This window comes from Enterobacter sp. 50588862 (assembly GCF_001462935.1).
Classification (GTDB): Bacteria; Pseudomonadota; Gammaproteobacteria; order Enterobacterales; family Enterobacteriaceae; genus Enterobacter; species Enterobacter bugandensis.
Genome location: NZ_LNHM01000007.1, coordinates 461,374 through 922,746, shown reverse-complemented (window position 1 = coordinate 922,746; position 461,373 = coordinate 461,374). Strand labels below are relative to the sequence as shown.

At 56.0% G+C, this 461,373-nt stretch carries 420 protein-coding genes, 2 tRNA genes, 2 other RNA genes, 11 pseudogenes, 1 riboswitch and 1 other annotated feature (2 of these 437 cut by a window edge); of the genes and pseudogenes, 201 read left to right on the top strand and 234 right to left on the bottom strand.

Annotated features, from left to right (window positions below; translation table 11 throughout):
• Positions 1-113, top strand: the final stretch of a protein-coding gene (eamA, locus tag APT89_RS04765; protein ID WP_028013137.1) for an O-acetylserine/cysteine exporter. Its footprint begins 787 nt before the window's first position; 113 of the gene's 900 nt are visible here — the last part of the coding sequence; its start codon lies off the left edge, out of view; its stop codon occupies positions 111-113.
• A 38-nt stretch (positions 114-151) separates the two neighbouring features.
• Here the strand turns inward: eamA and marB are convergent, their stop codons facing one another.
• The 3 genes from marB to marR are packed head-to-tail and all read right to left on the bottom strand — an operon-like array spanning position 152 to position 1,239.
• Positions 152-370 carry a multiple antibiotic resistance protein MarB gene (marB, locus tag APT89_RS04760; protein ID WP_028013138.1) on the bottom strand — a complete coding sequence of 73 codons (219 nt, stop codon included), beginning with the start codon at positions 368-370 and terminating at the stop codon, positions 152-154.
• Between the two features lie 33 nt (positions 371-403).
• Positions 404-784 (bottom strand): MDR efflux pump AcrAB transcriptional activator MarA, encoded by a 381-nt coding sequence (gene marA, locus APT89_RS04755; RefSeq protein WP_008502237.1) that lies wholly within the window; start codon positions 782-784, stop codon positions 404-406.
• 20 nt (positions 785-804) lie between these two features.
• Positions 805-1,239 (bottom strand): multiple antibiotic resistance transcriptional regulator MarR, encoded by a 435-nt coding sequence (marR, locus tag APT89_RS04750; RefSeq protein WP_028013139.1) that lies wholly within the window; start codon positions 1,237-1,239, stop codon positions 805-807.
• Positions 1,240-1,495: 256 nt separating this feature from the next.
• Here marR and APT89_RS04745 point away from each other — a divergent pair, with 256 nt between their 5' ends.
• Positions 1,496-2,161, top strand: a complete 666-nt coding sequence (locus tag APT89_RS04745; protein ID WP_041909999.1) for a MarC family NAAT transporter — start codon at positions 1,496-1,498, stop codon at positions 2,159-2,161.
• 46 nt (positions 2,162-2,207) lie between these two features.
• Here APT89_RS04745 and APT89_RS04740 read toward each other — a convergent pair whose 3' ends face one another.
• Positions 2,208-3,404, bottom strand: a complete 1,197-nt coding sequence (locus tag APT89_RS04740; RefSeq protein ID WP_041909997.1) for a sugar transporter — start codon at positions 3,402-3,404, stop codon at positions 2,208-2,210.
• Between the two features lie 177 nt (positions 3,405-3,581).
• Here APT89_RS04740 and APT89_RS04735 point away from each other — a divergent pair, with 177 nt between their 5' ends.
• The 3 genes from APT89_RS04735 to APT89_RS04725 all read left to right on the top strand — a co-directional run bounded on the left by APT89_RS04735 (position 3,582) and on the right by APT89_RS04725 (position 5,764).
• The gene (locus tag APT89_RS04735) at positions 3,582-4,370 is read left to right on the top strand and encodes a PhzF family phenazine biosynthesis protein (RefSeq protein WP_060571844.1); all 789 of its coding nucleotides are present in this window, start codon (positions 3,582-3,584) and stop codon (positions 4,368-4,370) included.
• A 26-nt stretch (positions 4,371-4,396) separates the two neighbouring features.
• Positions 4,397-5,191 (top strand): PhzF family phenazine biosynthesis protein, encoded by a 795-nt coding sequence (locus tag APT89_RS04730; RefSeq protein ID WP_047365166.1) that lies wholly within the window; start codon positions 4,397-4,399, stop codon positions 5,189-5,191.
• Positions 5,192-5,281: 90 nt separating this feature from the next.
• Positions 5,282-5,764 carry a GNAT family N-acetyltransferase gene (locus APT89_RS04725; protein WP_060571843.1) on the top strand — a complete coding sequence of 161 codons (483 nt, stop codon included), beginning with the start codon at positions 5,282-5,284 and terminating at the stop codon, positions 5,762-5,764.
• Here APT89_RS04725 and ptrR read toward each other — a convergent pair.
• Complete coding sequence (gene ptrR / locus APT89_RS04720) at positions 5,718-6,596, bottom strand: putrescine utilization regulator PtrR (RefSeq protein ID WP_060571842.1); 879 nt, start codon at positions 6,594-6,596, stop codon at positions 5,718-5,720. The genes APT89_RS04725 and ptrR overlap by 47 nt on opposite strands.
• A gap of 98 nt (positions 6,597-6,694) precedes the next feature.
• On the opposite strand from ptrR, the gene sad reads away from it, so the two are divergent.
• From sad to APT89_RS04680, 8 genes are all read left to right on the top strand, one after another.
• Positions 6,695-8,083 carry a succinate-semialdehyde dehydrogenase gene (gene sad / locus APT89_RS04715; RefSeq protein ID WP_060571841.1) on the top strand — a complete coding sequence of 463 codons (1,389 nt, stop codon included), beginning with the start codon at positions 6,695-6,697 and terminating at the stop codon, positions 8,081-8,083.
• Between the two features lie 107 nt (positions 8,084-8,190).
• Positions 8,191-9,780: a methyl-accepting chemotaxis protein gene (locus APT89_RS04710; protein WP_041909985.1), complete on the top strand. Its 1,590-nt coding sequence runs from the start codon at positions 8,191-8,193 to the stop codon at positions 9,778-9,780.
• A gap of 62 nt (positions 9,781-9,842) precedes the next feature.
• On the top strand, positions 9,843-10,769 hold the full coding sequence (glsB, locus tag APT89_RS04705; RefSeq protein WP_060571840.1) for a glutaminase B: 927 nt from the start codon (positions 9,843-9,845) through the stop codon (positions 10,767-10,769).
• Entirely contained in the window at positions 10,769-11,131 is a 363-nt protein-coding gene (locus tag APT89_RS04700; RefSeq protein ID WP_060571839.1) for a DUF4186 domain-containing protein, read from the top strand. The genes glsB and APT89_RS04700 overlap by 1 nt, the downstream gene beginning before the upstream one ends.
• A 170-nt stretch (positions 11,132-11,301) precedes the next feature.
• Entirely contained in the window at positions 11,302-12,267 is a 966-nt protein-coding gene (locus APT89_RS04695; protein ID WP_060571838.1) for a sensor domain-containing diguanylate cyclase, read from the top strand.
• Positions 12,268-12,350: 83 nt separating this feature from the next.
• Positions 12,351-12,878: a GNAT family N-acetyltransferase gene (locus APT89_RS04690; protein ID WP_045630591.1), complete on the top strand. Its 528-nt coding sequence runs from the start codon at positions 12,351-12,353 to the stop codon at positions 12,876-12,878.
• Between the two features lie 116 nt (positions 12,879-12,994).
• Positions 12,995-14,446 carry a tagaturonate reductase gene (locus tag APT89_RS04685; protein WP_060571837.1) on the top strand — a complete coding sequence of 484 codons (1,452 nt, stop codon included), beginning with the start codon at positions 12,995-12,997 and terminating at the stop codon, positions 14,444-14,446.
• 200 nt (positions 14,447-14,646) lie between these two features.
• A complete protein-coding gene (locus APT89_RS04680) occupies positions 14,647-15,561 on the top strand; it encodes a bestrophin family protein (protein ID WP_041909978.1) in 915 nt (304 codons plus the stop codon).
• Here the strand turns inward: APT89_RS04680 and APT89_RS04675 are convergent.
• Entirely contained in the window at positions 15,549-16,097 is a 549-nt protein-coding gene (locus APT89_RS04675; protein ID WP_048958212.1) for a GNAT family N-acetyltransferase, read from the bottom strand. The genes APT89_RS04680 and APT89_RS04675 overlap by 13 nt on opposite strands.
• A 144-nt stretch (positions 16,098-16,241) precedes the next feature.
• On the opposite strand from APT89_RS04675, the gene APT89_RS04670 reads away from it, so the two are divergent.
• From APT89_RS04670 to APT89_RS04645, 6 genes are all read left to right on the top strand, one after another.
• Positions 16,242-16,712 (top strand): GNAT family N-acetyltransferase, encoded by a 471-nt coding sequence (locus APT89_RS04670; RefSeq protein ID WP_060571836.1) that lies wholly within the window; start codon positions 16,242-16,244, stop codon positions 16,710-16,712.
• A gap of 12 nt (positions 16,713-16,724) precedes the next feature.
• Positions 16,725-17,165 (top strand): GNAT family N-acetyltransferase, encoded by a 441-nt coding sequence (locus APT89_RS04665; RefSeq protein ID WP_041909975.1) that lies wholly within the window; start codon positions 16,725-16,727, stop codon positions 17,163-17,165.
• A gap of 145 nt (positions 17,166-17,310) precedes the next feature.
• Entirely contained in the window at positions 17,311-18,306 is a 996-nt protein-coding gene (locus APT89_RS04660) for an alpha/beta fold hydrolase (RefSeq protein WP_045630422.1), read from the top strand.
• 44 nt (positions 18,307-18,350) lie between these two features.
• On the top strand, positions 18,351-19,091 hold the full coding sequence (locus APT89_RS04655) for a response regulator (protein WP_060571835.1): 741 nt from the start codon (positions 18,351-18,353) through the stop codon (positions 19,089-19,091).
• Entirely contained in the window at positions 19,088-20,386 is a 1,299-nt protein-coding gene (locus APT89_RS04650) for an ATP-binding protein (RefSeq protein WP_060571834.1), read from the top strand. Before APT89_RS04655 ends, APT89_RS04650 begins: the two co-directional genes overlap by 4 nt.
• A 136-nt stretch (positions 20,387-20,522) precedes the next feature.
• A complete protein-coding gene (locus APT89_RS04645; RefSeq protein WP_060571833.1) occupies positions 20,523-21,713 on the top strand; it encodes a cytochrome c biogenesis protein/redoxin in 1,191 nt (396 codons plus the stop codon).
• A 6-nt stretch (positions 21,714-21,719) separates the two neighbouring features.
• Here the strand turns inward: APT89_RS04645 and APT89_RS04640 are convergent.
• Positions 21,720-22,244, bottom strand: a pseudogene (locus APT89_RS04640) (trans-aconitate 2-methyltransferase); the annotation flags it as partial.
• Between APT89_RS04640 and APT89_RS23185 the strand changes: the two are divergent.
• Positions 22,243-22,821 (top strand): annotated as a pseudogene (locus APT89_RS23185) (DeoR/GlpR family DNA-binding transcription regulator); the annotation flags it as partial. The pseudogenes APT89_RS04640 and APT89_RS23185 sit on opposite strands and share 2 nt — an antisense overlap.
• 57 nt (positions 22,822-22,878) lie before the next feature.
• On the opposite strand, the gene APT89_RS04630 reads toward APT89_RS23185, so the two are convergent.
• Positions 22,879-23,250, bottom strand: coding sequence for a VOC family protein (locus tag APT89_RS04630; protein WP_028013164.1), 372 nt, complete (start codon positions 23,248-23,250; stop codon positions 22,879-22,881).
• A gap of 99 nt (positions 23,251-23,349) precedes the next feature.
• Entirely contained in the window at positions 23,350-23,793 is a 444-nt protein-coding gene (locus tag APT89_RS04625) for a PACE efflux transporter (protein WP_041909963.1), read from the bottom strand.
• A gap of 381 nt (positions 23,794-24,174) precedes the next feature.
• On the opposite strand from APT89_RS04625, the gene APT89_RS04620 reads away from it, so the two are divergent.
• Both APT89_RS04620 and APT89_RS04615 read left to right on the top strand, forming a co-directional pair.
• Entirely contained in the window at positions 24,175-25,212 is a 1,038-nt protein-coding gene (locus tag APT89_RS04620; protein ID WP_060571831.1) for an aldo/keto reductase, read from the top strand.
• Positions 25,213-25,358: 146 nt separating this feature from the next.
• Complete coding sequence (locus APT89_RS04615) at positions 25,359-26,267, top strand: LysR family transcriptional regulator (RefSeq protein ID WP_060571830.1); 909 nt, start codon at positions 25,359-25,361, stop codon at positions 26,265-26,267.
• 81 nt (positions 26,268-26,348) lie between these two features.
• On the opposite strand, the gene APT89_RS04610 is transcribed toward APT89_RS04615, so the two are convergent.
• On the bottom strand, positions 26,349-27,254 hold the full coding sequence (locus APT89_RS04610; protein WP_060571829.1) for a LysR family transcriptional regulator: 906 nt from the start codon (positions 27,252-27,254) through the stop codon (positions 26,349-26,351).
• 117 nt (positions 27,255-27,371) lie between these two features.
• Here APT89_RS04610 and APT89_RS04605 point away from each other — a divergent pair, with 117 nt between their 5' ends.
• The gene (locus tag APT89_RS04605; protein WP_072201692.1) at positions 27,372-28,772 is read left to right on the top strand and encodes an MFS transporter; all 1,401 of its coding nucleotides are present in this window, start codon (positions 27,372-27,374) and stop codon (positions 28,770-28,772) included.
• Between the two features lie 83 nt (positions 28,773-28,855).
• On the opposite strand, the gene APT89_RS04600 is transcribed toward APT89_RS04605, so the two are convergent.
• Genes APT89_RS04600 through APT89_RS04590 form a run of 3 tightly spaced genes read right to left on the bottom strand, consistent with a single transcriptional unit; the run spans position 28,856 to position 31,566 of the window.
• Entirely contained in the window at positions 28,856-29,851 is a 996-nt protein-coding gene (locus tag APT89_RS04600) for a DUF2891 domain-containing protein (RefSeq protein WP_041909957.1), read from the bottom strand.
• Positions 29,852-29,860: 9 nt separating this feature from the next.
• Complete coding sequence (locus APT89_RS04595) at positions 29,861-30,847, bottom strand: DUF979 domain-containing protein (protein ID WP_041909955.1); 987 nt, start codon at positions 30,845-30,847, stop codon at positions 29,861-29,863.
• Complete coding sequence (locus APT89_RS04590) at positions 30,844-31,566, bottom strand: DUF969 domain-containing protein (RefSeq protein ID WP_028013182.1); 723 nt, start codon at positions 31,564-31,566, stop codon at positions 30,844-30,846. Before APT89_RS04590 ends, APT89_RS04595 begins: the two co-directional genes overlap by 4 nt.
• Before the next feature lie 199 nt (positions 31,567-31,765).
• Here APT89_RS04590 and APT89_RS04585 point away from each other — a divergent pair, with 199 nt between their 5' ends.
• Entirely contained in the window at positions 31,766-32,311 is a 546-nt protein-coding gene (locus APT89_RS04585; protein ID WP_041909953.1) for a winged helix DNA-binding protein, read from the top strand.
• 1 nt (position 32,312) lies between these two features.
• On the opposite strand, the gene glgX is transcribed toward APT89_RS04585, so the two are convergent.
• Genes glgX through treZ form a run of 3 tightly spaced genes read right to left on the bottom strand, consistent with a single transcriptional unit; the run spans position 32,313 to position 38,656 of the window.
• Positions 32,313-34,388 (bottom strand): glycogen debranching protein GlgX, encoded by a 2,076-nt coding sequence (gene glgX, locus APT89_RS04580; RefSeq protein WP_041909951.1) that lies wholly within the window; start codon positions 34,386-34,388, stop codon positions 32,313-32,315.
• 15 nt (positions 34,389-34,403) lie between these two features.
• Positions 34,404-36,872, bottom strand: a complete 2,469-nt coding sequence (gene treY, locus APT89_RS04575) for a malto-oligosyltrehalose synthase (protein WP_060571827.1) — start codon at positions 36,870-36,872, stop codon at positions 34,404-34,406.
• On the bottom strand, positions 36,869-38,656 hold the full coding sequence (treZ, locus tag APT89_RS04570; protein WP_060571826.1) for a malto-oligosyltrehalose trehalohydrolase: 1,788 nt from the start codon (positions 38,654-38,656) through the stop codon (positions 36,869-36,871). Before treZ ends, treY begins: the two co-directional genes overlap by 4 nt.
• A 132-nt stretch (positions 38,657-38,788) precedes the next feature.
• On the opposite strand from treZ, the gene APT89_RS04565 reads away from it, so the two are divergent.
• From APT89_RS04565 to APT89_RS04550, 4 genes are all read left to right on the top strand, one after another.
• On the top strand, positions 38,789-39,316 hold the full coding sequence (locus APT89_RS04565) for a GNAT family N-acetyltransferase (RefSeq protein WP_041909946.1): 528 nt from the start codon (positions 38,789-38,791) through the stop codon (positions 39,314-39,316).
• A gap of 77 nt (positions 39,317-39,393) precedes the next feature.
• Complete coding sequence (locus APT89_RS04560) at positions 39,394-40,146, top strand: 5'-nucleotidase, lipoprotein e(P4) family (protein ID WP_060571825.1); 753 nt, start codon at positions 39,394-39,396, stop codon at positions 40,144-40,146.
• Positions 40,147-40,287: 141 nt separating this feature from the next.
• Positions 40,288-41,274, top strand: a complete 987-nt coding sequence (locus APT89_RS04555; protein ID WP_060571824.1) for an MBL fold metallo-hydrolase — start codon at positions 40,288-40,290, stop codon at positions 41,272-41,274.
• Positions 41,275-41,278: 4 nt separating this feature from the next.
• Positions 41,279-42,190, top strand: a complete 912-nt coding sequence (locus tag APT89_RS04550) for a LysR family transcriptional regulator (RefSeq protein ID WP_060571823.1) — start codon at positions 41,279-41,281, stop codon at positions 42,188-42,190.
• On the opposite strand, the gene APT89_RS04545 is transcribed toward APT89_RS04550, so the two are convergent.
• Positions 42,181-43,065 (bottom strand): LysR substrate-binding domain-containing protein, encoded by an 885-nt coding sequence (locus APT89_RS04545; RefSeq protein ID WP_041909939.1) that lies wholly within the window; start codon positions 43,063-43,065, stop codon positions 42,181-42,183. The genes APT89_RS04550 and APT89_RS04545 overlap by 10 nt on opposite strands.
• A 113-nt stretch (positions 43,066-43,178) precedes the next feature.
• Between APT89_RS04545 and APT89_RS04540 the strand changes: the two genes are divergently transcribed.
• Complete coding sequence (locus APT89_RS04540) at positions 43,179-44,666, top strand: UbiD family decarboxylase (protein WP_060571822.1); 1,488 nt, start codon at positions 43,179-43,181, stop codon at positions 44,664-44,666.
• A gap of 24 nt (positions 44,667-44,690) precedes the next feature.
• On the opposite strand, the gene APT89_RS04535 is transcribed toward APT89_RS04540, so the two are convergent.
• The 5 genes from APT89_RS04535 to opgC are packed head-to-tail and all read right to left on the bottom strand — an operon-like array spanning position 44,691 to position 48,797.
• A complete protein-coding gene (locus tag APT89_RS04535; protein WP_060571821.1) occupies positions 44,691-45,116 on the bottom strand; it encodes an ATP-binding protein in 426 nt (141 codons plus the stop codon).
• Positions 45,117-45,455 (bottom strand): STAS domain-containing protein, encoded by a 339-nt coding sequence (locus APT89_RS04530; RefSeq protein WP_028013194.1) that lies wholly within the window; start codon positions 45,453-45,455, stop codon positions 45,117-45,119.
• Positions 45,445-46,659 carry a PP2C family protein-serine/threonine phosphatase gene (locus APT89_RS04525; RefSeq protein WP_060571820.1) on the bottom strand — a complete coding sequence of 405 codons (1,215 nt, stop codon included), beginning with the start codon at positions 46,657-46,659 and terminating at the stop codon, positions 45,445-45,447. Before APT89_RS04525 ends, APT89_RS04530 begins: the two co-directional genes overlap by 11 nt.
• A gap of 9 nt (positions 46,660-46,668) precedes the next feature.
• Positions 46,669-47,568 (bottom strand): hypothetical protein, encoded by a 900-nt coding sequence (locus APT89_RS04520; RefSeq protein ID WP_028013196.1) that lies wholly within the window; start codon positions 47,566-47,568, stop codon positions 46,669-46,671.
• A gap of 11 nt (positions 47,569-47,579) precedes the next feature.
• Positions 47,580-48,797, bottom strand: a complete 1,218-nt coding sequence (gene opgC / locus APT89_RS04515) for an OpgC domain-containing protein (RefSeq protein WP_045630440.1) — start codon at positions 48,795-48,797, stop codon at positions 47,580-47,582.
• Positions 48,798-49,077: 280 nt separating this feature from the next.
• On the opposite strand from opgC, the gene APT89_RS04510 reads away from it, so the two are divergent.
• From APT89_RS04510 to APT89_RS04470, 9 genes are all read left to right on the top strand, one after another.
• Positions 49,078-50,895, top strand: coding sequence for a glycosyltransferase family 2 protein (locus APT89_RS04510; protein WP_028013198.1), 1,818 nt, complete (start codon positions 49,078-49,080; stop codon positions 50,893-50,895).
• Positions 50,892-52,211: a DUF3131 domain-containing protein gene (locus APT89_RS04505; RefSeq protein WP_060571819.1), complete on the top strand. Its 1,320-nt coding sequence runs from the start codon at positions 50,892-50,894 to the stop codon at positions 52,209-52,211. The genes APT89_RS04510 and APT89_RS04505 overlap by 4 nt, the downstream gene beginning before the upstream one ends.
• Positions 52,208-53,755, top strand: a complete 1,548-nt coding sequence (locus APT89_RS04500; RefSeq protein ID WP_045630442.1) for a DUF3131 domain-containing protein — start codon at positions 52,208-52,210, stop codon at positions 53,753-53,755. The genes APT89_RS04505 and APT89_RS04500 overlap by 4 nt, the downstream gene beginning before the upstream one ends.
• Positions 53,740-55,134, top strand: a complete 1,395-nt coding sequence (locus APT89_RS04495) for a DUF3131 domain-containing protein (RefSeq protein ID WP_060571818.1) — start codon at positions 53,740-53,742, stop codon at positions 55,132-55,134. Before APT89_RS04500 ends, APT89_RS04495 begins: the two co-directional genes overlap by 16 nt.
• The gene (locus APT89_RS04490; RefSeq protein WP_028013202.1) at positions 55,131-55,556 is read left to right on the top strand and encodes a hypothetical protein; all 426 of its coding nucleotides are present in this window, start codon (positions 55,131-55,133) and stop codon (positions 55,554-55,556) included. The genes APT89_RS04495 and APT89_RS04490 overlap by 4 nt, the downstream gene beginning before the upstream one ends.
• Before the next feature lie 11 nt (positions 55,557-55,567).
• The gene (locus APT89_RS04485) at positions 55,568-58,234 is read left to right on the top strand and encodes a hybrid sensor histidine kinase/response regulator (RefSeq protein WP_060571817.1); all 2,667 of its coding nucleotides are present in this window, start codon (positions 55,568-55,570) and stop codon (positions 58,232-58,234) included.
• Positions 58,231-60,405 carry a glycoside hydrolase family 2 protein gene (locus APT89_RS04480; RefSeq protein ID WP_060571816.1) on the top strand — a complete coding sequence of 725 codons (2,175 nt, stop codon included), beginning with the start codon at positions 58,231-58,233 and terminating at the stop codon, positions 60,403-60,405. The genes APT89_RS04485 and APT89_RS04480 overlap by 4 nt, the downstream gene beginning before the upstream one ends.
• 94 nt (positions 60,406-60,499) lie before the next feature.
• Positions 60,500-60,787, top strand: a complete 288-nt coding sequence (locus tag APT89_RS04475) for a VF530 family protein (protein ID WP_041909918.1) — start codon at positions 60,500-60,502, stop codon at positions 60,785-60,787.
• A gap of 7 nt (positions 60,788-60,794) precedes the next feature.
• Positions 60,795-62,087, top strand: coding sequence for a glycoside hydrolase family 10 protein (locus APT89_RS04470; protein WP_028013206.1), 1,293 nt, complete (start codon positions 60,795-60,797; stop codon positions 62,085-62,087).
• A 40-nt stretch (positions 62,088-62,127) separates the two neighbouring features.
• Here APT89_RS04470 and dsbG read toward each other — a convergent pair whose 3' ends face one another.
• The 18 genes from dsbG to APT89_RS04380 all read right to left on the bottom strand — a co-directional run bounded on the left by dsbG (position 62,128) and on the right by APT89_RS04380 (position 84,237).
• Positions 62,128-62,886 (bottom strand): thiol:disulfide interchange protein DsbG, encoded by a 759-nt coding sequence (gene dsbG / locus APT89_RS04465; protein ID WP_060571815.1) that lies wholly within the window; start codon positions 62,884-62,886, stop codon positions 62,128-62,130.
• A 41-nt stretch (positions 62,887-62,927) separates the two neighbouring features.
• Complete coding sequence (locus APT89_RS04460; RefSeq protein WP_060571814.1) at positions 62,928-63,539, bottom strand: DsbA family protein; 612 nt, start codon at positions 63,537-63,539, stop codon at positions 62,928-62,930.
• Between the two features lie 6 nt (positions 63,540-63,545).
• The gene (locus tag APT89_RS04455; RefSeq protein WP_060571813.1) at positions 63,546-65,570 is read right to left on the bottom strand and encodes a protein-disulfide reductase DsbD family protein; all 2,025 of its coding nucleotides are present in this window, start codon (positions 65,568-65,570) and stop codon (positions 63,546-63,548) included.
• Between the two features lie 48 nt (positions 65,571-65,618).
• Complete coding sequence (locus APT89_RS04450) at positions 65,619-65,987, bottom strand: hypothetical protein (RefSeq protein WP_028013210.1); 369 nt, start codon at positions 65,985-65,987, stop codon at positions 65,619-65,621.
• 87 nt (positions 65,988-66,074) lie between these two features.
• Positions 66,075-66,635: an RNA polymerase sigma factor gene (locus APT89_RS04445; protein ID WP_060571876.1), complete on the bottom strand. Its 561-nt coding sequence runs from the start codon at positions 66,633-66,635 to the stop codon at positions 66,075-66,077.
• Between the two features lie 5 nt (positions 66,636-66,640).
• Entirely contained in the window at positions 66,641-67,060 is a 420-nt protein-coding gene (locus APT89_RS04440) for a hypothetical protein (RefSeq protein ID WP_060571812.1), read from the bottom strand.
• 529 nt (positions 67,061-67,589) lie between these two features.
• On the bottom strand, positions 67,590-68,117 hold the full coding sequence (locus APT89_RS23790) for a hypothetical protein (RefSeq protein ID WP_239689079.1): 528 nt from the start codon (positions 68,115-68,117) through the stop codon (positions 67,590-67,592).
• A gap of 238 nt (positions 68,118-68,355) precedes the next feature.
• Positions 68,356-70,350 carry a lipase family protein gene (locus APT89_RS04430; RefSeq protein ID WP_060571875.1) on the bottom strand — a complete coding sequence of 665 codons (1,995 nt, stop codon included), beginning with the start codon at positions 70,348-70,350 and terminating at the stop codon, positions 68,356-68,358.
• 293 nt (positions 70,351-70,643) lie between these two features.
• Positions 70,644-71,063 carry a hypothetical protein gene (locus tag APT89_RS04425; protein ID WP_060571810.1) on the bottom strand — a complete coding sequence of 140 codons (420 nt, stop codon included), beginning with the start codon at positions 71,061-71,063 and terminating at the stop codon, positions 70,644-70,646.
• A 151-nt stretch (positions 71,064-71,214) separates the two neighbouring features.
• Positions 71,215-72,915 (bottom strand): AIPR family protein, encoded by a 1,701-nt coding sequence (locus tag APT89_RS04420; RefSeq protein ID WP_060571809.1) that lies wholly within the window; start codon positions 72,913-72,915, stop codon positions 71,215-71,217.
• 336 nt (positions 72,916-73,251) lie between these two features.
• Positions 73,252-74,802 (bottom strand): methyl-accepting chemotaxis protein, encoded by a 1,551-nt coding sequence (locus APT89_RS04415; RefSeq protein WP_060571808.1) that lies wholly within the window; start codon positions 74,800-74,802, stop codon positions 73,252-73,254.
• Positions 74,803-74,891: 89 nt separating this feature from the next.
• Complete coding sequence (locus APT89_RS04410; RefSeq protein ID WP_047365115.1) at positions 74,892-75,908, bottom strand: LacI family DNA-binding transcriptional regulator; 1,017 nt, start codon at positions 75,906-75,908, stop codon at positions 74,892-74,894.
• 28 nt (positions 75,909-75,936) lie between these two features.
• Complete coding sequence (locus tag APT89_RS04405; RefSeq protein ID WP_060571807.1) at positions 75,937-77,343, bottom strand: sucrose-6-phosphate hydrolase; 1,407 nt, start codon at positions 77,341-77,343, stop codon at positions 75,937-75,939.
• Positions 77,343-78,713 (bottom strand): sucrose-specific PTS transporter subunit IIBC, encoded by a 1,371-nt coding sequence (locus tag APT89_RS04400; RefSeq protein ID WP_028013216.1) that lies wholly within the window; start codon positions 78,711-78,713, stop codon positions 77,343-77,345. The genes APT89_RS04405 and APT89_RS04400 overlap by 1 nt, the downstream gene beginning before the upstream one ends.
• A 66-nt stretch (positions 78,714-78,779) precedes the next feature.
• Complete coding sequence (locus tag APT89_RS04395) at positions 78,780-80,297, bottom strand: carbohydrate porin (protein ID WP_028013217.1); 1,518 nt, start codon at positions 80,295-80,297, stop codon at positions 78,780-78,782.
• A gap of 172 nt (positions 80,298-80,469) precedes the next feature.
• The gene (locus tag APT89_RS04390) at positions 80,470-81,360 is read right to left on the bottom strand and encodes an aminoimidazole riboside kinase (protein ID WP_060571806.1); all 891 of its coding nucleotides are present in this window, start codon (positions 81,358-81,360) and stop codon (positions 80,470-80,472) included.
• 88 nt (positions 81,361-81,448) lie between these two features.
• A complete protein-coding gene (locus APT89_RS04385; protein WP_041909895.1) occupies positions 81,449-82,660 on the bottom strand; it encodes a diguanylate phosphodiesterase in 1,212 nt (403 codons plus the stop codon).
• Positions 82,661-82,755: 95 nt separating this feature from the next.
• The gene (locus APT89_RS04380; RefSeq protein WP_060571805.1) at positions 82,756-84,237 is read right to left on the bottom strand and encodes an alpha/beta hydrolase; all 1,482 of its coding nucleotides are present in this window, start codon (positions 84,235-84,237) and stop codon (positions 82,756-82,758) included.
• Positions 84,238-84,504: 267 nt separating this feature from the next.
• On the opposite strand from APT89_RS04380, the gene APT89_RS04375 reads away from it, so the two are divergent.
• From APT89_RS04375 to APT89_RS04345, 7 genes are all read left to right on the top strand, one after another.
• Positions 84,505-85,359: a MurR/RpiR family transcriptional regulator gene (locus tag APT89_RS04375; RefSeq protein WP_060571804.1), complete on the top strand. Its 855-nt coding sequence runs from the start codon at positions 84,505-84,507 to the stop codon at positions 85,357-85,359.
• A gap of 12 nt (positions 85,360-85,371) precedes the next feature.
• The gene (gene ddpX / locus APT89_RS04370) at positions 85,372-85,893 is read left to right on the top strand and encodes a D-alanyl-D-alanine dipeptidase (RefSeq protein ID WP_060571803.1); all 522 of its coding nucleotides are present in this window, start codon (positions 85,372-85,374) and stop codon (positions 85,891-85,893) included.
• A gap of 68 nt (positions 85,894-85,961) precedes the next feature.
• Complete coding sequence (locus APT89_RS04365) at positions 85,962-87,494, top strand: ABC transporter substrate-binding protein (RefSeq protein ID WP_060571802.1); 1,533 nt, start codon at positions 85,962-85,964, stop codon at positions 87,492-87,494.
• Positions 87,495-87,517: 23 nt separating this feature from the next.
• Entirely contained in the window at positions 87,518-88,540 is a 1,023-nt protein-coding gene (locus tag APT89_RS04360; protein ID WP_041909885.1) for an ABC transporter permease, read from the top strand.
• A complete protein-coding gene (gene ddpC, locus APT89_RS04355) occupies positions 88,537-89,430 on the top strand; it encodes a D,D-dipeptide ABC transporter permease (RefSeq protein WP_041909883.1) in 894 nt (297 codons plus the stop codon). The genes APT89_RS04360 and ddpC overlap by 4 nt, the downstream gene beginning before the upstream one ends.
• Positions 89,430-90,416 (top strand): ABC transporter ATP-binding protein, encoded by a 987-nt coding sequence (locus APT89_RS04350; protein ID WP_041909881.1) that lies wholly within the window; start codon positions 89,430-89,432, stop codon positions 90,414-90,416. Before ddpC ends, APT89_RS04350 begins: the two co-directional genes overlap by 1 nt.
• Positions 90,409-91,338 (top strand): oligopeptide/dipeptide ABC transporter ATP-binding protein, encoded by a 930-nt coding sequence (locus APT89_RS04345; RefSeq protein WP_060571801.1) that lies wholly within the window; start codon positions 90,409-90,411, stop codon positions 91,336-91,338. Before APT89_RS04350 ends, APT89_RS04345 begins: the two co-directional genes overlap by 8 nt.
• Here APT89_RS04345 and APT89_RS04340 read toward each other — a convergent pair.
• A complete protein-coding gene (locus APT89_RS04340) occupies positions 91,335-92,084 on the bottom strand; it encodes an SDR family NAD(P)-dependent oxidoreductase (RefSeq protein ID WP_060571800.1) in 750 nt (249 codons plus the stop codon). The genes APT89_RS04345 and APT89_RS04340 overlap by 4 nt on opposite strands.
• A gap of 115 nt (positions 92,085-92,199) precedes the next feature.
• On the opposite strand from APT89_RS04340, the gene APT89_RS04335 reads away from it, so the two are divergent.
• Complete coding sequence (locus APT89_RS04335; RefSeq protein ID WP_060571799.1) at positions 92,200-93,105, top strand: LysR substrate-binding domain-containing protein; 906 nt, start codon at positions 92,200-92,202, stop codon at positions 93,103-93,105.
• A 23-nt stretch (positions 93,106-93,128) separates the two neighbouring features.
• Here the strand turns inward: APT89_RS04335 and APT89_RS04330 are convergent, their stop codons facing one another.
• Positions 93,129-93,557, bottom strand: a complete 429-nt coding sequence (locus APT89_RS04330) for an OsmC family protein (protein WP_028013230.1) — start codon at positions 93,555-93,557, stop codon at positions 93,129-93,131.
• Positions 93,558-93,672: 115 nt separating this feature from the next.
• Here APT89_RS04330 and APT89_RS04325 point away from each other — a divergent pair, with 115 nt between their 5' ends.
• Entirely contained in the window at positions 93,673-94,632 is a 960-nt protein-coding gene (locus tag APT89_RS04325) for a hypothetical protein (protein WP_041909874.1), read from the top strand.
• 7 nt (positions 94,633-94,639) lie between these two features.
• Here the strand turns inward: APT89_RS04325 and APT89_RS04320 are convergent, their stop codons facing one another.
• Positions 94,640-95,515, bottom strand: a complete 876-nt coding sequence (locus tag APT89_RS04320; RefSeq protein ID WP_060571798.1) for a LysR family transcriptional regulator — start codon at positions 95,513-95,515, stop codon at positions 94,640-94,642.
• A 110-nt stretch (positions 95,516-95,625) separates the two neighbouring features.
• Between APT89_RS04320 and APT89_RS04315 the strand changes: the two genes are divergently transcribed.
• The 8 genes from APT89_RS04315 (at position 95,626) to adhP (ending at position 103,688) form a co-directional block, all read left to right on the top strand.
• Positions 95,626-96,477: a Vmh family MBL fold metallo-hydrolase gene (locus tag APT89_RS04315; protein WP_047365092.1), complete on the top strand. Its 852-nt coding sequence runs from the start codon at positions 95,626-95,628 to the stop codon at positions 96,475-96,477.
• Between the two features lie 232 nt (positions 96,478-96,709).
• A complete protein-coding gene (bdm, locus tag APT89_RS04310; protein WP_023335793.1) occupies positions 96,710-96,925 on the top strand; it encodes a biofilm-dependent modulation protein in 216 nt (71 codons plus the stop codon).
• Positions 96,926-97,020: 95 nt separating this feature from the next.
• Complete coding sequence (sra, locus tag APT89_RS04305) at positions 97,021-97,158, top strand: stationary-phase-induced ribosome-associated protein (RefSeq protein ID WP_008501714.1); 138 nt, start codon at positions 97,021-97,023, stop codon at positions 97,156-97,158.
• A gap of 176 nt (positions 97,159-97,334) precedes the next feature.
• Positions 97,335-99,032, top strand: coding sequence for an NAD-dependent malic enzyme (locus APT89_RS04300; RefSeq protein WP_028013235.1), 1,698 nt, complete (start codon positions 97,335-97,337; stop codon positions 99,030-99,032).
• 248 nt (positions 99,033-99,280) lie between these two features.
• Entirely contained in the window at positions 99,281-99,766 is a 486-nt protein-coding gene (locus APT89_RS04295; protein WP_041909869.1) for an Hcp family type VI secretion system effector, read from the top strand.
• Complete coding sequence (locus APT89_RS23180) at positions 99,763-100,245, top strand: DUF2778 domain-containing protein (RefSeq protein WP_071993720.1); 483 nt, start codon at positions 99,763-99,765, stop codon at positions 100,243-100,245. Before APT89_RS04295 ends, APT89_RS23180 begins: the two co-directional genes overlap by 4 nt.
• 523 nt (positions 100,246-100,768) lie before the next feature.
• The gene (locus APT89_RS04285; RefSeq protein ID WP_060571797.1) at positions 100,769-102,481 is read left to right on the top strand and encodes an ABC-F family ATP-binding cassette domain-containing protein; all 1,713 of its coding nucleotides are present in this window, start codon (positions 100,769-100,771) and stop codon (positions 102,479-102,481) included.
• Positions 102,482-102,677: 196 nt separating this feature from the next.
• Positions 102,678-103,688: an alcohol dehydrogenase AdhP gene (adhP, locus tag APT89_RS04280; protein WP_041909867.1), complete on the top strand. Its 1,011-nt coding sequence runs from the start codon at positions 102,678-102,680 to the stop codon at positions 103,686-103,688.
• A 43-nt stretch (positions 103,689-103,731) separates the two neighbouring features.
• On the opposite strand, the gene APT89_RS04275 is transcribed toward adhP, so the two are convergent.
• Positions 103,732-104,238 (bottom strand): RrF2 family transcriptional regulator, encoded by a 507-nt coding sequence (locus APT89_RS04275; protein ID WP_028013240.1) that lies wholly within the window; start codon positions 104,236-104,238, stop codon positions 103,732-103,734.
• A gap of 130 nt (positions 104,239-104,368) precedes the next feature.
• Here APT89_RS04275 and APT89_RS04270 point away from each other — a divergent pair, with 130 nt between their 5' ends.
• The 7 genes from APT89_RS04270 to APT89_RS04240 all read left to right on the top strand — a co-directional run bounded on the left by APT89_RS04270 (position 104,369) and on the right by APT89_RS04240 (position 112,837).
• On the top strand, positions 104,369-105,571 hold the full coding sequence (locus APT89_RS04270) for an NAD(P)/FAD-dependent oxidoreductase (protein ID WP_060571796.1): 1,203 nt from the start codon (positions 104,369-104,371) through the stop codon (positions 105,569-105,571).
• Positions 105,572-105,722: 151 nt separating this feature from the next.
• On the top strand, positions 105,723-107,342 hold the full coding sequence (locus tag APT89_RS04265) for a TIGR04028 family ABC transporter substrate-binding protein (protein ID WP_060571795.1): 1,620 nt from the start codon (positions 105,723-105,725) through the stop codon (positions 107,340-107,342).
• Between the two features lie 10 nt (positions 107,343-107,352).
• Positions 107,353-108,297 carry an ABC transporter permease gene (locus APT89_RS04260; protein ID WP_045630460.1) on the top strand — a complete coding sequence of 315 codons (945 nt, stop codon included), beginning with the start codon at positions 107,353-107,355 and terminating at the stop codon, positions 108,295-108,297.
• Positions 108,294-109,145 (top strand): ABC transporter permease, encoded by an 852-nt coding sequence (locus tag APT89_RS04255; protein WP_060571794.1) that lies wholly within the window; start codon positions 108,294-108,296, stop codon positions 109,143-109,145. The genes APT89_RS04260 and APT89_RS04255 overlap by 4 nt, the downstream gene beginning before the upstream one ends.
• Entirely contained in the window at positions 109,142-110,749 is a 1,608-nt protein-coding gene (locus APT89_RS04250) for a dipeptide ABC transporter ATP-binding protein (protein ID WP_060571793.1), read from the top strand. Before APT89_RS04255 ends, APT89_RS04250 begins: the two co-directional genes overlap by 4 nt.
• Entirely contained in the window at positions 110,746-111,735 is a 990-nt protein-coding gene (locus APT89_RS04245) for a putative FMN-dependent luciferase-like monooxygenase (protein ID WP_041909854.1), read from the top strand. The genes APT89_RS04250 and APT89_RS04245 overlap by 4 nt, the downstream gene beginning before the upstream one ends.
• Before the next feature lie 10 nt (positions 111,736-111,745).
• Positions 111,746-112,837 carry an alkylhydroperoxidase domain protein gene (locus APT89_RS04240; protein WP_041909852.1) on the top strand — a complete coding sequence of 364 codons (1,092 nt, stop codon included), beginning with the start codon at positions 111,746-111,748 and terminating at the stop codon, positions 112,835-112,837.
• Between the two features lie 6 nt (positions 112,838-112,843).
• On the opposite strand, the gene araJ is transcribed toward APT89_RS04240, so the two are convergent.
• Positions 112,844-114,019, bottom strand: coding sequence for an MFS transporter AraJ (araJ, locus tag APT89_RS04235; protein WP_060571792.1), 1,176 nt, complete (start codon positions 114,017-114,019; stop codon positions 112,844-112,846).
• Between the two features lie 164 nt (positions 114,020-114,183).
• Between araJ and ppk2 the strand changes: the two genes are divergently transcribed.
• The gene (gene ppk2 / locus APT89_RS04230) at positions 114,184-115,002 is read left to right on the top strand and encodes a polyphosphate kinase 2 (RefSeq protein ID WP_045630464.1); all 819 of its coding nucleotides are present in this window, start codon (positions 114,184-114,186) and stop codon (positions 115,000-115,002) included.
• A 58-nt stretch (positions 115,003-115,060) separates the two neighbouring features.
• Here the strand turns inward: ppk2 and fdnI are convergent, their stop codons facing one another.
• Genes fdnI through fdnG form a run of 3 tightly spaced genes read right to left on the bottom strand, consistent with a single transcriptional unit; the run spans position 115,061 to position 119,653 of the window.
• Complete coding sequence (fdnI, locus tag APT89_RS04225) at positions 115,061-115,717, bottom strand: formate dehydrogenase-N subunit gamma (protein WP_028013252.1); 657 nt, start codon at positions 115,715-115,717, stop codon at positions 115,061-115,063.
• Positions 115,710-116,594, bottom strand: coding sequence for a formate dehydrogenase subunit beta (fdxH, locus tag APT89_RS04220; protein ID WP_060571791.1), 885 nt, complete (start codon positions 116,592-116,594; stop codon positions 115,710-115,712). Before fdxH ends, fdnI begins: the two co-directional genes overlap by 8 nt.
• Positions 116,595-116,605: 11 nt before the next feature.
• The gene (gene fdnG / locus APT89_RS04215) at positions 116,606-119,653 is read right to left on the bottom strand and encodes a formate dehydrogenase-N subunit alpha (RefSeq protein WP_157846185.1); all 3,048 of its coding nucleotides are present in this window, start codon (positions 119,651-119,653) and stop codon (positions 116,606-116,608) included.
• A 221-nt stretch (positions 119,654-119,874) separates the two neighbouring features.
• Here fdnG and yddG point away from each other — a divergent pair, with 221 nt between their 5' ends.
• Both yddG and APT89_RS04200 read left to right on the top strand, forming a co-directional pair.
• Positions 119,875-120,753, top strand: coding sequence for an aromatic amino acid DMT transporter YddG (gene yddG / locus APT89_RS04205; protein WP_028013255.1), 879 nt, complete (start codon positions 119,875-119,877; stop codon positions 120,751-120,753).
• Positions 120,754-121,228: 475 nt separating this feature from the next.
• Entirely contained in the window at positions 121,229-122,338 is a 1,110-nt protein-coding gene (locus APT89_RS04200) for a porin OmpC (protein ID WP_028013256.1), read from the top strand.
• Positions 122,339-122,392: 54 nt separating this feature from the next.
• Here APT89_RS04200 and APT89_RS04195 read toward each other — a convergent pair whose 3' ends face one another.
• Entirely contained in the window at positions 122,393-123,337 is a 945-nt protein-coding gene (locus tag APT89_RS04195; RefSeq protein WP_028013257.1) for a LysR substrate-binding domain-containing protein, read from the bottom strand.
• Positions 123,338-123,507: 170 nt separating this feature from the next.
• On the opposite strand from APT89_RS04195, the gene APT89_RS04190 reads away from it, so the two are divergent.
• The 7 genes from APT89_RS04190 to APT89_RS04160 are packed head-to-tail and all read left to right on the top strand — an operon-like array spanning position 123,508 to position 129,958.
• On the top strand, positions 123,508-124,458 hold the full coding sequence (locus APT89_RS04190) for a branched-chain amino acid ABC transporter permease (protein WP_045630467.1): 951 nt from the start codon (positions 123,508-123,510) through the stop codon (positions 124,456-124,458).
• An 8-nt stretch (positions 124,459-124,466) separates the two neighbouring features.
• A complete protein-coding gene (locus APT89_RS04185; RefSeq protein WP_060571789.1) occupies positions 124,467-125,573 on the top strand; it encodes a branched-chain amino acid ABC transporter permease in 1,107 nt (368 codons plus the stop codon).
• Positions 125,570-126,337: an ABC transporter ATP-binding protein gene (locus tag APT89_RS04180; protein WP_060571788.1), complete on the top strand. Its 768-nt coding sequence runs from the start codon at positions 125,570-125,572 to the stop codon at positions 126,335-126,337. The genes APT89_RS04185 and APT89_RS04180 overlap by 4 nt, the downstream gene beginning before the upstream one ends.
• Positions 126,330-127,049: an ABC transporter ATP-binding protein gene (locus APT89_RS04175; RefSeq protein WP_060571787.1), complete on the top strand. Its 720-nt coding sequence runs from the start codon at positions 126,330-126,332 to the stop codon at positions 127,047-127,049. Before APT89_RS04180 ends, APT89_RS04175 begins: the two co-directional genes overlap by 8 nt.
• Positions 127,050-127,077: 28 nt before the next feature.
• Positions 127,078-128,235, top strand: coding sequence for a branched-chain amino acid ABC transporter substrate-binding protein (locus APT89_RS04170; protein ID WP_060571786.1), 1,158 nt, complete (start codon positions 127,078-127,080; stop codon positions 128,233-128,235).
• A 17-nt stretch (positions 128,236-128,252) separates the two neighbouring features.
• Complete coding sequence (locus APT89_RS04165) at positions 128,253-128,735, top strand: L-2-amino-thiazoline-4-carboxylic acid hydrolase (protein ID WP_028013263.1); 483 nt, start codon at positions 128,253-128,255, stop codon at positions 128,733-128,735.
• Positions 128,732-129,958, top strand: a complete 1,227-nt coding sequence (locus tag APT89_RS04160; RefSeq protein ID WP_060571785.1) for a Zn-dependent hydrolase — start codon at positions 128,732-128,734, stop codon at positions 129,956-129,958. The genes APT89_RS04165 and APT89_RS04160 overlap by 4 nt, the downstream gene beginning before the upstream one ends.
• A 66-nt stretch (positions 129,959-130,024) precedes the next feature.
• Here the strand turns inward: APT89_RS04160 and APT89_RS04155 are convergent, their stop codons facing one another.
• A complete protein-coding gene (locus APT89_RS04155) occupies positions 130,025-131,512 on the bottom strand; it encodes an MFS transporter (RefSeq protein ID WP_041912007.1) in 1,488 nt (495 codons plus the stop codon).
• 116 nt (positions 131,513-131,628) lie between these two features.
• On the opposite strand from APT89_RS04155, the gene APT89_RS04150 reads away from it, so the two are divergent.
• The 6 genes from APT89_RS04150 to narI (APT89_RS04125) all read left to right on the top strand — a co-directional run bounded on the left by APT89_RS04150 (position 131,629) and on the right by narI (APT89_RS04125) (position 140,519).
• On the top strand, positions 131,629-132,204 hold the full coding sequence (locus tag APT89_RS04150) for a TetR family transcriptional regulator (protein WP_041909823.1): 576 nt from the start codon (positions 131,629-131,631) through the stop codon (positions 132,202-132,204).
• A gap of 208 nt (positions 132,205-132,412) precedes the next feature.
• Complete coding sequence (locus tag APT89_RS04145) at positions 132,413-133,798, top strand: NarK family nitrate/nitrite MFS transporter (RefSeq protein ID WP_060571784.1); 1,386 nt, start codon at positions 132,413-132,415, stop codon at positions 133,796-133,798.
• A gap of 67 nt (positions 133,799-133,865) precedes the next feature.
• Positions 133,866-137,606, top strand: coding sequence for a nitrate reductase subunit alpha (locus APT89_RS04140; protein WP_060571783.1), 3,741 nt, complete (start codon positions 133,866-133,868; stop codon positions 137,604-137,606).
• Positions 137,603-139,147 carry a nitrate reductase subunit beta gene (gene narH / locus APT89_RS04135; protein WP_041909817.1) on the top strand — a complete coding sequence of 515 codons (1,545 nt, stop codon included), beginning with the start codon at positions 137,603-137,605 and terminating at the stop codon, positions 139,145-139,147. Before APT89_RS04140 ends, narH (APT89_RS04135) begins: the two co-directional genes overlap by 4 nt.
• Positions 139,147-139,842 carry a nitrate reductase molybdenum cofactor assembly chaperone gene (gene narW / locus APT89_RS04130; RefSeq protein ID WP_060571782.1) on the top strand — a complete coding sequence of 232 codons (696 nt, stop codon included), beginning with the start codon at positions 139,147-139,149 and terminating at the stop codon, positions 139,840-139,842. The genes narH (APT89_RS04135) and narW overlap by 1 nt, the downstream gene beginning before the upstream one ends.
• Positions 139,839-140,519, top strand: a complete 681-nt coding sequence (narI, locus tag APT89_RS04125; protein ID WP_022648214.1) for a respiratory nitrate reductase subunit gamma — start codon at positions 139,839-139,841, stop codon at positions 140,517-140,519. The genes narW and narI (APT89_RS04125) overlap by 4 nt, the downstream gene beginning before the upstream one ends.
• Positions 140,520-140,597: 78 nt before the next feature.
• Here the strand turns inward: narI (APT89_RS04125) and nhoA are convergent, their stop codons facing one another.
• Positions 140,598-141,443, bottom strand: a complete 846-nt coding sequence (gene nhoA, locus APT89_RS04120) for an N-hydroxyarylamine O-acetyltransferase (protein ID WP_060571781.1) — start codon at positions 141,441-141,443, stop codon at positions 140,598-140,600.
• Between the two features lie 108 nt (positions 141,444-141,551).
• On the opposite strand from nhoA, the gene APT89_RS04115 reads away from it, so the two are divergent.
• The 3 genes from APT89_RS04115 (at position 141,552) to APT89_RS04105 (ending at position 143,038) form a co-directional block, all read left to right on the top strand.
• A complete protein-coding gene (locus APT89_RS04115; protein WP_060571780.1) occupies positions 141,552-142,124 on the top strand; it encodes a flavin reductase family protein in 573 nt (190 codons plus the stop codon).
• A 126-nt stretch (positions 142,125-142,250) separates the two neighbouring features.
• Positions 142,251-142,613: a hypothetical protein gene (locus APT89_RS04110; protein ID WP_060571779.1), complete on the top strand. Its 363-nt coding sequence runs from the start codon at positions 142,251-142,253 to the stop codon at positions 142,611-142,613.
• Entirely contained in the window at positions 142,613-143,038 is a 426-nt protein-coding gene (locus tag APT89_RS04105; protein WP_041909809.1) for a DUF3828 domain-containing protein, read from the top strand. The genes APT89_RS04110 and APT89_RS04105 overlap by 1 nt, the downstream gene beginning before the upstream one ends.
• A 68-nt stretch (positions 143,039-143,106) precedes the next feature.
• Here the strand turns inward: APT89_RS04105 and fusA are convergent, their stop codons facing one another.
• On the bottom strand, positions 143,107-145,206 hold the full coding sequence (fusA, locus tag APT89_RS04100; RefSeq protein ID WP_041909807.1) for an elongation factor G: 2,100 nt from the start codon (positions 145,204-145,206) through the stop codon (positions 143,107-143,109).
• Between the two features lie 160 nt (positions 145,207-145,366).
• On the opposite strand from fusA, the gene APT89_RS04095 reads away from it, so the two are divergent.
• Positions 145,367-145,681: an ArsR/SmtB family transcription factor gene (locus APT89_RS04095; protein WP_041909805.1), complete on the top strand. Its 315-nt coding sequence runs from the start codon at positions 145,367-145,369 to the stop codon at positions 145,679-145,681.
• Between the two features lie 25 nt (positions 145,682-145,706).
• Here the strand turns inward: APT89_RS04095 and APT89_RS04090 are convergent, their stop codons facing one another.
• From APT89_RS04090 to APT89_RS04035, 11 genes and pseudogenes are all read right to left on the bottom strand, one after another.
• On the bottom strand, positions 145,707-146,708 hold the full coding sequence (locus APT89_RS04090) for a Kdo(2)-lipid IV(A) acyltransferase (protein ID WP_045630477.1): 1,002 nt from the start codon (positions 146,706-146,708) through the stop codon (positions 145,707-145,709).
• 192 nt (positions 146,709-146,900) lie between these two features.
• Positions 146,901-147,131: a tautomerase PptA gene (gene pptA, locus APT89_RS04085; protein WP_028013275.1), complete on the bottom strand. Its 231-nt coding sequence runs from the start codon at positions 147,129-147,131 to the stop codon at positions 146,901-146,903.
• A 37-nt stretch (positions 147,132-147,168) separates the two neighbouring features.
• Positions 147,169-147,786: a glutathione S-transferase family protein gene (locus APT89_RS04080; protein ID WP_060571778.1), complete on the bottom strand. Its 618-nt coding sequence runs from the start codon at positions 147,784-147,786 to the stop codon at positions 147,169-147,171.
• Positions 147,787-147,827: 41 nt separating this feature from the next.
• On the bottom strand, positions 147,828-148,715 hold the full coding sequence (locus APT89_RS04075; protein WP_060571777.1) for an ABC transporter substrate-binding protein: 888 nt from the start codon (positions 148,713-148,715) through the stop codon (positions 147,828-147,830).
• A gap of 9 nt (positions 148,716-148,724) precedes the next feature.
• Positions 148,725-149,498 (bottom strand): amino acid ABC transporter ATP-binding protein, encoded by a 774-nt coding sequence (locus APT89_RS04070; protein WP_060571776.1) that lies wholly within the window; start codon positions 149,496-149,498, stop codon positions 148,725-148,727.
• Complete coding sequence (locus tag APT89_RS04065; RefSeq protein ID WP_045630481.1) at positions 149,482-150,408, bottom strand: amino acid ABC transporter permease; 927 nt, start codon at positions 150,406-150,408, stop codon at positions 149,482-149,484. The genes APT89_RS04070 and APT89_RS04065 overlap by 17 nt, the downstream gene beginning before the upstream one ends.
• Positions 150,409-150,417: 9 nt before the next feature.
• Positions 150,418-150,927, bottom strand: coding sequence for a GNAT family N-acetyltransferase (locus APT89_RS04060; protein ID WP_028013279.1), 510 nt, complete (start codon positions 150,925-150,927; stop codon positions 150,418-150,420).
• 9 nt (positions 150,928-150,936) lie between these two features.
• Positions 150,937-153,200, bottom strand: a pseudogene (locus APT89_RS24545) (NtaA/DmoA family FMN-dependent monooxygenase).
• A 16-nt stretch (positions 153,201-153,216) separates the two neighbouring features.
• On the bottom strand, positions 153,217-154,338 hold the full coding sequence (locus tag APT89_RS04045) for an amidohydrolase (RefSeq protein ID WP_060571775.1): 1,122 nt from the start codon (positions 154,336-154,338) through the stop codon (positions 153,217-153,219).
• Positions 154,335-155,336, bottom strand: a complete 1,002-nt coding sequence (locus APT89_RS04040; protein WP_060571774.1) for an MsnO8 family LLM class oxidoreductase — start codon at positions 155,334-155,336, stop codon at positions 154,335-154,337. Before APT89_RS04040 ends, APT89_RS04045 begins: the two co-directional genes overlap by 4 nt.
• Positions 155,337-155,446: 110 nt before the next feature.
• A complete protein-coding gene (locus tag APT89_RS04035; RefSeq protein ID WP_060571773.1) occupies positions 155,447-155,986 on the bottom strand; it encodes a (d)CMP kinase in 540 nt (179 codons plus the stop codon).
• Between the two features lie 417 nt (positions 155,987-156,403).
• Between APT89_RS04035 and ansP the strand changes: the two genes are divergently transcribed.
• Entirely contained in the window at positions 156,404-157,900 is a 1,497-nt protein-coding gene (gene ansP / locus APT89_RS04030) for an L-asparagine permease (RefSeq protein WP_028013287.1), read from the top strand.
• A 51-nt stretch (positions 157,901-157,951) separates the two neighbouring features.
• Here ansP and yncE read toward each other — a convergent pair whose 3' ends face one another.
• The gene (gene yncE, locus APT89_RS04025; RefSeq protein WP_060571772.1) at positions 157,952-159,013 is read right to left on the bottom strand and encodes a 7-bladed beta-propeller protein YncE; all 1,062 of its coding nucleotides are present in this window, start codon (positions 159,011-159,013) and stop codon (positions 157,952-157,954) included.
• A 243-nt stretch (positions 159,014-159,256) separates the two neighbouring features.
• On the opposite strand from yncE, the gene pqqU reads away from it, so the two are divergent.
• Complete coding sequence (gene pqqU / locus APT89_RS04020) at positions 159,257-161,371, top strand: TonB-dependent receptor PqqU (protein ID WP_041909791.1); 2,115 nt, start codon at positions 159,257-159,259, stop codon at positions 161,369-161,371.
• 119 nt (positions 161,372-161,490) lie between these two features.
• Here pqqU and APT89_RS04015 read toward each other — a convergent pair whose 3' ends face one another.
• From APT89_RS04015 to APT89_RS04005, 3 genes are all read right to left on the bottom strand, one after another.
• The gene (locus APT89_RS04015; RefSeq protein WP_060571771.1) at positions 161,491-162,159 is read right to left on the bottom strand and encodes a GntR family transcriptional regulator; all 669 of its coding nucleotides are present in this window, start codon (positions 162,157-162,159) and stop codon (positions 161,491-161,493) included.
• Between the two features lie 253 nt (positions 162,160-162,412).
• Positions 162,413-163,453, bottom strand: a complete 1,041-nt coding sequence (locus APT89_RS04010) for an NADP-dependent oxidoreductase (RefSeq protein WP_045630490.1) — start codon at positions 163,451-163,453, stop codon at positions 162,413-162,415.
• A 65-nt stretch (positions 163,454-163,518) separates the two neighbouring features.
• Positions 163,519-164,094: a helix-turn-helix domain-containing protein gene (locus tag APT89_RS04005; protein WP_028013292.1), complete on the bottom strand. Its 576-nt coding sequence runs from the start codon at positions 164,092-164,094 to the stop codon at positions 163,519-163,521.
• Positions 164,095-164,229: 135 nt separating this feature from the next.
• Here APT89_RS04005 and APT89_RS04000 point away from each other — a divergent pair, with 135 nt between their 5' ends.
• A complete protein-coding gene (locus APT89_RS04000) occupies positions 164,230-164,748 on the top strand; it encodes a GNAT family N-acetyltransferase (protein WP_045260624.1) in 519 nt (172 codons plus the stop codon).
• The gene (locus APT89_RS03995; protein ID WP_060571770.1) at positions 164,745-165,194 is read left to right on the top strand and encodes a DMT family transporter; all 450 of its coding nucleotides are present in this window, start codon (positions 164,745-164,747) and stop codon (positions 165,192-165,194) included. The genes APT89_RS04000 and APT89_RS03995 overlap by 4 nt, the downstream gene beginning before the upstream one ends.
• Here the strand turns inward: APT89_RS03995 and APT89_RS03990 are convergent, their stop codons facing one another.
• Together APT89_RS03990 and APT89_RS03985 are read right to left on the bottom strand one after the other, a co-directional pair.
• Complete coding sequence (locus tag APT89_RS03990; RefSeq protein WP_060571769.1) at positions 165,195-165,428, bottom strand: YdcY family protein; 234 nt, start codon at positions 165,426-165,428, stop codon at positions 165,195-165,197.
• A 55-nt stretch (positions 165,429-165,483) separates the two neighbouring features.
• Positions 165,484-167,082 carry an ABC transporter substrate-binding protein gene (locus APT89_RS03985; RefSeq protein ID WP_060571768.1) on the bottom strand — a complete coding sequence of 533 codons (1,599 nt, stop codon included), beginning with the start codon at positions 167,080-167,082 and terminating at the stop codon, positions 165,484-165,486.
• Positions 167,083-167,365: 283 nt separating this feature from the next.
• On the opposite strand from APT89_RS03985, the gene APT89_RS03980 reads away from it, so the two are divergent.
• The 3 genes from APT89_RS03980 to APT89_RS03970 are packed head-to-tail and all read left to right on the top strand — an operon-like array spanning position 167,366 to position 173,863.
• Positions 167,366-168,706, top strand: coding sequence for an SrfA family protein (locus APT89_RS03980; RefSeq protein WP_045630494.1), 1,341 nt, complete (start codon positions 167,366-167,368; stop codon positions 168,704-168,706).
• A gap of 4 nt (positions 168,707-168,710) precedes the next feature.
• Positions 168,711-171,692, top strand: coding sequence for a virulence factor SrfB (locus APT89_RS03975; RefSeq protein ID WP_060571767.1), 2,982 nt, complete (start codon positions 168,711-168,713; stop codon positions 171,690-171,692).
• Entirely contained in the window at positions 171,689-173,863 is a 2,175-nt protein-coding gene (locus APT89_RS03970; protein WP_060571766.1) for a virulence factor SrfC family protein, read from the top strand. The genes APT89_RS03975 and APT89_RS03970 overlap by 4 nt, the downstream gene beginning before the upstream one ends.
• Positions 173,864-173,919: 56 nt before the next feature.
• Here the strand turns inward: APT89_RS03970 and APT89_RS03965 are convergent, their stop codons facing one another.
• Both APT89_RS03965 and APT89_RS03960 read right to left on the bottom strand, forming a co-directional pair.
• On the bottom strand, positions 173,920-174,675 hold the full coding sequence (locus APT89_RS03965; protein ID WP_048956120.1) for an alpha/beta fold hydrolase: 756 nt from the start codon (positions 174,673-174,675) through the stop codon (positions 173,920-173,922).
• Between the two features lie 86 nt (positions 174,676-174,761).
• Complete coding sequence (locus APT89_RS03960) at positions 174,762-174,935, bottom strand: GhoT/OrtT family toxin (protein ID WP_014883956.1); 174 nt, start codon at positions 174,933-174,935, stop codon at positions 174,762-174,764.
• 244 nt (positions 174,936-175,179) lie between these two features.
• Here APT89_RS03960 and APT89_RS03955 point away from each other — a divergent pair, with 244 nt between their 5' ends.
• Genes APT89_RS03955 through APT89_RS03945 form a run of 3 tightly spaced genes read left to right on the top strand, consistent with a single transcriptional unit; the run spans position 175,180 to position 176,074 of the window.
• Positions 175,180-175,506 carry a DUF1971 domain-containing protein gene (locus tag APT89_RS03955; RefSeq protein ID WP_041912006.1) on the top strand — a complete coding sequence of 109 codons (327 nt, stop codon included), beginning with the start codon at positions 175,180-175,182 and terminating at the stop codon, positions 175,504-175,506.
• Between the two features lie 27 nt (positions 175,507-175,533).
• Positions 175,534-175,887 carry a DUF1971 domain-containing protein gene (locus APT89_RS03950; RefSeq protein WP_028013302.1) on the top strand — a complete coding sequence of 118 codons (354 nt, stop codon included), beginning with the start codon at positions 175,534-175,536 and terminating at the stop codon, positions 175,885-175,887.
• A 4-nt stretch (positions 175,888-175,891) separates the two neighbouring features.
• Positions 175,892-176,074 carry a DUF1869 domain-containing protein gene (locus tag APT89_RS03945; protein WP_003856955.1) on the top strand — a complete coding sequence of 61 codons (183 nt, stop codon included), beginning with the start codon at positions 175,892-175,894 and terminating at the stop codon, positions 176,072-176,074.
• 39 nt (positions 176,075-176,113) lie between these two features.
• Here APT89_RS03945 and patD read toward each other — a convergent pair whose 3' ends face one another.
• The 7 genes from patD to ymcF all read right to left on the bottom strand — a co-directional run bounded on the left by patD (position 176,114) and on the right by ymcF (position 183,431).
• A complete protein-coding gene (gene patD / locus APT89_RS03940; protein WP_060571765.1) occupies positions 176,114-177,538 on the bottom strand; it encodes an aminobutyraldehyde dehydrogenase in 1,425 nt (474 codons plus the stop codon).
• A gap of 24 nt (positions 177,539-177,562) precedes the next feature.
• The gene (locus APT89_RS03935) at positions 177,563-178,369 is read right to left on the bottom strand and encodes an ABC transporter permease (protein WP_041909768.1); all 807 of its coding nucleotides are present in this window, start codon (positions 178,367-178,369) and stop codon (positions 177,563-177,565) included.
• Positions 178,359-179,303 carry an ABC transporter permease gene (locus tag APT89_RS03930; protein ID WP_060571764.1) on the bottom strand — a complete coding sequence of 315 codons (945 nt, stop codon included), beginning with the start codon at positions 179,301-179,303 and terminating at the stop codon, positions 178,359-178,361. The genes APT89_RS03935 and APT89_RS03930 overlap by 11 nt, the downstream gene beginning before the upstream one ends.
• A 1-nt stretch (position 179,304) precedes the next feature.
• Positions 179,305-180,318 (bottom strand): ABC transporter ATP-binding protein, encoded by a 1,014-nt coding sequence (locus APT89_RS03925; RefSeq protein ID WP_028013306.1) that lies wholly within the window; start codon positions 180,316-180,318, stop codon positions 179,305-179,307.
• Between the two features lie 17 nt (positions 180,319-180,335).
• Complete coding sequence (gene ydcS, locus APT89_RS03920) at positions 180,336-181,481, bottom strand: putative ABC transporter substrate-binding protein YdcS (RefSeq protein ID WP_047365016.1); 1,146 nt, start codon at positions 181,479-181,481, stop codon at positions 180,336-180,338.
• 270 nt (positions 181,482-181,751) lie between these two features.
• Positions 181,752-183,161, bottom strand: a complete 1,410-nt coding sequence (locus APT89_RS03915) for an aminotransferase-like domain-containing protein (protein ID WP_047365015.1) — start codon at positions 183,159-183,161, stop codon at positions 181,752-181,754.
• A gap of 81 nt (positions 183,162-183,242) precedes the next feature.
• Positions 183,243-183,431, bottom strand: a complete 189-nt coding sequence (gene ymcF / locus APT89_RS03910; protein WP_041909758.1) for a cold shock small protein YmcF — start codon at positions 183,429-183,431, stop codon at positions 183,243-183,245.
• Between the two features lie 426 nt (positions 183,432-183,857).
• Between ymcF and APT89_RS03905 the strand changes: the two are divergent.
• The 5 genes and pseudogenes from APT89_RS03905 to hslJ all read left to right on the top strand — a co-directional run.
• Positions 183,858-184,025 (top strand): annotated as a pseudogene (locus tag APT89_RS03905) (type VI secretion system tube protein Hcp); the annotation flags it as partial.
• Positions 184,026-184,495: 470 nt separating this feature from the next.
• On the top strand, positions 184,496-185,896 hold the full coding sequence (locus tag APT89_RS03900) for a cytochrome ubiquinol oxidase subunit I (RefSeq protein WP_060571763.1): 1,401 nt from the start codon (positions 184,496-184,498) through the stop codon (positions 185,894-185,896).
• The gene (cydB, locus tag APT89_RS03895; protein WP_060571762.1) at positions 185,896-186,906 is read left to right on the top strand and encodes a cytochrome d ubiquinol oxidase subunit II; all 1,011 of its coding nucleotides are present in this window, start codon (positions 185,896-185,898) and stop codon (positions 186,904-186,906) included. The genes APT89_RS03900 and cydB overlap by 1 nt, the downstream gene beginning before the upstream one ends.
• On the top strand, positions 186,906-187,034 hold the full coding sequence (locus tag APT89_RS03890) for a DUF2474 domain-containing protein (protein WP_008501283.1): 129 nt from the start codon (positions 186,906-186,908) through the stop codon (positions 187,032-187,034). Before cydB ends, APT89_RS03890 begins: the two co-directional genes overlap by 1 nt.
• Before the next feature lie 126 nt (positions 187,035-187,160).
• A complete protein-coding gene (gene hslJ, locus APT89_RS03885; RefSeq protein ID WP_041909737.1) occupies positions 187,161-187,598 on the top strand; it encodes a heat shock protein HslJ in 438 nt (145 codons plus the stop codon).
• Here the strand turns inward: hslJ and APT89_RS03880 are convergent, their stop codons facing one another.
• On the bottom strand, positions 187,599-187,865 hold the full coding sequence (locus tag APT89_RS03880; RefSeq protein ID WP_028013313.1) for a putative hemolysin: 267 nt from the start codon (positions 187,863-187,865) through the stop codon (positions 187,599-187,601).
• Positions 187,866-188,136: 271 nt separating this feature from the next.
• Between APT89_RS03880 and nifJ the strand changes: the two genes are divergently transcribed.
• Positions 188,137-191,661 (top strand): pyruvate:ferredoxin (flavodoxin) oxidoreductase, encoded by a 3,525-nt coding sequence (gene nifJ / locus APT89_RS03875; protein WP_060571761.1) that lies wholly within the window; start codon positions 188,137-188,139, stop codon positions 191,659-191,661.
• Positions 191,662-192,050: 389 nt separating this feature from the next.
• Positions 192,051-193,211 carry a porin OmpC gene (gene ompC, locus APT89_RS03870; protein ID WP_060571760.1) on the top strand — a complete coding sequence of 387 codons (1,161 nt, stop codon included), beginning with the start codon at positions 192,051-192,053 and terminating at the stop codon, positions 193,209-193,211.
• 332 nt (positions 193,212-193,543) lie between these two features.
• On the opposite strand, the gene APT89_RS24540 is transcribed toward ompC, so the two are convergent.
• From APT89_RS24540 to APT89_RS24535, 6 genes and pseudogenes are all read right to left on the bottom strand, one after another.
• Positions 193,544-193,621 (bottom strand): hypothetical protein, encoded by a 78-nt coding sequence (locus tag APT89_RS24540; protein ID WP_223239581.1) that lies wholly within the window; start codon positions 193,619-193,621, stop codon positions 193,544-193,546.
• Between the two features lie 68 nt (positions 193,622-193,689).
• Entirely contained in the window at positions 193,690-194,112 is a 423-nt protein-coding gene (locus APT89_RS03865) for a GFA family protein (RefSeq protein ID WP_041909734.1), read from the bottom strand.
• A 3-nt stretch (positions 194,113-194,115) separates the two neighbouring features.
• Entirely contained in the window at positions 194,116-194,313 is a 198-nt protein-coding gene (locus tag APT89_RS03860) for a hypothetical protein (RefSeq protein ID WP_028013317.1), read from the bottom strand.
• 64 nt (positions 194,314-194,377) lie between these two features.
• Positions 194,378-194,806 (bottom strand): VOC family protein, encoded by a 429-nt coding sequence (locus tag APT89_RS03855; RefSeq protein WP_041909731.1) that lies wholly within the window; start codon positions 194,804-194,806, stop codon positions 194,378-194,380.
• Between the two features lie 95 nt (positions 194,807-194,901).
• Entirely contained in the window at positions 194,902-195,246 is a 345-nt protein-coding gene (locus tag APT89_RS03850; RefSeq protein WP_047365475.1) for a DUF1294 domain-containing protein, read from the bottom strand.
• Positions 195,247-195,374: 128 nt separating this feature from the next.
• A pseudogene (locus tag APT89_RS24535) lies at positions 195,375-195,464 on the bottom strand (ABC transporter); the annotation flags it as partial.
• Positions 195,465-195,529: 65 nt separating this feature from the next.
• Between APT89_RS24535 and APT89_RS24780 the strand changes: the two are divergent.
• Both APT89_RS24780 and APT89_RS03845 read left to right on the top strand, forming a co-directional pair.
• Positions 195,530-195,634, top strand: a pseudogene (locus tag APT89_RS24780) (site-specific integrase); the annotation flags it as partial.
• Between the two features lie 297 nt (positions 195,635-195,931).
• Positions 195,932-196,606: an SOS response-associated peptidase gene (locus tag APT89_RS03845; protein ID WP_060571759.1), complete on the top strand. Its 675-nt coding sequence runs from the start codon at positions 195,932-195,934 to the stop codon at positions 196,604-196,606.
• Between the two features lie 51 nt (positions 196,607-196,657).
• Here the strand turns inward: APT89_RS03845 and APT89_RS23175 are convergent, their stop codons facing one another.
• Positions 196,658-196,858: a cold shock domain-containing protein gene (locus APT89_RS23175; protein ID WP_072201662.1), complete on the bottom strand. Its 201-nt coding sequence runs from the start codon at positions 196,856-196,858 to the stop codon at positions 196,658-196,660.
• A gap of 299 nt (positions 196,859-197,157) precedes the next feature.
• Between APT89_RS23175 and APT89_RS23170 the strand changes: the two genes are divergently transcribed.
• Positions 197,158-197,376 carry a cold shock domain-containing protein gene (locus APT89_RS23170; RefSeq protein ID WP_028013321.1) on the top strand — a complete coding sequence of 73 codons (219 nt, stop codon included), beginning with the start codon at positions 197,158-197,160 and terminating at the stop codon, positions 197,374-197,376.
• A 241-nt stretch (positions 197,377-197,617) separates the two neighbouring features.
• On the opposite strand, the gene APT89_RS24525 is transcribed toward APT89_RS23170, so the two are convergent.
• Positions 197,618-197,782, bottom strand: a complete 165-nt coding sequence (locus APT89_RS24525) for a YnfU family zinc-binding protein (protein WP_219810710.1) — start codon at positions 197,780-197,782, stop codon at positions 197,618-197,620.
• Positions 197,783-197,931: 149 nt separating this feature from the next.
• Here APT89_RS24525 and APT89_RS23165 point away from each other — a divergent pair, with 149 nt between their 5' ends.
• Complete coding sequence (locus APT89_RS23165) at positions 197,932-198,159, top strand: hypothetical protein (protein ID WP_071993718.1); 228 nt, start codon at positions 197,932-197,934, stop codon at positions 198,157-198,159.
• A 675-nt stretch (positions 198,160-198,834) separates the two neighbouring features.
• Here APT89_RS23165 and APT89_RS03835 read toward each other — a convergent pair.
• From APT89_RS03835 to APT89_RS24340, 3 genes are all read right to left on the bottom strand, one after another.
• The gene (locus APT89_RS03835; RefSeq protein ID WP_041909725.1) at positions 198,835-200,103 is read right to left on the bottom strand and encodes a Y-family DNA polymerase; all 1,269 of its coding nucleotides are present in this window, start codon (positions 200,101-200,103) and stop codon (positions 198,835-198,837) included.
• 2 nt (positions 200,104-200,105) lie between these two features.
• Entirely contained in the window at positions 200,106-200,525 is a 420-nt protein-coding gene (locus APT89_RS03830) for a translesion error-prone DNA polymerase V autoproteolytic subunit (protein WP_041909723.1), read from the bottom strand.
• Between the two features lie 241 nt (positions 200,526-200,766).
• Positions 200,767-201,528 carry a tail fiber domain-containing protein gene (locus APT89_RS24340; protein WP_131701751.1) on the bottom strand — a complete coding sequence of 254 codons (762 nt, stop codon included), beginning with the start codon at positions 201,526-201,528 and terminating at the stop codon, positions 200,767-200,769.
• A 110-nt stretch (positions 201,529-201,638) separates the two neighbouring features.
• Between APT89_RS24340 and APT89_RS03815 the strand changes: the two are divergent.
• A pseudogene (locus APT89_RS03815) lies at positions 201,639-202,184 on the top strand (site-specific integrase); the annotation flags it as partial.
• A 49-nt stretch (positions 202,185-202,233) separates the two neighbouring features.
• Positions 202,234-203,169: a tRNA 2-thiocytidine(32) synthetase TtcA gene (ttcA, locus tag APT89_RS03810; RefSeq protein ID WP_028013348.1), complete on the top strand. Its 936-nt coding sequence runs from the start codon at positions 202,234-202,236 to the stop codon at positions 203,167-203,169.
• 42 nt (positions 203,170-203,211) lie between these two features.
• Here ttcA and dbpA read toward each other — a convergent pair whose 3' ends face one another.
• The 4 genes from dbpA to APT89_RS03795 form a co-directional block, all read right to left on the bottom strand.
• Entirely contained in the window at positions 203,212-204,585 is a 1,374-nt protein-coding gene (dbpA, locus tag APT89_RS03805) for an ATP-dependent RNA helicase DbpA (RefSeq protein ID WP_045630511.1), read from the bottom strand.
• A 27-nt stretch (positions 204,586-204,612) separates the two neighbouring features.
• Entirely contained in the window at positions 204,613-204,795 is a 183-nt protein-coding gene (ynaL, locus tag APT89_RS24520) for a proline-rich small protein YnaL (RefSeq protein WP_071993717.1), read from the bottom strand.
• 273 nt (positions 204,796-205,068) lie between these two features.
• The gene (zntB, locus tag APT89_RS03800) at positions 205,069-206,052 is read right to left on the bottom strand and encodes a zinc transporter ZntB (RefSeq protein ID WP_028013350.1); all 984 of its coding nucleotides are present in this window, start codon (positions 206,050-206,052) and stop codon (positions 205,069-205,071) included.
• Positions 206,053-206,206: 154 nt separating this feature from the next.
• Positions 206,207-207,349, bottom strand: coding sequence for a methyl-accepting chemotaxis protein (locus APT89_RS03795; RefSeq protein ID WP_060571758.1), 1,143 nt, complete (start codon positions 207,347-207,349; stop codon positions 206,207-206,209).
• Positions 207,350-207,793: 444 nt separating this feature from the next.
• On the opposite strand from APT89_RS03795, the gene APT89_RS03790 reads away from it, so the two are divergent.
• From APT89_RS03790 to APT89_RS24400, 3 genes are all read left to right on the top strand, one after another.
• Positions 207,794-209,923, top strand: coding sequence for a putative bifunctional diguanylate cyclase/phosphodiesterase (locus APT89_RS03790; RefSeq protein ID WP_060571757.1), 2,130 nt, complete (start codon positions 207,794-207,796; stop codon positions 209,921-209,923).
• A gap of 92 nt (positions 209,924-210,015) precedes the next feature.
• Positions 210,016-211,248 (top strand): sensor domain-containing diguanylate cyclase, encoded by a 1,233-nt coding sequence (locus tag APT89_RS03785; protein ID WP_060571756.1) that lies wholly within the window; start codon positions 210,016-210,018, stop codon positions 211,246-211,248.
• A gap of 74 nt (positions 211,249-211,322) precedes the next feature.
• A complete protein-coding gene (locus APT89_RS24400; protein ID WP_032644880.1) occupies positions 211,323-211,463 on the top strand; it encodes an Ecr family regulatory small membrane protein in 141 nt (46 codons plus the stop codon).
• Between the two features lie 190 nt (positions 211,464-211,653).
• Here APT89_RS24400 and APT89_RS03775 read toward each other — a convergent pair whose 3' ends face one another.
• Positions 211,654-212,553 carry a LysR family transcriptional regulator gene (locus APT89_RS03775; RefSeq protein WP_041909711.1) on the bottom strand — a complete coding sequence of 300 codons (900 nt, stop codon included), beginning with the start codon at positions 212,551-212,553 and terminating at the stop codon, positions 211,654-211,656.
• Between the two features lie 142 nt (positions 212,554-212,695).
• On the opposite strand from APT89_RS03775, the gene APT89_RS03770 reads away from it, so the two are divergent.
• The gene (locus APT89_RS03770) at positions 212,696-213,625 is read left to right on the top strand and encodes an aromatic alcohol reductase (protein ID WP_060571755.1); all 930 of its coding nucleotides are present in this window, start codon (positions 212,696-212,698) and stop codon (positions 213,623-213,625) included.
• Between the two features lie 101 nt (positions 213,626-213,726).
• Here the strand turns inward: APT89_RS03770 and APT89_RS03765 are convergent, their stop codons facing one another.
• Entirely contained in the window at positions 213,727-215,343 is a 1,617-nt protein-coding gene (locus APT89_RS03765; RefSeq protein ID WP_041909706.1) for a peptide ABC transporter substrate-binding protein, read from the bottom strand.
• 185 nt (positions 215,344-215,528) lie between these two features.
• Here APT89_RS03765 and mpaA point away from each other — a divergent pair, with 185 nt between their 5' ends.
• On the top strand, positions 215,529-216,242 hold the full coding sequence (gene mpaA, locus APT89_RS03760; RefSeq protein ID WP_047364989.1) for a murein tripeptide amidase MpaA: 714 nt from the start codon (positions 215,529-215,531) through the stop codon (positions 216,240-216,242).
• On the opposite strand, the gene ycjG is transcribed toward mpaA, so the two are convergent.
• A complete protein-coding gene (ycjG, locus tag APT89_RS03755; protein ID WP_060571754.1) occupies positions 216,233-217,198 on the bottom strand; it encodes an L-Ala-D/L-Glu epimerase in 966 nt (321 codons plus the stop codon). The two genes, mpaA and ycjG, sit on opposite strands and share 10 nt — an antisense overlap.
• A gap of 108 nt (positions 217,199-217,306) precedes the next feature.
• Between ycjG and tpx the strand changes: the two genes are divergently transcribed.
• The gene (gene tpx, locus APT89_RS03750) at positions 217,307-217,813 is read left to right on the top strand and encodes a thiol peroxidase (protein ID WP_028013359.1); all 507 of its coding nucleotides are present in this window, start codon (positions 217,307-217,309) and stop codon (positions 217,811-217,813) included.
• 275 nt (positions 217,814-218,088) lie between these two features.
• The gene (locus tag APT89_RS03745; protein WP_060571753.1) at positions 218,089-219,297 is read left to right on the top strand and encodes an aldose 1-epimerase family protein; all 1,209 of its coding nucleotides are present in this window, start codon (positions 218,089-218,091) and stop codon (positions 219,295-219,297) included.
• Positions 219,298-219,330: 33 nt separating this feature from the next.
• On the opposite strand, the gene tyrR is transcribed toward APT89_RS03745, so the two are convergent.
• From tyrR to APT89_RS03730, 3 genes are all read right to left on the bottom strand, one after another.
• Positions 219,331-220,872, bottom strand: a complete 1,542-nt coding sequence (gene tyrR, locus APT89_RS03740; RefSeq protein WP_060571752.1) for a transcriptional regulator TyrR — start codon at positions 220,870-220,872, stop codon at positions 219,331-219,333.
• A gap of 112 nt (positions 220,873-220,984) precedes the next feature.
• Entirely contained in the window at positions 220,985-222,037 is a 1,053-nt protein-coding gene (locus APT89_RS03735) for a YcjF family protein (RefSeq protein WP_045630520.1), read from the bottom strand.
• On the bottom strand, positions 222,034-223,431 hold the full coding sequence (locus APT89_RS03730; protein WP_045260646.1) for a YcjX family protein: 1,398 nt from the start codon (positions 223,429-223,431) through the stop codon (positions 222,034-222,036). The genes APT89_RS03735 and APT89_RS03730 overlap by 4 nt, the downstream gene beginning before the upstream one ends.
• Positions 223,432-223,586: 155 nt before the next feature.
• On the opposite strand from APT89_RS03730, the gene APT89_RS03725 reads away from it, so the two are divergent.
• On the top strand, positions 223,587-224,597 hold the full coding sequence (locus tag APT89_RS03725; protein ID WP_041909694.1) for a LacI family DNA-binding transcriptional regulator: 1,011 nt from the start codon (positions 223,587-223,589) through the stop codon (positions 224,595-224,597).
• 33 nt (positions 224,598-224,630) lie between these two features.
• On the opposite strand, the gene APT89_RS03720 is transcribed toward APT89_RS03725, so the two are convergent.
• The 15 genes from APT89_RS03720 to pspA form a co-directional block, all read right to left on the bottom strand.
• On the bottom strand, positions 224,631-225,545 hold the full coding sequence (locus APT89_RS03720) for an OmpG family monomeric porin (RefSeq protein ID WP_060571751.1): 915 nt from the start codon (positions 225,543-225,545) through the stop codon (positions 224,631-224,633).
• Between the two features lie 67 nt (positions 225,546-225,612).
• A complete protein-coding gene (locus APT89_RS03715; protein WP_041909689.1) occupies positions 225,613-226,695 on the bottom strand; it encodes an ABC transporter ATP-binding protein in 1,083 nt (360 codons plus the stop codon).
• A 13-nt stretch (positions 226,696-226,708) separates the two neighbouring features.
• On the bottom strand, positions 226,709-227,374 hold the full coding sequence (gene pgmB, locus APT89_RS03710; RefSeq protein ID WP_059354336.1) for a beta-phosphoglucomutase: 666 nt from the start codon (positions 227,372-227,374) through the stop codon (positions 226,709-226,711).
• Entirely contained in the window at positions 227,364-229,643 is a 2,280-nt protein-coding gene (locus APT89_RS03705) for a glycoside hydrolase family 65 protein (protein ID WP_060571750.1), read from the bottom strand. The genes pgmB and APT89_RS03705 overlap by 11 nt, the downstream gene beginning before the upstream one ends.
• Positions 229,637-230,695 (bottom strand): Gfo/Idh/MocA family protein, encoded by a 1,059-nt coding sequence (locus APT89_RS03700; RefSeq protein ID WP_120787283.1) that lies wholly within the window; start codon positions 230,693-230,695, stop codon positions 229,637-229,639. Before APT89_RS03700 ends, APT89_RS03705 begins: the two co-directional genes overlap by 7 nt.
• 11 nt (positions 230,696-230,706) lie before the next feature.
• Positions 230,707-231,495: a sugar phosphate isomerase/epimerase family protein gene (locus APT89_RS03695; protein ID WP_041909683.1), complete on the bottom strand. Its 789-nt coding sequence runs from the start codon at positions 231,493-231,495 to the stop codon at positions 230,707-230,709.
• 17 nt (positions 231,496-231,512) lie between these two features.
• On the bottom strand, positions 231,513-232,565 hold the full coding sequence (locus APT89_RS03690; RefSeq protein WP_041909681.1) for a zinc-dependent alcohol dehydrogenase: 1,053 nt from the start codon (positions 232,563-232,565) through the stop codon (positions 231,513-231,515).
• 29 nt (positions 232,566-232,594) lie between these two features.
• Positions 232,595-233,437, bottom strand: a complete 843-nt coding sequence (locus APT89_RS03685; RefSeq protein WP_028013372.1) for a carbohydrate ABC transporter permease — start codon at positions 233,435-233,437, stop codon at positions 232,595-232,597.
• On the bottom strand, positions 233,424-234,305 hold the full coding sequence (locus APT89_RS03680) for a carbohydrate ABC transporter permease (protein WP_028013373.1): 882 nt from the start codon (positions 234,303-234,305) through the stop codon (positions 233,424-233,426). Before APT89_RS03680 ends, APT89_RS03685 begins: the two co-directional genes overlap by 14 nt.
• Before the next feature lie 22 nt (positions 234,306-234,327).
• Entirely contained in the window at positions 234,328-235,620 is a 1,293-nt protein-coding gene (locus tag APT89_RS03675; protein ID WP_041909679.1) for an ABC transporter substrate-binding protein, read from the bottom strand.
• Between the two features lie 13 nt (positions 235,621-235,633).
• Positions 235,634-237,331: a sugar phosphorylase gene (locus tag APT89_RS03670; protein WP_060571749.1), complete on the bottom strand. Its 1,698-nt coding sequence runs from the start codon at positions 237,329-237,331 to the stop codon at positions 235,634-235,636.
• Positions 237,332-237,515: 184 nt separating this feature from the next.
• Entirely contained in the window at positions 237,516-237,740 is a 225-nt protein-coding gene (pspD, locus tag APT89_RS03665; protein WP_028013376.1) for a phage shock protein PspD, read from the bottom strand.
• A gap of 12 nt (positions 237,741-237,752) precedes the next feature.
• On the bottom strand, positions 237,753-238,112 hold the full coding sequence (pspC, locus tag APT89_RS03660; protein WP_028013377.1) for an envelope stress response membrane protein PspC: 360 nt from the start codon (positions 238,110-238,112) through the stop codon (positions 237,753-237,755).
• Positions 238,112-238,336: an envelope stress response membrane protein PspB gene (gene pspB / locus APT89_RS03655; RefSeq protein ID WP_028013378.1), complete on the bottom strand. Its 225-nt coding sequence runs from the start codon at positions 238,334-238,336 to the stop codon at positions 238,112-238,114. Before pspB ends, pspC begins: the two co-directional genes overlap by 1 nt.
• 53 nt (positions 238,337-238,389) lie before the next feature.
• The gene (gene pspA / locus APT89_RS03650) at positions 238,390-239,058 is read right to left on the bottom strand and encodes a phage shock protein PspA (protein ID WP_028013379.1); all 669 of its coding nucleotides are present in this window, start codon (positions 239,056-239,058) and stop codon (positions 238,390-238,392) included.
• A gap of 151 nt (positions 239,059-239,209) precedes the next feature.
• On the opposite strand from pspA, the gene pspF reads away from it, so the two are divergent.
• From pspF to APT89_RS03615, 7 genes are all read left to right on the top strand, one after another.
• The gene (gene pspF, locus APT89_RS03645; protein ID WP_192841520.1) at positions 239,210-240,202 is read left to right on the top strand and encodes a phage shock protein operon transcriptional activator; all 993 of its coding nucleotides are present in this window, start codon (positions 239,210-239,212) and stop codon (positions 240,200-240,202) included.
• 88 nt (positions 240,203-240,290) lie between these two features.
• A complete protein-coding gene (gene sapA, locus APT89_RS03640) occupies positions 240,291-241,931 on the top strand; it encodes an ABC transporter substrate-binding protein SapA (RefSeq protein WP_028013381.1) in 1,641 nt (546 codons plus the stop codon).
• Entirely contained in the window at positions 241,928-242,893 is a 966-nt protein-coding gene (gene sapB / locus APT89_RS03635; protein WP_041909670.1) for a putrescine export ABC transporter permease SapB, read from the top strand. The genes sapA and sapB overlap by 4 nt, the downstream gene beginning before the upstream one ends.
• Positions 242,880-243,770, top strand: coding sequence for a putrescine export ABC transporter permease SapC (gene sapC, locus APT89_RS03630; RefSeq protein WP_028013383.1), 891 nt, complete (start codon positions 242,880-242,882; stop codon positions 243,768-243,770). Before sapB ends, sapC begins: the two co-directional genes overlap by 14 nt.
• Entirely contained in the window at positions 243,770-244,762 is a 993-nt protein-coding gene (sapD, locus tag APT89_RS03625; protein ID WP_028013384.1) for a putrescine export ABC transporter ATP-binding protein SapD, read from the top strand. Before sapC ends, sapD begins: the two co-directional genes overlap by 1 nt.
• A gap of 1 nt (position 244,763) precedes the next feature.
• On the top strand, positions 244,764-245,570 hold the full coding sequence (gene sapF, locus APT89_RS03620) for a putrescine export ABC transporter ATP-binding protein SapF (protein ID WP_041909668.1): 807 nt from the start codon (positions 244,764-244,766) through the stop codon (positions 245,568-245,570).
• 161 nt (positions 245,571-245,731) lie between these two features.
• A complete protein-coding gene (locus APT89_RS03615) occupies positions 245,732-246,646 on the top strand; it encodes an ATP-grasp fold amidoligase family protein (protein ID WP_060571747.1) in 915 nt (304 codons plus the stop codon).
• Between the two features lie 14 nt (positions 246,647-246,660).
• On the opposite strand, the gene APT89_RS03610 is transcribed toward APT89_RS03615, so the two are convergent.
• Together APT89_RS03610 and APT89_RS03605 are read right to left on the bottom strand one after the other, a co-directional pair.
• The gene (locus APT89_RS03610; RefSeq protein ID WP_041909664.1) at positions 246,661-247,725 is read right to left on the bottom strand and encodes an ATP-binding protein; all 1,065 of its coding nucleotides are present in this window, start codon (positions 247,723-247,725) and stop codon (positions 246,661-246,663) included.
• Positions 247,722-248,426: a response regulator gene (locus APT89_RS03605; RefSeq protein WP_041909662.1), complete on the bottom strand. Its 705-nt coding sequence runs from the start codon at positions 248,424-248,426 to the stop codon at positions 247,722-247,724. The genes APT89_RS03610 and APT89_RS03605 overlap by 4 nt, the downstream gene beginning before the upstream one ends.
• A 271-nt stretch (positions 248,427-248,697) precedes the next feature.
• Between APT89_RS03605 and crrC the strand changes: the two genes are divergently transcribed.
• From crrC to osmB, 9 genes are all read left to right on the top strand, one after another.
• Positions 248,698-249,084, top strand: a complete 387-nt coding sequence (gene crrC / locus APT89_RS03600) for a colistin resistant protein CrrC (protein WP_041909660.1) — start codon at positions 248,698-248,700, stop codon at positions 249,082-249,084.
• 136 nt (positions 249,085-249,220) lie between these two features.
• Positions 249,221-252,316 carry a multidrug efflux RND transporter permease subunit gene (locus APT89_RS03595; protein WP_047364967.1) on the top strand — a complete coding sequence of 1,032 codons (3,096 nt, stop codon included), beginning with the start codon at positions 249,221-249,223 and terminating at the stop codon, positions 252,314-252,316.
• A gap of 270 nt (positions 252,317-252,586) precedes the next feature.
• On the top strand, positions 252,587-253,375 hold the full coding sequence (gene fabI, locus APT89_RS03590) for an enoyl-ACP reductase FabI (RefSeq protein WP_003856831.1): 789 nt from the start codon (positions 252,587-252,589) through the stop codon (positions 253,373-253,375).
• 154 nt (positions 253,376-253,529) lie between these two features.
• The gene (locus APT89_RS03585; RefSeq protein ID WP_060571746.1) at positions 253,530-254,516 is read left to right on the top strand and encodes a CMD domain-containing protein; all 987 of its coding nucleotides are present in this window, start codon (positions 253,530-253,532) and stop codon (positions 254,514-254,516) included.
• Positions 254,517-254,604: 88 nt separating this feature from the next.
• Positions 254,605-256,539: an exoribonuclease II gene (locus tag APT89_RS03580; protein WP_045630532.1), complete on the top strand. Its 1,935-nt coding sequence runs from the start codon at positions 254,605-254,607 to the stop codon at positions 256,537-256,539.
• A 320-nt stretch (positions 256,540-256,859) separates the two neighbouring features.
• A complete protein-coding gene (pdeR, locus tag APT89_RS03575; protein WP_028013393.1) occupies positions 256,860-258,851 on the top strand; it encodes a cyclic di-GMP phosphodiesterase in 1,992 nt (663 codons plus the stop codon).
• 118 nt (positions 258,852-258,969) lie between these two features.
• A complete protein-coding gene (locus tag APT89_RS03570; protein WP_041909652.1) occupies positions 258,970-259,152 on the top strand; it encodes a YciZ family protein in 183 nt (60 codons plus the stop codon).
• 43 nt (positions 259,153-259,195) lie between these two features.
• Positions 259,196-259,948, top strand: coding sequence for a DNA-binding transcriptional regulator YciT (gene yciT, locus APT89_RS03565; protein WP_041909650.1), 753 nt, complete (start codon positions 259,196-259,198; stop codon positions 259,946-259,948).
• Between the two features lie 261 nt (positions 259,949-260,209).
• Positions 260,210-260,428 (top strand): osmotically-inducible lipoprotein OsmB, encoded by a 219-nt coding sequence (osmB, locus tag APT89_RS03560; protein ID WP_008501216.1) that lies wholly within the window; start codon positions 260,210-260,212, stop codon positions 260,426-260,428.
• 104 nt (positions 260,429-260,532) lie between these two features.
• On the opposite strand, the gene yciH is transcribed toward osmB, so the two are convergent.
• The 5 genes from yciH to pgpB form a co-directional block, all read right to left on the bottom strand.
• Positions 260,533-260,859, bottom strand: a complete 327-nt coding sequence (yciH, locus tag APT89_RS03555) for a stress response translation initiation inhibitor YciH (RefSeq protein ID WP_045630534.1) — start codon at positions 260,857-260,859, stop codon at positions 260,533-260,535.
• The gene (gene pyrF / locus APT89_RS03550) at positions 260,856-261,596 is read right to left on the bottom strand and encodes an orotidine-5'-phosphate decarboxylase (protein WP_041909647.1); all 741 of its coding nucleotides are present in this window, start codon (positions 261,594-261,596) and stop codon (positions 260,856-260,858) included. The genes yciH and pyrF overlap by 4 nt, the downstream gene beginning before the upstream one ends.
• Positions 261,597-261,781: 185 nt before the next feature.
• Positions 261,782-262,951, bottom strand: coding sequence for a lipopolysaccharide assembly protein LapB (gene lapB / locus APT89_RS03545; protein WP_041909646.1), 1,170 nt, complete (start codon positions 262,949-262,951; stop codon positions 261,782-261,784).
• Between the two features lie 6 nt (positions 262,952-262,957).
• The gene (locus tag APT89_RS03540) at positions 262,958-263,266 is read right to left on the bottom strand and encodes a LapA family protein (protein WP_028013399.1); all 309 of its coding nucleotides are present in this window, start codon (positions 263,264-263,266) and stop codon (positions 262,958-262,960) included.
• 148 nt (positions 263,267-263,414) lie between these two features.
• Positions 263,415-264,182, bottom strand: a complete 768-nt coding sequence (gene pgpB / locus APT89_RS03535) for a phosphatidylglycerophosphatase B (protein ID WP_048956169.1) — start codon at positions 264,180-264,182, stop codon at positions 263,415-263,417.
• A 197-nt stretch (positions 264,183-264,379) separates the two neighbouring features.
• Between pgpB and ribA the strand changes: the two genes are divergently transcribed.
• On the top strand, positions 264,380-264,970 hold the full coding sequence (gene ribA, locus APT89_RS03530) for a GTP cyclohydrolase II (RefSeq protein WP_028013401.1): 591 nt from the start codon (positions 264,380-264,382) through the stop codon (positions 264,968-264,970).
• A 37-nt stretch (positions 264,971-265,007) separates the two neighbouring features.
• Here the strand turns inward: ribA and acnA are convergent, their stop codons facing one another.
• The 6 genes from acnA to topA all read right to left on the bottom strand — a co-directional run bounded on the left by acnA (position 265,008) and on the right by topA (position 272,494).
• Complete coding sequence (gene acnA, locus APT89_RS03525; RefSeq protein WP_028013402.1) at positions 265,008-267,683, bottom strand: aconitate hydratase AcnA; 2,676 nt, start codon at positions 267,681-267,683, stop codon at positions 265,008-265,010.
• A gap of 163 nt (positions 267,684-267,846) precedes the next feature.
• Positions 267,847-267,945 carry a small membrane protein YmiC gene (ymiC, locus tag APT89_RS24515; RefSeq protein WP_032644994.1) on the bottom strand — a complete coding sequence of 33 codons (99 nt, stop codon included), beginning with the start codon at positions 267,943-267,945 and terminating at the stop codon, positions 267,847-267,849.
• Positions 267,946-268,082: 137 nt separating this feature from the next.
• Complete coding sequence (locus APT89_RS24445; RefSeq protein ID WP_032644881.1) at positions 268,083-268,253, bottom strand: hypothetical protein; 171 nt, start codon at positions 268,251-268,253, stop codon at positions 268,083-268,085.
• Positions 268,254-268,255: 2 nt separating this feature from the next.
• Positions 268,256-268,396: a YmiA family putative membrane protein gene (locus tag APT89_RS03510; RefSeq protein ID WP_213743510.1), complete on the bottom strand. Its 141-nt coding sequence runs from the start codon at positions 268,394-268,396 to the stop codon at positions 268,256-268,258.
• Positions 268,397-268,734: 338 nt separating this feature from the next.
• A complete protein-coding gene (gene cysB, locus APT89_RS03505; protein ID WP_028013403.1) occupies positions 268,735-269,709 on the bottom strand; it encodes an HTH-type transcriptional regulator CysB in 975 nt (324 codons plus the stop codon).
• 187 nt (positions 269,710-269,896) lie between these two features.
• Complete coding sequence (topA, locus tag APT89_RS03500) at positions 269,897-272,494, bottom strand: type I DNA topoisomerase (RefSeq protein ID WP_041909639.1); 2,598 nt, start codon at positions 272,492-272,494, stop codon at positions 269,897-269,899.
• A gap of 399 nt (positions 272,495-272,893) precedes the next feature.
• Between topA and APT89_RS03495 the strand changes: the two genes are divergently transcribed.
• Positions 272,894-273,145, top strand: a complete 252-nt coding sequence (locus APT89_RS03495; protein ID WP_003856804.1) for a YciN family protein — start codon at positions 272,894-272,896, stop codon at positions 273,143-273,145.
• 34 nt (positions 273,146-273,179) lie between these two features.
• On the opposite strand, the gene sohB is transcribed toward APT89_RS03495, so the two are convergent.
• Positions 273,180-274,226, bottom strand: a complete 1,047-nt coding sequence (sohB, locus tag APT89_RS03490; RefSeq protein WP_041909637.1) for a protease SohB — start codon at positions 274,224-274,226, stop codon at positions 273,180-273,182.
• Between the two features lie 251 nt (positions 274,227-274,477).
• Between sohB and APT89_RS03485 the strand changes: the two genes are divergently transcribed.
• Together APT89_RS03485 and cobO are read left to right on the top strand one after the other, a co-directional pair.
• Entirely contained in the window at positions 274,478-275,239 is a 762-nt protein-coding gene (locus APT89_RS03485; RefSeq protein WP_028013406.1) for a YciK family oxidoreductase, read from the top strand.
• Positions 275,236-275,826 (top strand): cob(I)yrinic acid a,c-diamide adenosyltransferase, encoded by a 591-nt coding sequence (cobO, locus tag APT89_RS03480; protein ID WP_060571745.1) that lies wholly within the window; start codon positions 275,236-275,238, stop codon positions 275,824-275,826. The genes APT89_RS03485 and cobO overlap by 4 nt, the downstream gene beginning before the upstream one ends.
• A 35-nt stretch (positions 275,827-275,861) precedes the next feature.
• On the opposite strand, the gene rluB is transcribed toward cobO, so the two are convergent.
• From rluB to rnm, 3 genes are all read right to left on the bottom strand, one after another.
• Positions 275,862-276,737 (bottom strand): 23S rRNA pseudouridine(2605) synthase RluB, encoded by an 876-nt coding sequence (rluB, locus tag APT89_RS03475; protein WP_060571744.1) that lies wholly within the window; start codon positions 276,735-276,737, stop codon positions 275,862-275,864.
• 97 nt (positions 276,738-276,834) lie between these two features.
• Entirely contained in the window at positions 276,835-277,455 is a 621-nt protein-coding gene (locus APT89_RS03470; protein ID WP_003856793.1) for an L-threonylcarbamoyladenylate synthase, read from the bottom strand.
• Positions 277,452-278,333, bottom strand: coding sequence for an RNase RNM (gene rnm / locus APT89_RS03465; protein WP_028013409.1), 882 nt, complete (start codon positions 278,331-278,333; stop codon positions 277,452-277,454). Before rnm ends, APT89_RS03470 begins: the two co-directional genes overlap by 4 nt.
• Positions 278,334-278,472: 139 nt before the next feature.
• Here rnm and trpL point away from each other — a divergent pair, with 139 nt between their 5' ends.
• From trpL to APT89_RS03435, 7 genes are all read left to right on the top strand, one after another.
• Complete coding sequence (trpL, locus tag APT89_RS24775; RefSeq protein WP_106993556.1) at positions 278,473-278,517, top strand: trp operon leader peptide; 45 nt, start codon at positions 278,473-278,475, stop codon at positions 278,515-278,517.
• Positions 278,494-278,587 (top strand) — a sequence feature (Trp leader region). It overlaps the preceding gene by 24 nt.
• Positions 278,588-278,612: 25 nt before the next feature.
• The gene (locus tag APT89_RS23785; RefSeq protein ID WP_041909632.1) at positions 278,613-280,175 is read left to right on the top strand and encodes an anthranilate synthase component 1; all 1,563 of its coding nucleotides are present in this window, start codon (positions 278,613-278,615) and stop codon (positions 280,173-280,175) included.
• Positions 280,175-281,770, top strand: a complete 1,596-nt coding sequence (gene trpD, locus APT89_RS03455) for a bifunctional anthranilate synthase glutamate amidotransferase component TrpG/anthranilate phosphoribosyltransferase TrpD (protein ID WP_060571743.1) — start codon at positions 280,175-280,177, stop codon at positions 281,768-281,770. The genes APT89_RS23785 and trpD overlap by 1 nt, the downstream gene beginning before the upstream one ends.
• A 3-nt stretch (positions 281,771-281,773) precedes the next feature.
• Complete coding sequence (gene trpCF / locus APT89_RS03450; RefSeq protein ID WP_048956175.1) at positions 281,774-283,132, top strand: bifunctional indole-3-glycerol-phosphate synthase TrpC/phosphoribosylanthranilate isomerase TrpF; 1,359 nt, start codon at positions 281,774-281,776, stop codon at positions 283,130-283,132.
• A 10-nt stretch (positions 283,133-283,142) separates the two neighbouring features.
• A complete protein-coding gene (trpB, locus tag APT89_RS03445) occupies positions 283,143-284,336 on the top strand; it encodes a tryptophan synthase subunit beta (protein ID WP_028013413.1) in 1,194 nt (397 codons plus the stop codon).
• Positions 284,336-285,145 carry a tryptophan synthase subunit alpha gene (gene trpA / locus APT89_RS03440; RefSeq protein ID WP_045630542.1) on the top strand — a complete coding sequence of 270 codons (810 nt, stop codon included), beginning with the start codon at positions 284,336-284,338 and terminating at the stop codon, positions 285,143-285,145. Before trpB ends, trpA begins: the two co-directional genes overlap by 1 nt.
• Before the next feature lie 307 nt (positions 285,146-285,452).
• Positions 285,453-286,586, top strand: a complete 1,134-nt coding sequence (locus tag APT89_RS03435) for an acyltransferase family protein (RefSeq protein ID WP_060571742.1) — start codon at positions 285,453-285,455, stop codon at positions 286,584-286,586.
• A 102-nt stretch (positions 286,587-286,688) separates the two neighbouring features.
• On the opposite strand, the gene APT89_RS24335 is transcribed toward APT89_RS03435, so the two are convergent.
• Positions 286,689-286,940, bottom strand: coding sequence for a hypothetical protein (locus APT89_RS24335; protein WP_131728583.1), 252 nt, complete (start codon positions 286,938-286,940; stop codon positions 286,689-286,691).
• On the opposite strand from APT89_RS24335, the gene yedE reads away from it, so the two are divergent.
• Together yedE and yedF are read left to right on the top strand one after the other, a co-directional pair.
• A complete protein-coding gene (gene yedE / locus APT89_RS03430) occupies positions 286,939-288,150 on the top strand; it encodes a selenium metabolism membrane protein YedE/FdhT (protein WP_060571741.1) in 1,212 nt (403 codons plus the stop codon). The two genes, APT89_RS24335 and yedE, sit on opposite strands and share 2 nt — an antisense overlap.
• Positions 288,147-288,380: a sulfurtransferase-like selenium metabolism protein YedF gene (yedF, locus tag APT89_RS03425; RefSeq protein WP_045260667.1), complete on the top strand. Its 234-nt coding sequence runs from the start codon at positions 288,147-288,149 to the stop codon at positions 288,378-288,380. Before yedE ends, yedF begins: the two co-directional genes overlap by 4 nt.
• Positions 288,381-288,423: 43 nt before the next feature.
• Here yedF and ompW read toward each other — a convergent pair whose 3' ends face one another.
• Positions 288,424-289,056 carry an outer membrane protein OmpW gene (gene ompW, locus APT89_RS03420; RefSeq protein ID WP_045260668.1) on the bottom strand — a complete coding sequence of 211 codons (633 nt, stop codon included), beginning with the start codon at positions 289,054-289,056 and terminating at the stop codon, positions 288,424-288,426.
• Positions 289,057-289,338: 282 nt separating this feature from the next.
• On the opposite strand from ompW, the gene APT89_RS03415 reads away from it, so the two are divergent.
• From APT89_RS03415 to yciA, 4 genes are all read left to right on the top strand, one after another.
• Positions 289,339-289,743, top strand: a complete 405-nt coding sequence (locus APT89_RS03415; RefSeq protein ID WP_045630545.1) for a YkgJ family cysteine cluster protein — start codon at positions 289,339-289,341, stop codon at positions 289,741-289,743.
• A gap of 25 nt (positions 289,744-289,768) precedes the next feature.
• The gene (locus APT89_RS03410) at positions 289,769-290,512 is read left to right on the top strand and encodes a YciC family protein (protein ID WP_045630546.1); all 744 of its coding nucleotides are present in this window, start codon (positions 289,769-289,771) and stop codon (positions 290,510-290,512) included.
• 56 nt (positions 290,513-290,568) lie between these two features.
• On the top strand, positions 290,569-291,108 hold the full coding sequence (locus tag APT89_RS03405) for a septation protein A (RefSeq protein WP_028013419.1): 540 nt from the start codon (positions 290,569-290,571) through the stop codon (positions 291,106-291,108).
• Between the two features lie 104 nt (positions 291,109-291,212).
• The gene (gene yciA / locus APT89_RS03400) at positions 291,213-291,608 is read left to right on the top strand and encodes an acyl-CoA thioester hydrolase YciA (protein WP_041909616.1); all 396 of its coding nucleotides are present in this window, start codon (positions 291,213-291,215) and stop codon (positions 291,606-291,608) included.
• A 38-nt stretch (positions 291,609-291,646) separates the two neighbouring features.
• Here the strand turns inward: yciA and tonB are convergent, their stop codons facing one another.
• Positions 291,647-292,369 carry a TonB system transport protein TonB gene (gene tonB / locus APT89_RS03395; protein ID WP_041912000.1) on the bottom strand — a complete coding sequence of 241 codons (723 nt, stop codon included), beginning with the start codon at positions 292,367-292,369 and terminating at the stop codon, positions 291,647-291,649.
• A gap of 222 nt (positions 292,370-292,591) precedes the next feature.
• On the opposite strand from tonB, the gene APT89_RS03390 reads away from it, so the two are divergent.
• Entirely contained in the window at positions 292,592-292,888 is a 297-nt protein-coding gene (locus APT89_RS03390) for a YciI family protein (RefSeq protein ID WP_045260670.1), read from the top strand.
• 34 nt (positions 292,889-292,922) lie between these two features.
• On the opposite strand, the gene leuE is transcribed toward APT89_RS03390, so the two are convergent.
• Both leuE and APT89_RS24330 read right to left on the bottom strand, forming a co-directional pair.
• A complete protein-coding gene (gene leuE, locus APT89_RS03385; RefSeq protein WP_048956187.1) occupies positions 292,923-293,558 on the bottom strand; it encodes a leucine efflux protein LeuE in 636 nt (211 codons plus the stop codon).
• A gap of 106 nt (positions 293,559-293,664) precedes the next feature.
• A complete protein-coding gene (locus APT89_RS24330) occupies positions 293,665-293,838 on the bottom strand; it encodes a YciY family protein (protein ID WP_086379783.1) in 174 nt (57 codons plus the stop codon).
• A gap of 144 nt (positions 293,839-293,982) precedes the next feature.
• On the opposite strand from APT89_RS24330, the gene cls reads away from it, so the two are divergent.
• Together cls and APT89_RS03375 are read left to right on the top strand one after the other, a co-directional pair.
• Entirely contained in the window at positions 293,983-295,443 is a 1,461-nt protein-coding gene (gene cls, locus APT89_RS03380; RefSeq protein WP_028013424.1) for a cardiolipin synthase, read from the top strand.
• Positions 295,444-295,476: 33 nt separating this feature from the next.
• Positions 295,477-295,806, top strand: a complete 330-nt coding sequence (locus APT89_RS03375; RefSeq protein ID WP_006810881.1) for an HI1450 family dsDNA-mimic protein — start codon at positions 295,477-295,479, stop codon at positions 295,804-295,806.
• Positions 295,807-295,837: 31 nt separating this feature from the next.
• Here APT89_RS03375 and APT89_RS03370 read toward each other — a convergent pair whose 3' ends face one another.
• From APT89_RS03370 to APT89_RS03340, 7 genes are all read right to left on the bottom strand, one after another.
• On the bottom strand, positions 295,838-296,674 hold the full coding sequence (locus APT89_RS03370; protein WP_028013425.1) for an ion transporter: 837 nt from the start codon (positions 296,672-296,674) through the stop codon (positions 295,838-295,840).
• A gap of 48 nt (positions 296,675-296,722) precedes the next feature.
• Positions 296,723-297,727 (bottom strand): murein tripeptide/oligopeptide ABC transporter ATP-binding protein OppF, encoded by a 1,005-nt coding sequence (oppF, locus tag APT89_RS03365; RefSeq protein WP_041909608.1) that lies wholly within the window; start codon positions 297,725-297,727, stop codon positions 296,723-296,725.
• A complete protein-coding gene (gene oppD / locus APT89_RS03360) occupies positions 297,724-298,737 on the bottom strand; it encodes an ABC transporter ATP-binding protein (RefSeq protein WP_028013427.1) in 1,014 nt (337 codons plus the stop codon). Before oppD ends, oppF begins: the two co-directional genes overlap by 4 nt.
• Positions 298,738-298,748: 11 nt before the next feature.
• The gene (gene oppC / locus APT89_RS03355) at positions 298,749-299,657 is read right to left on the bottom strand and encodes an oligopeptide ABC transporter permease OppC (RefSeq protein ID WP_041909606.1); all 909 of its coding nucleotides are present in this window, start codon (positions 299,655-299,657) and stop codon (positions 298,749-298,751) included.
• 14 nt (positions 299,658-299,671) lie between these two features.
• Entirely contained in the window at positions 299,672-300,592 is a 921-nt protein-coding gene (gene oppB / locus APT89_RS03350; protein ID WP_028013429.1) for an oligopeptide ABC transporter permease OppB, read from the bottom strand.
• Between the two features lie 83 nt (positions 300,593-300,675).
• The gene (gene oppA, locus APT89_RS03345) at positions 300,676-302,307 is read right to left on the bottom strand and encodes an oligopeptide ABC transporter substrate-binding protein OppA (protein WP_028013430.1); all 1,632 of its coding nucleotides are present in this window, start codon (positions 302,305-302,307) and stop codon (positions 300,676-300,678) included.
• A 770-nt stretch (positions 302,308-303,077) separates the two neighbouring features.
• A complete protein-coding gene (locus tag APT89_RS03340) occupies positions 303,078-303,725 on the bottom strand; it encodes a YchE family NAAT transporter (protein WP_041909604.1) in 648 nt (215 codons plus the stop codon).
• Between the two features lie 478 nt (positions 303,726-304,203).
• On the opposite strand from APT89_RS03340, the gene adhE reads away from it, so the two are divergent.
• Complete coding sequence (gene adhE / locus APT89_RS03335) at positions 304,204-306,882, top strand: bifunctional acetaldehyde-CoA/alcohol dehydrogenase (protein ID WP_028013432.1); 2,679 nt, start codon at positions 304,204-304,206, stop codon at positions 306,880-306,882.
• A gap of 65 nt (positions 306,883-306,947) precedes the next feature.
• On the opposite strand, the gene tdk is transcribed toward adhE, so the two are convergent.
• Positions 306,948-307,562 carry a thymidine kinase gene (gene tdk / locus APT89_RS03330; protein WP_028013433.1) on the bottom strand — a complete coding sequence of 205 codons (615 nt, stop codon included), beginning with the start codon at positions 307,560-307,562 and terminating at the stop codon, positions 306,948-306,950.
• 548 nt (positions 307,563-308,110) lie between these two features.
• Between tdk and hns the strand changes: the two genes are divergently transcribed.
• The gene (hns, locus tag APT89_RS03325; protein WP_028013434.1) at positions 308,111-308,524 is read left to right on the top strand and encodes a histone-like nucleoid-structuring protein H-NS; all 414 of its coding nucleotides are present in this window, start codon (positions 308,111-308,113) and stop codon (positions 308,522-308,524) included.
• A gap of 198 nt (positions 308,525-308,722) precedes the next feature.
• Here hns and galU read toward each other — a convergent pair whose 3' ends face one another.
• The 3 genes from galU to rssA all read right to left on the bottom strand — a co-directional run bounded on the left by galU (position 308,723) and on the right by rssA (position 311,838).
• On the bottom strand, positions 308,723-309,631 hold the full coding sequence (galU, locus tag APT89_RS03320) for a UTP--glucose-1-phosphate uridylyltransferase GalU (RefSeq protein ID WP_028013435.1): 909 nt from the start codon (positions 309,629-309,631) through the stop codon (positions 308,723-308,725).
• Between the two features lie 200 nt (positions 309,632-309,831).
• Complete coding sequence (rssB, locus tag APT89_RS03315; protein ID WP_028013436.1) at positions 309,832-310,845, bottom strand: two-component system response regulator RssB; 1,014 nt, start codon at positions 310,843-310,845, stop codon at positions 309,832-309,834.
• 90 nt (positions 310,846-310,935) lie between these two features.
• Positions 310,936-311,838, bottom strand: a complete 903-nt coding sequence (rssA, locus tag APT89_RS03310) for a patatin-like phospholipase RssA (RefSeq protein ID WP_028013437.1) — start codon at positions 311,836-311,838, stop codon at positions 310,936-310,938.
• A 114-nt stretch (positions 311,839-311,952) separates the two neighbouring features.
• On the opposite strand from rssA, the gene APT89_RS03305 reads away from it, so the two are divergent.
• From APT89_RS03305 to APT89_RS03280, 6 genes are all read left to right on the top strand, one after another.
• Entirely contained in the window at positions 311,953-312,411 is a 459-nt protein-coding gene (locus APT89_RS03305) for a YchJ family protein (RefSeq protein ID WP_060571740.1), read from the top strand.
• A gap of 46 nt (positions 312,412-312,457) precedes the next feature.
• The gene (purU, locus tag APT89_RS03300) at positions 312,458-313,300 is read left to right on the top strand and encodes a formyltetrahydrofolate deformylase (protein WP_041909600.1); all 843 of its coding nucleotides are present in this window, start codon (positions 312,458-312,460) and stop codon (positions 313,298-313,300) included.
• Positions 313,301-313,458: 158 nt separating this feature from the next.
• Positions 313,459-313,543: transfer RNA gene (locus APT89_RS03295), tRNA-Tyr, on the top strand.
• A 35-nt stretch (positions 313,544-313,578) separates the two neighbouring features.
• Positions 313,579-313,663, top strand: a tRNA-Tyr gene (locus APT89_RS03290).
• A 44-nt stretch (positions 313,664-313,707) separates the two neighbouring features.
• Positions 313,708-313,838, top strand: a non-coding RNA gene (locus APT89_RS03285) — RtT sRNA.
• A 44-nt stretch (positions 313,839-313,882) separates the two neighbouring features.
• Positions 313,883-314,013, top strand: a non-coding RNA gene (locus APT89_RS03280) — RtT sRNA.
• 84 nt (positions 314,014-314,097) lie between these two features.
• Here the strand turns inward: APT89_RS03280 and APT89_RS03275 are convergent.
• Positions 314,098-314,541, bottom strand: a complete 444-nt coding sequence (locus tag APT89_RS03275) for an Lrp/AsnC family transcriptional regulator (RefSeq protein WP_041909598.1) — start codon at positions 314,539-314,541, stop codon at positions 314,098-314,100.
• A gap of 107 nt (positions 314,542-314,648) precedes the next feature.
• Here APT89_RS03275 and APT89_RS03270 point away from each other — a divergent pair, with 107 nt between their 5' ends.
• The gene (locus APT89_RS03270; RefSeq protein WP_060571739.1) at positions 314,649-315,545 is read left to right on the top strand and encodes a DMT family transporter; all 897 of its coding nucleotides are present in this window, start codon (positions 314,649-314,651) and stop codon (positions 315,543-315,545) included.
• On the opposite strand, the gene narI (APT89_RS03265) is transcribed toward APT89_RS03270, so the two are convergent.
• The 5 genes from narI (APT89_RS03265) to APT89_RS03245 all read right to left on the bottom strand — a co-directional run bounded on the left by narI (APT89_RS03265) (position 315,542) and on the right by APT89_RS03245 (position 323,981).
• Complete coding sequence (narI, locus tag APT89_RS03265) at positions 315,542-316,219, bottom strand: respiratory nitrate reductase subunit gamma (protein ID WP_028013442.1); 678 nt, start codon at positions 316,217-316,219, stop codon at positions 315,542-315,544. The two genes, APT89_RS03270 and narI (APT89_RS03265), sit on opposite strands and share 4 nt — an antisense overlap.
• Positions 316,219-316,929, bottom strand: coding sequence for a nitrate reductase molybdenum cofactor assembly chaperone (gene narJ / locus APT89_RS03260; RefSeq protein ID WP_045630577.1), 711 nt, complete (start codon positions 316,927-316,929; stop codon positions 316,219-316,221). The genes narI (APT89_RS03265) and narJ overlap by 1 nt, the downstream gene beginning before the upstream one ends.
• On the bottom strand, positions 316,926-318,461 hold the full coding sequence (gene narH / locus APT89_RS03255; protein WP_028013444.1) for a nitrate reductase subunit beta: 1,536 nt from the start codon (positions 318,459-318,461) through the stop codon (positions 316,926-316,928). Before narH (APT89_RS03255) ends, narJ begins: the two co-directional genes overlap by 4 nt.
• The gene (locus APT89_RS03250; RefSeq protein WP_041909592.1) at positions 318,458-322,201 is read right to left on the bottom strand and encodes a nitrate reductase subunit alpha; all 3,744 of its coding nucleotides are present in this window, start codon (positions 322,199-322,201) and stop codon (positions 318,458-318,460) included. Before APT89_RS03250 ends, narH (APT89_RS03255) begins: the two co-directional genes overlap by 4 nt.
• A gap of 382 nt (positions 322,202-322,583) precedes the next feature.
• Positions 322,584-323,981 carry a NarK family nitrate/nitrite MFS transporter gene (locus APT89_RS03245; RefSeq protein ID WP_041909590.1) on the bottom strand — a complete coding sequence of 466 codons (1,398 nt, stop codon included), beginning with the start codon at positions 323,979-323,981 and terminating at the stop codon, positions 322,584-322,586.
• Positions 323,982-324,290: 309 nt separating this feature from the next.
• Between APT89_RS03245 and narX the strand changes: the two genes are divergently transcribed.
• Complete coding sequence (gene narX, locus APT89_RS03240; RefSeq protein ID WP_041909589.1) at positions 324,291-326,087, top strand: nitrate/nitrite two-component system sensor histidine kinase NarX; 1,797 nt, start codon at positions 324,291-324,293, stop codon at positions 326,085-326,087.
• Positions 326,080-326,730, top strand: a complete 651-nt coding sequence (narL, locus tag APT89_RS03235) for a two-component system response regulator NarL (protein ID WP_003856701.1) — start codon at positions 326,080-326,082, stop codon at positions 326,728-326,730. Before narX ends, narL begins: the two co-directional genes overlap by 8 nt.
• 3 nt (positions 326,731-326,733) lie before the next feature.
• Here narL and APT89_RS03230 read toward each other — a convergent pair whose 3' ends face one another.
• The 7 genes from APT89_RS03230 to nasR all read right to left on the bottom strand — a co-directional run bounded on the left by APT89_RS03230 (position 326,734) and on the right by nasR (position 339,049).
• Complete coding sequence (locus APT89_RS03230) at positions 326,734-328,140, bottom strand: YchO/YchP family invasin (RefSeq protein ID WP_041909587.1); 1,407 nt, start codon at positions 328,138-328,140, stop codon at positions 326,734-326,736.
• 75 nt (positions 328,141-328,215) lie between these two features.
• Positions 328,216-330,714, bottom strand: coding sequence for a nitrate reductase (locus tag APT89_RS03225; protein WP_060571738.1), 2,499 nt, complete (start codon positions 330,712-330,714; stop codon positions 328,216-328,218).
• Positions 330,711-334,697, bottom strand: a complete 3,987-nt coding sequence (gene nirB, locus APT89_RS03220) for a nitrite reductase large subunit NirB (RefSeq protein ID WP_072201656.1) — start codon at positions 334,695-334,697, stop codon at positions 330,711-330,713. Before nirB ends, APT89_RS03225 begins: the two co-directional genes overlap by 4 nt.
• Before the next feature lie 13 nt (positions 334,698-334,710).
• A complete protein-coding gene (locus tag APT89_RS03215; protein ID WP_045630583.1) occupies positions 334,711-335,499 on the bottom strand; it encodes an ABC transporter ATP-binding protein in 789 nt (262 codons plus the stop codon).
• A gap of 9 nt (positions 335,500-335,508) precedes the next feature.
• Positions 335,509-336,387 carry a nitrate ABC transporter permease gene (ntrB, locus tag APT89_RS03210; protein ID WP_060571737.1) on the bottom strand — a complete coding sequence of 293 codons (879 nt, stop codon included), beginning with the start codon at positions 336,385-336,387 and terminating at the stop codon, positions 335,509-335,511.
• Positions 336,388-336,389: 2 nt separating this feature from the next.
• Positions 336,390-337,637 (bottom strand): CmpA/NrtA family ABC transporter substrate-binding protein, encoded by a 1,248-nt coding sequence (locus APT89_RS03205; protein ID WP_048957915.1) that lies wholly within the window; start codon positions 337,635-337,637, stop codon positions 336,390-336,392.
• Between the two features lie 227 nt (positions 337,638-337,864).
• A complete protein-coding gene (nasR, locus tag APT89_RS03200; protein ID WP_060571736.1) occupies positions 337,865-339,049 on the bottom strand; it encodes a nitrate regulatory protein NasR in 1,185 nt (394 codons plus the stop codon).
• Positions 339,050-339,122: 73 nt separating this feature from the next.
• Here nasR and APT89_RS03195 point away from each other — a divergent pair, with 73 nt between their 5' ends.
• The 3 genes from APT89_RS03195 to APT89_RS03185 all read left to right on the top strand — a co-directional run bounded on the left by APT89_RS03195 (position 339,123) and on the right by APT89_RS03185 (position 341,801).
• Positions 339,123-339,476 (top strand): DsrE/DsrF/TusD sulfur relay family protein, encoded by a 354-nt coding sequence (locus APT89_RS03195; RefSeq protein WP_028013455.1) that lies wholly within the window; start codon positions 339,123-339,125, stop codon positions 339,474-339,476.
• Positions 339,477-339,582: 106 nt separating this feature from the next.
• Positions 339,583-341,367, top strand: coding sequence for a methyl-accepting chemotaxis protein (locus APT89_RS03190; protein ID WP_041909577.1), 1,785 nt, complete (start codon positions 339,583-339,585; stop codon positions 341,365-341,367).
• 194 nt (positions 341,368-341,561) lie between these two features.
• Entirely contained in the window at positions 341,562-341,801 is a 240-nt protein-coding gene (locus tag APT89_RS03185; protein ID WP_013096243.1) for a DUF1883 domain-containing protein, read from the top strand.
• 29 nt (positions 341,802-341,830) lie between these two features.
• On the opposite strand, the gene APT89_RS03180 is transcribed toward APT89_RS03185, so the two are convergent.
• The gene (locus APT89_RS03180; protein ID WP_028013457.1) at positions 341,831-342,526 is read right to left on the bottom strand and encodes a gamma-glutamylcyclotransferase; all 696 of its coding nucleotides are present in this window, start codon (positions 342,524-342,526) and stop codon (positions 341,831-341,833) included.
• A gap of 177 nt (positions 342,527-342,703) precedes the next feature.
• Complete coding sequence (gene chaB, locus APT89_RS03175) at positions 342,704-342,934, bottom strand: putative cation transport regulator ChaB (protein ID WP_014884191.1); 231 nt, start codon at positions 342,932-342,934, stop codon at positions 342,704-342,706.
• 269 nt (positions 342,935-343,203) lie between these two features.
• Here chaB and chaA point away from each other — a divergent pair, with 269 nt between their 5' ends.
• A complete protein-coding gene (chaA, locus tag APT89_RS03170) occupies positions 343,204-344,304 on the top strand; it encodes a sodium-potassium/proton antiporter ChaA (RefSeq protein WP_041909576.1) in 1,101 nt (366 codons plus the stop codon).
• Positions 344,305-344,377: 73 nt separating this feature from the next.
• Here chaA and kdsA read toward each other — a convergent pair whose 3' ends face one another.
• From kdsA to hemA, 6 genes and pseudogenes are all read right to left on the bottom strand, one after another.
• Positions 344,378-345,232: a 3-deoxy-8-phosphooctulonate synthase gene (kdsA, locus tag APT89_RS03165; RefSeq protein ID WP_028013459.1), complete on the bottom strand. Its 855-nt coding sequence runs from the start codon at positions 345,230-345,232 to the stop codon at positions 344,378-344,380.
• A gap of 36 nt (positions 345,233-345,268) precedes the next feature.
• Positions 345,269-346,078, bottom strand: coding sequence for an invasion regulator SirB1 (gene sirB1 / locus APT89_RS03160; protein WP_028013460.1), 810 nt, complete (start codon positions 346,076-346,078; stop codon positions 345,269-345,271).
• 41 nt (positions 346,079-346,119) lie between these two features.
• Positions 346,120-346,203: pseudogene (locus APT89_RS24510) on the bottom strand (siroheme synthase); the annotation flags it as partial.
• An 8-nt stretch (positions 346,204-346,211) separates the two neighbouring features.
• Positions 346,212-347,042, bottom strand: a complete 831-nt coding sequence (prmC, locus tag APT89_RS03155) for a peptide chain release factor N(5)-glutamine methyltransferase (RefSeq protein WP_060571735.1) — start codon at positions 347,040-347,042, stop codon at positions 346,212-346,214.
• Complete coding sequence (gene prfA / locus APT89_RS03150; RefSeq protein ID WP_021240360.1) at positions 347,042-348,124, bottom strand: peptide chain release factor 1; 1,083 nt, start codon at positions 348,122-348,124, stop codon at positions 347,042-347,044. The genes prmC and prfA overlap by 1 nt, the downstream gene beginning before the upstream one ends.
• Positions 348,125-348,165: 41 nt before the next feature.
• On the bottom strand, positions 348,166-349,422 hold the full coding sequence (gene hemA / locus APT89_RS03145; RefSeq protein ID WP_021240361.1) for a glutamyl-tRNA reductase: 1,257 nt from the start codon (positions 349,420-349,422) through the stop codon (positions 348,166-348,168).
• 201 nt (positions 349,423-349,623) lie between these two features.
• Here hemA and lolB point away from each other — a divergent pair, with 201 nt between their 5' ends.
• The 4 genes from lolB (at position 349,624) to dauA (ending at position 353,978) form a co-directional block, all read left to right on the top strand.
• Positions 349,624-350,235, top strand: coding sequence for a lipoprotein insertase outer membrane protein LolB (gene lolB / locus APT89_RS03140; RefSeq protein ID WP_028013462.1), 612 nt, complete (start codon positions 349,624-349,626; stop codon positions 350,233-350,235).
• Entirely contained in the window at positions 350,232-351,101 is an 870-nt protein-coding gene (gene ispE / locus APT89_RS03135) for a 4-(cytidine 5'-diphospho)-2-C-methyl-D-erythritol kinase (protein WP_028013463.1), read from the top strand. Before lolB ends, ispE begins: the two co-directional genes overlap by 4 nt.
• 125 nt (positions 351,102-351,226) lie before the next feature.
• Entirely contained in the window at positions 351,227-352,174 is a 948-nt protein-coding gene (gene prs / locus APT89_RS03130; protein ID WP_003856663.1) for a ribose-phosphate diphosphokinase, read from the top strand.
• Between the two features lie 124 nt (positions 352,175-352,298).
• Complete coding sequence (gene dauA, locus APT89_RS03125; protein ID WP_060571734.1) at positions 352,299-353,978, top strand: C4-dicarboxylic acid transporter DauA; 1,680 nt, start codon at positions 352,299-352,301, stop codon at positions 353,976-353,978.
• On the opposite strand, the gene APT89_RS03120 is transcribed toward dauA, so the two are convergent.
• Both APT89_RS03120 and ychH read right to left on the bottom strand, forming a co-directional pair.
• Positions 353,973-355,022, bottom strand: a complete 1,050-nt coding sequence (locus tag APT89_RS03120; protein ID WP_060571733.1) for a MerR family transcriptional regulator — start codon at positions 355,020-355,022, stop codon at positions 353,973-353,975. The two genes, dauA and APT89_RS03120, sit on opposite strands and share 6 nt — an antisense overlap.
• A 121-nt stretch (positions 355,023-355,143) precedes the next feature.
• Positions 355,144-355,419 (bottom strand): stress-induced protein YchH, encoded by a 276-nt coding sequence (ychH, locus tag APT89_RS03115; protein ID WP_028013466.1) that lies wholly within the window; start codon positions 355,417-355,419, stop codon positions 355,144-355,146.
• Between the two features lie 274 nt (positions 355,420-355,693).
• On the opposite strand from ychH, the gene pth reads away from it, so the two are divergent.
• Both pth and ychF read left to right on the top strand, forming a co-directional pair.
• Positions 355,694-356,278 carry an aminoacyl-tRNA hydrolase gene (gene pth / locus APT89_RS03110; protein ID WP_060571732.1) on the top strand — a complete coding sequence of 195 codons (585 nt, stop codon included), beginning with the start codon at positions 355,694-355,696 and terminating at the stop codon, positions 356,276-356,278.
• A 126-nt stretch (positions 356,279-356,404) separates the two neighbouring features.
• Entirely contained in the window at positions 356,405-357,499 is a 1,095-nt protein-coding gene (gene ychF / locus APT89_RS03105) for a redox-regulated ATPase YchF (RefSeq protein WP_003856650.1), read from the top strand.
• Between the two features lie 73 nt (positions 357,500-357,572).
• On the opposite strand, the gene comJ is transcribed toward ychF, so the two are convergent.
• From comJ to APT89_RS02960, 30 genes are all read right to left on the bottom strand, one after another.
• Positions 357,573-358,055 (bottom strand): competence protein ComJ, encoded by a 483-nt coding sequence (gene comJ / locus APT89_RS03100; protein ID WP_041909565.1) that lies wholly within the window; start codon positions 358,053-358,055, stop codon positions 357,573-357,575.
• A 287-nt stretch (positions 358,056-358,342) separates the two neighbouring features.
• Positions 358,343-358,708 (bottom strand): hypothetical protein, encoded by a 366-nt coding sequence (locus APT89_RS24325; RefSeq protein WP_071993716.1) that lies wholly within the window; start codon positions 358,706-358,708, stop codon positions 358,343-358,345.
• A gap of 19 nt (positions 358,709-358,727) precedes the next feature.
• Complete coding sequence (locus APT89_RS03095) at positions 358,728-363,191, bottom strand: RHS repeat-associated core domain-containing protein (protein WP_060571731.1); 4,464 nt, start codon at positions 363,189-363,191, stop codon at positions 358,728-358,730.
• A gap of 3 nt (positions 363,192-363,194) precedes the next feature.
• Positions 363,195-363,635, bottom strand: coding sequence for a DcrB-related protein (locus APT89_RS03090; protein WP_041909563.1), 441 nt, complete (start codon positions 363,633-363,635; stop codon positions 363,195-363,197).
• An 82-nt stretch (positions 363,636-363,717) separates the two neighbouring features.
• On the bottom strand, positions 363,718-364,416 hold the full coding sequence (locus APT89_RS24440) for a hypothetical protein (protein WP_041909562.1): 699 nt from the start codon (positions 364,414-364,416) through the stop codon (positions 363,718-363,720).
• Positions 364,416-366,977 carry a type VI secretion system tip protein TssI/VgrG gene (gene tssI, locus APT89_RS23770; protein WP_060571730.1) on the bottom strand — a complete coding sequence of 854 codons (2,562 nt, stop codon included), beginning with the start codon at positions 366,975-366,977 and terminating at the stop codon, positions 364,416-364,418. Before tssI ends, APT89_RS24440 begins: the two co-directional genes overlap by 1 nt.
• A gap of 71 nt (positions 366,978-367,048) precedes the next feature.
• Entirely contained in the window at positions 367,049-367,501 is a 453-nt protein-coding gene (locus tag APT89_RS03075; protein WP_041909560.1) for a hypothetical protein, read from the bottom strand.
• Complete coding sequence (locus APT89_RS03070) at positions 367,485-368,288, bottom strand: hypothetical protein (protein WP_045630818.1); 804 nt, start codon at positions 368,286-368,288, stop codon at positions 367,485-367,487. The genes APT89_RS03075 and APT89_RS03070 overlap by 17 nt, the downstream gene beginning before the upstream one ends.
• Positions 368,289-368,308: 20 nt before the next feature.
• Entirely contained in the window at positions 368,309-369,727 is a 1,419-nt protein-coding gene (locus APT89_RS03065; protein ID WP_041909558.1) for a serine/threonine protein kinase, read from the bottom strand.
• Between the two features lie 24 nt (positions 369,728-369,751).
• A complete protein-coding gene (tssH, locus tag APT89_RS03060) occupies positions 369,752-372,367 on the bottom strand; it encodes a type VI secretion system ATPase TssH (protein WP_060571729.1) in 2,616 nt (871 codons plus the stop codon).
• A gap of 35 nt (positions 372,368-372,402) precedes the next feature.
• Positions 372,403-373,446 carry a type VI secretion system baseplate subunit TssG gene (tssG, locus tag APT89_RS03055; protein ID WP_060571728.1) on the bottom strand — a complete coding sequence of 348 codons (1,044 nt, stop codon included), beginning with the start codon at positions 373,444-373,446 and terminating at the stop codon, positions 372,403-372,405.
• Positions 373,443-375,314: a type VI secretion system baseplate subunit TssF gene (gene tssF / locus APT89_RS03050; RefSeq protein WP_060571727.1), complete on the bottom strand. Its 1,872-nt coding sequence runs from the start codon at positions 375,312-375,314 to the stop codon at positions 373,443-373,445. Before tssF ends, tssG begins: the two co-directional genes overlap by 4 nt.
• Before the next feature lie 2 nt (positions 375,315-375,316).
• On the bottom strand, positions 375,317-375,880 hold the full coding sequence (gene tssE / locus APT89_RS03045) for a type VI secretion system baseplate subunit TssE (protein WP_028013485.1): 564 nt from the start codon (positions 375,878-375,880) through the stop codon (positions 375,317-375,319).
• The gene (locus tag APT89_RS03040) at positions 375,873-376,685 is read right to left on the bottom strand and encodes a type VI secretion system accessory protein TagJ (protein WP_041909547.1); all 813 of its coding nucleotides are present in this window, start codon (positions 376,683-376,685) and stop codon (positions 375,873-375,875) included. The genes tssE and APT89_RS03040 overlap by 8 nt, the downstream gene beginning before the upstream one ends.
• Before the next feature lie 9 nt (positions 376,686-376,694).
• On the bottom strand, positions 376,695-377,693 hold the full coding sequence (locus APT89_RS03035) for a hypothetical protein (RefSeq protein WP_047364890.1): 999 nt from the start codon (positions 377,691-377,693) through the stop codon (positions 376,695-376,697).
• Positions 377,694-377,709: 16 nt separating this feature from the next.
• Entirely contained in the window at positions 377,710-378,507 is a 798-nt protein-coding gene (locus APT89_RS03030; protein WP_023336024.1) for a PP2C family protein-serine/threonine phosphatase, read from the bottom strand.
• On the bottom strand, positions 378,504-380,264 hold the full coding sequence (gene tagH / locus APT89_RS03025) for a type VI secretion system-associated FHA domain protein TagH (RefSeq protein ID WP_060571726.1): 1,761 nt from the start codon (positions 380,262-380,264) through the stop codon (positions 378,504-378,506). The genes APT89_RS03030 and tagH overlap by 4 nt, the downstream gene beginning before the upstream one ends.
• 87 nt (positions 380,265-380,351) lie before the next feature.
• Complete coding sequence (locus APT89_RS03020) at positions 380,352-380,768, bottom strand: hypothetical protein (RefSeq protein WP_041909541.1); 417 nt, start codon at positions 380,766-380,768, stop codon at positions 380,352-380,354.
• Entirely contained in the window at positions 380,762-381,751 is a 990-nt protein-coding gene (locus APT89_RS03015) for a hypothetical protein (RefSeq protein ID WP_041909539.1), read from the bottom strand. The genes APT89_RS03020 and APT89_RS03015 overlap by 7 nt, the downstream gene beginning before the upstream one ends.
• Positions 381,752-382,392: 641 nt before the next feature.
• Positions 382,393-382,875 (bottom strand): Hcp family type VI secretion system effector, encoded by a 483-nt coding sequence (locus tag APT89_RS03010; RefSeq protein WP_008502640.1) that lies wholly within the window; start codon positions 382,873-382,875, stop codon positions 382,393-382,395.
• Positions 382,876-383,052: 177 nt separating this feature from the next.
• Entirely contained in the window at positions 383,053-383,475 is a 423-nt protein-coding gene (locus APT89_RS03005) for a T6SS amidase immunity protein Tai4 family protein (protein WP_041909537.1), read from the bottom strand.
• Between the two features lie 338 nt (positions 383,476-383,813).
• Entirely contained in the window at positions 383,814-385,313 is a 1,500-nt protein-coding gene (gene tssC, locus APT89_RS03000) for a type VI secretion system contractile sheath large subunit (RefSeq protein WP_006810956.1), read from the bottom strand.
• Positions 385,314-385,316: 3 nt separating this feature from the next.
• Complete coding sequence (gene tssB / locus APT89_RS02995) at positions 385,317-385,841, bottom strand: type VI secretion system contractile sheath small subunit (RefSeq protein ID WP_022648413.1); 525 nt, start codon at positions 385,839-385,841, stop codon at positions 385,317-385,319.
• 75 nt (positions 385,842-385,916) lie between these two features.
• Positions 385,917-386,933 carry a type VI secretion system protein TssA gene (gene tssA / locus APT89_RS02990; RefSeq protein ID WP_041909535.1) on the bottom strand — a complete coding sequence of 339 codons (1,017 nt, stop codon included), beginning with the start codon at positions 386,931-386,933 and terminating at the stop codon, positions 385,917-385,919.
• Between the two features lie 11 nt (positions 386,934-386,944).
• Positions 386,945-387,661, bottom strand: coding sequence for a type VI secretion system-associated protein TagF (gene tagF, locus APT89_RS02985; protein ID WP_008502646.1), 717 nt, complete (start codon positions 387,659-387,661; stop codon positions 386,945-386,947).
• 16 nt (positions 387,662-387,677) lie between these two features.
• A complete protein-coding gene (tssM, locus tag APT89_RS02980; RefSeq protein WP_060571725.1) occupies positions 387,678-391,298 on the bottom strand; it encodes a type VI secretion system membrane subunit TssM in 3,621 nt (1,206 codons plus the stop codon).
• 2 nt (positions 391,299-391,300) lie between these two features.
• Positions 391,301-392,539, bottom strand: coding sequence for a DotU family type VI secretion system protein (locus tag APT89_RS02975; protein WP_028013493.1), 1,239 nt, complete (start codon positions 392,537-392,539; stop codon positions 391,301-391,303).
• 17 nt (positions 392,540-392,556) lie between these two features.
• Positions 392,557-393,900: a type VI secretion system baseplate subunit TssK gene (tssK, locus tag APT89_RS02970; protein ID WP_041909533.1), complete on the bottom strand. Its 1,344-nt coding sequence runs from the start codon at positions 393,898-393,900 to the stop codon at positions 392,557-392,559.
• Positions 393,901-393,928: 28 nt separating this feature from the next.
• Positions 393,929-394,432, bottom strand: a complete 504-nt coding sequence (gene tssJ, locus APT89_RS02965) for a type VI secretion system lipoprotein TssJ (RefSeq protein WP_028013495.1) — start codon at positions 394,430-394,432, stop codon at positions 393,929-393,931.
• A gap of 23 nt (positions 394,433-394,455) precedes the next feature.
• Positions 394,456-394,950: a hypothetical protein gene (locus APT89_RS02960; protein ID WP_045630807.1), complete on the bottom strand. Its 495-nt coding sequence runs from the start codon at positions 394,948-394,950 to the stop codon at positions 394,456-394,458.
• Positions 394,951-395,953: 1,003 nt separating this feature from the next.
• Between APT89_RS02960 and APT89_RS02955 the strand changes: the two genes are divergently transcribed.
• Positions 395,954-398,242: an FdhF/YdeP family oxidoreductase gene (locus APT89_RS02955; protein WP_060571724.1), complete on the top strand. Its 2,289-nt coding sequence runs from the start codon at positions 395,954-395,956 to the stop codon at positions 398,240-398,242.
• Positions 398,243-398,265: 23 nt separating this feature from the next.
• Positions 398,266-399,162 (top strand): LysR family transcriptional regulator, encoded by an 897-nt coding sequence (locus APT89_RS02950; RefSeq protein ID WP_045630805.1) that lies wholly within the window; start codon positions 398,266-398,268, stop codon positions 399,160-399,162.
• Here APT89_RS02950 and APT89_RS02945 read toward each other — a convergent pair.
• The gene (locus APT89_RS02945; protein ID WP_060571723.1) at positions 399,141-399,899 is read right to left on the bottom strand and encodes a phosphate/phosphite/phosphonate ABC transporter substrate-binding protein; all 759 of its coding nucleotides are present in this window, start codon (positions 399,897-399,899) and stop codon (positions 399,141-399,143) included. The genes APT89_RS02950 and APT89_RS02945 overlap by 22 nt on opposite strands.
• Positions 399,892-400,863, bottom strand: a complete 972-nt coding sequence (locus APT89_RS02940) for a fatty acid desaturase (RefSeq protein WP_060571722.1) — start codon at positions 400,861-400,863, stop codon at positions 399,892-399,894. Before APT89_RS02940 ends, APT89_RS02945 begins: the two co-directional genes overlap by 8 nt.
• A gap of 148 nt (positions 400,864-401,011) precedes the next feature.
• Between APT89_RS02940 and APT89_RS02935 the strand changes: the two genes are divergently transcribed.
• From APT89_RS02935 to APT89_RS24395, 4 genes are all read left to right on the top strand, one after another.
• Positions 401,012-401,992, top strand: coding sequence for a GlxA family transcriptional regulator (locus tag APT89_RS02935; RefSeq protein ID WP_060571721.1), 981 nt, complete (start codon positions 401,012-401,014; stop codon positions 401,990-401,992).
• A 78-nt stretch (positions 401,993-402,070) separates the two neighbouring features.
• Complete coding sequence (gene gap, locus APT89_RS02930; RefSeq protein WP_049138809.1) at positions 402,071-403,081, top strand: type I glyceraldehyde-3-phosphate dehydrogenase; 1,011 nt, start codon at positions 402,071-402,073, stop codon at positions 403,079-403,081.
• Positions 403,082-403,561: 480 nt separating this feature from the next.
• Positions 403,562-404,707, top strand: a complete 1,146-nt coding sequence (locus tag APT89_RS02925; RefSeq protein ID WP_060571720.1) for an HNH endonuclease signature motif containing protein — start codon at positions 403,562-403,564, stop codon at positions 404,705-404,707.
• 10 nt (positions 404,708-404,717) lie between these two features.
• Positions 404,718-405,233 carry a YrhA family protein gene (locus APT89_RS24395; protein WP_157846184.1) on the top strand — a complete coding sequence of 172 codons (516 nt, stop codon included), beginning with the start codon at positions 404,718-404,720 and terminating at the stop codon, positions 405,231-405,233.
• A 93-nt stretch (positions 405,234-405,326) separates the two neighbouring features.
• On the opposite strand, the gene APT89_RS02915 is transcribed toward APT89_RS24395, so the two are convergent.
• Positions 405,327-406,514: an MFS transporter gene (locus APT89_RS02915; protein ID WP_047364873.1), complete on the bottom strand. Its 1,188-nt coding sequence runs from the start codon at positions 406,512-406,514 to the stop codon at positions 405,327-405,329.
• 115 nt (positions 406,515-406,629) lie between these two features.
• On the opposite strand from APT89_RS02915, the gene APT89_RS02910 reads away from it, so the two are divergent.
• Both APT89_RS02910 and APT89_RS02905 read left to right on the top strand, forming a co-directional pair.
• Entirely contained in the window at positions 406,630-407,586 is a 957-nt protein-coding gene (locus tag APT89_RS02910; RefSeq protein WP_047364871.1) for an AraC family transcriptional regulator, read from the top strand.
• A gap of 102 nt (positions 407,587-407,688) precedes the next feature.
• Positions 407,689-409,374, top strand: coding sequence for an alpha,alpha-trehalase (locus APT89_RS02905; RefSeq protein ID WP_045630799.1), 1,686 nt, complete (start codon positions 407,689-407,691; stop codon positions 409,372-409,374).
• Positions 409,375-409,434: 60 nt separating this feature from the next.
• Here the strand turns inward: APT89_RS02905 and APT89_RS02900 are convergent, their stop codons facing one another.
• Positions 409,435-411,537: a TonB-dependent siderophore receptor gene (locus APT89_RS02900; RefSeq protein ID WP_049138816.1), complete on the bottom strand. Its 2,103-nt coding sequence runs from the start codon at positions 411,535-411,537 to the stop codon at positions 409,435-409,437.
• 112 nt (positions 411,538-411,649) lie between these two features.
• Positions 411,650-411,904, bottom strand: a complete 255-nt coding sequence (locus APT89_RS02895) for a GlsB/YeaQ/YmgE family stress response membrane protein (protein ID WP_060571719.1) — start codon at positions 411,902-411,904, stop codon at positions 411,650-411,652.
• A gap of 208 nt (positions 411,905-412,112) precedes the next feature.
• On the opposite strand from APT89_RS02895, the gene ycgR reads away from it, so the two are divergent.
• On the top strand, positions 412,113-412,844 hold the full coding sequence (gene ycgR, locus APT89_RS02890; RefSeq protein WP_045630797.1) for a flagellar brake protein YcgR: 732 nt from the start codon (positions 412,113-412,115) through the stop codon (positions 412,842-412,844).
• Positions 412,845-412,880: 36 nt separating this feature from the next.
• On the opposite strand, the gene emtA is transcribed toward ycgR, so the two are convergent.
• The gene (emtA, locus tag APT89_RS02885) at positions 412,881-413,492 is read right to left on the bottom strand and encodes a membrane-bound lytic murein transglycosylase EmtA (protein ID WP_041909508.1); all 612 of its coding nucleotides are present in this window, start codon (positions 413,490-413,492) and stop codon (positions 412,881-412,883) included.
• A gap of 106 nt (positions 413,493-413,598) precedes the next feature.
• On the opposite strand from emtA, the gene ldcA reads away from it, so the two are divergent.
• Together ldcA and APT89_RS02875 are read left to right on the top strand one after the other, a co-directional pair.
• Positions 413,599-414,513, top strand: a complete 915-nt coding sequence (ldcA, locus tag APT89_RS02880) for a muramoyltetrapeptide carboxypeptidase (RefSeq protein WP_060571718.1) — start codon at positions 413,599-413,601, stop codon at positions 414,511-414,513.
• 88 nt (positions 414,514-414,601) lie between these two features.
• Positions 414,602-416,269, top strand: a pseudogene (locus APT89_RS02875) (potassium/proton antiporter); the annotation flags it as partial.
• Here APT89_RS02875 and APT89_RS24770 read toward each other — a convergent pair.
• The 3 genes and pseudogenes from APT89_RS24770 to APT89_RS02865 all read right to left on the bottom strand — a co-directional run.
• Positions 416,270-416,365 (bottom strand): annotated as a pseudogene (locus APT89_RS24770) (hypothetical protein); the annotation flags it as partial.
• A gap of 16 nt (positions 416,366-416,381) precedes the next feature.
• The gene (gene dadX / locus APT89_RS02870) at positions 416,382-417,452 is read right to left on the bottom strand and encodes a catabolic alanine racemase DadX (RefSeq protein ID WP_028013513.1); all 1,071 of its coding nucleotides are present in this window, start codon (positions 417,450-417,452) and stop codon (positions 416,382-416,384) included.
• A gap of 9 nt (positions 417,453-417,461) precedes the next feature.
• Positions 417,462-418,760: a D-amino acid dehydrogenase gene (locus tag APT89_RS02865; RefSeq protein ID WP_060571717.1), complete on the bottom strand. Its 1,299-nt coding sequence runs from the start codon at positions 418,758-418,760 to the stop codon at positions 417,462-417,464.
• A gap of 321 nt (positions 418,761-419,081) precedes the next feature.
• Here APT89_RS02865 and APT89_RS02855 point away from each other — a divergent pair, with 321 nt between their 5' ends.
• Positions 419,082-420,614, top strand: coding sequence for a SpoVR family protein (locus tag APT89_RS02855; protein WP_023293929.1), 1,533 nt, complete (start codon positions 419,082-419,084; stop codon positions 420,612-420,614).
• A gap of 45 nt (positions 420,615-420,659) precedes the next feature.
• Here APT89_RS02855 and fadR read toward each other — a convergent pair whose 3' ends face one another.
• Positions 420,660-421,379 carry a fatty acid metabolism transcriptional regulator FadR gene (gene fadR, locus APT89_RS02850; RefSeq protein WP_028013515.1) on the bottom strand — a complete coding sequence of 240 codons (720 nt, stop codon included), beginning with the start codon at positions 421,377-421,379 and terminating at the stop codon, positions 420,660-420,662.
• Positions 421,380-421,580: 201 nt separating this feature from the next.
• Here fadR and nhaB point away from each other — a divergent pair, with 201 nt between their 5' ends.
• Both nhaB and dsbB read left to right on the top strand, forming a co-directional pair.
• A complete protein-coding gene (nhaB, locus tag APT89_RS02845) occupies positions 421,581-423,119 on the top strand; it encodes a sodium/proton antiporter NhaB (RefSeq protein WP_060571716.1) in 1,539 nt (512 codons plus the stop codon).
• 46 nt (positions 423,120-423,165) lie between these two features.
• Positions 423,166-423,696 carry a disulfide bond formation protein DsbB gene (gene dsbB / locus APT89_RS02840; RefSeq protein WP_028013517.1) on the top strand — a complete coding sequence of 177 codons (531 nt, stop codon included), beginning with the start codon at positions 423,166-423,168 and terminating at the stop codon, positions 423,694-423,696.
• A gap of 33 nt (positions 423,697-423,729) precedes the next feature.
• On the opposite strand, the gene APT89_RS02835 is transcribed toward dsbB, so the two are convergent.
• The 3 genes from APT89_RS02835 to APT89_RS02825 form a co-directional block, all read right to left on the bottom strand.
• Positions 423,730-424,170: a YcgN family cysteine cluster protein gene (locus tag APT89_RS02835; protein ID WP_041909501.1), complete on the bottom strand. Its 441-nt coding sequence runs from the start codon at positions 424,168-424,170 to the stop codon at positions 423,730-423,732.
• 93 nt (positions 424,171-424,263) lie between these two features.
• Positions 424,264-424,923, bottom strand: coding sequence for a fumarylacetoacetate hydrolase family protein (locus tag APT89_RS02830; RefSeq protein WP_060571715.1), 660 nt, complete (start codon positions 424,921-424,923; stop codon positions 424,264-424,266).
• 47 nt (positions 424,924-424,970) lie between these two features.
• Positions 424,971-425,246 (bottom strand): YcgL domain-containing protein, encoded by a 276-nt coding sequence (locus APT89_RS02825; protein WP_041909499.1) that lies wholly within the window; start codon positions 425,244-425,246, stop codon positions 424,971-424,973.
• A gap of 123 nt (positions 425,247-425,369) precedes the next feature.
• Here APT89_RS02825 and minC point away from each other — a divergent pair, with 123 nt between their 5' ends.
• The 3 genes from minC to minE are packed head-to-tail and all read left to right on the top strand — an operon-like array spanning position 425,370 to position 427,186.
• Positions 425,370-426,077, top strand: a complete 708-nt coding sequence (gene minC, locus APT89_RS02820; RefSeq protein ID WP_028013521.1) for a septum site-determining protein MinC — start codon at positions 425,370-425,372, stop codon at positions 426,075-426,077.
• A gap of 23 nt (positions 426,078-426,100) precedes the next feature.
• Positions 426,101-426,913, top strand: a complete 813-nt coding sequence (gene minD / locus APT89_RS02815; RefSeq protein ID WP_028013522.1) for a septum site-determining protein MinD — start codon at positions 426,101-426,103, stop codon at positions 426,911-426,913.
• 3 nt (positions 426,914-426,916) lie between these two features.
• Positions 426,917-427,186 carry a cell division topological specificity factor MinE gene (gene minE, locus APT89_RS02810; protein WP_060571714.1) on the top strand — a complete coding sequence of 90 codons (270 nt, stop codon included), beginning with the start codon at positions 426,917-426,919 and terminating at the stop codon, positions 427,184-427,186.
• A 74-nt stretch (positions 427,187-427,260) separates the two neighbouring features.
• Here minE and rnd read toward each other — a convergent pair whose 3' ends face one another.
• The 5 genes from rnd to APT89_RS02785 form a co-directional block, all read right to left on the bottom strand.
• A complete protein-coding gene (rnd, locus tag APT89_RS02805; RefSeq protein ID WP_120787282.1) occupies positions 427,261-428,388 on the bottom strand; it encodes a ribonuclease D in 1,128 nt (375 codons plus the stop codon).
• 71 nt (positions 428,389-428,459) lie between these two features.
• On the bottom strand, positions 428,460-430,145 hold the full coding sequence (fadD, locus tag APT89_RS02800) for a long-chain-fatty-acid--CoA ligase FadD (protein WP_072201653.1): 1,686 nt from the start codon (positions 430,143-430,145) through the stop codon (positions 428,460-428,462).
• A gap of 203 nt (positions 430,146-430,348) precedes the next feature.
• Positions 430,349-430,930, bottom strand: a complete 582-nt coding sequence (locus APT89_RS02795; RefSeq protein ID WP_041909497.1) for a Slp family lipoprotein — start codon at positions 430,928-430,930, stop codon at positions 430,349-430,351.
• Between the two features lie 37 nt (positions 430,931-430,967).
• Positions 430,968-431,663 carry a tRNA (adenosine(37)-N6)-threonylcarbamoyltransferase complex dimerization subunit type 1 TsaB gene (gene tsaB / locus APT89_RS02790; protein ID WP_041909495.1) on the bottom strand — a complete coding sequence of 232 codons (696 nt, stop codon included), beginning with the start codon at positions 431,661-431,663 and terminating at the stop codon, positions 430,968-430,970.
• A 66-nt stretch (positions 431,664-431,729) separates the two neighbouring features.
• Entirely contained in the window at positions 431,730-433,640 is a 1,911-nt protein-coding gene (locus APT89_RS02785; protein WP_060571711.1) for an ATP-dependent DNA helicase, read from the bottom strand.
• A 133-nt stretch (positions 433,641-433,773) separates the two neighbouring features.
• Between APT89_RS02785 and APT89_RS02780 the strand changes: the two genes are divergently transcribed.
• On the top strand, positions 433,774-434,118 hold the full coding sequence (locus APT89_RS02780) for a RidA family protein (RefSeq protein WP_041909491.1): 345 nt from the start codon (positions 433,774-433,776) through the stop codon (positions 434,116-434,118).
• A gap of 6 nt (positions 434,119-434,124) precedes the next feature.
• Here APT89_RS02780 and APT89_RS02775 read toward each other — a convergent pair whose 3' ends face one another.
• Positions 434,125-434,307 (bottom strand): YoaH family protein, encoded by a 183-nt coding sequence (locus APT89_RS02775; protein WP_008500497.1) that lies wholly within the window; start codon positions 434,305-434,307, stop codon positions 434,125-434,127.
• Positions 434,308-434,368: 61 nt separating this feature from the next.
• On the opposite strand from APT89_RS02775, the gene pabB reads away from it, so the two are divergent.
• From pabB to sdaA, 3 genes are all read left to right on the top strand, one after another.
• Positions 434,369-435,697, top strand: a complete 1,329-nt coding sequence (gene pabB, locus APT89_RS02770; RefSeq protein ID WP_041909489.1) for an aminodeoxychorismate synthase component 1 — start codon at positions 434,369-434,371, stop codon at positions 435,695-435,697.
• 2 nt (positions 435,698-435,699) lie between these two features.
• Positions 435,700-436,278: a CoA pyrophosphatase gene (locus APT89_RS02765; RefSeq protein ID WP_041909487.1), complete on the top strand. Its 579-nt coding sequence runs from the start codon at positions 435,700-435,702 to the stop codon at positions 436,276-436,278.
• Positions 436,279-436,462: 184 nt separating this feature from the next.
• A complete protein-coding gene (gene sdaA / locus APT89_RS02760) occupies positions 436,463-437,827 on the top strand; it encodes an L-serine ammonia-lyase (RefSeq protein ID WP_028013531.1) in 1,365 nt (454 codons plus the stop codon).
• A gap of 240 nt (positions 437,828-438,067) precedes the next feature.
• On the opposite strand, the gene yoaE is transcribed toward sdaA, so the two are convergent.
• Both yoaE and APT89_RS24765 read right to left on the bottom strand, forming a co-directional pair.
• On the bottom strand, positions 438,068-439,627 hold the full coding sequence (gene yoaE, locus APT89_RS02755) for a CNNM family cation transport protein YoaE (protein WP_028013532.1): 1,560 nt from the start codon (positions 439,625-439,627) through the stop codon (positions 438,068-438,070).
• A complete protein-coding gene (locus tag APT89_RS24765; RefSeq protein ID WP_374208903.1) occupies positions 439,615-439,773 on the bottom strand; it encodes a protein YoaL in 159 nt (52 codons plus the stop codon). The genes yoaE and APT89_RS24765 overlap by 13 nt, the downstream gene beginning before the upstream one ends.
• A gap of 316 nt (positions 439,774-440,089) precedes the next feature.
• Here APT89_RS24765 and manX point away from each other — a divergent pair, with 316 nt between their 5' ends.
• The 5 genes from manX (at position 440,090) to mntP (ending at position 444,249) form a co-directional block, all read left to right on the top strand.
• Positions 440,090-441,058, top strand: a complete 969-nt coding sequence (gene manX / locus APT89_RS02750; RefSeq protein WP_028013533.1) for a PTS mannose transporter subunit IIAB — start codon at positions 440,090-440,092, stop codon at positions 441,056-441,058.
• Positions 441,059-441,105: 47 nt separating this feature from the next.
• Complete coding sequence (manY, locus tag APT89_RS02745; RefSeq protein WP_003859914.1) at positions 441,106-441,906, top strand: PTS mannose transporter subunit IIC; 801 nt, start codon at positions 441,106-441,108, stop codon at positions 441,904-441,906.
• 12 nt (positions 441,907-441,918) lie between these two features.
• The gene (locus APT89_RS02740) at positions 441,919-442,770 is read left to right on the top strand and encodes a PTS mannose transporter subunit IID (protein WP_006810994.1); all 852 of its coding nucleotides are present in this window, start codon (positions 441,919-441,921) and stop codon (positions 442,768-442,770) included.
• A 54-nt stretch (positions 442,771-442,824) separates the two neighbouring features.
• Complete coding sequence (locus APT89_RS02735; RefSeq protein ID WP_060571710.1) at positions 442,825-443,283, top strand: DUF986 family protein; 459 nt, start codon at positions 442,825-442,827, stop codon at positions 443,281-443,283.
• A gap of 198 nt (positions 443,284-443,481) precedes the next feature.
• A riboswitch (yybP-ykoY riboswitch) is annotated at positions 443,482-443,681 on the top strand.
• A gap of 1 nt (position 443,682) precedes the next feature.
• On the top strand, positions 443,683-444,249 hold the full coding sequence (gene mntP, locus APT89_RS02730; protein ID WP_060571871.1) for a manganese efflux pump MntP: 567 nt from the start codon (positions 443,683-443,685) through the stop codon (positions 444,247-444,249).
• On the opposite strand, the gene rlmA is transcribed toward mntP, so the two are convergent.
• From rlmA to mgrB, 7 genes and pseudogenes are all read right to left on the bottom strand, one after another.
• The gene (rlmA, locus tag APT89_RS02725) at positions 444,246-445,061 is read right to left on the bottom strand and encodes a 23S rRNA (guanine(745)-N(1))-methyltransferase (RefSeq protein WP_041909483.1); all 816 of its coding nucleotides are present in this window, start codon (positions 445,059-445,061) and stop codon (positions 444,246-444,248) included. The two genes, mntP and rlmA, sit on opposite strands and share 4 nt — an antisense overlap.
• A gap of 67 nt (positions 445,062-445,128) precedes the next feature.
• Positions 445,129-446,847, bottom strand: coding sequence for a peptidoglycan glycosyltransferase FtsI (gene ftsI, locus APT89_RS02720; protein ID WP_028013537.1), 1,719 nt, complete (start codon positions 446,845-446,847; stop codon positions 445,129-445,131).
• 217 nt (positions 446,848-447,064) lie between these two features.
• Complete coding sequence (gene cspE, locus APT89_RS02715; protein WP_001062678.1) at positions 447,065-447,274, bottom strand: transcription antiterminator/RNA stability regulator CspE; 210 nt, start codon at positions 447,272-447,274, stop codon at positions 447,065-447,067.
• Positions 447,275-447,287: 13 nt separating this feature from the next.
• Positions 447,288-447,432: pseudogene (locus tag APT89_RS02710) on the bottom strand (DUF2627 domain-containing protein).
• Between the two features lie 524 nt (positions 447,433-447,956).
• Positions 447,957-448,946 (bottom strand): MBL fold metallo-hydrolase, encoded by a 990-nt coding sequence (locus tag APT89_RS02705; RefSeq protein ID WP_072201652.1) that lies wholly within the window; start codon positions 448,944-448,946, stop codon positions 447,957-447,959.
• A gap of 23 nt (positions 448,947-448,969) precedes the next feature.
• On the bottom strand, positions 448,970-449,260 hold the full coding sequence (locus tag APT89_RS02700) for a YebO family protein (RefSeq protein WP_060571708.1): 291 nt from the start codon (positions 449,258-449,260) through the stop codon (positions 448,970-448,972).
• 74 nt (positions 449,261-449,334) lie between these two features.
• Entirely contained in the window at positions 449,335-449,478 is a 144-nt protein-coding gene (gene mgrB / locus APT89_RS02695; protein WP_006175995.1) for a PhoP/PhoQ regulator MgrB, read from the bottom strand.
• Positions 449,479-449,637: 159 nt separating this feature from the next.
• Here mgrB and APT89_RS02690 point away from each other — a divergent pair, with 159 nt between their 5' ends.
• Positions 449,638-449,877, top strand: coding sequence for a YobH family protein (locus APT89_RS02690; RefSeq protein ID WP_041909477.1), 240 nt, complete (start codon positions 449,638-449,640; stop codon positions 449,875-449,877).
• Positions 449,878-449,942: 65 nt separating this feature from the next.
• Here APT89_RS02690 and kdgR read toward each other — a convergent pair whose 3' ends face one another.
• On the bottom strand, positions 449,943-450,734 hold the full coding sequence (kdgR, locus tag APT89_RS02685) for a DNA-binding transcriptional regulator KdgR (protein ID WP_059353968.1): 792 nt from the start codon (positions 450,732-450,734) through the stop codon (positions 449,943-449,945).
• Between the two features lie 178 nt (positions 450,735-450,912).
• Between kdgR and APT89_RS02680 the strand changes: the two genes are divergently transcribed.
• A complete protein-coding gene (locus APT89_RS02680) occupies positions 450,913-452,286 on the top strand; it encodes an MFS transporter (RefSeq protein WP_060571707.1) in 1,374 nt (457 codons plus the stop codon).
• Positions 452,287-452,336: 50 nt separating this feature from the next.
• Here the strand turns inward: APT89_RS02680 and htpX are convergent, their stop codons facing one another.
• The 4 genes from htpX to APT89_RS02660 all read right to left on the bottom strand — a co-directional run bounded on the left by htpX (position 452,337) and on the right by APT89_RS02660 (position 456,760).
• Positions 452,337-453,218, bottom strand: coding sequence for a protease HtpX (htpX, locus tag APT89_RS02675; RefSeq protein WP_010432647.1), 882 nt, complete (start codon positions 453,216-453,218; stop codon positions 452,337-452,339).
• 193 nt (positions 453,219-453,411) lie between these two features.
• Positions 453,412-455,460 (bottom strand): carboxy terminal-processing peptidase, encoded by a 2,049-nt coding sequence (gene prc, locus APT89_RS02670; protein WP_028013542.1) that lies wholly within the window; start codon positions 455,458-455,460, stop codon positions 453,412-453,414.
• A 19-nt stretch (positions 455,461-455,479) separates the two neighbouring features.
• Positions 455,480-456,166: an RNA chaperone ProQ gene (gene proQ / locus APT89_RS02665; RefSeq protein ID WP_028013543.1), complete on the bottom strand. Its 687-nt coding sequence runs from the start codon at positions 456,164-456,166 to the stop codon at positions 455,480-455,482.
• Between the two features lie 96 nt (positions 456,167-456,262).
• Positions 456,263-456,760 (bottom strand): GAF domain-containing protein, encoded by a 498-nt coding sequence (locus APT89_RS02660; RefSeq protein ID WP_008500476.1) that lies wholly within the window; start codon positions 456,758-456,760, stop codon positions 456,263-456,265.
• Positions 456,761-456,892: 132 nt separating this feature from the next.
• Between APT89_RS02660 and yebS the strand changes: the two genes are divergently transcribed.
• The 3 genes from yebS to rsmF all read left to right on the top strand — a co-directional run.
• Positions 456,893-458,176 carry a membrane integrity lipid transport subunit YebS gene (gene yebS / locus APT89_RS02655; protein ID WP_041909475.1) on the top strand — a complete coding sequence of 428 codons (1,284 nt, stop codon included), beginning with the start codon at positions 456,893-456,895 and terminating at the stop codon, positions 458,174-458,176.
• Positions 458,145-460,778 carry a PqiB family protein gene (locus tag APT89_RS02650; protein WP_060571706.1) on the top strand — a complete coding sequence of 878 codons (2,634 nt, stop codon included), beginning with the start codon at positions 458,145-458,147 and terminating at the stop codon, positions 460,776-460,778. Before yebS ends, APT89_RS02650 begins: the two co-directional genes overlap by 32 nt.
• A 71-nt stretch (positions 460,779-460,849) precedes the next feature.
• Positions 460,850-461,373: the start of a 16S rRNA (cytosine(1407)-C(5))-methyltransferase RsmF gene (gene rsmF, locus APT89_RS02645; protein WP_204376005.1), read on the top strand. It continues 925 nt past the right edge of the window; 524 of the gene's 1,449 nt are visible here — the first part of the coding sequence; the start codon lies at positions 460,850-460,852; its stop codon lies beyond the right edge, outside the window.

The following is a 461,373-nucleotide window of genomic DNA, read 5'->3' as shown; positions in this document are numbered from 1 at the left end:
TGGATGAAACGCTGAGCGCGCTGCAGCTGCTCGGTGCCGTGCTGATTATGGCCGGGCTGTACATCAACGTGTTTGGCCTGCGGGTTCGCCGGGCGGCGCGGGTAAGGGGATAGGGCATAAAAAAGCCCCGCGGCTGCGGGGCAAAAACGAATCAGAGGCCGTGCTGATTATAATAAGGCACGCCTAATTCGTCGGATTTGTCGCTACCAGCACCCATGTGGTTGAAATCATAAGGCGACTGGTCATGTGCTGACGGCAAAATCATCGTGTCATGATTATTTTGCTGCGTTGCACCTGGGGTTTGCTCCGCGAAGGTCTGGCTGGAAAACAGCACCAGCAAGGCGAGGGCGGCGGAGGCGGTAACTTTCATTTTTTCCTCGGTTACGTCTTTTACAGGCGATGATTAACTACAGTGTTTTAACGGATACAGGTAACGGGATTCACCCGGCACGCTGGTGATTCGGTACTTATGAGGCGGCACGTCAAAATAGTTCTTGAACGTACGCGTGAGGGTTTGCTGTGATTCAAATCCGTAACGCTCCGCCAGATAAAGGATCGGTTCATTGCTTTCTTTCAGTTTCTGGGCAATTTCCGTCAGCTTGCGGCTGCGAATATATTGACCTAATGAATGACCGGTCTCTTTTTTGAACATCCGTTGCAGGTGCCATTTGGAGTAACCTGAACGCTCAGACACTTTTTCAAGGGAGAGCGGCGATTCCAGGTTATCTTCGATCCAGTCCAAAATGCTATGAATAGTGATAGCGTCAGTATTGCGTCTGGACATCGTCATACCTCTTTTTCTGTTTACGGCAGTATTTTCTTCAGCAAAAGCTCAAGGGTAGCCACTTCATCTGCCGTTAAGTTTTTTGTTAGTTCCTGATGCAGTGTTTGTCCTACTAATTGATGACATTGCTCGCACATAGCCGCACCATCGCTGGTGAGCCTGACCAGTACGCCGCGTTTGTCATTCGGGTTAGGGCTTCGTTCTACCCATCCTTTGCAGACGAGACGATCGAGCATGCGGGTTAACGCACCCAGATCGACAGAGAGCACCTTTTTCAGCTCAACCGGCGTGATACACACTTCGCAGCGAATGGAACACAGCACTTTGAACTGTGTTGCGGTGATATCCAGCGGTGACAGGTAGTCATTGAGCAGGCGATCTTTTTTCTGGTTAACCATATGAATAAGACGACCCAGCGGAACAACGTCGTTAAAGATATCACTGGTGCTTTTCACAATGGTTGCCCTGGCAAGTAGTTTAATCACGGCAGATATTATTGCTCAGGCAAGTATAAGTCAACTGAATGAATCAGCCGATGCCACGAATTGCTAAAACGTTTCATGAACGTTTTTTGCAACCTTTCAAATCAGGAAGATAACTAACGGGTATCGTTCCCAAAGGAAAACTATCGTTACGTTGCGCCGATGGCTGAACGTCACACTTTCACCCTATAATTGCGATGTTAAATGTGGATAAGGACAACGACGCACTATGTTGGATTTGATAAAAGCAATTGGTCTCGGGCTGGTGGTACTGCTGCCGTTAGCTAACCCGTTAACGACGGTGGCGCTGTTCCTGGGGCTGGCAGGGAATATGAACAGCGCCGAGCGCAACCATCAGTCGATGATGGCTTCGGTGTATGTGTTTGCCATTATGATGGTGGCCTACTACGCCGGGCAGTTGGTGATGAACACCTTCGGGATTTCAATTCCCGGGCTGCGTATAGCGGGCGGGCTGATTGTGGCCTTTATTGGCTTCCGCATGCTGTTCCCGGCGCAGAAAGCGCACGAGTCTCCGGAGGCAACCAGCAAATCAGAAGAGCTGGAGTCCGAACCGAGCGCGAATATTGCTTTTGTACCGCTGGCCATGCCGAGTACGGCCGGGCCGGGAACCATCGCGATGATCATCAGTTCTGCATCGACGGTGCGCGACAGCTCTACCTTCCCGGACTGGGTACTGACCGTTGCGCCACCGCTAATTTTTGCGCTTATTGGGGTTATCGTGTGGGCGTCTCTGCGCAGTTCCGGCGCGATCATGCGCTGGGTGGGCAAGGGCGGTATCGAGGCGATTTCCCGTCTGATGGGCTTCTTACTGGTCTGTATGGGCGTGCAGTTTATTATTAACGGCGTGCTGGAGATTATTAAGACCTACCACTGATGTCATTGCCGGGCGGCGGCTACGCCTTGCCCGGCACAAACGCACCTCACCCGTGCTGCCCCTGTTCCTCCAGCGCCACCGGCCACTTGCGGAAGATGAGTACCGACCAGACGAGCGCGACGAGCGCCGGAATCGCCCCCAGATAGCCAATCGCCGACATCGATACGTGCAGGCTAATCTGATTGCCCACCAGCGCCCCCGCGCCAATCCCCAGATTGAATATCCCCGAGAACAGCGACATCGCCACGTCCGTGGCATCTGGCGCCAGGGCCAGGACTTTCACCTGCATGCCGAGACCAATAATCATGATCGCCACGCCCCAGAACAGGCTCAGGATCGCCAGCTGGCTTTCGCTGCCTGACGCAGGCAGCAGCAGCACCAGGCACGCCAGCAGCAGGCCGATGGCGCTGCTCACCAGCAAGGAGGCATGCTGATTACCCAGTTTACCAAACAGCACGCTGCCAATAATGCCCGCGCCGCCGAGAATGAGCAGTAGGAGGGTGGCAAAGTTTGCGCTAAAGCCCGCGACCACCTGCACAAACGGTTCAATATAGCTGTACGCCGTGTAGTGCGCGGTGACCACGATAACGGTAAGCAGGTAAATACTCAGCAGCGCCGGGCGACGCATCAGCAGCGGCAGGCTTTTCAGCGAGCCGGAGTGTTCGCTTGGCAGCGCGGGCAGCAGCTTAATCAGACACACCAGCGTCACCAGCGCGCCCATGCCGATGGCAAAGAAGGTGGTACGCCAGCCGAAGTACTGTCCCACGATGCGGCCAATGGGCAGCCCCAGCACCATCGCCAGCGCGGTGCCGGTGGCAATCAGGCTCAAGGCCTGGGCGCGTTTACCCGCCGGCGCGAGCCGAATAGCCAGCGATGCGGTGATGGACCAGAACACCGCGTGGGCAAAGGCAATGCCGATGCGGCTAATAACCAGCACCGTAAAATTCCACGCCATAAACGACAGGACATGGCTGGCAATGAACAGGGCAAACAGGCCGATCAACAGCCTGCGCCGCTCCATCTGGCTGGTCAGCAACATAAACGGCAAAGACATCAGCGCCACCACCCAGGCGTAGATAGTTAACATAATCCCCACCTGCGCCGTTTCCATCTGGAAGCTTTCTGCTATGTCAGACAACAGCCCAACCGGAACAAATTCTGTGGTGTTAAAAATAAATGCGGCAATGGCCAGCGTGACCACGCGTAGCCACGCGACCCTGCGGGAAACTGTGTTCGTTGTCATAGGGATGTCGGAGATTCGTTGCTGGAAAGATGAGAAGGCGATCTTAAAACGCCATACGGCGAAAACTCAACCATTATGTGACGCAGATCTCAATATTTACCTTATGAAAGCGGTAGCCGGGGGCGTTGTTTTCATTGAATATAAAAGTACAACACAGCACAGACAGGCGGTAAGACAATGCAGGAGATTGATTTTTATCTGGTAGATGCATTCAGCAATACCTCGTTCGGCGGCAATCCGGCAGCGGTTTGCCCGCTGAACGAATGGCTGCGGGATGAAACGTTACTGAAAATGGCGCAGCAGCATAATCAGTCGGAAACCGCATTTTTCGTCTGCACTAAGGGCGGCATTGAGCTACGCTGGTTTACCACGCTCACTGAAGTCAATCTCTGCGGTCACGCCACCCTGGCTGCCGCGTACGTTCTGTTTAATGAACTCGATTACCCCGACTCGCGGATCCACTTTGATACCGCCTCTGGCCGACTGACGGTCAGCCGGGAGGGAGAGTGGATGACGCTGGACTTCCCGGCGTGTCCGACCCGAGAAGAGACGCCGCCGCCGGAGATGCTCGCGGCGCTCGGTATCCGCCATTACGTTGAAGCCCGTAAAGGCCGCGCCTGGGTGATTGTGCTGGAAAATCCCCGGCAGGTTGAAGCGCTTGCGCCGCGCTTTTCGGCGATGACGCCGGGCGAGCATAAAGTGAGCGTGACGGCACCGGGTGAAGGTGAATATGACTTTGTCAGCCGCTTCTTCTCACCGGGCGTTGCCGTTCCGGAAGATCCTGTGACCGGATCCGCGCACACGATGCTGATCCCCTACTGGAGCGAAAAGCTAGGGAAAACGGCAATGTTTGCCCGTCAGGTTTCGGCGCGCGGCGGGGATGTGCGCTGCGAGCTGAAAGGGGAGCGCGTATTGATGAGCGGTCAGGCGTCGTGCTACCTGAAAGGCACTGTGTATCTGCGCTAAAACTGATAACAAAAGAGGAAGAGACAATGCGGGAAATTGATTTTTATCTGGTGGATGCCTTCAGCGACAAAACCTTTGGTGGCAACGCGGCAGCGGTATGTCCTCTGGAAGAGTGGCTGCCGGACGAGACGCTTCTCAAAATGGCACAGCAGCATAATCAGTCGGAAACCGCGTTTTTTGTGCGAACCGACGACGGATTTGAACTGCGCTGGTTCACCACGCTGCATGAAATTAACCTCTGCGGCCATGCGACCCTCGCGGCATCACACGTCATTTTTGAGTATCTGGACTATCCGCATACGGAAATCCACTTTTCCACGCGCTTCGTGGGGGAGCTGACGGTCAAACGTAGCGGCGACTGGCTGACGCTGAATTTCCCCGCATGGTCCACGGAGGTCGTCGATAACCCACCGCCTGCACTGTTTAGCGCGCTGGGCATCCCGGCGGCAAAAGAGGTGCGCGTCGGGCGAGACTACGTCGTGGTGCTGGAGAGCCAGCAGCAGGTGGAGGCATTAACGCCGGATATTGGCGCGATGGTTCCGCTGGGCAAAATGGTCTGCGTAACCGCGCCGGGCGAAGGGGAATATGACTTCGTCAGCCGCTTTTTCTGCCCGGGCGAAGGGGTACCGGAGGATCCGGTTACCGGGTCCACACACAGCATGCTGATCCCCTACTGGAGTGAAAGGCTGGGTAAGACGTCGCTCAATGCCCGCCAGGTGTCGTACCGCGGCGGGGATCTGCGCTGCGAGCTGAAGGGCGACCGCGTACTCATTGCCGGTCAGGCCACCCTGTACCTGAAAGGGCGGATTTTTTTACGCTAGCGGCTGCGCGATAAGTTAATACTATGAAGCAGCCTGGCAGGCCTGCGCTATGTTGACATTGAGTTTCACAAATAAAGCAAGGAGCCTGCCATGTATTCCATTACCTCTGAATCTGCACGTCACCCGGACATTCTTATGCTGATTGCGGCCCTCGACCGTTATCAGAGCGAACTCTATCCCGCCGAAAGCAACCATCTGCTCGATCTTTCAGAGCTGCCCGCGACATCCCTTATCCTGATGATCGTCCGCGACACGCAGCTTCAGGCCGTTGGCTGTGGAGCTATCGTGCTCAACGGCGACGGAACGGGGGAGATGAAGCGGGTCTATATCGATCCGGCCCATCGCGGGCAACATCTGGCTGAGAAGCTGCTGGCCGCGCTGGAAGATGAAGCCCAGAGCCGTCACTGCCATACCGTACGGCTGGAAACGGGCATCAAACAGCATGCCGCGATTCGTCTTTATGAACGAAGCGGCTACGATCGGCGTTCGGCGTTTGCCCCGTATGTGGACGATCCGCTTAGCCTTTTTATGGAGAAGGCGCTGGTTGAAGACGTTCGTTTAGCAGCGCTATAAAGGCTTCCAGCTGGCGGGTCATCGCCCCGCGTCGCCACACCAGCCAGGTAGTGAGCCAGCGCCAGTTTTCCGCCAGCGGCCAGGCTTCAACCTGATGGTGGCCTGGCATACTTTCCAGCATTGAGCGCGGCATCAGCGCGATGCCCGCGCCCGCGATGACGCAGGCGAGCATGCCGTGATAGGACTCCATCTCATGAATGCGTCCCGGCGCGGCTCTGTCTGCATGAAACCAGCTCTCCAGGTGTCGGCGATACGAGCAGTTTGCGCGAAAAGCATAAACATCGCTGCCGCTCACCTGCGCAGCGCGCGTTACCTCCGTCTGCCCGGCAGGGGTGACCAGCATCATCTCTTCCCGGTAGACAGGCATCCCCTCCAGCTCCGGGTGCGACAGAGGCCCGTCGACAAAGGCGGCGCTCAGGGTTCCCTCCAGTGCGCCATCAATCATCGTCCCGGACGGCCCGGTAGAAAGGGCAAACTGGATGCGCGGATAGCGCTGGTTAAACTGCGCCAGCGTCTCAGGGATGCGCACGGCGGCGGTGCTCTCCAGCGCGCCGAGGGCAAACAGCCCCTGCGGCTCATCGCCCGCGACGACCATGCGCGCTTCATCCACCAGCGCCAGGATCTGCCTGCTGTAGCGCAGGAAGTTATGCCCGGCGGGAGATAAGCGCAAGCGCTGGTTCTCACGAATAAACAGCTCCACGCCAAGATCGGCCTCCAGCTGGCGGATGCGGGTCGTCAGATTGGAAGGAACGCGATGCACCTTCTGCGCCGCCTGGGTGATGCTGCCCGTCAGCGCGACGGCGTTGAACATTTCAAGCTGGGTTAAGTCCATAGCATTCTCGGTTCGTGAATAAGGTGGTCAGTATTATTCATTTTTAAGAAATAGCAGAGTGAGCCACACTTAATCAACCGAAATGCGTGGAGAACATCATGAAATATTCATCTGCTACACATGCTCTGTCCGTTAACCCTGCAACGGGTGAAACGCTCGCCTCGTATCCCTGGGCGACGCAGGAAGAGGTTGAACGTGCCATCGCGCTGGCTGATGCGGGCTTTCGTCACTGGCGGTGCGAAAGCGTAGCCCACCGGGCGCAGAAGCTGCGCGATCTCGGCACCGCGCTGCGCGGTCGCGCGGAAGAGATGGCCCGGATGATGTCCCGCGAGATGGGAAAACCCATTCAGCAGGCGCGGGCGGAAGTGGCGAAATCGGCGGGCCTTTGCGACTGGTATGCCGAACATGGCCCGGCGATGCTGAATGCTGAACCCACGCAGGTCGAGAATAACAACGCGGTCATCGAGTATCGTCCGCTGGGGCCCATTCTGGCGGTGATGCCGTGGAACTTCCCGCTCTGGCAGGTGCTGCGCGGCGCGGTGCCGATCCTGCTGGCAGGTAACAGCTATCTGCTCAAACACGCGCCCAACGTGCTTGGCTCGGCGGAACTTATCGCGCAGATTTTTGCGGACGCCGGCTTCCCTGAAGGGGTATTCGGCTGGGTGAACGCCACCAATGACGGCGTAAGCCAGGCGATTAACGATCGTCGCATTGCGGCGGTTACCGTCACCGGCAGCGTGCGCGCCGGGGCCGCCATTGGCGCGCAGGCGGGGGCGGCGCTGAAAAAATGCGTTCTTGAGCTGGGGGGTTCTGACCCGTTCATCGTTCTCAACGATGCCGACCTGGATCTTGCCGTGAAGGCGGCGGTAGCAGGGCGCTACCAGAATACCGGGCAGGTGTGCGCGGCGGCCAAACGGTTCATTGTGGAAGAGGGTATTGCAGACACCTTTACCCGACGCTTCGTTGACGCCGTCGCCGCGTTAAAGATGGGCTCGCCGGATGAAGAAGAGAACTACCTTGGCCCGATGGCGCGCTATGATCTGCGCGATGAACTGCATCAGCAGGTGCAGGCGAGCCTGGCAGAAGGGGCAACGCTGCTGCTGGGGGGAGAGAAAATCAGCGCTGAGGGGAATTATTACGCGCCAACCGTGCTGGCGAACGTTACCCCGTCGATGACGGCCTTCCGCCAGGAGCTGTTTGGTCCGGTCGCGGCCATTACTGTTGCGAAAGACGCGGCGCACGCCCTGACGCTTGCCAATGACAGCGACTTTGGCCTGTCTGCCACGGTCTTCACCGCCGACGCAGCGCTTGCGGATAAATTCTCTCGCGAGCTGGAGTGCGGTGGGGTGTTTATCAACGGATACAGCGCCAGCGACGCGCGCGTGGCTTTTGGTGGCGTGAAGAAAAGTGGCTTTGGCCGCGAGCTTTCCCATTTTGGTTTGCACGAGTTCTGTAATGTGCAGACGGTGTGGAAGGATCGCGTGTAATTTATTCGGCCCTCATCACGAGGGCCGTTGTCATTTATCTGCAATGGTTCTGTCATTTTCGTTTCGTAGACTCGCACGCGTCTAACGTCTTGTTACTGAAGAAAATTATGAACCTAACGCAAATTTTTCGCCGTATTGCGCAGCGTCTTATCCCTCGCCAGTTTGGCCTGCTGACGGGTATCTTTTGTATTATTGGCCTTTTCTCCGCGCTGCAGCTCTCCTCATCCTTTCTGCTGAACGCCTCCCTGAAGGAAGCTCAGCGCAATGAACGACAAAACCTGCTGGCGTATCAGCAGCAGAGCAAGCTGGATCTGGCGCGCGTCTCCCTGCTGGCGGCGAGCGATCTGCTCAACCGCTCCGGCGTCTGGTTTATGCAGGATAAAGAAACCGGCTCGGAAGGAAGCTGGCACAGCCTGATGGACGACGCACAAAAGTCGCTGGCGGTTTCTCAGCAGGCATGGAAGGCCTGGCTGGCGCTCAGCCCGCCAAAAGATGAGGCGCTGATTAACAGCTACCAGCTTTTTTACGATGCCATTAAGGAGCAATCGGAAGCGCTTGTCAGAACCAACTCGATTGATGCCTTTTTTGCCGTGCCGGCACAGGCGTTTCAGACCGACTTTAACGACAACTACGCGCGCTATCAGCAGGCCAGCGAGAAGCAGGCCATGCAGGGGCGTCAGGCTTTAATGGCGCAGCTCTCCGGTCTGCAAACGTTGTTCCTGCTGGCGCCGGTTCTGCTGCTCGCCATCGCCGCAGCCGTCTGGTTCGGCATGTCCAGGTGGGTGATTACGCCGTTGCGTCGGCTTATTGCACATATTAACCGGCTGGCCGCTGGAGATCTCTCCGGCACGCCGCCAAACGTGATGCGCTTTAACCGGGAGACGGGGCAGCTTAGCGACAGCGTTGCCACCATGCAGCGCGGCTTGCAGCAGCTGGTGACGCAGGTCAGCCACGCCACAGCCACGATGGTGGAGAATATTGGCTCCCTCGCGGAGGGAAACCAGAAGCTGTACCAGCAGTCGGCGCGTCAGGCAAAGGAGCTGGAGGAGGTCACAGCGCATATCGCGGCGCTGGAAACCCACGTGGAAGGGAATACCGGCTATGCCCGGCTCGCCAGCTCGCGCGCGGATGAAGCGCGTCAGGCTGCCGTAGGAGGCGACCAGATGATGTCGACCGTGAATGCCTCCATGCAGGCGATCGTCGAGCGATCGTCAGAGATGCGCGGGATCGTGGCGATGATCGACAGCGTGGCGTTTCAGACTAACATTCTGGCGCTCAACGCCGCCATTGAGGCCGCCCATGCCGGAAACCAGGGGCGCGGGTTTGCCGTCGTCGCCCGGGAAGTCGGGCTCCTGGCGCGAAAGAGCAGCCACTCGACGCAGACCATTCAGGAGTTGATCAACCGCTCCGTGCAGGGCATTGAAGACGGCTCCCGCGCCGTGAATCTGATGGAAGAGAACCTGCAGCAGGTCACCGGTCTGGTGGGCAATTTAAGCAGTTTGCTGAATGAAATCTCTACCGCCACGCTCAGTCAGGGAGAAAGTATTCACCAGATGACGCGCCAGCTTCAGGCGCTGAATCAGGTCTCGCGCCAGACGGATCTGCTGGTTTCTGACGCCTCGGAGGCCTCTGAACGCCTGCAAAAGCAGTCCGATCTTTTATTGCAGGCCGTTTCGCGTTTTCGTCTTAGCGCCTGACGCAATACATTAGCCTCTGTTATACTCGCAGCCCGTTTTAGCCTGAGGGCAAGGAGCAAAGAGTGGCTGCGGTCATCCATAATGAGATGCTGGACGAGATTCTGGCGCAGGTTCGTCCGTTATTAGGAAAGGGGAAGGTGGCCGACTACATTCCGGCCCTTGCCTCGGTGAGCGGGAATAAGCTGGGCATCGCTATCTGTACCATAGACGGACAGCGATACCAGGCAGGCGATGCCACTGAACGCTTTTCTATTCAGTCTATTTCTAAAGTGCTGAGTCTGGTCGCGGCGATGCGCCAGTATGAGGAAGAAGAGATCTGGCAGCGCGTGGGAAAAGATCCGTCCGGCCAGCCCTTTAACTCACTGCTTCAGCTCGAAATCGAGCAGGGTAAACCGCGTAACCCCTTTATCAACGCCGGGGCGCTGGTGGTCTGCGATATGCTGCAAAGCCGCCTCAGCGCACCGCGTCAGCGAATGCTTGAGATTGTTCGTCAGCTTTCTGGCGTGGACGATATTGCCTATGATTCGGTGGTGGCGCGCTCGGAGTTTGAACACTCCGCCCGCAACGCGGCTATCGCCTGGCTGATGAAATCCTTCGGCAATTTCCACAATGACGTGGCGACCGTGCTGCAAAACTACTTCCATTACTGCGCCCTGAAGATGAACTGCGTTGAGCTGGCTCAGACGTTTCTGTTCCTTGCGCACCAGGGGCACGCGCCGCACCTCGATCAGGAGGTGGTTTCCCCGCTTCAGGCGCGTCAGGTTAACGCCCTGATGGCTACCAGCGGCATGTATCAGAACGCCGGGGAGTTTGCCTGGCGGGTTGGCCTTCCGGCCAAATCGGGCGTTGGCGGCGGGGTGGTGGCGATAGTGCCGCATGAAATGGCGATTGCCGTCTGGAGCCCGGAGCTGGATGAAACGGGAAATTCACTTGCCGGCGTGGCGGTTCTGGAGAAGCTGACCCAGAGCCTGGGACGTTCTGTATACTGATGTCTGACCTGGATCGCCTCTTTTCCCGCCTGGCGCGATCGACGTTTCGCTCGCGCTTCCGCTTGGGCAATAAGGAACGACAGTACTGCTGGGACAAAGGCCCCGAAACCATTGACCAGCATGCCGCCGATTTTGTCGCTAAACGCCTTGCACCCGCGCAACCCGCAAACGACGGCAAGCAGACGCCCATGCGTGGCCATCCGGTGTTTATCGCCCAGCATGCCACCGCGACCTGCTGCCGGGGCTGTCTGGCAAAATGGCATAACATTCCCCAGGGCGTGCAGCTGAGCGCGCAGCAGCAACATTATATCGTCAGCGTGATCCACCGCTGGCTGGTGATACAGATGAACGTCCAAAAATGATATTTAATGCGTTCTGCGCTTACCGCCTGCAGCCTCATACCCGGCTGGCGGAGGAGCAAATCGTCATAACGCATTGACGTGAAATGGATAGCGGCTTAACAGGACGTCGAACGCTGACAATGTCTCGGTTTAAGCTACGCTTTGAGTAACGCTTTACGTCAGGAGACATTATGAAAGCACCTGCAACACCTGAAAATGAAATTTACAGACTTAACGCGCTGCGCGAATCGGGTCTGCTTGAGATTGACAGTTCCCCGGCGTTTGACCGCTTAACGCGTCTGGCAAAACGCTTTTTCCAGGTACCGCTGGCCATGGTCAACCTTATTGATGAGCATACGCTGATCGTTAAGTCGGCGGATGGGCAGGCACCCGATTCCGTTCCGCGCAACATCTCTTTTTGTGGCCATACCATCCTCACCGAAGCACCGCTGATCGTCGGGGATATGCTTCAGGACGATCGTTTTGCGGATAACCCGCTGGTGGCCGGCGAACCTCGCGTGCGGTTTTACGCAGGCTTTCCGCTGCGTTTACGCAACGGCGCAAGCGTTGGCTCGCTTTGCCTGATTGACTACGCACCGCGGGAGTTCTCAGCGACCGATCTCGCCGTGCTGGGGGATTTGGGCGCGCTGGCTGAAGATGAGTTTGCGGCAATCAGCGCGGCGACCACGGATGAATTGACCGGATTATTCAACCGACGGGGCTTTAACCAGCTCGTTCGGTTCACGCTCTCCATCGCCCGACGCCGGGCGGAGCCGTTAACGCTCGGCTGGCTGGATCTGGATCGTTTCAAGGAGATTAACGATCGCTACGGGCACGAAGAGGGGGATAAGGCGTTAAAGACCATGGCGCAGCTGATGCGCGCCTCTTTCCGCGAAGCGGATATGCTGGTTCGTTTTGGTGGCGATGAGTTTGCCGTGCTGTTTGCTGATACGGATGAGAAGGGCGCGTGGATTGCCATGCAGTATCTCGCCGAGCAGGTCGAAAACTACAATGCACGCAAGCTACATCCATGGTCGCTTCTGTTCTCCTGGGGGCTGAGCGAATTCGATCATAACGGCAACGACCTGCAGCAGTGGCTTAAAGATGCCGATGAAAAAATGTATGCCATGAAGCAGCAGCGGCAGCGGGCCAGATGACATAACAAAAGCGTATGACCGTTCCGTTTGCGTTAATGAAATGTTAAATGCAAAGTGAGGGTATTCAACGTAAGGACAAAAAAATGAATACCTCACTGCACATCAAAAACCTCACCCGCGACGACATTCTCACTCATCTTGATGCGCTGGCCGGGATCCTCGAAAACTGCGTAAACGGCGGCGCATCCGTCAGCTTTATGCTGCCCTTTAACCTGGAGAAGGCCCGTTCATTCTGGCTCGGCATAGCTGACAGCGTAGGGCGCAACGAGCGCGTGGTGCTGGCCAGTATTGATCCGCAGGAGGGCGTCATCGGCACGGTGCAACTGATTACCGACCAGCCGGAAAACCAGCCGCACCGTGCGGACGTGGCAAAGCTGCTGGTTCATGAAAAAGCGCGTCGAAAAGGGGCCGCAATGGCGCTGATGGAAGCGCTGGAAGCTGAGGCCCGGGCCAGAAACATTTCGGTTCTGGTGCTCGATACCTCCACCGGCAGCGGCGCCGAAACCTTCTACCAGCGTGCCGGCTGGCAAAAGGTCGGTGAGATCCCGCGCTACGCCCTGATGCCGGACGGCGCTATGACGGCCACGTCGGTGTTCTATAAATTCTTATAATTTTTTCACAACCACGCCGGGGATTGATCGAAACAGGGTTTCTGGTCGTAAAGTTTTGATAAGTTATCGTACCAATCTTATCAGGCTGTATGACCAACCCTAAAAGGAACCCTCTTGTGAACACGCTCAACCGTCGTGATTTTCCCGGTGCGCAGTATCCCGAACGCATTATTCAGTTTGGCGAAGGCAATTTCCTGCGTGCGTTTGTCGACTGGCAAATTGACCTTTTGAATGAACATACCGATCTCAACGCCGGTGTGGTTATCGTTCGTCCTATTCAGAGCGACTTCCCGCCGTCGCTGAACACGCAGGATGGGTTGTACACCACCATCATTCGTGGCCTGAATGAGCAGGGCGAAGAGGTGAGCGAAGCCCGACTTATCCGCTCTGTTAACCGTGAAATCAGCGTCTACGACGATTACGACGCCTTTCTGAAACTGGCACACAGCCCGGATATGCGCTTTGTTTTCTCGAACACCACCGAAGCCGGAATCAGCTATCACGCGGGGGATAAATTCGACGATGCGCCTGCCGTCAGCTACCCGGCGAAGCTAACGCGCCTGCTGTTTGAGCGCTTTAGCCACTTTAACGGCGCGCCTGACAAGGGCTGGGTTATCATTCCGTGTGAACTGATTGACTACAACGGTGACGCATTGCGTGAACTTGTGTTGCGCTATGCCCAGGAGTGGGCTCTGCCTGCCGCCTTTATCCAGTGGCTGAACGAGGCAAACCACTTCTGCTCGACGCTGGTTGACCGTATCGTAACCGGTTACCCGCGGGATGAAGTGGACACGCTAGAGGCCGGGCTGGGTTATCAGGATGGGTTCCTGGACACGGCTGAACACTTTTATCTGTTTGTAATTCAGGGCCCAGGCTCGCTGGCTGGTGAACTGCGCCTGGATAAGTACCCGTTAAACGTGCTGATTGTCGACGACATCAAGCCCTATAAAGAGCGTAAAGTCGCCATTCTTAACGGTGCGCACACGGCGCTGGTACCGGTGGCCTATCAGGCCGGGCTGGATACGGTTGGCGAGGCGATGAATGATGAAGACGTGTGCGCTTTCGTCGAAAAAGCAATTTATGAGGAGATTATTCCGGTTCTCGATTTGCCCCGCAGCGAACTGGAGTCGTTCGCCAGCGCGGTAACAGGGCGTTTTCGAAATCCCTACATCAGACACCAGCTGCTTTCCATCGCGCTCAACGGCATGACCAAGTATCGCACGCGTATTCTTCCGCAGCTGCTGGCAGGGCAGAAGGCCTCAGGTCAACTGCCAGCGCGTCTGACGTTTGCGTTAGCGGCACTGATCGCATTTTATCGCGCGGAGCGTAACGGAGAGAACTATCCGGTGCAGGATGATGCGTTCTGGCTGGAACGTTATCAACAGCTATGGGCGCAGCATCACGATAATCAGCTCGCTACCCGCGAACTGGTGCACGCCGTGCTGAGCGTAGAAGCGCACTGGGAGCAGGACCTGACGAAGGTGGACGGTCTGGTTGATCAGGTGACGCGGGATCTGGATGCCATTCTGCTGAAGGGCATGCGCGCAGCGGTGAAGCCGCTTTGCTAATTACGTGACCCGGCTTCGGCCGGGTTTAAACAGGCACTGTTTTAGTTACAACATACTATTTACCCTGTTTTTAAAATCAAATGCAGCACCGTGCGGTTTTCATTCTTCAGGTGAGAGAATGCAATGTTCCGTTAACATGCTTGCAACCGTGATGGGGATCACGTTTAATAGCCACGCTCTTTTCTTGCCTGAAACTCACTATGATTGTTCGTCCTAAACAGCACTGGCTACAACTGATTTTCGTCTGGCACGGTTCGGTACTCCCCAAAATCTATACCCGACTGCTGCTCAACTTCCTGCTTTCTATCGCCGTTATCCTGATGCTGCCGTGGTATACCTCGCTGGGCATCAGATTTACCGTGGCGCCATTTAGCATTCTCGGCGTGGCGATCGCAATCTTTCTTGGTTTCAGAAACAACGCCTGCTATTCACGCTACGTTGAGGCTCGCCAGCTGTGGGGGCAACTGATGATAGCGGCACGCTCGCTGTTTCGCGAGGTAAAAAACACCTTGCCGGACGATAAGTACCTGGGGGAATTTGTCCGCCTGCAGATCGCCTTTGCCAACTGCCTGCGTATGACCCTGCGCCGGGAAATGAACGCTGACCAGCTCTCTCGCTATCTTTCCCCGGACGTTCTAGCTCAGGTAATGGGCGCCAACTCGCCGGCGAACCGTATTTTGCTGGTCATGGGGGAGTGGCTGGCCGTGCGGCGGCGTAACGGGCAGCTTTCGGACATCCTTTTCCACAGCCTGAACAACCGCCTCAACGATATGTCCATCGTCCTTTCCGGTTGTGAACGGATTGCGACAACGCCAGTGCCGTTTGCCTATACGCTGATTTTGCACCGCACGGTGTATCTGTTCTGCATCATGCTGCCGTTCGCGCTGGTTGTGGATCTGCACTACATGACGCCGTTTGTCTCGGCGCTGATCTCATACACCTTTATCTCGCTGGACACCCTGGCGGAAGAGCTGGAAGACCCGTTTGGCACAGAAGATAACGACCTTCCGCTGGACGCCATCTGCAACATGATGGAACGCGATCTGCTGCAGATGAACGATGAAGAGAACATTCCGGAAAGGCTGATGCCGGATAAATACTATCAGCTGACCTGATGGGCGTTCCACTCGTCGCGGGTGATCTCCCACAGTTCGGAGTCCAATATCCCGCTGACGTAGGCTTTCTTTTCCGTTCTGATGAGCCGCATGCCGCTGCTGTCTGAAATACGACGGGAGCGGCTGTTCGCGGCGGCCTTCGGCGCCCGCAAAACGGGTTTGTTGAGCGTATTAAACCAGTAATCCGTCGCGGCAATGCTGGCCTCACGCATATATCCCTGTCCCTGAAACTCCGGCGCCAGCCAGAATCCGCGGTTATTATCGTCAACATCGTACAGACAGATAATCCCCATCAACGCATCCGGCACCTCACGACGGCGGATGCTCCAGATCCAGGCTATCCCTTTTGCCATATCCGGCAGCGCGACGTTATTCACATAGTTTTCCGCGCCATTATCCGGGTAGGGCCAGGGCACGGAAGAGACCAAATAGCGGACGATCTCCCAGCGCGGATACAGCTTTTGAATCTGAACCGCATCTTCGGCGACCAGCGGTTTCAGCAGGAGACGTTCTGTCGTGAGGGCCGGTATTGTCATCTGCGGATCTCCTTATTTAAGCGTTATGTTTTTGTTTGCGTTCTGGTATTTTCATCTCTATCACATTCTGGTGAGGCGTGCTGTGGTTATTCACTACCAAAAATGGGCAACGTCTCTTTAATGGCGAAATATTGAAGAGGTGATATGACGTTACGAACTGCTCATCCACAGGAAGCCGAAATACTCTGGAATATACGCAATCAGGCGATTCGTGACGGCTGCAAAACCAGCTACGACGCTGACGTGATTGCACGCTGGACGCCGGATCTTATGCCCGAGCATTACCGTCAAATGGTCATTGATTACCCTTTTTACGTGGTGGAAGACGAGAAGGGCGTCATTGCGGCTACCGGCTATCTGGATCTCGATACCCATTGCCTGGAGGCCATATTCACCTTGCCTTCAGCCACAGGAAAAGGCATGGCGACCAGAATTATCGAGGCGCTTACACACGCGGCGCGCAGCCGGGGGATAACCCGCCTGAGGCTGGATGCAACGCCTAACGCCCACGCCTTTTATCAGAAGCTGGGGTTTGTGACGTTGCGCGAAAACTATCATCACTCGCGTATGGCGGGGGCTGATTTACGCTGTTTTGAAATGGTAATCGACTTGTAATGTGAGGAACGCATGGCTGTCACGGTAAGACCTCTACGCGAAGACGACTATCCCCAGTGGCGACCGCTGTGGGATGGCTATACCCATTTTTATGATTGCTACCTCGAAGAGTCCGTTACCGCATCGACATGGGAAAGGGCGCTCTCAACGCATTCACCGATGTTCTGCCGCGTGGTAGAGAAAGACGCAAAGGTCATCGGTTTCGCAATGTGTGTTCTGCACGAAGGAACCTGGTCAACCGCGCCCATCTGCTACCTGGAAGATTTGTTTGTTGATGCAGCCGAGCGCGGCGCGGGAGCGGGTAAGGCGCTGATTGATGCCTTGATAGCGGAAGGCAAGCGCGAAGGGTGGTCAAAGCTCTACTGGGTTACCCGGGAGAACAATCCGGCACGTAAACTCTATGATCGATACGGTGACGCTGACGATTACGTCCGCTATCGTCTCTCCCTTTAAGGCAAAAATGCCTGTGTTTGTATCACACTGTATCCGTGTTCCAGATACATACACAGGCTTGCAATAAACGCGTTTCCGCACATATCCGCTATACATTGAACTGTTGTTATATCCCCGTGAATTGTACTCAACCGGAGATACCAACATGTTCAGCAAACTCGCTTATTCAACGCTTGCTCTCACCGTTTCCCTTGGCACCGTCATGTCATGTCAGGCCGAAGTCACCGGCACTAACTTCGCGGCGGCTTTCGATCGTCCACAGCAAATTAACGCCGGCGATCTTAACGTCGGGTATGTCGACATTGGTCCTAAAGACGGCCAACCGGTCATTCTGTTACACGGCTGGCCCTACGATATTCACAGCTACGCTGAAGTCGCGCCTGCGCTGGCGGCAAAAGGCTACCGCGTGATTGTGCCTTCTCTGCGCGGCTACGGCACTACGCGCTTCCTGTCGGCAAAAACGCCGCGCAACGGCCAGCCTTCCGCGATGGCGAAAGATATCGTAAATCTGATGGACGCCCTGAATATCAAGCAGGCGGTGTTTGCAGGCTATGACTGGGGTGCCCGTACGGCCGATATCGTTGCGGCGCTGTGGCCAGAGCGCGTTAAGTCGCTCGTTTCGGTAAGCGGTTATCTCATCAGCAGCCAGCAGATTGGTAAACAGCCGTTGCCGCCAAAAGCGGAGCAGCAGTGGTGGTATCAGTTCTATTTCGCCACCGAGCGCGGCGCTGAAGGCTATGCCAAAAACACGCATGACTTCGCTCGTTTGATCTGGTCTCAGGCCTCACCAGACTGGAAATTTAGCGACGCTGTCTTTAACGCCAGCGCCAAATCCCTTGATAACCCGGATCACGTTGCGGTAACGCTCAGCAACTATCGCTGGCGCTTAGGGCTGGAAAAAGGCGAGCGCAAATACGACGCCTACGAGCAAAAACTGTCCACGCTGCCGAATATCACCGTTCCGACGATCACCATCGAAGGCGGAAACAACGGGGCGCCGCATCCGGCACCGCAGGCCTACGCGGGTAAATTCACCGGTAAGTATGAACACCGTACCTTCGGCGCAACCGTGGGGCACAATCCGCCTCAGGAAGATCCGCAGGATTTCGTCAAGGCAGTTGTTGACGCTGACAAACTCTGAAATGTGCTATTTTCAGTACGTTACCCTTCGGTCTGGAGATTTCGGTGGAGCATATTGATCATATCCTTGTCGTCGATGACGACAGGGATATTCGTGAACTGATTATCGACTATCTCGTTAAGTCCGGTTATCGCGCCTCTGGCGCGGCAAACGGCAAAGAGATGCGCGTCGTGCTGGACAAGCAGCATATCGACCTGGTGGTGCTGGACGTTATGATGCCCGGCGACGACGGGCTTACGCTGTGCCGGCAATTACGCGTCGGGAAATATAAAGATCTGCCCATCCTGATGCTGACGGCGCGCAACGAGGAGACGGACAGGATCCTGGGTCTGGAAATGGGAGCCGACGATTACGTCGTAAAGCCTTTCGTCGCGCGAGAATTGCTGGCGCGTATCAAAGCGATTTTACGCCGTTTTCGCACGATGCCGCCCAATTTACAGGTGACGGAAGCAGGGCGGCTGGTGACGTTCGGCGAATGGCAGCTCGATACTGTTGCCCGCCACCTGATCGACCCGGAAGGGGTGATTGTGGCGCTCAGCGGGGCGGAGTATCGCCTGCTGCGCGTTTTCCTTGACCACCCGCAGCGGGTGCTGACCCGCGATCAGCTGCTCAACCTGACGCAGGGGCGTGACGCCGAGCTGTTTGAACGCTCAATCGACCTGCTGGTTAGCCGGGTTCGCCAGCGTCTGAATGAAGATGCCCGCACGCCCGCGTATATCAAAACCGTGCGCAGCGAGGGCTATGTGTTTACCATGTCGGTCACCATCAAAGAGGCTAACGAATGACGCTCTGGCCTCGCTCGCTGCTGGCCCGCTTGCTGATCGTCGTGCTGCCCGGCCTGTTGCTCGCCAATGCCCTGAGCCTGACGCTGGTCATGATAGAGCGAATGCACAGCGCCCGAACGGTGATGCTCGGTAATCTGGAATACGATGTCGCGACCAGCGTGGCTATTTTAGACCGCTTACCCGCCAGCGAGCGCGCGGCCTGGTTGCCGCGCCTTGAACGGGGTAACTATCGCTATATTCTGGGGCCGGGAGATCCTGGCAACGCGCCGACGGACAAGCGCTCCCGGGACGCCATCCGAACCTTAAAAGCGACGCTAGCGGAACAGTACCCGCTCAGCTTCACCGCCGTTCCCGGCGCCATTTCACATATCCAGGCGCATCTCACGCTACATGATGGCGCGCCGCTGACCATTGACCTGATCCCACGGATGCCGCCGGTCGCCAGCTGGCTGCCCGTTGTTCTTATTCTGCAGCTGCTCGTGCTGGCTACCTGCTCCTGGATCGCCGTACGCCAGGTGATACGGCCTTTTTCACAGTTTACCCGCGCGGTAGACTCCCTGGACCCGGCCGCCAACACGCCAATGACGGAAAAGGGGCCAGTCGAGGTGCAGCGGGCAGCACATGCCTTCAACGCGATGCAGGCGCGCATTCAGTCCTATCTCAGGGAGCGGGCGCAGATCCTGGCATCCATATCGCACGATCTCCAGACGCCCATTACCCGCATGAAGCTTCGTGTTGAAATGGCGGATCAGCCTGACCTGCGCGACAAGCTCTTAAACGACCTTGATAACATGTCGCGTCTGGTGCGGGAGGGTATTGCGTATGCCCGGTCATCAGAATCACTGGAAGAGACCTCGCTGAAGCTGGAGCTTAACGCCTGGATAAACAGCATCGCCTGCGATTATCAGGACATCGGTAAAAACGTGCAGTTTCAGGCAGGCGAAAACCGTTTGCCCATCGTCACGCGTCCACAGGCGCTGCGCCGGGTGATGACCAACCTGCTGGATAACGCCCTGAAATTTGGCGACTATGCCACCATTAGCATTGATGACTCGGTTGCCGGAGAGGTGGTGATTCACATCATAGACGGCGGGCCGGGGATACCGGATGCCGAGCTGGAGGCGGTATTACAGCCGTTTTATCGGGTAGAAACATCACGCAACCGCGACACCGGCGGGACAGGGCTCGGCCTGGCGATCGCAGCGCAGCTCACCGCTCAGCTGGACGGAAAGCTAAAGCTGGCGAACCGCGCCGAGGGCGGGCTGGACGTTTCGATTACTCTCCCGCGCCTTTAATTGTACGGTTCTGTATCTCCCCGCGTGGCCGATACAGAGCCAGACAAAAACCCACGCTTTTACACATATCCTGAACACATCCGCACGATGAAATAGCCTCACTGCAGCGTCGCAGGACTTGTATTGTGAGGTATCTATGTTTCTGATAATTGCTTTCCTGGGCGGGATGATAAGCCTGCTCAGTCCATGTACGCTCCCGGTAATTCCTCTCCTGTTCGCCGGTTTTCAGGGGCAGCGGCGACATATTCTGGCGCTGCTCGCGGGGATGATCGTCATGTTCACCCTGGTGGCGATGGTCGTCACCGTCGCCAGCGAGTGGATAGCAGAGGCAACTATCGTCGGGCGCTGGATCGCGCTTATCGTCCTGGCCACAGCCGCGCTGGCCTTAATTTTTCCGGCCTTTGCCCTGCGTATCGCCGGGCCGGCAGTCAGCGCGGGAAATGTCCTCAACACCCGAAGCGGGCAAACGCGTGGTATGGTATCGGCTTTTCTGGCCGGGCTTGCCGTCGGGCTGCTCTGGTCTCCCTGCGCGGGACCGATTCTGGGCGCCATTTTCAGCATCAATATTGCCGGACACTCGGCCATTGCCACAGGAGCCTTGCTGGCCGCCTATGGTAGCGGCTGCGCGCTGATGCTGGGCCTGCTCGTTTTCGGAGGCCGCACGCTGATGGCGCCGCTGAGAGCAAGATCGGCGCTGATGGAAAAAATACGTCAGGGGGCAGGCGTGGTGATGTTAGCGGCCGTTGTCTTTAACGCAACGGGGATGACGTCTGCTCTGCAAGGCGCAAACGGCGTCGCGGATCGTCTTGAAACCGCGCTGCTGAATCTGGCAAAGCCCGCCGCGCAACCGGCGAAGCTTCAACCGGTCGTCATGACCGAGCCCAGCAGCCAGCTGCCTTCGTTAAGCGGTGGAACAGGGTGGGTAAATGGTGACCCTGTCACGTCTGAATCACTGCGCGGGAAGGTGGTACTGATCGATTTCTGGACCTGGGACTGCATTAACTGCCAGCATACGCTTCCGCACGTGCGCGACTGGGCAACAAAATACCAGTCTCAGGGCCTGGTCGTCATAGGGGTACACACGCCTGAATACCCCTGGGAGAAACCCATCGCCTCGGTGAAAAACGCGGTAAATAAATGGCAGCTGCCGTACCGGGTTGTGACGGACAACAACTATCAGATCTGGAACGCTTTCGGCAACCAGTACTGGCCCGCGCACTACTATTTCGATGCTAAAGGTCAGCTACGCTATACCTCGTTTGGCGAAGGGAATTATGAGCAGCAGGAAAAGGTTATCCAGCAGCTGCTCAAAGAGGCCCGTTCATAGCGCCGTTCAGGGCTGACGCTGGGCAACCATAAACAGTCGAGGAAAAGCCAGCAGTATCTGCCCGTTTTCCTGGAGCGGATACTGCTCTTCCAGCAGTTCATGGTAGCGTTTCAGGAAACGTTGCTGCTCGCTCTCGTTCAGTTCCTGGAGCCACGGGCGCAAACCGGTCGCGCTGACCCAGTCAATAATGGCCTGGTGCGAACTCATTTTATGGAAATAGGTTGTCCGCCAGATATCCACATCGCAGCCGGCCTCCGATAAAATATCGTAATAGGCATGCACGCCAGGCAGCGGCTCGCGGCCACGGTCCGGGTAGCCTTGCTCCAGCGCCACTTCACGCATCGCCACATGCGTGGGTTCAAGCCAGTTGTCCGGCATCTGGATCGCCAGCACGCCATTGAGCGTGAGCAGTGACGCCAGATGCGGCAGGAGATCGTAATGGTCAGGTATCCACTGTAGGGATGCGTTCGCATAGATGAGGTTCAACGGCTGGCCTGGCCTGAACTGGCGGATATCGGCCTCAACGAACTCTTCCGCTACTGTGCCTTTCGCGGAACGACAGTCCGTTAAAATGGATGCCAAAAGAAAGGTGGCGCAGAAGGGGGCGCAGCTGATTTCTTCGGGCCAGGTGGTGATCGTTGACGGTGGAACGACCACTTCAGAATTGATCGCTTTTTTACCGCGTGACCTGCGTATTACCGTGGTGACGCACAGTCCGAGCATTGCCCTGGGGCTTGTTAATCATCCTTCCATCGAGGTGATTCTGATCGGCGGCCGTTTGTATAAACACTCGATTGTCGCCGTCGGCGCGGCGGCCATCGAAGGTATCGAAAACATTCATGCGGATCTGTTCTTTATGGGCGTGACCGGTATCCATCCGGAAGCAGGGCTGACGACCGGAGATTTCGAAGAGGCGTGCATCAAACGTGCATTTTCCGGCAGAGCCGCCGAGACGGTTGTCCTGGCGTCGCCGGAAAAAATAAATACGGCGTCATCATTTGTTATTGGCGATGTGGCGCTGGCGAATACGATTGTCGTCGAAGGCGATACCGACCGCGGCTGGGTCAATGCTTTATCGGAAAAAGGGGTATCGGTCGTATTGGCATGAGCGTGAGCCAGCCAGAAAACTGGCTGGCGCGGGTACTCGCAAGCGAGTGAAATTAAGTTATCTTTCTTCGGGGGCATGGCATACCGCTTCGATATTATGACCATCAGGCGCAATGACAAATGCGGCATAGTAATTTTTACCGTAGGAGCGCAATCCCGGTGCGCCATTGTCGCGTCCGCCTGCGCGCAGCGCGGCATGGTAAAAGTCATCAACCTGCTGGCGTGTCGTGGCCACAAAGGCCAGATGAAGCGGAGCGGGTTTATCATTCGACTGAAAAAGGCAAAGAGAAACATCGCCGGAACTCATTTCGACGCCATAGTCAGGAGAGCCTTCATCGACGAGTTCGACACCGAGCGGTTGAAGCGACATGAGGAAGAAGGTTTTACTTTTCTCATAATCGCTGACGCCGAATTTTACATGATCAAACATTATGGACTCCTCAAAAGTGATGGTGAAATGAGAAGTATAGAAAGAGAGTGGAGTCCAATACGATCAAGGGGTTGTGAATGTGACCGATATCAATACTCGCTACAAAGCAGACCGTTTACTCCCTACGAATGTCCAACGCAGATAATCATAGAGCCAGTTAAAAAGCATCGTGTATGGCAGGAAAAACAGTACAAGGCCAATCTCAACAAAAAATGCCTCCGCGATCGTCAAATTCAGCATGAACATGGCCACAGGGATTAAGGAGATGATAAGGCCCGTTTCAAACCCAACTGCATGGATGGCGCGAACGAGAAACGTTCGTTGGAACTGATGTTTTTTCTGCAGGGCGTCAAAGAGCTTATTGAAGACAAAATTCCAGACCGTTGCGGTAAGTGCAGATATCACCGACAACGAACCCGACTGGAGTACCGAAACGTTCATCAGCCACGCAAGAGACAGAGCGATGATAACGTTGGCAGTCACTTCAAAAATGACAGCGTGGAAAATCCTTTCTTTGAAGCTTTTATTAAGTTCGATTTCCATAAGTCTACAGCAGCGGTGGTCAAAGCCAGGAGTATATCAAACGTCTTTTAACATTGGATAAACGTAGAAGTTGGGATTTCACAAACTATCAATGCCCAGGGGAATCACGACCGTAGGAAGGCAGATTTTGACTGGCATTACGTTGGTGCGCATAATGTATATTATGTTAAATAAAAATGTTGCCGTGCCTCAGGAGGTATCCCTCCTCAGTCTTGAGGATTCACCGTTGGCCACGCAGTTTGTATGTAAAACCCACTGACGATTACGCCCATCTGTGAAAAAAACTCATAACACCATTCGATGGCGCATGCTGGTTCCCTTCATGTCAGTGCAATACCCTTTCACATACAGAATTGCTGGCAATAAAAGAAGGAACACAGAATGAAGTATGTGAATCTGGGTCGTAGCGGTTTGCAAGTCTCCCGTCTTTGTCTCGGTTGTATGAGCTATGGTGAACCTGAACGCTTGCCTCAACCCTGGTCCCTGGATGAAAAGGCGTCACGTCCGCTCATTCGTCAGGCGCTTGAAGCGGGCATTAATTTTTTTGATACCGCGAATATCTACTCGGGCGGAAGTTCTGAAGAGATCACTGGAAAAGCGCTGAGAGAAATGGCCAGACGCGATGAGATCGTTGTGGCGACAAAGACCTTCTTTCCGTGGCGCAACGCACCCAATACCGGGTTTCTTTCCCGCAAGGCCATTTTTCAGTCTATTGACGATAGCCTGATGCGCTTAGGCATGGATTACGTGGATCTCTTTCAGATTCACCGCCTTGACCACTCCACGCCTGTTGAAGAGACCATGGAGGCTCTGCATGACCTCGTTAAATCAGGAAAAGTACGTTACATCGGCGCATCATCTATGGAAGCCTGGCGCTTTGCAAAAATGCAGCATACGGCAGAGCGTAACGGCTGGACCCGATTTATTACGATGCAACCGCAATACAACCTGCTTTACCGGGAAGAAGAACGCGAGATGCTGCCCCTGTGTGAAGACCAGGGCGTTGGTGTGATCCCCTGGAGTCCGATGGCACGCGGCAGGCTCACGCGCGACTGGAGTGTCACGTCCCGACGAACGCAAAACGATGCCTTTGCGTTAAAAATGTATGAGAACGCAGCCCTTCTGGATAAGCCCGTTATTGATGTTGTTGCCAGCATTGCTGAAAAGCACCATGTGCCAAGAGCCCATGTTGCAATTGCCTGGTTGCTATCAAAAACGGTCATCACAGCACCGATCATCGGCGCGACGAAACCAGAACATCTTTCCACGGCTATCAGCGCGCTGGACTTTTCACTTAGCGATGCCGAAATCATGGAACTCGAGGCACGCTATCTGCCGCACCCCGTCGACGGGATCATTCCCCCGCTTCCGGATACGCCACCTTCACTCACGCCGCCTTCAGCAATACAGGACTGTTAATGCCCTACCCTGGCCCGGCGTTGGTTCGGTGAGTGGATGGACTTGTGAAAAAAATTCAGCAACGGATTAGCCCTGGTCGGTCTATGGTGTATATCATTTCCGTATCAACGCATTCGGGCCTTAACGCACAAGGAAAACGATTCTGTATGCAAATAAGCAGAGCTGATGTCGCCGATCTCATTTATTTCATGGCTATTGCCCGCCATCGCAGTTTCAGCCGTGCGGCGATTGAATTAGGTGTCAGTGCATCAGCGCTTAGTCATGCCCTGAAGGGACTGGAAACCCGGCTCGGGGTTCGCCTGCTTAATCGCACGACCAAGAGCGTTACCCCTACGGCTGCAGGTGAAGAACTGGTTCAGTCTGTCCTTCAGCCTTTCGACAAGATAGAAGGCGCGCTTGAATCGCTTAACCGGTATCGTTATACGCCTACCGGGCGTATCCGCATCAATGCAGCCGTTGAAGCGGCCAATCTTTTGCTTGCACCGGTTATGCCCGCGTTTATGGATCGCTATCCCGATATTGAAATCGATATTGTGGCCAGCAACCGTATGGTTGACGTCACTGATGCGGGCTTCGATGCCGGTATCCGCTATGGTGGCACCGTCCCGGAAGAAATGGTTGCCCGGCGTTTATCTGCCGATATTCGCTGGGTTATCGCAGCCTCCCCCGACTACCTTGAACGCTACGGAACGCCTGAACATCCTGATGATTTATTACACCATCGCTGTATAAGCAATCGTCTCGGCGATGATCGGATTTATCGCTGGGAACTTGAGCGAGACGGCGAAACGTACCAAATCACTGTGCCTGGCTCAGTGACGGTCAACCAGGCTGAAACGGGTCTTGTGGCCGTATTAGGCGGGGCCGGCCTAATGTATTTTCCGGAGCCTCTTGTTGCACCCTATGTGAAGGATGGACGGCTCCGCCTGGTGCTTACGGAATGGTCCCCGCTGGAGGAAGGTTTTTATATCTATTATTCAAGCCGCCGGCAACTGCCGACCGGGCTTCGCCTTCTGATTGAGTTCATACAGGAGGCCAAGCCGCTGGGGTTGTGAAATAGCGCTTCCATACGGGACAATAGGATGCGGTATCGACGCGCTTCATTCTCTCCGTGCCGAAAAAAGTGGCCTGAGCCGTCAGCGTACAGCGCGGCACACCTCCAGCACCTTTTCTCTGAGCCAGCGATGCGCCGGGTCCCTTTCCATGCGCGGATGCCACATCTGTGACACCGTAATGCTCCGGGTTTTAAACGGCAATTCAAAGACGTGCACGCGCTCGGTCATCGGCTGATTGAGCAGATAGAGCGCCGGCACCATGGCAACGAGATCGGAGACCAGCGCCACCGATAACGCCGTCGGAAACCCTGGCACCACGCTGGCAATTTTGCGCTTCATCCCGCGTTCCGCCAGCGCCTCATCGACAAACCCGTGTAACGAGCCGTCGGGCGAGGCCACCACGTGCCCCCAGGCGACGTAATCCTCCAGGCTGACTGACGACAGCGAGGCCAGCGGATGCCCCTGGCGCACCGCGCCAACAAACCGGTCCTTAAAAAGCCGTTGCAGACGAATTTCAGGCCCCATATTGCTCTGCACGCCGATCTCCAGGTCAACCAGCCCCTCTCGCAGATAGCGCGACGTTTTCTCAGGTTTCGGCGAAAAGCGAATGCAGACGTCGGGCGCCACCGCCGCCACTGCGGCAATGAGCAGTGGCCCAAACGCCACCACAAAGCCGTCGTTGGCTCGGATGGTGAACAGGCGCTCCATACGCTCAACATTCAGCGTTTCCGTGGAGGGTTGCAGTACCGCCCTTGCCTCATGCACGGCGCTTCTGGCCCGGTCCCGGGTGGCTTCGGCCCAGGGCGTCAGCACCATCTGCCGACCGGCCCGCACCAGGATAGGATCGCCTGTCACCTCCCGCAGCCTGCTCAGGGTGCGGCTCATGGCGGAGGTGCTCAGGTTTAAGCGCCGCGCCGCGCCAGCCACGCTGGCTTCGGCCAGCAGAACGTCGAGCGCAACCAGAAGGTTAAAGTCAGGATCGGACACGATGGCTCCTCAGATAAGGCGTCTTATGCAACGATAAAGTGCAAGTACTGCGTCTTCCGCCCTGTATACCTCATGATTATAGTTTCGTCATCACTATTCTTATGCGGAGTAACGATGATGACGCTCTTTTCAAACCAGCCCGGCGATGAAGGCTTACCCGGTCATGAACGCGCCCGGGTGATGGCCGCCGTCATGACCACCACGCTGATGGGCGTCTTTGACGGCACCATGATCAACATCGCGCTGCCCTCCATGGCAAGGGCGATGCAGGTCCCCGCGAACGTTGCGGTGTGGTTTGCCAACGGTTATCTACTATCGGCGGCAATGACGCTGGCCATCTTCGCGGCGCTGGCGGCGCGCGTGGGCTTTCGACGGGTTTTTCTTGCCGGGCTTGCCACCTTTACGCTCACCTCGCTCGGCTGCGCGCTGGCGAAAACGCCCGACATGCTGATCGGGATGCGTATTCTGCAGGGCATCGGCGGCGCGGCTACCCTGAGTATCGCCCCGGCGATCCTGCGTTCCGTTTTTCCGGGTCGACTGCTTGGCCGCATTCTGGGGCTGCACGCCCTGCTTATCGCCGCCAGCACGGCAATTGCCCCTGTGCTGGGCGGGACGATACTGGACGCGCTGAGCTGGCAGTGGCTGTTCGCCATTAACCTTGTTCCGGGCAGTATTGCCCTGTTGCTGGCATGGCGGGCGTTGCCGCGCCAGTCGGACGTTGACCGCTCCCCCTTTGATGCGCCGGGCGCCGCGCTCTCCGCCGTGCTGTTAGGTTCTGCAATCATGCTGGCCGACAGCCTTCAGCACATAACGCCAGGCATTAACCCGGCAGCCGCTGGCTGGGGGCTTCTCACGCTGGTCAGCGCTATCGCCTTCGTCTGGCGTATTCGGCGCGCGCGCAGTCCCATACTGCCGCCCGTTATGTTCAGAAACGGACGCTTCACCCTCGCCGCCCTGACCTCGCTGGCCTCGTTTGTCAGCCAGGGCATCACCTTTGTCGCGCTGCCGTTCCTCTTTCAGAGCGTGTATGGCTTCAGCCCGGTGGTTTCGGCGCTGCTGTTCACCCCGTGGCCAATGGGCATCGTGCTGATCGCGCCGCACGCGGGGCGCTGGGCAGATACCCTTTCCGCGTCGCTGATCTCGACTATCGGGCTGATGATTTTTGTCGGTGGGCTGGTCCTGCTGGCGACGTTGCCGGAAAATCCGTCCGTATGGAATATCTGCCTGCGCAGTCTGGTTTGCGGGATTGGGTTTGGCTGCTTCCAGAGCCCCAATAACCGGGAGATGCTCGCTAACGTGGCGCGGGAATATGCCAGCTATGCCTCCGGGGTGTTGTCTATCGTCAGGACGTTCGGGCAATGTCTGGGAGCCGCCGCGGTGGGGGTGCTGCTTGCGACGACCGGATCAGACCACGATCGGGCCGTGCATCTGGCACTGTGGATCGCCGTCATCGCCTCGACGGGATCGGTTTTGTTTAGCCTGAGCAGGCTGCGCCCTGCGGTTCGGGCTTCAGCCTGAATCGCCCGGCGGCGCTACGTTTGTACGGGACAACGGCCGGGTAAGGCATAGCCGCCACCCGGCCAAAAAGACGACTCGTTCGTTTATTCAAGCGCCAGCAACGCAAAGCTCGCCAGCCAGTGTCCGCCGCTGTAGTGGCTGCCCACCACGTGCCCGACGCTTGCCGCCAGGTGTTTCGCCACGGCATCACGCAAGGCCTGCTGGGCCGGGTGGTTTACCGGAAGCGCCCTGGCAATATGCTTCATACACCAGGCGCGGCTGAGGTTTAACCCATCCAGATGGGCAATTTTCGGGTCGGTACGGTCGCTCACTTCCGCCGGCTTCATCAGCGCCGCAATGGAGCCGATATCCGGCAGAAACGCGTCAAACCAGGCCGGGAAATTCTCTGCGACCTTGCTCATCAGCAGCGCTTCCGTCAGCGCACCAGAGATGTACTCATCACCACCCGGCTCGTAGTGAGCCGGGTAGCGCGTGTCGGCGAAATAAAACCGCTCCGCCGCCGTCACAATCGCCTGCTCAAGCGCGGTATCTTCCACGGCTCGGGCGTAGTCCAGCCCCAGCGCGAGGGCAAACGCCGTGTTGTAGTGCGTTCCGACGCGGATCGGATAGGTTAGCTTGCTGAGGTAATCCACCAGCCGGTTGCGAATATCCTGGGTGAGCGGCTCCAGCGTCTGGTACCAGCCTGTGGCCTGCGGCAGCGACGATTGTTTCAGCTCCTGGGCCAACGCCAGCAGCCATCCGTAGCCATACGGCCGCTCAAACGAGGCGCGGAACGGCGCGGTGAAATAGGCCAGCTCCTTCGCCACGTTCTCGTCGGTCAGATGCTCGTCGAAAAGCGCGACGATGTCATTCCGACACGGTAGATCAGGATAGAGGCGCACGCAGCGCAGCAGCAGCCAGTAGCCGTGCACCGCCGAGTGCCAGTCGAAACAGCCGTAGAAAATCGGGTGCAGCTCGCGAGGCGGCAGAACGTCACCGTCATCATTCAGCAGATGCATGATGTGGTTCGGGTATTCCTGGCGCAAATAGGTTAAAGGCATGCGGGCAAACGCGTCAGCCTGATGTTGCGTCAATTCCATAACAGCTCCTTAGCGAAACACGAGGAAATACATGAGGAACACGTTCACCACCAGCAGGGTTAACGCGGTCGGGATCTGGATCTTGATCACCTGATATTTGTCTTTCAGCTCCAGCAGCGCGGCGGGAACGATATTGAAGTTCGCGGCCATCGGCGTCATCAGCGTGCCGCAGTAGCCCGCGTACATGCCGATCGCCAGCAGCGGCGCCGGGTTGCCGTGATGCACGTTGATCAGGAACGGCAAGGCGATCCCCGCGCTCAGCACCGGGAAGGCCGCAAAGGCGTTACCCATGATCATGGTAAACAGCGCCATCCCCACGCAGTAAATGACCACCAGCATGAAGCGGCTGTCCGGGTTCACGAACAGGCTCACCACCTTCTGTACCGAATCACCGGTATTGGCCGCCACGAACACGCCGCCGAGCATGGCCAGCATCTGCGGCAGGATCACCGCCCAGCCGATGGTATCGACAAGACGACGGGACTGACGAATGGCGTGCAGCGGCGTGCCTTTGGTCAGCCACCAGCCGGTGAGGATCGCCGCGACGCAGGCCACGCACAGCGCCGCCAGAGTGAGCTGTTTCTGGTCGAGAAGGTAAACACCGCCAATCGACACCCCCTTCAGGAACAGCGTCCCGATTACCGTCACCACCGGGATCATCAACGCGGGCAGGAACAGCCAGTTTTTAAGGCGGTTTGACGAGGCAATGCGCTCCTCGTCGGAGGCCATTTTATAGTGGCCTTTCCCGACCAGGCCAAAACCCGCCAACAGCGCGATAGCGATAACGCAACCGCCAACGATCCGGTACGCCAGCGATTTGCCCAACTCCTGAACCATCAGGTCACCGAACAGGAAGATCCCGCCGAATAAAAACCAGAACAGCGCGGTGGTAAAACGCTTCGGATTAGCGCGGTCGCGCAGGGTCATGACAACCAGCAGCATCACAACAAAGCCGATCAGGTAATACACGCGGTTAATGGTGATAAGCGTCATCATTGCGCGGCCCCCTGCGTACCCTGCTCTGCACGCCAGGCCATGACGTCGCGGCGGATGCTGGCATCCAGGCGCAGCAGGCGCGTCATATGAATAATCAATGCCGCAATGGCGGTGGGAATGGCCCACAGGCCGATGTGCAGCGGCTCGATCCCTTCGATCCCGTTTTCCTTCAGAAACGCGTCAATCAGCAGCACCGCACCGAAGGCGATAAAGATATCTTCCCCAAAGAAGACCGCGATGTTGTCGCACGCCGCGGCATGGGCCTTGATTTTGTCGCGAATGTGCTGCGGCAGTTCGCCGTATTCGTTCAGCGCTGCCCCTTCGGCCATCGGGGCCAGCAGCGGGCGTACCGTCTGGGCATGGCCGCCCAGCGACATCAGCCCCAGCGCGGCGGTGCCTTCACGCGCCACGAAGTAGAGCATCAGAATACGCGCCGAGGTGGCGCTGGCGATCTTCGCCACCCAGGCCTGGGCGCGCTCTTTAAGCCCGTAATATTCCAGCAGACCAATTACCGGCAGGATCAGGATGAAGGTCGCCAGCGATCGGCTATTGACGAACTTCTCGCCAAAGGTCTCCAGCAGCATCCCGAAATCCATCCCGACCAGCAGGCCAGTTGCCAGCCCCGCCACCACAACGACCAGCAGCGGGTTGAAGCGCAGTGCAAAACCAATGACCACGATCGGTATCCCGATCAGCGGCAACAGCGTAGTACCGTCCATAACGTTTACCCTATCGAAAGTGAGCGTTGCGCGCCGACGGCTATTTTTTTAATTTGCGGCGAGCGATGTTGTGTTTTTCGTCAGGCTTCACAAAACCTGCGCTAAAAAGCTATATCTGAACCTCAAAAACATGTAAACAAATTATCAATAAAATGTTCTTATTTTATCGACGAGTTTACATTTCTGGCTAAGGAACGTTATGACCTCGAAAAAGAGTGCTTCACCCGATTGCAACGATATCAACGATGGCCGGATTGTCTCCTCCCGCCATCTGGTGTCGGAGCGCTGCGCGGAACTGTCAGAGCTGGAGTACGCGCTGATCATGACCGGCAACGCGTTTAACAAGTGGATGGTGCGCTGCATGGCCGCAGCCGGAGAGCCGGATATGGGCGCTTTTGACGTTTCGCTGCTGCATCACGTGAACCACCGCGACCGCAAGAAAAAGCTGGCCGATATCTGCTTTGTTCTCAACGTTGAAGACACGCATGTAGTGACCTATGCCCTGAAAAAGCTGGTTAAAGCGGGCTACGTGACGAGCGAGAAAGCGGGTAAAGAGCTCTTTTTCTCCACCACGGAGGAAGGGAAAGCGTTGTGCATGAAGTATCGGGACGTGCGCGAAGCGTGTCTGATCGCCATTCATGCGGAGAGCGGCATTTCCGGGAAATCCATCGGCGAAACCGCGCAGCTGCTACGCGCGATCTCCTCCCTGTATGACACCGCCGCCCGCGCGGCGGCATCACTCTGAATTACGGACGTCTGAACAGGGTAATGCTGCGTCCGGCCAGTTCGTACTCTACGGTTTCGGTGAACGCTGTCCCGGCGGCAGCGTCATCCGCCGTAGACAGCTCCAGCACCCATCCCCCTTCGCCAAACTGCGGGATCTGGAACGGCACGGTGCCTTCAAACGGATTGAACAGCATCAGCACGTCGTGCCAGATGCCGTCCTCCTGCTGAAGATCCGGCCTGCTGATGGAGACCCCGAGCGTTGAGCCTTCATCCCACTGCTCGGCCTGCTGCGGACCGCCTCCGGCATTGAACCAGCGGATCTCCAGCCCGTCGCGCCAGCTCTCACGACGCAGCAACGGCTGCTGCGCGCGCAGGGCAATGAGCCGGCGGGTGAACTCGCGCAGCGCCGTGTCGTTTTCGGACAGCCCCTTCCAGTCGATCCATGAGATCTCGCTGTCCTGGCAGTAGCCGTTGTTGTTGCCCTTCTGCGTACGGCCAAACTCGTCCCCCGCCAGCAGCATCGGTGTACCGTGGGAGAAAAGCAGCGTGGTCAGGAAATTACGCTTCTGCCGTTCGCGGGTGGCGATAATGTCCGGGTTCTCCGTCGGCCCTTCTTCGCCATAGTTGTACGACCGGTTATCGTTATGCCCGTCGTTATTGTCCTCGCCGTTGTCGGCATTGTGCTTCTCGTTGTACGACACCAGGTCATTCAGCGTAAAGCCGTCGTGGGCGGTGATAAAGTTGACGCTGGCCCACGGGCGTCGCCCGCGCAGGTCGTACAGATCCCCGGAGCCCAGCAGACGCGCGGCAAAGTCCGTCGAGACGTTGTCCCCCTTCCAGTACTCGCGCACGGTATCGCGGTATTTGTCGTTCCACTCTCCCCAGCCTGGCGGGAAGCCACCGACCTGATAGCCGCCGGGGCCAATATCCCAGGGCTCGCCAATCAGCTTGAGCTTAGAGAGCACCGGATCCTGGGTAACGGCGTCGAAAAAGCCCCCGCGCGGATCGAACCCCTCAGGCTCGCGGCCCAGAATCGTCCCCAGGTCGAAACGAAAACCGTCAATGTGCATGGATTCGGCCCAGTAGCGCAAGGAATCCATCACCATCTGCAGCACGCGCGGGTGCGAGGTATTCACAGTGTTCCCCGTCCCAGTATCGTTAATGTAATACCGGTGCTGGTCCGGCAGCGTGCGGTAGTAGCTGTAGTTATCAATGCCCTTGAATGAAAGCGTTGGCCCCAGCTCGTTACCTTCCGCCGTGTGGTTGTAGACCACGTCCAGAATCACCTCAATGCCCGCGTCATGATAGGCGCGCACCATGTCGCGAAAGCCCTGGATCCCCGCCGGGCCATAGTAGCGCGACGCCGGAGCAAAAAAGCCGAGCGTGTTATAGCCCCAGAAGTTCTTCAGGCCACGGTCGAGCAGATGCTGGTCGTCCGGGAACCAGTGAACGGGCAGCAGCTCCACTGAGGTAATACCGAGGCTTTTGATGTAGTCGACCGAGGCTTTGTGTCCCATCCCCTCGAACGTCCCGCGCAGCTCGGGCGGGATGGCCGGGTTCATCTGGGTAAAGCCCTTCACGTGGCTCTCATAGACGACGGTATGTGGCCAGGGCACGTTTGGCCGGTTGTTGTCCTGCCAGTCGAAAGCGTTCGGGTCGATAACCTTGCATTTCGGCGTGAACGGCGCGCTGTCCCGCGTATCGAAGCTAAGATCCAGTTCGTCATGCCCCAACTCATAGCCGAAATGGGCGTCGTTCCAGTCGATATCGCCCACCAGTTCACGGGCATACGGGTCAATAAGCAGCTTATGCGGGTTAAAGCGGTGACCGTTTTCCGGATCGTAGGGGCCGTAGACGCGATAGCCGTACAGCGCACCGGGTTTCAGGTCAGGCACATAGCCGTGCCAGACCTCATGGGTATACTCCGGCAGCTCCAGCCGGGCGATTTCTGTTTTCCCGGACGGGTCAAACAGACAGAGCTCCACCCGCTCCGCGTGCGCGGAGAACAGCGCGAAGTTAACGCCCTTCCCGTCATAATTCGCACCCAACTGCTGGCCATGACCGGCCCGAATTTCAAACGTAGTTTCCTTTGCCATTTTCGTTCTCCACGATTATTCGCAGGTAAGCAGAACCAGTACACATCCCTTTTCTGACGTTAAATCCAGCGTCTCTTGCAGAATGCGGCTTTCACCGCTGAACAGATCCCGATAGCGCTTCCCGGCCAGTTCGTCGGGTATCGCTACCGTGGTATTGACCCACAGCTGATGATTATCGGTGATGCCAAAAACCAGACGCGGCACGGCAACGATCAGCGCCTCCTCGTCTTTAACGCGCGCATAGACAATCAGGTTCTCCTCGCGCTCGCCGGAAACCTTGAGCGGCAGCCAGTCGCCGTAGCGGAAAAGCGCGTCGTAATGCGGTCGAAGCCGCAGCAGCGTGGCGGTGACAAACTGCTTTACCCTGCCATCCCGCCAGCACGCCGGGTGTTCAAACACTGAAGCATCCGCCGCGCTGAGGTTTTGCACCAGCGCGTAGAAGTCCGGCTCCCGCCGGTTATCCGGGTCGACGAGGCTAAAGTTGAGCGCCTCGCTGCCCTGATAGATATCCGGCACGCCGGGCGCCGTCAGCTTGATGACCGTCTGGCTGAGGCTGTTCATCAGCCCGGCGCGGATAAAGGGCTGCATCCCCTCGCTGAAATCGTGCAGGAACGGGGCGTTATCCGGGGAAAGCAGATGCCGCGCATAGCTCAGCACCACGCTCTCATAGCTCTCGTTGCTGTCGATCCAGTCGGTGCGCTGCTTTGCCTCGCGAAGCGCTTTCTCAAGGAAGCCGAGGAAACGCGTCTCCAGCGATGCAAGCCCTTCGGCATCGTCAGGCGACAACGTGGCGGGCCAGACGCCCGCCAGCGCCTGATAGATCATCCAGGTATCGGCGGCGTTCGGCGCGGTGCCGTCGTTGAGAAAACGCACCTGGGTCTGGTTCATCTGCCGCCAGCGGGCGAGATTTTCTCCCCAGCGTTCCGGCGCCTCCGTCAGGGTGTAGAGCCGCGCCCGGGCGTCTTCTCCGCGCTTGGTATCGTGCGTGGAGGTGCCCAGCAGCGCGTCGGGCTGACGGGCGAGACGAATGCGCATCTCCTGGTGAAAGCGGGATAACGAGAACGCGCGCGGCGTCGGGTCAGCGCCCACTTCATTGAGCGCAAGCTCAAGGTTCAGACGGAAAAACAGCGTATCTTCCACCGACTTCGCCATCAGCGGCCCGGTCAACTGCTGGAAGCGGGTTCTGAAAAGCGCGGCGCAGTCGCGGCAATCTTCCGGCAGATCGCCGGTAAGAATGCGCACAATCAGGCTCAGGGCCGCTTCGGACGTATTTACGCCGGCGACCACGCGGCTAAGCAGCGCCACATCAGGCGGGGTTAATCCCTCGCGAGTGCCGTAGGTGCGGTACACCGGAAAGGCGATAAGCAGCTCGCGCAGCGCGTGGCGGATCTCCTCGCGCGGCAGCGTAACGTCATTGCGGCGGGCCAGATCGTCCGCAAGGTTTAGCAGCGTGGTGAACTCGCCCTCAAAATTACGATCGGTCATCAGACCCTTGGCATCGCGCAGTTCGGCGTGGCGATCGACCGTGACGCCCAGCGTCTCGTCGTGGATTGTCTCCAGGCGCGAGAGATTATTGTCGTCGACCAGCACCTCCGCCAGCGAGGCGATAAACTCGTAGCCGGTGGTGCCGGAAACCGGCCAGTCGGTGGGGAGCTGCTCTCCCTTCGCGAGAATTTTTTCGACCGTGATGTAACAGTCAGGTCCAGCTGCCTGCCGCAGCTTCTGCAAATAACCCAGCGGATCGGCCAGGCCGTCAATATGGTCAATGCGCAGGCCGTCAACCACGCCCGCGTGAACCAGCTCAAGAATGAGACGGTGCGTATCGTCGAAGACCATCTCGTCTTCAACCCGTACGCCCACCAGACCGGTGATCTCGAAGAAGCGCCGCCACGAGAGCTGCTTCGACGCTTCCCGCCAGGACATCAGCCGCCAGCTCTGCGCCTCATGAAGTTCGGCGATGCTTTTATCCTCGCTGTACGTGCCCGGATTAAGCGGGTACGCCGTGTCGTAATAGACCAGAGAGGCTTTATTCGTGACAGGGTCACGTTTTAACGTAATGGCACCCTTCTCCAGCTCCGCCTCAAAGGTGTCGCCGAGAAACGGCAGCGTAAGCGGGCGCGACGCGTCGATATCGAAATAGCGGAAATAGCGGCTCTGCTGGCCATATTCAATCACGTCCCGCCACCAGGCGTTTTCCAGCGAGGTGGACATATGGTTCGGGACAATATCCAGAATCAGCCCCATGCCGGCCTGCCTGAGCGCCGCGGCCATGCGGTCAAACCCTTCCCGACCGCCAATCGCGGGGTCAATTTCATTCGGGTTGGTCACGTCATAGCCGTGGGTGGAACCCGTTGTGGCGGTAAACACGGGCGAGGCGTAGAGGTGGCTGATGCCGAGGTCTTTCAGATACGGCACCAGCTCGACAGCGCGGTCAAACGTCATGCCGTTGCGGAACTGAATACGGTACGTGGCGGAAGGGATCATAACGATGCGTCTCCATCAGCAAAGCGAACGACAATACTGTTCGGCGGCAAAACGTCGTTTACCTCCGGCCAGGCGAAGCGCGTCTCCCCTGCGAGCGCGGGCACATCGACAGGCTTAGAGCCGATATTGAGCGCCAGAGAGAGCGTTCCGGACGGGAAGCGCCAGCTCACCGCCACCATGCCGGGCGCGGTCTCGATCGCCTTGCCCTCAACGATGCCGCCCCGATGCAGAAGCGGAACGATATAGCGATGGCGCAACGTCAGCAGGTGGCGGGTGAAGCGCAGCCACGTTTTCCCTTCGTCGGTAGCAATCTTATGCCAGTCGAGCTTTGAGCGAACAAAGGTGTTAACGTCGTTCGGGTCCGGGACGGCTTCATCGTGCCCGGCGTGTCCGGTAAACTCTTTCGCGCGCCCTTCCCGCACCGCTTTTGCCAGATCGCCGTGAAAATCGGTGAAGAACAGGAACGGATGCGTTTCACCGAACTCCTCGCCCATAAACAGCAGCGGAATATGGGGAGAGAGCAGCAGCGCGGCAAGCAGCACCCGCGTCCTGTCGGCTCCCGCGAGGGTGATGAGCCGCTCCCCCTGGGCGCGATTCCCGGTCTGATCGTGGTTTTGAATGAAATCGACGAAGAACTGCGGCGGCTGGGTACGGCACTCCACGCCGCGAGATTCCCCGGTTTGCAGCGAAATCTCGCCCTGGTAAACAAACCCTTCCGCCAGCGCACGGGCGAACTTTTTCTCCGGCTCACACGCAAAATCCTGGTAGTAGGCGTGCGTTTCGCCGGTGGCAAACACGTGGGCAGCATTGTGGAAGTCATCATTCCACTCGGCGGTGAACAGCGGCGTGTTGCCCTGTTCATCGCGCGGATGCAGGAAAATCACGTTGCGGCTGTCTTCCGTGGTCAGATGAACGTGACGGTGCGGGATCGCCTCGCGGATCTTCGCGGCAATCTCCTCCAGAATGTGCGTCCCGGAGCTGTCTTTAATCTGGTCGATGGCATCAAAGCGCAGGCCGTCCAGACGGTACTCCGTCAGCCAGTAGAGCGGTGCGTCGGTGATGTACTGTCTCACCGGCTCGCGCTCGTAAGCGATGCCGTTGCCCCACGGCGTCATTCGATCCGCATCAAAAAACGCGGGCGACAGCAGAGGGAGATAATTCCCCTCCGGGCCGAAGTGGTTGAGCACGATATCCAGCACCACGGAAAGCCCCAGCCCGTGCGCGGCGTCGATAAACGCGTGAAAATCCTCCGGCGTGCCGTAGGCAACGTGCGGGGCATACAGCAGTACGCCGTCGTAGCCCCAGCCGCGGGTTCCACCAAACTGGGAAACGGGCATCACTTCAAGCTGGGTGATACCGAGCTCCGCCAGATAGGGCAGCTTGTCGATGGCCGCCCGGAAGGTGCCCTCCGGGGTAAAGGTGCCGACGTGTAGTTCGTAAATGACCGTCTCTTCCCACGGCCGCCCTGCCCAGTCCCGGTTAACCGGCTGATAGCATCGGGGATTGATAACAACCGATGGCCCGTTAACGTCGCCCTTTTGCACGCGCGATGCCGGATCGGGTACCGTCATGCCGTCCTGCAGGACAAACTGATACTCTGCACCGTGCGTGACGCCAGAAACGTCTGCCTGGAACCAGCCGTGCCCCACCGCCGTCATCGGCACGTCGGTGGCGGCCAGACGTAGCGTAAGTTCTTTCTGTCCTTCTGCCCAGACGCGAAAACGTACCACGCCATCGGAAATAAACTCAGCACCCCACTGCTTTTGAAATGTCCTGAATTCCATTCATTGTCCTCGAATGACCCACATTTTACGCGGAACGAAGTACAAGCTTAGTTCAGGATCTCAAGTGCGTGAGCTCAGCGGATTTAACCGCGTCGTCTATTCTTTATGAAATAACTCACTATCGGGAATACTATGCAGATTCGAAAAGGATTAAATACGGACCTCGTCCGTCTTGAATGTTGTGACTTTTCTTTCACCATTAGCCACATTGCGCGAGAGCCGTTTATCCATTGTGATTTGCATATTGAAGCCGTCGCCGAGCCCTGGATAAAAACCTACGAACTCGACATCCAAACGCTTGAAAACCATTGCGTTAATCCGGACGCCATATTTCTTGTTGCGGAAACCGATGACGGTGAATTAGCCGGATTTATTACCGCTTCAATCGGCTGGAATAAATTTATTTCAGTGGATTATATTGCCGTTGATCGCACCAGACGCCGAACCGGCGCCGCGCAAAAATTAATGGCTGCCGCGCACGTGTGGGCCCGCAGCGTAAACGCGCCGGGATTACGGCTTGAAACACAAAATGTTAACGTCTCCGCCTGTCTGTTTTACCGTAACTACGGGTTCACCCTGGGCGGGTACGATCGGTATCTCTACAACGCCTTACCGGAAAAAGACGAGGTCGCCCTGTTCTGGTATTACATGCTGGTGTAGCGCCGCAGCCTTCATATTTCTGTCATTGAACTTCATTACGCTTTCGGGATTTTAACCACGGTGTTGAGGAAAGAAGCGTGAATTTTATGGCTAAGGCATTACTGCTGGCATTACCCGTTTTGAGTGCAGCGGCGACGGCCGCTGAGCGCGAGCTGTGTGAACCCAAAGCGTACGAAATGGCGCTGCGCTATCAGCAGAAATCGGCAGAGATTCTGGCCCTTCAGCTGCAGACGTATCGGTTTGCCACCGAGCGTTTCAACGAAAAATTAAAAGATCTGAAAACACCTGAAAATTACGCCGTGGTGATGGACCTGGATGAAACGGTGCTGGATAACACCCCTCTTCTGGTGCGCGACATGGCGCAGTGTCACGACTATACGAAATGGGATACCTGGAGCGACTGGGAAAAACAGGGAAAACCCGGCTTAATTCCGGGAGCTAAGGCGTTTCTTGACCATGTGAATCAAAGCAAGGTCCGCATCTATTATGTTTCGGACCGTATGCAGGAAAACAAAGCCGACACGCTGAAGACGTTAAACGCTCTCGGCCTGCCGCAGGTGTCTGACGAAAGCGTGCTGCTGGATACGGTCAACAAGGAAGAGCGCCGTCAGAGCATCCTCAAAAAGCAGCAGATCGTGATGCTGTTCGGCGACAGCCTGCCGGACTTCGCCGTACAGTTCAAAAACAAAAAACCGAGCGAGCAGCAGCGTGAGCTGGTTGAAGCCAGCGCCGAACACTTCGGCAACGACTGGATTGTGCTGCCTAATGCCGCTTATGGTGCCTGGTCCAGGGCCACGCTGGATAGCTGGAACGCACCGCTGAAAAAATAACGCTTTACGGGCCGGGAAAGGCTTCACCACCACCCGGCTGTTGCGCTGTGCTATTTATCTCGTTTATAGGTCCTATCATTTCTGAGCAGGTTCTTATAATTTTACGGAGCAGTAAGATGAGCACTTTCAAAGGAGACTCGTATGCTTACCGTGAAAAAACTTGCTCTTTCCACGCTGATTTCCAGTTCATTGCTGTTCTACCCTGCGCTGCAGGCCTCGGCAGAAACGCCGCAGCACGTCGTTAAACAACCAGCGGGCGGTTACAGCGTGCAGGTCGGTGACGTTCTGGTAACGTCGTTTACGGACGGGACCGTTGCGCAGGATCTGCACAAGCTGCTGCGCCGGACAACGCCGCAAAACATTGATGCACTGCTCGCGAAAAACTTTCAGACCAACCCGGCGGAAGTGTCCATCAACGCGTTCCTGATTGCGATGCCCGGACACAAAATCCTGGTGGATACCGGTTCCGGCCAGCTCTTTGGCCCCGGCAACGGCGGACGTCTGATTGAGAGCATCGCCACCCAGGGGATCAAACCCGAGGACATTACTGAAGTCTTGCTGACCCACGCCCATTCCGACCACGCGGGTGGCCTGGTGAAAGACGGCAAGCTGGTGTTCAGCAACGCGCGCGTTTTCGTTGGCAAACCGGACATCGACTTTTTCTTTAACGACGACAATCAGAAGAAAACCGGCTACGGCAAGAACTACTTCGATGTCGCACAGAAGACCTTAAAACCCTATCTTGACGCGGGTAAAGTGGTGCCGTTTAGCGGCACTTCGGAGATTCTTCCGGGGCTGACCGGCACGGTTCATCCCGGACACACGCCGGGTTCAGCCTTCTACACGCTGACAAGTAAAGGCGAGAAAATCACCTTTGTCGGCGACATCATTCACGCAGCGGCGGTCCAGTTCCCGCAGCCTGCGGTGACCATCACCTACGATGAAGATGAGAACAAAGCGGCAAGCGTACGCGAGCATGCGTTCGCTGACTTTGTGAAAAATAAAGACCTTATTGCCGCGCCCCATCTGCCTTTTCCGGGCATCGGCTATGTGACGAAAGGTGAGAAAGGCGGCTATGCCTGGGTCCCTGTCACCTATACCAACCGGGACGCCAGCGGCGCGAAGTAGAGTGATGTCGCGTATATCTGACATGGACATCGACCTGCTCCTGGCGCTGGACGCCCTGCTTCAGGACAGGAACATCACTCATGCGGCCGCGCGGCTGGACATCAGCCAGCCCGCGCTGTCCGCCCGTCTCGCGCGTCTGCGCACGCTCTTTGGCGAGCCGCTGTTTATTCCCTCCCCACATGGACGTGGGGTATTACCCACACCGAGAGCGGAGGCGTTGAAGCCACAGGTTGAAAGCGTGCTACGCGGCATCCGCGCGATGTTCGCCCCCACCACGTTTGAGGCGCACACCAGCAGCCGGACCTTTGTTATCGCGCTGCATGAAAACCCAGCGCTGATGCTCGGCACCGCGCTGCTTAACCAGGTGAGTACCGATGCCCCCGGCATCCGCCTGCGCTTCGCCCTGCCGGAGATGGTAGACCTGCCGCAGCAGCTGGAAAACGGTGATGTGGATATCTACATCGGCGTGAGCGCGGGCGCCCATGACGGATGGGTGAGGCGCAAACTTCTCGACGACGCGTTTGCCACCGCCCAGCGCAAAGCTCATCCGCGTGGAACAGGTTCGTTAGATTTGGAAAGCTACTGCGCGCTTTCCCATCTGGTGGTGTCGTCGGCGGGAGATCCCTTTACCGGATTTGTCGACCAAACCCTCGCCGGGCTGGGCTATCAGCGACACGTTGCCATGTCCACCCAGAGCTACGCTATGGCGCCTGCGCTGGTTGCCGGTACCGACCTGGTATGTACCCTGCCGGAACGGATGCTGAAGCAGTTTGCCAGCACGCTGGATATTTTCCCACCGCCGCTGCCGCTCCAGCCCATTACCATCAACATGTACTGGCACCCGAAAAACAGCCAGGATCCGGCGAACGCCTGGCTGCGCGGGCAGCTGCTGCGGGCCGCCGGACGTCAGGTGTGATCGAGCGTGACCAGAAACTTTTTAAGCACTTCTGAACGAATAATCCGGTGGCAAACCAGGGTGAGTTCGCTCTCCCGCAGCCGGTCGAGGATGTCCACGTAGACGACATTTTCAACGCTCACTGCCTTTGCCGACGCGGGCAGCAGCGCCAGCCCAAATCCGGCCGCAACAAGGCTTATCACCGTGGGCACGTCGGTCGCATTTTGCACCACGTCCGGCTGAAAGCCCGCCCCGCTGCAGGCGTCATAGAAGTACTGCTCCAGCCCCATTCCCTCCGGATCGCGCAGCGAGATCCATTTTTCGTCTTTCACCGACGAAAGCGTCAGCGCGGACGATCCGGCGAGCGGATGCTGACGAGAGAGCGCCAGCACCGTTTTCTCCGACGTGAACGGCCGGCTTTGCAGATCGTCAGGCAGCGACGGCAGCGGCGCGCGGATGATGGCCACGTCCAGCTGGTTGCTCTGCACGGCGGCGTAGAGCGTCTGCACATTTCCCGTCATCAGGGACATGGTAATGGCCGGCCAGCGGCTGTGCATCTGGCGCAGCGCGGCGGGTAGCCTGCCGTCAAACATCGCACTCGACACGCACCCCAGGTTTAACTCCCCCTGCTCGCCCCGTGCCGTTTGTCTGGCATCCAGCACCGCCTGCTCGGTCAACGAGATGGCAAGCCGGGCTTTGACCAGAAACGCTTCGCCCGCGGGCGTCAGGGTTAAGCGGCGGTTCGCCCGGCTGAAAAGCGTGACGCCTAAACGTTCTTCCAGCGCCTTTATCTGCTGGCTCAGCGCCGGTTGGGCGATGTTCAGACGCTCGGCGGCCCGGTGCATGTGGAGCTCTTCGGCAACGACAATGAAGTGGCGCATCTGACGAAACTGCACGAGACGTCTCCCTGTATTGATATAAATTTACTTATCAATTTAACAGAAATGATGAAATTGATGCTATTAGTCATTGCCATAAAAATGGAGGTATTCAACCGAGGGAGGAAAATATGGAAAACCAAGTCAACGATCTCCGCAGCGCCATCGCCTTACTGCAGCGCCACGAAGGGCAGTATATTGAAACCGCTCATCCGGTCGATCCCAACGCGGAACTGGCGGGTGTCTATCGCCATATCGGCGCAGGTGGCACGGTCAAACGTCCGACCCGCACGGGTCCGGCCATGATGTTCAACAGCGTTAAGGGCTATCCGGGCTCCCGCATTCTGGTGGGCATGCAAGCCAGCCGCGAGCGCGCGGCGCTGCTGTTAGGTTGCGAACCGTCTGAACTGGCAAAACACGTTGGCCATGCGGTGAAAAAGCCGGTCGCACCGGTTGTCGTTCCGGCCTCGCAGGCCCCCTGCCAGGAACAGGTCTTCTACGCTGACGATCCTGACTTCGATCTTCGCAAATTGCTTCCGGCACCGACCAACACGCCAATTGATGCCGGTCCGTTTTTCTGCCTGGGGCTGGTGCTGGCAAGCGATCCGGAAGACAGCTCGCTGACGGATGTCACCATTCACCGCCTCTGCGTGCAGGAGCGCGACGAGCTTTCCATGTTCCTTGCCGCCGGGCGACATATCGAAGTCTTCCGTAAAAAAGCGGAGGATGCCGGAAAACCGCTGCCGGTGACGATCAACATGGGTCTCGACCCCGCCATCTATATCGGCGCATGCTTTGAGGCCCCTACCACGCCGTTTGGCTACAACGAGCTGGGCGTCGCCGGGGCGCTGCGCCAGCAGCCGGTCGAGCTGGTGCAGGGCGTGGCGGTCAAAGAGAAAGCCATCGCACGGGCGGAGATTATCATCGAGGGTGAACTGCTCCCGGGCGTGCGCGTTAGAGAAGATCAGCACACCAACACCGGCCACGCGATGCCGGAGTTCCCGGGCTACTGCGGCGAGGCGAACCCCTCCCTGCCGGTGATCAAAGTGAAAGCCGTGACCATGCGCAACCACGCGATCCTGCAAACGCTGGTGGGACCGGGAGAAGAACATACCACGCTGGCCGGACTACCGACCGAGGCCAGCATCCGTAATGCCGTTGAAGAGGCAATTCCGGGCTTCCTGCAAAACGTCTATGCCCATACCGCGGGCGGCGGTAAGTTCCTCGGCATATTGCAGGTGAAAAAACGCCAGCCGTCAGACGAAGGACGCCAGGGCCAGGCGGCGCTCATCGCCTTAGCCACCTATTCGGAGCTGAAAAACATTATTCTTGTCGACGAAGATGTGGATATTTTCGACAGCGACGACATCCTGTGGGCGATGACGACGCGCATGCAGGGCGATGTGAGCATCACCAATATTCCGGGGATCCGCGGCCACCAGCTGGATCCGTCCCAGTCGCCGGATTACAGCACCTCGATTCGCGGCAACGGCATTTCCTGCAAGACGATCTTTGACTGCACGGTTCCGTGGGCGCTTAAGGACCGCTTCGAGCGCGCGCCGTTTATGGAAGTGGATCCGCGTCCGTGGGCGCCGGAGCTGTTTGCCGATAAGAAATAAAATCACGCGCGTATGGCCCGCAGATCATACACGTATTTTCTTTTCAAGCGTGGCGATGTTTTCACCCGCCACGCGTTCAACAGTGAAACGATCGACGCTCAGCAATATGAGCATCAGCCCCCTGCCGCTCTCCAGCAGCGGCGACATTTCGCAGAAACGGTCTCGCCGGGCGATCTCAAGACGCTCCTGCGGGAACGCGTCACCTGCGTCGATAAAAACAAGGCAGACGTCATTGCCGCGGATGGCGAACTGTACGCTAAAGACGCACGAATTATCCTCATGAAGCGCGTAGCGGATGATATTCGTTGCCACTTCACAAACGGCGAGATCGAAGGCGAAACGCCACTCGTCATCGACGGGAAGCGCGCTCAGCCTGTCTCTCAGCCAGTCGGACAGCGGCGTCAGTGACGCGATCGCCGCCGGAAATTCAGCATGCTCTGGCCTCTGCATCTACTGCCCCAGCTGCGCAAGCGCGCTATGTTTATCCGGATAGATACGGAAGATGCGATCCATTCGGGTCAGGGTGAACATGTTCATGATCCCGGGGTTCAGAGAGCACAGCGCCATGTCGCCTTTCCCGTTCATCAGCTTAAACAACGACACCAGCATCCCCAGCCCGCTGCTGTCGATGAAATCCACTTTGCTAAAGTCGACGATTAAGGCTTTACGATCGCTGCCGATTTCCTCCGTCACGGACGCTTTAAACGTCGCAGCAACGGAGGCGTCCAGCCGTCGGACCGCGGGCGTGAGAATGTTGGCATGCGGTAATCGTTCAGTGTTAATTATCATTCTGTTCTCCCTGACGCTCAATCACGAGCAGTGACACGTCATCAGTTAAGGCGATCGGTTCATCACGATTTGCATTGCGCCAGCCGGTCAGGTGGTCACCGAACCGTGGCAGGAGCTGGTCAACGGGGAGCCGGGCATGCTCATGAAGCCAGCGTTCGAGACGTTGCGTGCCAAACTGCTCGCCGCTGACGTTCTCACACTCGGTAATACCGTCACTGAATAAGCATAAGCGATCCCCCGGATGGAGGGTAAACGCGACGTCTTCCCAGCTCAGATCCGGGATTAGCCCGACCGGCGGTCCGCCATCGCCCACGGACGTGACGGCGCTGTCCGCATTCACAATGAAGGGAGTAGGATGCCCGGCCTGGCACAGCCACCCTTCGCCAGTCTCTGGATCGATCACGCCGTAAATGAGCGTGAAATAACTGGTGATGTCGCTCTCTTCACTGCAAAAGCGGCTGTTCAACATCCTGACAACCTCCGCAGGTGACTGAATCCCCCCCTCTTCGGTAAACAGAAAGCGATCCACCACCCGGCCATGTAAAAACTGGCGAGCCACCGCGAGGGACATCATCGCGGCCCCCACGCCGTGACCCGAGACATCAACGCAATAGAATCCCAGATGTGAATCCAGAGGGAAAATATTGAACACATCGCCCGAAACCCAGGCTGACGGCAGGAAAAGCCAGTCGGAGAAGTAGTCATCATAGCGTAAGCGGCGTGAAGGCAGCACCGAGTGCTGAACGCGCGCAGCCAGTTCCAGATCTTTTTCAATCTGATGCAACGCTTCACTCAGGCGCTTGTTGTGCGCCGCGAGGGTCGCCTCCAGCGTCAGAATACGGACCCCGGCATGAAGCCGCGCCCGCAGTTCAGCCTGCTCAACGGGCTTACTCAAAAAATCATCCGCTCCGGCATCAAACCCCTGCGTCACGTCCCCGGCATTCTCGCGGGCCGTCAACAGGATGATATACACGTAGCGGCCAAACTGACGGTTGCGGATGGTCTGACACAGCGTCAGTCCGTCCATTTCCGGCATTTCCCAGTCGCTTATCACCATGCTGACCGGCTGGCTGGACAAGATTTCCAGCGCGTCGACACCATTTTCCGCCTCGCTCACGATATATCCCCACTGGGTGAGCATTCGGGAGAGTAACCGACGATAAATCAGCGAATCTTCAACGATTAACACGTGCAGCGCCGACATACATCCCTCCTAAAGCGGTAAGAACCAGATGAGGCTCACGGTCCCTTCCCTGAATTTTGCATTCCCGTTGCCGTGCCCCGGATAGCGCGTTCCCGCATAGTTCGCGTACTGGATGGAGAACGAACCCGGCGTATAGCCGGCATAACCGAAGCTGTAGCTGTAATCGCCGTTCCAGGGCTGCTGCTGGCTGCTGTCCGGGAACCAGAATGCCGTCGCGCGAACGAAGAAATGTTGTTTGAAGGTGTAGCCGCAGCCGCCGAGCATGACGTTTTTATTTTTGCGGATGTCATCGCTGCTGAGGTCATAGTAGCGCGGTACCCAGCTGTACCCGACCTGGCAAATGATGGAATCCCCTTTATTAATCAGGAGCGTGTTTTCAACCGGTTTCGGTAACGAAAACTTATAGGCCAGCGTGAAGGCGCCCTGTTCGAAATAGGTGTGTCGTCGGCTGCCCGATGTCCAGAAATGGTTATCGCCGTAGTTGCTGTAAACCAGACTCACGGTGTTGGCGTGCCAGTCATCGTAGCCGAAGCTGTAGCGAAAATCGGCGGTGTAGCGGCTGGTGTCTCTGACCGGCAGTCGGGACGTAATGTTGGCAAACCAGAAGCTGTAGGGGGAATACTGAAGGCTGAGATTCAGCGTCTGGTTAATCTTTTTCTTTTCCGTGGCGGTGTCTGAACTGTTAGGAATGCTCATCCACTGCTCTTTCAGTCCCGAGCTAAAGCTCAGCGCACCTGAGAATTTCTTGTCGTTACCCGAGAACAGGCGCCCCCAACGGCTGGTAAAAACGCCTGCCTGAACGGGTTCACCGTTCTTATCGCGCAGGGTTTCTTTATCACTGCTTTGCGCCGCCTCCGCGGCGGGTATCGCGGCGAGCAGCACGCCCGCCAGAAGCCATTTTTCGCGCATAACCGCCATCCTTAGTTAGGTATCCAGCCTGCGCCGACGTCGTATTTTGCCATCAGCCACAAAATACCCAGTGCCGCCGCATGCACTAACGTGTTCTCTATCCAGGCGTGACGCCATAAATCGAAGGTGATGAACTGACTCACCAGCAGCACCACGTACACATGCAAAATAAAGGTATAGAGCGAGTGCTGCCCTAGCGGGATGAGGAACCATCCCAGCAGGCGGTTGAGCGGCGTCCAGCAATACGTCAGCACCAGATAGACGGTGACCATCAGGGCGATATCGTTCAATACCCGCACCGGGCCCAGCCCATTCTTCGCCGCCCAGGTGTGATAAAACGAATTGAAGCTGTCAGGCGGGATGACGTGCATCAGCAGCGCGGGCGGCATAAACGGGTTGGTATGGTTCTGGGCAACAAATCCCAGCACCAGTGACACCATGACCAGCGCCACCACCACCCCTTTGCCCGGGGGCGTCCGGGCGAACGAGAGCAGTTCGGCTTTATACCAGCCGCTGGCCATGCCCAGCACAAAGATGAACTGCCAGGCGAGCAGCGGGAAGGCAAATTCGAATTCCGACGGCGTCAGCCGAAGCGGCCACCGCTGCCACAGGCTGTACACCAGCAGCGACAGCCCTAACAGCCACCAGACTTTTCCTTTCTGCAGCATCCCTAAAAATAGCGGGCTGAGTAGCAGCAAAAAGATATACAGTCCGAGAATTTGCGTCTGGTGGGGGCCGATCTGCAAATAGAGAATAATGTTGAACCAGGTCTCTTTAATTTGCGGCGTCACAGGATAAAGCGACCAGCTTTGACCTGAAAATCGGTCGGTAAAATGGGTGACCTCGAAAACGTTAATATGTGGGATATAGGCCAGCAGAATAAACGACACTATGATAATGATATTTACGCGATATATTTTCCATGCCCTGAGATAAAGCCCCCAGGAAACCGTAAGCAAAACCACTTTTTGCAGACGCGCGCGATTCAGCATTCCCAGCATAAACCCTGAGAGAATGACAAAGCCTTCTGCACCTGTTGTTAACCCAAAACGCTCCCAGGAGAATATATTAAATATCGACATCACCTCCGTATGCGCCACGACCATCATGACGAGGGCAATGCCGCGCATAAAGTCAATTCTCAGGTCACGGGCACCTGCAACGGAATACCTCCATGTTATTGATTTAGCGTCATCTTCTTGCGCAATCGACGGCGCAACATGGCTCATAGGGTGTCCTTTGCCTGAAAACGAAAATTAAGGTCTAAATAAAGTAGATAGTCTAAAGGAATAGTAACTGCAATTTATCACCGGCAGATGAAACATATTAAGCAGAATTAAATCCAAATTAACCACCACTTCATATTAATAAAAACGACGCTGGACACTTTTATTCGGCGTTCTACACTTATCTTAAATCTTGTTTACTCGCTATTTTCTTTCGCTTTTGGGCAACTGTCTGCGCAGCAGAATGGGTCTGCATTTTCACGGAATCAGGAACGCCGGAACTATGGATTTTTATTTTTCCCGTTTTGAACATCGTCGTCCTCCGGAACCGTTAACAACACCGCGTTGGGTCATGATGACCTGGCAGGTATTAGCGGTCGCGGCACTTATTCTGGGTGCAAATTATATTTACTGGCGCTGGACCGCCTCCCTGAATACTGACGCACTATGGTATGCCATACCGCTGGTCCTCGCCGAAACGCTGGCGTGGATAGGGACCGTGCTGTTTACCATCAACTTATGGAAAGAACAGGATCCCCCCCAGTGTCCGCCCCCCGGCGAAATCAACGAATGCCTGTTTCCGGAAGAGGCCGTAGAACCTCGTCCTGTTAAAGTGGATTTGTTCATTGCCACCTACTCGGAAGACACCGAGCTGGTCAGGCTGTCCATTCGCGACGCCCTGAAGATGGCCTACCCGTATCCGATTGACTACCGGATCCACGTGCTTGATGACGGTCGCCGCCCGGAGATGAAAGCCGTCTGCGATGAGGAAGGCGTTAACTATATCAGCCGCCAGACCAACATCGGCTTTAAGGCCGGCAACCTGCGCAACGGTCTTGAGCAAACCGATGGTGATTTCATTGTTATCTGCGACGCCGATACCCGCGTATTTCCCACCCTTCTCAGCCATACGCTGGGCTATTTTCGCGATCCGGACGTGGCCTGGGTGCAGACGCCGCAGTGGTTCTTCGACCTTCCGGAAGGAGAAAATCTGTCACGCTGGGGCCAGCGAAAAGCCGGAAAAGTGGGCTACGGTCTGGGCTGGCTGATTCAAAAGTGTGTTGGCCCGGTCACCGTAGGCCGCGACCCGTTTTTTAACGATCCGCGCATGTTCTATGACGTGATCCTGCGGCGGCGCAACTGGGCGAACGCGGCTTTCTGCTGCGGCGCGGCCTCCATCCACCGGCGCGAGGCGGTCATGCAAGCCGCGCTGAGAAGCTACGTCTGGTCCGTCGAAGAGGAGATCCATCGCCACACCCGCGACATCCGCGATGAAGAAACCCGCGAAGCGCTGCAGGAGGCGATGCGCCCGCACGTGGCGTTTGACACCGAGCTCACCCCCTACAAATTTCACGTCTCGGAAGATATTTACACCTCGGTGCTGCTGCACGGAGACGCCGCGCGACGCTGGCGCTCGGTTATGCATCCGCGGGTTGAGTCGAAGATGCTCTCTCCGCAGGATATGCTGACCTGGATGATCCAGCGCTTTAAATACGCCGCCGGCTCGCTGGATATTTTGTTCCATGACAATATCTTCAGCCGTCGCCGCTTCCGGCTTTCCCTCCCCCAGACGCTAATGTATGCCACCACCTTCTGGTCTTACATGGCCTGCGTGTGGAACACGGTATTTTTGATTTCGCCCATTATCTATCTGTTCACCGGCATTCCGCCGGTATCCGCCTGGTCGACGCCGTTCTATCTCCACTTTCTCCCCTTTTTTATCTTCTCTGAACTGGCGTTTATGTTCGGGACATGGGGGATCTCGGCTTGGGACGGCAGGGCCTCTTACCTCTCCTTCTTTTCCATGAACCTGCGCGCGCTCAATACCGTGCTGCGGGGCGAGCAGATCAAATTTCACGTCACGCCAAAAGAGCGGCAGACGGGCCGTTTTCTCTACCTGGTGAAGCCGCAGATTGCCATTGTGGTGCTGACCCTCGCAGGGCTTATCTGGGGCGGTATTCAGGTGGCGCGTGGACAGGTGGACGACCCCTCCGGCTACGTCATCAATATTTTCTGGGGAGGGGTGAACATCGCCGCCATGCTGCCGCTGATTTTCGCGGCCATGTGGACGCCCGCCGAAGAGGATGAGGTCACCCAATGAGGATACGTGATGCCCTGCTGCCCGCGCGCAGCTACCTCACCATTTTGCTCGGGTTCCTGCTCGGCTTTGCCATTGTGGTCTGGGTGGAGAAACAGATGCCCACGCGCGTGGAAAGCAGCGGCGGCATCGCGCTCAGCAAAGACTTCCCGCCGCTGCCTGCGAAACGCGCCCTGACCTATGACGAAGCCATCTGGGCGCGAGTCGCCTGGCAATACTACGTGAATAATACCCAGCCAAACGGCCTGCCGAATGCCAGCGACGGAGAACCCTGGCTGAGCCTCTGGAGCGTGGGAAGCTACCTGTTTGCGACCGCTGCCGCAGAGCAGCTCAACATTATTTCCGCCGATGAGTTCGACGAGAGGATCGGTACGGCCCTGTTCGCGCTGGGGCAGCTGCCGCTCAACGAGCGAGGCCTGCCAGCCGCGTATTACCATGCGGATACCCTGAAAATCCTCGGCAAATCCGACGCCTCGGCAATTGGGCTGAGCCGCCTGCTGACGGCGCTTCAGACCCTCCTGTGGCGCTATCCTCAGCACGCGGCGGCTATCCACGATCTCTTCAGCCTCTGGAACACCGGCGCTCTGATTGAACATAACGTCCAAAGCCAGGCGGCCGTGCCGCTCCATCACTGGACGCTGACCGATGACGAACAGCGGGACAGCTTTGGCTACCGTCTCTATGCCAGCCATACGCTGCGCCTGATTGACAGCGCGGCAGGCCTCGCGGTAACCAACCCGCCTGAAGGGCAAAAGATGATCGATCTGGACGGCGTGATGGTGCCGGATGAAGGGCTACGCACGCCCTGGGGCAAGCAAACCTCCCTGATCAGTCTCCCCTACCTGTTAACCGGCCTTGAACTGGGCTTTGACGCGCAGAGCGCTGAGATTGCGTGGCGGATTATGCAGATCCAGCAGCGGCGCCATAGCCTGCGCAGCCCAAAACCCCCTGTCAGCACGGATTACGCCGAACCGGCGCCGGATTACGTCAACGATCTGCCGAACAGGCAGCCGGTACAGGCGCGCAACCTGCGCGACGAGGTGCCGGAGAAAGTGGCAATTACCTCCACCCGCACCGCGTTTGCCTGGTATGCCCTGTTCCGCAACAGCTGGAGCGAAGCGCTGCGCCAGCAGGTTCTGCCGCTTCAGGTACCGGGTAAAGGCTGGCAGCGCGGATTAAATCTCAACAACAGCGTTAATGCCGTCGTGGACGCCGATACCAATGCCATTGTGCTGGAAAGTCTGTCTTACATCGCGCATGGTCAGATGCTCTGTCTGGCCTGCCTCTACACTTCCCCCTCAGCAGGAGCAACGCCATGAAGCCACGATCCCCGATCCTTTTCCACCTGCTCACGGGAATAACGATCTGCTGGCTGGCGTTATCGACCGTGCGTGCGGACACCGAGCTTCCTGCATCAGGTTACTCCCCGCGCAGCGGCGAGCTGACGGCCCGAGAGATGACCATCGCGAAAAACGCCTGGCAGTATTTCGTCACCAACTATCAGCCCACGACGGGCCTGGTGAATGCGGTCAACAAATTTCCCTCCACCACCATGTGGGACAGCGCCTCCTATCTGGCCGCCCTGACGGCGGCGCGCGAGCTCGGGATCATTGATAAAGCGGAATTTGACCGCCGGATGCTGAAATTTCTCGCCACGTTAAACACCCTGGTACTGTTCCGCAACGAGCTGCCCAACAAGGCCTATAACACCATCAGCGCCCAGAAGGTGGACTACACCAACAAGCCCGGCGAAATTGGCTTCTCGGCGCTGGATATCGGGCGAATGCTGGTCTGGCTGAAAATCGTCAAAGAGCGCTATCCGGAATACGGCAACAGCATTGATAACGTGGTGCTCGGCTGGGATTTCAGCCACGCGATCGACCCCTGCGGCACGCTGTACGGGGCCTATCTCGAGAACGGCCAGCCGAAGTACGTTCAGGAAGGTCGGCTGGGCTATGAAGAGTACGGCGCGGCCGGGTTCCAGCTTTGGGGGTTTAATACCTGTAAAGCCAGCCGTCCTCAGCCTTACGAGCTGGCCGAAATCTACTGCGTGCTGGTCCCGTACGATACGCGCGACCCGCGCAACACGTCGCAGCATAACTACGTGGTGACGGAATCCTACCTGCTCTACGGGCTGGAGTTCGGCTTTGATAAACCGACCGACCGGGATAACGCTCCGCGCGACTACTCCCTGACGTGGATGAAAAACTTTGCTGACCGCGTTTATCAGGCTCAGGAGAATCGCTATACCATTACCGGCGTCCTCACCGCGCGCTCCGAGCACCAGCTCGATAAGGCCCCTTACTTCGTCTATGACACCGTCTTCAGCGACGGATACAACTGGAACACCATTACCGATAAAGGTCAGTTCGTCCCCAACGCTGCCGCGATATCGCTGAAGGCGGCGCTGGGCATGTGGGTGCTGTGGAACTCCCCCTATACCGACCGCCTGCTGAATACGATTGAGAATGCCAACGAAGAGGGAAAAGGCTATTACGAAGGGCTGTATGAAAACGGTGACGGCCCGATCAAAGAGTTCACCGCGAATAATAACGGCATCATGCTGGAAGCCCTGCTGTTCAAGAAAGAGGGAAAACTGCTGGCCTTCAACACCGACAACCCAAAGAGCAAGGATTTTGCCCCGTCGCTGTGGGATCGCAAGCTGCTCGATCAGTTTGAAGAGAACAACGCTCTGCGCAGCCGTCCGTTCCTTAGCAGCACACCGGCCATAAAAAGCTGGTGCGACCGGACCGGCGTCACGCAGCGTACCAAACCCGCCTGTCAGGCCTGTCAGTGCGCGTCATGCAGCGTAGACGAGCCCGTTAAACTGCCTCCGGTGACTGCGCAATGCTTAAAACCTTAGCCAGAGGGCTCGCGGGATTACTCCTTGCAGGCGGGGTCATTTTTGCCCTGTTTGGTCATCAGGGCGCAGGCTGGCGCTGGCTAATCCACGGCGGCTGGCACTCCAGCGCGCGTATCGCCGCCCTGACGCCGGAAGAGCAGACGTGGGCGACGATCGCCTGGCGCTATTTCGTCAATAATACCCAGCCGCAAACGGGACTGGTCAACGGGAGCGACAAACAGCCCCGCGTCACGCTCTGGCAAATGGGCGATACGCTTATCGCCCTGCTGGCGGCAAAAGAGCTGGGACTGATTGAGGACGCCGAGTATGACGCTCGCTTAACCCGTCTCATGGGCACCCTTAACCGCCTGATGCTGACCGATGCCCGAACGCCGGGTCGACTCTATTCCAGCCAGACGGCGACGCCAGTCGACTTTAGCGGCAAGCCCAACAAAAACGGCTGGTCCGCGCGCGACATGGCGCGTCTGATGCTCGCCCTGCGCCTTACCGCAGAGCGGGAGCCGCAGTACAGCGAATACCTGGATAAAATTATCCTGCGCTGGAATTTCTGCCCGGTCATCGACAGCGAAGGCGAACTGTGGTCCTCTTCCCTGCAAAACGGTCAGCCGGTCGTGCGGGAGGAACTGCGGCTGGGCGAAAGTGAATATGCCGCGACGGCGTTTCAGCTGTGGGGATTTTCCCCGGATAAAGCATTTACGCCCCCGGCGCACCACGTCATCATCGCCCAGCGGCGTCTGGCCGTCGATGCCCGCGATCCGCGCACCACGTGGCAGCCCTCTCTGATTACCACCCTTCCCTATATGCTGCCGGGCCTGGAGTTTGGCTGGGAGCCAGAAGGCGTTGCGGCCGATCTGCAACAGCGTCTGCGCAAGCAGGCCGAAAACGTCTGGCTGAGCCAGAAGACCCGCTGGGAGACAGATAAAATCCTGACGGCCAGGGCAGATTTCACGCTCTCTCAGGCGCCCTGGCATATCCAGGATACCGTCTGGGGAAATGGCTATGCCTGGAACTCTGTCGGAGACGATGGCCGGGACTACACCCGTTTCGCACAGGTATCGACTAAAGCGGTTTTTGCCCTGTGGGCGCTGTGGGACACCCCGTACACCGACGTGCTGATGACGGTCACCAAACACCTTAACGATCCGCAGAAAGGCTGGTATGAAGGCCGCCAGGAAGCCACGGGCGATACCAACGCTGCCTTAACCCTCTCGACCAACGCCACGGTGCTGGAAGCCCTCTTCTTTAAACACAACGCCGGGCCGCTTTTTGACGTGCGTCGGTCGAAGAAAGAGAGCTACTTCTCACGCCGCCTGGCGGAGCAATACACGCCCATCGGACACTGTCTGCCGGGCGAAAGCACCCTAAGGAGGACGCCGTGAAGTTCTATCGCGATCTGTTTGAATCCAGCCTGAACCGCGTCTTTCCGAATAATGAAAAAACCGCGTTTTTTCAGACGTTCTATGACGCCTTCGTCCATATGTCACCCGAAACCGAGGCGCATTTTTCTCGTCTGCCGGATCGGGAGGGCCAGCAGACCCTGTTTAAAAGCTTCTTCGCCATGCTCGCGGTCGACGGCGCCCTGATCGTCCCTGATTTTCTCGAGCGCCTGGCGCGGGAGCAAAGCGACGACGGCCTCCACCTTCCCCCGCGGTTTTTTGCCCTGTGGCGCGAAGCGATGTTGAACGCGGTGAGCCTGCGCGATCCGCAGTGCGACGATGAGATCCTTACCGCCTGGGCCATGGCGATCGCGCCCGGGCTGGAATACCTTCGCCGACAGGCAGAACTGCACTACCGCGCGTAGGGGGAATCACGATGAGTTCATTCACGTACGATCTTAACGCGCTGCCGGCCGCCGTCATGATTTATGACCGTAATGAATGCCTGCAGGCCTGGAATCACAACGTGGCCCTGTTTTATCCGGTCATTACCCCGTGGCTGAAGGTGGGAACGACACTTGAGGCGCTGGCGGAACGCTTTATCGATGCCGTTTACAACGTCGACCCCGGCCTGCGTCAGACGCTGCGCGAGTCGATCGTGCGCAACTGTCGGCAGGATAAACACTGCGAGGTGCGCCAGGCGGGCCAGCGGCGGATCTTCGTCCAGCATCAGCGGCTTGCGGACGGTGGTATTGTCAGCCTGCACAGCGATGTTACGGAGCTGGATGAAGCGCAGCGCGCGCGCCACCAGCTGCATGACGACTTTCTGCTGACGGCGGAATCCATTCATATCGGGATCTGGGACTGGCAGGTTTCCGGCGACACGCTCCAGGTCAACGATACCCTGCTTGCCATGCTGGGTCAGTCGCGCACACAGTGGCGATATCCGGTGCGTTTTCTCCTCAATCAGGTCCACGAGGACGATCGCGCAGCGCTACGCAAGGCGCTGCACGCTTCGAAGCAGGATCATCGTCCGGTCTTTGAATGTGAAATTCGCGTGCATCACCCTACCGAAGGACTGCGCTGGATGCTGCTGTCCGGCCAGGTGGTTACGCTCTCCATTGAGGGAAACGCAGAGCGCGTTATTGGCACGCTGCAGGATATTACGCGGCGCAAAGAGGCTGAAATTCAGGCGTTCGCCTCGGCCATTGAGGCACAAAAAGCCAATGAGGCAAAAAGCGCGTTCCTGGCGAATATGAGCCATGAAATTCGTACCCCGATGAACGGCATTATCGGCATGACCCAGCTGTGCCTGGATACGTCTCTGAGTGCCGATCAGCGTGACTATCTGACCCTGGTGATGAGCTCTGCCCAGTCGCTTCTGCATATCATCAACGATATTCTCGACTTTTCCCGAATTGAAGCCGGCAAAGTGGAGTTGGAGACGGAACCCGTACCTGTCCGCCCCTTTATTCAGTCGCTCATTCGCCCGCACATGCCGGGTGCGAGCGAAAAAGGCATCGAGCTGCTGGTTGATATTGCGCCCGACGTTCCCGACGTGCTGCTGGTTGACGGCGCGCGGCTGCGGCAAATCCTGACCAATCTGCTGGGCAACGCGCTGAAATTTACCCATCAGGGAGAAGTGATCCTGGTGGTTGAGCCCGGCGATAGCGCGGGCAGATGGCGTTTTCGCGTGCGCGACAGCGGCATTGGCATACCGGCAGATAAGCAGAAGGCTATTTTTGAAGCCTTCAGCCAGGCGGATAACTCAACCACCCGCCGCTATGGCGGTACGGGGCTCGGGCTAACCATCTCGGCAAGACTGGTTGCGGCCATGGGGGGCGAATTAACGGTCTACAGCGAGCCGGGAAAAGGAAGCGAATTTTCGTTCTCGCTGCCCCTGGCGGCGGAGCCCCTTGCGCCCGGAGAGCGCCCACATAGCCAGCGCTTTAACGGTGAACCCGTACTGGTGGTTGATGATAACGCGACCAACCTGCGGCTGCTGGCCGCGATGCTCAGCCAGATGGGACTGAAACCCACCTGCGTTAACAACGCCAGCGAGGCCATTGACCGGGTTAGAACGGGAACCGCGTGGCCCCTGATCCTGCTGGACGCGCAGATGCCGGATATGGACGGCGTGTCTCTGGCCCTTGAGCTTTCGGTTCTGCCGCAGGTTGCTGAAAGCCATATCATCATGCTGAGCTCCATGAGCCGACATTTTGATATCAATATGCTGAAGCGGATCGGAATCAAGAACTATCTGCATAAGCCTATCGCCCAGGATGAATTACATCAGGCGATTGCCGCCGCGTTTGAACGTTCGCCAGCACCCGTGGGTGAAAGCACGCCCACGCCTGTCGCCTCGCCTGCAGCCACGGGACTGCGGATCCTGCTGGCTGAAGATAATCTGGTCAACCAGAAGGTCGCCGCGCGCCTGCTCGAGCGGCTCGGTCATAGCTGTCAGATCGTCGACAATGGCGTCGCGCTGCTGGAACGCTGGCGCGCGGATACGTGGGACGTTTTACTGATCGACCTTCAGATGCCAGAGATGGACGGTGAGACCGCCATTCGCCTGCTTCGTGAAGAAGAGCAGTCCCGGCCCGGACCGCCTCAACCCACCGTCGCCATGACCGCACACGCCATGCAGGGGGATAAAGAGCGCTGCCTGAACATGGGGTTCGACGGCTATATTGCCAAACCCATCAGCCAGGAGCGTCTCGCTGAAGAGATTGCCCGCGTGCTCCAGCACCATGAAGACGCCTCCGGTTTTCCGGATGAAGCACGCCTGCTGAAGCAGTGCGCTGACGATCCCACCCTGGTACAGGAGCTGCTGGCCCTGTTTGGCGAAGGGCTAAATGAAGCAATCAAAACCATTACCCAGGCGATCGACTGCAACGACCGCGAGGCGCTGCGACGCGCGGCCCACAAGCTGCGCGGAGAAGCCGTCACCCTGGACTTCAGCACGCTCGCACAGCAGTTGCAGGTGCTGGAAAGCGACGCGCATACGCTGGATGGGCGCCAGCTTGCGGCCCTGAAAGAAAATCTTCGCCAGGAATCGCTGCGCCTGATGGCGTGGCTCAACGCGCGCGGGGTAAACAAATGAACGCTCGCAACTGCACGCTGCTCGTTGCCCTGTTGACCACCCACGCGGTGGCGAATTCTGCGCCGGTCAGTTGGTCTCTGGCCGGAGAATGGCAGGTTCAGGATGCCAATGACAGCGCACATCCTGCCGCATCAGGCTGGCATCCGCTTCAGGTTCCTGCCAACTGGTACAGCGCCGGGTACGATCATCAGGGTGCGCTGTGGTACAAGCACGCGTTTACCCTGCCCGTGCAGCCCCCCGACGTGATGAGTACCCTGGTGTTTGACGGCGTCGATTACCTGGCAGAGGTGACCCTGAACGGCCAGCCGCTGGGCAAGCATGAGGGCTACTTTCAGCGCTTTTCGCTGGACGCCAGCCCGGCGTTACAACGTCACAATCGGCTCATCGTCAGGGTAGACAGCCCCTACGAAGATCCGCACAAGATCTGGCCTTTGCATAAAACGGTCATGAAGGGGGTTCTGAATCAGCATGACACGCGTCCCGGTGGCGCCTGGTCGCCGGAAGGACAGGACGCTAACTCGGGCGGCATTTGGGCACCGGTCCGGCTGCACCTTAGCCGAGGCGCCACTCTTGATGAGACCATCCTGCGGCCCGACTGGTCGCAGGGGCTGACTCTCCCGACGCTAAAAGCGGAGATTCGCTACCGCGCGCTCGGTCAGGGCCCGGCGACCGTGCGGCTCACCGCCACGCCCGCCAACTTCAGCGGCAGGCCCTATCAGGCTGACTTTCCGGTTACCCTCGAAAGCGGTGCCCATTCCGTGCAGGTGACGCTGCCCATGCCGAAGGCAAAGCTGTGGTGGCCGATCGGCACGGGGAAACCCCACCTGTATAACGTTCGCGTGGCGTTGCGGGATGCAAACGGCTTAATGGACACGGCGGTAACCCGCACCGGGCTGCGCAAAATCGTCGAGCAGCCCGACAATAAGGGCTGGCTCATAAACGACAGGCGCCTTTTTATTAAGGGCAGCAATTACATCGGTTCCCCCTGGCTCGGTACCATGACGCGAAAAAAATACCGACGCGACCTTCGTCTGGTGGAAGCCATGAACGCCAACGCCATACGCGTGCACGGACACGTTGCCGGGCGCGCGCTGTATGACGTGGCTGATGAGATGGGCATGATGATCTGGCAGGATGTTCCGCTGCAGTGGGGCTACAACAACAGTGCGGCTTTCACGGAAAATGCGGTTCGACAGACGCGGGAGATGATCGAACAGTTTGGCAATTCCCCCGCCATCATCGTCTGGGGCGGGCATAACGAACCGCCGTGGAACTCGCCGTGGATGGAAAAACGCTTCCCGGACTGGAATAAAGATCTGAATCGCGAGCTCACGCAAAAGGTGGCGGATACGCTTGCCGAAGATACCTCCCGCATCGTGCACCGCTTCTCCGCCGTTGAGGAGCATTACTGGGCGGGCTGGTACTTCGGCACCGTGCGCGACCTGCTTGCCCCAGCCAAAACGGGGATCATTACCGAGTTCGGCGCGCAGGCGCTTCCCCGCCTGTCAACGCTAAAAACCATCATCCCGGCGGCGTCGCTCTGGCCAAAAACGACTGCCGCCGACGATCCCGGCTGGACCGTCTGGAAATACCATAATTTTCAGCCCTTCCAGACCTTTAAGTTCGCCGGTATTTCGCGCGGGAAGAATATTCAGGCGATGATACGCAATACCCAGGCGTACCAGTCTCAGCTGGTGGCCACGGCGGCCGAAAGCTATCGCCGACAGCGATACCAGCCGGTGACGGCCCTGTTCCACTTTATGTTTGTGGAAACCTGGCCCTCCATCAACTGGGGCGTAGTGGACTACCTTCGTAAACCTAAAGCCGGGTTTTACGCGCTCCAGCGCGCGTACCAGCCTGTTTTGCCGTCCATTGAACCGGTTACCGCGCAGTGGCAATCCGGCGCGGCGGCGACCGTGCGCCTCTGGGCCATCAACGACACCTGGAAACCGTGCAGCGAATGCCGCCTGACCTGGCGTATCACGCAGCGCGACAAGGTGCTGGCTAAAGGCACGACGACGATGACGATCGCAGCAGACTCGGGAACGATGGTCAAAACGCTGACGGCTACGCCCGTGGGCCAGGACGACGTGTCGATTCGGTTTACGATTGAAAACAGCGCGGGAAAAATTGTCGGTGAAAATCAGCGCACGGAGTCCGTCATAAAGTGAGCGAGGGGAAAAGGAAAATTGCCGCTTCCCCTGCTTTCTTGTACCCTTTCAGCGTTTACCCCAATCCCCTAAAAATCGAGACATCCGGACGCCTATGACTGCACACATTTCCAAAGATCCTTTACATGGCGTAACGCTGGAGATGATGGTCAACGCCCTGGTGGCGAAGTATGGCTGGAGCGAATTGGGCGACCGCATCAAAATTAACTGTTTCAGAAAAGATCCCAGCGTTAAATCGAGCCTGAAATTCCTGCGCCGCACCCCGTGGGCGCGCGCGGAAGTTGAAGCCCTGTATCTGGACTCCCTCAACGATGAGGAAAGCGCAGAACAGGCGGCGCCCGCCTTTAATCCCTGGGCTAACAGTCGGATTATCAAGAGCTAATACGCAAATGACGCGACACGTAAAACGGATCGGTGCGCTGGCTGCCTGCGCGCTTTTACTTGTAAGCTGCTCCTCAAAACCACCTAAATCACTGGTTACCCCTCTTCCCACCGCCAGCAAACCGACGCAGCAGGCAAACGAGCCGATGCGCGGGGTCTGGCTGGCGACCGTCTCTCGTCTCGACTGGCCGCCGGTGGCCTCGGTGAACGGCCGCAGCGCCGACCAGCGCATCACCATGCAAAAGCAGGCGCTGATCGGCAAGCTCGACAACCTTAAGCGCCTCGGGATTAACACCGTATTTTTCCAGGTGAAGCCGGACAGCACCGCGCTCTGGTCATCAAAAATTCTACCGTGGTCAGATATGCTGACGGGCAACATCGGCGAATATCCGGGTTACGACCCGCTGCAGTTTATGCTGGATGAAGCGCACAAGCGCGGCATGAAGGTTCATGCCTGGTTCAACCCTTACCGCGTGTCGACCAATACTAAGCCCTCAACCATCGCCGCCCTGAACCGGACTTCATATTTGACCCCGTCCAGCGTTTATGTTCAGCACCCGGAATGGGTACGCGTCTCCGGAGATCGTTTTGTTCTCGACCCGGGCATTCCCGAAGTGCGCGACTGGATAACCAAAGTGGTGACCGAAGTGGTGGCAAACTACCCGGTAGACGGCGTGCAGTTTGATGATTACTTTTACGCCGAATCGCCGGGATCCGCGCTCAACGACGCGCAAACCTGGCGGCAGTACGGCCAGGGATTTGCCTCAAAAGCCGACTGGCGCAGACACAATACGCAGCAGCTGATCGTGCAGGTCTCCCGCGCGATCAAGCAGACCAGGCCCAACGTGGAGTTTGGCGTCAGCCCGGCGGGCGTGTGGCGGAACCGCTCCTTTGACCCGGCGGGTTCGGACACGCGCGGCGCCGCGGCCTACGATGAATCCTACGCCGATACGCGTCAGTGGGTGCAGCAGGGCCTGCTGGACTACATTGCCCCGCAGATATACTGGCCCTTCTCCCGGGACGCCGCGCGCTACGACGTGCTGACCAAATGGTGGGCCGACGTCGTCAAGCCGACCCACACCCGCCTGTATATCGGTATCGCGTTTTACAAGGTGGGCGAACCGTCGAAAAATGAGCCGGACTGGACGGTACAGGGCGGCGTGCCGGAGCTAAAAAAACAGCTCGACCTTAACGATTCGCTACCCAACGTGAACGGCACCATCCTGTTCCGGGAAGATTACCTGAACCAGCCGCAGACCCAGCAGGCGGTGAACTACCTCAAAGGACGCTGGGGTAGCTAAGTGACTATCAGGCAGAAACACCCCGTTTCTGCCTGATTTCTTACGGCTTCGGCCCGAACATTGCCTCAAGCTGCTGCGCGTCCGGCATACCGACCACCTGCTGCAGTTCGTTTTCCGCATTCAGATAGTAAATGGCCGGCGTGGCGTTTGCGCCCAGGCTGTCCATCAGCGCCTGATGCTTTTGCAGGATCGCTACCGTTTCGCGGGAAGCGTCCCCTTCAGGTTTTGGCAATTTTTTCCCACCGGAAAGCTCGTATTCGCGCCAGGCCGAAACCGGATCTTTCGCATTCAGGATCGCAGAGGCGTTACGCCCGCTGTTGGGGTTAAGAAACGCCACCAGCAGCGTGTTGATCTGAACCTTGCCCGCCTTCACCCACGGCTGCGCTTCAGCCCAGAACTGCTTGCAGTACGGGCAGAACGGATCGGCGAAGACGAAGACCTTACGCGGGGCGTTATCTGCCCCTTCCTTCAGGGGATGCGCCGCGTTGAGGTTCTTCCACATCTCGCGCCCCATCGGAGCGTAGATCTCTTTCTGGAAATAGCCTTCGCTGAGGTTTTTTCCTTTTTCATCGTACAGATAGCCCGAGATGACGTGCTTGCCGTCCGGCGTTAAAAACAGCGTCACGCCCATGTCCTGATACTGCCCCAGCCAGGCTGGCGCCCCGCCAGGGGCATCCAGTTTCTTAATGATTTTGATCTGCTGCTGCTCGCTGAACTGCTTCACCACATCCGGTATGGCATCAGCGGCCTGGGCCAGCCCTGAGGTCGCCAGCGCCGAAAGTAACAGTAATTTTTTCATTTCCCTCTCCGGTTTGTCGGGGGCATTCCGCCCCCTTCAGGTTAGCGGTTTTTCAGTGCCTCACTGACCATTTCGTCGAACTGTTCAAAAGGAACCCAGCCGGGCAGCAGCCCTTCGCCGATAAGCGTGGCGGGCGTGCCCTGAATTCCCATTTTTTCCGCGACGATCAGGCTGCGTTTGATCGACACCATGCTCTCGTCATCCGGCGCGCTGACGCTCACCCCCGCGCGCTTTTGCGCCTCCTGAATGCTGGCGTCATCGTGGTATCCCTTTTTGGCCATCAGGGTATGGTTAAATTTCATAAACTGCTCGGGATGCGCGCGCCAGACGGTTAACGCGTCGCGCGCGGCGGTCAGCGAACTTTCCGAGCGGAAAGGTAAAAACTTAAAGACCACCGCCACATCAGGATGTTTTTCGACGATCTTCTCCAGGTAAGGATCGAATTTCTTACAGTACGGGCAGTTATAGTCGGTAAACACCACCAGGGTAAGCTTTGGATTTTTCGCGCCAATACGCGGCGAATCCGGATCGTTAAACAGGAAATCAGCGATCATCTTCTGCGCACGCTGTTCCTGGTCCGGCGTCAGCGGCTGGGCTGCCATGACCTGAGCCGAGGCCAGCAGGAGCATAAGCGTAATAAGGAATTTTTTCATAATACATTAGCCTTTTGCGTTGTTCAGGGTGGTGACCAGGGTGCGCTTGTCCAGCAGCGGCGAGAGGATGTCCCCCTCAGGCGTGCCGGGGCCATAGACCTCATTAAAGGGAATGGCGTAGCGGTTTCGCTTCGCGAGAAACTCTGCGATCAGCGCGGAGGGCTGGCTCCAGTCTCCGCGCAGGGCCACCACGTCCGGCTGGCTCAGCGCGGCAATAACGTCCGGCTGACGCAGTACCCGGTGCTCGTTAACTTTGCAGGTCACGCACCAGTCCGCCGAGATATCCACAAACACCCGTTTCCCCTGCGCCAGCGCCTGCTCAATGGCCTCCTCGCTGAGCGGCTGCCACGGGATGGTCTGTGCGACGCTTTGCGTGGTGGCGTCAGACGGTGTGTTGAGCAACCCGCGCAGCTGATACCCGCCGAACACCGACAGCGCGATGACCACGACCCAGAATAACGGCGAGGAGGTTTGCCCCTTCTTCGCGAACAGCGCCAGCGCGATAACGATCAGCACCAGCATCACGATCTGGCTGACCGCCTCACCGAGATGCAGGCTCAGCAGCGTGACCAGCCAGAGGCTAGAGGCCAGCATCATCAGGCCCAGGATCGTTTTGAGCGTGTTCATCCAGCGGCCGGGTTTTGGCAGCAGCATGGCCGTTTTCGGCACCAGGGCAACGAACAGCCACGGCAGGCTCATGCCCACGCCCAGCATCAGGAAGATCAGCCACAGGGCGTGCAGCGGCGCGCCAAGGGCAAAGGCAACCGCCGTGCCGAGGAACGGCGCGGAGCACGGCGTGGCAAGCAGCGTGGCGAACATCCCTTCGCAGAAGCTGCCGCCAAGCCCTGTGCCCCCTGCCGTTGCCAGCCGCCCGGCGGCAGCTGAAGGCAGCAGCATCTCAAACGCCCCAAACAGGTTCAGCGCAAAGAGGAAGGTCACGGCAACCATCAGGCCGATAAACCACGGGTTCTGGAACTGAATGCCCCACCCCAGCGACGCCCCGGTCAGCTTAAGCGCGGTCACCATCGCGGCGAGCAGCGCAAAGGAGGTGAGGATCCCGGCGCTGGTGGCCAGGAAGCGCAGCCGGATGGCGCGCCTGTCCGATCCCGCCTGCAGGATGCTGTTAAGCTTCATGCCCATTACCGGCAGCACGCAGGGCATCAGGTTCAGGATCAATCCGCCCAGCAGGGCAAAAAGTACCATTTTACCCGTTCCTTCAGGCGCGGAAGGCTCTGCGGGAGTTGCCCCAACGGTCATGGTGGTTTGCTGCGCGTTACCGCCATTGGTCAGCACAAACGACAGCCTCTTGCCTTCCAGCGAGGCGGGTTTATCGCCCCATTCGTCGGTCATGGGTACCGTCACACGAAGCGTGTTGCCGTCATGCTTAATGGCCGGCTCGCCGGGGAGAATGTCACCCTCCAGCGGGTCAAAGTAGATCCCCGGATTGTCCCACTTCCCGTCCGTCGTACCGGTAATCACCAGCTTGTCGCCGGATAGCCATGCGGAAAGATCTGCGGATACGCCTGACGTACCGGGCACGGCGCGCATCGCTTGCTCGAACTCGCTACGGAAGCCCTCATCCACCGGCTGGGTAAAATCGAGATGCAGCGGGTAGTCCGTCAGCAGGCAGACGTTGCTGCAGGTGGAGAGCGTGAGCGTTCCATTGAGCGCGTCGCTCTTCACCCCGTCGAGAACGATCGGAATCGTGACCTTATCGTGATACCCCTGCGTCGTCATGCCGGAGATATCGAAGCGCGACGGAACCGGCCAGGACCAGCTGTCCGTTACGCCGTCCGGCCAGCTGATTTTTGGCGCGACGCCGCCCTCGCCCGGCGATCGCCAGTAGGTTTTCCAGCCGGGCTTTAGCTCAACGGTGAGCAGGCCTTTAACGTGCGTTTGTTCCCTCTCCGCCTGAAAGCGGATGCGGGCGTGATCGTTTTGTGGGGAGACCAGCCAGCCGGTGTCTGCCGCATGGGCAACGCCGATGCAGGACAGCCACAGGAGGACGAATCCCCTGAAGAGGTTAACCATGTATTACTCCGTGAACAGTGAAAAATTATCGTGTGGTGACGATGATTTTCATTCACGGAAAACGCAGTTTTTAAGGTGTATTCGGGGAGGCGGTGCCTGAACCGGCTGTTCCGCGGGAGCAAAGGCCCGCCCTTGCGTCAGCAGCTGTAACAGCGCGAAGAAGATAATGATAGCCGGTAGCGCGCCGTCGAAGAACAGCGGCTGGGCACAAAGAAGCGACTGGGCGCCCAGCTGGCAGGGCGATGGCCCGGACTGCTCGGTGCTGCTTTGGGTTGGGGCATCTGCACTCAGTGAAATCTGCGGATCCAGTCCCTGTAAAAAATGGTTGAGCATCACCGCACGCTGCACGAGGCAAATCGCCATCGCGAGACAAGTGATGATCAAAAGCCATTTTCCGAGGAGCTGACGGTTGCGCATAATATTCCAGAGTAACAAGACGCCCCGATCATAAACGATAGTGATGAATCTACAAGTGCCGGAAGTGTAAGGTTTTGTCTATCGCCGCTATTCCCCCGTCAGCGCGTCGTAGATATCCCGCAGCCGCGTGCGCAGAAACAGCACCGCCTTGTGCTTGCGGGATAGAAGCGCCTGCTCGCTGGCCCCTGTCTCCTCTGCCAGCATTTTAATGCTGTAGCCGTGGAGTTCGGTCTTTTCAAACACCTCCCGCTGCGGCGGCGACAGTTCAGACAGCGCCTGCCCCAGCTCTTCCCACAGCAGCGTTTTGAGATACTCCTCCTCCGGCGTTTGCGGTACGCCGAACAGGGTTTCGGCCAGCTCGTCCTCGGGAAAACCCTCTTCGTCTTCGCCCGTAAAATAGCCGGAGAGCGGCACCTCGCGCTTTTTACGCGCCCGGTCTGTCATCTCGTTACGCGCCGCGCGGAACAGCCAGGCCGCGACGTTTTCGACCGGCTGCTCCACTTTCATCAGCTGATACGTGACTTCCTGCAAAATGTCGTCGGCATCATCGCGAACGGACGTCCGTCCGCGAATGAAGGCTTTAAGCCGGGCGCGGCAGGCATTGAGCGCCGACATCAGCATGGATCCGCCCGCCTCCCCGGCTTTCATTTCGCTCACTCTGCTTCCGGGGTTTTGGGCGCGGCGTCATCGCGCTTATCGTCACGATGGCCGTGCCAGCCGCAGTGACCGCGACCGTGACGACCAAAGCCTTCGCGACGCTGCTGAATAAACGCCTCGCGCTGCTCGGGCGTCATGTTCATCCAGCGCTCGTGCATCCGCCGGTGCGCGCCAAACATCCCCGGGCGGAAACCTAATCCGCCAAACAGAATGCGGCTCAGCACCAGAATGCCCAGCGCCTGCCAGAATCCGATGGCCTTCACGCCCAGGATCGCCGGAAGCAAGGCGTTCCACAGGGACATCACCAGCAGGCCGAGCACGATCAAAATCACCGCGCCGATGACTAATCCCTTGCCCATACGGTGGCGACCGAATCCGCGCCCGTGACCTCTGCCGTGCATTTCAAAATCTCTCATGGTGTTTACCTCGTTTACAGTAACTGATTATGGCTTGTGGTGAGGTAGACGGATGAGGATGGGAAATATTGCTGGGGGGAATGAACAATTTTGCGGGGAGCGTATTTTCACACGCCCCGTGAAAGCCATTGATGGCGCTTGTTCATCGTTTAAGGCCGGATTACAGCGTTCTTAATTTCCAGGATTTTATCTGCACACTCTGCCGTTGATAACACGGCGGTGTCCAATATGAGATGTTCTCTCTCCCAGGGTTCGTACTCACGGTTTGTTACCTGTTCCCGGTCAGGAAGCGTGAGCCCTGGGATATCAGAGACCCTGCTCTCTACGCGATAATGATGTTCTTTTTCGTCTGAGCAGACAACTTGGGCTCCATATATAAACGGAAATATTGCACGTTAAGGCTACGTTTAACCGCCTGGCTCAATGTGAGCGAAGCTGAAAAATGCAACATTTTACAAAACGAGCGGATATGGAAATCGAAGGTGTAAAAAGGATCTCAAAGAGATCCTTCAGCGAATACAATTAACACCTACCTCATCAAAAGCAGCTTTTTATAATCTGGATATATATAAGGAGCCTTTCCAGTACTGCCATCAGGATAGGTTACATTAAGATCCCCAGGGGGAGGATTAGGGGGGGTGATAGTCACAATTTTATTCAAGTAAACAACCGGATCTATACGTATTTGCTTGTTACTGGAAACGCGGTAATATCGACTCCACTGCTCATAGCGAGTATCACCGCCAAACAATTTAACAGAGATCTTCCCATCTAAATGGTGAGTAATGACTGGGAAGAAATCTGTAGCTAAATGCAAATTACCTCTAATCTCTCTCGGCTTCCCTTTCCCAAACGCATTGCTGTACCCCTCATCATCAAAATCAAAGACATAATTTGCAGCAATATTGTCTTTTCCTTGAACCAGCGCTGAAGTTTTAGCTAACTGAATTCCGACCCTGATACCACTAAGTGTCCAGCCACACTTTGTACCGCCATCAAGCGCAACACGGACCCTGCGGAACCCGGCATTGTCTGGTGAACCTAGTGAGAGGCGCATGGGATTGAATCCCCTAATGGTACGAATATGTGATTCTGTCGTGGGATCATAATCCTCCCGCCTACAGGTCTCCGAACGGTAGAGAACGTCTAGTGGCACCACCTCCGTTTCAGGGGGAAACTTCACGGCCACCGTCACCCACTCCGTACTGGCAGGAGGTGAAAGTGTATAGTCCGGTCGGCTGGAACAACCGCTCAGGGGGAACAGAATCAGCAGTGACAGCAGCCCTGCCAGTGATTTAGCGTGTCGATTCAACTTCTTCCTCCGCAACCGATTTAAAACGGGTCAGGGCATTCTCACCGCCCGGCAGCTTCCGGGTAACCTTCAGCGAACTGCCTACCATATCCTGCAGGGCCAGGAACATCTGGTTGCGCTTCAGCTCCTCTGGTGGACTACTTGCCCCGTAATCCGCCATTTGCTGCCGGAAATCCTGCCGGAACTCTTTCCGGCTCAGTTTCAGTTCCGGCCATGCCGATTCCAGAAGCTGGTTGTTCAGGAATGGAAGATACTCACTCGCCATCGAGTGCTGGCCCGGACTGGTCATATGGTCAAAATTCGGATTGGTGTCCCGGGGAAAAACTTTCTGAATATCTGCGGCCGGGAACTCGCGCACAAATGCCTCCTGCGCCTCTTTTGCCTCCGAGTTTTCAGCCTCAGACAGCGACGGGACAAGGAACAGCTTAACTTTGTGCATATCGCTGGAGCTGAGGCGGCGGCAGGTATGGCTGTTCATCGTTTTACATTCCAGCCACGTGCGGGTCTGTGTGGCGCGGAAGAAGACCACCGGACTGCCGTGATGCCAGTAATGCTCACCGATATAGGCCCCCGCCATCTGCGCCGGTAGTTCGGCCGTCAGTGTCCAGAAAAAGCCCAGCGTGGTACCGAGAGGACCAAACTTACCGTACAGCCAGTTATCCAGATTGGCATCAAATGGCACGCTGGTGATGGTGTCGCTGTCGTTGACGTGCCGGTAGTGGGTGATCTGATACAGGTTACCCACAGCATCCGCAGTAAAGGTCCGGGGCATTCCATAGGTGTACAGTATTGGTGCAAATCCCTTCATCTCTGCCGCATACGTCAGTCCCAGTGCCCCGCCCAGACTGTGCCCGGCGATAAACAACTTTTTTCCTCTATTCAAAAGGTCTCTTATTCCATCAAAATCATCACCAAACCGCTCTTTCGCCAGCTGGTATGCCTCCAGAAAACCGCCGTGAATATGACCGGCTTTAGCCAGCTCAGCCGGGCACGGTTGCGGTGAGTACCAGCCATCGGAAATCCAGTCTGGCACCTCCTGCGTTCCTCGCCATGCCACGATCACATGGGCCGCATTTTCAACGTAAAAAAGCTGGGTACTGTCGAGCAGTAAGCGGGCGGGGGCTTTGTCACTCTGGCTTCGGGAATCCAGAAACTCTGCGGTGGTATAGCGTTCACGGAACGGCACATCCACAACCAGTGCATGAGGGTAAAACGGTTTTTCTTCATGTCGTGGCGTGGTGGATAAATCAAGGCATTTTCTTTTGAAAAAATCCTCAACCAGCACCTTATCCGCATAGGCCATGTCAGCCATCACACCGAGGTTATAGCCATTTGCCAGAGAATAGTCTTTCGTGTCATGCAGCACCAGTGACCATGCCCGGAACGGGCATATTTCTATCACATGCCGTTTCTCCAGCGTTTCCCGGGGGATTTCCGTGCCTTTCAGCAATGTTCCATGCGGAAAGTGAAACCGGGGCGGCTCTTTATCCGTCCATTCAGGGATATCGGGCATCCTGTCACACAACTCACCGATGACCACATAATGGTGGTCATAGCCGTGCTGCTCCGCGCTAATCTGCACGTTTGAACGCCATTTCGGATCGCGCGTTTCTGGCCGGAAAATATTATTACTCACCGGCTGGCTGTTTGGGTTGCGGCTAATGCCCAGTGGGCGCAGTTCCATCTCGTCGGCCAGCTGCTGACCGTCTGTTTTCACATCGACTGCTACCCAGTGCAGGTCATCAAACCTCACCAGTCCCTGACTGTCGGTGACACCGGCAGGTGGATTCGGCGGCGGTGTGGGATCAAACCGGGTGTGGCCTCCACGCGCCCACAGCGCCAGTTCCGCCGCCGTTGCCAGAGGATGGTATTCCAGCTGTACCTTCAGACCGGAAACCGGGTGGTTGTTCTCATCCACAAACTGCAGTTCCAGCCAGTGCATCCGCTGCTTACCGCAGGCAACCTTTTTGTACTTCATTTTGTGACTCAGGCAGGTCACTGTTGTATTGTCTTTCGCATCCGTCACGCCCAAAATCCCTTTTAGTTTCCATGGTTAATTATCAATCCATCATACATCACTCAGAGCTTAACTAAAATTTGCCATTTCTGATTGTCGGCATAATACCTGAATTCAGACATCTGTCGGGTTGTAGCCTATTGCATTCGCCGTTTCCCTAATACTCAGTTTTTTGACCTGACGATAGAACTTAAATAGTACTGAACTTTCTGATGTCAATCCTGATCGGCCCGCCTCCCCGGCTTTCATCTCGCTCACTCTGCGTCCGGCGCTTTTGGCGCGGCGTCATCGCGCTTATCGTCACGATGGCCGTGCCAGCCACAGTGCCCGCGACCGTGGCGACCAAACCCTTCGCGGCGCTGCTGAATAAACGCCTCACGCTGTTCGGGCGTCACGTTCATCCAGAGCTCGTGCATCCGGCGGTGCGCGCCAAACTTCCCCGGGCGAAACCCCAGCCCACCGAACAGAATGCGGCTCAGCACCAGAATGCCCAGCGCCTGCCAGAAACCAATGGCCTTCACGCCGAGGATCGCCGGGAGCAAGGCGTTCCACAGGGACATCACCAGCAGACCGAGCACGATGAAAATCACCGCGCCGATGACTAAGCCCTTACCCATGCGGTGGCGACCGAATCCGCGCCCGTGGCCTCTGCCGTGCATTTCAAAAACTCTAATGGCGTTTACAGTAACTGATTATGGCGTGTGATGAGGTAGACGGATGAGGATGGGAAATATTGCTGGGGTGAATAATTTTTTTGTGGTTTGGGCTAATATAATTACTTGAAGCAGTAATGCCCGCTTGGGGGGTTATCCAAGCGGGCATTTATTAAATTTCTTTTATCAAATCGTCAAGTGATGATTGCCTTTTCATCTTTTCATCAGAAAGATCGTTGGTAGCAGTAACTATTCCAACAGCTCTACCGAATAAAGCCACAACATCCGCGTCATGTTTTGAGAATTTATCAATAATCTTTTTGCAATACAATTCCATTTTTTTGGAGTTTGGCTTTGGTGCGACTTTCCCGCCTACTAAGATACAAGCGATCGCAATAATATGCCATTTATACTTCCTAATATTTTGAGGGATATCTGCATTTGAAGTTAATAAATTAAAACGGTATAGTGCCAGGCAAGCCGTGTAATAAACAACTTCTTTAATATCATCCGCAAAAATTTTTTCAGCAAGTTGCTCATACATACGTTGAGGATAACGATATGCAAGATCAGGTCTTCTAAAGAAAACTGAAGCCACGCATTTAACAGCAAGATGCAGCGGGAAAATTCTTATTGCAGGTATATCACGGCCTGCAAATTGTCTATCCCGTCTTTCTAAATATAACCGGGCATCTTCCCCATCAAAAGAATCAAAATAAGCTTCAACTTTTTTTGCAATTGGCTTTAGAGAAAGGAACTGATTTTCATCAACCTTAGTTTGACTGTTTGTAGCCCTCACTAATTCAGAGAAAACATCCTCGTTTGAGGTCTCAACTATTTTCAAGTTAAGCATCATATTACTGTCCAAGATTTCCCTGTATTCATAGAGAACGTTGGATGTTTGACATCCATTAACCACTTGGAAGTTTTCGAGATGGATGTTGTTGTTCTGAACCCTCACGTCAGGACTAACAATAGTAATCCCATTATTTAGAACAGGAAATCTTGATGCGGCTTCTTTATTTCTTATCGTTTCGGCAATTTTGGCATTAACACTATTATCCACTCCAAGAAATGATCTTACATTCTCAAAGAAAACGTGACCTCTGAGAGTGCCATCTTCAGTTAATAAAAGGTTATTTACATAGTCTTCAGCTTTTACCACAGCCAGATAAGCCTCATCGATTCCATTTATTGATGGTAGAGGTGCTAAACTAAAAGTTGGTAGTTCTGCATTTATATTAGAATAAGTGCTAACCCATAATTTTGTTAATTTATCGCGATCAATAAATTCTATATTTACCTCTGAAAAGAAACCAAGATCATCTAGTTCTGAAGCGAATCTTTTTTTTGCTGTTTCAAGTTCTTTCGGTGATTTATATACACCTGTAGCTACATACTTAACAAATATTTTTGGTTTACCATCTCGAATTTTTGGCACATTTTTAATGGTTACATCGAATATTTTACGAGCGTTATTTTGCAATTCATCAACAACGTGATACACTTCTTCAACGTTGACGAATTTTAATACAGACTCCTTGAATTTTAAAAAGTCCCCTAAGTCATATGACTCACTAGTTTTTGATTGAATGAAATGGATTTCAACATCATGGTTTCGTTTTGGTTTTTCAAAAATGGTATTTGTATCTTCTGGGGATAGACATAGTTCTTCATCAATTATTATTGCTATCCCATCCGTTCCATCATCAGACTCACTTGTGGTTACATCATCAAGCTCAAAGTCAGTGCAAATATGAGGCGTCAAAATTGCTTTATTGGAAAACATTTCGAATTGAACATCTTGATCTAATGATTCAACACCAAAGCTTTTTGCAAAATTTTCGAGATGAGCCTGGATTATCCTGTGCATGATATTCCCTCAGAAGTAAGATATTTGAATAAGATGGAAAACATAAAGAAACTACCACTGATTGATAAATTATTCAATAACCATGTTAGCACACAATGCTATTCTGTGAGAGTTCACCCAATTCGTATCGTTCAGATAACATCCGTCCATTACAAAGTGTACCTTTCTTAAATATTGTCAGCTCTCTATAGGGATAACACAGGGAGTTAAAACCGTTTTATTCTATAAACGATTAGCCCTCAGATTTCACATCAAATCCCCTAGTTTCAAGGTGTGGCGCATAAATATCAGCCTATTAAATCATATAAAGGCTCCCTTAGGAGCCTCCCTTTAAAATCAAGCCTGCACCGGCAACCTAAAACTCGCAATACTCCGTGAAAGCTGCTGCGCCTGCTCCTCCAGCGAGGCAGCTGCCGCCGCGGACTGCTGTACCAGCGCGGCGTTCTGCTGGGTCACGCCATCCATCTCAGTTACCGCCTGCCCGACCTGGCCGATCCCGCGGCTCTGCTCTTCGGAGGCGACGGAGATCTGCTCCATTAGCGTATTCACTTTATTCACCGACGAAATGATCGAATCAATCACCTCGCCCGAGCGGCTCACCAGCTCCGCACCGTTTTTCACGCTGGAGACCGACTGCGCAATCAGGCTTTCGATATCTTTAGCCGCCACCGCGCTTTTCTGCGCGAGAGTGCGCACTTCGCTGGCAACGACTGCAAAGCCGCGGCCCTGCGTTCCGGCGCGCGCCGCTTCAACCGCCGCGTTCAGCGCCAGAATGTTGGTCTGGAAGGCGATGCTGTTGATCACGCTGGTAATGTCTTCGATGCGCTTCGAGTTCGCCGCGATGGTATTCATCGTGTCGATGACTTCACGGGTTACCGCTTCGCCGGTGTGGGCATTGTTCACCGCGTCCTGCACCAGTTTTCCGGCCTGATAGACATTATCGGTATTGTTCGCCACCGTCGCGCTCAGCTCCTCCATGCTCGCCGCCGTCTGGGTCAACGCGGAAGCCTGCTGCTCGGTACGAGAAGCCAGATCGATATTTCCGGCGGCAATCTCCTGCGCCGCGTGCGTCACGGTATGGCTCGCATCGCGCACCTGGGCGATGGTCGCCAGCAGTGCCTGACGCATCTGCTCCATCGAACCCATCAGGTGGTCGATTTCGTTGCTTGAACTCCCCTTCACCGGCACCGGAACATCCAGCTTGCCCGCTGCAATCTGGCTGCAGTGCTCGCGCGCCAGGTTGACCGGGGCAAAGACAAAGCGCTTCATGAAGATGCTGACTGCAACGATCACCACCACAAACAGGCTGGCAATAACTGCAATCATCACCAGGCCGGAGACGAAATTGCTGCTCGCATCCTCGTTCAGGCTTTTAGCGTATTTCTGGTGGACCGAAAGCACCTGGTCGAGCACGATTTCGTACTGACGATCGAGACGGGAAACTTCCGGGATCAGCGCGTCAAATTTGGCGACATCGTGCGCCGCAGCGGCATCGATCAGCGGCGCCAGCCCCTGGTTGCGGTAGTTTTGCCAGGCGTCCTGATAGGCACTCACCATCGGTGCTTCATCCGTCAGACGCGGCGAAGCCATAAACGCCGCAAAGGCATTGTCCGCTTTGGTCAGCGCCTCTTTCACTGCGGCAAGCTTTGCAGACTCGTCCGCCGCGTTGCCCGCTTCCACCATCTTCACGTACTCCATCACCCGCACGCGCAGCGTACGGCTGTGGTTGATGGGGTCAATAATGGACAGCACCACCTGGATCTCTTTGTTGACGTTATCCAGCGAGTTATTACTTTTAATGATGAGGCCAACGCTCGTCACGGTGCTGACGATAAAGAACAAAAGCAGCGAGAACAGGACAATCAGGGACGACTTTTTCAACGACATAAACCAATACCTCAAGGAGAATTATTCCTTATGGTTATCGGCGCTTCCAAAACTTAAATTAATTAAAGTTATTGATGTATCGAACGACGCTATACCCCTGACTTATAGCGCCGCTGCAGGGTGGCATCCAGCTTGCGCTGCAATGGCTGCGGCGTCTCCCCTTCGATCAATTTGCCAATCAGATCAAAGCAGTGCCACGCCAGCTGGCGGTTGTCCTGACGAATGGTATCCACCGGGATCGTCAGTGAATCGTAGAGATAGTGATCGTCAAAGCTGGCTAATCTGATATCGCTTTGCAACAGGTTATGCTGGCCCATATAGCGCAGCACCCCTTCCAGCAGCCCGCAGGCGGCGGTGAAAAGCGCTTTTGGCGGACGCCCCAGGCGGGCGCAAAGTTCGGCAAACATCTCGTACCCGGAGCTCGGGTGGTAGTTACCGTGAATGATCCACTCGGGGCGAAGCTCCACGCCGGCCTCTCGCAGACCTTGCTTAAAACCGTCCAGACGGTCGCGCGTCGGAGACAGGCGCGGCTGGCCGCCGAGGAAGTAGAATTCATCCGGATGCTGGCGCGCAATGTCCGCTACCAGCGCCGCTGTCGGGGAAATGGAGTCGGTGATCACCAGCGGCAGCGCACTGTCGTTCATGTGCCGGTCAAAAAGCACCACGGGCAGCTGCTCACTCAGTTTCAGGTAGTCCGCATCGGTCAGCATGCTGGAGGCCACAATCAGCCCGTCCACCTGACGCGCCACCATGTTGTTCACCACCACCGTCTCCTGCCCTGGGTTTTCATCGCTGCAGGAGATAAGCAGCTGAACGCCGGCCTCGCGGCACAGCGTCTCCAGCTCGTGAGAAAAGACGGCGAAACCGTAGTTGGTAATCTCAGGAACGACAAGACCAATGGTGTGGCTGCGGTTATCGCGCAGCGAGCGGGCGTGAATGCTGGGCTGATAGTGGTGCTCTTTTGCAATCGCCAGCACGCGCTCGCGCGTCTCTTCCGCCACGCGAAGCTCTTTGCTGCGCCCGTTCAGGACCAGGCTGGCGGTGGCTTTTGACACACCCGCCAGCTCCGCGATGTCTTTAATGGTGACGCGTTTTGTTTTTCTCACAACGACTTAGATCCGGCTGCCAAAACCCTCATTCTATCATGCAGGCGCGCAGCGACCAGTAGCGTAATGTGATGTCGGACGCACCTTCGAATCGCACCCGGGTCCGATGGTCAGGAAAATAGCGGCTGCTCATCACCCCTTCACCGTGATTGATGAAAATTTCAACGCTGGAGCAGTCGCACAGAACGCGTAAATGACGAACCTCACCCTGCCAGTAGCGGGTCAATGTTTCACCGGTTTTCAGGCTCGCGCGTTCAAGGCGTAAACCCTGCTCATCGGCCGTGAGGCGCAGCGCGCCTGCGAAATCGACATTCACCTGCGATGCACCCAGCTCAAACTCCAGGCGCGTCGCGTCCAGTTCCGGCGCCTCGCTGGCGCGCCCCTGCCAGCGCTGCTCATCTTCACGCAGCGCCGCCAGCTCGCGCGCCGGGGTCTGCCAGAGCCTGCCGTCGCGATAGCTGAGTTCGCGCGGGCAGGTCATCAGGTGCATCCAGCCGTGAGCACGCGTCGGCTGAAGCATCTCTTCCCCGTCTGGTACGCCCATCCAGCCGATCATAATGCGGCGTCCGTCTTCTGCTAACGTAGTTTGCGGGGCGTAGAATTCAAAGCCCGCGTCCAGCTCGTGAAGCTCGCCGTGATCGAATGCGGCGCTGGCATAATCAAACGCACCGCTCATCCAGGTGGCCGGATAGGTATTGAGGTAGCGATGCGGCTCGCGCGCCAGCCCCTGCGGGCAGCAGATCAGGACGTGCGTTCCGTCGAGGGCGAACAGGTCCGGGCACTCCCACATATACCCCGCTTCCGTCAGGCCGTTGACGCCGTGACCAGCGATCTCCCCGCAGGACGTCCAGGCATGCAAATCGGCTGATTTAAACAGCAGCACCTTGCCGCGCTTTTGCACATCCTGCGCACCCAGCACCATGTACCACTCCCCGTCGTGCTGCCATACCTTCGGGTCACGCACGTGGCCGGTGTAGCCTTCCGGCAGCGCCAGCACCGGCCCCAGCTTCGTAAAGGTTCCGTCCTGCTGCTCCACGGCGAGGCACTGCCAGGCGGTGCGGCTGCCGTCATCAAACTTAACGTTGCCGGTGTAGCACAGCGTGAGAACGCCGTGATTGTCCACGGCGCTACCTGAGTAGCAGCCGTTGCGGTCATACTCTTCGTCGGGCATCAGCGCCAGCGGCTCATGCTGCCAGTGCACCAGGTCCGCAGAGCTCCAGTGCCCCCAGCATTTAAAGCGATGCTCGCAGGCCAGCGGGTTCCACTGATAAAACAGGTGGTAGCGTCCGGCAAACCAGATAAACCCGTTCGGGTCGTTCATCAGCCCCGTCACCGGCGCGGGGTGCCACTGCGGGTAATGGCTATCCGCCAGCGCCCGCGGCTGCCCTTTCATAACAGCCTGCAGGATCGCAGGCCAGCGGGAAAGTTGCGTCATTATTCAGAGTCCGTTTTATATTTCAGCAGCAGCGAGACGGTAAACGCCACGCCGAAGGCAATCACCATGCCGATAATATAGTTAAGGAGCGAGCTGGCCTGAACGATAGCCATGCCCGGAATGGCGGTCAGCCCGACGGCGGTCATGTAGACATGCACTGACACCACCCAGGCTCCGCCCGCCGCGCCGCCGATCAGCGCCGCGATAAACGGCTTCACGAAGCGCAGGTTGATACCAAAAATGGCCGCTTCGGTAATGCCCAGCATCGCAGAAAACGCCGACGGTAAGGTAATGGCTTTGATTTTCGCGTCTTTGGTTTTGAACCACACCGCCAGACAGGCGCCGCCCTGCGCCACGTTCGCCATGGCCCAGATCGGCAGCAGGAAGTTTACGCCAATCGACGGGTTACCCAGCAGCCCGGCTTCAATCGCGTGGAAGCTGTGGTGAATACCGGTGATCACAATCACTGAATACAGCCCGCCGAACAGCAGCCCGGCCAGCCAGCCCGCGTGTTCAATCAGCGTGCTCAGAATAAAGGAGATGCCGTCGCCCAGCGCGCGCCCTGCCGGGCCGATAATCAGCAAGGCGATGAAGCCAGAGATAACGACGGTGAGGAACGGCGTCAAAATCAGATCCAGCGCGTCCGGGATCGCGCGGCGCAGGTTTTTCTCGACGATGCTCATAAACCAGACGGCCAGCAGCACCGGGAATACCGTGCCCTGGTAGCCAATCATCGCGATCTCAAGGCCGAAGAAGTTCATGGTGTGGAAGCCGGAGGCCACGCCCCAGGCGTTGGTCAGCGCCGGGTGGGTCAGAATGCCGCCCAGCGTCGCGCCCAGATACGGGTTCCCGCCAAATTCCCGCGCCGCGGTAAAGCCGATCAGAATTGGCAGAATGATAAACGCCGCCGAGCTGCACATGTCCAGCATGATGTAGAGGGCGTTATCCGCATTGACCCAGCCGTAGGTTTTCACCATGCCGAGCAGGCCCATCAGCAGGCCGGACGCCACAATGGCGGGAATGATCGGGACAAAGATATTGGAAAGCAAACGCGCAATGCGCTGGAACGGGTTCAGCTTGCGCGCCGCGATATCCGCCGCTTCAGACTTGCTGGACTCGCTAATCCCCGCCGCCTGAATAAACGCGGCGTAGACCTTATTCACCACGCCCGTGCCGAAAATGACCTGCATCTGCCCGGCGTTATGAAAACAGCCCTTCACGCCCTCGACCTTGCCAATCGCCTGCCGATCGGCAAGCGCGTCGTCGACCAGCACCAGACGAAGACGCGTAGCGCAGTGCGCGGCGCTGGCGATATTTTCCTTGCCGCCCAGCAGCGGAATAAGCTCGCGGGCGATTTGATTAACATCCATAGATACCTCTGCCTGACTTCTTTTTATGATGTGCGAAACGCCCCCGCCGGGCGGGAGCGTGATGGGTTAAAACCAGGTTTCCATCTGGACCCCAAAGTTCCATTCCCCGCCAGCGTTGAAGCCGCTGCTGCCAAAGGCATCATCGCTGGCGTAATTATCCAGTTTGCTGCTCCAGTCCATCCAGGTGGCAAACAGGCGCAGCTCCGGGCGGCTGAAGAAATCGCCGATTTTGCTCGCTTTTAACGTTGGCGCAAAGGTCAGCTTGTAGAAACTGCCGTTAACGGCGTTACGGTCCTTATAGCCTTCCGGGTGTAAATCCATGTACTGATAGCTTCCCTCAAACGCCAGCGCGAAGTTCTGGGTCACCTCTTTAATCAGGCGGGTGTTGAGCGTCACCCACTCATAGCTGTCGCCCTTGACGTAGCGATCTTTGCTGCTCTGCGCCAGCACGGCAGGCGCGATACTCCAGCCACCGCCAACAGGCGTGACACCGTAACTTGCGAAGCGCCAGGTATCGGCATCAGACAGCAGCGCCCCGTCGGAACCGATGCTCTTAACTTCTGCGCCCAGGCCGTGACCGTACAGCAGCGCCGTTTTGGCACTCCCTTCCCGCAGGCCGTAGAAGCTCTCGTTGTGCAGTCCCACCAGGGCATGAACGCCGTTATTGGCCGCGTCGGTTTTGATGAGATCGCCGTTAGCGTCTTTACGGTCGTCGTTATCCTTCGCCCGCAGGCCGCTCACCATCACCTGCAGCGGCCCGGCGAAATGGTTCATGCTGAGGATGTAGTTCTGAACGTTATTGTCGGTCTGCTCCACGCTGCCAAAGTTGCGGCCGTAGATCGAGAAGTTGCTGCGCAGCGAGTCGTTCCACTTCACGTCGTAGACGCCGCCGCCGGTACCGGCCAGGAATACCACGTCGGAATCCAGCCAGTGAATATCAAAGTTGTCGCGGTCGAAGCGTTTACCCGCCCAGAATGTGCTGCCCTTGAGCGCGCCGGTAAAATCAGGCAGGTTACCCAACTCCGCAAAGGCCTGGCGAATATTGAGATCGCTGGTATCGGCTGACCAGTCGTTATAGGTTCGCTGACCGTCGGCCAGCATCGCCTTGAAGCGCGTGGTCGCCCCGTTATCCAGGGTTTGCTTGTGCTCCAGGTTCAGCTCGACGTAGGTGTCGGCTTCGTTACCCAGACGCCCTACCGCACCGCCGGTTTCCCCGGCTGGCGTCAGGTACGGACCGCTTTTGCTGCTGGAGGCCGCGTCGTTCATCAGCAGGCCGGAGCGGGCATAGCCGTGGAACTCAAATCCGCTGCTCTGATCCGCTTTTTTCTCCAGCGCGGCGGTACGCTGCGCCACCGCCTGGGTTGTGGTTTGCGTCTGCTGCTGGGCGGCAACCAGCTGCTGCGTTTTTTGTTCGGCTTCGGTGGCGCGTTTTTCGGCGACCTGCGCACGCGCTTCAGCAGCCTGAAGGCGCTGCTCCATCGCGGCAAGGCGCGCTTCGATACTTGTCATATCCGTCTGGGCAAAAACAGAGGTACTGCCGGCCAGCATGCCTATCATCACGGCAAGTCTGCGTTTTTTATACATTTTGTCGCATCCCTAAAAGTATTAATCGAACGTGCTAAATTGCTAAACCGGTTTAGGCTGCTGATACTAAACCCGGGAATTTTGGATCGGCAATCTTTTTTGCTAAACCGATTTAGTAAGTGTGATCGAGGCGACAATTCAGGCCGCCGGACGGCGGCCAGTGAAGGAAGGATTACAGGTCGTGCTGCCAGGGCAACGCGGTCATCGCCCCCTTTGCCGTGGTGGCTAACGCGCCACAGCGCTGGGCTAAGGCGATTGCCGGGACCAGCTCCTGACCGGCGGCCAGCCCGTAGAGCAGCCCGGCTACGAAGGCATCGCCCGCGCCAGTGGTATCGACACATTGCACAGGGGTAGCCGGATAGTGTTTCACCGCACCCTGATGCCAGGCGATAACGCCCTCTTTTCCCTGGGTGACCAGCACCAGGCGCGCCGGGCAGCGCTGCATCAGCGTGTTCAGACCTTCTTGTACATCCGCATCGCCGGTTAAAAATGCCAGTTCCTCAACGGAGAGCTTGACCACGTCGGCGCTCTGCAGGGCCTGTTCCAGGCAGAGACGCAGCGCGTTCTTATCCGGCCAGAGATCCGGGCGAATATTGGGGTCGAAGCTCACGTAGCCGCCCGCCTTCCGGATGGCGTCCATCGCCTGAAAAGTCGCCGAGCGGCTCGGCTCTGCGCTTAGCGCGATGGAACAGACGTGCAGCCACTCGCCCGCGCTGAAGGTCGGCAGGTCGGCGGGTTCCAGAAACAGATCGGCGCTCGGGCGCACCATGAAGGTAAACGAGCGTTCGCCGTGGTCGTCCAGAACCACCACCACCGTAGAGGTGCGGTGCGCCGGGTCAAGGCGCATATGCTTCACGTCGACCCGCTCGTCAGCGAGCGTTTTCGCCATAAAGCGCCCGAAAGGATCGTCGCCAACCCTGCCGATAAACGCGCTTTTGCCCCCCAGCCGGGCAATGCCCACCGCGACGTTTGCCGGTGCGCCACCGGGGCACTGCAGTAATTTCCCTTCGCCATCGGGCAATAAATCCACCACCGCATCGCCAAGTACCCAGATTTTTTCCATGTGATCCTCTTAGCTAAACTATGTTAAACCGTTTTAGCTATTTAAGCACAGGCAGGGAAAAGGGGAAATAACGCGGGAGGAAAATTGCCTAACGCTTCAGATGCGGCCAGCGAATATCGCCAACGCCGTTAAGCTGCGGACGGGCAAACAGGAAGCCCTGGAAGCGGCGGATCCCGGCAGATTCTAACCAGCACCACTCCTCTATTTTCTCGATCCCTTCGGCCACCAGGGTAATTTCAAGATCGGAGCAGCAGCTGATGATGGAGCGCACAATCGCCTGCTTCGGGCCGCTGAGATGGATATCGCTGATGATTTCGCGATCGATTTTGATTTTATCCGGCTGGAAGCGGGTCAACAGCGAAAGCCCGGCATAGCCGGAACCGAAATCATCAATCGCCAGGCCAACCCCCTCACCGCGAAGCCGTTTTATGGCGCTGTTAAACTGGTTAAACCCGGAGATCATCTCGTTTTCAGTGACTTCAATGACCACCTGCTCCGGCTGAAGGCCATGTTTTTTAATCTCATCGACCAGAAATTCCACCGCGCCAGGGACATTCACCAGCGACATGGGCAGCAGGTTTACCGCGATTTTATGGCTACCAATGCCCAGCTTTTCCGCCAGCGCGAAGGCATACGCTTTCGTCTGGAGATCGACTTCATAGATTTTCGCCGGGTCCAGGGAGCTGAAGAAATGTTCCGGGCTGCCGCCGTCATTGCTACGGATAAGCGCCTCAAGGGAGCTTATTTTCCCTTCCGAGGGCTCGACAATTGGCTGCAGCGCAAACTGGCAGGTTTGCCCGGCAATCAGGCCAAGATGTTCGCCAAAGGGTAGCGCTTCGGTCGAGAGCGTCCATTTGTCCGAGGTGTAACGCGTCCCCGACGGGGCCGGACGTTTACCGGTTATAAAGGTCTGAATAAATTTGAACACCCGATCGTCGGAGGTCAGATAGCTGTCCAGCTTGCTGTAGCGCAGCACCGACTGCAGCACCTCTTTCGGCGACTGCGTTTGCAGGTCGAACAGCAGCATCCCGACGTTTTCGAAGCGTCTGCGCGGACCATAGTCCCGCAGCAGTTCTACCACCCCGCTGTGCCGCTTGTCCTCACGGATGGTATGGAACAGTTTGACCACACTCTCTTCCGACCCTTCGAGGATCTGCAGAACCTCATTCCCATTAGCCAGGAGGACGCCGGTAATATCCAGTTTTGTGTTGCGGCCCCTGGCGCGCTCCACCAGCTCCCGCAGCTCGGTGGACGGGCGGGATAAATTCAACTGGCTTCGGTAGATCAGTGTCGTCAGCACAAAAAGGGGTTCCAATGAGAAAGAGAGGTGCCTTGAAGCTACTATGTAACATACTTAATCAATGCGACCTAACATATTCACGCAACAAGGGAACGTTACTTTTCCGCGTCCCCGATCCGGCTGTTAATTTTCTCCTGCATATAGTCGTAAAACGGGTTCGAGGTGACCCGCATAAGCGCCTCTTTACCAACGCTCAACACGGACGTTTCTCCCCACAGCGCAATTGTCCCCAGGCTTATCCCGTAGCGGTTTTTCACCCCAGGCTCACGGCCATAGAGATCGTCATCCGGCGGGAACGGCACGGCAACGTGCGACAGCGAATAGACATCCTGCGGCCAGGTCTGCACAAGCGGCACAACCGTCTCCCGCGTGCTGCCTGCTGGCGTTGTTTTCGCCACCGTCGAGAAACTGTGTGCGTCCGCATTGGTAATAATCGTGACACCGTAACGCCTCTGCGAAACCGGCAGCAGCGCCGAGGTTGCCGTCCACGAGGACGGTTTGAACAGCGGACGGAAGCTCGCCGCCTGGTTGATGTCAAACATCACCAGCTCGCTACCGTTTGCCGGAAGCTGGTCAAACAGGCCGGTCACCACCGCGCGGGTGCTGACCGTAGAATCCATGACCGACTGGAACGCCAGCACAGGCGGCAAATTCACCAGCCTGTTCTCCCGCGCCTTGCGGCCAATCTGCTCCTGCAGGGCCTTCGTCAGCAGCCACGACTGGCGGGCGGCGTTCACCGGGAACGAGTTGTATTTATACGGGTTATATTCCGGAGAGATATTCAGCCACGCCGCTTTGGCAAACGCCGGCAGCAGCGCGGGTAGCCCTGCAAAACCGGCAAAACGCGCAAAGGCCGTTACGCCGATCATTGGTGAGAGCAGGATTACCTGCTGCGGTCGACGAAGCGCAGAGGAATCCAGCGCATCGAGAGCATATTTCATCGCCAGCGCCCCGCCGTTGGAGTACCCCACCAGATGCAGCTGCACGTTATTCCCCGTCAGGCGCGTGGCTTCCCGCACGGCAAGACGCGTCGCCGCGAGCCACATCTCCCAGTCAACGTCGGTTAGCGCGCCGGGCGCGGTGCCGTGTCCGGGCAGGCGCGGAACCACGGCCACGAAACCATGCTGTTGATAATTTTCGGCAAGGTGCCTGACGCTGTAAGGCGAGTCAGTCAGTCCGTGCAGCAATACCACCGCGCCACGAGGTTTTCCTGCTGGCATCAGAACAAACGAACGGTTGGCATCGGGCGTGAACTGTCCCGGCCAAACCAGGCTCTGGCGATAATAGCGGTTTAGCGGCGTTTGTTCCTCGCCCGCTGTTTTCGCCGTCACCGCCCTATCAAGCTCGGCGAAAATGGCGTTTTCCCGGGCAACATACCCGGCAAAGTTGGCGTTATCGAGTTCACGCACGGACATCTCGTTCGCCCGCCAGGTGTGCCAGAGGTGCAGGTCCGGCCCCTGCTGCGAGAGATAGACCCGCACCGCCAACAGGACGACCAGGACGATCCCCACGACCATCCCTGTTTTCTTTGCAAGCGCCGTCAGGCGCACGCTGATTCGCCAGGGCAAATTCGCCATGCCGGGATCCCTTTTGTGTTCACTGTCCTTTTATCTTATCAAAAATGTGAACGGACTGACGTATTCATCAAATTCATACCTGCCGCGTCAGCCGCTGCACCAAAAGTGAACTACGCTGCACAAATGTTGATCATTGGTTAACTAAATATTGCGTGAAATTAACAGCACGGCGGGTTTTTTACCTCACCGTGAACATGGCACGCGTCGTGCATTGTTAACCCGGTAACACAAATCCAGCTTTTGACAGCCAGTTAACAGCGAGGCGGTATGACGACGAAACCCGAGATGTTGAGCCGTATCGAAGCGACGTTCAGCCAGCTCACTCCCAGCGAAAAGCGGGTCGGGAGCTGGCTGCTGGCGCACGCCGCACAAATCCCGTTTGAAACCGCGGAAAGCGTCGGTCTGGCGAGCGGGACCAGCGGGATCACCGTCGGACGCTTCCTGCGCAAGCTGGGGTATCGCAACCTGGAAGATGTCAAAAAGAGCCTGCGCGATCCGTATCAGCCCTGGGGCATGAACGAGCGGCTGGACTCCTGGCAGCAGCAGCGTCCCCTGCCCAACCGCCTTCAGCATGCCCTCTCGCTGGAGGTGGACGCCATTACGCAGGTGTATCAGCTGGCGCAAACGGACGCCTTCTGTCAGGTGGTGCACAACCTGGCCCACGCCGACGCGGTGTTTGTGCTGGGGATCCAATCCACGCGCGGGATCGCCAACGCCTTCTTCAGCCATCTCGAGTACCTTCGCCCGCGCGTGAGCTATTCCGAAGGCGCGTCCGGCAGCTGGGTGGAATCCCTCAACTCCGGGTTTTCGCACCCTTACGTTGTGCTGACCGATACGCGAACCTACTCCACGATGGCCCGCCAGTACTGCCGCGTGGCGAGCGAAAAAGGGATCCCGCTGGCCTTAATCACCGACATCTGGTGCCCGTGGGCGCGGGATTACCCGATGGATTTACTGCAGGTGAAAACCGATACCGGTCATTTCTGGGATTCGCTTGCCCCCGTGAGCTGTCTGTTCAACCTGCTGCTGTCGGGCGTGGTGGAAGCGCTGGGTGATACGCTCCCGGCGCGTCTGGCGGTAAACCGACAATTACAACAAGAGTTTGGTCAATTCGAACGCTAAAGGAGCGGAGCTATGCCCGATGAGAGTGAACTGATTGACGTGGCGAAGACGTTTCCCACGCTGCATATCGATCTGAAGTACGCCACCGCCGACAACATCACCGGCAGGCCGATCTATCAGGAGGAGCTGTGCCTGCTGCATACCGACGCCGCCACCGCGCTGGCAAAAGCCATCAGCATTGCCGCCCTGGCCGGGCTGAAGCTGGTGGTGTACGACGCCTACCGGCCGCAGCAGGCGCAGGCCCAGCTGTGGGACGCCTGCCCGAACCCGGAGTATGTGGTCGACGTGGCAATTGGCTCCAATCACAGCCGCGGTACGGCCATCGACGTCACGCTGATGGACGAGCATAACAGCGTGCTGGATATGGGCGCCGGTTTTGACGAAATGCATGACCGTTCGCATCCCTATCACCCTTCCGTACCCCCGCACGCCCAGCGCAACCGTCTGCTGCTGAATGCCATCATGTTCGGCGGCGGTTTTGTGGGGATTAGCAGCGAATGGTGGCACTTCGAACTGCCGAACGCCGCCAGCTAGCCGCTGCTTGAAGACCGTTTTGCCTGTTTTCCCCTGACGCACACCTCTCTTTAACCTGGAGCACTGCCATGAAAACATCGCTTCTCACGACCCTGATTGCCGCCACGCTGGCGTTGAGCGCCCCGCTGGCGCTGGCCGCCGTCCCGAAAGACATGCTGGCGATCGGTAAAGCCGCCGACCCGCAAACGCTCGACCCTGCCATCACCATCGATAACAACGACTGGACCGTCACCTATCCTTCCTACCAGCGTCTGGTCAAGTACAAGCCCGGCTCTACCGAGGTGGAGGGCGATCTGTCGACGGGCTGGAAGGCGTCCGACGACCAGAAAGAGTGGACCTTTACCCTGGCGGATAACGCCAAATTCTCCGACGGCACGCCGGTCACCGCCGAAGCGGTCAAGCTCTCCTTTGAGCGCCTGCTGAAGCTCGGCCAGGGGCCGTCTGAAGCCTTCCCGAAAGATCTGAAAATTGATGCCGTCGATGACCACACGGTGAAATTCACCCTCAGCCAGCCGTTCGCGCCTTTCCTCTACACGCTGGCAAACGACGGGGCGTCCATCATTAACCCGGCGGTGCTGAAGGCCAATGCCGCGGACGACGCGCGCGGTTTTCTGGCGCAAAACACCGCCGGTTCCGGGCCGTTTATGCTGAAGAGCTGGCAGAAAGGCCAGCAGCTGATCCTGGTGCCGAACCCTCACTGGCCGGGCGCGAAGCCGCACTTTAAGCGCGTCTCGGTGAAAATTATCGGCGAGAGCGCTTCGCGCCGACTGCAGCTTTCCCGCGGTGACCTGGACATTGCCGACTCTCTGCCGGTCGATCAGCTGGCGGCCCTGAAGCAGGAAGGCAAAGTCGCCGTCGCGGAATACCCCTCCCTGCGCGTGACCTATCTCTATCTCAACAACAGCAAAGCGCCGCTCAATCAGGTGGATTTACGCCGGGCCATCTCCTGGGCGACGGACTATCAGGGAATGGTAAAAGGCATTCTGAGCGGCAACGGCAAGCAGATGCGCGGCCCGATCCCGGAGGGCATGTGGGGCTTTGACGCCGCGGCAATGCAGTACAGCTTCGACGAGGCCAAAGCCAAAGCGGCGCTGGAGAAGGTCAAAGACAAACCCGCCAGCCTGACCTTCCTTTACTCGGACAACGATCCGAACTGGGAGCCTATCGCCCTCTCCACTCAGGCGAGCCTCGGCAAGATCGGCATTAACGTCAAGCTGGAAAAACTGGCCAATGCCACCATGCGCGACCGCGTCGGCAAAGGCGATTACGACATTGCCATCGGCAACTGGAGCCCGGACTTTGCCGACCCGTACATGTTCATGAACTACTGGTTCGAATCGGACAAAAAAGGGCTGCCGGGCAACCGCTCGTTCTATGAGAACAAAGAGGTGGATTCGCTGCTGCAGGCCGCGCTGAAAACCACTGACCAGGCGGAACGCACCAAAGATTACCAGCAGGCGCAAAAGGTGGTGATTGACGAAGCGGCCTACGTCTATCTGTTCCAGAAGAACTACCAGCTGGCGATGAACAAAGAGGTCAAAGGCTTCACCTTTAATCCGATGCTCGAGCAGGTGTTCAACATCGCCACCATGAGTAAATAACGGTTCTCGCTGGGGGAAAGCGTATGACGTTCTGGAGCATCGTGCGCCAGCGCTGCTGGGGGTTACTCCTGGTGGTGGCCGGTGTCTGTATTATTACCTTTATTATTTCACACATGATCCCCGGCGACCCGGCGCGTCTGCTGGCGGGCGATCGCGCCAGCGACGAAATCGTGCAGAACATTCGCCAGCAGCTGGGGCTGGATCGGCCGCTGTATGTGCAGTTTGGCCGCTACGTGGACGCCCTGGCCCACGGTGATTTAGGCACCTCCATCCGTACCGGACGCCCGGTTGCGGAAGACCTGAAGGCCTTTTTCCCCGCCACGCTGGAGCTGGCCTTTTGTTCTTTGCTGCTGGCGCTGGTTATCGGCGTGCCGCTGGGGATTTTGTCGGCGGTGTACCGCAACCGCTGGCTGGATCACCTGGTGCGTTTAATGGCGATGACCGGGATTTCCACGCCTGCATTCTGGCTTGGGCTGGGCGTGATTGTCCTGTTCTACGGGCATCTGCAGATTCTGCCGGGCGGCGGCAGGCTGGACGACTGGCTCGATCCGCCGACGCACGTCACCGGGTTTTATCTGCTGGACGCCCTGCTGGAAGGCAACGGTGAGGTCTTTTTCAACGCGCTGCAGCACCTGATTTTACCCTCGCTGACGCTGGCGTTTGTTCACCTGGGCATCGTGGCGCGCCAGGTGCGCTCGGCGATGCTGGAGCAGCTTAGCGAGGACTACATCCGCACCGCACGCGCCAGCGGGCTGCCCGGCTGGTACATCGTCCTGCGCTACGCCCTGCCGAATGCGATGATCCCGTCCATTACCGTGCTCGGACTGGCGCTGGGCGACCTGCTTTACGGCGCCGTCCTGACCGAAACCGTCTTTGCCTGGCCGGGTATGGGCGCCTGGGTGGTGACGTCCATTCAGGCGCTGGACTTCCCGGCGGTGATGGGCTTTGCCGTCGTCGTTTCGCTGGCCTACGTGCTGGTTAATCTGGTGGTCGATCTGCTTTACCTGTGGATTGACCCGCGAATCGGGCGCGGAGGTGCCGAATGATGTTAACGCAGGAAACACCCGTCCCGGTGAAAACCGCCAGACAACGCATCAACTGGGCAAAGCTGTTCTGGATGCTGCGCCAAAGCCCGCTCACGATTGTCGGCGGCGTCATTATGATCGCGATGCTTTTGCTGATGGTGACCTCGCCGTGGATAGTGCCGCATGACCCGAACGCGCTGGATCTCACCGCCCGCCTGCAGGCACCTTCTGCGCAACACTGGTTTGGCACCGATGAGGTGGGACGCGACCTGTTCAGCCGCGTGCTGACGGGCAGCCAGCAGTCGATTACCGCCGGGCTGGCGGTGGTGGTGATTGCGGGCGGCATTGGCTCGCTCCTGGGCTGTTTGTCCGGCGTACTGGGCGGGCGCGGCGACGCCGTCATCATGCGGGTGATGGACATTATGCTCTCGATACCTTCCCTGGTACTGACCATGGCGCTGGCCGCCGCACTCGGGCCGAGCCTGTTTAACGCCATGCTGGCGATTGCGATTGTCCGCATTCCGTTTTACGTCCGCCTGGCACGCGGGCAAACCCTGGTGGTGCGTCAGTTTACCTACGTGCAGGCCGCCCGCACCTTTGGCGCCTCCCGCTGGCATTTGATCCGCTGGCACATCCTGCGCAACGCCCTGCCGCCGCTGATTGTGCAGGCGTCGCTGGATATCGGCAGCGCCATCCTGATGGCCGCGACGCTGGGGTTTATTGGCCTGGGGGCGCAGCAGCCGACCGCCGAATGGGGCGCGATGGTGGCCGTCGGCCGTAACTACGTTCTGGACCAGTGGTGGTACTGCGCGTTTCCCGGAGCGGCGATTTTGATTACCGCCGTGGGCTTTAACCTGTTTGGGGATGGCATCCGCGATCTGCTGGATCCGAAGTCAGGAGGTAAACAGTGATGACCGAACCGGTACTCAATATTGAAGACCTGCATCTGAGCTTCCCGGTTTTTCGCGGGGAGGTTCATGCGCTGAACCACGTTTCGCTTGAGATCGGCAGGGGCGAAATTGTCGGCGTGGTGGGCGAATCAGGTTCGGGCAAATCCGTTACCGCCATGCTCGCCATGCGCCTGCTGCCAGAGGGCAGCTACCGTATTCATCACGGTCAGGTGAGATTACTCGGTGAAAACGTCCTGACGGCGTCCGAGAAACAGCTTCGCCAGTGGCGCGGCGCTAAAGTGGCGATGATTTTTCAGGAGCCCATGACCGCCCTAAACCCGACACGGCGGATTGGCAAACAGATGGTGGAGGTGATTCGCCAGCATCAGCCGCTTTCCCGGCGCGAGGCGCAGCAGAAGGCGATCGCCCTGCTGGAAGAGATGCAAATTCCGGACGCGAAGGAGGTCATGGCACGTTATCCGTTTGAACTCTCCGGCGGCATGCGCCAGCGGGTGATGATCGCCCTTGCCTTCTCCTGCGAGCCGGAGCTGATCATCGCCGACGAGCCGACCACCGCGCTGGACGTGACCGTCCAGCTCCAGGTGCTGCGTTTACTGAAGCATAAGGCGAAGGCCAGCGGCACCTCGGTGCTGTTTATCAGCCATGATATGGCCGTAGTGTCCCAGCTCTGCGACAGAATGTACGTAATGTATGCGGGCAGCGTGATAGAGAGCGGTGCCACGCAAACGCTGATCCACCGCCCTGTGCATCCCTATTCTATCGGCCTGCTGCGGTGCGCGCCGGAAAACGGCCAGCCGCGCGATCTGCTGCCCGCCATTCCCGGAACGGTGCCCAACCTCAGCCAGCTTCCGCAGGGGTGCGCTTTCCGCGAGCGCTGCTTTGCCGCGGGGGCAAAATGCAGCGAAACGCCGCGCCTGCAGCCGCATGGCGCAGAGGGCCAACTGGCTGCCTGCTGGTATCCACAACGGGAGAAACACCATGTCTGATGTACTGCTGGAACTGGATAGCGTGCACGTGAACTTTGCGGCGCGCAAAAACTGGCTGGGCCGCGTGACGGAACGGGTCCATGCGCTCAACGGGCTGGATCTCCAGATCCGTCGGGGCGAAACGCTGGGCGTTGTCGGGGAATCCGGCTGTGGGAAAAGCACGCTGGCGCAGCTGCTGATGGGGATGCTTAAACCCAGCGCCGGCGCATGCCAGCGTACCCACCATGCCGGTGGCATGCAGATGGTGTTTCAGGATCCGCTCTCCTCGCTCGACCCTCGATTGCCGGTCTGGCGCATCATTACCGAGCCGGTGTGGGTGCAAAAACGCAGCAGCGAGCGCGAGCGCCGTCAGCTGGCGGCGGATCTGGCGCTGCAGGTGGGCATTCGCCCGGAATATCTCGACCGCCTTCCACACGCCTTCTCCGGCGGGCAGCGCCAGCGCATTGCCATCGCCCGGGCGCTTTCGTCCGACCCGGATATCATCGTGCTCGATGAACCCACCAGCGCGCTGGATATCTCCGTGCAGGCGCAAATCCTCAACCTGCTGGTGACGCTACAGCAGCAGCGTAATCTGACCTACGTACTGATCTCGCATAACGTCTCGGTGGTCAGACACATGAGCGACCGCGTGGCGGTGATGTATCTCGGACAGATTGTGGAGCTGGGCAGCGCCGCGCAGGTACTTGGCGAGCCGCGCCACCCCTATACCCGCCTGCTGCTCGATTCGGTTCCCCGCACCGGAGAGCCGCTGGATGAAACGCTGGCGTTACGCAAAACGGAGCTTCCCGGCAACCGTCACCTGCCCGAAGGCTGTTTTTTCCGCGACCGCTGCCCGATGGCCGCGCAGGGGTGCGAACGTCCTCAGCCGCTACAGCCCTCTCGCGAGGGCCGTCACGTTCGCTGCTGGCGCAGCCTGGGTTAAATTTGCGCCATCCCGCCGTCCACAAACAGTTCGGTGGCGTTGATAAAGCTGGCCGCGTCGGAGGCCAGAAACGCCACCGCTTTACCCACCTCGAGCGGCGCGCCTAAACGTCCGAGCGGCACCTGCGCGGCCAGCGCGTCGTACAGCCCCTGACGATGTTCTTCCGGCACCAGATCGCCGAGACCAGGCGTTTTGATCGGACCCGGGCTCACCACGTTGACGCGGATCCCACGGCCCTGCAAATCCAGCGCCCAGGAGCGGGCAAAGTTGCGCACGGCGGCCTTGCTGGCGCTGTAGACGCTAAAGTTTGCCGTCCCCTTAACCGACACCGTCGAGCCGGTCAGAATGATCGACGAGCCTGTTGATAACAGCGGCAGCGCCTTCTGCACCGTGAACAGCACCCCGCGGACGTTGGTGCCGAAAATCCGGTCAAACTGCTCTTCGGTTATCGCGCCCAGCGGCAGCATATCGCCGCCACCCGCATTGGCGAACAGAATATCGAGACGGCCTTCTTCTTTGGCTATCCGGGCATAGACCTCGTCCAGGTCCGCCAGTTTTGACACGTCAGCGCGAATGCCCAGTGCCGTTGAAGCGATTTCAGCCACCGCCGCGTCCAGCTCGGCCTGACGTCGTCCGGTGATGTACACCTTCGCGCCCTGTGCCGCCAGCTCCTGCGCCGTGGCAAGACCGATGCCGGTGCTGCCGCCGGTGACCAGTGCGATTTTGCCTGAGAGAGTCGTGTTCATCTCATTTACCTTTTGTTGGGTTTGCGTTGGACAAACTTTAGCCCTTGCGGGATTAGTGAAAAACCGGCAAAAATGAAAATGACTATTCACACACAGAAATAATCAGGGGGTCCTAATGGACCAGCTCATGGCGATGCGCGCTTTTACCCGGGTGGTGGAAACCGGCAGCTTTACCCGCGCGGCGGACTCGCTGAATATGCCGATCGCCACCCTGAGCAAACTGGTTAAATCCCTTGAGGCGCACCTGGCGATACGTCTCCTTCACCGGACGACTCGTCGGGTGGTCACAACGCCTGAAGGGCTGGAATACTATGAAAAAGCGCGCCGGGTGCTGATTGATATCGAAGATATCGACACCTCGTTTCGCGTTTCCCGCGCGACGCCCAAGGGACATTTGCGGGTTGACGTGGGCGGTTCCACCGCACGGGACGTGCTCATCCCCCTGCTGCCGGATTTTATGCAGCGCTACCCGGATATCCGTATCGATCTTGGCGTGGCCGATCGTCCGGTCGATCTTATCAGCGGTAACGTAGACTGCGTGATCCGCGGCGGCCCGCTGAACGATTCAACACTTATCGCACGTCATCTCGGTGACGCTCAGATGGTCACCTGCGCGACGCCGGGTTACCTTAAAAACCACGGCGTTCCGGCCTATCCACAGGAGCTGCGCAACGGCCACAAGCTTGTTAGTTATCTCTCTCCCGTCACCGGGCGGCCGTTTCCGTTTCGCTTCCGGCAAAACGGTGAGGCGCTGGAAATCACTCTTCCGCACTATCTCGGCGTCAATGAAAGTAACGCTCATCTGGCGGCTGCCGCGGCGGGTCTGGGGATCGTTCAAACCTTTGAGTATTCAGCAAAGACCTATTTGCAGGCGGGAGCGCTGGTGGCGATTCTGGGTGACTGGCAGCCTGCCGCGTACCCGTTTCACGTGGTCTACCCGCAGAACCGGCATTTGACGCACAGACTGAAGGTGTTTATCGCATGGCTGGCGGAGGTGTTCCCCGCCGCGCTGAAGGGATAGCCGGGCACAAACCCGGCTGTGATTTAGTTAAGCTTATAGTCCAGGGTAATTTCGGCCTTGAGCAACTGCGACACCGGACAGCCCGCTTTGGCTTTCTGAATAATGCCGTCAAACTGCTGTGGCGCAATGCCCGGTACGGTGACCTTACTTTGCAGCGCAACCTTAGTGATGGCAAATCCGCCATCGGTTTTATCCAGAGAGACATCCGCGGTCGTATCAATCGAATCAGCGGTATAGCCCGCTTCACCCAGCATCAGCGACAGCGCCATGGAAAAACAAGCCGCATGTGCCGCGCCGATCAGCTCTTCCGGGTTGGTCCCCTTTTCACCCTCAAAGCGGGTGTTAAAGCCGTAAGGCTGTTGGTTGAGAACGCCGCTCTCGGTGGAAACCGTTCCTTTCCCGCGCTTAATGTCGCCAGACCAGTGTGCCGAACCGTGCTTATGAATCGTCATTCTTGCTCTCCTTTTGGCTTACAAAGGGTTAAGTATAGACTACACATCTGACACGCCCTGGAACACAGACGATTCCGTGTCTTTCACCTGCTGTACCGACAACAAGGATAATGATATGACGCTAAAAATCAGGATGGCCGTCGCGGTAGCCACGCTGGCTCTCTCTCTTTCTTCACTGGCCAAAACGCCGGAAAACTTTATCTATACCAGCTCAGGCGACCTCGACGCGGCGCTCCCGCTGGTTGCGCGTGGCGACATCGGCGGCGTGCAGATCGTGTACAACTGGCGCCAGCTTGAACCCGAGAAGGACAGCTATGACTTCTCGCGGATTGAGCAGGATCTGGCGCGTCTTAAGGCCGCCCGGAAAAAACTCTTTATTCAGATCCAGGATCGTTTCTTTGAGCCGGACGCCCGCTACGTTCCGGACTATCTGATGCACGATAAGCAATACAGCGGCGGGATTGCGCCGCAGTTTGATAACCCCGGCGAGGGCAAGCCTGTCGGCGCGGGATGGGTAGCGCGTCAGTGGGACCCCACGGTGCGCCAGCGCTACCAGGCACTGCTGGCAGCGCTCGCAAAACGCTTTGATGGCGAGGTGTATGGCGTAAACCTGCCTGAAACCGCGATTGATATTGACGAGAAAAATCCGCCAGCGGGCTTCACCTGCGACAGCTATTTCGCGGGTGAGATGGAAAATCTGGCCTTTGCGCGCAAGGTTTTTCAGAAATCACATGTGGTGCAGTACGTGAACTTCTGGCCGTGCGAGTGGGATAACGACCACAACTATATGGGACGTCTTTTTGCGTATGCCATCGCCAACAATATCGGCCTGGGCGGGCCGGACATTGTGCCCAACCGCAAGGCGCACATGAAGAATGCCTATCCCTTCTTCCATAAAAATAAACAGGCGCTGCCGCTCATCGCCATGGCGGTTCAGGAGCCGACTCTGACCTATAAGGATCCTCAGACCGGAAAACCGTTCACCAAAGCCGAGTTTGTCCGCTTCGGCGAAAATTATCTCGGGGCCAATATTATTTTCTGGAGCACGGCCTCTCCCTGGCTAAAGGCAAAATAATCGCCCCTCAGGCAAGGTGGCGGGACAGTTCGTCAAGAAACACGCGCAGCGCGGCAGGCTGGTATTCCCGTGACTGATAAATGCCGTGGATGGCAAGCGGTTTCGGCTCCAGCGACGCCAGTACCGACACCAGTAATCCCTGCTCAAGCGCGGCGCGCGCTTCGCGCTCCGGCAGCATGGTGATGCCGCAGTGCTCGATCGCCGCGTTCATGAGCAGTGAAGAGATACTGGCGCTCAGGTTGCCGCTGACGGCCACGCTCAGGCTTTCGCCTTCCGGGGTCAGGAAGTGCCAGGACTGCCCGGCGAAAAAGCTGTAGTGCAGGCAGTTATGCTGCGCCAACTCTTCGGGGCTGACGGGCGTGCCGTGCTGTGCCAGATACGCCGGCGAGGCGCAGAGCACCGATCGACACTCCCCCAGCCGGCGGGCGATCATGCCGGGCTCCGGGTTATCGGTAATGCGCACCGCGACGTCAATGCGCTCTCCCACCAGGCTGACCGGATGGTTGTTCACGTCCAGCTCAATGCGCAGCTGCGGATAGCGCGAGAGCAGGCCGGGCAGGACCGGCGCAATCAGGTGCATGGCGGTAAAGTGCGCGCAGGCTACCCGTAGCGTGCCGGACGGCAGATCTTTTTCCGACTGACCTTCGATTTCCTGCGAGATCTGCGAGAGCGTCCGCGTTTTTTGCAGCACCTTTTCCCCTGCCGCAGTCAGCGTCAGCTTGCGCGTGGAGCGGTTTACCAGCCGCGTCCCCGCCCACTTCTCCATTTGTTCAAGGTAACGGCTCACCATCGGCCGGGAAATGCCCAGCGCGCGGGCCGCCGCGCTCAGGCTTCCCAGCTCGCATATCCGGTTATAGACCTGAGCGGCAATAACGCGATCCATATAAGCTCCATCTGCTCGATTTATGAAACTAAGCATGTCTTGTTTCAGGAATTCTGGCAAATGAGAATATCCGTACAATAGAGGCATTCCTGAACAACAGAGACAACAGCATGAAACTCACTCATATTGCCCTGCTTTCCACCCTTTTCGCTCCGGCCGTTTTTGCCGCGCCGTTGACGATTGATACCTATAACCCGCAGGATGAAGGCATTTTCGCGGTCTCCTCCACGCTCGTTTCCGGCCCGAAAGAGGCGGTGCTGTTTGACGCGCAGTTCAGCGTGAAGGATGGCGAAGCGCTGGTAGAGAAAATTCGCCGCAGCGGTAAAACGCTGAATAAGATTGTGATCACCTCCGGCGATCCGGATTTCTATTTTGGCCTGCAGCCGCTGGTGAAAGCCTTCCCGAATGCCAAAGTGGTGGCCACGCAGCAGGTGGTTGACCATATTAAGGCCACCAAAGACGCCAAGCTCGCCTTCTGGGGCCCGCAGATGAAAGACGGCGCGCCAACGGAACTGGTGGTGCCGCAGGTGCTCGCCTCCACCACCTTTATGATTGACGGGGAAAAGGTCGATATCGAGCAGCCGGACAGCTATGCGGCCTACGTGTGGATCCCGTCCGTGAAAACCATCCTCGGCGGCACCGGGGTCTCCTGGGGGATTCACGTCTGGACGGCTGATACCCAGACGCCGGCTCGCCGTCAGCAGTGGCAGCAGACCCTGGACAACATGGCCGCGCACAGGCCGGAACGCGTGATACCGGGCCACTACCTGGGCACGCCACCGTCCGGAACCGGGGCTATTGATTTTACCCGTGGCTATCTGCAGCATTTTGAACAGGCGTTGTCGGCACATAAAAACTCTGCGGGCGTCATCGGTGCACTGAAAAAACAGTATCCGGATCTGGCAGAAGAGAGCTCTCTGGAATTAAGCGCCAAAGTGAATACCGGCGAAATGAAGTGGTAATTTAAAAACGGCTCCTGCTATATTCCCGCGATAGCAGGAGCACCGCCATAATATCCGCACTGCCTCACGCCAATATATCCCTCCGTTTTAAAAGCGCATAAAAGCATGCACTTATGTCATTTTTATTTCTAAGATGAATCTGAGACACAACCGGGGAAATATTTGCCATTCTGTTTATGAATTAAATTTTTTGCGAGCCGTACCATTAAACAGACAACGACACGGAGGCAGCATGTTTACTTATTACCCGGCTAATACCACAGCAGCACAACCTGAACTCGTTAACGCGATTGCGCAGGGTCTTCACGCCGAGCACGGTGCTGTGACTGAAGATGACATTTTAATGGAACTGACCAAGTGGGTGGAATCCACGGATAATGACATCCTCAGTGACATCTACCAGCAGACCATTAACTACGTCGTCAGCGGGCAAAACGCACCTTTGTAAAAACCTGCTAAGCTGGATCTGCAACCTAAGGGGTTACATTTCGTTTGCGAAAGCAAACTGGTCCTTAAAACTATCAACAGGATTGAGGAGTTAACATGAAATCGAACCGTCAGGCACGCCACATTCTGGGACTGAACTACAAGCTTTCTAATCAGCGTAAAGTGGTGATTGAAGGCGACCATGAAACGCAAGTCACTCACGCCACCGGCAGAAAACGCCACGCGGGCAAGTAAGTTCCAGACTGAGATCCAGAACACCATCGGCAAAACCGATGGTGTTTTTGTTTATGTGTTGCGGTAATTAATATTTAGCTCCTTTATAATACCGCCCGACCGCACCCCGTAGCACAGGCCAGAAAGATGACAAACAGCAGTGTCAGGGACGGATCTTCAAAAAAAGAGTGAGTGACATGGACAACAAACTGAAAAAACATCGTTCCTTATATATCCCTTATGCCGGCCCGGTTTTACTCGAATTCCCCCTGCTCAACAAAGGCAGCGCCTTCAGCATGGAAGAGCGCAGCAGCTTTAACCTGCTTGGCCTGCTGCCGGAAGTGGTTGAAACCATTGAAGAGCAGGCAGAGCGCGCGTGGATCCAGTATCAGGGCTTCAAAACCGAGATCGACAAACACATCTACCTGCGCAACATCCAGGACACCAACGAAACCCTCTTCTATCGCCTGGTGCAAAACCATCTCGAAGAGATGATGCCGGTGATCTACACCCCAACGGTGGGTGCGGCGTGCGAACGCTTCTCTGAGATCTACCGTCGCTCACGCGGCGTCTTTATCTCTTATCAGAACCGTCACAACATGGACGACATTCTGCAGAACGTGCCGAACCACAATATTAAAGTGATTGTGGTGACGGACGGGGAACGTATTCTCGGCCTCGGCGACCAGGGCATTGGCGGGATGGGGATCCCAATCGGTAAACTCTCTCTCTACACCGCCTGCGGCGGCATCAGCCCGGCGTACACCCTGCCGGTGGTGCTGGATGTCGGCACCAACAACCAGCAACTGTTGAACGATCCGCTGTACATGGGCTGGCGTCATCCGCGTATTACCGACGACGAGTACTATCAGTTTGTCGACGATTTCATTCAGGCCGTGAAGCACCGCTGGCCGGACGTTCTGCTGCAGTTTGAAGACTTTGCGCAGAAAAACGCGATGCCGCTGCTGAACCGCTATCGCGATGAGATCTGCTCCTTTAACGACGACATCCAGGGCACCGCAGCGGTGACCGTGGGCACGCTTATCGCCGCCAGCCGCGCAGCCGGCAGCCAGCTGAGCTACCAGAAAATCGTCTTCCTGGGCGCAGGCTCTGCGGGCTGCGGCATCGCCGAGCAGATTATCGCCCAGACGCAGCGCGAAGGCTTAAGCGAAGAGCTGGCCCGCTCCCGCGTCTTTATGGTGGACCGTTTCGGCCTGCTGACCGACGGCATGCCGAACCTGCTGCCGTTCCAGACCAAGCTGGTGCAGAAGCGCGAGAACCTGAAGAACTGGGACACCGACAACGAAGTGCTCTCCCTGCTGGACGTGGTGCGCAACGTAAAGCCGGATATTCTGATCGGCGTTTCCGGGCAAACCGGTCTCTTCACCGAAGAGATTATTCGCGAGATGCACAAGCACTGCGAGCGCCCTATCGTGATGCCGCTGTCTAACCCAACCTCCCGCGTGGAAGCGACGCCGCAGGACATCATCGCCTGGACCGAAGGTAACGCGCTGGTTGCCACCGGCAGCCCGTTCGATCCGGTGGTATGGAAGGATAAAACCTATCCGATCGCCCAGTGCAACAACTCCTATATCTTCCCGGGCATTGGTCTGGGCGTGATCGCCTCCGGCGCGTCCCGCATTACCGATGAGATGCTGATGTCAGCGAGCGAAACCCTTGCGGGCTATTCGCCGCTGGTCAACAACGGCGAAGGGCTGGTGCTGCCGGAACTGAAGGACATTCACAAGGTGTCGCGCGCTATCGCGTTTGCGGTGGGTAAAATGGCGCAGCAGCAGGGCGTGGCGGTGAAAACCTCTGCCGACGCGCTGCAGCAGGCTATTGATGATAACTTCTGGATGCCTGAATACCGCAGCTATCGCCGTACCTCGATTTAATTGGCTCCGACCCTTCCCTCTCCTCAAAAGGGAGAGGGAACGTGAACACCCTCCTCCCTTTATTTTCTTTGCCGCTTCTACAGTATTCCCCTGACCATTATTTAAAAAATCAATATTTCGACAACAATTCATATCTCATTGAAATATAAATATTTTGCATAACATTTTTTGCCTATTAAACAGTTTCTTTTAAAGGTTTAGTAACGTTCCGTATCACTAAATTCATTAATTGAAAAAGGAGTTTTGAAATGGCAATTCCGGCTTACCTTTGGCTTAAAGATGACGGCGGCGCAGATATCAAAGGCGCTGTTGATGTACAAGATCGCGAGGGAAGTATCGAGATATTAGGGTTCGGTCATGGACTGTATCTGCCAACAGATAACATGACAGGAAAAATAACGGGTACGCGCGTTCATAGTGCGCTGGTATTTGAAAAGGAGTTTGACAGTTCTAGCCCTTACTTATACAAGGCCGTGGCAAAAGGCCAAACGCTGAAAAGTGCCGAGTTTAAGTGGTACAAGATCGACGACGCGGGTCAGGAAGTCGAATACTTCAACATGTACCTGGAGAACGTAAAAGTTGTCTCAATATGCCCCTTGATGCATGACGTAAAAAACTCGGCAATGGAAAAACATAATCATCTAGAAAATGTTTCCCTGCGTTATGAGAAAATCACGTGGCAACATTGCGACGGTAATATCATCTTTGCAGACTCATGGAATGACCGTTCATGAATCTCCTGCAATGCTATTTCCACCTCAACGGCGGTAAGTACGCAACACTGTCTGTGCCCGGAGTGGGCTTTTTCCCAGCATTTTCGGGGAATGGCAATGCAACAAATCGTCCCGAAAGCGCGTCTCTACCCGACATAGGCCCTCTCCCTCCGGGCCGATATTACATACTATTACGTGGATTAGGTGGTTGGTATACTCAAACAAAGGACAGTGTAAATGCATTTTTCACGGGTTCCAATCGGAGCGAGTGGTTTGCTTTATATCGCGATGACGGATTGATAAATGATGAGACTTTTGTGAACGGTATAAGGCGAGGAGAATTCAGATTGCACCCTATCGGACCATCTGGATTAAGTAAGGGATGTATCACGCTTTACAGTCAGAGCGATTTTAAGGTTCTGGCATCAGCCTTGCTACGAACGGGAGGGCTGCAACTGGGAAACTATATGATTGCTCATGGCGTTGTGCAGGTTTATTAATGAAGGTGATACTACTGGCACTGCTATGGTGTACGGCAGTGTTTCTTTCGTTACTCACACTATATAAAGTTATTCCACCGGAAGCGCAGTACTCTATTGCGGAGCATTTTAAAATATATGGCGACGAATTGATCATGGATTTCGTTCTGTACCTTTTTTTAGGTGTTTCCGCATTCAGTGCGTCAGTTCTCACACTAGCCCTGTATGTTCTTATACGGAAAAAATAATTCTGGGCAGCACTGCTGCCCCTCTGTTTGGTATATGCAGGAAAACGTTGTATAGTGATAGTCACCTACAAACTCATAACATATAAGGAGGCCAATTATGCTGTATCGTGAAATTTTCAATGTTTCACATACATTTGGTGATCGCACCAGCTCAAGCGTTATCGGTATCGTGCTGCGATAACTTCTGCTTGAGCGAAGACACCAACCCCTGAAATCCCTTCTCTCGGGCTTACTGAGTTATCGTCAGCGATGTTTGACGAGGCATAAACATGCCTGTAACTCTTGGGTAAGCAACAATGAGCACTTTACTCACTGCACAATCTTTACGCGTTGATACGGCGTTTGGCACGCTCTTCGACTCACTCTCCTTTACGCTGAAAAAAGGCGACCGCATCGGCCTGCTGGGCGACAACGGCTGCGGCAAAAGTACGCTTTTAAAGGTGCTGGACGGAACAGATATCCCAGCCGCCGGAGCGGTAGCGCTGGCCGGGCACTGCCTGATGGCGCGCGTGGAGCAACATCTCCCGGACGCCATTTTCCCGCTGACCATGCTGGATGCCGTACTCGCGCAACTGCCTTTAGCTGAGCACGACAGCCTGCGCTGGAAAGCTGAAACGCTGCTGGCGAGCATGGGCTTCACGCCGCAGGATATGACGCTGCAATCCGCCACCCTGAGCGGCGGACAGCACACCCGCCTGCTGCTGGCGCGGGCGTTGATTCACGAGCCGGATCTGCTCCTGCTGGATGAACCCAGCAACCACCTGGATCTGCCGACCATGCTCTGGCTGGAACACTTTTTACAGAACTGGTCAGGCAGCTTCTTGCTGGTTTCGCACGACAGACAGCTGCTGGATGCCGTCACAAACGGCAGCTGGATCCTGCGTGATAAGACGCTGCACTACTTTGCCCTTCCCTGTACGGCCGCCCGTAAAGCGCTTGCAGCAAAAGACGAAAGCGATGCGCAGCGCCACAAGGCGGAGCAAAAGGAGATCGACCGCGTGACCGCCAGCGCCAAACGTCTGGCGACATGGGGTAAGGTTTATGACAACGAAGACCTGGCCCGCAAAGCCAAGCAGATGGAAAAACAGGTCGAACGACTCAAAGAAAGCCAGACCGCGCTCACGGCGGGCAGTCCATGGACGCTAACCCTGCGCGGCGACGCGCTGCGGGCGGACCGTCTGCTGGAGATGGAAAACCTCAGCGTCCCGCCTGCGCCCGGGCTACCGCCGCTGTTTAACATCGAAACGGCGCGGCTGAAAAGCGGCGATCGCGTGGCAATTGTCGGTCGTAACGGCTGCGGTAAATCGTCGCTGATGAAGCTTATCTGGCGACATTTTGTGGATGAACCGACGGACAGCGGGCTGAAAATCCATCCGCGCGTCTCGCCGGGCTACTACGACCAGACGCTGCATCAGCTGCCTGATGACGCCACGCTGATCGACGCGCTGGAACCTTTCGCTCCCGACCCGCAAAACAGGAAGATGGCGCTCATCAGCGCCGGGTTCCCGTGGGCGAGACACGGGCAAAAAGTCAGCACGCTCAGCGGCGGCGAGCGCTCTCGCCTGCTGTTCGTCGGGCTGACGCTTGCCCGATATAGCCTGCTGATGCTGGATGAGCCCACCAACCATCTCGACATGGAAGGCAAAGAGGCACTGGCGGAAACGCTGCAACAGTTCGAAGGCGGCGTGCTGCTGGTCAGCCACGATCGCCAGTTAATTAGCCAAAGCTGTAACCGTTTCTGGCTGATTGAGGACGGCTGGCTGAGCGAGTGGCACGATGCTGAAGCAGTGTTTGACCGGCTGCGTGAAAGCGCGGGGCTGGGGACATCAGCCGCGCCCGTCGTCACCGCTGGGGAGGTTCAACCCTCGCCGTACGACGATCTGCTGGAGCGGCTGATCGCGCTGGAAACGCTGCTGGAAGACGATCTGGCGCGTAAGCCGAAACATCAGAAGCCGCAGCTGCAGGCGCAATGGCGTAGAGAAATTGAGGAGATTGAAGCCCAGCTGTAAATCTGCGCCCGGCGAGCGCCTCGCCGGGCCAGCATTTTCCCCCTAAATTATTAGAGGATCGCCGTATTCTTAATCTGAAATCGAATCAAATGATGACATTATGTTGCCGCAGCCTTGCATTACCAGGCTAATGTATTAATCCTTAAGGGGTACTACACCTGCTATGCAGATTCTTATCATGAACAAGGAGATACACATGAAGGCTGCTGTTGTTACTCAGGATCATCAGGTCAATGTCACTGAAAAAACCTTACGCCCGCTTAAGCACGGAGAAGCCCTGCTGAAAATGGAGTGCTGTGGTGTATGCCATACCGACCTCCACGTGAAAAACGGTGATTTTGGCGATAAAACCGGGGTAATCCTGGGCCATGAAGGTATTGGTATCGTGAAAGAAGTCGGCCCTGGCGTGACGTCGCTGAAAGTCGGCGACCGTGCAAGCGTGGCCTGGTTCTTTGAAGGATGCGGTCACTGCGAATACTGTAATACCGGTAACGAAACCCTGTGCCGTGACGTGAAAAACGCCGGTTACTCCGTTGACGGCGGCATGGCGGAAGAGTGCATCGTCACCGCGGATTACGCGGTAAAAGTGCCGGATGGTCTGGATTCGGCGGCGGCCAGCAGCATCACCTGCGCCGGTGTCACCACCTACAAAGCGGTGAAAATCTCCGGTATAAAACCGGGCCAGTGGATCGCGATTTACGGTCTGGGCGGGCTGGGCAACCTCGCGCTGCAGTACGCCAAAAACGTGTTTAATGCCAAAGTCATCGCTCTGGACGTTAACGATGAACAGCTGAAGCTGGCCGCGAGCATGGGTGCGGATTTAACCATCAACTCACGCAGCGAAGATGCCGCTAAGATTGTGCAGGAAAAAACCGGCGGCGCGCATGCCGCAGTCGTCACCGCCGTCGCAAAAGCGGCCTTCAACTCGGCGGTGGATGCCGTGCGTGCCGGTGGCCGCGTGGTCGCCGTTGGCTTGCCGCCTGAAGCGATGAGCCTGGACATTCCGCGCCTGGTGCTGGACGGTATTCAGGTGGTAGGTTCGCTGGTTGGCACCCGTCAGGATCTGCAGGAGGCCTTCCAGTTTGCGGCCGAGGGCAAAGTAGTGCCGAAAGTGACGATGCGTCCTATCGAGGACATCAACGCCATCTTTAAAGAGATGGAACAGGGCCAGATCCGTGGCCGTATGGTGATCGACTTACGCTCGTAAACACCTTTTGCCGGGTAGTGGCTACGCCTTACCCGGCTCATTGCTACGACGAACGACGAACTGAAATCCACTCCTGAACCTCAATCTGGAAGGTGTCCGGCGCTTTTCGGTACATTTTACGCGCCAGGTCGAGAATAGTATGACGCGCGAGCTCCTCTTCCATCCGCTGCTGCGCGCTATCCATGACTGAACGTACTCCGCACGGGCCGTCGCAGACCCAGGCAGGCGGTGCTTCATCAAACACGGCCAGCCGCTGGCGCACTTCACGACATTCGAACATGTTTTTCTCGCCGTCAATGGCATGCGCCACATCCAGCACGCTGATCAGCTCCGCCGGACGCGCCAGCTTAAAGCCCCCGCCCTTGCCTTCCGTACTGATGACCAGCCCGGCACGTGACAGGCGTGTGAAGATTTTGCCGAGGTAGTCATACGGCACGCCCTGCAAGGCAGCCATCTCCCGGACGCTCATCTCGCGCTCGTTGCCCTTCGCATCCACCATACACATCAGGCTGTGAATGCCGTATTCCACACCGGAACTGTAAAACGCCATGGTTAACTCCGAATTAGTGTTCGGAGCATTATAACGATTTTTAACTCAGAAAGAAGTTGTCGGAGTTAACTCCGACAAGTATAGTGGCAGTTATGTCAGGCATGAAGCCTGGCGGGAGAAAGGATCGAATATGAAAAAGCAGATTTTAATCGTAGGCAGTGGTTTTGCGGGTATGTGGGCAGCCGTGAGCGCGGCACGCCTCTCTGAGCAGCAGGGTAATAACAGTCTGGAAATTGCGGTTCTGGCCCCCTTACCCGAACTCCGCGTTCGGCCACGCTTCTATGAGGAGAAGGTTTCAACGCTGGTCGCCCCGTTGACTGACCTGTTTGCTGAGCTTGATATCACATTCATCGCCGGACACGCGGAACAAATTGATACCACGGCAAAAACCGTTTTATACCGGATGTCCAATGGCGCGCATGCTACGGCTTCCTACGATAGGCTGATCCTCGCTACGGGCAGCCAGACCAAACGCCCAGCGATTGCTGGCCTGGCTGACTACGCCTTTGACATCGACCAGCTGGAATCCGCACAGGTATTTGAGCGCCACCTTGATTCACTGGCGTTACGTCCCTCCACGCCCGAGCGCAACACCGTGGTAGTCTGCGGAGGCGGCTTTACCGGCATCGAGCTGGCAACGGAGCTACCTGCCCGACTGCGTGCCCGTTTTGGCGACAATACGGAGATTAAAATAGTCGTAGTTGAGAGAGGGCCAGTCATTGGCGGCCGTTATAGCGACGCATTGCGTAAAACAATTGCAGAGGCGAGTGAGGCGCTGGGCGTTGAATGGCGGCTGAAGAGTGAAATTGAAGCCATTGATGCTCACGGCGTAACGCTGAAAAATGGTGAACGTATTGCTGCTGCGACCGTCGTCTGGACCGCAGGCGTCGAGGCAAATCCTCTCAGCCTGCAGATAGACGGTGAACGCGATAGCCAGGGCCGCCTGGTTGTGACAGAGACGTTGCAGGTTCCCGCACATCCTGACGTCTATGCCACCGGCGATATGGCTCACGCCAAAACAGACGATGCGGGCAACACGGCGCTGATGACCTGCCAGCACGCGATCCAGCTAGGGAAATTTGCCGGTCATAACGCTGCCGCCAGCCTGCTGAACGTTACTCCTTACCCTTATCGTCAGGTGAACTATGTTACCTGCCTGGATTTAGGCGCGTGGGGTGCGGTTTATACCGAGGGCTGGGATCAGGCCGTCAAATCCGTCCGCGACGAGGCGAAGAAGATCAAAATCGCCATCACTAATGAGCTGATCTATCCGCCATTAGCAGACAAAACGGTCGCGTTTGCCGCCGCGGACCCGCTGGCGAAATTCGTTTAGGCCCCCGCCATCGCCCCGCCATCGCCCCGCTAACGGGGCGTTTTTATTTTCAGTTTCCGGCAATCCTTATCTTAATTCCTTTGTTCCCTTGTTTTCCCCCGCGCCCGATGATGAATCCGACGCTAACAAGAAGATAACAAAGGAATTCACCATGCAAACCCCATTTCGTCTGCCGCTGCTGACGGCGCTGATTCTGACGACAACCGCAGCCTGGTCCGCCGATGCGCCGGTCAAAGGCGGCACGCTGATTTATCTGGAACAACAGGCGCACACCAACCTCTATCCGCCTGCCGGCGGCTTCTACCCGAACGGCGGCATTCTGAACCAGATCACCGACAAACTGACGTGGCAAAACCCAAAGACGCTGCAGGTCGAACCGTGGGTGGCCGAAAGCTGGACCACCAACGCTGATAAAACCGAATACACCTTCAAAATTCGCCCGGGGATCACTTTCTCCGACGGCACGCCGCTGGATGCCAACGCCGTAGCAAAAAACTTTGACACCTACGGTTTGGGCAACAAGGCGCAGCGCCTGCCGGTGTCAGAAGTGATCAATAACTACGATCGCAGCGAAGTGGTCGACCCGCTGACCGTGAAGTTTTACTTCAAAAAACCGTCGCCGGGGTTCCTGCAGGGCACCGCCACGATTGGGTCGGGTCTGGTCTCGCTCAGCACGCTGAAGCGCAACTTTGAAGAGCTGGGGGATGCCCGGCATATCATTGGCTCCGGCCCGTTTGTGGTGAAGGACGAGAAGCTCGGCCGCGAAGTGACGCTCGAAGCCCGCAAAGACTACCAGTGGGGACCCAAAAATCTGGCGCAACAGGGTCCAGCCAATCTGGACGGCATCAAGTTTATCGTCACCCAGGAGGACAGCGTGCGCGTCGGCGCCCTGCTGGCCGGTCAGGCCGACTTTATTCGCCAGGTGCAGGCGTATGACGAAAAGCAGGCGACAGACCAGGGCTATAAAATCTACGCCGCCCCAACGCGCGGGGTGAACGACAGTATCAGCTTCCGCCCGGATAACCCGCTGGTCTCCGATATTCGCGTGCGCCAGGCGCTGCTGCATGCCACGAATGCAAAGCAGGTGGTCGAGACCCTCTTCTCGGCCAACTATCCGCAGGCGAAGTCGGTGATTGCCGATTCCGCCGCAGGCTTTGTCGATCTCAGCGACAAATTGACCTTTGACCCGGCAAAAGCCAACCAGCTGCTGGACGAGGCGGGCTGGAAAGCGGGCAGCGACGGGATCCGCGCCAAAGACGGCCAGCGGCTGGCGCTGACGGTATATGAATCCCTGCCGCAGCCGCAAAATAAAGAAGTGCTGCAGCTGGTTGCCCAGCATTGGCGACAGGTGGGCGTAGTGCTGAACGTAAAAGCCGGGGACGCTGGCAGCCGCACTCTGGATAACCTTGATCCACAGAAAACCCCGTTAACCGTCTCCGAAGTGGGCCGCGCCGATCCGGACGTGGTGAAAAGCATGTTCTACCCCGCTAACCGCGACGCGCTGCTGCAAAAAGGCGGCTCCAGCGACAAGGTCAAAAGCTTCCGCGACGACAAGCTGAATGCGCTGCTGGTAAATATCTCCTCAGAGGTCGATCCGCAAAAACGCCTGCAGCTGACCGGCGATGCCCAGCGCTACCTGCTGGATAACGCTTACGTCATTCCGATTTTCGAGGAGCCGCAGGTCTTTGCCGGTGCGCCGTGGCTAAAAGGCGTCAATTTTGAAGCGGTCGGCCGCCCGTCGTTCTACGGCGCGTGGATTGAGAAACACTGAGGAGCTGACGATGCGCCACGCACTTCTTCAACGTCTTGGGCACGGGCTGCTGGTGCTGTGGGCCGCCTTTACCCTCTCGTTCGTGTTGCTCCAGGTACTGCCTGGCGACGCGGTGCTGATTAAATTTCAGAACCCGGACCTGGGCCTAAGCCCGGCGCAAATCGAGGAGATGCGCGTGGCCTACGGCGCGGACAGCCCGCTGTGGCAGCAATACGGCCACACGCTGCTGGCGATGCTGCGCGGAGATTTCGGCTATTCATTACAGGCAGGGGTGCCGGTCAGCGAGCTGATTGCCAGCAATCTGCCGGATACCCTGAGCCTCGCCCTGCCCGCCTTTTTACTCGCGGTCCTGTTGGCGTTTGCGCTGGCCTTTGCGTCGCGTCTGCCGGGTCTGCGCTGGCTGAGTAATACCCTCCAGTCTCTGCCGGTTCTGTTTATCTCCTTACCCACGTTCTGGCTGGGGATTGCCCTCATTCAGCTTTTTTCTTTTCAGTTGCGGCTGATCCCGGTGATTAATCCGACGCCGCTGCAGGGGCTGATCCTGCCGATCGTGACCGTCGCGATCCCAATCTCCGCCCCGCTGGCACAAATTCTGATGCGCAGCCTGGACCAGGTGGCGATGCAGCCGTTTGTCGCCGTTGCCCGCGCCAAAGGGCTGAGTGAAACCGCCGTCCTGTGGCGCCACGTCACCGGCAACGCGCTGCTGCCGGTACTCAATATTGCCGGGCTGCTGCTGGGCGAGCTGATTGCCGGGGCGCTGATCACCGAAACCGTATTTGGCCGCAGCGGGCTCGGGCAGCTGACCCAGCAGGCGGTGAACAACCAGGACATCGCCGTGCTTCAGGCGGTGGTCATGATTTCCGCTCTCGGCTTTGTCCTGATCAATCTGCTGGTGGACCTGCTGATGCCGCTGCTGGATCCCCGTCTGCAAACCGTTACCGGAGGTGCATCATGAGCCTGGTCGATTACGCTGCCGCCGCGCGAAAACGCGTTCCCGGCTGGCAGGGCGTCGCGTGGCAGCCGGGACTGTGGCTGGCGTGGGCGGTGATTATTCTCGCGATTTTTGCTGCCGTAGCCCCCGGCCTGTTAACTCACTACAGCCCGGTTGAGGGCATCGCCGGGGCACAACGTCTGGCACCGCAGGCGGGTCACTGGCTCGGCACCGATCAGCTTGGCCGCGATGTTTACACCCGCATTGTGTATGGTGCGTCCCACTCCCTGAGCGCAGCGCTCGCTGCCGTCACGATGGGGCTGGTGGTGGGCACCGGTCTGGGGGTGATCGCCGGCGCGTTCGCCGGACGCGTCGAGTCTTTCCTGATGCGTTTTGTCGACGTGCTGCTGTCCATTCCGTCTCTGCTGCTCTCGCTGACGGTCATTATTCTGCTCGGGTTTGGCACCGTTAACGCCGCCATTGCCGTCGGCGTTGCCTCCATCGCCAGCTTCGCCCGCCTCGCGCGCGGTGAAGTGGTGCGTATCCGCCATACGGATTATGTCGAGGCGGCGTTTGGCAGCGGCGGGACGTTCCTGGCGGTCCTGTGGCGACACATCCTGCCCAACGCCTTAACCGCCGTTCTCGCCTTTGCCACGCTGCAGTTTGGTCAGGCCATTCTGGCGCTTTCCACGCTGAGCTTTCTCGGCTACGGTACCCCGCCGCCCGTTCCGGAATGGGGCTTATTGATTGCCGAAGGCCGTAACTATCTCTCTACCGCCTGGTGGTTAACTACCTTCCCCGGCGTGGTCGTCATCGCCGTCGTGCTTGCCACCAACCGTATCAGCCAGCAGTTCAGCGGAGGCCTGAAATGACCGTACTCTCGGTAGAAAACCTGACCATCAGCTACCGTACCGCGCGCCAGTGGCGCGAGGTGGTGCATAACGTCAGCTTCACCCTCCGGCGGGGGGAAATGCTGGCCTTTGTCGGTGAATCCGGCTCAGGCAAAACCACCACGGCACAGGCGATCATCGGTCTGCTGGCGGATAACGCCCGACGCGATGCAGGGAAAATCGTGCTCAACGGCGAGGAGATTAGCCGGTGGTCAGCGAAGCGTCTCGATACCCTTCGCGGCGCGCGAATCAGCCTGGTTCCGCAGGATCCGGGTAATTCACTCAACCCGGTGAAGACGATCGGCGTACAGGTCGGGGAAATTATTCAGCAGCACCAAAAGGTAACGGCACTCCAGCGCGACGAGCAGGTGCTCGCCCTGCTGACAAAGGTCGGCCTGAGCCATCCCGAACAGCGCATGAAGCAGTATCCGCATCAGCTCTCCGGCGGGATGAAACAGCGCGTGCTGATTGCCATCGCCATCGCCCTGCGCCCGGACGTGATCGTTGCCGATGAGCCCACCAGCGCGCTGGACGTGACGGTGCAAAAACGCATTCTCGATCTGCTGGATATCCTGCGCCGGGAATCGGGTACTGCGGTTCTGTTTGTCACTCACGATCTGGCGCTGGCTGCCCAGCGCGCGGACAGGCTGCTGGTGTTTCGCAACGGCGAGGTTCAGGAGCACGGCGACACCGCCGACATTGTCCGCACGCCGCAGCACGCCTATACCCGCCAGCTGTTGAGCGATCTCCAGGGCCAGCGCCTGACCATTGCCCCGGTAGCTGGCCTTCCTCTGGCGTCACCTGCCATTCGCGCCCGCGCCATCAGCAAACGGTTCTCGCTGGGCAAAGGTCATCACCTTCAGGCGCTGGATCGGGTGACGTTTGACGTCAGGCGCGGCAGCACGCATGCGCTGGTCGGTGAATCCGGCTCCGGGAAAACCACCCTCGCCCGTATTTTGCTGGGTTTTGAACAGGCGGACAGCGGACAGGTCATTATTGATGATATTGATGCCACCACGCTCAGTCGCGAGGCTCGTCGTCAGCTGCGCCAGAAGATCCAGTTTGTCTACCAGAACCCGTTCGCCTCTCTCGACCCGCGTCAAACCCTGTTTGACATCATCGAAGAGCCGCTGAAGAACTTTGCTCGCCTCAGCAAGGCGGAGCGCAAGCTCCGGGTGGAGACCGTGGCGCAGCGGGTTGCCCTGCCCGTCGAACTCCTGACCCGCACCGCAAGGGAGCTTTCAGGCGGGCAGCGCCAGCGCGTAGCTATCGCCCGGGCGCTGATTCTGGAGCCGACAATTCTGGTGCTGGACGAAGCTACCTCCGCGCTGGACGTCACCGTACAGGCGCAGATTCTGGCACTGCTTCAGCAGCTGCAGCAGCAACTGGGATTGACCTACCTCTTTATCACGCACGATCTTTCTATCGTCCGCCGGATCGCCCACAGCGTCACGGTGCTGCGCAGCGGCCAGGTGGTCGAACACGGTGACGTCGAGACCTTATTCACGTCGCCGCAGAACGACTATACCCGCGAGCTGATTGCCGCCATTCCCCATTTTTCACCCGCTACGGAGGAGTTCGCATGACGCGAAAACGCCTGGGATTTTTCACCCGCCTGCTTGACGACGCCACGCCGAAGGAACGCTATCGTCTGGCAACCGAACAGATCCGCCACGCCGAACGCCACGGTTTTGACAGCGCCTGGATCGCGCAGCACCACTTCCACGAAAGTGAAGGCGGCCTGCCGTCGCCGCTGCTGTTTCTGGCCCACGTTGCGGCGCATACCGAAACCATCCGCCTGGGCACGGCCATCATTACCCTGCCGATGGAAAACCCGCTGCGCGTGGCGGAAGATGCGGCGGTGCTGGATTTACTCGCCGATGGTCGTCTCGAAGTCGGTTTTGGTTCGGGCGGCACGCCGACCTCTTTCCTGCCGTTCGGACTGACGTTTGAACAGCGCGGCGCGGCCTTTGCTGACCATTTGCATATGATCCAGAGCGCCTGGCGCGGGGATTCGCTCACCCATCCGGATAACCACCTTTATCCGCCAGCGCCACAGCTGGCTGAACGGATCTGGATTGCCACCTTTTCCGTCGACGGTGCCGTTCGCGCCGCGCGGGCCGGACACGGTTTGATGCTCTCCCGCACGCAGCCGCGCCCGGCAGACCAGTTTGATTTGACGCTCGACGCGATCCAGAACCCGATTGTGGATGCCTACCTTGAGGCTCTGCCTGCGGGCATTGCACCGCGCATTCTGGCCTCCCGTACGGCGTTCGTCGCCGACAGCGATGACTACGCGCTGAAGGTCGCCACGCCGGGTCTCACCAGGCAGGCCCAGCAGCATCGCGCTGCCGGACACGCGGTTAAAGGTGACACTGTCACAGATTTTCGTCGCCAGTTCGACGCCCATATCGGCTCGCCAGAGACGGTGCTGCATTCGCTGCAGGCTGATTCCGTTCTCCGGCGCGCCACGGACATCTCATTCCAGGTCCATTCGGTTGAGCCCACCCATCGCGACACGCTGCGCTCCATCGAACTGATCGCCGAACGGATTGCCCCCCACATACTTTGAGGAGACACCTATGTCATTAAGTCACGACATTCTCGCCGAGCTGGCGGAAATTAAACCCGGTTCCCCTCTGGCAGAGGCGCGCGCCACGCGGGACGCCGCCACGCGCCACGCACAGGGCAGCTACGAAATCTTATTTACCCAGCAGGATAGCGATTTTGCGCTGGACGAGCGCTTCGCCGTCGCGGCAAAAGTCGCCAGGTGGCACAACGCGGAGGCGCTGGCCGCGCACTATGCGGGGTTTGGCCTGGCCGACCCAACATCCGAACGCCTGACCCCGGCGCTGCACTTCGCGCGCCTGCTGACGTTCTCTCCCGTCGAAGCCACGCCGTCCGCGTTGACGGCGCTGACCCGGGCGGGCTGGAGCAAGGGAGGCATTGTTACCCTGGCGCAGCTTGTTGCGTTTGTCAGCTTTCAGAGCCGACTCGTCGCCGGGCTGCGGCTGCTAAATGACAAGCCGGTGGTGGCAAGCGATGCGCCGGTGGCGGCAGGCATCTGGCATACAACCGCAACCACGGTCTCCGGGAAGACGGCTCCCGTCGCGTTCACCCAGCAGGAGCTGGGCTGGGAGCCGTGGATCGACGCCAAACCGCTGGCGGACTTCCGTGATGACGAGGTTGCCGTTCTGGCGAAATTTGGCCATACCGATTCCGACTACTTCCGCCTGCTGGGGCGCAACCTGCCGGTGCTTGAACAGCGCACGCTAACGGATAAAGGAATTTTTTATACGCCGGGGGGATTGCCGCGCGCCGAACGCGAGCTGGCCGCAACGGTAGCCAGTAAAATTAACGGCTGCATCTACTGCGCCTCTGTCCATGCGCGCAAAGCCAGCCAGCTGTCAAAGGATGACGCGGCGGTAGAGGCCCTGCTGGCCGTACGTCCGGGACGCTCCCTGAGCGAGGGGCAATCTGCGCGCTGGCAGGCGGAAATTAATTTTGCGGCAGCGCTGTCGGTTACCCCGCCTGCCGCCACGCCGCTGCACCTCGCTGCTCTGGAAAAAGAGGGGCTTGATACCCTGGCGCAGCTTGACCTGGTGCAGTCCGCTGCGTTCTTCGCCTGGGCCAACCGCCTGATGCTGACGCTGGGTGAGCCCTGGCTTGCCTGAATGCAATCAGGCTAGCGCGCGAGCGTTAGCCTGAGCCTGTCTGGCCCGCAGGTAACCGTAGATCAACAGCGCGCTCATGGCCGAGAACGAGAGGAGCGCCGCAGGCAGCGTGACGTAGCGCCAGCTAAAGCCGAGGGTAATCATCATCCCACCAAAGTACGCCCCGATCGCGCTGCCGAGATTAAACGCCATCTGCCCTCCGGCTGCCCCCAGCATCTCACCGCCCTTCGCATTTTGCAGAAGCAAAATTTGCAGCGGTGCAGAGAGCGCAAACAGCCCGGCACAGCAGATAAAGCCCATTACCAGCGAGGCCGTTTTCAGTTCGCCCAGGGCGAAAAGCAGCAGCAGCGAGGCGACAATCACCATATCGGTGATGGCCGCAATGCGCAGCGGGCTAAAGCGCCCCGACAGTTTGCCGCTCAGCAGATTGCCCAACACCATGCCAAGGCCCATCAGCATCATGATGGCCGTCATCATCCCTTCGGAAAAGCCAGAAACGTTGACCATAAACGGCTTAACGAAGCTGAACCACGCGAACACGCCAGCATTGCCAAACATGGTGGCGGCAAAAATCAGCCAGGGTTCCGGTTTCTTCAGGAACTGAAACTGCTCGGACAATTTGATTTCTGATTTGTCATGGATGTCCGGCACCCAGAGCAGCACCGAGAGGATCACCAGCGCATCGAACAGGGCTATCAGGAAAAAGGTATAACGCCAACTGAACTGGTGCCCCAGCCAGGTGCCGAGCGGGACGCCCACCAGGTTGGCCACGGTCATCCCGGCGATCATCCCGGCCACCGCGACCGTCACCCTACCGGGTGGCGCAATTTTAGAGAGGATAATCGCCCCGACGCCGAAAATCGCGCCGTGCGGAAAACCGGAAATCAAGCGCCCCAACGCCAGCCAGAAATATGACGTTGAAAACGTAAACAGGGCATTTCCGACTGCGCACATGGCAACCAGAAACAGCAGCGTCGTTTTTAACGAGAACTTGCAGGAGAACAGCGCCACAATCGGCGCGCCAATCACCACGCCGAAGGCATAAAACGAGATCATATTCCCGGCGGAAGGAATCGAAATGCCGGTGTCGTGCGCCAGCTCGGTTAACACCCCCATAATGCCAAATTCAGCCATACCCAGGCCAAATGTGCCAAGCGCCAACGAAAATATTGTCTTTTTCATGCCTCAACCACCGGTTAATCATTCGCGAGGGCATTATTAAATAATCTTGTATGGTGAGCCAGTTCAAATCAGCTGGCTGACACGTTAATCCATTAATTCAGGTGGATTACACTTCATAGTGCGGCCTCGCTTTTTCCACGCCGGACAACCTGAGGATGACAATCATGGGAAGCAAAAAGAAAACCCCTGTCGCTGTTGATGTCGTATCGAATGCCCCCCTTAAGACCAAAGAGTATGAAAAAGAGCTCCGCCGCCTGCACGTCGAACTGGTTAAGCTCCAGCAGTGGGTCGTCGCCAAAGGATTGAAGGTGTGCATTGTTTTTGAGGGACGCGACGGCGCCGGCAAAGGCGGCACCATTAAAGCGATCACCGAGCGCGTCAGCCCCCGCGTGTTTCGCGTTGTTGCGCTTCCTGCCCCAACGGATAAAGAGAAAAGCCAGCTCTACTTCCAGCGCTATGTGCCTCACCTGCCCTCGGCGGGTGAAATCGTGATCTTCGATCGCAGCTGGTATAACCGCGCGGGCGTGGAGCGGGTGATGGGGTTCTGCACGGAGGAACAGGCGGAGAAATTTTTAGACGGCGCGCCGGTTATGGAAAAAGCGATGGTCGATGCCGGAATTATCCTGCTGAAGTACTGGCTGGAGGTGACGCCGAAAGAGCAGGAGCGGCGCCTGCGCGACCGCATCAACGATGGGCGTAAGATCTGGAAGCTGTCGCCGATGGATATTAAATCCTTTAACCTCTGGGACGAATACACCCGCGCGCGCGACGCCATGTTTGAAGCCACCGATACAGCCTGGGCACCGTGGTTTGTCGCCCGTTCTGAAGATAAAAAACGCGTGCGTCTGAATATTATTTCGCATCTACTTTCGCAGATCCCGTATAAAGAAATTCACGTCGACAAGGTGGATTTACCGAAGCGCAAAATCGGCAAAGTCAAACCCACGAAATACCCGTTCCGGTATGTGGAAGAGCGGTTTTGATTTGAAGAGTAGGCTCGCGCAAGCGCAGCGCCGCCGGGCAGAGCCGACGGCGCAGGTCTTACTTCATCCCTTCCGTACTTTCCTGTTTCGCCTCCAGCCGTTCCACATCACGATACCAGCGCGGGTGATGTTTCTGCGCCCAGCGGCGGCTCACCTTCCCTTCAATCATCCCTTTGATCGACCCTTTAACCCAGAACGCCATATACATATGGATCAGGATGGCATGAATCAGGATGATGGCAGACGTCGCGTGAATTAGCAGCGCGTAACGCACCACCTGGATCGGGAAGTACTGTGCAAAATACGGACGCCAGATCATCACGCCGGTCACCAGCAGCACAAAAATCATGCTCATGATGGTCCAGAACATCATCTTCTGTCCGGCATTGTATTTCCCCACCTTCGCGACTTTATGCTCGTTACCCTTCAGGACTTCGACAATCCCTTTCACCCACGGGATGTCCTGCTTGTCCGGAATATTGTGATGGACAAAGCGCACGAACATAAACATCAGCACCACGAAAATCAGCACGCCGAAGAACGGATGCAGAATGCGCCCCATCTGCGGCGTCCCGAAGGTTTCCGTAAGCCACTGTAGCGTCGGGAAAAAGAACGAAATTCCGGATACCGCCACCAGGAAGAAGCAAATGACCACCGTCCAGTGACAGGCGCGATCGACAAATTTGGTGCGCACTATCATTTTCGACTTACTCATGATGCTCCTCCTCGTCGTCATCCACCTCTTTATTCGGGCCGATACCGATGTAGTGATAGATCAGCCCCGCAAAGGTGGCGATAAAGCCCGCCGCAGAGAGCGGTTTAAGCGCCCCTTTCCACAGGTTAATGGAGGTATCGATCGCCGGATCTTTCGGCAGGTTGTGATACAGCTCCGGCTGGTCGTTGTGATGCAGCACGTACATCACGTGCGTGCCGCCCACGCCCTGCGGGTTGTAAATGCCCGCCTTGTCGTAGCCGCGCGCTTTCAGCTTCTCCACGCGCTCTTGCGCCACGTCGAGCATCTCTTTTTTGGTGCCGAAGTGGATCGCACCGGTCGGACAGGTCTTCACGCACGCAGGCTCCTGCCCGACGCTGACGCGGTCCACGCACAGGGTGCATTTGTATACCCGGTTATCCTCTTTATTGAGGCGTGGGATATTAAATGGACAGCCCGCGATGCAGTAGCCGCAGCCGATGCAGTTATCCTGCTGGAAGTCGACGATCCCGTTGGCGTACTGAATTATCGCACCGGCAGACGGACACGCCTTCAGGCAGCCCGGATCTTCACAGTGCATACAGCCGTCCTTGCGGATCAGCCACTCCAGCCTGCCGTTCTGGTCGGTTTCGCTAAAGCGCATCACCGTCCAGGATTTGGCGCTCAGATCCGCCGGGTTATCGTAGAACCCGACGCAGTGCCCCACCTCGTCGCGGATATCGTTCCACTCCGAACAGGCCACCTGGCAGGCCTTACAGCCCACGCAGGAGGAGACGTCGATAAGCTTGGCGACCTCTGCCTTATAGTCCCGCGCGCGAGGCGCGGGGGTAATCGGGTTAGTCGCGGAGCGTTTAATAATGTCTTGTGTTTCCATCGCCATTTAATCGCTCCTTACGCTTTCTCGATGTTGACCAGAAACGCTTTGTACTCCGGCGTTTGCGAGTTGGAATCGCCGACGTTTGGCGTCAGGGTGTTGGCGATATAGCCTTTCTGCGCCACCCCTTCAAAGCCCCAGTGCAGCGGAATACCGATGGTTTCCACCTGTTGGCCGTGCACGTTCAGACTTTGCAAACGACGGGTCACCACCGCCACGGCGCGAATAAAGCCGCGCTTGCTGCTAACCTTCACGCGATCGCCATTGGCAATGCCTTTCGCCTTAGCCAGCGTTTCGCTTATCTCCACAAACTGTTCCGGCTGCGCGATGGCATTAAGCCGCGCGTGCTTGGTCCAGGTGTGGAAATGCTCGGTCAGGCGGTAGGTCGTCCCCACGTACGGGAATTTGTCCTTTTTGCCTAAGCGCAGCACGTCCTCTTCGTAGATGCGCACCACCGGGCTTGAGACCACATTCGGGTGCAGCGGGTTGGTCCCCAGCGGCGTTTCCATCGGCTCGTAGTGTTCCGGGAATGGCCCTTCTGCCAGCTTGTTGAGGGCGAACAGGCGCCCCAGCCCTTCCGGCTGCATGATGAATGGCCCGGTGTTGCTGCCCGGCGCGGCGGTGTTGTAATCCGGAATGTCGTTCCCCGTCCACTTCGCCCCGTTCCACTGGATCAGCATCCGTTTCGGATCCCACGGCTTGCCGTTCACGTCGGCGGACGCGCGGTTGTACAGCACGCGACGGTTCAGCGGCCACGCCCATGCCCAGCCCAGCGTGTTGCCCAGGCCTGACGGGTCAGCGTTATCGCGGTTCGCCATCTGGTTACCCTGCTCCGTCCAGCTGCCGGTGTAGATCCAGCAGGACGATGCCGTGGTACCGTCGTCACGCAGCAGCGCAAAGCTGTTCAGCAGCTGGCCTTTTTTCGCCACCAGGCTGCCGTTGGCGTCGTAGAGATCCGCCAGCGCCACGCCGTTGTTCTCTTTCGCGACTTCCTCAGACTCAGGACGATCCGGCTGCTTGTAGTGCCAGCTCATCTTCAGCAGCGGCTCCGCGCCTTTGCCGCCTTCGGTGCGGTACATTTCGCGCAGACGATGATAAATGCCGGCCAGAATTTCGCCGTCGTTACGCGCTTCGCCCGGTGCATCCTGCCCTTTCCAGTGCCACTGCAGCCAGCGGCCGGAGTTGGCAATAGAGCCGTCCTCTTCCGCAAAGCAGGTGGAGGGCAGGCGGAACACTTCGGTCTGAATCGACGCCGGATCGACATCGTTGGATTCCCCGTGGTTCTGCCAGAAGGTGGAGGTCTCGGTCACCAGCGGATCGATAACCACCATGTACTTCAGCTTGCTCAGGCTGCGCACGACTTTGTTTTTATCCGGGAATGACGCCACCGGGTTAAAGCCCTGGCAGATATAACCGGTGACGTCGCCCTTATCCATCATGTTGAAATACTTGATGACGTCGTAAGCCTGATCCCACTTGGGCAGCCACTCAAAGCCCCAGTCATTCTCCTTCTGCGCCGCGTCGCCGTAGAAGGATTTCATCAGGCTGACGTAGAACTTCGGATAGTTGCTCCAGTAGTTCACCTGGTCCGGCAGCGTTGCTTTTGGCGTATTAGCTTCAAGATACGCTTGCAGACTGGCCTGCTTTTCCGACGGCAGCGTCAGGTAGCCCGGCAGGCTGGTGGAGAGCAGACCGAGATCGGTTAAGCCCTGAATGTTAGAGTGGCCTCGAAGAGCGTTCACGCCGCCACCGGCCATCCCCATGTTGCCGAGCAGCAGCTGGATCATCGCCATGGTACGGATGTTCTGCGCGCCCACGGTGTGCTGCGTCCAGCCCAGCGCATACAGGAACGTGGTGGTTCTGTCAGCGGCGCTGGTGGAGGCCAGCACCTCGCACACTTTCAGGAAGTCCGCTTTCGGCGTGCCGCAGATGTTCTCCACCACTTCCGGCGTATAGCGGGAAACGTGCTGCTTCAGCAGGTTCCACACGCAGCGCGGATGCGTGAGCGTTTCATCCCGCATCGCATAGCCGTTTTCATCGAACTGATAGTTCCAGGACGTTTTGTCGTACTGGCGTTTTTCAGCGTCATAGCCGCTGAACAGCCCGTCATCGAAGGCAAAATCATCCCGCACCAGCAGGTTCGCGTTGGTGTAATGCTTAACGTAGTCCGCGTTAATTTTGTTGTTTTCGATCAGGTACAGCAGCACGCCGGAGAGGAACGTAATGTCCGTACCGGAGCGGATCGGCGCATAGATATCCGCCACCGATGCCGTACGCGTAAAGCGCGGATCGACGACGATAAGCGTCGCATCGTTGTTGTTTTTCGCTTCCATCGCCCAGCGGAATCCCACCGGATGGGCTTCAGCGGCGTTACCGCCCATCACCACCACGACGTTTGCGTTTTTAATATCAACCCAGTGGTTGGTCATCGCACCGCGACCAAATGTTGGAGCAAGACTTGCTACCGTTGGTCCGTGTCAGACGCGCGCCTGGTTGTCTACCGCCAGCATGCCGAGAGAGCGCACAAATTTTTGCGTCAGCATGCCGGTTTCATTGCTTGCCGCAGATGCACACAGCATCCCGGTAGAGAGCCAGCGGTTGACCGTCACGCCCTGCTCGTTCTTTTCAATAAAGTTGGCGTCACGGTCAGCTTTCATCAGTTTTGCAATACGGGAGAACGCCTCATCCCAGGAGATACGCTGCCATTTGTCGGAGCCCGGCGCGCGGTATTCCGGGTAGCGGAGGCGGTTTTCGCTGTGGACATAGTCCAGCAGTCCCGCCCCTTTCGGGCACAGCGCCCCACGGCTCACCGGATGATCCGGATCCCCTTCAATATGGTAAATCGCTTCTCTGGCGTTCTTCGCGCCATCGCCCAGGCTATACATCAATAGCCCACAACCCACGGAGCAGTATGTGCAGGTGTTACGGATCTCTTTCGCACGCAGCAGCTTATAGTTGCGTGCCTGAGCCAGCGCCATTTTGGGAGCAAATCCCAGCATTGCGGCTGTGGTTCCGGCCATACCGCCCGCGCAGATTTTGAAAAATTGTCTGCGGCTGACGTCCATTGTTGTCCTCGTTATCTGATAAGACTTCGCGCCGCAAACTAACATTAAAGCCCCTGTTTTTTTTGCGTCAAATCAAGGTCGCCTGACGTCGCCCCCTTAATAGTCACCGCTGCCGCGTTTGAATAATCCTTAAGGGTTAAACACGTGGGAGAATAATTCGCGACAGGGTCAGAATTAATGCTATACATTTTCCCTTTGATTTTATTAGCGATGAAAACGTAATGGACAGAAAGAGAGCAACGCTCACGGGGCTGGCGGCGATACTGCTATGGAGCACAATGGTGGGCCTGATTCGCAGCGTAAGCGAGGGGCTGGGGCCCGTCGGCGGCGCGGCGATGATTTACACCCTCAGCGGGTTATTGTGCCTGGTAACGGTAGGATTTCCTGATATTAAACGTTTCTCACCCGGGTATCTTATTGCAGGCAGCGTACTGTTTGTCAGTTACGAAATTTGTCTGGCGCTGTCGTTAGGCTATGCCGCCACGCGAGCGCAGGCCATAGAAGTCGGTATGGTTAATTATCTCTGGCCGAGCCTGACGATCGTCTTTGCTATTTTATTCAACGGACAGAAATCAACGCTGTGGGTCGTCCCCGGTTTAGCTATCGCTCTGCTCGGCGTGTGTTGGGTATTAGGAGGTGAGCAAGGATTACACATTGATGAAATAATCCGCAATGTCGTCTCTAATCCCCTTAGCTATACGCTTGCTTTTGCCGGAGCATTTATCTGGGCCGCCTACTGCACCGTAACCGCCAAATTTGCCAAAGGGCAAAACGGTATTACCCTCTTTGTTTTGCTCACTGCGCTGAGCCTGTGGGTGAAATATACTATTAGCGATCAGCCAGAAATGGTGTTCAGCTTTCCGGTTATCGTGAAGCTCGTTATGTGCGGCATTGCGCTTGGGTTTGGCTATGCGGCATGGAATATTGGCATTCTGCACGGTAACGTCACGGTGCTGGCTGCCGTATCCTATTTTACTCCCGTGCTCTCCGCCGCGCTTGCAGCCGTGCTGCTAAGCTCACCCCTCTCTTTTTCGTTCTGGCAGGGCGCGTTGATGGTCTGCGCCGGGTCATTGCTCTGCTGGTACGCTACACGAAAATAGGGTTCAGATTTATGCCGGGTTCGATTAAATCCGGCATAAAAATTAACATAAATTTAATATGTGATCACATCGTAATATATTAATCAGAACATTAGTGCATTTGTTGATGTTCTGTTTATATTAGCTTCCTTCGTCAATTCCCCCGGCATCAAATTGACATAACCTGACACCGCTGCGTAACTACTTCCCTGCGAATATTACCGCTCTTAATAACACGAAATGCAATAATATTCGCCATCATGGTTGCCAAAAAATAAACTCATACTGATTAAATAATCGCCACAGCATTTTATTCAGGCGTCATTAACCCGATCTCGATCACACTAAATGAAATTATTACTCATATTTTGAAACTTATTATTGAAAGACAACTACAAGATTTTTAAAAATAGCACGCCGTTGACGAACAGCCTCGTTTAGAAATCGTTCGCGATGGTTCAGGAAATACTGAAAAAAATTATAAGGAATATTTAAGATGAAACTTAAATTAGTTGCAGTGGCAGTCACTTCCATGTTGGCAGCAGGCGTTGTAAACGCAGCTGAGATTTATAACAAAGACGGTAACAAGCTGGATCTGTACGGTAAAGTGACAGGTCTGCACTATTTCTCTGATGACGCAGGCGCAGACGGTGATAAAACCTACATGCGTATCGGCTTCAAGGGTGAAACCCAGGTTAACGACCAGCTGTCCGGTTACGGCCAGTGGGAATACCAGATTCAGGGTAACAAGGACGAAGGCGACAACCAGTCCTGGACCCGTGTGGCCTTCGCAGGTCTGAAGTTCGCTGAAGCCGGTTCATTCGATTACGGTCGTAACTACGGCGTGATTTACGACGTGACTTCCTGGACCGACGTTCTGCCAGAATTCGGCGGTGACACCTACGGTGCCGACAACTTCCTGCAGTCTCGTGCAAACGGCGTGGCAACTTACCGTAACCAGGACTTCTTCGGTCTGGTTGACGGCCTGAACTTTGCCCTGCAGTACCAGGGTAAAAATGGCAGCGTAAGCGGTGAAAACACTAACGGCCGCAGCCTGCTGAACCAGAACGGCGACGGCTACGGCGCGTCTCTGACTTACGATCTGGGTGAAGGCTTCAGCGTCGGTGGTGCAATGTCCTCTTCCCGTCGTACCGCTGACCAGAATGCAGCAGGCGTATACGGTGAAGGCGACCGCGCTGAAGTGTACAGCGGCGGCGTGAAGTACGACGCGAACAACGTTTACCTCGCGGCGCAGTACTCTCAGACCTATAACGCAACCCGTTTCGGCACCTCTAACGGTAACCGCAGCGACATCTACGGCTTTGCAAACAAGGCGCAAAACTTCGAAGTTGTGGCTCAGTATCAGTTCGACTTTGGCCTGCGTCCATCCATCGCTTACCTGCAGTCTAAAGGCAAAGACATCGAGAACTTCGGCGACCAGGATCTGGTTAAATACATCGATGTTGGCACGACCTATTATTTTAACAAAAACATGTCCACCTACGTGGATTACAAAATCAACCTGCTCGACGACAACCAGTTCACTCGCCAGGCAGGTATCGGTACCGACAACATCGTGGCGCTGGGTCTGACCTACCAGTTCTAAGATTTGTCAGTACAAAAGCCAGCGTAACACGCTGGCTTTTTTTATCTTCCGCTTTTACCCGACAGACAACTCCCCGCCTGCCGCCCGACGCAGCCAGGTTTGCAGCAGCTTGCCGTCTTCGGTCATCTCTGAATCTGAACGCACGCAGAGGTAATAATCGCGCCCGTCATCAATCGGTAAGTCAAATATCTTGACCAGCTCGCCGCTCTCAAGATATGGCGCAATCAGCGGCTCACGCATGAGCGCACATCCCAGCCCTGCCTGAACGCCCGCCAGCGTCAATAGCCCGTCTTCAAACAGCGGGCCGCTGCGCCGGAGTGGACGTTTTACCCCCTGCAACAAAAACCACTGCGTCCAGCTCGTACGCTCTTCATCGTGCAGCAGCGGCATTTGCAGCAGCTGTTCAGGCGTGTCGATATGGCCATGAACGCGCAAAAACGCGCGGCTGCACACCGGCACCATCTGGCCGGAAATCAGCTTTTCACTCTGATACCCCGCCCACTGCCCGTTACCAAAACGAATCGACATATCCGACGCGTCGCTCAGATAGTTACGGTGATTGGCATACACCACGTTGATCTCGGTTTGCGGATTGGCGCGCATGAACGCAGGCAAGCGCGGGATAAACCAACCCATACCAAAAAGCGGAATCAGGCTGATGGTGACCTGACGCGTTTGCGCCTGCTCCGCCAGGTGCTCCGTCGCCTGGCGCAACACGTTAAAGGCCGCACGGATCGAGCGGTAATATTCCCGCCCGTGCTGGCTCAGCACCAGCCTGCGTCCCTGACGTTCCGTGAGCGGCATTTGCAGGTATCCTTCGAGCACCTTGAGCTGATGACTGACGGCCGACGGAGAGATATCCAGCTCCTGCGCGGCCAGCGTGACGCTCCCCAGCCTGGCGATGGCCTCGAATGCACGAACGGCCCGAAGCGGCGGATCGTTTGCCAGGCGGCTCTCTGCAAACGCCGTCAGGCTCGCCAATTGTTCTGTTTTATTCATATGTTGATTTCTTTAGGCTTTTCACCCAAAAGCAGGCTTTAACTATTTTCATTTAAATCATAAACATAAAACAATATTTATTTATCATAAGAAATAATAGATGTGTATTTTACAATTTAATTCATTTATTGGATGGTAGCCGCAGAACGAGCACTTTGCGGGTACAAACGTTGGATACACTCATACAACAACTGATCAACGGTGTGATGCTGGGAAGCATCTACGCGCTGATCGCGCTGGGCTATACCATGGTGTATGGCATTTTGCGCATTATTAACTTTGCCCACGGGGATATTCTGATGGTCGGCGCGCTCACCACGCTCTCCGCCATTAACGCCCTGAATAGCACCTTCCCGCATATGCCGCTGCTGTTGCAGCTCGGCGTTGCCCTGATGATTGCCATGGTCGTGTGCGCCCTGCTGGCCATGGCCGTGGAGCGATTTGCCTACCGTCGACTGCGCAACGCTCCGCGCCTGGCGCCGCTGATCTCGGGTATCGGCGTATCCGTCCTGCTGCAAACCGTGGCGATGATTATCTGGACGCGCAACCCGCTGATGTTCCCGCAGATCCTGCCCATGGATCCGATTACCGTGACGTCAGGCAGTGAAATGCACCCGCCCGCCATCGTGACCGTTACCGGTATTGTCACCGTGGCGCTGGCGCTGGCGGTGATGACCGGGCTGTGGCTGCTGGTGGAATACACCCGTCTGGGGCGCGGCATGCGCGCCGTGGCGGAAAACCCGCGCGTGGCCACGCTGATGGGGGTTAACCCAAACGCCATTATCACCCTGACGTTTGCGATTGGCGGGGCGTTTGCCGCACTGGCAGGCGTAATGATGGCCAGCAACTACGGTAACGCCAGCTTCTCGATGGGCTTTTTACCCGGGATCAAGGCCTTTACCGCCGCAGTGCTTGGGGGCATTGGTAACATTCGGGGTGCCATGATTGGCGGCATCCTGCTCGGCATTATCGAAGCGCTGGGCGCAGGCTACCTGGGTGAACTGACCCACGGTGTATTTGGCAGCAACTATCAGGATGTCTTTGCCTTTATGGTGCTGATCCTGGTGCTGGTCTTCCGTCCGGCTGGCCTGCTGGGCGAGCGCGTAGCGCACAGGGCGTAAGGAATACCATGACAACACTTCAAATTCAGGCCCCGGCGGCGACGCGCAAATTCTGGTCAGGCATGAGCCTGTTCTGCCTCGCGCTGCTGATAGCGCCCGTGGTGGCCACGCAGCTCGGCGGCAACTACTGGGTGCGCGTTATCGACTTTGCCCTGCTCTACATCATGCTGGCGCTCGGGCTCAATATTGTGGTCGGCTATACCGGCCTGCTGGACATGGGCTTTATCGCCTTTTACGCCGTCGGCGCCTACCTCGCGGCACTGATGGCCTCCCCACACCTGCTGGAAGTGTTTCCGATCCTCGGCGTCTGGTTCCCGGACGGGCTGCACACCTCGTATCTGCTCATTATTCCGCTGGCGGCCCTCGTGGCGGCAGTCTGCGGGATTTTACTCGGTGCGCCCACGCTGAAGCTGCGCGGGGACTACCTGGCGATAGTGACCCTCGGCTTTGGCGAAATTATCCGCATCCTGATGCGCAACCTCGACCGTCCGGTAAACATCACCAACGGCGCAAAGGGCATTACCGGGGTGGATACGCTGAACCTGTTCGGCCTGAAGTTTAGCGGCGTCTACCACTGGTTTGGTTTCAAAGTGCCCGCCCTGTGGCTGTGGTACTACCTGCTGATGCTGGTGATTCTAGCGATTATTTTTGTCTGCCTGCGCCTGCAGCATTCCCGTATTGGCCGCGCCTGGCACGCCATCCGTGAGGATGAAGATGTGGCCCGCGCGATGGGCATCAACGTGCGTAACTATAAGCTGCTCGCCTTTGCGATGGGCGCTTCCTTTGGCGGCATAGCAGGTGCGCTTTTCGGCGCGTTTCAGGGCTTTGTCTCCCCGGAATCCTTCACGCTGCAGGAGTCCATTGCCGTACTGGCGATGGTGGTGCTGGGCGGTATGGGGCACATACCGGGCGTGATCCTGGGCGCGGTACTGCTTACCGCCCTGCCGGAACTGCTGCGCAGCCAGGCAGCGCCGGTTCAGCAGGCGCTGTTCGGTACGGTTCTGATTGACCCGGAAGTGCTGCGCCAGCTGTTTTACGGTCTGGCACTGGTACTGGTCATGCTGGTGCGCCCGTCAGGCCTCTGGCCGGTACGCCACAAGGAGGTGAAGGCATGAGCCTGTTAACCGTACGCAACATGTCAAAACGCTTCGGCGGGCTGACTGCCGTGGATGACGTTTCGATCACCGTGAACAGAGGGGAAATCTACGGGCTGATTGGCCCCAACGGCGCGGGAAAAACCACCTGCTTTAACCTGATCACCGGGCTTTATCCGGCGGACAGCGGTGAGTTTTCGATTGCCGATAAGCCCTACTTCCCAAAACACATAGAGAAAGTCACCGCCGCCGGGATTGCCCGCACCTTCCAGAACGTGCGCCTCTTCAACGAGATGTCGGTGCTGGAAAACGTTATGGTGGGCCGCCACGTGCGCACCCGTAACGGCCTGTGGGCCGCGCTGAGCCGCCATAAACGCGCCCGCGAGGAAGAGAAGCAGACCCGCGAGCTGGCCTGGCACTGGCTGGACTATACCGGCATTGCGCAGTTCGCCCACTATCGCGCCTGCGATCTGGCCTATGGTCATCAGCGTCGCCTTGAAATCGCCCGCGCGCTGGCGACGGATCCGATGCTGCTGGCGCTGGACGAGCCCGCCGCAGGGATGAACGCGGCGGAAAAAGTGGCGCTCGGCGAGCTGCTCATCCGCATCCGCGATGACGGCAAAACTCTGCTGATGATTGAACATGACGTCAAGCTGGTGATGGGCATCTGCGATCGCCTGACGGTGCTTGATTACGGTAAAACGCTCGCCAGCGGTACGCCGGAAAGCGTGCGGCGCGACCCGGCAGTGATCGCCGCCTGGCTTGGAGGTAACGCCCATGACTGAATTACTGAAGGTAGAACGTCTGGACGTGCATTACGGCGGCATTCAGGCCGTACGCGATGTCTCCTTTACCCTGCACGAGGGCGAACAGGCTACGCTGATCGGCGCTAACGGCGCGGGGAAAAGCTCCACCGTGCGCGCCATTACCGGGTTGGAAAGCTTTAGCGGCAGTATTGAATTCAACGGTAGGCCGGTCCGCAAACAGAGCCCGGAGACCCTGCTTCGCGACGGGCTTGTCATGGTTCCGGAGGGCCGCGGGATCTTCTCCCGCATGACGGTACTGGAAAACCTGCAGATGGGCGCCTGGCTAAGACGTGACGCTGTCACCATTAAGCGCGAGATGAACGAGATTTTCGAACGCTTCCCGCGTCTGGGCGAGCGCCAGCACCAGCTTGCCGGGCTGCTGTCCGGCGGCGAGCAACAGCTGCTGGCCCTTAACCGCGCCCTCCTCAGCCGCCCGCGCCTGCTGATCCTCGACGAGCCGTCGATGGGCCTTGCCCCGAAGATGGTCGAGAACATATTTGCCGTTATTGCCGGGCTGCGCGAGCGCGGCGTCGCCCTGCTGCTGATCGAACAAAACGCCCGGCTCGCGCTGGAAGTGACCGACAGCGCGTGGGTGATGGACAGCGGCAGCATTGTTCATCATGGCGAATCGACAGCACTGCTTAACGACGACCAGATTGCACACATTTATTTGGGCGAAATGCCCGTTTAACCACACCAGCCAACATCAGGGAAATACAATGAAAACAGTAAAAATCAGTGCGCTCAGCGCCGCTATTCTGCTCGGCGGTCTTGCCTCAACGTCCTCGTGGGCCGCCGACGGCGAAACCGTGGTTATCGGTCTGGCAGGCCCGCTCACCGGCCCGTCAGCACGTATCGGGAAAGATCTGGAGAACGGCGCGCAGCTGGCCATTGACGACATTAACAAGCAGCATCCGACCATCGGCGGCAAAGCGGTCACCTTCAAACTGCAGTCCGAAGACGATCAGTCTGACCCGCGCACTGCCGTAGCCGTCGCGCAGCGTCTGGTGGACAGCGATGTGGCGGGCGTGGTCGGCCACTGGAACACCGGCACCAGCATTCCAGCGGCCCGCGTCTATCACGATGCGGGCATCGCCCAGGTGGCACCGGTCGCGACCGGTCACGCCTATACGCAACAAGGTTTTGATACCAGCTTCCGCGTGATGGGACACGACGATGACGGCGGCCAGCTCGCCGGTCAGTATGCGGTTAACACCCTGAAAGCCAAACGCATTGCGGTAATCGACGACCGTACCGCCTTCGGTCAGGGGCTTGCAGACCAGTTTATTAAATCGCTGGAAGCCCAGGGCGTGAAAATTGTCGACCGTCAGTATGTGGATGACAAAACGGTCGATTTCAGCGCCGTGCTGACCGTCATCCGCAGTAAAAACGCCGATCTGATCTTCTTCGGCGGCGTCGACAGCCAGGCCGCACCGCTGGCTCGCCGCATTAAACAGCTGGGCATGAATGCCACGCTGATGGGCGCAGGCGGATTCGTCAGCCAGACGTTCCTGAAACTGGCGCAGAAAGAAGGCGAAGGCGTTGTGGCGCTGGAGCCGGGCCTGCCCGTTGACCAGATGCCGGGTGGAAAGGCATTCGTACAGGCCTACCAGGCCCGCTACCACACCCATATCGAACTGCACGCCCCGTTCGCCTATGACGCCACCCGCGTGCTGGTTGCGGCGATGGAAAAAGCAGACTCCGTTGAGCCATCAGACTATCTGCCCGCCCTGCGCGCCATCAGCTATTCCGGCGTTACCGGACAGATCGCGTTTGATAAAGAGGGCAACCTGAAATCGCCGTCGTTCACGGTCTATAAGGTTGTCGACGGCAAATGGCAGCCGCAGACCGTGCTGGGCGGCGCAAAAGCGAAGTAACGCAGCGAGGCAATGTGATGAGTGATAATAATGAGCTGGGCATTCTCGCCCGCCGCAAAATTGAAGCTGAAATTATTAAGCCAATTTATGAAATCCTGGTGCGCGAGATAGGGAAAGCCCGCGCCCAGGCGGTGATTGGCGAGGCCATTGAGCAGGCCGCGATTGATGCTGGTAAAGGGTTTGCCAGCAAAGAACCCAACGGCGCGAACATCAAGAGCTTTATCGCCCTGCAGTATCTGTGGGAGAAAGATAACGCCCTGGACGTGAAGGTGATCGACGCTGACGACCAGCAGTACAACTACAACGTAACCCGCTGTCGCTACGCGGAGATGTACCACGAGATGGGGCTGGGCGAGATTGGTCATCTGCTCTCCTGCGCGCGCGATGAGAAATTCATCGTTGGCTATGCGCCGGACGTAGAGCTAACCCGCACCACGACCATTATGCAGGGCGGTGCGTGCTGTGATTTCCGCTACCGCAGCGGTAAGGACAAGCCATGATCCGCGTCAATGCCGAACGGCTGTGGTCAACGCTTGAGATGATGGCGCAGATCGGCGGCACGCCCGCCGGTGGCGTCACCCGTCTGGCACTGAGCGAGGAAGATCGTATTGCGCGTAACCTGCTGCGCGACTGGGCGCTGGACGCCGGTTTTACCTGTGACGTCGACAGCATGGGCAATATGTTTATCCGCCGCGCGGGGAAAAACCCGCAACTCGCGCCGGTCATGACCGGTTCGCACGTGGATACCCAGCCGCTGGGAGGGAACTACGACGGCGTTTACGGCGTGCTGGCCGGGCTGGAGCTGCTGCGCACCCTCAATGACCATCACCTTGAGACGGAGCGTGACGTTGTGCTGGTCAACTGGACCAACGAAGAAGGCGCGCGCTTTGCGCCAGCCATGCTCGCTTCAGGGGTCTGGACGGGGCAATTTAGCGAAGCGTACGCCCATGCCCTCGCGGATAGCGACGGTATCAGCGTGGGTGAAGCGCTGGAAAGCATCGGCTACCGGGGTGAAGCCCCTGCCCGCGCGTTTCCGGTTCACGCCTGCTACGAGCTGCACATCGAACAGGGCCCGATTCTGGAAGATGAAGCCCTGGATATCGGGTTAGTCCGCGCGGCAATGGGCCAGCGCTGGTTTACCCTGACGCTGGACGGGTTTGCCGCCCACGCGGGCACCACGCCGATGCACAGCCGCCGAGACGCGCTGACCGCGTTCTCGGAGCTGGCGCTGAAGGTGGAGGAGATTGGCTATCGGCACGCGCCGGACGGACGTGCGACCATCGGTATGGCGCAGGTTACGCCAAACTCGCGCAACGTCGTGCCGTCTCGGGTGGTCTGCAGCGTGGAGTTTCGCCATCCGGCGCTGACGGCACTGGAAGCCATGGAGGCGGCGCTGCATAAGGTGGCTGAAAGCCTGAGCCTGCGCGGCGTGGCGGCTGTCGTTGAGCGCATTTTTGACTACGCCCCCATCGCTTTTGATGCCGAATGTCTGGCCCGCACGGAGAAGGCCGTGGCGGAACTGGGCTACTCGGCGAAACCGATGGTCTCGGGGGCGGGACATGACGCCTGCTATGTCAGCAAGATTGCCCCTGCCAGCATGATTTTTATCCCCTGCGTGAAGGGCATCAGCCATAACGAAGCGGAAAGGATCCTGCCGGAGTGGTCGGAGAAAGGGGCGAACGTGCTGTTGCACAGCGTCCTGTCCGCGGCCCAGGAAAAATAAACCGGGTGGCGCGGCTCGGACAACCGCGCCCGTAGGCCCGGTAAGCGCAGCGCCACCGGGCGTGTTTTACGGCTTCGGCACCTTCGCCAGGCTAAACCAGATCCCCACTGCCAGCAACAGCAGCATTCCGCCCGCACTCCCCAGCGCCACGCTGTGGGAGGTAATAAACGCACTTTTCGCCGCCTCAATCACCGGCTCCGCGAGGGACGGCGTCAGATCCTGCGCCACCTTCATCGCTTCACCAATCGATGACGAGGCTTTATCGACGAGCGAGGCATTCAGCCCCTGCGGCAGGTCAATGGACGCCGAGAAGCTGCGGGTCAACAGCAGACCAAAAATAGCGATCCCCAGCCCGGCGCCCAGTTCATAGGACATGGTTTCAATCGCCCCTGCGGCAGCGGCTTTCTCCTTCGGCGCGGCAGCCATAATGGCGGAGGTCGAGGCCAGCAGCGCGCTGGCGGCGCTGAAGCCCAACAGCACCATCAGGCTCCACGCCTGCCACTGCTGCGTGCTGAAATCGAGCATCGAGAGGCCGATGAAACTGACCGCGCTGAGCCCCATGCCACCCGCAGCGACAATGCGCAGCCCAAGACGCCCCACCAGTACCCCGGCGATCGGCCCGCTAAACCCGCTCGCTACCATGACCGGAAGCATAAACATGCCCGCTTCAAATGGCGTAAAGCCGTGAACGAATTGCAATTCCTGCGCCATCAGCAGCTCAAACCCGACCAGGGCAATCATGGCGGTCATCGCCATTACCACGCCGCTCAGAATGATGCGATGGCAGAACAGGCGCATATCGATCATCGGCACGCGGGCGCGCAGCTGAATACGCACGAAGATAAACAGCAGCACCGAGCCGGTCACCAGCGCGGAGGCAACCAGCCACGGCGACAGGACGCCTTTGAGCGCGGTTTTGGCACTGTAGACCAGCAGCAAAATCGCCACAATCAGCATGATGGCATGACTGATATTCAGCGGCTGCTCCGGTCGGCCCTGCTGACGGGGCACAAAACGCGCGGCCAGCGACACCACTACCAGCACAATCGGCACGTTGATTAAAAACACCGATCCCCAGTAAAAATGCTCGAGTAACATACCGCCAATCAGCGGACCAAATGCCGCGCCACCTGAGCCAACGGCCGCCCAGACGCCAAGTGCGATATTACGATCTTTCGCGTCGGTAAACAGCGTGCGGATCCCGGCCAGCGTGGCCGGAATGATCATCGCCGCACCGATCGCCAGCGAGGCGCGCGCCGCTATCAGCCACCCTGCCGACGGTGCAACCGCGGCCGCCAGGGACGACACCCCAAACAGCGTGCTGCCGATCATCAGCAAGCGTTTAAAGCCAATGCGGTCACCCAGGGCACCCATCGGCAGCACCATCCCCGCCATCACCAGCGAGTAAATATCAATGATCCACAACAATTCGTTACCGCTGGCACCCAGCGTCATGCTCAATGTCGGCGCCGCCACGTGCAGCACCGTCGCGTCGATCGCGACCGGGATATAGACCAGCACGATAATCACTAACGCTAACCACTGACGAAACATAAATTTCCTTTTCATTTTAAACATGGACACATGTCCAGGATGCGATCCTACGTAAAGTTGAACGAGTGTCCAGCTTTTTGTTACACTCGTTTCATTCCCATTGAGAGTGAGTAAACATGCGATATCTGAGCAAGGATGAACGGCGGGAAGCAATCTTACAGGCCGCCATGCGCGTGGCGCTCGCCGAGGGGCTGGCGGCGATGACGGTGCGGCGCATTGCAACTGAAGCGGGCGTCGCGACCGGGCAGGTTCATCACCACTTTGCCTCCGGCGGTGAGTTAAAATCGCTGGCATTCGTTCGCCTGATCCGCGAGCTATTAGATGCCGACGTGGCGGATGAACGTGCCACCTGGCGAGAGCGGTTGCACAGCATGCTCGGCAGCGACGATGGTAAGTTTGAGCCTTATATCCGACTGTGGCGGGAAGCCCAAATTCTCGCCAGCCGTGATCCCGAGATCAAAGCGGCTTATGTCCTCACCATGGAGATGTGGCATCAGGAAACCGTGGCGATTATCCGCGCCGGGGCTGATGCCAGCGCGTTCACGCTTACCGATCGGGCGGAAAATATCGCGTGGCGTTTAATAGGGCTGGTTTGTGGCCTGGATGGGATCACCGTATTAAATATGCCTGAAATGGACGATGCGGCATTTAATAAACATCTCGACAAACTTATCACGCTGGAATTGTTTTAATACTCCTTCCGGAGTATAAATTCCGCAAAATGTTACAATTAGTAACACATTAAGCGAGCCCTTATTTTCATTCTAATCTCGGGGGTTCGCTTTTTTATCTATCCTTTCAGATGTATCCCAAAGCATCCCAAAAACCAATAACACTTCTTTAATCATCTTTTTGTTTTTACTTCATTTTTCTCTCAAACATGGTAAGCAAGAGGGCGATATGTCGCAACAAAGTGATAAAAGTAATCCCCATCTGTTGAGTAACTGGAAACCTGAAAACGCGCAATTTTGGGAGAATAAAGGAAAACATATCGCACGAAGAAACCTATGGATTTCTGTAGCTTGCCTGCTATTAGCGTTTTGCGTGTGGATGTTATTTAGCGCCGTTGCGGTCAATCTGAATAAAGTCGGATTTAATTTCACCACCGATCAGCTTTTTATGCTAACGGCATTACCTTCACTCTCTGGCGCGATATTGCGCGTCCCCTACTCGTTTATGGTGCCAATATTTGGCGGACGCTACTGGACGGTATTGAGCACGGTTATCCTGATTATCCCCTGCGTCTGGCTGGGGATAGCCATTCAGGACACCGCGACACCTTACTGGGTCTTTATCGTGATTGCCCTGCTCTGCGGTTTTGCCGGGGCCAACTTTGCCTCCAGCATGGGTAACATAAGCTTCTTCTTCCCGAAGGCCAGACAGGGCAGCGCACTGGGCATCAACGGCGGGTTGGGAAATCTGGGCGTCAGCGTGATGCAGCTGTTTGCTCCGCTGGTAATTTTCCTGCCAATGTTTACCTTCCTCGGCGTGCACGGCGTACCGCAGGAGGACGGCTCAACGATGTGGCTGGCCAATGCGGCCTGGGTCTGGGCGCCGCTGCTGCTGCTGGCAACCCTTGCGGCGTTTTTTGGCATGAACGATATCGCCAGCTCTAAAGCCTCTATCGCCAGCCAGCTGCCGGTACTGAAGCGCTTTCACCTCTGGCTGCTGAGCCTGCTTTATCTTGCTACCTTCGGCTCGTTTATCGGCTTCTCGGCGGGCTTTGCCATGCTGTCGAAAACCCAGTTCCCGGACGTGAACATCCTGCACCTCGCTTTCTTTGGCCCCCTGATCGGTGCGCTGGCGCGTTCAGCGGGCGGGATGATCTCTGACAGGCTGGGCGGCGTGCGCGTCACGCTGATTAACTTCGTCTTTATGGCTATCTTCAGCACCCTGATCTTCCTGACGCTCCCCGGCTCTGGCTCCGGCAGCTTTATCGCCTTCTACCTGGTCTTTATGGGCCTGTTCCTCACCGCCGGGCTGGGCAGCGGTTCGACCTTCCAGATGATCGCGATTATCTTTCGCCAAATCACCCTCGACCGCGTCAAAAAGCAGGGCGGCACGGACGAACAGGCGCAGCATGAAGCGGTGACGGAGACCGCCGCCGCGCTGGGCTTTATCTCCGCCATCGGTGCCGTTGGCGGGTTCTTTATCCCTAAGGCGTTCGGCACATCGCTGGCAATGACCGGTTCGCCGGTTGGGGCCATGAAGGTCTTCCTCGTGTTTTACATCGTCTGCGTGTTCGTCACCTGGCTGGTGTATGGCCGTAAATCCTCAAAAAAATAAAAACTACATCTTCGCCGGAGCGTGATGCATCGCACTCCGGCCATGCTATCGAAGCAGGAGAAATGTCATGAGCAAACTGCTGGACCGCTTCCGTTACTTCAAAACAAAAGGCGACAGTTTCGCCGATGGGCACGGGCAGGTGTATCACACCAACCGCGACTGGGAGGACAGCTACCGCCAGCGCTGGCAGTTCGACAAGATTGTGCGATCCACCCACGGGGTAAACTGTACCGGCTCCTGTAGCTGGAAGATTTATGTCAAAAACGGCCTGGTGACCTGGGAAACCCAGCAGACCGACTACCCCCGCACCCGCCCTGACCTACCCAATCACGAGCCGCGCGGCTGCCCGCGAGGCGCAAGCTACTCCTGGTACCTCTACAGCGCCAACCGCCTTAAGTACCCGCTGGTGCGCCGCAGGCTGATTGAACTCTGGCGCGAGGCGCTGGCGCAGCATACCGATCCGGTGCTGGCCTGGGATGCCATCCAGAACGATCCGCAAAAGGCGCAAAGCTACAGGAAGGCGCGGGGTAAAGGCGGGTTTATCCGCTCAAACTGGAAAGAGCTGAACCAGCTGATCGCCGCCGCTAACGTCTGGACTATCAAAAACTACGGCCCGGACCGCGTGGCCGGTTTTTCGCCTATTCCGGCGATGTCGATGGTCTCCTACGCCGCCGGAACGCGCTATCTCTCCCTGCTGGGTGGCACCTGCCTGAGCTTCTACGACTGGTACTGCGACCTGCCGCCTGCGTCGCCGATGACCTGGGGCGAGCAGACCGACGTGCCGGAGTCCGCCGACTGGTACAACTCCAGCTATATCATTGCCTGGGGCTCGAACGTGCCGCAGACGCGTACTCCGGACGCCCACTTCTTTACCGAGGTGCGCTACAAAGGCACCAAGACCGTTGCGATTACGCCGGACTTCTCGGAGGTCGCCAAGCTCAGCGACCAGTGGCTGGCCCCCAAACAGGGCACCGACAGCGCCCTCGCCATGGCGATGGGCCACGTCATCCTCAAAGAGTTCCACCTCGATAACCCGAGCGATTACTTCCTTAACTACTGCCGCCGCTACACCGACATGCCGATGCTCGTGCTGCTGGACGAGCAGGCTGACGGTCGCGTGGTGCCGGGCCGGATGCTGCGCGCCTCCGATCTCGTCGACGGACTGGGGGAGGCCAATAACCCAGAGTGGAAGACCGTCGCCTTCGATATTGCCGGTAACCTGGTGGTGCCAAACGGCTCGATCGGCTTCCGCTGGGGGGAAAAAGGCAAATGGAACCTGGAGCCTCAGGCTGCGGGCCATGAAACAGAACTCACCCTCTCCCTACTGATTACCCACGACAGCGTGGCGGACGTCGCGTTCCCCTACTTTGGCGGCAACGAAAACCCGCATTTTCGTAGCGTGAAGCAGGAGCCGGTGCTGACGCGCCGCGTGCCGAGCAAAACCCTGACGCTCGCCGACGGCAGCCAGAAACGCGTGGTCAGCGTTTACGATCTGGTGCTGGCTAACTACGGTCTCGATCGCGGCCTGGAAGACAGTAACGCCGCAGACAGCTATGACCAGATCAAAGCCTACACGCCCGCCTGGGGCGAGCAGATCACCGGCGTGCCCGCGTACCTGATCGAAAAAATTGCCCGCGAGTTCGCCGACACGGCGCACAAAACGCACGGTCGCTCGATGATCATTCTGGGTGCCGGGGTAAACCACTGGTACCACATGGACATGAACTACCGTGGGATGATCAATATGCTGGTCTTCTGCGGCTGCGTCGGGCAGAGCGGCGGCGGCTGGTCCCACTATGTCGGCCAGGAGAAGCTGCGCCCGCAAACCGGCTGGCTGCCGCTGGCCTTCGTGCTGGACTGGAACCGCCCGCCGCGCCAGATGAACAGCACCTCGTTCTTCTACAACCACGCCAGCCAGTGGCGCTACGAGAAGCTCACTGCGCAGGAGCTGCTCTCCCCGCTGGCGGACGCGTCGAAGTTCACCGGACATCTGATCGACTTTAACGTTCGCGCCGAGCGCATGGGCTGGCTGCCGTCGGCCCCGCAGCTCAACCTCAACCCGCTGCACGTCAAGGCGCGTGCGGACGCGGCGGGCATGACGCCGCAGGAGTACACCGTTCAGGCGTTGAAATCGGGCGATATCCGCTTCGCCTGCGAACAGCCGGACAACGGCAAGAACCACCCGCGCAACCTGTTCGTCTGGCGCTCTAACCTGCTCGGCTCGTCCGGGAAAGGCCACGAGTACATGCTGAAATACCTGCTCGGCACCGAGAGCGGCATTCAGGGTGAAGATTTAGGCTCAACGGATGACGTGAAGCCTGAAGAGGTGGAGTGGCAAACCGCCGCCATCGAGGGCAAACTCGACCTGCTGGTGACGCTCGATTTCCGCATGTCCAGCACCTGCCTGTTCTCTGATATCGTCCTGCCGACCGCCACCTGGTATGAAAAGGACGACATGAATACCTCGGACATGCACCCGTTTATTCATCCGCTTTCCGCCGCCGTTGACCCGGCGTGGGAATCGCGCAGCGACTGGGAGATCTACAAAGGCATCGCCAAAGTCTTCTCCGAGGTGTGCGTTGGCCATCTGGGCACAGAAACCGACGTGGTGCTCCAGCCGCTGCAGCATGACTCCCCGGCGGAGCTGTCGCAGCCGTTTGATATTCAGGACTGGCGCAAAGGGGAATGTGACCTGATCCCCGGCAAAACGGCGCCGAACATTGCCGTGGTCGAGCGTAACTACCCGGAAACTTACGAACGCTTCACCGCCCTCGGCCCGCTGATGGACAAGCTCGGCAACGGCGGGAAAGGCATTTCGTGGAATACGCAGAACGAGGTCGATTTCCTCGGCAAGCTGAACTACGTCAAGCTCGACGGCCCGGCGAAAGGCCGCCCGCGCATTGAAACCGCCATTGACGCCTCGGAGGTGATCCTCGCCCTCGCCCCGGAAACCAACGGACAGGTGGCGGTGAAGGCCTGGGAAGCGCTCGGGGAACTGACCGGGCGCGACCACACCCATCTGGCGCTGAACAAGGAAGACGAGAAAATCCGCTTCCGCGACATTCAGGCGCAGCCGCGCAAAATCATCTCCAGCCCGACGTGGTCCGGCCTTGAGAGCGAGCACGTCTCCTATAACGCGGGCTATACCAACGTCCACGAGTTGATCCCGTGGCGCACCCTTTCGGGCCGCCAGCAGCTGTATCAGGATCATCCGTGGATGCGCGCCTTCGGGGAGAGCCTGGTGGCCTATCGCCCACCGATTGATACCCGCAGCGTGACCCACATGCGCGAGATCCCGCCGAACGGCTTCCCGGAAAAAGCGCTGAACTTCCTGACGCCGCACCAGAAATGGGGCATCCACTCCACCTACAGCGAAAACCTGCTGATGCAGACCCTGTCGCGCGGGGGCCCCATCGTCTGGATCAGCGAAACCGACGCGCGCGAGCTAGGCATAGAGGACAACGACTGGATCGAAGCCTTCAACGCCAACGGCGCCCTCACCGCCCGCGCGGTGGTCAGCCAGCGCGTGCCGCCGGGCATGACCATGATGTACCACGCCCAGGAGCGCATCCTGAACATTCCGGGGTCAGAAGTGACTGGACGGCGCGGCGGGATCCACAACTCGGTCACCCGCGTCTGCCCAAAACCGACGCACATGATCGGCGGCTATGCGCAACTGTCCTACAGCTTCAACTATTACGGCACCGTCGGCTCGAACCGCGACGAGTTCATCATGATCCGCAAAATGAAAAACATTAACTGGCTGGACGGCGAAGGTCGGGATCAGGTACAGGAGGCGAAAAAATGAAAATACGCTCACAGGTTGGCATGGTTCTGAATCTCGATAAATGCATCGGCTGCCACACCTGCTCGGTCACCTGCAAGAACGTCTGGACCGGGCGCGAAGGGATGGAGTATGCGTGGTTTAACAATGTGGAGACCAAACCGGGAATTGGCTATCCGAAAAACTGGGAAGATCAGGAGGAGTGGCAAGGCGGATGGATCCGCGGCATTCACGGCAAGCTGACCCCGCGCCTCGGTGGCAAAATGGGCGTGTTGTCGAAGATTTTCGCTAACCCCGTCCTGCCGCAGATTGACGATTATTACGAACCCTTCACCTTTGACTATCAGGATCTGCACCGCGCGCCGGAGGGGGAGCATCTCCCTACCGCCCGCCCCCGCTCGCTGATCGACGGCAAGCGGATGGACAAAATCGTCTGGGGGCCAAACTGGGAGGAACTGCTGGGCGGCGAGTTCGAAAAGCGCGCCCGCGACCGCAACTTCCAGAAGATCCAGAAGGAGATGTACGGCCAGTTTGAAAACACCTTCATGATGTATCTGCCGCGCCTGTGCGAGCACTGCCTGAACCCGAGTTGCGTGGCCACCTGCCCGAGCGGCGCGATTTACAAGCGCGAAGAGGACGGCATTGTGCTGATCGATCAGGATAAATGCCGCGGCTGGCGCCTGTGCATCAGCGGCTGCCCGTACAAGAAAATTTACTTCAACTGGAAAAGCGGCAAGTCAGAAAAATGCATCTTCTGCTACCCGCGCATTGAGTCCGGCCAGCCGACCGTTTGTTCGGAGACCTGCGTCGGGCGAATCCGTTATCTCGGCGTGCTGCTGTACGACGCGGACCGTATTGAAGAGGCCGCCAGCACCGAGCATGAAACCGATCTGTACGAGCGCCAGTGCGACGTGTTCCTCAACCCGAACGATCCGGCGGTGATTGAGGAAGCGCTGAAACAGGGCATTCCACAGAACGTGATTGATGCCGCCCAGCGTTCGCCGGTCTACAAGATGGCGATGGACTGGAAGCTGGCGCTGCCGCTGCATCCTGAATACCGCACCCTGCCGATGGTCTGGTACGTGCCGCCACTGTCGCCGATTCAGTCCTACGCGGATGCGGGCGGCCTGCCGCAGAGTGACGGCGTCCTGCCAGCCGTGGAAAGCCTGCGCATTCCGGTGCAGTACCTGGCAAACATGCTCAGCGCGGGCGATACCGGCCCGGTGCTGCGCGCCCTGAAGCGCATGATGGCGATGCGTCACTATAAACGCTCCCAGACCGTGGAAGGCGTGACCGATACCCGCGCCATTGAGGAAGTGGGCCTGACCGAAGCGCAGGTTGAAGAGATGTACCGCTATCTCGCCATCGCTAACTACGAAGACCGCTTCGTGATCCCGACCAGCCACCGCGAAATGGCGCGCGACGCCTTCCCGGAGAAAAACGGCTGCGGCTTCACCTTTGGCGACGGCTGCCACGGCTCCGACACCAAATTCAACCTCTTCAACAGCAGCCGCATCGACGCGATTAACATCACCGAGGTGCGCGAACACGGGGAGGGAGAATAATGCAGATCCTTAAAATCATCGCGCTGCTGATTGAGTATCCCGATGAGCTGCTGTGGGAAAACAGCGATGAGGCGCTTTCCCTGGTTGAGCAGGACGCGCCCATGCTGCTGCCGTTTGCCCGGCAGCACCTGAGCGCCCCGCTGCTGGATAAACAGGCCGAATGGTGCGAAGTGTTTGAACGCGGGCGCGCAACGTCGCTGCTGCTGTTCGAGCACGTTCACGCCGAGTCCCGCGATCGCGGTCAGGCGATGGTCGATCTAATGAGCCAGTATGAGAAAGCCGGGCTGGAGCTGGACTGCCGCGAGCTGCCCGACTATCTGCCGCTCTACCTGGAATACCTCAGCCTCGTCACCGACGACGAGGCGCGTGAAGGATTGCAAAATGTCGCGCCGATCCTGGCGCTGATTGGTGGTCGCCTCAAGCAGCGCGGCGTGGCGCATTACCAGCTGTTTGACGCCCTGCTGACGATGGCCGGTACGCGGCTTTCCAGCGACAGCGTGGCGAAGCAGGTGTCCGGTGAAAAACGGGATGATACCCGTCAGGCGCTGGACGCCGTGTGGGAAGAGGAACAGGTGAAGTTTATCGAAGACAACGCCTCATCGTGCGACAGTTCGCCGATGCAGCAATATCAACGACGCTTTAGCCAGGACGTCGCGCCGCAGTACGTGGACGTCAGCGCCGGAGGCCCAAAATGACGCACTACCTGAACGTGTTTTTCTATGATATTTACCCGTATATCTGTGCTACCGTTTTTTTCCTCGGCAGCTGGCTGCGCTACGACTACGGGCAATACACCTGGCGGGCCTCATCGAGCCAGATGCTCAGCAAGCGCGGGATGAACTGGGCCTCTAACCTGTTTCATATCGGGATTCTGGGGATCTTCTTCGGGCACCTGTTCGGCATGTTAACCCCGCACTGGATGTACGCCTGGTTTTTACCCGTCGCGGTTAAACAGCAGCTGGCCATGATTGCGGGAGGCATTTGCGGCGTACTGACGCTGATTGGTGGGTCAATGCTGCTGATCCGCCGCCTCTTCAACCAGCGGGTACGCGCCACGTCCACCACGCCGGATATTATCATCATGAGTATCCTGCTACTTCAGTGCATCCTGGGGCTGTCGACCATTCCTTTCTCCGCGCAATATCCTGACGGAAGCGAGATGATGAAACTGGTCGGCTGGGCGCAGGGGATCGTAACGTTTAAAGGGGGCTCGTCGGAGATGTTGAGCGGCGTCGCGCCGATCTTCCGCGTGCATCTGGTGCTGGGGATGACGATCTTCCTCATCTTCCCGTTCACCCGTCTGGTACACGTGTGGAGCGCACCGTTTGAGTATTTTACCCGTCGGTATCAGGTGGTGAGATCGCGCCGTTGATTTTGTCGGGTGCGGCTACGCCTTACCCGACCTACGTTCACACTCCCGTAGGCCCGGTAAGGCGTAGCCGCCACCGGGCTATTTCCCTGCCTGCGGATGCGTATCAAACCCCGCCATCACTGCCGTCAGCTCGGCCAGTGTAAAGCCGTGCTTCGGATCAGCAACGCCAAGGCCAAACCGCTCCTGCATCAGCTTATACAGCGCCTCCGCATCCGGCAAATGGATCTGCTCCTCCACGTGACCGTTCTGCCAGTGGGTAAAGTTGAAGTTAGTCAGCGTCAGCTTGCCGCCGTCCGGCAGGTGGCGACACATCAGCAGATGATGACGAAAATGGGACTGCGGCCAGTGCGCCGACCAGAAGTTCCCCATCACGTAATCGCTGAAATACTGCGTCGTCAGGTCAAAGTGGTACATCGACTGCCAGTGCTCGTGGTGACGGAACTGTAATACCCAGTCGTTACCCTCGCTCAGAAGACGGTAAATGCCGTGCGGGGTTTCCTGTTCCTCGTTGGCGAGCAGGCGAATCGGCGCCGTCAGCGTCTGTCCACCAAACCCCACGTCGGCAATCCAGCGCTCGCCGTTCAGCTCAACCAGCAGCAGGCGGTGCGTGCGCGGCGGCATCTGCGACGGATTTGCCAGTACGACCCGCCCCAGCACGCTGCGCACGTTAAACCCGACTTCACGCAACACGCGCTCGAAAAGGCCGTTTTGCTCAAAGCAATATCCTCCGCGTCGCGCCGTCACCAGCTTGTCGACCAGACATTGATCGTCAAGATGGATTTCGCGCGGCAGGACGACATCAATATTTTCGAACGGGATCGCACAGTTGTGGTGTAAATGCAGCGCGCGCAGGGTGTCTATATCAACCCGTGTCGGTTGCGCCCACCCAATGCGGGCAAAATAGTCAGTCAGAAAGGGGGACATACATCATTTTCCTTTGATTGTGATGTTCTGTTTATAAACTAATTTTACGCACTCACTTTGATTTACGTGCTTTTTCGTCATACTCATCGTTACAGATGAGGAGATCCTATGAGCCACTTTCGCCCTGTTGAATTACGTCATGCCAGCCGTCTGCTGAACCACGGCCCTACCGTGCTGATCACCAGCCGCGATGAAACCCTGGACAGACGCAACGTGATGGCCGCCGCATGGTCAATGCCCGTTGAGTTTGAACCGCCGCGCATCGCGATTGTGGTGGACAAAAGTACCTGGTCACGTGAGCTGATTGAGCACAGCGGGAAGTTTGGCATCGTCATCCCCGGCGTGGCGGCAGCTAACTGGACATACGCTGTCGGCAGCGTCAGCGGGCGCGACGAGGACAAATTCAACTGCTACGGGATCCCGGTCGTGAACGGCCCTGAGCTCGGGCTGCCGGTGATTGAAGAAAAATGTCTGGCGTGGATGGAGTGCCGGTTATTACCTGCCACATCCGCGGCAGAGAAATACGACACGCTGTTTGGCGAAGTGGTTTCAGCGGCAGCCGATGAGCGCGCGTTTATTGCCGGGCGCTGGCAGTTTGACGGGGATAAGTTGAATACGCTGCATCATCTAGGGGCTGGGACATTTGTGGCGAGCGGGAAAATGGTGAAGGCGCTGGATTGATTTCCTAAATTATATCCTACTGAATTATAGTAAATTTCTATGGCATTTTATGTTTACTATTGCGTTGTAAAACGGAGGATATTTCCAGAGTTGCTGCATTAGCACTCTCGCGTTAAGGAAATATCAATGACATGGAATAAAGATGGCGCAATCGCGTATGCCAAATCACACGCCCAACCGAAGAGCACGGGGTATTGTGCTCACTACGTCACCGAAGCGATCAGAACGGGTGGAAGATTAAAAATCCCCAATACGCGTCTGGCAAAAGACATGGGGCGGACATTGGTTAACGCTGGATTCCGCCTTGTATACGATCAACCCCATGCAGGCGACGTCGCAGTTATTCAAAATATTGTTGGTCATGATAGCGGGCACGTTTGCATATACGATGGTCAGCAGTGGATCAGCGATTTTGTTCAACGCACCATGTACCCAGGGCAGGCTTACCGCAACATACAACCACATGACGAACTGTTCAGGCATGACTAATGAAAACACTCTGCTTTTTTCTTTTTGCCCTTTCTCCGCTCGCGGCCGCAGAAAATGTTTATGCACCGGGCCACGCGGCGCTTAAATTCAATCAATGGTATATCGCGCAGTTAGATCAGCACAAACCGCCCGTACTTAACCCAGATATTATGGATGATTACGTTGCCTCGGGGACAATTGCAGCAATAAAAGAGTTGTATTCAGGTGACAGTAACGAAAAAGACATGCCCGATGCGGATATGTTCATCAAATCACAGGATTGGGATGAGGACTGGAATCAGATAACCATCCTGCACTCTGATTTTGACGCCGTTTGCACAAACGTTTATATCGCGTTTGGTAAGAAGCAAGATCACGTTGTTGCAGATTGTCTTATTGAAGAACAAGGGAAATGGAAAGTCCGCTCGGCAACGCTAATTAAGTAACATGGATAATCTCCGTGTCGTAAAAAAAGCACATGGTAGCCCACCGACTACCATGTGCAATTAATTAACTACTTCGCACGCCGCGCAATAATCTCATCCGCCACATTTCGCGGGGCTTCCGCAAAATGATGGAACTCCATCGTGTACGTTGCGCGTCCCTGGGACATCGAACGCAGCGTGGTGGCGTAACCAAACATCTCGGCCAGCGGCACATCGGCGCGGATAATCTGGCTTCCGTACTGCTCCGCCATTCCCTGCACCATGCCGCGTCGGGAAGAGAGATCGCCCATGATGTTCCCGGCGTACTCTTCCGGCGTTTCCACCTCCACGTGCATGATCGGCTCAAGAATTACCGGATCCGCCCTGCGAGCGCCCTCCTTGAAGCCGAGGATCGCCGCCATGCGGAACGCCATCTCCGAGGAGTCGACGTCGTGGTACGAACCAAAGGTCAGGGTCGCTTTGACATCCACCACCGGATAGCCCGCCAGCACGCCGCTGTTCATCGCTTCCCGCAGCCCTTTCTCCACGGACGGGATATACTCACGCGGCACCACGCCGCCCTTGGTGGCATCTTCAAATACAAAACCACTTCCGGGCTCCAGCGGCTCCAGGCTCAGGACCACATGACCGTACTGCCCTTTCCCACCGGACTGTCGGACAAATTTCCCTTCAATATCCTTCACCGCCTTGCGCAGGGTTTCCCGGTAGGTTACCTGCGGACGACCAATGTTCGCCTCGACGCCAAACTCACGCTTCATGCGGTCGACGATAATCTCGAGGTGTAACTCACCCATCCCGGAGATAATGGTCTGACCGGACTCCTCGTCAGTATGCAGGCGGAAAGACGGGTCTTCCGCCGCCAGACGCTGCAGCGCAATGCCCATTTTCTCCTGGTCTCCCTTGGTTTTCGGCTCAATTGCCAGCGAGATCACCGGGTCCGGGAACTCCATGCGCTCAAGCGTGATCACGGCGTTCGGATCGGTGAGCGTGTCACCGGTGGTCACGTCTTTTAACCCGACACAGGCCGCGATATCGCCCGCGCGCAGTTCATCCACCTCATGGCGATCGTTGGCATGCATCAGCACGATGCGCCCGATGCGCTCTTTCTTCTCTTTCACCGGGTTATAGACCGCGTCGCCTTTGCGCAGCACGCCAGAGTAGACCCGGATAAAGGTCAACTGCCCGACGTACGGGTCGCTCATCAGCTTGAACGCCAGCGCCGAGAACGGCTCATCATCACTCGGATGACGCTCCGCGTGCTGCCCTTTTTCATCCACGCCGTCAATGGCCGGCACGTCCAGCGGGGACGGCATCAGCTCAATCACCGCATCCAGCATGCGCTGCACGCCTTTATTTTTAAAGGCGCTGCCGCAGAGCATCGGCTGGATTTCGCCCGAGATGGTGCGAATGCGCAGCCCTTTGATGATTTCCGCTTCCGTCAGATCGCCCGTTTCCAGGTATTTGTCCATCAGTTCATCGCTGGCTTCCGCCGCCGCGGAGACCATTTTTTCCCGCCACTCCTGGGCGGTACTGACTAAATCGTCCGGCACGGGGGCATAGGTAAACACCATACCCTGCGTCGCATCGTCCCACAGAATGGTGCGCATCTTGATGAGATCCACCACGCCGGTGAAATGATCTTCGGCACCCACCGGGATAACAATCGGCACCGGATTGGCCTTCAGGCGCTCCTGCATCATCCGCACGACGCGGAAGAAATCGGCACCCGGGCGGTCCATTTTGTTGACGAAGGCCAGACGCGGTACGTGATATTTATTGGCCTGACGCCAGACGGTTTCCGACTGCGGCTGCACGCCACCCACGGAGTCATACACCATCACCGCGCCGTCGAGCACGCGCATGGAACGCTCCACCTCAATGGTGAAGTCCACGTGCCCCGGGGTGTCGATGATGTTAATCCGGTGCGGCTCAAAGCCTCTGTCCATGCCTGGCCAGAAGCAGCTGACCGCCGCGGACGTAATGGTGATCCCGCGCTCTTGCTCCTGCGCCATCCAGTCGGTGGTTGCCGCGCCATCGTGTACTTCACCCAGCTTGTGGCTCATCCCGGTATAAAACAGGATGCGCTCAGTGGTGGTGGTTTTACCGGCATCGATATGCGCGGAGATACCGATGTTGCGATAACGTTCGAGAGGAATGGGTCGGGGCATGATATTTCCTTAGTCACTATGACGTGTTTGTGACGACCGGGATGGTCGTGCATTGGTTCGTTTGCTATAATAGTCCTATTGTACGAGTATTATCGAACTATTTTTTAAGGGTTGACCTATTGTTGATATAGCTCAATCTGACATCACGCGCAGGAAAACGATGATCCCTAACCACCCTGAAACTGAACAAATACTGCTGGAAAATGTGCTGTTTGCCCTCGGCAACCCGCTCCGGCTATCGATTATTCGCCGGCTCGCCGATGGCAGCGAACTCAGCTGTAACGCACTGCGCCCGGAAGATGTGGTGAAGTCCACGATGACCCACCACTGGCGCGTGTTGCGCGACAGTGGGGTCATCTGGCAGCGTCCGCAGGGACGAGAAAATATGATTTCACTGCGTCGGGAGGATCTGGATGCCCGTTTTCCCGGGCTGATGGAAATACTGCTAAAGGCCAAAAGCGCTGCCGGAAACTAGCTCCAGCAGCCTTTTGCGTGGCGTTTTAGTGCTGCATGCCCGACTGCTGCGAGAATTCATCGTCGGTTAAGCCAGCCCGAGGGGGCGCGGAGATTTTTTTAGGGGCATATCTGTCCGGCACGCCCTCAGGACGCGTCTTGAAGCGACGGTGCAGCCACATATACTGCTCCGGCGCCATCAGCACCGCGCGCTCGATCGCCCGGTTCATCTGGGTTGCGACAGACTCTTTATCCGCACCCTGCAATGACGCGCTGATATCTTCAAGAATAATCAGCTCGTACCCTTTACCGTCCTCTCTGCGGCGCGGCACAAACGGAATAACGGCAGGCTTAGCGCTTTTGACCAGCATATAGCTGCCCGCCGTTGTGGCGGCATCCGGGACGGCGAAGAATGGCGCAAACACGCTGTTGGCTTTGCCATAGTCATGATCCGGCGCGTACCAGAGAATTTCATTCTGCTTCAGGGCACGGATCATGCCTTTTAAATCATGACGATCCAGCATGGTTTTATTAGAACGCAGACGACCGCGCGTTTGTAGCCAGTCCAGGAGCGCATTATTGTTGGGACGATAAACCCCAATACCGGGGTTAAGCATGCCAAATATCCGCGCGCCCAGCTCAAGCGTCAGAAAATGCATGCCAACCAGCACCACGCCCTTCCCCTGCGCCCTGGCCTGCTCCATATGTTCGTAACCGCGCACGGTAAAGCATTTACGCACCCGCCATTCAGGCCAGAACCACGCCATGCCGGTTTCGATTACCCCCATTCCCACGGATTCAAAATTTCGCTGCAGCAAAGATTCACGCGCTTCTGCTTCCATCTGTGGAAAGCAAAGCTCCAGGTTGCGGCGGGCAATCTCGACACGGCGCGGTAAAAGGCGCATGGCTAACCGGCCCAGAGCGTGTCCGAGTTTGAACAACAGCGGGTAAGGCAGCAGCATGATAAGCCACAGGGCGGCGATGCCTGTCCAGCTTAGCCAGTATCGCGGGTGGAAAAAAGCAGGTGAAAACCGGGGTAATTTTGTCATGCGAAAATTATCCTTTAATGTGACTGTCCTTAATTGATTCTGTTGTCGATCTTTCCTAAGGATTGATGAAATGTCGGTCGTGAACGTTAAGTATAACGGATCAGATAAAACTTATTTTTATCGTTTTTTGCGAAAAGAAGGCGTAAGCGGCAGGAGAAACCGGGTAAGACGATGACCTCACCCGGCGAAAGATTACATTGAATACCCGGGCTTTTTAATCAACTCGTCCAGCTTCGGTCCGATTTCGGTATCCCAGACCTGTGCTTTCCAGTCTTCCGGGTTTACCTGGTTCAACGCCACCGATACTGAACCGTCTTTGCTGTTGAAATGGCGAATTATCACCTCGGCGATATCTGCCGCCAGCGCGGTTTTTTGCTCGTCGTTAAGATCGCGGGGAAAACATTTGATATCTACGTGTGGCATATGCAGGCTTCCTGTTATGTGTGAGCATTCCACGTTATCAGATAATTTTGTTTGCCTTTAACACCTCGTGCAGTTCCGGCAGTTGACACACGGTATCCGCAATCGCCGTAAGCTTCGGCGTATTTGTCGCAAACCACTCATGGCGAGGCCCCCAGGTGCGCGCCACCGCAACATACACATCCAGCAGCGTCAGCCGTTCACCCAGCGCAAACGGCGCGGCCTTAAGCTGATTTTCAAACCACAAATAGAGGGATTTCCGGTACTCAATGCAGTTTTTCTGCAGCTGTTCCGGCGCATCAGGCACCCAGCGTTCGGGATAATCGGCATAGGTAAAGGTGGGATAGACGTTCGCCACGAACCAGATAAGCAGACGCTGAAACTGCTGACGCTCGGCCTGCCCCACGGGTGGAGCGAGATCGGGACAACGGTCGAGCACCATCAGGGCAATCGCCGCCGTTTCGGTCATGATGGCGCCATTTTCCAGCTCCAGCGTCGGCACCTGGCACAGCGGGTTGAGTTTTTGCAGCAGTTCACGCTGCGGGCCGGGCTGGTCAAACCCGTCAACGTTCACAAATTGATAAGGAATATTAGCCAGGGTCAGCATCACTTCACTGATTGCCGAGCCCCAGCCGGGTACGCCATAGAGTTTCATCATGTTGCCCCCTCAGGAGTGAAAATCCTAAGTGTAGAGCACCATTAGTAGGTTATCCCAGGCGGGTTGACCTCCGATTGCGCCACCGTTTCGCCCTGCTCCCCCCAGCGCGCCAGCACTTTCTGGTACTCTCCGCGCTCAATCGCCCCGTTCAGCGCGGCCTGCAGCGCGTACACCAGCCCATTGCCTTTTTTGGTCGTGGTGGCGACATAAGCTTTTTTCGGACCTAAACCGACCACGCGGGTTTTGCCGGTGAGCGCCGCTTTGTAAGCTGAAACCGACTGAGGGCCAAAGAACACGTCCGCCCTGCCGGACTGGATATAGAGATTGCCCGAGGCATCGTCGTGGAGATAGACCGGCAGCGCAGGCGCTCGCCCCGCCTTTTTATTCTCTTCGTTCCAGCCCAGCAGGATGCGCTCCTGATTGGTGCCCGAGCCGACAATCACCTTTTTTCCGGCCAGATCTTCCGCGCTTTTGATTGATTGAATCTCGCTGGTGGACTTCACCGAAAACGCCAGCGAATCGACGCGGTAGGTCGCAAAATCAAACTTCTCTTTACGCTGTTCGGTCACCGCAATGTTCACCAGCGCCACGTCGTAGCGCCCGGAAGCGATGCCCAGCGGCCAGTCTTCCCACGCCGTTGGCACCAGCTTTAGCTTCAGCCCCAGGCTGCCCGCCAGCAGGCGGGCGATATCCGGGTCGCTGCCAATCCGCGTGCGGTTATCGCTGGCCAGCAGCGCCAGCGGCGGGGAGTTCAGCATCGAGACGGCGACCGTCAGCGTACCCGGTTCAACGAATTTATAACCGGCGGGGATCTTCGCTACGGCCTGTCGATCCACCGTCACCGGCAGCGGCTGCTCGTTGGCTTTCAGATCGATGCTGGCGTGGCTTGCCGTTGTGAAGATCAGCCCTGCCAGAAGTCCGTATTTCATCTGCGCTCCTTACAGCACTTTTGACAGGAACTGGCGCGTTCGCGCGTGCGACGGACGGTTCAATACCGCGTCGCTGCTGCCCTGCTCCACGATTTTCCCGTCGACCATAAACACCACCTGATCCGCCACCTCGCGGGCAAAGCCGATCTCGTGGGTGACCACCACCAGCGTGGTGCCGGACCGGGCGAGTTTTTTGATCACGTCCAGCACCTCTCCCACTAGCTCCGGATCCAGCGCGGAAGTCGGCTCATCAAACAGCATCACGCGGGGACGTAAGGCCAGCGCGCGGGCAATCGCAATGCGCTGCTGCTGCCCGCCGGAGAGATGGCGAGACCAGGCATCGGCCTTATCCCGCAGCCCAACCACGTCCAGCAGGCTGTATGCCCTTTCCACCGCCTCTTTTTTGCTGAGCTTCTTATGCGCGATGGGCGCCTCAATCAGGTTTTCCAGCACCGTGAGGTGAGGAAAGAGATTGAAGTTCTGAAACACATAGCCCACGTTGACGCGCTGCTTGAGGATCTCTTTCTCCTTCAGCTCATAGAGCTTGTCGCCCTGACGACGGTAGCCAATGTAGTCCCCGTCGATCTGAATAAAGCCTTCGTCGACGCGCTCCAGATGGTTAATGGTGCGCAGCAGCGTCGATTTACCCGAGCCTGAGGGCCCGAGGATCACCGTCACGGAACCCGGCGTGATCTCAAGCGAAACGTTGTCGAGCGCCTTATGGCGACCAAAATACTTGCTGACGCCGGTAATCGAGATATGTCCTTCAGGAGAGGCTTGCATGGATAGGCTCCTGTGCTGGCGTGGTGGTGACGGAACGGGTGCGACGGGCGGCACGGTTCTGATTAACCGCAGAGCGGCGTTCGCTGCGGGCGAGTGCGCGTTCAACACCGTACTGAATAGCGGACAAGACGGTGGTAATCACCAGGTACCAGGCGGCGCCGACCATCAGCAGCGGGATCACCTCCTGGGTGCGGTTGTAGATCATCTGGATGGTATAGAACAGCTCCGGCATTGCCAGGACGTAGACCATCGCCGTTCCCTTGGCGAGGCTGATAATTTCATTGAATCCCGACGGCAGAATGGTGCGCAACGCCTGAGGCAGGATTATCCGCACCGTACGTCGCCAGGCCGGGAGGCCAAGCGCGGCGGCCGCTTCATACTGGCCGTGATCCACCCCGAGGAAACCCCCGCGAATAATCTCTGCGGTGTAAGCGCTCTGCACCAGCGTCAGCCCCACCACGGCGGTGGAGAACTGCCCCAGCACGTTGATGGTTTCAAAGCTGCCCCAGGTGATGCCGGTGAACGGCACGCCGAGCGAGAGCGTGTCGTAGAGATAGGAAAAGTTGTACAGGATGATCAAAACGACGATCAGCGGCAGCGACCGAAACAGCCAGATGTATGCCCACGCCAGGCTGCTCAATAACCAGGATGAAGAGAGTCTCGCCAGGGCCAGCATGCCGCCAAATACCACGCTCAGCGCGGTACCGATCAGCGTCAGCAGCAGGGTCTGCCCGACGCCTTCGAGGATCACCGGGTCGAAGAACCAGCGGGCAAACACCGCCCACTCCCAGCGCGGGTTGAAAGCGACGGACTGGATCACGACCGCCAGCACAAACAGCGCCACCGCGGCGCCGACGGTCCGCAGCGGATAACGCGCCGGGACCACCTTAATGGTTTCAACGTTGCTCATCGTCGTTCCTCATGCGGTTTTACTGAACGCTTCGCGTACCAGCGTTTTAGTGAAGCGCAGCCGACCATCAAACGGCGGCTGGCTGTACTCTTCCGGATCCCGGTTCAGATCAAACTGTGGCTGGTAGCCCTGGCTGAGATAGAGCCTGACCGCTTCCGGCTGGCGAAAACCGGTTGTCAGGTAGATCTGGCTGTAACCTGCCAGCACCGCCCTGCGCTCCAGCTCCTGCACTACGCGTCCGGCAAGCCCCTGCTGACGCAGGGTTTTGTCCGTCCAGATGCGCTTGATTTCCGCGGTGCGTTCGTCGAACGGTTTGTACGCACCGGTGGCGATGATTTTTCCGTCACGCTCCAGGACGATAAACAGCCCCTGCGGCGCTAAATACCACTCGGTGAGTTCCACTTCCGCGTCTTTAGAGAAGTAGTCACCGTAGCGGGCGGCATATTCACCGAACAGCCCCTCGATAATGGGCTGAAGTTCGGCATCTTCCGGTGAAACGTCACGAAATTGTTCACGCATAGCGCCTCCTTAATCACCCAGGCCATCAGGATTCACTTCTGACTGCGGAATACGCTCAACGCCTTCCCCCCAGCGGTTCAGCACTTTGTCGTAATCGCCGTTTTTGATGACGCCGTTCAGCGCGGTTTGCACCGGCTCAACCAGCCCGCTGCCTTTCTTCAGCGTCACCGCAATGTGCGCCGCCTTCGGCCAGCCGCCGTCGACGCTACCCACCAGTTTGGTTTTCCCGTTCAGCGCCGCCTTCCATGCGCCAATCACGTTCGGGCCAAAGTAGGCATCCGCGCGCCCGGACTGGAGCGCCAGCGTTTGCGCCGCATCGTCTTTGGTATAGATCGGGGTAAACGGTTTCAGCCCCTTCTTCAGGTTTTCAGCATTCCATGCCAGCAGGATGGCCTCCTGATTGGTCCCGGAACCAACGATAATCCGCAGCCCGGCGATGTCCTCAGCCTTCTGAAGCGATTCGATCGGGCTGGTCGATTTCACGTAGAAACCGAGGGAGTCCTTACGGTAAGTGGCGAAATCAAACTTCTCTTTGCGCGCTTTGGTAACGGTAATGTTGCTGATGGCGGCATCGTATTTCCCGGACGCCACGCCCAGCGGCCAGTCTTCCCACGACGTTGGCACCACGTTCAACTCAAGTCCGAGGCTGTCGGCCACCAGACGAGCAACGTCAACTTCACTCCCGAGCAGCGTTTTGTTGTCGTCGGAAAATACCGTCAGCGGCGGTTGATTGAGGCCCGCCACCGCCACGGTAAATTTCCCCGGCACGGCGAAGCGATAATCTTTCGGCAACTGCGCCACTGCATCGCTGTTTTTGGCGGTATTGATCGGCGTTTTATTGGCCTCGATGCTCACGCCGGTGCCGTTAATGTTCACATTCTCTGCCCAGACGGCAGGGGTAAAGGCCAGCGCGAGCGCCAGAATAAGCGATGTTTTTTGCATAGCGGAGTTCTCTTTTATTGTTGTGTGAACTGGTTTTTCGGTTGGTCTAAGCCAAGGCTTTCGCGCAGCGTGGTTCCCGGGTAGTCGGTGCGGAACAGGCCGCGGGCCTGTAAAACGGGCACCACCTGGTCAACAAAGCGCGGAAAGGTATCCGGCGTACCGCCCTGGATGATGAAGCCGTCTGCGGCATAGCCTTCAAACCAGGCCTGCAGACCGTCGGCGACCTCCTCCGGCGTGCCGGAAAAGCGCGGGCGCGGCGATGCGGCCTCAAGCGCCACCTGGCGCAGGGTTAAGTTGCGCTCGCGGGCATTTCGCTTAATTTCATCGGTGGTGCTGCGGAAGCTGTTTTTGCCTAAGTCACCGATATCCGGGAACGGCTCGTCGAGCGGATACTGGCTGAAATCGTGATGTTCAAAATAACGCCCGAGGTAATTGAGGGCATCGGTAACCGACACCAGCGCCGCCGTGGTTTGATACTGGTTTTCCACGTCATCGGCGTCTTTACCGACAATCACGCTGACGCCCTGGAAGATATGTAAATCTGACGCGCGGCGGCCGTTTGTTTCCAGCTGCTGCTTCACGTCGCGGTAAAACGCTTTTGCCTCGTCGAGCGTTTCGTGATGAGTGAAAATGGCGTCGGCATGTTTTGCCGCCAGCTTTTTCCCGTCGTCCGACGCGCCCGCCTGAAAAACAATCGGACGCCCTTGCGGGGTGCGACCAATATTCAGCGGACCGGCGACCTGGAAGAAGTCACCGTGGTGATCGAGCGTATGCAGCCTGGCCGGGTCAAAAAACTGACCGCTCTCTTTGTTGCGGATAAACGCGTCGCCTTCCCAGGAGTCCCACAGCCCTTTCACCACGTCGAGATACTCATCCGCAATACGATAGCGCAGCGCATGCTCGGGGTGTTTTTCGCGAGAGAAGTTCTTTGCCGACCCTTCCAGCGGCGAAGTCACCACGTTCCAGCCCGCACGTCCGTTGCTCAGATGATCGAGGCTGGCGAACTGGCGCGCCGTGGTAAAGGGTTCGCTGTAGGAGGTGGATAACGTTCCCACCAGCCCCAGACGCGTGGTGATGCTTGCCAGCGCGGATAATACCGTTAACGGCTCAAAGCGGTTTAAAAAATGCGGAATGGATTTCTCATTTATATAAAGACCGTCGGCAACGAATAAAAAATCGAGTTTGCCCTCCTCCGCTTTTAACGCCGTCTCTTTTACAAATTCAAAATTAATGCTGGCATCCGCGACCGCCGCCGGATGACGCCAGGCGGACATATTGCCCGATGCACCATGCAAAATGGTCCCAAGCCGCAGTTGACGATGTGCAGACATATTTACCTCTCCAAAATTAAACGTGTTGCAGGGCTTTTTCCGCCAGCTGTGCAAAATAGCGGGCTGCGGGCTCGATCAGGGCTTCGTCAGGATTAAACGCCGGGTGGTGTAAACCATACGGGCTGTTGCTGCCGATGCTGACAAACGCGCCGGGAACAGACTGCAGGTAGACCGCAAAATCTTCCCCGCCCATATGTAGCTCCGCATACCGGGTTTCATAGCCTGCCTCTCTGGCAACGGAGGTGGCGAAGTCGGCCCAGCGCTCGTCGTTCACCAGCGCAGTGGGCCCGGCATACCAGGTGATGTCGATCTGCGCGCTGAAGGCGCTGGCAAACCCGGCGGCGATTTCGCCCACGCGGGCCTTCACGTTCTGCTGTACCTCCGTGCGATGGGTACGCAGCGTGCCTTCCAGCTCGACGCTTTCCGGCAGCACGTTCCAGGTGTTGCCGCCTGCGATGCGGGTGACGCTCAGCACCACCGAATCCAGCGTGTTGACGTTGCGGCTGGCGACGCTTTGCAGCGCCGTCACCAGCTGGCTCGCCAGCACAATGGCGTCGTTGCCTTCGTGAGGACGTGCGGCGTGCGCGCCCTTACCGGTAATGCGGATCACGAAGCGGTCGACGTTGGCGTAAAACGGCCCGCCGCGGGTGGCGAACTCACCGACCGGCAGGCCGGGCTCGTTGTGCATGCCGAAAATGGCGCTGACGTCACGCAGGGCACCGGCACGCACCATACTCTTCGCACCGCCAAAGTTCTCTTCGGCAGGTTGAAACAGGATACGCACCCGGCCGTTAAGCGAGGCTTCCCGCTCTTTGAGCTTTAACGCGGCGCCGAGGATCACGCTGGTGTGGATATCGTGTCCGCAGGCGTGCATCACCCCTGCATGCTGCGAGCTAAACGGCACGCCGCTGCGCTCCTCAATTGGCAGGGCATCAATGTCTGCCCGCAGCGCAATCAGCTTGCTACCGGTTCCGATTTCCGCCACCAGCCCGGTCGGCAGATCGTAAGGCTGTGGGGGAATACCGGCATTCGTCAGCCACTGGCGCAGGCGCGCGGTGGTCTCCACTTCCTGGCCGGACAGCTCCGGGTTCCGGTGCAGCTCACGACGCCAGGCAATCAGTTGTTCGCCGAAGCTCATACGGTGACCTCCCTGTTAAGACGCGCCTCGGCCAGCAGACGCAGAGACGCGACGCGCGTTGCCCCCTCCGCGACCGGCGTGTCGATGATAAATTCGTCAATGCCCCACTGTTCGTGCAGCGCGTTAAGCTGTTCCAGCACCGACTCAGCAGTGCCCGCCAGCAGCGACTGGGCCCGACGGGCAATGCGCACCGGCTCGCTCCCCGCCTGACGGGCAAAGGCGTAGGCCTGCTCCTCGCTGGCGACGGTTACGCGCTGGCCGTTTGCCAGCTCAACACCCCACACTTCGACCTTCTGCGCCAGCGCGTCCGCTTCGGCCTGGGTCGGCGCGACAACCGCCTGCACCGCCACAATCACCTCCCGCGCGCTGTTCTTCCGCCAGATCGATACCACCTCGCGCAGCAGCTCCGGATCGCCGTTCAGGTGTGCGGCAAAAACAAAGTGCCAGTCGAGCGATGCGGCGAGCAGCGCGCTTTCGGGGCTGGCCCCCAACAGGAAACCTTGTGCAGGGACCGGCGGCAACGGCGTGGCACGAACGGCCTCTTCCGCCGACTGGTTTTCAGGACGGATCCAGCGATCGAGCTGCGTCAGCTGTTCGGCAAAGCTGCCCTTTTCCTGCTGATTCAGGCCCTGCTGAAGCGCGCGGGTTGAGAGCGGCAAACCGCCGGGGGCTTTCCCGACGCCCAGATCCACGCGACCCGGAGCCAGCGCGGCCAGAACGTTAAAGTTTTCAGCGACTTTATAGGGGCTGTAGTGTTGAAGCATGACGCCGCCAGAGCCCACGCGGATGCGTTTCGTTTGCCCGAGGATCCAGGCAATCAGCAGCTCCGGCGAAGGGCTGGCAAGCTGTGGGGTGTTGTGGTGTTCGGCAATCCAGAAGCGGTGATAGCCCAGATTTTCTGCCTGTTGCGCCAGCGCTAACGTCCGCGCCAGCGCATCGGCAGCCGTTTCGTTTTCAGCGATGGGGCTTTTATCCAGAATGCTGATTCGCCATGACATGTTGCGTTCTCGTTTGACTTAACATGTCGACATTATTAAAGGCGTATTTCACCACTGAGAAACAATTAATTTACATTTGGTTTGCCGGAAATCAGAAAAGCATAGCCCTGCTAACGGTGTGATTTTAGCGTTGAAATCAGCGCGTCGGCCTGCGGCCGGGAGGTAATGCGGACAAACTGAATATGGGCATACTGCGGATTTTGCATATCTGCTTCATAGCGCTCGCGGTTACTGCGCCAGGTTTTGATCGTCCAGATAATGATTGACTCCCGGCTGAAAAATGAGCGGCGGAAGCTTTCACGGTTTCCTGTGCCGGGCCACAGCTCCTGCCGGTGCCATGCGCGTTTGAATGCACGCGTGACCGCCTGCCGGAGCGTGCGGGTGAACCCGCAATCGACCCACACGACCATATCCACATCACGCCACTTCACCGGGCGCGTGCGGTTGTAGTTACCGTCGAGCACCCAGCCAGGCGTGGCGTCAAGGGTATTCGCCAGCGTTGCAAGTAATTCCTCATCGGGCGTTCTCTGCCAGTCGGGCCGCCAGTAGAGCCTGTCCATCTCAATGTAGGGAAGCGCCAGTTCCGCTGCGATGCGTCGGGCAAGCGTACTTTTTCCGCTCCCGCTGGTACCAATAATATTGATTTTCACCGTTCCGCCTGGACATGCTGAAGAAAACGGATTGCATCATAGCGTTTTAGTTTTGTTAATGAAACGCCAGTGAAGCGCAGCAGCCTGACGCCCTCCCCCTATGCAATTATTAAGATATTCTGATGATTAAAGCAGCACTTCAATAATTGTTTTGACTAAAAAAGCACCACGATTCAGCGCGTTGTAAACCTTGTCTGCTCTGACCACACGATTTCCTTCGACCTGCATCACTTTCGGCACGGTTATATTTTGCGTCGCTTATCAATTGCAGGTAGGATGCCTCGCCATGTTTCGCCTTATCCATACGCAGAATGACTGGGAAGGCGGCATGTGTTTGCGCAGAAGCAATCGTTTGTATTGCGCTCTGCCAGGCAGGACTATCACGATAATGGTTCAGACAGGCAAACAGGTAACTCAATGAAAACAAGCAATAAAAGCGCAGCCGATCATCACGCTGCGAAACGTCGCTGGTTGAACTCCCACGAAGAGGGCTACCACAAAGCGATGGGCAACCGTCAGGTTCAAATGATCGCCATCGGCGGCGCTATCGGAACGGGTCTGTTTTTAGGTGCTGGCGCGCGTCTGCAGATGGCGGGCCCGGCTCTCGCCCTGGTCTATCTGGTGTGCGGGATCTTCTCTTTCTTCATTCTTCGCGCGCTGGGTGAACTGGTACTGCATCGCCCTTCCAGCGGAAGCTTCGTCTCTTACGCCCGAGAATTCCTCGGTGAAAAAGCCGCCTACGTGGCAGGCTGGATGTACTTCGTCAACTGGGCGATGACCGGTATCGTCGATATCACCGCCGTTGCGCTGTATATGCACTACTGGGGCGCGTTCGGTGATGTGCCGCAGTGGGTCTTTGCCCTTGGCGCGCTGGCGATCGTCGGCACCATGAACATGATCGGCGTGAAGTGGTTCGCCGAGATGGAGTTCTGGTTTGCGCTGGTCAAAGTGCTCGCTATTGTGATTTTCCTGGTGGTCGGTACCGTATTCCTCGGCAGCGGCAAGCCGCTCGATGGCAATGCTACCGGCTTCCACCTGATAACCGATAACGGCGGTTTCTTCCCGCACGGTCTGCTACCTGCGCTGGTGCTGGTGCAGGGCGTGGTCTTTGCCTTTGCCTCTATTGAGCTGGTCGGTACCGCTGCGGGCGAATGTAAAGACCCACAAACGATGGTGCCAAAAGCCATTAACAGCGTGATCTGGCGTATCGGTCTGTTCTACGTCGGCTCCGTGGTGCTGCTGGTTCTGCTGCTGCCGTGGAACGCCTATCAGGCCGGCCAGAGCCCGTTCGTCACCTTCTTCTCGAAGCTCGGCGTGCCTTACGTGGGCAGCATCATGAACATCGTGGTGCTGACGGCGGCGCTCTCCAGCCTGAACTCCGGTCTTTACTCTACCGGGCGTATCCTGCGCTCCATGTCGATGGGCGGTTCAGCGCCGAAGTTCATGTCGAAGATGAGCAAGCAGCACGTGCCTTACGCGGGCATTCTTGCCACGCTGGTGGTGTATGTCTTCGGCGTATTCCTGAACTATCTGGTGCCGTCTCAGGTCTTTGAGATCGTTCTGAACGTGGCCGCACTCGGCATTATCGCTTCCTGGGCCTTTATCGTGGTCTGCCAGATGCGTCTGCGTAAAGCCATTAAAGAAGGCAAAGCCGCAGATATCAGCTTTAAGCTGCCGGGCGCGCCGGTGACCTCCTGGCTTACCCTGCTCTTCCTGTTCAGCGTGCTGGTGCTGATGGCGTTCGACTACCCGAACGGCACCTATACCATCGCCACCATCCCGCTGCTGGCCGTGCTGTTGATCGCTGGCTGGTTCGGCGTGCGTAAGCGCGTTCACGAAATTCACAGCACCGCGCCGGTTCATCCAGACGATGAAAAACACGACGCGCCGCTGGTGGAAGAGACCTCGCGTTAAGCATCACACAGGCATTAAAAAGGGAAGGCATATGCCTTCCCTTTTTTTATATTACAGCGCGATACGAATCACATCGTCAGGCTGGGTCGCTTCCTGCTGGCGGGTAGATTTTTGCTTCACCGTCACGTAAAGCGTTTTGCCATCCGCAGAGAGCGCCAGGCTGTTCGGGTAGACCGGCGTATCGAACGTTTTCGTCACTTTGTAGGTCTTCGCGTCAATCACGCTCACCTTGCCGGCCTCACGGTGCGTCACGTAGGCTTCATTGCGAGCCGGATTAAACAGAACGGCCAGGGATTCAGGCGCGGCGATTTTCTCGATCACGCTGCCGTCTTTCAGGCTCACCGCCAGCACTTCCGGCTGTTTTGAATCGGTCAGGAACGCGCGCTGACCGGCAGTGTCCAGGCTCAGGTTCAGATAGAAGTGCTCTTTTCCGTCGTCCTGCACTTTTTTGCGGCTCAGGATTTTGTTGGTGGCGGTATCAATGGTGACCAGCTCACCGTCTGCATTGGTGGTGTACAGGCGTTTTGCCTTTGCATCCAGCGCCAGACCGGTGCTGTATGTGCCGGTGTTGGCAATGGTCTCTTTCAGCTTCAGCGTTGCGCCATCCACGACCCAAATCACGCTCTCTTTGCCGACACCGGTGATGTAAATCGTGTTGCTCGCGTCATCCGCCACCAGCTGGCGCGGCTGCAGCGGCTTGACGGTTTCACTGCGCTCGCGGCTATCAAGCACCAGTCGCCCTTTCACGTCGCCCGTTTTCGCATCAATGGCCGTCACCGCGCCGTTGATCGTATTACCCAGCCACAGAGTTTGCGTCGCGCCGTCGAGGGTGGCACCAAACGGTTTGAGATCGCTATGAATGGCCTGCGTCACCTCCAGCGTAGCAGGATCGAGGCGATAGATAACGCCACCCTTGTCGAGTTTACGGCTTTGCGACGTCGCAACCCACAGGGCGTTCTCCTGCTGGCTGACCGCCATTTCATAGGCACCTTTACCCACCGCTTTACGCAGCATCTCTTCGGCGGCATGCGCCTGGAAGGTTCCGGCAAACAGTAAAGCGGCAGACAGCAGAGACGTACTCAGGCGTGGCGAGCACAGATGGCGTAAAGACATAACAATTCCTTTTTTGAAAATTGGGGGTACTGCTGACATCGCTTCCGGCTGGCAACGTCATGGCATTGCCGTTTTGATGATGAGAATAGTAATCATTAATAAGTTAAAAGTGGAGTTTTTCTTTTCCCTGGTGCCTTTCATTAACGCAATGTGCGGTTATAGTTTTCAAAACATTTACAAAACCTTTAACATGTATGGACATGTTCCATTTGGTTCGTTTATACATCACAACCGGTTTTACTCATGAAAATCATATCTGCCCGTAAGGCATCTCTCCCGCTGCTGCTGGTTCCCGTTGTTTTTGCGCCTCTAAGCGCGATGAGCGCAGAGGAACAGACCATGATCGTCAGCGCCACGCCGCAAACCGTATCAGAGCTTGATACTCCGGCGGCGGTCAGCGTCGTGAATGGCGAGGATATGCGCCACGCCGCGCCGCGCATTAATCTCTCCGAATCGCTTGGCAGCGTTCCGGGACTACAGATTCAGAACCGTCAGAACTATGCTCAGGATCTCCAGCTTTCGATGCGCGGGTTTGGTGCCCGCTCAACGTTTGGCGTGCGCGGCATTCGCATGTACGTCGATGGTATTCCAGCCACCATGCCGGACGGACAGGGCCAGACCTCCAACATCGATCTCTCCAGCATTGACAGCGTTGAGGTTCTGCGCGGTCCCTTCTCCGCCCTGTATGGCAATGCCTCTGGCGGCGTGATTAACATCAATACGCAAACCGGGCAGCAGCCGCCGACCATCGAGGCAAGCAGCTATTACGGCAGTTACGGGACATGGCGCTACGGCATGAAAGCCACCGGCGCAATGGGCGATGGCACCCATGCCGGGGACGTGGATTACACCGTATCCACCACCCGCTTCACCACTAAAGGCTACCGCGACCACAGCGGCGCGCGGAAGAATCTCGCTAATGCCAAACTGGGCGTACGCATTGACGATGCCAGCAAGCTGACGCTGATTTTTAACAGCGTGGACATGAAAGCAAACGATCCGGGCGGGCTGAGCTATCAGGAGTGGCAGGATAACCCGCGTCAGTCCCCGCGTGGCGATCAGTACAACACGCGCAAGACCATCAAGCAGACTCAGGCGGGGCTGCGCTACGACCGCCAGCTCAGCGCTCAGGACGATCTCAGCGTGATGATGTACGCCGGCGAGCGTGAAATGACCCAGTACCAGTCGATTCCCTACCAGCCGCAGTTGAGGCCTTCTCACTCCGGCGGCGTGATCGATATGCAGCGTCATTATCAGGGGGTTGATACCCGCTGGACGCACCGCGGCGAGCTGCTGGTGCCGGTCACCTTCACCACCGGTCTGAACTATGAAAACATGAGTGAAGATCGTCGCGGGTACGAGAACTTTGTGATGAACAACGGCGTGCCGGACTACGGCGTGAAGGGTGATAAACGCCGGAACGAACGTAACCTGATGTGGAACGTTGACCCTTATCTGCAGACCAGCTGGCAGCTGACACAGAAACTGTCCGTGGATGCGGGCGTGCGTTATAGCTCGGTCTGGTTTGACTCTAACGACCATTACGTTACGCCGGGCAACGGCGACGACAGCGGTGACGCGAGCTATCACAAGTGGCTCCCGGCGGGCTCCGTGAAGTATGCGGTGACGGACGCGTGGAACCTCTACGCTGCCGCAGGGCGTGGGTTCGAAACGCCAACCATCAACGAGCTTTCGTATCGCGCCGATAACCAGGGCGGCCTGAATATCGGCCTGCAGCCTTCCACGAACAACACGTATGAGGTGGGCAGCAAAACCCGCATTGGCAATGGCCTGCTGACGGCAGCGCTGTTCCGCACCGATACGGATGACGAGATCGTGGTGGATGCCAGCTCTGGTGGCCGCACAAGCTATAAAAATGCCGGAAAGACCCGCCGTCAGGGTGTCGAAGTGTCTCTCGATCAGCAGTTTGCTGAGAACTGGAAGCTGAAAATGGCGTGGACCTACCTTGATGCCACCTACCGGACCAACGTCTGCGGCGACGCGGACTGTAACGGCAACCGTATGCCGGGCATTGCCCGCAACATGGGCTATGCGTCGTTTGGCTGGCAGCCTGAAGAAGGCTGGTACGCGGGCTCGGACGTGCGCTACATGAGCGATATCATGGCCGACGACGAGAACACGGCGAAAGCGCCATCGTACACGGTGGTCGGGCTGAATACCGGGTATAAATTCAACTACGGCAACTGGGGGATGGACGTCTTTGGCCGCGTAGATAACCTGTTCGACAAAGAGTACGTTGGCTCGGTTATTGTCAACGAATCCAACGGGCGTTATTACGAGCCAGCGCCTGGCCGTAACTACGGCGTAGGGCTGTCTGTCTCTTATCGATTCGAGTAAGAAATAAGTAAAGTTTATTTTATACCGAAAATAACGATCCTGATGGCAAAATGCCATCAGGAGTTATTCACCAGATAAATAATTAAACGCGGTATATAGTCGCTCTGTTAAATTATCTCTCAGTTAAAATATTGTCGCTGTAAAAGCGTATTCGCTTCATCAATCGATTTTTCTATCGCCTTCTGGCTGGCGTCAACATCCCGGCGTTCCAGGGCTGAAAGCAGTTCGTCATAGTGATACGTCGCTTCCTTAATGTCATTAAGCTCCTGGTGCAGATAGTTAATGCAAGGCCCGATGCGCACCCAAAGCTGTTCAATTAATGCATTCAGCGTGGGCATTTCCGCGTACTGATAAAGCGTAAAGCGGAAGATGCGATTTGCGTGCAATGCCTGCTGAACGTTCCCGTTGCGCAAGGCCTCATGAAAGGCCTCCGACAAATTGCGCAACGTCTCCAGCTTGCTATCAGACATGTTCTGGCATGCTGCGGCGACTGCCATGGGCTCAAGCTGTTTTCTGATGGCGTTAATCTCGTTATAACGCTCCAGCGTCACCTCAGGGACCAGAAATGCCTGCGCTGGGGTGGCGTGTAGCGCGCCTGAGGAGACCAGGCGCAGCAGCGCTTCGCGGACCGGCGTAATACTGGTGCCTAATTTATCAGCAATCTCTTTCGTAATCAGTCGTGCTCCTGGTTTGAGAGAGCCTGTAATTAACGCCCCTTTCAAACTGTGTTCAACCTGCATGGTAAGGCTAACCCTTTGGGCTTTTTCTAAGTGATCCAAATCAAGCATGTGTAATTCCTGTAGCTAAAACTTAATGCTATTTTTAAACGCCAGTTTTAATAAAACGGCGCCGGTACGATATATCCTGTATCGTCATGCCTGGTGGTGGGAAGTACAAAAACAGCAAAAAAAGCAAACGTCATTTTTTTATCGTTTTCGGGCTCATCGGGGATGATGGCGCGAAAAGTCATGTCCAGTAATTAAAGACAATATATCGTATCTTCACAAATAAATATGGCGGGAAACCCCGCCATATTGCGCTTTATTTATTGTCACTCGCGACGCGAATCACGACTTTGCCGAAGTTTCGTCCTTCCAGCAGGCCAATCAGCGCTTCGGGGGCGTTTTCCAGCCCGTCCGTCACCTGTTCGCGATAGTGGATTTTTCCCTCCTGCACCCAGCGCCCCATCTCTTCCTGGAACTCATGGATGCGGTGTCCATAGTCCTGACCGATGATAAAGCCCTGCATCCGAATGCGTTTCTTGAGGAGGGTCGCCATCAGAAGCGGCAGGCGGTCCGGCCCGTCAGGCAAGCCCGTCGCGTTGTAGCCGCTCACCAGACCACACACCGGCACGCGCGCGGAGGTGTTCAGCAGGGGCAGCACGGCGTCAAACACTTTCCCGCCGACGTTTTCATAGTAGACATCAATGCCGTTCGGGCAGGCCTGCCTGAGCTGGTCGGCAAAATCCGCGGCGTGGTGATCCAGGCACAGGTCAAACCCGAGAACCTCAACGGCATGGCGGCATTTCTCTGCGCCACCGGCGACGCCGACCACCCGGCAACCTTTGATTTTGCCGATCTGCCCAACCGTCGCGCCAACCGGGCCGGTCGCCGCAGCCACCACCAGCGTTTCACCCGCTTTCGGTTGCCCGATATCCAGCAGCCCCATATAGGCGGTAAAGCCCGGCATACCCAGTACGCCCAGCGACCAGGAAGGATGAGACGGATTGTCGCCCAGCTTCACCAGGCCGCTGCCGTCCGAAAGTTCATACTCCTGCCAGCCGCTGTAGCCCAGCACCCATTCACCGGCTTTGAAGTCGGGATGGTTTGACTGCTCAACGCGGCTGACCGTTCCCCCCACCATCACCGCACCGAGCTCAACCGGCGGTGAATAGGATGGCGCGTCGCTCATGCGACCCCGCATATAAGGATCCAGCGACAGCCAGACGGTACGAAGCAAAAGCTGCCCCGCACCCGGTTCCGGAACAGGCTGCGTTTCCAGACGAAAATTTTCCGCGACCGGTGCGCCCTGTGGACGAGAGGCCAGCACCCAGCGGCGGTTATGCGAAACAGAGTGATTCATCAGGATCTCCTTCTGGTACAAATGTCATTACAGCCTGGCTCACGATCGGCATTATCGCCTTAACATTACGAGGCAGACTGGTTAAGCCGGACCACAAGATAGATGCAGGTTTCGTTCGTTTCGTTGATAAAACGGCAGTCGTTTGGCGGCCCCAGCTCCAGACAGTCTCCGGCCTTCATCTCGTGGCGAGTATCGCCCTCCTGGAAAACCAGCTCGCCGGACTGCAGCCAGATCAGCTGCCGCGCGAGCGCGTAGGAGGACGCCGGCATCGGGACGTCGCTCCCCGCGGGCAGCTCAATCTGAACGAGATCGATAGGCAGATCGGTACGGGGAGAAACGTGGCGACGAAGGTAGTGGGTTTGCGGATCGCGCCAGACGGGCTGGTTCGCCAGGCGCAGGAGTTTTCCCTCCTGCATCTCGGCTCTGGCAATCAGGGTCGACATGCTGATCCCAAACGCGCCTGACAGGCGGGCAAGCAAGGTTGCCGTCGGGCTGCTGTCGCCGCGCTCTATCTTGTGGATCATGGCGCGAGATACGCCTGCCCGCTCGGCCAGCTCGCTAAGAGACCAGCCGCGTGATTCACGTTCGAGGCGAATTCTGGCGCTAATACGCTGATTCATTGTGTCTGTTATTGTGTTCATAACGTCATACTAAAGCGTATGAAGGCCGTTTCAATGGGGCTCATAATCATTCTCACGTAGCGCTCTGACGATACAGTTGTGTAATATCATATCTATAGCGTAATACTATAGTAAACAACATACAGAGGTTTAATCATGATCGTTCGTCACGCCTGTAAAGAAGACTGCGCTGCGATAGGAGAGATCTATAACCATGCGGTGCTGCATACTGCCGCGATCTGGAACGATAAAACCGTTGATACCGATAACCGAATCGCCTGGTTCGAGGCCCGCACGCTCGCGGGTTACCCGGTTCTGGTGGCTGAGGAAAATGGTGTGGTTACCGGGTACGCCTCTTTCGGCGACTGGCGCGCCTTCGACGGCTTTCGTCACACGGTTGAGCATTCGGTGTATGTCCATCCGGAGCATCAGGGTAAAGGCATTGGCCGGACGTTAATGAAAGCGCTGATCAACGAGGCCCGCGCCATCGGCAAACACGTGATGGTGGCCGGCATTGAAGCGCAAAATAAGGCCTCGATTCACCTCCACGAAACGCTCGGTTTTGTGACCACGGGGCAGATGCCGCAGGTGGGAACCAAGTTTGGCCGCTGGCTGGACTTAACCTTTATGCAGCTGCAGCTGGACGAGCGCAGCGACCCGGACGCAATCCCATGAATCAGTCGCTGACGCTGGCGTTCCTGGTGGCGGCGGGGATCGGTCTGGTGGTGCAAAACACCTTAATGGTGCGTATCACCCAGTCCTCCTCCACCATTCTTATCGCAATGCTGCTGAACTCCCTGGTCGGCATTGTGCTGTTTGTCAGCATTCTGCTGCTGAAGCAGGGCTTCGCCGGGTTCAGCGAGCTGGCCGCAACGGTGCGCTGGTGGACGCTGATCCCGGGGCTGCTGGGGTCGTTTTTTGTGTTTGCCAGCATCAGCGGCTACCAGAACGTTGGCGCGGCAACGACCATCGCGGTGCTGGTCGCAAGCCAGCTGATTGGCGGGCTGGTCCTTGACATGCTGAGAAGCCATGGCATTCCCCTGCGCGCGCTGATCGGCCCGGTAAGCGGCGCGGTGATGCTGGTCGTCGGGGCCTGGCTGGTAGCGCGACGCCAGTTTTGATTACAGTATGGTGCCGCCCCTGGTCAGCTGTTCCTGGCGCGTGTCCATCTCCTCTTTGTGCTGCTTACCGTGGTGCGAAATCGCGGTACGCAGACGCTGCTGTTGGCCGTAACGGTCTTCACGGCTGAGATCGGCATCATCGCTCAATGCAATCAGCAGTTCGTTCATGTGGGCGATGACGCTCTCTTCGATGGCGGCATCCACGCGGGCGGTAACTTCGTTTAAATGTGACATTGTCACTCCTTGTTTTTGCCGGGTTGTGGCTTACGCCTCACCCGGCAATAAATGCTTAGTTCAGCTTCGCTTTAGAGAAATCGCTGCCCATCAGGCTCACGCTGTATCCGGTCACGTTGCTGCGGGTTGCAAAGAACGTTTTGCCGTTTGCCAGCGCGATCCACGGTGCCTGCTGGTAGAAAATCTCCTGCGCCTGGCCGTACAGTTTCGCACGCTCGGCCGGATCGCTGGTCAGCTTCGCTTTTTGCACCAGTGCATCATAACCCTTATCGCACCAGCGCGCGGCGTTTGACCCGGTTTTAATGCTGTTGCAGCCCAGCAGCACATCGGCGAAGTTGTCCGGGTCACCGTTATCGGACATCCAGCCGAACAGCGCGGAGTCGTGCTCGCCTTTGCGCATCCCGGAGAGGTATTCGCCCCACTCGTAAGAGACGATTTTGACCTTCACGCCGACTTTCGCCCAGTCGCTCTGGATCATCTCCGCGATACGACGCGAGTTAGGGTTATACGGACGCTGAACCGGCATTGACCACAGCGTGACTTCTGCGCCCTTCTCCAGTCCGGCCTGCTTCAGCAGCGCTTTTGCTTTATCAGGATCGTAGCTGTAGTCCTGCAGATCTTTATTAAAGCCCAGCATATTTGGCGGGATCGGCGATTTTGCCACCGTACCGGAGCCCATAAAGACCGCATTAACGATAGCCTTCTTGTCGGTCGCGTAGTTCAGCGCTTGACGCACCAGCACGTTATCGAACGGCTTTTTCTCGGTGTTAAACGCCAGATAGCCGACGTTCAGCGCATCGACAGAGTGCAGCGTCAGGTCTTTGTTCTTTTTAATCACGTCAAACTGAACCGGAGACGGCGCAGGAATAATCTGACACTCGTTGGTCTGTAATTTCGCCAGGCGGGTTTCCACGTTTGGCGTGATCGAGAAGATAAGATGTTTGGTCGGCACCTCGCCATCCCAGTAGTTCGGATTAGCGACGTAGCGGATCAGCGAGTCCACCTTGTACTGCTGGAGCACATAGGGCCCGGTGCCGATCGGCCAGGTATCTACGTTCTCAGGCGTGCCTTTTTTCAGCATCACATCGGCGTATTCGGCGGAAAGGATCGACGCGAAATCCATTCCCCAGTCGGCCAGGAACGCGGCGTTGGGTTCACTCAGGGTGAACTGAACGTGATAATCATCGACCTTCTTTACGTCCTGAATCAGCTTATCGAGCCCGACATCGTTGAAGTATTCGTAGTTGCCCTGGGACACATTATGGTACGGGTGTTTAGGGTCTTTCTGACGCATCACCGAGAAAATAACGTCATCGGCGTTAAAGTCGCGCGTCGGCTTGAAGTATTTGTTGCTGTTGAACTTCACCCCTTTGCGCAGGGTAAAGGTATAGGTCTTGCCGTCCGGTGAAATCGTCCAGGATTCCGCCAGTGACGGTACCGGGGTATTTTTCACCGGGTCGAAATTGATCAGGCGGTTGTACAGAACCTGAGAGCTGGCCACGAACGACGGGCCGGAGCTGGCGATTTGCGGGTTGAACGACTCTGGCGATGCCTCGGAGCAGTAAATAAGGGTGTCGTTGTTTGCCGCCCATGCGGCACTGGCTGGTAAAAGAGCGCTCAGCGCAAGGGCGAGCAGCGTTTTCCCTGTAGACATAGTTATAACCCTGACAGTTTTATTATATAGGTCAGTAATAACAGCACAGCCCTTATCACCTGGCAAATAACGAAACACTATCAGGTTATTCTAAAGCCGCGTTTTTTGCCGGTTTTGCCGCCAGTGCAAAAATAGGTGATTTGCCTTAAGTGACGTTATTCGTCAAGCACAACCGTCACGATCTATGCCGCAAGAAATCGGCGCTTTTAGCGTCTCTTCCTCCGTTTGTTTGCTTCCTCGTTTCGTTAAAGTAACGGTGTGAAGAAGTATATGGGATCAAATCGTGGCAAAAACTCTTTTACGCAGCGGTAATCTGGATGATTTTCAGGCCGTTGGCGGCGGCGGACAGGCCGTTTTTGAATCAGCGTTACAAATCCGGGAAGCGCTTCGATTGCGCAAACAGCAGGCCATAGTGGACTGTCTGGCTATTCCTCAGGTCAACGACAGCGGCGACCGCGTGGACTGGTATTCCCCCGTTGAGGGAAGCGTCACCAGCTGGAAAGCGGCCAGTGAAGACGACCGCTATCGCGCCCTGCGCTATCTGGAAAACACGCTTGCCAGCGTTGAGTCGTTAAGCAAGAAATGCCTCCAGTCGCCCAAAACCGCGCAGCAGCTTTTCGGCTCGCTGCTGTCGAAAGCGTTTCAGTTTCCCGGCGAGAATTTTGTTTTCCTGGTCGCAGGAAAGCCGATTATTTGCTTCTGGGGTTTTGTAAACCTGAACGAAAATGCGCGCGACGATGTGCTCGACTGCCTGCGTGAAGCGTTGATCCCCGAGCCTGCCCCCGTTGTGATTGAAGAGCCCGAGCCAGAAACCGAGCCCGAACCGGCCATCACCTTTGAAAAAGCAGACGAGCCGCTGATTGCGCCCGTCGCCGCCGTGCGTATTACGCCGGAAGAACTGTATGAGCCGGAGCCCGCGCCGGTTGTTGCGCAACCCGCTCAGGAACCTGCGCCTGTTGCCGTCACGAAAAAACGTCGCATTCCCCTGTGGACCCTGCCGGTTGCCGCCGTGATTGTGGCAGCCGTTGCCGCGCCGCTGCTGTGGCCAAAACAGGCCCCTTCGGCAGAGCCCGCTCCGGCACCGGCTCCTGAGCCCGTGGCTATTGCACCGCAGCCGATCAAAGCGGTAGAGCCGCTGGCTATGAATCTCCCCCTGCATCAGGCTGAGGTCGTCGCCAGTAAAGAAAAAGAACCCGCGCCTGCGCCTGAAGCCGCACCGGTGGTAATTGTTCCGATCCCGAAAGATGCCATGGTGATGGAAGCCGGTCAGGTGAAAGCCGGGTCGACGCGCTTCCTGAACGGTACCTGGCGCGCGGTTCTCGACGTGAAAGATCCGGTCACCGGCAAGCCGCCGTCAATGCGCTATCAAATCCAGAACAATAAAGGTTTCGCCCGCGTCGTGCACGGCGACAACATTGTCTGCCGCGCGGAGATTTTCTCCGGGCTGCACAGCAATGGCGAGCTGATGATTAAAAGTCGCGGCAATGCCCGCTGCACCGACGGTTCCCGCTATCCGATGCCGGAAGTCGCCTGTAAAGCCGGGGCCAGCGATATCGCAGAATGTCGCGCTCGCTACGATGCCAACACCGTCGTCCCACTGACGTTCAAGAAAGCAGGTGCCTGATCCTATGCTGGTAAATCTTTGCGACTATAAACAAAGCGTCACGCTTATTGCCAACAGCGGCGTGCAGTTCCTGGATTTCGGCCTGACGCCGCAGGACACCGCCAGCAACGGGCGCTTCGTACGTAAAACCGCGAACGGCCCCCTTTTGCGACTCGATTTCGACCTGGTGAACGGGCGCTATACCCTGCCGGGGACGAACGGCGGTCAGCCTGAAGTGGTTAAACCGGAAACCACCATTCCGCTGCATCAGTCCCTTGCCGTGCTGGACGGCGTCTGGCTTCCCGTGCCCTTCCTGCGCTTCAACCCGCCGCGGACCTTTGTGGAAGGACCGGATAACTGGGCGCGCGTTCAGGTGCGCAAGCTCGAGAAGCCCGACACGGCAGGCAACTCGCACCGCGTCACCCTCGCGCTCGACAGCCAGATCGCGGAGCATGCCACCTCCGCCCTGTCGCCGGTTGAAAACGATATTCTGAACGGAACCCGCTTTGCGCTGGCGTGGCGCGATAGTGAGGTAGAAAGCTTCCTCGACCAGACCTGGATTGACGGCTGGCTGCGCGAGGCATTTACCCAGTATGCCGACGGCGTGGAAAACCGCTCTGAACGCGACCTGCATCAGGCGATGCGCAGTTTTGAATATCAGGCCCACTGGCTCAATGTACTGACCATGCTCGGTGAACAGCTCACCATTCCGGAAGTTAAATTTGTCACCCATACGCTCAGCACGCCTGCCATTCCGGTCGACCTGATCCTCGACGTGGGCAACACCCACACCTGCGGCGTCATTATTGAAGACCACGGTGATGCAAACGACGGGCTCCGGCAGACCGCCGAGCTGCAGGTTCGTTCGTTAAGCGAGCCGCAGTTCCTGAACGAGCCTCTCTTTACCAGCCGTCTTGAATTCTCCGAAGCGCGTTTTGGCAAACAGCACTTCTCGGTGGAAAGCGGTCGCGAAGATGCGTTTGTCTGGCCGTCGATTGTTCGCGTGGGCGATGAAGCCCGCAAGCTGGCGATGCAGCGCCTGGGAACCGAAGGTAACAGCGGCATCTCCAGCCCGCGCCGCTACCTGTGGGATGAAACGCCTGTCGTGCAGGACTGGCGCTTCAGCCAGATGAACGGCAAAACCCAGCGTGAACCGCTCGCCACGGCGTTTCCGCTGATGAACCTGATGAACGATGACGGTGAGCCGCTGTTTACGCTGCCGCAGGACGAGCGGCTGCCGGTCTTTTCGCCGCAGTACAGCCGCAGCACGCTGATGACGCACATGCTGTGCGAGCTGCTGGCGCAGGCGCTGGGCCAGATCAACAGCGTCGCCACCCGCCTGCGCCTGGGCTTCCCGGCCTCGCCGCGCCAGCTGCGCACCCTGATCCTGACCCTGCCCTCGGCCATGCCGAAGCAGGAGCGCGAGATTTTCCGTCGCCGCATGTTTGAAGCCATTGCCATCGTCTGGAAAGCGATGGGCTGGCACCCGCAGGATGAAGATTTTGCCACCCGCAAGCAGCAGGAAAAAAGCGTGGTGCCGGTCCCTGAGATCCAGATGGAGTGGGATGAAGCCAGCTGCGGTCAGTTGGTCTGGCTGTATAACGAAGCGATTTCCCATTTTGGCGGCCAGACGGAAGCCTTTTTCGCCTCCCTCGCCCGCACGGATCGTGAACCTGAGCCAGGCGTGCAGCCGGGGCGCGCATTACGCGTCGCGTCTATCGACATCGGCGGTGGCACCACGGATATGGCAATAACCCACTACCAGCTTGATGACGGCTCCGGTAATAACGTCAAAATCACCCCGCAGCTGCTGTTCCGCGAAGGGTTCAAGGTGGCGGGCGACGATACCCTGCTGGACGTGATTCAGCGCTATGTCCTGCCCGCCCTGCAAACGCAGCTGCAGAAATCCGGCATTGCGGACGCCTCGCTGCTGATGGCGTCGCTGTTCGGCGACTCCGGGCGTATTGATACCCAGGCGGTACTGCGCCAGCAAACGGCGCTTCAGCTCTTTATGCCGCTTGGCCACGCCATTCTTTCCGCGTGGGAAGCCAGCGACATTGACGATCCGCTGGCGGGCCTGCATGCCACCTTTGGCGAACTCCTTGCGCAGAAACCAACCCGCAACGTGATGAACTATCTTCAGCAGGCAATCGATCATGCCCTGCCGGCGGGCTCAGAAGCCTTCGACCTGTTCGCCGTGCCGCTGCACGTGAACTTTCGCGAAATGCAGGATGCAATGCTGGCCGGTCAGTTTACGCTGACCTCGCCGCTCCACGCTGTGTGTGAAGCGATTTCCCATTACAGCTGCGATATTCTGCTCATCACCGGGCGCCCGGGCTGCCTGCCGGGCGTTCAGGCGCTGATTCGGCATCTGCAGCCGGTGCCGGTCAACCGCATCGTCTGGCTGGATAAATATCAGGTTCACGAGTGGTATCCCTTCAGCCAGCAGGGGCGCATAGGCAACCCGAAATCGACCGCCGCGGTGGGGGCCATGCTCTGCAGCCTGGCGCTCGATCTGCGTCTGCCGCGCTTTAACTTTAAGGCCGCGGACATTGGCGCGTATTCAACGGTGCGTTATCTCGGCGTGCTGGATAACACCGTCAACACCCTGCGCGAGGAGAACGTCTGGTATCAGGATATCGATCTCGATAAACCCGGCGCGAAGCTCGACGCGCGGCTGCACTTCCCGCTGCGCGGTAACGTCACCCTCGGTTTCCGCCAGCTGGCGAACGCGCGCTGGCCCGCCACGCCGCTTTATACGCTCAGCATCAACTCGGCTGAACTGGCAAAAGCGATTGCCGGCGACGGCGTGCTTAACGTGCGGCTTAAGCTCTGCGGCGGCAGCAAGCAGGAGGGCCCGGAGGCCTTCGAGCTCAGCGATGCCTGGCTGCAGGACGGCACGCCGGTTGCGCCTGACGCGTTAACCTTCAAACTGAATACCCTGGCCGATCGCCGACACAGCGGTAGCCACTACTGGATCGACAGCGGGAGCGTATACCTGAAATGACAGCGACCACGACCACCACTCAGGCCTTAATCGGGTGGATTAATGAGACGCGCCTGAACGCCCCTGTGCTGGATAACGATGCTGATGCCCTGCTTGCTCGCATCAACGCGGCGCAGGCGCGGGAGCAGGCCATTGAACGCGCCCTGACCCGCCGTAGCAGCATTGGTCTTTACGGCCATTCTCAGAGCGCCAAAGCACACCTGCTGCTGTCGCTGTGCGGCAGCGGTAACGGGCGCCTGAACGTGACGCCGGGCCAGCGCAACTTTGACTATTTTTCGCATATCAATCCGGGGCATGCCCTGACCAACATGGCCGTGCGCTTCACCCGAGACACCCCGGAGGTAGCGGATGAGGCGTTTCCGCTGCGTCTGAGCCTGGTGACAGAGGCCGAACTGGTACAGCTGTTTATTGCCCGCACGACGCTGCACCCGCAGATGCGCGCGGTGGATAAGGCGGTCATTGAGACGCGTCTGGAGAAATGGCGCGGCCTTCGCCAGCCGCAGAGCGTGCCCGGCATCACGGCGCAGGATGTGGGTGCGATTTCGCGTTTCTGGCAAAGCACGGTACCCGCCGCGAGACAGCAAATTGATGACGCCCTGTGGCATGAGTTTGCCCAGCTGGTGCCATCGCTCGATCTCAGCACCCGCGCCAGCGTCTGGTCGCTGCTGTGGGGCGAGCAACAGGAGTTAACCCAGCAGTGGCTGAAGCTTGCCCACGTGCTGCATCAGACCAGCCATGCGAGCGAGCTGGCTGCGCCGCTGAGCCTGCTGGTGGACAGCTTTGGTCTGCCTGGTGAAGGGTTCCTGACGCACGGCACCTTAACCCAGCAGGAAACTCAGGAGACGCTGCTTCATCCGCTGAACAACGGTGAAATGCTCAACGCCATCAGCATCCCGGTCGACGTGCTTGCTTTCCTTACCCGCGAGCTGGTCTTGCCGGTTGAGAATGGCGCGCTGGATAACGTTGATATCATTGATATTCCGGTCTTTGAAGACGGCAGTGCCGATCCTTTAGTACAGGCTAAATGCCAGTGGCTGCTTGAACATTACCGCCAGCAGCTCCAGCCGGATGTGCTGGTTATCTGCAACGCGACAGCGCGGCACGAGCAGACGGCCCAAAAAGCAAAAGTGTTAATTAACTGGATTAAAGAGACCCAGCCTGCCGAGGAGTCTGCCCTGCCGGGGCTGGTGTGGGCGATCACACCGCATGACGCTCGTTTCACTACCCGACAGAATCTCGATGAAGCCGTACAGCATCTGCTGGGCAAGCCAGGCCTGCGCTGGGGAACTCTGCAGGCGCTGGACAGCCACAGCATGCAGCGCGTCATTGAGTGGTTGTCTCAGGCGACGCTCCCGGCACAGCGGCAGAAGCGCCTTGGCACGCTGAAAAACCTGCTGCGGCAGGAGATCGCGTCGCTGATGCAAAGCTATCTGGCGCCGCTGGTTGAGGAACCGGGTACACGACGTGCTCAGGCCGAAAATATGGTGCGCACGCTGCAAAGCAGTGCCGCCCGTCACGGGGAGCTGCTTGAGGGCCTGCTGCCGCCGCTGAAAGCCTTTGAAACGCTGCTCGCCGTTCAGCAGCCGCGCGAGGAGCAGGTGAACGGGCTGTTCACGGACACCATCGATCTGTTCGCCGATAACGCCCAGGAAAGCGCAGGACGATTCCAGACAAAAGACAAAGCGCGCCTGGCGCACAGAGTATGGATAAATCATCTGCGCCAGTGGAGCCGCAATGAAGCTACCGCCGCCCGTCTTGGTCTGGAGCCCGCGGTGCTGCAGCAAATTGCGGATGTGCTGGTGGTAACCAGCTACCGGCTTAATCTGCCGCAACAGCTTCAGCAAATTGTCGACGCGGATAAAAGCAGCGCGGCGCAGCTGCATGCGGTGATAGGGAATTTCGTTGGCTGGCTGGGTTACGACCAGACCCCGTCAGCAGAACGCCCCGCAAGCCGCATTCGCAAAGGTCAGGCAATCTTTGTTACGCCCGTCGTCAGCAGTGCCGCACCGCGCCTGACGCGTCTGGGGGAGCAGCCTGTTCATGCGGCCACCGCGTACGTTTATGACTGGCTGGTTGCCCTCTATAACCGGGCAATCGAAAACATTGATTATCAGCACCCGCATGATGTTCAGCCTGACGCACGTCGGGCACTGCGGGCTTTAATCCTGTAGAGGCCTATCTTGCCGGGTAGCGCTGCGCTTACCCGGCCTATATTCAGCAACGATAATCACGCCGCCATACACTCCGCTAACGCCTGCGCCAGTGCCGACGGGTTTTCCCACGACATGGAGTGCCCCGCCGCAGGGATGATTTTGACCTCAACGCCCTTCAGCTTCAGATTATCCACATCGTCATCCGGCAGTGAGAGCTCACCAAAAATCAACGTCACCGGGCAAGGCAGCGACAGAAATTGCGCTTCCCAGTCCGGCTCAACACCGGCGACCAGGCTTGATGCGCCGCGCCAGACGGCATAGGGTGCATTGCTTTGCAGGCACCCGGCCCAGGCGGTGGTCTCTTTGCGGAGCATGGCATTATAGCCCTGTGCCACAAACTGGTGTTCGGTTTGCGCCGCAATAGCGCGGCTAAACATCCCCCCACCGGCGTGAAAATTGGGCTCCGACACCATCAGTCCCTTCACGCGCGGTGCCAGCAGCCCCGCCATTTCTATAGCAATGCTGCCGCCCATGCTGTGACCGTATAACCAGAAGGCATCCAGCTGAAGATGGTCAATCAACTCCGCCACGACGCGCGCCTGTTCAGTCGTTTTATAGCTGTAATGTTCAGGCTTATCGCTGTAACCGCTGCCGGGTAAATCGATGAGAATAGCTCTGCGCCCGTCAAACTGAGGGTCTCGGACGACGCGAGGATATTCATAGGAAGAGGCGCAGCCCAATCCGTGGATAAAGACTACGGGATCGCCAGAACCGGGCAAATCATGCCAGCGCACGGTGCAACCCGCATGATGCGAGTAAAAACTGTTCATAAGCACTCCTTTTACGATGCACTGTGTATTTATACAGCCATCGTAACTGGAATGCTATGTTCATCTTTCGAAATTGGAAGGATGCTTCAGAAAAGAGAAATCAGCAGCGCAACGGGGAAACTCATCGGCCAGGTCGACCCGACCAGAAACGCGCTAAGCAGGCGGATGCGCTTGCGGTCTTTAGAAAGGAACCAGGTAATCAATGCACAGATGGAAGCCATCACTGCGTAAAAAACCAACATCTTTTGATACAACGTCATTCTGTATACCAGAGCCGAAAAAATAACCGCACGCAATATGCGTCATATGTTGATACAGATCAAGTTTTTTCATTACATAATAACCACTTAAATATTATGGCTAATAACAACTGAGTATTTTGTATTACAAACAGGGGGAGCCACCCATTATCTTCATTGATAACATGCAAGTGAAATGCACTTTTTGATAAATCTTCTCTTCCGCAAAGGCGTCTAATAAAGGCAGACATACATGGGAGGCAATATGCTACGCATTCCGCAAAGCTGTATTCATACCCGCTCTACCCCTTTCTGGAATAAAGAAACCGCCCCCGCCGGGATCTTTCAGCGTCATCTCGACACGGGTACCCGTCCGGGCGTTTATCCCCGCCTGTCCGTTATGCAGGGTGCCGTCCGCTACCTGGGTTATGCTGATGAACATGCTCCTGAGCCTGACAGCACACTGATTATCAGGGCCGGCCACTTCGGTGTTTTTCCCCCTGAGAAATGGCATCACATCGAGGTGATGAGCGACGACACGCTGTTCAATATTGAATTTTTCGTCGAACCAGAGGTGTTGAAGTCGCTTTAAGCGGCTTTTATTTACGAGGTAACCCTTATGCTACGTATCCCTGAGAATTTTGTTCATACCCGCTCCACGCCATTCTGGAACAAAGACACCGCGCCAAAAGCGCTTTTCACCCACCATAATACGAAAGCCAGCGTATATGGCCGTTTGTCGGTGATGCAGGGTGCGGTGCGCTATTTTGGTTTCCCGAACGCTGACGCGACCGAACCGGATCTGGAGCTGGTGATTGAAGCCGGATCGTTTGGCATCTCGCCGCCGGAGAAATGGCACCGCATCGAGCTATTGACCGACGATACCTATTTCAATATCGACTTTTTTGCCGATCCTGACGTTACGCTTCAGGGCGCGGGCATCGGCAAAGTGGTCAATACACATAAGGAGTAACCGCGTGGGTAAAGCAACGTACACAGTGACCGTGACCAACAACAGCAACGGCGTCTCGGTGGATTATGAAACAGAGGCCCCCATGGAGTTGCTCATCCCCGACGTCGCCGCAGACGTGGTAAAAGATCTGGTGAATACCGTCCGCGCTTACGACACGGAAAATGAGCACGAGGTGTGTGGCTGGTAAAGCAAACGCCCGGCGATGCAGACCGCCGGGCATGATTTTCTAATGTTTTATCATCACATGCCGGACAACCGTATAATCCTCAAGGCCGTACACCGACATATCCTTTCCATAGCCAGACAATTTCATGCCGCCGTGCGGCATTTCGCTCACCAGCATAAAGTGGGTATTGACCCAGGTGCAGCCGTACTGCAGACGAGCGCTCAGGCGATGGGCGCGTCCCACGTCTTTCGTCCAGACCGACGACGCCAGGCCGTACTGCGAATCGTTCGCCCAGGCCAGGACCTGCGCTTCATCGTCGAATTCGGTGACGCTCACCACCGGTCCAAACACTTCTCGCTGAACGATGGCATCGTCCTGTTTCGCCCCGGCCAGCAACGTTGGCTGGAAGTAGTAGCCCGCCCCCTCTTTTTTGCTCCCGCCCGTCACCACGCGGATATGGCCAAGGGCTTTCGCCTCGTCAACCGCCTGACAGACGCGTGAAAGATGGGCAGCCGAGCTGAGCGGACCGAGTTCAGTAGACTCATCCTCCGGGGCACCCATTTTGAGGCTGGCGACCGCGGCACCGAGCTTTTCCACCAGCCGGGCATAGATCCCCTTCTGGGCATAGATACGGCAGGCCGCCGTACAGTCCTGCCCGGCATTGTAGAAACCAAACGTCCGCACGCCTTCTACAACCGCATCCAGGTCGGCGTCATCGAACACGATAACCGGCGCTTTACCGCCCAGCTCCATGTGGGTGCGCTTAATGGAGGACGCCGTGTGGCCGATGATATGCTCCCCGGTGGCAATCGAACCGGTCAGCGACACCATGCGCACTTTTTCATGTCCGGTGAGCGGGTCGCCCACCGTTTTCCCGCGGCCAAACAGCACGTTGAGAACGCCAGCCGGGAAGATATCTTTCGCCAGCTCCGCCAGCTTCAACGCCGTCAGCGGCGTGATTTCAGACGGCTTGATGACCACACAGTTACCGGCCGCCAGCGCAGGCGCCAGCTTCCATGCCGCCATCATCAGCGGGTAATTCCACGGCGCGATAGAGGCAACCACGCCCACCGGGTCGCGGCGGATCATCGACGTGTGGCCGTCAAGATACTCACCCGCGGCCAGCCCGTTCAGGCAGCGGGCCGCCCCGGCGAAGAAACGGAAAACGTCGACCACGGCGGGAATTTCATCGCCCAGCGCACAGTGCAGCGGCTTGCCGCAGTTGAGGGATTCGAGCCGGGCAAACTCTTCGCCATGCGCTTCAATCGCATCCGCGAGCTTCAGCAGGCACTCGGCGCGGGTTTTCGGCGTCGTTTGTCCCCACGCCTCAAAAGCACGGTCGGCGGCCTGAACCGCCGCGTCGACCTGTGCCGCTGACGCTTCAGCAATCTCCAGCAGCACCTCTCCGGTGGCCGGGTTATAGACAGGCTGTTTCTCTCCCTCTCCGGCAACCAGTTCACCCTTTATCAGCAGATGTGTTTGCATAGCATTGTCCTGTTCAAATCAATGTTATTTCCCGCCGCCGGCGATGTTTTCGCCGTCGCGGGTTAGCCACCAGGCTCCCAGAATGGGGATGGTTGTTACCAGCATCACCAGCAGTGCAACGACGTTGGTGACCGGCACGTCGCGCGGACGGCCTAGCTGATTGAGCAACCACAGCGGTAACGTGCGTTCGTGTCCCGCCGTAAAGGTTGTGACGATAATTTCGTCAAACGACAGGGCAAACGCCAGCATTCCCCCGGCCAGCAGCGCGGAGCCCAGGTTGGGCAGCACCACATAGCGGAAGGTTTGCCATCCGTCGGCCCCGAGATCCATCGACGCTTCCACCAGACTCCAGGAGGTGCGTCTGAACCGCGCAATCACGTTATTGAAGACCACCACCACGCAAAACGTGGCGTGCCCAACCACGATGGTGAAAAACCCCGGCTCAAGGTTGATTGTTTTGAACGCTGTCAGCAACGCCAGGCCGGTGATGATCCCCGGCAACGCAATCGGCAGCAGCAGCAATAGCGAGATCGCGTTCTTGCCAAAAAACTCGCTTCGCCAGAGCGCCGCTGCAGCAAGCGTGCCAAGCACCAGGGCTATCGCGGTGGATAGCGCGGCAACCTGAAGTGACAACGTCACCGATTCGATGATATCGCCGCGCCCCGCCGCCGCAGTAAACCACTTCAGCGTCAGCCCCTGAGGCGGAAAGCTGTAGGCAGCATCTTCGGTATTAAAGGCATAGACTGCGATAATCAGCAGCGGGAAGTGCAGGAAGATGACGCCTCCCCACGCTGCCACTTTCAGGAACAGCGGTGCGCGTTCAGAGTGCATCGAATGCTCCCAGACGCTTCACGAACGCCAGATAGAGTGAAATCAGCACGATGGGAACCAGCGTGAACGCGGCGGCCATGGGCATATTGCCGATCGCCCCCTGCTGGGAGTAGACCATGTTACCGATGAAAAACCCCGGCGGCCCGACCAGCTGCGGTACGATGAAATCCCCCAGCGTCAGGGAAAAGGTGAAGATTGAACCCGCGGCAATACCCGGTATAGCCAGCGGCAGAACGACATAGCGGAAGGTCTGGCGCGGGCGCGCGCCGAGATCGGCTGAGGCCTGCAGCAGCGAAGCCGGCAGACGTTCCAGCGCCGCCTGAACGGGCAGGATCATAAACGGCAGCCAGATATAGACGAAGACCAGAAACCGCCCCAGCCCGGAGGTGGATAAAGTGTTGCCGCCTACCGCGGGTAGCGTAAGGATCGAGGTCAGGAGCGGCTCCAGTCCCAGGTGGTTGAGGAACCATTGTGCCACGCCGTCCTTCGCCAGCAGCAGCGTCCAGGCGTAGGCTTTGACGATGTAGCTCGCCCACATTGGCAGCATCACGGCGATATAGAAAAACGCTTTCCACTTGCCGCGGGTGTATCGCGCCATGTACCAGGCCATCGGGAACGCCAGAATTGCGCTGGCAATCGTCACCGCAATCGCCATCGTTAACGTGCGCAGGATGATGTCGTAGTTTGCCGGATTGAAGAGCGCCAGTATGTTCGCCAGGGTCAGATCCGGCGTGACCGTCATGGTGAAATCGTCAAAGGTGTAAAAACCCTGCCACAAAAGGGTCAGCAGCGATCCTAAATAGACAATGCCAAACCACATCAGCGGCGCAAGCAGAAGCAGGAACAGTCCGAGCGATGGTTTACGCCAGAATAGTGACGTAATGCGGCTTATGCGGCCGCGCGGGGCTGGAGGGTGCGCGACACTCATAGCCATTTCACCTCTCCTCCTGCAGGCGAATCATCGCCTCGCGCGACCACGACGCCGTGACGGCCTGCCCCGGCGCAATGCCGCTTAGCGGCGAGAAATCGCTGAGATTTGCCTGGCTCACCAGCAGTTTGGCACCGTCGGCGAGCCTGAGCTCAAGGCGCGTGGCAGCCCCCTGATACTGAACGGCCTGGACGACGCCCTGCACCTGAACCTCACCCCCCTCATTCAGGCGGATATGTTCCGGACGCAGGGAGTAGCTGCCCTCCATGCCGCAGACTTTATGCGCCAGGCCTGCATCGAAGACGTTCGAGGTGCCGACAAAACCGGCGACAAACGGCGTGCGCGGGCGCATGTAGAGATCGCGCGGGGTATCGACCTGCTCGATGCGCCCGTTATTGAACACCGCCACCCGGTCCGACATGGAGAGGGCTTCACCCTGATCGTGGGTGACGAAAATAAAGGTGATGCCGAGTTCCTGCTGAAGTTTCTTCAGCTCGAACTGCATCTGCTCCCGCAGCTTGAGATCGAGCGCGCCTAACGGCTCGTCGAGCAGCAGGACGCGTGGTTCATTCACCAGCGCCCGCGCGATGGCCACACGCTGGCGCTGGCCTCCGGAAAGCTGCGAAGGCTTGCGGGCGACGGCAAAGCTTAAGCCCACTTTTTCCAGCGCGTCGCGAGCCTGCGCGTGGCGTTTTTTCTTGTCGACGCCTTTCACCATCAGCCCGTAGGCGACGTTATCGAGGATCGACATATGCGGGAACAGCGCGTAATCCTGGAATACGGTGTTCACGTCCCGCTCCCACGGCGGCAGCGCGCTCGCCTCTTTGCCAAAGATAGATATCGTGCCGCCTGACAGCTGCTCAAAGCCGGCAATCAGACGCAGGCAGGTGGTTTTGCCGGAGCCCGAAGGCCCCAGCATGGAGAAGAATTCTCCGTCACGAACGGCAATGGTGACCCCATCCACCGCCCTCACGTCGCCGTACAGACGGGAAACGTCATTAAACTCTACCGCGTACGTCATGTTCTGCTCCCGGATGATTAACGGCCACCCATGATGGCGATGTAATCCTGCGTCCAGCGGCTGTAAGGCACATATTTTCCGCCTTCTGCGATGGGGGTTTTCCAGAACATGATTTTGTCAAAATAGTTATAGCCGTTGGTTTCACAGCCCTTGTCACCCAGCAGCGTGCTGGCCTTACACCCTTCAGGCACGACGGGCAGCGAGCCAAACCATGCCGCCAGATCGCCCTGCACTTTCGGCGTGAGCGACCAGTTCATCCACTTGTAGGCGCACATCGGGTGTTTTGCCTGCGCATGCAGCATGGTGGTATCCGCCCAGCCGGTCACCCCCTCTTTCGGGAAGACGGTGGCAACGGGCTGGTTCTCGCCCTTCAGGGCATTCGCCTGATACGGCCAGGCGCTGGAGGCCACGACGCCTTCATTTTTGAAGTCACTCATCTGGACGGTGGTGTCATGCCAGTAGCGGTGGATCAGGGCATGCTGGTCGCGAAGTACCTTGAGCACGGCGGCATACTGTTCTTCAGTGAGCTGATACGGGTCGCTAATACCCAGCTGCGGCTGAGTGGCTTTGACGAACAGCGCCGCATCGGCGATATAAATCGGACCGTCGTATGCCTGCACGCGTCCCTGATTGGTTTTGCCGTCCGGCAGATCCTGCTTCGTAAAGACCACGCTCCAGCTGTCCGGCGGCGTCGGGAAGGTTTTGGTGTTGTACATCAAAAGATTGGGCCCCCACTGATACGGCGTGCCGTAGACCTTGCCGCCCACGTTAAACCACTCGCCCTTCACGATGCGCGGGTCAAGGGTTTTCCAGTTGGGGATCAGTTCCGGGTTAATCGGCTGAACGCGTTTTCCCATAATCAGGCGGAGCGAGGCATCACCTGACGCGGTGACAAGGTCGTAACCTCCCTTCGCCATCAGGCTGACCATTTCATCGGACGTGGCCGCCGTTTTAACGTTGACCGCACAGCCGGTCTCTTTTTCAAACTGGGTAACCCAGTCATAATTTTTATCCGTCTGTCCGCGTTCGATGTACCCCGGCCAGGCGATAATATCCAGTCGGCCTTCCCCGCCGCCAATGGCCTTTGGTGGTTCTGCGGCTTGCGCGGTCATGATAGTCATGCCGAGCGCGCACAGGCTGCTGCGGGCAAATTTTTTGCTCATAAGAGTTACTCCTGTCGCAATGAAATTTAGCGGCAGCCGTGCCGTAAAAATATCTCCCTTATTAAACGTAGACCGCGCAAATGCGCCGCACCGTTCGGCTTAAGGAAATTTCATCAAGGTGTGACCGAGGACGCATTCCCCGTTAACTGGATTATAGACAAGGAGTTAGCCGCGAAAGCCGGTATGCAGATTTCATATGATACGGCACCGCAAAATATTTGCCGTGCCGTCGTCAGGATAAGAAATGATTATTTAAATAAAGGGGAAAAGTTATTCCATCATTGTGCTAATTAATTTACCTAACTGAATGACCGCCTGCTCTTCCCGCTCGCCCCACGCCCAGGACGTATTAAACCGGAAGAACGGCGTCCACGCGTCAGAGGTGGAAAACATCTTTCCCGGCGCAATGCTGATGTGGTGCGTTAAGGCCTTTTCGCTCAGCAGCCCCGCGTCCAGCCGCGCAGGTAGCTCCAGCCATAAAAAGTAGCCGCTGTCGTTGTGGTGGATTTTGACGCCGGCGGGCATATGGCGCAGAAGTGACTGCCAGGCCTGTTGTTTTCGCTCGGCGAGCGTGCGTCGCAGGCGGCGCAGATGGGCGTCGTAGCGCTTGGTCGCCAGGTAGTCTACCAGCGCCAGCTGCATGGGAGAACTGGTTGAAAGCGTGCTCATCAGCTGCAGCTGCTGAATGCGGCGCGCGTGTTTTCCTGCCGCCACCCAGCCGATGCGAAACCCCGCCACCAGGCATTTTGAAAAGGAAGAGCAGTGAAGCGTCATATCTACCCGGTCCCAGGCTTTGGCCGGAAGCGGTTTTTCGCGACCAAAATAGAGCTCGCTGTAGACATCGTCCTCGATCAAGGTGACGTTGTGCTCCGTCAGGAGCGCGACCAGACGCGCTTTTTTTTCCGCACTCAGCGTGAAGCCAAGCGGGTTTTGGCCGTTGGTCATGAGCCAGCAGGCTTTTACGGGGTAGTCGTTCAGCGCCTGCTCCAGCGCATTCAGATCGATCCCCTCCCGGACGTCTGTGGCGACCGACAGCGCTTTTAGCTTCAGACGCTCCAGCGCCTGCAGCGCGCCGTAAAAACACGGGTTTTCAACAATCACCCAGTCTCCTGGCTCCGACACCGCCTGCAAACTCAGGTTGAGGGCCTCAAGGGCGCCTGCGGTAATGACGATCTCGTCCGGCGAGATGTTCATCCCCTGCTGCGCATAACGGCGCGCAATGGCGTGACGAAGTTCAGCGTTACCGGGCGGCAGGTTCTCAATCACACTCATTGCGGTAGCGGTTTTACTGACGTTTGCCAGCGAGCGGTTGAGCTGCTGAAGCGGGAAAAGCCGGGGGTCGGGAAACGCGGAGGCGAAAGGAACAACGGACGGATCGCGGCTGGCCTGTAAGACCTCGAAAATGTAGGTGTTGATATCTACCGCTTCGTCACGCATTACCTGGGCAGGCGGCGCAGGCTGTTGTGCGGTCGGGCGCGAGGCAACGTAATAGCCCGACTGCGGCCTGGCGACAATGCGCCCCTGACTTTCCAGCATCTGATACGCGTGGCCAACGGTCATAAAGCTCATGCCGCTGCTTGCCACCTGCTCTCGCAGGGAAGGCAGCTTATCGCCCGGCAGCCAAACGCCAAGCTCAATCTGCGAGATAATTTGTTGCGCCAGACGCTGGTATTTTTTCATCAGATTCTCCTTATTGCCGACAGTGTATATCAGCAGGAGAAAAAGAGAAGATTTTGCTAACTGTTATAGTTTAAGTAAAAATTACTTACGGTACTCGGTAACGTGGCTATGCGCCTGACGCGCAGCGGCCAGGTGATCGAGCGTGATCATTGACGATTTGCAAAAGATGCATTTCGCACCGAGCGGGTTTTTCTCAGATACATCAAAGACTGAGGTACGGTACTGCGAGCCATGACAGCATGGGCAGCGGAAATGGATATAAGAAGTCATAGGATTCTCCTGTGAACGTAAAAACGTAAATTACTCATGAGCCGATCAGGCAATAATGGTTTTAAACAAAACTAATCGGAATGTAGACAAAGACCCAAGAGAGGCTGCGGAGAGGCACAACGTGATGAGAACTGCTTTATGAAACTACGTCAGATATTTTTTTGGACTCAAAACCAGAAGACCATTAACGCACGGCGATGACGACAAAGCAAGCGGTTTAATGCCTAAAATTCATAAAAATAGTGTTTTTATTCAGAAACGCTTAATACGGCACAAAATATTAGCGGGACCAATCTCGAGAAAAACATTTATAAATCAATGAAATATAAATATTTTGCATGGCATTTTTTGTCTAATCACCATAACACATTGGGAGTATTAACATTCATTCGGTACACGAACTGTGAAAGAAAAAAGGAGTTTAAGATGGCCATTCCAGCATACCTGTGGCTAAAAGACGACGGTGGAGTAGATATCAAAGGCGCTGTCGATGTACAAGATCGTGAGGGCAGTATCGAGGTGTTGGGATTTAGTCATGGTCTGCATCTACCAACAGATAACATGACGGGGAAAACGTTGCCAAATCACTCCCATTACAGAATTCTGATGCATGGTCTACTGGCATCCGGCACGTTTAAAGTTACTGCTGGGTTAGATGCACCTGGAACAATACAGGTATATTGATGAATGCAAAAAGCATACCCTGACCTGGGTTGTTGAAACATTGATGCTGTTTGTTATTTACTCACTTGTATGTTACTTCATGCCTGATGTATTACTTTATCATCTCTTCACCAGACATTTTGGCTTTATGACTGAACTTGAATGGAGTGAAAGCTATACACTGTTGCTTTTCATCTTCTCATTTTTGCTCAATGCCATGTTGATTTACCTCTGGGCATTACGAAAATGAACCTCCCTTGGGCAGAAATATTGCCGCCCAGCAATATAAAGCGAAGGCAGGCAAGAAAACTGTTATAGATAAATAACCCAGGTCTGTCTCTGCAACCCAGCGCTGGCGCGGCTTAGAATGGCATCGACATAATTACATCGCGGAGTTTTGCATGTTTGGTTTAGATGCTTTTCACCTTGCGCGGATACAGTTTGCCTTTACCGTGTCCTTTCACATTATTTTCCCGGCCATCACCATCGGCCTGGCCAGCTACCTGGCCGTGCTCGAAGGGCTGTGGCTGAAAACAAAAAATCCGGTCTGGCGCTCGCTGTACCATTTCTGGTCGAAGATTTTTGCCGTCAACTTTGGCATGGGCGTGGTCTCCGGGCTGGTGATGGCCTACCAGTTTGGCACCAACTGGAGCGGCTTTTCGCAATTTGCGGGCAGCATTACCGGCCCGCTGCTGACCTATGAAGTGCTTACCGCCTTCTTCCTCGAAGCCGGGTTCCTCGGCGTGATGCTGTTCGGCTGGAATAAAGTGGGGCCAGGGCTGCACTTCTTCTCCACCTGCATGGTGGCGCTGGGCACCATTATCTCAACCTTCTGGATCCTCTCCTCGAACAGCTGGATGCAGACCCCGCAAGGCTACGAGATCGTCAACGGACAGGTGGTACCGGTGGACTGGTTCGCCGTGGTATTTAACCCCTCCTTCCCCTACCGCCTGCTGCATATGTCGATTGCGGCATTCCTGAGTAGCGCCCTGTTTGTCGGTGCATCCGCAGCATGGCATCTGCTGCGCGGGAATTATACCCCTGCCATTCGGGCGATGTTTTCGATGGCGCTGTGGATGACGCTGATTGTTGCACCCATCCAGGCGCTGGTTGGCGATATGCACGGGTTGAACACCTTAAAGCATCAGCCCGCCAAGATTGCCGCTATTGAAGGCCATTGGGAAAATCCGCCGGGCGAGCCTACCCCACTGCTGCTGTTTGGCTGGCCTGACATGGAGCAGGAGCGCACCCGCTTTGGAGTGGCGATCCCGGCGCTGGGTAGCCTCATCCTGACGCACAGCCTGGATAAACAGGTCCCTGCGCTAAAAGAGTTTCCAAAAGAAGACCGTCCTAATTCCACCATCGTCTTCTGGTCGTTCCGCATTATGGCGGGCTTAGGGATGCTGATGCTGCTACTTGGGGTAGTGGCGCTTTGGCTGCGTTATAAAAAGCGAGTTTATTCTTCGCGTCCGTTCCTGTGGTTTGCCCTGCTGATGGGGCCATCCGGGCTGATTGCCATTCTGGCCGGATGGGTCACCACCGAAGTCGGCCGCCAGCCGTGGGTGGTCTACGGACTCCAGCGAACGAAGGATGCGGTTTCAGCCCATGGTGACCTGCATATGAGCGTGAGCCTGCTGGCCTTCTTCGTCGTCTATACCTCGGTATTCGGCGTGGGCTACAGCTATATGGTGCGCCTCATCCGAAAAGGCCCGCAGCCGCATGAATCGTTCGCCACCGAGTCCGATGGACGCCCGGCGCGCCCGCTTTCTGCCGTCACAGCTGAACATAAGGAGCAGCCATAATGGGTATCGATCTTTCCATTATCTGGTTTGTCATCATCGTCTTTGCCACGCTGATGTATATCGTCATGGACGGGTTTGATCTGGGAATCGGTATTCTGTTCCCGGCAACACAAAACGCCGACGATCGCGACGTGATGGTCAACAGCGTCGCACCGGTCTGGGACGGCAATGAGACCTGGTTGGTGCTGGGTGGTGCCGCCCTGTTCGGTGCATTCCCACTGGCCTATGCGGTGATTGTTGATGCTCTGACCATTCCGCTGACGTTAATGCTGATCGGACTTATATTCCGCGGCGTGGCGTTTGAATTTCGCTTTAAAGCCACGCCGGCCCACCGTCTTTTCTGGGATAAGGCGTTTATTGGCGGTTCCGTTCTGGCGACCTTTACCCAGGGCGTAACGGTAGGTGCCGTCATTAACGGCTTTAGCGTCACTGGCAGAACGTATACCGGCGGACCGTTTGACTGGTTTACCGCGTTTAACCTGTTCTGCGGCGCGGGTCTGGTGGTGGCCTACGCGCTGTTAGGCTCAACCTGGCTGGTGATGAAAAGCGAAAATGCGCTGCAGCAGCGGATGCGTGAAGTGTCGAAAACGCTGTTAATCGTGCTGCTGGCGTTTATCGCAGCGATCAGCCTCTGGACGCCGCTGGCGCACCCGGCCATCGCGGCGCGCTGGTTTACGCTGCCGAATCTGTTTTATCTGCTGCCCGTCCCTGCCCTGGTCGTCATGTTTAGCTTCTATCAGTGGCGCTGCCTGAGTAATCCTGACAGCCATGCCCGGCCGTTTATTCTGACGCTGGGGCTAATATTTCTCGGCTTTAGCGGGCTTGGGATCAGCATCTGGCCGCATATCATACCGCCGTCGATCACCCTGTGGCAGGCCGCCGCGCCGACGCAAAGCCAGGGCTTTATGCTGGTGGGCGCGCTGTTGATCATTCCCGTTATTCTGGTCTACACCTTCTGGAGCTACTACGTATTTCGCGGCAAAGTTCAGCCTGGGGAGGGTTATCACTGATGCAACAACCTGTCTGGAAAAGATTGCTGTGGCTGGCCATTATCTGGGGCGGCAGCGTACTTGCGCTGGCAGCAGTCAGCATGCTCTTTCGCATGCTGATGACGGCTGCCGGGTTTAAATCGCATTAAACTTCATTCCGGGCAGCCCTGCGCTGCCCGGCACCACCCCGCACTTTCAGATAAACCCCATTAACGCACCGCAGAGTATCGTTACACTGGTAAAAGATTCACAGAATTTATTATTTGAGAAGAAAAATGAAAAAGCTCATCGCGTTAAGTGTTATCAGCCTTGTCCTCAGCGGCTGCGTTAATCCGGGCAAAGCATCCGTTCAGCCGGATCAGCTGAAGAGCCACCGTTTTGTTCTGGAAAACGTGGACGGCAAATCCGTGAAGGGCATGACAACGCAGCCTGAGATCGTTTTTAACGCGCTTCCCGACATTAGTCTCATTGATAACATTAGCGTTTCGGGCCAGATGTGTAACCGCTTCAACGGGCAGGGAAAGCTGTCCGAAGGTGAGCTAAAAGTGAAAACGCTGGCGATGACCCGCAAACTTTGTACCGAACCACAGCTTAACGAGCTGGATCAGGCCATTGGCGACATGCTGCGCAAAGGGGCGCAGGTCGACCTGACTGAAGACCAGCTGACGCTGGCGACGGCCGATAAGACGCTGATGTTTAAGCGAGCAGAATAATCAGTAGCTACCGCAGCTTCCAACGGCAAGCGACTGTTCACTACAGCGTTTGCCGTTTGGCAAGGCGCACATCCCAATAGCCGAACCATCAAGCTGGCGGGCAACAGACAGCGAGCCGCCAATCATGGCGCAGTTGGCCTGGCCTGAACTGGACATTGCCGCTTTCATTCCCGGCGCCACGTGGGCCGCCGTGGCCTGCTGCACAGGTTCACTGCTACATGCCGACAACAACAACGCGGCACACCCTACCCAAAATGCTGAACGCATGCTCTCTTCCCCGTAATTAGTGCGAAACCTAAGCATAATAGGCATCACATCCCGTGTCGTCGAGAGCGGAAGTGCGTATTTATGCGCCGCTGAAACAATTTCTCGCAATTTTTTCGCCCTAAGTTTGATCTAACCATTGATGGTGGGAATACCGAGGACACAAAAGCGAAAATCGTAAAACCCCCTGTTTGCTAGACTACACAGATAATATTCAGGGTTTGTCGCCTTATGACAGCCCCCTATTTTTTGCGCAATGTAAGGGTGTCGTCCTATGCAAACTATTGACGGTAATGGTGCAGTTGCCTCAGTCGCGTTTCGCACCAGTGAAGTTATCGCCATCTATCCGATCACGCCAAGTTCAACTATGGCCGAGCAGGCGGATGCCTGGGCGGGAAACGGGTTAAAAAACGTCTGGGGCGATGTCCCGAGAGTGGTTGAAATGCAGTCTGAAGCGGGTGCGATTGCTACGGTCCACGGAGCGCTGCAGACTGGCTCGCTTTCCACCTCGTTCACCTCCTCTCAGGGATTGTTGTTAATGATCCCAACGCTGTACAAACTCGCGGGACAACTGACCCCCTTCGTCCTGCACGTCGCGGCGCGTACGGTGGCCACCCACGCACTCTCAATTTTTGGCGATCACTCGGACGTGATGGCCGTGCGCCAGACCGGGTGCGCGATGCTGTGTGCCAGCAGCGTTCAGGAAGCACAGGACTTTGCCTTAATTTCGCATATCGCCACGCTCAAAAGTCGCGTACCGTTTATTCACTTCTTTGATGGTTTCCGCACCTCTCACGAAATCAACAAAATCGTCCCGCTGGCTGACGAGACTATCCTGGATCTGCTGCCACAGGCAGAAATTGACGCGCATCGCGCCCGCGCCCTTAACCCGGAACATCCGGTAATTCGCGGGACATCGGCAAACCCGGATACTTATTTCCAGTCACGCGAGGCCACAAACCCGTGGTACAACGCGGTTTATGACCACGTCGAGCAGGCAATGAATGACTTTGCTGCCGCAACCGGACGCGAGTACAAGCCGTTCGAATACTACGGCCATCCGCAGGCCGAGCGCGTGATTGTGCTGATGGGATCTGCTATCGGCACCTGTGAAGAGGTGGTCGACGAGCTGCTGACCCGCGGCGAAAAGGTCGGCGTGCTTAAAGTGCGTCTTTACCGCCCGTTCTCGGCTAAACATCTGCTCTCTGCCCTGCCGGAAAGCGCGCGTACCGTGGCGGTGCTCGATCGGACCAAAGAGCCGGGCGCACACGCGGAACCGCTGTATCTTGACGTGATGACCGCTCTCGCTGAAGCCTTTAATAACGGCGAACGTGAAACGCTACCGCGCGTTATCGGCGGTCGCTATGGCCTGTCTTCCAAAGAGTTTGGCCCGGACTGCGTGCTGGCCGTGTTTAACGAGCTAAGGGAAGCGAAACCCAAGCCGCGTTTCACGGTCGGCATTTATGATGACGTAACGAATCTTTCCCTGCCTTTACCGGAAAATACCCTGTCTGCAACAGCCAAACTTGAAGCGCTGTTCTACGGCCTGGGCAGCGACGGCAGCGTCTCGGCCACCAAAAACAACATCAAGATCATCGGCAATTCAACCCCGTGGTACGCGCAGGGTTACTTCGTCTACGACTCCAAAAAAGCCGGCGGTCTGACCGTTTCTCACCTGCGCGTCAGCGAGCAGCCCATCCGCTCGGCCTACCTGATTTCTCAGGCCGACTTTGTTGGCTGCCATCAACTGCAGTTTATCGACAAGTACCAGATGGCTGAGCGCCTGAAGCCCGGCGGTATTTTCCTCCTCAATACGCCATACAATGCGGATGAGGTCTGGGCGCGCCTGCCGCAGGAAGTACAGACGGTGCTGAATCAGAAAAAAGCCCGATTCTATGTGGTTAACGCGGCGAAAATTGCCCGCGAATGTGGCCTGGCCGCGCGTATTAATACCGTCATGCAAATGGCCTTCTTCCATCTGACCAATATCCTGCCGGGTGACAGCGCGCTGGTGGAACTTCAGGGCGCCATCGCCAAAAGCTACAGCAGCAAGGGGCAGGAGCTGGTAGAGCGAAACTGGCAGGCGCTGGCGCTGGCGCGCGAGTCGCTGTTCGAGGTGCCGCTGCAGCCGGTCAATGACGCCAGCCCGAATCGCCCTCCGGTGGTATCGGATGCCGCACCTGATTTCGTGAAGACCGTCACGGCCGCCATGCTGGCCGGGCTGGGTGACGCCCTGCCCGTCTCTGCGCTGCCGCCGGACGGAACCTGGCCGATGGGCACCACCCGCTGGGAAAAACGCAACATCGCCGAAGCGATCCCCATCTGGAAAGAAGAACTCTGTACCCAGTGTAACCACTGCGTCGCGGCCTGCCCGCACTCTGCCATTCGCGCCAAAGTGGTGTCACCGGAAGCAATGGAAGATGCCCCGGCCAGCCTGCACTCTCTGGATGTAAAATCCCGCGACATGCGCGGCCAGAAATACGTTCTGCAGGTCGCACCGGAAGACTGCACCGGGTGTAACCTGTGCGTTGAGGTCTGCCCGGCAAAAGATCGCCAGAACCCGGACATCAAAGCCATCAATATGATGTCGCGCCTTGAACACGTTGAAGAAGAAAAAGTGAATTATGACTTCTTCCTGAACCTGCCGGAAATCGATCGCAGCAAGCTGGAACGCATTGATATTCGTACCTCGCAGCTGATCACGCCGCTGTTCGAGTACTCCGGCGCATGCTCCGGCTGCGGTGAAACGCCGTACATCAAACTGCTTACCCAGCTGTATGGTGACAGGATGCTGATTGCCAACGCCACCGGCTGCTCGTCTATCTATGGCGGTAACCTGCCCTCCACGCCGTACACCACCGATGCGAATGGGCGCGGTCCGGCATGGGCAAACTCGTTATTCGAGGATAACGCCGAATTTGGCCTGGGCTTCCGACTCACCGTTGACCAGCACCGCGCGCGTGTGATGCGCCTGCTTGAACAATTTGCTGATAAGATCCCGGCTGAACTTAACGCGGCGCTACACGCAGAAGCCACGCCAGAGGTTCGTCGCGAGCAGGTAGCTGCACTTCGCAGCGCACTCAAGGGAATTGACGGCGCTGAACAGCTTCTGACCGACGCTGACGCCCTGGTCGAAAAATCGATCTGGCTGATTGGCGGTGACGGCTGGGCATACGACATCGGCTTTGGCGGGCTGGATCATGTGTTAAGCCTGACCGAAAACGTCAACATTCTGGTTCTGGATACGCAGTGTTATTCCAATACCGGTGGGCAGGCATCGAAAGCCACGCCGCTGGGCGCCGTCACGAAATTTGGTGAACACGGTAAACGCAAGGCACGTAAGGATCTCGGCGTGAGCATGATGATGTACGGCCACGTTTACGTCGCGCAAATCTCGCTGGGGGCGCAGCTTAACCAGACGGTGAAAGCCATTCAGGAGGCTGAAGCGTATCCGGGGCCGTCGCTGATCATCGCCTACAGCCCGTGCGAAGAGCATGGCTACGACCTGGCCCTCAGCCACGATCAGATGCGTCAGCTGACGGCCACCGGATTCTGGCCGCTCTACCGGTTCGATCCTCGCCGTGCGGACGAGGGCAAATTACCGCTGGCGCTGGATTCACGTCCGCCGTCAGATGCCCTGGCAGAGACGCTGATGCAGGAACAGCGCTTCCGCCGTCTGAATGCGCAACAGCCTGAGGTGGCAGAACAGCTCTGGAAAGACGCCGCAGAAGATCTGCAAAAACGGTATGACTTCCTGGCACAAATGGCGGGTAAAGCCGAAAAATCAACCAGCGACTAACTCCACTGCCCGGCTTGTCCGGGCATTTTTTTGGCATAAAAAAAGCCCGATGTCTTCACACCGGGCTAATCCAGATAATTAATGAATCTCTATTTAGTTTCCCAAATGACATTCACGATAATTATGGATAAATAATCTTAAAGGCATATAACGCCGCAGAGATTACCTGATTTAATCACCAATTAATAATTTTTATTTAATATGAATCATTTTTAATCATTCACCACAACAATGATCATTTCCGCGGATTTATTCCTTTGAGATTTTACTCAATTAGTAACAATTATATTTTATTACTCTTTCACAGGAGTGATTTAGCATGGGACAACTTTCGGTTTCAGAAAGTTCAACAGGTAATCAAATAAAAACAACTGCAAAGGAATATCACGATGCAAAGAAAAGTACTGGCTCTGATGATTCCAGCTCTGTTAATGGCTGGCGCCGCGCATGCGGCAGAAATTTATAATAAAGACGGCAACAAATTAGATCTGTACGGAAAAGTAGATGGTCTGCACTATTTCTCCGATGATGCCTCAAAAGACGGCGATCAAACCTACATGCGTCTGGGTTTCAAAGGTGAAACGCAGATTAACGACATGATGACCGGCTACGCGCAGTGGGAATATAACATTCAGGCGAATAACACCGAAGGATCTGATAATCAGTCCTGGACGCGTCTGGCCTTCGCGGGTGTCAAAGTGGGTGACTACGGTTCCTTCGATTATGGTCGTAACTATGGCGTGCTGTACGACGTGGAAGGCTGGACCGATATGCTGCCTGAGTTCGGCGGCGACTCTTACACCTATGCGGATAACTTTATGACCGGCCGCGCCAACGGCGTGGCAACCTACCGCAACACTGACTTCTATGGTCTGGTGCAGGGTCTGAACTTCGCGCTGCAGTATCAGGGCAGCAACGAAGGCAGCAATTGCGATGAGACGGGTTGCTCTCAGGAAGGGACTAACAACCGGACAGATAACAACATCCGCAATCAAAATGGCGACGGCTTCGGTATTTCAACCACCTATGATTTCGGCATGGGGTTCAGTGCCGGTGCCGCCTACGCCTCATCTGACCGTACAAATGACCAGGTAAGCGCAGGTACTGGCGCTGCGTCTCAATATGCGGGGGGTGATAAAGCGGATGCCTGGACTGCTGGCCTCAAATATGACGCAAATAATATCTACCTGGCGGCGATGTATTCTGAAACCCGTAATATGACGCCGTACGGTTCAGGTGATAGCAAATCAGGCGGCGGTATTGCCAACAAAACTCAGAACTTCGAAGTGACCGCACAGTACCAGTTCGATTTCGGTCTGCGTCCGGCCATTTCTTACCTGCAGTCTAAAGGGAAAGACCTGGGCAACGGTCAGGGCGATCAGGACCTGGTTAAATATGCGGACGTAGGCGCGACCTACTATTTCAACAAGAACATGTCCACCTACGTTGATTATAAAATCAACCTGCTGGATGAAGATGACAGCTTCTACAAAAACAACGGCATCAGCACCGACGATGTCGTTGCATTAGGCCTGGTTTACCAGTTCTGATGGTCAGAGCCCGCAGCGTCATGCGGGCTCTCCTTTTTTTGATGTTTGTCTCACAACAGCGCTTTATCGCGATATTGTTGAGGATAAGTTGAAAGAAAGCGGGTTAGACTGCGCCGATATCCCCCTCTTCATTAAGGATAACTGCGTTGTTTGGTCGTATATCCGTTACCATTCTGACACTTTTAGCATGCTTGTGGATGGCGTTAATCTTTGATTTTCGAGATATTGTCGGGCATCTCGGCACGCTGCTAAACCATCTGGATCACCATTAACAGTGAATCCCAGAAAAAAGCCACCAGCAGTGCCGGTGGCGGTCATACGCATTTCGAGCGTTATTTTTTCACGGGTTGAGGTTTTTTATCCCCTGATTCCGGGGCCTCACGCGGATCGTCTTTTTCTACACAGAGCATAATTCCTCCTGTTTTAGAAACCCACTTCCCACTATAGCCAGGCTGATAAAAAAAAGGCCAGGCGGTAATTAATCTTGATTGGTCTCTTTTTTGCGAAACGAGAGATAGCCAAAAACGCCGCTTTCGCCGTCGCTCGGATGGTTTACGCCATCCATCACCGTCACTTCTGGGAAATCAAACGGCGACACATTTTTAAAACAGGCCACATTGACGCCGTATTCATTTGGGTTAGAGCGACGCTGATGGAACGTGTAAATCCCGCAGACCGAGCAGAAGAAATGCCGCGCCGTCCCCGTGTTGAACCGGTACTCCGTCAGCTTATCCTCACCTCTGGTCACGGTGATACCCGACAGCGGTGCAGAGACCACAACCGCGCCCCGCATACGGCAAAAAGAGCAGCTGCAGCGCCGCGCGGTATTCAAGCCGTCAGTCAGTTCGACGGTAAAAGCCACCGCACCACAGTGGCACTGTGCATGACGAATGTCAGCCATTGGCTATACCCCTTTTCTTACCAGTTCGGCAGCTTTGAGAAAAACCTCATCTTCTACACCATCGCCTTTCTGCCTGCCCAGCCTGACAAGTTCGTTGACAATGCTGTCACGATCGATCGTTTTTTGCGATGAAACCAGCCCTATAACGGCAGCCCCAATCGCCAGCCCCACTAATCCTGTTTGTTCGTCTTTGTTCTTCATACTCATGCTCCTGATACAACAAACAAGCGTAGCAGGATTTTTCAGACCGTTTTCAGGCGTTTTACTATTTCGCCTGGATCGCTGTTATTCCGACACGCTGGCCGTATGAGAGCTCTAAGGTATTACCGTCAGGGTCGGCAAAAAATACATAATAGCCGACGGGGTCACCCAGATCTTCCGGCGCTTTCCTCAACACCCCTTCTTTAGCGGCCATCGCGGTTTTTCTGTCAATTTCTTCGCGCGTGGCGCAGGCAATCCCAAGGTGGCCAAAATGCCCCAGCGGCGTATCGGTCACGGTGTCCGCCTGCACCAGAACCAGCGCAAAAGGACGCGTATGGTCAGTTAGCCACGCCACTTTACGGGCAGTTGGAAGATCGGGCTCACGCGAATGGATGACGTCCATCCCGGCATATCGGCGATAGAAAACAAGGCTCTTCTCCAGATCCCTGACCATAAACGCAACATGAGTGAATCCTACATCAATGTCTTTCATTTTAAGATGTTACTCCTGTATCAACATGTCGTAGCCATCTTAAAAGTTCAAGTTAACTTGAGGTCAACGGTGAATTTGTGCGGTCCTGATGATGTTCAAAAAAGAATAAAGGGACAGAAATGATAAAGCGCCGCCGTGGCTAAAATATTCACGACGATGCTCAGCAAAAACCAGGTTTTGAAGGGTTGCTTCTGCGTTTTATGGCGAAAGAGCTGTTGGCCCAATATGGCGCCTGGCCACCCTCCCACAGTACCAAACGTCAGTAAAGTGACTTCCGGTATCCTGCGCATCGCTTTTCGTGCCGCCGTTTTGTCGACACCATAAATCGCTATCGTCAGCATATTAATCAGCAGAAACCACATGGCAAAAGGATACGAGGAAAAAAAGGTGCCAATCGCAGCGAAGATCAGCAGAACAAAACAAAAGCGATTCAATGTCATAGGGTCAGTCACGGAATATGTAAGCGTAGGTCGGGAAAGCATTATACGCTATCTTACGCATGTATCCGGTCAGGTGCTATCAGCCCGCTTTTGCATGCGGGCCTCAAAATGAATGACCTCTTCGACGCACCGAATTGCATTTTGTGAAGCTTCGCATACGCGCCGTCATGAGCAAGCAGTACCTTATGGCTTCCGCGTTCAACGATAACGCCAGTTTGTTTTGGTCCCCCCTCTCCCGGATAGCGAACAGAAAGCCGACTACGCTTTATTAGCTGTTGCGCAGAGTGTAAAACGTGCTGGCATTCGCCGCCGGAATCCGTACCATACGCGGCATACTTTTGCCTGCTGGCTATTATCTGCCGGCGCTAACCCGTCTTTCGCCGCTACTGGCTCCGAAGGTAGTAATAAATGCAAGAAAATCAACCAAATACAAAGAAAGAGCAATACAACCTGAATAAGCTACGCTGATTTTGCCAGCTCATTGATATCATTTTTTTATCAATACATTCAATTAGTTATATCATAGTATCTTCCCCCTAAAGCTACCCATAACTACATTTTTAGTGCCCTTTTTTTGCCCCTATTCCGCAGTTTTGCCCCCAAATTTGCCCCTAACTTTACCCAATGCGCACATCTTTTTCTCCCTGCCCTATACTTTTAGTCTGACATCTGGCTGGAGGTTTCTATGTGTGGGCGTTTTGCACAAGCTCAAACGCGTGAAGAATACCTGGCTTACCTGGCCGATGAAGCCGATCGCGACATCGCATACGACCCTGAGCCTATTGGACGTTACAACGTGGCGCCAGGTACCAAAGTTCTGTTGCTGAGCGAACGTGACGAGCAGCTGCATCTCGATCCGGTCCTGTGGTCTTACGCGCCCGGGTGGTGGGATAAAGCACCATTGATAAACGCGCGTGTCGAGACAGCGGCCACCAGCAGGATGTTCAAACCTCTCTGGCAGCATGGCCGGGCAATCTGCTTTGCTGATGGATGGTTCGAGTGGAAGAAGGAAGGCGACAAGAAGCAGGCATATTTTATTCACCGGGCAGACGGTCAGCCGATATTTATGGCCGCGATCGGCAGCATACCGTTTGAGCGAGGCGATGAAGCAGAAGGTTTTCTGATAGTAACGTCTGCCGCTGACAAAGGCCTAGTGGATATTCACGACCGCCGGCCCCTGGTCCTATCGCCAGAAGCGGCCCGGGAATGGATGCGCCAGGATGTTGGAGGAAAAGAAGCGGAAGAGATTGTATCTGACGGCTCTGTACCAGCTGAGATGTTTGTCTGGCATGCTGTGACCCGTGAAGTAGGAAATGTAAAAAATCAGGGGAGAAAATTGATAGAACAAATAGATATATAATCTGATGTACTTTTGATGTGTACTTTATATTTGGTTTAATATTATCTCCCTTTAAGAAAGAAATATATTTGCAGCCATCGGACCACTAAGCCCATTTATACGATAAAATTCAACACGAACGCCAGGTTTTAACGTTTGGCTTTCATTATTACTAAATGCGGAAAAATGTAAAAAAACATCTTTCCTGCCATCTGATGGGATAATCAATCCCTTTCCGCTCTTGAAGTCAAAACTTTTGACAATTCCTATCATTTTACGAGATAAATATTTTCCTAATGGCAATCCAGATTTAACTATACAGGATTGGTTAATAATAGCCAAACCTATTTTATTGGACTTCCGGAAGGCTAAAATAAAATTTGCTTAATCTTTCAGCACGTGCCTTAATGGTTTGGCTGATTCATTGCGATGATGAATCTAACTTTTCCAAAAGCCGTTCTCATAACTAGGTGTTATCTCTGATATCCCTCCTTTTGAGTCCATACATATACCAGCATACGTTTCTTATCATGAGCTTGCTTGTCAGTTTGAAATGTTCAAACGGAGTTTGTATGTCATCTAAAATCATAGGTCTTGTTAAGTGGTTTAACGAAGATAAGGGGTTTGGCTTTATCTCCCCACTTGATGGAAGTAAAGATGTTCTTGTTCACACTTCTTCCCTGCGGGGAGAAACATTTAATACCCTTTTTGAAGGACAAAAAGTCAAATTCGCTATCATAGCTGGAACTAAAGGTCCAATCGCTGCCAATGTAACACTTTGCGATAGATAATTTTAGATGGTTTACGTAAGCCAGCATGACTTTATCAGTGAAAGGTGATGTTCGGTTACTCACATCATTACAACAGGCCAGCATATTTACTTACCATCAAGTTTGCTGACCGATGTGATGAAATGCAGGACTGCTGCATGAACAGTCTCAAAGCAGAAGCTAACTGCTTATAAAATACTAAAGTGCGTAAGAGGTTAGGCAACCTCCAAAAGCATCACTTCTTATTTTTTAATAATTTTTTTTAGAAGCGCTGGGAAGATTTGAACAAAGCGCTACAGTATGGGCACACCAGCTGAGCCCCCTTTTGTACACGATTGTAACTATGTTCAGAATCTTTTGAGCAGATTGGACAAGGGCATTTTACTAAATAATTTCGGCGGAATTGAGAGTTTTTACGTGCAGACATAGACTTCTCCAGTTCAAATGGACCGCTACAGTACACGTAAAGGCAGCATAATGCTTGTTTTAATTTCGAGAGAGGTGACATAACGTGAATAAGCCAAACCCTTTCGAACAACCACGAATCTCAAAAAGCCATCAAATACAGTGGGATATATGAAAAAAGTAATCATTTTCTTTAATGGTAAACCAAGTAAAGTTATCACTGTACTTAAAGGCGTGACGTCAATACGCGAAGAATATCCTAATGGAGAAGAGGTAAACCTTCAGATCATGTCAGCCGGTTTTCCCTCTTTAACAGGTGACCATGAAGTTGTCTATGTTGCATCAGATCGAGAACTTACTTCTCAGGAAATACTAGATGCAGCCCAGAAGTATCTTTAAGATACCCAGACACACAGGCAAGACCAGTGTAAAAAATCACAATTATAATAGTAATTATTTATTATTAACGCCTGCTAATCGCAGGCTTTTTTTTCATAATACACACAACCATTTATTTTCTTGCAAATCAAACAGAGGAGTTAAACTTCCAGTACACTCATTCCTCGATTTACAAGGTCAAGCAGTTTCTTAATGGGAGTCCAAAAAAGATGGAGCAGAGAAATTAAAAAAATGACTCTATCAAATGCTTCATAGGATTATATGTTTAGACTCATCCCCAATGACGACTTTACTAATGATCAGCCCGGAAGACAAAACATCAACTATTGCTTCAAGACTCAAAAGTAAAAGATGATTACCACTTTTAAAATTATCATCACTTAACATAATTTGAACATGGACGCGGCAAAAAGTATGTAAAACTTCAATAAATACCGTATCATTTATTGAATGTAGCTGTTACATTGGATTTGATGATGAATCCTCCTCAGCGGCAGGGCTAATTAACCTGATGAATTATGTATCAAGCGGCTCATCATGTATTTCTGAAGCAGCGAGTCAAGAGTGGTTAGTTCAATGACTCACCGGGAGGCACCCGGCATCATATCCGTAAACCCCTGTGTACTTGCAGGGGCTTATTTACATCATAAATCTCTGAACGGGCCGATTAGAGAATCACCTTATTTTTAAGAGATCTGAATATCTTGTAGTATAACGTGGAGATAACATTTCCCGTTTCATCTGCCAGTGCTGCTGTATACCCTGCCCGGCAAAGTAAAGCGTTCCTTTACCGTCTTTCGCGTTCAGATGATCCAGCACCTCCATCAACCTTTCGCTACCTGCCCTCGGGGCGTTCTCGTCAAACAAGTTGAGCTGTGCTACCCCTTGGCTGAAAAAATCCCCAAGCATGATTCCTGCCTTCTGATACCGGTGACCTTCCTTCCAGATTTTGTCCAGGCACTTTACCGCGGCGTTGATGATGTCGCGGGAATCTTGGGTTGGGGTGAAAAGCTTCATGGACGCGCTGTTACCGTAATACGGCTCATTAAGCGCAAAGGGAGAGGTTTTCACGAAGGCCGAGATAAACCGGCAATACTGATGCTCACCGCGTAGCTTTTCAGCGCCTCTGGCGGCATAGGAGCAAATGGCCTGCCTCATTTGTTCGTATTCAGTGACGCGTTCACCGAAAGACCGGCTGCAGACGATTTCCTGCTTTGTAGGCGCAAATTCCTCCAGATCGAGACAGGGCTCGCCGCGCAGCTCCCGGACAGTTCGCTCAAGGACGACATTAAAGTGCTTTCGAATAATCCACGTACTCTGCTCAGAGAGGTCCAGAGCCGTTTTAATGCCCATAGCGTTCAGCTTCTTGCTGATGCGCCTGCCGACTCCCCAGACGTCCTCCACCGGAACCAGAGCAAGCAGTCGGCGCTGGCGATCGATATTGGATAGGTCCACTACCCCGCCCGTTTGCCGCTGCCATTTTTTGGCGGCATGGTTTGCCAGCTTCGCCAGTGTCTTTGTCTGGGCAATGCCAATACCCACCGTCAGGTGCGTACGCTTCAGAACTGTAGCGCGGATCTCTTTCCCGAAGTCTGTCAGGTCACGACAATTTCGAACACCAGTCAGGTCACAAAAAGCTTCATCGATACTGTAAATTTCGACTTGGGGACTCATTTCCTCCAGCGTCGTCATTACCCGGTTCGACATATCAGCATACAGCTCATAGTTGCTGCTGAAGCAGACAACGCCAGCGCGCCGGAATAGCTCCTTTTGCTTAAAGAACGGCTCTCCCATAGTAATTCCAGCGGCTTTGGCCTCGGCGCTGCGCGCGATTACGCAGCCATCATTATTTGAGAGAACGACAACCGGCCGCCCTCTCAGGTCCGGCCTGAATACAGTCTCGCATGATGCGTAGAACGAATTCACATCACAGAGCGCAAACATGTTCAGCTCGCCGATTTAACGATAAAAGTCACGACGCCGAAGACGTTCAGGGTGTCCTCGCTGCCAACAACTATAGGACTGTAGGCGCTATTCATAGGGTTGAGCTGAACGGTCGGGCGTAACTGCAAACGCTTAACAGTGAACTCCCCTTCCACCGCGGCGATGACAATGTCACCATGCTCAGCAGTCCTGGAGCTGTCCACCACCAGCAGATCACCGTCGCTGATCCCTGCTTCGATCATAGAATCACCTGCGGCTTTGACGAAATAAGTTGAACTCGGATGAGCGACAAGTAACTCATTGAGATCGATGCGCTGTTCAACGTAATCAGCTGCGGGGCTTGGGAAACCACACTGTACTAAGTCACTGAAAAGCGGAAGAGCGATAATTTCTCGCAGTTCTGTTGGCCTGATGAATTCCATTGCATACACCTCAAATACTGTTTTTATATACAGTAGTTTTATTTGTAAGTGTCCGCAAGATACAGGCCCTATCGTCACTGCTTAAAGCTTCGCCGTTTCGTTTCTAAGTTTATCTCTCGTTTCGAATTATCTCTTTTGTAAATTTTTCAATAATGGCGCAGATGTAAGCAGATCTGAGGGAGACAAAGCCCGTTAAATGCCAGAACGGGCTGCGGCTGAAAGCTAAGTCTTCATGATTCCGCTATTTTTGCTTAAGCTCCTGGAGCTCTTTCTGTGTTGCCTCCAGCTGTTTAATGACGTAGTTCAGTGCCAACACGGTATCAAGCATGATGACGTTGCTATCCAGCGCTAACGTATCGTCAGCATCAACCCTGTTGCCTTCACCATCAAATTTCGGTGCTGCAGGGACCAACGTTACGTACTCACTGTCGATCTTCATGACATCCTGAGCGATAACACCTCGGCGAACTCTCTCCAAAGGGTCATCGTTGTATACGTAAGTTGCTGGCAGGAATTTCTTGATATTCTCGTATGACTGATAACCATCATCGTATTTCACACTATGTTTCAGTTCGATATCACAGTTTGGTTGTTTAGAGAAAATATAATTGCCCCCAAAACCACCACTGCCTGAAACTGAAATATCCGCGGTAACGGTATTAAACGAGAAAATACGCGTTCCTGCAGATCCGCTATCACCAATGGTTACAAGTTCAATAGATGGCCAGTTGCTTTTCCCCTGGGAAATAGATCCAAGAGCGGTAACGGCGTGATACCCCCCTGAGCAATAGGTATGCCACCTGCCAAATGGTACAAATCCACTATCGTTTGGAGTTGATAGGTTTGGGCGTGCAAACGATGTGTTCGTGCTGTAGCCGTTAACAATATCTTGGTAACCGCCACCGTATCCTTCCCCAGGGCCAATATGGGTTTTTGACTGAAACGCTCCGTATGGGTACCAGCGGAAATCAGCATTGGTACTTACACCATCATAGATGTTCATTTGTACACGGGCTAAATCGGGTCCTGACCCACGTACAGCGCCAAGCCTCCATGTGCCAGAATAGTAGTTACCAGAAAGCCAGTTAACATAATTTTCAGCCGGACCGTCTTCATGGGGAGCTTGCAGCTCTTGCCTGGGAAGATATCGACTGGGAAAAAGGTACGGCTCATATACAGCGCAATCTTAATGCGTTGGGCATGTTCGGCCCACCAAAAACCGAAGCAGGTGACCGAGTTATCACGCTATTAGAGCCAGCACTAGAGGCCTTGAAGGCACAGCGTACGCTGACTTCGTTACAGCCCAAAACCGAGATTGTGTTTCATCACCGTGAGTATGGTGCGATGGAATATCAAAATCTGCGATTTGTTTTCATGCCCAGGATGCGCAAGGGCATACAGAAGGCCTACTACTCTTTATCGAGTATCGGCTCCAGATTTAACGCAGCTGTAAAACGTGCTGGTATTCGCCGCCGGAATCCGTACCATACGCGGCATACTTTTGCCTGCTGGCTTTTATCTGCCGGCGCTAACCCGTCTTTCATAGCCAGCCAGATGGGGCATGAAAACGCGCAAAGGGTTTATGAAGTCTACGGTGCGTGGATTGAAGAGATGAATGGCGAACAGGTGCTGATGCTTAACGATAAGCTGGCACGCTGAATAATTTTTGCCCCTATTATGCCCCTACTGGCTCCGAAGGTAGTAACAAATGCAAGAAAATCAATCAAATACAAAGAAAGAGCAATACAACCTGAATAAACTGCAAAAGCGCCTGCGCCGTAACGTGGGCGAAGCCATTGCAGACTTCAACATGATTGAAGAAGGCGACCGCATCATGGTTTGCCTGTCAGGGGGTAAAGACAGCTACACCATGCTGGAGATCCTGCGTAATCTTCAGCAAAGCGCGCCGGTGAATTTTTCTCTGGTGGCGGTCAACCTTGACCAGAAACAGCCGGGTTTCCCGGAGCATATTCTGCCGGAATATCTGGAGCAGTTGGGCGTTGAGTATAAAATCGTCGAAGAAAACACCTACGGCATTGTGAAAGAGAAGATTCCGGAAGGGAAAACCACCTGCTCGCTTTGCTCTCGTCTGCGCCGCGGCATTCTCTATCGTACCGCAACGGAACTGGGCGCGACCAAAATTGCGCTGGGCCATCACCGCGACGATATCCTGCAAACGCTGTTCCTGAACATGTTCTACGGCGGCAAGATGAAAGGCATGCCGCCTAAGCTGATGAGCGATGACGGCAAGCATATTGTGATCCGCCCGCTTGCCTACTGCCGGGAAAAAGACATTGAACGTTTTTCTCAGGCGAAAGGGTTCCCGATCATTCCATGCAATCTGTGCGGCTCACAGCCGAACCTGCAGCGTCAGGTGATTGGCGACATGCTGCGCGACTGGGACAAACGTTATCCGGGCCGTATTGAGACCATGTTCAGCGCGATGCAGAACGTGGTTCCTTCCCACCTCGCGGACGTAGAGCTGTTCGACTTCAAAGGTATCAACCACGGCTCGGAGGTGGTGAATGGTGGCGATTTGGCGTTTGACCGGGAAGAGATCCCAATGCAGCCTGCGGGCTGGCAGCCGGAAGACGAGGACAATCAGTTCGAAGAGTTGCGTCTGAACGTGCTTGAAGTGAAATAAGCGATGGGCGTCTCAGAAAGACCTTCTGAGACGCTTTATGCCTTATTTCAGCAAACGTACGCGGCAGGTTTTTCCTTTAATCTTGCCGTTTTGCAGCTGTTTCCACGCCTTGTGGGCAACCGCCTGGCGAACGGCCACATAAACATGTGCCGGATGCACCACAATCTTCCCGATATCCGCCCCTTCCAGACCCACATCGCCGGTCAGCGCGCCTAATACATCACCCGGACGCATCTTGGCCTTTTTGCCGCCATCAATGCACAACGTCGCCATTTCCGCCTCCAGCGGCACGAGTTTGATGCTGCCCGGCGCGTTCACCCAGTTCAGCTTGATCTGCAACATTTCAGCAAGAATATTGGCACGCTGCGCCTCTTCCGGTGCGCAGAAGCTGATGGCCAGGCCGCTGTTTCCGGCGCGCGCGGTACGACCAATACGATGGACGTGCACTTCCGGGTCCCAGGCCAGTTCATAGTTCACCACCAGTTCAAGGGATTTGATGTCCAGACCGCGGGCGGCGACGTCGGTCGCCACCAGCACGCGGGCGCTGCCGTTGGCGAAACGCACCAGCGTCCGATCGCGATCGCGCTGTTCCAGATCGCCATGCAGAGACAGTGCGCTCTGCGCCGCCGCATTCAGGGCATCACAAACCGCCTGGCAGTCTTTTTTGGTATTACAGAACACCACGCATGATGCAGGCTGGTGCTGGCTCAGCAGTTTCTGCAGGAGCGGGATTTTTCCCTGCTGCGAGGTTTCAAAGAACTGCTGTTCGATGGCCGGCAGAGCATCGACGCTGTCGATCTCAATGGTGAGCGGATTATTCTGCACGCGACCGCTGATCGCGGCGATGGCTTCAGGCCAGGTCGCAGAGAACAGCAGCGTCTGACGATCGGCCGGCGCGAAGCGGATCACTTCATCAATGGCATCGCTGAAGCCCATATCCAGCATCCTGTCCGCCTCGTCCATCACCAGCGTGCTTAAGGCATCGAGCGAAACGGTGCCTTTTTGCAGGTGATCAAGCAGGCGGCCGGGCGTCGCGACAATAATGTGCGGCGCGTGCTGGAGCGAATCGCGCTGTGCGCCAAACGGCTGCCCACCGCAGAGGGTTAAAATCTTGGTATTGGGCAGGAAACGCGCCAGGCGACGCAGTTCACCCGCGACCTGGTCTGCCAGCTCGCGGGTCGGGCACAGGACCAGTGACTGGGTCTGAAACAGCGACGCGTCAATATGCTGCAGCAGACCAAGACCGAAAGCGGCCGTTTTCCCACTGCCCGTTTTCGCCTGCACACGCACATCCCGGCCTTCAAGGATAGCGGGCAGCGCGGCCGCCTGAACAGGCGTCATCGTGAGGTATCCCAACTCGTTGAGGTTGTCGAGTTGGGCGGCAGGCAGAACATTCAGGGTAGAAAAAGCGGTCACAATAATCTCTCGTGGTCATCTTTACGGTCAGATGGCGCGTATCCTCGCAGATCTCGGGGTTCGATGCGACAATTTAATCGGTTCTTCGTCCGGCGGCGGGTCTGGCATCGGCTGCGGACGCGGAATGGGATCGGGCATCGGCACGGGATCGGTGGGGACAGGATCGGACTGACGCGCGTGTTGCAGTAGCAGAGCGAGTAAAATGCTCATCTTTCCCTCCAGGATTTGCTGTCGTCCCTTTTAGGGTAGACGCTGAGAAACAGGAGGCAAAAAAAAGCCGACTATAAAGTCGGCGTCGTACGAATCAATTGTGCTATGCAGTAATTCAAAAAAGGAAGTAAGACAATATGGAGCGCAACGCCCATCGCTTGACGTTGCATTCACCTGCGGGAGTAATATTGCACCTTACGGGGGTGATGTTTATTGACTTTGCTCAATTAAAAGAGCGTTTTAATCCTCGAAAAAGGTGAAAAAATCGTAAATTTACAGCCATTTACTACGATGCAACCACCATGCAACACCACCAATCAAAACAACTAACATGACGCAAAACGCGGTGAAGCCGTACCGATATTCGCCGCCGGGTATACCGCCCAGATTGACGCCAAAAAGCCCTGTCAGAAATGTGCTGGGTAAAAAGACCATCGCCATCAGGGACATCGTGTAGGTTCTTCTCGCCAGCGACTCCTGCATCACCTGTGCGATTTCATCCGCCATCACCGCCGTTCGGGCGATACAGGAATCGATCTCATCCAGCCCGCGGCCCAGCCTGTCAGCAATGTCCTGCATCCGGCGGCGCTGATCGTCATTCATCCAGTTGAGTCTTTCACTGGCCAGACGGGCATACACATCCCGTTGTGGCGTCATATACCGACGCATCACGATCAGCTGCTTGCGCAATAGCGCCAGAAAGCCGCGCGGCGGGATCTGCTGATCGAGCAGATTATCTTCCAGGTCGATGATTTTATCGTGCAGCTCTTCAATAAATTCGCTCGCATGATCGGTCAGGGCGTCACAGACGTCCACCAGCCAGCTGCCGCAGTCAACCGGTCCGGTCCCCTCTTTGAGATCGTTCACAATGTCATCCAGCGCCAGAACCTTACGCTGACGTGTGGAAACAATTAGCCCATCGTCCATATAGACGCGCATCGCAACCAGCTGATCGGGACGTTCATCCGTGCTGCCGTTTATACAGCGCAGGGTGATAAGCGTCCCGTCACCCATCCTGCTTACGCGAGGCCGCAGGCTTTCCCCCGCCAGCGCATCACGTACGTTGTTAGGCAGCAGCGGAGTCGAGGCCAGCCAGTCAGCGCTGTCCGGGTGGGTATAGTTCAGATGTAGCCAGCAGGGATGCTCTTTATCAATGACATCATCATCTTCCAGCGGTCGGGCACCGCCGCGACCGTCCAGCACCCACGCAAAAACTGCGTCAGGAACGTTAAGTTCGGATCCTTTAATGCTCTCCACAGCGCCTCCCCTGTTTGGCTCTTTCGATGTCAGTCTAGCTTCCATCAGGGGTTAAGCAACAACTATGTTTCGCATCGCGCTGAAATCGCTCAGGAATTGTACACGCTATATTTTGGGAATAAAAAAGCCTGGCATGCCAGGCTTCGGGAAGCTGTCAATGAGAGTGCTCGGGGAGCTGATGGTACGAAACAGGGCTGGCTACTGGTGACGAGGGGTGCCCCTGGTCCAGCCTGAAATTTCGGGTCCGCGTCTGCAGTTCGATCACCTGATTACGCAGCACATCAGAGGAACCGTTGAGCTCCTCCGCCATCGCCACGTTGCTTTGCGTGACCCGCTCCAGTTCGGACAGCGCCAGCGTGATCTGGGAAATGCCCTTCTCCTGCTCTGCGGTTGAGGTAGAAATTTCGTCCATTAACCGGCTGACGTTGCCGGAGCCGGTCACGATGTCACGCATATTCTTCTCCGCTTCCGACACAACGCTGGCACCCTGGGTGACATTACTACTGGTAACGTCAATCAGCGTTTTGATGTTTTTCGCCGCCTCGGCGCTGCGGTGAGCCAGGTTTCGGACTTCCTCTGCGACCACGGAGAACCCTTTCCCGTGATCGCCCGCCCGCGCGGCCTCGACGGCCGCATTAAGCGCCAGAATATTCGTCTGGAATGCAATCCCGTCGATCAGGGAGATAATTTCCGTCATCTGCTGCGCGCACTCGGTAATGGATTGCATATTGCTGGCAACCTGTTCCATCAGATCTCCGCCCTTACGCGCCTGCAGCGTCGCGGCATTCGCCTGCTCGCTCGCCAGCCGGGTATTATCGGCATTGTTTCGGGTACTTGCCGCCATCTGCTCCATGCTTGCCGCAGTTTGCACCAAAGATGCAGACTGTTGCTCTGTTTTCACCGAGAGCTGAGCACTGCGGGAAGAGAGTTGATCCGACAAGGCCATGGCGTTTTGTGATGATGCCCTGATCTCACGCACCAGCGTAGCGATGTTGCTTGAAAGAGTATTAATCCCGGGAATTAATCGCCCCGCGCAGTTATTGCCAAACTCGGGGATAGAGACGCCTAAGTTGCCTGCGGTCACTTCTTCAATACTTTTTTTCACAGTATTGATCGGCGTCACAAGAAACTTCGTCATATAACTCCAGAGCAAAAATAATCCAACGAAATTGACCAGATTAATCGAAACGAAAAGAGGAAGATTGCTGGAAAATAGAACAACGATACCTGCATTCACTAAAAACAGGCACAGCAGGAACCAGGCAATGAAGGTCCTGACACTAATATTTCTTAGCATGATTTTACCCACAACTTATATTTTGGTCGGCATTTAGATTTATAGCATTCACTTTTGCGTTTGTCCTCACATAATACGCTGGTTTCTCGTTTCGCTGTTACCCACCCTGCATTTAACTTAAGTCAGATAAAAAATGGGTTTTAGTAGAAATGTCATACCCCATATGCTGTATTGCTGGTCCAAAGCCCCCTGAAGCGATACCATTATTTGCGGTGCATGCACACATATTTAAGACGCTTTGCTACAATCTATCGACTATGTTTAGCAGTACTTAATGCATTAACATAAAGAATATATTTTATATTTCGGGTAAGTTTGACCTTTTATATAAGTGGCTATTTTCCACGATAAATAACTAATATGGTTTGAATGCGCATGTTCGTTGCCAGATAAAGACGTGCCGGCCGGCAAAATCGGTAACCCTCTCAGGCGTGGGATTGCATAATGCTCAATATATCGTGGGACCCTGTGTTGATCGCTGTCTCTTATCTGGTGGCGTTTATCGCCTCCTTTGTGGCCCTGGACAGCGCCGGGAAAATTCCCCTTTCCAGCCGTAAAGCGGCTCTGTTCTGGCGCATTGCCGGCGGGATCACGCTGGGCATCGGGATCTGGTCAATGCACTTCATCGGTATGCTGTCGATGCAAATGCCGATGATGATGAGCTATGACCTATGGCTAACCCTTGCGTCTCTCGGCGTGGCGATCGTTGCCTCCACGATAGCAATAAATATTGCCGTTACGGGCAAACACCTCTCTCCCTTTCGGCTGTTCTTCGCCACGGTTATCCTCAGCGCTGGCGTGGTCGCTATGCACTATATCGGCATGGCCGCGTTGATGCTGGAAGGAAACATCCTCTGGGATCGGCGCATTGTGGGTGTGTCCGTGATGATTGCCGTGGTCGCCTCCGGCGTGGCGCTGTGGCTGGCTTTTCGCCTTAGAGATAAGCACAAAGGGGTCTTTGTGACTCGCATTCTCGCCGCGTTAGTCATGGGCGCCGCCATTTGCGCGATGCACTATACGGGCATGAGCGCCGCGCATTTCCATGAGATGGCGCATACGCTCCCCGGCGGGGTCAGCGAGCTGGGGTTATCCATCTGGGTTTCCGTCACCACGCTCGCCCTGCTCGGCATGATGTTAATTATTTCGCTTATCGATTCGCACTGGCGGACCAGCCGTCTGACGGACAATCTGCGCCAACTCAACCGTCAGCTTGAGCTACAGGTTCGCTTTGACGCTCTCACCGGCCTCGCAAACCGCCAGCAGATGGATATCCGAATGCAGGATTGTCTGCACAGCGCCTTGTTGAGTAACAAACAATTTGCCGTGGTTTTTCTGAATGTCGATCGCTTCAGACGCGTGAATGATACCTGGGGTCACAGCGTCGGTGATGAGTTATTAATTACCATTGCCCAGCGCATCACCTCCCTGCTTACCCGTGAGATGACGCTGGCCAGGCTGGGTGGGGATGCCTTTATCCTGCTGGTTCCCGAATACGACGAAGAAAAGCTCACTACTCTGCTCACGACGCTGCTCGCGGATATGCGCCGTCCGCTATCCCTTTGCGGACATACGCTGAGTACCACCCTCAGCGCGGGTGTAAGCCTTTATCCTCAGGATGGCGAAACGCTGCATGAACTGAAGTTTAAGGCGGACGCCGCCTTACACCACGTTAAGCAAGAAGGTCGTAACGGCTGGGCGTTTTACCGCCCTGAGATGTCAACGGCGGTTCCGGCGCAGCCGGGTTTTCTGCAGGAACTTTATCAGGCGCTGGAAAGCGATCGGTTTGAACTGTGGTATCAGCCAACATGGCATGCTAAAGATAAGACAATCCACGGTTTTGAGGCTCTTCTGCGCTGGCGGCATCCGGAGCAAGGCGTTTTGCTGCCAGGTCTGTTTTTACCCACTCTGGAACAAACGGGTTTGATTATTCCGGTTGGCAACTGGGCTATTGAAGCCGCGTGTCGGCAGCTTCATTTCTGGACTGAACAAGGTTTCAGCCAGTGGACGTTATCACTCAATTTATCACCTATTCAGTTCGAACAGCCGGATATCTTTCACATCGTATCGTCCATGCTGGATAAATATAAACTGTCGCCCTCAAGGCTGATCCTGGAGGTCACGGAGAGTACCGCGCTAAAAAATCTCGACCGCAGCATCGAGCTGCTCAACGCCTTTAACCATGCGGGGATCACCGTCTCTATTGATGATTTTGGCACGGGCTATTCCAACCTGCTGATGCTGAGCGTTCTTCCGGCAAAAGAGCTTAAAATCGACAAGAGCTTTGTGTCCTCTATGCTGGGAAATGAAAAAAGCCGCAAGCTGGTGGAAACCATTATTAGTATTGCCCGCACCATGGAGATGACTGTCGTTGCCGAGGGGATTGAAACGGACGAACAGCAGGCAATACTGACCAGCCTCGGCTGTGACTATCTCCAGGGCTACCTTTTCTCCCGCCCCTTGCCCGCTGAACAGGTTCCGTGGCTGCTGCTACAAAAAAACTCAGATAAACAAATTATACCCATAAGTAAAATTCAAACGGACCCCGAATTTATTTCACAAAAAAATCATGCCTGACGGGATTGAGTAGAGTATGTTTCAAGGGAGTACATGCGGGTCAGTTCTGCCATGATTGCCAGGCGTATCGTGCCGATGAACAGGAAAATACTATGTCGCAAAATAGTTTTGATGCGCTTAATGCAATTAAAACGCCCGTGTGGCTCATTTCTCCTGTTTCGGAACAGATTATTTTTGCAAATGTGGCCGCAATACAGCTAACGGGTAATAAAACGCTGAATGACCTGCGTAAAGGGTCCTGTTCTGCAAGTGCGCAAACCGTACTGTCGATGTATGTTCCTGAACTGAAGAACGATCACGATATTGTCGAGATCTGGACAGTTAGCCGGGGCGGGCAGGACGTACCGATAAGCTGTCGCCTCTCCCTCACCCACGTCACGCCGGATGGTGATGTTATCGTTTTCGAAGGAATCTCTTCGCACGCCCCCTCAGGCCTGAAAGCCAGCCGTTCCGCAACCTATCAACGCAAAAAACAGGGGTTTTACGCCCGCTTTTTCCTGACCAACAGCGCACCAATGTTGCTAATCGATCCTGCCCGTGACGGGCAAATTGTCGATGCAAACCTGGCCGCGCTCAGCTTTTACGGTTATTCACATGATGAGATGTGCCGGAAGCACACCTGGGAAATTAACACGCTTGGCAGAGGCGTCATGCCCATCATGACGGAGATCGCCGCGCTGCCCGGCGGACATAAGCCGCTTAATTTTATTCACCGCCTTGCCGATGGCACCACCCGCCACGTCCAGACCTACGCGGGGCCCATTGAGATCTACGGCGACAAACTGATGCTGTGCATAATCCATGATATTACTGAGCAAAAGAGGCTTGAGCAGGAGCTGGAAAATGCTGCATTACGTGACTCGATGACGGGGTTACTCAACCGACGTCAGTTTTATAACGTTATCGACCAAACCAACCAGAGCCACCTCTCCGGCCAGCAGCAATTTAGCCTGCTGCTGGTGGATACCGATCATTTTAAAAACATCAATGACCTCTTTGGTCACCTGAAGGGTGATGAGGTGCTCATTGCCCTCTCCCGAACGCTGGAAGCCTGCAGCAGACAAGATGACCTGGTGTTCCGCTGGGGCGGTGAAGAGTTTGTCATCCTGTTGCCGCGTACGTCTCTCGAAACGGCGCTGAAGATTGCCGAATCCGTCCGTGCGGCGGTCACCCATATTACCCTCCCAGGCTTACCACGCTTTACCGTCAGTATTGGCGTGGCTCGGCATGACCCTGAAGAGAGTATTGACGCGCTGTTTAAACGTGTCGACGATGCGCTCTATCGCGCCAAAAACGACGGGCGTAATAAAGTCCTTGCGGCATGAAACTGGAGTATCGTGAAAAGCCCCGCTACAATGCCCAGCTTAAGTAAATTAACGACGGGTGGGTTGTGGCAACAATGGGAAAGACAGAAATAATACTCACCTTAATTATTTTATTGCTTATTATATTTGGCTTATGGTTTATTTTCAGCGGTGAGATTTGGTTTTTCGTTGAATATCTGGAAAACAGTCTCTACCCCACTTTTGACGCACTGTAGTGCACGTTTAATTTATTGTTTCACCTACCGAATCTGTCAGGTATCTGCATTGCCCTCAGCCACGTAAGATACGCGGCGTTATCCTCCAACAATGTTGATAACGAATCACTAAATCATTTGCTTATTTCGCCCGTTCTCTGACGGGCTTTTTTTATTTCCGGCTATTAAGCAAAACCAGGGTTTTCGCCTGTCAGTCTCCATGTTGGTGTAGCACCGCTCTGCTCCAGTCATAAAAGGCGCGTACCGAAGGCGGGAGATAGCGGTTTTGTGGATAGACAAGCGAAAGCGGTAAATCGAAAGAGACGTCCTCCATACAGCGGACCAACGCCCCGCTCTTCAGATACGGTTCAGCCAGATAGCTGGCCACGCGAATTAATCCGAGCCCTTGAATTCCGGCCTGGATATAGGCGTCGGTGTCATCAACGATCAGCGTCTCTTTCATGCGGATTGCACAATCGCCGTCATCACGCGTAAAAAACCAGTCAATGGTACGCCCGGTGCGGTGGTTCAGGTAGCCGACTGCGTAATGCTTTTCCAGTTGGTCGAGATTTTCCGGCTTACCACAGGCGGCTATATAGCCCGGAGAAGCCAGAACAACCCATCTGAAGTTCGCCAGAGGGCGCGCGACCAGCGTCGTTGAATCTTCTATCCTCCCGGTGCGGATCACGCAGTCATACCCTTCCTGAATAATGTCCTCCACGTTATCGCTGGAACAGAGTATCAGCTCCAGCTCGGGATACTGGCGGAGAAATTCAGGGAGACTGGGAAGGATGCAATGTCGGGCGAGAGACTGCGGCATCCCGACTTTAAAACGGCCTCTTGGCTGCGCGGATCTGCCGGGAAAGGAAGACTCCATTGTCGCAATATCCGTCAGCAGCCGTTTGCTCTCGTCATAGTAGCGTCGGCCTTCTGCGGTCACGCTGAGTTTCCGGGTGGTGCGCTGTAAAAGCTGAATGCCCAGGTATGTCTCCAGCTCCTTAACGACCCGCGATACGGTTGAGCGCGGTAGCCCCAGCACTTCTGCCGCCCTGGCGAAGCTGTGGGTCTCGACCACACAAACGTATACCCGCATTGATTCCAGTTTATCCATATTCCCACCGCGCCTGAAAAGATCGATTATCCCATTTTTACGAACAGTCTAACTTATGCTTGTCGTCTTATCGAATGCAGCCATCTGACATAACCTTGCTCAAGTTGAAGTAATCAAGCGATTTAACAAAGAGAGGCTCAGTATGAAAGAACGTGATATCACGACAGGCGAAAAAGTATTAGTGCTTGGTGCAGGACAATTGGGCGCTGCCGTGCTGGAGTATTTGGTTCCGGCAGTCACGCAGCGCGACGGCGCTGTCTCCGTTATCGTATCGCCCGGCTCCTGGGACAGCCGGGGTAAGCTTCAGTCCGAAACGCATCAAAAACTGGCTGATGCAGGGGCCAAATTTATCTCTGTCGATGTCGCTGCCAGCACGATTGACGCGTTAAAAAACCACTTCGCGGATTTTGATACTGTTATCAACTGCATGGGGTTTGTCGCTGGCGCGGGAACACAGATAAAGATTACTCGCGCGGTACTGGAGGCTGGCGTTAAACGCTATTTTCCCTGGCAGTTTGGCGTGAATTACGATGTGGTAGGCAAAGGGAGCGGTCAGCCCGTCTGGGACGAGCAGTATGATGTCAGGACGCTACTGCGGGAACAGAACGCGACGGAATGGGTGATTGTTTCAACCGGCATGTTTACCAGTTTTCTCTTCGAACCGGCATTTGATGTGGTGAATTTATCCGAAAAAACCATTAATGCGCTCGGAGGATGGGACACACAGGTCACCGTGACATCACCTGCGGATATTGGCCGACTCACCACCGAAATTTATTTGCATCAGCCGCGGATCGTAAATGAAGTGATATTTGTCGCAGGTGAAACAACCTCATACGGAAAACTGGCAGAAACCGTTGAACGTGTGACCGGCCAAACGTTCACTAAAGACGTATTACCCCTCTCTGCGCTACTGGATGAGCTGCGTTTGAAACCGGATGATACGATGACAGGCTATCGCACGGCCTTCGCCAGGGGAGACGGTGTATGGTGGCCGATGAAAGATACCTGGAATGTACAGAATAACCTGCCGACCCAGGATATAGCGTCATGGCTAAAGACCGTCATTTGAGGACATATCCTTTCAGGACGCTAATGAAAACTGGCGCTGTCAGCTGCGCCAGCTTTTGGTTTAGCCGTGGTTACCTTGCGTTAACAGGCAACCGGTACTGATTAGTGCTTTTCAATATACATCGTCCGGCTATATGCCACGTCTTCCGGGTTATTGATGGGGTAGCCCTTCACCCAGGGCTTAATCAGGCGACCGTTAGTGTACTGATAAATTGGCGCGATGGGCGCCTTCTCCATAAGGATTTTCTCCGCCATGTTGTAGTCCGCATTGCGCGCCTTCGCGGTGGTTTCCCGCGTCGCCTGCTGGACGATCTTATCGTAGGCAGGGTCATTAAAGCGGGAGATATTGCCGCTGTGAGTGGAGGTCAACAATGACAGGAACGTTGATGGCTCGTTGTAGTCGCCCACCCATGAAGCGCGGATCACATCAAAGTTGCCGGTGTTACGGCTATCAATGTAGGTTTTCCACTCCTGGTTTTGCAGTTTGACATCCACACCGAGATTTTTCTTCCACATGGAGGCCACCGCAATCGCGATTTTCTGGTGGTTTTCCGAAGTGTTATACAGCAGGTTCAGCTTTAGCGGGCGCTGAGGACCGTATCCTGCAGCCTGCAGCAAGGTTTTGGCCTGGGCGTTCAGCTCCTGCTGCGACATCTGCTCAAACGGCGAGGCGTCCGGGGTAAACCCTGCCGTCACGTCAGGCGTAAAGTGCCAGGCGGGTTTCTCTCCCGTGCCTAACACCTTTTCCGCCATAATGCGACGGTCGATAGTCATGCTCAGCGCAAGACGGACGCGGGCATCGGCAGTTGGGCCCTTTTGCGTGTTAAACGCATAGTAATACGTTCCCAACTGAGGCGGCGTATAAACCTGCCCCGGAATGTCCTTCATGAGCTTCTGATACATGTTTTTTGGGAACGATTCGGTAATATCAATATCCCCTGCCAGGTAGCGTTTGGTCGCCGACGATTCCTGATTAATCGGCACGAAGGTCACCTTCTGCAGTACCGTTTTGGCATTGTCCCAGTAGTGCGTATTGGGCACCACAACCAGTTTTTCATTCACCACGCGGTCCTTCAGAACGTAAGCCCCGTTCCCCACCAGCGCGCCCGGCCGTGTCCACTCTTTACCGCTTTCGACGTTAGCTTTTTGTACTGGATAAAAAGCAAAGTTCGCCGTCAGGTTGCTGAACCACGGCAGCGGTTTGTCCAGCTGAACGCGTAACGTTCTGGCGTCCACCGCCGTCACACCCAGCGTATCGGGCGCGGCTTTGCCGTCAATAATGGCCTGCGCGTTATTAATTCCCGCCAGCGCGGCAAACCAGGCAAACGGAGAGGTGGTTTTCGGGTCAACCAGACGCTGCCAGCTGTAGACAAAATCCTGGGCGGTGACAGGGGAGCCGTCGGACCATTTCGCGTCATCGCGTAAGGTAAACATCCAGACGCGGTTATCGTTGCTCTGCCAGCGTGTCGCCACGCCCGGCGTCAGCTCCCCTTTCTCATTCTGATTAACCAGGCCTTCAAAGAGATCGCGAATCACCTGAATCTCTGGCAACCCCACGGCTTTCGCCGGGTCCAGCGAAGCCGGCTCGTCTTTAATATGCCTGACCAGCTCCTGTTTTTGCGCCAGCGCAGTGCCCTGCGGCACGTCAGCTGCGAAAGAAAGTGAAGAGAGCCCGCACAGGCACAGTGCGGCAAAAAGACGCGAAACAGGATGCTTCATAAGATCCCCTTTAATGAATTCAGGTATTAAGCAGATGCGTAATTATTTGTTTCGACAAAGAGAAATGCAAATAACTTACGCCTGAATAGTGATTCAAGGCAATTCTTAGCCATTACGGAAACTATTTGATTAACAGCGGGTTTTGCACAACACTGCCAGTAGTGACTTCTTTATCAGGATTTCGTATGGCAACCACCCGACCGAGAGCGGAACGCGGCGCCTTTCCGCCGGGCGCTGAGCAATATGGCCGCTCCTTTTTAGGCGCATCGCTGATCTGGTTCCCCGCCCCCGACGCAGACCGCGAAAGCGGCTTGATTCTTGCCGGCACGCACGGGGATGAAAACTCCTCCATCGTGACGCTTTCCTGCGCGTTGCGGACGCTGACGCCTTCATTGCGACGTCATCACGTGATTCTGGCGGTTAACCCGGACGGCTGCCAGCTGGGTCTTCGCGCCAATGCGCGAGGCGTTGACTTAAACCGTAATTTTCCGGCAGCAAACTGGCGCGCAGGGGAAACGGTGTATCGCTGGAACAGCTCCGCCGAGGAGCGTGATGTGGTTCTGCTAACGGGAGATAAGCCGGGCTCAGAGCCGGAAACCCAGGCGCTGTGCCAGCTAATCCATAAGATCCATCCCGCGTGGGTGGTCTCCTTCCACGATCCGCTGGCCTGTATTGAAGATCCGCGTCACTCCGAGCTTGGCGCGTGGCTGGCAGACGCTTTCGCCCTGCCGCTCGTGACCAGCGTGGGCTATGAAACGCCAGGCTCCTTCGGTAGCTGGTGCGCCGATTTGAGCCTGCCCTGCATAACCGCTGAATTCCCGCCGATCTCCTCCGACGAGGCCAGCGAAAAATACTTAAAAGCCATGGTGGATCTTTTACGCTGGCAGCCTCAGAGATGAAGCACGCCGCTGGTAAAATGGAGCGCGGGAGAGACGTCAACCGCCAGCCACGTCGGGCCGTCCAGATCGGCGAAACGGACCTGATTGACCAGCGGTAGCGCCGCGCCGATTGCCCGGGACGTACAGAGCATACAGCCCAGCATCAGTGAAAAACCTTGCGCCCGGGCTTCTGCCGCCAGGGCCAGCGCCTCTGTCAGCCCGCCGGTCTTGTCGAGCTTAATATTAATCATCTCGTAGCGACCCTGCAGCTCGCTCAAGCTCGCGCGGGTGTGACAGCTTTCATCCGCACAAACGGGCAACGGATGGATAAAGTTCTTCAGCGCCGCGTCATCTTTTGCTGGCAGAGGCTGCTCCAGCATAGCCACCCCCAGGTCGGCCAGCAGCTGACAGCGGGCGGCCAGCCCTTCTGGATGCCATGATTCATTGGCATCAACAATCAGCGTGGCTGAGGGTACCGCCGCGCGAATGGCGACCATCCGCTCGCTAATCAGACGATCGTCGAGCTTCACCTTCAGCAGCCGGGCCCCGGCGTCAAAAAGCGCTTTGGCGCTGGCGGCCATCTGTTCCGGCTCGCCAATCACTACCGTTTGCGCGGTAGCGACCGATTCCGGCAGCGCCACGCCCAGCAATGCTGTCAGGGGTTGCTGCTGTTTCGCCGCCTCCAGACTCCAGAGCGCACTATCAATGGCGTTACGTGCGGCCCCGGCGGGCAAACGATGCTGTAATGCCTCGCGCGTGAGCCCGGTTTGCAGGTCTGGCACCAGCGTCATGATATGCGCCATCACTGACGCGAGGCTTTCACCATAGCGCGGGTAAGGCGTACACTCCCCTACGCCTTTAAAACCGTCCTCTTCAATTTCAACGACCACCACGCTGGCTTCGCTTCGGCTGCCGCGGGAGATCACAAACGGGGTGTGCAATGGCCAGGCTTCTTCATAGACCTTAACGCTTCTCATCACTGACTCCTTGCAGCCCGGAAAGGCGAAAAAATTTGGTTTGCCGTGTTATCCGCGGATGGCATACACTAGCCCCGACGTTAACTATATGTAAACAGGAAGATATCTATGTCACAACTCGTTCATTTCCAGGGCAACCCGGTTGCTGTTGCAGGTTCCATTCCGCAGGCTGGTAGCAAAGCGCAGGCTTTTACTCTGGTGGCTAAAGATCTGTCTGACGTCACACTGGCTCAGTTTGCGGGCAAACGCAAAGTGCTGAACATTTTCCCGAGCATTGATACCGGTGTTTGCGCCGCATCCGTGCGTAAGTTCAACCAGCTGGCAACTGAAATGGACAACACCGTTGTGCTGTGCATTTCTGCTGACCTGCCGTTCGCCCAGTCTCGCTTCTGCGGTGCTGAAGGCCTGAGCAACGTTATCACCCTCTCCACCCTGCGCAGCCCGGATTTCCTCGAAAACTACGGCGTCAGCATCGCCGAAGGCCCTCTGAAAGGCCTGGCAGCACGCGCGGTACTGGTTCTTGATGAAAACGACACTGTCATCTTCAGCGAACTGGTTAATGAAATCACTACTGAGCCGGATTACACCGCCGCGCTGGAAAAGCTGAAAGCATAATCATTACTTAGCATTCTATACCGCTTTTTCAAAACCTCGCTATGGCGGGGTTTTTTATTAATTCCTAGCTGAATCGTTAAAGCAATAATGAGCTTGCGTCACAAAATTAACGCAATTCAGTTTCAATATTTCAGCAAAATAGCGATCAGACCCGCATATTGATCGTTAAACAACCCTGAATTTACCCTCAGTGAGGCGTATCACATTTCCCTTATCGCCAAAACATTAGATTTGCTTACGAAGTTAAATAATCGTTTCAGCAAAAAGGGATAAATATGAAAATAAAACTGGCTTTAACGCTCCTTTCGGTACTGGTTTCGGGCCATGCCGCAGCAAAAACCTGGGTGCTGACAAGCGCTGAAAGCAGCGTGGAAAAAGGAAACTGGAAGATTTCCAGCGATGAGCTGAAAATTAACGATCGAACGTTCAGCATTGAGCAAAAAGTGTTGCACGGCGGCAAACAGGAAGGTAGTAAAGTGATCGTTATTAGCAGTAAAAACGGCCTGACAATCACCTTAAGCCCGACGCGCGGGATGAACCTTCTGCATGTGGAGGGCTTTGGCACCAGGCTGGGCTGGAACTCCCCCGTTAAAGAGGTCGTTAACCCGGCGTATATTAATCTGGAAAGCCGAAACGGACTTGGCTGGCTGGAAGGTTTCAACGAGATGATGGTCCGCTGTGGCTACGAATGGACGGGGCACCCGGTCACCGCTGATGGCCAGATTTACACCCTGCATGGCAAGGCGGGGAATACACCGGCATCCCAGGTGGAGGTTGAAATTGCGGATGCTGCCCCGCATGAAATTCGTATTCGCGGTCTCATCAAAGAAAGCACCTTTAAAAAAGCGGATCTGCAAACCATGACCGAACTGCGTTACGTTCCAGGAACCAACCAGTTCAGCCTGCATGACGTTCTGACGAACCATGCCGATTACCCTCATGACTATCAGATCATCTACCACAGCAACTTTGGGGCGCCTGTCCTCGAAGAAGGCGCGCGCTTCCTTGCCCCGGCGGCAAGCGTGAGCCCGTTCAATGATTACGCGAAAGCGGGCATTAACGACTGGCAAACCTACGCCGGGCCGACAAAAGGCTTTGATGAGATGGTCTTTAACATCAAACCGCTTGCGGACAGCAACCATGAAACCCTCGCGGCGGTGGTGAATAAAGCCGGTGACAAAGGCGCGTCAATTCAGTTTGATACCCGCCAGCTGCCCGTGCTGACCCTGTGGAAAAATACCGATACGCCAAAACAGGGCTATGTCACGGGGATTGAGCCAGGCACCAGCTACGCCTACCCCGTCACCATTGAACGCGAGCAGAAGCGGGTTAAGCAGCTGCAACCAGGCGCCAGCGCTCAATTTGACCTGACCTATACCCTGCTACACAGCGCGCAGCAGGTGAAGGACGTCGAAAGCAGGATTGCGTCGATTCAGGGCGAGACAAAAACAGAGATCGTGACCACGCCGCTGGCGAAGGAATAAGCATTAAAAAAGCCTCTTTACAGAGGCTTTTTGTTATTCGTCACCTTTCTTATGATTCAATCCATACTCACGTAACTTATTCGCAATAGCGGTATGCGAGACGCCAAGCCGTTTTGCCAGTTTGCGGGTGCTGGGGTAGCTGCGGTACAGCTGCGTCAGCACGGAGCGCTCGAAGCGGCTGGTGATATCATCCAGCGAGCCTTCCATCGCCTCTTCGCCTACCGATACCGTCCCGGCGTCGTAATCCGGCAACATAATGTCCTGAGGGCGCAGTTCATACCCTTCCAGCTGGGTCAGCGCGCGATAAACGGCGTTTTTAAGCTGACGAATGTTGCCCGGCCAGCCGTAGCGCATGAGCACCGTGCCGAGATCTGCAGACAGTTTCGGACGCGGAACGCCCTGCTCGTCGGCAAAGCGGGCCACAAACAGCTCCGTTAGCGGCATGATGTCCTGCGGACAATCGCGCAGCGGTGGAATGTTCAGCGTCAGGACGTTGAGACGGTAGTAGAGATCTTCGCGGAAAATCCCCTTTTGCACCAGCTCCACCAGGTTTTTCTGGGTGGCGCAAATGACGCGCACGTCCACATGCACTTCGTGATCCTCACCGACGCGGCGGAAGGTACCATCGTTCAGGAAACGCAGCAGTTTAGCCTGCATACGCGGCGACATTTCGCCGATCTCGTCCAGCAGCACGGAGCCGCCGTTGGCCTGCTCGAAGAACCCTTTCTTGCCTTCCGGCGCGTGTCCAAACAGCTCGCTTTCGACGGCATCTTCTGGAATAGAGGCACAGTTAAGCGCCAGATATGGTTTAGCCGCACGCGGGCTTGCCAGGTGCACGGCGTGCGCCAGCAGATCTTTCCCGGTACCGGTATCGCCGGTAATCAGCAGCGGCGCGGTAAGGCTGGCAAGCTTGCGCGCCTGGTCAACCACGTGGCGCATTTTCGGGCTGACGGCAATAATCTGGCTGAATGCGCCAACGTCCTGGCTGGAGAGGTTTTGCAGCTGGCGCCCCATGCGTAGCGTCGAGCGCAGCATGATCACCGCCCCGGTCAATACGCGACTATTTCCTTCTCCTTTCAGATATACCGGTGTGATCTCCATTAGGAAATTCTGCCCGTTAATCACTACATGCTCGCTGTGCGTATTCTGCGGGTTGCTGTCCAGCCAGCGCTGGAAGTTAAAACCGGGGATCAGCTGCGCGGCGTGGTGGCTGCTGAGCTTCTCCTGGCTCTGCGCGAAAAGCTGGCAGCTCGCGTGGTTAACGCGCTCGACTTTACTTTTCAGATCCAAAGAGAGGAACGGCTCGGGCATCGCTTCAAGCAGCGCGCTCAGGGCGAGGTGCTCACGTTCGGAGGGCATCCAGGGGATGGTGCGTACATCCGTAACGCCAGCGATACGGCGGATTTCCGCCATCAGGCTGCTGAAGGTGTTAAATTCAATTTCGGCAAAATTGAGGTAAATTCGCCCGACAGGATCGATCTCAATGCCACGTAAATCAATGCTACGTAAAACAAGAAGATCGAGTAATTCGCGGGTAAGACCGAGACGGTCTTCACAGAAGACTTCAAGACGCATGGGAAATTCACCGTTTTAAGCCAATAACGTTAAAATGATATGTCAGAACTCGGTGAACCGGAAGATGGCTGTCAACAAATATTGACAGCCAGCACGATTAGTGAACAACGCCTTAAGGAGACGGTTTTTTATTGAGCGTTTCTTTCAGCTGACCGATCAGTTCACGCCTGAAATCCCCCAGCCGCGGCTTATCGCCATCAATCCACGGCAGCGGACGGCACACCTCCATCGCTTTGATACCCAAACGCGCCGTCAGCAAGCCCGCGCCAATGCCCTGGGCTGCACGGGCTGAAAGACGCGCCGCCAGATCCTGCGACATCCAGTCCATTCCCACTTCGCGCACCAGCTCGCTCGCGCCCGCAAAGGCGATATTGAGCAGGACCAGTTTGAACAGCCTGAGCCGGCTGTAGTAACCCAGCTCTATGCCGTAAAGGTTCGCGATACGGTTGATGAGGCGCAGGTTACGCCAGGCGATAAAGGCCATATCCACCAGCGCCAGCGGGCTGACGGCAATCATCAGCGTGGATTCCGCCGCCGAGCGGCTAATCTCACGCCGCGCCTGGGCATCCAGCACCGGCTGAACCATATGGGAATAGAGCGTGACCACCTCCCGGTCGTTCTGGGTTTCATGGATGGCGGCGTACCAGCGCTGGAGCGCCGGATGCGACTGATCGATACCGGCCTGGCTGGCCAGTTTTTCACAGAAGGCGCGGCCTTTGCCAGTGCCGTGGCTGTGGAGGAGATCCCGCGCTTCATCGCGCTCGTGCGCACGCTGTCGCAAACGCCAGAGGCGGCGCCACTCGGTGGCAACCGACCCGACGCCCGCCCCCACGATGAGCGCGCCCGCGGCACATCCTCCCAGCGCAACCCAGTCCTGGGTTTGCCAGGCGTTCATCGCCCACTGCACGCCCTGCCCGACCACGCTGACGCCAAACAGCGCCAGACCGGCGGTGACCATCTTGCGCCACAGGCTGCGTTTAGGACGCAGAGCGGCTTCCACGACCGCCTCCGCCGGACCTTCCTCGACGACGGGATCGTCCGGCAGCGCCGGGGCAAAGTTCTCCGCCTGCGCGCCGCTGAACGTCTGCGCCGTTTTAAAGGCGTCCTGACGCTCGGGCTCAAGCGTTCCGGTAAAGTCTATGCGCGGTTTTAACGGTTCCGTCATCGCAGTTTATCTCCAATCAAAAACTCCAGCGCCGCATCCAGACGGATGTGCGGTAACGGCCGATCGACGCTCATGGTCTGAGGGCGGAAGGCTTCAAACTGAAAGCCCTGGCTCTGCCAGAAGGCCTGGCCCGGCAGCCGCGCGGGCACTTCGCCGGGATAGACGGTAAGCGGCTCGCCGTCACTGAGTCGATTCCCGCGTAATGCTGGTATTTTCTCGCCGTTAAGGTCAATCAGGCCGCTTTGGGTCGCCTGCACCGATGCGAGCCCAAGACAATCCATACTGATGCCTTCAAACGCGGCGTTTTGCCAGGCGTCCTGCACCAGCTGCTGCAGCAGAGAAACCATGTTGGCGTGCTGATCGACCGTAACGTGATCGGCTTTTGTGGCCGCAAACAGTAGCTTGTCGATCACCGGTGAGAACAGACGACGAAACAGCGTCCGCTGCCCGTAGTGGAAACTCTGCATCAGCTGCGTCAGCGCGAGGCGCATATCGTTAAATGCCTGCGGCCCGCTGTTGAGCGGCTGCAGGCAATCCACCAGCACAATCTGGCGGTCGAAACGTAAAAAGTGGTTTTTATAAAAACCTTTGACCACCTTTTCGCAGTAGTAATTGTAACGCTCGCGCAGCATGCCGGCATTCGTGTGTTTGTCGGCCTGTGCCAGCTTCGACTCGCCTGCGCCGTCCACATCCGGCCACGGGAAGAACTGCAGCGCGGGCGCGCCTGCTAAATCACCCGGCAAGACAAAACGGCCCGGCTGGATGAAGTGCAGCCCTTCCTGTTTGCACTGATGCAGATAGTCCGTCCAGGCTTCAGCAATGGTCGCCAGACGGTTTTCATCCGCAGGCGCCAGCGGATCAAGGCCCTCGCACAGCTGTCGCCATTTCGTTGACCACTCTGCGCGTTGCCCTTGCAACAAGCCCGTCATCTGGCGGGACCAGCTGAGGTAGTCCTGCGCCAGCATCGGCAGGTCGAGCAGCCATTCGCCGGGATAATCGACGATTTCCAGATACAGGGTTGAGGTATCCTTAAAGTGACGTATCAGCGATTCATTAGAACGAAAGCGCAGCGCAAGGCGAATTTCACTGACGCCTCGCGTTGGCGTCGGCCACGCGGGCGGATCGCCGTAAAGCTGCGCCAGCCCTTCGTCGTAGGTAAAACGCGGTATGCCAAAATCACGCTGAGGGACGCGCTTAACGCCCAGCAGACGCTCTTCGCGCACGGCGCTGAGCAACGGCAGCCGCGCGCCGGCGTGCAGGTTCAGCAACTGGTTTACCATCGCGGTGATGAACGCCGTCTTACCACTGCGGCTCAGGCCGGTAACGGCCAGACGCAGATGTCGATCAACGCCGCGGTTCACCAGTGAATTGAGTTCGTTCTTAAATCGCTTCATCGCCATCCTTCATTGCCCGGAAGCCAGGAATGTATGGCTTCAGAATACAATAAATGGGGGCAGATCGTTGATTATCAATTCTTATTTATTGCTATTGCCGTTTTCTCTCCAGTAAGATGAACGACATTGCTGTCAGTCCGGAGTGAGTAAGGTGTATGTCACCCACCATCTATGATATCGCACGGGTTGCGGGCGTATCGAAATCAACCGTTTCCCGCGTTCTGAATAAACAAACGAATATTTCCCCTGAAGCGCGAGACAAAGTGCTTAAGGCGATAGACGAATTAAATTATCAGCCCAACAAACTGGCCCGCGCCCTGACCTCTTCTGGCTTTGATGCCATTATGGTTATTTCGACCCGCTCGACCAAAACTACTGCCGGTAACCCTTTTTTCTCCGATGTTCTTCACGCCATTACGGCAAAAGCGGAAGAGGAAGGGTTTGACGTTATTTTACAAACCTCGAAAAGCAGTGAGGACGATCTGCAGAAGTGCGTGGGAAAAATAAAGCAGAAGATGATCAAAGGGATCATCATGCTCAGTTCACCCGCAAACGAATCTTTTTTCACCACGCTGGACGAATACGGTGTGCCCGTGGTGGTTATTGGAAAAGTAGAAGGAAAGTTCCAGAATATTTATTCTGTTGATACGGACAATTTTCACGACAGCGCTATTCTGGTCGATTCGTTTATTAAACATGGGCGAACAAAAATTGCCTGTCTGCATGCCCCGCTCGATTATCACGTTTCTATCGATCGCCTTGCGGGTTATAAATCCAGCCTTGAGAAGCAGGGTATCGCCATTAACCCGGACTGGGTTATTGATGGCGGATATACCCATGAAAGCGCGCTCCAGGCAGCCTGCAAATTACTCTCGTCTGACAACCCGCCCAATGCCGTTTTTGCTACTGACAGTATGAAATTGTTGGGTCTATATCGTGCAGCGGATGAGTTAAATCTGATGGTTCCCGAGCAGGTTGTTATGGCAGGCTACAGCGATCCGATGCTGTCTCTCGTTTTAACCCCTGCGCCAGGCGGGTTTGATATTCCGACAAGAAAGCTCGGCGAAGAGAGCTGCAACGTGTTGTTCAAGCGTATTGCGGGTAAACCTGCGCCGCATAAGATTTTGGTTGATACGCATTTTTCGGATGCGGCGTCCTTGCGCTAAAAACCAGGGGCAATCGCCCCTGGTAAATCATGATCAGAACGCGTAGTTCACGCCGACACCCGCGTAGTGGAAGCGATCGCTCTCACCTTCGTCATGGTTTTCCCATTCGTAGGCATATTCCAGCGTCATGGATAAACCGTTGTTAAAATCATAGGCGTACAGCATACCCAGACGGTTGAAATCATGTCCTTCACGCTCAGGATCGTCCTGCCAGTCCCAGTTTGACCAGCGATCGAGTCCCAGACGGGTATAAGGCGTTAACGTCGTCTGGCCTAACGAAATCGGCAGGTAGGCACGAATTTCCTGGGTAGAAAACTCGCCGTTATTACGTGAGCTGTCCATATTGAAGCCGCGCTCTAAATAATAATTTACTTTCGCAGAGAACGTTTCGTTGATGGTCCAGGTAAAGCCCGTTTCGGTCTCGACGCGGCTGTCAGAATAACCGGTTTTTTCCAGATCGTTGGCAAACTGATACATGGCAAACCAGCCGCCAAAGCGCCAGTCGTCGGTTAATTTAATATCCCAGTCAGGCTGAACTTTATAGCGCTGCATATTAGCGCTACCGTCTTTGGCACCGTGTTCATCTTTAAAGTGATAGCCATAATTGCGGAAGCCACCGGTCAGACCGAACGTAAAATCATCGGTGCCGATAAAGCGATAGCGCAATTCAAATTCCGGGCGATCGAAATAGGTGCCACGCGTCATGCTGCTATAATCAACCGGCCCTTCCTGATACATTGCCAGAGAGATTGTCCAGGCATCCCATGTTGCATTAAACCATACAGAGGGTTCATATAATCCATCTTTATCGTCGCTCTGACCTTCGACGTTTTCAATTTCATACATGGCACCGATATTAAACGCCCATTGCTTTGCGGATTCTGTTGCTTGCGCGCAGCTAACCCCTGCGCACAGAACGAGCGCAGCACTTCTTAGTAGAGTACTCATAAAATATTCCCTTTATAATTAACAAACAAAAAAAACCGGAAATTTGCATTTCCGGCAAACACCTTTCTTATCTAATAGCCGCTTCGGTATCGGCGTCGAAGAAATGGCACTTATTCATATCGAACTGAATGCCGATAGTATCTCCGGCTACGTAGTCATTGGCCGCGCCTGCGCGGACAACCAGTTCATGTCCGCCCACGGTGGCATAAAGCATAAATTCGGCACCGGTAAGCTCAGCGACGCTGACTTTCGCCGCGATATCTTCTCCGCTGCTCTGCAGGGTAAGAATGTCTTCCGGACGGATCCCGAAGACGACCGCTTTACGCTGGTAACCTTGCGCATTCAACTCAGCCAGCTTGTCCTCAGGGATCTCCAGACGCAGCGTTTCCGTTACGAAATAGCGATCGTCGATAGCGCCACGAATGAAGTTCATTGCCGGAGAGCCAATGAACCCTGCGACAAACATATTGGCCGGCTCGTTGTATACCTGCTTCGGCGCACCTACCTGCTGAATGATACCGTCTTTCAGGATCACGATGCGGGTCGCCATCGTCATGGCTTCCGTCTGGTCGTGCGTAACATAGATCATGGTGGTGTTAAGCTTCTGGTGAAGCTTGCTGATTTCGGCACGCATCTGCACGCGAAGCTTGGCATCGAGGTTGGATAACGGCTCATCCATCAGGAAGACGCCCGCTTCGCGCACGATCGCCCTGCCCAGCGCCACACGCTGGCGCTGACCACCCGATAAAGCGCCAGGTTTACGCTTCAGGTATTCGCGTAACCCTAAAATCTGCGCCGCCCAGTTCACGCGTTCTTCAATCACCGCGGGCGCTATTTTTTGCATTTTCAGGCCAAACGCCATGTTGTCGTAGACCGTCATATGCGGATAAAGCGCATAGTTCTGGAATACCATTGCGATATCACGCGATTTGGCAGGCACGTCATTCATGCACACGCCGTCGATAATCAGTTCACCCGCGCTGATCTCCTCAAGACCGGCAATCATTCGCAGCGTCGTGGATTTACCGCAGCCCGACGGACCGACGAAAACAATAAACTCTTTGTCTTCAATTTCGAGGTTGAAATCCTTAACCACGTGGACCTGGTTATCATAGATTTTCTGAATATGTTTCAGAGAAAGTTGAGCCATAATTTATTCCTTATCAATACGCCCGGGACGCCCAGAATTCTGTCAGGCATTTCCAGGTCAGTTCCCGCGTTGAATGAAGTTGTAATCCCGCATGGTTAAGGCCAGGCCCAATCCCGACCGACAGCATTCCTGCGGCGTTGATTGCTTCAATACCCGCAGCGGCATCTTCAATGCCAATCGCCTCTTCAGGACGCACGTTCAGCCCCGCACAGGCCGCAAGGAAGATCTCCGGGTCAGGCTTTGAACGGCAAATGCGGGAAGCATCAGCGCAAAAATCGAAGGCCTGATGAATGCCCAGCGCGTGCAAAATCCCTGGGGCATTGAGCGATACGGATGCCAGCCCAATCTTGACCTTCGCGGCACGGATCTCCGCCAGCACGTCGCGGATCCCCGGTAGCAGAGAATCCTGCGTCAGTGATGCCAGCGACTGGACGTAAAGCGCATTTTTTTTCGTCGCAAGCGCCAGGCATTGCTCCTCGCTAAACATCCCCTTTTTTCCGCCGTGCTTCAGAATGCGCTGGAGGGAATCCATGCGGCTTATTCCCTTGAGCTGTTCGTTAAACACTTCGTCGAAGGTAATGCCAATTTCCTCCGCCACGGCACGCCAGGCCAGAAAGTGAAGATGCGCGGTATCGGTGATCACACCGTCCAGATCGAATACAACAGCCTTAAGCGTCATGGCGCCCCTCCGTGGTAGCGGTCCCAGATGCGGATACAGAAAAGTCCTTATAGGTGCAAACTTTTCGCTCCGATACATGCAGCGTTTTGCCCCACAGCGTCAGCGTGGCAGGCGCCGTGGTTTCAATGGTTAACACCTCGTTCTCATACGTGAAGTGCATTGCTGCGTTCCGCCACCGCAGCGGGAAAGCGAGTTTCTGCCAATGAGCAGGCAGTTTTGGCGCGAGATGCAGTTCCCCTTCAATGATTTGCAGGCCAGCAAATCCCTGAATTGCGCCAGACCAGATCGCACCGGTTGCCGCGGCATGAATGCCCTCATCGCTGCTGTGCGGATCGTCGCCCAAATCAATGGCGATGCCATCGCGCCAGAAGGCATAGGCCCCCTGCGTGTCACCGCAGCGCGCGAGCACAATCCCGTGAATGGCCTTGCTCAGGGACGAATCATGGATCGTGCGTGGCTCATAGAACGCCAGATTGGCGGCGCATTGCCGTGGCGTAAACCGTTCTGGCAGCAGGTAGTTAAGCATCACCACATCGGCCTGCTTCAGGATCTGCATCTCGTTCACTTCCGCGCGGGAATAATCGAGCAGAATCGTCTGCTTACCCGCTTTGGCTTTGTAGCGGCTCAGATCGATGGCCGGTTTTACCATGAAGGTATCATCCTGCGGGATCACACCGTCTGCATCGGCCTCCGGTAGCCATAAGCGCGCCAGGAACTGCGCGGCATTCTCCGTAAAACGCTCATCCTCACGCCCAAACATCGCCATAAACTGGCGCGCGCAGGCAACGTTGTGCCAGGCCAGATAGTTGGTGTAAGCGTTGTTGTTCACGTGCTCGGTGTATTCGTCCGGTCCGATCACATCATGGATTTCCAGACGACCATTGACATCCGTTGCGCGTCCCATCCAGAACAAAGCCGTTTCCATCAGCAGCGTCAGGCCTTCGTTACGCATAAAGGCGTCATCATGCGTCGCCTGCCAGTACGCAACGACGGCCCAGGCAATATCAGCCACGATGTGATGCTCAGCAAGTGCGGAAGCCACCTTCTGGCGTACCCCGGTGCGGATGTTGATTGCCGCGAACTCCGGCGTCTCTTCCTCACCGCTTGCGGCGCTTTCCCATGGGAACAACGCGCCAGGCCAGCCGTTACGACGGGCTTTTTCCCGTGCGCCAGCCAGATTAAGCCAGCGATAGCGCAGCAGGCTGCGGGCAACCTGCGGGCGGGTAAACAGATGGAAAGGCAGCAGGAAAATTTCGGTATCCCAGAAGACGTGGCCTTTATACCCCTCTCCCGTCAGCCCCTTCGCAGCGATACTGCTTCGCTCATCATGGGCAGGCGTCATCGTGGTCAGGTGCCAGACCGCATAATCCAGCGCCATCTGATCCTGTTGCTCTGCGGAAGTCACTTCCACCCGGGCATCACGCCAGACCTCTTTCCAGGCATACGCTGAGCTTTCAAGCAATGCATCGTAACCTCTTGCGGCAGAAACTTTGAGATCGGCCAGCGCGTTGCGCGCAAAAGACTCCTGTGACAGCGCTTTATCGCTGCGATGCGTCACCCAGACGATCTTTTCCAGCGTGACAGTGTCACCCTGAGCAATGGTCAGTGAATGATGTACGCTGAGACGCCGATTTTTGGCGGTGAAACAGCTGTCGCTCTTAGCGGAGAGCTGACAAAACGCCGAAATAACAACCTCCGACGCCCGATCCTGCGTTTCATACACCCCCTGCATATAGTGCTGATCAAAGACCCTGACCGAGATTTCATCCAGATGCTGTCTGCCGCTGTTCGTTTGCGTTGCGTCGATGCCGGTTTTCAGCACCGCCTGCGTGGCGCCATCAAGGGGCGTGATCGAGAGCTGCATAGCCACTAATGGCAACTGGTCCAGCGACACAAATCGACGACTCTCAAGCCGATAGCGTTTGCCGTTGGGTGAACGCCAGACAACGTTGCGATGCAGTTCGCCGTTTGCGAAGGCCAGCTCGCGCTGCCACTCAAGGATTTCCCCTGAAAGGAGCGTGAAATTGACGCCGTCCAGCTCTACATCAATACCGGTGATATCCGGCAGATTGACCAGCTCAGTGGTCTCGTTGCGCCCCGCGCGATGATACAGCCCAGCGAGATACATGCCTCTGGTCTGCTGGGTGTAGTCTTCTTCATGCGCGGCGCGAATGCCCATGTAGCCATTGCCGCATGCCATGATGGAGGCGTATTTATTCAGGCTGTGTGGACAAAAGCCCGGATCGGTTAATACAGAGACGTTCAGCATAGTGTTACGCTTTCCCCTGTTTCTGCGGATTCATAAAGCGCGCCAACAAGCTGCTGAATTACCAGTCCCTGTTCTGCATCGGCAATCATCACGGGCTCTCCCAGCACGTGACGTACAAAGGCATCCATGCTGCGCAGATGGCGCTGATCGTCCGCCTCTTCGCGCTGGGTAAGGCTTTCTAAAACACCGGCTTCGTCGTTGTAGATGTGCGCCGGGAACAGCGTTGCACCCGCCTTTTCACCGCAGAAAGAGACGTTCATGATCGACTGCTCGCGAATGTTAAGCGCAAAGGAGGTGTCCAGACGCAAAATGCCGCCGTTGCAGAATTCAATCGTGCCAAACAGCGCATCTTCCACGGTAAATTGCGCAGGATCCCACTCGCCAAACTGACCGGTACTTTTACGGTTTCCCAGCCTCTGGAAGCTGTGCGCAGTCACCCGTTTTACCGCCGGGAAACCCAGGACATACATTGCGGCGTCGAGCATATGAATGCCGATATCAATCAGCGGTCCACCGCCCTGTAGCGATTTGTTGGTAAAAACGCCCCACCCCGGTACACCGCAGCGACGCAGCGCCTGCGCTGAGGTAAAGTAAACTTCACCGAGCGTTCCGTTCATTACCGCATCGCGCAGCAGTTGGGTATCCAGGGCAAAGCGATGGTGAAAATCATAGGCCAGAACTTTTCCTGCCTTGCGCGCCGCGATGCGCATCTCATCAGCCTGCTGCGGGGTCATCGCCGGGGGCTTTTCACACATCACATGGCAACCCGCCTCGAGCGACGCCATCACGTGTTCAAAATGGAATCGGTTGGGCGAACAGACGCTCACCACATCCGGTTTTACTGCCTGCAACATCTCGTGAGCGTCCTGCCATGCCGATGGAATAGCATAACGTTCCGCGAACGCCTGTGCCTGCTCAAGGCGGCTGTCCATGACAGCCACCATTTGAACATCACTGCGCGTGGCGTAATACGAGGCATGCACTTTGTCCGCGACCTGCCCGGCGCCAATAATGGCGACGCGCAGAGGCGAAGGTGTAGAAGCACTCATCACGCTCGTCATCCTTAGCATTCACGCAAATAAGTGAGAGAGTCCTGATAAGCCTTAGCCGGATCCTCGGCGCGAACACGGCATTCATACACTACGTATCCCTGATAGTTATCGGCACGCAGCTGATCGAACAGGCTGGCGAAATCGAGGCTGCCGCTGCCCGGCTGATAGCGGTGGTTATCTGCAATGTGAACATGACCCAGCAGATCGCGGTTCTGATGCAGCGCGTCCGTCAGCGAGTCTTCTTCAATGTTCATGTGATAGAAATCACCGATGATCTGCACGTGTTTCAGGCCGTTCTCTTCGATATAACGACGCGCGTCTGCCAGGGTGTTGATCATATGATCCTGGTAGCGGTTCAGCGGCTCCAGGTAGACGGTGGTGCCGGTGCGCGCGGCCACCTCATCAAGCCAGCGCAGCGAGGCGCTTACGGCTTTGCGGTCACCGTCCAGGCTGCGTGGAGAGGTCATTGGCGGCAGACGGAAGGTAAACATGCCCCAGGCCGCAGGCACGATAATGCCCTTTCCGCCGACTTCCGCCAGCGCTTCCAGAATGCGTTCGATCTGCTGTAATCCGTTCAGACGGCGTTCTTCGATGAAATCACCGATCCAGCCATCGTACCCGCCACATGCTGTCGTCACCGGCAGGCCCGTGGCTTTGATAGCGGCTTTCACGTCGTCGAGATTTTCCACCAGCAGACGTCCGTCAATTTCGTAGCCATCAAAACCCATCGCTTTGATGTACTCGAATTTTTCCATGATGTTGGTCGGGAAAAAGGCCTGGTTTTGTGTTGCGATCTTCATGATTTGCTGTCCTTAGCTTAAAAAGTGACGCCCATTTTGATACTGAGTTCCGGATGCTGATCGACATACTTCATATAGCTTTCCGGGCTGGTGGTGAAGGTCACGACCGGGTCGATCAGATCTTCACAGTTCAGATAACCGTTCATCAGCAATTCCCAGCAGGTCTCTTCGATACGCTTGCGGCTCCAGCGGGGATAGTCCGGGTTCGGTTCACTGCAGGCGCGGGAGAAGACAATCTTCGCGTTGTTGAAGTGCGCTTCGCGGCCCAGGTTGAAGCCTGCCGCAAACGGTTTGGCGAAGGCCACGTAGGAGATGGTGCCGCCGTAGGCGAGCCCGCGCAGCGCGGACTGCAGCGCATCCGCAAAGCCGCTGGTTTCGATGATCACGTCCGCGCCCTGCTTCCCGGTCAGCTTTTTGATTTCCAGACCGACATCGGTACCGATTGGATTCAGGCAGTGGTCCGCGCCGTGACGGCGAGCGATCTCACAGCGGTGTTCAATCGGATCAACGCCGATAACCACTGACGCACCGGCTTTTTTCGCCAGCTGAATCGCAATCTGTCCGATGGCTCCCAGACCGACTACGACAACAAAGTCACCCACACGGACGTTGGCATCACGCACGCCGCTCATGGCGAACTGCGCCGGATCGTAGCAAACGGCATTCTTCCAGGACGCGCCCTGCGGCATTTTACGCAGCTTATAGTTGTTCACCGCGTTTACGATGACCGTCTCCTGCAGCGGGCCGTAGCAGCAGACGCTGTCGCCGATCTGGTATTCCGTTACGTCTGCACCGCATTCAATAATGTCGCCAACGATCATGTTGCCCAGCTGGAACTTACCGAATTCGATACCGCGCGCAGCGCCCTCTTCACGCGGCGTGAACATCTGCCACTCTGCGTTGAACTCTTCATCAATAAACGGGCTTGCCGCGCGGAAATCCACGACTTCCGTTCCGTGCTTCGGGGCGCCAAAGCGGGCGCGAATTTTCACTTCATGTGCTTCCACAGCACGGTCTTCATACTCCACCAGCGCCGCTACGCGTGGCGCTGTCGCAACTAACTTCTTCATAACTTGCTCCTGATAAAAAATTGGCCGCCTTAGCCCTTGACGCCACCGGCGGTCAAACCACTTTTAATAAAACGTTCAGAGAGTGCGTACATGATGACCACCGGAAGCGCCGTCACCAGCGATGCCGCCATCATGCGACCCCAGATATAATCTGGCGTACTAAAGAGCGTGTTCAGCCCGACCGGCAGGGTAAAGTTGCTGGCGCTGGACAGGAAAATGGAGGCAAACAGGTAGTCGTTCCATGCCACCATGAAGCAGTAAACAAACACCGACACGAGACCGGAAATGGCCAGCGGCACGGTAATGCGGAAGATGATTTGCAGGCGGTTCAGACCATCCATCATCGCGGCCTCTTCTATTTCGTCCGGAATGGTGTCGAAATAGCTGCGCAGCATGAATACCGCCGTAGGCAACGTCTGGGTCACCATGGTGATGATGAGCGCCAGTTCAGTGTCGTAAATGCCGAGCGCGGTGATGATTTTGAACAGCGGCACCACCAGCAAAATCCCGGAGAACATATAGACGGTGTAGAAGCTCGCGTTGATCGTCGCGCGTCCTTTAAAACGCAGCTTGGACAAGGCGTAAGCGCCCAGCGTGCCGAGAAACACCGCAATTACCGATGACGTCAGCGACACCACCATGCTGTTGCGGAAATAATCCACGAACGGGAAAATTAGCGGGTTAAAGATGTCAACGTAATGCTGAAGCGTCCACGCCTGCGGCAGAATAGTCGGATTCAGCGATATGGCCTCTTTCGCGCTCTTGAATGACGTCATCAGCATCACGAAGAACGGGAACAGCGTGATAATCAGAAATACCGCCAGCCCCAGATAGAAACCAATACGGCCCAGTATGCGTTTATTTGTTGCCATTGAGGTTTACCCTTTTTCTGGTCAGCAGAATGACGGCGAAGATGATCACAAACAGCACAACAGAAATGGCGGCTGCTTTGCCCAGATCGTTGAATGCAAAGGCAGTTTTATAGAGATACACGCCCAGAATATCGACCTTCGTGGTCAGCAGATAAACATCCGCAAACATGTAGAACATCCAGATGGTTCGTAGCGTCACCACCGTTGCCAGTACAGGCATGATGGCGGGCAACGTGACGATACGGAAACGCTGCCAGGCGTTGGCTCCGTCCATCTCTGCCGCTTCATACAGCGATTTATCAATGGTCTGCAAAATCGCCAGGAATGAGATAAAGGCATACGGGAAGTAGCGCCAGATGGCGAACAGCACCACCAGCACGAAGCTGCTGCCAGGGTTATCGAACCAGAGCGGCGCCTGGTCATACAGATGCAGCAGATCGACGCCCAGATAGTTCACAATGCCGTAGCCGTTGTTGAACATGTATTTCCAGGCAAATACCAGGGAAATAGATGGCGTCACGTAGGATAAAATCACCAGCGAACGCGCCGTCTTCCGGAGACGAAACTCACGGTTAAAGAAGATGGCGACGGCAAGCCCCAGCCCGGTGCTGCCGAGCACGACCAGCGCCGTATACCAGAACGTCATCCACAGCGAGTGCCAGAACGCAGCATCCCCCAGAATGCGGATGTAGTTATCCAGGCCAACAAACACCGCATCAATACGCGGGTTAAGCGGCAGGCGTAAGAAACTGATTTCAATATTGGAAATCATTGGCCAGGCCACCAGGCCCCCCAGCAAAATCAGGCTGGGGGCCAACAGCAGCATGGCGAAAGGCATATCTGAACGACCAGAAAACAACGTCTTCATAATTTCCTTCCGCAGAGCGCTCCTATCGTTGTGAAATCAGGTCAGTCAGTCGCGTCTGGCTCTTGCTAAGCGTTGCGCTGAGATCTTGTTTACCCACGGTGACGTTATGCACCATGGAGCTGATAATGCCGGACCCTGTCACATCGCCCATGCGCGTGAAGTTTTTGTCGCCGACAGCACCAAACACCTGTACGTTCGGGAATTGGGCGATCAGTTCATAAGGCAGTTGCCCAAACGCTTTAATCACCTCGTTGTTTTTCCAGGTATCCGTTCCTACGACCAGCGTGTTCACCGGCAGCGCCGCGCCCGGCGACATCATGACCCAGTCGGTTGCGTTTTGAGCCTGCTCCATCCACGTCACAAACTTTTCAGCCGCTTGCGTTTCTTCTTCGGTTTGTCCGCTGGTGATCGTCAACGAGGTGACCATGCCATAAACGGCTGAGGACTTTTCTGTCGGGACAACGAAGCCAAGATTGGCAGGGTTACCATCCTGGAATACCGCCGGCAGGATGTAGGTGGAATAGACGGCCATCGGTGCAGAACCGTTCATGAAGGCATCTTTGATCTCCATGACGTCGTTCGAGCCCGGCATGGTGGTCGCGGCCAGCGCTTTATAGAACGCCAGCGCTTTCGCCATTTCAGGGGTGTCAATTTCAACGTTTCCGTTGGCATCAAAAACGTTCGCGCCGCCGGAAAGCGCAAACTGGGAGAACGCCTGCTCGGTCATGACGCTTTCCGCGGTGGGCAGCGCAATACCGTAATGTTTGTTGGCCGGGTCGTTAAGCTTCTGGCTGGCTTTCAGCAGCTGTTCCCAGTTATGCGGTTCCTGAATACCCGCAGCGGCAAGCACATCTTTGTGATACCAGATGCCGGACAGCCAGGCGCTCATCGGCACCCCCGTCCAGGCTGTGCCGTCTTCAGTACGCACAACACGCAGGATCCCGTCATAGAAGGTCTTTTCGCCTACCGCTTCAATGGCTTCACCGATAGCCTTGCGATCCAGCAGTTGTTCCTTATCCATGACTTTCGCGTAATCATGGCTGACTTCAATCACTTCAGGCAGCGCGCCCGTTCTGGCGAGCGTAATCACTTTGGTGTTGTAGGCATCTTCTTCCACCGGCACCTGCTTCACCGTAATGCCGGGGTTTTCTTTCTCGAATTTTTCGATCAGTTTCGTAATAACCGCCTGGCGCTCCTGCTCTACTGACGAGTGCATGAACTCAATGGTCACAGCAGACGCTTTATCATCTTTACAGCCTGATAACAGGGCGCACGAAACCAGTGCTGATAACAGCACAATTTTGGGCATTTTCATTTTAGGGTCCTTTTTAGTTTTCTTTAATCCACATAACCTGCCATGGATTGAGGGTCAGCTCTTTACCGCTAACAGCTTGTCCTGATAGTAATTCCATACCAGTAAGCGTGTCCCCATAAACGGTATGAACGTTATTACTAAAATTAAACAGGGCTGTAATTCTCTCACCGTTTTCAGCCACGCGAACAATTTTAAGAATTTGTTCATCCAGTGATTCAAAAAATGCCTGGGCATCAGGGTGAAACGCACTTTCCCCACGACGAATCGCAATAAACTCGCTTAAACGGGAATAAATTTTATGACGAATGCTATTTTTATTGTTAAGTTCGAGATCAACCTGACCTGCAGTATATTTCTTGCGGTTTATCGCGCGGTTATAGCCGAGGCGCTCGACCCCTTCATAATCGTTACGGGAGCCAAGAATACTTTGAATATACACGGCAGGTACACCTGGGAAACTTAACAGCACCGCATGCGCCAGAATAAAGCGCGCAATGCGTTCATCATCTGAACTGTTTTGCGCGCTTAACGCGTCAAGATAGGTTACATTAATTTCGTAAGGACTGCGCGTACCGTCAGGATTATTTTTCCAGTTGACCAGCGCCCCTTCCTGCTGAAGTTTCTCAACCAGTGCGAGGATTTCTGATTCCGGCAGAATGCCGCGCAGTGGGTTCAGACCGATACCGTCATGAGACGCCAGGAAATTGAACCAGGTCGTTTTTGTTGAAGGCAGCGCCAGCGATCCCGCCCACTGACAGAGAGCGTTAACATCCTGACGGTGCACAGCATGCAGCACCAGCGGCGGCAAGGAGAACTGGTAGACCATCTGGGCTTCATTTTCACCGTCACCGAAATAAGAGATATTGTCCTTATGCGGAACGTTCGTCTCAGTAATGATCACGGTACCCGGCGCCACGGCCTCGGTAATAGCACGGAAAAGCTGGATAAGGCAGTGAGTCTGTTCCAGATGGATACAGCTTGTTCCAGGGATCTTCCACATAAATCCGACGGCGTCCAGACGGATATAACGCGCCCCTTCCGCCAGGTAATGGAGCAGCACGTCAACCATCGCAATCAGCACCTGAGGCGAGGCGAAGTTGAGATCGATCTGGTCATCGCTGAAGGTGGTCCAAAGATGACGCACGCTGCCATCATGCAGCGTAAATGGCGTCAGCAACGGTAATGCGCGAGGACGCGTCACCGCAGATAAATCAGTTTCAGGATCGACAGCAATAAAGAAATCTTCGTAGCCAGGTTTCTGCGCAAGATAATTAGCAAACCATTCACTTTTTGCTGACATATGGTTGCAGACGAAATCAAACATTAAGCTGGCAGACTGTTTTAAATCAGCAACGTCTTGCCAGGTCCCGGTTTCAGGCGCAACGTTGTGGTAATCAATAACGGAAAATCCGTCATCAGAGGACCACGGATAAAAAGGTAAAAGGTGGACATGGGAAAACGTGCGAGCAAGCCACTCATTATAAAAGCGGGTAAATACCGGCAACGCTTTCTCCCCTTTCGCGGAGAACTGATCGGCGTAGGTGATCAGAACGACATCTTTTTCATCCCAGCCTGATTTACGCTTTTCTGTAATATCAACAGCAGCTTGTTCAAGCTTTGTTAATAACACTTTAAAATGTGCTTCAGAAAATGATTTACCGTAAATATGATTGATAAGTTTTTTAATTTTTGCGTTCACATTATTTTCCATGGTAGCGGTCCCACGAAGGGCAATCTACTCCCCTGAAAAATATCTGTCAACGAACCGGGAGGCTGAAAAACGCAATTACAAAGAAGCTCTGTGCAGTAATGTGAGCTGCCGCAAAGAAAGTGAGGGAAAGGGATGAAATGTCGTTAGCCCTTCCGGGGAGAGAAAGGGCTAACGCGAGCGTGAATTATCGGGATAAGTAACGGCGTGACAGCCGCTTTGCCGCTTTTTGCAACAGAGGTTCAAGCGCCACGGCCAGCAACATTCTGACCGGCTTGCGGGCAACAGATTTGATCGCCCAGCCCGCCACACCTGCCGGGCCGTAACGTAACGCCGTCATCAGAACCAGTTTACCTGCGATTTTCAGGCCGGGTTTTACCTTCTGACCGGCCTGTTGCCAGTTTTTCTTCATGTATATTCTCTCTTAAAGCTGACGAAAACGACTTCTCAGCGTAAAGGTATCGGATGTGACATAGCGTTCCATTTCACGTAACCGCTTCTCCCCTTCAGCCAGCCGATCGTCAACCGCATTGAGAAGATCGTTACTGGTAGGCGCGCCTTCCGCAGCCAGTTCGCCTTCCGGCATCGGGTCAAGTACAAACGACAGCACGATGTAGGCCACGAAAGTGATAAACGCCAGGCCGAAAAATATCGACAGCACCGTGACCACACGAACCAGCTTTACCGGAACGTCGAGATAATGGGCCAGCCCGGCGCAAACGCCGCGCACCATGCCCTGCTGTGGAATTCGCCACAATTTTTTGTTCAGATTCAGTCCTGACATTAACGGTCCCTCCAGTTAGGATGTTCTGCATCCAGGATTGCTTCCAGCGCCTGAATGCGATCGCGCATCTTGTTAGCCTGGTCGGTAAGCTGCGCAAGACGTTGTTGTTCACTCTGGGATAAATCGTTCCCTGAAGAACGGTTGCTGTAGTGCAGCCATAGCCAAATCGGCAAAACAAACAGCACGAAAATCGTCAGGGGAATGGCCAGGAAAAGCGCGCTCATGTGTACTCCTTGTCGTCGGATGCTTAGCGGCACGCTCAGGTGCCGCAACATTATTATTGGTTATCTTGCTTCATTTTGGCTTTCAATGCCGCCAGCTGCTCGCTGATTTCATCGTCCGCTTTCAGATCGGCAAACTGTTGATCCAGCGACTTTTGCTTACCGATGCCGTGGCTCTCTGCTTCCGCTTCCATCTGGTCGATACGACGCTCGAATGACTCAAAACGCGCCATGGCCTCATCCAGCTTGCCACTGTCCAGCTGACGACGCACGTCGCGGGAAGAGCTTGCCGCCTGATGACGCAGGGTCAGCGCCTGCTGACGCGCACGGGTTTCGCTCAGTTTATTTTCGAGCTCACCAATCTCTTTTTTCATGCGGGTGAGCGTGTCTTCCACCAGCGTGACTTCATGCTCCAGCGTAGCGATCATGTCCGCCAGCTTCTGCTTTTCAATTAACGCTGCGCGAGCAAGATCTTCTTTATCTTTGCGCAGGGCGAGTTCCGCCTTTTCCTGCCATTCATTGAGCTGAGCGGTGGCCTGCTCAATACGGCGCGTTAACTGCTTTTTCTCAGCCAGCGCACGGGCGGAGGTAGAACGCACTTCAACCAGCGTGTCTTCCATCTCCTGAATCATCAGGCGCACCAGCTTCTGCGGATCTTCTGCTTTCTCCAGCAGTGAGTTGATGTTGGCGTTCACGATGTCGGCAAAACGAGAAAAAATACCCATAATCAAATCCTCATAGTTCTGTTATCGGGCTATGCCCTGCTGTACTGATAATACAATTCCCGTGCCAGTTTTTTATCTTATTGATTTTACACGGTGTGATTGATTTTTATTCATCACAGAACTATGCTGACCTGGTGAATATCGCTAAGGAGTGGTTAATTTCATCATGGCTCAATACAAAGATAACTTACTCGGCGAAGCCAACAGCTTTCTTGAGGTGCTGGAACAGGTCTCTCGCCTTGCGCCGCTCAACAAACCGGTGCTCATTATCGGCGAGCGCGGCACGGGTAAGGAACTGATTGCTAACCGTCTGCACTATTTATCCGGACGCTGGGACGGCCCCTTCATTTCTCTAAACTGTGCGGCGCTGAATGAAAACCTGCTCGACACCGAGCTGTTCGGCCACGAGGCGGGCGCGTTTACCGGCGCTCAAAAGCGCCATCCGGGACGTTTTGAGCGCGCCGACGGCGGCACCCTGTTCCTTGATGAACTCGCCACCGCGCCGATGCTGGTGCAGGAAAAGCTGCTGCGCGTAATTGAGTATGGTGAACTGGAGCGCGTCGGCGGCAGCCAGCCGCTGCAGGTTAACGTGCGCCTGGTCTGCGCCACCAACGCCAATCTGCCGGAGATGGTCGCGGAGGAGAAATTCCGTGCCGATCTGCTTGACCGCCTGGCCTTTGACGTCGTTCAGCTTCCGCCCCTGCGCGACAGGAGAAGCGACATCATGCTGCTTGCTCAACAATTTGCGATTCAGATGTGCCGCGAGCTCGGTCTCCCTCTTTTCCCCGGCTTCAGCGATCATGCGCGGGAGACGCTTCTGGCCTACCGCTGGCCGGGAAATATCCGCGAACTGAAGAACGTTGTGGAGCGTTCTGTTTACCGCCACGGCAGCAGCGAGACGGAGCTGGACAATATCATTATCGATCCTTTTCAGCGCAATGCGCCGCCGGTTTCCTCCCCGTCATCATCAGGCGATACTCCCGCGCTGCCCCTTGATTTGCGCCAGTTCCAGCACGAGCAGGAGCAACAGCTGCTGGAGCAAAGCCTGAAGGCGGCGAAATATAACCAGAAACGCGCGGCTGAATTCCTGGGCCTGACCTACCATCAGTTACGGGCATTGCTTAAAAAGCATCAAATGCGCTGACAATATCGGCACTTACCCGCAGACATTTTTACGAAGCAGGCGTAAGTGCGATACACTTTGCAGATCGAACCTAAAAACCTTAAAAATTATGCGTCTGGTTTTATCGTCCTTTTTTGCACTCGGTCTGTTCAGCGGCCTGGCGTTTGCTGCGCCCGGGCAGTCTACGCAGCCTGACATTCGTGACAGCGGCTTCGTCTATTGCGTCAGTGGCCAGGTGGACACCTTCAACCCGCAAAAAGCGGGCAGCGGCCTGATTGTGGATACGCTCGCCGCGCAGCTTTACGACCGTCTGCTTGATGTCGACCCGTACACCTATCGCCTGGTGCCTGAACTTGCGGAAAGCTGGGAAGTCCTGGATAACGGTGCAACCTACCGTTTTCGCCTGCGCGATGATGTCGCGTTTCAGCGTACGCCGTGGTTTACCCCTACGCGCAAGCTGAACGCGGATGACGTGGTCTTCACCTTCCAGCGTATCTTTAACCGTAACCACCCGTGGCATAACGTTAACGGGGATAATTTCCCCTATTTCGACAGCCTGCAGTTTGCCGACACCGTTAAAAGCGTGCGCAAGCTGGACAGCCGGACGGTTGAATTTACGCTGACGCGCCCGGATGCCTCCTTCCTCTGGCACCTTGCGACCCACTATGCGTCCGTTATGTCCGCCGAATACGCGGCGAAGCTGACGAAAAAAGATCGTCAGGAGCTGCTCGACCGCCAGCCGGTCGGTACCGGCCCGTTCCAGCTGGCCGAATACCGCGCGGGGCAATATATTCGCCTGCAGCGCCACGAACATTTCTGGCGCGGTACGCCGCTGATGCCGCAGGTGGTGGTCGATCTCGGGTCTGGCGGAACGGGACGGCTCTCCAAACTGCTCACCGGGGAATGCGACGTGCTCGCCTGGCCCGCTGCCAGCCAGCTCACCATTTTGCGCGACGATCCGCGTCTGCGCCTGACGTTACGCCCGGGGATGAACATCGCTTATCTGGCCTTTAACACCGATAAGCCGCCGCTGAACAACCCTGCCGTACGTCACGCTCTGGCGCTGGCGATCAACAACCAGCGTCTGATGCAGTCGATCTACTACGGCACGGCGGAAACCGCCGCCTCAATTTTACCGCGCGCCTCGTGGGCCTACGACGGTGAGGCTAAAATTACGGAATACAATCCGGCAAAAGCGCGTGAACAACTGAAAGCTCTGGGCGCGGAAAACCTGACGCTCCAGCTTTGGGTGCCCACCAGCTCCCAGGCGTGGAACCCGAGCCCGCTGAAAACCGCTGAACTGCTGCAGGCGGATATGGCGCAGGTGGGCGTCAAGGTGATCATCGTACCGGTTGAGGGCCGTTTCCAGGAGGCGCGCCTGATGGATATGAATCACGACCTCACCCTGACAGGCTGGGCTACCGACAGTAACGATCCGGACAGCTTCTTCCGGCCGCTGCTGAGCTGTGCTGCGATAAATTCGCAGACCAACTACGCCCACTGGTGTAACCGGGAGTTCGACGCCGTGCTGCAAAAAGCGCTCTCTTCCCAACAGCTGGCCTCGCGCATTGACGCTTACGATGAAGCGCAAAAGATACTCGCTCAGGAACTGCCGGTGCTTCCGCTGGCCTCTTCCCTGCGCCTTCAGGCCTACCGCTATGATATTAAAGGCCTGGTGCTGAGCCCGTTCGGCAACGCCTCGTTCGCCGGCGTATCGCGTGAAAAAGAACAAGAGGTGAAAAAACCATGATTATTTTTACCTTGCGTCGGCTCCTTTTACTGCTGGTGACGCTCTTTTTCCTGAACTTTGTCGGCTTCAGCCTGAGCTATTTCACGCCGCATGCCCCGCTACAGGGCTCATCGCTGTGGGATGCCTGGCTGTTCTGGTTTAACGGTCTGCTGCACTGGGATTTCGGCGTGTCGAGCATCAACGGGCAGCTTATCTCCGAGCAGCTGAAGGAGGTGTTCCCGGCCACGATGGAGCTGTGCATTCTGGCCTTCGGCTTTGCCCTGATGGTAGGTATTCCCGTGGGCATGCTGGCCGGGATCTACCGCAACAAATGGCAGGATAAGTTTATCAGCGCCCTTGCCCTGCTCGGCTTCTCTATCCCGGTATTCTGGCTGGCGCTGCTGCTGACGCTGTTCTTCTCGCTGACGATGGGTTGGCTACCGGTCTCTGGCCGTTTTGACCTGCTTTATACGGTTAAAACGGTAACGGGTTTTGCCATCATTGACGCCTGGCTGTCCGATTCCGTCTGGCGCCATGAGATGATCGTCAGCGCCCTGCGTCATATGGTACTGCCGGTGCTGACGCTGGCGGTTGCGCCGACAACCGAGGTGATCCGCCTGATGCGCCTGAGCACCATCGAGGTGTTTGAGCAGAACTATGTCAAAGCTGCCGCCACGCGCGGATTGTCGCGCCTGACCATACTGCGCCGCAACGTCCTGCACAACGCTCTGCCGCCGGTAATTCCGCGCCTGGGGCTGCAGTTTTCCACCATGCTTACGCTGGCCATGATCACCGAGATGGTCTTTAGCTGGCCCGGGCTGGGACGCTGGCTGATTAACGCCATCCGTCAGCAGGATTATGCTGCTATCTCAGCGGGTGTGATGGTGATTGGTTCGCTGGTCATTATTGTCAACGTGTTGTCCGATATTTTGGGTGCGATGGCTAACCCATTGAAGCATAAGGAATGGTATGCCTTACGATAACGTTTACAGTGAAAAGCGCACGCCCGGTGCGCTGCGTACCGTGTGGCGAAAGTTCTATGGTGACACCACGGCAATGATCGGCCTTTATGGTTGCGCCGGTCTGGTATTGCTTTGCCTCTTTGGTTCGTGGTTTGCGCCTTATGGCATTGATCAGCAGTTCCTTGGCTATCAGCTGCTACCGCCTTCCTGGTCACGCTACGGCGAAGTCTCATTCTTCCTCGGCACTGACGATCTCGGACGCGACGTATTGAGCCGTCTGTTAAGCGGGGCTGCCCCGACGGTGGGCGGCGCGTTTGTCGTGACGCTCGCGGCGACGCTCTGTGGACTGGCGCTCGGTATTTTCGCGGGCTCCACGCATGGCCTGCGCTCGGCGGTGCTGAACCACATTCTGGACACGCTGCTGTCGATTCCGTCCCTGCTGCTGGCAATCATTGTGGTTGCCTTTGCCGGTCCGCATCTGTCGCATGCCATGTTCGCCGTCTGGCTGGCTATCCTCCCCCGCATCGTGCGCTCGGTTTACAGCATGGTGCATGACGAGCTGGAAAAAGAGTATGTCGTTGCGGCCCGTCTGGACGGCGCGACGACCTTCAATATTCTGTGGTTTGCCGTTCTGCCAAACATCGCCGCCGGGCTGGTCACCGAGATCACCCGTGCGCTGTCGATGGCGATTCTGGACATCGCTGCGCTCGGGTTCCTCGACCTCGGTGCGCAGCTGCCGTCCCCTGAATGGGGTGCGATGCTCGGTGACGCGCTGGAATTGATCTACGTGGCGCCGTGGACGGTTATGCTGCCGGGGGCGGCGATTATGGTAAGCGTGTTGCTGATCAACCTGCTGGGCGACGGTATTCGCCGTGCAATTAACGCGGGGGTGCAATAATGCCGCTTCTTGATATTCGCAACCTCACCATTGAATTCAAAACCGGTGAAGGCTGGGTTAAAGCCGTCGATCGCATCAGCATTACTCTCGCCGAGGGCGAGATTCGCGGGCTGGTGGGTGAATCTGGTTCGGGAAAAAGCCTGATCGCCAAAGCGATCTGCGGCGTGGCGAAAGACAACTGGCGCGTGACCGCCGACCGCATGCGGTTCGACGATATAGACCTGCTGCGCCTCTCCCCGCGCGAGCGTCGCAAGCTGGTCGGCCATAACGTCTCGATGATTTTCCAGGAGCCACAGTCCTGCCTCGATCCGTCCGAGCGCGTAGGCAAACAGCTGATGCAGAACATTCCCGGCTGGACCTATAAAGGCCGCTGGTGGCAGCGTTTCGGCTGGCGCAAGCGCCGCGCCATTGAGCTATTACACCGCGTCGGGATCAAAGACCATAAAGACGCGATGCGCAGCTTCCCGTATGAGCTGACCGACGGTGAATGCCAGAAGGTGATGATTGCCATCGCCCTGGCTAATCAGCCGCGTTTGCTGATTGCGGATGAACCCACCAACGCGATGGAGCCGACCACCCAGGCACAAATTTTCCGCCTGCTGTCGCGCCTGAACCAGAACAATAACACCACCATTTTGCTGATCAGCCATGACCTGCAAATGCTCAGCAAATGGGCGGATAAAATTGACGTGATGTACTGCGGGCAAACGGTCGAAACTGCCCCGAGTGAGGAGCTGATCGCCGCGCCGCACCATCCATATACGCAGGCGCTTATCCGCGCCATTCCTGATTTTGGCAGCGCCATGCCGCACAAGAGCCGTCTGAATACCCTGCCCGGAGCGATTCCGCTGCTGGAATCGTTGCCGATAGGCTGTCGTCTGGGGCCGCGTTGTCCGTATGCTCAGCGTAAATGTATCGAAACGCCGCGCCTGACCGGCGCCAAAAATCATCTTTACGCCTGTCATTTCCCGCTGAACATGGAGAGAGAGTGAAATGGTCGAAACCTTGCTGGAAGTCCGCAATCTGACTAAGACCTTTCGCTATCGCACGGGGCTGTTTCATCGTCAGACTGTCGAAGCGGTTAAACCGCTGAGTTTTACCCTGCGTGAAAAACAGACGCTGGCGATCATCGGCGAAAACGGCTCCGGTAAATCCACGCTGGCGAAAATGCTTGCCGGCATGGTCGAGCCCACTGCTGGAGAAGTGTTGATTGACGATCATCCTCTGCAGTTTGGCGATTACTCTTTCCGCAGCCAGCGCATCCGCATGATCTTCCAGGATCCGTCTACCTCGCTTAATCCACGCCAGCGCATTTCGCAGATCCTTGATTTCCCTCTGCGTCTGAATACCGAACTGGAGCCAGAGGCGCGCCGCAAGCGTATCTTCGAAACGCTGCGTATGGTTGGGCTGTTACCGGATCACGAAAGCTACTACCCGCATATGCTGGCCCCCGGTCAGAAACAGCGTCTGGGTCTGGCCCGCGCGTTGATTCTGCGCCCGAAAGTGATCGTTGCAGACGAAGCGCTTGCCTCGCTGGATATGTCTATGCGCTCGCAGCTGATTAACCTGATGCTCGAATTACAGGAAAAGCAGGGTATCTCCTACATCTACGTTACCCAGCACCTGGGGATGATGAAGCACATCAGCGATCAGGTAATGGTCATGCACCAGGGGGAAGTCGTCGAGCGCGGCAGCACGGCGGATGTGATGGCCTCCCCGCTTCATGAGCTGACGAAAAGGCTGATTGCCGGGCATTTCGGTGAAGCATTGACCGCCGATGCGTGGAGAAAAGACCGTTAAGCGCGGCGGTAAACACGGATTGCTCCGCTCAAATAAGGATTAAATAGCCTGCGTGCGCTATTTAATCCTTTTATTTTTTGTCTCCATCCCTGCTCCATATTTTAAGCAATATCCATCAATAGTTCTTCTCCAGAATACCGGGACATTACGGAGGAGAAGAAATGAACACCACCACATATGTTCTAAAATATACGGAGTATCTCATCAGAAAATGCTGTTCATATTTCATGACGGACCTCAATTTTCATACTGCAAAACTCAAAAAGACATCAGGCATAACCCCTGACATTAAATCACCCACTACGTTGAGTGAAAAAATATGTCATCGCCTGGTCTATGACCATAATAATCTCTACACAATGCTTGCCGATAAACTCGCCGTCCGCGAATACGTTGCGTCCAGAACAACGCGAGTAAAAGCGGTGCCTTTGATTGGGGTATACCGCAGGTTTTCGCATATCGATTTTTCAACACTGCCCGATCAATTCGTCCTTAAGTGCAATCATGACAGTGGAAGCACAATAATCTGTACAAATAAAGACCAGTTCAATTACCGACAGGCCCGTAAAAAGCTCACTCTCGCATTAAAGAAGAATTTGTATTACACCACGCGCGAGTGGCAGTACAAAAATATTACACCCGTTATACTGTGTGAGCCCTATGTCGATCTTTTCAATAATGCGGACAGGAACAGCACGCCGGAAATGCTGAGAATTCACTGTTTTCACGGGGTCGCACACTATGTTGAGGCCGATTTTACGGATGACCTCGGCAGAGAGTTTATCAACGTTTACGACCGACACTGGAATTTACAGCCCTTCCAGATGGAATATCCTAATACGCCGGTTGCGCCCGGCGAGCCGAAATTGTTCCGTGAGGCTCTGCTGGCCGCTCAGGAGCTGGCGAAGGGTCTTGACTACTGCCGCGTTGACCTCATGTTGAAAAGCGATGAAATTTACTTCAGTGAAATAACCTTAAGCCCAAAACGGGGCAAACTGCGAATTACCCCTCTGGAATGGGATACAAAGTTAGGCGATATATGGCAGTTGCCGCTATCGGCGGGCAGGCCAGGCTGACCTGCCGCCAGGACTCAGGCATCGGGCCAGGTCAGTTTGAACAGGGAGTGGTTTTGCTTCGATAAGGTATACGTTACATCGCCACCATGAGCCAGCATGATGGCTTTTACCACCGATAACCCTAAACCACATCCTTCGGGATTAACATCTCTGGCACCTTTATCCCGCTGGAAAGGTTGAAATAAGAAATCATGAAATTCCCTGGGGATGCCCGGCCCGCCATCCTCAATAAGGATATAATTGCCTTTATCAGAGACGCCATTTTTTACGATGAGTTTCCGCGAAGTTGAATAATGTAATGCGTTGTCAAACAGAACGGCCAGACACTGATTGATGCGCAACGGATCGAACACGCATCGCTGTTCCCTCAACGCTGTTTTAATCACAAACTGATTGTGCTTGAACTCGGGCATGAAAATATCAAGCGCATCCTGGATTGTGCCTTTGAGGTCCGTTCTGGATTTATACAGCGTATAACCCGCCCCGCCGTCAGAGCTGATCACCCGAAGATCTTCAATCAAACGGGTTAACCCCTCAGTCTGCTTGAGAAGATTATTAAAAAGCAGCGGATCCGGCTCAAAAACGCCGTCAACCAGCCCCTGAAGCCGCCCGCGTAAAATCGTGACCGGGGTTCTCAGCTCATGGGCAATGGCGGCGTTCCAGGATTTCCTCTGAATATCCAGCGTCTGGAGTTTTTCCGCCATTTCATTGAAATCCGTGACCAGATGATTGACCTCTCCCAGACGGGAGCTGGCGCAATAAGCACGGGCATCCAGCTGGCCCTGAGAAATTTTTCTCAGGCTGGACGCTACCGCGTTTAACGGGGTGAGTATTCGTGAAGAAAGTTTTATCGTTAAAAATATCGCGATTATCAGACTGATTGTTGTCGCGGTCCCGATCCACACCCAGTCCCACATCGTCATTTGCTCGTCATCGCCCTCAACGGCACCGCCGGGGAGGTGATCGAGAATAAAAGAGTAAAAAAACCAGGAGCCCAGTACCGCAATGGCAATGATCATAAACGTCAGCAGCAGCATATACGTTAAGATCTGCCGACTCAGGACAGAATCTCTGTTCATTTTTTCTCCCCGAGTCGATAGCCCATCCCCCTGATGCTCTCAGGAACGCCATAAAGGCCTGCAAGCTCCAGCTTTTTACGCAGCTTGCTCATATGGCTGTCTACCGTTCTGTCGAGCGTATCGCCTTCCGGCAGACACGCGTTAAGTAACTCTTCCCGGGAACAGACCTTTCGCGGGTATCTCACCAGGTAAGTAAGAAGTTTAAATTCCGTCGTCGTTAATACTGGGGAGACTACCTCTTCGCCCACGGTGACCTCAACGTAGAAATCGTCCGGGTAGACCGTAATAAAAGGCGTCCTGAGAGGCACGGCACCCGCCTGCTGGAGAGCGGGTCTGGTTCTGCGCAGCACGGCTTCAACTCGCGCGACCACTTCAGAAGGATTGAATGGTTTGATGACGTAATCGTCCGCGCCAAGCCTGAGCCCCATCAGCTTATCCACGTCCTGATCGAGTGCGGACACCATAATGACGGGCACAGAACTTTCCTGACGGAGCGTCGTGAGTACGCTCCAGCCATCGCATACGGGCAGATGGATATCCAGCAAGATAAGATCGGGTTTATGGAGCCGATTAAGCGCTATCGCCTGCTCGCCCTGCCGGGCTCTCAGCGTTTTCATCCCAGAACGCTCTAAGTATCTCATCAGTATATCGGCAATTTCGTTTTCATCTTCAACAACAAGGATTAGAGTATTTTTGTTCATTTTATCTCCGCGGGTGAAATCCCTTTGAGCACGCTATCAGATATCTTTAGCACAATAAGACACAGGCTCCGGGAAAAAGTGCCGTGGCCGCGAAAATTTCCTGGATTAATTTAAGTGCCCGGCAATTTCTCCATACAGCCTACACATTCAGTCAATAAAGACTCGACAATGTCAGCCCACAATAGTTATTCGGAGTTAAACCGTCTTTCGTTTAACGTGGTAAATACCCCTGTCGCTTAATGGCTTTCTGAATTTGGCTGAGATAATGAACATGGAACTTTCGAAATACTTCTCTCCTAAAAAAATCGGCATATTTTCTCTCTTCCTGCTGCTATCGTGGGGATTACTTTATACCTGGCTGGTATTGATGCATAAAATGGATGAGAAAGTCGCCGCAACGCTACTCTCTTCCCCCATGATCTATGGCTGCATTGCCTTGTCGGTTGTCTCTCTGATAATACAAAACAAAGCAGGCGCGTTCACTGAATTACTTCTCATCGCCTTCTGGCTAATGGTGATTTTTGTTTATCTCATTATTACGTTCACTGTGCTGCTGAACGCTACGCCAGATTTTAACGATTTGGTGTTTTACTATGAGTGTTATTTAATTCTCTTTTTTGGCGGTTCACCGTTGTACCTCATCGTGAGAATGATTTAAACAACCGTGTTGTTTCGCTCCACACTCTCTCCATAAACCGCCCATGTCCGCTAAACAGGCGAGTTGTAGACTCTCCATCACACCATCTTGAACAAAATAACTCACTGAAAGAGTCACGTATCTGGAAGTTAAATTAATGCCTCATTTCTTTATTGAACGTCCCATTTTCGCCTGGGTCGTGGCGCTTTTTATCGTCCTGGCGGGCGCATTGTCTATCCCCCGGCTGCCGGTTGCGCAGTATCCGGCGGTGGCACCGCCTGGGATTATTATTTCTGTCACCTACCCGGGTGCCAGCCCCGATATTATGAATACGTCGGTGGTGTCGTTACTTGAGCGCGAAATATCTGGCGTCGATAATTTGCTTTACTTCGAATCATCCAGTGACACAACCGGTTCTGCGTCTATTACCGTGACGTTTAAGCCCGGCACGGACATCAAGCTGGCGCAGATGGACCTTCAGAACCAGATTAAAATTGTGGAGCCGCGTTTGCCACAGGCGGTCAGGCAAAATGGCATCAACGTCGAGGCGGCCAATTCCGGTTTTTTAATGATGGTGGGGCTGAAGTCCACAACCGGTAAATTTGAGGAAGCCGATTTAAGCGATTACTTTGCCCGGCATGTCAGCGACGAGCTTCGCCGCGTACCTGGAGTAGGGAAAATTCAGCTGTTTGGTGGCGAAAAAGCGCTGCGCATCTGGCTGGACCCGATGAAGCTTCATAGCTACGGACTTTCGGTGAGCGATGTGCTTACCGCCGTTGGCCAGCAAAATGCCCTGGTTTCGCCCGGCAAAACGGGAGATGAACCCGCATCTGAAGGGCAAGGCGTAACCTATCCGATCACCGTGAAGGGGCAACTCACTTCCGTAGAGGCTTTCAGGAATATTACTCTGAAATCAGAGGCATCCGGCGCAAGGCTGAAGCTGTCCGACGTCGCGCGCATTGAGTCCGGCCTGCAAAGCTACGCTTTCGGTATCCGCGAAAATGGCGTTCCCGCAACGGCTGCGGCAGTCCAGCTATCCCCTGGCGCCAATGCGATGAGCACGGCTGCAGGCGTACGCGCACGCATCGACGAACTTTCTCAGGTGTTGCCGGAAGGAATGACGTTTACGGTTCCCTTCGATACCGCGCCTTTTGTGAAGCTCTCCATCATGAAGGTGGTGCAGACATTTGTGGAAGCGATGGTTCTGGTCTTCCTCGTAATGCTGCTGTTTCTGCATAAGATACGCTGTACGCTTATCCCGGCGATTGTTGCCCCCGTCGCACTGCTTGGCACCTTCACGGTGATGCTATTGAGTGGATACTCCATCAATATTCTGACCATGTTCGGCATGGTTCTGGCGATAGGGATTATCGTAGATGACGCTATTGTGGTCGTGGAGAACGTCGAGCGCCTGATGGAAGAAAAACAACTCTCTCCGCGCGACGCGACCCGGGAGGCCATGAATGAAATCACGCCGGCAATTATCGGGATCACGCTGGTGCTTACCGCCGTCTTTATTCCCATGGGTTTCGCCGAAGGATCCGTCGGGATTATTTATCGACAATTTTGTATTTCCATGGCGGTCTCCATACTGTTGTCGGCATTTCTTGCCCTCACGCTTACCCCCGCGCTATGCGCGACGCTACTTAAGCCTCACAGCGCAGCAAAGCACATTGGTGGCAGGTTCGCGGCAGGGTTTAACGCCCGCTTTCATACCCTCACGACGTGGTACGAATCCGGGCTGGGCGCCGTGCTGAGACGCACCGGGCGTATGCTACTGTTGTACGTCGCGCTATGTGCTGCGCTATGTTTGGGGCTTTCTTCGCTGCCCTCGTCCTTTCTTCCGGATGAAGATCAGGGCTATTTTATGTCCTCAATTCAGCTGCCTTCCGATGCCACAATGCAGCGCACCCTGAGAGTGGTTAAAAAATTTGAAGAGGAAATTGCGGCCCGGCCGGATATTGAAAGCAACATTATGATTCTGGGATTTGGGTTTTCAGGCTCGGGACCGAATTCGGCCATGGCCTTCACCAGGCTGAAGGACTGGAAAGATCGGCAGGGTACGACCGCACAGAATGAAGCCGACCATATACAGGCCAGCATGGCTAACGTCTCTGATGCCGTCACGATGAGCCTTCTCCCGCCGGCCATTTCGGATATGGGCACCTCCTCGGGCTTCACCTGGTACGTGCAGGACAGGGCGGGACTGGGCTACGAGGCGTTAAAGAGAGCGGCCGATGCGCTGGTTATGAAAGCTAATCAACGTCCTGAACTGAGTGACGTGTATATAGACGGTCTGCCGGAAGGAACAAGCCTGGCCCTTCAGATTGACCGGGAAAAAGCGGAAGCGCTGGGCGTCTCATTTGATGAAATCAACCAGACGCTCTCGGTCACCATGGGGTCGAACTACGTTAATGACTACACGAACAAGGGCCGTGTTCAGCAGGTCATTATTCAGGCCGACGCCCCTTACCGCATGCAGCCTGAGCAGATCCTGAAATTATCGGTAAAAAACCGTATGGGGCAGATGGTGCCAGTATCTACGTTTGCGACGCTTTCCTGGAACGTTGCGCCGCAGCAGTTGACGCGTTATCAGGGATATTCTGCTATCCGCATTACCGGCAGTGCGGCCCCGGGCAAATCCAGCGGCACTGCAATGAAGGCCATGGAGACGTTGTCACGGGATTTACCGCAGGGGATGGCCGGCGAGTGGGCCGGGAGCTCATTGCAGGAGAGAAAATCCGAATCTCAGCTCCCGGGTCTGATCGTTCTGTCGATACTGGTCGTGTTCATGGTGCTCGCCGCCCTGTATGAGAGCTGGTCAATTCCCTTTGCGGTCATGCTGGTCGTTCCCCTGGGGCTTATCGGTGCGGTGGTTGCCGTCTCCGTTGCGGGCATGACGAATGATGTTTTCTTTAAGGTCGGTCTTATCACCCTGATAGGCCTGTCCGCCAAGAACGCCATTCTGATTGTCGAGTTTGCAAGGCAGCTCCACCGGGAAGGACAACCCCTGCTGGCGGCAACAATACAGGCCGCAAGCCAGCGTCTGCGCCCTATTTTGATGACATCGTTAGCCTTTACGTTAGGCGTGGTGCCACTGATGCTGGCGCGTGGCGCGAGTGACAGCACGCAGCACGCTATCGGCACCGGGGTGTTTGGCGGCATGATCAGCGGCACGCTTCTCGCGATCTTTTTCGTCCCGGTATTCTTTATTGTCGTTGCGCGTTTCGTTGAAAACGCCAGGAAAGTGTGAATACCGCTGATGGATCGCGGAACCTTGCTGGTTGGATGAGGCGAAGCTGCTGCCGGGTGATATACTGGACGAATGCTGAAATTTTGAGCCCCCGCCAGCCCGCGCCTCACCTTTTGGGGCATTCCTCTTCGGAGATCGACGAGAAATATCGTGACACAAGGGGCCGTGAGTGGGCTATAATTTCGAGCTAATTTCGAATGATTTTGAAATACTGCCTGTAACGCTATGAATTACAAGGCAAAATAAGCAATGAATATAAGGATTAAAGCTATGGGTTTTCTTTCCGGTAAGCGCATTCTGGTGACTGGCGTTGCCAGCAAACTGTCCATCGCATACGGCATCGCACAGGCAATGCATCGCGAAGGCGCTGAGCTGGCGTTCACCTACCAGAACGACAAGCTGAAAGGCCGTGTTGAAGAGTTTGCCGCGCAGCTGGGTTCCAGCATTGTTCTGGAATGTGACGTTGCACAAGACGAAAGCATCGACGGCATGTTTGCTGAACTGGCAAAAGCATGGCCGAAATTCGACGGTTTCGTTCACTCCATCGGCTTCGCTCCTGGCGACCAGCTGGACGGCGACTACGTGAACGCGGTAACCCGTGATGGCTTTAAAATCGCGCACGACATCAGCTCCTACAGCTTCGTTGCAATGGCGAAATCTTGCCGCGCAATGCTGAACCCGGGCGCAGCGCTGCTGACCCTGTCCTACCTGGGCGCAGAGCGTGCTATCCCTAACTATAACGTTATGGGCCTGGCGAAAGCATCTCTGGAAGCCAACGTTCGCTACATGGCGAACGCAATGGGTCCAGAAGGCGTGCGCGTTAACGCCATCTCTGCTGGCCCTATCCGCACCCTGGCGGCGTCCGGCATCAAAGATTTCCGTAAAATGCTGGCACACTGCGAAGCGGTTACCCCGATTCGTCGTACCGTTACCATTGAAGATGTGGGTAACTCTGCTGCATTCCTGTGCTCTGACCTTTCCGCAGGTATCTCCGGCGAAGTGGTTCACGTTGACGGCGGCTTCAACATCGCTGCAATGAACGAGCTGGAAATTAAATAAGCTGTGGCTCTCTTCCCGCACGGGAAGAGAGCTTTCCCCCTCCGCACTCCCCTTCGTTATTCCGTTCTGCTATTTGTTATCACCTAACAATATTTTTCCCTTTATCTGCCTTACGCCAGGATATTGATCGCCATTTTGAGATCAAGGAACGCCCATGGAACAACGCCGTTTTTCCGGCAAAGGCCACTGGTATCACGAAACCCAGTCTAACCACGCGCAGCCGGATGTGCTGCCCCTGGTGCCCGAAGCCGCTAACGTCGACGATCGTTTTTTGCTCGATTTAGCCCTGCCAGATGAGATTGTCGCCGCCTGTACCGGCTGGCTTGCTCCTGCCAGATCCTTATGTCACCAGCTGTTCCCGCTCTCACTTCCCGTAAACCGCCTGCGAACGCTTAGCGCCTACGATCGGTTAAGTACCGCGCTGACGGTGGCGCAGGCCTGCGGCGTTCAGCGGCTGTGCAACCACTACGCCGCCCTCCTCGCCCCGCTGCCGGGCCCTGACTCCTCCCGCGAAAGTAACCGACGGCTGGCGGAAATCACGCAGTACGCCCGCCAGCTCGCCAGCTCACCTGACGTCATTGATGATAAGGCGCGAAACCAGCTTGATGAGGTAGGTCTGTCTATCTATGACGTTGTGGTGATTAACCAGATAATCGGCTTTATCGGTTTTCAGGCGCGCGTGGTCGCCGTCTTTCAGGCGCTGCTCGGCCATCCCGTCCGCTGGCTGCCGGGCCATCATATCCAGCCGCACACCCTGCCAACGTCCTCCGACGCGTGGATCTCGCTTCTGCCCGTGGTCGAGCTTCGCTATGCCAGTGCGCATCAGCTTGAGTCCCTCTCCCGCTGGCAGGCAGAGCCCACGCTTGAGGCGCTGACGCCGGTCCTGTGCCATGAACCGACCTTGCTCGATCTGATGGGGGAGATCCTGATAAATAGCCGGGAAACGGTTTCGCTGCCTCCTCCGGCGCTTTCGGCAGCAGCCGAATTGCTGACACGCTCGCCGGACCGCTTCAGCGCCGCACAATTTACCCCGCTCACGGAAGAGGGACTTACTGCCGTTCAGGCGATCAACCTGCTCAGCCAATGCGCCCTGGAGGGCTGGCTCAATCGACTAAAAGTCGCGTCCGGCAAAGCGGAATAACCACACTCTTTCCCCAAAGAGCGCTTGCTGTAGCAGTGAGAATCGCGTAAAACTGTCAGCCGCTCAATGGCTACGAAAATAGAACATTATGTTTCAGGACAACCCGCTGCTAGCGCAGCTTAAACAGCAACTGCATTCCCAGACGCCGCGTGCAGAAGGGGTCGTAAAAGCCACGGAAAAGGGCTTTGGCTTCCTTGAAGTTGACGCGCAGAAAAGCTACTTCATTCCGCCACCGCAGATGAAGAAAGTGATGCATGGCGATCGCGTCATGGCCGTCATCCATACCGAGAAGGAACGTGAATCCGCCGAGCCGGAAGAACTGATCGAGCCGTTCCTGACCCGCTTTGTGGGCAAAGTGCAGAGAAAAGACGATCGTCTTTCTGTCGTGCCGGATCACCCCCTGCTGAAAGATGCCATTCCCTGCCGCGCCGCCCGCGGCGTTGAGCATGATTTTAAAGAAGGTGACTGGGCCGTGGCAGAAATGCGCCGTCATCCTCTGAAAGGCGACCGCGGTTTCTATGCTGAACTGACCCAGTTCATCACCTTTGGCGACGACCATTTCGTCCCGTGGTGGGTCACGCTGGCGCGCCATAATCTTGAAAAAGAAGCGCCGAACGGCGTGGCAACTGAGATGCAGGATGAAGGCCTGGCGCGCCGCGATCTTACCGCGCTGGAGTTTGTCACCATCGACAGCGCCAGCACAGAAGATATGGACGATGCGCTCTACGCTGAAGAGAGCGCCGATGGCAAGCTGCATTTGACCGTCGCCATTGCCGATCCAACCGCCTGGATTGTGGAAGGCAGCAAGCTGGACGAAACGGCGAAAATCCGCGCGTTCACCAACTACCTGCCGGGCTTTAACATCCCGATGCTGCCGCGCGAACTGTCTGACGACCTCTGCTCGCTGCGCCCAAATGAGGTGCGCCCGGTTCTCGCCTGCCGCATGACCATTGCCGCAGATGGCACGATTGAAGACGATATCGAATTCTTTGCCGCCACCATCGAATCCAAAGCCAAGCTGGCCTATGACAATGTCTCCGACTGGCTGGAAAACACCGGCAGCTGGAAACCTGAATCCGATGCTATCGCAGCACAGATTCGTCTGCTGCACCGCATCTGCCTGAACCGCGGCGAGTGGCGTAAGACTCACGCCCTGGTCTTCAAGGATCGTCCGGATTATCGTTTTGTTCTCGGTGAAAAAGGCGAAGTGCTGGATATCGTGGCCGAGCCGCGACGCATTGCTAACCGCATCGTCGAAGAAGCGATGATTTCCGCCAACATCTGTGCCGCGCGCGTGCTGCGCGACAGGCTGGGCTTCGGTATTTACAACGTTCATACCGGATTCGATCCGGCCAATACCGAAGCGCTCGCGGCCCTGCTGAAGAATCACGATGTGCATGTTGATCCGGAAGAAGTGCTGACACTGCCGGGCTTCTGCAAGCTTCGCCGCGAGCTGGACGCTCAGCCGTCCGGTTTCCTGGATAGCCGTATTCGCCGCTTCCAGTCCTTCGCGGAAATCAGCACCGAGCCAGGCCCGCACTTTGGCCTCGGTCTGGAAGCCTACGCCACCTGGACCTCCCCGATCCGTAAGTATGGCGATATGGTTAACCACCGCCTGCTGAAAGCGATTATTAAGGGCGAAACCATTGCCCGTCCTCAGGACGACACGACCCTACAGATGGCCGAGCGTCGCCGTCTGAACCGCATGGCGGAACGTGACGTTGGAGACTGGCTATACGCGCGCTTCCTGCAGGATAAAGCCGGTACCGATACCCGCTTCGCGGCAGAAATTATTGATATCAGCCGCGGGGGAATGCGCGTACGTCTGGTGGATAACGGTGCAGTCGCCTTTATCCCTGCCCCGTTCCTGCACGCCGTTCGTGACGAACTGGTCTGCAGTCAGGAAAGCGGCACCGTGCAAATTAAAGGCGAGACGGTTTACAAAGTCACTGACGTGATTAATGTAACTATCGCTGAAGTTCGCATGGAAACCCGCAGTATTATTGCGCGCCCTGTCGCCTGATAACCTGCTCAATTGTCGGTCATTTCCGTTCAGAAAGGCCGACAATTTTCTCCCTGTCTTTCCCCCCGCAAAAGCATCATTTTTCTTACTTTTTCCGCCCCTGCCCGCCCAAAATAGCCATAATTATCTACAGTTAAAGAGTGCTCCCCTGTTCGGGCACGTGGATTTTATACGCTCAGCATTTTTATCTGCCTGATGCGTTTTATTATAAAAAAGCTGCGAAAAACAATACCTTCACTGCGGCTTTGCCGCTATTTTCAACGGAAAAGTCGACGACTAATGAATAATTTGTTCGCTAATGCGTCGCGGCGGGAGAAATCATGATCGACGAACTTGAGCAAAATTTGCTGTTTCGTTACATGGGTACTCACAGCCCGTGGTGGCGATTGTCGGCTGACAGCAACGCTCTGCACCTTGCCGCCAGCGAAAATGCTGACGTGACTCAGGAGATCGTACTGGATGATGAACAGGCCGCACAGATCCGTCAGCTAACGGTGATGACCACCAGCATTTCCCTGAACCTCTCTCTTTACGGCGAGCAAGTTCCCGTCCATCTTGTCGGACGCAAAATCACCCGAAACGAGTGGGCCGGAACGGCTTCCGCCTGGAACGATACGCCCTCCGTGGCACGCGATCTGGCTCAGGGACTCTCCTTTGCGGAACAGGTTGTTTCTGAAGCGAATTCCGTCATTGTCATTCTCGATCAAAACGGCAATATTCAGCGCTTTAACCGCCTGAGCGAAGAGTATACCGGTCTGAAAGAACATGAAGTCATTGGTCAAAACGTGTTTGAACTGTTCATGAGCCGCAGCGAAGCGGCAGCCTCGAAGCGCAACATTGCGGGTTTCTTTCGCAACGGCAGCTCCTACGAAGTCGAACGCTGGATTAAAACGCGAAAAGGGCAACGCTTGTTTCTGTTCAGAAATAAATTCGTTCACAGCGGCAGCGGTAAAAATGAAATTTTCCTTATCTGCTCCGGGACCGACATTACCGAAGAACGGCGGGCACAGGAGCGCCTGCGCGTGCTGGCCAATACCGATACCATCACCGGCCTGCCCAACCGCAATGCGATCCATGAGCTGATTTCAGACGCCATCAATAGCCGCGGCGACACGCAGGTTGGCGTGGTGTACCTCGACCTCGATAACTTCAAAAAGGTTAACGATGCCTACGGGCATATGTTCGGCGATCAGCTCCTGCAGGCGGTTGCACTTGCCCTTCTGAGTTGTCTGGATGAGGGGCAGGTTTTAGCGCGGCTCGGCGGCGATGAGTTTATCGTTATGGCCACCAATACCTCTCAGGGCTCGCTGGAAGCGATGGCGTCGCGTATTCTGACCCGCCTGCGCCAGCCGTTCAGAATCGGTCTCATTGAGGTTTACACCGGTTGCTCCCTGGGGATCGCCCTCGCGCCGCAGCATGGGAACGATCGGGAAAGCGTGATTCGCAATGCCGACATCGCCATGTACACCGCCAAGGAGAATGGCCGTGGCAAATTCTGCGTCTTCTCCCCCGAGATGAACCAGCGCGTGTTTGAGTACCTGTGGCTGGACACCAACCTGCGTAAAGCGCTGGATAACGATCAGCTCCTGATCCACTACCAGCCGAAAATGACCTGGCGCGGCGAAGTCAGAAGCCTTGAAGCGCTGGTCCGCTGGCAGTCGCCCGAGCGCGGGCTGATCCCCCCTCTGGAATTTATCTCTTATGCCGAGGAGTCCGGTTTGATTGTGCCGCTGGGTCGCTGGGTGATGCTTGATGTGGTTCGCCAGGTGGCAAAATGGCGTGACAAGGGAATTAACCTGCGCGTGGCCGTGAACGTCTCTGCACGTCAGTTGGCCGACCAGACGATTTTCAGCGAGCTAAAGCAGGCGCTTAAGGATCTGCATTTTGAGTACTGCCCTATCGACGTTGAGTTAACCGAAAGCTGTCTTATCGAAAACGAAGAGCTGGCGCTCTCGGTGATCCAGCAATTCAGTCGGCTCGGGGCACAAATTCATCTGGACGATTTCGGTACCGGCTACTCCTCCCTTTCCCAGCTGGCGCGTTTTCCTATTGATGCCATTAAACTCGATCAGGCTTTTGTCAGAGATATTCACAAGCACTCTGTCTCCCAGTCTCTGGTACGCGCCATTGTCGCAGTGGCGCAGGCGTTAAACCTGCAGGTGATTGCCGAAGGGGTGGAGAACGCAAAAGAAGATGCCTTTCTGACCAAAAACGGCGTCAACGAACGGCAGGGTTTTCTTTTCGCTAAGCCGATGCCCGCTGCCGCATTCGAGCGCTGGCTAAAACGATATCAAGCGCGACAACAACGTTAACGTCAAACAGAGGTTCACTTTCGTATAGGTAATTTCGTTATGGCGTTTTTTCCCTTCTCTTTTGAACCTATTTTCTGCATCATTGAAATTATTAACTTTTCGCTCCTGGGGAGAGATGATGTCTACTATTGATCCACAAGCTGTAGCACAACGTATTGATACCGTGCTGGATATCCTGGTGGCGGGTGATTATCACTCTGCGATCCGTAATCTCGAGATCCTGAAGTCTGAACTTCTCGCTCAGGATGGCGCTGACAATGCCCCCGAAAACCGACAGCCTAAAGCGCCGTGGGAAGTCTAATCCCATTGTCTCAGACCTCGTTTCGCTTTATTAATTGGATGCTATGAATTCCCGACAACAACTCATTTTGCAGATGGTCATCGATCAGGGGCGCGTAAGCGTCGTTGAGCTGGCTAAAACCACCGGCGTTTCAGAAGTGACCATCCGTCAGGATCTTAACCTGCTGGAAAAACAGAGCTACCTGCGCCGTGCGCATGGCTATGCCGTGCCGCTGGACAGCGACGACGTTGAGACGCGCATGATGAATAACTACGCGCTTAAACGAGAACTGGCAGAATTTGCCGCATCGCTGGTAAACCCTGGCGAGACGGTCTTTATTGAAAACGGCAGCAGCAACGCTCTTCTGGCACGTACGCTTGCCGAACAAAAAGACGTTACCATCATCACCGTCAGCAGCTATATCGCCCATTTGCTCAAAGAGACGCGCTGTGAGGTGATTTTGCTGGGCGGCATTTACCAGAAAAAAAGTGAGAGCATGGTAGGCCCGCTAACCCGGCAGTATGTCCAGCAGGTCCATTTCAGTAAGGCGTTTATCGGTATTGACGGCTGGCAGCCGGAGACAGGCTTCACCGGCCGGGATATGATGCGATCTGACGTTGTGAATGCCGTTCTGGAAAAAGAGTGTGAAGCCATTGTGCTGACCGACAGCTCTAAATTTGGTGCCGTCCATCCTTACACCATGGGTCCAGCCTCACGCTTTAGCCGCGTAATTACCGACGAAAGGTTAAGCGATGAACATCGTAATAAACTGGAAGATGACGGTCTGATTGTCGATATTATTAAAACGCCCGCCTGAGTCCATTTGCGCCCGTATTCCGGGCGCATATGCCCCATTCGTCTAAGAGGATTCCTATCCATCCTTTAAGAGTTTTTACCTGTTTAACCTGCCGTAAAGTCGTAAAATTAATGTTAGCGATATAACAGGAAGTGACTATCACCTGCGTGATTACGTAACGCCTGCGCGACCAGCTTTCACGGAAAAAAGAATTGAGTATTCATTTTGACTATACTTAATGTGTACATCTTTCCGTGAATCGATAATTCAGGAGAAAGTATTATGACCTTAACCAGCAAAAAATTAGCCGCCGCTGTTCTGGCAATCACTGTAGCAATGTCCCTGAGCGCGTGCTCTAACTGGTCTAAACGTGACCGTAACACCGCAATTGGCGCCGGTGCTGGTGCGCTCGGTGGTGCAGTATTAACGGATGGTAGTACGCTGGGTACATTAGGCGGCGCTGCTGTCGGTGGTATTATCGGTCACCAGGTTGGCAAATAATTATTCTATCAGCCTTCCCGTTAAGGCGATTTAGCATCGCATTTCAGGTCTGACTAACGCACGTATATAACACGAGCCACGGCATTTGCCGTGGCTTATTTATTTTAGCCGCCTGCAAGTTTAACTTTCATGCCTTTGGCTTCAAGGAGCGATTTAATTAAATCGCGTTTATCACCCTGAATTTCGATAATGCCGTCCTTCACGGCGCCGCCGCAGCCACATTTTTTCTTCAACTCTGCTGCCAGCTTGTTCAGCTCCGCATCATCCAGATCAATCCCGGAGATCAGGCAGACCCCCTTTCCTTTTCGCCCGCTGGTCTGACGCTGGATACGAACAATACCGTCACCTTTCGGACGTTCTGCTTTCGTTTTCGGTTCGTCTATGCGCCCGCTTTCCGTCGAGTAGACCAGCCGACTGTTGGAATCAGTCATTGCGCCCCCTTTTTCAGTGATGCGTTGATAGCCTTAAGCGTCTCTGCCGGGTTCGCAGACTGCGTCACCGGCCGGCCGATAACCATGTAGTCAACGCCTGCTGCCAACGCTTGCTCAGGCGTCATAATGCGTCGCTGATCGCCCACGTCGCTGCCAGCAGGACGAATGCCTGGCGTGACCAGTTTAAAATCTTTGCCCAACTCTGACTTAAAGCGTACCGCTTCCTGCGCGGAGCAAACGACGCCATCGAGACCACAGCTCTGCGTCAGACGCGCAAGACGTTCGGCGTGCCCGGCAGGTGACAACGTCACGCCAAGTTCGCGCAAGTCGCTGTCGTCCATGCTGGTCAGCACGGTAACCGCAATCAGTAATGGCGCATCGTTGCCGAACGGTAGGAGTGCTTCGCGAGCGGCTGTCATCATTCTCGCCCCGCCCGACGCGTGGACGTTGACCATCCATACACCCAGTTCCGCAGCGGCGGCAACCGCGTGCGCCGTGGTGTTCGGGATATCATGGAATTTGAGATCGAGGAAGACATCGAAACCGCGCTGCTGCAGATCGCGGACAATTTGCGGTCCAAACAGCGTGAACATCTCTTTACCAACTTTCAGACGACAATCGCGAGGATCGATACCGTCGACAAAGGCCAGCGCTGCGTCACGCTTATTGTAATCAAGCGCAACAACAACAGGAGAATCCGTAATAACGCGGGAAGTGGAGGAAGTAACAGACGTCATGACCAGCCCTTTTCGTCTATGGGCGCGCAGCGGCGCGGAACAGATAAACGGCCTGCATTCTACCTGCCGTCGCCGCAAATTGACAGAATCCATTTATGCCCCTGCCAGGCCAGCAAGCCGCACGGTGTTGAGAAAGCGGTAAAAGCCATCAGTATGTTGTAACTAAAATGAAGGCTTTTAAAAAATTACTGCCCATCCAGGCCGCGAATTGGCTTGATAGTGGACCAGGCCCGGCAAGATGGGCAGTGCCAGTAGAGCGTATACGCGGTAAAACCACACTTCTGACAACGGTAGCGCGGCTTGCTGCGCACCTGCTCGCCAACCATGTCGCGCAGCACCATCAGACTCTCTTTCGCGCGCCCTTCTTCCGCATCGTTCAGATGGTAGTCCATCAGCTTGTGGAATACGCGCATCGTGGGATGACGCTGCAGCTGACGGGTAATATAAACTTGTGCGGTGTCGCTCCCCTCATACTGCTCAACCACGTCAGAGAGCATCAGCTCAGCGGTCGCGCCGGTATTCTCTTCCACGCAACGGCGCAGAAATGCCACCCACTCTTCCTGCTTGTCCAGCTGCTGATAGCAGGTTTGCAGCATTTCAAGCGTTTCGCTGACCAGCTCTTTGTCCTGGTCAATCACCCGCATCAGGCTTTCAACGGCTTTAGCGTAGTCGCCGCTGGCCATAAAAACGCGCCCCATCATGATAGAGATACGCGCGCTATTGCGGTCTGCGGCGGCGCCTTTCTTGAGCAACGCCATGGCTTTATCCATGTCGTCGTTGCCCATCTGCTGAAGGGCAAGCTCGCAGTAGAAATGCGCAATTTCAACGCGCTGCTTGTCTTTGCCCAGCTTCACCAGACGCTCGGCCGTATCAATGGCTTTCTGCCAGTCGCTGGTGGCCTGGTAAATCTGCAGTAACTGCTGCAACGCGCCGATACGGAAATCCGTTTCATCCACCAGCTGTGTGAACATATCTTCAGCGCGATCGTACAGCCCCGCGGCCATATAGTCTCGGCCCAGTTGTTGTACCGCCAGGAGACGTTGTTCGTAGGTCAGGGAGGCGCTTTCCATCAAGGTCTGGTGGATACGGATAGCGCGGTCAACCTCGCCGCGCGAGCGGAACAGGTTACCGAGAGTGAGGTGGGCTTCGACGGTCCCCGTATCCTCTTTCAGCATATCGAGGAACAGGTCTACCGCTTTGTCCTGCTGATTGCTCAGGAGGAAGTTCACCCCCGCAACGTAGTCGCGGGAGAGTCGGTTAGCCTCATCCTGTTTCGTTTGTTGCGCACTTCTGCGGCCCATATACCAGCCATAGGCTGCGGCTACAGGCAAAAGCAGAAACAACAACTCCAGCATAGTCGATTATTCCTTCACGACCGGCACACCTGAACTTTCCGGCATGTCGGACGCAGGCGCAATGTGCTGTTCAAGTCGTTTAATTTTACGTTCAGCGCGCGCAAGAGAAACACGAACTTTCAACCAGAAAAGACCGCAAACCAGCCAGCCGATGGCAAAGCCTGCAGCAAATAAGACCGCCAGCAGGCTGGAGACCCGATACTCACCCTGCGCCAGCAGATAGTTAAACGTCACCTGTTGATCGTTTTGTGCACCCAATGTGACTGAAATGACAAAAATCGCCAATACCAGTAAGAAAATGAGTAAATATTTCACATTACTTCCCGTTATGTGGTTCAAGCGAATAAAGTGTGTTCAACTCACCGCAATCAGCCTTATAAACTACCATTTTAGCGACGGGCGCGAAACGGAAAAAGTAACGCGCACGTCATGGATTTATGGGCAAAATGCACAATATCAACCGTCAGGCGTCGCTTTGCTCCCTTTCGGCGATCTCTTCTTTCTCTTCAGGTGGCGGCGTGAGCGGGCCGCAGAACCGTTCTGCAAGCCAGGTTGCCAGCGTCACCAGCATCCAGGAGATCAGCGTAGCGACCACCAGATCCCGCGGCCAGTGCATTCCCAGCAGCAAGCGGCTGCCCATCACCCCTGTCGCCCAAACCAGTAAAATCGCGATGGTCATAGTGCGACGTCGAGGCCAAAGCAGCCCAACGCCCAGCAACGCCCAGCTGGCTGCAAACATCGTATGGCCGGAAGGAAACGCGAATCCCGTCTCTTTTTGCCAGTGCTTACGCAGGAACTTTGGAATATCTTCCTGTTCTGAAAGCTGTTCTTTCACCAGCGCGCCGCGATCTTTACGCTTTAAATTGTAGAACTCTTCCACCGGAACATGGTGCGCTTTTTCCAGCCAGACGACAAAAGGTCTTGGCTCCTGAACGTGATCCTTCACCCAGGACTTCACGCCCTGTCCAATAACGATCGCGCCACCGAGGATAGCAAAGAGCATCAACGCCGCGCGCAGTCGAAAGCGCAGGCACCACAAGAACCAGCCGCAGAGGATAACGTGGGTAATAATTCCCCACGGCTGCGTGACCGTCTCCGTTACCCAGTATAACGTTTTCAGCCACGTGGCATTCTGCCCCGGCTGCCACATCCAGCCGGAGACCCACACGGCCAAAGGCATAATCAGTAAAATGGCCGCGCCTGCTGCCGTACGTCTGGCGATTGAAAGCATGTCTTCTCCTTTTTCGCTAAGCCTCACAATCATAACTGAAATTCATTCGATGGGTGGATATGTCGGATCGTGCGTTTAACGTTCATATAGCATGGCGCCCATTAGGCGAACGTGCTGAGCTTGTGGCAAAATGGACAAATACAGAAAGCAAAACAGGCGCAAGGCACGAAACGTGTCAGCCTACTCTGGAGAATCACATGCAGCTTAAACGTGTGGCAGAAGCCAAACTGCCAACCCCATGGGGCGATTTCCTGATGGTGGGGTTTGAAGAACTGGCAACCGGACAGGATCATGTCGCGCTGGTCTACGGCGACATTTCAGGGCAGACGCCGGTGCTGTCCCGTGTCCATTCGGAGTGTCTGACCGGCGACGCGTTGTTCAGCCTGCGCTGTGATTGCGGTTTCCAGCTCGAAGCTGCCCTTACCCATATTGCCGAAGAAGGCCGCGGCGTGCTGCTCTATCACCGCCAGGAAGGTCGTAACATTGGTCTGCTGAATAAAATCCGCGCTTACGCTCTGCAGGACCAGGGCTACGATACGGTGGAAGCCAACCACCAGCTCGGTTTTGCCGCCGATGAACGTGATTTCACCCTCTGCGCCGATATGTTCAAGCTGCTGGGCGTGGACGAGGTTCGCCTGCTGACCAATAATCCCAAAAAGGTGGAAATCCTCACCGAAGCCGGGATCAACATCGTCGAGCGCGTACCGCTGATTGTCGGCCGCAACCCGAAAAATGCCCACTATCTCGATACCAAGGCGGCTAAAATGGGCCATCTTCTGAAAGAGTGAAAGTAAAAAGCCCGGCACAGATGCCGGGCTTTTTTTATCAATCCAGCATTTTACGAATCACATAATGTAAAATGCCGTCGTTCTGGTAGTAGGTCAGTTCGGTTGCCGTATCAATACGACACCGGCATTCCAGTACCTCACTTTTCCCGTCTGCTCGCGTAAGCTTCACCGGCACCGTTTTGCCCGGCTGCAGGTTTTGCAGGCCGCTAATATCAATCTGCTCTTCCCCCGTCAGGCCCAGCGTTTTGCGCGTGACGCCCTGAGGGAACTCAAGCGGCAGGATCCCCATGCCAATCAGGTTCGAGCGGTGAATACGTTCAAACGACTCGGCGATGACCACGCGAACGCCAAGCAGTCGCGGACCTTTCGCCGCCCAGTCACGACTGGAGCCGGAACCGTACTCTTTCCCGGCGATCACCGCCAGCGGCGTACCTTCCTGCTGATATTTGACGGCTGCGTCATAAATCGACACGACTTCCGTCCCCGGAAGATGGCGCGTCATCCCCCCTTCCACGCCCGGAACCATTTCGTTACGAATGCGGATGTTGGCAAACGTCCCACGCATCATCACTTCATGGTTACCGCGGCGCGATCCGTAGGAGTTAAAATCGCGGCGCTCCACGCCCCGGCTTTGCAGATAACGGCCCGCCGGGCTGTCGGCTTTGATGCTCCCCGCCGGAGAGATATGGTCAGTGGTGACGGAATCCCCCAGCATCGCCAGTATGCGCGCCCCGTGAATATCCTGAAGCGGTGCAGGCTCGGCCAGCATTTCATCAAAGAACGGCGACAGGCGGATATAGGTGGAATCGTCCTGCCAGTCATAGGTGTCCGAACCCACAACGTTGATGGCTTTCCATTCCGGCGTGCCTTCAAACACTTCCGCATACTCTTTGCGGAACATCTCGGTGGAGACCTTTTCAACGGCCATCGCAATTTCACGTGAGGACGGCCAGATATCTTTCAGATAGACCGGCTCATTCTTGCGGTCGTGACCAATAGGATCGGTAGCCAGGTTGATATTCATGTTCCCGGCGAGCGCGTAGGCCACCACCAGCGGCGGCGAAGCGAGCCAGTTGGTTTTCACCAGCGGATGAATACGTCCTTCAAAGTTACGGTTACCGGAAAGGACTGCGCCAACCGTCAGATCGCCCTGCTTGATCGCCGTTTCAATAGGTTCAGGCAGCGGGCCGGAGTTACCGATGCAGGTGGTACAGCCATAGCCCACGAGGTTAAAGCCCAGCTCATCAAGATACGGCGTTAGCCTGGCCTGCGCCAGGTAATCCGAGACCACTTTGGAGCCCGGTGCCAGAGAGGCTTTGACCCAGGGCTGTGGTTTCAACCCCAGCTCAACCGCTTTTTTAGCCAGCAGGCCGGCCGCCATTAATACGCTGGGGTTTGAGGTGTTGGTGCAGGAGGTAATGGCGGCTATGACAACCGCGCCGTCCGGGAGCTGATACTGATGTCCGTTCAGAACATAGTCGATTGGGCGATGGTCCTTCTTCGCCACGTTAACTTCCAGCTCATTGCTTGCGGCAAACGCTTTTGGCACGTCGCTTAACGCTACGCGATCCTGCGGACGTTTCGGACCGGCGAGGCTCGCCTCAACGCTTCCCATGTCAAGCGCAAGCGTGCTGGTAAATACCGGCTCATCCCCCGGATTGCGCCACATGCCCTGCGCTTTGGTGTACGCCTCCACCAGCGCCACCTGCTCTTCGCTGCGTCCGCTCAGGCGCATGTACTCCAGCGTGACGTCATCAATGGGGAAAAATCCGCAGGTTGCACCATATTCTGGCGCCATGTTGGCGATGGTCGCGCGATCAGCCAGCGGCAGCGAATCCAGCCCGTCACCGTAAAATTCAACAAATTTTCCCACCACACCATGCTTACGCAGCATCTGGGTAACGGTGAGCACCAGATCGGTGGCGGTAATGCCTTCAGACAGTTTCCCGGTGAGCTTAAAGCCCACGACATCAGGGATAAGCATGGAGACCGGCTGACCGAGCATGGCGGCTTCCGCTTCGATACCGCCGACACCCCAGCCCAGCACGCCGAGGCCGTTAATCATGGTGGTGTGGGAATCTGTACCCACCAGCGTGTCCGGATAAGCCACCCATTCTTTGTCCTGCAATTCACTCCAGACGGCTTTACCGAGATATTCAAGGTTAACCTGGTGACAAATACCGGTGCCGGGTGGAACCACGCTAAAGCGGCTGAACGCCTGCTGACCCCACTTCAGGAAAACATAACGCTCGTGATTTCGCTCCATCTCGAGACGCACGTTCTCGCCAAAGGCATCGTCATCACCGAAGTGGTCAACGGTTACGGAGTGGTCAATCACGAGGTCGACGGGTGAAAGCGGGTTCACTTTAGCCGTATCGCCGCCGAGGCGTTTAACCGCCTCACGCATGGCGGCGAGATCCACCACGGCAGGAACGCCGGTGAAGTCTTGCATCAGGACCCTTGCCGGGCGGTAGGCAATTTCTCTGTCGGCATGGGCATTCTTAAGCCACCCTGCCAGCGCCTGAATATCGTCGAGGGTCACGGAGTCACCGTCCTGCCAGCGCAAGAGATTTTCCAGCAAAACTTTCAAGGACTTGGGTAAACGCGAAATGTCCCCAAGCGTTCTGGCAGCCAGCGGCAGGCTATAGTAGTGCCAGGTTTTATTTTCTGCCTGTAACGTGTCCTTACTGGCTTCGCGTAGGGTTAACGACATAAGCTCCTCCTTAATTACAGAGATGTCCTGACAATCATCAGGGCCGTAATTAAAGATAACACAAAGATGTCGTAACGTTTTGATAACAACCCAAATTGATAAATTTAGGAATGGTCCAGAGGAGGATAAAACAAAAAACCCCGCCGCAGCGAGGTTTTGTGATTTAGTGGACGGCCAGCCAGATGAGCTGACTCCAGAACAGAATCGACAGGGTAAAAACGCCGATCCATGACCAGTATTTTTGAGACATCATGTTATTCATCATAGGGACACCAGGCATTATTTATTAAACATTCCGAGGCAGGTCCTCGTGCTATATTGCTGATGTGTATTTATTAAAGAGTACAAAGGCGCATAGTCATTATTCAGACTAACTGCATCATTACGCAATAAACTAAATTATTGTTTTTTGGGTTCGTCTTCTGCGAACACATCAATAAAAGCCTGCTGCTGCGGCGTCAGTTTCCAGGATGCTGGCACTGCTGTGGCAGGCGCTTTGCGTCCTTTGTGAACAGTGTCATGATGCTGACACATCCGCTTTGCCGTTTCTGTACGTACCGTCACTGCCATATTCAACCCCAATATTTCCAGGCCAGGAGAGCAACCATCACCCAGAACAGGGCGGAAACGAGAAAGACCGCCAGCCAGGCTTTACGCTTGAGCGCAGGATCCCTTTGCGGTTCTTCACTTCCTGAAGGCATTGCTAACCTCATACAATCGATATCGCTTATCATTTAGGACCAAACAATTGGTACAATTAATCATCTGTTGAGATAAATCCTAAAGAAACTTTAGCCGAAAAGCCAGTGAATTTACGCATCAAGAGGCATGAAATATTCAATCTTTTGACCAGAAATAAATATTTGAAAAGAAAAATTTGCGTAGCCGTTAATTAGTTTCTATTTTTGTCGCCAATTCACGACATTAAAGCCACACAAATTAAAAGGATAATGACAATATATGGCAGGGGAAGTGCAGATGATGATAATTCTAATTTAGCTTTAAGCCGATATTTCGGTATCTTTCCCTCAGGGAAAGATACCGGGTGTGATTATTTTTCGGGGAGTTTGATATCTTTAAACATCTCTTCGATATCTTCATTTGATCGTAATGCCACGGCGGTATCCACCACGTCACGCGTTAAATGCGGTGCAAAGCGCTGAATAAAATCATACATATAGCTTCGCAGGAAGGTACTGCGGCGGAAGCCAATTTTTGTCGTGCTGTGGCTGAAAATATCATGCGCATCAAGACGCACCAGGTCAGGGTCTGACACCGGGTCGACCGCCATGCTGGCGATCACCCCTACCCCCAGGCCAAGCCGTACATAGGTCTTTATGACGTCGGCATCGGTGGCGGTAAAGACAATCCGCGGCGTTAACCCGGCCCGGTTGAAGGCGGTATCAAGCTCAGATCGTCCGGTGAAGCCAAACGTGTAGGTGACCAGAGGATATTGCGCCAGCTCTTCGATTGACACCGACCCTTTGCCCGCCAGCGGATGATCCGGGGTCACCACAATGGAGCGGTTCCAGTGATAGCACGGCAGCATGACCAGATCGTCATAGAGATGGAGCGCTTCCGTCGCGATGGCAAAATCTGCATTGCCCTTCGACACCGCCTCCGCAATTTGCGTCGGCGATCCCTGGTGCATATGCAGGGAGACGCGCGGATAACGCTCGATAAAGCCCTTGATAACGCCCGGTAGCGCATAGCGCGCCTGGGTGTGCGTCGTGGCAATATACAGCGAGCCTTTATCCGGCCAGGTATGTTCCCCCGCCACAGACTTAATCGCATCGACTTTGGAAAGGACTTCCCGCGCAATACGGATGATTTCCTGCCCCGCTGGCGTTACCTGGGTAAGGTGCTTACCACTGCGGGCGAAAATCTGAATACCTAATTCATCCTCCAGCATGCGAACCTGCTTGCTGATGCCCGGTTGCGAGGTATATAGCCCCTCGGCGGTGGAAGAGACATTAAGGTTGTGATTCACCACCTCAACGATATAACGAAGCTGTTGTAATTTCATGCCAGACCATCCGATTTAGCGCACGCGGTCAATCGCTTAAGACGATTTGATAATAAAAAAAGGGTTAACTATAACCACTATATCACTTATAGCCTGACTGTATAGTACGGAACAAAAAATAATAATAAAGTAATAAAAAAGGGCCGGAAGTCCGGCCCTTTCACGGGTAAGCTACGGTTAAGAAAGATTATTTCTTGCCTTCAACCCATTTTCCATCGACAAAGAAGGCGGACCATCCGGTCGCTTTACCCTCTTTCTCTGCCGCAACGTACTGCTGCTTCGTTTTACGGCTAAAACGGACCACCGTCTTATTGCCTTCAGGATCCTGCTGTGGCGCATCGGCCAGATAACGCAGCTTCTCAGGCAGACGATCGCGGAAGCGATGCAGCTCTTCCACCAGCGGGGCGCGCGTTTCACGCGATTTCGGGAAGGTGTTGGCGGCCAGGAAGACACCTGCGGCACCATCACGCAGCACGAAGTACGCGTCGGATTTTTCACACGGCAATTCTGGCAGCGGAACCGGATCTTCCTTCGGCGGAGCAACCTCACCATTGCGCAGAATTTTGCGCGTGTTCTTACACTCGTCGTTGGTGCAGGCCATGTACTTACCGAAACGCCCCATTTTCAGGTGCATCTCAGAGCCACACTTCTCGCACTCCACAATCGGACCGTCATAGCCTTTAATGCGGAACTCACCCTCTTCGATCTCATACCCGTCGCACGTTGGGTTGTTACCACACACGTGCAGCTTGCGTTTAGGATCGATCAGATAGCTGTCCATCGCCGTGCCGCATTTTTTGCAGCGGCGTTTCGCGCGCAGGGCGTTGGTTTCCGCATCATCACCTTCCAGCACGTTGAGAACTTCGTTCTCCGGCACCAGGTTGATGGTTGTTTTGCAGCGCTCTTTTGGTGGCAGCGCATAGCCTGAACAGCCAAGGAACACGCCCGTTGTCGCAGTACGGATCCCCATCTTGCGGCCGCAGGTCGGGCAGTCGATGCTGGTCAGAACCATCTGGTTAGGCAGCATGCCGCCCTCTTCAGGATCTTTCTCCGCTTTCTCAAGCTGGTTGGTAAAGTCGCTGAAGAAGCTATCAAGAACCTTCTTCCACTCCGCCTTGTGACTGGCCACTTCGTCGAGGCTGTCTTCCATCTGCGCGGTGAAATCGTAGTTCATCAATTCGCGGAAGTTAGCTTCCAGACGGTCAGTGACAATCTCACCCATTTTTTCGGCATAGAAACGGCGGTTCTCTACGCGAACGTAACCGCGGTCCTGAATGGTCGAGATGATTGACGCGTAGGTTGACGGACGGCCAATCCCGCGTTTTTCCAGCTCTTTAACCAACGACGCTTCACTAAAGCGCGCAGGCGGCTTGGTGAAGTGCTGGGCCGGAACCAGGTCGACAAGCGACAACTCGTCGCCTTTGTTTACCGCAGGCAGCGTACGGTCTTCATCACCTTTACGCAGCGCAGGCATCACTTTCGTCCAGCCGTCGAAACGCAGAATACGACCGCGTGCCTTGAGGCGGAAGTCGCCCGCGCCAACGGTCAGCGTAGTGGAATCATATTTCGCTGGCGTCATCTGACACGCGACAAACTGACGCCAGATCAGCTGATACAGCTTCTGGGCGTCGGCTTCCATATCCTTCAGCGACTCGGCTAAAACAGAGACATCAGAGGGACGAATCGCTTCGTGCGCTTCCTGAGAATTCTCTTTGCTGGCGAACTGGTTGGCGCTTTCCGGCAGGTATTTTTTACCGAAGTTGTCGCTGATGTAGCCGCGCACCATGTTCACCGCGTCCTGGCTCAGGTTGGTGGAGTCAGTACGCATGTAGGTGATGTAACCCGCTTCATACAAGCGCTGGGCCATCATCATGGTTTTCTTCACGCCGTAACCCAGACGGGTGCTCGCCGCCTGTTGCAGTGTGGACGTGATAAACGGCGCGCCAGGCTTGCTGCTGGTCGGCTTATCTTCGCGTTCCAGTACCTGATAGCGCGCTTTTTCCAGCAGCGCCACGGCGGCCATGGTCTGATCGCGGTTTTCAGGACGGAAAGGCTTATCGTTGTGATGGCTTACCTGCAGCGGCAGCGCATCACCGCCCGGGGTGGTGACATTGGCGTCAACTTCCCAGAACTCTTCCGGCACGAAGGCTTTAATTTCGCGTTCACGCTCAACGACAAGACGCACGGCTACAGACTGCACGCGTCCTGCAGACAGGCCGCGGGCAATCTTTTTCCACAGCAGGGGAGAAACCATGTAGCCCACAACGCGGTCCATAAAGCGACGCGCCTGCTGGGCGTTCACACGGTCGATATTCAGCTCGCCCGGCTTCTCAAACGCCTGACGAATCGCATTCTTTGTAATTTCGTTAAACACTACGCGGCTGTAGCGTTTGTCATCCCCGCCGATCACTTCCCGCAGGTGCCACGCAATGGCCTCCCCTTCGCGGTCAAGGTCGGTTGCGAGATAGATGTGGTCTGCTTTTTCAGCCAGCTGCTTCAGCTCGTTAACGACTTTTTCTTTCCCGGGCAGCACTTCATATTGTGCATCCCAGTTGTGCCATGGGTTAACACCCATGCGGTTGACAAGCGCGCTACGTTCATCCTTTTTAGGCTTTTTAGCCCCTTTGGTGGAGGTAGAGTCTGCGCTCTTTTTGCTGGCTGAGCCACTGGTCGGCAAATCGCGGATGTGACCAACGCTGGACTTAACCACGTAGTCATTACCCAGATACTTATTGATCGTTTTGGCTTTTGCCGGGGACTCAACGATGACGAGAGCTTTACCCATATTCACCTTTACCTAATTTAATTCTTCCAGGAATACGCCGCACGTTGATTTCCCTTCCGCTGACGACGAGCCAATGATATTGCGACTGCGTCAGGGGATATCAACCCCTATGTCTTACCGAACGTCAGAATGGCGACATCCAGGTCATTGAGTTTTCGGGTATTTTTCTCACATCTCGTATAATTCGTGACGAATTCCCGGTCGAATGTCAAGCAATTCTGTTGCCAGAATGACGAAAGCGCACACTCTACCTGATAAAATTCGTTACGCAACTTTATTAGCATGCAAAAGCAAATCCCGCCAACCTGCCCTCTGCATCTTATCCCCTCACATTACAGGGAAAATTTGCCCCCAAAGCGCCCCCGGCGTAGACTATTGTCACTGTTTAAGGAGTGGATTATGCAGAATACGACCCAACCCATTGACCGAGCCTCTCTGCTTATCGAAGCAAACAAGCTTATTCGTGACCATGAAGATACGCTGGCAGGCATTGAAGCCACCGGCGTTGAGCAACGTAATGGCGTGCTGGTTTTCAGCGGCGAATACTTCCTTGACGAGCAGGGGTTACCGACCCCGAAAAGCACTGCCGTGTTTAATATGTTTAAATACCTGGCGCATACGCTTTCAGAGAAATATCACCTGGTCGATTAATGCAAAACGCGAGGCATATGCCTCGCGTTTTTGTTTACAGCAGCGGTTTTTGTCCGCGCTGTAGCCAGCGAAGCAGCAGGCGGTCCGCGCTTTCCGCCGCACTGTTGGTAAAGCGGTCCATCAGCCGTTTGCGCTGCGTAAAGCGCACGCCTACCAGTTCCCGGCCTTCCATCAGGTTGAGCAGCAGGTCATCACTGGTACCTACTTCATCCACCAGCCCTTTTTCCTGCGCCTGGATGCCGTACCAGTGCTCACCGGTCGCCACCTGTTCAATATCCAGTGTTGGGCGCATGCGATGTACGAAGTCTTTAAAGAGATGGTGAGTTTCATTCAGATCTTCACGGAATTTTTGGCGCCCCTCTTCCGTGTTTTCCCCCAGCAGCGTCAGGGTGCGTTTGTACTGACCCGCCGTGTGAAGTTCGATATCAATCTCTTTATTTTTCAGGAAGCGGTTAAAGTTAGGGATCTGTGCGACCACGCCAATGGAACCTATGATGGAAAACGGCGCCGCAACGATTTTGTCCGCCACGCAGGCCATCATATAGCCGCCGCTCGCCGCGACTTTATCTACCGCCACGGTAAGTGGGATCTGCTTCTCGCGCAGACGCTGCAGCTGTGAAGCGGCCAGCCCGTAACCGTGTACCACCCCGCCCGGGCTCTCAAGACGCACCACCACCTGATCCTGCGGCGTTGCTACGGCCAGAACCGCAGTCACCTCTTCGCGCAGCGAAGCGACTTCATGCGCATCCATGCTGCCTTTAAAATCGAGCACATAGACGCGGGGTTTTGCGTCGCCCTGCGGCGTCGCGAGCTTTGCCTTCGCCTTCGCGGCTTTGGCTTCCTGCTTGTGTTTTTTCTTCTGGGCTTTCAGCCACAGCTTCTGCTGATGGCTATCGAGCAGCGAGAGGGACATCTCTTCCTGCATCTCTTTATACTGCTCGCTCAGGCGGGTGATGCGTAACTCCCCACGCTGACGCTTGCGCTGCGTCAGGTTGACAATCAGAACGGCAACCACGGCAATGGCAATCACCACCGTCGCGATTTTGGCCAAAAACAACCCATATTGAGAAAGTAATTCCACGCGTTCCACCTTGATTTAACCACGAATCTTTCACGGCAGTGTACAACAGCCCTGCCCCTGCGTCTCGCCCGTGACATTACCTCTGCGAGCCGTCTTCAGGAATCCCCGCGCTGCGGTTTAAATATTTGCAAATTGTTAATTTTGCAGCAATGCGTCCTGTAGACTGATTGAATTCTCACGCTAATTCGGGCATAAAGCCGAAAAGTCATTATGAAGGCGTGATTGAGACACCGTGCGCCTGAGGAGTCACCGTGCATTATCAACCGCAAAAAAACCTGCTGCAGAACCGAATCATTCTTGTCACCGGCGCCAGCGATGGTATTGGTCGCGAAGCGGCCCTGACGTACGCTGAATATGGCGCAAGCGTAATTCTGATTGGGCGTAACGAAGAAAAGCTCAAAGGGGTCGCTCAGGAAATTGAGGCCGCAGGCGGGACACCTGCCCCCTGGTACACGCTCGATTTGCTGACCTGCACCCCAGCGCTCTGCCAGGAGCTTGCTCACCGTATCAGTACCCACTACCCACGTCTTGACGGCGTACTGCACAACGCCGGTTTGTTAGGTGAAGTGCGTCCAATGGATGAACAGGATCCTGAAATCTGGCAGCAGGTAATGCAGGTTAACGTTAACGGTACTTTTTTCCTCACGCAGGCCTTGCTTCCTTTATTACTCAAATCCGAGTCTGGATCTCTGGTCTTCACCTCTTCCAGCGTAGGCCGCGAGGGACGCGCAAACTGGGGGGCTTATGCTGTCTCAAAATTCGCGACCGAGGGCATGATGCAGGTGCTGGCGGATGAGTATCAGAGCCGCCATCTGCGCGTAAACTGCATTAATCCGGGGGGTACGCGCACCAGCATGCGCGCCAGCGCGTTCCCGACGGAAGATCCGCTGAAGCTGAAAACCCCGGCAGACATTATGCCGCTCTATCTCTGGCTGATGGGCGACGACAGCCGCCGCAAAACCGGAATGACCTTTGATGCCCAGCCGGGCCGCAAACCGGGAATTTCGCAATGAGTGAAGAACGTCATCAGCAGCGACAGCAGCGTCTGAAGGAACAGGTTGACGCGCGCGTCGCGGCAGCTCAGGAGGAGCGTGGGATCGTCATCGTTTTTACCGGCAATGGTAAAGGCAAAACTACTGCCGCGTTTGGCACCGCTACGCGCGCCGTCGGCCACGGGCAAAAAGTGGGGGTCATCCAGTTTATCAAAGGGGAATGGCCCAACGGTGAGCGTAATTTGCTTGAACCTCACGGCGTTGAGTTTCAGGTGATGGCGACCGGGTTTACGTGGGATACGCAGAACCGGGAAACCGATACCGCAGCCTGTCTGGCCGTCTGGGAGCACGCTAAAAGAATGCTGGCCGATCCCTCGCTGAATATGGTGCTACTGGATGAGATCACCTATATGGTCGCCTACGACTACCTGCCGCTGGAGGAGGTGCTGGATGCACTGAAGAGCCGCCCTGCGCACCAGACGGTTATCGTTACAGGTCGTGGGTGTCATCGTGAGATTCTGGAGCTGGCAGATACTGTCAGCGAGCTGCGTCCGGTCAAGCATGCGTTTGATGCAGGCATCAAAGCACAAATTGGCATTGATTACTAAAGAAAAAGCCCGGTGAATTCACCGGGCTTTTTCGATTAACCGTTGTTATTCCGGCTGCCAGAGCGACGATTGCTGTTCACCTGGCTGTGGCGTTTCACCGCACGACGGATCTGATTCGCCTTCATACGACGACGATCTTTCTCCACCGCCACTTTAGAAGTGGTTTCCGGCGTCAGGCCAACCAGCTCGCGCAGGTAGTTAGTCTGGGTAAGATCCAGCTCGGTATAACCACCGCGCGGCAGACCTTTCGGCAGCAGAATGTCGCCGTAGCGAACGCGGATCAGGCGGCTAACCTGCACGCCTACCGCTTCCCACAGACGACGCACCTCACGGTTACGGCCTTCGGTCAGGGTAACGTTGTACCACTGGTTAATCCCTTCACCACCGGTAAATTTGATGGTTTTGAACGCCGCAGGGCCGTCTTCCAGCTGCACGCCACGCGACAGATCGCGCAGTTTAGTTTCATCGACCTGGCCGAAGACGCGAACGGCGTATTCACGCTCAACTTCACGGCTTGGGTGCATGAGACGGTTTGCCAGTTCACCATCGGTGGTGAACAGCAGCAGACCGCAGGTGTTCACGTCCAGACGACCCACCGCAATCCAGCGGGCGCCGCGCAGTTTTGGCAGACGGTCAAACACCGTTGGACGACCTTCCGGGTCGTTGCGCGTACACAGCTCGCCTTCCGGCTTGTAATACGCCAGCACGCGGCAGATCTGTTCCGCGGACTCTTTCACGGAGATAAGATGACCGTCAATGCGGATCTTGAGCCCCGGTACGATTTCTACGCGGTCACCCAGCGTGGCGATTTTACCGTCCACACTCACGCGGCCCGCTTCTATAATGGCTTCGATTTCACGGCGTGAGCCGTGGCCGGCACGCGCCAGCACTTTCTGTAACTTCTCGCTCATTGAGCTTCCTCAGGTGTCGCCTTCACAGGCGTCGAATCAGGTCAAAAGCAGAGCCGAGCCCTGCTTTGATGGCCGCGTAGTATATCTGCTTACACCTTTACAAGAAAGGCTTAACATCACCCACGCCTTCACGAATCACTTCAGGCGCGTCTTCGGTCAGATCCACAACGGTAGTCGGCTGCTGGCCGAGATAACCGCCGTGAATAATCAGCTCCACTACCTTCTCCAGACGATCTTTTATCTCCTCCGGATCGGACTCGGTAAACTCGCTGCCCGGCAGCATCAGCGAGGTGGAGAGCATCGGCTCGCCGAGGGTTTCCAGCAGCGCCTGGGCAATCGGGTTCGACGGCACGCGCATGCCGATAGTCTTACGCTTTTCCTGCAGCAGGCGACGCGGCACCTCCTTCGTCCCTTTCAGAATAAAGGTGTAGTTGCCCGGCGTATTGTTCTTAATCAGGCGAAACGCCACGTTATCAACATACGCATAGGTCGACAGCTCAGAGAGATCGCGGCACATCAGGGTAAAGTTATGGCCGTCCGGCAGCTGACGAATACGGCAAATGCGTTCCATCGCTCCTTTATCTTCAATTTTACAGCCCAGCGCGTAGCCGGAATCGGTCGGGTAGACTATCACGCCGCCTTTGCGGACGATCTCCACGGCCTGGTTAATCAGACGTGGCTGCGGATTGTCCGGATGGATATAGAAAAACTGACTCATACTTCCCTCTCTTCAATTTGCTGCGGCTGCTCCCAGAGCTGCCAGACCGGCTCAACGCCAGCGGGTAGCCAGAGCTTGCGTCCCAGCTCGATCCACGCGCAGGGCTGGTGGAAATCAGAGCCCTGTGACCCTAGCAGGCCAAACTGGCGGGCGTAAGTCGCGAGCTGCGCGCGCTCGTTGGGCGCCTGCTGACACTGGGCGACTTCCATCGCCTCGCCACCGCATTCGGCAAAGTGCGCCAGCAGCCGTTTCAGCCATTTAGCAGAAAGATTATACCGCCCCGGATGGGCCAGCACGGCCTTACCGCCAGAATGATGAATGACATCAATAGCTTGTTTTATTGTACACCACTGTGGCGGAACGTATCCGGTTTTCCCGCGCGCCAGATACTTTTTAAAGACATCCGCCATGGTCGTCGCTTTGCCCGCTTCAACCAGAAAGCGGGCGAAATGACCGCGGGTGACCGCCCCGCCGTTCGCCAGCTTTTGCGCACCTTCCAGCGCGCCCGGAATATGCGCCTTCTCCAGGCGCTCGCCGATCATCTCCGCGCGCTGGTTGCGGCGCGTTTTTTGTTCTTGCAAAAAGGCAAGAAGTGCCGGATGTTCTATATCAATGTTCAGGCCAACGATATGAATCTCATGGTTTTCCCAGACGGTCGAGATCTCGACGCCGGGCACCAGATTCAGCGCCAGCCCGCTGCGGGCAATCTCGGCGCGCGCTGCCGGAATGGCGTCGGTGGTATCGTGATCGGTTATCGCCAGCGTGCCGACACGCATTTCAACCGCGCGATGAACCAGGGCTTCGGGTGTCAGCAGGCCATCAGAGGCCTGAGTATGGCTATGTAAATCATAAATAATCGCGTAGGTAGTATCGCTCAAAGCACTTCCCATAACAGGTTGGAGACATCCGAAAACGCCATGATACCGACTTAACGTGAAATTCTGAAATCAAGGGTTGACAATACGCCATCGAACCAGTTAACTAGTACGCAAGTTCACACGAGAAAGGTATCTGAAAATGACAGCACATTTCACTCTGCACGGTTGGTGGCGCACTTCCTGATCTTCGGGCAGTGTCACGCGTCTGCGAAATGCAAACAGATACCCGCCCGCTACCCAGCGGGCTTTTTTTTGAACAGAATAAATGAGAATCACAACATGCAAACAGCCAAACCTCATCTCGAACTCTTGACCTGCGAGGCGGTCTATCGCCACAACCCGACCGCGCTGTTTCATCAGGTGTGCGGTGCGCGTCCGGCGACGCTGCTGCTGGAGTCTGCGGATATCGACAGCAAGGACGATCTGAAAAGCCTGCTGCTGGTCGACAGCGCGCTGCGCATTACCGCGTTAGGTGACACCGTCACCATTAAGGCGCTCTCTGATAATGGCGCATCGCTGCTGCCGCTGCTGGATGCGGCTCTGCCCGCGGGCATCGACAATGAACGTCACCCGGACCTGCGAATTCTTCATTTCCCGCCAGTAAGCCAGCTGCTGGACGAAGACGCGCGCCTCTGCTCGCTGTCCGTGTTCGATGCCTTCCGCCTGCTGCAAAATCTTATCACCGTGCCGGAAGATGAGCGCGAAGCAATGTTCTTCGGCGGGCTGTTTGCTTACGACCTGGTCGCCGGTTTTGAAGATTTGCCGGAAACCGAGCAGGGCAACCGCTGTCCGGACTACTGTTTCTACCTGGCCGAAACCCTGCTGGTGATCGACCATCAGAAAAAATATACCCGCATCCAGGCAAGCCTGTTCACGCCGTCTGCGTCTGAGAAAAACCGCCTTGAGCATCGCATCGCTCAGCTCCAGCAGCAGATGACGGAAGCGCCGCCTGCACTGCCGGTACAGCACGTGGAAAAAATGACATGCGACGTTAACCAGACCGACGATCAATACGGGGCCGTGGTTCGCCAGATGCAAAAGGCTATTCGCGCCGGGGAGATTTTCCAGGTTGTGCCGTCCCGCCGTTTCTCGCTGCCCTGCCCGTCACCGCTGGCGGCTTACGACGTGCTGAAGAAGAGCAACCCGAGCCCATATATGTTTTTTATGCAGGACAATGATTTCACGCTGTTCGGCGCCTCGCCGGAAAGCTCGCTGAAGTACGACGCCACCAGCCGCCAGATTGAGATCTACCCGATTGCGGGCACCCGTCCGCGTGGCCGTCGTGCCGATGGCTCGCTGGATCGCGATCTGGACAGCCGCATCGAACTGGAAATGCGAACCGACCACAAGGAGCTCTCCGAACACCTGATGCTGGTTGACCTGGCGCGTAACGACCTGGCGCGCATTTGCACCCCGGGCAGCCGCTACGTGGCAGACCTGACCAAAGTTGACCGTTACTCCTTCGTGATGCACCTGGTCTCCCGCGTGGTGGGTGAACTGCGCAGCGACCTCGACGTGCTGCACGCCTACCGCGCCTGCATGAATATGGGCACCCTGAGCGGCGCGCCGAAGGTGCGCGCCATGCAGCTTATCGCCGAAGCGGAAGGACGTCGGCGCGGGAGCTACGGCGGCGCGGTAGGTTACTTCACCGCACACGGCGACCTTGATACCTGCATCGTGATCCGCTCCGCCTACGTCGAAGACGGTATTGCCACCGTTCAGGCCGGCGCCGGGATTGTTCTTGACTCTGTTCCGCAGTCTGAAGCTGACGAAACCCGCAGTAAAGCACGCGCGGTATTGCGCGCCATCGCTACCGCACACCACGCACAGGAGATTTTCTGATGGCTGACATTCTGCTGCTCGATAACATCGACTCCTTTACCTACAACCTGGCAGATCAGCTGCGTGCGAATGGTCACAACGTCGTTATCTACCGCAACCACGTTCCGGCTCAGACCCTGATTGACCGTCTGGCGACCATGCAAAACCCGGTACTGATGCTCTCTCCGGGGCCGGGCGCGCCGAGCGAAGGGGGCTGTATGCCCGAACTGCTGACCCGTATGCGCGGCAAGCTGCCGATTATCGGTATCTGCCTTGGTCACCAGGCAATCGTGGAAGCCTACGGCGGTTACGTCGGCCAGGCGGGCGAGATCCTGCACGGAAAAGCCTCCAGCATTGAACATGACGGCCAGGCAATGTTTGCCGGGCTGCCGAATCCGCTCCCGGTCGCGCGCTATCATTCGCTGGTCGGCAGCAACATTCCGGCCGGGCTGACCATTAACGCCTCGTTTGAAGGGATGGTGATGGCGGTACGCCACGATGCGGATCGCGTCTGCGGGATGCAGTTCCACCCGGAATCTATTTTGACCTCCAATGGCGCCCGCCTGCTGGAGCAGACCCTTGACTGGGCGTTACAGAAGCTGGAGCAGACCAACACCCTGCAGCCGATTCTGGAAAAACTGTATCAGGCCCAGACCCTGAGCCAGCAGGAGAGCCACCAGCTTTTTTCCGCCGTGGTGCGCGGCGAGCTGAAGCCTGAGCAGTTGGCCGCTGCGCTGGTGAGCATGAAAGTGCGCGGCGAAAGCCCGCAGGAGATCGCCGGTGCGGCCACCGCGCTGCTGGAAAATGCCGCTCCGTTCCCGCGCCCGGACTATCAGTTTGCCGATATCGTCGGGACCGGCGGTGACGGCAGCAACAGCATCAATATTTCGACCGCCAGTGCCTTTGTCGCCGCAGCGTGTGGACTGAAAGTGGCAAAACACGGTAACCGCAGCGTCTCCAGCCGTTCAGGCTCGTCCGATCTGCTGGCCGCGTTTGGCATCAATCTGGAGATGAATGCCGAGCGTTCGCGTGAAGCGCTGGACGATTTGGGCGTCTGCTTCCTGTTTGCGCCGAAATATCACACCGGTTTCCGCCACGCGATGCCGGTTCGCCAGCAGCTTAAAACCCGCACGCTGTTTAACGTGCTCGGCCCGCTGATCAACCCGGCCCATCCGCCGCTGGCATTAATTGGCGTTTACAGCCCTGAGCTGGTCCTGCCGATTGCCGAGACGCTGCGCGTGCTGGGTTACAAACGCGCCGCCGTGGTGCACAGCGGCGGAATGGATGAAGTTTCGCTGCATGCGCCGACGCTGGTGGCCGAGCTTAACGATGGTGAAGTACTCAGCTATCAGCTTGAGGCGTCTGATTTCGGCTTAACGCCGTACCATCAGGAAGCGCTGGCAGGCGGTACGCCGGAAGAAAACCGTGACATTCTGACGCGCTTACTACAAGGTAAAGGTGAGGCCGCTCATGAGGCCGCCGTGGCTGCCAACGTCGCCATGCTGATGCGTTTGCACGGTGAGGAAGACCTGAAGGCCAATGCTCAAAAAGTTCTGGATGTACTGCGCTCCGGTGCAGCTTACGATCGCGTTACCGCACTTGCGGCAAGAGGGTAAAGAATGCAGACCGTTTTAGCGAAAATCGTTGCCGATAAGGCCATCTGGGTGGAAGCACGCAAAGCAGAGCAGCCGCTTGCCAGTTTCCAGAATGACGTCGTCCCAAGCAGCCGTCGTTTCTATGACGCCCTGCAGGGTGCACGTACCGCCTTTATTCTGGAGTGCAAAAAGGCCTCTCCCTCAAAAGGCGTTATTCGTGACGATTTCGACCCGGCGCGTATCGCCGGTATTTATAAGCATCATGCGTCGGCAATCTCCGTGCTGACGGATGAGAAATATTTCCAGGGCAGCTTCGATTTTCTGCCGATCGTCAGCGGCATCGCACCGCAGCCGATCCTGTGCAAAGACTTTATTATCGACCCGTATCAGATCTGGCTGGCGCGTTTCTACCAGGCCGATGCCTGCCTGCTGATGCTCTCGGTACTTGATGACGAACAGTATCGCCAGCTTGCTGCCGTGGCGCACAGCCTGAACATGGGCGTGCTGACCGAAGTGAGTAACGAAGAAGAGCTTGAGCGCGCCATCGCGCTGGAAGCCAAAGTGGTCGGCATCAACAACCGCGATCTTCGCGACTTGTCGATTGACCTGAACCGCACCCGCCAGCTGGCGCCGCGTCTGGGTGCGGGCGTCACGGTGATCAGCGAGTCCGGCATTAACAGCTACGCCCAGGTGCGCGAGCTGAGCCACTTCGCCAACGGTTTCCTGATTGGCTCCGCCATGATGGAACATGACGACCTCAATGCGGCTGTGCGTCGCGTGCTGCTGGGTGAAAACAAAGTCTGCGGCCTAACCCGCGAACAGGATGCGCTGGCCGCGTATGAGGCTGGAGCAATCTATGGCGGTTTAATCTTCGTCGACACCTCTCCTCGTGCAGTCAATGAGGAACAGGCCCGCAAGGTCATCGCGGCGGCCCCGCTGAGCTATGTTGGCGTGTTCCGCAATGCGGATGTCGCGGACGTTGTGGCAAAAGCCGACGCGTTATCCCTGAGTGCCGTTCAGCTCCATGGCGATGAAGATCAGGCGTATATCAATGCCCTGCGAGACGCGCTGGCACCGCAGGTTCAAATCTGGAAAGCACAAAGCGTGGGCACCACCCTGCCCGCACGTAATCTTCACCACGTTGACAAATACGTGCTCGACAACGGCCAGGGCGGCACCGGACAACGTTTTGACTGGTCGCTGCTGAACGGCGAAAAGCTGGACAACGTCCTGCTGGCGGGTGGACTAAGCCCGGATAACTGTGTGGAAGCCGCGAAAACCGGCTGCGCAGGCCTCGATTTCAATTCAGGCGTAGAGTCGCAACCGGGTATCAAAGATGCCAGCAAGCTGGCCTCGGTGTTTAAAACTCTGCGTGCATATTAAGGAAGAGAAGATGACGACATTACTTAACCCGTATTTTGGTGAATTCGGCGGGATGTACGTTCCGCAAATCCTGATGCCCGCGCTGCGCCAGCTGGAAGAAGCGTTCGTGAGCGCGCAGAAAGATCCGGCGTTTCAGGCGGAGTTTACCGACCTGCTGAAAAACTACGCCGGGCGTCCAACCGCTCTGACCAAATGCCGCAACCTGACCGAAGGCACCAAAACCACGCTGTATCTTAAGCGTGAAGACCTGCTGCACGGCGGCGCGCATAAAACTAACCAGGTGCTGGGCCAGGCGCTGCTCGCGAAGCGTATGGGTAAAACCGAAATCATCGCCGAAACTGGCGCGGGCCAGCACGGCGTGGCTTCTGCGCTCGCCAGCGCCCTGCTCGGCCTGAAGTGCCGCATCTATATGGGTGCTAAAGACGTTGAGCGTCAGTCGCCGAACGTATTCCGTATGCGCCTGATGGGTGCGGAAGTGATCCCGGTGCACAGCGGTTCTGCGACGCTGAAAGATGCCTGTAACGAAGCGCTGCGCGACTGGTCCGGCAGCTACGAAACCGCGCACTATATGCTCGGCACCGCGGCAGGTCCTCACCCGTTCCCGACCATCGTGCGCGAATTCCAGCGCATGATTGGTGAAGAGACCAAAGCGCAGATCCTTGAAAAAGAGGGTCGTCTGCCGGATGCAGTCATTGCCTGCGTCGGCGGCGGGTCTAACGCCATCGGCATGTTTGCCGATTTTATCGACGAAACCCGCGTAGGGCTGATTGGCGTCGAGCCTGCCGGTCATGGGATTGAAACTGGCGAGCACGGCGCGCCGCTGAAGCATGGCCGCGTGGGGATCTACTTCGGCATGAAAGCCCCGATGATGCAGACCGATGAAGGGCAGATTGAAGAGTCTTACTCAATTTCCGCCGGACTGGACTTCCCGTCCGTTGGGCCACAGCACGCGTTCCTGAACAGCACGGGGCGCGCGGACTATGTCTCCATTACCGATGACGAAGCGCTGGAAGCCTTCAAAACGCTGTGCCGCAGCGAAGGGATCATCCCGGCGCTGGAGTCTTCTCACGCGCTGGCGCACGCGCTGAAAATGATGAAAGAGAACCCGGAAAAAGAGCAACTGCTGGTGGTGAACCTTTCCGGTCGCGGTGACAAAGATATCTTCACCGTTCACGATATTTTGAAAGCACGAGGGGAAATCTGATGGAACGCTACGATAACGTATTTGCAGAACTGAAATCCCGCCAGGAAGGCGCGTTCGTCCCCTTCGTTACCCTTGGCGACCCGGGCCCTGAGCAGTCTCTGAAGATTATCGACGCCCTGATTGAAGCCGGCGCCGACGCGCTGGAGCTGGGTATTCCGTTCTCCGATCCGCTGGCGGATGGCCCGACCATCCAGAACGCCACCCTGCGCGCCTTTGCGGCAGGCGTGACCCCAACCCAGTGCTTTGAAATGCTGGCGGCGATCCGCCAGAAGCACCCAACCATTCCAATTGGCCTGCTGATGTACGCCAACCTGGTGTTCAACCGTGGTGTTGACGAGTTCTATGCCGAATGCGCGCGCGTGGGTGTCGACTCGGTCCTGGTAGCAGACGTGCCCGTGGAAGAGTCCGCGCCGTTCCGCCAGGCTGCGATGCGTCACAATGTCGCCCCTATTTTCATCTGCCCGCCTAACGCCGATGATGAACTGCTGCGCCAGATAGCCTCTTACGGGCGCGGGTATACCTATCTGCTTTCGCGCGCGGGCGTGACTGGCGCCGAGAATAAAGCTGCACTGCCGCTGCATCATCTGGTGGAAAAGCTGGCCGAGTACCATGCCGCGCCTCCGCTGCAGGGCTTTGGGATTTCATCTCCCGACCAGGTCACGGCGGCGATTGAGGCTAACGCAGCCGGTGCAATCTCAGGCTCCGCTATCGTTAAAATCATTGAGAAGAACGTGGACAAGCTAGAGCAAATGCTGGCTGAGCTGAAGGCGTTTGTGACTGCCATGAAGGCGGCGACGCGTAAAGCCTGACCCCTCCACCGTCTGGCATCCCTGCCAGACGGTTGCCCTCTTTTTTACACTTCCTTTTGTTTTACAGCGTTCCACTCCAATGAAATAAACGGAACATAAATACTGAATTGCACTTATCAACAGATTAGCGAGAAAAAAGCTGACGACATAGCGTCATGCGGTGCCGCGGGGTATAGAAATCAACCAATTTTCAAGGGATTAAATGTGATACATCATCTCGACGATAATAAGAAGCAATGCTAGAATGGCATCGAGGTCAGGTAAAGCCTTCCAATTATATCTATACAAATATCCGTAAGGTTTGAAGATGGATTTATACTTTTCGATTTACTTAGTTTTCACATGCTTAGCCTTGGCAATTGTGATTTTTAGCCTACCGCTATTCAAATTTATAGATGAAGATACTGAACCGACAAGGTCAAACAGTATAGATGGTATGAGATACGTCCTTGCCTCATTTGTCATATTTCATCATATGGATTGTGCTTACACATTTATTAAAAAAGGCAATTGGACTCCGACATCAGACTTGTTGCTCTATTTTGGGCGATACGGGGTTGCTTTATTTTTTATGATTACAGCTTTTTTGTTTTGGGGGAAAATCAGAAAAGCAAATGAAGTGGATTGGATTGAATTATATAAAAAACGCCTTTACAGAATTGCACCGCTATCCGTATTTTGCTCCATAGCGGCTCTATCTTTACTTTTCTTATTAACCGAACGAAATGAATTTTCTCTTAGTGTAATAAACAACACGCTTTCCTGGTTTGATTTGGGACTCTGGAATGACAAACCGCCGGTCACTACTTTCCAGTATCCTTTTATGGCTCTGGCTGGGGTGACGTGGACACTGCGCTGGGAATGGATTTTCTATTTCTCTCTTCCGTTGTTATATATGTTCAAAAAATGGTCCTTTGAATTAACCATTTTTCTTTTTGCCTTCTCCGTATATTTTCTTCCAGGCTTTACGAACGATTCATCTTTGTGGTCTTATTTTTTCATCGGAATGTTATGCCGGGAAATCAAAGACAGAATAGTCATAACAAAAAAACTGGCCAATGCTGCTTTGATTTGCACGATTCTTATAACCCTGTTAGCGCAACCAACACTTTACGGTCCTTCTGAGAAACTATTCCTCTGCGCGATATTCTTTTCAGTAGTTTCAGGCGCGAATCTTTTTGGTTTTTTAATTACCAAAGCAGCCATTCGTCTCGGTGCAATAAGCTACAGTTTATATTTGACGCAAGGGTTGATTTTATTCCCTTTAATCCTTCACTTCAAAACAAACAATGAACCAGAGTTAAATTTTCATACTTTTGTGATCTTAGTCTTATGCTACGCGGCAATATGCCTTCTATCTTCCATTACTTACCACTTTATTGAAAGACCTTTCATAAAGAAAATGAGCATTAGTAGCATAAAGAAAGTATACGAGAAATAATCATCTCCGGCGCGCAGGCGCCGGAGATTAAAGTCATTATTATATGATTCATTGGTTTTATTTTTATGATATACCATGGCAGGTGTTTCTAACCCCTGAGATTTAAGCCCCCCTCTCAGGCGTTAGACTCACTTTGTTACACCACGCCATCCAACGGTTATCTTTTGGAGCAAGCTTGAAAGTAAATGTTGAGAATATACGGTTTACAGTGAGTTGCAAGTTTCGATGACGGAGGTCATAAAAGGTGTAAGTAATTGGAAAATCTCTGTTGAGAACTTTTAGATATTTAGAAAAAGATATATATTCCAGTCCGCTTAATTCACTTACACCTTCTGAGTTCAGAGGCTTATTCATGTCATGGCAATCCTTCAAACAGACTTACCTGGTTAAGTTCTGGTCACCTGTTCCGGCCGTCATCGCGGCAGGCATTCTCTCTACTTATTATTTCGGCATTACCGGCACCTTCTGGGCCGTCACCGGTGAATTCACCCGCTGGGGTGGGCAACTGCTGCAGCTCGCAGGCGTGCACACCGAAGAGTGGGGATACTTCAAACTTATTCACCTGGACGGCACCCCGCTTACCCGCATCGACGGAATGATGATTATCGGCATGTTCGGCGGCTGTTTCGCTGCGGCGCTGTGGGCAAACAACGTTAAGCTGCGCATGCCCAAAAGCCGCGTTCGCATCATGCAGGCGGTAGTCGGGGGTTTGATTGCCGGGTTTGGCGCCCGCCTGGCGATGGGCTGTAATTTGGCCGCGTTCTTTACGGGGATTCCGCAGTTCTCCCTTCATGCCTGGTTTTTTGCCGTGGCCACGGCGATTGGCTCTTACTTCGGAGCAAAACTCACCCTTCTGCCGCTGTTCCGCATTCCGGTGAAAATGACAAAAGTCAGCGCGGCGTCCCCGCTAACCCAAAAACCGGAGCAGGCAAAGCGCCGTTTCCGCCTGGGTATGCTGGTCTTTTTAGCTATGATCGCATGGGCCATTTGCACGACGATCAATCAGCCGAAGCTTGGCCTGGCGATGTTGTTCGGCGTCGGCTTTGGCCTGCTGATCGAACGCGCGCAGATCTGCTTTACCTCTGCGTTTCGCGATATGTGGATCACCGGAAGGACGATGATGGCGAAGGCAATCATTGCCGGCATGGCGGTGAGCGCTATCGGCATTTTCAGCTATGTTCAGCTCGGTGTTGAACCGAAGATCATGTGGGCTGGCCCGAACGCGGTGATTGGCGGTCTGCTGTTTGGCTTCGGGATTGTGCTGGCGGGCGGGTGTGAAACCGGCTGGATGTACCGCGCGGTTGAGGGACAGGTGCACTACTGGTGGGTCGGGCTTGGGAATGTCCTTGGATCCACACTCCTCGCATACTTCTGGGACGACGTGTCCCCGGTGCTTGCCACAAACTGGGACAAGGTTAACCTGCTGAGCGCTTTCGGTCCTCTCGGCGGCCTGCTGGTGACTTATGCCCTGCTGCTGGTCGCTTTTTTACTGGTTGTCGCGCAGGAGAAACGCTTCTTCCGCCGTGCCGTCGTCAAAACTGAAACGCAGGAGAACGCTGCATGAAAGAGATCGTCCCCGACTATCGTCTGGATATGGTCGGTGAACCCTGCCCGTATCCGGCGGTTGCCACGCTTGAGGCGCTGCCGCAGCTGGAGAAAGGTGAAATTCTGGAGGTGGTGAGCGATTGTCCGCAATCCATCAACAACATTCCGCTGGATGCAAAAAACCACGGTTATACGGTGCTGGATATCCAGCAGGACGGGCCAACCATTCGCTATTTGATTCAGAAGTAATAGACGAAATGCGCCCCCTCGGGGGCGCATTAAACATACAGAATTAGAAACGATAACCCGCAGAGAACATAAACACCCACGGATCCAGACGCGTATTGATGCTTTGCTGCTCGCCGCCCGCCTTGAAGCGTACGTCCGTATCAATATCCATATACCAGACCGAGGCGTTGATCAGCCAGTCGCGGTTAATCAGATAGTCCAGACCAACCTGCCCAGCCATACCCCACGAGTCTTTCAGGCTGAGATCGGAGAGTCCTGCTTCTTTGCCGGTATCGTTGAATTTCTCATCGAAGAAGGTGGTGTAGTTCACACCCGCGCCAATATATGGACGCACCTTGCTGCTGGCATCGCCAAAGTACCATTGCGCCATCAGCGTTGGCGGTAAATGGTGAACCGTGGCGATATCACCGGTCGCACCAAGACCGACACGGTGACGGAACGGCGTTGCCGCCAGAAGCTCAACCCCAACGTTATCCGTCGCCATCCAGGTGAATGTTAAACCTAACTGGGTGTTGTTACTGACGTTAAAACCGCCCATACCCAGCACGTTATCCGATCCTTCAGTTGGGCGAACCGTAGCCGAACCGGCACGAATAAAGAATTCGCCTGCTTCATGCGCATACGCGCCGCCAGAGAGACTGCTTAATACAAGGGCTGCCACCGCTAATTTTTTCATATCCGCTCCATCGTTGTGGTTTTAATCGCGGATGAGAATATACTCACAAAAGAGTAATAAGTGATCTGCCACAGATCACATTAAAACCAGTAAGTTAACATTCATTGATCTGGGTTAATTTTTTGTGGCGCTTTGAAAAGCAATAAGTTGTTTCTATGTCAATTTTTGGCATTTCACAGTTACAAAATTTTCTGTTTTCTCCCTCTTGCTCTTCCTCTGTCGGCTGGATAATTTATCGCTCTCACAAGTTGATTTGATGCGTTCTTTTTTTGCAGGTGTGCCATGAGTGAAGTTAACCCGTGCATGACGTGCGGAGCCTGTTGTGCGTATTTTCGAGTCTCTTTCTACTGGGCTGAAGCCAGCGATGGCGGCGGTACCGTTCCGGTTCATCTTACTGAGCCGTTAACCCCCTTTCTACGCTGCATGAGCGGCACCAATCAAAAGCAGGCCCGCTGTGTCGCGCTGCAGGGTGAGCCCGGGGTTTCGACCCGGTGCGCAATCTATGAGGATCGCCCCAGCCCGTGCCGGGAATTTGCCATGTCGGGGGAAGATGGGCAGGTCAACGAAGCCTGTAATCGCGCCCGCGCGCGCTTTGGATTACCGCCGCTTTACAAAGATATGCTTTTCCATACAAGCCTTGATGCTGCCACAGCAGGTTCATCCGGTGTACAATTGCCGGCTAATTAACACCTGCAATACGCAAGGAGAGTGCATGTCTATCACGGCGAAGTCTGTCTACCGTGACACGGGAAATTTTTTCCGCAATCAGTTCATTACCTTTTTACTGATCGCGTTGCTTTGCGCCTTTATCACTGTGGTGCTGGGTCATGCGTTCTCACCGAGTGAAGAACAGATTGCCAGCCTGAGCCAGGGCGACCATCTTGCAGGAAGCGTTGGGCTATTTGAACTGGTGCAAAACATGACGCCAGAGCAGCAACAAATTCTGCTCCGGGCGTCTGCCGCATCCACGTTTTCTGGCCTGATTGGTAACGCCATTCTGGCGGGCGGCGTTTTGCTGATGATCCAACTGGTGTCGGCGGGCCACCGGGTCAGCGCCTTGCGGGCGATTGGCGCCAGCGCGCCGGTCTTACCTAAGCTGTTTATCCTGATCTTTTTAACCACCATGCTGGTGCAGATGGGAATTATGCTGGTTGTGGTGCCGGGCGTGTTACTGGCTATTGTGCTCGCTTTTGCCCCAGTAATGGTCGTGCAGGATAAAATGGGAATTTTTACCGCGATGCGCAGCAGCATCCGACTCGCATGGGCTAATATGCGTCTGGTGGCTCCCGCAGTCATTGCCTGGCTGCTGGCAAAAACGCTCCTGCTCCTGTTTGCTCCGAATTTTGCGGTATTAACCCCGAACGTCGGCGCGGTGGTCGCGAATACACTGAGCAACCTGATTTCAGCGGTGCTGCTTGTCTATCTGTTCCGCCTGTATATGTTAATTCGTCAGTAACCCTGATGCCGGGTGCATGACAGGGCCCGGCTCAACAAAGAAGATGGAATCACAGAATGAAGCAGTTTCTTGATTTTTTACCGCTGGTGGTCTTTTTCGCGTTTTACAAACTGTATGACATTTATGCTGCCACCACAGCGCTGATTATTGCGACAGCGGTCGTGCTGATCTACAGCTGGGTGCGCTACCGTAAAGTTGAAAAAATGGCGCTGGTAACGTTCGTCCTGGTCGCCGTATTCGGTGGGCTAACCCTCTTCTTCCACAATGATGAATTTATCAAGTGGAAAGTGACGGTGATCTACGCGCTGTTTGCGGGTGCGCTGCTCATCAGCCAGTGGGTGATGAAAAAGCCGCTGATCCAGCGCATGCTCGGCAAAGAGCTGACGCTGCCTCAGGAGGTCTGGTCGCGCCTGAATATCGCCTGGGCGGTGTTCTTTATCCTTTGCGGTCTTGCCAATATCTATATCGCCTTCTGGCTGCCACAGAATATCTGGGTCAACTTTAAGGTCTTCGGCCTGACGGCCCTGACGCTGATATTCACCCTGCTAAGCGGCATTTATATCTATCGCCACATGCCGCAGGACGACAAGCACTGATTGCTGACTGACCAGAACGTGTTCGACAGGCGTTCTGGTCTATTCTCTCCGCTGTGAAATCATAGTAGCATCCCGCCTGAAGTCTTCCGTTATGAGTTAAAACAATGACAACAAATAACGCCCCTCAGGGCGAACTGGTTTTACGCACACTGGCAATGCCCGCTGACACCAATGCCAATGGCGATATTTTTGGCGGCTGGCTGATGTCGCAGATGGATATGGGCGGCGCAATTCTGGCAAAAGAGATTGCTCACGGACGCGTGGTGACCGTGCGGGTGGATGGAATGACCTTCCTGCGTCCGGTTGCGGTAGGTGATGTGGTTTGCTGTTACGCCCGCTGCGTAAAGCGCGGCAATACATCCATCTCCATCAATATTGAAGTCTGGGTGAAGAAAGTCTCTTCTGAACCGATTGGACAGCGCTATAAAGCAACTGAAGCGCTGTTTATTTATGTCGCTGTCGATAGCGACGGTAAACCTCGTCAGCTTCCGCCAGCCTGAGTGGCAGGCAAAGAAAAGCCTCCTTTCGGAGGCTTTTCTTATTCCATCTGCGCCCCGCCATTCAGGCGGAAAACAATGTTCACGATCAGTCCGCTTCCCGGTTTACCGGGTTCGTAGCGCCATCTGCGCATCGCCGACTTCACTTCACGCTCAAACATATTTGAAGGTTGCGCAGACAAGATTTCCACGTTATCCACGCGGCCATCCGCAGTGACGTCAAATTTCACCCGTACGCGACCTTCAATACGCAAGGCCTGAGCTCGCGCCGGATACTGAGGCTGATTACGGCTCAACGCACGTGGGCCCGCTGGTGCGGCAACCGTCGGCTTCGCCGCCGGTGCGCTGTTATTCATGACCGGACGCGAAGGCGCTGCATTCTCGACCGGCTGGGACGCGCGCGGTTCAACCGGGCGTTCTTCACGTTTCGGACGCTCCTCGACCTTCTTCACCGGCTTTGGTTTCGGCTTAGGTTTTGGCTTCGGTTCAGGTTTGTGGATCACCACCGGTGCCTCCTTCGGTGGCTCCGGTACAGGCTCGGGTTCCGGTTCAGGCTCAGCAACCGGCTGTGGCGGTGGTGGCGCAACCTGCGGCGGTTCGAGATCCGCTGGCGAGACCATGGTTACCGAGATCGGCTGGGCGGGTGCGGGCATTTCAATAACCTGATGAACCGAGGTGTAGAGCAAACCCGCCACGACGGCACCGTGAATCACGACGGACAACAGCGTCGGCCAGGGAAAGCGGCGAGGTAAATCAAGGGTCATCGAAGTCATAATCATCAACGTTAAAAAACCGGACCCTGATTTTAAATGCAAATAGCAATCATATTCAATAAGACACTTTGTTCTGGCGCAATTTAAGCGCAGGAGTGGTCAAAAAAAGGACATCCAGATCGGGGTATTAACGTTGTTTTTATCTTTACATTGCAGTCAATTGCCCTTTCACATAACGTAACTGACACTTTATAACGCTTAAGGAGCTTCACCGTGCTTTACGTGATTTACTCTGAAGATGTCGCTGATTCCCTCGAAAAACGTCTCTCTGTTCGCCCTGCCCATCTGGCTCGCCTGCAGCTGCTCCAGGACGAAGGCCGTTTGCTGACCGCGGGTCCAATGCCTGCTGTTGACAGCAATGACCCGGGAGCCGCCGGTTTTTCTGGCTCCACGGTTATTGCTGAGTTTGAGTCTCTTGAAGCGGCGCAGGCCTGGGCTGACGCAGACCCATACGTTGCGGCGGGTGTGTATGCAAAAGTGACGGTGCGACCGTATAAGAAAGTGTTCTGATGTAAAAAGGCTCCCGCAGGAGCCTTTCTTCACATCAATGTAGTGACGCTAACCGCGCCGCAAACCCGACAAACAGCAGCCCTATCAGCCCGTTCCCCAGCTTTGCCAGTTTCTTTTTGGTTTTCAGATAACGCGTAACAAACGCCCCAGAGAAGATCAGGAAGCTCATGTACATAAAGCTAATCAGCTCAAGCGTGGTAGCGAGGATCAGGAAAGAAGTCCCGGTATTTTGCGCATTCACGTCGATAAACTGCACAAAGAACGAAACGTAGAACAGAATCGCTTTTGGATTGGTCAGGCTCAGGACGAGGGAGCGTTTCATGATCGTGCTGGCAGGCTCGGTTCCACTCTCTTGAGCGTTATTCTGACGTGTGATCACCGACCAGAGCATTTTTCCGCCCAACCACAGCAGATAGAAAGCCCCGAGATAGCGCACGATATTAAAGAGTACGGGGGTCGTCTGGATCAATGCCGCAACACCCGCCCAGGACAGGAACATCAATACCGCATCACCGATAAACACACCGGTCGCGGCAAGATATCCTTTTTTAACACCGTGACCGATCCCCGTTTTCAGCACAAACAGGGTGTTTGGCCCGGGAACCAGCACGATAAAAAATGCGCCAACAACATACGTCCAGAAATTCAGTACGCCAAACTCCGCAAACACCTCTCCCTCCTTTTGCTAAAAATAACCGGAATATCGCCGCAATAACGATATTCGCAAAATAAGACACAATATAATCAGCGGGCACCTTGCGGTGCCCTCATGGGTTTCAGATATCCTGGACTGCGAACAGCAACGCATTGCGGTGCCGGGTCAATCCACATTTTCTGATGGCGTGGATACGCATATTGCGGCGGGATTGTGCTTCCAGCCAACGAGCCTTGCGACGACTCACCTGTCGCAACATACGCCAGCGCCCTACTTCTGTTCTACTGCGCTTCATGTCTACAACTCTTTCTCAAACAGAGCCGCCATTATAAACCCAACCCGACAGCAAACCAGCGCTTTTACCTGGCGTTTTTATTTGCCAGATGAATCCTGATGCGTACACTCATAACAATACGCTTTCAAAAGGATTTTTTTATCTATGACAACCTTCTACACCGTGGTGAGTTGGCTGGTCATTCTGGGATACTGGCTGTTAATCGCGGGTGTGACGTTACGCATCCTGATGAAGCGCAGAGCCGTACCCTCTGCCATGGCCTGGCTTCTGATCATTTATATCCTCCCACTGGTGGGAATTATTGCCTATCTCTCTTTCGGTGAGCTTCATCTTGGTAAACGCCGTGCCGAGCGGGCGCGCGCAATGTGGCCTTCCACCGCGAAGTGGCTTAACGATCTCAAAGCCTGTAAGCATATCTTTGCCGAGGAGAACAGCAGCGTCGCCTCCTCGCTGTTTAAGCTCTGCGAGCGTCGCCAGGGGATTGGCGGCGTTAAGGGCAATCAGCTCCAGCTTCTGACGTCATCCGATGATGTCATGCAGGCGTTAATCCGCGATATTCAGCTGGCTCGCCATAATATTGAGATGGTGTTTTATATCTGGCAGCCCGGCGGCATGGCTGACCAGGTCGCTGAATCCCTGATGGCGGCCGCACGCAGGGGGATCCACTGCCGTCTGATGCTGGACTCCGCGGGCAGCGTGGCATTTTTCCGTAGCCCCTGGGCGGGCATGATGCGTAACGCCGGTATCGAGGTGGTTGAGGCACTGAAGGTGAATCTCCTGCGCGTGTTTCTGCGCCGGATGGACCTTCGCCAGCACCGTAAAATGGTCATGATCGATAACTATATTGCCTACACCGGCAGTATGAACATGGTTGACCCGCGCTTCTTTAAACAGGACTCCGGCGTCGGGCAATGGGTGGATCTGATGGCGCGAATGGAGGGACCGATTGCCACCTCGATGGGGATCGTTTACTCCTGCGACTGGGAGATAGAGACCGGCAAGCGTATCCTGCCGCCACCGCCGGATGGCAATATTATGCCGTTTGAAGAGGCCAGCGGTCATACAATTCATACTATCGCCTCCGGACCAGGCTTCCCGGAGGACTTGATTCACCAGGCGCTGCTGACGGCAACCTACTCCGCGCGTGAATATCTGATCATGACGACGCCCTACTTTGTCCCCAGCGATGATCTGCTGCACGCGATTTGTACCGCAGCGCAGCGCGGCGTCGATGTCAGTATCATTCTGCCACGCAAAAATGACTCTCTTCTGGTGGGCTGGGCCAGCCGTGCCTTCTTTAGCGAACTGCTTGCCGCCGGGGTGAAAATTTACCAGTTTGAAGGCGGTCTCCTGCACACCAAGAGCGTGCTGGTCGACGGCGAATTAAGCCTGGTGGGCACGGTTAACCTTGATATGCGCAGCCTGTGGCTAAACTTTGAAATCACCCTGGTGATTGATGACGCCGGCTTTGGCGGTGACCTGGCGGCGGTTCAGGATGACTATATCTCCCGCTCGCGGCTGCTGGATGCCAGGCTGTGGGTAAAACGTCCGTTATGGCAGCGAATAGCTGAACGACTGTTTTACTTCTTTAGTCCGTTGCTGTAAAACGTGCCCAACGATGTTAAACAGGTAGTCATCATGGAAATGGATCTGAACAATCGCCTGACCGAAGACGAAACGCTCGAGCAGGCCTATGACATTTTTCTCGAACTGGCGGTTGATAACCTCGATCCCGCAGACGTGATCCTCTTTAATCTGCAGTTCGAAGAGCGCGGCGGTGCCGAATTGTTCGACCCTTCAGAGGACTGGGCCGAACATGTAGATTTCGACCTGAACCCTGACTTCTTTGCCGAAGTGGTTATTGGGCTGGCTGATGAAGACGGCGGTGAAATTAACGACATTTTTGCGCGCGTCCTGCTGTGTCGTGAGAAAGACCACAAGCTGTGCCACATACTCTGGCGCGAATAATAAAAAAGGCTGCGATAGCAGCCTTTTTTATTTAATCCGGTAACGCGCTTCCGCAGCGGTTGCAAAACCGCGCGCTGTGTTCATGATCGACCTGGTGGCAGTTCGGACATTTGCGCCGCTGTTTATGGTTCTGAAACGCGCTGCTCATGTGCGTGGTAATAAGCCCCGTCGGAATGGCAATTACCGAATACCCAATCAGAATCAGCACGGATGCCACAATCCGCCCCAGCGGCGTATGGGGCGTGATATCGCCATACCCCACGGTCGTAACGGTCACTATCGCCCAGTAGACGGACGCGTTGAGCGTCGTGAAGCCATATTTCGGCCCTTCAATCAAATACATCAGCGCGCCAAAAACAATCATCACGATGGCAATAAACGAATAGAACAGAATAAGCTGATGGCGTGCGCTGACGATCGCGCTCCAGAATACGCGCAGCGACGGCATAAAGCGCAGTAACTTCAGAATACGCAAGACCCGAATAACGCGCATCGCTCGCCAGGCGAAAACATAGTTGAGGCTGATCTCCGGCCACAGCCACATCACATAGAGCGGCAGGATCGTCGCTAAATCAATAAAGCCCCAGAAGCTAAAGACGTACTTTGCCGGGTTGGGCCAGCAAACAACACGCAGAATATACTCAGCGGTAAAGACCAGGGTAATAATAAGTTCCAGCCAGACAAACGCATGCCATTCCTCAAATGTCAGGTGATATTGCGTACCCACACCCGATTCAATAAAGATGACCACTACGCTCAATAGCGCAAACAGCGCACACAGACCTTCAAAACGGCGTCCCGATACCGTTTCAGGATCGAATAAAAGATGATAGAGCCGCCGACGGGCTGAAGTGAATAAACGCGACACGGTAACCTCGCAAGAAAATAAGGGCTGACATCATGTCAGCCCTTGCGATTATAGCGGGTCTACTTTCAGGCAGGAAACCGCATGTCGGAAACTGCCCTCCAGCACCGGTCGCGTTTTCGCGCATTCCGGCCCGGCCATCGGGCATCGCGTGCGGAAAACGCAGCCCGACGGCGGATTGATCGGCGAAGGCAATTCCCCTTCCAGAAGCTGAATCGTTTTATTCTTTTCCAGATCCGGATCGGGGATCGGCACCGCCGACATCAGCGCTTTGGTATAAGGGTGCAGCGGGTTATGGTACACCTCGTCATAGGTTCCCAGTTCCACGGCATGGCCCAGGTACATCACCAGCACGCGGTCGGAGATGTGTTTTACCACCGCCAGGTCGTGCGCAATGAAGATCAGCGACAGCCCCATTTCGCGCTGCAATTTCTGAAGCAGGTTAACCACCTGCGCCTGAATCGACACGTCCAGCGCAGAGACCGGCTCATCACAGATAATCAGTTTCGGCTCAAGGATAAGCGCACGCGCAATGCCAATACGCTGACACTGGCCGCCTGAAAATTCATGCGGGTAACGGTTAATGAGGTTAGGCAACAGCCCGACTTTGAGCATCATCGCCTTCACGCGATCGCGGACTTCCTGACGCGGCATCTTTGGATGATAGGTGCGCAGCGGTTCGGCGATAATCTCACCGATGGTCATACGCGGGTTTAATGACGCCAGCGGATCCTGGAAAATCATCTGGATATCGCTGCGCACGTCGCGCCACTCGTCAGGCTTCATGCCCAGCAGATCTTTACCCAGCCAGGCCACTTTGCCGCCGGTGGCTTTCACCAGACCGATAATTGCACGCGCAAAGGTGGATTTACCGCAGCCGGATTCGCCCACCACGCCCAGGGTTTCCCCCTCATACAGACGCAAGGTGACGCCATCTACCGCTTTCAGGGTCTTCGGCGGCTGCCAGAACCACTGCTTGCCGTCTTTGATGTCGAAATGCACCTTGAGGTCGGCGATTTCGAGCAGCACGTTGCGTTTTTCATCTACTGCGTTCATACCAGCTCCTCCTGCGGCTTAAAGCAGGCGCGCAGACGGCCTGGGGCAAATTCTTCCAGCGGCGGCGCGCTGTTACAGATTTCCATCGCGTGCGGGCAGCGCGGCTGGAACGGACAGCCTTTCGGCAGTCGCAGCAGGTTTGGCGGGTTGCCCGGAATGGTGAGCAGGGATTCCCCCTCCGCATCAAGACGCGGTACCGCGTTCAGCAGGCCAATCGAGTACGGATGGGCTGGCTGATAGAACACGTCGCGCGCTTTGCCGTATTCCATGGTGCGCCCGGCGTACATCACCAGCACTTTGTCACAGATACCGGCAACCACGCCCAGATCGTGGGTGATCATGATAATCGCCGTGTTGAACTCACGCTTAAGCTCGTTCAGCAGGGTCATGATTTGCGCCTGCACGGTGACGTCCAGCGCGGTAGTCGGTTCATCGGCAATCAGCAGTTTTGGCCGGCACAGCAGCGCCATGGCAATCATCACGCGCTGACGCATACCGCCAGAGAACTCGTGCGGGAACATGCGCATGCGCTTGCGCGCTTCCGGCATTTTTACCGCATCCAGCATTTTAACGGATTCCTCAAAAGCTTCCGCTTTGCCCAAACCTTTGTGCAGCATCAGGACTTCCATCAGCTGCTCACCGACGCGCATATACGGGTTCAGGGAGGTCATCGGATCCTGGAAAATCATTGAGATCTGTTCGGCGCGAAGCTTGTTCAGCTCGAGCTCCGGCAGGTTAAGAATTTCGCGACCGTTGAATTTCGCCGAACCGCCAATCACGCCGTTAGCGGCCAGCAGGCCCATTAACGCAAATGCCGTCTGGGATTTCCCGGAGCCGGATTCACCCACGATCCCCAGCGTTTCCCCTTTGCTCAGGTTAAAGTTGAGATCGTTGACCGCAGTAACATCGCCGTCCGGGGTTTTAAAGGTCACGCGGAGGTCTTTAACATCCAGCAGAAGATTGCTCTGCTGCTGCGCCTGTGGCGCGGTGGCCGTTTCAATAATTGTCATGACGGCGCTCCTTAACGGTCTTTCGGGTCGAGGGCATCACGCAGGCCATCGCCGATAAAGTTAAAACAAAACAGGGTAACGACCAGGAAACCCGCCGGATAAAGCAGCAGCCACGGTGAAACTTCCATCGAGTTTGCGCCGTCGCTCAGCAGCGCACCCCAGCTGCTCAGTGGCTCCTGCGTGCCCAGCCCCAGGAAGCTGAGGAAGGATTCAAACAGAATCATGCTTGGCACCAGCAGTGAGGCATAGACCACCACCACGCCCAGCACGTTAGGCACGATATGACGAACCACGATATTACTGGTTGATACCCCCCCTACCTGCGCCGCTTCGATAAACTCTTTGCGTTTGAGGCTCAGCGTCTGGCCGCGCACGATACGCGCCATATCCAGCCAGGAAACCATCCCGATGGCCACGAAGATCAACAGGATGTTCTGGCCGAAGAAGGTCACCAGCAAAATCACGAAGAACATAAACGGGAAGGAGTTCAGGATTTCCAGGAGACGCATCATCACCGAGTCTACTTTGCCGCCAAGGTAGCCGGAAAGCGCGCCGTAAAGCGTCCCCACGATCACCGCCACCAGCGCGGCGGCGATACCGACCATCAGAGAAATACGGCCACCAATCGCCACGCGCACCAGCAAATCACGGCCGGATGAATCGGTACCGAAATAGTGGCCGGACTCCATATCAGGCGAACTGGACATCATGCCCCAGTCCGTATCGAAATAGGTAAATTGCGACAGCATCGGCGCCAGGGTGACAAACAGCGCGATGATCACCAGCACAACCAGGCTGGCGACCGCCGCACGGTTATGCATAAAGCGACGGCGCGCGTCCTGCCAGAGGCTACGACCTTCTACTTCCAGTTTTTCACTGAAGTTTTCCAGCGCCTCGCTGTTTTTCTTACTCAACATCATGGCGTGCTCCAGCGTTAGTAACGAATTTTCGGGTCGATAACGGCATACAGCACATCGACAACGGCGTTAAAGAGAATGGTCAGTGCGCCCACGAGGATCGTGAGGCTCAGAACGAGCGAGTAGTCACGGTTAAGCGCCCCGTTTACGAACAGTTGACCAATACCCGGCAGGCCGTAAATTGTTTCGATAACCATTGAACCCGTAATGATGCCGACGAATGCCGGTCCCATATAGGAAAGCACAGGCAGCAGCGCCGGCTTAAGCGCGTGGCGGAAGATGATCCGGCGCATCGGCAGCCCTTTCGCGCGCGCGGTGCGGATGAAGTTTGAGTGCAGCACTTCGATCATTGAACCACGGGTAATACGCGCGATACTGGCGATGTAGGCCAGCGATAATGCCACCATCGGCAAAATCATGAACTTCAATGCCCCGCCGTTCCAGCCGCCCCCGGGCAGCCATTTCAGCGTGATGGCAAATATCATCACCAGCAATGGCGCGACAACGAAGCTGGGTATGACTACCCCGGTCATTGCCACCCCCATTACGGCATAATCCCATTTGGTATTTTGTCTGAGCGCGGCGATAACGCCTGCGGTGACTCCGAGAACGACGGCCAGAATGAATGCTGCAGCACCCAGTTTTGCCGAGACCGGGAAGCTGGAGGCCACCAGATCGTTAACGGAATAGTCTTTATATTTAAATGACGGTCCAAAATCACCGTGCGCCAGCTGCTTCAGATAGTTGAAGTATTGGGTGGTGATGGGATCGTTTAAGTGATACTTCGCTTCGATGTTGGCCATGACTTCTGGCGGCAACGTACGTTCACCGGTAAATGGACTTCCCGGCGCGAGACGCATCATAAAAAAGGAAATCGTAATTAGAATAAATAACGTTGGTATCGCTTCTAAACAGCGACGCAGGATAAATTTCAACATTGCCCGTACCTTCTGGCGTGTGCCTGATGAATGTTACAAAGTAGACACAGTGGGGCAAGCCAGGCTCGCCCCACGTATTGCCATTAATGCTTGATAATATAAAGATTCTTAACGGAAATATTATCCAACGGGTCTTTACCGGTATAACCCCCTACCCATGGTTTCACCAGACGGGCGTTAACGTAGTAGTAAACCGGTACAATTGCAGAGTCTTTATCGAGCTGTTCTTCTGATTTCGCGTACAGCTCTGCGCGCTGCGCATCGTCAGACACTTTCAGGGTTTCAGCGATGATCTTGTCAAACGCCGGGCTCTTATAGTGCGCCGTGTTGTTTGAACTGTCGCTGAGCATAGTGTTCAGGAATGATGTCGGTTCGTTATAGTCCGCACACCAGCCCGCACGCGCCACGTCGAAGGTCCCCTGATGACGCGTATCGAGGAAGGTTTTCCACTCCTGGTTTTCCAGCTTAACGTTCACGCCCAGGTTTTTCTTCCAGATAGACGCGACGGCAATCGCCAGTTTTTTATGCAGATCTGAGGTGTTATACAGCAGGTTGAACGTCAGCGGCTTGTCTGCGGTGTATCCTGCTTCAGCCAGCAGTTTTTTCGCTTCTTCGTTACGTTTTTCTTGCGACCATTTGAACCACTCAGGCTCAACCAGTTTCATCCCATCGGTATACGGAGGCGTGTAGCTGTACGCCGGCAGATCGCCCTGGTTTTTCACTTTGTTCACGATGATATCGCGATCCAGTGCCAGCTTCAGCGCAGTACGAACGCGCACGTCGGTGAACGGTGCTTTCTGGTTGTTGATTTCGTAATAATAGGTGCACAGATATGGATCGACGTGAACTTCTTTCGGGATCTCTTTCTTCAGCTTCTGGAACAGTTCAATCGGCATGTTGTTATAGGTCATGTCGATTTCACCGCTGCGGTAGCGGTTAACGTCGGTCACTTCGGAAGAGATTGGCAGGTAGGTGACCTGATTAATCACGGTCTTCGCGTTATCCCAGTACTGCGGGTTACGCTCCAGCACCATACGTTCGTTGACCACCCAGTCTTTCAGCTTATAGGCGCCGTTGGTCACGATATTGGCAGGCTGCGTCCATTTTTCACCAAATTTTTCCACGGCGGATTTTGGTACCGGCGAGACGGATGGGTGAACCAGCAGCTTATAGAAGTACGGAACAGGTTCGCTCAACGTCACTTCAAAGGTATTAGCATCGATCGCCTTCACGCCCAGGTCGGTGACCGGCTTTTTACCGGCGATAATGTCATCGATATTGGCGATGTGGCCATACTGCAGATAGCTCGCATACGGAGAGGCGGTATTTGGATTCGCCAGGCGCTGCCAGCTATATACGAAATCTTCGGCGGTAACCGGTGTACCGTCGGACCATTTGGCATCTTTACGCAGATGGAAGGTCCAGACTTTGAAATCTTTATTTTCCCACTTTTCTGCCACACCCGGTGCCGGGTGGCCGTCTACGTCAGTCACCAGCAGACCTTCGAACAGGTCGCGGTTAACGTTTGACTCAGGAACGCCTTCAATTTTATGCGGATCGAGAGACTGAACTTCCGCACCGTTGTTACGCACCAGCGTCTGTTTTTCCGCCAGTTGAACACCTGCAGGAACGTCCGCAGCCATTGCAGCGTTTCCCGCGATTAGCGCAGTTAAAATCCCCGCCGCTACCAGATTTTTTTTTGTGATGATGGACATTGTGTTGGTACTCCACTCATTATAATTACTGGCTTTCGCCAGCTGTCTAATCCCCTGTTGGGGCCTGTACAGCGCAGGAGTTTTTTTTGCTGCTGTCAGGTTCTTTTTTTACTGCTTGCTATCACCGACTTTTTTATTACTGACCGCTCGTATGGCCGTCTTGCGTCGATTCTTGCCAGGCCTCCCCTGTTTGAGACCTGTGCTGGATATCTGAGAAGAGGATTATATGAAAATAATTCTCATCTACTTGTTTTAGGCTGCAAAATAGTAGGCCGGAAAGTATCAAATGGCGTAAACACGCGCCAATACATTTTGCAAATTTGTTAAGCAATTCTCTTTTACGGCCCAGGCCGTATCGTCCTGCCCAGCCCTTCCATACGTTGAGCACCCTAAAAAATACTTAAAATTCAAACCAATATGGAAGATTTTCCCTTCTGGCGCGTCGCTGCATTATCATCGCGTAGTTTTGTACGAAAATTTAACAATTGATTATTATTTAGCACATTCATCTAACGAAATGTTGAAATTACTAATATCATTTCGGTTATCCCGCAGCAAGCCCAAGACTATCGTGTGAGTAAAATAACAGTGCGTTCGAAGATTTTCTGTGCAGGCAGGCTTGAGATGAATTCATAACCCTATGAAATATATGAGATGAACATTATTAGTAGAATTTATTATGACAGGTAAGCTTTTCAACTTTATTTATATGATTTGCTGATATTGATACAAAAAAACGGCGCCGAAGCGCCGTTCTTTCGTATGAAATATCAATGTAACAAGCCGGGGAAAATGCTTTTAATACCCGTGACAATGAATTCGATCCCGAGTGCCATTAACAGCAGCCCCATGATACGCGTAATAACGTTGATGCCGGTCTGCCCCAGCAGGCGTACCAGCAACGGCGCCATGCGGAAGACGCCCCAGCAACAGAGCGCGAAAACGGCAATCGCGACAGAAAAACCAATTAAATGCATGAGGCTATGGTAACGCGTGCCCCAAACAATGGTTGAACTGATGGCACCCGGCCCGGCCATGAGGGGCAATGCCAGCGGAACCACGCCGATACTTTCGCGGATGGCGGTTTCTGACTTTTCCTGCTTGTTCTGCTTATCCTCACCCAGCTTACCGCTGATCATAGACATGGCAATGGTCACCACCAGGATCCCACCCGCAATGCGGAAGGAGTCAATCGAGATGCCAAAGAGCTGGAGAATGGCATCACCCAGGAAAAGCGAGGTGAGCAAAATGATTGCCACAGACAGGTTAGCGGTAAGATTGGTTTTGTTCCGGGCCGCCGCCGTCTGGTAACTGGTCATACTAATGAAGACAGGAATGATCCCCACCGGGTTGACCAGGGCAAACAGACCAATAAAAAATTTGAAATACGTTGGAAAATCAAAGAGCGTTTGGATCACGTTTTGCTCCGCTTTTGCGCATGCCCGGGACAGTTACATTGTTAGGAAAAATCGCGCTGAAGATACGCTTTTTATTAGCATACTTCACCAGAAATCTGTGCCAAAACGTTAGCATTTCAGAATGTTAAACATATGTTGAGACAATGATATCGTCACTTCCAATAGTTACTTAATTAATTAACAGTGGAAATATATCCATTAAATAACCCTGCTGAAAGGTATCAGCTTGGTGGAAAATTGACGCAGATCATGATTTCCGTACTCAGAAGTGAGTAATCTTGATTACGCCCCCAGGGAGGTCACCTGACAAAAAGGGATGATGCTAAGGTAAGGCTCTTTTAGTAAATTAGTGTACTGGAGCATAAAGTAACCCTTTGTTTTACTTTATGTAACGCAAGTCGTATTGGCACTGTCTATACTGTCTGACGTATCGAGCGCTGGTTTACTAAAAGAGTTTAAACATTATCAGGAGAGCATTATGGCTGTTACTAATATCGCTGAACTGAACGCCCTCGTCGAGCGCGTAAAAAAAGCCCAGCGTGAATATGCCAATTTCACCCAAGAACAGGTTGATAAAATCTTCCGCGCGGCCGCTCTGGCTGCTGCAGATGCTCGAATCCCTCTCGCTAAAATGGCCGTTGCCGAATCTGGCATGGGTATCGTTGAAGATAAAGTGATCAAAAACCACTTTGCTTCTGAGTATATCTACAACGCCTATAAAGATGAGAAAACCTGTGGCGTTCTGTCTGAAGACGACACCTTCGGGACGATCACCATCGCCGAACCTATCGGCATCATTTGCGGTATTGTTCCAACGACTAACCCTACTTCAACAGCTATCTTCAAATCGCTGATCAGCCTGAAGACCCGTAACGCAATCATCTTCTCTCCACATCCACGTGCGAAAGACGCAACAAATAAAGCAGCAGACATTGTTCTGCAGGCAGCAATTGCTGCGGGCGCACCAAAAGATCTGATTGGCTGGATCGACCAACCTTCTGTTGAACTGTCTAACGCGCTGATGCATCACCCGGACATTAACCTGATTCTGGCGACCGGTGGTCCTGGTATGGTTAAAGCAGCATACAGCTCCGGTAAACCAGCAATCGGTGTAGGCGCAGGTAACACCCCCGTTGTTATCGATGAAACCGCTGACATCAAACGTGCTGTTGCGTCTGTGCTGATGTCTAAAACCTTCGATAACGGCGTTATCTGTGCATCTGAACAGTCTGTAGTTGTTGTTGATTCCGTGTACGACGCAGTACGCGAGCGTTTCGCCAGCCACGGCGGCTACCTGCTGCAGGGCAAAGAGCTGAAAGCGGTTCAGGACATTATCCTGAAAAATGGCGCGCTGAACGCTGCTATCGTAGGTCAGCCAGCCTATAAAATCGCTGAACTCGCAGGCTTTACCGTTCCGGCGACCACCAAGATCCTGATCGGTGAAGTTAAAGTTGTCGACGAAAGCGAGCCGTTTGCTCACGAAAAACTGTCTCCTACGCTTGCTATGTACCGTGCGAAAGATTTCGAAGACGCGGTAGAAAAAGCCGAGAAGCTGGTTGCTATGGGCGGTATCGGTCATACCTCATGTCTGTACACCGACCAGGATAACCAGCCAGAGCGTGTCGCCCACTTCGGTCAGATGATGAAAACTGCCCGTATCCTGATTAACACCCCTGCTTCTCAGGGTGGTATCGGTGACCTGTATAACTTCAAACTCGCACCTTCCCTGACTCTGGGTTGTGGTTCCTGGGGTGGTAACTCCATCTCTGAAAACGTTGGTCCAAAACACCTGATCAACAAGAAAACCGTTGCTAAGCGAGCTGAAAACATGTTGTGGCACAAACTTCCGAAATCTATCTACTTCCGCCGTGGCTCTCTGCCAATCGCGCTGGATGAAGTGATTACTGATGGCCACAAACGTGCGCTCATCGTGACTGACCGTTTCCTGTTCAACAACGGCTACGCTGACCAGATCACCTCTGTGCTGAAAGCGGCTGGCGTCGAAACTGAAGTGTTCTTCGAAGTTGAAGCTGACCCAACCCTGAGCGTTGTACGCAAGGGTGCTGAACTGGCGAACTCCTTCAAACCAGATGTGATTATCGCACTGGGTGGTGGCTCCCCAATGGACGCCGCGAAAATCATGTGGGTTATGTACGAACATCCGGAAACCCACTTCGAAGAGCTGGCGCTGCGCTTTATGGACATCCGTAAACGTATCTACAAGTTCCCGAAAATGGGCGTGAAAGCGAAAATGATCGCCGTCACCACTACTTCCGGTACCGGCTCAGAAGTGACGCCATTCGCGGTAGTAACAGATGACGCAACAGGTCAGAAATACCCGCTGGCTGACTACGCGCTGACGCCAGATATGGCTATCGTTGATGCCAACCTGGTAATGGAAATGCCGAAGTCTCTGTGTGCGTTCGGTGGTCTGGATGCCGTGACTCACGCGCTGGAAGCCTACGTTTCTGTACTGGCGTCTGAGTTCTCTGACGGTCAGGCTCTGCAGGCTCTGAAACTGCTGAAAGAAAACCTGCCAGCGTCCTACAACGAAGGTTCTAAAAACCCTGTAGCACGTGAACGTGTCCACAGTGCAGCAACCATCGCCGGTATCGCGTTTGCGAACGCCTTCCTGGGTGTTTGCCACTCTATGGCGCACAAGCTGGGTTCACAGTTCCACATTCCTCACGGTCTGGCGAACGCCCTGTTGATCAGCAACGTTATCCGCTATAACGCCAACGACAACCCAACCAAGCAGACTGCGTTCAGCCAGTATGACCGTCCGCAAGCGCGCCGTCGTTATGCTGAAATCGCTGACCACCTTGGTCTGAGCGCACCGGGCGACCGTACTGCTGCGAAGATTGAGAAACTGCTGGCATGGCTGGAAAGCCTGAAAGCTGAACTGGGTATTCCTAAATCTATCCGTGAAGCAGGCGTTCAGGAAGCTGACTTCCTCGCTCACGTAGACAAGCTGTCTGAAGATGCCTTCGATGACCAGTGTACTGGTGCTAACCCGCGCTACCCACTGATCTCCGAGCTGAAACAGATTCTGCTGGATACCTACTACGGTCGTGAGTTCAAAGAAGGTGACGTTGCTGCTGTGAAAACAGAAGCTCCGGTCATTAAAGCTGACAAGAAAGCGAAGAAAAGCGCTTAACTGACAGCCTCAGGAAAAAACCCGCCTGTATGGCGGGTTTTTTTATGTCTGAATAACGGCGGATATTATTTTCTGTTGTCGTGCTGGATCGCCGTCAGCGAGCCTACGGACAACGCTTCCTTATAATGCTTACGACAGACCGACACATAGCGTTCATTGCCACCAATCACCACCTGCTCACCGTCCGCATAAGGTTTTCCAGCCTGGTCGAGACGAAGCACCATGCTGGCCTTGCGTCCGCAGAAACAGATAGTTTTTAGTTCAACCAGCTTATCTGACCAGGCAAGCAAATACTGGCTTCCGGCAAACAACTCCCCGCGGAAGTCCGTACGCAGCCCGTAACACAGAACGGGGATATCGAGCTCATCAACCACTTCAGAGAGCGCGTGCACCTGTTCACGTGTCAGGAACTGGCTCTCATCAACCAGCACGCAGTGAATGGGCTCTGACGCATGCGCAGCGCGGATATCCTCCAGCAGGTCAGTTTGCGGGTTAAACAGCCTGGCTGGCGAAGAGAGGCCGATTCTGGAACTCACCTTCCCTGCACCGAAGCGATCGTCGATTTCAGCGGTATAAACAACGGTACGCATTCCTCGTTCCTGGTAATTGTATGAGGATTGCAGCAGTGCGGTGGATTTCCCGGCATTCATTGCCGAATAGTAGAAATAAAGTTGTGCCATTGGCCGTAAAACCCTAATCAATGTGTAATATTCCCGATGATTCATTGTACCATATTTTGTCTGGTCATCAGCGACACGCCGCACAAACGATGCCGTGCTGAAAGGTGTAAAACGCCGTCTTTTCGCAAAAATAATCCGCTAAAACAGAGAGTAATGACGGTCATGCTGGTGAATTGGTTATATGGTTAACCAAACATAACACTTCTTTTTATAGTGGAATCTGCGTTCATTAAAATTCACTATTTATTAACTATTCCTGCCTTAACACCGTCGCCTGGAACTAATACAAAAGGCTGATATTTATCCGCCGAAACTATAATTCCTGCGGCAAATGTCACAAAAAAAAGATGCAAGCGGCGGGGTTAAGCAGGTTATCGTGATAACAAGCGAGACTGCCAAAGAGGAAATTTAAGTTAGCGTAATTAATAATAGCGGCTTTATTTAGTATTTTTTGAATTCCTTACATTCCTGGCTATTGCACATCTGAATTTATGGCTCTATTATTAGGTCAACAAACCACCCCCCATTATAAGTTTGAGATTACTACAATGAGCGAAGCACTTAAAATTCTGAACAACATCCGTACTCTTCGTGCGCAGGCAAGAGAATGTACCCTTGAAACGCTCGAAGAAATGCTGGAAAAATTAGAAGTTGTAGTTAATGAACGTCGCGAAGAAGAAAGCGCTGCTGCAGCTGAAATCGAAGAGCGTACGCGTAAACTGCAACAATATCGTGAAATGCTGATTGCTGATGGTATCGATCCAAATGAATTGCTGAACAGCATTGCTGCTGCAAAAACCGGTACCAAAGCAAAACGCGCTGCCCGTCCTGCTAAATATAGCTATGTTGATGAGAACGGCGAAACTAAAACCTGGACCGGCCAGGGCCGTACTCCTGCTGTAATCAAGAAAGCTATGGATGAGCAAGGTAAACAGCTGGATGACTTCCTGATCAAGGATTAATCAAGCCGAATTCAGAAAAATCCCGCCTCTGGTGGGATTTTTTTTGCCCGCAATTTATCACTAACATCCTCTTACACTCCGTCATAAAGCGTTATTTGGCTATTTAGTTTCGCTTACAAACAGGCTGGTCATGGCGTTTTATGGGCATAAAAAAACCGGTGGGCAGCGCCACACCGGTTTCATAGATTTACGCCTGGATTATTTCTTAATACCCATACTCTCTTTGAGCCAGCCTTTAAATTCTTCACCCAGCGTATTATGGCGAATGCCGTATTCAACGAACGCCTGCATATAACCGAGCTTATTACCGCAGTCATGGCTCTTACCTTTCATGTGGTAAGCCTCAACGGTCTCTTTCTCGATCAGCATATCAATGGCATCCGTCAGCTGGATTTCATCCCCTGCTCCTGGAGGCGTTTTCGCCAGCAGTGGCCAGATTTCAGCACTCAGGACATAGCGACCCACCACTGCCAGATTAGACGGCGCTACGTCGGCTTTAGGCTTCTCTACGACACCAACCATTGGCACGCTTTCGCCTGGCTCAAGGTTCACGCCCTTGCAGTCAACCACACCGTAAGCGGTCACGTCTTCAACTGGCTCAACCATGATCTGGCTGCAGCCCGTTTCGTCGAAGCGGTGGATCATCTCAGCCAGGTTGTCCTGGGAGAGATCGGATTCGTATTCATCCAGAATCACGTCAGGCAGAATAACCGCGACGGGCTCATCACCCACAACCGGGTGTGCACACATAACCGCGTGGCCCAGACCTTTAGCCAGCCCCTGACGAACCTGCATAATGGTGACGTGCGGAGGGCAAATAGACTGAACTTCTTCTAACAGCTGACGCTTAACGCGTTTTTCCAGCATGGCTTCGAGTTCAAAACTTGTATCGAAGTGGTTTTCGATAGAGTTTTTAGATGAATGCGTAACCAGCACAATTTCAGTAATGCCGGCCGCGATACACTCATTAACGACATACTGGATTAATGGCTTATCAACCAGAGGCAGCATCTCTTTAGGGATCGCCTTAGTTGCTGGTAACATCCTGGTCCCCAATCCCGCTACCGGGATGACGGCCTTTCTGACTTTCGAATTTAGGGCAGCCATTCAAATTCTCCTGAGCTGTTCAAGTTTTGAACTTTTATGCAATAAATAACGCGTTGAGTATATCAGCCTCGCCCCGCAGTCCGGGTCTGAAAAGAACGCGTTGCCGATGAATTAGGACAAATACGCATGAATCTGGGCAGCGATAGTAGCACTCCCGAGAAAACACAGGTAAAGCAATCTTAAAATTAAGATCCAATTGCTTATTCCGTGGACAACATTAAGCGAAGCCTTCCCCCGGCACCCCAAATTTGGCACTGCCAGGAAGAACAGCGATGGCTAATTTGATTTAGATACGCCGTTCCCAGTGTTCCAAGCGGCACCCCGTTACTCACCTGAATATGGTGTTCCCCGGTATTCAGTGACGCGTTGAGACCTGCAGAAACGAGGATAAGATTCTTTAAACCGCTATGGTAATAACCAACCAGCAGCGGGAACTGTCCGGGTAAATTGGCCTGACGAAAAAGCTGGTTTACCTGTTTGAGTAAACTGCCTAACTCAGGGAGCCGTTGTCCCTGATGTGATAACTGTTCCTGCAATAATCCATTAAAGAGTGCGCGAAGTAACAATGCAGCTAATACGCCATTATCCCCTGCACGGGTTACGTCCAGAGAATAAAATGCGAGGTCGGAATCAGACAGAGGTGCAATATCCAGCACCAGCCCAGGCTGATCGGCCGCCACCAGCTGGCGATAGTTTACGCGGCAGTGGGAAATAGTTTGCTGAACGGGAGGCTGAAGTTCTTGCAACAATTTCGCCGCCGCTGGCGGATTACTCACCAGCGCGTCCCAGTCCTGAAAAAGGCGTTCCTCTTCCTCAACGCGGGAATTAAACATATTTGGATAAAGGCACGCTAATACCGTCTCACGTAACCGGTTCAGATCTTTGACGGGTTTCAGCAAAATATCCTGAACGCCAAGACGTAATGCTTTGGCAATATCCGCCATATTTTCTGTCGCGGAGATCACCAGAATGGGCATCTGGTCACCCTCGTTGCGCAGATGTTCAACCAGTTTCAGCCCATTCATTCGCGGCATCGCGATGTCGCAAATCATCAGATCGGGCGTAATACCGGTCATTTTTTCCAGCGCGTCGACACCATCTTCAGCCAGTAAAGTGTTTGCTCCCAGCGAGGATAACCACGAATCCAGTAGCGATCGGAAAACGGGCTCGTCTTCAACAATCAAAATGTGTTTTCCGGCCAATGGCTGCGTCATGGTTCCTCCCCTGGCTGACAGTTACTAAATAGTGGCATGCTATCGGCACTATCGCCTGTCAGATTTTGCTGAAGTAGTCAAAAAAGGTGCTTAACGTGCTGTTCGCACAAACGGCAGCAACTCGTCTATTTTCTTTTCGACGGCTAGCGAGCCCGCTGCGATGGCGGCCTCAGCCCGATGGAAATCAAGGGTAGAGATTTGCGGACAGTAAGGCTGAATAAGAATATCCGGAGGATCGCCAGCCATACGGTTACGTTTAAGGCGATTCTCAAGAACCTGAATTGAGGTGGTCATGATCTCCATGGCCGTCGGTGCGGCAACCGAGCGTCGTGCGGCCAGGCGACCAATTCTTCCGCGCAGGCGTTCATGCCAGGCAAGCTTTTCAACGTCGGCATCTTCGCTCTGCAGATTGACCGGCATAAGGTCTTGCTGCATCAGATGAGCGTCGTGCTGCAAATCAACGGCGATGACGATGTCCGCCCCCATGGCGCGCGTCAGAGAGATGGGAACCGGGTTCACGACGCCACCATCGACAAGCCAGTAACCGTTATGGGGCACGGGCGCCATAAGCCCAGGAATACTGCATGAAGCACGCACCGCAAGGTGAATATCCCCTTCGGTCAGCCAGAGTTCACGGCCTGTGCTGAGATTGGTTGCGACGGCGCCGAAAGGCATCCGGCAGTCAGTAAAGTCTTCGAGAGGCATCACCCGGCGGAACTGGTTAAAGACGCGTTCGCCGCGCAACAGCCCACCGCGCTGCCAGGAGAGATCCATCAGACGCAGCACGTCCCAATAGCTGAAGGAGCGCACCCAGGTTTCGAGATCCGGAAGCTTGCCGCACGCGTAGGCGGAGCCGACAAGCGATCCGATTGAACATCCTGCTACGATATCAACGTCAACGCCCATCTTGTTTAAGGCATTAATCACGCCGATATGAGACCATCCCCGGGCTGCACCTGATCCCAGCGCCAGTCCAATTTTAACCTTTCTCATTAGCCCTGTTTGACTTCCCCTGGATTCCTGACATAGCGTCAACGCAACTGCTCAGTTAACATAGTGCTACCCGAGGCGTTTTACGCCCTTATTTTTTGTTCCAGGAAGAGAATCGTGTCTCAACTCTGCCCCTGTGGTAGCGCTCTGGAGTATAGCCTATGTTGCCAGCGATATCTTTCTGGCAATCAGGTTGCACCGGATCCGTCACACCTCATGCGTTCACGGTATACTGCTTTTGTGATCAAAGACGCAGACTACCTGATAAAAACCTGGCACCCGTCCTGCCACGCCGCCGATTTCCGACAGGAGATCGAAGCCGGGTTCGCCAACACCCACTGGCTTGGGCTTACCGTGTTTGAATCTTCACCCGGTAGCCACCACGACGAAGGCTTTGTCAGCTTTGTTGCCCGTTTTACCGAGAACGCCAGGCCTGGCGCCATTATCGAGCGTTCCCGGTTCTTAAAGGAGAGCGGGCAATGGTATTATATTGACGGTACGCGTCCACAGTTTGGTCGTAACGATACCTGCCCTTGTGGTTCAGGAAAAAAATTCAAAAAGTGTTGCGGGCATTAACGCCTGACAACCCAGACTTCGCAAATACAAACAGGATTTCCCGGCGATGCAATCATTACAACGTAAAGTTCTGCGCACTATCTGTCCCGATCAAAAAGGGCTGATCGCACGAATTACCAATATTTGCTACAAGCATGAACTGAATATCGTGCAGAACAACGAGTTCGTTGACCACCGTACCGGCCGCTTCTTCATGCGTACCGAACTGGAAGGCATTTTCAACGACACCACCCTGCTGGCCGATCTGGACAGCGCGCTGCCGGACGGTTCCGTGCGTGAGCTGAATCCTGCGGGCCGTCGTCGCATTGTGATTCTGGTGACGAAAGAAGCTCACTGCCTGGGCGATCTGTTGATGAAGGCCAATTACGGTGGCCTGGACGTAGAAATTGCCGCTGTTATTGGCAACCACGAAACTCTGCGCACGCTGGTTGAGCGTTTTGATATTCCGTTTGAGCTGGTGAGCCATGAAGGCCATACCCGTGAAGAGCACGACAACCTGATGGCTGCTGCCATTGAAGTGCATAACCCGGACTACGTGGTGCTGGCGAAATATATGCGCGTGCTGACGCCTTCCTTCGTCGCCCGCTTCCCGAACAAGATTATCAACATTCACCACTCGTTCCTGCCGGCCTTTATTGGCGCGCGGCCTTATCACCAGGCGTACGAGCGCGGCGTGAAGATCATCGGCGCAACCGCGCACTACGTGAATGACAATCTGGACGAAGGTCCAATCATCATGCAGGACGTGATTCACGTGGATCACACCTACACCGCAGAAGATATGATGCGCGCCGGACGTGACGTTGAGAAGAACGTGTTGAGTCGTGCCCTGTATCAGGTGCTGGCGCAGCGTGTCTTTGTCTACGGTAACAGAACCATCATTCTTTAATCTTTCGGAAAATGAATTGATTAGCTTTGCGCCTTTACGGATAAAAAGCAGGCAAACAGCTTCTTTTCCCTAAAGGAAAGCTTTACAGGGGCGTCTCATTTGATATGATGCGCCCCGCTTCCAGCAGGAAGCAGGCCAGTAAAAAAGCATTACCCCGTGGTGGGGTTCCCGAGCGGCCAAAGGGAGCAGACTGTAAATCTGCCGTCATCGACTTCGAAGGTTCGAATCCTTCCCCCACCACCATCTCTCAGCACGACCTCAAAATTTGAATTACCCCTGGTGGGGTTCCCGAGCGGCCAAAGGGAGCAGACTGTAAATCTGCCGTCATCGACTTCGAAGGTTCGAATCCTTCCCCCACCACCATCACTTTCAAACGACACTTAACACTCTGCTCGCACCGTGCATCATGTATTTCCGCAAGGGGAAGGATGAGAAGCTTCGACTAAGGTTCGATTCGAGCGCAGCGAGAAAGCGTTGCCGCAGGCAACGACCCGAAGGGCGAGGCGCAACGCGCCGAGTAATCCTTCCCCCACCACCATCACTTTCAGATGACACTTAACATTCTGCTCGCACCGTGCATCATGTATTTCCGCAAGGGGAAGGATGAGAAGCTTCGACTAAGGTTCGATTCGAGCGCAGCGAGAAAGCGTTGCCGCAGGCAACGACCCGAAGGGCGAGGCGCAACGCGCCGAGTAATCCTTCCCCCACCACCATCACTTCAAAAAACCCGAACAAAATCGAACCGAGTCCGCCTTCGTAGGCCGGGTAAGGCGCAGCCGCCACCCGACGACAGACGACTACATTGGCGGCAAACGACGCTTCACCGGCGAACTTTTCACAATCGACGTATTACATTGGGCATGCTCCGCCAGCCCGTCCAGCAGCGCATCCAGTTGTTCTATCGATCGCACCACCAGCCTAATCACAAAGCAGTCTTCCCCGGTCACCTTGTCGCTCTCAATACACTCCGGCATCGCCTGAATGTACTTATCCACCTTATGCAACAGACCCGGTAAGGGGCGAACCCGTACCAGCGCCTGCAGCGTATACCCCAGCGCCGCGAGATTCACACGTGCGCCATACCCCTGAATCACGCCCCGCTCTTCCAGCCGCTTCAGACGCTCTGCCGTGCTGGGTGAGGTCAGGCCAATGCGGCCGCTCAGCACCTTCAACGACATGCGCGCATCCTCAACCAGGCAGGCTAAAATTTGCCGATCGATATCATCAATAAGGTATTCCACTCGTTTCACCTAATTTAAAAAAGCAGCTAACACCTTCAACCTTATCTCATCCCTGTAAAACCCAACAGCGATTTCCGACAATAGCGTTATTAATCAGGAGGTGAATAATGCGTGATTTACATAAAGGCGTCTGGCAGATGAGTCTGGCGATGTTAATTTCCGGCTCTATCGGCGCGTTTGTTTTGCTCAGCGGTCTGCCGGTGACGGAAGTGGTGTTCTGGCGCTGCCTTATTGGGGCAATAGCGCTTTTCATTTTTATCCGGGTAAGTCAAAAGCCCTTTAGCCCCCTCACCCGCACCACGCTGCTGCTGGCGATTCTCGGCGGTGTGGCATTAGTGGTGAACTGGCTGCTGCTCTTCGCAGCCTATGAGCGGATCTCTATTGGTCTTTCGACCGTGGTCTATAACACTCAGCCGTTTATGCTGGTCCTGATGGGGATGTTTTTAGGCGAGCGCGTCAGCGTGGTGAAATGGGGCTGGCTGTTCCTCGCCTTCGGCGGCGTGGTGATACTGCTCTCCAGCGAGCTGACCGGCACCCACGACACTGAATGGCTGGCGGGTATCGGTCTGGCAATGGCCGCGGCCTTCTTCTACGCGCTGACGGCAATCATTGCGCGCAAACTGAAAACTATCGCACCGCAGCATATTGCCTTTATTCAGGTGCTGACGGGCGTCGTTATGCTTCTGCCGTTTGCCAGCCTGCCGTCATTTTCCAGTGATTTTCCCTGGCCGATCCTGCTGACGCTCGGCATCGTCCATACCGGCATTATGTATCAGCTGCTCTACAGCGCGATTCAGAAGCTACCCACCCCCATTACCGGCTCCCTGTCGTTTATCTATCCGGTGGTGGCGATCGTTGTCGATAACCTGGTGTTCGGACACTCGCTGAACCTGACGCAGCTGGCGGGCGGCGCGTTGATCCTGTTTGCTGCAGCGGGCAACAACCTGGGCTGGGGCGAAAAAAAACCCCGCGAAAGCGGGGTTGGTATCAAGACGCTGAATTAGCGACGGGCACGCACAATCTGGTATTTGCGCGTCAGGTACTCCACCGGCGCGCTCCAGATATGCACCAGACGGGAGAACGGGAACAGCACAAACAGCGTCATCCCCAGCACCAGGTGAACTCGGAAGATAAACGCCACGCCCTCCAGGTGCTCAGACGCTCCGCCGTGGAAGGTCACGACGGACTGCGCCCACCCCACCAGCTTCATCATTTCACTGCCGTCCATATGCTGCGCAGAGAATGGAATAGTCAGCAGACCCAGCGCGCACTGTACCATCAGCAGGGAGAGGATCAGGATATCCGCTGCAGTGGTGGTTGCACGCACGCGCGGGCTGAACAGACGACGTTTCAGCAGCAGCAGGCCACCCACCAGGGTCATCACGCCGCAGGCACCACCAGCGATCATCGCCATCTTCTGCTTCACTTCAATCGGCAGCCATGCTTCGTACATCCAGTGCGGCGTCAGCATCCCAAGGAAGTGACCGGCAAAAATCCCCAAAATACCGATGTGGAACAGGTTAGACGCGACGTGCATCCCTTTGCGGTCCAGCATCTGGCTGGAGGCAGCACGCCAGGTGTACTGACCATAGTCATAGCGTAGCCAGCTTCCCACCAGGAACACGGTGCCCGCGATATACGGGTAAATGTCAAAGAAGAACATATTCAGGAAGTGCATTAGTGCCGTCCTCCATTAGAGATATTCAAATATTGCGGGGCAACCGCGCCGGCAAAACGACGCTGGTGAGCGGAGATTTCAGACTCGCCGCAGTTCTGGTCAGCAAAGAATTTCACCTGCTCTTCTTCCCAGACCGCATCCAGCGCTTGCGGGGTATCGTCCCGGGCTTCATCCGCGATTTTCTCCGCCACTTTTTCACTGTCTACAGAGGCGTTCGCCAGCTTCACCAGCAGATCGAACAGTACGGCATAGCGGCTCTCACGCTGCTGTAGACGCGCGCCGAGCAGCGCAAGAATCGGGGCGATATCCTGCAGACCGCCCAGCGCCTCTTCTTTCGGCAGCTGCGCCAGATACTCCAGGTACAGCGGCAGGTGGTCCGGCAGCTCGCGGCTGTCGAGCTGCAGGCCGTGCTGCTCGTACTGAGCCATCAGGTCCACCATCGCCTGACCGCGGTCGCGGGATTCCCCGTGAACGTGTTCAAACAGCAGCAGCGACGTCGCGCGCCCGCGGTCAAACAGCTGGCTGTAGTCCGCCTGCGCGTCGAGCAGATCGCGTGCCAGCAGATCGCGGAGGAAAACGCCAAGCCGCTGGGCATCCTCTTTATCCAGGTTTTCAGATGACGCGAGTGCATCAAAGAGTTCCTGTTGATGCTGCGCAAGCGCTGCATCCGGGTACTCGAGCAGACGCGAAACAATGATGAGTTCAATCATTGATGCGGCTCCGTTTTGCTGGTCACATCCATGGCGTCGATGCGGCGGCTGTTGAACAGGTTGAATTTACTGTCTGACCCGTGGCAACCGTCGCCAAAGGTAAAGCCACACCCGCTTTTCTCCGGGAAGGCCTCGCGGGCCAGCTCGCGGTGGCTGCTTGGCACCACGAAACGATCTTCGTAGTTAGCGATTGCCAGATAGCGGTACATCTCCTGCGCCTGCGCTTCGGTCAGGCCGACCTCTTCCAGCGCGCGGGTATCGTTCACGCCGTCAACGGTTTCCGCACGTTTGAAGTGGCGCATCGCCAGCATACGTTTCAGCGCCAGCAGTACCGGCTGGGTATCACCGGCGGTCAGCAGGTTGGCCAGGTACTGAACCGGGATACGCAGGCTTTCCACGTCAGGCAGAATGCCGTTGCTGCCCAGCTCGCCCGCGTCAGCCGCAGACTGAATCGGAGACAGCGGCGGCACGTACCAGACCATCGGCAGGGTGCGGTATTCCGGGTGCAGCGGCAGAGCCAGCTTCCAGTCCATCGCCATTTTGTACACCGGAGACTGCTGCGCGGCGTCGATGACGCTCTGCGGAATGCCGTCTTTCAGCGCCTGCTCAATCACCTTCGGATCGTTCGGATCGAGGAATACGTCCAGTTGACGCTGATAGAGATCTTTCTCATTCTCGGTGCTTGCGGCATTCTCAATCGCGTCCGCGTCGTACAGCAGCACGCCGAGGTAACGAATACGACCTACGCAGCTCTCGGAGCAGACGGTCGGCATACCGGCTTCGATACGCGGGTAGCAGAAGATGCACTTCTCAGACTTACCGCTCTTCCAGTTGAAGTAGATTTTTTTGTACGGGCAGCCGGTGATGCACATGCGCCAGCCGCGGCACTTGTCCTGGTCGATCAGTACGATGCCGTCTTCTTCACGCTTGTAGATGGCACCGCTCGGGCAGGTCGCGACGCACGCCGGGTTCAGGCAGTGTTCGCACAGGCGCGGCAGATACATCATGAAGGTGTTTTCGAACTGGCCGTACATCGCCTTCTGCATGTTCTCGAAGTTCTGGTCTTTGGCGCGCTTTTCGAACTCGCCGCCCAGAATTTCTTCCCAGTTTGGACCGCTGGTAATTTTGTCCATGCGCTGACCGGTGATCAGCGAGCGAGGACGGGCGATCGGCTGGTGTTTGCTTTCCGGCGCGTTGTGCAGGTTCTGGTAGTCGTAATCAAACGGCTCGTAATAGTCCTCAATGCCCGGCAGGTGCGGGTTAGCGAAGATTTTACCCAGCAGCATTGCGCGGTTACCCATGCGCGGCTGCAGCTTGCCGTTGATTTTGCGGATCCAGCCGCCCTTCCACTTCTCCTGGTTTTCCCAGTCGGTCGGGAAGCCGGTGCCCGGCTTACTTTCCACGTTGTTGAACCAGGCGTACTCCATACCTTCGCGGCTGGTCCAGACGTTTTTACAGGTCACTGAACAGGTGTGGCAGCCGATGCACTTATCCAGATTCAGCACCATGCCGACTTGTGAACGAATTTTCATTTTACGCTCTCCTGTACCTGGTCATTACCTTCGCCGTCTAACCAGTTAATATTCTTCATCTTACGTACCACCACGAACTCATCGCGGTTCGATCCTACGGTGCCGTAGTAGTTAAAGCCGTAGGCCAGCTGCGCATAGCCACCGATCATGTGGGTCGGCTTCGGCGTAATACGGGTCACGGAGTTGTGAATACCGCCGCGCTGCTCGGTGATCTCTGAACCCGGCAGGTTCACGATACGTTCCTGCGCGTGGTACATCATGGTCATCCCGGCCGGTACGCGCTGGCTCACCACCGCACGCGCCGTCAGGGCGCCGTTGCTGTTGAACACTTCAATCCAGTCGTTATCTTCGATACCTAAGTCTTTGGCGTCCGCTTCGCTCATCCAGACAATCGGACCACCGCGCGACAGGGTCAGCATCAGCAGGTTGTCGCTGTAGGTGGAGTGGATACCCCACTTCTGGTGCGGCGTCAGGAAGTTCAGCGCCTTCTCAGGGTTACCGTTCGATTTCGCGCCCATAACTGCGGTTACGGAGCGGGTGTCGATTGGCGGACGGTACACCAGCAGGCTTTCACCGAAGTCGCGCATCCACTGGTGGTCCTGATACAGTGACTGACGACCGGAAAGCGTGCGCCATGGGATCAGCTCGTGAACGTTGGTATAACCAGCGTTATAGGACACATGCTCATCTTCCAGACCAGACCAGGTCGGGCTGGAGATAATCTTGCGCGGCTGGGCCTGGATATCGCGGAAGCGGATTTTCTCTTCCTCTTTATTCTTCGCCAGATGCGTGTGGTCGCGACCGGTAAATTCACTCAGGGCCGCCCACGCTTTCACCGCCACGTGGCCGTTGGTTTCCGGTGCCAGGGTCAGGATCATCTCCGCCGCATCAATTGCCGTGTTGAGCATTGGCTGGCCTTTGGCCGGGCCGTCTGCTTTGGTGTAATTGAGCTTGCGCAGCAGGTCCATTTCGCTCTGGGTGTTCCAGGCGATGCCTTTGCCGCCGTTACCGATTTTCTCCATCAGCGGGCCGATGGAGGTAAAGCGCTCGTAGGTTGCCGGGTAATCACGTTCAACCGGAATGATGTGCGGCGCGGTCACGCCCGGAATCAGGTCGCATTCGCCTTTTTTCCAGTCCTTCACGTCAAGCGGCTGCGCCAGTTCGGCAGCGGAGTCGTGCTGGATTGGCAGCGTCACCACGTCGGTCTCTTTGCCCAGGTGACCTACGCAGACTTCGGAGAATTTCTTCGCGATGTCTTTGTAGATATCCCAGTCGCTTTTCGATTCCCACGCCGGGTCAACGGCGGCAGACAGCGGATGAATAAACGGATGCATGTCCGAGGTATTCATGTCGTCTTTTTCGTACCAGGTGGCGGTTGGCAGCACGATATCGGAGTACAGGCAGGTGCTGGACAGACGGAAGTCCAGCGTCACCACCAGATCCAGCTTGCCGTCCAGACCGTTGTCTTTCCACTCCACTTCTTCTGGCTTCACGCCGCCCTGCTTGCCGAGGTCTTTACCCTGAATACCGTTCTCGGTGCCCAGCAGGTATTTCAGCATGTACTCGTGACCTTTACCGGACGAGCCCAGCAGGTTGGAGCGCCAGATGAACAGGTTGCGCGGATGGTTTTTGCCGTTCTCAGGCTGTTCTGCCGCGAAGCGGATGGAGCCTTCCTTCAGGGATTTGACGGTGTAATCCACCGGTGACATGCCCGCTTGCTTCGCCTCTTGTGCAATGCGCAGCGGGTTAGTGCCCAGCTGCGGCGCAGACGGCAGCCAGCCCATGCGTTCAGCGCGCACGTTGAAATCAATCAGGTGGCCGCTGTAGCGGGATTTATCCGCCATCGGCGACAGCAGTTCCTGCGCAGTAACCGTCTCGTAGCGCCACTGGCTGGAGTGGTTATAGAAGTAGGAGGTGCTGTTCATGTGACGTGCCGGACGCTGCCAGTCGAGGGCAAACGCCAGCGGCTGCCAGCCGGTCTGCGGACGCAGTTTTTCCTGGCCCACGTAGTGCGCCCAGCCGCCGCCGCTCTGACCGACGCAGCCGCAGAAGATCAGCATGTTGATCAGGCCGCGATAGTTCATATCGAGGTGATACCAGTGGTTCAGACCGGCACCCACGATGATCATCGAGCGACCGTGGGTCTTGTCGGCGTTTTCAGCAAACTCGCGGGCGATACGAACGATCTGCGCGCGCGGTACGCCGGTGATCTGCTCCGCCCAGGCCGGGGTGTAGGCCTTCACGTCGTCATAGCTGGTTGCGCAGTTTTCGTCGTTCAGACCGCGCTCCAGGCCGTAGTTCGCCATGGTCAGGTCATAGACGGTGGTGACCAGCGCGGTAGAACCGTCGGCCAGCTGCAGGCGCTTAACCGGCAGCTTGTGCATCAGCACGTTTTTCAGTTCAACCTTGTTGAAGTGCTCGGAACCTTCACCGCCAAAGTACGGGAAGCCAACCTCGGCGATCTCGTCCTGGCTGCCCAACATGCTGAGGCGCAGCTCCGTCTCTTCACCGGTGGTGCTGTTGCGCTGCTCAAGGTTCCACTTGCCCTTCTCGCCCCAGCGGAAGCCGATAGAGCCGTTTGGCGCCACCAGCTCACCGTTGCTGTTATAGGCAACGGTTTTCCACTCAGGGTTGTTTTCCTGGCCCAGCGCGTCCACCAGATCGGCGGCGCGCAGCGTGCGGCCCGCGGCATAGTAGCCCTCACGCTCTTCCAGCATCACCAGCATCGGCATGTCGGTGTAGCGACGCACGTAGTCGGTGAAATACTGGCTCGGTTTGTCGAGGTGGAATTCGCGCAGCATGACGTGGCCCATCGCCATCGCCATCGCGGCATCGGTACCCTGTTTAGGTGCCAGCCACAGGTCGCACAGCTTGGCGATTTCCGCGTAGTCCGGGGTGACCGCAACGGTTTTGGTCCCTTTGTAGCGGACTTCGGTAAAGAAGTGCGCGTCCGGGGTACGGGTCTGCGGCACGTTAGAGCCCCAGGCGATGATGTAGCTGGAGTTGTACCAGTCGGCGGATTCCGGTACGTCGGTCTGCTCACCCCAGGTCTGCGGAGAGGCAGGCGGCAGGTCACAGTACCAGTCGTAGAAGCTCAGGCAGGTCCCGCCGATAAGCGACAGGTAGCGCGCGCCGGAAGCGTAAGAGACCATCGACATCGCCGGGATTGGCGAGAAGCCCGCCACGCGGTCAGGACCGTAGGTCTTCACGGTATAGACGTTGGAGGCGGCAATCAACTCGTTCACCTCTTTCCAGGAAGAACGAACGAAACCACCGCGACCGCGCGCCTGCTTGAAGCTTTTCGCTTTGTCGGCATCTTCAATGATAGAGGCCCACGCATCAACCGGATCGCTGTGCTGCACTTTCGCTTCACGCCACATTTTCATCAGGCGTTTGCGCATCAGCGGATATTTCAGACGGTTGGCGCTGTAGAGATACCAGGAGTAGCTGGCCCCGCGCGGGCAGCCGCGCGGTTCATGGTTCGGCATATCCGGACGGGTGCGCGGATAGTCGGTCTGCTGCATTTCCCAGGTCACCAGACCGTTTTTAACGAAAATCTTCCAGCTACATGAGCCAGTGCAGTTTACGCCGTGGGTAGAACGGACGACTTTGTCATGCTGCCAGCGCTGGCGGTAACCGTCTTCCCAGTCCCGGTTGGTATCCAGAACCTGGCCGTGCCCATCGGCAAAAGTTTCACCCTTCTGTTTGAAGTAGCGAAACCGGTCCAAAAATTTGCTCATCGGGTATCTCCTGTATGGAGCCTGTGGCTCTCTAAATCGACATTGCTGATTTGCAGCGAAGGTAACGCCCTGAAAGAGGAGGAGAATTGATAACGATCAAGACGAAGAGGGTCTGTAAAAGGAGGGGTTAGACCAAATACCACCAAAGCGGTATATTTTTAAAACGAATAAATAAATGATTTATAAAGATATTTATTATTCGTCGTACAATAACCCCGGCAAAATTTAACATCTCAGGTATTAAGGGGTAGACATACCTGCAAAGCGATGGCGATCACAGTGTTACCCGCAGATGACTGCGGTAAAAGCTTTCAGTATGTTGTAACTATTATTCAGTCGAAAAAAAACGCGGCCCGAAGGCCGCGTTAACGGATAATCACACTTACTTGTTTTTCTTGGTATTACGGCCATATACCAGCCACGTAATCACGACGCAGGCGATATAGAAGACGAGGAAGACTTTCATGGCGCCAGCCGGAGAGCCGGTCAGGTCAAGCGAGATGCCGAACGCTTTCGGAATAAAGAAGCCGCCAATTGCGCCAATAGCCGAGATAAAGCCCAGGGCCGCAGCCGTATCCGTCGCCGCTTCACGCATGGCCTGCTCTTCGCTTCCGCCCTGCGCTTTCACGCGATCCATCGTCAGCTTGCGGAAGATCACGGAGATCATCTGGAAGGTGGAAGCACTCCCCAACCCGGCCGTCAGGAACAGCACCATAAACACGCCGAAGAAGGCAAAGAAGTTACCGCCCTGCCCGTCAGAAGGCAGCGTCAGGAACAGCAGCGCGCAGAAGACTGCCATCACAATAAAGTTCACCAGCGTAACGCGAGTCCCGCCCAGACGGTCGGAGATCATGCCGCCCAGCGAACGCGCCAGTGCGCCAATGAACGGACCGAAGAAGGCGAATTGCAGGATCTGCACGTCCGGGAACTGGGTTTTCGACAGCATGGCAAAGCCCGCTGAGAAGCCGATAAACGAACCGAAGGTAGCCAGATACAGCAGCGCCATCACCCACAGGTGTCCACGCTTCAGCACCGGAAGCTGCTCGCTCAGGGATGCTTTCGACGCGCTCAGATCGTTCATAAAGAACCACGCAGCGAGGGTGAAGACCACCAGGAACGGGACCCAAATCCAGGCCGCGTTCTGCAGGTAGAGGGAAGAACCATCCGCCTGCTCAACGCCGCCGCCACCGAAGGCGGCAAAAATAGAAACAGAGATCGCCAGCGGCGCAATCAGCTGCATCACGCTTACGCCCATGTTGCCCAGACCGCCGTTAATACCCAGCGCGCCGCCCTGCTTCGCTTTCGGGAAGAAGAAGCTGATGTTCGCCATGCTGGAGGCGAAGTTAGCGCCGGCGAAACCGCACAGCAGGGAGATAATCACGAACACGCTGAACGGCGTGGAGGTATCCTGCACCGCGAAGCCTAGCCACACGCAAGGGACGATCATGATGCCCGTACTGAACGCCGTCCAGCGACGGCCACCGAATACCGGGACCATAAACGCGTAAGGGACACGCAGCAGCGCGCCAGACAGCGACGGCAATGCGGTAAGCATAAACAGCTGATCGGTCGTGAACGTAAACCCTACTTTCGGCAGGTTTACCGCGACCGCGCTAAACAACATCCATACGCAAAACGCTAAAAGCAGACACGGAACGGAAATCCACAGATTCCGGCTTGCTACACGATGGCCGCGCTGTTGCCAGAACGCCGGATCCTCTGGACGCCATTCTGTAATAACGGCACCATTTTCCCTTTCGGGAGCGGATGAGTGACTCATAGACACCTCTGATTCTCGAATGATGCTGCAAACATTAGGGTTTTAGGGCGGCGGTAAGTTGATATAAATCAAAGGAAAAGTGCGGGGATTTGCGGCGCAAAAAAAGGGGTTATCCTTAGTGAGTAGGATAATTCGGTAAAAAAGACGTGGTTTTTCACTGCACTGAAGGTTCCTTGCTACCACCGCTTCTTCACCTATACTCCGTTGGCAATTTAGGGGTAATCCTTTATTGGTATGGGTATACTCCAGGGTATGCACCAGAATAGCGCCATTCCTGCAAGCAGGCCACGTCAGGAGCCCGGCAACTCTATGTTAAAAAGATGTTTATCACCGCTGACTCTCGTCAATCAGCTAGCCCTGATTGTTTTGCTGTCTACCGCCCTTGGCGTGGCCGGCATGGCGATTTCCGGCTGGCTGGTACAAGGGGTACAGGGTAATGCACATGCCATCAACGAGGCAGGTTCTCTACGCATGCAGAGTTATCGTCTGCTGGCGTCGGTCCCCCTGACGCAGGACGATCGGCCCTTAATTGATGAAATGGAGCGCACGGCCTTCAGCCCCGAACTGGAAAACGCCGCCATCCGCGCCGGCCAGCAGTCCCAGCTTAAAGCCCTGCAGGGCTACTGGCACACCCAGCTGGAACCCGGTCTGAAACAGGCGCGCAGCACCGAAACCGTTGCGCAGGACGTAGCGGGTTTCGTCTCCCGCATTGACGCGCTGGTCTCCTCTTTCGACCAAACCACCGAATTACGCATCGACCGGGTGGTAATGGTACACCGTGCCATGGCGCTGTTTATGGGCCTGCTGCTGATCTTCACCATTATCTGGCTCCGGGCGCGGCTGCTGAATCCCTGGAAACAGCTGCTGGCGATGGCGCGCGCCGTAACGAACAGAGATTTTACCCAGCGCACGCACATCAGCGGCCGCAACGAGATGGCCATGCTCGGCCAGGCGCTGAACACCATGTCGGCGGAGCTCTCCGAAAGCTACGCGGTGCTGGAGCAGCGCGTGCAGGAAAAAACCGCCGGGCTGGAGCAGAAAAATGAGATCCTCTCCTTCCTGTGGCAAGCCAACCGTCGGCTGCACATGCAAGTGCCGCTATGCGAACGCCTTTCGCCGGTGCTGAACGGCCTGCAAAATCTGACCCTGCTGCATGACCTGGAGCTGCGGGTTTACGATGTGGAAGATGAAGATAATCATCAGGAGTTTACCTGTCAGTCCGACATGTCCTGCGATGATAAAGGCTGCCACCTGTGCCCGCGCGGCCTGCCGCTGCAGGCTTCTGGCGGCACTACCTTGAAGTGGCGGCTGACGGACAGCCACACCCAGTACGGTATTCTGCTGGCCACCCTGCCAGCCGGACGTCATCTGAGCCACGACCAGCAGCAGCTGGTGGACACCCTGGTTGAACAGCTAACGGCCACGCTGGCGCTCGACAGGCACCAGGAAAAACAGCAGCAGCTGATCGTCATGGAAGAGCGCGCGACCATCGCCCGCGAGCTCCACGACTCTATCGCCCAGTCGCTCTCCTGTATGAAAATGCAGGTGAGCTGCCTGCAGATGCAGGACGCGGAAATGCCGGAAAGCAACAAACAGCTGCTGAGCCAGATCCGCAACGAGCTGAACACCTCCTGGGTACAGCTGCGCGAGCTGCTGACCACCTTCCGCCTGCAGCTGACCGAGCCGGGCCTGCGCCCGGCGCTGGAATCCAGCTGTCACGAATTTAGCGCCCGACTGGGGTTCCCGGTGAAGCTGGATTATCAGCTGCCGCCGCGGTTTGTCCCTTCCCATCAGGCGATTCATCTGCTGCAGATCGCCCGCGAAGCGCTGAGCAACGTGCTCAAACACGCTGAAGCGACAGCGGTTACGGTTACCGTCAGCCAGCACGCTAATCAGGTCAGGCTGACGGTTCACGACAACGGTCGCGGCGTGCCGGAAAATGCCGAACGCACTAACCACTATGGTTTAATTATTATGCGAGACCGCGCCCAAAGCCTGCGCGGTGATTGCCAGGTTCGACGGAGAGAGACGGGTGGCACGGAAGTTGTGGTCACCTTTATTCCCGAAAAACCGCTTACAACTGCTCAAGGAGAAACCCATGACTAATCAGGAACCGGCATCCATCCTGTTGATCGACGACCATCCGATGCTGCGTACTGGCGTAAAACAGCTGGTCAGCATGGCACCCGACATTACCGTGGTGGGCGAAGCCAGCAACGGTGAACAGGGTATTGAGCTGGCCGAATCCCTCGATCCGGATCTGATCCTGCTCGATCTCAACATGCCCGGCATGAACGGTCTGGAAACCCTCGACAAGTTGCGCGAGAAATCCCTTTCCGGTCGCGTGGTGGTCTTTAGCGTCTCCAACCACGAAGAGGATGTGGTCACGGCGCTGAAGCGCGGCGCGGATGGCTATCTGCTGAAGGATATGGAGCCGGAAGACCTGCTCAAGGCGCTGCAGCAGGCCGCCGCAGGCGAGATGGTGCTGAGCGAGGCCCTGACGCCGGTGCTGGCCGCCAGCCTGCGGGCGAACCGCGCCACCTCTGACCGCGACGTCAGCCAGTTAACGCCGCGCGAGCGCGATATTCTTAAGCTGATTGCCCAGGGCCTGCCGAACAAAATGATCGCCCGCCGCCTGGATATCACCGAAAGCACGGTTAAAGTGCACGTGAAGCATATGCTCAAGAAAATGAAGCTAAAATCCCGCGTTGAAGCCGCGGTGTGGGTCCATCAGGAACGTATTTTTTAAGCACTACTCATCCGGCAGCAGCTTCCAGCGCGGGTCGTCGTCAGGTAATGCGACCAGCGGCTGCACCACAGCGAGCGTGATCTCATTGGATGAGACGCGCTGGCCCTTCGCATCTTCCACCACCGCCGAGAGATGCCAGCGGTTTGTCGCCCCTTCAGCGTCATTCCAGGCAGGCATGATCACGCTCCAGCCGTCGGTGCTGTCACTTTTCCCCGGGGACGTCAGGCTCAATGCCTGGGTATCACCCTGCCAGTGGATCTGACGAATACCGTGAGTGCTGCGAACCTGCAGCTTCAGCATGACGGTTTCGCCCCCTTTGAGATCCCACGGCGGGGTTGCCAGCCAGACGGAGAGTGTTTTTCGCTGGCGGAACTCCATCACCGGCAGGCTGTTACGCTCCGGGGAGTCATAGCGGCTTCCGCGCAGGGATCGCGTGGCCGCGACCTCACCGGCGGAGAGCTGCTTAACCAGCGGCACGCCGAAGCGATAGTTGAGCTTCAGCCCGAGGTTATTCTGGCTCTCTCCGCTTTCGCCCTGCTTATGCCCTGCGGTCAGCGTCACCAGCGGCACGGGGGTATAGTTAAGCCCGAGATTGACCGCCACCGGGTTGTGATACCCGGTTCCGCTGTTGAAGAGATCAACGTTGTCGCCAAAATATTGCTCAAAGCTGACGCTGGTGTTCAGGTGATGAAACCACGGCAGCCAGGCTTTGGCGGTCACGTCATATCCCCGCGCCATGCGCTGCTCCTGGACGTCAGAGCTGTCGCGCCAGCCGGCAAAAGGCTGATAATAGTTAGCCGACAGGCGCAGATTTTCTCCCCATACCTCCGCACCCAGCCCGGCACGCTGCAGGTTCTCATCCAGCAGGTTGTCGTAAAAGGTGTTGTAGCCCAGCAGCCATTTTCCTGCCACCCAGCGCTGGCCGATTCCGGCGTTACTGACCAGGCCATCCGTCTGCTGCGTCAGGCCGAGCTGGCTCCAGCTCAGGTAACGGTTGTTATCGTTCCAGGGGATAAACCAGCTCCCGCTGCTGCCGTTGAATTTCCCGTCGTTATCCACCAGCAAATTGACGCTGGCATTCCCCCAGGGCGACAGCCAGGATTCAATCTGCTGGTTCACCTCGCCGCTCACCGCGTCGCGCACCTGACCAAAGGCAAACTGCCGCGCCTGCTCGCCCGTAGTCAGGCCGTTGTCGGTCATACTGGCTTCACCAAAGGCTTTCGCCATTTCGGCGAGATGCTTTTCCCCCTCCCCGGTGGGGGCTGCCATACCGAGATCGGGGAGATTATCCCCGTTATTATCAAAGGGATTTTGTGCCTGCTGGATAAAGGAATTCGACGCACCGTGAACGGCTCCGGCAGTAACAAGGGAGAGTAAAACCAGCGTTCGGAAAGGGGGAGAAACAGTCATCAATGTCGTAAGAATTACCCGGTGCTTACGTAAGAACACCAAGTACCTTAACGTGATTTCTCCCTCTTTGCAGCTTTACGGGGAATTTTCCGGAATTTCCTGAAACATTGTTTTGAGCTCAGGCACGCACGAACCGCAGTTCGTGCCGCACCGTAGCGTCGCCCCCAGCGCGGTAACGGAACCGCAGCCTCCGGCAATCGCCTCCCGTATCGCGTTTTCTCCAACGCTGAAACAGCTGCAGATGATGCGCCCCGGATCTGTAACCTTCCCCACGCCCTGCCCGTTCAGCAGCGCATGGCGCTCAGCGGGTGTCGAGGGCGGTGACTGAAAAGCGGCTTCTATCACCGGGTGCGCCAGATCGGGCAAGGCGGTGCCTTCCCAGAAACCCAGCATCAGATGGCCGTTATGCCAGGCCAGCACGCTGCTGCGTTCCCCGGTTTGCGCAACCTGCAGCTGCCAGCCCCGGCCGCTGGCATAGTCCATGACCCACGACAGCAGCGGCTTATCACCCGCTATCGTCATTCGCGAGGCTTTACGCCACCAGTGAACCGAAGAGGGGATTTCCGGCCATTCCCGGGCATAGAGCTCCCCCTGCCAGGCGGGCTGCCAGGGCATGATTCTGACGGCGGTTTGCTTACTCTCCGGCTGCCCGGAAGCCGGATCGATGCGCCCTTCCACCAGCGCGTTAACCTTTCCCTGGCGGGCAAACTCAGCGTTCCAGTGCATCGGGGCAAACGCTTCGCCTTCCCGTATTCCGTCGTTAATTCGTACTCTGGCCACCATCACGCCGCGCGGCGAGCCGATCCGCGCCAGCTGGCCGTCGCACAGTGAAAACCGAATGGCGTCTGCGGCGCAGACCTCAACAAACGGCTCCGCGATATGCTGCATCAGCCGGGGCACGTATCCCGTACGGGTCATGGTGTGCCACTGGTCGCGGATACGGCCAGTGTTGAGGATCGCCGGGTATAGCGCGGTAGCCGTCGCGCCGTGCGGCAGCGGATCGACAGGCACTACGTTTCGGCGCGATAAATTCCTCGTCGGCCACTGGTACGGCTCAAGCGTCTCCCACGCTTCACGGGTTAACCCCGCCAGTTCCTGAAGGTTCAACGCCCGCGCGCCGTCATTTTCAAACGCCGTCAGCGCCGCATGTTCGCAAAAAATCTCCTGCGGATGTTGCCAGGCAAAGGCCTCGCCGTAGCCCAGCCGTTTTGCAATCTGAGCCACGATCCACCAGTCCGGCTTCGCCTCACCCGGCGCGGGCAGAAACGCGCGCTGGCGCGAAATGCGCCGCTCGGAATTGGTCACCGTGCCGTCCTTCTCCCCCCAGCCCAGCGCCGGAAAACGGATATGGGCGAACCGGCTGGTGTCGGTATCTTTCATCACCTCAGAGACAATCACCAGCGGACAGGCCGCCAGCGCCTGACACACCGCGTGGCTGTCCGGCAGCGACACGGCAGGATTGGTGCCCATGATCCACACCGCCTTCACCTCGCCGCGGGCGATGGCGTCAAACAGCTCCACCGCCATCAGCCCCGGCGTCTGCGCCAGCCGTTCCGTTCCCCAGAAACGCGCCACCCGCGAAAGATCGTCCGGCTCGAAGCTCATATGCGCCGCCAGCTGGTTCGCCAGCCCGCCCACTTCCCGTCCGCCCATGGCGTTTGGCTGTCCGGTCAGCGAAAACGGGCCGCAGCCCGGACGGTTGAACTTCCCGCTGGCAAGATGCACGTTAATGATGGCGCTGCACTTGTCGCTGCCGCTGGAGGACTGGTTGATCCCCATGGTGTAGAGCGTAATGGCGCGAGGCACGGTAACAAACCAGTCGTAAAAGGTACCAATATCCTCTGCCGGAAGGTCGCAAAACGCCGCCACGCGGTCAATCGGCCACTCATCGGTGCCCTGGATCAGATTGAGCAACCCCACAAACAGCCCGGCATCGCTGCCGGGTTTAAGCGCCAGATGCAGGTCGGCAATATCGCAGGTAGCGGTTTTACGCGGGTCAATCACCACCACCTTCATCTGTGGATTGATGTGCTTTGCCTGCACCAGACGCTGATAGAGCACCGGATGCGTCCAGGCCGCGTTCGAGCCAGCCAGCACCACCAGATCGCTGTTTTCCACATCCTCGTAGCTGCACGGCACCACGTCTTCGCCAAAGGCGCGCCTGTAGCCCACCACCGCCGAGGACATGCAGAGCCGGGAGTTGGTATCGATGTTCGCCGCGCCGATAAACCCTTTCATCAGCTTGTTGGCGGCATAGTAGTCCTCGGTTAACAGCTGGCCGGAGGCGTAAAACGCCACCGCCCGTGGCCCCCATGTGTCGATGATCTCCCGCAGTCGCTCGCCCGCCGCGTTCAGCGCCTGGGACCAGTCCACCTCAAGTCCATCGACAACGGGGTACAGCAATCTCCCCTGCAAACCCGTCGTCTCCCCCAGGGCCGATCCTTTCACGCACAGGCGGCCAAAGTTTGCAGGGTGGGTGTCGTCCCCCCGAACGCTGACCGCTCCATCCTCCACGCTGGCGATCACGCCGCAGCCGACCCCGCAGTAGGGGCACGTTGTCCTGGTTTCCGTCATGAGGCCTCCGCGCGCATCACCAGCTCTTCGTTGCCGACCCACACCTTGCCATTTTCAATTTTGACCGGCCAGGCGCGCACCGCGGGTTCGCCACTCTCCACCTGACAGCCGTCGCGCAGGCGAATGCGCTGCTTGTAGAGCGGAGAAATAACGACCGGTTCGCCCGCCGCATCGCCGAGGATGCCGCGTGACAGCACATTCGCACTGCTGCCCGGCTCCAGGTCGTCCAGGGCATAAACAGTTTGACCAAAGCGGAACAGCGCGATCGGTTTACGGCCAAGACGCGCGCCAATGCCCGCCATCTCCGGGATATCGTCAATGCCGCAGATTTCCTGCCAGCGCTTGCTTTCGTCCGACGGCGCGACGTTCACCGCGGTGCGGAACAGCGCCAGGCGGTCAGGATCGTTGAGCGTGGTTTGCCATTCGCACTGGTACGTCTCGACTACCCGGGCCATCTCCTGCTCCAGCTCGTGGGCGATGCCCAGGCTGTCGTTGAGGATCACCTCACGCAGATAGTCGAGGCCGCCCTCCAGGTTGTCCATCCAGGTGCTGGTGCGCTGCAGGCGATCCGCCGTGCGGATGTAGAACATCAGGAAACGGTCGACGGTGCGGATCAGCGTTTCGTCATCCAGATCGCTGGCGAAGAGATCCGCATGGCGAGGCTTCATCCCGCCGTTGCCGCACAGATAGAGGTTCCAGCCTTTGTCCGTGGCAATCACCCCCACGTCCTTGCTCTGCGCCTCCGCGCACTCGCGGGTGCAGCCGGAAACGGCCATTTTGATTTTGTGCGGGGCACGCAGGCCCTTGTAGCGGTGCTCCAGCCTGACCGCGAGACCAGTGGAATCCTGCACGCCGTAGCGGCACCAGGTCGACCCGACGCAGGATTTCACCGTGCGCAGGGATTTCCCGTAAGCGTGCCCGGTTTCAAACCCGGCCTCCACCAGCGCCTGCCAGATCTCAGGCAGCTGTTCCAGGGTGGCGCCAAACAGGTCGATACGCTGCCCGCCGGTGATTTTGCTGTACAGACCGTAGCGTTTCGCAATCTGGCCGATGGCGATCAGCCCGTCGGCGGTCACTTCTCCTGCGGGCATGCGCGGCACGATGGAATACGTCCCGTCCTTCTGAATATTGGCGAAGTAGCGGTCGTTGGTGTCCTGCAATGGCAGATGCGCCGGCTTCAGCAGGTATTCGTTCCAGCAGGAGGCCAGCACTGACCCCACCAGCGGCTTACATATTTCGCACCCGTGCCCCTGACCGTAGCGGCTGATGAGCTGGTCAAAGGTGCGGATATGGTTGACGCGCACCAGATGGTAAATCTCCTGGCGCGAGTACGGGAAGTGTTCGCAGATGTCCTTTTTCACCTCCACGCCCTGCTCGGCAAGCTGGAACTCCATCACCTGCTTCACCAGCGCGCTGCAGCCCCCGCAGCCGGTCGCCGCTTTGGTGCACTGCTTAACGGCGCCGATATCCGCTGCGCCCGCGCTCACCGCCCGGCAGATATCGCCTTTGCTGACGTTATGACACGAACAGATCTGCGCGCTTTCCGGCAGCGCCGCCACGCCCAGCGCTTTTGGCGCGCTGCCTGACAATGCGGGTAGTATCAGCGTTTCCGGCTCTTTCGGCAGGCTTATGCCGTTAAGCATCATCTGCACCAGCGTGGCGTATTCGCTGGCATCGCCCACCAGCACGCCGCCGAGCAGCGTTTTTCCGTCGTGGCTGACCACGATTTTCTTGTAGATTTGCTGCGGGCCGTGCGTCCACTGGTAGCTTAGCGCCCCCGGCGTGCGCCCGTGAGCATCGCCAAACGACGCCACGTCCACGCCGAGCAGCTTGAGCTTAGTGCTCATATCTGCCCCGGTGAAGGTTTTATCTTCGCTCGCGAGCGCGGCGGCGGCCACGCGCGCCATCTGGTAGCCCGGCGCCACCAGGCCAAAGATTTTCCCCTCCCACAGGGCGCATTCACCGATGGCAAACACGTTCGAATCGGAGGTCCGGCAGGCGTCATCAATGCAGATCCCGCCGCGCTCGCCGACAGCCAGCCCGCTGCTGCGCGCCAGCGCGTCCTGAGGACGAATACCGGCAGAGAAGACTACCATGTCCGTTTCCAGCTGTTCACCGTCGGCGAAGCGCAGCACCAGCCCGTCGTCCGTCGCAGCAATTTCCGTGGTGGCTTTACTGGTGTGAACGCCAACGCCCAGCGCCTCGATTTTCCTGCGCAGCATCGCCGCACCGTCATTATCAAGCTGCACCGCCATCAGATTGGGCGCAAACTCCACCACGTGCGTTTCCAGCCCGAGTTGCTTGAGGGCATTCGCCGCCTCCAGCCCGAGCAGGCCGCCGCCAATCACCACGCCACGACGCGAGCCCGCCGCGTGGGCCGCTATGTTGTCCAGGTCGTCAAGGGTGCGGTAGACAAAGCAGCCCGGCAGATCGTTGCCCGGTACCGGCGGTACGAACGGGTATGAGCCGGTCGCCAGCACCAGCTTGTCCCAGTGGGTCTCATGCCCGCTGGCGGTACGCACCACGCGCGCGTCGCGATCGATAGCGACGATCTGCTGCGAGAGGCGCAGCTCAATGCCGTTATCGGCAAAGAACTCCCCCTCCACCAGCGAGAGCGACGCCGCGCTTCGGCCGCCAAAGTATTCCGACAGATGCACGCGGTCATAGGCGGCATAGCGCTCCTCACCAAAGACAACGATCTGATACTGCTGATGCAGATTGCGGTTAACGCAGTCTTCGAGAAAATGATGGCCGACCATACCGTGCCCAACCACCACCAGAGTAGGTTTTGTCATAGCGTTCTGTCCTGCAACCTGCGGTTGCGTAGTGAAACGATCGAACAGCCAGTCCGCGCGTGCGGGCGCAGCCGTTGCCAGTAAATCGGTAAATGTTGCCGCGCTGCGGCAGTCGCCCATCAGCTGCACGCCAGCCAGCGCACCCTGATGGATCAGTAACCGACGATAGTGACGGGTTAGCGGATCCCAGGAACTCCAGACCACATCATCCTCTTGCACCGCCGTGCGCCCGAGACTGAACAGCTCCACGCCGGTCACCTTGAGGCGCACGCCGTTGTCGGTGATGGCAAACGGCGCGGCTGTGTCACCCGCCAGCCGCGCGGCGAGAATATCCGCCTGCGTCATACAGGGGGCGACCAGGCCAAAGGTCTGGCCGTCAATTTCGCAGCACTCGCCAATGGCGTAGACGTCCGGTGCGGAGGTCCGCATCTGGCTATCCACCACGATGCCGCGCGCGCAGCGAACACCGCTGGCCTGCGCCAGCGCGACGTTGGGCTGCACGCCGGTCGCCAGCACCACGCGCGCGGCGGCGACGCGGCGTCCGTTGAGCAGCGTGACGCTATTCCCGTTAATCCCCGCGATGCCGGAGGCGAGTTCAGAGCGCACGCCCCGCGCCGCCAGCGCCTCTTCAAGCAGTACGCCCGCCTGCTGGTCCAGCTGCTGCTCCATCAGCCACGGGCCGCGATGAACGAGCGTGACGTTGTCACCTGAACGAGCCAGCGCTGCCGCCGTCTCTACGCCGAGCACGCCGCCCCCCAGTACCACCGCCGGACCGGCGATCGACTGAATGGCGCGGGTATCCTCCAGGGTACGGAACGTGAAAACGTGCGGCGCATCTCCCCCAGGAATCGGCGGCACAAACGGCGTTGACCCGGTGGCAAATACCAGCGCATCCCAGCCCAGCGTGCGGGCGGTGGTTTGCACTTCCCGCGCGTCCACGTTCACGGCGAGTGCCTTTTCGCCCCGCAGCACCGTCACGCCGCGCTCCTGGTACCAGTGGTCATCCTGAAGGCAGATGCCCGCAGCCGTTTTTTCACCCCCCAGCACCGGCGAAAGCTGGATGCGGTTATAGGCATGCTCCGGCTCGTCACCGATGACGGTGATAGCGAACCGACCGGAAGCTCGCCCGGTGAGCGAAGCAATCAGCCGGGTTGCCGCCATGCCATTCCCGATAATGACCAGTCGCATCAACGCCCCCTCGTTACGCCGCTTTCGGCTGTTTTTCGTAGAGGAAATGGAGGATCTGCTGGCGCATGTGGTGATAGCGGCTGTCGTCCGCCAGCTGCACCCGGTTGCGCGGGCGCGGCAGGTCAACGCGCAGGATCTCCCCGACGGTGGCCGCCGGGCCGTTGGTCATCATCAGCACGCGATCGGAGAGAAGCACCGCCTCGTCCACGTCGTGGGTAATGAGCACGATGGTGGTGTTCAGCGCCTGCTGGATCTGCATCACCGAGTCCTGCAGATGGGCGCGCGTCAGCGCATCCAGCGCGCCGAACGGCTCATCCATCAGCAATACTTTCGGCTTCATCGCCAGCGCGCGGGCAATCCCGACGCGCTGCTTCATGCCGCCGGAGATCTCCCCCGGACGCTTGTGCAGCGCGTGTCCCATCTGCACGCGGTCGAGGTTGTGCTCGATCCACTCTTTGCGCTCGGCCTTGCTCATGGTGTGACGGAACACCTGATCCACCGCCAGCGCCACGTTGTCGAAGCAGGTCAGCCACGGCAGCAGCGAATGGTTCTGGAACACCACCGCGCGCTCGGGCCCCGGCCCGGCGATTTCGCGGTTGTCGCAAATCAGCCCGCCTTCCGTCGGCAGCGCGATCCCGGCGATAAGGTTAAGCAGCGTCGACTTGCCGCAGCCGGAGTGGCCGATAAGGCTCACGGTTTCGCCCTCGTGGATATCAAAAGAGACGTTCTGCAGCGCCAGAAACTCGCCGCTGGCGGTGGAAAAACGCTGGCTCACGGCCTGGACCTGAATTAATGGTTTCATGTTCGCTCCTTATTTTTCCTGCCAGCTAAAGCGACGGGCGATAAGCATCAGCCCCTGCTCCAGCAGCAACCCGACCACGCCGATGATGACGATGGCGATCAGAATGTTTTCGACGTTGAGGTTGTTCCACTCGTTCCAGATCCAGAAGCCGATACCCAGCCCCCCGGTGAGCATCTCGGCGGCGACAATCACCAGCCAGGCGATGCCGATGGAGAGGCGCACCCCGGTCAGCACAGCGGGTAGCACAGCCGGGAAGAGTATGCGGCGCATGATCGTCCACTCGGAAAGCTGCAATACGCGGGCGACGTTGAGGTAGTCCTGCGGAATGCGGCGCACGCCTTCGGCGGTGTTGATCACCATCGGCCAGATAGAGCAGATGAAAATGGTCCAGCTCGACGCGGGCTCCGCTTTCTGGAACAGCAGCAGGCCGATGGGCAGCCAGGCCAGCGGGCTGACCGGCCGCAGAAGCGCAATCAGCGGGTTGAACATGCGCGAGAAAAAGGTGAAGCGGCCAATCAAAAAGCCCAGCGGAATACCCGCCAGCGCTGCCAGGCCAAAGCCGATGGCGACGCGCTGCAGAGAAGCAAGCACGTTCCAGCCAATGCCCATATCGTTAGGCCCGTCGCGATAAAACGGGTCGGCAAACAGGGTAATGGCAGAATCAAGCGTGCTGAGCGGCGTCGGGAAGCCTTTGCTGTTTATCGCCGCCAGTTGCCAGAGCACCACCAGCAGCCCGAGGCCGAGCATCGCCGGGATAACGCGCTGGAAAAAGTCGTTCATCCGGCGTGCTAACGCGGGCGGGCGGCGGCGAACCTGTACCGGAGGCAGGACAATCACTTCCCCGCTCTCTGGCGTCTCTTGTGGTTTCGTGTTTTGCAGATGCGGCATAATCAGGCCCCTTTACGGTGAATGGCGAAACGGCTGGCGTACCCTTCCGGATCGGCGCCGTTCCAGACGGTGCCGTCCATCAGCGTGCTGCTGCGGTACGGTGATGACGGCGTGGACATACCGCCGACGGCGGTGGCGGCATCCTGCCAGACCGCGGTCTGATTGATGCGCTGCGCGATGCCCGCGTAGTCCGGCGCGGCTTTGAGCAAGCCCCAGCGGCGGAACTGGGTTAAGAACCACATGCCGTCGGAGAGATACGGGTAGCTCACAGCCCCCTCGTTGAAGAAGCGGATCGGGTGCGCGTCCTGCCAGCGCTGGCCCAGGCCGTTGTCGTACTCGCCGAGCATGCGCCCGGTGAGATACTGTTCTTTGCAGTTGAGCCACGCCCGGCGGGAGAGGATCTGCGCGGTTTCGCGTTTGTTTTCCGGGGACGCCTCGATCCAGCGCGCGGCCTCCAGCACCGCGCTCACTAGCGCCCGGGCGGTGTGCGGGTTTTTCTCCACCCAGTCGCGACGCGTGCCGAGGATCTTTTCCGGATGATCGGCCCAGATGGACTGCGACGTGGCGGCGGTAAAGCCGATCCGGTCGTTAATCGCCCGCGCGTTCCACGGCTCGCCGACGCAGAAGCCCACCATGTTGCCGATGCGCATGTTCATCACCATCTGCGGCGGCGGCACCACCACCGTGCGCACGTCGTCAAAGGGGTTAATGCCCGCGCTGGCCAGCCAGTAGTAAAGCCACATGGCATGCGTTCCGGTCGGGAAGGTGTGTGCGAAGGTGTAGGTTCCCGGCGCCTGCTGCCCGATCAGCGTTTTCAGCCCGTCGAGATCGCGAACGCCCTTCTCCGCCAGATCGCTTGAAAGCGTGATGGCCTGGCCGTTCTGATTGAGCGTCATCAGGTTTGCCATCTGCTGCGGCTTGCCGGCGATGCCCAGCTCCAGCCCGTACAGCAGACCGTAAAGAATGTGTGCGGCGTCCAGTTCTCCCGCCACCAGCTTGTCGCGCACCGCCGCCCAGCTCGCCTCTTTGGTGGGAACGATGGTGATACCGTATTTTTTATCAAAGCCTTTTAACGCTGCGATAACCACCGGCGCGCAGTCGGTCAGCGGGATAAACCCGACGCGCACCGTCTCCTGTTCCGGTTTATCTGAGCCAGCCGCCCAGGCAGCCTGCATAACACCCGGTAACAGCGCTGCGCCACTCGCCAGCATGCTGGCCTGCAAAAATCGCCGTCTCGACAAATCCGCCATAACCGCTCCCGAAAAAAAGCCAAAAAAAAGCGCCCGCCGTGCCGAAGCACCGCTGGACGCCTTTATCCCGAAGACAAATGCACCGCCGTTGGCGCACCGTCAAAAATGGTTAATTAACTAATGCAAAGCCAGTGCCAGGTTTAAAGACCCTCTTTCAGGGCCGAAAACCGGGTTTTGCCCGCGTTCGCGCACCTCAATCAGGCATAAAATGCCCGCTGATTGTGCAGCTACTCCTTTGGTGTTACCTGCCAGACGCTCTTCACCGTAAGCAGCGCGCGGGCGATATCGACCATGCGCTGGTTCTTGTCCATCGCCATTTTGCGCAGCGTTGTCCAGGCCTGTTCTTCACTCATGTTCTGGTGGGTCATCAGCACGCTTTTGGCTTTATCAATGGTTTTGCGCTCCTCAAGCGTATCGCGCAGCGACGCGAGCTGGCGGGAAAGCTGCTCTATCTCTCGTGCCTGCTGGCGAACCAGGGTCAGCAGCGGTTTATCCGGGTAGTGCGCCAGCGGATCGTCCTGTTCATCCCCGGGTAGCGGGTACGCCTCGTCGCGCTGAATACGCTCATCCACCGCGACCATCAGATCGGCGATGATCGTCTCCTCCAGCGCGCGCAGATGCTCCAACCGCGCCGTTTGCAGCGCAAACCAGGCGAGTGCGGTATGGCCATTGTCTGCGGCAGGCTGGCGGGTACAGGCCACCCGCCGGAGCTGCTCCGTCTCACGATCGGGCTGACAATCAAGGGAGAACGAAGTCTGCACGTCGGCCTGGCTGTGGGAGAGAAAGATCTCAAAGCAGGCCTGCTGCCCGTCAATGCGGTCAACCAGCCGCTGGCGGGTCACATCATCGAAAAAGCCCTGCGTGAAGCCAATCGCCCCCAGGGCCCGCTCTTGTCCCGCCAGCTCTTTCCCCTGCATCAGGCTATATAGCGCGACGAAACGGCCCGCGATTTGCGGGTCGTCAATGCTGTCATTAAGCTGCGGTACGATACTGAGCAGGTGGCGCAGCATGCGGGTGTAGTGCTCCATTGCCTGCGGAGCCGTCAGTGTTTGCCGATTTACACCGTCGCGCAGCGCGGGAAGCGTCTCCAGCGTGAGCAGCGCATTGCCGATACGTTCGCAAACGGCGCTTCCCGGAAAGGCGGACTGTTTTCCAAGAATGTCGTTCAGTGCAGCAAGGTTTTCGTCCACCAGCGCCCGGCTGGCTTTGCATTCAGGCGCATAGAGCTTACCCTGTGAGCAGAGCCAGACGTTAGATGCGCCGCGCTCGCACTGGAGCATATGCACCAGCTGGCTAATGCCGCGCACCAGCACGTTCAGCTGCGCCAGCCTGCTGAGCTGCTCCCGGCGCATCCGCCTTGCGCGCTGGAGCCATTCGGTTGCACCTGGCGAAATGCCGGCCATTAATGTCATGCTTACTCTCCCGGACAGCGAAACTCCGGGGAAATTAAGCAATATTCGTGCCTTTATAAGAACAGGAGTCAACATGCAGAAGATTGTGATCGTCGCCAACGGTGCGGCCTACGGCAGCGAATCCCTTTTCAACAGCCTGCGCCTGGCGATCGCGCTACGCGAAAAAGAGAGCGACCTGGTATTGCGGATATTTTTAATGTCCGACGCCGTCACCGCCGGGCTGAAGGGTCAAAAACCAGCGGAAGGCTACAACATTCAGCAGATGCTGGAGATCCTGACCGCGCAGGACGTGCCGGTAAAACTCTGTAAGACCTGCACCGACGGGCGCGGCATTACCGGGCTGCCGCTGATCGAGGGCGTAGAAATCGGTACGCTGGTTGAACTGGCCGAATGGACGCTGACCGCGGATAAAGTATTAACTTTTTAATAATAAACCCGTAAAAATATTATTTTCTTATGGACGCGGTTTCAGCATCAAGTTTACCTGCGGGGTTGCCGATAGGCATGGAAACAACACAGCAGGTATTTCACTTATGTTCAGATCCATTCGCGCACGCATTATCGCCGCGACGACAGGCTGCCTCGTCGTCGCCCTTCTTCTCAATACCGTAATTAACTTCCAGGTCACGCGCCAGGATAACCAGCAGTCCCAGCGCGATATTCTGACCAGCACCAGCGCCAGCCACAACATGGCGATTGCCGACTGGGTCAAAAGCAAAATGACGGTGATTACCTCCGCGCAGAGCATCGCGCTGGCTGACGATCCGGTTCCGGCGTTTAAGCAGCTTGCCCAGGCGGGGGGGTTCACCAACGTTTACGTGGGCTACGCCAGCAAGACGGCGAAATTCTCCGACCCGACAGGCGTCCCGGCGGATTATGACCCCACCGTTCGTCCCTGGTATCAACAGGTGGTGAGCACGGACGGCCCGGTGGTAACGGCCCCCTACGTTGATGCCGGGACCGGGAAGCTGGTGGTCACGTTTGCCGTGCCGGTGAAGGAGAATGGCGCTCTGAAAGCGGTGGTGGCGGGCGATGTCGCCATGGATAGCGTGGTGGCGAACGTGCGCGGGATCCACCCCACGCCGGCCAGCAGCGGGTTGCTTCTGAACAGCGACGGCACGGTGATTGCCGCCAACGAGCCGGCCCTGACGCTGAAGCCGTTTGCCGAGACGATCAAAGGCATCGACCTTGCGGCGCTGAAGAGCGGTAACCCGGTCGACGGAACGCTGAATGACGAGGAAAAAACCTTTATCGCCTCAGCCGTGCCGGGCACGAACTGGCTCCTGGTCGTCGCCCTCGACAGCAGCGATGCCACCTCCGGCATGCATTCCCTGCTGAAAGCGTCGGCGATTTCGCTGGTGATCCTCGCACTCCTGAGCGGCGCCATTGTTCACGTCCTGATTGCCCGCCTGCTGAAGCGCCTGTCCGACATTCGCGACGCGATGCACAACATTGCCAACGGCACTAACGATCTGTCCCAGCGCCTGCCGGACAGCGGCGATGACGAAGTGGCGCAAATTGCGCAGGCGTTTAACGCCTTCAGCGATAAGCTCTCGGTGGTAATGGTTCAGCTCCGCGACGCCAGCGCCTCGGTGAAAAACGCCGCGCAGGAGATTGCGGCAGGTAACCAGGATCTCTCCGGACGTACCGAGCAGGCGGCATCCAGCCTTCGCGAAACCGCCAGCGCCGTGGAAGAGATCACCGCCTCCGTCACCCAGTCGAATGAATCGGCAGCAGAAGCCAACGATCAGGCCAGCAAGGCCTCTGCGGCCGCAGCGCGCGGCGGTGAAGTGGTTTCGCAGGCCATCAGCACCATGCAGTCCATCGAAGTGGCGTCCGCTAAGATTGGCGATATCACCAGCGTAATCGACGGCATCGCCTTTCAGACCAACATTCTGGCGCTGAACGCCTCCGTCGAGGCGGCGCGTGCCGGTGAGCAGGGCCGCGGGTTCGCCGTGGTTGCCGGTGAAGTGCGGAACCTCGCCAGCCGCAGCGCCCAGGCGGCGAAAGAGATCAAATCGCTTATCGACTCCACCACCGACAGCGTGGCCACCGGCTCGCGCTACGTGCATCTGGCCGGGGAAAGCATGGATGAGATCCGCTCCAGCATCGGCAGCGTCTCCGGCATCATGCGCGAGATCTCGATTGCCACCAGCGAGCAGATGAAAGGCATTCATGAGATTAACCACGCGGTGACCCATCTCGACAGAATGGTGCAGCAGAATGCCGAGCTGGTGGTGCAGTCCGCCGCGGCCGCCAGCGCATTGCAAAGCCAGGCGGGCGACCTTGCTGAAACCGCCGGCCATTTCCGCATTTAATTTTCTTCAGGCGCGCGTTAAACAGGGTAAACGCGCGTCAGCTGAAAGGTTTCAGGGATTTTGTCATTTTTGTTTAATCGTTATGCCATTTTTTGATCAAAATCAGCATCCCTTGCTCCCCGCTTTGGTGTTATGCAATGAGTATTTTGTGAACAACATCACGCTCGGGATGGGCAAAATCGACGGGGTAGAAAATGGCACTGGTGAAAACAAGTTTGAAACTGTTTGGCGGGGATACGGTGGTGGTGCGTTGCTCAGAGCGCTGTCGTATTCATCTGATGAGTGCGAAAGCACAGAAACAATCCCAGGCGGATATTCTGACCGTGCAGGATGACAAGGCGTGGCTTACCGTGCCGTATACCGGCACGTGGGATGTGCTGATCGACAGCCACAGCCAGTCGCTGGAGCATTCGGTCAGCTACGTGGCAGCGTAATTTAAACGCCCGGCTCGCCGGGCGTATTCTCAGGCAAAACCCGGTCGCAGCGTGCTGTTGAGCGGGTTCCCTTCCAGCAGCGCCTTCACTTTCACCACCAGCTCATTCAGACAATCGTCCTGCATGCCGAGGCGGGTCAGCTCCTGATCGAGGGAGAAGAGATATTGCGCGTTGGTGCCAAGCGGCCCGCTGGCGGCGGCGATTAACGGGGCAATTACCTGCGTGCGGGTGTCCGCTTCATACAGCGGGTGGCGCGGATCCATAATAAACACCAGCGCGTTAACGGTGCGCCCGTCGTCGAGCTCCAGCTTGCACCAGCTCGGCATATAGCAGCCGGTGATCATCTCGCGCTTCCAGAGCAGCGTCAGCTCCTCTTCGAGCGTGGCATCCGGAAGGCGATACGCGACGCCCGTGGTGCGTCCGCCCTCTTTTAGTGCAAGCATGCGCCCTGGCTGACAGGCGCTGCCGCGTCCGGCCGTCAGGCGCAGGCAAAATGCGCGATGCCAGCCGGGCAGCGTGCCGGTTGCCGATTCAACAAATTCGAGAGCCGGGTTCCACATCAGTGAACCGTAGCCAAAAATCCATACCGGGCCATCATCCGGGCGGCAGGCAAGCGTAGCAGCGAGCGATGCCGCACGTTGTTCAGCTGACCAGAGAAGCGATTCCTCAATAGCACCAAATGCCGTCTTACAATCTGCCTTCATTAAGAAATCACGCGTTAACACTTTACACCTCCGCCACTGCATGCTTCCTTGCGACATCTGTAATTCGCCTTCCCGGCATTCTGTGCTGGTCATTTTGCCAGCAGTCAAATTACGATAAGCAATTAGCGGACCAGTTGCAATACAACGGAAGTTCAACCGCCTGAAAAGTCAAAATGAAGGCAGCGAATAATTTCACGGCTATTTCTTTTTATGCCATTTATCATCGTCTCCTTTCTCATAGTCATGTTTTACTGCGGCCCAGGCGACCTTGTGTGCCGTCTCTTCCCGGCTGGCATCATCCCGCCGATCGTCTTTATCTTTGTACTGATCCCAGGCGCTGTTAAACGCTTCTTTGTAGATATCCTGCGCGTGTTCGGGCAGGACGTTTTTCACGTTATCGGGTAATTCGCGTTTCGTTTTATATGGCATCACTAACCTCTCTTTTGCCTAAAGAGTTAAGTGTGGACGACGATACGCCGGTGTGCCAGCCGGTCATAAACAATGAGCGAATGAATTCCATAATTCATTGTTATTAAATATATATTTAAAAGAAATATCTTATTATAGGCATTAAACAAGAAAACCATAACAAAGGGTAAAATTAAGTAAAAAATAAAGGTTATTTAACAGATTTCTGTTAATTTATTGCCCTTAAAATCTATCTATAATTACAAGCACCTGCATTGATGGAGAAGCACATGACAGCAACACACGAGGCGGTAAAGACCCGCCACAAGGAGACGTCTCTCATTTTCCCGGTTCTGGCACTGGCTGTGCTGCTCTTCTGGGGAAGCAGTCAGTCACTGCCAGTGGTGGTTGGTATCAATATTCTTGCCCTGGTGGGCATTTTAACCAGCGCGTTTAGCGTCGTTCGCCATGCGGACGTATTAGCCCACCGCCTGGGCGAGCCTTACGGCTCTTTAATTCTCAGCCTTTCCGTCGTTATTCTCGAAGTCAGCCTGATTTCCGCGTTGATGGCAACCGGCGATGCCGCCCCGACCCTGATGCGCGATACGCTTTACTCCATCATTATGATTGTGACGGGCGGCCTGGTAGGCTTCTCTCTGTTACTGGGCGGACGCAAATTTGCGACTCAGTACATGAATCTTTTCGGCATTAAACAGTACCTGATCGCCCTATTCCCGCTGGCCATCATCGTACTGGTCTTCCCGATGGCACTGCCGGGCGCAAATTTCTCCACCGGCCAGTCGCTGCTGGTCGCGCTGATTTCCGCCGCCATGTACGGCGTGTTCCTGCTCATTCAGACCAAAACGCACCAGAGCCTGTTTGTTTACGAACATGAAGATGACAGCGACGACGATGACCCGCACCACGGCAAGCCGTCGGCCCACAGCAGCGCGTGGCACACGGTTTGGCTGATCGTGCATCTGATTGCGGTGATTGCCGTCACCAAGATGAACGCCAACCCGCTGGAGACGCTGTTAACCGAGCTGAACGCGCCGGTGGCCTTTACCGGTTTCCTGGTGGCGCTCCTGATCCTCTCCCCTGAGGGTTTAGGTGCGCTGAAGGCGGTGCTGAACAATCAGGTGCAGCGTGCGATGAATCTGTTCTTCGGCTCCGTGCTGGCGACCATTTCACTCACCGTGCCGGTGGTGACGCTGATTGCCTTTATGACCGGTAACGAGCTGCAGTTTGCGCTGGGCGCGCCGGAGATGATTGTGATGGTGGCCTCGCTGCTGCTGTGCCAGATTTCTTTCTCCACTGGCCGCACCAATGTCCTGAACGGCGCGGCGCATATGGCGCTGTTTGTAGCGTATTTGATGACAATTTTTGCGTAGTCTTTCTGCCCAGCGGCGCTTCGCTTACCCGGCAATATGTCCCAAAAAAAACCCGCCGAAGCGGGTTTTTTTATTAGTTGCTGGTATCCAGCTCGTCGAAGCTTTTTACCAGATCGTCAATCGCTTTGATCTGCTTCAGGAACGGCTCCAGCTTATCCAGCGGCAGCGCGGATGGACCATCGCATTTCGCGTTAGCCGGATCCGGGTGCGCTTCAATGAACAGACCTGCCAGGCCGGTCGCCATACCGGCGCGCGCCAGCTCGGTCACCTGAGCACGACGGCCGCCAGAGGCTGCACCAAACGGGTCGCGGCACTGCAGCGCGTGGGTCACGTCGAAGATCACCGGCGACTGGTTAGAAACGTTCTTCATCACGCTGAAGCCCAGCATGTCTACAACCAGGTTGTCGTAACCGAAGTTAGCGCCACGGTCGCACAGAATAATCTTGTCGTTACCGCCTTCGATAAACTTATCAACGATGTTACCCATCTGGCCAGGGCTCACGAACTGCGGTTTTTTCACGTTGATCACGGCACCGGTTTTCGCCATCGCGGCAACCAGGTCGGTCTGACGCGCCAGGAACGCCGGAAGCTGGATTACGTCTACCACGTCTGCCACAGGCTGCGCCTGCCAGGACTCATGCACGTCGGTGATCACTTTCACGCCAAACGTCTGCTTCAGCTCCTGGAAAATTTTCATCCCCTCTTCCAGGCCAGGGCCACGGTAAGAGTTGATGGAGGAGCGGTTGGCTTTGTCAAAAGAGGCTTTAAACACGTACGGAATGCCCAGCTTCTGGGTCACGGTCACGTAGTGCTCGCAGATACGCATGGCGAGATCGCGGGATTCCAGCACGTTCATACCGCCAAACAGCACGAACGGCAGGTCGTTTGCTACCTTGATATCACCAATGCTAACCACTTTTTGTTTCATAGGATCGCCTTATTCAGGTGTGAATCGGAATTAAGATTAATGCAGTGTAATTTGTTTGTGCGAGATCGCGTTGATCTGCGCGCGAATCATTTCGCTAATCGGATCTTCCGGACACTGCTCGACGAAATAGCTCAAATCGTTCAGCGCCACGTGCTCGCAGTCGAGCTGGGCATAGATAAGCCCGCGGTCGCGAATTTCGTACGGATCTTCCGGATTAAACTGCAGCAGCACTTCACTGGCACGCAAGGCCAGCTCCATCTGACGCTCTTCCATCAGCGCTGACTTCAGCGTATCCAGCAGCTTGCGAATGACTTCGGCGTTGTCGGCTTCGTCGAGATCTTCGTTAAAGAGCTCGGCCACCGGGCTGATGTTGCCTTTCAGCCAGACGTCCAGCGTATGCTCGTCCAGCGTGTCGCCGTTAAACGGATTAATGAGCCACATCTCACCGTCCAGCCACTCCGCACGCAGGATCATCTGCGTCGGGAAAATAACCGGCACCAGCGGAATATCCAGGCGGTGCGCAACCCACAGCAAAATAGAGCCCAGCGCAACGGCGCTGCCCTGACGATTTTTTAAGACCTGGTCCAGCCATAATGCGTCAGACAGGCGATACACGCCACGCGTGTCGCAGAAACCCCATTCGCCGTAGAAAAGCTCCAGAAGCTTCTCTAATTGCCAGTCCTGCGGGCGCGCCTGATTGATCTCTTCACGCGCCAGGCTGACCAGATTCTCCAGCTCATCGTAGACGTACTGCGACGTAAAATCGTCGCGTATCATCTCCGAAATCAGGATCATGCCATCGCAAAGCGGCACTTTATTAAATTCGAAATCGGCTAAGGACCTCATGACTTACCCCAGTAACGACTGAGCGAACAATGACGCTCAGGCGCGATAAAACTCAAAACGATGTAGATGATAACGCCAAACTGCCTTTCAGTCAGCCTTACGCCTTTATCAGTAAATGGCAGATACCCGGATCTCAAGACCACTGCCCCAGCGTCAGGCGTTCGTTGCCGCCGTAGTCGCGGCAGGTTTCGACAGTGGCGTAGCCTGCCTGGGTAAACAGTGCCCGCACGGATTCTCCCTGCGTCCAGCCATGCTCCACGAGCAGCCAGCCGCCGGGGAGCAAATGCTCTCGTGACGTTGTCACAATGTGATCAAGATCGGCTAATCCCGCGTTGGCGGCCACAAGCGCCGTCAGCGGTTCGAAGCGAACATCCCCCTGCGCAAGGTGCGGATCATGTTCGTCAATGTAAGGAGGATTGCTGACAATCATCGCAAATGAGCGGTTCTCCAGCGCGGCAAACCAGCTGCTTTGCAGCACCGTTACGTTGCTGAGCCCGAGACGTTCCACGTTACGCAGCGCCAGCGCCACCGCGTCGGGCATCACATCCACTGCCGTCACATCGCAGTCAGGCCGCTCGCTGGCCAGCGCCAGCGCGATAGCACCGGTGCCAGTACCGAGATCGAGAATGCGGCAGGCCGCTGCGGGTAAACGTGCCAGCGCCTGCTCAACCAGACACTCGGTATCCGGACGCGGGATCAGCGTTGCCGCCGAGACGTAAAGCGGTAGCGACCAGAACTCGCGCTCACCGACAAGGTGAGCCACCGGCTCGCCGTTTTTACGGCGGGCAAGGAGTGCGGCGAGCCGTGCTTCCTGCTCTGCAGTCAGCTCAGTTTCGCCGAACGCCAGCAGGTACGTGCGGGCTTTACCCGTCACATGCTCAAGCAAAATTTCGGCATCGCGCTTCGGGCTTTCGCTTTTGGAAAGCTCAGCGGCCGCCTCGCGTAACCAGCGCTGAAAATCCATTATTCCTGCTCGGACAGCGCCGCCAGCTGGTCGGCCTGGTATTCCTGCACGATAGGCTCAATCAGCATATCCAGCTTCCCTTCCATCACCTCATCCAGACGGTACAGGGTCAGGTTGATGCGGTGGTCGGTCACGCGCCCCTGAGGGAAGTTGTAGGTGCGGTTACGGTCGCTGCGATCGCCGCTGCCCAGCAGGTTACGACGCGTAGAGGCTTCCGCCTGCTGACGCTTCGCCATTTCCGCCGCGTGGATGCGCGCGCCCAGCACGGACAACGCTTTGGCTTTGTTTTTGTGCTGCGAACGTTCGTCCTGACACTCCACCACGATGCCGGTCGGCAGGTGGGTAATACGGATGGCGGAGTCGGTGGTGTTAACGTGCTGACCGCCCGCCCCGGAGGAGCGGAAGGTGTCGATGCGCAGGTCCGCCGGGTTGATGTCCGGCAGTTCCGCTTCCGGCAGCTCCGGCATCACCGCCACCGTACAGGCGGAGGTATGAATACGGCCCTGAGATTCGGTGGCCGGAACGCGCTGCACACGGTGACCGCCGGATTCAAACTTCAGACGTCCGTACACGCCGTCGCCGCTGATCTTGGCGATAACCTCTTTGTAGCCGCCATGTTCGCCTTCGTTGGCGCTCATGATCTCCACGCGCCAGCGGCGCGATTCGGCGTAGCGGCTGTACATGCGGAACAGATCCCCGGCAAAGAGCGCCGCTTCGTCACCGCCGGTACCGGCGCGCACTTCGACAAACGCGTTACGTTCATCGTCCGGATCTTTCGGCAGGAGCAGCACCTGAAGCTGCTGCTCCATCTCTTCGGAACGCGCTTTTGCATCCTGCAGCTCTTCCTGCGCCATCTCGCGCATCTCAGGATCGTCGAGCATCATCTGCGCGGTTTCAATATCTTCCTGAACCTGTCGCCAGTCGGTAAAGCATTTTGATACATCACTCAACTGCGCATATTCACGCGAAAGCGCGCGAAAACGTTCCTGGTCTGCGATAGTCCCGGCATCGCCGAGCAGCGCCTGTACTTCTTCATGGCGCTCGTGCAGAGCTTCCAGTTTAGCGACGATAGAAGGCTTCATAGGCGTAAGTGCACCTTGTCTTAGAAAATGGGTATAGGGCGCTATTCCAGCCCGAGGCTGTTGCGCAGAATAGTCAGGCGTTCATCATCCCCGTCACGGGCAGCCTGTTGAAGAGATTTGGTTGGCGCATGGATCAGGCGGTTGGTCAGCTTCCACGCCAGATCCTGCATAATCGCCTGCGCGTCGCCGCCCTGTTCCAGGGCCGCTAACGCTTTGGCAGTCAGGTCATCACGCACCTGCTCTGCCTGCCCGCGGTACTCGCGGATAGTCTCGCTGACGCTTTGCGCGCGCAGCCAGGCCATAAATTCGCTGGTTTCCTGCTCAACAATGGTTTCCGCCTGCACCGCCGCCGCTTTACGCTGGGCGAGGTTGTGCGAAATAATGCTTTGCAGGTCATCCACGCTGTAAAGATAGGCGTTAGCCAGCTTGCCAACCTCTGGCTCAACATCGCGCGGAACGGCGATATCCACCAGCAGCATTGGCTGATTACGGCGAGATTTCAGCGCACGCTCCACCATCCCTTTACCGATGATCGGCAGCGGGCTGGCGGTAGAGCTGATAATAATGTCCGCCTCTTTCAGACGTTCATCAATATCGCTCAGCGCAACCACCTCGGCACCCACTTCGTCCGCCAGCACCTGCGCGCGTTCGCGGGTGCGGTTCGCGATAATCATCTTTTTCACTTTATGCTCGCGCAGATGGCGCGCCACAAGCTCGATGGTTTCGCCCGCGCCTACCAGCATCACGGTGACGGTCGACAGGGATTCAAAGATTTGCCGTGCAAGGGTACAGGCCGCGAAAGCAACAGAAACCGCACTGGCACCAATGTCGGTTTCGGTTCGCACACGCTTCGCCACCGAGAAGGACTTCTGGAACATGCGCTCCAGCTCGCTGGCCTTGAGATGCCCTTTCTGGGAATCTGCGAAGGCTTTTTTTACCTGGCCGAGGATCTGCGGCTCGCCAAGCACCAGCGAATCCAGACCGCTGGCGACGCGCATCAGATGGCTGACCGCATCGTTATCCTGATGCCAGTACAGGCTGTTGCGCAGCTCGTCTTCATTGAGATTGTGGTAGTCACATAGCCAGCGGATCAGCGCGTCGTGCAGGTTATCCTGCTCTTCCACGCTCAAATACAACTCGGTACGGTTGCACGTCGAAAGCACCACGCCACCCTGCACCATCGGCTGTGCAAGCAGGCTGTCCAGCGCCAGGTCAAGCGTATCCGGCGAAAACGTAACGCGTTCTCGCAGCGAAACCGGGGCCGTTTTGTGGTTGATGCCGAGTGCTAATAGGGTCATGTTGAGCGGGAGTAGTACCAGCGTTAATAAGGTTAGCAGGACGCATCATACAGGATGCGCGAGATCAATAAAAGAGACCGCCTCCTTTCGGAGTAATAGGTTACTCAACGCTTTGAGATAATTTGAACGTAGACGGTAGCACTGCGGGGCGCTAGCATTAACAGTTATAACTGCAACGTATCTCAAGGATTTGTCCTCATTATGACCCGACTGATTCGCCTGCTGCCGTTGGCAGCACTGGTTCTGACCGCCTGTACTGTCACCCAACCAAAAGGCCCGGGCAAAAGCCCTGATTCACCGCAGTGGCGTCAGCACCAGCAGGACGTCCTTAATTTGAAGCAGTACCAGACGCGCGGCGCCTTCGCGTATCTCTCTGACGAACAAAAGGTTTATGCCCGCTTCTTCTGGCAGCAAACGGGGCAGGACAACTATCGCCTGCTGCTGCTGAACCCGCTTGGCAGCACCGAGCTGGAGCTTATCGCCAAACCGGGCGAAGCGCAGATCACCGATAACAAAGGCCAGCACTACACGGCGACCGATGCCGAAGAGATGATTGGCAAGCTGACCGGGATGCCAATTCCACTGAACAGCCTGCGCCAGTGGATCCTCGGCCTGCCGGGCGAAGCGACCGACTATACGCTTGACGATCAATACCGTCTGAGCCAGGTCAACTACACCCAGAACGGCAAAACCTGGAAAGTGGTGTACAGCGCCTATGACAGCAAGAGTAAACCGTCGCTGCCATCAAACATGGAGCTGACCCAGGGCAGCCAGCGCATCAAGCTGAAAATGGACAACTGGATCGTTAAATGATGACCCACTGGCCTTCTCCGGCAAAACTGAACCTGTTTTTATACATCACCGGCCAGCGTGCTGACGGCTATCACACTCTGCAGACGCTGTTTCAGTTTATTGACTATGGCGACACGATTGCCATCGAGCCGCGTCAGGATGGGCAGATTTGCCTGCTGACGCCGGTCGACGGCGTGGCGCATGAGGACAACCTGATCGTCCGCGCCGCGCGCCTGCTGATGAAAGCCGCCGCGGAATCGGGCCGTCTGCCGGCGGGAAGCGGTGCGGATATCCGCATTGAGAAGCGTCTGCCGATGGGTGGCGGTCTCGGCGGGGGCTCATCCAACGCCGCCACCGTGCTGGTTGCGCTGAACCACCTCTGGGGCTGCGGGCTGTCGACGGATGAACTGGCTGGTTTGGGCTTAACGCTGGGTGCAGATGTCCCTGTGTTTGTTCGCGGCCACGCGGCCTTTGCCGAGGGCGTGGGTGAGATCCTCTCCCCGGTCAACCCGCCGGAGAAATGGTATCTGGTTGCCCACCCCGGCGTGAGCATTCCGACCCCGGTCATCTTTAAAGATCCTGACCTGAAAAGAAATACCCCGGTACGGTCAATAGAAACGTTATTAAATTGTGAATTCAGCAACGATTGCGAGGATATCGCAAGAAAACGTTTTCGCGAGGTTGATGCGGTGCTTTCCTGGCTGTTAGAATACGCGCCGTCGCGCCTGACCGGTACAGGGGCCTGTGTCTTTGCTGAATTTGACACCGAATCCGCCGCCCGTCAGGTGCTTGAGCAAGCGCCGGATTGGCTGCATGGTTTTGTAGCGCGCGGGATGAACACCTCCCCCCTACAGCAGGCCATTCTGGCGCAGACTGAGTTTCGGTGACAACGTCACCCTGTTCCAGACGTTGCATCGCGCTCTTTAATACACCGCCTGGATAGCCTTCGCTTAGGCCCCGCAGTTTGCGGCGAACGCTATCCACCACTGGACGCATGCCTGAGGTTCTTCTCGTGCCTGATATGAAGCTTTTTGCTGGTAACGCCACCCCGGAACTAGCACAACGTATTGCCAACCGCCTGTACACTTCCCTCGGCGACGCCGCCGTAGGTCGCTTTAGCGACGGCGAAGTCAGCGTACAAATCAACGAAAATGTACGCGGTGGTGATATTTTCATCATCCAGTCCACCTGTGCTCCAACAAACGACAACCTGATGGAACTGGTTGTTATGGTCGACGCCCTGCGTCGCGCTTCCGCAGGCCGTATCACTGCTGTTATCCCTTACTTTGGTTATGCCCGCCAGGACCGTCGCGTCCGTTCCGCGCGTGTGCCAATCACCGCAAAAGTTGTCGCTGACTTCCTGTCCAGCGTCGGCGTTGACCGCGTACTGACCGTTGACCTGCACGCAGAGCAGATCCAGGGCTTCTTCGACGTCCCGGTTGATAACGTATTCGGCAGCCCAATCCTGCTGGAAGACATGCTGCAGCTGAACCTGGACAACCCAATCGTGGTTTCTCCGGACATCGGCGGCGTGGTACGTGCCCGTGCTATCGCTAAGCTGCTGAACGATACCGACATGGCGATCATCGACAAGCGTCGTCCGCGCGCTAACGTTTCTCAGGTGATGCACATCATCGGTGACGTAGCTGGCCGCGACTGCGTGCTGGTTGACGACATGATCGATACCGGCGGTACGCTGTGTAAAGCCGCTGAAGCGCTGAAAGAGCGCGGTGCCAAGCGCGTGTTCGCTTACGCGACCCACCCGATCTTCTCCGGTAATGCCGTGAACAACCTGCGCAACTCCGTCATTGACGAAGTTGTGGTATGCGATACCATCCCACTGAGCGACGAGATCAAGGCACTGCCAAACGTGCGTACCCTGACCCTGTCCGGGATGCTGGCCGAAGCGATTCGTCGTATCAGCAACGAAGAATCCATCTCTGCAATGTTCGAACACTAATCGAACACGGCCAAAAAACCCGCTGCGGCGGGTTTTTTTGTCTCTGGGTTTTATTTGTATGATTAATGCCTCCTTCACCTGCCATTCATATGACAGATGATGCGCACACGGATGATAGATAATTGTGAAAAACGTAGCCTCCTCACATGTTCTGCCCTTTCGCGCCCTCATCGACGCCTGCTGGAAAGAGAAGTACACCTCGTCACGCTTTATCCGTGACCTGCTTGCCGGGATCACCGTCGGGATTATTGCCATCCCGCTGGCGATGGCGCTGGCGATTGGCAGCGGCGTTGCGCCACAGTACGGTCTGTATACCTCGGCCGTTGCCGGGATTGTTATTGCCCTGACGGGCGGCTCGCGCTTCAGCGTCTCCGGCCCAACCGCCGCCTTTGTGGTGATCCTCTACCCGGTTTCACAACAGTTTGGTCTGGCAGGCCTGCTGGTTGCCACCCTGATGTCCGGCGTTTTTTTGATTCTGTTCGGTCTGGCCCGTTTTGGTCGCCTGATTGAATACATTCCCCTTTCCGTGACGCTGGGGTTCACCTCGGGGATTGGGATCACCATCGGAACCATGCAGATTAAGGATTTCCTCGGTCTGCAAATGACCCATGTTCCGGAGCACTATTTACAGAAAGTGGGCGCGCTGTTTATGGCGCTGCCGACGGCCAACCTGGGCGACGCCGCCATCGGAATAGTCACCCTGGGGACGCTTATCGTCTGGCCTCGCCTCGGTATTCGCCTGCCGGGCCATCTGCCCGCCCTGCTGCTGGGCTGCGCGGTGATGGCTATCGTCAATATGTTCGGCGGTCATGTCGCGACTATCGGCTCGCAGTTCCACTATGTTCTGGCGGACGGTTCGCAGGGTAACGGCATTCCACAGCTGCTGCCGCAGCTGGTGCTGCCGTGGGACATGCCTGGTTCGAGCTTCACCCTGAGCTGGGATTCCCTTCGCGCCCTGCTGCCCGCCGCGTTCTCTATGGCGATGCTGGGAGCGATTGAATCCCTGCTGTGCGCTGTGGTGCTCGACGGCATGACCGGCACCAAGCACAAAGCCAACAGCGAACTGGTCGGTCAGGGCTTAGGCAACCTCATCGCACCGTTCTTTGGCGGGATTACCGCTACGGCAGCCATCGCCCGTTCTGCGGCAAACGTGCGCGCAGGTGCGACCTCCCCCGTTTCAGCGGTTATCCACTCCGTGCTGGTGATTCTGGCGCTGCTGATCCTTGCCCCGCTGCTCTCCTGGCTGCCGCTTTCCGCCATGGCCGCCCTGCTGCTGATGGTGGCCTGGAACATGAGCGAGGCGCATAAGGTGGTGAACCTGCTGCGTCGCGCGCCGAAAGACGACATCATCGTGATGCTGATCTGCATGTCGCTGACCGTGCTGTTCGATATGGTTATCGCCATCAGCGTCGGGATCGTGCTTGCGTCCCTGCTATTTATGCGCCGCATCGCGCAGATGACGCGCCTCACGCCGGTTAACGTGGAGGTGCCTGAGGATGTGCTGGTGCTGCGCGTGATTGGCCCGCTATTCTTTGCCGCGGCGGAAGGATTGTTCAGCGATCTGGAGTCCCGCATCGCGGGGAAACGGGTTGTGGTGCTGAAGTGGGATGCCGTCCCGGTTCTGGATGCCGGTGGTCTGGATGCCTTCCAGCGCTTTGTTGCACGTCTGCCGGAAGGCTGCGAGCTGCGGGTCAGCAACCTGGAATTCCAGCCCCTGCGCACCATGGCGCGTGCGGGCGTGCAGCCGATCCCTGGCCGCCTTGCCTTTTATCCTAACCGTGAAGCCGCGTTAGCGGATCTATGAGTTACCTGATGCAGAGAAACGTCTCTGCATCATCACCCCGATCGCCTGCTGGAGCCATGCAAGCACGGCAGGCGTCATCCAGGTTCCTTTCATCAGATGCGGCTCCTGCTGCATAGCCGTACGAAACTTTTGCTGGGTCTCGGGGTTGGTGCCTGCGTAGGACTGGAACAATGCCAGCCAGTTTTCAGCCAGCTTTTGCGCCTCCTTCGAGTCAGGAGCGATATTGTCCCGCTGCGCCTGATGCAGTTTCGCCACCAGCGGCGGCCACTCCATCATGCGGTCAAAATAATGTGCCCGGGTAAAGGCCATCTCTTCGGCAGTGAGATACTTCTCCCATATCCTGAGCTTAGATTCCGCAAACGCCCGCGTGATGTAATCTGTCATCTCCGGGGTGATGCCGGTCTGCGCCTGCATCTGTGGCTCTACGCTGTGCATCTCGTTCAGCCGGGTGAGAAACTCCGGCTTGCCCGCCGTGTCCTGTTCAAGACGTTCCATCCAGCGGGTCGCCAGATCCATCGCCCGCGTGTCAGTAACGGGTATATCCTGTTCCAGCAGCACGTTAGCCTCTGCCACCAGCCCTGACCAGATAGCCGCCAGCGCATCCTTCTGTACCGCAAACGGCAACTGCTGTAACTCTTCTTTGCTAAACCAGCGATCGTACATATTCATTAACTCCAGAGTCTGTAGCCAGGACTCCAGATCCGGCGTCGCATCGTCGGTAAGCCCGGTACGCAGCTCCACCAGCCGGTCGCGCAGCGTGTGTATGCTGCGCAGCTGTTTATCCAGCAGCGTGATTTGCGCATCGAGTAGCTCGGTCAACGACAGCGACTCCTTTTCCAGAAAATCCCTGATTTCAGCAAGTTCCAGCCCCGCTTTTGCCAGCGCCTGGATCATGTGCAGACGCTGGACGTCCGCCAGGTTGTAAAGCCGGTAACCTGCCGCGCTTCTGGCAGAAGGCAGCAACAGCCCTGTTTGCTCGTAGTGATGCAATGTCCGCACGGTGATACCGGCTCGTTTCGCCAGCTCACCCACCTGAATCAACATAACTGCTCCTTTTTACTTTGCCAGTGCCACCACTCTGGAGCCTTACGTTACGTGAGGGTCAATATGCTATGCAAAAAAAAACGACTCCGGATGGAGTCGTTTCGATGTTCTTAATCAGGCACTAGCTGTGCTTATGCTGGTCACGACGACAGCGTTTGTCGTAGTGGCGCACCCACCAGTATTTATCGCAGACTTCCTCATGTCCGCTTACGCGCGCCCCGGCGAGCCACAATACTGCACCGAGGAAGATGCTCAATACCGCGCCATGCGCGAAGTATTGTGGGAGATCAAGCTGCGGCAGTTGGTTTAAAATGGAATAACCTACGCCGACTACCATCACGAACAGTCCCAACCCCATTAGCACGTTACCGAGCATCGAAGCGTTTTTGCGTTTCATATGTCACCTCCGGAACTTTGGGTTGTCAGGGGAAAAGCCCCTAATCCTTGTGTGTAAAGTATAGACAACGCCCCTTTTATGAGTTGCGTGAATGATCACAATTACGGATAACGCACAAACAAAAGTTTACAAATAAGGCGTTGAACAGCTTGAAATTCTAATTGTTCAGATGAGTAATTATTCGAATTTCGCCGGGATAACCGCAGAATTTTGTCAAGCGGCGCGCCAGACAGTAAACTACGCGCCAGATCTGGAACCCATTAGGAATTGAATCGTGACGATTAGACTGATTGTCGGCCTCGCCAACCCGGGCGCGGAGTATGCGGCCACCCGCCACAACGCCGGAGCCTGGTACGTCGATCTGCTGGCCGAACGGTTACGTGCTCCCCTGCGTGAAGAACCTAAATTCTTCGGCTACACCTCACGCATCAACCTTGCAGGCGCGGATGTTCGCCTGCTGGTGCCCACCACCTTTATGAACCTGAGTGGTAAAGCGGTGGCGGCAATGGCAACGTTTTATCGCATCAATCCGGATGAAATTCTGGTGGCTCACGATGAGCTGGATCTCCCGCCTGGCGTAGCAAAATTCAAGCTGGGCGGCGGACACGGCGGTCACAACGGTCTTAAAGACATCATCAGCAAGTTGGGCAATAACCCGAATTTCCACCGTTTGCGCGTGGGAATCGGCCATCCGGGCGATAAAAACAAAGTTGTCGGTTTCGTGCTCGGTAAACCCCCGGTTTACGAACAAAAACTGATTGACGAGGCGGTAGACGAAGCGGCGCGCTGCACCGAAATCTGGCTGCAAGACGGCTTAACCAAAGCGACAAATCGCTTACACGCTTTCAAAGCGCAATAATCCGCCCGATACGGCTTTTTTACCGCGCGTCATGCGGGTTACGTGTATAATAGGCGTAGTTATTTACTTTTCATCAATCGGTTATCGTTAACCGATTGATTATCAAGATATTAAGGTGATTTAGAAATGGGATTCAAATGCGGTATCGTCGGTCTGCCAAACGTGGGCAAATCCACCCTGTTTAACGCGCTTACCAAAGCGGGTATCGAAGCGGCGAACTTCCCGTTCTGTACCATCGAACCGAACACCGGCGTGGTGCCAATGCCGGACCCGCGTCTGGACCAGCTTGCGGAAATCGTGAAGCCGCAGCGCATTCTGCCAACCACCATGGAGTTCGTGGACATCGCGGGCCTGGTGAAGGGTGCCTCCAAAGGCGAAGGTCTGGGTAACCAGTTCCTGACCAACATCCGTGAAACCGAAGCGATCGGCCACGTTGTGCGCTGCTTCGAGAACGACAATATCATCCACGTTAACAACAAAGTGGATCCGGCTGACGATATCGACGTTATCAACACCGAGCTGGCGCTCTCTGACCTCGACACCTGCGAACGTGCAATTCACCGCGTGCAGAAGAAAGCGAAAGGCGGCGACAAGGATGCGAAAGCGGAACTGGCTGCGCTGGAAAAATGCCTGCCACAGCTGGAAAATGCGGGCATGCTGCGCGCGCTGAAAAACCTGACTGACGAAGACAAAGCGGCGATCAAATACCTGAGCTTCCTGACCCTGAAGCCAACCATGTACATCGCCAACGTTAACGAAGACGGTTTCGAGAACAACCCGTACCTGGACAAAGTCCGTGAAATCGCCGCGGCGGAAGGTTCTGTGGTTGTGGCGGTTTGCGCAGCCGTTGAGTCCGATATCGCCGAGCTGGACGACGCCGACCGTGAAGAGTTCATGGCCGAACTGGGTCTGGAAGAGCCGGGCCTGAACCGCGTGATCCGCGCAGGCTATGAGCTGCTGAACCTGCAGACCTACTTCACCGCTGGCGTTAAAGAAGTGCGTGCGTGGACGATTCCTGTGGGTGCGACTGCGCCTCAGGCGGCCGGTAAGATCCACACCGACTTCGAGAAGGGCTTTATTCGTGCGCAGACTATCGCGTTTGAAGACTTCATTACCTATAAGGGTGAGCAAGGAGCGAAAGAAGCAGGCAAGATGCGTGCGGAAGGGAAAGATTACATCGTTAAAGATGGCGACGTGATGAACTTCCTGTTTAACGTTTGATTTGTTTTGAATGAAAAAAATCCACGCCAAAGCGTGGATTTTTTTCGAGATAAATTTCCCTGATAGTATTAATTTAAAAAATACCTTCTTTGAGAGGATGATCTTTTATTCCTCCCCAAGGGTCATCTAGCAAAAACTTAGCAGCAATAGCTTCTTTTGCCGGTACAAGAGTGAAATTATAGTAAATTTCATCTCCTTCACAAATCTCATAAAAGAGTGAATAAACTTTTTCGTTCACATCTATATTTAAATCGAATTTCTCAGTTGCAGAAGCGATTTGCAGCTTATCTTTATCCGTAATGAAAAATGGCACAACAATACAGCGCTGAGCATTTTCATCCATTTTGAAAGCATTATCTTTCTTGATATTGACGTTTGCTCCAAACGCGTCCTCTGGTAATGGATCGAATATAACATAATCCTTGTGGAGAACAGCACCTTGAGAAACATTGCCTTTTCCGCACTGACTCAGTTTTTCGTCATAATCTCGGGATCGTATCACTATTTGACTATGCGAAATCAGCAGATCAACTATTTGTAGTTTTTTATCATTCATTACACTACCTCGACTTTTATTATCGTTCTAACTGGAAGTTCTGATAAAAGTTTACCAATACTTGAACCTGTACTACAGTTACTGCCCTTCGCTATCCGTCATTCGCTCCGACGTGCCGTTGGGCAAACAGTGGAATCAGAAGATCTCCGTCGCTTCAAGGCTGACAATACGGGGCAGCAAACTTTATTATTTGGATAGCTATGGCTAAGAATATGATGAGCCTCATATTTAGTGTTATGATTGTATTAAGCCACAAAAGCCTTACTTTAAAATGGCTTTATCAGATTCTAATAAGATGGCGCCATTCTTGTTATCACTTTTTTATCCAAGTCTAAAGAATAATGCCAATCATACCAACCATTTATTTTTTCCGAAAAGGAGCAGACAATCAAAACCTCTTTTTTATCGTTTAATGTCAAATAAGAAAAAGACGCACCTTCTGGAGGCGTAAATGTTGAAAGCAAAGTCCCATCAATATTTAAAACAGTTAATAACATCGGTAAGGGTAATGGTTTACTCAATACAAAAATGATTTTTCTCTTTTCATCTATCATTGCCAGATCTAAATCATCTATACCGATAGTGACTTTGTGTGTATTATATATCCAATGCAATTCATTTTTTTCTTTATTACAGATAAAATTATTAATCATGTTAATCTCATTTCATAAATTAGGGCTTGAGCAACGACTCGTCAATAACTTCCAAATAATTCATGCGTTCTGCAGGTGGCACAGCCATTTCGACTTGTGAACCGCCACCAGGCAGATATACATTCGCACCTTTATCAACTTGAGGTCCAACCGCACCAATTTTAACTGGTAATGGTTTCTTAACTTCATAAGTTATTACTCTATCAATATCCGGTTTCCATTCCATCTTCACAGCGAGCTCATTTCTAACATATGAAGCATTAGGAATATCGTCAAATGTAGCAAACCCTCCAGGTCTCGTCGCTGGCTGGCCTGGAGATACGGCCATTTTTACTCGAGTCCCTGGGACTAATGTTGCATCTAAAGGAGGCTCATTTAATGGCCAAGGCGATTGTTCATTAACTAATTTTTTATAAGCAGAAGCCGCTTCAGTTGATGATTTGAAACGACCTTTATGCTGCCGCTGAAAATCATTCCAAGTATTAGTTCGCCCACATCGTAAGCCTAATGGATCTGCCCACCCCAGCGCATTCGGCGCATACTGGTAAAGGTTTATCCCCCCCGCCAGCCCTATCGGGTCCTGCTGCGTAAACCTTCCGCAATCCGGGTCATAATACCGGAACAGATTGTAGTGCAGCCCTGTCTCACGGTCCAGGTATTGCCCCTGCATACGCAGGTTCTGAGAATATCCTGATACTTGCGTCTCGCTTTCCCGCAGCAGCTTGCCCCAGGCGCTGTTGACCCCTTCCCAGCGCACCTGCCCTTCGCTATCCGTCATCCGCTCCGGCGTGCCGTTGGGCTGGCAGTGGAACCAGAAGATCTCCGGGTCATCAGCGCCGTCAATACGCGCCAGCGGATCGTAGCTGTCCTGATCGCTGTAGACGTAGGTCAGCGGTACATCCCCGTGAACTTCCTGCAGCAGGCGGAACCCTTCCCAGACAAACCGCGTGGTGACAGGCTTACCGGTTGGCTGGCCGCCCAGCATCTGGCGGCGCGTTTTGCTGATGCGTCGCCCGAGCGGATCGTAGCGGAAGCTGACCTGCGTCTGCGGCCTGTTGCGGTCCCGCGGCTGGCTAATCACCTCCGTCAGACGGTGCTCGCCGTCGTAGCGATAGTGCCAGCGGGTCTGGCCGTTATCTTTCTCCACGGTGCGTCCGTGGACGTCATAGCGCCAGCGAATGCCGTTCAGTTGCGTCAGGCGGTTGTGCGTGACCTTCTCAGCAGTTCCTTCGAGCGGGTTACCGGCAGCATCCCAGCGCCACTGCTCCTGGCCGGGCAGCGTACCGTCCTGAACCAGCAGACGCCCGGCGCTGTCGTACTGCCAGCGGTACCAACTGAACGGGTTATCGTCCCGCTCTTCGCGAACCAGGTTATTACGGTAATCGTAATCCCAGCGGCGGGACCAGCGGCGCGGCGACGGACGCTGCGCATTGCCGGTAAAGACGTCCCGCCGATGCAGTCGGCCCAGGCGGTCGTATTCGCTGCGGGTGGTCAGCAGCCCCTGCGTGCGGCTGGTTTCACGGTGAAGCTCGTCGCGGGTAAAGTCGGAGACCGACAGCTTATCGAGAGCAATGCTGAGCAGATGCCCGCTGCCGTAGTAGAACTGTTTCAGCTCGCGGCCATCGGGCAGCGTGACGGAAGTGCGGTTGCCCAGCGCATCATATCCCCACGCCAGCTCACCATGCTCGCTCGCTTCGCGCGTAACGCGACCAAGCGCGTCATACTCAAAGGCAAGCTCCTGCTCCGCCTCGGTGGTCCATGCGTCGGCTGAAAGCGCCGGATGCAGCCCAATCCGGCTCAACAGCCCGGACGGCGTGTAGTGGTAGCGGGTCTGCCCTTCTGGCGTGGTGCGGGCGACCAGCTGGCCGCTCGCGCTCCAGGCGAAGGCGTGGGTGATGGCCTCCGGATGGCCGGCGGCATACGTGCGCGCTATCGTGCGTCCGCAGGCGTCATAGCGATACTGCGAGGCCACGCCATCAAGCCCTACCTCTTCCAGCAGCAGCGAGTCAGCGCCCCAGCGGAACTGGTACGCTTCGCCGTTTTCGTTTTCCAGGGCAATCAGACGCCCGCGGCTGTCCCAGCGGCGACGGACCTCTTCACCCTGCGTATTACGGGTGGCGGTTAAGCGCCCCGCCTCATCGTATCTGAACTCGCTCTCTTTCCCGTCGGCGCCCGCGTGCCTCACCGGCAGGCCACGTTCGTTCCATTTAAGCGACTCCGTCCAGCCTTCCGGACGGTCGAGCTGCACCGGGCGCCCTGCGGCGTCGTAGCGGTAGCGCGTCTCTTCACCGTCGGCGCCAGTCTCAGTCACCAGCCAGCCCAGCGGGTGATAGCGATAGCGGGTAATACGCCCGGAACAGTCCGTCGAACGCACGACCTGCCCGGCCTCGTTGTACTCCTGGTAGCGGCTGTTTCCGGCGGCATCGACCTCTTCAACGACCTGGCCGAACTCGTCCCGGCGCAGCTGCGTCGTCTGCCCCAGCGGATCCAGCACGCGCTTCAGCCCGTGGTGTTCGTCGTACCAGAAGCGGGTGGCGCTGCCGTCGGCTTCGATAATGGCCGAGGGAAGCGCGCGGTGCTCCAGCCAGGTGGTGGTGCGGGTATTGCCATCGGCGTCGGTCTCCTGAACCCGGTTGCCCATTTCGTCGTAGACGAAGATGACGGCATTGCCGAGCGGATCGATACGGCGCGTCAGAAGCTCGTTATCGTCCCACTCGTAGCGCCAGTTTTCACCGCGCTCGTCGACGTAGCGCACAATCAGATTCTGTGCGTTCCAGTAGTGGCGTCGCGTCTGGCCGTCGTAGTGCTCGACGGTCGTCAGCCCCGCGTCTAAATCGTAGCTAAAGCGGCAGCCATCGCCGGTGCTGGTGCGGTTTTCCACCACGCGCCAGTGGTCGAATTTTTGCCAGCGGTATTCGCTCTCCAGCCCCCCCGGCAAGCGGTGCCAGACCATCAGGCCGTGGTCGTTGTAACGGTATTCACGCGTCACCACGCCGGAGGCATCCGTCGCGCTCGCCAGCTGGCCGCGCGCATCGTAGCCCCACTGCATCAGCGGCCAGGTTTGGTTGCCGTCGAAATGGCTGGCTGCGGTAACCCGCTGCGGGAAACGTTCATCCTCATAGCGCAGGGTGACGTCGATAGCCCGCGGCTCGTCGTGAAGACCAACCAGCCTGCCGTGCTCGTCCCACGCCGTCAGCAGCGCGTTGCCGTATTCGTCGCTGAGGGAGGCCAGACGCAGGATAGAAGGATTCGCGCGGGTCGGTTTGTACAGACGCCACACCGCGCCGTCATCGTCGGCAATCGCCACGTCGCCGCTCTCATTGCGGCGGATAATGATGCCTTCGCTGATGCTGTAAAACGCCTGGTCGACAGGCGGCAGTTCAAAGCTCAGCTCGCGCCCGGTTTCATCGAACCAGGTCGCATTGTTATCTTCCAGCGTCAGATAGCTGTCAAAAGTTGTAGCCCAGCCCAGACCGAACAGCCCTTCGCGGGTGGTCAGGCTGTTATAGCTGCGCTGCCAGCGCAGCGGAAAGCGCCCCGGCAGCGAGAAATCGAGCTCGTCGTCGTCATTCAGCACCTTCACGCCGGTGGCGGCGTGAACCGGGTGCGAGGAGCCAAACACGGCATTCACCGCCATATCCGCCAGCATCCCGCCGCCTGCCGCCGCCAGCGCACAGGGCATGTTTTTCAGGATCTTGCCCGGACGCCCGCGCAGCAGGGAGAGCGCAATCATCCCCAGCGCCAGACCCGGCGTTTTACCGCTTTTGATATCGCGGACCGTGAGCGTGTCCCCGCCGATGATCACATTCGGGGAGACGTCGTCCGAGACGGTGCCTTCGCAGGTGGTGCGATCTTTCGCGCGCACCGCAGGCTGGCCGTTGATGAAGACGCTTTTGGAGCCTTCCGCCAGATACTGCGGCCCGGAGTGTTTTTCACACGCCACCTTGTCTTCTTCCAGCGGCGAGGTTCCCGCAGCGGCAGAGGCCACGCTCGGCTGCCACATTTCGCTGCCAAACTGTCCGGCGGCGGAAAGCAGCATGCCCGCGTAATCGGCAAAGCTGCCCGGCGACTGCGGCTCAGGGGGCGGGGTATCGGCGGGCGTGAGCGTGCCTGCCGCGCGCGCGGCAGGGATTGCGTTGGTCAGAACGTTATTCGAACCGGTGGTGATTTTGCCCGCAGGCGACGGCGGGAAAAGCGCATTACCTAGCCCCTCAGCGGCGTTGCTAATATCGTCGGTGATCCCCGCCACGTTCGCCAGCACACCACCGATAATTCCGCTTAACAGACAGCTGGATCCAATCGCCGCCACGCCCGCGGCGGCGGCTCCGGCACCGAGGAGTGGCGCGGACGCCGTAGCCGCCAGCCCTACCGCCGCGCCAATCACCGCATAGGCGGCACCTTCCGCCACAATGCTGGTGATGTCAGCAAAAATGCTGGAGTGAATAATCTCGTCGCCCTTACGGGCCGCGTTGTTATCGCTCATGCCTTACACATTCCGGTTGTCGTTTAGCGTCAGACTCTGCTTAAGCGCGCTCCAGCGCACCTCGTCCTCTTCGGTAAAGGCTCTGAGTGCCGAGAGGGTAAAAATCATCAATACCGGTTTGCCCGGCGTCTGCACAGCCAGCTGTTTTTGCCACAGACGCTGCCCGTTGCGGTCAAAAGTGGTCTCGACTTCCAGTCCGCTAATGTTTCCGTCTGGCCCGGCTTTTACGCTCCGGAACTCGCTCTGGGCAATCTCACCCATCTGAGGACGCAGCACATCCCACTGGCGGTGAAACTCTTGTTCGTAGTCGCTGCCATCGGGAATCACGCCGCGGCTGACCACCACGGACAGCCCGCTTTCGTCATCGCGAATGATGTTCATGCTGTTATCCTGCCAGGCAGCAGGAAATAGGGAAAACGAACCTTCCTGGAGGGTGTATTTCATAAGTGAACTCGGGATGATTAATATCAAGAAAAGTGAAGGCAAAAATAAAGGCCAGAGAACACTGACCCTTTAGTAATAAATTCTACTTATTAATCCATTGACCTGACTGATCAACTAAAATATCACCACCCTTACTGACTACCAATTTCAATGGGTTATAGGTAACCGCATAGGTAATTTCGCCATTTTTAAATAAGGAGCCAATTACTTTTCCTGTCGCATCGTTTAAAGTCTTCCCATTTAAAGAAATTGTACTATTGTCACCTTTTCTAATTCCAAGATAAAACATATCATTGCAGTCGCTTTCAAACGAACCACATTTATTTACTAGAGTAATGTTGAATTTATCGGTTTCAAAAATTCTTTTTTCGGACACCGGCGACTTTAACACTTTTGTTAGTTTATAATTCTGCGGAGCATAATATTCACCTTTCTGTGGCGGTGTAATTAAAGTCCAGATCATTTTATCACCAACAACTTCCAGTTTCGCATGTCCCTTTTCACCACCAAATGAAGAGTTAAATTCCACATTTGCTCGATTTTCAGCAATAACACCCTTTAGATTATTCTCATCATCTGGGGGACAGTCAATGCGGTTACCGTTTTGCGTAACATAACAATAACTACCATTCACATTTTGACCAACTTGAGTTAATCGTAAAGTCAGTGTTGACTCATTTTTTTGTTCTCCGCTCCACTGACCAGAAAACAAATCTTTAGCTATTACATGACCACTATTAAAACCTGCAACCATCAATAGCATTACTAATTTTATATTCATTACAAAGCCACCTGTGCACACCGATCAACTCGATTTAACCAACCTGTCAAAAACTTAGCATTTTTTGAGTTATTTACCACAAGATTTTCATAATATTCTTTACGAATGTCCGCTATTCTGGAGGTAAGCTTCGCTGAGTCGCTTACGCTGTTCATTGCGTCTATAGTCTTAGGCCCTATTTTCCCATCTGCAATCAACTGCTGGCCAAACTCATTGTTCAGCAATTTTTGGATTTGTTTACCGGCTCCGCCGGAGGTTATGGTCCAATCATAAGACATTAGTGCGAGTTTAGGATCATTAAGATTGTTAAACCCAGACGGCTCCCAGTAACGTTTACGGTAAATTGTCTCAGCTTGTTCATTGGTTAAATTTTTTAGGTTATCCAATGTGGGTTCAACACCAAGATCTTCCTTGGCATATTTCTGCCATGTTTTCCACGCAATTCCTTTATTGGTAGCACCCCCTGCGTCGTTAGGGTCATTAACGTATCCTCCTTCATTTTGGAAGATAATAGGTGAGATCTTTGAAAACTTGTCCTCACTTTGAGTCGGTGTTGCTGAAGTGGCATTACTTACTGTGGCTTGAGGTGCTGGTTTCGTTGCAGACTGTGATGGCACAGGAGACGCTCCTGCCCCTTTCTTGCTTTGTTCCGGCGAAAACTTCGCCTGCACCGCCGCATCAATATCCCCTTTATGCCCTGCCCCCGGCGCCGTTGTGCCCGGCTTAGTGCCAGAGGTATTCAGATGCAGCTTACCGCCCGTGGTGATATAACCATCCCCTTCCACGAAGAAGTTAAACTCTTTGCCGATCAGGTTAATCTTGCCGTTAGCGTTAAGCTCTATGGCGCTTTCACCTGAGACCAGCCGCAGCTTCGTCCCGGATGCAATAACATACTGCTCGACCGCCGCATCCAGCTTGCCTTTCCCCGTCAGGATCTCGGTGCCACCTTTCACGGCCTGCGTCTGGTTCGCTTCTACGCGATGCAGCTCATTTTTCTTCACGTAATGGCTGCGCGCCCCGCCGACGCTGTGCGTTTCATCATTTTTAACGCTGGTGTCCATGTTGCGCTCGGCCTGGATCCACACCTGCTCTGCACCCGCTTTATCCTCAAAGCGCAGGGCGTTAGCGTTGTCCACGGAACCGTCTTTCGTGCGGCTCATAAAGCCCATCTGCGTTGCCGCTGCCGGCAGCGCCCACGGCGGCATGCTCGCGTCGTTGTACACACGACCGGTAATAATCGGACGGTCCGGGTCGCCGTTGATAAAGTCCACCACCACCTCGTCGCCGACGCGCGGGATCTGCACCCCGCCGTAGCCCTGGCCCGCCCACGCGCTCGACACGCGCACCCAGCAGGAGCTGGTGTCATCGCCCTTCGCCAGCCGGTCCCAGTGGAACTTCACCTTCACCCGGCCATATTTATCCGTCCAGATACTCTCCCCCTTCGGCCCCACCACCTTCGCGGTCTGCGGGCCGTAGGTGCGTGGCCACGTCGTGGACTGCGCCGGGCGGTAAACCACCGCCGACGGAATGACCGTGAAATCGGTACGGTGTATGGTCTCCCCCTCGCCGCTGGCGTAGCGGTTCTCCTCGAAGTGGTAGCCCGCCGCCGTCACCAGATACTCCCCGTTGTCGCTGAAGAACGGCGCGTTGGTTAACGTGAAGGTGTGCCCTGGCGCTATCCCCGCCGCCGTGGCGGTGGCCTGAATCTGCTGATGCTCCACCTGCCAGCGCTCCTGACGGATACGGGCATAGAACTCCCCGTGACCTTTGTCCACAAAGCGACCCGGCCAGTCGTACACGTCAATGCTGCCCGGCTTCGGCGACGCCGGGTTCTGCTGGGCCTGGAAAAGCCACGCGTTCGGCTTGCGGAAGTCATAGTCGTCGAGGCTGTAAATCCCCGGCGTCACGCTGTCCTCCAGCGCCCACTGGCTGATACCCTCTTCATCCGTACTGCCGCCGGACGGCGTCTGGTGGTAAGGAATGACCTCATAGCCGCTGAACGGCTGATGCTGCGTGGCGGCATCGGTGAGCACAAGGGTGTGCTTGTCCGCATCGTGTCTGAAGTGATAGGCAATCCCCTCCAGCTCCATCAGGCGGCTGATAAAGTCCAGGCTCGACTCCTGATACTGCACGCAGTAGTCCCACACCCGGTAGCTGCCGGTGAGCTTATCCTCGGCGTTGACCTGATGCTCGCCCAGCAGGGTTTTCACAATCTGCGGCACCGTCTGCCCCTGGAAAATACGCAGGTTACGGTCGCGCTTCATCGGCCACAGGTCCGGCTCCACCGTCAGCTGGTACACCGCATAGCGGGTGCCCGTCAGCTCAACGGCGCTCACCGCCACGCGGGTAATCTTGCCGTTAATATAGCGGGAGGTCAGCAGGCTCTGCGTCGGGATGGTCACCGTGACCGGCTGGCCCAGCAGCTTACTGCGGTCAATGCGCGCGTCCGTGCCGAGCACTGTCAGCGTCAGCGCAAACGACTCGGACATCGCCTCGCGGCCCGTCAGTTTCCAGAACAGAAGCCCCTCCATCGGGAGCTGAACGGTAATTCGGTTGAGCATAATCTTTATTCCATATTGCTTATGCGATTCAGAAAAGAGGTTCGCATCTATGCATGAGCGTCATTTATATATCAAAGTGAATGAGTTTTTTCTCTTTTGCCCATTACGTAAATGAGAGAATATATCTTCAGAAACTCCGAGATAACAAACAACCCTAAATTCACCCACACATTTGAAATACCAAACACACTTATCAGAAGTGGGAAAAGAGAAACCGAACATCTGAATGAAATGAGACGAAAGACTTCCTGAATAAGGGCAAACTTAATCGCAACATTTTTTCTCTTAAAAAACAGCCAGGCCGAAGCAAAAAGAGAAAGCAACAAAAGCAAATCAAATATAAAAAAGAGGGTTACGATAAAGCTGTAACCGCCTCCTGAAATGACATCTGAGTTCCCTGTGAACGCGATTATATCTGAAATGAAGGGGATCCTGTTCTGGCGAAGTGAATTTATAGAGTAAAGCAAAAGAGCCAGTACATCCATGCATCCCCAGAAATACCATAATTTATTTTTTAAATTCATAATCTTCTTCTCTGACTCCAGGTATCCATTGCCATGATTTACCACTTACTGCCCAGGCATCATCGCTCTCCAGGTATTTCTGATAAATGGATCGTTGTTCTCCGAATCGTCTAATTACAGATTTTTCAGATATCAACGCGCGTGATACTCCGTCCAGGTCTGCGGGTAGTGCTGTCCAGCGCTGGATTTTGTCGCGCGACGTATTCATGTAATCTTTACCGTCCGATCCAAATACTCTTCCCTCATCCCCCATGCTCGTCAGACGATTAATCGCCATGATCACAACATTTTTTGTGCCATGATAATCATCTTCCACAGTTTTCCAGTAACCTGGCCCATAGTGAGCAGTCAAGGGAATAAAAGCATCACGCGTTGGGGCTGGTTTTCCAAATAGAGCGACATTGTTTCGGTAACGTTCGAGGATGTAACTCACGAAAGCTGAGCTGTACATCTTCTCATCTACACAAAACAACTCTCCTGACTCAGAGATGAAAAAGGGATATATGGCTTTTGTCCGTTGACGGTGGTCTGTTAAAACGACTTCTCCTGAGTCAATTAACCGTTCAATTTTACTAAGATTTTGTGCGTAGAGAGGATCAAACACTGCATTAGGATTAAATTCGAAGCGACGTCGCAACGTTAAACCATCAATGCTGTGAAATGGATTTAAAGCACCGCGCACCACAACAAATTCACGCCCTACGTCGCTCCGTGCATAAACAGGAGAGACAATCTTTTCGAATTCCTTTGGATGAAGCCTTTGGCTTCGAAGATCGTACACTTCCATAGTTTCTCCTGTTTATATTTCTACGGATTCACCAGCCAGGTGCCCGGCTTGGCAATCTCCAGCGTCTGGCCACGCGTTCTTCCGTTGCCCTGCAGCTCAATCTTCGCCTCACCGGCCGGCAGCTTGAGCGATGCATAGCCGTTAGCTCCCGGGCGCAGCGCTTTTGGCTCACCGTTAACTTTCAGCGTTTCGCCGTCGAGGATCCGGATATAGACCAGCGCAATCGGGCTCGCGGCAGGCGGTGGCGTCTGCTGTGCCGTCGCCGGTTCGCTCACCGTCGCCGTTTCTGGCTTCACCTCTGGCGCGTTCGCGGCAGTTTCTGTCGGACGCGTCTCTGACGGAGCCTGGGCAGCCTGCTCAGGCGCATCATTCCCACCGCTGAACAGCATCGCCCCGGCGACAACGCCCACCAGCACGCCCGCGGCAACCATGCCCGGGATCTTATAGCGACGCCAGTCGAGCACCGAAGCTGGCTTCTCTTCCTCAACAGGAACCAGCATGGTGCCGGTCTTTTTGGCGGTGAGCACGTCGTTGATCCCGGCGACCGGCATCTCAATCAGCGCCGCGAATTCGTCGATAGACTGCGGACGATCCTCCATGTGCAGCGCCAGCGCGCGGTCGATGGCCTGCAGCAGCGGGATGGAGTAGCCCTGCGGCATGATTTCCACCAGCGGCTTACAGGTATCCTGGATGGAGCGCACCACGCTGACCGGCGGCGGAGAACCCACAATCAGGGTACGCAGCACCGCGCCGAGGGCGTAAATATCCGTCCACGGCCCCTGCTCGCTCTCGTTGTCGTCGGTGTACTGCTCAATCGGCGCAAAGCCGGGGCGCAGCATGGTTTCCGTTTCGTCGGAAAGGTTGCCGATGGTGCGGCGCGCGGAGCCGAAATCGAGCAGCACCGGCAGGCCGTTATCCTGGATCTGAATATTATCCAGAGAGATATCACGGTGCAGATAGCCTTCGTCGTGGATGGTCTTGATCGCCCCGAACAGCATCGGCAGCGTGCGGCGGATCCAGGCCTCGTTGATCAGCTCCGGTTTTTCTTCGCGCAGGCGTGAAAGCGTGGTGCCGCTATAAAACAGCGTCCCCATGTAAGCCGTGTCGTTTTGCACCCAGAAACGCAGGACGTGCAGCAGGTTCGGGTGGTTAAAACGCGCCAGCAGACGCGCTTCCTGAATAAAGCTGTTCAGGCCCGCGGAAAATGCTTTGCCAAAGCGCTCGCTGCGCAGCACCAGGGTCATGTCGTCGCCGCGCACGGCGAGCGAGGAAGGCATAAATTCTTTGATAGCGATAGTGCGTTCGAGCTGGTGATCCCACGCGCGATAGACAATGCCAAAACCGCCGCCGCCGATCACCTCTTTGATTTCAAACTCGTTGAAGCGGTACCCGACCGGGAGCGCGTTTGGGACAGTCCGATTGTTATCATTATCCGTCATCTTTTACAGTTCTCTTGATGATTATTACGCGGCAAACTGACAGTGAAACTCGCCCTGCTCGCAGGTGACATGCAGGCGTCGGAACTGCTCGTCGCTGCGGCTGGCGGTAAGTAAGATCTGGCTCATCTGAGGCAGCAGGGTGTTAGTCAGAATAGCATCCACCATGCGGCCACCGGACTCCACCTCGGTGCAGCGCTGAACAATCTGTTCCACCACGCTGTCGTCAAACTCAGAAATAATGCTGTGATTCTCTTCCAGACGACGCTGAATGCGCTTGAGCTGCAGGCGCACAATCTGCCCGAGCATCTCGTCGCTGAGCGGGTAGTACGGCACCACCAGCAGGCGGCCCAGCAGCGCCGGCGGGAATACTTCCAGCAGCGGCTGGCGCAGCGCGCCGCTTAACGCGTCAGGCTCCGGCATCAGCTCCGGATCGGCGCACATGGCGCTTATCAGCTCGGTACCCACGTTGGACGTCAGAATGATAATGGTGTTACGGAAATCAATGTGGCGCCCCTCGCCGTCCTCCATCCAGCCTTTGTCGAAGACCTGGAAGAAGATCTCATGGACGTCCGGGTGCGCTTTTTCAATTTCGTCCAGCAGCACCACGCTGTAAGGGCGACGGCGCACGGCCTCGGTTAACACGCCGCCTTCACCATACCCTACGTATCCCGGAGGCGCACCTTTTAAGGTGGAAACGGTGTGCGCTTCCTGGAACTCGCTCATGTTGATGGTGATGACGTTCTGCTCGCCGCCGTACAGGGATTCCGCCAGCGCCAGCGCGGTTTCGGTTTTCCCGACGCCGGACGGGCCGCACAGCATAAAGACGCCCACCGGTTTGTTCGGATCGTCGAGCTTCGCCCGCGAGGTTTTCACGCGGCGGGCAATGAGATCCAGCCCGTGACGCTGGCCGATAACGCGCTGGTTCAGCGTATCGGCAAGGTTCAGCACCGCGTCGATCTCGTTTTTCACCATCCGGCCCAGCGGGATCCCGGTCCAGTCAGAGACGACTGCGGCGACCACGTTTTCATCTACCGCCGCAAACAGCAGCGGCTCGTCACCCTGTAAGGCGTTCAGCGCCTGCTGCTGCTCCGCCAGCTGGCTGCGCAGCTCGGCGGTCTCTTCCTCGCCCGCCGCAAACAGCGCGGCGCGCAGGCGGATAATCTCCTGCACCAGGCCGCGCTCGTCTTCCCAGCGCCGGGCCAGAGCTTCGCGTTTTGTTTCATACGCGTCGCGCTCTGTGATTAATGCCGTTACGCGCTCTGCGTCACCGGCGCCGACGCGCGCTTCGCGTTCAGCAATTTCAATTTCCACGTCCAGCGCGGCAAGATGGCGCAGGCAGTCTTCCAGCTGCGCCGGCGGCGCGCTCTGGCTGACCGCCACGCGGGCACAGGCGGTATCGAGCAGCGCAACGGCTTTGTCCGGCAGCTGACGCGCCGGAATGTAGCGATGGGACAGCTTCACCGCCGCGCTGACCGCTTCGTCGAGCAGCAGGACCTGGTGGTGCGTCTCCAGCGGCGACACGGTGCTGCGCAGCATCAGAATCGCTTTCGCTTCGTCCGGCTCGTGAACCTGTACGGTCTGGAAACGACGGGTCAGCGCCGGGTCTTTTTCAATGTACTTTTTGTATTCCGCCCAGGTGGTGGCGCCGATGGTGCGCAGCTGACCACGCGCCAGGGCCGGCTTCAGCAGGTTCGCCGCATCGCCAGTCCCCTGCTGGCCGCCTGCACCAATCAAAGTGTGGATCTCATCGATAAACAGAATAATCGGCGTGGCGCTGGACTGGACTTCGTTAATGAGCGCCTGCAGACGGGCTTCAAACTCACCTTTCATGCCCGCGCCTGCCTGCAGCATGCCGATATCCAGCAGCCATAGCTGAATGTTCTGCAGCGGCTCCGGCACGTCGCCGTCGGCGATACGCAGCGCCAGTCCTTCAACGACTGCGGTTTTGCCGACCCCGGCCTCCCCGGTCAGCAGCGGGTTGTTCTGGCGGCGGCGCATCAGGATATCGACCATCTGGCGGATCTCCTCGTCGCGCCCGACAACCGGGTCAATCTTCCCGTCGCGGGCACGAGCGGTCAGGTCCTGGCCGTACTGGGCCAGCGTACCCTGAGCCGCCGGGACCGCACCCGCCGGTGCATCGACGGCGGCAGCGGCCTGCTGCGTCTCTTTACTGTTGCCACAGATGGCGTCGAACTGCTCAATCAGCACTTCGACGTTAAGGCGGGTGAACTGCGACGAGATGCTTTTCAGCACGTTGGCCAGATTCCAGGTCTTTAGGATGCCGATCAGCAAATGGCCGCCGCGAATGCGGTTGACGCCAAACTTCAGCGAGCCGAATACCCAGGCGCGCTCCACGGCGCTGTCGATATGTTCGGAGAGATCGGAAACGGAACTTGCGCCGCGCGGCAGAGCGTCCAGCGCTGCCACGATATCGCGCGTTAGCTGCTGTTCGTCGAGGGCAAAGTGGCGGATGACCTGCTGCAGATCGCCATCCTGCTGCTGCATCAGCTGATGCAGCCAGTGCACCAGCTCAACGTAGGGGTTGCCGCGCAGCTTGCAGAAGGCAGTCGCGCTTTCCAGAGAGGTAAATAACAGCGTATCCAGTTTGCCGAAAAGCACGGCACGGCTAATTTCTGACATGTTCGGTTCCGTTGATAACAATGCGTTAGAAAAATTTATCGCTCTGCGCGATACACCAGATCGCCACGCGGGACAGGCTGCGGCTGATGCCCCAGCCAGGTGTTAAAGCCTAATCGCCCGGCGCTGCCGAGCGTGGTACCCTGCACCGCGTCTTCACGCAGGATCACCCGTGTTTCCCATTCAAACTCAATTCCCGCGTACTGGCGCACCCAGTCGCGCAGCTCGGTGACCCACGCTTCGCCCGGCAGAAAGCGGTTGTACTCCTCCGCGCTCAGCGGGCCAATCTCGATACGAAACTTATGCTGCACGTCGCGGACGGCGACGCCGAGAAAAGCGGATTCCCCCATGCGCGGCATGCAGCGTCCTGCTCCCAGCTGCGCCTGCTCGCGGGTGGAGAGCGGCATCCACTGCGGCACGTTGCTCACCAGCTTAACCGGCGCTTTAAAATAGCTGCGCAGGATCTTCTCCAGCCCTTCCGGATCCCGCCCGTGGCGGGTCAGGTGCCCGGCGTGGGTAAAGCGGGCATGGGCGCTCAGGCTGCCCTTGTTCATCTGACCCGGCTGTCCCATTCCGATCAGCGACGCCAGGTAGCCCTCAAAGCGCTTATTGTCGGCGCGATCGAGGGAAACGGCAGGCTGCGCATCCGCCCAGGCGCGGTAAAACAGCAGCGCAAGACGATGATGGAACAGATCGGCAAACGCGCTGAGGCTGGTGTCCTGATGATGATGAATCCGCTCGCGGGCGTACTCGGTCATATGCACCGGCAGCGGGCCGTTCGGGCCAAACAGGCCAAAGCTGAGGATCGACACCTCATGCAGCCCGCTTTCCTCACGCTTTCGCACCTGGGCCAGCGTCGACGGCGCAAAGCTCATTGAGGGCTGCTGGCCAATGCGCAGCGGCTCAAATTTCGGCAGCGGCGCGCGTCCCAGCGGGTAGCGCTCGCCGCCCTGGGCATCAATGCGCCTTAACAGCTGAAACAGATCGTAGCGCCAGGGCGTCTCGCGGACCCCGTGCCAGAACGTATCCGGCAGCTTCGTCAGGCGATGCACGCGCAGCGGTGCGGTGGCAGCGTCACTCATACCAGCGCCCTTTTACCCATGCGCGGCGCCCAGTAGCCTATCTCGCCGCGCTGATGACTCTTCAGGGTGAACTCGGTGAAGCTGTTGATGGAGACCAGACGGGCAAAAAGGCGCTCCATCACGCTGCCGAAAAGCCACGGGCTGGCGCCGGAAAACGCCCGCTCGTCCACCGTCAGGGTGATGCCAATTCCGCGGGCGAAAACGACCGGGCCGGGTTCAGGCACGCGGCGGTGTACCGGCTCCAGCACGCAGTGGCGAACCCCCTCCACCTGACGCGCAACCGGCGTTTCGGCCAGGTTGGCGTACAGACCTAACAGCTGGCGCAGCGCCGCTGCCCCCTCTTCATTTTCGCTGTCCATCAGGCTGAGGTAGTTCATCTGCAGCTGGCTGATGAGCCGCCAGGTGCTGAACCCTTCCGCCAGCGCCGGACGCGGCGGCGTCGGGCCTTTGCGCAGGGTTAACCCCTTCACCGGCATGGAGTCGGCCATAATGAACTGCCCGAGCTCCTGCTGGAGCATCAGCGGCAGGTCGCGGCTGGTACAGAGCACCTCGGCAGAGATGTAGCGCAGGTTTTCCTGCCACGGGGCATGCTGTTCATCCACCAGCGAGACAAAGACCTCCGAGCCGATATAGCCGGTACGGGTGCCGTAGCGCAGGGCGTGCTCGGAGAGCACGCGCTGTTCCCGGCGCAGGGAAAAATAGGCCCCGTAGTTACCCGCGTCGCCGCTCCAGGTGCTCCAGAACGGACGAAACGTCTGGTCGTCGCGCTGGCCGTCGGCGCTGCCAAAAATTTTATTTACCGCATAAATTTCGTAGTCCAGCGGGCGGATGTTATCGACCACCAGATGGTATTCATGCTGGCCTTCATTCAGCTTCTGCCGGGCCGCCACTTTCGGGAACAGGTTGATGACCGGCGTGCAGTGCAGCGCCAGATGGCTGGCGTCGACCACGCGCTCCAGCTGTTCATCCGACTTATCCAGCAGAATGAAGATATCGAAGGCTTTTTCGTTTTCGCAGCGCTGGATAAGCGTGCTCAGACCGCTCAGGCTGATAAAGCGGAAGCGGGCCGGAAACGCAAAATACTCCTGCAGCAGACGGTAGCCGTCAAAGTTGCGCAGATCGTCCGGGAGGAGCGCCTGGTCCGGCGCAAAGCCCTCCTGACGCAGCGCATCCGTTGCCAGCAGCTGTCGCTGCGGCTGCGGGCTGACCGTCTGGCAGACGATCCCGGCGTGGTGCTCCATCACCAGCTCCAGCAGCTTCAGCGCCTCAATGTCCGGGCCGCTGAGGAAAAACTCCAGCCGGTCAAAATTCAGGTGCCCGAGGTTTTGTGGGCCGTCACAGGCAATGCGGATCCGCAAGGCGCTGTTGATCCCCCGCTGGCTTAAGCCGAGCTGCGCCAGCGGCAGGTCAGCGGGCACGCCGCCGAGCTCCACTTTGTCGATTTTCAGCGGCAGCAGATTAACCTCGTGCGCGGTGGTATAGCTGCAGGTTACGCCGGTCTTTTTCAGCGCCAGGCTGTCCATCATGGTGCCGCGCGGCACAATAAAGCCGTTGCTCAGATCGCCGCGGCTGCTGTCGGGCTCAATTGCCGCAATCGCCATGGAAGGGGTGGGCGCGAGGTAGTTCGGCGCGATCATCTCCAGCAGACGCTGGGAGAAGCGCGGAAACTCCGCGTCCATTTTCATCTGCACGCGGGAGGTCAGAAACGCGAAACCTTCCATCAGGCGTTCGGTGTACGGGTCCGCCACTTCGATGCCGCGCATGCCCAGCCGCCCGGCGACCTTCGGATAGCGTTCGGCAAACTCGGCCCCCATTTCGCGCAGGTAGGCCAGCTCACGGTTGTAATATTCGAGCAGTTTACTTTCCATGATTACCCCGCATCTTTCAGTTCAAAATGGCCGTTTTCCAGATCGACATCGGTGCGAAACAGAAACTCCAGCGGGTACGGCACACACCATAAGCGCCCTTTAATCTCGATGGAGAGCACGTTGTGCAGATCCAGCGAGGAGGTATCCGACACGCAGCGGACCTGCAGCCCCTGCGGCAAAATGCGCGGTTCAAAATTGATGATGGCCTCGGTGAGCTTGCGCTGAATATCGTGCCATTCGATGTCCGACATTCTCTTCCCGGCGAGCGGCGCGACGCCGAAGTTAACCACCGAGCGGCTCACGTGCGGTAGCGCGCTTAAATCGCCGGAGGCATCGTGGTTGATGGTGTTAAACAGCCACTGCAGATCCCGCAGCACGTTACGACGCAGCGCGGCGTGGGTGATCAGGTTGCTGTTGGCCGGCTCGCGTTTTTTTTCCGGATCGTTATCGGTGAGGCGATCGAGCAGCGAAGGCTGCATTTTGTCGCGCGCCCCCACCTTCTCCTGCCTGCTGCGGGCTTGCCAGCCGCTGCGCAGCAGATCGCCTTCGCCAGCGGGATTACTCATCGGCTCCATCCGTCGCAAACGACACGAGGCTTAACGACAGCAACGGGCTTTCGCTTTGCTCGCTGAGCCAGGCTTTCTGGCCCATCCCTTCGTACAGGGTGCCGTCCTCATCGAGCGGCTGCCACTCGGTAGTGCGGCCCAGTTTGATCGCATCCGACGCATCGGCAGCAAACGGGTAACGCGCCGGGATCTGACATACCTGTTCCGTACCGTCAGTCAGGCGCACCAGCGCGTGACGCCAGACCAGATCGGTTACGCTGGCAGGCGCCTGGAAACGGATCTCGGCGATAGCGTTAAACGGCAGCCAGAAATAGCGGCCGTTCACGATGGTTTCGCACACCGGGCCGAGACGGGCATCGCCGTCCATCAGCCAGTCAAACGCCTGAGCCTCATCGTTTTCGAGGGTGATGTGACCGGGAGTGGCCTGCGCCTGGTCAAGCGCTTCAAGGCGCAGCGACCGGGCACGCTCGCCCTCCTCGCGGAGCGCCGCGGCCAGGGTGGTCAGCCACGGCCACTGCGTTTCAGGCATGGCCGGACGCGCCTGCCCCGCCATCACCTGCGCGCGCTGCAGCTCGCCCTGAATGGACTGCTCCAGCAGCGTGACGGTGGGTTTCGCCTGCGGCTTCAGCGCCAGCCAGCTTTTCAGCTGGGTCAGCGCGCGCGTCCCGTTGCCGCTGAGGATTAAAAACTGCACGAACGCGGCGCGGAGGTCTGCATCTGCCGGACGGGCTTTGATCTCCGCTTCAAGACGCGCCAGCGCGTCGTTGAGCGTTTCACCCGCCAGGTGTTGATAGAGCGTATTCATAGCCATTCCTTAATTCGCCGCGCGCCAGGCGCCCACTGCCGGATCGCGCAGCTGAGGACGCAGGGTATCAATCAGAACGATATTCAGCGGGGTGCCTGGGGCAACCCAGGCGCTCCAGGTTTTCTTCACCGCCGCAATACGCGCCTGCAGTTTTGCATCGTCGCTGGCGGTCTCGCGGGAAATTTCTACCGCAACCGTGCCGTTGCTCTTCCAGCTGTTCAGGGTGCTGTCGTAAGGCAGGATCATCCAGCTCTGATCGCTGTCTGGCGTGCTGAATACCATGCGCTCTTTATTGACGGAGGTGATCAGCGCGTTTTCCGGATCGGCGCTCTGATTCAGCCCCATCACCGGGAAGCCGTGAATGTACGTCACCGCCATCTCTTTCTGCCCGCCGTTGCGGGACTGAGAGATAACGGTGTGACCGCTCAGCCAGCTGCCGTTACCGCAGCGGGTAGTATCAGAATCCGGAATAAAGAGCGCCGGAGCGGACGCGCCGCCCTCCCAGAAGGTGCGCAGGTGGCAGCCATCCTGCAGGGTAAACTCCTGCCACGGCGTGCGGTCGGCGGCAACGGTGCGGGAAGCCACGTTCTGATCGGGTGGCAGTAACGCGCCGCTGGCTGGGGTTGCGGTGACGGTCTCGGCAGGCGCGGCCTGCTGCTGTTTCACCACCAGCGCCCAGTCCTGCGCTTTAGCTGCCGTGCCCTGCGCCAGCGTCGTCCCCTCGGGATCGTTGAGCGTCCAGCTGAGTTTATTCACTTTGCTGCACTGGTGTTCCAGCAGCGAGCCAAGGCGCGGCACAAAGTTTTCCAGCACGGAGACCTCTTTCTTGCCGTTCGCCACAATGCGCAGCGCCACTTCTGGCTTACACCAGCTCTGCGGGGTGTTGTCTTTGATGTTGTCGATCCAGATATCCAGCTTCTGCGCAGGAGACTGCACGATGCGGAAATTTTCAGCCTGCGCGGTGGAGGTCGCCGCCAGAAGTGCCAAACCCGATAGCCAAAGTTTCATATCGTTCCTTGTGTGTCTAATCAGTTCCGCAGGGAAGAAATTGTGCTGCATCAGAGAGGGTGTGCAGCAAAGTGGTGTCCTGAGGGTTGCCCATCCATACCGCCAGGGCGGTATAGTTATCCTGCGCATTCCCCTCCTGCTCGCCATTCTTTTGAATGATTTGGTTCATTAAGGTCAGCCACTCCTGCGGCGTATTGACCATGTGCAGCGACTGCTTCATTTGCTCTTCGCTGACGCCGTGCCAGAACCCGTCGGTGCAAAGTAAAAAGGCATCGCCGTCTTCTACCTGCACCACGTCGCTGTAGCTCGCTTCCGGTCCGCCGTTTTCAATTCCCAGCGCCAGATAAAGCAGGTTGCTGTTGAGATCGTCCGTCTGATGCCCGGCATCCTTCATCTGCTGCACCAGACTGTGGTCCGTAGTGACGTGCCACAGCCACCCCCGGCGAAACAGGTAGAGGCGGCTGTCGCCGGCATGCGCCCAGTACGCCAGCCCGTAATCCCGGTCAATGAACAGGCTGACCAGCGTCGTGCCCATCCGGCGATAGTCCTGAACGGCCTGCTGTTCGCTCAGAATGGTGCGATTCGCCGTCTGCACGTAGTCGCGGATATGCTGCGCGTTGAGGTGCTTGTCGCCATCGAAGCGGGAGATAATGCTGTTACGGGCCAGTTCCGCGGCGACTTCCCCACCGGGCAGACCCGCGATGCCGTCGCAGACGACAAAGCAGGCCGAGCGTTCCCCTATGGTTTCTCCCGTCTGATCCTGGTTGCTGGCGCGCGTCCCCTGGCGGGAGAGAGAAGCGGTTGCGATATTCATTTGTCTTCCGATCCGCTCTGTGAGTCTTTGTACTGATTCACCTCCATGTCATACGCATGAAGGAAGGCTTCGCCGAACAGGGTGTGGAAGTCATCCTCAATCTCGCCCGCCGTCTCGCCATAGCTGCGAACAAAATAGTCCCACAGGGCGGCTTTGCGGCTGCCCGGCAGCGCCAGACGCGAGGTCATGCCGTTCTGCTTCGCCTGCTCCTCCAGCTGTTCCGGGTTAAAGGACTGCAGCATCGCGGCGATGATGGCGCGGATACCGGAGATCATCCCCAGCTGGTGCGCCTGCAGGTCGATCAGCGCGTCGCGCACCGATTTGGTCGGCGGCATAAAGCCCGGCATCGGGGTGCCGAACATCTGAATTAAGACGGTTTTCCCGGTCGGCAACAGCTTGAACGGGTTGTTGGCATCGTCCAGCACCATGGTCATATCGGCTTTTACGCCGCGTTTCAGGATGGAGCGCGACGAGAGCAGCGCCACTGTGCCCTGCGAGAACATGCCGAGAATCTGCCCCAACTGACGCATATTTTCCCGGTCAAACTGCGGAACAGGCTGCATTTCGCTCAGGCCCATACCTTCAAGCAGCGCCTGCAGCAGCTCGCCCTGCAGCACTTCACCCTTCTCGCCATTATTCGGGCTGGCGGTTGGGGATGCCGCGTTATTGACCGGGTCGATGCGCAGGCGCCCCTTCGGTGCCTGAGCGCTGCTGCGCGCAACGGCCTGCGGCGTAGGCATGGTGAAGCCTGCGTAATCCGGCCGTGCAGGCTCTTCTTCACGCGGCGTATCCTGCGGCTCTGGGGCGAACAACGGAGAATCGGCAAGCACGTCCTCTTCCTGCTCCGGTTCAGGCGTTGGTGCTGGCTTTTCGTCTGCAATATCATCCGGGTGGGTTAACGGTGCTCCGCCCATCAGCCCGAGCGGGTCATCATTGCGCGCGGCTGGCGCGCTGGCCTTTCCACCGAACAGCGCCAGCGGGTCAAGCTCGTCCGCCGCGTCTTCTTTAGGGGCGGGTTGCCCCTCAACCGGCGGCACCAGCGTGGAAGGCGTCACGTCGTCAAAAATGCTCTCTTTTTTGAACAGCGCTTCGTCGCTGAACAGCGTGTCCGGGTCGACGTTCTTGCGCTCAAGCGCTGGATCGCTGTCGTTGAACATCGCCAACGGATCTTCGGCATTACGCTCCGGCGCGGCGGGCTGGGAGAAGGGATCCTGTGAGGCCGCAGGCTGCGGTTTTGCGCGGTTGCTGGAGATGCTGTCGGAGATGGAGAACTCCTGCATCAGGCTGTCCCAGATTTCGGAAGGCACGGCGGTCGGTTCCGCCTTCCCGCGTGGCGCGGGGTTAGCAGGCTTCGCTTGCGCTGCGGGCGCAGCGGGTGCGGCTGTCGGACGCGCCTGCTGCTGCATGCTGGCCGCCATACGGCTCACCGGCTGTGTGTCGTGGATCAGTTCGGTCACTTCGATACGGTAGTCATCAATACCGAGAATGTCGCCATCCTGCAGTTCAACCTGACGTCCGCGCTCCAGCGGAATATCGTTTAATACCACGCGGGTGACGCTGCCACGGTTGGTGACACGGCATTCTCCCTGAGCGTCAACGTGGACAATGGCCTGCAGACGCGAGATGGTGCGGTCATTGTCCGGCAATACCAGATTGTTATCCGTACCGCGCCCAATGGTGCCGCCCGGGGCGTAAAAATCACAGCTGCTTTGCGGCGGCTGATGACCGGGTTTCGTAGAAATAATCGTGAATCGCATGGCGTATTCCTGCTGGTATGATTAGCGCTCAAACGCTGCCGCTCTCGGGGCGAGAACGGCGGCGTTTGAGAAATTGAATATCAAAAACTATTTAATGAAGATGATAAAATATAATCCAACAATGAGCCATAGAGTGAATATTAACGCCTGTAACTTATAACGGCGATGTAACTTTAGTATCCAGCCAATTTTTTCTTCAGGTAACGACTGTACATATTTATAAGCATCTTCCTGAACAAGCCGTTCACGCGTAAATTTCATTTTAACGCCTTTATAAAGGCGAACAAACCAGATTATTTTTTGATAATTTGCCAACGAACCAAAAAAAGAAGCGTAGTCGGTAACAAGATCCAGGTCATATCCTTTTCGCCGGTACTCAGAAAGTAACTGATTATAATCAGCCTCGTGTTTTTTGAAGTAACGAGAACTGAATAGATCCATAACTATCACAATCAGCAATAAAGCCACGATAAGGAATAATAGTAAATTTTCAATATTCACCATATTTTATCCATCATATACTCAGTCGCTCCGCCCGCTATCTCGCCACCAACGTATCCACCTGCAGCCGCCCCGACAATGGAACAGGCGAGCAAACCTACACCACCCGTCGCGACACCAAGCGCAACGCATACACCGGCACCTGCCATGGCCCCGTATTTGCCACCGTAAATCCCTCCTGCAAGACTTGCACCAAAGCTGCTGTATTTTTTTACAGCGACTTTAGTACAACTTTGCTCTCGTCCCGTGGTGCATGCATTGTAAACTTCATTGGTTGTATTTGCACCGGCAAAACCTATTGCAAGCCATCCCCCGGCTTTAAGAAAACGAGCGGCTTTAGAGGCATTATCGACATAAGTTGAATAACCACGAATAGAAGCGACACCCGCTGTGCTCCATTCATGTACAATTGATCTGCTTGACAACCCTAATGCATGCTTCAGTTCGTTATAAGGTTTCATCTTTAACGTCAGCCTGGACAATTTATTTAATAAACCATCCAACTCAGAAAAGAGGCGCTGACGCTCAACAAAAAACTGCTGGCTTATCAATGTCCCTTGTGCCCTGAACTGATTCTGGTATGCCAACTCAATGGATTTAAGTTTTTTTTCTATTTCACTGAAATATTTTTCACCTGCGTCAGCAACAACTCCAAGGGACTTATCCATAAAATTAGTGACTGCGGCTATGGTACTAAAATGGTGATTAAAAAAATTCGCTTCTCCAGAGTTAAGTTCGGCCAGAGCACCGTTGACTTTATTTTTTGCAAGCTGTAATTGCTTAAGTTGCACAGCATTATTACTTCCCGGCGCATCAAGAATCAACATCTGCCCAGGTTTTGACCACTGCATATCACTATTAACCCGCATGAAATAACGTGCAGCATCACTATTTGGATTGTTGAATAAGAGCCTTGCCTGGAAATCCAGAGTTCCGGGTTGCTGAACAATGCAATATCCCGGATTAACTAATGATTGACCAGTCATATTAATTCCCTCTGATTTTCACCGAAACGCTTACAAATAAGCACAAACATTTAAATAAAAATGAAGTTAAGCAGCACCCAAATGTTGACGTTTTTCTAAAAAAGCCAACATTTGGAAACTCTTCTATTCTATTTTAGTCAGCGATAGTTCACCTTTAGCATTCGCACTGAGCACAAAGCGAGTCGCGTACCGAAGAGCGGCATTATGATTTCTCAACTTTAATACCACATCATACTTTCCTGGCTGCCAGTCAACTTTATCCCAGCAAAGACAATCCTCAGACTTTAGAATGCGGCCGGAATGAAAAATTTGTGGGGAATATATAGCTTCCCATTCATTACCTACCTGTCGAGATATTGAAGGTTCGTAAACTAAAACAGTTTCACCTGGCCTCGTGTCTTCCAAAAATCCAAAAACAGGGGACATTTTTTTCCAGCTTAACAGTTAAACTTTTAAACTTTTAAACTTTTAAACTTTTAAACTTTTAAACTTTTAAACTTTTAAACTGAGCAGGATGGGATATGCACGCGCTACATGATAATACAATGGATATAACAGTTATCGCTCTTTCCATCGCTATTATACACCGAGTAGTGAACCAATCGTAATGACCGGGGAAAACTCCCCGGTCACCTGCGCAATTACGCTTCTTTGTTCTCTTTGATGTTCCAGCCAGCGCTGCTTTCAGCACCTTTGCCACCAGAGGTGGTCTGCTCCCAGTACTGCTGCTTCACTTTCGCAGCCTGGAATGCGTAGGTCACACCAACGGTATCGCCATTGTCTGCACCAGTGTACTGAACGGAAGTCACCAGCACATCTTCCAGCGTAATGCGGGAATATTCCACCTGCTGGCCACCCGCTTTACATACGGACAGCTCAACTTTGGTAAGGTGTTTACCGCTGGCGCAGTGTTTCAGGATAGCGGTGGTGGATTTGTCGATCAGCGCGTTAACGTGCAGGTCGTTAAAGTTGACTTTACCGGCACCGCCGCCACCGCCAACGCTCATATTACCTGGCTGGGAAGCGCCCCAGGAGAAGGAGGTAATATCAGTCCAGCCGGTGTGGTTAGAATCTTTAGATTCGCCCGTAACACCCTCGACCTTCAGAAACATATCAATAGCCATAATATCTACTCTTCGTGGATGAACAATATTGCTTTCGAAAAAGCACTTATATGGCAAACAGGAAAGCATGGGGCTGAATAAAACCGTCCATATTTTACCTCTGCCTCATATCAAACGACCCATGTCATTTGACAGTCTTACATTCCCCCTGAATGAAAGGAAAGAATGTGAAGTCTTTTACTCTTGTGGATTATCCTGTAACCAGGTGCGGTCAGGATTTCCGATGATTAACTGAGGTGCAAGTTCGTTAAGTTCGTCGCTGTGATAAAGTCGTAAACAGTTTAAGGTTACGCCTTTGACATCGGGTTTTCGCTCTGAATGAAACCCGTTAATTTGATTTATATATTTCCCAATGATGACATTCACTTTATCCGTGCCATTTTCGGCATCAAAAGGAATCCATTCAATGAATGCACTCGCACTGCGAGCCGCATCAGCAGAAAACTTACTGCCTTTATCTGCCACCTGCGCAAGGCAGCGCGCCAGAACTAAATCTTTTAAAACCTGCCGGTATGTTTGCTGATGATAAAAATCAGGATAGCTATTTCCGGCATTTACATAAGAAGTCAAAAACACGAGGAGATAACCCAAATATTTCATCTGATATCCTTTTCTATATACTCAGTAACACACTGACCAGCATGAGGAACTAACATTTCTCTTTCCGCTTCTCTGCAACAACGTATATACCTATCGCTAATGCATTAACTCCAGTACATAAGGTTCCATGCATTACGATTTGCCGGACATCGTCCGTCCAGTTAAATATAAACAAATAGTAGCCAGATACTGTCACAAATAGCATGAATGAAATAATGAGCAATGTATAACTGATTAAATAGCTGATGAATTTTCTTGTTATCGTTTTTAAAGGTAAATTCATTAGCTATCTCGAATTAACAGTAAAGCTGCCGGCCCCTGCGGGCCGGCAATCGTCATCACGCGTCTTTCGTCTTCAGAGACGGCAGTTTAGAAACCAGACGCAGAGAAACGGTCAGACCTTCCAGCTGGTAGTGCGGACGCAGGAAGAACTTCGCGGCATAGTAGCCCGGGTTGTCCTCAATCTCCTGCACCTGCACTTCCGCAGCCGCCAGCGGTTTGCGGGACTTGGTCTCCTGAGAGGAGTTCGCCGGGTCACCGTCGACGTAGTTCATCACCCAGTCGTTCAGCCAGCGCTCCATCTCTTCGCGCTCGCGGAAGGAGCCGATTTTGTCGCGCACGATGCACTTCAGGTAGTGGGCAAAGCGGCAGCAGGCAAACAGATACGGCAGACGGGAGGCCAGGCGCGCGTTGGCGGTGGCATCCGGGTCGTGGTACTCGGCCGGTTTTTGCAGAGACTGTGCGCCGATGAAGGCAGCAAAGTCGGAGTTTTTACGGTGAACCAGCGGCATAAACCCGTTTTTCGCCAGCTCGGCTTCGCGACGGTCGCTGATGGCGATCTCGGTCGGGCACTTCATGTCCACGCCGCCGTCATCACTCGGGAAAGTGTGGCACGGCAGGTTTTCCACCGCCCCGCCGGACTCCACGCCGCGAATAGAGGTGCACCAGCCGTACTCTTTAAAGGAGCGGTTGATGTTGGCGGCCATCGCATAGGCCGCGTTCGCCCACGAGTAGCTGTTGTGGTTTGCGCCGTCGGTCTGCTCTTCAAAATCGAAGCTGTCCACCGGGTTGGTGCGAATGCCGTACGGCAGGCGCGACAGGAAGCGCGGCATCACCAGCCCCAGATAGCGGGCGTCTTCGGATTCACGCAGGGAACGCCAGGCGGCGTATTCGGTGTTCTGGAAGATCTTGGTCAGATCGCGCGGGTTGGCCAGCTCCTGCCAGGACTCCATCTGCATCACGCCCGGCGCGGTGCCGGTGATGAACGGACAGTGCGCCGCAGAGCCAATGCGCGCCATTTCCCCCAGCAGCTCAACGTCCTGCGGGCTGTGGTCGAAGTAATAGTCGCCGACGATGCAGCCAAACGGCTCGCCGCCGAACTGACCGTACTCCTGCTCGTAGATTTTCTTGAAGATCGGGCTCTGGTCCCAGCCCACGCCCTTGTAGCGCTTCAGGGTGCGGCCCAGCTCCTGCTTGGAGATACTCATAAAGCGGATCTTCAGCATCTCGTCAGTTTCGGTATTGTTGACCAGGTAGCTCAGGCCGCGCCAGGCGCTCTCCAGCTTCTGAAACTCTTCGTGGTGAATGATCTGGTTCACCTGCTGCGAGAGCTGCTCGTCGATACCGGCAATCAGGTTCTGAATGGTGCGGTAGGTGTCGTTCGAGAAGGTAACGGTATTTTCCAGCGCCTGCTGCGCCAGAGTCTTGACCGCACTCTCCACGGCGGAACGCGCCTGATCGGTTTTCGGGCGGAACTCTTTGTTCAGCAGCGCGCTGAACTCATCCTGGCTGAACGCCTGACCCGCCTGCTGATCGTGTTGTTGAGTCTGGTTGCTCATCGATTATTCCTCGCTACCTTTCGCGCTTTCGTCATTTTTTGGCATCTGGCTCAGGGATTTGAGCAGCGTCGGATCCTGAAGGATTTTTGCGATCAGCTCTTCCGCACCGTTTTTGCCGTCCATGTAGGTCAGCAGGTTAGAGAGCTGCGTGCGCGCCTCCAGCAGCTTGTTCAGCGGCTCAACCTTGCGGGCCACCGCGTCCGGCAGGAAGTCGTCCATGCTGTCGAAGGTCAGATCGACGTTGAGCTTACCTTCGCCGGTCAGGGTGTTATCTACCTGGAACGCCACGCGCGGCTTCAGCGCCTTCATGCGTTCATCGAAGTTATCGATGTCGATTTCCAGGAATTTACGCTCGTCGACGGCTGGCAGGTTTTCCACCGGCTTGCCAACCAGATCGGCCATAACGCCCATCACAAACGGCAGCTGAATTTTGCGTTCTGCACCGTAGATCTCTACGTCGTATTCGATCTGCACGCGGGGAGCACGGTTGCGTGCGATGAATTTCTGTCCACTGTTACTCATTGCCATGATGTTCTCCATCAAAGATGCGCGGTGAAGGTGAAACGGCAGACTCCATGCCTGTCGTCATAATGCCAGGACGCGTCATTCGCGGCGTCCAAAGATGTTTTCCAGTTGGTTAACGCCGTCTGGCGCCAGGTCGCGAATAATGTCCATAAAGTTAAGTTCTGACAGCCGCTGCACCCGTTCAATCATCAGCGGCGCGGGGTGGCTCGGTTCGTACTGCGCGAAATACTGCTTCGCTTTTTCCAGCATTAGCTGCGCGTCGGCGCGGCTGGTAACCTGCACGCTGCGCCAGTCGGTGACCGGCTGAACGGGCTGCGCTGCCGCAGGCTGCGGCTCAGCGTGCTGTTCAGCCTGCGCTTCACGGTTCGGCAGCAGCTTACTGATGTCGGTCACCTGACACGCGCTGGCGACCAGCCCCACGGTTTTCAGCAGCTGTTCCATTTCCGGTACGCCGCTTTCACCGAGATGCCCGGTGAGCAGCTCGCGGATGGCCAGCAGCCGTTCGTTAATCACAATGACCGCTGCGGTCCCCGGCTGGTCGCCGCGGGCCAGTTCGTCAATCAGCCTCGGGCGACCGCCGGGATAGTCCGGACACTCGGTTTTACTGCCGTCCAGCAGCGCCTGGGCGTCACGCAGCGAAATTTCATCGCCGTTTGAACGCAGCAGCGAGGCGTTACGTACCGCGACGGTGAGCTCGGATTTATCGCTCAGCCCTGCCAGAGCGTTAATGCGATAGAACGGGTCGGTTTCGCCATACTCTTCCAGCAGCGGATAGAGCGGCTCCCAGTAGCGCGCGATCGCCTCCTGCACCAGCAACAGCCCGTCCGCGTAGCCTGCAAGACCGCGACGGCGGGTCCAGGCGTGGGTTAACGCCAGCATCACGCGAAGATCTTTGGTGCGGCTCAGCAGGCTGGTAGCGAATTTTTCTACCGTGTTCCAGTCCGCAGGCTCTGCCGGGATGATGGTGTCGCCAAACTGCTGTTCCGCTTTGCCCTGACTGGCCTGGTTCATCGCCTGAAAGTCAGCGTCATATTCCAGATTGTCGCCGCAGGGCTTGTCGGCGCTTATCGGCGCGAGAAATTCTTCGATATTCATGTGATCCCTGCTTATTCAAACATAGGCGGATAGAGACCGTGACGCCCCGGGCGGGCGCCCCCTGCCGGGTCGAACAGCAGGGTAAAAAGCTGCCCGGTGAAGTTGCCGCTGTGAACGTGGGTGTACAGCGGGTACCCGTCGCAGCGGTTGGTCCACCAGTAGCTGGTCTGACGCAGCGGGTCAAAACACTCTGCCGCCTGCGGCCAGCCCAGCGTGCTTTGGCCGTCCTCGTCGTAGCCAATGACGTCGAGGATGTCAGAGCGCTTCTGCGGCTCGACGGGCTGCGGCGCCGGAATGGACATCAGCATCTCATCCAGCTGCGAGGCGGAAAAGCTGTTACGCACCGCGTGCAGCCCCAGACGACCAATTTGCTGATACCAGCTCTCCGCCTGGCTGAGCAGGCTGGTCGACCACTCTGACGGGGCGAAGCTCAGCTGAATGCAGACCGGGTACTGTCGGCCAACGCTGTCGCGGCCGGGCAGCAGGCAGCCCATCTGGATCATCTGGCTGCCCAGCATGGGCGGCACCACAAAATTCCAGACTGGCGCTTTCTGAAACGGGCGCTCGCCGCTGCGCTGCTCTTCCTGCTGCCAGGCCAGCAGACCGACCTGGAACCAGTGCGACCACTGGCGCTGTAAGGTGTCAGGAAAGCGACGCTGCAAAAAATCTCCGGCGCTGGGTAATTTGCCATACCAGCTGTAGCGGTTCATCGCAGGGGTATTCGTCATACGGCTGTCCTTGCGGTTATGGGCATGAAAAACGGGGAAGCTGGAACGGGTTGCGGATGCTGTTCGGCGCAAACTCCAGCGTGACCTGATGTCCGTCGACGCTGAAGGTGGCCTGACGGCTCAGGCTTCCCGCGCCCGGGCTGGTGCTCGCTTTGTCAAAAAAGCGGTTGAGCGCCCAGGAGCCGTTGGTCACAAGCGTCGCGGTGCTGCCGTTAGCCAGACCCAGCTGCATACGGACCTGGTTGGTGCCGCCCGGCCCCGGCCAGTTCATGATTTGTACCGCCTGCGGACCGTGGCTATAGCGCAGCAGCTGACCGTCGACATCCAGCGTCAGGTTCAGAATGGTGTTATCCATTCGCACGGTGCGAACCGTCACCTTGAAAGATGGCGTGGTTGCGCCGTTCGCAAAGAAGGCGTCGCGAATCGACTGGGCCTGCTGGAACGGCCTCAGCAGCCCTTCGCTGCCCGGCAGGGTTTTACCGTCGATACCCGGCATAAAGCGCCAGTTTGCCTGCGTCGTATCCACTTTGCTGGTCAGGTTGTCGCGAAAGAAGGTATCCATCAGTCCGGTGCCCGGCGCGAACATGCGGGCGAGATCGTCCGGAGTGACCTCAGTGCTGGCGCTGCGCACCAGCGGGTAGCGACCGGCGATCGCCTGACGGCAGAAACCGCCGACTTCAACGTTGATCCGCTTACGCACGTTTTCCAGATCGCGGCGCTGGGTATCGCTGCTGGCCCCCACCGCCATGTTGCTGAACATGGTTTGCAATCCGCCCGGCAGTCGACCGGCGCTGGCCTGCAGACGGCTGATCGCCTCGCCGCCCGGAGCCGGCATACCGCTGTTGGCGGCGTCCTGCACGGCGGTTAGGTAACGATAAAGCTCGTCCACCTGCTTAAGAAAATCATCAAAGACGATGGTCTTGCCACCCTTCTCCAGCGGCTGGGCCAGCTCAATCATCGGCGCGTAGTGGTCCGTCACCAGCTGCTCCGGCGCCTGAGTAATCGCGGCGGCCTGCGTCGGGGCATTGTCATTATTGCTGAACAGCGCTTCCAGCGTGCGGGTGGCGCGGTTGCTCTGCGCCTGCGCTTTACCGGCATCTTCCGGTGCCGGGGTATCCCGGGAGAGCGTCAGCACCTGGCTCAGGTTCTGCACCAGACGGCGCAGGGGCGAGTTTGCGCCAGAGAGCAGGCGCGCAGTGTTGATGCGCTGGGAGAGATCGGCGCTGTTGTTAAGCTGGATGTCGGCGAGAAAGCGATCCCAGTTCGCGATAAAGTCGCGCATGTAGAGCTGGCGTACGGCGTTATCGATCTGCTGTTTATCTTCCTGCGCCGTGGCGGCCCCCAGCACCCAGGCGTCGTCTTCATGCAGAGCGGTCGTTACGCTGTCAATCTGGCTGTTAAAGCTTTTCCAGTAACCGTCCGGCGTATAAAGACCCGGCACCCCTTCGCTCACCGGCTTACCGCTTTTGCGGGAAAACACCAGTTCGCTCTGTGGCCCGCCCAGGTCGGAAAGGGAGACCGGTTTGAGGTTGTCGTCATGTTCCAGCAGGCGCTTCAGGCGACCGTAGACGCGGGTTGAAAGCGGCTGCTGGTTGATCAGCGCTCTTTCACGCGCCACCAAGGATTCGTCCTGCGCGTACGGCGAGGCCTGAATTTTCGGCTCCAGCAGCTGGGTGAGATGCCATTCGAGCTGCTGCAGCTGCGCCTTCGTGACGTTTTGCGGCAGGTTGCGCTGCAGGTTGAGCATCACCCAGGAGTGCAGGAATTTGCCGTCGTAGTGCTTCGGCTGATAGAGCATCTGATAGGCTTTCAGCGCCTCGTAGCTGTACTCCACGTCGCTGCCGTTATCGTTGCGCAGCCAGGTGGTGATGTGCATAGCAACGGCGGGCAACAGCAGCTGATCCAGCGCCTTCTGGTACAGGGACTGCGAAGCATCGCTGACGTCATCCCCACGGTAAAGCCCCATGCGGCGGGAGACTGGCGGATCGTTGACATCAAACGCGTCGCTTTTCGGCAGGTCCACCAGGCCATTCAGCAATGGCAGCAGATCGAACAGGTCACGCTGCGGCTGGTTCTGCAACGCTTTGCTCTGCTGGTCCAGCAGCGGCACCTTCGCATCCACCTCTTCCAGATAGGCCTTGTTTTTAGCATAGCTGGTGAGCCACAGCCCGCCGAGGATCGCCAGCAGGGCCAGCAGCGCCGCGTAGCCGGACCAGATCACCGCCCGGTTGCGCAGTTCCCACCAGCGGTTTTCCCCGGCGATCCCGGCTTCCTGGAAAATAACGTTTTGCAGCAGGTTCTTGATGAAGAAACTCTGGCCCTTCGCGCCCGGGATTGGGGCTTCTTTACTGACCGAATCCCAGTTATCTCGCTCTGCCCCTTCCGGCAGGGAGAGCGCGCGGTTCAGTTCGCCCATTACGCGGTCAAACGGCATGCCTTCCTGCGTCCCGCTGGCGAAGTAGATCCCGCGCGGGGAGAACTCAGTTTCGAAGTTAGAGCGCGCAAAGACCGTGCTCAGGTAGTCCGCCAGCAGCGGACGCAGCGCGGCGAACTCCTGCGGGAAGAGATACGCTTCGGCGCGGGTTTTCGCGTCATGCTCTTTGAGCATGGTTTCCGGCAGCCCGGCATCAAGACGCTGCTGTAACAGAGAAAATTCCTGCTGGAAGTTGCCCATCAGGTCGTAATCGGCGTGTTTGGTCTGCTCCCACGGCAGCGTGAAGCCCCAGATCTGGTCGCGCTGCGCTTTATCGTAGTCGGCAAACCAGGCGCGGAAGCCTTTGAGAAGGTCGGCCTTGGTCACCATCACGTACACCGGGAAGCGGATACCCAGCTGTTCATGCAGCTCGGACAGGCGCTGGCGCAGGTTCACCGCCTGCTGGCGGGACGCCTCGGCAGACTGGGTCAGCAGGTCCGAAATGCTGATCGTGACGATGACGCCGTTGATCGGCTGGCGGCGACGGTACTTGCGCAGTAGCCCCATGAACTGCAGCCACTCACCGGCATCCTGCGCCTGCTCGCTCTCCTGGGTGGTATAGCGACCCGCGGTGTCCAGCAGCACGGCCTCGTTGGTGAACCACCAGTCGCAGTTGCGCGTGCCGCCAATACCGCGCAGCGCGGTCTTACCAAAACGGTCGGCCAGCGGGAACTGCAGCCCGGAGTTCACCAGTGCCGTGGTTTTACCGGAGCCCGGCGCGCCGATAATGACGTACCACGGCAGCTGATAGAGATATTGCGTGCTGAAGCGCTGGGTCCACTGAGCGCCCTGGCCCGCTTTGCTGAAGTGCGCTTTTTTAAGCATCTGCGCGGCTTCATCAAAACGGCTGGCGAGGATCTGCTCCTCGTTGTTCAGGCGCTGCTGCGGCTCCGCCGCCTCCGGGCTGGTGGTGTTCTCGTTGAGCTTGTCCATCAGCTTGCGGTTCAGCCAGGCGTTATAAAGGCGCGGCAGAATATGGCCCTGCGCCCAAAGCAGGTAGACCACGGCGATACTGATGATGCGGTTCTGTTCGGATTCGAGCGGTCGGGTGTCCACGATGGACAGCAGAGGGCCAATCATCCAGATCACCGCCGCCAGCGCCGTTACGCCGAGGAAGCTCCACAGAATGCGGTTGGTCAGAATGGAAAGAAGTGTAGTCAGCATCCTTAGTTTCCTTGCGGCAATCCGTTCAGCTCGGCCTGGGTGTTTTCAGGCGACACCAGCAGAGTAATTTCCACACGGCGGTTACGGGCGCGGTTTTCCGGCGTCGTGTTCGGCGCCACCGGGTTAATCTCGCCCCGCCCTTCCGCCTTCACGCGGCCAGGCTGAGAGAGGCTTCCCTGCAGCATTTTCTGTACGGAGCGCGCGCGTTCCAGTGAGAGCTCGTAGTTAGAGGCAAAGCGCGCGCTGCGGATCGGCACGTTATCGCTGTAGCCCACCACCAGAATTTTGCCGCTGACGTTGTTCATCGCCTGCGCAATGCGGTTGATGACCGGTTCATAGCGGTCGCGCACGACGGTCGAGGCGGAGGCAAACAGCCCGTCGCCCTTCAGGATCACGACGCTGCGATCTGCCTGGTCTTTTACCGCCACCAGGCCCGCCTCAATTTCAGGCTTCAGGAAGCCGCGCAGGTTAAGCACTGCGGGCAGCTGACGCGCTGGCTGCTGGATGGTGGTTTCCGGCAGTTGGGACTGATAAATCTTCGCCAGCACCGGGTTGGTGTTGTCGCCAAGGCGCCAGTTAAGCACGATGTAAAACAGGCAGGCGATAAACCCGGCCAGCGCCACGCAGGCCCACAGGGGAACCATCGGCCGCCAGAGCTTGCGCAGCACCGGACGATCTTCCGGATGAGGAGAAAGCGGCGGCGGATAGCTGCCGCGCACGCCGCGGATCATCTGCCACAGCCGCTGCTTGATGGTTTCAAGCTGGGTGCGGCCATTGTCCAGCACCCGATAGCGCCCCTCGAAGCCGAGCAGCAGGCAGTAGTTGATCATCTCCAGCAGCAGGATATGCTCGCGCGGGTTCTGCGACAGGCGCGCCAGCAGCTGGAAGAACTTTTCGCCGCCCCAGGTTTCGTTATGGAACGTCACCAGCAGGCCATTGCTGGACCAGACGCCGCTGCTGCCCCAGGGAGTCAGCGCGGCGGCCTCGTCCAGCGCCGTACACAGGCAGTAGCGCGCCCCGACGATCACTTCGTAGGGCAGCCCCGCCTGCTGACAGCGGACTTCAAAACGGCGAATCTCATCGATCAGGCGCTGGCGTAACGCCACCTGATCGTCATGTGATACCGAATGACGGATCTGCGGAATCGCGTTGAGCAGCGGATTGGCGGCCGCCACCAGCTGATTGTTGCTACTGGCTCCGGTAAACGCGGCATCACTGCCGCTATCCTGTCGTTCCTGCATATTAAGCGCTCGCTTTATTATTCTGTCGGGCTACGGATGGCCCAAAACTCCATATCCAGCCCCGGGAACTCCCCTGCAAGGTGCAGGGCGAATGCGCCGGACTTATCCATCTCGTGCCACAGCTCGCTGCCCTTCTCCAGCTCGAAGTAGCTGTAGCCGGCATGCCACGGGATCTGCGGCGGCGCGACCGGCATGGCGCGCAGCATAATGCCCGGCAGCTGCAGCTGAACCAGATCGCGAATTTTCGAGACCGGGGCAATTTTCATCTGCGCCGGGAAATGGGTTTGCAGGTGTTCGCCCGGCACGTTGGCTTTCACCGCCAGCACGAAGCCAAATTCGCGCACCATGCTGGTTTCAGGAACGGTGGCGATGTTCAGGCCATGCGAGCGCTCGTTAAGCGGCAGCTGAATGGCGTGGTCTTCCATCACCAGCGACAGCCCCTGGCGCAGCATCAGCATCAGCTTGCTGAAGCAGTTCGCCAGATCGTCGTGATCGTAGATCGGCAGCACGCTCTCGGTGGTGCGCTGCGACGTCCAGGTCGTGAGCTCGGTGGCAAACGGCAGCCAGCTGCGCCAGAGCGTTTCCGGGTGCAGCAGCGGCAGCGTTTTTAAATGTGAAACCTCGCCCAGATGACGGTTCACGAGCGAAAGCAGCGTAAATTCAATCAATTCAGAGGTGTTAAAGCGGCCAGGCTGACGCAGGCGGCCGCCAATCTGCTGGCTGCGCTGCACCAGCAAACCGTGCAGATCGTTGATCATGCTGTAGATCTGCGGGCTGTTATTGGCGTTCAGCATCGGCGGGATGTAGCTGTTATCCAGCCGCACGTGGTTGTCGTTGCGTTTTTCAGTCACAAACGCCACGCCGATGGATGTCCATTCTGCCGTGAGGTCTTTTTCCAGCATCAGCGTCAGGCGCAGGCGGCCAAACTGGACGGTAGCATCCCCCACCGACATGGCGTTATCGTCCTCCACCTCCTGCTCAAACGCGACGAAGCGGGCCAGTGAGGCGGGCTCTTCGCTGAAAATCACCTCTTCCCGCTCGCCACGACGAACCGGCAGCGCGAGCACCACCTTTTCGTTGGTGAGATTGTCAGGAATTTTTAGCGGCGCGGGACCATTGCGTCCGTTGCGAACCTGGAAAAAGGTGCCGTCCGGCAGTAACCCGCTGCAGTAGCTCAGGGCAATGCAGCCCTGGCGAAGCATCGCTTCGTCCAGTTCTACGTCGAGAAAGCCCCAGAGATAGGAACGCTGCAGCGCACCCCACTCACGAACATGGTTGAGCAGATAACTTTCAGTCCGCTGAAAATGGTGTGGACGCAGGAACATGCCTTCGGTCCAGACGACCTTTTCTGCTTTGGTCATGATGATGTGTTTCCTGTTGTGAAGCGCGTTACTGGCTGATGACCCGAATGCCGTTTACGTCGAGAAAAACGTTGGCCTGGAGTTCATCCGCGGACCATTTCCAGAACTGGTAGATATGATTTTCGCCTGGCACAGGCAGCGGGAGTGAAACGCGCCATTTTTTACCGTCCAGCTTCTGATATTCCGCCATCACGCCGATATAACGCGCCTCAGGATCGCTCTGACCGCTGAGGGTTTTGGACAGCTGTCCCGGCATCAGGAAGAAAACGTCGCTGTTCAGCAGATTCGCGCCAAGCGTTGCTGACGCGTTGTTCTGCAGGGAATAGAAGTCGCTGGACATGAAATCCGCATCGGATTTCAACAACAGCACCCGGACTTTAAGTGGCGCAGAATCATTGATTTGTGGATGAGCCTGAAACTGCAGATTGTAGCGGGAAGGGTCGCTGTGTGAAGACGACGTACAACCACTGACAAGGGCGAAAATCGCCGCGTAAAAGACTAACCACAGCCGATGAAACTTTTTATTATTCATAAAAATACGCCCACGAAAGCCGTTTAGTTCAGGATCCAGGTACCGTTAGCGCTGTCTTTGCAGGCTTTGCTGTTGCCATCCACATCGACACAGGTCGCTTTTTTACGCACCTTAGGACGAATGGCCTGTTTGCGGACGGTGGCTTCGTACTGGTCGGCTTTGATAACGGCACGCATCGGGACGTAGCCAATCAGCTGCTCGTTCCCCTCATCGGCGAGCGCCATCCAGTAGTGTTCAACCTGCCCCAGCACTACATAGGTTTTTCCGGTTTCCAGCGTACGGATAACCTTTCCGCCAAAATCAGGACGGCTCATCAGGGAGGCCGGGTACATGGCACGATAAGGCTCGTTGAGCTGGGTGAATTCCGTTGGCGGCACCACGGCGTGACGGTGGGTCAGGGTGACACCGTTGACCTGGCTGGTCACGATCGTGTCGTCGGTGATTGCCGGTTTCTGTGGCGCTTTACAGCCCGCCACCGCCATTACAAACAGAAGTGAAAACAGTACGCGCATTTTCATATGCTTTTCCGTAGCGATATTTTGATGATGGAGATAAGGGGATGAAATTTGACTTAGGTGCTATTGTTAAAATAGTCAGGATAATTTCGGGATGTTACTAATTTAAAGACATAGCTACCGCACGAGCCCTTCAGAATAAGGCCCAGCGTCTTCCTGACATATTTTGACAAACGGTAAACAAGTTTACATGAGCTTTGCTTCAATTCAATATTTACCGCATCGTAACTGTTGGTAAATGAAGCAGTCGGAAAATTATAGGATTAATCCTATGATAAAAAACGATATGGCCCACGCTTTCTTATTCCCCCACCATAATATGACATAACCTTATGTTTTATCTATTAAAAAACACAAAGGATAACTACTTTATTAACGCAGTCACGCTATTACCGCCACTACCATAATTAGTAGAATTCGCGGTTTTTTGATGTCAAAGGAATATATCTCTGATGAATTATTTGTTGCACTAACAGGGTATGTTTAATATTGAAGACGCTTCATCGTCTGGGTGAGAGTATTTCACTTATGCAGCAAGATGTTAATTTCATGCCGCAAAAAAAGCGTATATTTTAGTCCGTAATAATTCCACTGTCAGGTATACCTTATATCTATTATTCATTAAGCGTGAGTAAACCTTTCTGCCATTCTCTCAATTGAAAAATGCCTCCAGTAGTCCATCAGACGCGAACCGCGGCGATATCTCCAGCGCATCAGCTTCATTCGAAGTTTAACTGGCGCTACATACTTTCCTGCTCACCGCCATCTATCTCGCCTACCGATTGATAGATAAAATTTATTATTAAAATGATAAAATTTCGTTATAATTTCTTTAAATATTTAAACACAAGATCATATAAATCACTGTAATAAAAAGAGTTTTAGTTAAGTCGCTTTTCCGTTCCGTATGTGCTTTGCCATTCGGTCGTCATTGCTTTCACCTATTGCTCTCGTCAGTGATTTTTTGAGCTCAGGCGTTGTGTGATCGAACAAATCAGGAGTGGGTATGAACAAGAAAAGACGCTCGGTGCCAGGCATCAGACACTATGACGGCCCTGCCGGCGGCTGGGGCGCGTTGAAGGCGACGGCCATTGCGGTACGTACCCAAATGGATACCCTGGACGCTCCCGCGACGCTGCTGCGTACCAACCAGCCGGACGGTTTTGACTGCCCCGGCTGCGCGTGGCCCGATAAAGAGCACAAGTCGACATTCCAGTTCTGCGAGAACGGCGCGAAAGCGGTGACCTGGGAAGCGACCAGTAAGCGCGTTACCCCCGATTTTCTGGCGGAAAACAGCGTCTCCTCGCTGCTGGCTAAATCAGACTTTGAGCTGGAAGGTTACGGTCGTCTGACGCATCCCCTGCGCTATGACCGGGCCAGCGATACCTTCCGGCCCGTCGACTGGGACGCGGCGTTTCAACGCATCGGGGAAATATTGCGCGGGCTCGAACCGGACCAGGTCGAGTTTTATACTTCCGGGCGCGCCTCCAACGAAGCGGCGTATCTGTTCCAGCTGTTCGCCCGCGAGTACGGCACCAATAATTTCCCGGACTGCTCGAATATGTGTCACGAGGCCACCAGCGTCGGCTTGCCGCGCTCCATCGGAATTGGGAAAGGCACCGTCTCGCTGGACGATTTCGACAAGACTGAGCTGGTGATCTCCATCGGTCATAACCCCGGCACCAACCATCCGCGAATGATGGGTACCCTGCACGAGCTGGCGCGTCGCAATGTGCCGATTATCGTTTTCAACCCGCTGCGCGAGCGCGCCCTCGAACGTTTTGCCGACCCGCAAAGCGTGATTGAAATGGCAACCTATGGCTCTACGGACATCGCCTCGACCTACTTCCAGGTGAAGGCCGGGGGCGATGCCGCCGCGCTGAAAGGCATTGCTAAACACCTTCTGGAGATGGAGGCCGAACGCGGTGACGTGCTTGACCGCGCGTTTATTGCAGAACACACCCGGGGTATTGAAGATTTTGCCGCCGATATCGCGCAGACCCGCTGGGACGACATTGAGCACGAGTCGGGGCTCAGCCAGGCGGCGCTCAAAAAGGTGGCCGAGGCCTATGCCAAATCAAACGCCACCATCATTACTTACGGAATGGGGATTACCCAGCACAATAAAGGCACGGCGAACGTCCGCCTGATTGCTGACCTGCTGCTTCTGCGCGGGAACATCGGCAAGCCCGGCGCGGGGATCTGCCCCCTGCGCGGCCACTCTAACGTTCAGGGGAACCGGACCGTCGGGATTAGCGAGAAGCCTGCCCCAGCCTTCCTGAACCGCCTGAAAGAGGTGTTTGGCTTTGAGCCCCCTTCCCGTCACGGACACGATGCGGTGCAGGCGACGCGGGCCATGATCGACGGTCGCGCAAAAGCGCTCATTTGCCTCGGCGGTAACTTTGCCGTCGCGATGCCCGACCACGAGAACGGTTTCCCGGCGATGGGTAACTTGGATCTGAGCGTGCACGTCGGGACCAAGCTGAACCGTACCCATCTGCTGGTGGGCAAAGAGACCTTTATTTTCCCGTGCCTCGGCCGCACGGAGCTGGATATGCAGGCCACCGGCCGCCAGTCCATCACCGTCGAAGACTCCATGTCGATGGTGCATGCTTCCTCCGGCAAGCTGAAACCCGCCTCGCCGTTGCTCCGTTCGGAGCCTGCCATCGTCGCTGGCCTCGCAAAGGCTACCCTGCCGGAAACACGCGTGGACTGGCTGACGCTGGTTGAGGATTACGACCGCATCCGCGATTTGATCGAGCAGACCATTCCGGGCTTTGAGAACTACAATGCGCGGATCCGTGTTCCCGGCGGCTTCCGCATGCCGCTGCCTCCGACACAGCGTATCTGGCCGACCGCAACGGGCAAAGCGATGTTCTCGGTATTCGACGGCGTACAGGAAAACGCCAGCGGTGAAGGCGAGCATGTGCTGCGCCTGATCACGCTGCGCAGCCACGACCAGTACAACACCACCATTTACGCCCTGGACGATCGCTACCGTGGCGTATTTGGCCGCCGCGACGTGCTGTTTATGAACGAAGAAGATATGGCGCAGTCAGGGCTGGAACACGGCGATCGCGTGGATATCGAAACCGCCCTCCCCGGCAGCGCGCAGCGTCTGGAAGATATTACGGTGGTGGCGTACAACATCGCCCCGGGCTCCGTCGGCGCGTATTACCCGGAGGCCAACGTGCTGGTGCCGCTCGATTATCTCGATAAGGACAGCGGTACGCCGTCGTATAAATCGGTTCCGGTTCGCATTACCCTGCGCTCGAAAGAGATCCGCATGCTGTAAGGCTTTACGCGCAGAGAAGAGTGATGGACATAAAACAGTTAAAATATTTACTCGCGCTCGACGAGACCCGCCACTTTGGTAAAGCGGCATTGCGGTGCAACATCACCCAGCCGACCCTCTCCATGCGCATCCGCAGCCTGGAAGAGGAGCTGGGGCTGGTGTTGATCGTGCGCGGGCAGCGCTTTGAAGGGTTTACGCCGGAGGGAGAGCGCATCCTCGCATGGGCGCGCGCGCTTCTTGCCGCGCACGACGGATTGCAGGCGGAAGCCGCGCTGTGCAAAGGCCAGGTGGTGGGGGAATTACGTCTGGGGATGGTGCCGCTGGCGAGCGTGGATCCGATGATCTTTATCCGCCTGCTGACGCAAAAATACCCGGAGCTTACCTACAGCCTCTATTCTATGTCTTCGGCGCAGATTGCCGACGGCGTCAGCCGCAATCAGCTTGAGCTGGGGATTTGCTACCTGAACAGCATCGACACCAGCCTGTTTGACATTATTCAGCTTCCTAAAACGAAGATGGGGCTGCTCCACGACACCCGTCATTTCCAGCTTACCCCGGAGACGCTGACCTGGCACGACCTGACGGATTTTCCGCTGGGGTTCCTGACCAAAGGGATGCACTACCGGGCACATATGGAGGCCAGCTTTAAAGCTGCTGGCATCGAACCGACGGCCGTTTTTGAGAGCGACTCCACGTTCCAGATCATTCAGGCGGTTCAGAGCGGTGTATGCTGCGCCGTGATGCCTCTGAATAACGGGCTGGAAGCCCTGAACGGCACTTTCAGGATTATCCCCATCGCCGACGCGAACATTGAGGCTCCCATCGGCCTGATTATGCGCAGGCAGAAACCCGTCTCTTCGCTGGCGCTGCGCTGTTTTACCGACGCGCAGGCGATTTATCACGCGGACAAGGAGGCGTAAGCCTGCCGCGTCACCACGCTGAAACCGCCGATCAGCACCGCGGCGCAGACCTCCCGGTATTCCGGCGCACTCACCAGCTCGCGCAGCGCATCGCGAATGGCGCTGAGCGTTTCGGGGGACGTGCGTCGCGACGTGATTAATGGCAGCCCTGGCGTCAGCGGCGTTCGATCGAACGCCGCCAGCCCCGCAAGCCGTTCCGGCTCATGACGCTCCAGCAGCGCCCAGGTCACGCAGTCGATGGCGGCGATATCGCTTTTCCCGCGCTGCACGTCAATCAGCGACTGACGGTGGCTGCCGCTGAAGGACGTTTGTGAAAAAAATGGTCCGTCAATAATCAGGGGAGCCACCTTTTTTCGCAGCGCGTTATAGCCGGACTGTGAGTCTTGCGAATTACAAACCGCCCGACGTCCGCGAAAATCCGCCAGCGTGAGATGCCTTTCCTCCGCGCGCGCTACCAGAAAACTGCGGTACTGGCTCCCTTCGCAGCCCGCGGCGGTGTAGTGAAAACAGCCCACCACCTGTACCTCCGGGAGCTGCGTCACCAGCGGGTAGCCGCATGTCTGGCTGAGGATAAGCTCAGGCTGCTGCCAGTGGGCCAGCAGGTTAGACTCCGGCCAGCCGGGAATACGATCGACGGGCACGCCACGCGCGGCCAGCAGATGCTGCACCGCCAGCCAGAGCGCGCGGGTATCGCCGCGATCCACGGCGTACATGGGAAACGCCAGCAGGTTACTCATACCTCTCCTCCTGTTGTTTTCCGGGATGGACGGTGACCTCCACTGGCCGGGTCCAGAACTGGCGTAGCCATTCACCGTAGCCCCGGACCACAAAGCCGTGGTTACGCTGCCGGTACGCCTCCCGGTTTTGCCGGTAGATCGTCGGCAACCCGTACCAGGGAACGCCCGGTAAATCGTGGTGAATAGAATGGTAATTGAGATTCAAAAACAGCACCCGCCAGACTAGCCCGGCCTCGTTAATGACCGAGCGCGCGAGCGGATCGTCCGCCGCCCGATGTTCGTAGAACGAGCGGACCTTGGTCAGCGCCAGCGCCGGATAGCTTACCGCCAGCACAAACCAGACGGGCGAAAAGCCGTGATGCACCATCCACGCGAAAAGTGCCGCCAGCAGCAGAGCGTGAACCAGCCACATCGCCATCGCCCGCAGGTGAAAATCACGAAACGCCGCCACGGCGCCGCCCAGCGCCTGAAGGATATCCAGCAGCGGCGCCAGCAGAAGCCGCCCGACGAAAGTATTCCGGGCCCGGATCAGGCGCTTCTGCCACGGGGAAAAGCGCGCCCAGCTCGCCTCGGTAAAATAATACGACTCCGGGTCATCCGCCGGAAAGGTCAGGCTATCGTGACGGTGATGGGCCAGATGGGAATCCCGGTACAGGCCATACGGATACCAGACCGCCAGCGGGAGCGTGCCGAACAGCTGGTTAAGCCAGGCAAAACGGGTGGGATGCCCGTGGATCAGCTCGTGCTGCAGGGACATGTACCAGGCGGTAAACCAGATAAGCAGCAGCGTGGCGGGAAGCAGGCCGAGCGTTTGCCAGAACGTTAGCGTGGCAAACCAGCCGGTATAGATAATGACGATCAGCAGCCACGTAGGGAGTTCACTTCGCCACAGAACCCCAGATGCAAGTCGGTGGATGTGATTGCGCTGCTGCGGATGTAAATAGAGGGAGCTTCGTTTACTCATTCCTTCAGACGCCGTTTCGCCAGAGACAATGCTCTGACGATCGGGGATAACGCCTGAAATGACAAAGAACTTAAATCGCTTTGCTTTGCCGGAAACGCAGGGTCACGTCCGGCTTGACTTATTCTGTGGTAAAGGTACTTTTCAGGACATGAAGAAAATATTAATTATCGTACCTGACGGCGGCATGCTGTTTGAGGCCGCCGGTATCGCCGACATTCTGATGCAGGCCAACCGGCTGCATCCGGAAGGGCTTACCCAGCCCCGCTACCGTATCATCATTGCCACCACGCAGCCCCACCAGGTGATCCACGGCCAGTCTGGCCTGAACCTGCTGGCGGACTATCGTCTGCCGGAGCTGGATCCGCGCGAACCGCTGGACACCATTATCATCACCGGACGCGGGATCAACGAGCAGGAGAGCACGGCGGTGGTGGACTGGCTGCACCTCGCTGCGCCGCACGCCCGGCGGGTCGCCTCCATTTGCGGGGGCGCGATGCTGCTTGCCCAGACCGGCTTGCTGGACGGCCGCCGCGCAACCACCCACTGGCGGCTGCTGGAGACGATGCAAGCCCAGTACCCGGCTATCCACGTCGAAGGCGGCCCGCTGTATATTCAGGATGGCCCCATCTGGACCTCCGGCGGCGTGAGTTCCGGATTCGATCTGACCCTGGCGCTGGTGGAAGACGACTACGGATTTACCCTCGCCCGCGACGTGGCGCAGGATATGGTGATGTATCTGCGTCGCCCCGGCGGACAGCTGCAGTTCAGCCGCTATAGCCTGCAGCAGCCTGGCGCATCGGGGCCTATCAGCGAACTGCAAACCTGGATCCTGCAGAACCTCACCGCCGACCTGTGCGTGGAAAATTTGGCCGAAAAGGTGGCGATGAGCCCGCGCAATTTCACCCGGGTTTTTACCCGCGACGCGGGCGTCTCGCCTGCCCGTTACGTGACGGAAGCGCGCCTGGCCGCCGCCCGACAGCTGCTTGAGCAGACCCATGATCCCCTTGAGCGGGTTGCCGAGCAAAGCGGGTTTGGCACCAGCATTAACCTGCGCCGCGTGTTTGAGAAACAGCTCCACCTCACGCCGGGCGAGTACCGCCAGCGCTTCCACTGCCGCATGATGGCGTAATCTGATCCTTTTTTGTCGTTTACGCCAACCGGCCCCGCGCCTAAAGTGACTCCAGACAACAGAGATAAGGAGTGCACCATGGTTAAGGTCGGTATTAACGGTTTCGGCCGTATCGGACGTAATTTCCTGCGCGCGGCGCTGGGTAACCCGGATCTTCAGATTGTGGCCATTAACGATCTGACGGACAGCAAAACCCTCGCCCACCTGCTGAAACATGATTCCCTTCTGGGCAAACTGCCCGCGCCCGTTGAAGCGGCTGACGGCGCGCTGCAGGTGGACGGTCAGCGGATTGTGGTGTTTAGCGAACGCGATCCGGCAAATATTCCGTGGCGCGATGTGGGTGTTGACGTGGTAATTGAGGCCACCGGCTTCTTTACCGATCGGGAAAAAGCGGCGGTGCACGTCACGCAGGGTGGCGCAAAGCGCGTCATCATCTCCGCGCCCGGCAAAAATGACGATCTGACGGTTGTGATGGGAGTGAACCACGATCGCTACGACCCGGCTCAGCACGTGGTCGTCAGTAACGGGAGCTGTACCACTAACGGTCTGGCGCCGGCGGCTCAGGTGCTGCATCAGCAGTTCGGGATCGAGCATGGTCTGATGAACACGACGCACGCCTACACCAACAGCCAGGCGCTGCACGACCAGCCGGAAAAAGATCTGCGCGGCGCGCGCGCGGCGGCGCTGTCGATTGTGCCTTACTCCAGCGGCGCGGCGAAAGCGCTGGGCAAAGTGATCCCCTCCCTGGACGGCAAGCTGACCGGGTACTCCCTGCGCGTCCCGGTGCCGGTGGTGTCGATTGTGGATTTAACGGTAACGCTCAGCCGTAGCGTAACCGCCGAAGAGGTGAATGAGGCGTTCCGCAACGCGGCCGCCAGCGGGCCTCTGAAAGGGATCCTGGGCTATAGTGATGAACCGCTGGTCTCCAGCGACTACCAGGGCGACCCGCGCTCCTCCATTATCGACGGGCTTTCCACGCTGGTGATTGGCGGGAACATGGTGAAGATCCTGGCGTGGTATGACAACGAGTGGGGCTTCTCTAACCGCCTGGTGGATCTGGCGGTGCTAATGGATAAGAAGGGGCTGTAAGCCTTACCTTGATGCCGGGTGGCGCTTGCGCTTACCCGGCCTATAAATTAAAACATCATTCAGTAATATCACCTCAACCCTCGCAGAATAGATAATTCAAGATAATCTTACGTTTATTCAATGTTTTCAAATTCATCATATCAATTATAGAAAAAACAGGTTCCAATAAAGAACTCGCGTTGAGGCTTGATCGCGCCGTCGCGGGGGTAAAGGATGGTGTCATAGAATATTTTAATAACTGTGCCGATTAGCGCTACACTTTTGCAGTTCCATGCTCTGAGAAATTTAGAAGTAGATAACCATCTTTTCCTTTGTTGTTCTCTAATGCCCTTCCCTTATATTAAATTCTTTTATCATTACTTATAGCTTGCGTTTCACATCAATATAATAAATGAATTTTTAAGAACTATTCACTGCATGAATTATTAATTATGTAATATTTGGTGGTAACATAACCCTTTTACATCGTGAGGGATCTACATGCACAATTTCAGATTGATCATGATATGGGATGCAGCAAGAGTGCTTAACCCCGAAGATTTTCAATACATACTGAGGCCGGAAGTCGCTTTTGAAAGAGCAAGAATTTACTACGATCTTGATTCTGACAACTATTCTTATTTTAGCCTCCAACAAATGCCAAATAGGAAGAATGGATTTATCAACCCCTTTTCAGCGAAGTATGATCGTAAATGTAATGGTATGTACGATGGTGCTTATGATCATACGCAGCATAATATAGATATTGGCTGGTTTATTGGAATAGATGAATCTGAAAAATGGGATTATTTTAAGCATCCATTTTATTTTGATGAAAACGGTGATCTTGTTTATGATTGTTTTATGGAACATTGGCATTCATGGTTTGAAATGAAAGTTAGGGAAGCATACAAAAAGTGTTTAAATGATCATCCGGGCAGGAAACCAGCACCTACAAAAAAAATTTATTTTTCAGACGTCCCTATACAACATGCTCAATCAGCTAAAACCATCAATAGCAAAGCAGCAGGACGTTTATTAGCCGCTGGAGGGGTTTATAATGGAAACATTGAAGGATTCAGGAAAACAGCAGAGCAATTAGGTGGTGAAGCGGTACAGGGTTATGATCAAGTATTGAATGAACAAACAGCAGGTACAGCTATTGCAGTGGCATCAATTCTGTTATCGAAACGATCTATTGAGCTTGGTGATGTTCAAGATATAACTAAATTTGTAGGAAAAGTTCGAGGGGATTCTGTATTACTACAGAATGTTGAAGTAACCCAAATTAATTATGTTAAAAGAACGGCAGAAGAAACTGCAATATTAAGAAAGGAATTCAATAGTACGGTAAAGAAATCTTTTCTTAAAGGTCTATCTAATACCCCTGAGGCAATGAATAAATTCTCCCCCGAAATGCTTGAACGGATGAGCATCGGTAGAAATCCAGATGGATGGCAAGTACATCATAAACTACCTTTAGATGATAGCGGCACAAATACTTTTCATAACTTAATACTAATGAAAAATGATCCATATCACCAGGCATTGACTAATTATCAATTTAATATGACAAGAGACATGATTGTCGGTGAAAGTAGAATAGTCCCATGGGTTAAACCCCAAGGTACAATTTATCCAAAGTGAGGGTGATATTATGGAAAAAGTTATAGACATGATGGTGAATGAGCTTTCTAAACTCATGGAAGATTATGGATACAGAATCTATCCGCCAGTTAGTACTAATTTTTTGGAATCAATGACCAAAGCTAATTCTTCAAACACTGATTTACCGCCCGTTCTTAAGGATATAAATAATGACATTTTGTTTTTTTTGAAAAAGCAACCGGATTATGTTTATTTTTTGACAAAAATGGATGGCTTTGAGTTCGATGGAGTAATACTTTATAGCTTTGCCCTTCAGCTTGAAGAGAATAATGTACCTATCAATAATATTTTCCTTTACAACGATAACTTTAGAAATAATGACATATGTGTTAATACTGATTTATCTGAACGCGTTGTTATTGGTCAGGATAGTATTTCTTTTTTCACATACGATCTCAAGGAAAATGTGTATCAAATTAGAGACAATGTAGGTACAGAAAAAATATTTGGTTCGTTTGATAACTTCTCTGATTTCTTAAGGGAGATCCTTGATACTGTAGCATAGCCTGTCACCGTCTGGTGGATCTGGCGGTGCTAATGGATAAGAAAGGGCTGTAAGCCTGGAGCCGGGTGGCGCGAACGCTCACCCGGCAAAAAATCATTCCGCTTTCACTTTCACGCCCATCAACACAATCACCATCGCCGTCACCAGCAGGAACCCGCTTCCGGCGAATACGCCGCTGGCACCGTTAAGGTCAAATACCGCCCCGCCCCCGGCCGCACCGGCGCTTATCGCCAGCTGGATTGAGGCCACCAGCAGCCCCCCTGCACTTTCGGCTTCATCCGGAACGGTGGTGGCAAGCCAGGTTGACCAGCCCACCGGAACCAGACCAAACGCAAAGCCCCACAGCGCCACCAGGAAACCGTCCAGCATTGCCAGATGGCCAAACGCCACCATCGTCAGCGCCAGTATGCCCATGGCGAACGGCACCAGCGCCAGCGTCAGGCGCAGATTACGTGCCAGCAGATGTCCGGCAACGGAAGTACCGACAAAGTTCGCCAGCCCAAAGCCCAGCAGGATCAGTGAAATGGTCTCAACGTTCGCCTGCCCCACCGTTTCCAGGAACGGGCGCAGGTAGGTAAAGAAGGCGAAATGGCCGCTGAAGATCAGAATAGTGGCCAGCATGCCGCCGATCATGCCCGGTCGACGCAGCACGCGGAACAGCGTGCTGAGGCTACCGCTGCTCTCGGGCTTCATGGACGGCAGCACCCAGATCTGCCACAGCAGCGCCAGTACGCTCGGCAGTATGCAGAGCACAAAGACGTTGCGCCAGCCGATCAGGCTACCCAGATAGCTCCCCAGCGGGGCAGCAACCACGGTGGCAATCGACACGCTGGAGAAAATCACCGCCAGCGCCTTCGGTACTTTATCCGTCGGAACCAGGCGCATCGTGGTGGCCGTCGACATCGCCCAGAAGCCACCGATGGCGACCCCTAACAGCAGGCGCCCCATCAGCAGGACGTGCAGCGTAGGCGCAAAGGCCACCAGCAGGCTGGAGATGATTTGCAGCACGGAGAAAAACATCAGTACCCAGCGACGGTCGATACTTTTGGTCGCCGGCGTAATCAGAAGCCCGGTGATCAGCGCCACCAGCGCGGTGGCGGTGACGGCCTGCCCGGCCATGCCCTCGCTGACGCCCAGGCTCGCGGCCATCGGCGTCAGCAAACTGGCTGGCAGGAACTCAGCCGTTATCAACCCAAACACGCCCAGCCCCAGTGAATAGACGGCCCGCCAGGCGGGTCTGGCAGGCGCCACGGCCTCTCTCGCCACGACACATGAATTCATCTGTTGTTCTCCCGTTATAAAAATGTGACAACTGTCGCAAAAGCATAGAGGGTTCACCGTGGACGATCTATGACATATAATCTCCACTTATTGATTATTCGTCCGGAGTTGCGCCATGACCGTTCAGTCCCCCGATTTGATCAGCGAACTCTTACGCGGCATGCGCCTGTCGGGCGTGAAATACCGACGGATTGAAGCCAGCGCGCCGTTTGGCGTGGCGTTCCACCAGGCGCCCGGTAAGGCGCAGTTCCATTTTGTGAGCCACGGTAGCGCCCTGCTGCGTATGGAGAGCGGTGCGACCTTCGAACTGAGCGGCGGCGACGCGCTGTTTATTCCTGGCGGGAATGCCCACGCCCTGCTCTCTGACGCGCAGGCAGCCATTACCCCGGTGAACGCTTTTCCGAGCGAACCTATCTGCGGCTCGGTGTGCGCCATTACCTGCGAGCCCTGTCCGGAGAGCGAGAACACCATCATCTTTAGCGGGTGTATGGATTTTGAGCTCGGCGGGATGCAGCCGCTGATCAAAGCAATGCCGGAAGTGATGATGGTCAGCCGGCTGATGTCCACCTGGCCGGAAATTCATCCGCTACTGGCGGCGATGGAGCGAGAATCCATGACCCGTCAGGCCGGGTTCGCCGGGATCCTTGCCCGACTGGCTGATGTGGTGGCGGCGTTAATTGTGCGCGGCTGGGTTGAGGGCGGCTGCGGTAAAGCTACCGGCTGGGTGCAGGTTTTACGCGACCCGCGCCTGAGCCGGGCCATTTACGCCATGCACCAGCAGCCTGGCCTGAACTGGAGCGTGGCGGATCTGGCGAAAGAAGCGGGCACCTCACGCTCCGTGTTTGCCGAACGGTTTCTGGCCGCGACGGGGACGACCCCGGCAAAGTATCTCAGCGAACTGAGAATGCGGCTGGCGATTCAGTACATTCGTCACGAAAATCAGCCGATTGAAACGGTCGCACTTAGGCTGGGTTACGGATCGCTGGCGGCGTTTAGCCGGGCCTTTAAGCGCATCATTGGCCATGCGCCGGGCACGCTGCGGGAAGCCGGTCAGACGCCGGAAGAGGTCTGATAGCGCGGCAATATTTAACGCGAAGCGGGCAATATTCGTCTAAGGTTTTCAGGTGATTGACAACAGCGGTCACGCTGTTTAGTGAAGACAGGAGACGAACTCATGATAAGACCTCGTACACTACGCCCCGCCTTTTTGCCCCTTGCGTTAGGTGGCGCGCTGCTCGGCGTAACGACATTGGGATATGCCGACGATAGCCCCACCGCCCAGACAACTTCACCCGATATTTTACTGGGCCCTCTGTTTAACGACGTGCAGAGTGCCAAACTGTTTCCCGATCAGAAAACCTTTGCCGATGCCGTTCCCAAAAGCGACCCGCTGATGATTCTGGCGGATTACCGGATGCAGCACACCCAGACAAGCTTTGACCTGCGCCACTTTGTGGAGATGAACTTCACGCTGCCTGCGGAAGGTGAAAAATATGTGCCGCCTGCGGGACAAAGCTTACGTGAGCACATTGACGACCTCTGGCCTGTGCTGACGCGCACCACGGATAAAGCCAGTAACAAATGGGATTCCCTGCTGCCGTTACCGAAACCTTACGTTGTGCCCGGCGGGCGCTTCCGCGAGGTCTACTACTGGGATAGCTATTTCACCATGCTGGGCCTGGCGGAGAGCGATCACTGGGACAAAATCAGCGATATGGTGGATAACTTTGCGTATGAGATTGATACCTTCGGCCATATCCCCAACGGTAACCGCAGCTACTACCTGAGCCGCTCCCAGCCGCCGTTCTTCTCACTGATGGTTGAGTTGCTGGCGACGCATGACAAAGACGCGCTGAAAAAATACCGTCCACAAATGGAAAAAGAGTACACCTACTGGATGGAGGGTGTAGAAAGCCTTCAGCCAGGGCAGGCTAACCAGCGCGTGGTGAAGCTCGATGACGGTTCCGTACTCAACCGCTACTGGGACGATCGCGATACCCCGCGCCCGGAGTCCTGGCTTGACGATATCACCACGGCGAAGAGCAACCCTAACCGGCCTGCGACGGAGATCTACCGCGATTTGCGCTCCGCAGCGGCCTCGGGCTGGGACTTTAGCTCCCGCTGGATGGACGACCCGCAAAAGCTCGGCACCATCCGCACCACCAGCATTGTGCCCGTCGATCTGAACGCCCTGATGTTTAAAATGGAAAAACTGCTCGCGCGAGCAGGCCAGGAGGCGGGCGACAGCGCGGCGGCGAGTAAATACGAGGCATTAGCAACCGCGCGTCAAAAAGCCATTGAGCGCCACCTGTGGAACGATAAAGAGGGCTGGTACGCCGATTACGATCTCAAGAGTAAGAAGGTGCGTAACCAGCTCACGGCGGCAGCCCTCTTCCCGCTCTACGTGAAGGCGGCGGCACAGGATCGCGCCGATAAAGTGGCCGCGGCCACTTCCGCGCGCCTGTTGAAGCCGGGTGGTATTACCACCACCACCATCAACAGCGGTCAGCAGTGGGATGCGCCAAACGGCTGGGCACCGCTGCAGTGGGTGGCAACGGAAGGGTTGCAGAACTATGGGCAGGATAAGGTTGCAATGGACGTGACCTGGCGCTTCCTGAAGAACGTTCAGCACACTTACGACCGCGAGAAGAAGCTGGTGGAGAAGTATGATGTCTCTTCTACCGGAACCGGCGGTGGCGGCGGTGAATATCCGCTCCAGGATGGGTTCGGCTGGAGTAACGGCGTGACGCTGAAAATGCTGGATCTGGTTTGTCCGAAAGAGAAACCGTGCGACAGCGTGCCGGAAAATCAGCCTGCGGCGAATGATGAGGCTGCGCCGGTGAAAGCTTCGGCGCAGTAAGGGAGTATTGCCGGGTGATGGCTACGCCTTACCCGGCCTTCATTTTGAACTCACAGGGATTTAGAAGCTGTAACTCGCCCCTAGCTGATACGTCCTGTCACGCCCAATCCAGCAGTTAGTCGCATCGTAGCAGGTCAGCGTCTCTTTATTGGTGATGTTCTGCATACTCGCTTTAAGCGTCAGCCCCGCCAGCGAAGGCAGAATTTCGCCCATCCGGTACGACGCCGCCAGATCGTACTGCGTAGTGCCCCCCAGCTTACCCGCATCGTTAGACGGTGAAATCTCCATCGGCCCGGTATAGCGCGCCCCGGCGCCCAGCATCAGCCCCTTCAGCGGCGTGCTCTCGAAGGTGTAGTCCCCCCACAGGTTGAATGCATTTTCCGGCACCTGAGTGGGACGCTTGCCCTGGTATTTATCATCTTCGGTATTAATTACGTGGGTGTAGGCATAGTTGGCAATCAGCGTCAGGTTGTCCGTCGGGCGGCTGATGGCGGAGAGCTCGGCGCCTTTGGATTCCACTTCACCAGTCTGACGGTAGTTCAGGAAGCCCGGGTCGGAGGTGACGACGTTTTTCTGCCGGATGTTAAACACCGAGGCGGTAAACGTCGTGGCGTACTCTGCCAGCAGATATTTTACCCCGCCTTCCACCTGCTTGCTGGTGGTTGGCTTGACGTCTTTCGCCGTGAGCGTCCCCTGCGGCGAGACCGGTGCAAAACCCTCTGAATAGCTGATAAACGGCGAAATACCGTTATCGAAGGCGTAAAGCGCCCCCAGGCGTTTGGTAACGCGATCCTGCGATACCCAGGCCTTATCGCCGTTTTGCAGGTAATCGGTGGTGACGGAGCGGTAATCGTCGTAGCGCAGGCTGCCCAACAAACTTAAGCCGCCAAATTCCACCTGATCCTGCAGGTAATACCCGTTCTGCTGATAGCTGAGGCGGTTTTTCTGGGCGGTGTAAAGCCCCAGCGCGCTTTCGTGGATTTGCGAATAGTCCGGATTACGCATATCCATGCCCGGCGTAGTCGACGCGTAGCGGTAGTGGAAATGAGAGTTCAGCCTCTGATAGTCAAACCCGGCCAGCAGATGGTGTTTCCAGTCGCCCAGCGCAACGGTTTTAGTCACCTGGTTGTCGATGTTGAAGCTCTTAAGATCTTCATCGGTGGTATAGGCAAAGCGGTTAAGCTGATAGACCTCACTTCCCGTTCCCGTCGCGTAGACGCTGTTCTGGTGGGTATCGACGTCGAAATAGCGCGCTTTCTGATTAAAGCCCCAGCCGCTGTCGAACTCGTGTTCGAAGCTGTAGCCCAGCATCCACTGCCGCTGCTTAAACCCGCTCCACTCATCTCCGGCGTAATCCCGGCGATCGGCATATTTGGACCGCAGATAAGCGAGCGGCAGCGGGTTAGACGGCGTCAGGCTCGGGGAGTTTTGCGCCAGCGCATCCAGGGTGAGGCGGGTTTTACTGTCGGGTTGCCATGTAACGGACGGGGCGACCAGATAATTTTCATAGCGGCTGGTGTGCGGCTGATCGTCATTCTCCGTCGCCTTACCCAGCAGGCGGTAATTCCAGTCGCTGTCGGCAATTTGTCCGGTCGAATCAAGGTAGCCTTCTTTCAGATTACGGTTCCCGGTGTTAAAACCGACCTCGGTTCGGGCTTCCCGCTGCGGCTTTTTGCTTTGAATATTTACCAGCCCGCCCGGCGAACCGCCGCCGTAAAGCACCGATGAAGGCCCTTTCAGGATATCGACGCTCTCTATTAACAGCGGATCGATGCGCGCCTTGGTGTTGCCGGTGACGTTATAGGGTAGCTGCAGTCCGTTGTAAAACTCCTGATCAACGGTAAAGCCACGAATTTTGTATTCGCTCATATAGGAGGTATTCCCCCGCACCTCGGTTGAGACGCCTGGGGCATAGCGCAGGATTTCATTCACGGAGTTCGCGTGACGCTTTTCGATCTCCGGCGCAGAGAGCGTGTTGATAACCTGCGGCGTTTTACTTTCGGCAACGGCCGATTTGGTGGCGCTGTTGGTCCAGGCCGGCAGCGCGCTGCCCTGCTCTGAGCCCGTGACGACAATGGTTGATTCTTCGGCGAAAGCCTGGACCTGCAATGCCAGCGTGACGGCACCCGCCAGGGTGCATAACGTAAAACGTGAGGAGTTCATAATGTCGTCTTGTGATTACATGCAATACGGAACGACAATTATTATCATTTAGATTAGCAAATCAATATAGCGGCAAAAAAAACGGCCCTCCGCAGAGAGCCGTTCTGTCATTTTATGCTCGTCGCAGTAATCTGAATATGCCCAGCACGACAATGGCTCCCACGACAGCGACCAGGAAACTGTGCATGTCGAAACTACTGATGTCACCACCAAAACCAAACATCGTCGCCAGCCAGCCGCCTACAACCGCACCAACGACCCCGAGTACGCAGGTCAGAATAAAGCCGCCGCCATCGTTTCCCGGCATGATCAGTTTTGCGATAGCGCCGGCAATAAGGCCAAAGATAATCCAGGCGATGATACCCATAGCAATGCCCTCTTGCAGATTAAACGCATGTGCAGAAAACCTTCTGCACAGCTAACTTAAGTATAGGTCATCACCGGAAAACCAGTTTCGTCTCACCGACTTATCCGGCGGACAACAGTAAAAAAAATCTCACCGGTTTGTATTAAGTTTGAGGGTGGATTGCCGATAACGCTAAGACAGTCTGTCATCAATCAAGGAGCCATCCGGCGTGAGTCATTACAGTGAGCAGTTCCTCAAGCAAAATCCGCTGGCTGTATTAGGGGTATTACGCGACCTGCAAAAAGGCGAAGTGCCGCTGCGCATCAGCTGGTCGAATAATCAGTTCATCAGTAAGATCCTTGACGTCTCGCAGGAGCGACTGGTTATCGATCTGGGTAGCCAGGAGTATGAAAACCGCGCGGCGCTGAAAGCAGAGAATATCGTGGTCATGGCCGAAACCCATGGGGCCAAAGTGGAATTTGTCCTGCCGCGACTGGAATTGAGCGAGTACCAGGGCCTTCCTGCTTTTGTTACCCCCCTTCCTGGCAACCTCTGGTTTGTCCAGCGTCGTGAATATTTTCGCATCAGCGCCCCGCTTCATCCTGCCTATTTTTGTAAGGCTAAAATGCCGGACAAAAAAGAGATCCGCTTCCGTCTCTTTGACCTGTCGCTGGGTGGAATGGGCGCGCTGATGGATACCCCGAAGCCGGAGGGTCTGGTAGAAGGCATGCGGTTCACGCAAATTGAACTGGATATGGCGGGCTGGGGCCGCTTTTATTTCGATGCACAGCTGATTGCCATCAGCGAGCGCACGGTGGTGGACAGCAAAAATGAAACGATTACCACGCCGCGTCTGAGCTTCCGTTTTCTGAACGTCGGACCGGGCGCTGAACGCGAGCTGCAGCGCATTATCTACTCGCTGGAGCGTGAAGCACGGGAACGTGCGAATAAGGTTCTGTAGGAAAAGTCGGGCAGCGAGCGCCGCCCGTTTGCGGCATTACATGGCATCCATCGCTTTCTGTACTTTCCAGATATAGCGAGGCGCCTGCGGTGCCGGATGATTTTTCGCCACATGCTCGACGAACTCATCTTTGTCCATGTCGTTGATCTCCTCAATCGCCTCTTTGCGGTCAGAGGAGAAGGTTCTGAGCAGCGCCCCGGCGCCGTTCACGTACGAGACCACCAGCGCGTATTGCATCACTTCCGGATCCTCAATGCCCTTCAGCACGCCGTGTTCCAGAATGCTCAGGTAAGCGGTCCCCATAGAAATGTTGCGTTCCGGGTTCTTCAGCTCGCTGGTCGACGGCTGGCCGCTCCAGCCCATATAGCGGTAGACCTCTCTCCCCGCCGTAGAGGCTTTCAGCTGCATCAGCCCCACCGCGTTGGATTTGCTGACAAGCGTAGGATTGCCACCGGACTCCACCGCAATAATGGCGGTGATCAACCGCGGGCTGACGCCCCATGCCTTCCCGGCTTGTTCACTGATCGGCATCCACTGCATGGCCCGTTTCACCGGCACTTCCGGGTTCCAGGGCGGGTTTTGATAATCATGTTTTGAACTACAGCCAGCCAGCAAAACAATCAAAAAAGCAAACCATCTCAATTTCACGTCATCTATCCTTATAGCCGGTCATCGCGGTGCGCCGCCCTTGAAGCAGGCGGCGTATACGCGGCATGATATAGACAATTAGTTTCTCATTCAGCAAGGAATTGCCATGTCTCAGTTTCATCTCATCGCGCCATCGGGCTACTGTATTAACCAGGACGCGGCGCAGCGGGGCGTTCAGCGCTTACTGGAATCCGGCCATCAGGTAGAAAATCAGACAATTATCCCCCGCCGCCAGCAGCGTTTTGCCGGAACAGAAGCGCAGAGGCTGGATGATATCAATAGCCTGGTGAACCTGAAGGGCGAAAACCGAATAGTCCTTGCGGTGCGCGGCGGCTATGGTGCGAGCAGGCTGCTTGAGAGCATTGACTGGCAGGGCCTGGCACAGCGCCAGCAGCAGGATCCGCTGCTGATATGCGGCCACAGCGATTTTACCGCCATCCAGCTTGGTCTTCTGGCGCTGCATAACGTCATCACGTTTAGCGGCCCGATGCTGGCCGGTAACTTCGGCGCGCCGGAACTGGACGCGTTCACCATGGAGCATTTCTGGCGCGCGCTGCGCAATCCCACCTACAGCGTGGAATGGCAAGGCAATGGACCGCACTGGGAGTGTGAGGGCCAGCTCTGGGGCGGTAACCTGGCGATGCTGGTCTCGCTCATCGGCACGCCGTGGATGCCGCAAATCAAGGACGGCATTCTGGTGCTGGAGGATATTAACGAACATCCGTTCCGCGTCGAGCGTATGTTATTGCAGCTTTATCATGCCGGTATTCTCGATCGCCAGTCCGCGATCGTGCTGGGCAGCTTCAGCGGCTCTGCCCCGAATGACTATGATGCAGGCTACTCCCTGGAAACGATGGTCGATTTCATCCGCTCGCGGCTGGATATTCCGGTTATCACCGGTCTGGATTTTGGCCATGAACAGCAGACCGTTACCCTTGCGCTGGGCGCGCAGGCGACGCTTACACATGATGTTTCGGGTAGTCGGTTAACGATCGGCGGTCATCCGGTCATAAAAGCATAAAAAACCCCCTTAATAAAACGCTGTTGCCGTTGTTAATATGTTAGGGTTTTAGTAACAGCGTTAACATTGAGGTGGGAGTAAGAGAACATTGGATGCCGCAGCGATAATCAGCCTTTTCATTTTGGGTTCTGTACTTGTAACCAGCAGTATTTTATTAAGTTCATTTTCATCGCGTCTTGGCATACCCATTCTTGTTATTTTCCTGGCCATCGGCATGCTGGCCGGCGTTGACGGCATCGGCGGTATCCCCTTCGATAACTATCCCTTCGCCTACATGGTGAGTAACCTCGCGCTGGCGGTGATCCTGCTCGACGGCGGGATGCGCACTCAGGCGAGCTCCTTCCGCGTGGCCTTAGGGCCTGCGCTGTCGCTGGCGACCGTCGGCGTGTTGATCACCTCCGGCCTCACCGGGATGATGGCCGCATGGCTTTTCAATCTCAATCTGATGGAAGGCTTGCTGATTGGCGCGATCGTTGGCTCTACCGATGCGGCGGCGGTCTTTTCCCTGCTTGGGGGTAAAGGGCTTAACGAACGCGTTGGCTCAACGCTTGAGATTGAATCCGGCAGTAACGATCCGATGGCGGTGTTCCTGACCATCACGCTGATAGAGATGATCCAGCAGCACGAGACGGGCCTGAGCTGGATGTTTGCCCTGCATATTCTGCAGCAGTTCGGGCTGGGGATTGTCATCGGCCTGGCGGGGGGATACCTGTTACAGCAGACGATCAACCGCATTTCTCTGCCCTCGGGGCTTTACCCTCTGCTGGCGCTGAGCGGCGGCATTCTCATTTTTGCCGTTACCACCGCGCTGGACGGCAGCGGTATTCTCGCCGTCTACCTCTGCGGGTTCCTGATGGGCAACCGCCCAATTCGCAACCGTCATGCTATTTTGCAGAACTTTGACGGCCTGGCGTGGCTGGCGCAAATCGGCATGTTCCTGGTGCTGGGCCTGCTGGTGACCCCGTCGGACCTGCTGCCGATCGCCGTTCCGGCGCTGCTGCTGTCGGCGTGGATGATCTTCTTCGCCCGTCCGCTCTCCGTATTTGCAGGCCTGCTGCCGTTTCGCGGCTTTAACCTGCGCGAGCGCGTCTTTATCAGCTGGGTCGGCCTGCGCGGCGCGGTGCCGATTATCCTTGCGGTGTTCCCGATGATGGCCGGTCTCGACAACGCGCGCCTGTTCTTCAACGTGGCGTTCTTCGTGGTGCTGATTTCTCTGCTGTTCCAGGGCACGTCGCTCGGGTGGGCGGCGAAAAAGGCCAAAGTGGTGGTGCCGCCCGTAGGCTGGCCGGTCTCCCGCGTAGGGCTGGACATTCACCCGGAAAACCCGTGGGAGCAGTTCGTCTATCAGCTGAGCGCCGATAAATGGTGCGTGGGGGCCTCGCTGCGCGATTTGCACATGCCGACTGAAACGCGTATTGCCGCCCTGTTCCGCGATAATGTCCTGCTGCACCCGACCGGCAGCACCCGCCTGCGCGAAGGGGATATTCTGTGCGTCATTGGCCGCGAGCGCGACCTGCCCGCGCTGGGCAAGCTGTTCAGCCAGTCGCCTCCCGTGGCGCTGGACCAGCGTTTCTTCGGCGATTTTATTCTGGAAGCCAGCGCCAAATTTGCGGATGTGGCGCTCATTTATGGCCTGGATGAAGGTGCAGAAGACGGTGATAACCCGCAAACGCTGGGCGAAATCATTCAGCAGCGGCTTGGCGCTGCGCCGGTTGTGGGTGACCAGGTGGAGTTTGCCGGGATGATCTGGACGGTGGCAGAAAAAGAAGATAACGCGGTGCGGAAGGTCGGTTTGAGGCCGATGGAAGAGGAAGCGGAGTAGTTTTTTTGCCGGGTGGCGGCTTCGCGTCACCCGGCAAAGATACAAGTTACACCGTCACAACCGGCACTCTTGGTGCCAGGGCACACATCAGTTCATACCCTACCGTTCCCGCCGCGGCCGCCACGTCATCAATTTTGATTTCGTTGCCCCACAGCTCGACCGGTGAACCGATGCCCGCCTGCGGGCATGGCGTCAGGTCAACGGCCAGCATATCCATTGAGACGGTCCCCACCGTGCCCGTGCGCACCCCATCCACCCAAACCGGCGTGCCGGTCGGCGCGATACGCGGATAGCCGTCGGCATAACCGCCCGCGACGATGCCAATCCGCTGCTCGCCCTTCGCCCGGAAGCGGCTGCCGTAGCCTACCGTGTCGCCCGCCTTCAGCGTCTGCACGCCAATGATCTCGCTGCGCAGGGTCATGACCGGCCTCAGGCCGCTGTTGGCGATATCCTGCCACTGGCCTGAGGGTGATGCACCGTACAGAACGATCCCCGGACGCACCCAGTTATAGTGGGCTTCAGGATGCCAAAGCGTCGCCGCCGAGTTCGACAGGGAGCGCGGACAATCGAGCCCTTCAGCCGCCTGCTCAATGCGGACCATAGCATCAGCAATGCCGTCCGGTTTTTCCGCATCGGCAAAGTGCGCCATCAGCGTCATTTCGCCAACGTTTTTCAGGCCACGCAGCTGCTGCCAGACCGTATGCACCCGCTCGGGCTGGAAGCCCAGGCGGTTCATGCCGCTGTTCACCTTGAGATAAATATCCAGCGGAGCGTGGAGCTTCGCATCCTGAATGGCTTTAATCTGCCAGTTGCTGTGAACGCTGGTGGTCAGGCGATACTTATCCAGCAGCGGCAAATCGTCCGCGTGGAAGAACCCCTCCAGCAGCAGAATAGGTCCTTTCCAGCCGCGCTCGCGCAGCAGGATGGCCTCTTCGAGATTCAGTAACGCAAAACCGTCGGTCGCGCCGAGCGCGCTCCATATACGGTCAATACCGTGGCCGTAGGCGTTTGCCTTGACGACTGACCAGACGCGCGAACCAGGTGCTGCCCGGCGAACAATTTGCAGGTTTTCCTTCAGGGCCTGCAGATCCAGCTGAGCCAGAACAGGACGGGACATGACAACTCCTTAATTATGCGCGCCGTGCAGGTGCTGAGGACGCGATGGCGTAAATCCTGATTGATAGCGCGCAGCACTTAAATCGTCAAACGGAATTGCCGGCGTGCGCCCGGAAATCAGGTCGCTCAGCAGCTGGCCCGAGCCGCAGGCCATCGTCCAGCCGAGCGTGCCGTGTCCGGTATTGGTCCACAGGTTTTTGTATGGCGTGCGGCCCACGATTGGCGTGCCGTCCGGGGTCATCGGACGCAGGCCGGTCCAGAACGTCGCCTGTTCCACAAACCCGCCGCGCGGGAAGAGATCGCCCACCACCATCTCCAGCGTTTCACGACGCGGCTGCAGCAGCTCGGTGTTGAAGCCGACAATCTCCGCCATGCCGCCGACGCGAATACGGTTATCGAAGCGGGTAATGGCGATTTTGTAGGTTTCATCCAGGATGGTTGACACGGGCGCCCCGCTCTCCTCTTTCACCGGGATAGTCAATGAGTAGCCCTTGAGCGGGTAGACCGGAATATCGAGGATGCCTTTCAGCATGGCGGTGGAGTAGGAACCAAACGCCATCACGTAGGCATCCGCCTTTATCACTTCGTCGCCGCACTTCACGCCGTAAATTTTTTCGCCTTCCGACAGCAGCTTGTCGACAGAGGTGTTAAAGCGGAATTTCACCCCAGCCTGCTCGCACATGTGCGCCAGACGCTGGGTAAAGAGCTGACAGTCGCCGGTTTCGTCATTCGGCAGACGCAGACCGCCGGTCAGCTTGTGGGCCACTTCGGCCAGCGCGGGTTCCACCTGCCCCAGCTGGCTGGCTTCCAGCAGCTGATACGGTACACCGGCATCTTCCAGCACGGCGATATCGCGGGTGGCGTTTTCATACTGTTGCTCGGTGCGGAACAGCTGCAGCGTGCCGCCCTGACGGCCTTCGTACTCAATCCCCGTCGACGCGCGCAGGGCTTTGAGGCAGTCACGGCTGTATTCCGCCAGACGCACCATGCGCCCTTTGTTTTCCATGTAGTGCCGGGTGTCGCAATTGCGCAGCATCTGCCACATCCACTTCAGCTGGAACTGCGTGCCGTCAAGGCTGATGGCCAGCGGCGCGTGGCGCTGGAACATCCATTTGATTGCCTTCAGCGGCACGCCGGGCGCCGCCCACGGGGCCGCATAGCCAGGAGAGATTTGACCGGCATTTGCCGCACTGGTTTCAAGCGCCGGGCCGGATTCACGATCGAGAACGGTAACCTCATGTCCCGCCTGACTTAAATACCAGGCGCTGGTTACGCCAACGACACCACTTCCCAGTATGACAACACGCATAGCCACTCCATTATGAGCAAAAGAACAATCATCTAATTACAGATTGATAACCTAGTTGAAAATATTATTCAACATACGACTTTTTTATGGTGACTTACCTCACACATCCCCCAGCATCAGGGGACAGGGATAATTTGGGATCTCCTGCTGAGCTTTATTTTTAACCAGCATAAAATTCTGATGAGTGCGCTTTTTTTGCCGTATCAAAAACGGGAAATCGCAAAGAAAAAATTTCTGCGCCAGCACGCTTTTTAACACGTTGATCTATGCTTGAAAGGAGGCTCTCCAGACAGAGAGAGCACCCACAACGAGGGCGCGCTAATGGCTACTATTGATTCCCTGAACAAGGACAACACACGTCTGAGCGATGGACCCGACTGGACCTTCGAGCTGCTGGATGTCTACCTCGCCGAAATCGACCGGGTGGCAAAACTGTATCGCCTGGATACCTATCCCCATCAGATTGAGGTGATTACCTCCGAACAGATGATGGACGCTTACTCCAGCGTCGGGATGCCGATCAACTATCCGCACTGGTCGTTTGGTAAAAAATTCATTGAAACGGAGCGGCTGTACAAGCACGGCCAGCAGGGGCTGGCGTATGAGATCGTCATTAACTCCAACCCGTGTATCGCCTATCTGATGGAAGAGAACACCATTACCATGCAGGCGCTGGTGATGGCGCACGCCTGCTACGGCCATAACTCCTTCTTTAAAAATAACTATCTGTTCCGCAGCTGGACGGACGCCAGCTCCATCGTCGATTACCTGATCTTCGCCCGTAAATACATTACCGACTGCGAAGAGCGCTACGGCGTGGACGAGGTAGAGAAGCTGCTCGACTCCTGCCACGCGCTGATGAACTACGGCGTGGACCGCTATAAACGCCCGCAGAAAATCTCACTGCAGGAGGAGAAAGCCCGGCAGAAAAGCCGCGAGGAGTATCTGCAGAGCCAGGTGAACATGCTGTGGCGCACCCTGCCGAAGCGTGAGGAGGAAAAAACGATTGCCGAAGCGCGTCGTTATCCGTCCGAGCCGCAGGAAAACCTGCTCTATTTTATGGAGAAGAACGCCCCGCTGCTGGAGCCGTGGCAGCGCGAGATTTTGCGTATCGTGCGTAAGGTGAGCCAGTATTTCTATCCGCAGAAACAGACCCAGGTGATGAACGAAGGCTGGGCAACATTCTGGCACTACACCATCCTCAACCATCTGTATGACGAGGGGAAAGTCACCGAGCGGTTCATGATGGAATTCCTCCACAGCCATACTAACGTGGTGTTCCAGCCGCCCTACAACAGCCCGTGGTACAGTGGGATTAACCCGTATGCGCTGGGCTTTGCGATGTTCCAGGATATTAAGCGCATCTGCCAGTCGCCAACGGAAGAGGACAAGTACTGGTTCCCGGATATCGCCGGTTCTGACTGGCTGGAAACGCTGCATTTTGCGATGCGCGACTTTAAGGATGAGAGCTTTATCAGCCAGTTCATGTCGCCGAAGATCATGCGCGATTTCCGCTTCTTCACCGTGCTGGACGATGACCGCAACAACTATCTGGAGATCTCCGCGATCCACAACGAGGAAGGGTACCGGGAGATCCGCTCCCGCCTCTCCTCCCAGTACAACCTGAGCAACCTTGAACCCAATATTCAGGTGTGGAACGTGGACCTGCGCGGCGACCGCTCCCTGACGCTGCGCTATATCCCGCACAACCGCGCGCCGCTGGATAAAGGACGTAAAGAGGTGCTGAAGCACGTGCACCGCCTGTGGGGCTTTGACGTGCAGCTGGAGCAGCAGAATGAGGACGGCAGCGTGGAGCTGCTGGAACGCTGCCCGGCGCGGTTGAATACGCTGTAGCGCCACCGGGCGAAAAAAAACCTCTCGATTGAGAGGTTTTTTATTTTAGCGACTCTGAATCGCTAAATCGCCCGGCAACGTTTTCTGCATACGGTGCCAGATTTCACCGGAATCGTGGCCGTAGCGGCGTACGGTTTCATATACCTGATCGTGCAGGCCTTCGGTGCAGAGCTTGCTCAGCTTATGGTAGAAGCCCAGCGCCAGACTGCGGGCTTCAGGGTTAGCGAAGTAGTGACGACCAATGCGGGTATAGAGCCCTTTCATACCGTTGAGGATCAGGCCGTAAACCGGGTTGCCGGAGGCAAACGCCAGGCCGCGAAACACGTTGTAATCGAGGGTGGCAAAGGCGTCAGCGTGATCTTCAACTTCATTCGCGCTAGCCAGCACCGCAAGCGCATCTTCAGGATGCTGACGGAAAGCGGTACGAATAAAAATAGTCGCGATGTTGGTGCGCACGGAGAGCAGATTATCAATCAGCTGCGGCACGCTTTCGTGGTCGAGGCGCGCCAGCGTTTCAAGAATGTTCAGCCCCGAGGTTTCCCAGAAGTTGTTTACCTTTGTTGGCTTGCCGTGCTGGATCGTCAACCATCCATCACGCGCCAGTCGCTGAAGCACTTCACGCAGCGTGGTGCGAGTGACGCCAATCAGTTCAGAGAGTTCGCGTTCAGCCGGAAGAATGGACCCCGCAGGGAAACGATTATTCCAGATGCTTTCAATGATGTACTCTTCCGCGAAACCCGCCGGGCTCTGCGCCTTAATGACCATAGTGAGATTTCCATTACACAGCTTTTTGCAAATTGGACTCATCATACCAGAGGCGTGCAACGGCAGGTAGCGCGGCAAAGTGAGAAAAGAGGGATCGCCGTTTCATTTTTGTGAAATTTACAATGCGGTCTTATCCGCCTCCGGGCCGCGATTTTTGCGTATACTGATGTTTTGTATTACTTAACGGGAAGGACGTCTGTTGTGGAAATTTCTTTTGGGCGCGCGCTGTGGCGCAATTTTTTAGGTCATTCTCCTGACTGGTACAAACTGATACTGCTGGTTTTCCTGGTCGTTAATCCCATCATTTTTAGCGTGGATCCGTTTATCGCCGGGTGGCTGCTGGTGGCGGAATTTATCTTCACCCTGGCCATGGCGCTGAAGTGTTATCCCCTGCTGCCCGGCGGTTTGCTGGCATTTGAAGCCGTTGTCATCGGCATGACGTCCGCAGAGCATGTAAAAGCAGAGCTGGCCTCCAATCTGGAAGTGCTACTGCTGCTCATTTTTATGGTGGCCGGTATCTACTTTATGAAACAGCTGCTGCTGTTTATCTTTACCCGCCTGCTGCTGAGCATTACGTCAAAAACGATCCTCTCGCTGGCGTTTTGCCTTGCCGCCGCCTTTCTGTCGGCCTTCCTGGATGCGCTCACCGTTGTCGCGGTGGTGATCAGCGTCGCCGTCGGATTTTACGGCATTTATCACCGCGTGGCCTCCTCTCGCCCATGTGAGGATTTACAGGACGATAGCCACGTCGAGGCGCATAACCGCGACGTGCTGGAACAGTTCCGCGCGTTTCTGCGCAGCCTGATGATGCACGCAGGGGTCGGTACGGCGCTGGGCGGCGTGATGACCATGGTGGGCGAGCCGCAAAACCTGATCATCGCGAAAGCGGCTGAATGGCATTTTGGCGAGTTTTTCCTGCGCATGGCCCCCGTCAGCGTGCCTGTGCTGGTCTGCGGGTTAGCGACCTGCATTCTGGTCGAAAAATTCAGGCTGTTCGGCTACGGCGCACAGCTGCCTGAACCGGTCCGCAAAGAACTGCATAAATTTGACGAGCAGAGCCGCAAACAGCGTACGCGCCAGGAGACGCTGCGTCTGATTGCGCAGGGGATCATCGGCGTCTGGCTTATCGCCGCGCTGGCGTTGCATCTTGCCGAAGTCGGGTTGATTGGCCTCTCCGTCATTATTCTTGCCACCACCTTTAGCGGGGTAACGGACGAACATGCTATTGGTAAAGCCTTTACCGAAGCCCTGCCGTTTACCGCGCTGCTGGCGGTCTTTTTTGCGGTCGTGGCGGTGATTATTGACCAACACCTTTTCGCACCGATTATCGCGTTTGTGCTTCAGGCCTCGCCGGACTCGCAGCTTACGCTGTTCTATCTCTTTAACGGTCTGTTGTCCTCTATTTCCGATAACGTCTTTGTCGGGACGGTGTATATCAATGAGGCCAAAGCGGCGATGGAGCAAGGGAGCGTCAGCACCGGGCAGTTCGACCTGCTGGCGGTGGCCATCAACACCGGAACAAACCTGCCCTCCGTTGCAACACCGAACGGCCAGGCGGCATTTCTCTTCCTGCTGACCTCGGCGCTGGCGCCGCTCATACGGCTTTCTTATGGAAGAATGGTCTGGATGGCGCTGCCGTACACGCTGGTGCTCACCGTTGTTGGTTTGCTGTGCATCAAAATTACTCTCGTTCCCTGTACGCAATGGCTGCTACAAGCGGGTATACTTGCGGCGCATTAAAATTCGTTTACACTGCGCTTTCTAAGCATGTTCCAGGGAAATGATTATGTTGAGATTTTTAAACCAGTGCTCCCGCGGTCGCGGAGCGTGGTTGTTGATGGCCCTGACCGCCTTTGCGCTGGAAATGGTTGCGCTGTGGTTCCAGCACGTGATGGGACTCAAGCCCTGCGTGCTGTGCATCTACGAGCGCTGCGCGCTGTTCGGCATTATGGGTGCAGGCCTGGTGGGCGCAATTGCCCCAAAAACGCCGTTGCGCTATGTGGGTATTGCCATCTGGCTGTACAGCGCCTGGAAAGGGATTGAGCTTTCCTGGCAGCACACCATGATGCAGCTGCATCCGTCACCGTTTATGACCTGTGATTTCGCCGCCCGTTTCCCGAGCTGGCTGCCGCTGGATAAGTGGCTTCCGCAGGTGTTTGTCGCATCCGGTGACTGCTCCGTACGTCAGTGGGAATTCCTGACGCTGGAGATGCCGCAGTGGCTGGTGGGCATTTTTGTGGCCTACTTCGTCGTGGCGCTGCTGGTGCTGATTGCTCAGCCGTTCAAACCGAAGAAACGCGATTTGTTTGGAAGGTAAAAGCAAAAACCCGCCCCGGCGGGTTTTTTATTATCACCGATTAGGGTGATTCATGATGTGATCTTCCCAGTCCCGTACCTCGGACTCCTTCACCGCAATGTGGCGTACCGAGATACGCTCGCCGTGCATCGCCGCTTTTGAGCCCGTCAGCAGCGGATGCCAGTTCGGCAGTTCTTTCCCTTCCGCCAGCAGGCGATACGCGCAGGTGTGCGGCAGCCACTCAAAAGTCGGCAGATTTTCACGGGTGAGCTTGATGCAGTCCGGCTCGAACTCGAAGCGGCGTTCGTAGTTGCGGCACTGGCAGGTTTTAATGTTCAGCTGCCTGCAGGCGACGTTGGTGAAATAGATCTCATCGGAGTCTTCATCCATCAGCTTGTGCAGACAGCACTGCCCGCAGCCGTCGCACAACGATTCCCACTCCGCGTCGGTCATTTGGTCAAGAGTTTTGCTTTGCCAGAAAGGAATGTCGTTCATCAGGATGTCCACACGTCAAAAGAAAGCGCACCTTATAACGAGTCTGGCACGTGGTTGCAAGTTTTGCCGCCCTTTGCAGGCGGCAAGATGCGGTTACAGCACGCGGGTTTTTAGCGACAGGCCGTTAAAACCGACCTCAAGCTCATCGCCGCTGGCGAGCGGGCCCACACCTTCCGGCGTGCCGGTGAGGATCACATCGCCCGGCTTCAGGGTGAAGAAACGGCTCATGTAGGCGATCAGCGGCACGATCTTGTGGATCATATCTGCCGTGGTGCCCTGCTGGTGGATCTCGCCGTTAACCTTCAGGCTGAGCGGAGTGTCCTGCGGATCGTTGGTAAATTCATTCACCGGAACAAACCCTGAAATCGGACATGCGTTATCAAAGCCTTTGGCTTTTTCCCACGGCTGCCCTGCCTTCTTCATTTTGCCCTGCACGTCGCGTAGGGTCAGATCCAGCGCCACGCCGTAGCCGGCAATCGCTTTCTCGACATGCTCTTCGGAAGCCTGGCGCAGCGTGGCGCCGATCAGCACGGCAAGCTCTACTTCGTGATGCACCGACCCCAGCCCCTGCGGCAGCGCCAGCGGCTGGCGGATGTCGCATAGCGCCGTCTCGGGCTTAATAAACAGGACCGGCTCTTCTGGGGTTGCGCTGCCCATCTCCTGAATATGCTTCGCATAGTTGCTGCCCACGCAGACCACTTTGCTGACGGGATAATCCAGTAATGCACCTTGCCAGTTATGATGTTGATACATGCTCGACCCCTAATCGGTTGATGTGTTATGCCCGAAAACAGCTGAGGCTATTTTTTCCCGGACGCCTCGAGGTGCTGTTTTAATAAATTCTCAGGCGGCGGTGGAAGCTGTAAATAATAGCCCTGCTCGGCTAATGCCGTTTTCACTTTTTCCAGATCGGCATTCACCAGTTTCTTACGGCCGTCCAGCGGCAGCAGCATCGCCAGCTGTGGTCGGCCAAAGTTCTTCATTAATTCTTCCGGCACGCGTGAAAAATCGTCTTTCTTTTCGACATAAAGATAGGTCTGGTCACGGCTTGTACTTCTGTAGATCACACAAAACATGTTTTTACTCTGAATTAATCGGTGGTTGCTTGCCTCAATATACTCCTGACTATAACATGCCTGATACTCTTCGGAATATCGCAGCGAATGGTTGCGGTTAATAGCAAATTGAGTAAGGCCAGGATGTCAAACACGCCCATCGAGCTTAAAGGCAGTAGCTTCACCTTATCAGTGGTTCATTTGCATGATGCAAAACCCGAGGTTATTCGTCAGGCGTTAGAAGACAAAATCGCCCAGGCTCCCGCCTTTCTGAAGCACGCCCCCGTCGTCATCAACGTCAGCGGTCTTGAGGCGCCGGTTAACTGGACACGTCTCCAGCAGGCGGTCTCCTCTACCGGGCTGCGTATTGTCGGCATCAGCGGCTGCAAAGATCCCGAGTTGAAAGCGGAAATCGACCGTGCGGGGCTGCCTCTTCTTAATGAAGGCAAAGAAAAAACCCCACGTGCAGCACCCGCTGCCGTACAAACGCCCCCTCCTGCGGCGCAAAACGTTACCGCTCTCACAAAAACGCGAATGATTGATGTGCCGGTTCGTTCCGGTCAGCGCATTTATGCGCCAAACTGTGATCTAATTGTTACAAGCCACGTCAGTGCTGGCGCAGAGCTTATTGCAGATGGCAATATTCACGTTTACGGTATGATGCGTGGACGTGCGCTCGCGGGCGCAAGTGGCGATCGGGACGCGCAAATATTTTGTACTCACCTGACGGCGGAACTGGTGTCCATCGCAGGTGAATATTGGCTGAGCGACAAGATCCCAGCCGAATTTTATGGCAAAGCGGCTCGCCTGCTTCTGGCAGACGACGCGTTGACCGTTCAACCGTTGAATTAATCCCTTTTTAACAAGGAATTTCTATGGCACGCATTATTGTTGTTACTTCGGGTAAAGGAGGCGTTGGCAAGACCACCTCCAGCGCGGCCATCGCTACTGGTTTGGCCCAGAAGGGAAAGAAAACCGTCGTTATCGACTTCGATATCGGTCTGCGTAACCTCGACCTCATCATGGGATGTGAGCGTCGCGTCGTATATGACTTCGTGAACGTCATTCAGGGCGATGCCACGCTGAACCAGGCGCTGATTAAAGACAAGCGCACCGAGAACCTCTTCATTCTTCCGGCTTCTCAGACGCGTGATAAAGATGCCCTGACCCGTGAAGGCGTGGAAAAGGTGCTCGACGAGCTGAAAAAAATGGAGTTCGACTTTATCGTCTGTGACTCCCCTGCCGGCATTGAAACCGGTGCCCTGATGGCGCTCTACTTTGCTGATGAAGCGATCATCACCACCAACCCGGAAGTCTCCTCCGTGCGTGACTCCGACCGTATTCTCGGTATTCTGGCCTCCAAATCCCGCCGTGCGGAAAATGGCCAGGATCCGATCAAAGAGCACCTGCTGCTGACCCGCTATAACCCGGGTCGCGTAAACAAAGGTGACATGCTGAGCATGGAAGACGTGCTGGAGATCCTGCGCATTAAACTGGTTGGCGTTATCCCGGAAGACCAGTCCGTGTTACGCGCCTCTAACCAGGGCGAGCCCGTGATCCTTGATACAACGGCAGATGCAGGTAAAGCTTACGCCGATACCGTTGACCGTCTGCTGGGAGAAGAACGTCCTTTCCGCTTCATTGAAGAAGAGAAGAAAGGTTTCCTCAAACGCCTGTTCGGAGGATAAGTTATGGCATTACTGGACTTTTTTCTCTCGCGGAAAAAAAGCACCGCCAACATCGCAAAAGAACGCCTGCAAATTATCGTTGCGGAGCGTCGTCGTAGCGACGCCGAGCCTCACTACCTGCCGCAGCTGCGCAAGGACATCCTGGAAGTGATCTGTAAGTATGTGCAGATTGACCCGGAGATGGTCACCGTACAGCTGGAGCAAAAGGACGGGGATATTTCGATTCTGGAGCTGAACGTAACGCTTCCGGAAGCGGAAGAGTCGCGTCTGTAGGTTCCTGGTGTCGTAGCCCCGGTAAGCGCAGCGCCACCGGGGAGAATATGCCGGGTATATCGCCCGGCATATTTTTATCGCGGATAACCTTCCAGCAAGGTATTCAGGCGATCGGCCATCAATACCCCGCGCCAGCCAGCCATCAGTTCCGGCACGCCATTCTGCGGTTTCAGCTTCCAGTGCCAGTTCAGCAGCTGGTTAATTTGTCTGCGTGACGCCAGCAGTTCAGCGCTCAGCTTGCTTTCCGTTGCGACATCCTGCACCAGCGCTTTGATATCCTTAAATGCTTTACGATAGCCCGGCATATCCATGAGATTCAGCAGCGTCTCAGGCAGTGCGTCCTCCGGCAGCGCCTGCGCTTTGGCGACCAGCGCCAACAGGGTTTTACCATGGAAACGGATCTCGCTGCCGGAAAGGCCAATGCTGTCCAGCTCGCCCAGGCTGCCCGGCATATAGCGCGCGACCGCCCAGAGATGCTCTTCACGCACCACAAAATTCACGGCCAAATCGCGCTCACGCGCTTTACGCAAACGCCAGTCCGCTAACAGCTGCAGGCAGGCCAGCTGACGCGTGCGAAGCTGCCAGGCGTTGGTGATATCACGCCAGGCCTCTTTCGGGTCAACCACTTCCTGGCGACGCTGCTGCGTCATACGGCACTCGTCCAGCGCGGCAGAGAGCCAGCCGGAGGCTTCCGCCTCTTTCATCAGCTGTCCGGCAATCGGCAGCAGGTAAAACACGTCTGCCGCCGCATATTCCAGCTGACGCTCGGTAAGCGGACGCGCCAGCCAGTCGGTCCGGGATTCACTTTTATCTAGCGTCAGGCCCGTGTACTCCTCCACCATGGCGGCAAAGCCCCACGACAGCGGACGACCGCTGAACGCCGCGAGGATCTGCGTATCAATCAGCGGCTGAGGCATGATGCCAAAGGTGTTAAGAAAGACTTCCAGATCTTCACTGCCCGCGTGCAGATATTTCGTTACCGCAGTATCCAGCAGCAGGTCACGCATCGGCTCCCAGTCGGTAATGCCGAGCGGGTCGATCAGCGAGACGTGCTTACCGTCGTACATCTGTATCAAACCCAGCTGTGGATAATAGGTGCGAGTACGGACAAACTCGGTATCCAGAGCGATGGCAGGAAAGTCGCGCGTCACTTCGCACAGCGAAGCCAGCTCGTCGTTGGTCGTGATCATCTGGTAATTCAAATCGGATTCTCTTTTGTTTGCGCCCATAAAAAACGCCGGCTTAACCGGCGTCTGGGCGATTAACGTGAAGCTCAGGCCTTATTGTCTACTTTGGCACGGGCTTCGTCACGTAATTCTCGTCGTAATATCTTCCCGACGTTGGATTTCGGCAGCTCATCGCGGAATTCCACCAGCTTCGGCACCTTATAGCCCGTCAGCTGACGGCGACAAAACGTTATCAGCGCTTCCTCGGTAAGAGAAGGATCTTTCTTGACCACAAATATCTTCACCGCTTCACCGCTGCTGCCGGAAGGAACGCCCACCGCCGCCACTTCCAGCACGCCGCTGTGCTGCATCACCACGTCTTCGATTTCGTTCGGATAGACGTTGAAGCCGGAGACCAGGATCATATCTTTTTTGCGATCGACGATGCGCAGGAAGCCTTCGTCATCCATCACCGCAATATCGCCGGTGTGAAGCCAGCCGTCTTTAATGATTTCGTCGGTCGCATCAGGGCGCTGCCAGTAACCCAGCATCACCTGCGGCCCTCTGACGCACAGCTCGCCCGGCTCGCCGTGAGGAACTTCGTTATCCTCATCATCCACCAGCTTTGCTTCCGTCGACGGGACCGGCAGGCCGATGCTGCCGCTGTGGTAGTCGATATCGTGCGGGTTGACGCTCACCAGCGGGGCACACTCCGTCAGGCCGTAGCCTTCCAGCAGATATTGCCCGGTTAGCTTCACCCAGCGCTCGGCCACCGCCTGCTGAACCGGCATGCCGCCGCCCGCGGAGAGATGCAGAGTGGAGAAATCAAGCTGCTGGAACTCTTTGTTGTTGAGCAGCGCGTTAAACAGGGTGTTCACCCCGGTCATGGCGGTAAACGGGTATTTTGCCAGCTCTTTCACCAGACCCGGGATATCGCGCGGGTTGGTGATCAATACGTTTTGCCCGCCCAGCTCGATAAACAGCAGGCAGTTCATGGTCAGCGCGAAGATGTGATACAGCGGCAGCGCGGTGATTACCAGCTCTTTACCCGGATGCAGCAGCGGCCCGTAGGTGGCATTAACCTGCTCAAGGTTTGCCAGCATGTTGCGGTGGGTCAGCATCGCCCCTTTGGCCACGCCGGTGGTGCCGCCCGTGTATTGCAGGAAGGCCAGGTCTTCGGAGACGACTTCAGGCTTGACGTACTGCATGCGATAGCCCGCATGCAGCGCGCGCCGGAAGGAGATAGCATCCGGCAGATGGTATTTTGGTACCAGACGTTTGACGTATTTAACGACAAAGTTAACCAGCGTCCCTTTGGCGGTGGAAAGCTGATCGCCCATGCGCGTCAGGATGACATGCTTCACCTGGGTTTTGTCGACCACTTTTTCCAGGGTATGGGCAAAGTTAGAAACAATGACAATCGCCACCGCCCCGCTGTCGTTCAGCTGATGTTCCAGCTCGCGCGGCGTGTAAAGCGGGTTAACGTTGACGACAATCATCCCGGCACGCAGGATGCCGAACAGCGCCACCGGGTATTGCAGCAGGTTCGGCATCATCAGCGCGACGCGATCCCCTTTTTGCAGCCCAAGTCCTTCCTGCAGATAAGCCGCAAACGCCCGGCTACGCTCCTCAAGCTTACGGAACGTCATCACCTCGCCCATATTCACAAACGCGGGCTGGTCTGCGTAACGTCTTACCGAGTGTTCAAATAATTCCACCAGGGATTGATAACGGTCAGGATTGATCTCCGCAGGCACATCTGCGGGATAACGGTTAAGCCAAACCTTCTTCAATGCATCACCTCTGAAATGAGTGTTCGTCGTCATCACAGCCCCGATAATAAACAGTTTGTTAACATTATATTAACTCAGCGTACCAGTTTATTAATTGTTCAGATTGCAGGTTGCGAAGCGCGTCACTCTTTTTTTTCGTTTTATCCGTAAAAAAACAGAGACAGCGGCTGAGCCGCTGTCTCTTTCTTAACAATAACAGTAAGTTACTCAGTTACGATCGTTTGCACCTGTGCAGGGCCCGGGTTATACCAGCCCCATCCCGGATAACCGTAACGATAAGGATGTGGGCCCCACATCCATGGGTCGATTGGCTGAGGCGGCATCACCACCTGCTGGGCGATACGCCAGCGTTTATAGCCATTCACCTGCATGGTCATAAATTTATACGGCGTGTTGCCGATTTTGCCCTGCACCGAACCGGTAATCGGCCCGACAACGGTTACCAGCTGTCCGCGAAAATCGACCGGGTCGAGGAAACCACTAACGTCGGCATAGATACGCCCGCGAGAGGCTTCACCGAGTACGGGACGCGCGCCACTGTCGAGCGGTACCGTGGCAATTTCCAGACGGGTTTTCCCCTGCTGGTTCTGCACGTCGATCACTTTCCCACCGAAGCGGGCTTCCTGGCCGACGTAAAGCTCGGGCGCATTCATTACCCGAACCAGATCCTGCTGTGGCGTCGGGCTGCTGCCCTTGATCGCATCAGGTACGGTTACGCAACCGCTCAGTGCTATGGCAACCGCGCCTGCCATAAAAAGGCGTACTACTTTAGTCTGAACCGCCATGATGCGACTCCTTTTTCTCAGTTCATGTTACTGAGATTCACTCGCGGCCCGGAAGTTTCTTCCACGCGACGGTGTTTCGCAAATAAACCGGTTCCGCGTGTTCAACGGCCACGGTTTTTCCTGCTGCAAGCAGTTGACGGGCAATCGGGAGCATATCTTCTGCCGCAGGCAGGAGCATGTTGCCGTCCACCAGCGTCAACCCGGTGCCGCTCGCCATCTCTGGCCACGCCGGCCAGCCCGTGCCGACGGTCGCCCATTCGCCGGACAGCTGCTTCAGGCGCTCAGTAACGGCTTCAGGCTTAAGCACTGCTTCCGTCTCTTCGCCGTGCCAGACGCCGTTTTCATCGCGGGTATATTCCGCCCAGTAAACTTCACCCATGCGAGCGTCAATAGCGGCGAGCACGCGGGTCGCGCCCGTCATGCGCCAGGCACCCTCCGCCATCGTCGCAAGCGTAGAGACGCCGATCATCGGCAGGTCAGCGCCCAGCGCCAGCCCCTGCGCGATGCCAATCCCAATGCGCACGCCCGTAAAGCTGCCGGGACCGCGGCCAAAGGCCAGCGCGTCGAGGTCGGTTAAGGAGGTGTTGCCCTGGGTTAAAATGGCTTTAACCAGGGGGAGAATGCGTTGGGTATGTTCCCGTGGGCACTCTTCGAAATGGGCAGAAACAGCACCGTCGTTCAACAGTGCGACAGAGCAAGCCTCTGTCGCGGTATCAATAGCCAGAATTCGCATCAGTCGTCGCGCTCTCGCAAGGGTCAGTCACAAAATGGCGCGCATCTTAGCACACTCCGGAGCGAATTACTCCGCCGTTGGGTTTGCCAGGAAACGCACCGCGCGTTTAATGTCCCGCGTACGCGGGGCGGGCGGCAGGCTGGCGAGAAAGGTTGCGCCGTAAGGACGCATCACCAGCCGGTTATCGCAGATGACCAGCACGCCGCGATCGGTGACGTCACGGATTAAGCGCCCTACCCCCTGCTTAAGCGTAATGACCGCATCCGGCAGCTGAACCTCGTCAAACGGATCGCCGCCGCGCAGACGGCAGTCTTCCATCCGCGCCTTGAGCAGAGGATCGTCCGGCGACGTGAACGGCAGCTTATCGATGATCACCAGCGAGAGCGTGTCGCCACGCACGTCCACCCCTTCCCAGAAGCTGCTGGTTGCCACCAGCAGGGCATTACCGGCGCTGACGAACTGCTGCAGCAGCTGGCCTTTGCTGGTTTCGCCCTGCAGCAGCACAGGGAGGGTCATGGTGGCGCGAAACTGCTCGGCGAGATCGCGCATCATGGCGTGTGAGGTGCAGAGCATAAAGCAGCGCCCGTTGTTGGCCTCAATCATCGGCTTGAGCATCGCTGCGAGATGCCGCGCCGCCCCCGGCTGGTTCGGCAGCGGGAGATTGCGTGGCACGCAAAGCAGCGCCTGCTTTTCGTAATCAAACGGGCTGGGCAGCAGCAGTGATTCCGCCTGCTCAATACCGAGGCGTTCGGTGAAGTGGTGCAGATCGTCATTTACAGACAGGGTTGCGGAAGTGAAGATCCAGCTTCCCGGCTTCTGCGCCATCACCTCTTTGAATTTATCGGCCACCGTCAGCGGCGTGAGCGCCAGGGTAAAGTGCCGTGAGGTGCATTCATACCAGTAGCTGAACCCCGGCTGGTTGATCTCTTTTAGCCGTTTGAGCCGCCCGCGATAGAGCGTGGCGCGTTCAAAGGCGGCGTCAAGCAGCGCGGAGCGTCCGAGGGACAGCTTCGCCACGTCGTAGCAGAGCTCAAGTGCATCATCGAGCAGCAGCAGCGCGCGCTGGATATTTTTGTCCGCCAGCAATTCGCGCAGGTTGCCGCGATAGCCCGGCTCGCCAAGCTGTAAGCGGAAATCCTGTGCGCTTTGCGCCAGACGGTCGGCACACTTCTGCAGCTGCTGGGTATCTTTGAGTTCGGTACGGTAGGCAATGGTAAAATCTTTCGCCAGATCCTGTAGCTGGCGGCTGGAGAGCGACTGGCCGAAATACTGGCTGGCGATATCCGGCAACTGATGGGCTTCATCGAAGATCATCACGTCCGCCTCCGGGATCAGCTCGCCGAAACCGCTGTCCTTAACCACCATGTCCGCGAGGAACAGGTGGTGGTTCACCACCACCACGTCTGCGTCCATCGCTGTTTTGCGCGCTTTCACCACAAAACAGTCTTTATACAGCGGGCAGTCGCTGCCGAGGCAATTGTCGTTGGTGCTGGTCACCAGCGGCCAGGCCGGGGAGTCTTCCGGCACGCTCGCGCAGGTGCTGATATCGCCCTCTTCGGTCTGGTTCGCCCAGGCGCGCAGGATGATGACGTCGCTCAGGGTTTGTACCGGCAGATCGCCGCCGGCCAGCGCCTGTTGTTCGAGTCGCTCCAGGCAGAGATAGTTGGAGCGCCCCTTCAGCAGTGCCAGGCGTCCTTTGTATTTCAGCGCTTTTGCTACGGTAGGCAGATCGCGGCTGTAGAGCTGATCCTGCAGCGCTTTCGATCCGGTGGAAATTATCACTTTCTTTTTCGCCCGCAGCGCCGGCGCAAGGTAAGCATAGGTCTTACCCGTGCCGGTTCCGGCTTCAACCACCAGCGGCAGGGCCTGATCAATGGCGCGGGCAACGGCGTGCGCCATCTGTCGCTGAGGCTCACGGGGCTTGAAGCCGGGGATCGCCTGCGCTAATTGACCTTCAGGGGAAAAATCGTCTGCCACGTTGCTCTCTCACTGTATTTTTGCACAGGGATTATGTCAGCCCATCTTCTCCTGTGCCACCCCAAATAGTGACGACGGCAGAACAATATGGCAGTCTTGCCGCCTGACGACGAAAAATAACGAGGAAACGTTTATGACAATTGTGCGCATTGATGCCGAAGCCCGCTGGTCTGATGTGGTGATCCATAACCAGACGCTGTATTACACCGGTGTACCGTCAAATCTGGACGCGGATGCGTTCGAACAGACGGCGAATACCCTGGCGCAGATTGACGCGGTGCTGAAAAAACAGGGCAGCGATAAATCCCGCATTCTGGATGCGACCATTTTCCTGGCAAATAAAGACGATTTCGCGGCGATGAATAAAGCCTGGGATGCGTGGGTGGTGGCGGGTCACGCGCCTGTACGCTGCACCGTACAGGCCACGCTGATGAAACCGGAATACAAGGTTGAGATCAAGATTATCGCGGCGGTTTAAGCCCGATTACTCTTCATCTTCATCCTCAAAACGCGCCACGATCCGCTCGCCGGTATGGGTGGCGCGCAGCTCCTCCGCCACCTGGGAAATCGCCTGTCCGCTGCTCATCCCCTGGGACATCAGTTCCTGAATTCGCTCAACCGCTTTCTGCTGCTGTTCATGGCTCAGAGAAGGTAAACCTGCAAACATCGTCAACTCCTGCTAAATTATTCGCGCTAATTATTTCACGCTGCCCGGTAGTATGCCATACATGAACATGCGCTTCCCCATTGTTGTTACCTTACCCTGGCGCGCTGACGCCGCTGAGTTCTGGTTTGCCCGTCTGAGCCATCTTCCTTTTGCCATGCTGCTGCACTCCGGCCATGCGGATCACCCGTACAGCCGCTTCGATATTCTGGTGGCCGATCCCCTGAAAACGCTGACGACCGACGATCTGTCGACGACGGACGATCCGCTGATGCAGCTTCAGCAGGAAATCAACGCGCTGGGCTTATCCGCTACCCCTAACCTGGACCTGCCCTTCCAGGGCGGCGCGCTGGGCCTGTTTGGCTACGATTTGGGTCGCCGCTTCGAGATGCTGCCCGAGCATGCGCAGGCGGATATTGCCCTGCCGGACATGGCCGTGGGGCTGTATGACTGGGCGTTGATTGTGGACCACCAGAAAAAAAGGGTCTCCCTGCTGAGCCATGATGACGTGCAGGCGCGTCTGGCCTGGCTTGAGGCACAACAGCCTGCTCCAGCTGAGGCGTTCACCCTGACCTCCGGCTGGCGCTCAAACATGACCGCGCCGGAATACGCGGAAAAATTCTCCCGCGTGCAGGCCTATCTGCAAAGCGGCGACTGCTATCAGGTTAACCTTGCCCAGCGTTTCCAGGCAGCATACCAGGGGGACGAGTGGCAGGCGTTTACCCGTCTCAATGCCAACAACAGGGCTCCGTTCAGCGCGTTTGTACGTCTGAAACAGGGGGCCATCCTCAGCCTGTCGCCGGAGCGTTTTATCCATCTGGCGGAAGGGACGATTCAGACCCGCCCGATTAAAGGCACGCTGCCGCGCCTTGCCGATCCGGACGCCGATCGCCAGCAGGCGGAGAAACTCGCCGGGTCACCGAAGGATCGCGCCGAAAACCTGATGATTGTCGACCTGATGCGTAACGATATTGGCCGGGTCGCCGAACCAGGCAGCGTGCGCGTGCCGGAGCTGTTCGTCGTCGAGCCTTTCCCGGCAGTGCATCATCTGGTCAGCACCATCACCGCGCGTCTGCCCGCCTCTCGCACCGCCTGCGATCTGCTCCGGGCCGCGTTCCCGGGCGGCTCCATCACCGGTGCGCCAAAAATTCGCGCCATGGAAATCATCGACGAACTGGAACCGCACCGCCGCAACGCCTGGTGCGGCAGCATCGGCTATATCAGCCTGTGCGGCACCATGGATACCAGCATTACCATTCGCACGCTGACGGCCTGCGGCGGCAATCTGTACTGTTCTGCGGGCGGCGGCATTGTGGCGGACAGCCAGGTCGAGGCGGAATATCAGGAAACCTTTGATAAGGTGAACCGCATCCTGAAGCAACTGGAGAACTAACGGTGGACAAAGAGAACCTGACGCTGGATGATTTTCTGTCGCGCTTTCAGCTGCTACGGCCGCAGGTCAACCGCGCCACGCTGAATCAGCGTCAGGCGGCGGTGCTGATCCCGGTGGTGCGCCGGGAACAGCCGGGCCTGCTGCTTACGCAGCGTTCGCCGCATATGCGCAAACACGCCGGTCAGGTGGCCTTCCCGGGAGGCGCGGTGGACAGCACCGATGCGTCGCTGATTGCCGCCGCGCTGCGGGAAGCGCAGGAGGAGGTGGCGATCCCGCCTGACGCGGTGGAAGTCATTGGCGTGCTGCCGCCCGTCGACAGCGTGACCGGCTTTCAGGTCACGCCGGTAGTCGGCATTATCCCCCCCAATCTTCAGTATCACGCCAGCGTCGACGAAGTCTCTGCGGTGTTTGAGATGCCGCTTGAAGAGGCGCTCCGGCTAAGCCGCTATCATCCGCTGGATATCCATCGCCGGGGGCATGACCATCGGGTCTGGTTGTCCTGGTATCAGCATTATTTTGTCTGGGGCATGACGGCGGGCATCATTCGTGAACTGGCGCTACAAATCGGCCTGAAGCCTTGACTATACTTTACATTCCAGCCTTTTTTGCAGGTTTGCGATCTGCGTCGCGCTATTAGCAAAACCCATCGTTAACCATTAGTTTAATTCATGTGAATAGTTAAGCCGAGGTTGGTGTTCCCTCTTACACTATGCGCAGTTATAACATCGTTACTGGAACCCCGGTAACCCTGTCAGGAGTGTGAAAGTGATTAGTATATTCGACATGTTCAAAGTGGGGATTGGTCCTTCTTCTTCCCACACTGTAGGGCCGATGAAGGCCGGTAAACAGTTCGTCGATGATCTGGTCGAAAAAGGATTACTGGAAAGCGTTACCCGTGTCGCCGTAGACGTTTACGGTTCACTGTCATTAACGGGTAAAGGCCACCACACCGATATCGCCATTATTATGGGTCTGGCGGGCAATATGCCGGACACTGTTGATATTGATGCCATCCCGGCATTCATCCGCGACGTGGAAGCGCGCGGTCGCCTGCTGCTGGCTAACGGTCAGCACGAAGTGGATTTTCCGCAGGATGACGGCATGCGTTTTCGCAGCGACAACCTGCCGCTGCATGAAAACGGCATGACTATCCACGCCTGGAGCGGCGAAAAAGAGATCTACAGCAAAACCTACTACTCCATCGGCGGTGGCTTCATCGTTGACGAAGAGCATTTCGGTAAAGAGAGCGCGGGCGACGTGAACGTGCCCTATCCGTTCAAATCGGCCACCGAGATGCTGGGCTACTGCAAAGAGACCGGTTTGTCGCTGTCCGGCATGGTGATGCAGAACGAGCTGGCGCTGCACAGCAAAAAAGAGATCGAAGACTATTTTGCCAACGTGTGGCAAACCATGCGCGCCTGTATCGATCGCGGGATGAACACCGAAGGCGTACTGCCAGGGCCACTGCGCGTGCCGCGTCGTGCCTCTGCCCTGCGCCGTATGCTGGTGACCACGGACAAATTCTCTAACGACCCGATGAACGTAGTTGACTGGGTGAACATGTTTGCTCTGGCGGTGAACGAAGAGAACGCCGCTGGGGGGCGCGTCGTGACTGCGCCAACCAACGGTGCGTGCGGGATCGTTCCGGCGGTGCTGGCCTACTACGATCACTTTATCGAGCCTGTGACGCCGGATATTTATATCCGTTATTTCCTCGCGGCAGGCGCTATCGGCGCGTTGTACAAGATGAACGCGTCCATTTCAGGCGCTGAAGTGGGCTGTCAGGGTGAAGTAGGCGTGGCCTGCTCCATGGCGGCGGCCGGTTTGGCCGAGCTGCTGGGCGCAAGCCCTGAACAGGTTTGCGTGGCGGCGGAAATTGGCATGGAGCATAACCTCGGTCTGACCTGTGATCCGGTCGCAGGCCAGGTGCAGGTGCCGTGCATTGAGCGTAACGCGATTGCCTCCGTCAAAGCGATTAACGCCTCGCGCATGGCGATGCGCCGTACCAGCGAACCACGCGTGTCGCTGGATAAGGTTATCGAAACCATGTACGAAACCGGCAAAGACATGAACGCGAAGTACCGTGAAACGTCGCGCGGCGGTCTGGCCATTAAGGTGCAGTGCGACTGATCCTCTCTTTCGCCCATCCGCAACGGATGGGCGAATTTCTCCCTTCATTCTCGTCTCCTTCTTCTTTCCCCACTACACTTTTACGGTCGCGGCTGCTCGCGCTCGGCCTGACATCAGGCAGCGGCTAAATAGCGAACGGGTTGAGAGAGAAGCAGGCGCGGTAGTAACGCCACAATGGCTGGCGGGAATATCTTCCCCGCCAGAAGATCGTAACGGGCACATCGTACCCGTTAAGCAGACTTATTCGTCTTCGTCGTGTGCAGACTGTTCTTTAACAATGCGGACCAGATCGACGCGGTAGTCGTTAGCTTCAACGATAGTGATGTGCAATGGAGGAAGCTCGATCACATCCCCGACGCGCGGGATCTGACCGTTTACGGCGATAACCAGCCCCGCCACGGTTGCGATGTCTTCTTCATCGTTAACCACGTTTTCCAGCCCCAGCGTATGCGAGAGCGCGTGCAGGTCGGTCGCACCTTTGACCAGCCAGCCTTCGCCGTCGGCCACAATTTCAGGCGTTTCGTCTTCATCCGGGAATTCACCGGCAATCGCTTCAAGCACGTCCAGCGGCGTCACCAGCCCCTGTACCACACCAAACTCGTTGGTGACGATAACAAAGCTACCGCGCGCGCGACGCAATACGCCCAGCAGGTTGATCGGATCCAGCGTTTCCGGTACGACAATCGCCGGCGACGAAGCTGCAATGGCCTCCACGTTGACGCCCTCTTCCAGCGCCACCAGCATCTCTTTCGCCCGAACCACGCCGATGATTTCATCCAGCTCACCGCGGCATACCGGGAACAGGCTGTGCGGAGATGAGAGCAATTGCTGACGAATTTCATCAACGCTCAGGTTCGCATCGACCCAGCTAATTTCCCCGCGCGGCGTCATGATGCCGCGCAGCGAGCGGGAGGCCAGGGAGAGCACGCCGTTAATCATGTAGCGTTCTTCTTCCACAAATGCCCCTTCCGGAACCGGCACCGGGTTACGGTTTTCAGGGTCAGACTGGACGTTCACCTGACGGCGTCCGCCCATCAGGCGCAGAATGGCGTCCGCCGTTCGGGCACGCAGCGGCTGATTTGACTGCTGCTTAATAAAGTTACGACGCGCAATCTGGTTGAACAGTTCGATCAGGATCGAGAAGCCAATCGCGGCGTACAGGTAGCCTTTCGGAATATGGAAGCCGAAACCTTCCGCCACCAGGCTCAAACCAATCATCAGCAGGAAGCTCAGACAGAGCACGACCACCGTCGGATGCTGGTTGACGAAGCGCGTCAGCGGTTTCGAGGCCAGCAGCATCACCGCCATCGCAATCACGACAGCCGCCATCATCACCGGCAGGTGGTTCACCATACCGACCGCGGTAATCACCGCATCCAGCGAGAAGACTGCATCCAGCACCACAATTTGCAGCACCACGACCCAGAAGCTGGCGTAGCCCTTACCGTGACCATCATCATGCTGCCGGTTCTCCAGCCGTTCATGCAGCTCTGTTGTCGCTTTGAACAGCAGGAATATCCCCCCGATTAGCATGATCAAATCACGGCCGGAGAAGGTGTAATCCATGACGGAGAACAGCGGTTTGGTCAGCGTGACCATCCACGAGATCACGGAGAGCAGCCCCAGTCGCATGACCAGCGCCAGCGAGAGTCCAATCAGACGCGCTTTATCACGCTGTTTTGGCGGCAGCTTATCCGCAAGGATGGCGATAAACACCAGGTTATCGATGCCGAGAACGATCTCCAGCACCACCAGCGTGAGCAGTCCCACCCAGATTGACGGGTCCATTAAGAATTCCATGACAAGCTCCTGCTAAAGGAATGACAAAACGGTGCCCCACTCAACGTGGGCAAATAAGAGGCAGACAGAGTTGATACGTGGCGTGGTTCGCCGGTGAAAAAGGCGCGGAATGGCCTGGTAGATGACTGACGTCGGTGACGGTCCATATAGTGGGCTGTAGCCCTATACTCCTGAACAAGTAAACGGAGGCTAAACATATCAGAGAGACTGTGTTTTTAGCAAAGATTTACGTTCCTTTGCAAAGTTCTGTAACACAGCGGCTATACGCTACAGATAATTCTGTAACGCGTGGCTAAATTACGGATCTTCATCACATAAATTATTTTTTCACTATCTAAAATAATTCGCGGAAGTCTTAGTTTTTTGAACTCTAACCCTTATCTGAATCGATTCGGTTCGCCAATACGATTCTCAGTACGTCTGCCCGGCAGGCGTATTAATGATAATAAAAGGAGGTAGCAAGTGACCATTGCTATTGTCATAGGCACACATGGTTGGGCTGCTGAGCAGCTACTCAAAACGGCAGAGATGCTGTTGGGCGAGCAGGAAAACGTCGGCTGGATCGATTTCGTTCCCGGTGAAAATGCCGAGACGCTGATTGAGAAGTACAACGCTCAACTCGCGAAGCTGGATACCAGCAAAGGCGTGCTGTTTCTCGTCGATACATGGGGCGGCAGTCCGTTTAATGCTGCCAGCCGCATTGTCGTCGATAAAGAGCATTATGAAGTCGTCGCCGGGGTAAACATTCCCATGCTGGTGGAAACCTTTATGGCGCGCGACGACAACCCAGGCTTCGATGAGCTGGTCGCGCTGGCCGTTGAAACCGGCCGCGAAGGGGTGAAAGCCCTGAAGGCCCAGCCGGTTGAAAAACCCGCCCCTGCCCCGGCTGCGGCGGCACCGAAAGCAGCAGCACCGGCAAAACCGATGGGACCGAACGATTACATGGTTATCGGCCTGGCGCGTATTGATGACCGTCTGATTCACGGACAGGTTGCGACTCGCTGGACCAAAGAGACCAACGTACAGCGTATCATCGTGGTCAGTGACGAAGTGGCCGCCGATACTGTCCGTAAAACCCTTCTGACTCAGGTTGCACCACCGGGCGTTACCGCGCACGTTGTGGATGTCGCCAAGATGATCCGCGTTTACAACAACCCGAAATATGCGGGTGAACGCGTGATGCTCCTGTTTACTAACCCGACAGACGTCGAGCGCATTGTTGAAGGCGGCGTGAAAATCACCTCCGTGAACATCGGCGGTATGGCTTTCCGGCAGGGCAAAACGCAGGTCAACAACGCGATTTCAGTTGATGCGAAAGATATCGAGGCGTTCAACAAGCTGAATGCCCGCGGTATTGAGCTTGAAGCCCGTAAGGTTTCCACTGACCAGAAACTGAAAATGATGGATTTGATCGGTAAAGTTGGGAAATAAGCCCGCGCCGGTTTTTCACATAAAGCTTATGTTATAGGAGAAGTACAATGGAGATTACCACTCTTCAGATTGTGCTGGTGTTCATCGTCGCGTGTATTGCGGGTATGGAATCCGTACTTGATGAATTTCAGTTCCACCGCCCTCTGGTGGCCTGTACGTTGATCGGTGCCGTTCTGGGTGATATGAAAACCGGTATCATCATCGGTGGTACGCTGGAAATGATCGCCCTGGGCTGGATGAACATCGGTGCCGCCGTTGCGCCTGATGCCGCACTGGCCTCTATCATCTCAACCGTTCTGGTTATTGCCGGTCATCAGAGTATTGGTGCAGGTATTGCCCTTGCCATTCCTCTGGCCGCAGCAGGCCAGGTGCTGACCATCATCGTTCGTACCATCACCGTGGCCTTCCAGCACGCGGCAGATAAGGCGGCCGAGAACGGCAACCTCACGGCACTCTCCTGGATCCACGTGTCTTCCCTGTTCCTGCAGGCGATGCGTATCGCAATCCCGGCGGTTATCGTTGCGATCTCTGTCGGCACCAGTGAAGTCCAGGGCATGCTGAACGCGATTCCTGAAGTGGTCACCAGCGGTCTGAACATCGCGGGCGGTATGATCGTCGTGGTAGGTTACGCGATGGTCATCAACATGATGCGCGCGGGCTATCTGATGCCGTTCTTCTACCTCGGCTTCGTCACCGCAGCATTCACCAACTTCAACCTGGTTGCGCTGGGCGTGATTGGTGCCGTGATGGCGATTCTCTACATCCAGCTCAGCCCGAAATACAACCGTGTTGCGGGTGCCCCAGCGCAGGCTGCTGGTAACAACGATCTCGATAACGAACTGGACTAACAGGTGAGCGAAATGGTTGATATGACAAAAACTACCACCGAGAAAAAACTCACTCCGGGTGATATTCGTGGCGTGTTCATCCGTTCTAACCTGTTTCAGGGTTCATGGAACTTCGAACGTATGCAGGCGCTGGGCTTCTGCTTCTCAATGGTGCCGGCGATAAAACGCCTCTACCCTGAGAACAACGAAGCACGCCGTCAGGCGATTAAGCGTCACCTGGAATTCTTCAACACCCATCCTTACGTCGCGGCTCCGGTTCTGGGCGTGACGCTGGCGATGGAAGAGCAGCGTGCGAACGGCGCGGAGATTGACGATGGTGCCATCAACGGTATCAAAGTCGGTCTGATGGGTCCGCTGGCCGGCGTGGGCGACCCTATCTTCTGGGGTACTGTTCGTCCGGTCTTCGCGGCGCTGGGTGCCGGGATCGCGATGAGCGGCAGCCTGCTCGGTCCTCTGCTGTTCTTTATCCTGTTCAACGCGGTACGTCTGCTGACCCGTTACTACGGCGTGGCCTACGGCTACCGTAAGGGCGTGGACATCGTTAAGGATATGGGCGGCGGCTTCCTGCAGAAACTGACCGAGGGGGCCTCTATTCTCGGCCTGTTTGTCATGGGGGCGCTGGTTAACAAGTGGACGCACGTGAACATCCCGCTGGTGGTTTCGACCATCACCGGTCAGGATGGTCAAACCCGCGTCACCACCGTGCAGACGATTCTGGACCAGCTGATGCCTGGCCTGGTGCCGCTGCTGTTGACCTTCGCCTGTATGTGGCTGCTGCGTAAGAAAGTGAACCCGCTGTGGATCATCGTTGGCTTCTTCGTCATCGGTATCGCGGGCTACGCTGTCGGCCTGCTGGGCCTGTAAAACATTGCGTTATCGACCGGGGGCTTGCCCCCGGTCTTTTTATCTGGAGGATGAATGACTGTTACGGACATCGTACTGGTGTTGTTTATTGTTGCCCTTCTGGCTTACGCGATCTATGACGAGTTTATTATGCCTCGCCGTAACGGCGAGACGCTGCTGACCCTTCCCCTCTTACGCCGTGGACGCATTGATGCATTTATCTTCGCCGGCCTGGTGGTCATTCTGATTTACAATAACGTGACCAGCCACGGTGCAATATTAACCACATGGTTATTATGTGCGCTGGCATTAATGGCGATTTACCTGTTCTGGATCCGCTCGCCGAAACTCATTTTTAAAAAACAGGGATTCTTCTTCGCCAACGTATGGATAGAATATAACCGCATTAAAGAGATGAATTTATCCGAAGACGGCGTGTTAGTGATGCAATTAGAACAGCGCCGCCTGCTCATTCGGGTCAAAAATATTGATGACCTTGAGAAAATCTACGCATTACTCGTTAAAACTCAATAAGTTAACATTATAACCTCGGCTATATATTGTGATATTCTTTCGCAAAGAATATAGCCGTTGCTATATCTTCTCTCCTCTTAGACTTATATTTATTAACGATATTTTCACGCATAAACCTAAATGAAAATCGTTATCAAAGACGCAGATAAATTAAGCCTTGCTCGTTGTTGTTTTATATTCTCAAAATATGTTAAGGTTGCGCCCGTCGTTGGGGAGTAGCCGATTTCCTGCACGCAGGAAATGTACGCGTCAACATACTCGTTGAAAAACGTGGCGCGTACGGATCGCTTTCAGCACGCTTACCGTGCAAAAGAGATCAGGCGAGACCATAGATACATCAACTGCTGTTTACTGGGGGCAGTGATGTGTCATATGGATATCCCCGGTCTGGACGCTCTTATGAACATCTCCGCTACGATCCTTCTCGCTTTTGGCATGTCCATGGATGCATTTGCCGCCTCCATCGGCAAAGGCGCCACGCTCCACAAACCTAGATTCACAGAAGCTCTGCGCACCGGTCTGATCTTTGGTGCCATCGAAACGCTGACGCCGCTCATCGGCTGGGGTTTGGGCATGCTCGCCAGCCAGTTCGTGCTGGAGTGGAACCACTGGATTGCGTTCGTCCTGCTGGTGTTTCTCGGAGGCCGAATGATGATTGAAGGTTTTCGCGGGAATGATGATGAAGATGAAGCACCGCTGCACCGCCACGGTTTCTGGCTGCTGGTCACCACGGCAATTGCCACCAGCCTGGACGCCATGGCCGTCGGGGTGGGTCTGGCATTCCTGCAGGTCAATATTATCGCCACCGCGCTGGCCATTGGCTGTGCAACGCTGATTATGTCCACGCTGGGCATGATGGTCGGGCGGTTTATTGGCCCGCTGCTGGGTAAACGCGCCGAGATCTTAGGCGGTATTGTTCTGATCGGCATTGGTGCCCAGATCCTCTGGGCACACTTCGCGCCTTAAGCGTCGCGCTGCCAGACGTGGATACTGAAATCCGTCTGGCAGCCAAACGTCGTCCGAGCCGCTAATGCATCCCATACTTCCGGCTTTGCCCGCCACGCGAACGGCGTCATCTGCAGCAGGGCTACCGCTTCTTCCCCGTTCAAACTCATTTCATACGCCACTGAATGCTCCTGCTTCAGCGTAAAGCCTGTCAGCTGTTCAGAGTGGGGGGCATGCAGACGCACCTCATCGTAAATGAGTCCCTTCAGCTCCATCAGGTGACGCGGGCCCGGCGTGACGGTTATCACCCAGCCTCCGGGCTTCACCACGCGCGCCAGCTCGTCTGCTTTACACGGCGCGTAGATGCGGATAACGGCATCCATACTGGCATTATCAAACGGCAGCCGGTGGCTGGATGCCACGCAAAACGTCACGCCAGCGTAACGTTTAGCCGCTGCGCGGATCGCCACTTTCGACACGTCGAGACCGAATGTCACGGCCCCCTTCTCCCGCACCACATCCGCAAACCGTGCGGTGTAGTACCCTTCCCCGCAGCCGATATCAAGCATGGCGGACGCCGAATCAGGCAATAAGTCACCCAGCATCTGCGCTACCGTCTCCCGTAGCGGCAGATAGTGCCCGGCATCGAGAAACGCCCTGCGCGCCTGCATCATCTCTGCGCTATCGCCCGGATCGCGGGAGCGCTTGTGCTGCACCGGAAGAAGATTCACATACCCTTCTTTCGCCATATCAAACTGATGTCCCTGCGGACAGGCATAACTTTTATCTGAGCGCGTCAGTGACGCGTGGCAAAGGGGACAGCTGAAGGACATGGAAACTCCGGGAGATAAACCAAAGGGCGAAGTGTACCGCTATTCGCCCTGCTATAAAATGGCTGGATTACCGCATGACGATAAGGTGGTCTGAACCGGCCGGCAGGCCATCGGGTTTAATATTCTCCAGGCGCAGCACGTTGCCCATGATTTCGCTGAAGACCGGCGCGGAAACCGCCCCGCCATAGTAGGCCCCGTTTTGTGGATCGTTAATCACCACCACCAGGGCGAAACGCGGGTCGCTGGCAGGCGCAACGCCTGCGGTATAGGCGACGTATTTATCGACATATTTGCCGCTATCATCAATTTTCTTCGCCGTCCCGGTCTTAACCGCCACGCGATAATCGCGAACGGCGGCCTTAACGCCCCCGCCGCCGGGCAGCGCGACGCTTTCCATCATGTGCTCCACTTCATGCGCGATCTCCTCCGGCATGACGCGGTGGCCGATAACCGGGGGATCGATGCGGGTGATGGAGAGTGGACGCTCAAGCCCGAAGCCGCCAATCGTCGCGTAGACGTGGGCAAGCTGGAGCGGTGTGACCATCAGGCCGTAGCCAAAGGCAAAAGTCGCACGGTCTAGCTGACTCCAGTATTTACGCTGTGGCAACAGCCCGGCGCTTTCGCCCGTTAAGCCAAGCCCCGTGTTGGTGCCAAATCCAAAGTTTCGATAAGTATCAATAAGATGCTGGACAGGCATCGCCAGCGAGAGCCGGGATACGCCGGTGTCGCTCGATTTTTGCAGGATCCCGGTCATAGTCAGCTCAGGATAATAACCCACGTCGCGGATACGATGCCCGTCAAGGGTATACGGGTGGGTATCAATGACGCTGTCCGGCTGGACCAGCCCCTGCTGCAGAGCCGTCATCAACACCAGCGGCTTAACGGTCGAACCGGGCTCGAACGTATCGCTGATTGCCCGGTTGCGAAAATCGTTTATCGTTGCGCCTTCCCGGTTATTGGGATTGAAATCCGGATAGCTCGCCATGGCGAGTATTTCCCCGGTGGGGATATTAATGAGCACCGATGCCCCTGACTCGGCCTTATTCCAGGCGACGGCATTGTCCAGCGCGTCTTCGGTAATGGTTTGCAGCCGCTCGTCAATACTCAACTGGATGTTATGTGCCGGCGTGGGTGCCACTTCCGTCAGGTTTTCAACCACGCGCCCGTAGCGATCCTCCCGGACCTGTCGGACACCCGCTTTACCGGTCAGCTGAGTGTTGAAGCTTTTCTCCACCCCTTCAATGCCCTGCCCGTCAATATTGGTGAAGCCAATCAGGTTCGCCGCCACGTGGCCTGCCGGGTAAAAGCGGCGGGATTCATCGCGCAAATTAATGCCGGGTAAATTGAGCTTATCAATCCACTTCGCCTGAGCAGGATCGACCTGACGCGCCAGGTAGATGAAGCGGCCCTGGGGGTTGGCGTTAATTCGTGATGAAAGGGTGCTCAACGAAAGATGCAGCGCGCTCGCCAGCGCCTGCCAGCGTTCATCAAACCCAACGCCCCCTTTTGCCAGCACCGTTTTTGGATCGGCCCATACGGCCCGGACGGGCACGCTGACCGCCAGCGGTCGCCCTTCACGATCCATAATCATCCCACGCGGCGCATCAATCGCCAGCTGACGGAGGGATCGCATATCTTCTTGCTTCACCAGATTGTCAGGTTTGATGATTTGTAGCCAGGCAACGCGGCCAAGTAAAAAGGCCAGACTGCAGAAAATAGCGAAACAGAGCAGCGCAAAACGCGCCGGCGTGAAATTGCCAGCGGTTAATATCAATTTTTTCTTCACCTGAACCCCAGAGCTGTTAAACAACGCTCTGATTTAACGAGAAAAGATGCGCTTAGGGAGGCGAAACTGTGATACTAACCTCGCAGCTTTGCAACAAGTTGCTAACAAGACCGTAGATAGTAATATTTTGAAAGATAGGGAATAAAAAAGCCCCGCATGATGCGAGGCTTTATGTCTGAGAGTGAAGCGCTATGCGCCCCAGTCAGCAGCGGTTCGATCAGATAGCAGTTACGTTAACTGCAGCTGGGCCTTTCTGGCCGTCCTGAATTTCGAACTCAACGTTCTGGCCTTCGGCCAGAGTTTTGAAGCCGTTACCCTGGATTGCAGAGAAGTGTACGAACACGTCTTTGCTGCCATCAGCAGGAGTAATGAAACCAAAACCTTTAGACTCGTTGAACCACTTAACTTGACCTTTAATCTTTGCCATTTTGCAAAATTCCTTAGAGTGTTTTCTTAGCCCGCAGGCATTAACTGAGATAAAACTGAGACATTACTGCATGAGGCACTAATATAAGGTTCGGCAGAGAAGCGGTATTCAACGACAACGTGTTTACTCAGGACTTCTTTACTGAAAATGCCACACATAAACAGAACTGTACCTCGTTTGACCCAAAACGGGTTATCACACACTATGTTTAATATGGCAAGCCATTTTTAAACATGTCTCGATCCGCCGCACAAATTCGAACACTGTCTGTAAGGAATTGCACAATTATGCGCTTCTCAAACAGACGTCTATACTCCCTTACACAGACTCAACGCTGCTTGCACAACCGCTGTAATCTAAGACTTTTTTAACATAGCTCAATCATTACAATGCGTCCAGCAGTCGGGAAAAGAAATCTTTGGTGTTGATTGAGTTAGAACAAATTGTGAAAACTTATGCTTAAATCATTGTAACGTGACCGTATTGTTTCAGCCAAAAACGATGTTAATAATCCGCACCCTTCTGTATTAAAATCCATCAGGTAATTAGCATTGTTATGCACCAAAATAATGAAATTTTTATGACTCTGCATCAAAACAAGGCAAGCAAAACGTTTCGATAAAATTAAAATTTTCCTGACGACGAATACATACATAATATACGCAACAATTCATCGCTTCGTTTATAAGGGTAAATACTCGCCAACTTTCAGTATCCTGAAAGTATTATTAACTGGTGCTACATTATCCAGCGCATCAGTTAATTCTTTTATGGGGTCATCCAGCGCTTCATCCGCCAGCTCAAACACGCCCCAGTGAACAGGGAACGCCAGCGGGCAACCTAACTGTTGCCACAGCGCAACGGCAGACTGGGGATCCATATGGTGTACGGCCATAAACCATCGTGGAGCATAGGCGCCAACGGGCAATGCTGCAGCATCAATTTTCCCCAAACGTTCCGGTATCATCAGCAGCTCAGGCGAATAGCCGGTATCGCCACTAAACCAGAACCGGTGATGCCGCCCTTCAAAGACCCAGCCGCACCACAATGAGCGATTGCGGTTCCAGAGCGTGCGCATACTCCAGTGCTGCGCCGGTACGGCGGATAATGTTATCCCCTGCCAGGTAAAACTCTGCCACCAGTCGAGCTCAACCACCTGTTTTGCGCCCCGGCGGCGAAACCAGCCGCCCAGGCCTAAAGGAACAAACACACTGACGTCGGGAAAGCGTTTGAGAATGTGGCGAACAGTGAGTTCATCAAGATGATCGTAATGGTTATGCGAGATAACGACCGCGTCAAGCTGGTGCAGTTGATCGACAGAGAGTGCCGGAGGCGTTCTACGCTGCGGCCCTAAGAAAGGAAGTGGAGAAGCGCGCCTTGAAAAAACGGGATCGGTAAGAAGGATATTGCCGTCCAGCTGCAGCAGTATGCTCGCATGTCCGAGCCACCACGCCCCATCCTGCTGCGGCTGCTGAAGATCGGCCGGTTGCCACCACCGCCGGATAAAGTCATCGTAGCCGAGCGCGGGCGGCTTCGGTAAGCCAGCTGCTTTGCGTTCTTTGCGCCAGCGGTCAAGGTCGCCAGGCTGGTGTCCTGCAGAAGTGGTATTACGAAAACCGTTTGGGGTGTGATGTTTCAGGGAGGGGTCATACCAGGGATTTTTCCAGACCACTGCCACCTCCCGGAATAATACGATTAACGCTCAGCCACCAGGCGGATAAAATCGTCTTGATCGTTGTTCTCGTCAGCGACCGCTTCTTTTTGTGCTTCTTTCTCTTCCGGCTCGTTAGCCTCGCACAGACGACGCAACAGTGCATTCTGCCGTTTTTGCTGCTCAAGCAGCGCTTCCAGCAGTTCGATCTGCTCATTGGTACGTGAACTGGCACGGTTTACGAAAAACCAAATGACCAGCCCCACCAGCAGAACAACCAAAGAGATCGTCAGGAATGCCATATTTAGCAGCCCTGAATTCAGTAACTCACCCATTTCACCACCTCAATAAAAACGTCTATTTTACCACTGGCGCGAAGGAAGGAAATCACCTGAAGAAAAAATGCGTGCTACCACGGAATAAACTTATTGATTGCGCAAACGCCGCTAAAAAACTGTACATCCTGATCGCACATCACGTTGATAGTCTGCGTCCACAACACCACGCACGCTATCAGCACGATAATCAGAATCACCCAGCGTATTTTTTTCACTCCACACTCCGTTTAAAGACCTGATATGACCAGGTTATCACGGTTATCTTAAACAAGGACTAACTGTAGCGCCATCAGGCTCTTTTCAGAATCCTGCACTTGTTTCATTACGTAAACCGGTTAGGCTAGTGTCATGATAACAATGATAAAGAGGTAATAATGCGCTTAATTATTCGTACAATTGTTGCACTGGCGATACTCTGGATTGGCCTTCTTTTAACGGGTTATGGCGTGCTGGTGGGAAGCACCGAAAACGCAGCAGGGTTAGGCATTCAATGTAAGTATTTAACAGCACAGGGAGTCAGCACGGCGCAGTATCTCCATTCGGATAGCGGGATCATTGGGTTAACCAACTGCCCGGTACTGCGTAAGACCTCCGTCGTGATTGATAATGGCTGAGCCACAGCGTTTACGACAAATAAAAAAACGCCGCAAAGATGCGGCGTTTTTTATGCTAACCGGGGTTAGAACGGATAGTCGTGGTAACCCATCTGATCAGAAATCTTACGCGCGGCGGTATGCAGAATAGCCACGTACTCGTGCAGGCGCTCTTCCGAGAAGCGAAGCGTTGGGAAAGAGATGCTCAACCCCGCAATCACGACGCCAAAACGGTCAAACACCGGAACGCCAATACAGCGCAGCCCTTCTTCCTGCTCTTCGTTATCTTCGCCATACCCTTGCTCACGCACCTTGTCGAGCACCGTTAATAACTCATCGGTGTTAGTAATGGTGCGTTCTGTACTGCGTTTGTACTCCACGCCATCGAGGATCTGTTTAACTTCTTCACGATCGCGCCACGCCAGCAGAACCTTACCGATTGCCGTGCTGTAAAGCGGGTTGCGACGACCAATGCGCGAATACATACGCAGGTTATACATGGAGTCAATTTTATGGATGTAAACAATACTGTCTTCATCCAGCGCGCCCAGGTGGATAGTCTCTTTGGTCAGGCGGGAGATCTCGCGCATCTGAATATCCGCGCTACGGATCAGATCCACGTTTTGCAATGCCCGGGCACCCAGTTCAAACAGTTTCAGCGTCAGAGAATATTTTTCAGATTCGCCTTCCTGTGCAACGTAACCCAGTGATTTCATGGTTTGCAAAAAGCGGTAAACGGTGCTTTTCGACATCATCACGCGCTGTGACAACTCTGTGATACCAATTTCACGCTCTTCCCCGAGCGCCTGTAAGATGCCAAACACCTTCAGCACGGAAGAAACTGAATCTGGCTGTTTATCCAAATCCGCAATTGCCATTTACCACCTCATAGAGAGTGTTTTATAAAAATCAGAACCGGTTTTTATTATAAATTCCCGTCATGTTACCTGCAATCAATCCGCGTTTACTTCGTTACAAATCTGCGACATAAAACGGTGTTAACGATGCTAAAATAGTTACCCTGAGAATAATTTCACTCTGAGCTATTTATCCCCGATGGAAAAGAACCTTTCCGATGGCCTGCCTTTGCCCCAGCGGTATGGCGCTATCGCTACGATTATTATTGGTATCTCAATGGCCGTTCTTGACGGCGCGATTGCGAACGTTGCCCTTCCCACCATTGCCACCGATCTGCATGCTTCCCCGGCCAGTTCGATATGGATTGTTAACGCCTATCAGATTGCGATTGTGGTTTCCCTGCTCTCCTTTTCTTTTCTGGGCGATATGTTCGGCTACCGTCGGGTATATCAGTGCGGGCTGGTGGTATTTACCTTTACATCACTGCTGTGCGCCCTTTCGGACTCCCTGCATACGCTGACGCTGGCGCGCATCGCGCAAGGTTTTGGCGGCGCGGCGCTGATGAGCGTCAATACGGCGCTAATCCGCTTAATCTATCCGCACCGCCATCTGGGCCGCGGCATGGGGATAAATTCGTTTATTGTCGCGGTCTCTTCTGCCGCCGGGCCAACGATTGCAGCGGCCATTCTTTCTGTCGCCTCGTGGCAGTGGCTGTTCGCCATAAACGTGCCGCTGGGTATCGTGGCCATCTTCTTTGCCATGCGATTTCTCCCCGCTAACGGCCCGAAAAGCACCATGCCGCGCTTTGACGTAGCAAGCGCGGTGATGAATGCGCTCACCTTTGGTCTGCTGATTACCGCCCTGAGCGGTTTTGCGCAGGGTCAATCCCTGATGCTAACCGCCGTGGAGCTTGTTGCCCTGCTGGTGACGGGCTTCTTCTTTGTTCGCCGCCAGCTTTCCCTGCCGGTGCCCTTACTGCCGGTCGATCTGCTGCGTATTCCCCTCTTTTCGCTTTCCATCTGCACCTCCGTCTGCTCATTCTGCGCCCAGATGCTGGCTCTGGTTTCTCTGCCCTTCTTCCTGCAAAGCGTGATAGGACGTTCCGAAGTGGAGACCGGGCTGCTGTTAACCCCCTGGCCGCTGGCGACGATGGTGATGGCCCCCCTGGCAGGTTATTTAATAGAACGTGTACATGCCGGTTTGTTGGGCGCGGTGGGGCTGGCCGTGATGGCAACAGGTCTTTTCGCGCTGGCGCTACTGCCATCATCGCCAGGGGATCTGGACATCATCTGGCGCATGATCCTGTGCGGAGCCGGGTTTGGCCTGTTTCAGTCCCCCAACAACCACACCATTATTACCTCTGCACCGCGCCACCGCAGCGGAGGTGCCAGCGGCATGTTGGGGACCGCGCGTCTGCTGGGGCAAAGCACCGGTGCGGCGCTGGTTGCCCTGATGTTTAACCTTGCCGGGCAAAACGGCAACCACGTTGCGCTTCTCACCGCAGGCGCCCTTGCCACCCTTGCAGCCATCGTCAGCGGGTTGCGCGTGACCCAACCCGGCGTTCAGGCATAAAAAAAGCCGGGCGGAGTGTTCTCCTGCCCGGCTTATTTAAGCGCTTAGCGTTACTTCAGGTATTCTCCACTGCGCAGCGCTTCAATACGTTTATCCAGCGGTGGGTGAGACATAAACAGCTCGCTCAGCGACTTTGATTTGCCGTTGATGCAGAAGGCCATCATGCTGTTCGCTTCCTGCGGCTCGTAGCTGGTTTTCAGACGCTGCAGGGCGGCAATCATCTTTTCACGCCCTACCAGCTTCGCTGAACCGGCATCCGCATGGAACTCACGGTGACGGGAGAACCACATGGTGATAATGCTGGCCAGAATACCGAACACCAGTTCCAGCACCATCGATACGGCGAAGTAGATCAGCGGATTACCGTTGCTCTCTTCACCTTCATCACGGTTGCCCCCCATGAAGCCAGCCGCAATCTGCGCCAGGATACGAGAGATGAAGATAACGAAGGTGTTCACCACACCCTGAATCAGGGTCATGGTCACCATGTCACCGTTGGCGATATGGCTGATTTCGTGCGCGATAACCGCTTCGGCTTCGTCACGGCTCATGTTCTGCAACAACCCGGTGCTCACGGCAACCAGCGACGCATCACGACGGGCACCCGTAGCAAACGCGTTAATATCCGGGGCATGGTAAATAGCAACCTGCGGCATCGCAATGCCTGCCTGCTTAGACTGCTGTGCCACCGTATTCATCAGCCACTGTTCCATGTCGTTACGCGGCTGTTCAATCACCTCACCGCCTACGGATTTCAGCGCCATCCACTTTGACATCAGCAGGGAAATGAAAGAGCCACCAAAACCAAACAGCAGCGCCATAATCAACAGACCCTGAACGCTGCTCGACTGAATTCCCGTCAGGCTTAGCACTAGCCCGAAAACCACCATCACCGCCAGGTTGGTGAGCAGGAAGAGCGCGATTCGCATCATAATTTTCTTTTAACCTCAGTTTAACAAAACGCACTATGCGATTACCCACATCGTATGGGTATTACGGCTATTTTCAAGCATCCGGTGGGCGTAAGTCACCAGAAAGACACAACTTTACACAATTGGAAATCAGCCTGACGGAAGGATGCAGAACAAAAAGAAACAGGCACAATTTCTTGTGCCTGTTGGGAGATTATTTTGCCGGAGCGGGCTGTACGGCAGGCTTCTCTTTTTCCAGATTCGCCAGGTCGAGCGCGATATGCACCGTCTCGTCCAGGTATGGATCCGGCTCCTGGTAATCTTTTGGCAGATCGTCCAGTTTCTTGAGCAGAGGCTTACCTTCTCGCTTGAAGCGATCGTTGATACGCGCCAGACGCGTTGCGTCGTCCTCGTTGTTCTCTTTTTCACGCTGAGCGTAGTTCAGAGAAACAATATTCCGCTTATCTTTCAGGGCATTGAAACGCGCAATGTCCTTCATGATGTACTGGAATTCCGGATCTTTCGCGATGCGTTCATTATGCGCTTTCAGCAGCTCAGGGCCAAACTGCGTCATATCACCTGCCTTCACGAATGTCGCAGCATTGATGCTGTCCCACGGCAACGCGTTATCTTCAAACTTCTCGCCGGTTTCGGTCTCTTCCGTGCCGGTCGGCATCATGATATCCGGCGTTACGCCTTTACGCTGCGTACTGCCGCCGTTAACGCGGTAGAACTTCTGAATGGTGTACTGAACGGAGCCCAGCGCAGGCCATTCCGGACGCAGCATCTGATCGTAAATACGGTTCAGCGAGCGATACTGCTGAACAGTACCTTTGCCGAAGGTGGGCTCACCCACGATTAGCGCGCGGCCATAGTCCTGCATTGCAGCGGCAAAGATTTCAGATGCGGATGCGCTGAAGCGGTCAACCAGGACCACCAGCGGGCCTTTGTAATAGACCACACCGTCGTTATCAGCATCTTCACGAACTTTACCGTTGTTATCACGCACCTGTACAACCGGGCCAGACGGGATAAACAGGCCTGAGAGCGACACCGCTTCGGTCAGCGCACCGCCACCGTTCGTGCGCAGGTCGATGATGACGCTGCTCACGTTCTGCTTCTCAAGTTTCTGCAGCTGAACTTTTACATCGTCGGTCAGCCCCACGTAGAAGCCAGGGATATCCAGGACACCCACCTTCTCTTTACCCACGGTTTTCACCGACATTTTCACCGCGCGGTCTTCCAGACGGATACGCTCGCGGGTCAGTGTCACGATACGGGTTTTGGTGCCTTTACCGGCAGGCAGAATTTCCAGACGAACTTTGCTGCCTTTCGGACCTTTGATCAGCGCAACCACATCGTCCAGACGCCAGCCAATGACATCAACCATGCTCTGACCGGTTTGTCCTACCCCCACAATGCGATCGCCTACGCTTATCGCTTTGCTTTTGGATGCCGGGCCGCCCGCGACCATGGAGTTGATCACCGTGTAGTCATCATCCATTTGCAGTACCGCGCCAATACCTTCCAGAGACAGGCTCATCTCAGTATTGAACTGTTCGGTATTGCGTGGAGAGAGATAGTTGGTGTGCGGATCGATTTCGTGCGCAAAGGCGGTCATCGCCAGTGAGAAAACATCTTCACTGTTGGTCTGCGCCAGACGGCGAATGGCAAATTTGTAACGACGCGTCAGCGTGTCGCGGATCTCTTTTTCATCTTTGCCGGTCAGCTTGAGGCTTAGCTCATCGTATTTGACCTTTCCATCCCACAGCGCGTTCAGCTCGGCTTCGTCTTTCGGCCAGGGCGCTTTGCTGCGATCGAGATTAAAGGTGTCGTTGCCGGTGAAGTCCATTGGACGTTCCAGCACTTTCAGCGCGTACTGATAGCGTTCAAAGCGGCGCTTCTGCGACAGGTTGTAGAGATCGTAGAACAGATCCAGCTTGCCTGACCGCAGCTCATCACCCACCTCGGATTTGCGCTTAGCGAACTGCTCGACATCGCTGGCGAGCAAAACGTTATGGCTGTAATCCAGCAAGTTCAGATAGCGGTCAAAGATTTTGGCCGAAAAGGCCTGATCGAGATCGAACTGACGATAGTGCGAGCGGGTAAAGCGAGAGGTTACACGCTCGCTTACCGTCGCGTGCTGCGTCTCTTCCTTGAGTACCGGAATTTGATCAACACGCGTGATATCGTCCACTGCGAAAGCGTGACCTGTTATGGCAAACAGGCCCGCCAGCGCGGTGAGCTTAAAAAAAGTGTTCATGCCAGGCTTGGCCTCCGTTTCAGAACAACAAGTGTTCTGCGCGTACAATCATTGACATACCAGAAGTCAGCTGTACACGAACGCCATCTTTGGTGATTTCCAGTACGGTGGCGTCCATTGCGTTGTTGCCCGCTTTTACCTTCAGAGCCTGACCCACGCTCAGGGCGTTAATGTCAGAAACCGGAGTATGGCGCTGCTCTTCACGAGGCGCACGAGGGGCTTTCGCTGCTGGTTTGTCTGCACGCGGTTTGCGATCGTTATTGTCGTGACGACGAGGCGCAGGACGTGGTTTACGCTCACGACGAGGCGCTTCTTCCTGGCCGTTTGCCGCTGCGGCTTCGCGTTTTTTCGCCTGCTGTTCTGCACGTTGTGCCTGAACGCGTGCTTTGGCTTCTTCCAGCTGCTTGCGCGCGTGTTCTACGTGCTGCTCGTCCAGCTCGCCGCAAGGGTTGCCGTCGAGATCCACGCGGGTCGCGCCCGGTTTGATACCGTACAGGTAACGCCAGCTCGAAGTATAAAGACGTAAGGCAGAACGCAGCTGAGTTTTGCTGAGGTTCATTTCCCCTTCAACACGCGCTACCAGATCCTGAAAAATACCGACTTTCAGGGGACGTGCTTCACCTTCCGCGCTGAAGCACTGCGGGAAACGCTCGGCCAGAAATGCGATAACTTCTTTACTGCTATTCAACTTAGGTTGATTTTCCATGAAATTTCCTGATTACAACGGACGTTGCCAACAAGCGCAGGCATGAACAGGCGTCATTATAATGACGCTATCAGTAAATGCTACGTTATCCGTTGATTATCCTGCGACGCTCGCAAAGAATTTTTGATAATCGGTTGCAGCGAGGACGTTTTCCAGATTCGCCACCAGCTCGCGCAGCCCCTGTTCATCCTCGGTTGTAAAGCGACTGAAGACCGTACTGTCGATATCCAGAACGCCAATAATCTGATTTTTTACCACCAGCGGCAGAACGATCTCTGAATTGCTGGCAGCATCACAGGCGATATGCCCGTCAAACGCATGAACATCTTCCACACGCTGAACCTGATTCTCGGCCACCGCGGTACCGCATACGCCGCGCCCTACCGGAATACGCACGCAGGCCAGTTTGCCCTGAAACGGACCCAGCACCAGCGTTTCACCTTCCAGGAGATAAAAGCCAGCCCAGTTCACATCGGATAGCCGTTCGAACAGCAATGCGCTAGTATTTGCCAGAGTGGCTAAGAAGCTGGTTTCACCTGCCATCAATGCCTTAAAATCGCGGTTCAGATCCGCGTAGAATTCTGTTTTGTTCATTATTCAATCACTTAGTTGTCTTACAAAATTACCGCATAGCCTATTAAAATAAGCAATAAATGCGCTCATGCTCAAGATGAATCCGTTCATGAGTTAATATAACGTTCAACAATACTTATTTGCGCGCAGCTGATGGCCTTAAAAACAACCAAAATTACGCCGACAAAAAAGATAACTGTCCATACGGTAAGCGACGCTTTGCCTCGTGCACATTATCAGCGTTGCCCCCAGTGCGATACGCTTTTTATGTTGCCGAAGATGAAATCGCACCAAAGCGCCTTTTGTCCCCGCTGCGACGCTAAAATTCGTGACGGCCGCGACTGGTCGTTAACCCGCCTTGCCGCTATGGCCGTTACCATGCTGCTGCTGATGCCTTTCGCCTGGACCGAGCCGCTTCTGAAGCTTTACCTGCTTGGTGTGCGCATTGACGCTAACGTGCTGCAGGGTATCTGGCAGATGACGAGCCAGGGCGATCCTCTCACCGCCGCCATGGTACTGTTTTGCGTTGTCGGCGCGCCGCTGGTGCTGGTTGCAGCCATTGCCTACCTGTGGTTTGGTAACATTTTGGGAATGAACCTGCGTCCGGTATTGCTGATGCTGGAAAAGCTTAAAGAGTGGGTCATGCTGGATATCTATCTGGTGGGCGTGGGCGTGGCATCAATTAAGGTGCAGGACTATGCCTTTCTGCAGCCGGGCGTCGGGCTTTTTGCCTTTATCTGCCTGGTATTGCTCAGCATCCTGACACTGATCCACCTGAACGTTGAGCAGCTTTGGGAGCGTTTTTACCCGCAGCGCCCTGCCACCCGCCCGGATGAAAACCTCCGCGTCTGTCTGGGATGCCATTACACCGGGTTGCCCGACAAGCGTGGACGCTGCCCGCGCTGCCACATACCGTTGAGGTTACGACGCAACAACAGCCTGCAAAAATGCTGGGCGGCGCTGATTGCCTCCCTCGTGTTTCTGTTCCCGGCCAATATGCTGCCGATATCCATTATTTACGTGAACGGTGGCCGTCAGGAAGATACTATCCTCTCCGGTATTATCTCTCTTGCACACAGTAACGTTGGGGTGGCGGCCATCGTCTTTATTGCCAGTATCCTGGTTCCCTTTACCAAAGTGGTGGTGATGTTTACCCTGCTCGTCAGCATTCACTTTAAGTGTGAACAAGGTTTACGTACCCGTATTCTGCTTCTGCGATTCGTCACCTGGATTGGCCGCTGGTCAATGCTGGATCTGTTTGTGATTTCGCTGATGATGTCGCTGATCAATCGCGACCAGCTTCTTGCTTTTACTATGGGACCCGCGGCTTTTTATTTCGGCTCTGCGGTGATATTGACTATTCTTGCTGTGGAATGGCTGGATAGCCGCTTACTTTGGGATGCACATGAGTCAGGAAACCCCCGCTTCGCCGACTGAAGCGAGAATTAAAACTAAACGCCGCATTTCGCCATTCTGGTTGCTGCCGGTCATCGCCCTGATGATTGCAGGCTGGCTTATCTGGACGAGCTATGAAGATCGCGGCAGTACCGTCACCATTGATTTTCAGACCGCCGACGGCATCGTCGCCGGACGAACCCCCGTTCGTTTTCAGGGGGTCGAAGTCGGTACGGTTCAGGACATCTCCCTTGGAAAAGGGCTTAACAAGATTCAGGTGCGGGTCAGTATTAAATCTGACATGCAGGATGCTCTTCGCAGCGAAACGCAGTTCTGGCTGGTGACTCCGAAAGCCTCCCTGGCCGGCGTGTCCGGGCTGGATGCGCTGGTTGGCGGCAACTACATAGGCATGATGCCGGGCAAGGGTGAACCGCAGGATCACTTTGTCGCGCTGGATACGCAGCCGAAATACCGCCTCAATAACGGCGATCTGATGATCCATCTTCAGGCACCGGATTTGGGCTCGCTGAACAGCGGCTCGCTGGTCTACTTCCGCAAGATTCCGGTTGGCCGTGTGTATGATTACAGCATCAACCCGAATAAACAGGGCGTCACCATTGATGTGCTGATCGAGCGTCGCTTCACCAATCTGGTGAAAAAAGGCAGCCGCTTCTGGAATGTCTCCGGCGTCGATGCCGACCTCAGTCTGAGCGGTGCAAAAGTGAAGCTGGAGAGTCTGGCCGCCCTGGTTAACGGTGCCATTGCCTTTGACTCCCCGGAAAACTCAAGCCCTGCCACGGCCGATGACACGTTCGGTTTATACCCGGATCTGGCGCACAGCCAGCGTGGCGTGATCGTTAAGCTCGTTCTGCCTGATGCCAAAGGGCTGAAAGCGGGGTCAACGCCGCTGATGTACCAGGGACTGCAGGTCGGCCAGCTCACCAAAATGACGCTCAATCCGGGCGGCTCGGTCACGGGCGAAATGACGGTCAATCCGAGCGTGGTCGATCTCCTGCGCGAGAAAACGCGCATCGAGATGCGCAGCCCTAAACTCTCTCTGAACGATGCCAGCCTCAGCACGCTGCTGACCGGAAATACCTTTGAACTGATCCCCGGTGAAGGTCAGCCCAGCAATAGCTTCGTCATTGCCCCGGCGGATAAAGCGCTGCTGCAAAAACCGGGCGTCGTGACGGTTACGCTCAATGCGCCTGAAAGTTACGGCATTGAGGCCGGTCAGCCGCTGATTCTGCACGGCGTACAGGTGGGTCAGGTGCTGGAGCGAACGCTCTCCGAAAATGGCGTGAGCTTCTCGGTAGCTATCGATCCGCAATACAGCAACCTCGTCCATGGCGACAGTAAGTTCGTGGTGAACAGCCGCGTCGACGTGAAGGTGGGTCTGGACGGCGTGGAGTTCCTCGGCGCCAGCGCCAGCGAATGGGTTAACGGCGGCATTCGCATTTTGCCGGGCAACAAAGGCCCCGTTCGCGACAGCTACCCGCTGTACGCCAACCTGGACAAAGCGATTGAAAACAGCCTGAGCGATATGCCAACCACGACCCTGACCTTAAGCGCCGAGACGCTGCCTGACGTTCAGGCGGGCTCCGTGGTGCTCTACCGCAAGTTTGAGGTTGGGGAGGTGATCGCCGTTCGCCCGCGTGCGGACGCGTTTGATATCGAACTGCATATCAAGCCCGAGTACCGCAAGCTGCTGACCCCAAACAGCGTCTTCTGGGCCGAGGGCGGCGCGAAGGTGCAGCTTAACGGCAACGGCCTGACCGTGCAGGCCTCCCCGCTCTCTCGCGCGCTGCGCGGGGCGATCAGCTTTGATAACCTCAGCGGCGCGGGCGCGAACCTGCGTAAAGGCGATAAGCGAATTCTCTTCCCATCCGAAACTGCCGCGCGTGCCGTGGGTGGGCAGATTACCCTGCATGCGTTCGATGCCGGCAAGCTGGCGGAAGGCATGCCAATTCGCTACCTGGGCATTGATATCGGGCAGATCCAGAAGCTGACGCTCATCACCTCGCGCAACGAGGTGCAGGCCACCGCCGTGCTTTATCCGGAATATGTGCAGACCTTCGCCCGCTCGGGTTCCCGCTTCTCGGTGGTGACCCCACAGATTTCGGCCGCGGGCGTTGAGCATCTCGACACCATTCTGCAGCCTTACATCAACGTCGAGCCCGGTCAGGGCAAAGCCCGTCGTGATTTCGAGCTGCAGGAAGCGACCATTACCGACTCGCGCTACCTTGGCGGCCTGAGCATTGTAGTGGAAGTGCCGGAAGCGGGCTCGCTTGGCATCGGTACGCCGGTGCTGTTCCGCGGCATTGAGGTGGGTACGGTAACGGGCCTCACGCTCGGCACGCTCTCCGACCGCGTGATGGTGGCGCTACGCATCAGCGAGCGTTACCAGCATCTGGTGCGTAATAACTCGGTGTTCTGGCTGGCATCCGGCTATTCGCTGGACTTCGGCCTGACGGGTGGCGTGGTGAAAACCGGTACCTTCAACCAGTTCATCCGCGGCGGTATTGCCTTTGCCACCCCGCCGGGAACGCCGCTGGCGCCGAAAGCGCAGCCGGGTAAACACTTCCTGCTGCTGGAAAGCGAACCGAAAGAGTGGCGCGAATGGGGAACGGCCCTGCCGCGTTAATCTGACAGGCTCCGGTGTCAACGCACCGGAGCCTTTATGTTACACTGCGCACCTGAACTTTTCCCTGTGGTGTGCTCGTGGCTCAAAACTCCGTATTTCTTCCCGATCAATTCCTGGCGCAGATGCGCGAGGCGCTTCCCTCTCATCTGTCGTTGGACGATTTTATCGCCGCCTGCCAGCGTCCGTTACGCCGGAGCATCCGCGTTAATACGCTGAAAATCAGCGTCGAGGATTTTCTGGCGCTGGTCTCTCCGTACGGCTGGCAGCTTACGCCGGTTCCGTGGTGTGAAGAGGGATTCTGGATCGACCGCGATGACGAAGACGCGGTGCCGCTGGGAAGTACCGCAGAACATCTGAGCGGTCTGTTTTATATTCAGGAAGCGAGCTCAATGCTACCGGTTGCCGCCCTGTTCGCCGACGGCAACGCGCCTGAACGCGTGATGGATGTCGCCGCCGCGCCCGGCTCGAAAACCACGCAGATTGCCGCGCGCATGGGCAATCGCGGAGCAATCCTCGCCAACGAATTTTCCGCCAGCCGCGTGAAGGTGTTGCATGCCAATATCAGCCGCTGCGGTATTCATAATGTCGCTCTTAC

Bases quoted from the DNA above. Each gene is read 5' to 3' on its own strand.
- marB (WP_028013138.1), bottom strand. From the start codon at position 370: ATGAAAGTTACCGCCTCCGCCGCCCTCGCCTTGCTGGTGCTGTTTTCC.
- marA (WP_008502237.1), bottom strand. From the start codon at position 784: ATGTCCAGACGCAATACTGACGCTATCACTATTCATAGCATTTTGGAC.
- APT89_RS04745 (WP_041909999.1), top strand. From the start codon at position 1,496: ATGTTGGATTTGATAAAAGCAATTGGTCTCGGGCTGGTGGTACTGCTG.
- APT89_RS04740 (WP_041909997.1), bottom strand. From the start codon at position 3,404: ATGACAACGAACACAGTTTCCCGCAGGGTCGCGTGGCTACGCGTGGTC.
- APT89_RS04735 (WP_060571844.1), top strand. From the start codon at position 3,582: ATGCAGGAGATTGATTTTTATCTGGTAGATGCATTCAGCAATACCTCG.
- APT89_RS04730 (WP_047365166.1), top strand. From the start codon at position 4,397: ATGCGGGAAATTGATTTTTATCTGGTGGATGCCTTCAGCGACAAAACC.
- APT89_RS04725 (WP_060571843.1), top strand. From the start codon at position 5,282: ATGTATTCCATTACCTCTGAATCTGCACGTCACCCGGACATTCTTATG.
- ptrR (WP_060571842.1), bottom strand. From the start codon at position 6,596: ATGGACTTAACCCAGCTTGAAATGTTCAACGCCGTCGCGCTGACGGGC.
- sad (WP_060571841.1), top strand. From the start codon at position 6,695: ATGAAATATTCATCTGCTACACATGCTCTGTCCGTTAACCCTGCAACG.
- APT89_RS04710 (WP_041909985.1), top strand. From the start codon at position 8,191: ATGAACCTAACGCAAATTTTTCGCCGTATTGCGCAGCGTCTTATCCCT.
- APT89_RS04700 (WP_060571839.1), top strand. From the start codon at position 10,769: ATGTCTGACCTGGATCGCCTCTTTTCCCGCCTGGCGCGATCGACGTTT.
- APT89_RS04695 (WP_060571838.1), top strand. From the start codon at position 11,302: ATGAAAGCACCTGCAACACCTGAAAATGAAATTTACAGACTTAACGCG.
- APT89_RS04690 (WP_045630591.1), top strand. From the start codon at position 12,351: ATGAATACCTCACTGCACATCAAAAACCTCACCCGCGACGACATTCTC.
- APT89_RS04680 (WP_041909978.1), top strand. From the start codon at position 14,647: ATGATTGTTCGTCCTAAACAGCACTGGCTACAACTGATTTTCGTCTGG.
- APT89_RS04675 (WP_048958212.1), bottom strand. From the start codon at position 16,097: ATGACAATACCGGCCCTCACGACAGAACGTCTCCTGCTGAAACCGCTG.
- APT89_RS04670 (WP_060571836.1), top strand. From the start codon at position 16,242: ATGACGTTACGAACTGCTCATCCACAGGAAGCCGAAATACTCTGGAAT.
- APT89_RS04665 (WP_041909975.1), top strand. From the start codon at position 16,725: ATGGCTGTCACGGTAAGACCTCTACGCGAAGACGACTATCCCCAGTGG.
- APT89_RS04660 (WP_045630422.1), top strand. From the start codon at position 17,311: ATGTTCAGCAAACTCGCTTATTCAACGCTTGCTCTCACCGTTTCCCTT.
- APT89_RS04650 (WP_060571834.1), top strand. From the start codon at position 19,088: ATGACGCTCTGGCCTCGCTCGCTGCTGGCCCGCTTGCTGATCGTCGTG.
- APT89_RS04645 (WP_060571833.1), top strand. From the start codon at position 20,523: ATGTTTCTGATAATTGCTTTCCTGGGCGGGATGATAAGCCTGCTCAGT.
- APT89_RS04630 (WP_028013164.1), bottom strand. From the start codon at position 23,250: ATGTTTGATCATGTAAAATTCGGCGTCAGCGATTATGAGAAAAGTAAA.
- APT89_RS04625 (WP_041909963.1), bottom strand. From the start codon at position 23,793: ATGGAAATCGAACTTAATAAAAGCTTCAAAGAAAGGATTTTCCACGCT.
- APT89_RS04620 (WP_060571831.1), top strand. From the start codon at position 24,175: ATGAAGTATGTGAATCTGGGTCGTAGCGGTTTGCAAGTCTCCCGTCTT.
- APT89_RS04615 (WP_060571830.1), top strand. From the start codon at position 25,359: ATGCAAATAAGCAGAGCTGATGTCGCCGATCTCATTTATTTCATGGCT.
- APT89_RS04605 (WP_072201692.1), top strand. From the start codon at position 27,372: ATGACGCTCTTTTCAAACCAGCCCGGCGATGAAGGCTTACCCGGTCAT.
- APT89_RS04600 (WP_041909957.1), bottom strand. From the start codon at position 29,851: ATGGAATTGACGCAACATCAGGCTGACGCGTTTGCCCGCATGCCTTTA.
- APT89_RS04595 (WP_041909955.1), bottom strand. From the start codon at position 30,847: ATGATGACGCTTATCACCATTAACCGCGTGTATTACCTGATCGGCTTT.
- APT89_RS04590 (WP_028013182.1), bottom strand. From the start codon at position 31,566: ATGGACGGTACTACGCTGTTGCCGCTGATCGGGATACCGATCGTGGTC.
- APT89_RS04585 (WP_041909953.1), top strand. From the start codon at position 31,766: ATGACCTCGAAAAAGAGTGCTTCACCCGATTGCAACGATATCAACGAT.
- glgX (WP_041909951.1), bottom strand. From the start codon at position 34,388: ATGGCAAAGGAAACTACGTTTGAAATTCGGGCCGGTCATGGCCAGCAG.
- treY (WP_060571827.1), bottom strand. From the start codon at position 36,872: ATGATCCCTTCCGCCACGTACCGTATTCAGTTCCGCAACGGCATGACG.
- treZ (WP_060571826.1), bottom strand. From the start codon at position 38,656: ATGGAATTCAGGACATTTCAAAAGCAGTGGGGTGCTGAGTTTATTTCC.
- APT89_RS04565 (WP_041909946.1), top strand. From the start codon at position 38,789: ATGCAGATTCGAAAAGGATTAAATACGGACCTCGTCCGTCTTGAATGT.
- APT89_RS04555 (WP_060571824.1), top strand. From the start codon at position 40,288: ATGCTTACCGTGAAAAAACTTGCTCTTTCCACGCTGATTTCCAGTTCA.
- APT89_RS04550 (WP_060571823.1), top strand. From the start codon at position 41,279: ATGTCGCGTATATCTGACATGGACATCGACCTGCTCCTGGCGCTGGAC.
- APT89_RS04540 (WP_060571822.1), top strand. From the start codon at position 43,179: ATGGAAAACCAAGTCAACGATCTCCGCAGCGCCATCGCCTTACTGCAG.
- APT89_RS04535 (WP_060571821.1), bottom strand. From the start codon at position 45,116: ATGCAGAGGCCAGAGCATGCTGAATTTCCGGCGGCGATCGCGTCACTG.
- APT89_RS04530 (WP_028013194.1), bottom strand. From the start codon at position 45,455: ATGATAATTAACACTGAACGATTACCGCATGCCAACATTCTCACGCCC.
- APT89_RS04525 (WP_060571820.1), bottom strand. From the start codon at position 46,659: ATGTCGGCGCTGCACGTGTTAATCGTTGAAGATTCGCTGATTTATCGT.
- APT89_RS04520 (WP_028013196.1), bottom strand. From the start codon at position 47,568: ATGCGCGAAAAATGGCTTCTGGCGGGCGTGCTGCTCGCCGCGATACCC.
- opgC (WP_045630440.1), bottom strand. From the start codon at position 48,797: ATGAGCCATGTTGCGCCGTCGATTGCGCAAGAAGATGACGCTAAATCA.
- APT89_RS04510 (WP_028013198.1), top strand. From the start codon at position 49,078: ATGGATTTTTATTTTTCCCGTTTTGAACATCGTCGTCCTCCGGAACCG.
- APT89_RS04505 (WP_060571819.1), top strand. From the start codon at position 50,892: ATGAGGATACGTGATGCCCTGCTGCCCGCGCGCAGCTACCTCACCATT.
- APT89_RS04500 (WP_045630442.1), top strand. From the start codon at position 52,208: ATGAAGCCACGATCCCCGATCCTTTTCCACCTGCTCACGGGAATAACG.
- APT89_RS04495 (WP_060571818.1), top strand. From the start codon at position 53,740: ATGCTTAAAACCTTAGCCAGAGGGCTCGCGGGATTACTCCTTGCAGGC.
- APT89_RS04485 (WP_060571817.1), top strand. From the start codon at position 55,568: ATGAGTTCATTCACGTACGATCTTAACGCGCTGCCGGCCGCCGTCATG.
- APT89_RS04480 (WP_060571816.1), top strand. From the start codon at position 58,231: ATGAACGCTCGCAACTGCACGCTGCTCGTTGCCCTGTTGACCACCCAC.
- APT89_RS04475 (WP_041909918.1), top strand. From the start codon at position 60,500: ATGACTGCACACATTTCCAAAGATCCTTTACATGGCGTAACGCTGGAG.
- APT89_RS04470 (WP_028013206.1), top strand. From the start codon at position 60,795: ATGACGCGACACGTAAAACGGATCGGTGCGCTGGCTGCCTGCGCGCTT.
- dsbG (WP_060571815.1), bottom strand. From the start codon at position 62,886: ATGAAAAAATTACTGTTACTTTCGGCGCTGGCGACCTCAGGGCTGGCC.
- APT89_RS04460 (WP_060571814.1), bottom strand. From the start codon at position 63,539: ATGAAAAAATTCCTTATTACGCTTATGCTCCTGCTGGCCTCGGCTCAG.
- APT89_RS04455 (WP_060571813.1), bottom strand. From the start codon at position 65,570: ATGGTTAACCTCTTCAGGGGATTCGTCCTCCTGTGGCTGTCCTGCATC.
- APT89_RS04450 (WP_028013210.1), bottom strand. From the start codon at position 65,987: ATGCGCAACCGTCAGCTCCTCGGAAAATGGCTTTTGATCATCACTTGT.
- APT89_RS04445 (WP_060571876.1), bottom strand. From the start codon at position 66,635: ATGAAAGCCGGGGAGGCGGGCGGATCCATGCTGATGTCGGCGCTCAAT.
- APT89_RS04440 (WP_060571812.1), bottom strand. From the start codon at position 67,060: ATGAGAGATTTTGAAATGCACGGCAGAGGTCACGGGCGCGGATTCGGT.
- APT89_RS23790 (WP_239689079.1), bottom strand. From the start codon at position 68,117: ATGCGCCTCTCACTAGGTTCACCAGACAATGCCGGGTTCCGCAGGGTC.
- APT89_RS04430 (WP_060571875.1), bottom strand. From the start codon at position 70,350: ATGAAGTACAAAAAGGTTGCCTGCGGTAAGCAGCGGATGCACTGGCTG.
- APT89_RS04420 (WP_060571809.1), bottom strand. From the start codon at position 72,915: ATGCACAGGATAATCCAGGCTCATCTCGAAAATTTTGCAAAAAGCTTT.
- APT89_RS04415 (WP_060571808.1), bottom strand. From the start codon at position 74,802: ATGTCGTTGAAAAAGTCGTCCCTGATTGTCCTGTTCTCGCTGCTTTTG.
- APT89_RS04405 (WP_060571807.1), bottom strand. From the start codon at position 77,343: ATGACGCAACTTTCCCGCTGGCCTGCGATCCTGCAGGCTGTTATGAAA.
- APT89_RS04400 (WP_028013216.1), bottom strand. From the start codon at position 78,713: ATGGATGTTAATCAAATCGCCCGCGAGCTTATTCCGCTGCTGGGCGGC.
- APT89_RS04395 (WP_028013217.1), bottom strand. From the start codon at position 80,297: ATGTATAAAAAACGCAGACTTGCCGTGATGATAGGCATGCTGGCCGGC.
- APT89_RS04390 (WP_060571806.1), bottom strand. From the start codon at position 81,360: ATGGAAAAAATCTGGGTACTTGGCGATGCGGTGGTGGATTTATTGCCC.
- APT89_RS04380 (WP_060571805.1), bottom strand. From the start codon at position 84,237: ATGGCGAATTTGCCCTGGCGAATCAGCGTGCGCCTGACGGCGCTTGCA.
- APT89_RS04375 (WP_060571804.1), top strand. From the start codon at position 84,505: ATGACGACGAAACCCGAGATGTTGAGCCGTATCGAAGCGACGTTCAGC.
- ddpX (WP_060571803.1), top strand. From the start codon at position 85,372: ATGCCCGATGAGAGTGAACTGATTGACGTGGCGAAGACGTTTCCCACG.
- APT89_RS04365 (WP_060571802.1), top strand. From the start codon at position 85,962: ATGAAAACATCGCTTCTCACGACCCTGATTGCCGCCACGCTGGCGTTG.
- APT89_RS04360 (WP_041909885.1), top strand. From the start codon at position 87,518: ATGACGTTCTGGAGCATCGTGCGCCAGCGCTGCTGGGGGTTACTCCTG.
- ddpC (WP_041909883.1), top strand. From the start codon at position 88,537: ATGATGTTAACGCAGGAAACACCCGTCCCGGTGAAAACCGCCAGACAA.
- APT89_RS04350 (WP_041909881.1), top strand. From the start codon at position 89,430: ATGACCGAACCGGTACTCAATATTGAAGACCTGCATCTGAGCTTCCCG.
- APT89_RS04345 (WP_060571801.1), top strand. From the start codon at position 90,409: ATGTCTGATGTACTGCTGGAACTGGATAGCGTGCACGTGAACTTTGCG.
- APT89_RS04340 (WP_060571800.1), bottom strand. From the start codon at position 92,084: ATGAACACGACTCTCTCAGGCAAAATCGCACTGGTCACCGGCGGCAGC.
- APT89_RS04335 (WP_060571799.1), top strand. From the start codon at position 92,200: ATGGACCAGCTCATGGCGATGCGCGCTTTTACCCGGGTGGTGGAAACC.
- APT89_RS04330 (WP_028013230.1), bottom strand. From the start codon at position 93,557: ATGACGATTCATAAGCACGGTTCGGCACACTGGTCTGGCGACATTAAG.
- APT89_RS04325 (WP_041909874.1), top strand. From the start codon at position 93,673: ATGACGCTAAAAATCAGGATGGCCGTCGCGGTAGCCACGCTGGCTCTC.
- APT89_RS04320 (WP_060571798.1), bottom strand. From the start codon at position 95,515: ATGGATCGCGTTATTGCCGCTCAGGTCTATAACCGGATATGCGAGCTG.
- APT89_RS04315 (WP_047365092.1), top strand. From the start codon at position 95,626: ATGAAACTCACTCATATTGCCCTGCTTTCCACCCTTTTCGCTCCGGCC.
- bdm (WP_023335793.1), top strand. From the start codon at position 96,710: ATGTTTACTTATTACCCGGCTAATACCACAGCAGCACAACCTGAACTC.
- sra (WP_008501714.1), top strand. From the start codon at position 97,021: ATGAAATCGAACCGTCAGGCACGCCACATTCTGGGACTGAACTACAAG.
- APT89_RS04300 (WP_028013235.1), top strand. From the start codon at position 97,335: ATGGACAACAAACTGAAAAAACATCGTTCCTTATATATCCCTTATGCC.
- APT89_RS04295 (WP_041909869.1), top strand. From the start codon at position 99,281: ATGGCAATTCCGGCTTACCTTTGGCTTAAAGATGACGGCGGCGCAGAT.
- APT89_RS23180 (WP_071993720.1), top strand. From the start codon at position 99,763: ATGAATCTCCTGCAATGCTATTTCCACCTCAACGGCGGTAAGTACGCA.
- APT89_RS04285 (WP_060571797.1), top strand. From the start codon at position 100,769: ATGAGCACTTTACTCACTGCACAATCTTTACGCGTTGATACGGCGTTT.
- adhP (WP_041909867.1), top strand. From the start codon at position 102,678: ATGAAGGCTGCTGTTGTTACTCAGGATCATCAGGTCAATGTCACTGAA.
- APT89_RS04275 (WP_028013240.1), bottom strand. From the start codon at position 104,238: ATGGCGTTTTACAGTTCCGGTGTGGAATACGGCATTCACAGCCTGATG.
- APT89_RS04270 (WP_060571796.1), top strand. From the start codon at position 104,369: ATGAAAAAGCAGATTTTAATCGTAGGCAGTGGTTTTGCGGGTATGTGG.
- APT89_RS04265 (WP_060571795.1), top strand. From the start codon at position 105,723: ATGCAAACCCCATTTCGTCTGCCGCTGCTGACGGCGCTGATTCTGACG.
- APT89_RS04260 (WP_045630460.1), top strand. From the start codon at position 107,353: ATGCGCCACGCACTTCTTCAACGTCTTGGGCACGGGCTGCTGGTGCTG.
- APT89_RS04255 (WP_060571794.1), top strand. From the start codon at position 108,294: ATGAGCCTGGTCGATTACGCTGCCGCCGCGCGAAAACGCGTTCCCGGC.
- APT89_RS04250 (WP_060571793.1), top strand. From the start codon at position 109,142: ATGACCGTACTCTCGGTAGAAAACCTGACCATCAGCTACCGTACCGCG.
- APT89_RS04245 (WP_041909854.1), top strand. From the start codon at position 110,746: ATGACGCGAAAACGCCTGGGATTTTTCACCCGCCTGCTTGACGACGCC.
- APT89_RS04240 (WP_041909852.1), top strand. From the start codon at position 111,746: ATGTCATTAAGTCACGACATTCTCGCCGAGCTGGCGGAAATTAAACCC.
- araJ (WP_060571792.1), bottom strand. From the start codon at position 114,019: ATGAAAAAGACAATATTTTCGTTGGCGCTTGGCACATTTGGCCTGGGT.
- ppk2 (WP_045630464.1), top strand. From the start codon at position 114,184: ATGGGAAGCAAAAAGAAAACCCCTGTCGCTGTTGATGTCGTATCGAAT.
- fdnI (WP_028013252.1), bottom strand. From the start codon at position 115,717: ATGAGTAAGTCGAAAATGATAGTGCGCACCAAATTTGTCGATCGCGCC.
- fdxH (WP_060571791.1), bottom strand. From the start codon at position 116,594: ATGGCGATGGAAACACAAGACATTATTAAACGCTCCGCGACTAACCCG.
- yddG (WP_028013255.1), top strand. From the start codon at position 119,875: ATGGACAGAAAGAGAGCAACGCTCACGGGGCTGGCGGCGATACTGCTA.
- APT89_RS04200 (WP_028013256.1), top strand. From the start codon at position 121,229: ATGAAACTTAAATTAGTTGCAGTGGCAGTCACTTCCATGTTGGCAGCA.
- APT89_RS04195 (WP_028013257.1), bottom strand. From the start codon at position 123,337: ATGAATAAAACAGAACAATTGGCGAGCCTGACGGCGTTTGCAGAGAGC.
- APT89_RS04185 (WP_060571789.1), top strand. From the start codon at position 124,467: ATGACAACACTTCAAATTCAGGCCCCGGCGGCGACGCGCAAATTCTGG.
- APT89_RS04180 (WP_060571788.1), top strand. From the start codon at position 125,570: ATGAGCCTGTTAACCGTACGCAACATGTCAAAACGCTTCGGCGGGCTG.
- APT89_RS04175 (WP_060571787.1), top strand. From the start codon at position 126,330: ATGACTGAATTACTGAAGGTAGAACGTCTGGACGTGCATTACGGCGGC.
- APT89_RS04170 (WP_060571786.1), top strand. From the start codon at position 127,078: ATGAAAACAGTAAAAATCAGTGCGCTCAGCGCCGCTATTCTGCTCGGC.
- APT89_RS04165 (WP_028013263.1), top strand. From the start codon at position 128,253: ATGAGTGATAATAATGAGCTGGGCATTCTCGCCCGCCGCAAAATTGAA.
- APT89_RS04160 (WP_060571785.1), top strand. From the start codon at position 128,732: ATGATCCGCGTCAATGCCGAACGGCTGTGGTCAACGCTTGAGATGATG.
- APT89_RS04155 (WP_041912007.1), bottom strand. From the start codon at position 131,512: ATGTTTCGTCAGTGGTTAGCGTTAGTGATTATCGTGCTGGTCTATATC.
- APT89_RS04150 (WP_041909823.1), top strand. From the start codon at position 131,629: ATGCGATATCTGAGCAAGGATGAACGGCGGGAAGCAATCTTACAGGCC.
- APT89_RS04145 (WP_060571784.1), top strand. From the start codon at position 132,413: ATGTCGCAACAAAGTGATAAAAGTAATCCCCATCTGTTGAGTAACTGG.
- APT89_RS04140 (WP_060571783.1), top strand. From the start codon at position 133,866: ATGAGCAAACTGCTGGACCGCTTCCGTTACTTCAAAACAAAAGGCGAC.
- narH (WP_041909817.1), top strand. From the start codon at position 137,603: ATGAAAATACGCTCACAGGTTGGCATGGTTCTGAATCTCGATAAATGC.
- narW (WP_060571782.1), top strand. From the start codon at position 139,147: ATGCAGATCCTTAAAATCATCGCGCTGCTGATTGAGTATCCCGATGAG.
- narI (WP_022648214.1), top strand. From the start codon at position 139,839: ATGACGCACTACCTGAACGTGTTTTTCTATGATATTTACCCGTATATC.
- nhoA (WP_060571781.1), bottom strand. From the start codon at position 141,443: ATGTCCCCCTTTCTGACTGACTATTTTGCCCGCATTGGGTGGGCGCAA.
- APT89_RS04115 (WP_060571780.1), top strand. From the start codon at position 141,552: ATGAGCCACTTTCGCCCTGTTGAATTACGTCATGCCAGCCGTCTGCTG.
- APT89_RS04110 (WP_060571779.1), top strand. From the start codon at position 142,251: ATGACATGGAATAAAGATGGCGCAATCGCGTATGCCAAATCACACGCC.
- APT89_RS04105 (WP_041909809.1), top strand. From the start codon at position 142,613: ATGAAAACACTCTGCTTTTTTCTTTTTGCCCTTTCTCCGCTCGCGGCC.
- fusA (WP_041909807.1), bottom strand. From the start codon at position 145,206: ATGCCCCGACCCATTCCTCTCGAACGTTATCGCAACATCGGTATCTCC.
- APT89_RS04095 (WP_041909805.1), top strand. From the start codon at position 145,367: ATGATCCCTAACCACCCTGAAACTGAACAAATACTGCTGGAAAATGTG.
- APT89_RS04090 (WP_045630477.1), bottom strand. From the start codon at position 146,708: ATGACAAAATTACCCCGGTTTTCACCTGCTTTTTTCCACCCGCGATAC.
- pptA (WP_028013275.1), bottom strand. From the start codon at position 147,131: ATGCCACACGTAGATATCAAATGTTTTCCCCGCGATCTTAACGACGAG.
- APT89_RS04080 (WP_060571778.1), bottom strand. From the start codon at position 147,786: ATGATGAAACTCTATGGCGTACCCGGCTGGGGCTCGGCAATCAGTGAA.
- APT89_RS04075 (WP_060571777.1), bottom strand. From the start codon at position 148,715: ATGAAATACGGACTTCTGGCAGGGCTGATCTTCACAACGGCAAGCCAC.
- APT89_RS04070 (WP_060571776.1), bottom strand. From the start codon at position 149,498: ATGCAAGCCTCTCCTGAAGGACATATCTCGATTACCGGCGTCAGCAAG.
- APT89_RS04065 (WP_045630481.1), bottom strand. From the start codon at position 150,408: ATGAGCAACGTTGAAACCATTAAGGTGGTCCCGGCGCGTTATCCGCTG.
- APT89_RS04060 (WP_028013279.1), bottom strand. From the start codon at position 150,927: ATGCGTGAACAATTTCGTGACGTTTCACCGGAAGATGCCGAACTTCAG.
- APT89_RS04045 (WP_060571775.1), bottom strand. From the start codon at position 154,338: ATGAGCTTCGGCGAACAACTGATTGCCTGGCGTCGTGAGCTGCACCGG.
- APT89_RS04040 (WP_060571774.1), bottom strand. From the start codon at position 155,336: ATGTCATGGCGAATCAGCATTCTGGATAAAAGCCCCATCGCTGAAAAC.
- ansP (WP_028013287.1), top strand. From the start codon at position 156,404: ATGAAAACAAGCAATAAAAGCGCAGCCGATCATCACGCTGCGAAACGT.
- yncE (WP_060571772.1), bottom strand. From the start codon at position 159,013: ATGTCTTTACGCCATCTGTGCTCGCCACGCCTGAGTACGTCTCTGCTG.
- pqqU (WP_041909791.1), top strand. From the start codon at position 159,257: ATGAAAATCATATCTGCCCGTAAGGCATCTCTCCCGCTGCTGCTGGTT.
- APT89_RS04015 (WP_060571771.1), bottom strand. From the start codon at position 162,159: ATGCTTGATTTGGATCACTTAGAAAAAGCCCAAAGGGTTAGCCTTACC.
- APT89_RS04010 (WP_045630490.1), bottom strand. From the start codon at position 163,453: ATGAATCACTCTGTTTCGCATAACCGCCGCTGGGTGCTGGCCTCTCGT.
- APT89_RS04005 (WP_028013292.1), bottom strand. From the start codon at position 164,094: ATGAACACAATAACAGACACAATGAATCAGCGTATTAGCGCCAGAATT.
- APT89_RS04000 (WP_045260624.1), top strand. From the start codon at position 164,230: ATGATCGTTCGTCACGCCTGTAAAGAAGACTGCGCTGCGATAGGAGAG.
- APT89_RS03995 (WP_060571770.1), top strand. From the start codon at position 164,745: ATGAATCAGTCGCTGACGCTGGCGTTCCTGGTGGCGGCGGGGATCGGT.
- APT89_RS03990 (WP_060571769.1), bottom strand. From the start codon at position 165,428: ATGTCACATTTAAACGAAGTTACCGCCCGCGTGGATGCCGCCATCGAA.
- APT89_RS03985 (WP_060571768.1), bottom strand. From the start codon at position 167,082: ATGTCTACAGGGAAAACGCTGCTCGCCCTTGCGCTGAGCGCTCTTTTA.
- APT89_RS03975 (WP_060571767.1), top strand. From the start codon at position 168,711: ATGCTGGTAAATCTTTGCGACTATAAACAAAGCGTCACGCTTATTGCC.
- APT89_RS03970 (WP_060571766.1), top strand. From the start codon at position 171,689: ATGACAGCGACCACGACCACCACTCAGGCCTTAATCGGGTGGATTAAT.
- APT89_RS03965 (WP_048956120.1), bottom strand. From the start codon at position 174,675: ATGAACAGTTTTTACTCGCATCATGCGGGTTGCACCGTGCGCTGGCAT.
- APT89_RS03960 (WP_014883956.1), bottom strand. From the start codon at position 174,935: ATGACGTTGTATCAAAAGATGTTGGTTTTTTACGCAGTGATGGCTTCC.
- APT89_RS03955 (WP_041912006.1), top strand. From the start codon at position 175,180: ATGCTACGCATTCCGCAAAGCTGTATTCATACCCGCTCTACCCCTTTC.
- APT89_RS03950 (WP_028013302.1), top strand. From the start codon at position 175,534: ATGCTACGTATCCCTGAGAATTTTGTTCATACCCGCTCCACGCCATTC.
- patD (WP_060571765.1), bottom strand. From the start codon at position 177,538: ATGCAAACACATCTGCTGATAAAGGGTGAACTGGTTGCCGGAGAGGGA.
- APT89_RS03935 (WP_041909768.1), bottom strand. From the start codon at position 178,369: ATGCACTCTGAACGCGCACCGCTGTTCCTGAAAGTGGCAGCGTGGGGA.
- APT89_RS03930 (WP_060571764.1), bottom strand. From the start codon at position 179,303: ATGGCTATGAGTGTCGCGCACCCTCCAGCCCCGCGCGGCCGCATAAGC.
- APT89_RS03925 (WP_028013306.1), bottom strand. From the start codon at position 180,318: ATGACGTACGCGGTAGAGTTTAATGACGTTTCCCGTCTGTACGGCGAC.
- ydcS (WP_047365016.1), bottom strand. From the start codon at position 181,481: ATGAGCAAAAAATTTGCCCGCAGCAGCCTGTGCGCGCTCGGCATGACT.
- APT89_RS03915 (WP_047365015.1), bottom strand. From the start codon at position 183,161: ATGAAAAAATACCAGCGTCTGGCGCAACAAATTATCTCGCAGATTGAG.
- ymcF (WP_041909758.1), bottom strand. From the start codon at position 183,431: ATGACTTCTTATATCCATTTCCGCTGCCCATGCTGTCATGGCTCGCAG.
- APT89_RS03900 (WP_060571763.1), top strand. From the start codon at position 184,496: ATGTTTGGTTTAGATGCTTTTCACCTTGCGCGGATACAGTTTGCCTTT.
- cydB (WP_060571762.1), top strand. From the start codon at position 185,896: ATGGGTATCGATCTTTCCATTATCTGGTTTGTCATCATCGTCTTTGCC.
- APT89_RS03890 (WP_008501283.1), top strand. From the start codon at position 186,906: ATGCAACAACCTGTCTGGAAAAGATTGCTGTGGCTGGCCATTATCTGG.
- hslJ (WP_041909737.1), top strand. From the start codon at position 187,161: ATGAAAAAGCTCATCGCGTTAAGTGTTATCAGCCTTGTCCTCAGCGGC.
- APT89_RS03880 (WP_028013313.1), bottom strand. From the start codon at position 187,865: ATGCGTTCAGCATTTTGGGTAGGGTGTGCCGCGTTGTTGTTGTCGGCA.
- nifJ (WP_060571761.1), top strand. From the start codon at position 188,137: ATGCAAACTATTGACGGTAATGGTGCAGTTGCCTCAGTCGCGTTTCGC.
- ompC (WP_060571760.1), top strand. From the start codon at position 192,051: ATGCAAAGAAAAGTACTGGCTCTGATGATTCCAGCTCTGTTAATGGCT.
- APT89_RS24540 (WP_223239581.1), bottom strand. From the start codon at position 193,621: ATGCTCTGTGTAGAAAAAGACGATCCGCGTGAGGCCCCGGAATCAGGG.
- APT89_RS03865 (WP_041909734.1), bottom strand. From the start codon at position 194,112: ATGGCTGACATTCGTCATGCACAGTGCCACTGTGGTGCGGTGGCTTTT.
- APT89_RS03860 (WP_028013317.1), bottom strand. From the start codon at position 194,313: ATGAAGAACAAAGACGAACAAACAGGATTAGTGGGGCTGGCGATTGGG.
- APT89_RS03855 (WP_041909731.1), bottom strand. From the start codon at position 194,806: ATGAAAGACATTGATGTAGGATTCACTCATGTTGCGTTTATGGTCAGG.
- APT89_RS03850 (WP_047365475.1), bottom strand. From the start codon at position 195,246: ATGACATTGAATCGCTTTTGTTTTGTTCTGCTGATCTTCGCTGCGATT.
- APT89_RS03845 (WP_060571759.1), top strand. From the start codon at position 195,932: ATGTGTGGGCGTTTTGCACAAGCTCAAACGCGTGAAGAATACCTGGCT.
- APT89_RS23175 (WP_072201662.1), bottom strand. From the start codon at position 196,858: ATGATAGGAATTGTCAAAAGTTTTGACTTCAAGAGCGGAAAGGGATTG.
- APT89_RS23170 (WP_028013321.1), top strand. From the start codon at position 197,158: ATGTCATCTAAAATCATAGGTCTTGTTAAGTGGTTTAACGAAGATAAG.
- APT89_RS24525 (WP_219810710.1), bottom strand. From the start codon at position 197,782: ATGTCTGCACGTAAAAACTCTCAATTCCGCCGAAATTATTTAGTAAAA.
- APT89_RS23165 (WP_071993718.1), top strand. From the start codon at position 197,932: ATGAAAAAAGTAATCATTTTCTTTAATGGTAAACCAAGTAAAGTTATC.
- APT89_RS03835 (WP_041909725.1), bottom strand. From the start codon at position 200,103: ATGTTTGCGCTCTGTGATGTGAATTCGTTCTACGCATCATGCGAGACT.
- APT89_RS03830 (WP_041909723.1), bottom strand. From the start codon at position 200,525: ATGGAATTCATCAGGCCAACAGAACTGCGAGAAATTATCGCTCTTCCG.
- APT89_RS24340 (WP_131701751.1), bottom strand. From the start codon at position 201,528: ATGAACATCTATGATGGTGTAAGTACCAATGCTGATTTCCGCTGGTAC.
- ttcA (WP_028013348.1), top strand. From the start codon at position 202,234: ATGCAAGAAAATCAATCAAATACAAAGAAAGAGCAATACAACCTGAAT.
- ynaL (WP_071993717.1), bottom strand. From the start codon at position 204,795: ATGAGCATTTTACTCGCTCTGCTACTGCAACACGCGCGTCAGTCCGAT.
- APT89_RS03795 (WP_060571758.1), bottom strand. From the start codon at position 207,349: ATGCTAAGAAATATTAGTGTCAGGACCTTCATTGCCTGGTTCCTGCTG.
- APT89_RS03790 (WP_060571757.1), top strand. From the start codon at position 207,794: ATGCTCAATATATCGTGGGACCCTGTGTTGATCGCTGTCTCTTATCTG.
- APT89_RS03785 (WP_060571756.1), top strand. From the start codon at position 210,016: ATGTCGCAAAATAGTTTTGATGCGCTTAATGCAATTAAAACGCCCGTG.
- APT89_RS24400 (WP_032644880.1), top strand. From the start codon at position 211,323: ATGGGAAAGACAGAAATAATACTCACCTTAATTATTTTATTGCTTATT.
- APT89_RS03775 (WP_041909711.1), bottom strand. From the start codon at position 212,553: ATGGATAAACTGGAATCAATGCGGGTATACGTTTGTGTGGTCGAGACC.
- APT89_RS03770 (WP_060571755.1), top strand. From the start codon at position 212,696: ATGAAAGAACGTGATATCACGACAGGCGAAAAAGTATTAGTGCTTGGT.
- APT89_RS03765 (WP_041909706.1), bottom strand. From the start codon at position 215,343: ATGAAGCATCCTGTTTCGCGTCTTTTTGCCGCACTGTGCCTGTGCGGG.
- mpaA (WP_047364989.1), top strand. From the start codon at position 215,529: ATGGCAACCACCCGACCGAGAGCGGAACGCGGCGCCTTTCCGCCGGGC.
- ycjG (WP_060571754.1), bottom strand. From the start codon at position 217,198: ATGAGAAGCGTTAAGGTCTATGAAGAAGCCTGGCCATTGCACACCCCG.
- tpx (WP_028013359.1), top strand. From the start codon at position 217,307: ATGTCACAACTCGTTCATTTCCAGGGCAACCCGGTTGCTGTTGCAGGT.
- APT89_RS03745 (WP_060571753.1), top strand. From the start codon at position 218,089: ATGAAAATAAAACTGGCTTTAACGCTCCTTTCGGTACTGGTTTCGGGC.
- tyrR (WP_060571752.1), bottom strand. From the start codon at position 220,872: ATGCGTCTTGAAGTCTTCTGTGAAGACCGTCTCGGTCTTACCCGCGAA.
- APT89_RS03735 (WP_045630520.1), bottom strand. From the start codon at position 222,037: ATGACGGAACCGTTAAAACCGCGCATAGACTTTACCGGAACGCTTGAG.
- APT89_RS03730 (WP_045260646.1), bottom strand. From the start codon at position 223,431: ATGAAGCGATTTAAGAACGAACTCAATTCACTGGTGAACCGCGGCGTT.
- APT89_RS03725 (WP_041909694.1), top strand. From the start codon at position 223,587: ATGTCACCCACCATCTATGATATCGCACGGGTTGCGGGCGTATCGAAA.
- APT89_RS03720 (WP_060571751.1), bottom strand. From the start codon at position 225,545: ATGAGTACTCTACTAAGAAGTGCTGCGCTCGTTCTGTGCGCAGGGGTT.
- APT89_RS03715 (WP_041909689.1), bottom strand. From the start codon at position 226,695: ATGGCTCAACTTTCTCTGAAACATATTCAGAAAATCTATGATAACCAG.
- pgmB (WP_059354336.1), bottom strand. From the start codon at position 227,374: ATGACGCTTAAGGCTGTTGTATTCGATCTGGACGGTGTGATCACCGAT.
- APT89_RS03705 (WP_060571750.1), bottom strand. From the start codon at position 229,643: ATGCTGAACGTCTCTGTATTAACCGATCCGGGCTTTTGTCCACACAGC.
- APT89_RS03695 (WP_041909683.1), bottom strand. From the start codon at position 231,495: ATGAAGATCGCAACACAAAACCAGGCCTTTTTCCCGACCAACATCATG.
- APT89_RS03690 (WP_041909681.1), bottom strand. From the start codon at position 232,565: ATGAAGAAGTTAGTTGCGACAGCGCCACGCGTAGCGGCGCTGGTGGAG.
- APT89_RS03685 (WP_028013372.1), bottom strand. From the start codon at position 233,437: ATGGCAACAAATAAACGCATACTGGGCCGTATTGGTTTCTATCTGGGG.
- APT89_RS03680 (WP_028013373.1), bottom strand. From the start codon at position 234,305: ATGAAGACGTTGTTTTCTGGTCGTTCAGATATGCCTTTCGCCATGCTG.
- APT89_RS03675 (WP_041909679.1), bottom strand. From the start codon at position 235,620: ATGAAAATGCCCAAAATTGTGCTGTTATCAGCACTGGTTTCGTGCGCC.
- APT89_RS03670 (WP_060571749.1), bottom strand. From the start codon at position 237,331: ATGGAAAATAATGTGAACGCAAAAATTAAAAAACTTATCAATCATATT.
- pspD (WP_028013376.1), bottom strand. From the start codon at position 237,740: ATGAAGAAAAACTGGCAACAGGCCGGTCAGAAGGTAAAACCCGGCCTG.
- pspC (WP_028013377.1), bottom strand. From the start codon at position 238,112: ATGTCAGGACTGAATCTGAACAAAAAATTGTGGCGAATTCCACAGCAG.
- pspB (WP_028013378.1), bottom strand. From the start codon at position 238,336: ATGAGCGCGCTTTTCCTGGCCATTCCCCTGACGATTTTCGTGCTGTTT.
- pspA (WP_028013379.1), bottom strand. From the start codon at position 239,058: ATGGGTATTTTTTCTCGTTTTGCCGACATCGTGAACGCCAACATCAAC.
- sapA (WP_028013381.1), top strand. From the start codon at position 240,291: ATGCGTCTGGTTTTATCGTCCTTTTTTGCACTCGGTCTGTTCAGCGGC.
- sapB (WP_041909670.1), top strand. From the start codon at position 241,928: ATGATTATTTTTACCTTGCGTCGGCTCCTTTTACTGCTGGTGACGCTC.
- sapC (WP_028013383.1), top strand. From the start codon at position 242,880: ATGCCTTACGATAACGTTTACAGTGAAAAGCGCACGCCCGGTGCGCTG.
- sapD (WP_028013384.1), top strand. From the start codon at position 243,770: ATGCCGCTTCTTGATATTCGCAACCTCACCATTGAATTCAAAACCGGT.
- sapF (WP_041909668.1), top strand. From the start codon at position 244,764: ATGGTCGAAACCTTGCTGGAAGTCCGCAATCTGACTAAGACCTTTCGC.
- APT89_RS03615 (WP_060571747.1), top strand. From the start codon at position 245,732: ATGAACACCACCACATATGTTCTAAAATATACGGAGTATCTCATCAGA.
- APT89_RS03610 (WP_041909664.1), bottom strand. From the start codon at position 247,725: ATGAACAGAGATTCTGTCCTGAGTCGGCAGATCTTAACGTATATGCTG.
- APT89_RS03605 (WP_041909662.1), bottom strand. From the start codon at position 248,426: ATGAACAAAAATACTCTAATCCTTGTTGTTGAAGATGAAAACGAAATT.
- crrC (WP_041909660.1), top strand. From the start codon at position 248,698: ATGGAACTTTCGAAATACTTCTCTCCTAAAAAAATCGGCATATTTTCT.
- APT89_RS03595 (WP_047364967.1), top strand. From the start codon at position 249,221: ATGCCTCATTTCTTTATTGAACGTCCCATTTTCGCCTGGGTCGTGGCG.
- fabI (WP_003856831.1), top strand. From the start codon at position 252,587: ATGGGTTTTCTTTCCGGTAAGCGCATTCTGGTGACTGGCGTTGCCAGC.
- APT89_RS03585 (WP_060571746.1), top strand. From the start codon at position 253,530: ATGGAACAACGCCGTTTTTCCGGCAAAGGCCACTGGTATCACGAAACC.
- APT89_RS03580 (WP_045630532.1), top strand. From the start codon at position 254,605: ATGTTTCAGGACAACCCGCTGCTAGCGCAGCTTAAACAGCAACTGCAT.
- pdeR (WP_028013393.1), top strand. From the start codon at position 256,860: ATGATCGACGAACTTGAGCAAAATTTGCTGTTTCGTTACATGGGTACT.
- APT89_RS03570 (WP_041909652.1), top strand. From the start codon at position 258,970: ATGTCTACTATTGATCCACAAGCTGTAGCACAACGTATTGATACCGTG.
- yciT (WP_041909650.1), top strand. From the start codon at position 259,196: ATGAATTCCCGACAACAACTCATTTTGCAGATGGTCATCGATCAGGGG.
- osmB (WP_008501216.1), top strand. From the start codon at position 260,210: ATGACCTTAACCAGCAAAAAATTAGCCGCCGCTGTTCTGGCAATCACT.
- yciH (WP_045630534.1), bottom strand. From the start codon at position 260,859: ATGACTGATTCCAACAGTCGGCTGGTCTACTCGACGGAAAGCGGGCGC.
- pyrF (WP_041909647.1), bottom strand. From the start codon at position 261,596: ATGACGTCTGTTACTTCCTCCACTTCCCGCGTTATTACGGATTCTCCT.
- lapB (WP_041909646.1), bottom strand. From the start codon at position 262,951: ATGCTGGAGTTGTTGTTTCTGCTTTTGCCTGTAGCCGCAGCCTATGGC.
- pgpB (WP_048956169.1), bottom strand. From the start codon at position 264,182: ATGCTTTCAATCGCCAGACGTACGGCAGCAGGCGCGGCCATTTTACTG.
- ribA (WP_028013401.1), top strand. From the start codon at position 264,380: ATGCAGCTTAAACGTGTGGCAGAAGCCAAACTGCCAACCCCATGGGGC.
- acnA (WP_028013402.1), bottom strand. From the start codon at position 267,683: ATGTCGTTAACCCTACGCGAAGCCAGTAAGGACACGTTACAGGCAGAA.
- ymiC (WP_032644994.1), bottom strand. From the start codon at position 267,945: ATGAATAACATGATGTCTCAAAAATACTGGTCATGGATCGGCGTTTTT.
- APT89_RS24445 (WP_032644881.1), bottom strand. From the start codon at position 268,253: ATGGCAGTGACGGTACGTACAGAAACGGCAAAGCGGATGTGTCAGCAT.
- APT89_RS03510 (WP_213743510.1), bottom strand. From the start codon at position 268,396: ATGAGGTTAGCAATGCCTTCAGGAAGTGAAGAACCGCAAAGGGATCCT.
- cysB (WP_028013403.1), bottom strand. From the start codon at position 269,709: ATGAAATTACAACAGCTTCGTTATATCGTTGAGGTGGTGAATCACAAC.
- topA (WP_041909639.1), bottom strand. From the start codon at position 272,494: ATGGGTAAAGCTCTCGTCATCGTTGAGTCCCCGGCAAAAGCCAAAACG.
- APT89_RS03495 (WP_003856804.1), top strand. From the start codon at position 272,894: ATGCAGAATACGACCCAACCCATTGACCGAGCCTCTCTGCTTATCGAA.
- cobO (WP_060571745.1), top strand. From the start codon at position 275,236: ATGAGTGAAGAACGTCATCAGCAGCGACAGCAGCGTCTGAAGGAACAG.
- rluB (WP_060571744.1), bottom strand. From the start codon at position 276,737: ATGAGCGAGAAGTTACAGAAAGTGCTGGCGCGTGCCGGCCACGGCTCA.
- APT89_RS03470 (WP_003856793.1), bottom strand. From the start codon at position 277,455: ATGAGTCAGTTTTTCTATATCCATCCGGACAATCCGCAGCCACGTCTG.
- APT89_RS23785 (WP_041909632.1), top strand. From the start codon at position 278,613: ATGCAAACAGCCAAACCTCATCTCGAACTCTTGACCTGCGAGGCGGTC.
- trpD (WP_060571743.1), top strand. From the start codon at position 280,175: ATGGCTGACATTCTGCTGCTCGATAACATCGACTCCTTTACCTACAAC.
- trpCF (WP_048956175.1), top strand. From the start codon at position 281,774: ATGCAGACCGTTTTAGCGAAAATCGTTGCCGATAAGGCCATCTGGGTG.
- trpB (WP_028013413.1), top strand. From the start codon at position 283,143: ATGACGACATTACTTAACCCGTATTTTGGTGAATTCGGCGGGATGTAC.
- trpA (WP_045630542.1), top strand. From the start codon at position 284,336: ATGGAACGCTACGATAACGTATTTGCAGAACTGAAATCCCGCCAGGAA.
- APT89_RS03435 (WP_060571742.1), top strand. From the start codon at position 285,453: ATGGATTTATACTTTTCGATTTACTTAGTTTTCACATGCTTAGCCTTG.
- yedE (WP_060571741.1), top strand. From the start codon at position 286,939: ATGTCATGGCAATCCTTCAAACAGACTTACCTGGTTAAGTTCTGGTCA.
- APT89_RS24335 (WP_131728583.1), bottom strand. From the start codon at position 286,940: ATGAATAAGCCTCTGAACTCAGAAGGTGTAAGTGAATTAAGCGGACTG.
- yedF (WP_045260667.1), top strand. From the start codon at position 288,147: ATGAAAGAGATCGTCCCCGACTATCGTCTGGATATGGTCGGTGAACCC.
- ompW (WP_045260668.1), bottom strand. From the start codon at position 289,056: ATGAAAAAATTAGCGGTGGCAGCCCTTGTATTAAGCAGTCTCTCTGGC.
- APT89_RS03415 (WP_045630545.1), top strand. From the start codon at position 289,339: ATGAGTGAAGTTAACCCGTGCATGACGTGCGGAGCCTGTTGTGCGTAT.
- APT89_RS03410 (WP_045630546.1), top strand. From the start codon at position 289,769: ATGTCTATCACGGCGAAGTCTGTCTACCGTGACACGGGAAATTTTTTC.
- APT89_RS03405 (WP_028013419.1), top strand. From the start codon at position 290,569: ATGAAGCAGTTTCTTGATTTTTTACCGCTGGTGGTCTTTTTCGCGTTT.
- yciA (WP_041909616.1), top strand. From the start codon at position 291,213: ATGACAACAAATAACGCCCCTCAGGGCGAACTGGTTTTACGCACACTG.
- tonB (WP_041912000.1), bottom strand. From the start codon at position 292,369: ATGACCCTTGATTTACCTCGCCGCTTTCCCTGGCCGACGCTGTTGTCC.
- APT89_RS24330 (WP_086379783.1), bottom strand. From the start codon at position 293,838: ATGAAGCGCAGTAGAACAGAAGTAGGGCGCTGGCGTATGTTGCGACAG.
- cls (WP_028013424.1), top strand. From the start codon at position 293,983: ATGACAACCTTCTACACCGTGGTGAGTTGGCTGGTCATTCTGGGATAC.
- APT89_RS03375 (WP_006810881.1), top strand. From the start codon at position 295,477: ATGGAAATGGATCTGAACAATCGCCTGACCGAAGACGAAACGCTCGAG.
- oppF (WP_041909608.1), bottom strand. From the start codon at position 297,727: ATGAACGCAGTAGATGAAAAACGCAACGTGCTGCTCGAAATCGCCGAC.
- oppD (WP_028013427.1), bottom strand. From the start codon at position 298,737: ATGACAATTATTGAAACGGCCACCGCGCCACAGGCGCAGCAGCAGAGC.
- oppC (WP_041909606.1), bottom strand. From the start codon at position 299,657: ATGATGTTGAGTAAGAAAAACAGCGAGGCGCTGGAAAACTTCAGTGAA.
- oppB (WP_028013429.1), bottom strand. From the start codon at position 300,592: ATGTTGAAATTTATCCTGCGTCGCTGTTTAGAAGCGATACCAACGTTA.
- oppA (WP_028013430.1), bottom strand. From the start codon at position 302,307: ATGTCCATCATCACAAAAAAAAATCTGGTAGCGGCGGGGATTTTAACT.
- adhE (WP_028013432.1), top strand. From the start codon at position 304,204: ATGGCTGTTACTAATATCGCTGAACTGAACGCCCTCGTCGAGCGCGTA.
- tdk (WP_028013433.1), bottom strand. From the start codon at position 307,562: ATGGCACAACTTTATTTCTACTATTCGGCAATGAATGCCGGGAAATCC.
- hns (WP_028013434.1), top strand. From the start codon at position 308,111: ATGAGCGAAGCACTTAAAATTCTGAACAACATCCGTACTCTTCGTGCG.
- galU (WP_028013435.1), bottom strand. From the start codon at position 309,631: ATGGCTGCCCTAAATTCGAAAGTCAGAAAGGCCGTCATCCCGGTAGCG.
- rssB (WP_028013436.1), bottom strand. From the start codon at position 310,845: ATGACGCAGCCATTGGCCGGAAAACACATTTTGATTGTTGAAGACGAG.
- rssA (WP_028013437.1), bottom strand. From the start codon at position 311,838: ATGAGAAAGGTTAAAATTGGACTGGCGCTGGGATCAGGTGCAGCCCGG.
- purU (WP_041909600.1), top strand. From the start codon at position 312,458: ATGCAATCATTACAACGTAAAGTTCTGCGCACTATCTGTCCCGATCAA.
- APT89_RS03270 (WP_060571739.1), top strand. From the start codon at position 314,649: ATGCGTGATTTACATAAAGGCGTCTGGCAGATGAGTCTGGCGATGTTA.
- narI (WP_028013442.1), bottom strand. From the start codon at position 316,219: ATGCACTTCCTGAATATGTTCTTCTTTGACATTTACCCGTATATCGCG.
- narJ (WP_045630577.1), bottom strand. From the start codon at position 316,929: ATGATTGAACTCATCATTGTTTCGCGTCTGCTCGAGTACCCGGATGCA.
- narH (WP_028013444.1), bottom strand. From the start codon at position 318,461: ATGAAAATTCGTTCACAAGTCGGCATGGTGCTGAATCTGGATAAGTGC.
- APT89_RS03250 (WP_041909592.1), bottom strand. From the start codon at position 322,201: ATGAGCAAATTTTTGGACCGGTTTCGCTACTTCAAACAGAAGGGTGAA.
- APT89_RS03245 (WP_041909590.1), bottom strand. From the start codon at position 323,981: ATGAGTCACTCATCCGCTCCCGAAAGGGAAAATGGTGCCGTTATTACA.
- narX (WP_041909589.1), top strand. From the start codon at position 324,291: ATGTTAAAAAGATGTTTATCACCGCTGACTCTCGTCAATCAGCTAGCC.
- narL (WP_003856701.1), top strand. From the start codon at position 326,080: ATGACTAATCAGGAACCGGCATCCATCCTGTTGATCGACGACCATCCG.
- APT89_RS03230 (WP_041909587.1), bottom strand. From the start codon at position 328,140: ATGACTGTTTCTCCCCCTTTCCGAACGCTGGTTTTACTCTCCCTTGTT.
- APT89_RS03225 (WP_060571738.1), bottom strand. From the start codon at position 330,714: ATGACGGAAACCAGGACAACGTGCCCCTACTGCGGGGTCGGCTGCGGC.
- nirB (WP_072201656.1), bottom strand. From the start codon at position 334,697: ATGCGACTGGTCATTATCGGGAATGGCATGGCGGCAACCCGGCTGATT.
- APT89_RS03215 (WP_045630583.1), bottom strand. From the start codon at position 335,499: ATGAAACCATTAATTCAGGTCCAGGCCGTGAGCCAGCGTTTTTCCACC.
- ntrB (WP_060571737.1), bottom strand. From the start codon at position 336,387: ATGCCGCATCTGCAAAACACGAAACCACAAGAGACGCCAGAGAGCGGG.
- APT89_RS03205 (WP_048957915.1), bottom strand. From the start codon at position 337,637: ATGGCGGATTTGTCGAGACGGCGATTTTTGCAGGCCAGCATGCTGGCG.
- nasR (WP_060571736.1), bottom strand. From the start codon at position 339,049: ATGACATTAATGGCCGGCATTTCGCCAGGTGCAACCGAATGGCTCCAG.
- APT89_RS03195 (WP_028013455.1), top strand. From the start codon at position 339,123: ATGCAGAAGATTGTGATCGTCGCCAACGGTGCGGCCTACGGCAGCGAA.
- APT89_RS03190 (WP_041909577.1), top strand. From the start codon at position 339,583: ATGTTCAGATCCATTCGCGCACGCATTATCGCCGCGACGACAGGCTGC.
- APT89_RS03185 (WP_013096243.1), top strand. From the start codon at position 341,562: ATGGCACTGGTGAAAACAAGTTTGAAACTGTTTGGCGGGGATACGGTG.
- chaB (WP_014884191.1), bottom strand. From the start codon at position 342,934: ATGCCATATAAAACGAAACGCGAATTACCCGATAACGTGAAAAACGTC.
- chaA (WP_041909576.1), top strand. From the start codon at position 343,204: ATGACAGCAACACACGAGGCGGTAAAGACCCGCCACAAGGAGACGTCT.
- kdsA (WP_028013459.1), bottom strand. From the start codon at position 345,232: ATGAAACAAAAAGTGGTTAGCATTGGTGATATCAAGGTAGCAAACGAC.
- sirB1 (WP_028013460.1), bottom strand. From the start codon at position 346,078: ATGAGGTCCTTAGCCGATTTCGAATTTAATAAAGTGCCGCTTTGCGAT.
- prmC (WP_060571735.1), bottom strand. From the start codon at position 347,042: ATGGATTTTCAGCGCTGGTTACGCGAGGCGGCCGCTGAGCTTTCCAAA.
- prfA (WP_021240360.1), bottom strand. From the start codon at position 348,124: ATGAAGCCTTCTATCGTCGCTAAACTGGAAGCTCTGCACGAGCGCCAT.
- hemA (WP_021240361.1), bottom strand. From the start codon at position 349,422: ATGACCCTATTAGCACTCGGCATCAACCACAAAACGGCCCCGGTTTCG.
- lolB (WP_028013462.1), top strand. From the start codon at position 349,624: ATGACCCGACTGATTCGCCTGCTGCCGTTGGCAGCACTGGTTCTGACC.
- ispE (WP_028013463.1), top strand. From the start codon at position 350,232: ATGATGACCCACTGGCCTTCTCCGGCAAAACTGAACCTGTTTTTATAC.
- APT89_RS03120 (WP_060571733.1), bottom strand. From the start codon at position 355,022: ATGTTGATTCAGGTGGGTGAGCTGGCGAAACGAGCCGGTATCACCGTG.
- ychH (WP_028013466.1), bottom strand. From the start codon at position 355,419: ATGAAACGCAAAAACGCTTCGATGCTCGGTAACGTGCTAATGGGGTTG.
- ychF (WP_003856650.1), top strand. From the start codon at position 356,405: ATGGGATTCAAATGCGGTATCGTCGGTCTGCCAAACGTGGGCAAATCC.
- comJ (WP_041909565.1), bottom strand. From the start codon at position 358,055: ATGAATGATAAAAAACTACAAATAGTTGATCTGCTGATTTCGCATAGT.
- APT89_RS24325 (WP_071993716.1), bottom strand. From the start codon at position 358,708: ATGATTAATAATTTTATCTGTAATAAAGAAAAAAATGAATTGCATTGG.
- APT89_RS03095 (WP_060571731.1), bottom strand. From the start codon at position 363,191: ATGAGCGATAACAACGCGGCCCGTAAGGGCGACGAGATTATTCACTCC.
- APT89_RS03090 (WP_041909563.1), bottom strand. From the start codon at position 363,635: ATGAAATACACCCTCCAGGAAGGTTCGTTTTCCCTATTTCCTGCTGCC.
- APT89_RS24440 (WP_041909562.1), bottom strand. From the start codon at position 364,416: ATGAATATAAAATTAGTAATGCTATTGATGGTTGCAGGTTTTAATAGT.
- tssI (WP_060571730.1), bottom strand. From the start codon at position 366,977: ATGCTCAACCGAATTACCGTTCAGCTCCCGATGGAGGGGCTTCTGTTC.
- APT89_RS03075 (WP_041909560.1), bottom strand. From the start codon at position 367,501: ATGAATTTAAAAAATAAATTATGGTATTTCTGGGGATGCATGGATGTA.
- APT89_RS03070 (WP_045630818.1), bottom strand. From the start codon at position 368,288: ATGGAAGTGTACGATCTTCGAAGCCAAAGGCTTCATCCAAAGGAATTC.
- APT89_RS03065 (WP_041909558.1), bottom strand. From the start codon at position 369,727: ATGACGGATAATGATAACAATCGGACTGTCCCAAACGCGCTCCCGGTC.
- tssH (WP_060571729.1), bottom strand. From the start codon at position 372,367: ATGTCAGAAATTAGCCGTGCCGTGCTTTTCGGCAAACTGGATACGCTG.
- tssG (WP_060571728.1), bottom strand. From the start codon at position 373,446: ATGAGTGACGCTGCCACCGCACCGCTGCGCGTGCATCGCCTGACGAAG.
- tssF (WP_060571727.1), bottom strand. From the start codon at position 375,314: ATGGAAAGTAAACTGCTCGAATATTACAACCGTGAGCTGGCCTACCTG.
- tssE (WP_028013485.1), bottom strand. From the start codon at position 375,880: ATGAGTAATCCCGCTGGCGAAGGCGATCTGCTGCGCAGCGGCTGGCAA.
- APT89_RS03040 (WP_041909547.1), bottom strand. From the start codon at position 376,685: ATGAATACGCTCTATCAACACCTGGCGGGTGAAACGCTCAACGACGCG.
- APT89_RS03035 (WP_047364890.1), bottom strand. From the start codon at position 377,693: ATGAAACTTTGGCTATCGGGTTTGGCACTTCTGGCGGCGACCTCCACC.
- APT89_RS03030 (WP_023336024.1), bottom strand. From the start codon at position 378,507: ATGAATATCGCAACCGCTTCTCTCTCCCGCCAGGGGACGCGCGCCAGC.
- tagH (WP_060571726.1), bottom strand. From the start codon at position 380,264: ATGCGATTCACGATTATTTCTACGAAACCCGGTCATCAGCCGCCGCAA.
- APT89_RS03020 (WP_041909541.1), bottom strand. From the start codon at position 380,768: ATGGTGAATATTGAAAATTTACTATTATTCCTTATCGTGGCTTTATTG.
- APT89_RS03015 (WP_041909539.1), bottom strand. From the start codon at position 381,751: ATGACTGGTCAATCATTAGTTAATCCGGGATATTGCATTGTTCAGCAA.
- APT89_RS03010 (WP_008502640.1), bottom strand. From the start codon at position 382,875: ATGGCTATTGATATGTTTCTGAAGGTCGAGGGTGTTACGGGCGAATCT.
- APT89_RS03005 (WP_041909537.1), bottom strand. From the start codon at position 383,475: ATGAAATATTTGGGTTATCTCCTCGTGTTTTTGACTTCTTATGTAAAT.
- tssC (WP_006810956.1), bottom strand. From the start codon at position 385,313: ATGAGCAACCAGACTCAACAACACGATCAGCAGGCGGGTCAGGCGTTC.
- tssB (WP_022648413.1), bottom strand. From the start codon at position 385,841: ATGGCAATGAGTAACAGTGGACAGAAATTCATCGCACGCAACCGTGCT.
- tssA (WP_041909535.1), bottom strand. From the start codon at position 386,933: ATGAATATCGAAGAATTTCTCGCGCCGATAAGCGCCGACAAGCCCTGC.
- tagF (WP_008502646.1), bottom strand. From the start codon at position 387,661: ATGACGAATACCCCTGCGATGAACCGCTACAGCTGGTATGGCAAATTA.
- tssM (WP_060571725.1), bottom strand. From the start codon at position 391,298: ATGCTGACTACACTTCTTTCCATTCTGACCAACCGCATTCTGTGGAGC.
- APT89_RS02975 (WP_028013493.1), bottom strand. From the start codon at position 392,539: ATGCAGGAACGACAGGATAGCGGCAGTGATGCCGCGTTTACCGGAGCC.
- tssK (WP_041909533.1), bottom strand. From the start codon at position 393,900: ATGACCAAAGCAGAAAAGGTCGTCTGGACCGAAGGCATGTTCCTGCGT.
- tssJ (WP_028013495.1), bottom strand. From the start codon at position 394,432: ATGAATAATAAAAAGTTTCATCGGCTGTGGTTAGTCTTTTACGCGGCG.
- APT89_RS02960 (WP_045630807.1), bottom strand. From the start codon at position 394,950: ATGAAAATGCGCGTACTGTTTTCACTTCTGTTTGTAATGGCGGTGGCG.
- APT89_RS02955 (WP_060571724.1), top strand. From the start codon at position 395,954: ATGAACAAGAAAAGACGCTCGGTGCCAGGCATCAGACACTATGACGGC.
- APT89_RS02950 (WP_045630805.1), top strand. From the start codon at position 398,266: ATGGACATAAAACAGTTAAAATATTTACTCGCGCTCGACGAGACCCGC.
- APT89_RS02945 (WP_060571723.1), bottom strand. From the start codon at position 399,899: ATGAGTAACCTGCTGGCGTTTCCCATGTACGCCGTGGATCGCGGCGAT.
- APT89_RS02940 (WP_060571722.1), bottom strand. From the start codon at position 400,863: ATGAGTAAACGAAGCTCCCTCTATTTACATCCGCAGCAGCGCAATCAC.
- APT89_RS02935 (WP_060571721.1), top strand. From the start codon at position 401,012: ATGAAGAAAATATTAATTATCGTACCTGACGGCGGCATGCTGTTTGAG.
- gap (WP_049138809.1), top strand. From the start codon at position 402,071: ATGGTTAAGGTCGGTATTAACGGTTTCGGCCGTATCGGACGTAATTTC.
- APT89_RS02925 (WP_060571720.1), top strand. From the start codon at position 403,562: ATGCACAATTTCAGATTGATCATGATATGGGATGCAGCAAGAGTGCTT.
- APT89_RS24395 (WP_157846184.1), top strand. From the start codon at position 404,718: ATGGAAAAAGTTATAGACATGATGGTGAATGAGCTTTCTAAACTCATG.
- APT89_RS02915 (WP_047364873.1), bottom strand. From the start codon at position 406,514: ATGAATTCATGTGTCGTGGCGAGAGAGGCCGTGGCGCCTGCCAGACCC.
- APT89_RS02910 (WP_047364871.1), top strand. From the start codon at position 406,630: ATGACCGTTCAGTCCCCCGATTTGATCAGCGAACTCTTACGCGGCATG.
- APT89_RS02905 (WP_045630799.1), top strand. From the start codon at position 407,689: ATGATAAGACCTCGTACACTACGCCCCGCCTTTTTGCCCCTTGCGTTA.
- APT89_RS02900 (WP_049138816.1), bottom strand. From the start codon at position 411,537: ATGAACTCCTCACGTTTTACGTTATGCACCCTGGCGGGTGCCGTCACG.
- APT89_RS02895 (WP_060571719.1), bottom strand. From the start codon at position 411,904: ATGGGTATCATCGCCTGGATTATCTTTGGCCTTATTGCCGGCGCTATC.
- ldcA (WP_060571718.1), top strand. From the start codon at position 413,599: ATGTCTCAGTTTCATCTCATCGCGCCATCGGGCTACTGTATTAACCAG.
- dadX (WP_028013513.1), bottom strand. From the start codon at position 417,452: ATGTCCCGTCCTGTTCTGGCTCAGCTGGATCTGCAGGCCCTGAAGGAA.
- APT89_RS02865 (WP_060571717.1), bottom strand. From the start codon at position 418,760: ATGCGTGTTGTCATACTGGGAAGTGGTGTCGTTGGCGTAACCAGCGCC.
- APT89_RS02855 (WP_023293929.1), top strand. From the start codon at position 419,082: ATGGCTACTATTGATTCCCTGAACAAGGACAACACACGTCTGAGCGAT.
- fadR (WP_028013515.1), bottom strand. From the start codon at position 421,379: ATGGTCATTAAGGCGCAGAGCCCGGCGGGTTTCGCGGAAGAGTACATC.
- dsbB (WP_028013517.1), top strand. From the start codon at position 423,166: ATGTTGAGATTTTTAAACCAGTGCTCCCGCGGTCGCGGAGCGTGGTTG.
- APT89_RS02835 (WP_041909501.1), bottom strand. From the start codon at position 424,170: ATGAACGACATTCCTTTCTGGCAAAGCAAAACTCTTGACCAAATGACC.
- APT89_RS02830 (WP_060571715.1), bottom strand. From the start codon at position 424,923: ATGTATCAACATCATAACTGGCAAGGTGCATTACTGGATTATCCCGTC.
- APT89_RS02825 (WP_041909499.1), bottom strand. From the start codon at position 425,246: ATGTTTTGTGTGATCTACAGAAGTACAAGCCGTGACCAGACCTATCTT.
- minC (WP_028013521.1), top strand. From the start codon at position 425,370: ATGTCAAACACGCCCATCGAGCTTAAAGGCAGTAGCTTCACCTTATCA.
- minD (WP_028013522.1), top strand. From the start codon at position 426,101: ATGGCACGCATTATTGTTGTTACTTCGGGTAAAGGAGGCGTTGGCAAG.
- minE (WP_060571714.1), top strand. From the start codon at position 426,917: ATGGCATTACTGGACTTTTTTCTCTCGCGGAAAAAAAGCACCGCCAAC.
- APT89_RS02795 (WP_041909497.1), bottom strand. From the start codon at position 430,930: ATGGCGGTTCAGACTAAAGTAGTACGCCTTTTTATGGCAGGCGCGGTT.
- tsaB (WP_041909495.1), bottom strand. From the start codon at position 431,663: ATGCGAATTCTGGCTATTGATACCGCGACAGAGGCTTGCTCTGTCGCA.
- APT89_RS02780 (WP_041909491.1), top strand. From the start codon at position 433,774: ATGACAATTGTGCGCATTGATGCCGAAGCCCGCTGGTCTGATGTGGTG.
- APT89_RS02775 (WP_008500497.1), bottom strand. From the start codon at position 434,307: ATGTTTGCAGGTTTACCTTCTCTGAGCCATGAACAGCAGCAGAAAGCG.
- pabB (WP_041909489.1), top strand. From the start codon at position 434,369: ATGAACATGCGCTTCCCCATTGTTGTTACCTTACCCTGGCGCGCTGAC.
- yoaE (WP_028013532.1), bottom strand. From the start codon at position 439,627: ATGGAATTCTTAATGGACCCGTCAATCTGGGTGGGACTGCTCACGCTG.
- APT89_RS24765 (WP_374208903.1), bottom strand. From the start codon at position 439,773: ATGGACCGTCACCGACGTCAGTCATCTACCAGGCCATTCCGCGCCTTT.
- manY (WP_003859914.1), top strand. From the start codon at position 441,106: ATGGAGATTACCACTCTTCAGATTGTGCTGGTGTTCATCGTCGCGTGT.
- APT89_RS02740 (WP_006810994.1), top strand. From the start codon at position 441,919: ATGGTTGATATGACAAAAACTACCACCGAGAAAAAACTCACTCCGGGT.
- APT89_RS02735 (WP_060571710.1), top strand. From the start codon at position 442,825: ATGACTGTTACGGACATCGTACTGGTGTTGTTTATTGTTGCCCTTCTG.
- mntP (WP_060571871.1), top strand. From the start codon at position 443,683: ATGAACATCTCCGCTACGATCCTTCTCGCTTTTGGCATGTCCATGGAT.
- rlmA (WP_041909483.1), bottom strand. From the start codon at position 445,061: ATGTCCTTCAGCTGTCCCCTTTGCCACGCGTCACTGACGCGCTCAGAT.
- cspE (WP_001062678.1), bottom strand. From the start codon at position 447,274: ATGGCAAAGATTAAAGGTCAAGTTAAGTGGTTCAACGAGTCTAAAGGT.
- APT89_RS02700 (WP_060571708.1), bottom strand. From the start codon at position 449,260: ATGGGTGAGTTACTGAATTCAGGGCTGCTAAATATGGCATTCCTGACG.
- APT89_RS02690 (WP_041909477.1), top strand. From the start codon at position 449,638: ATGCGCTTAATTATTCGTACAATTGTTGCACTGGCGATACTCTGGATT.
- kdgR (WP_059353968.1), bottom strand. From the start codon at position 450,734: ATGGCAATTGCGGATTTGGATAAACAGCCAGATTCAGTTTCTTCCGTG.
- APT89_RS02680 (WP_060571707.1), top strand. From the start codon at position 450,913: ATGGAAAAGAACCTTTCCGATGGCCTGCCTTTGCCCCAGCGGTATGGC.
- htpX (WP_010432647.1), bottom strand. From the start codon at position 453,218: ATGATGCGAATCGCGCTCTTCCTGCTCACCAACCTGGCGGTGATGGTG.
- prc (WP_028013542.1), bottom strand. From the start codon at position 455,460: ATGAACACTTTTTTTAAGCTCACCGCGCTGGCGGGCCTGTTTGCCATA.
- proQ (WP_028013543.1), bottom strand. From the start codon at position 456,166: ATGGAAAATCAACCTAAGTTGAATAGCAGTAAAGAAGTTATCGCATTT.
- APT89_RS02660 (WP_008500476.1), bottom strand. From the start codon at position 456,760: ATGAACAAAACAGAATTCTACGCGGATCTGAACCGCGATTTTAAGGCA.
- yebS (WP_041909475.1), top strand. From the start codon at position 456,893: ATGGCCTTAAAAACAACCAAAATTACGCCGACAAAAAAGATAACTGTC.
- APT89_RS02650 (WP_060571706.1), top strand. From the start codon at position 458,145: ATGAGTCAGGAAACCCCCGCTTCGCCGACTGAAGCGAGAATTAAAACT.